Here is a 461,373-nt window from a genome sequence, read left to right as displayed (position 1 = left end):
AAGGATTTCCAGCGCCTCGGGGGTCCGGCGTGAAACGAACACCGGCTGGCCGCGCCACTCGGCAACTACCTGCTGGCCCGGCTCCAACTTGCTGATATTCACCCTCACCGGCGCACCTGCCGCCTTGGCCTTGGCGCTGGGGAACCAGGACCCCACGAAGGGAACTGCTACCCCTACTGCTCCGACTGCGGCCACGGCACTCGTGGCTGCAACCAGGAAGCGACGCCGGCCATTGTTCACGCCGTCATTACTCATCCAGTCGTCTCCCATCAGCTAAACAGACCCTTTGAGGGGGCCTTTTGAAGTTTTTATACAGCCTGCACAAAATGAATCAGATGGTAATGAAAAACCCCTTTATTGACAAGGCGATAAGCAGCCGGTCAAAACCGCGCATCAGCGCGTGAAGCCAGAGATTTCGCGGGGTTGCCTGCGCCGAACCCAACAAAGCGCGACACCGTGCCGCACAAACAAAAACGCCCGGCATCCACGAAGGGATCCGGGCGTTCTGAGCGGTAGCCGAAGCTTAACGCTTGGAGTACTGAGGACGCTTACGCGCTTTGCGCAGACCGACCTTCTTACGTTCGACTTCGCGAGCGTCGCGAGTAACGTAACCTGCTTTGCGCAGCGCGCTACGCAGCGTTTCGTCGTAATCCATCAGCGCACGGGTGATACCGTGACGGATCGCACCGGCCTGGCCGGAAAGACCGCCGCCGCTAACGGTGACGTAGACATCGAACTTCTCGGTGTTCTGAGTCAGCTCAAGCGGCTGACGCACGACCATCCGAGCAGTTTCACGTCCGAAGAACGTGTCGATGCTGCGATTGTTGATGGAAATGTTGCCAGTACCCGGACGCAGGAACACCCGAGCGGTGGCGGTTTTACGACGGCCAGTACCGTAGTTTTGTGTCGCCGACATGATGGTGCTCCTGTTAGATCTTCAATTCTTGAGGTTGCTGAGCAGCGTGCGGGTGATTCGCACCCTTGTAGACTTTCATCTTGCGGTACATTGCGCGACCCAGCGGGTTCTTCGGCAACATGCCCTTCACTGCAGATTCAATCACACGCTCAGGAGCACGGACGATCAGCTTTTCAAAGTTGATCGACTTGATACCACCCGGGAAGCCGGAGTGGCTATAGTAGATCTTGTCCTGGGCCTTGTTACCTGTCACATGCACTTTTTCAGCATTGACGATAACGATGTAGTCACCGGTGTCCACGTGCGGAGTGTACTCAGGCTTGTGCTTGCCACGCAGGCGTGAAGCCACTTCGGTAGCCAGACGGCCCAGGGTCAAGCCACTGGCGTCTACGACGTACCAATCACGTTTTACGGTTTCCGGTTTGGCGCTAAAGGTTTTCATTAATCCTAGCCTCAGAGGCCGCTCTATAAAGAAGAGGGCGAATCTTACAGAATGAAATGTGTTTTTACAAGCCAACATAGCCTAGACAGACACTCAGGTGGGGGCTCTGTGGGTCTGGGTGGCATCTGCGCTGTAACAACAACGACAGGCTAGGCATCCTGTCGAAAGTGGGCGGCATTATGCCAAGGGTCGCAAAAATTACAACCTTTATTTAAGGTAGAGGGTCACGTCCCGCTACATATCCAGGAGTCGCCTTACATGCTATACCGCCCGCTCGGCCGCAGTCAGCTCAAGGTGAGTGCCTTGTGCCTGGGTTCCATGACCTGGGGAGAACAGAACAATCAGAATGACGCCTTCGCCCAGATTGACCGGGCACGCGATGCCGGCGTGAACTTCATCGATACCGCCGAGATGTACCCGGTCCCACCGAAGGGCGAGACCTACGGCGAGACCGAACGCATCATCGGCAATTATTTCCGCGAGCGCGGCGGTCGCGACAAATGGATTGTCGCCAGCAAGGTTGCAGGCCCAGGCAATGGCATGACCCATATCCGTGACGGTCAAACACGCTTCAACCGCGAGCAGATCACCGCAGCGGTCGACGCCAGCCTTGCCCGCCTGCAGACCGACTATATCGATCTCTACCAACTGCACTGGCCGGACCGCCGCACCAACTATTTTGGCCACCTCGGGTACCAGCACAATCCCGACGAGACCATGACACCCATCGAAGACACGCTCGAAGCGCTCGACGAACTGGTGCGTTCCGGCAAGATTCGCCACATCGGCCTGTCCAACGAGACACCGTGGGGCGTCAGTCGCTTCCTGCATCTGGCGGAAAGCCGCGGCTGGCCGCGGATCGCCTCGATCCAGAATCCGTACAACCTGCTCAACCGCAGCTACGAGATCGGCCTGGCCGAGATGTCCATTCGGGAGCAGGTCGGCCTGCTCGCCTACTCGCCACTGGCCTTCGGCACGCTGACGGGCAAGTATCTGAACGGACTGCGTCCGGAGAAAGGTCGGCTGACCCTGTTCAGCCGTTTCAGCCGGTATACCAATCCCGAAGCCCAGAGCGCGTGCGCCCGGTATGTTCAACTGGCTCGCGACCATGGAATGGACCCGGCGCAGATGGCGCTGGCTTTCGTTACGCGGCAACCGTTCGTGACCAGCAACATCATAGGCGCGACGAACATGGATCAGCTCAACCGCAATCTCAGCAGTGTCAACATGGGACTGACCGACAAGGTCCTGGAAGGCATCGCGGAGATTCATCGAAGCCAGCCAAACCCGGCGCCCTGACATCACTGGCGGCACACCTGCCACAAGGGTGTGCCGACTCTGTGTCCCGTTGAGACACTTGCGCCTCCGGCGAAGATGCTTTAGTCATAGGTCAAGGAAGACACTATAAAAACAAGGTCTGACCATGACTCAAGCAGCCTCGAGCACTTTCGCCTTGCGCCAGGTGGCAATCCTCGCCACTGACGGAGTGATCAACACCACGCTCGCCCAGGCGCGAGACTTCTTTCATATGGCCAGTCTGCGCCAGGGCCGACATCAGGGTCTAGGTCTGAGCCCTGCCTTCAGGACGATGACGGTTGCCCCGGGCAGCCCGGCAGTCATTGCCTTCAGCGAGGAGCGCATTGCCGTCGAAGCCAGTCTGGACGCCGCGCACCCGGAACTCATCGTGCTCCCGGCCTTCTGGGGCGACTTTGACGAGCTGCTGGGACGCTATCCCGAGGTGGTGCCGTGGCTGCGCCGGGAGCATGCGCGAGGGGCCACGATCGCTGCCGAAGCGACGGGGGTGTTCTGGGTTGCCGAAGCCGGGTTGCTCGAAGGACGCGAGGCCACCACCTACTGGCGCTTCTTCGATGAGTTTTCCCGACGCTTCCCGCAGGTCCTGCTCAATCGCGACAAGCATGTCACCGATGCCGATAATGTTTATTGCGCGGCCGGTATCACGTCCGCCTGCGACCTCTACATACACCTGATCGAACGTTTCTGCGGAGCGCATATCGCGCAGGCGGTGGCGCGAGACACCCTGTTCGAGATGCAGCGAAACTACACCCCCGGGGTGATCGGCTTCGGCGGCCAGAAACTGCATCAGGACGCCACCATCCTGCAAATACAGCAGTGGCTTGAGGAACATTTCCCAGAGAAGTTTCGCTTCGAGGACGTGGCCAGTCAGCACGGCATGAGCATTCGCAATTTCATGCGACGCTTCCAGGGTGCCACGGGGGACAAGCCCCTGCACTACCTCCAGAGACTGCGGGTGGAGACGGCTAAAACACTGCTCAGCACTACGCGACGCAGCGTGAAGACGATCAGCTACGACGTTGGTTACGACGACGCAAGCTTCTTCGCCCGCCTGTTCCGGCAGCACACCGGGCTGTCACCCAATCAGTACCGCCGCCAGTTCCTCCACCAGCCAGTGGCATGAACCCATGCCATCAGGGGCGGTGCGGACGCGCCAGGAACTCGTGCGACTGCATCTCGAGAAGACGACTGAGCGTGCGCTGGAACTCGAACTGTAACCGCCCGCCGGTATACAGATCCTTCAGTTCCACTTCGGCAGAGAGGATCAGCTTGACGTTGCGGTCGTAGAATTCGTCCACCAGGTTGATGAAGCGACGTGCCATGTCTTCCTTGCTGACGTCCAGTTGCTCGACGTTGGCGATCAACACCGCATGGAAGATCTTCGCCAGCTCGATGTAGTCGTTCTGACTCCGCGGGCCATCGCAGAGCTCGCGGAACTCGAACCAGGCGACGTCCTCGCAGACGCGCAGGGATCTGATCGGCCGGTTCTCGATGGTCAGCACCTCGCCCTCCACGGCGCCCTCCAGGTCCGGCACCAGACTCTCGAAGCTGCGCCGCAGACTGGCATCGGCCTCAGGGCCCAAAGGCCAGTGATAGAGCTCGGCCTGCTCAAGCGCACGTAGGCGATAATCGACACCGCTGTCGACATTGACCACCTCCGTACGCTGGTTCAGCAAGGCAATGGCCGGCAGGAACCGGGCTCGCTGGAGTCCGTCCTTGTACAGGCCGTCGGGAACGATGTTGGAGGTAGCCACCAGGGTGACACCGTTGTCGAACATCTCTTCCATCAGCGTCCCGAGGATCATCGCATCCGTAATGTCGGAAACGAAAAACTCGTCGAAACAGATCACCCGCGCTTCGTCGGAAAACCGCCTGGCGATCAGGGTGAGCGGGTTCTTCTCGCCCTTCATCCCTTCCAGCTCATGATGAACACGCTGCATGAAGCGGTGAAAGTGCGTGCGCATCTTGCGCTTGAATGGCAAGGCTTCGAAGAAGGTATCGACGAGGTAGGTCTTGCCGCGACCTACGCCGCCCCAGAAGTACAACCCCTTGATCGGCTCGGGCTTTTTGCGCAAGAGCTTGTCGAGCAGGCCCGGCGAGGCCGATTCTGCAGCAACCAGATCATCGTATAGGCGCTGCAAGTGCCGGACTGCCTTTTCCTGCGAAGGATCGTGAAAGAAATCCGGACGTTGGAGGTCCGCCTGATAGCGTTCAAGTGGCGTCATTGCAGGAACCAGTAAGGGGTATCGACGGGGCCGTTACTCTACCCGCGGCCCCCACGCTTGGCAAATCACCGCTTACCCGAGACGGCTCTGCACCACATCCTTGAGCTGGGTCAGCTTGCCGTGGAAGAAATGGCCGGTATCTTCAAAGCGGACCATGTCCACACCTGCCTGGCCTTCGAGCAATTCATGAACGGCCTGGGGCGGGACCACTTCATCGCGCTCGCCCATGACCACCAGCGCGTCACCGGGAAACGGCAGCAGCGCTGCAAAGTCCTGTTTCACCACCGAAGGAGCAATCAGCGCCACTTTAGCCGGCCAATCGGGCAACCGGCAGGCGGCCGCAGCCGCAACGTAGCCGCCGAAGGAGAACCCCATCAGCCATAGCGGCAGCTGCCCACCAAGCTCCTTTTGCGCCCACTGAACCACAGCAAGGCAGTCATCTACCTCCCCTGCGCCGCCGGTGTGCTGGCCGTCACTGCCACCCACTCCGCGAAAGTTGAAGCGCACCGTTGTTGCACCGCAGTCGCGAGCGGCCCGCATCAGCGTGTGCACCACCTTGTTGTGCATGGTCCCACCCTGCACCGGATTGGGATGGCAGATTACCGCCAGCCCCGTGGGGTTCTCCGCTCGCGTGACCAACGCCTCGATTGTCCCCGCAGGCCCCTGGATGAGGAACTTTTGCTCTGCACTTGCGCTCATTTACAGCTCTCCGTGACCGTGGATATCGACTGACGTCGCATGGGCTACAAGACTAGCAAGTACTAGCCTTGTCCATGAAATCTCGTTACCGTAGAACCATGTCGGCAGGCGGATCAGGTCGATGCGCTGCAATCAGATCAAGAGGGACCCAAGGTGGAAGCAAGCGAAAACCTGTGGATCGCAGTCGCCGTCGCGCTGGCTGTAGGAATCGTAATCGGCGTGGTGCTGGCGCAGGTCGCCAAGCGCATGGGTGGCAGCTCGGGCTCCGGCAGCCAGTCGCAGCTGGAAAGTCTGCAGCTGCGTTTCGAAGAGTATCAGCAGGAAGTGGCCAATCACTTCAAGACTACCGCCAGCCTCGTCGGACGACTGAACCGCAGTCACCAGGACATTCAGGAACACCTCACCCAGGGCGCCGTCGATCTGGCTGCCGACGACATGACCCGCCAGCGCCTCCTTGCAGCGTTGGAGCAGGACAATCAGCCGGTACGCGACAACGGTCGCCGCGAGCCGGTATTCGACAGCCTGGAACCACCCCGCGATTACGCTCTCAAAGAGGAAGGGCCGGGCACCCTCTCCGAAGAATTCGGCCTCAAGCGCAAGCATTGATTCGCAACCCCTGGCGCCGGCCGCTTCAGGGGCCAAATCCTGGACACCCAGAGTGATGCCGGCCCTGCCTGACAATCCGTTCATTACGCCCAATCCAGCGAATCCCGCCGAACTCGACCTCCATGGCGACTGGACGCTCGAGCATTATGCAGAGCTGCGCCGGTTGGCCAGTGCGACGCGGAGCCAGGCACCGACCATCACCGCTGCGGATATAGCCGCCGTAGGCAAGCTCGACACCGCGGGCGGCCAACTGCTGGCCGAACTGCTCGGCCGTGATCTGCTCGAGACCATCACGCTGGATACCAGCCTGCCCGAAGAACGACGCACGTTGCTGCGCCGGATCGCAGCCAGCCCGCACGGCGAAGAAGACGTCGAGCACCCGCCTCAGAATGTCGCCGCCGAGCTGCTGGTTCGAATCGGCATGGCCACGCTACGGTTCATCGAGCATGTGAGCTCTCTACTGGGCTTCATCGGTCTGACGCTGGCCGGGTTTGCACGCAATCTTTTTCGTCCGCGCGCCTGGCGGGTGACTGCAACGGTCGCCCAGATCGAGCAGACCGCACTGGATGCGGTGCCCATCGTTGCCCTGTTGACCTTCATGGTGGGCGCCGTCGTCGCATTTCTGGGTGCAACGGTCCTGTCCGAGTTCGGCGCTAGCATTTACACCGTAGACCTGATCGCCTTTTCGTTCCTGCGGGAGTTTGCGGTCATGCTCACGGCGATTCTGATGGCCGGGCGCACGGCCAGCGCCTTTACCGCGCAGATAGGCTCGATGAAGGCCAACGAGGAAATCGACGCGATCCGGACTCTTGGCCTGGATCCACTGGATCTGCTGGTGCTTCCTCGCGTACTGGCGATGGTTATCGCGCTGCCGCTGCTGACCTTTGTTGCAATGCTCTCGGGCCTGTTCGGCGGCGCCCTGGTGTGTGCGCTGGCGCTGGACATCTCCCCAGCCATGTTCATGAATGTGCTGCAACAGAATGTCGACATGAGCCACTTTCTGCTCGGCATCGCCAAGGCGCCAGTATTCGCCTTTCTGATTGCCATCATTGGCTGCCTGGAAGGATTCAAGGTGACCGGAAGCGCCGAGTCAGTCGGTGAACACACCACCTCCAGCGTCGTACAGTCGATCTTCGTGGTGATCCTGGTCGATGCCATAGCCGCGCTTTTCTATATGGAGATGGGCTGGTGATAGCGGATACACACAACACGCCGCTGGTTGAGGTGCGCGGTCTGGTCAACCGCTTCGGCACACAGACGATTCACGAAAACCTGGATCTGGACATTCGTCGCCGCGAGATTCTCGGCGTGGTCGGCGGCTCGGGTACCGGCAAATCCGTACTGCTGCGTTCCATTGTCGGACTGCGTCGCCCAACCGCAGGCAGCGTAAGGGTGTTCGGAGAGGACCTGCAGAGCCTGGATGCGGAGCAGCGCTCCCAGGTCGAGCGACGCTTCGGCGTGCTGTTTCAGCGCGGCGCCCTGTTTTCATCGCTGACCGTGACGGAAAACGTCGCAGTGCCTCTCGTGGAACATGCGGGTCTGAGCCGTCGCGACGCCGAGCACCTGGCCGGCATGAAGCTGGCACTGGCAGGACTGCCTTCCACCGCTGGCAGCAAATATCCATCAGAACTGTCCGGCGGCATGGTCAAGCGCGCCGCGCTCGCGCGATCACTGGCACTGGATCCGGACATTCTGTTTCTCGATGAGCCCACTGCCGGACTGGATCCGATCGGCGCCGCCGCGTTTGATCAGTTGATCAAGACGCTGCGTGACGCGCTCGGCCTCAGTGTATTCGTGGTCACCCATGACCTCGATACGCTCTACGCCATCTGCGACCGGATCGCGGTGCTGTCTGAGCGTCGCGTGCTGGTCGCCGACAGCCTCGAGCGCGTTGCCGCCACCGACAATGCCTGGATTCAGGAGTATTTTCACGGTCCGCGCGGACGCGCCGCAGCGACAGCCGTCAATTCATACCACCAGCCGGAGCAATGCTGATCATGGAAACCCGAGCACATCACGTTCTGATCGGGCTGTTCACCCTGCTCGCAGCGGGTGCCGCAGTGGTCTTCGCCATCTGGCTCGGCAATACCGCGACCAGCAGCGAATACGACGAGTACGTCGTGGTTTTCAACGAGGCCGTGACCGGTCTCTCTCGCGGCAGCACGGTGCAATACAGCGGCATCCGCGTTGGCGACATCACCGAGCTCGGACTGGATCCGGAAGACCCGCGTCGGGTACTGGCCACCGTGCGCATCGAGTCGAGCGTGCCGATCAAGGAAGATACCCGCGCCAGGCTATCGTTCACCGGCATAACCGGCACCTCGGTCATCGAACTGAGCCACGGCACGCCGGAAAGTCCGCCGCTGCGCAGTGACGAAGGCCGGCTGCCGGTGATCGTCGCATCACCGTCGCCGATTTCCACGCTGCTCGCCAACGGCGAGGATCTGGTGACCAACGTCAACCAGCTGGTGGCGGCAGCGCGTTCCATTGTGTCCGAGGAGAACGTCAATCGCATCAGCTCCATGCTCGAGTCCATCGATGGCGCCGCGCAGAACATGTCGGCCCAGAGCGAGAATGTCGGCGGACTCATCGAAGAGCTGACACAGGTCAGCCGGCAGGCTAACCAGACCCTGGAGCAGACCAGCCAGATGATGGCGAGTGCGGACCAGCTGCTCAATGAGCAGGGCATGCGTACGCTGGATGGCGCCGAAGAGGCGCTCGCGTCCATTGCCAGGACAACTTCAACGCTCGAGGACATGCTGAACCAGAACCGCGAAGCGTTTTCCAGTGGCATGCAGGGATTGGGACAACTGGAGCCGGCTATCAACGAACTGCGCGGCAGTCTTTCTTCCCTGCGCTCGATAACGCGGCGCATCGAGGACAACCCTACCCGCTTCCTGCTCGGCCGCGATTCGCTTGAGGAGTTCGAACCATGATCATCACCCGGGGTATGCGAAGCGTGGCGCTTTGCGCGAGCATCGGTCTGCTTGCAGCCTGTACCGTGCTTCCGGAGACCGAGCCGGTCACCGTCTATCAGTTGCCTGCGCCTCGAATGGAGCCGCTGCAGCAGCAGCCGGATTCCAGCTCTCTGCGCATCAACACTCCCCACGCGGGCATCGCCGTCAGCGGGCCGCGGATCCTGGTAAACCCGGAAGGCGACGAGATCAGTGCCTACAAGGGGGTGCGCTGGTCCGACCCGGCGCCGGCGATGCTGCGCGAACGCCTGACCCGGGCCTTCAGCCGCAGCGGGGTCCTGGCACAGGTCAGTACCGACGACCATTCGCTCCACGCGGATTACCATCTGAGCAGCGATCTACGGCGATTCCAGGTGAGTTACATGGATGGCCCACCCAGGGCGATCATCGAGCTCGACACCCGCCTGATCGATCCCACTGAGCGGCGCATGCTTGCCAGCCGGACGTTTCTGATTGAAGAAGAGCTGGAGAACACGCAGGTTCCTGCGGTGGTCCAGGCCTTCGGACGCGCGACAGCGCAGCTGGAAGCCGAGCTCATTCCATGGACGCGCGAGCGGTTGCGAAGCGCGCGCGAGCAGCAATAAAAAAACCCGCCTTACGGCGGGTTTTTCATCAAACGCGCACGCTCATTCCCATTCGATGGTCGCCGGCGGCTTGCTGGAAATATCGTAAGTCACCCGAGATACACCGCTGATCTCGTTGATGATGCGATTGGAAACCTTCTCGAGAAACTCGTACGGGAGATGAGCCCAGCGTGCCGTCATGAAGTCGATCGTCTCGACTGCGCGCAACGCAATGACCCACTCGTAGCGGCGGCCATCACCCACCACTCCGACCGACCGCACCGGCAGGAATACAGCGAATGCCTGGCTGGTCTTGTGGTATAGGTCGGCCCTGCGCAATTCCTCGATGAAGATGTAATCGGCGCGGCGCAGGATCTCCGCATATTCCTTGCGCACTTCAGCCAGGATGCGTACCCCCAGCCCTGGCCCCGGGAACGGATGCCGATAGACCATATCGTAGGGAAGGCCCAGCTCGAGTCCAATCTTGCGCACCTCGTCCTTGAACAGCTCGCGCAATGGCTCGACGAGCTCGAACGCCATGTCGTCCGGCAGGCCGCCGACATTATGGTGCGACTTGATCACATGCGCCTTGCCGGTCTTTGCCCCGGCGGACTCGATGACATCCGGGTAGATGGTGCCCTGTGCCAGATACTTGATGCCCTGCAAACGCGTCGCTTCTTCGTCGAACACTTCGATGAAGGTACGGCCGATGATCTTGCGCTTCTCTTCCGGGTCGGTGACGCCCAGCAACCGGGACAGGAACTTCTCCTCGGCGTTGGCCCGGATCACCTTGACACCCATGTTCTCGGCAAACATCGCCATCACCTGCTCACCCTCATGCAGGCGCAGCAAACCATTGTCGACGAATACGCAGGTCAACTGATCCCCGATGGCCTTGTGCAGCAACGCGGCAACCACCGATGAGTCGACTCCACCGGACAGACCCAGCAGCACCTTGGCGTCACCCACCTGGGCGCGCACGGTGGCGATGGCATCATCAACGATATTGGACGGCGTCCAGAGTGCCTCACAGCCACAGATCTCCAGCAGGAAGCGCGACAGGATGCGACCGCCCTGGCGCGTATGGGTCACCTCCGGATGGAACTGTACGCCATAGAAATGCCGCGACTCGTCACCCATCGCTGCAATCGGGCAACTCGGGGTGCTGGCGATGATATGAAATCCGTCGGGCAGGCTGATGACCTTGTCACCATGGCTCATCCAGACGTCGAGACTGAGAAGCCCGTCATCGTCGATGTGGTCTTCGATGCCGGAGAGAAAGTCGCTCTTGCCGACTATGTCGACGCGGGCGTAGCCGAACTCCTGCTCGGGTGAACCTTCGACCTTGCCGCCGAGCTGATCGGCCATGGTTTGCATGCCGTAGCAGATACCCAGCACCGGGACACCAAGACTGAAGACGATCTCCGGCGCGCGCGGGGAGCCAGGCAGCGGTACCGATTCAGGACCGCCAGCCAGGACGATGCCGCGGGGCGCGTACTCGGTAATGGCCGCCTGGTCCATATCCCAGGGATGAATCTCGCAGTAGACGCCGATCTCGCGAATGCGGCGGGCGATCAGCTGGGTGTACTGCGAGCCGAAATCCAGAATCAGGATCCGGTGGGCATGAATGTCCTGAGACATCGATCTTCCTTTGGCTAGATAGGGCTAAAGGCTGGCGGCTGACCGCTGAGAGATCCACTCCGTAAACACCGGGAGCAGACCGCCCAGCCTATAGCCTTGAGCCTACAGCGAATGAGTTTCAACCGACGCGGTAATTCGGCGCTTCCTTGGTGATTTGCACATCGTGGACGTGCGACTCGCTCATGCCTGCGCCGGTGATCCGCACGAACTGCGGTTTGGTGCGCATTTCGGTGATGTTCATGCAACCGGTGTAACCCATGGAGGCGCGCAGACCGCCCATCAACTGATGGAGGATCGCTGCCAGCGAGCCCTTGTACGGCACGCGTCCTTCGATACCTTCAGGAACCAGCTTCTCGGCACCGGCCGAGGAGTCCTGGAAGTAGCGATCCGACGAACCCTGGCTCTGAGCCATTGCACCCATCGACCCCATACCGCGGTAGGCCTTGTATGAACGCCCCTGGAACAGCTCAACCTCGCCCGGGGCTTCTTCGGTCCCGGCAAACATCGAACCCATCATGACCACCGAAGCGCCGGCAGCAATCGCCTTGGACAGATCGCCGGAGAAGCGGATGCCGCCATCGGCAATCACCGGCACTTCAGTGCCTTCCAGCGCAGCGGCGACATCGGCAATCGCCGAAATCTGCGGCACGCCAACGCCGGCGACGATACGGGTGGTGCAGATCGAGCCCGGGCCAATACCGACCTTGACCGCATCGGCGCCGGCGTCAACCAGTGCCCTGGCCGCCGCGGCGGTCGCGATGTTGCCGCCGATGACCTGAATGTCGGGGTACGTCTCCTTGACCCAGCGCACACGATCGATCACACCCTTGGAATGACCGTGGGCGGTATCCACGATGATCACGTCGACACCGGCGTGCACCAGTGCGGCGACGCGCTCCGGCGTGTCCTGGCCAGTGCCGACAGCAGCACCGACCAGCAACCGGCCCTGGTCGTCCTTGGCGGCGCTGGGGTAGGCGCGGGCCTTCTCGATGTCCTTGACCGTCATCATGCCCTTGAGAACGAAGGCGTCATCCACGATCAGCACCTTCTCGATGCGGTGGCGGTGCAGGAGCTCGCGGACCTCGGCGGCGCTGACGCCCTCCTTTACCGTAACCAGCTTGTCCTTGGGTGTCATCACTTCGCTGACCGACGCGTTCATGCGAGTCTCGAAGCGCACGTCCCGGGCGGTGACGATGCCCACCAGATTGCCAGCGGAGAGCACCGGAACACCGGAGATGTTGTTCTGCCGTGTCAGCTCGACCAGTTCGCCAACCGTCGCGCTGGCGTCGATGGTGATCGGGTCCTTCACCACGCCGGACTCGAACTTCTTGACCTTGCGGACTTCGGCGGCCTGCTGGTCGATGGTCATGTTCTTGTGGATGATGCCCATGCCGCCTTCCTGCGCCATGGCGATGGCCAGGCGGGCTTCGGTCACGGTATCCATGGCCGCAGACAACAGGGGAATATTGAGTTCGATACGCCTGGTCAGCCGGGACTTGAGGCTGACGTCCTTGGGAAGCACCTCGGAGTAACCGGGTACCAGCAGGACATCGTCAAAGGTGAGGGCTTCTTGGCTAATACGCAGCATGACTGGCGCTCCCGAGCGGGAAAATGGAAGCGCGTCATTATACCTGTCAGCCGATGCGCACTCAATTGTATTCATCGGCGACAACGTGATTCGGTTTCGCTACGCCGGGGCTTGAGGCTAACATGGCAGGATGAATGACGATGCGATATTTCAGCGCCTGGGCGCCGAACGTGAAGTGCTCACCGTAAGCCAGCTCAACGCGCGTGCGCGATCGCTGCTGGAAGACGTGTTTCCTCGGCTGTGGGTCGAGGGCGAGCTGTCGAACCTGTCGCGGCCCTCCTCCGGACACCTGTACTTCACCCTCAAGGACGACAAGGCTCAGGTTCGCTGTGCGTTGTTCCGGCAGCACGCCCAGCGCGTGCGTCTTGATCTTCGCGACGGTCAGCTGGTGCGTGCCCGGGGCAAGGTCAGTCTCTACGAAGGCCGCGGCGACTATCAGATGATCGTCGACAGTCTGGAGCCCGCCGGCGACGGCGCTTTGCGGCAGGCGTTCGAAGCGCTGAAGGCCAGACTAAAGGAAGAAGGACTCTTCGCCAGCGAGCGCAAGCGGGCGTTGCCCGGCCACCCGCGGCGTATCGGCGTGGTGACGTCCCCCAGCGGCGCAGCCGTGCGGGACATCATCAGCGTGTTTCAGCGGCGCGCTCCGTTCGTCGAGCTGGTCATCGTGCCGACCCCGGTCCAGGGTCGTGATGCGGCACCTCAAATCGTACGCGCGCTGGAGCTCGCCGACCGGGCCGGTTTTGACGCGCTGATCATGGCCCGCGGCGGCGGCTCCCTCGAGGATCTCTGGCCCTTCAATGAAGAAATCGTCGTCCGTGCGCTCGCAGCTTGCATAACACCCACCGTGTGCGCCGTCGGCCATGAAACCGACGTTTCGATCAGTGACTTCGCTGCGGACGTCCGGGCTCCTACCCCGTCGGCGGCCGCAGAACTGTTGAGCCCGGACCAGCGCACCATGCTGTTGCAGGTCGAACGCGCGCAGCGCCAGCTGCAACACTGCATGCGTGAGCGACTGAAGCGTGAGCAGACCCTGATCGACAGCCTGCGCAAGCGGCTGCGTCACCCCGGCGAGCGGCTCGCCCAGCAGGCGCAACGGTTGGACGACCTGGAGTTGCGGCTGAAACGTGCCCAGACGCACCGTTTCGCCCAACTGGAGCAGCGCCTTGCGCGTGTGAGCGCGCGGCTTCAGGCGAGGCACCCCGGCCACCGCATTACCCTGCTCCGGCAACGCTTCGATCCGCTCGCCGCCAGACTGCCGCGGGCCATTGCCCAGCGGCTGACGCAGACCAGGCGCCAATTCGACAACACAGCGCAGACGCTCCATCTGGTCAGCCCGCTGGCCACGCTCGGCCGCGGCTACAGCATCCTGCTCGATCAGCGCGGCCACGCGATTCGCAGTCATGCCGACGTGCAGGTCGGACAGCGTCTCGAAGCGCGCCTGAGCGATGGGCGCCTGACGGTGCGTGTAGAGAACGACCCGGACGAACCGCACACCCTTTCCCTGCTCGACTGAGTCCTTATGAATCGTCTGTTGATTGCCGCTCTGTTTGCCTGTCTTTCCCTTCCGGTCTGTGCCGAAGGTTTCATCACCCGGCTATTGAACAAGCCGGTACCAGGCGGCGTGGCCGTCGTACCGCTAGCGGAGGCCGACACCCCAGCCAGAGTCCGCTATCAGGGCAAGCCGGTTCTGACGGTTCGCGAAGACGATAAGCGCTGGATCGCCATCGTCGGCATCCCTCTGACGGTGAAGCCCGGAACCGAACACATCGAGAGCGACACTGGCGAGCGCCTGAATTTCACCGTCCAGCCGCGCGAATATGCGTCGCAGCACATCACCCTGCGTAATCAGCAACAGGTCAACCCGGATGCGGCGCGGCTAAAGCGCATACAACGTGAGCTTGAGGAGCAACTGGAAGCGTACCGCCAGTTCAGCGCCAGGCAACCAAGCAATCTGCTGTTCGACCGACCTGTCGACGGACGTCTGTCCAGCGCCTTCGGGCTACGCCGCTTTTTCAACGGTGAAGAACGCAACCCGCACTCCGGGCTGGATTTCGCCGTGCCAACCGGGACGCCGATCAAGGCCCCGGCTGCCGGACGTGTGATATTGGTCGGTGATTATTTCTTCAACGGCAAGACGGTGTTTGTCGACCATGGCCAGGGTCTCATCAGCATGTTCTGCCATCTCTCGGCCATTGACGTGAAGGTGGGTGACGAAGTCGTTCGCGGTGGGCATCTAGGCAAGGTTGGCGCTACGGGCCGAGCCACTGGCCCGCACCTGCACTGGAATGTCAGTCTGAACGACGCGCGGGTCGATCCGGCGATCTTCATAGGTACGTTCAAGTAATCGAGGCGCTTCCCGCTGAGCAATTACTACCCAACAACCAGCGCTTTCTGGACATACAAGTAAAGTACGCCGGGCATCAGCGCGTGTTTATTGCAAATTTTTCGATCTTCTTGCAAGGTTTTCCTGCGACCGATAGTGTAGCGGCATCCACACTTTTTTGCGTTCACAAGACGCCGCACCGGAAAGCACCTCATGAGCATGCTCAAAGATCCCTCCAGCAAATACCGCCCGTTCCAGCCCGTTGATATCCCTGACCGGCAATGGCCATCGCGCACCCTCACCGAGGTGCCGATATGGTGCAGCTCGGACCTGCGTGACGGCAACCAGTCCTTGATCGAACCGATGGATCCTGCGAAAAAGCTGCGGTTCTTCCAGACATTGGTGCAGGTTGGAGTGAAGCAGATCGAAGTGGCTTTTCCCTCCGCCTCGCAGATGGACTTCGACTTCGTGCGCACGCTCATCGAAGATGGCCACATTCCCGATGACGTAACCATTCAGGTGCTGACGCAGGCGCGCGCGGATCTGATCGAGCGTACTTTCGAGTCCCTGCGCGGAGCCAGGCGCGCGATCGTCCACGTCTACAACGCTACCGCGCCGAGCTTTCGCCGGATCGTGTTCAATCAGGACAAGCAGGGTGTCATCGACATTGCCGTCAACGCGGCGAGCCTGATTCGCGAGCTGGCGGCGCGGCAGCCTGAAACCGACTGGACATTCCAGTACTCGCCGGAAATCTTCACATCGACCGAACTCGACTTCGCCGTGCAGGTGTGCGATGCCGTGCTGGATGTGTGGCAACCCACACCGGACAACAAGGTGATTCTCAACCTGCCCGCAACGGTGGAGGTGGCTACGCCCAACCACTACGCAGACCAGATCGAATGGTTCTGCCGTCACGTCAGCCGTCGAGACAGCGTGCTGGTGAGCCTGCACACGCACAACGATCGCGGCACCGGCGTCGCAGCAACCGAGCTCGGCCTGCTGGCCGGTGCCGACCGTGTCGAAGGCTGCCTGTTCGGCAACGGCGAGCGCACCGGCAACGTGGACCTGGTGACCCTTGCACTGAACCTTTACACGCAGGGCATCCATCCGCAGCTGGACTTCTCCGACATCGATGCTGTGCGCAAGGTGGTGGAAGAGTGCAATCAGTTACCGGTACACCCGCGTCATCCCTACGTGGGCGACCTGGTGCACACCGCCTTTTCCGGCTCGCACCAGGACGCCATCCGCAAGGGCTTCGTTCAGCAGAAGCCGGACGCCCTCTGGGAAGTCCCGTATCTGCCGATTGATCCGGCTGATATCGGCCGTAGCTACGAGGCCGTCATCCGCGTCAACAGTCAGTCCGGCAAGGGTGGCATCACCTATCTGCTTGAAACCGAGTACGGCATCAGCCTGCCGCGGCGCATGCAGATCGAATTCAGCCAGGTGGTCCAGGGCGAGACGGATCGTCTTGGCCTGGAAATGACCGCCAGCCAGATTCACCAGCTGCTCGATCGTGAATACCTCCAGGCAGCCAGTCCATATGCGCTGATTCGCCATCGCCTGCAGGAAGAAAATGGTACCAGCGCCGTCGATGTCGAAGTGCTGGTCAACGGTGAAACCCAGCACTGGCGTGGGCTCGGCAAGGGACCATTGGAAGCACTGGTGGCAGGCTTGCCAGGCGCCGTGGAAATCATGGATTACCACGAACATTCGATCGGCTCCGGGACCAATGCCAAAGCCGCTGCCTATATCGAGATTCGCGTGGAAGGTGCCCGGCCGCTGTATGGCGTCGGGATCGACGAGAACCTGACCACCGCGTCGTTCCGGGCATTGTTCAGCGCGCTGAATCGGGCGGCACGCCAGGCGGGGCAACAGGCGGCCTGAATCCTCCGGCACCGGTAAAAAAACCGGCGCCAGTGCGCCGGTTTTTTTGTCAGAACCAAGTCAGAACTGAACTCAGCGCTTGTCCTTGCGCTTCTTCTCCGCCTTCTTGTGATGCGACATCAGACGGCGCTTCTTGTTGACCTGACGCTCGGTGAGCTTGTTCTTGCGTTCGGCGAACGGATTATCACCGCTCTTGTATTCGATGCGAATCGGCGTACCGGTGATCTTCAGCACCTTGCGAAAGGTGTTTTCCAGATAACGGGTATACGAACGCGGGACGGAGTCGACCTGATTGCCGTGCACCACGATGATCGGCGGGTTGGAGCCACCCAGGTGCGCGTAGCGCAATTTGATCCGCCGTCCGTTGACCAGAGGCGGCTGATGTTCGGCCACTGCCGCTTCAAGAATTTCGGTCATCCGGCGCGTCGGGATCTTGGTCATCGCGCTTTCAAAGGCCTTGTCTACCGACTTGTACAGCAGGCCGACGCCGCTGCCATGCAGAGCGGAAATGAAGTGCTGATCAGCAAACTGAGCGAAGATCAGGCGCCGTTGTAGCTCGGTCTTGACGAATTCCTTCTCGCGATCCTCCATCCCGTCCCACTTGTTGATGGCGATGACCAGCGCGCGGCCGGCCTCAAGCACAAAGCCGAGCAGATGCAGATCCTGCTCGACGATACCCTCGCGCGCATCGACCACGAAGATCACCACGTTGGCGTCCTGAATCGCCTGCAGTGTCTTGATCACGGAGAACTTTTCGATCGCCTCGAACACCTTCCCGCGCCGGCGCACACCTGCGGTGTCGATCAGCGTATAGGGCTTGTCGTGCCGCTCGTAGGGGATGTAGATACTGTCGCGCGTGGTGCCCGCCTGGTCGAAGACCACCACCCGATCCTCTCCGAGCATGCGATTGACCAGTGTCGACTTGCCGACGTTGGGTCGACCAATGACCGCGATCTTGGTACCGATCGGCTCGACCACCAGCCGCTCGACCGGCTCGCCGTTCTCGTCCAGGTCCGGACTGGTAACGCCCTCTTCGCCGAGTACGACTTCGAGCATCGGATTGATGTTGCGACCGTGCGCAGCGGCAATACCCAGCGGGTCACCAAGGCCCAGTTGGGCGAACTCGCCCATGATGGAATCCTGGTCGGCGCCGTCGAGCTTGTTGGCAATCAGAAAGGTCCGCTTGTCGCGCTTGCGCAAATGTTCGGCGATCAGCTCGTCGCCCGGGGTGCGGCCGGCGCGCGCGTCCACCATGAACAACACGGCATCGGCCTCTTCGATGGCCTGCAGCGACTGCCCCGCCATGATCATGTCCAGGCCCTGCTCGTCGCCGCTGATACCGCCGGTATCGACAACGATATAGGTCCGACCCTGCCACTGCGCCTCACCGTACTGACGGTCACGGGTCAACCCGGCGACGTCCGCCACGATTGCGTCACGACTTTTGGTCAGACGATTGAATAACGTGGACTTGCCGACATTCGGCCGCCCCACCAGGGCAATGACAGGAACCATGATTACTCCGCGCACCTAAAAGTGCCTGAAAACAAAACGGCCGCTGCACCAATGCGCAGCGGCCGGGAAAGTATAACCTGTTTCGCGATCAGTCCAGTTTCAGCGCCACCAGGTCGCCGCTGTTACCGAACACATAGAGAGTATCGCCGACGACGATCGGGGCAACACGCACGCCCTTGCGATCGACGCGTACCCGGCCGACCAGACGACCATCGGTCTGTGCCAGCAGGTGTACGTATCCTTCGAAATCTGCCACGGCAACATAACTGCTGAAGGTGACCGGCGCCGTCAGACGGCGACGCTGGAGATCCTCGTTGCGCCACAGGCTGCTAGCGCGCCCCTGGTCGATCGCTTCCACCACACCATCGGCGTGGGCGATGTAAACACTGCCGAAGCCCACCGCCGGCCCGCCATGACTGGAAGCCTTGTGTTGCCAGCGCAGCGTGCCGGACTCCGCATCCAGCGCAGCCAGATTGCCCTGGAAGGAGGCGGCGTACAGGGTGCCGTCGTCCAGGACCAGGTCGCCATCGATATCGACCATCCGCTCCAGTTCGGAGCGACCCTTGGGCTGCGCGATAGCCTGTTCCCATACCGGAATGCCGTTCTCGGCGGCCAGTGACACCAGACGTCCACTGGACAGCCCGGCGTACACCTGACGCAGATCGACTACCGGCGTACTGTGGCCGCGAACGGTCAGCACCGGCTGGGTCGACTCGTACAACCAGCGCCGCTCGCCAGAGCTGATATCGAGGGCAAACAGCTTGTCGTCCTGCGTCTGAACAACGACCACGTCACCATTTGACTGCGGTGGCGCCAGCACCTCGCTGGACACCGTGGCGCGCCACATCTCGCTGCCGTCTTCCTCGTCCAGAGCGATGACTTCACCATCCAGCGTTCCGACCAGCACGCGTCCGCCCCCGGTGCCCACTGCACCGGCCAGCGGTTCCTTGAGCTTGACCTGCCAGGCAACCGAACCGTCGTCGCGATCCATGGCAACGACTCGACCGCGGGCGTCGGCGGCGTACAGACGCAGCCCATCCAGCGCCGGGACCAGCGTGTTGTACAACTTGCCCTGGCCAACGCCGATGTTGCGCTTCCACACACGGTCGAGTTCGACCTCCGCGTCGAATTTTTCAAGCTCCGCTGGCGGCAGCTCGTTCTTGCTCGACGAGCCGCAGCCGGCCAGAACCGCAGCGGCCAGGCCGACAACGAACAATCGGGACATCCGCTTCACTAGGCTTCCTCCGCCAGGTCATCGAGCTTCAACTGCAATTGCGGACGATTGCGCGGGTCTTCGGTCGCCTCTATGGCGGCCTGATAGGCTTCGCGCGCTTCATCGTCGCGACCAAGCGTGACCAGCAGATCACCGCGTACTTCTTCTCGCCCCGCACGCAGCAGACCGGTCACTTCTGCGTCGAACAGCTTCAGCGCCTCGTCGGCGCGATCCTGCTGAGCCAGTACTCGGGCCAGACGCTGACGTGCGATCTCGGCGAGTGCCGCATCGTCAGTGGACCCAATGACGTCATTCAGCACGGTTTCGGCACCTGCAAAGTCGCCGGCCTCGACGGCCAGGCGGGCCTGCATCAGACCTGCGAATTCGGCATACCGCGTGCTGCCGTAGTCTTCTCGCAACTGCTGGGCAAGCTCCGCCGCGCGCGTCTTGGCTGCTTCGTTTTCAGCCGTGAGAATCGTCTCGAGCATGGTCTGGTAGGCACTCGAAGCGCTCGCAGCCTGGGATTCCTGGTGATTCACCCAGGCCTTCCAGCCGACTACTGCCACCAGAGCCAGGCCAGCACCCAGGAGGATCGGCATCCCGTGGCGACGCCACATATCCTTGATATGTTCGATCTGTTCTTCTTCTGTCCGGTCCACCTAACACTCCTTGCTGCGCCGTGAGGCGCCTGGAATCGCTAAATCAATTCTGCCAGTCGCGCCGGAACGTCTGTCCAGCCGAGATTTTCCTGTTCGCCTTCGGCGCGTAGGGGTTTGAGCCCCACCTTGCCCTCGGCAGCCTCGTTTTCTCCGAGGATGAGCGCGTAAAGTGCGCCCGACTTGTCAGCCTTCTTGAACTGACTCTTGAAGCTGCCGCCGCCACAATGCACTACCAGTCGCAGCCCAGGCAAGGCATCGCGCAGCTGCTCGGCAAGACGGAATCCCGCGGTAGCCGCTGACTCGCCCAGCGTGACAAGATACACATCGACCTGGCGGGCAAGGGCCTCTGGAACCTGTTCCAGCGTTTCGATGAGCAGCAACAACCGTTCCATGCCCATGGCGAAACCCACTGCCGGAGCCGGCTTGCCCCCAAGCTGCTCCACCAGCCCGTCGTAGCGTCCGCCTGCGCAAACGGTACCCTGAGCGCCCAGACGATCGGTGACCCACTCGAATACCGTCAGGCCATAGTAATCCAGCCCCCGTACCAGGCGCGGATTGATAACGTAAGGCACGCCGGCAGCGTCGAGCAGCGCGCGCAATCCCTCGAAATGCGCGCGCGCCTGCTCATCCAGATAATCCGCGAGCTTTGGTGCATCGACCAGCAGCGCCTGCGTGTCAGGATTCTTGCTGTCCAGCACGCGCAACGGATTGCTGTCGAGACGCCTCTGGCTGTCCTCGTCCAGGCTGTCAAAACGCTCCCGCAAATAGCTGACCAGATCATCGCGGTAGCGCGAGCGGTCCGCGCTGGTACCCAGGCTGTTGAGCTCAAGGGTAACGGCCTGGTCGAGTCCAAGCTTCTTCCACAGCCGCCAGCTGAGAATGATCAACTCTGCGTCGATATCCGGACCGGTGAGGTTGAAGGTTTCCACGCCGATCTGATGAAACTGGCGGTAACGCCCCTTCTGCGGCCTTTCATGGCGAAACATCGGGCCTGTGTACCAGACCTTGTGGCTCAGGCCACCGCCGAGCAAACCGTGTTCGAGCATCGCCCGAACGCACCCGGCAGTTCCTTCCGGGCGCAGGGTCAGCGAATCGCCGTTACGATCGGCAAAGGTATACATCTCCTTTTCGACGATGTCGGTGACTTCGCCAATCGAACGCTTGAACAGCTCGGTAGGTTCGACGATCGGCAGGCGAATCTGCTGGTAGCCGTAACTGCCCAGCAGCTCGGCCACCGTGCGTTCGAGGTACTGCCAGAGGGCGCTGTCTGCGGGCAGGATATCGTTCATGCCGCGTACGGCTTGGAGGGTCTTCAAGATACTTTCCTTAATCAGCCGCGGGCAATCGTGTTGGCGTCCAGCGCCAGCTTTGCGGCCACTTTCTCACGAATCATCTGCTCCAGGCGGTCCACCAGATTGTCGTTGTCGACTTTCTGATCCGGGGCGCCATCGACGTACACGAGGTTGTTGGGCGTTCCGCCAGTCAGACCGATATCAGCCTCTCTGGCTTCGCCCGGCCCGTTTACGACGCAGCCGATCACCGCAACATCAAGCGGAACGAGGACGTCATCCAGACGCGACTCCAGCTCGTTCATGGTCTTGACCACGTCGAAGTTCTGCCGTGAACAACTCGGGCAGGCGATGAAGTTGATACCCCGAGAACGCAGCCTCAACGACTTCAGAATATCGAAACCGACCTTGATCTCTTCCACCGGGTCAGCGGCCAGAGAGATGCGGATGGTGTCGCCGATCCCTTCGGCCAGCAACATGCCCAGGCCGACTGCCGACTTGACCGTACCCGAGCGTAGCCCGCCCGCTTCGGTGATGCCCAGATGCAACGGCTGGACAATCTGGCTGGCCAGCAGACGGTAGGCACCGACTGCCATGAAAACGTCGGAGGCCTTCACGCTGACCTTGAAATCCTGGAAATCAAGACGGTCGAGGTGCTCGACATTGCGCAACGCGGACTCCACCAGCGCCTCGGGCGTCGGCTCGCCGTATTTTTTCTGCAGATCCTTTTCCAGCGAACCGGCATTGACGCCGATGCGGATCGGAATGCCATGATGCCGCGCCGCGTCGACGACAGCGCGAACGCGGTCTTCGCGGCCGATATTGCCTGGATTGATGCGCAGGCAGTCGACGCCAAGCTCGGCAACCCGCAGAGCAATCTTGTAATCAAAGTGAATGTCCGCCACCAGCGCCATGGACGTCTGCTGACGGATCTTGCCGAACGCCTCCGCCGCTTCCATGCTGGGGACCGATACACGTACGATGTCCGCTCCGGCCGCTTCCAGGCGCTGGATCTGGGCCACGGTAGCGGCCACATCGCAGGTCTCGGTGTTGGTCATGCTCTGAACAGAGATCGGCGCATCGCCGCCGACCAGAACCGAGCCGACCTTGATCTGACGTGATACCCGACGCTTTACCGGCGAAGACTGGTGCATCATCAACCCCGCTCGTCCAGACGCAGACGCACCACGCCGGACTGCTTGTTGCTCGGGAGCTGCACCGGCGCGCCGGCGAGCTGGATCGACTGCACCGCTTCAACTGCGCCGATGACCACCTGAAGCGGACCGTCCTGCGGAATTGCAATGCTCTGTCCTGCCTGCATCAAACCGCTGTGTACGACCTTGCCTTCCAGCGTACTGATCTGCACCCAGCAATTGTCACTGAAGCTCATCTGCAGCGTCCTGCCATCGACACTTGCCGTGGTCGCCACTGCGGCGGGCGCCGGGTCGGCACTCGGCGTGGCAACTGGTGATGAAGGCGGTTCGACTGCGGCAGCACTGACGGGCTGGTCCTGCACGGCGGCATCCGCCACCGGCGCAGCTTCGCTGAAGCTGACCCTTTCAGCGGGTACGACGGGCTCGTCCACCAACGCCAGGTTGGCGCGCTGGATGCCCGGAATCGGCACCGGTGGCGGGAGGGAGTCGATCTGGACATCCTCGAGCAGATCGTCGGCGCTGGTGGCGACGGTCGCAGGCTCGGAACGCTGCTCGGCGCTGAACCACCATACCCCACAGCCGATGACGGCCAGCATCATGGCAGCAGAGGTGCCCCGTACCCACAGACGGCTGGACTGGGGCTGAGGCGCTACCTTGCTGATGCCGTTGACAGGACGTTCACGCTCCTGAATCCCCATCTGACGGTCATAGGCCAGCACGTATTCAGTGGGATCGAGCTTGAGCAGTCGCGCATAGGCGCGAATGTACCCGCGGGCGAAGGTGTCGCCGGGAAGCCGGTCGAACTGCCCGGTCTCGATGTGATCCAGGGTTCTGGGCGTGAGCCGTAACGCCTCGGCTACCTGAGCGGCGGTCAGGCCGCACTCCACCCGCGCGTTGCGCAGGGCCTCACCCGGGTTGGCGAAACGCAGCGCGTCGTTGACGCCCGCTGCCGAATCAATGTGTTCTGAGTTCATGATGACTCCGACGCTTTGAGCGCCCTGGCCTCGGGACTTGCAGGATAGAGGCGGCGCAGTTGCAATGCATAGCTCGCAGCCCGGTTGTGGTCTTCGAACCGACGGGCCAACTGCACACCCAGCCACAGGCTGGAAGCGGTCTGGCCCGACAACTGGGTAAAGCGGCGATAGTATTCCCAGGCAGGTACGTAATGCTGCTGCTGAAACTCGATCTTGGCCAGCTCCAGCAACGCCAGCGGCTGGCGGCTGTTCAGCCTGAGCGCTCGCTCGAAGCTTGCCTTGGCAGCTTCGGTATTGTCCATCCGAGAATGCGTCAGACCAAGATTCTCGAATACCCGCGAGCGCTCCCGGTACAGGGTGTCGCGCGAGGCTTTCTCGAACTGCTGTAACGCTTCGTTGTAACGTTCCTGGGCAAGCAGAAACGCTCCGTAGTTATTCAGGATGCGAGCACTGTCGGGCTCGGCTGCCAGAGCCGCACGGAAATGCTGCTCGGCCGACGTGTCTTCGCCTTCCTGCTGAAATACCAGTGCCAACGCGGTATGCGCAGCCGAGGAACGCGGATCCAGCTTCAGCGCTTCGCTAAGCGGCGCCTTGGCGCGCTCGGTCTCGCCTTCCTGCAGATACCCGATGCCCAGCTGGATATACGAGTCTCGCGCGGCGTTCGGATCCGTCTTGCGCGGCTTCTCACCGGTGGTGGTAGTCATGCAACCCGTCAACACCAGGCTGAGCATCCCTACCGCAAGCATTGGTTTGATCATGTCCGTATCATCCCATCAGACCTGGCGACTGGATGCAGACTGCGCCACGGCAGGTGCGCCGTCAGCCGCAAGTTGACGCACCGCGATATAGCGTTCACTGCGCCGCGTGCGGTCGGCGACCTGTCCGACCAACTGCCCGCAGGCGGCATCGATATCCTCACCGCGGGTGGTGCGCACGGTCACGTTGTAACCCGCCCGATGCAACATGTCCTGGAAGCGCCGAATCGCATTATTGCTCGGTCGCTCGTAACCCGAGTGTGGGAACGGGTTGAACGGAATCAGATTTATCTTGCAGGGTGTTTCGCGCAGCAGCTCAATCAGCTGTTCAGCATGCTCGGGCTGATCGTTCACATCCTTGAGCAGCGTGTACTCGATAGTCAGATACCGCTTTTCGCCCAGCCCGGCGATATACGCGTTGCAGGATGCCAGCAGCATCTTCAGCGGATACTTGCGGTTGATCGGCACCAGCTCGTTGCGCAACGCATCATTCGGAGCATGCAGGGAGAGCGCCAGCGCAACGTCCGTGACGGCTGCGAGCTTGTCGATCATCGGCACCACGCCCGATGTCGACAGCGTGACCTTGCGCTTGGAAATGCCGTAGCCCAGATCGTCCATCATCAGATTCATGGAATCGACGACGTTATCGAAATTCAGCAGCGGCTCACCCATGCCCATCATCACCACGTTGGTGATCGCTCTATCAACCTTGGCCGGCACGGTCCCGAAGGACTTGTTGGCGACCCACACCTGGCCGATGATCTCGGCCACGGTGAGATCGCTGTTGAAACCTTGTTTGCCTGTCGAGCAAAAACTGCAGTCCAGCGCGCATCCGGCCTGGGACGACACGCACAGGGTGCCGCGACCATTCTGTGGAATGTACACCGTCTCGACACAACTACCCGAGGCGACACGCACCACCCACTTGCGCGTGCCGTCCTTGGAAATATCTTCACTGACGATTTCCGGACCACGGATCTCGGCTTGAGCCTTGAGCTTCTCGCGCAGTGCCTTGCCGAGATTGGTCATCTCGTCGAAATCGGAAACGCCGAAGTGATGGATCCATTTCATCACCTGACCGGCACGGAAACGCTTCTCTCCGATCTGTTCGAAGAAAGCCTCCATTTTCGGCTGAGTCAGACCCAGCAGATTGGTCTTGGCAACGGTATCGGTCATGAGGATGACATCACTCCAGAGTCAGGCCCGGCCTTAGCGAGTACGCGGGCAGAGTTCGGTTTCGGCGAAGAAATACGCTACTTCGCGGGCAGCCGAGGTAGTGGAATCAGAGCCATGTACGGCATTGGCATCGATCGACTCGGCGAAATCCGCGCGGATGGTGCCCGATGCTGCTTCCTTCGGGTTGGTCGCGCCCATCAGATCACGATTCTTCAGTACCGCGCCCTCACCTTCGAGCACCTGAACGACAACCGGGCCGGACGTCATGAACGCAACCAGATCCTTGAAGAACGGACGCTCCTTGTGCTCGGCGTAGAAGCCTTCGGCATCCGACTGGGACAGCTGGACCATCTTCGCCGCGATAACGCGCAGACCAGCCTGCTCGAAGCGGCTGACGATCTGACCGATGACATTCTTGGCAACGGCATCGGGCTTGATGATGGACAATGTGCGTTCAACAGCCATAAAACTCTCCAGACAGTTATTAGACAGGATAGAAGGTTACAAGAGATTGTTAACCTGCGGATTATACGCAGGTTGACTACAAATGCGTAACAGCCCTGACATCGAGGGCGATCGGGGGCGCGATCAGGATTTCTGCCGCAGACGTCCGACCACGTCACAGAGAATGCAGGCTGCCTCGTCCACTTCGTCGGCAGACGTGAAACGCCCGAGCGAGATGCGTAGCGAACCGTGGGCCCGCTCGTCGGACAGACCGATCCCGCGCAGCACATAAGAGGGCTCTACAGCTGCCGAGGTGCAGGCCGAACCTGTTGACAGTGCCAGATCCTTGAGCGACAGCAGCAACAGCTCGCCATCTACACCGGCAAAGGCCAGATTGAGATTGTGCGGAACCCGCTCCGTCGCGCTGCCGTTGAGCTCGACGCCTTCCAGCATCCGCAGCCCCTCCATGAATCGCCGATTCAACCCGGCAATCCGATCGCATTCGTCATGCATCGAGGTACCGGCCAGGGCAAAGGCCTCCCCCATTCCGACGATCTGGTGCGTGGGCAGCGTGCCTGACCGCATGCCTCGCTCGTGACCGCCACCGTGGATGAGCGCCTGAGGACGAACGTCCAGCGTGCGCCGCACATACAGCGCGCCCACGCCCTTGGGGCCGTAGGTCTTGTGTGCACTGAAGGACATCATGTCGACCTGCAGTGCCTGCAGATCGATGCCGAGCTTGCCGGTGGACTGCGCTGCGTCGACATGAAACAGCGCCCCGTGCTCGCGCACCACTGCGCCCAGCGCGGCGAGATCATGCACCGTACCTATTTCGTTGTTCACATGCATCAGGGTGACGACAACGGTGTCTTCGCGCAACGCATCGCGAAGCGCCTCCGGCGTGACGATGCCGTCCGGGCCGGGATCGAGATAGGTGACCTCGAACCCTTCGCGCTCCAGTTGCCGGCAACTATCGAGCACAGCCTTGTGCTCGATACGCGAGGTCACCAGATGGCGACCGCGGCTGGCGAGCGCATGCGCAGCGCCCTTGATCGCCAGATTGTTGGATTCGGTCGCGCCGGAGGTCCAGACAATTTCCCGCGGGTCGGCGCCGACCAGGTCGGCCACCTGTCGGCGCGCTGCTTCTACCGCCTCTTCCGCCTTCCAGCCATAGATGTGAGAGCGCGAGGCAGGGTTGGCGAAATTACCGTCCAGCGTCAGGCACCCCATCATCTTTTCGGCGACCCGGGGGTCAACCGGTGTGGTGGCGGCGTAGTCGAGATAGATGGGCAATCTCATCAGTGCTTGGCCTGCGTGTCGTCGACCGGTGCAGTGAGATCTTCAGCCGGGGCTGCATCGCTCTTGAGCATGTCGAAGTCGTGATCGTCCAACCGGGGCAGGTCCTTGGCACAGTAATCGCTGCCGAGTTCGCTCAGGGCATTGCACATGCCCTCCATCCGCTTGTCGACCGCGTGCATGTGATCAAGCATGCGCTCGATCGCCCGCGCCACGGGGTCAGGCATATCGCTGGTCACGCCATAGGCGTCGAAGCCGAGCTTCTCGGCCATTGCCTGGCGCCGCACGGTCTGCTCACCCTGTTCGCCCACAGCCTCCTTGACGATGATCCGACCAGGAATGCCCACGGCCGTTGCCCCGGCAGGAACCGGCTTGGTGACGACCGCATTCGAACCGATCTTGGCCCCGGCACCCACCGTGAAGGGGCCCAGCACCTTGGCCCCGGCGCCGACGACAACGCCATGCTCCAGAGTCGGATGGCGCTTGCCCTTGCCCCAGCTCGTCCCGCCAAGCGTCACGCCCTGGTAGATGGTGACGTCGTCGCCGATCTCGGCGGTCTCGCCGATCACTACACCCATGCCGTGATCGATGAAGAAGCGTCGCCCCAACTTCACGCCGGGATGGATCTCGATGCCCGTCATCCAGCGCGCAAAATTCGACAGCATGCGCGCCAGCAGCCGCGCTTCGTGCAGCCACAGCCAGTGGCTCAGCCGGTGGATCCAGATGGCATGCAACCCCGGATAGCAGAACAGCACCTCGAGCGTGTTTCGGGCGGCCGGATCCCGGTGAAACACACTGGCGATGTCTTCCTTCATGCGCTGGAACATTTGTTTAACGTCTCCGCTCACCGGACGCCTGGACGCCGATGGCCTTCTGGGTTTCGGTCAGGATACCGCGCAGAATGTTCATTTCCACCTGGTTCGGGCGAATGCGCCCATAGAGCCGGCGCAGACGGGGTATCAACTGCCTGGGTTTCTGAGGGTCGTGGAAGCCGATTTCAACCAGAACCTGCTCAAGATGTGCATAAAAGCGCTCCATCTCTTCCGCCGTCGCCGGAATCTCGTTCTGGATGGAGGTGGTCTCGGTCTTCTTCATCTTGGTCGGCTGGCCGGCGCGCTGCAACTCGAGCATGCGAAGCTCGTAGCACAGCACCTGAACTGCGGCTGCCAGGTTCAACGAGCTGAAATCCGGATTGGACGGAATATGCACATGGTACTGGCAGCGCTGCAGCTCGTCGGTCGTAAGCCCGGAGTCTTCACGACCGAAAACCAGGGCAACGGTCGCATCGGACACCTCGTCAAGCTGATCGAGCACCAGTGTTGCGGCCTCTCTCGGGTCGACCACCGGCCAGGGGATTCGACGATCACGCGCACTGGTTCCGAGCACCAGTACACAGTCGCTGATCGCCTCTTCCAGCGTCGCGACGATGCGCGCGCCTTCGAGCACATCGTCGGCGCCAGACGCGCGCGCGCGGGCATCGGGGTCCGGGAAGCGCTCGGGGTCGACAAGTACCAGCTCGCAAATCCCCATGTTTTTCATCGCCCGGGCGGCGCCGCCGATATTCCCCGGATGACTGGTGTTCACCAATACCACGCGAACTCTGTCCAACAGCGTACCCTCGGCCATGGGTGTGAAAGAACCGTGCATCTTACAAAAGCCAGCGCGCAATGACCATGACGCATACAAGTCGGACAGCATGTCTGCTACAATTTCCGGCTTTTCGTGTTCCTTTACAGAGATTTCCGCAATGCAGCCCATGTTGAACATCGCCCTGCGCGCCGCGCGCAGCGCTGGAGAACTGATCTATCGCTCCACAGACCGCCTCGATGTTCTGACCATCAATGAAAAGGACGCAAAGGACTACGTCACCGAGGTAGACCGTGCCGCCGAGCAGACGATCGTTCAACAGCTGCGCAAGGCCTATCCCGATCACGGCATCCACGCCGAGGAGTCCGGCTTCCAGCCAGGCCGCGGTGAAGGCGCAGATGTGGTATGGATCATCGACCCGCTGGATGGCACCACCAACTTCATCCACGGTATGCCCCATTATGCAGTGAGCATCGCCTGCCGTATCAAGGGTCGCATCGAACATGCGGTCGTACTCGATCCGATTCGCCAGGAGGAATTCACCGCGAGTCGTGGTCGCGGCGCCGCCCTCAACGGCAAGCGTCTTCGTGTCAGTCCGCGCAAGAGCCTGGAAGGCGCGGTGTTGGGAACGGGCTTCCCGTTCCGCGATGATCAACTGGACGGTCTGGACAACTATCTGGGCATGTTCCGCGCGTTGGTAGGCCAGACTGCAGGCATACGCCGCGCCGGCGCCGCCAGCCTGGACCTGGCCTACGTCGCGGCCGGCCGCTTCGATGCGTTCTGGGAGTCGGGTCTTGCTGAATGGGATATGGCGGCAGGCACGCTGCTGATCCAGGAAGCGGGCGGACTGGTCAGCGACTTCACCGGCGGCCACCAGTACCTGGAAAAGGGCCATATCGTTGCCGGCAACCCGAAGTGCTTCAAGGCGGTACTTACCGCGATACAGCCGCACCTGACGCCGGCGATGAAGCGATAAAGCCTTCGTATCGAACAAAAAGCCCCGCAGAGCGGGGCTTTTTTGTGAGGCTGGAAGGCTGAAGACTGAAATACGCATCGATTCTTTCAGCCTTCAGCCTCGAGCCTCCTGCGATGGCGGGTCGGGTCTTACGGCCGCTCGTCCACCGCTTCCTCCACCTGCGGCGGAATCAGATCCTCGCGAGTGAGCTTCATGGTCACGAGCAGGCCGTTCGCCACGTAGATCGACGAATAGGTGCCGATACCGACGCCGATCAGCAGCGCGGTGGCAAAGCCGTGGATGTTCTCGCCGCCGAACCAGAACAGCGCAAGCAGCACCAGCACCGTGGACAATGATGTTGCCAAGGTCCGGCCGAGTGTCTGCGTGGTCGACACGTTGATGATTTCGACCAGATCGGTCTTGCGCATGACGCGCAGGTTCTCCCTCACCCGGTCGAACACCACAATGGTGTCGTTCAGCGAGTAACCGATCACCGCCAGCAGCGCTGCCAGCACGGTCAGATCGAACGACAGGCCAAAGAACGCAAAGAATCCAAGCGTGAAGATCACGTCGTGCACCAGCGCCACGATGGCGGCGACGGCGAATTTCATCTGGAACCGCAGCGAGACGTAGAGCAGGATCCCGCCCATCGCCAGCAGCAGCCCCAGACCACCCTGATCACGCAACTCTTCGCCGACCTGCGGCCCGATGAACTCGACCCGCTTGACCGTGACCTCCCCGGCGTCTTCACGCTGGATCAGGCGAGCGATCTCGCTGCCGAGGTCGGGGTCGTCGCTGGCCAGACGAATCAGCACGTCGGTCGACGCACCAAAGTTCTGCACCACCGCGTCGTCCCAGCCGGCTTGCTGCAAGGTCTGACGAATAGACTCCAGATCGGCGGCTTCCTCATAGTTGAGCTCGACCAGCGCGCCGCCAGTGAAATCCAGACCCAGATTGAGTTGCTTGATCGCCAGACTGACGATGGAGCCAATGAAAAGCACCACGGCGACTGCGTAGAAGAACTTGCGCAGCCCCATGAAATTGATGGTGTTCTTGACGATCATGGTTCAGCCCTCACAGCCACAGCTTCTTGATATCGCGCCCACCGACGGTGAGGTTCACCATGGCCCGGGAGACCATGATGGCGCTGAACATTGACGTAATGATCCCCAGCGACAGGGTTACGGCGAAGCCCTTGATCGGACCCGAACCCATTGCGAAGAGGATCACCCCCACCAGCAAGGTTGTCAGGTTACCGTCGAGAATCGCTGAAAACGCCTTGTCGAAGCCTTCATGAAGGGCCCGTTGCACCGACACCCCTGACGCGATTTCTTCCTTTACGCGGGAGAAGATCAGCACGTTCGCATCCACTGCCATGCCCAGGGTCAGAACGATACCGGCGATACCCGGCAGCGTCAGAGTTGCGCCCAGCAGGGACATCAGCGCCAGCAGCAGCACCAGGTTCAACGACAGTGCGATACCGGCGATCACGCCGAATGCCTTGTACACGATCAGCATGAACACCAGCACCAGCAGGAAGCCGACCTGCGTGGCCGTTACGCCTTTGGCGATGTTTTCCGCGCCGAGGCTCGGACCGATGGTGCGCTCTTCTACGAAATACATCGGCGCCGCGAGGCCACCGGCGCGCAGGAGCAGCGCCAGCTCGGATGCTTCGGCCGGAGAATCCAGGCCGGTAATGCGAAACTGGTTGCCCAGGGTGCTCTGGATGGTGGCGAGGCTGATGATCGACTTCTCTTCGACGAAACCAGGGACTTCGACGATCTGCATCTGACCATCGACTTCCTGCTCGACCTCACGACTGATCTGGCGCTGCTCGATGAACAGTACCGCCATGCCACGCCCAATGTTGTTCCGCGTAGCACGGGTCATCAATTCGCCGCCGTGCCCGTCCAGGCGAATGTTCACCTGCGGACGACCGTTCTCGTCGAAGTTGGATTGCGCATCGGTGACCTGATCACCGGTCAGAATGATACTGCGTTCGACGTCAGCCGGCGGGCGGCCTTCGCCGCCGCGAAACTCGAAACTCTCGGTAGTGGCACGCGGCGCGTTCTGCTCGGCAGCCAGCCGGAACTCGAGGTTTGCGGTTTTGCCGAGGATACGCTTGGCTTCGGCGGTGTCCTGCACGCCAGGCAACTCCACCACGATGCGGTTGGCACCCTGGCGCTGAACCAGCGGCTCGGCAACGCCCAACTCGTTGACCCGGTTGCGCACCGTAGTCAGGTTCTGCCGGACCGAGTACTCCCGGATTTCAGCCATCTCGGCGTCGGTCAGGGTGAGACGGAGGATCTGCAGACCTTCGCGGGTGGCTTCGCCAAGCTGGAACTGATTGTACTGGGCGCTGATGACACGACGCGCCTGATTCAGCTCGTCTTCCGACTCGAAACCGAACTGCAGCGTGTTGCCCTGACTGGGCATGCTGCGATAACGCACCCGCTCGCCCCGCAGCAGGCTGCGCAATTCGCTTTCATAGACGTTGACGCGATTGCTGATCGCTCGCTCAAGGTCCACCTCGAGCAGAAAATGTACGCCGCCGGAGAGGTCAAGACCGAGCTTCATGGGCCCGGCGCCGATGCTACGCAGCCAGTCAGGCGTTGTCGGCGCGAGGTTCTGTGCGACGACGTAGTCCTGCCCGAGTTCACGGCGGATGACATCCTGCGCCGGAAGCTGCTGGCTCTGGCGCGTCAATCGGATCAGGCCGGAGCGGCCGTTGTTACCGACTTCGGTGCCCTTGACCTCGATGCCGGCACCAGCCAACGCACTGCTAGCGCGCTGCAGGTCGGCCTCGTCCATGACCTGCGTCGAGCTGGCTCCGGAAATCTGGATGGCCGGATCGTCAGGATACAAATTGGGGAGTGCGTAGATCACACCGAGCGCCAGTACAACGACGATCAGCAGGTATTTCCACAGGGGGTAACGATTGAGCATTGGGTAGCCCGCTAACAATCCGGGCGCCTGCAAGGGCGCCCGGAAACGGTGATTATCGGAGAGATCAGATCGCTTTCAGCGTGCCCTTGGGCAACGAGGCGACGATGGCGCCCTTCTGGAACTTCAGCTCCTGGCCGTCGGACACTTCGAGCACGACGAACTCGTCGGTGACCTTCTTGACCTTGCCAAGGATGCCGCCGCCGGTTACCACCTCATCACCAGCACTCAGCCCGCCGATCAGGTTCTTGTGTTCCTTGGCGCGCTTGGCCTGCGGACGCCAGATCATCAGATAGAAGATGACCAGAAAACCGATCAGAAAAATCCACTCGAAACCACCGCCCATGGGCGCAGCTGCACCTTCGGCGGTCTGTGCCACGGCGGCCGGGATGAAAAAGCTCATGTGTTACTCCTGTTTTATGATTCGCAAGACGAAATTGGGCTTCCGTGACGCTTTTCAAGCCTCGAGCGGTGGGACCGGCAGGCCGAGTTTTGCGTAGAAGTCATCCACAAAGGCGCTCAATGTACCCTGTTGAATGGCACCGCGCAAACCGGCCATCAGGCGCTGATAATGTCGCAAATTATGTATGGTATTGAGCATGCTGCCGAGCATCTCGCCGCACTTGTCCAGATGGTGCAGATAGCCTCGGGAGAAGTTCTGGCAGGTGTAGCAGTCGCAACTGGAATCCAGCGGCGAGGTGTCGTGACGGTGAGTCGCGTTGCGAATCTTGACCACGCCCGCATCGGTGAACAGATGGCCGTTGCGCGCATTGCGGGTGGGCATGACGCAGTCGAACATGTCGACGCCGCGTCGCACGCCTTCAACCAGATCCTCGGGCTTGCCAACGCCCATCAGGTAGCGCGGCTTGTCTGCCGGCATATGCGGGGGCAGAAAATCCAGAACCCGGATCATCTCCTCCTTCGGCTCGCCGACCGACAACCCGCCAATGGCCAGCCCATCGAAGCCGATCTCGTTCAGCCCTTCCAGCGATCGCAACCGCAGATCCCGATGCATACCGCCCTGGACGATACCGAACAGCGCCGACGGATTGTCTCCATGGGCCACCTTCGAGCGACGGGCCCAGCGCAATGACAGCTCCATCGATCGGCGGGCAGTGTCTTCATCGGCGGGATAGGGTGTGCATTCGTCGAAGATCATCACGATGTCCGAGCCGAGATCACGCTGGACCTGCATCGATTCTTCCGGCCCCATGAACACCTTGGCGCCGTCCACCGGCGACGAAAAGTACACGCCCTCTTCCTTGATCTTGCGCATCGCGCCCAGGCTGAACACCTGAAAACCTCCGGAGTCGGTCAGGATCGGACCTTTCCACTGCATGAAATCGTGCAGATCACCGTGTGCGCGAATCACCTCGGTCCCCGGCCGCAGCCAGAGGTGAAAGGTATTTCCAAGGATGATCTGCGCGCCGATCGCCTCGACATCTCTAGGCAGCATGCCCTTGACCGTGCCGTAGGTGCCCACCGGCATGAACGCCGGGGTCTCCACCACGCCGCGCGGAAAGGTCAGCCGGCCGCGACGGGCGCGGCCGTCGGTAGCAAGCAACTCGAACTGCATGTGACTCATCAAACGTCCTCGGGTCCGGTCGCTGCCGGATTGCGGGTGATGAACATGGCATCACCGTAACTGAAGAAGCGGTAGCGCTGTTCCACCGCCTGCCGATAGGCCGCCAGTGTCTCGCGGTAGCCGGCGAAGGCGGAGACCAGCATAAGCAGGGTCGACTCCGGCAGATGGAAATTGGTCACCAGCGCGTCGACTACATGGAAGGGGCGCCCGGGGTAGATGAAGATGTCGGTGTCGCCGGCGAAGGGACGGATCTCACCGTTTCGGGCGGCAGTCTCAAGCGAGCGGACACTGGTAGTACCCACGGCCACGACACGTCCATTGCGCGCCTTGCACGCCTTCACCGCCTCGACCACAGCCTCGTCGACTTCCAGCCACTCGCTGTGCATATGGTGATCTTCGATCCGCTCGACGCGTACCGGCTGGAAGGTGCCCGCCCCGACATGCAGCGTGACATGCGCGATGCTCACGCCCTTCTCACGGATTGCCTCGAGCAGCGGCTTGTCGAAGTGCAACCCGGCCGTCGGCGCAGCCACCGCGCCGGCACGCTCGGCATACACGGTCTGGTAGCGCTCGCGATCGGCACCCTCATCAGGCCGGTCGATGTAGGGCGGAAGGGGCATATGCCCTACCCTGTCCATCAGCGCCAGCACCGGCTGTTCGAAACGCAGTTCGAACAGTGCATCGTGTCGAGCTACCATCTCGGCCGTCGCCTCGCCGTCGAACAGAATCCTGCTGCCCGGCTTGGGCGACTTGCTGGCTCTGATATGGGCCAGTACGCGAAATGCATCCAGCACCCGCTCGACCAGAATCTCCACCTGGCCACCCGTTTCCTTGCGCCCGAACAATCGCGCCGGAATCACCCGGGTATTGTTGAACACCATCAGGTCGCCGGCGCGCAGGTGATCCAGCAGATCGACAAACTGCTTGTGAGCCGTATTGCCGCTGGGCCCGTCCAGGCATAACAGCCGGCTGGCACTACGCTCCGGCAAAGGATGCCGGGCGATCAACTCGTCGGGCAGATCGAAGCGGAAATCACTGACTCGCATGGGGATGGGTACCGCCTGGATGAAAAGCCGCATATGGTAGCCCAAATGATCGAAGGTCTCTACGAATGCATTGACCGCAGCAGGGACGGATTCGTATACTCCGCGCCGGCTTGGCAAAAGCGCAAAGCCTCGGTGGCGGAATTGGTAGACGCGGCGGATTCAAAATCCGTTTCTGGTGACAGAGTGGGAGTTCGATTCTCCCCCGAGGCACCATCTGAAGTTTTCAGGTGGTATCAGCAAGACCCCAAAACACCCTAAGAAGCCCGCCCCGTGCGGGTTTTTTATTGCCTACTGTTCCCGACACCTCCCTTGCAAGCCCAAACCATAGTGAGTAGATTTGTGAGTATGGCCGGTTCGGTCAAAAAATCTACTCACAGCCGTCTCTGATGATTACGGATGGCGCACCTTACAGGGGGCTCGGATTTGGCCTTAACCGACAGCGCCATTCGCACGGCGAAGCCGAAGACGAAGATTTATCGCCTAGCCGACGCCAACGGTTTGTGCCTCGAAGTGACCCCGTCAGGATCGAAGCTATGGCGCTACCGCTATCGCTTTGCCGGTAAGGCGAAGATGATGGCGCTGGGGGCTTACCCGGCAGTGACGCTCCTAAAGGCACGCCAAAGACGTGACGCGGCTCGACAGACGCTCAGCGAGGGCATAGACCCCAGTGAGCAGAAGAAAGCCACGAAAATTGCCAACAAGCTCGAAGGAATCACCTTTGAGGTACTGGCTCGCGAATGGTTTGAATACAACGCTCCTCGCTGGGCGGAAAGTACGCGATCCAAAGCCCTACACTATCTCGAACGAGATCTGCTACCCACCATAGGCTCCCGTCAGGTGAGAGCGGTAACTCGGCCCGAGCTAGTAGAACTGGTACGCACGGTAGAAGCCAGGGGCGCACTGAACGTAGCAAGGAAGGTTCGCCAGTGGTTGCACCAGATATTTAGATTCGGACTTGCATCTGGCGTAGTGGAAGCCAACCCAGCCACTGACCTGGACGTCGTAGCCGCCCCGCCGAAAGACAGACGTCACCATCCGAACGTCTCGTTTTCCGAACTGCCTGAGTTGCTGGCCAGGATCGACACGACCCGGCTGAACACGCTGACCCGCTTAGCCATTCGCTTGTTACTACTGACCGCCGTTCGCCCCGGCGAGCTTCGCGCCGCACCTTGGGCTGAGTTCGATCTTGACGCCGCCACCTGGACTATTCCAAAGGAGCGCATGAAGGCTCGACGTTCGCATGTGGTGCCACTACCTGCGCAGGCGGTTGCGATCCTGCGCGAGCTCAAGGAGATCACTGGCGCCTATCGGCTGGTCTTCCCGGGCCAGAATGACAGCTCCAGACCCATGAGCGAGAACACCATCAACAAGGCACTAAGGGTGATGGGGTATGAAGGCCGGCAGACCGGCCACGGATTCCGACATCTATTGAGCACCGAGCTAAACGGTCTAGGCTTCAACCGAGACTGGATCGAGCGCCAGCTTGCTCATGGTGACAGCGACGGCATCAGGGACACCTACAACCATGCCAACTATCTGGAGCAACGTCGGGGGATGATGCAAGCCTGGGCGGATTCGATAGACGCAGCGTGTGAGCGTAACAACATCGTGACCATCAAACAGAGAGCTCACGGTTAAAGCAGTCCGACTGATTTGGAGGGAACCAAGACTAGGTGGGCCAACGTAGAAGATTTGGAGGAAATCCCATGGCTATAAAAGGTAACCGAACTAAGGCTCTTCCAGTCCGCGAGAGGACTAGCCTTGATTGGCGTAACTCCGGCCCCCTTGATACGCATCTCTCTCCAGAAGCAAACAAGCTGGCCACCGCCCTGACCGACAAGTATGGCGATGACCTCCCAGAATGGCTTGGGTTGCAACTCGGTAGATATAAAGGCCAGCGGGCCATGGCTGATGCTTCCCCGTCACCTGCTGAAGAGCTAGCGCTGGCAGACGAAACGATAAAAAAGCAGGAACAAGCCGAGCTGATGCTCAACCACCTTCCCCCGGGGCTTGTCGCGGAGCTGGACCAGATCACTCACTCCGCATGGAGTTGCGCGTTCGAAGACCTCGTACGGGAGCATAATCAGTCGGGCCATCGCATACTTGCGGCCCTTACCCGCGCGCAGCGAGAACTTGCGGGACGAAAATGGATAACCGGCAGAAAGCCAGGCTGGGATAGACGCGAGCTGTTGGCGGACATAATTACATACCTATTAGAGCATCACCCTGAGCCTTCCAAACGCGGCGTCAAACGCCAAGCCATCAGGGACGCTTGTGGCCTCCTGTCGGCATCGCATATTCATACGATTGAGGACATCAGAGAAGCCGAGCGAATTGTCAGCTCCGTCGCAAAGCAACGCAGAGAGTTGGGGGGGTAAAAGCGCAGCTAACTAAGGTTGCTTTTACCCGGCGACGGAACCGTCGCCTCCCTTCAACCTATGCCCATCGTTACCCAAACCGTCCGAGGAGACGCACACGATGGCCATGCAAACCACACCTACCCGGCGCTTCATCAAGCTCACCGAAGTGAAGGCATACACTAGCCTTTCCACCTCCGAGATTTACAGGCGCATTGCCGCCGGTACATTTCCAGCCCAAGTCACGCTCGGCCCCAAGTCTGTGGCATGGGTTGAATCTGAAATCCTGGCCTGGTGTGACAAGCTGGCCGGTCAGCGGGGAGACGTTGCATAAATGACAAACAAAGAAAAGGCCGACCAACAGGCCAGCCCCGATGAAACGCACTCCCATAATATCAAGTATGCCGCAACGCATACCAACGCCGGGGTTAGCGTTGCGCATGCTTGGCTTCCCGACAAAGCAAACGACGCCAACCCCTTCCTACCGATGACGACGCAACTAGTGCTAGCGCACTGCTGATACAGAGGGCATAAACGATGAGATTTCAAAACAGCGCGAAGGCGTTGGCGGGATCGGCTTGCCAAAATTCGGCAGTGCTAGCTTTCCATGAGGCGTTGCAGGAAGTGTTCGGGCAGCTGGACTTGATTCCGAAGGCAGACGGCGCAATCCACCGTTTCGACGTACCCGGCGACAAGCCCGGCCGCCGTAATGGCTGGTACGTCCTTTACCCGGAAGGCATCCCGTCTGGTAAGTTCGGGAGCTGGAGAGCTGGCACTACGCACACCTGGAGCAATCGAAACCTCGCCGACCCGTTAGAGGCGGAGCTTTTGCGTCAGCGATCCGAGCGGGCAAGACTCCAGCGAGAGGCCGACCTAGCAAGGCGACACCTGGCCGCAGCAATCCATACCAGCCGCCTTTGGGACGCATCACTGCCCGCTGATCCACATCACCCTTATCTGATCCAAAAGCGCGTCGCAGCGTATCGCCTGCGTCAGCGTGACGGGGTTCTGTTTGTACCGCTATACAGCAACGGTCAGCTAGCCAATCTTCAACGCATCGGTATAGACGGGACAAAGCGATTCCTGCCCGGTGGCCGGGTAAAGGGCTGCTATTCGCCCTTAGGCACATTAGAGCCAGGCCAACCGCTTTACCTTTGCGAAGGCTGGGCAACTGGCGCAACGATCCACGCTGAAACCGGGGCCACCGTGGCCTGCGCCATGAATGCGGGCAACCTTCTGGCAGTAGGCCGAGAGCTACAGCGGCAATACCCGGACAGCAAATTGATTGTCGCGGGGGATGATGACCGCCAGACCGCAGGCAACCCCGGACGTACCGCAGCAACCCAAGCCGCCGCCGCGCTTGGTTGTGGCCTGATCTTACCACCCTGGGCAGGGGCCGAACCGCTGGACCTGACCGACTTCAACGACCTTGCCAACTGGAGGTCCGCACAATGAGCGCCGCCGACATCGCACCGTTGATTCCTGATGCCGAATATCCCGAGTTGCCGAGCGATGATTCAGCCGCCCCCGAGCAGGAACAGGACGCCGACAAGCAGAGCCAGGCATCGCAGCTCGTTGCCTACATGGAGGCCCGCGTTGCCCTGTTCCACGACGACAATAAGGACGTGTTTGCGCAAGACCTATCAACCGGGGAGGTTCGCCGGATTGATGGTCGCCAGTTCCGCGATTGGCTGATTGCCAGCTTCTACCGGGATACAGGCAAATCAGCCCGCGACCAGTCTGTCAGAGAGGCGCTATCGACCGTCGCCGGGCTGGGAAGATTCGACGGGGAATGCCTTCCTGTTCATATCCGGGTGGCTGGATCTGCGGGACGGTACTTCCTGGACCTTGCCGAGCCGGGGCAGAGCCGCGCCATCTGCATTGAGCCAGGACGCTGGACCATCATCGAGTCACCCGATGCAAGGTTTACCCGGCCCGAAGCGATGCAACCGCTACCAACACCCGTTGCCGGTGGATCAATCGCCCCGCTCTGGCGAATCGTCAACATCCCAGAGAACCAGCGTCTCCTGGTCCTAGCCTGGCTGATTGAGTGCCTGCGCCCCGATACACCCTTTCCGCTGATAGAGCTAATGGGCGAACAGGGCACGGCGAAAAGTACAACCCACGCCGCTCTGCGCCGACTGATCGACCCCAACGCCTGCGACCTACGGTCAGCACCCAAAAGCGCAGAGGATGTTTTTGTGGGGGCTGGCGCATCCTGGATCGTCTGCTATGAAAACGTCAGTCATTTGCCGGCCCAAATTCAAGACGCGCTATGCACCATTGCCACTGGCGGAGGGTACGCAAAGCGCAAGCTATTCACCGATGCGGACGAAAGCGTCATAAACGTCAAGCGTCCGGTCGGGATCAACGGGATATCTGCTGCGGTGACCGCGCAGGACCTAATTGACCGCACCGTGAGTATCGAAATGCCCGTGGTACGGGAGCGCGTAGAGGTGACGGACCTATGGCAACAGTACGAAGGGGAGCGCGGACGTCTAATCGGCGCGTTACTCGATATCGCTGCAAGAGCGCTGGTGCTGCTGCCCTCGATGCGATTGCCGCCCGGGGAAAAGCCGCGCCTGGTTGAGTTCGCATTACTTGGCATGGCAGTAGCCGAAGCTGTAGGCGAGCCAGCCAGCGCTTTCATGGATCAGTTCAATGCGAGCCGACAAGAAAGCCTTGCACGAACTATCGATGCGTCGCCGGTTGCTGGCGCCGTACTGGAATGGTTGGAGCAAAACCCTTCAGGGAAGCAAGCGCCAGCAAAGTCGCTGATGCAGGAAATGGAAAAGTATCGGCCACCCTTTAGCGAGGCGTGGCCGAGAACGCCCAAGGGATTCGCTGATGCATTACGCAGAGCGGCGCCAGCCCTGCGTCAGCTTGGCATCGAGTGTCGGAGCTTAGGTAAAATTGGTGGCTCGGTGCTATGGGAGATTGTGCCTAAAAAACAAAGGCCGAAAGCAAGTCCTGCACGTCCTGATGTCCTAGCAGATTCCGGCGATGAGCAAGACATGAGGACATCTAGGACTTCAGTACCGTCGGTGTTCTGCAATGGACGAAAGGAATCACCCTCCGATCAGAACTTTGAGGAATTTTAGAGATGGCCGCCCTGGACTGCTTGCACCGGGCGGGCCTGACGGTGGAGCGCGTCGCGGAAAAGCTACGCGTCTCGCCGGCAGACCGTCTTACCGTCGGGTTGCGTCAGCACATCATCGCCCACAAGGCCGAACTTCTAGCCGAACTTAGTGCTGCAAGCGCTCAGGCTAATGATGACCGCATCAATGAAGAACGCTTCACCGTAACAGCCGCCACGGCTTCTCAGAAGTGGCGGGAAGCGCGAGACCTATACATGACACACTTGATGAGCTGCAGAGCTTGCCACGCACCTACGAGCCGTCTGTGTGAAATTGGCCGGAGGGCACGCGAGCTTTACGACCGTACTCCAATGTCGGCGGACCGAATGCTGACAGGCTAAACGCACAGCAGATCTGACCCCCGCCCCCCATTTCGCGGTCGTTTGTAGAAGGAGGGATGGGCGGTTTCCGACTTGCTCGTCCCCAAGCTTTCAACATGCCCTCCTCCAAAGCATCCACCAGTCGACTGACCTATTATGCTCGACTGGTCTCTATAGCATTGTGAGTCGCTCGCCGTTCGATGTTTGTGAACCAAGCCAACGATAACTATTAAGCCTTGGATACATCCAAAATGAATACATCAATGAGGCCTTTCAGCTGAGGCGGCATCGCAGTTTTGATACTGTTTTTTAGCTCGTCTGCACTCTCAATTCCATGCTGCTTCTGACCCGCCACCTTCTCATCTACACCGAACCAAATCACAAGGAATATGCCTTGTTGCTCCGCGTCAGGATGAATAGCATAACGATCATGAAGCTGGGCGGAAGCAGCGGTAAACAGCTCGGCATGCCATTGCCCTTTGACCTCGGTGACCAACAACCGTCGCTTGCCGTCGATAACCTTCGTAACTGTGAAATCACTCCGATTTGCATCCTTCAACTGATGCTCCGGCGTCACTGAAATATTCTGAGGCTCCAATCTTAGGCTGAGCCGCTCCGCGATGATTTCTGTACATCGAACTTCGCCAAGCCGGTCACCTTTTTCATAGAAGCGATTAGCAGTATTGAACTCTCCACCATCGACAGCCTTTTGGAGGTCGTCCAACTCTTGCATCACTGTTTGACGCAACCCTTCCACGGTTACTACTGAATTATGATCCAGCCGGTCGACGATTTCGGCCGGTGTAGGTGGTTCGAAATACCTCAATGCGCTTCTGCGTAGTTGCGAAGTATGAATACTCTTTAGAGCCTGATGCATATCATCAAATCGCGGATCGTCAAGAAGGCGCTCAAGGACCGGGATCGCTTCGCGAGGATCATCTGACTCGATCAACCATACGATCTCTCGCAAAAAGCGGTACGCGATCTCTTCCTTTGGGCTATCCGTCCCCCATTGGCTTGCTAGCTCTACCTTCGGCCATTTTTCTATAAAAGCATCCAAGATCGATTCGACCATAGGTGGGGTAAGTTTTGGCCAATACGGATGATCGTGGTAGTCCATGCGGCCAGATCGTCTGCTAAGCGCAAACAACGTATCAGGGTCAGACTTAAGCCAGTCCCAGCATGCTTCGGTTCCGTCACTCAGGAAGTACCACGCCCGTAGAAACCAGAACTTTTGCCGTTCCTCAAAATTTCCATCCGTTTCGGGAGACGCAAGATGCGAAAAGAGGCCCTCACAGCGAGAGCGGATTATCCTTTTCAAATGGTCACGATTACCATGCTGAGCAGCAATTTCGAATAGAGTATCCAGCGAATGCACCTTGAGTTCCGGGAATCTTTCAAGCCAGTCAATTGATAACGAAGCGCGCAGGTGACTGAACGCTTCATCATCTTGCAGCAACCAAACCGCGGAACGATTACATTCAGAGCTTCCTAACTGAGGCTCAAGATATTCACGCAAATAGTTTTCGGAGCTTTGAGGATCGGGGAATATCAATCTATCTACTTCAACCTTCAGTGATAACCGCTCTTCCTCCGAAACCGCGTCATAGTACATATTCATATTTGTACGCAGCGCCTGCAGAAGCCCAACATCCACATCTTCCAAACTACCCTTTTCGCGAAGTATCTCCAAACAAGCCGCGTATAGAATCTTTTCCGAAACCTGGTGCAGCGAAGCACACCGCAGCTCGGCGAGCTTCAAGAGATCGGGGATGGACGGGGCTATATAGTCGAGGCAGTTAACCAGAGCGTTGTGAACAAGATTCCTGTCGCCGAACTCGTTATCAATCTCTTCCGGCAGAGCCAGCACAAGATCTGCGCAACGAATTAAGCAAGACCAATGCCGTCCACTTTCGATAAGCTCTCGATTCTCTTGGATATACTTTCTGCTTGCTGCCAAGAGGTCGCCCTGCTTTTTCTCGCGGCGCGTCAGTCGTCGAGCTCGTCGTAAGGACAGCCCCCTATTTTCTTTCCGAGCTGCGGCGCCCGATCTATTATGTTTGACCCACTCACGCATAAACAGTGGCTTCTTTGATGCTTGTTCACGCATGCGGCGCCGGAATATGTCGCCCCCCCGTTCAAAGTTGCTTCGGTGGTGGTTATGCCTAGCCATGAAACTTCCCCACAACGCCGGATTGTCGATATCGAAGGCCAAGTCAGTCAGAAATTGATAGTCTTCGGAACGAAAGGTTAGACCGGAGTGGGAGTGCCAGTCGAAGCTGCGAATCTTGGTCTCAAAAATAAGGTCTGGATCGGTCAACGCACTAAATACCTGCGCGATGATCCCTTGGCGCAATGCGTGATCTTCTTGGAGCACCTTAACAGCATTGCTCTGGTCCATGCTTTGCTGCCTGTCGTATCGCAGGTTTCGCAACCACTGCCAGACGCATTGAGAATCATAGGGAGGAGCGGCTAATTCGAAATAGCGGTCTAGCAGTAAGCCAACGATCTTACTGATGCCGCTTCGACAATCGCACTCGTAAAATCGCAGGCCGCATTTGCAGGCTATATCGCCCGTCAATTCGTTCAAAATCTGAATAAGGAGCGGCAGCTCGAATTTTGCGATTAACCGTCTTACAAAATAACGCCCCCCTATCACCCGTTCACGGCGCTGCTGTCGGCTAGGGTAGAGGCCTGCACAAGCTTTCAAAAACCTCGTGATATGGGCGAGCCCAATCGTTTCAGGGCCTACAGATGCAATGATCTCGGCGGCAACCTTCAGCGAACCAGCGCTTGCTTCGGAGACTAGCACCGCCAAGTCCGCGGTCTGATCACTCTCCGGTCGATTGAGCAAACAATCGCACGCTAACCAGCGCGTGTGTGGCATTTCGTCGGGCGCCAGAAGTATCTGACGCAAATCGCATTCCAGACTTTTTACTGCAGGCGACCCTTTAATCAGCTCGAGCATTAATTCGCGCAAGTGTCCGTTGCTCCCACTCTCAAGCACAGGCTTGATCTCACCTACAATGTCCTCGCTGAAAAAACCTGCAACGCTGAATCTGCGCTGATAGTCGCCCCTTCGAAAATATGGATCTTGCGCTTCGACTTCCTTGAGGCGCCTTATAAGCAAGCGTTTGGATGCCTGCTCAAGCTGAGAAGGATCCCCGTTGGCGAGCACAGCATAAGGATCTAGCTCGATTATGGATGCCTGGGTAGCCTTATTTCCTAACGTCGCCATCCAGCCGAGGAGGCCCCGGAGCTCGTCTCGGACAACAGAGTTCGGGGCGATAATAGGCAGACACTTGGCAAGCGTCAATGAATCCGCAGGGTCAGCCACCCGTCTTGTAAGATAGGCAGCGCCACAATATTCAGCGACTATCTTGTGTACCGGGCTGTGTTGATCTGCTTTGTCGCCAGGCTTGAAAAGCCGAGTGGCTAAAATACCATTGAGCTTTAAGTGGGTACTGGATAGCGAAGCTAATAGTGGATACAGCCGGTCTTCCGTCGCTTCGTTTGTAGTAACGCCGCCAGCACCAGACAATAACAGCTTGGCAAAAACTTCCGAAGCTAAGCCAACCTTTTGCATGGTTGATAGTGGCGAAGTGATGCTCGCGATATTTCTGTTCGCCTCTTTTGCTAAGCGCTCCACGGCGAGCGAGAAGATAGATCGCTTGTCCGCAAATTCCTTTCCACTCTCGATATAGGCATCAGCAAACAATTTCAGAAACTGAGGATTTGGTAGGAGAGCTTCTAAATCAAACCGCGAAACTTGCGTCTTGAATAGATCAAAGTCTTCGCCGTGTATATGATTATCAAAGATAGCCTTCTGCTGCGCCTCGTCAAATTCGCATAACCTAACTACCAATGGAGGGTGACTAAGAAAATTCTGAAATGCGATGGTAGCGGCATCCCCCCACTCGCTCGAACGGCTCGAAATGATGACGTGCGTCGGGGAGGCCTTTTTAGCGTGAGCGAGAAGCTTGTGTATGCCACTTTGATCGACCTTAGCTAGCTCATCGAATGCATCGATGACAAGCGGGCAACGCTCTGTATCCGCCCCTGTATGGCCGAACACATTTGCAGCTACGGTAGATACCCCCAGCTTTTGGGCCAAGCTGCCCATAAGCTCGGTTTTCCCACCGCCAGGTTCAGCAAGGACAACGATCCAGTTAGAAGCTTCTAACAAAGATCGTTCGGTGTATGTACCGTCTCCGCTCAGAAGCTTGCGCGGAATATAGAAGGTCGAATTCATAGATGAACACTATGATAAGAGAAATTGAGCCAAAACCAGGCGTTATCGTTTGCAAGAGCTGACAAGAGGCCTAACGGCCCTCCACGGCGATAGTACGTCATTATTGCTAGGCTTGCGTCTAAATCCAGCCGGCTTGAACTGATCGAATTTTCGGGTGTAAAAGATTACGGTTGAATCGCTTACAGCGCCGTGGCACTTGTGGGGAAACAACTCGATAGACGGTCGGCTCACCCTTTGTAAATGTGCGTATATCTGTGAGTAGATAAAAAGTAAAACTCAATTATTGCCTTTATAATCATAGGCTTAACGCAACGGTTTCATTCTCCCCCGAGCACCATCCTTTCGGGATGGTGATTTCAACTTCCCTGTATGACCCGAAGTCTGACTCCCTGTCTGACGTTCTGCGTATGTCCGCGCGCACCAACCTCCTTAGCAAAGAACGAGCGTGTATCGATCCGCTTTTGCGGGCGAGCAGGGATTGCGCACGCCATCCAGCGCCGTCGATATAGTTCAGGCTCAAGCTGGCTCCGCACGGTGATCTGAGTCTGCGCGTCGAACATAACGGTGCGCGGTAGATCAGGATCGGGCTGGACTGATCCTGGAAACACACGTCTGCCGGAGCGGCTCAGGGAAGCGTCAGCCCGCCATTCTGGCGATGCAGTGCACGCAGCCTCTCAGCAATCAATGCAAGATTACGGCGGGCGCCTTCCAGCTCGGCTCGGCGCTCCGGCGCCAGCAGATCGGGAAGCCGGTTCTCCAGCTCGTCTGCCAGCGCCTGCCATTCGAGCTTGCGTGCGCTCGCTTCACGCTCGAGTACGGCTATCTCCTCGGGCTGTGGCAGGCCGTAACCCCTGTCCAGAACCTGCGCTGGTCGACTGAAATACGTACTTTTACCCACCAGCGCCTGCATCATCATCCCGGCCTCCTGCAACGCTTCCGCCTGGGAGAGGTAGTCGGAGAGCAACGCCTGCTGAGCGAGCAAAACCTGCCTGTCATGGGCGGCCTGTTCGAGCAGCAGCAGCGCGGCGGCACCGCGCTGCCCGACCTGGCTTATCAGCGCGCGGCGAGCGTCTGCAGGGTGTTCCAGCCACTGCTCGACATGATCGAAGCGCAGGCCCAGCTCGTCCTCCAGCACCTCGAGCATCGCCTCCTGCCGCTCGCGGTGGGAGTCGAAATAGTAGCCCGCGCGCATCGCCGCGCGACGGTCGTCCAGCACCGCCGGATCGGCCATACCCTGCGCATCAAGCAGTTGCAGCGCCCCGACAGGGGTGACGCTTTCCAAACCGGTCAGCCGCTCATCTGCAGTGCCGATACGCAGCAAACGTAGCGTCTCGACCGCGCAGTTGTTGCTGATGAAGTAGTAGCGCCCGTCGTAACTCCAGTGAAGCTGAGCGGCCTGTCGCACCAGAGCGGCCCGCTGGTGCGCATCCAGCTTCAATGGAATCGACTGCAATCCTCTCAATTCAAGCCTTGTGTATTCGTCGACAACCCGGCTCAGCGGAAGGATGAACAGCCGGGAGGGATACTCGCCCGTCAGGCCGTCCCAGCTGGACAGTTGCAGAGCATTGACGAACGCGCGAAATGACAACACCAGGTGATGGTCCAGATCCAGAAGGCAGTCGGGCCCGGGGTCTCTACCAGGGGCGCATATCACCAGCCGCAGCATGCTGTGACCCCAGCGGCTGGCCCAGTTGCGATTGGGCTCGGCCAGCAGGTAATGCACGGCATATACCCGCGCCGGGTCGATCGAGCCGACGGCCGCCTGATCGTCGCTCAGGCCACCCCGAACGAACGCAACGCCTTGATCACAGGGCAAAGAAGCCGGCGCCCAGCCAAAATGTCGAGCGAAATACGCGTGCAGAGCTGGTCTGCGACACGCGTACGCCGGATCCAGAAGGAAGTACTCCAGATTCACCGCGACAAATTCTGCCGGGCTGGTCTGTTCATAGGCATCGGGGCTGCGATCGGGCTGGTCGGAGGCATCAAAGCGCTCACCGCGCCCTCCAACCTGTTCTGTCCATCCGGCGAGATCGAGGAGCCGCGGGTCGTCGCTGAAGGTGTGTCTGCGCTCGGCGTTACCGCGACACTGCCGCGCGAGCCCCACCGTTCCGACACTGTTCTTCTGCCAACGACACCGACGCAACATCATTTGCTGACCTGGCGGGCCGACCCGGGCGCGGTCATACAGGTGCGCCAGCTCATGAATGATGGTTGCCAGCAGCTCGGCCTGCAGTGAGCCATGGTTGCGCGCGGCGAACAGATCGACCCGCTCTCCGACCACCAGCGAGCTGAGCCAGCGACGATTGAGCAGAATGCGGCCATCCACCCCTGCGCGGCCAATCACCTGAGGCGGTAGCCGCGTGCTCCAGGCAAGTTCGACAGGGCGTTCAAGCGCGGAAAGAAACCCGGGAGGGAGGTGCTGGCGTACCTGGGTGATGAGCTCGAACGAGATCCGCCGCTGGCGATCATCCAGCCGGGAGTCGTCCAGCATCAGCTCGGTGGCGGCAACCTGCGTCACCGCCGACCACCACAACGCCAGCGCTACAGCAGCAAATCGCAATGCCTGCGAGGCGCTGATCAAAGAGCCAGAATGGCTTCGGCCAGCTGCATGTCACTGGCCTCGAGACGGGGCTGCGTGGCTCTGATGTGATTCAACGCAGCTTCCAGTCGAACGCCACGCACTTCACCCCGGCTGGCGACAAAAGACGCAGCATCGGTCCGCGCTTCGAGCACCACCTTGTCATTGGCGGCCGAGGAAGTGATGTTGGTGGTCCCTTCGACTGTATTGGCCAGGGAGGCACCGATCGTATCGGTAGTACCAACAAAACTGCTGGCGGACGCTGCGGATGCGAATCCCAGCAGACACAGGACGACGAGAGAGAGTGGTTTCATCACGACACCTCAAGAAAGAATCGAGAAAGATCAATCGGCGCGACGCGCCCAGACGTTAGGACCGCGCGGCCATGGGAAGGTGCCGGGAACGCGGGGCTGCCGGAGCGCAGCGGCCCCGACAGCCTCCCGATCACTGCTGATCCAGAAACCGCTCGGCATCCAGCGCGGCCATGCAGCCGGCGCCGGCCGAGGTAATGGCCTGACGATAGATGTGATCGGCCACGTCACCGGCGGCAAATACGCCCGGAACGTTGGTAGCTGTAGCATTGCCTTCGGTACCGCTCTTGATCTTCAGGTAGCCGTCATGCATGTCCAGCTGGCCTTCGAACAGGCCGGTGTTCGGCGTATGACCAATCGCGATGAAGACCCCGCTCAGGGCGATGTCCTCGGTCCCGCCTTCATTATGCGCAATGCGCATTCCGGTCACACCACTGACGTCACCGAGCACCTCGTCGAGCGTACAGTTCAGCTTGAGCTCGACCTTCCCTTCGGCAACGCGCGCCAGCAGCTTGTCGACCATGATCTTTTCTGCACGGAACACATCGCGGCGATGCACTACGGTGACCTTGCGCGCGATGTTTGCCAGATACAGGGCTTCTTCGACGGCGGTGTTACCGCCGCCGACCACGGCTACATCCTGATTGCGGTAGAAGAAGCCGTCACAGGTGGCACAGGCGGACACGCCCTTGCCCATGAACGCTTCTTCGGACGGCAGCCCGAGATAGCGAGCCGAGGCACCGGTGGCGATGATCAGCGCGTCGCATTGATAGACTCCACTGTCGCCAGTCAGGGTAAACGGGCGCTGGGTCACATCGACCTTGTTGATGTGGTCGAAGACAATTTCTGTCTCGAACCGCTCGGCGTGCTTGCGCATGCGCTCCATCAACTCCGGCCCCTGCACACCCTGATCATCACCGGGCCAGTTGTCGACCTCGGTAGTGGTGGTCAGCTGACCGCCCATCTGCATGCCGGTGATCAACAGCGGCTTGAGGTTGGCACGCGCGGCGTACACCGCAGCACTGTAACCGGCAGGGCCGGAACCCAGAATGATCAGGCGGGAATGACGCACTTCAGACATCAGGACCTCCAAAGCACCGCGCAGGCGGTGGTATCAAGAAAAGGAGCGGCAGACCGGGAAAAGGGGACGAACTCCGGACGCCGCTCGCAAAATGAATTCATAGTTGGCCGGCGTTCTCGGCAAGATAGGCCGCGACGCCCTCGGCGTCAGCCTTCATGCCCTTCTGGCCCTTCCGCCAGCCAGCGGGGCAGACCTCGCCGTGCTCTTCGGTGAACTGCAGCGCTTCGATCAGGCGGACCATCTCGTCCACCTCGCGTCCAAGCGCCAGGTTGTTGACAACCTGATGCTGAACAATCCCTTCACGGTCAATGAGGAAGGAGGCCCGCAGCGCCACACCGTCGGCATGCTCGATACCATAAGAACGGGTGATCTCGTGTTTCACATCGGCGACCATGACAAAGTCCACCGGCCCGATGCCGCCTTTCTCCACCGGGGTATTGCGCCAGGCGAAGTGGGTGTACTGGGAGTCGATCGAGACACCGATCACCTCGACGCCTAGGGCCCTGAACTTGTCCATGCGATTGTTGTGCGCAATGATTTCGGACGGGCAGACGAAGGTGAAGTCCAATGGCCAGAAGAACACCACCACGTACTTGCCACGCAGCGTGGAGGAATCGAAATCCTCGACGATGCTGCCGTTAGCCAGAACCGCCGGCGCGATGAAGTCGGGGGCGGGACGGTTGACCAGTACGCTCATGTAAACTCCTGTGATATCGAGCGGGGCTATCTTAGGGCACCGCCAGCAAGTTAGGTATTCCAATCAGTGCATTGCGTGCATAGTTTACCGCTATCGGCTCGCCGATCACTGTTCTCGATCAAGGAATCACAAACATGAATGCCCCTTTGAATCCGTTACGTGGTCCGGACTACTTCCGCGAGGGCTGGCGCATCATTCGCCGGCCAGGGCTGCGCCGGTTCATGCTCATACCCTTGCTGCTGAATCTGGTGCTGTTCGCCGCGCTGATCGGCTTCGGTGCGCGCCAGTTCAATTACTGGATGGACCGGCTGGTTCCGAGCCTCCCGGAGTGGGCCGGATTCGTCGAATGGTTGCTCTGGCCGCTCTTCGCGCTGGTGGTGATCCTGACGCTCTTCTTCGGGTTCAGCGTTCTGGCGAACCTGATCGCCTCGCCGTTCTATGGATTCCTGGCGGAAAAGATCGCCGAACAGGAGCGTGGCCTGGTGAGCCCGCCGACGACCTATGGCGAGATACTGATGGTGGTGCCTCGCAGCGTCGGCCGGGAGCTGCGCAAGATTGCCTATTACCTGCCGCGATTGCTGGTACTGCTGGCGTTGACGCTGGTCCCGGTGGTGAATCTGGTCGCTTCACCTCTGCTGCTGGCATTTGGCGTCTGGATGATGGCTGTACAGTATGTGGATTACCAGGCGGACAATGACAAGGTCACCTTCATCGACATGCTGCGCTGGATGCGAGGGCGCCGGCTGCTCTCGCTCGGATTTGGTTTGCCGGTGTACTTCGGAATGCTGATCCCATTGGTAAATCTGTTGGTGATGCCTGCCGCTGTGGCCGGCTCGACCATCATGTGGGTGCGGGAACGCGAGCTGCCAATGCCATAAATCGGCAATAATTCCGTCATAAATCGATCACCCATCGGGCGCAGAATGGTCCGATGAAAACACCCTCTTCCCGCCCCCAGCGCTACGCACTGGTCACCGAAACCTATCCGCCCGAAGTCAACGGAGTGGCCAACACGCTCGGCCGACTGTGCGAAGGACTGCTGCAACACGGCCATCAGGTAGAACTGGTGCGTCCGGCCCAGACGGGTGAATACCCGGGTCGGGACGAGGCCGGGCACCTGTCCGAGCAGAGAGTCTTGGGCCTGCCCCTGCCCCGCTACACGGAGCTGCAGGTGGGGCGTAGCGCGCGCCGGCTCCTGACTCAACTGTGGACGCGTCAGCGGCCCGATTCCATCTATATCGCTACCGAAGGGCCATTGGGTTGGTCAGCCTTGCGCGCCGCGCGCCGCCTTGAAATACCTGTGGTAAGCGGCTTCCACACCAATTTCCATCAGTACACCGAGCACTACGGGCTGGGCATGTTCGGCGGCGCGGCGGGCGCGTACCTTCGCTGGTTCCACAATCAGTCAACGCTCACACTCACTGCGAGCCTGACGCAGCAGAATGAACTGGCACGGCTGGGCATTCAGAACCTCGCCATGCTTGGCCGCGGCGTGGACGCCGAGCGCTTCCATCCACGGCACCGCGACGCCGGCTTGCGCAGAAGCTGGCAAGCCGGCGAGCAGGATCTGGTACTGCTGTATGTGGGTAGACTGGCAAGTGAAAAAAATCTGGATCTGCTCGTGCACAGTTGGCGGGCGGTGAGCGAGCAACGCGTCAACAACGAGGGACGCGTGCGACTGGTGATGGCCGGGGCCGGTCCGCTACGTCGCAAGCTTGAGAGACAGCTTCCCGATGCGATCTTTACCGGCAGCCTGACCGGACCGGAACTCGCACGCCTGTATGCCAGCGCGGACATTTTCCTGTTCCCCAGCCTGACCGAAACCTTCGGCAATGTGGTGCTCGAGGCGATGGCATCCGGTCTTGCGGTCAATGCGTTCGACCTGGCAGCTGCCAATCAGCACATCAGCGATCGTTACAGCGGATGCGTCGCGACCGCTGCGGACGAACATCAGTTTCTCGACAATCTGCAATGGCTCATGGCGGACGTGGAAGGGCTTCGCGGCGTACGCCTGCATGCACGACACAGCGCCTGCCAGCTGACCTGGGACGGGATCATTCAGCGCTTCGCCGGGTACCTGCAAAAAGCCGCCGCAACGCGATCGAGCGCGGCGGCCATTGCACCTGCCGGGAGCAGACCCCGCGCCTAGGGCGAAGGGTCCGGTGGATCAGGCGAGGGTTTTCAGCGCTTCCCGGCTGAACGGCAGGATGTCCGCAAAGCGACCTTCGCGCACCTTCTCGGCCCACTGCGGATCGACGATCAGCGCGCGGCCCACTGCGACCAGATCAAACTCGCCCTTGCCCAGACGCTCCAGCAGGCCGTCGATATTCTGCGTCTGCGCAACCTTGTCGGTCTTGACCATGAACTCGAGGAACTCGCCGTCGAGTCCGACGCTACCGACGGTAATGGTCGGCTTGCCGGTGATCTTGCGTGCCCAGCCCGCCAGGTTCAGCTCGGATCCCTCGAACTCCGGCTCCCAGAAACGGCGCTGCGAGCAATGGAAGATGTCCACGCCAGCCTCGGACAGCGGCTTGAGAAATTGCTCGAGCAGCTCGGGCGTGGGTGCGAGGCGGGCGGTGTAATCCTGCTGTTTCCACTGTGAGAAACGGAAGATGATCGGATAATCCGGGCCAACGGCTGCACGCACGGCACGGACGATCTCCACCGCGAAACGGCCGCGGTTTTCCATGCTGCCGCCGTACTCGTCATCACGCTGGTTGCTGGCTTCCCAGAAGAACTGGTCGATCAGGTAACCGTGGGCGCCGTGCAGTTCAATGGCGTCCATACCGATCGCCTTGGCATCCTTTGCCGCCTTGGCGAACGCCTGTACGACGTCATCGATGTCCTGCTTGGTCATCCCATGAACGAGCTTGTTGCCGTCCTTGATCTTGTCCATTGGGCCATAGCCGGGCACTTCACCATTCGGCTCTGTGCCCAGGCGACGCACGTTACCAACATGCCACAACTGCGGAGCGATCTTGCCGCCGACAGCATGGACCGCCTCGACAACTTTCTTCCAGCCGGCCAACGCCTCGTCGCCGTGGAATGCGGGAACATTGGGATACCCATTGGCCGCCTGATGATCAATGGTGGTGCCTTCGGTGATGATCAAACCGACGCCGGATTCCGCGCGACGACGGTAGTATTCAACCACTTGCTCGTTCGGCACGCCACGCGGCGAGAAATTGCGGGTCATCGGGGCCATCACGATGCGGTTATTGAGGGTGAGCGGACCCAGCTCGAACGATTCGAATAAAGGGCGGGTATCTGCGGACATGCGAAAATCTCCTTGTAGATCTGTTTGTATTCAATGCGATGTCAAAAGCTGACCGGTCGTCTCGGTCTGTGTTCAAGGTTGCAACAGGCGCTCGAGTTGCGTGATGAAGGTGCGCAGCGGGCCGACCTGGCGATCGACCTTCATGCGTAACAAGGCACCCTCCCAGGCAGCGCCGATAAACGTGGCCAGCTCCATCGGATCCTGATCGCCAGCGATCTCGCCCCGCTGCTGCGCAGCAGACAGGCATTCGGCGAGTACAGCGCTGGACCGCTGGAGGATGGCACTGGCTGCATAGCCAATAGGCTGGCTTTCATCGGCCTTCTCGTGACAGAGGCTGCCGATGAAGCACTGGTGCGTGGGCTCTTGCTGGTTGGCAAAGTAGCCCACAAGATCTCGATAGAAACGCAGGATCCGCTCGCGGGGCCCGGCGTCCGGCGCACTCAACGCCTGAGCGAAACGCTCCAGCCGAGGAGTGTAATAGAAGTGCAGCGCCTGGATGGCGAAGTCTTCCTTGCTCTCGAAATAGTGATAGAACGACCCCTTGGGCACACCTGCCCCCTGGGTGATCTCCTGCACCCCGGTACCGTTGTACCCCTTGAGCAACATGGCCTCGGTGCCAGCCGCAAGAATGCGCGCGCGTTTATCCTGGATCGTGTTCATGGCGGGCACTATACGACTGGTCATCTTCTGCAGATAGACTCTCGCGCACACATTCATTGCAGTGATGATTAGGGATTAGAGGGGTAGCTGTCAGCTTCAAGCGGCAAGCAGCGAGCAGCAAGCAAGAGGTTGGAGGCTGGAGGCTGGAGGCTGGAGGCTGGAGGCTGGAGGCTGGAGGCTGGAGGCTGGAGGCTGGAGGCTGGAGGCTGGAAAGTTAGAGCGAAGGGTGATGAAGGGGTTACACGTAAAAGCCGAGCGTGGGCTCGGCCTTTACCTGTTGCTTGCAGCTGGCGGCGTGTAGCTCGCAGCTGTCGGCTTCGCGGCTTAGTGGTCGACGCCGCCTTCACCATGGATATGACCATGAGCCAGCTCATCGGCGCTGGCCTCGCGCACGTCGACCACCTTGACGTCGAAGTTCAGGCGCTGCCCGGCTAGCGGGTGATTGCCGTCGACGGTGACTTCATCACCTTCGAGCGCGGTGATGGTGACGATCTGCATGCCGCCATCGGGACCGGAAGCATGAAACTGCATGCCGACTTCCAGTTCGTCGACACCTTCAAACATGTTTCGACCCAATACCGCGACCAGCTCGGGGCTGAATTCGCCGTAGGCATTCTCGGGCTCGACGGACACTTTCAGCGCATCGCCTTCCTGCTTGCCTTCCAGCGCCTGCTCCAGACCCGGAATGATGTTGCCCGCGCCATGCAGGTAAACCAGCGGCGCACCACCGGCAGAGGAGTCGATAACTTCGCCGGCGTCGTTGGTCAGCGTATAGTCGATGGATACGGCCTTGTTGGCGGCAACTTGCATAATCTGGCACCTGTAATGTCGTGAAAAACCGGTGAGTCTACGCCGAATGCGCGATGAACGCACGGATCGTCCCCTGGGGGAACTCGGCGCCTCCTCACGAGGACAATAAGCAATATAGATCAAACAACGGGAAATTCATGTCGAGTCGACTGGTACTGGTCATCAACTGCGGTAGCTCTTCGATCAAGTTCGCGGTGCGCGAAGAAGGCACCAGCCAACCGCTCCTCAGCGGGCTGGCCGAGCGGCTCGGCACGCCACAGGCCTCTCTCCAGTGGCGATTCGACGACGTCAGACAGGATCAGCCACTGGGCGATGCGGACCACGCCCAGGCGCTGGCCCAATTACTCCCGTTGATCGAAGGGCATACCCGGCAGCCGTTGGCGGCAGTTGGTCACCGGGTGGTCCATGGCGGTGAACATTTCACCGGCGCGCGGCTGATCGATGACGAAGTCATTGCTGCAATCGACGCCAGCGCCCCGCTCGCGCCGCTGCACAATCCGGCCAACCTGACCGGCATACGCGCGGCCATGAAGCTGCTCGCCGAGGTGCCGCAGGTCGCGATATTCGATACCGCGTTCCACCAGAGCATGCCTGCGCATGCCTACCGCTACGCGCTGCCGGACGAGCTGTACGCCGTGCACGGGGTAAGGCGCTACGGCTTTCATGGCACCAGCCACCAGTACGTGACCAATCAGGCCAGTCTGCTTACCGGTCGCCAGCCGGGACACGGCGCCTGGCTGAGCGCCCATCTGGGCAACGGCTGCTCGAGCTGCGCGGTACTCGATGGCAAAAGCATGGACACCAGCATGGGCCTGACGCCGCTGGAGGGCCTGGTGATGGGCACCCGTAGTGGTGACGTCGACCCGAATCTGCATGCCCATCTCGCCCGCACACTGGGCTGGGATCTGCCGCGTATCGAACAATTGCTCAACCGTGAAAGCGGCCTGCTCGGCCTGTCCGGTTTGTCCAACGACATGCGCCAGCTCGAGCAGGCGCGTGAGGATGGACACCACGGAGCGCAACTGGCGATCGAGGTATTCTGCTACCGGCTGGCGCGGTCGCTGGCAGGGCTCGCCGTTGCGCTACCGCGGCTGGACGGGCTGATCTTCACCGGCGGCATTGGCGAAAACTCCGCGCTGGTTCGCGCCCTGACACTCCGCCATCTGGCCATCCTCGGACTGCACCTGGACCCGGACGCCAATAGCCGGTTACCCCGCGGCCAGGCCGGATCCGTGCACCGCAGCGGCTCGCCGGCAATTCTGGTCATTCCTACCGACGAAGAGCGCCAGATTGCCGATGAAAGCCTCGGACTGATCGACCGCCTGCGTACTCAGAGCTAACGGGAGCTTTATGCATACTTTCTTCATCGCCCCCACCGGATTCGGCGTAGGTCTGACGTCCATCAGCCTTGGCCTGATTCGTGCCCTGGAGCGGACCGGTCTGCGCGTGCACTTTCTCAAGCCCATCGCCCAGCCGCACGCCGGTGACAAGGGGCCCGAGCGTTCCAGCGAGCTCATCGCCCGGACGCTGGGCCTCACCCCGCCAGAGCCGCTGGGCCTGAGCGAGGTCGAGCAGCGCCTCGCACGAGGCGAGCTCAACGAGGTGCTCGAAGATATCATCAGCCGCTACCAGCAGGCCGCCGAAGGCGCCGATGTGGTGGTGGTAGAAGGCATGGTACCCACCCGGCAGGCCAGCTATGCGGCGCGGATCAACAATCACCTGGCCAAGAGCCTGGACGCGGACGTGATCCTGGTGACTGCCCCCGACCCCAACGATGCCGACATCGCGGCCCTGGCCAACCGGATCGAAATACATGCCCAGACGTTCGGCGGGCCGCGGGACCCAAAGGTGCTAGGGGCCATCGTCAACAAGGTTGAGGGAATCGAGGAAAATCAGGGCTTGCCTACCGAACTGGGCAAGCTCAAACGGACGCTCAAGGAGTATGCGCAGGCGCTGAAACAACAGTCGAAGGTGCTCGATACCGAAGATTTCCGCCTGATCGGCTGCATTCCCTGGAAGGACGAACTCAACGCCCCGCGCACCGGCGACGTTGCCGAACTGCTGGGCGCACACATTCTCAATGAAGGTGAAATCCGCACACGGCGGGTGGCTGACATTTCACTGTGCGCGCGTACCGTGCCGAACATCATCGAGCGGCTCAGGCCGGGAACGCTGATCGTCACGCCGGGCGATCGCGACGACGTGTTCATCGCCAGCAGTCTCGCTTCGCTGGCGGGCACGCCGCTGGCCGGGGTGCTGCTCACCGGAGGCATCAGTCCTGACAGTCGCGTCATGCGGCTATGCAAGCCGGCGCTGGAAAGCGGTCTGCCGGTCATGACCGTCAACACCAACAGTTTCAACACCGCTACCCAGCTTGACCGCATGAATCGTGAGATTCCGGTGGATGACATCGAGCGCGCCGAGATGGTCACCGACTACGCCGCATCACATATTGACCATGCCTGGCTGCAGGAGCGTTGCGGCAAGCCACGCGAACTACGCATGTCCCCACCGGCGTTTCGCTATGAGCTGGTGCGCCGGGCGCAGAAGGCCAGAAAATGCATCGTGCTACCCGAGGGCGACGAGCCGCGCACGATCCAGGCGGCGGCGATCTGCCAGCGCCGGGGCATCGCCGATTGCGTGCTGCTGGCCAAACCCGAAGCTGTCGAGGCGGTCGCCCGTGCCCAGCACATCAGCCTGCCCGAGGGGCTGCGGATTCTTGACCCGGAGGTCGTTCGGCAACGCTACGTCGAACCCATGGTGACGCTGCGTCAGGGCCGCGGACTGAACGCGCCGATGGCGCTGCAACAACTCGAGGACAACGTCGTGCTCGGCACCATGATGCTGGCGCTCGACGAGGTACATGGTCTGGTTTCCGGCGCGGTACACACCACGGCGAATACCATTCGGCCGGCTTTCCAGCTGATCAAGACGGCGCCCGGCTACAACCTGGTGTCCTCGATCTTCTTCATGCTGCTACCGGATCAGGTGCTCGTTTACGGCGACTGCGCGGTCAACCCCGACCCCAATGCCGAAGAGCTTGCCGAAATTGCCATCCAGAGTGCGCGCTCGGCGGAATCCTTCGGTATCCCTGCGCGCGTGGCGATGATCAGCTATTCAACCATGGAGTCCGGCACTGGCGCGGACGTGGAGAAGGTGCGCGAGGCCACTCGCATCGCGCGGGAGCGCGAGCCGGGATTGTTGATCGACGGGCCGCTCCAGTATGATGCCGCCGCCATCGCCAGCGTGGGCCTGCAAAAGGCACCAGACAGCCCGGTGGCCGGCAAGGCCACTGTGTTCGTGTTCCCTGACCTCAATACTGGCAACACGACGTACAAGGCAGTGCAGCGCAGCGCCAACGTGGTCAGTGTCGGTCCGATGCTGCAGGGCCTGCGCAAGCCGGTGAACGATCTGTCGCGCGGCGCACTGGTCGACGATATCGTGTACACCATCGCGCTGACGGCAATCCAGGCCGACAATTCCAAATAAAACCGCCCCAGGCCCTGCCTCCGGGGCCCTGTGAACGAGTGTTCGCCCATGCTGAGCTTTCTCCCCGCCGCGATTCGCGGGAGCCTGTCTGCCTTATTATTGATGCTCAACACCCTGCTCTGCTTCAGCGTGCTGCTGCCACTGGCCTTGATCAAGCTGCTGCCCTGGCGCCCGCTGCAGAAGGGCTGCACGGTTCTGCTGATACGCATCGCAGAATTCTGGATTCTCTGCAACAGCGGCTGGATGAAGCTGGCCGGACGCACCGAATGGGACGTCACCGGACGCGATCAGCTGGAATACGATGGCTGGTATCTGGTCATCAGCAACCACCAGAGCTGGGTCGATATTCTTGCACTGCAACACAACCTCAACCGGCGCATGCCCATGTTGAAGTTCTTTCTCAAACAGGAGCTGATCTGGGTTCCGGTCATCGGCATCTGCTGGTGGGCGCTCGATTTTCCGTTCATGAAACGCTACACCAAAGCGTATCTGGACCGGCATCCGGAAAAGGCTGGCCAGGACGTTGCCGCTACACGACGCGCGTGCGAGAAGTTCAAGACGACACCGGTCGCGGTGTTCAATTTCCTGGAAGGCACTCGTTTCACCCAGGCCAAGCACGATCAGCAGCAGTCCCCCTTCCGCTACCTGCTCAAGCCCAAATCGGGCGGCGTGGCTTTCGTACTCGACGCAATGGGCACACAGCTGCGATCGCTGGTGGACATCACCATCCATTACCCGGATGGCAATCCTACCTTCTGGGATCTGCTCAGCGGGAAGGTTCGCAAGGTGGTCATGCGCTGCCAACTGAAGCCGATACCGGCGCAGTTCCTGGGCAAGGATTACCAGAACGACGAGGCGTTTCGCAGCGAGTTCCAGGCGTGGATCAACGGCCTGTGGGAAGAAAAGGATGCACAGCTCGAACGGCTGCACCGGGAGCATCCGCCACGTCGGACCTGAAGCCCGACGTGGCGAACGCGGCGCGCCTTACTGCATCGGCCGCAGGTTGATCTCGACACGGCGGTTGCGTGACCGGCCTTCCTGGGTGTCGTTGGAGGCGATCGGCTGGCTGGGACCCACGCCACGGCTGCTGATGCGCGCGCCGGATACGCCCTGCCCGGTGAGATAGGAAGCCACGCTGGTAGCACGTTGCTGCGACAGGCGCATGTTCAGCTCGAGCGAGCCGGTGCTGTCGGTGTGGCCGACGATGTCCACGCCGTTGCGGTCGAATTCCTTGAACACCTTCACCAGCGAATTCAGCGTCGGGTAGAAGCTGCTGGCGATATCTGCCGAGTTGCTGGCGAACGTGATGTTGCCCGGCATGACCAGCTGGATGTCGTTGCCATTACGGACCACCTGCACGCCGGAACCGGAGAGCTCCTGACGCAGGCGAGCTTCCTGCTGATCGACGTAGTACCCATAGCCCGCTCCGGCTGCGCCGCCTACGGTGGCCCCGATCAGCGCGCCCTTGCCGCGATCCTTCTTGCTGGAGGTGGCAGCCCCGACAATGGCACCGGCAGCAGCGCCGCCCAGGCCGTAGATGGATGACTTGCCTGCCTGCTGTTGCCCGGTATACGGGTTGGTGGTGCAGCCAGCGAGCAGAGCCGAGCACAGGCCGGCGACGATCAAACCTTGAATTTTCATCTAGTACGTTCCTTTCATGGGTGCGGCATGGCCGAAGATTACCTGATTAACGCAGCTTCGGTAGCGTCTCAGAGCACAAATCGGACGAATACTCAGGCGCGGATGAACGGATTCTCGCGGATTTCTTCGCCCAGCACCGTATCCGGCCCGTGACCGGTCACCACCACCGCCTGCTCATCAAGCGTATACAGGCGCTGGCGAATCGAGCGCTCGATCTGCTGATAGTCGCCACCCCATAGGTCGGTACGGCCTATGCCGCGCCGAAAGAGGGTGTCGCCGGCAATCAACAGGCGGTCCTGCGGAAACCAGAAGCTCATCGAGCCGGGCGTATGGCCGGGCGTGTGCAGCGCGACCCCGCATCCGCAGGCGAGCTCTTCGTCGTCCTGCAGCCACTGATCCGGTGCCGGTACGGGCGTATACGGCACACCGAACAGGCGGCACTGCATCTCGAGATTGTCCCAGAGAAACTGATCGTCCTTGTGCAGATGCAGTGTCGCTCCGGTGGCCTTCTTCATCTCGCCGGAGGCGAGAAAATGATCCAGGTGGGCGTGCGTATGGATAATGCTCACCACCTTGAGCCCCAGTGCATCCAGACGATCCAGAATCAGCTGATGATCGCCACCCGGATCGATCACGATGGCTTTCTTCGTCAGCGGGTCGCCGACAATGGTGCAGTTGCAGCCCAGCGGGCCGACCGGGAAGGTTTCACGAATCAATGAAGTGCTGACTGCGGTCATGGGTATCCGATGGAAGAGGTTGGCGGGTCAGCCGAAAGCATGGCCCCACGCCAACGCTTAATCAACCCCGGACAGGCTGCGCGCCGGCATGATCAGATACGCCACCAGTGTCTCGGCGCACGCCTCGATGGCGCCCTCGGTGATCATTTCGTATCCGTGGGTGTTTTCGGTCGGTATTGCCAGGCAGCCTGCCTGGGCAGACGCCCCGGAGACCAGAACCGCGCTTGCGTCCGACGCAAAGCCGGGCATCAGCGCCGGCTGCGGGCAGTAGCCGCAGTCGGCGGCGGTGAGCAGCAGGGCGTCGGAGACCAACCTGCTGTAATACCCCTTCTGATCCCCGGTCAGCACGATCGGGTCGTTGCTCAGATGAGTGTCATACTCCTGCGCAACCGGACCTACCTCGATTGCAATGCACACCTCACCAGGCAGCGTGCGCGCGGCATACTGAGCACCGGCATTGGTCTCCTCCTCGCTGCTGGTAAACACGAAATAGACGTCGCCGCCCAGCTCCTCTCGGCGTGAACGCAGCGACCGCGCGGCACACAGCGCGGCGAGGATCGGCGCCCGGTCATCGAGGAAATGCGCCGCGACCGCATCGTGAACACGAAACGGTTTTCGCCAGTGCTGACTGAGCACTACCCGGGTACCTGCGCGAATACCCAGCTCGCCCAGCTCCGCCTTGGTCCGCCGGGTAATGACATGCACATCGTTCCAGCCGACATCGCCGCTCAGCACATGCTGGGACTGGGGCGTGGCGGAGGTACCGTGCATGGTGCCGAAGGACAGCACGCCCGGAACGATTTCCCGATTGCCCATGACATCGACCGGACACATCCCGAAATTCGCCGGAAACGCGCCGCCCAGGGCGAAAACTCGAAGCCCGCCGTCCTCGTCGATGCGCTTTATGACCATGGCTATTTCATCGAGGTGCGCCATGACGCGAATGGCCGGTGCATCCGGATCGCGCCCCTCCAGCCGGCCGATCAGGTTGCCTGCCTGATCGCTCCAGACCGCATCGCAGACCGGCTCCAGTTCGCGCCGGCAGAGTGCGACCACCTCTTCTTCCTGCCCGCCAGGACCTCTGGCCAGCAGCAGTTCTTCGAGTAATGCCCAGTTTTCCTGATTCGCCATATCGCCTCCGTCGCAGGCTGAACACGCCGGTTCGGGTAGATGCGTTTCCCGTTCCGACCGTTCCAGCCGAAGGCGGGTTCCGCTAGGCGCGGGTGGCGACCGCCACCTCGGATTCGTCGATCAGGGTATGCACGACGACGCTGCCGACGATGTCGCCTTCGACGTTCACGGCGGTCCTCACCGTGTCGAGCAACCGGTCGATCGGCAGAAGGATGGCGATCGCCTCGGCCGGCAGCCCCACCGCCTGCAGCACCATGACCATGGTGACCATCCCGGCGCTGGGGATCCCTGGTGCACCGGTCGACGCGACCATCGCGGTGAAGAACACCACCATCTGCTGAGCGAAACTCAGTTCGATCCCCATCAGATTGGCGACGAACAACGCGGCAGCCGCCTCATACAAGGCGGTGCCGTCCATGTTCATGGTCGCTCCAAGCGGCAGCACGAAGCCGGCGACGCCTGGCCGTACCTGGAGATTGTCCTGCGCGCAACGCATGGAGATGGGCAGGGTCGCGGCGCTGGAGCTGGTGGCGAAGGCGGTGATGATCGCTTCGCGCGAACCACGCCAGAACCATAGCGGCGACTTGCGCGCGACGACCCAGAGAATCCCGGGAAGCACGACGATGCCATGGAACAGCGTGGTGGCGAATACCAGCACGATGAAGCCCAGCACCGCGGTGAGGAGACTGACGTCCTGCTCGGCCACCATGCGGATAAGCAGTGCAAGAATGCCCAGCGGTGCCAATCGCATGATCCAGCCGACGATGCGCATGAGCAGTTCGAGAAACTCCTGCAACACCGCAAGAATATTGCCGTAGCGCGCCCCACCGGCCACCAGTGCGATGCCGAGGACGATGGCGAACACCACGATTGAGAGGATGCTGTTGTTAGCGAAGGCGGTGAAGGGATTCTGGAACAGATTGGCGAAAAAGTGCTGAAAGAACTCCGGTAGCGTCAGCTGCCGGGCCTCGAACGACGTCATCGCATCCTCGAACAGCGTCAACGACAGTCCCGCTCCGGGCTTGAAGATGTTCGCTGCGATCAGCGCCACCAGCATCGCCAGCGACAGCGTGGCAACGAAATAGACCAGGGTGGTAATCCACACGCGATGAACCTGATGATGGGCCTGCAGGTTGGCTACGCCGACGACGATCGAGGTGAAGATCAACGGCACCAGAATCATCTTCAGCAGCCCGATGAACACGCTGCCCACCAGCGTGCTGGCATACAGCACCGAGCTGCGTGCAGTGGCCTCCTCCGGCATCGCGCCGACCAGCCAGCCGATTAGCAGGCCCAGGCAGGCGGCGATGAGAATCTGTTGATTGAGACTGGGCATGCACGGGCTCCTTGTTTGCATCACCCGCGCAGATTAGCGCATTTTGCTAGCCGAGCAGACCCAATGCCTTGGCTTGCGCCACCGCCTGGGTGCGCCGGGCCACACCCAGCTTGTTGTTGATCCGCCGCGCGTGGCTTTTCACCGTATGCAGCGAAATGAACAACGCTTCGCTGATCTGCTGATTGGAATAGCCCTGTGCGATGCATCGCAGCACATCGAGCTCACGGCTGCTCAGCGGCTCGCGCAAGGTCGCGGCATGGGCCTGCCCGGTGGGTCCCGGCAGGGAGGGCAGCATTGCCAGCAGCTGGTCACGGACAGGACTGGTCGGCGCCTCCGCCAGCGCGACGGCCAGATCAGGCGGGCTCTGGCGTACCAGAAGCAGGAACGGGTCGACGATCTGCTGCGGCGCGGCAATGCTCAGGGCGGCCCGCAGGGCGGCACTTGCCTCGCTCACGCGTCCGACATGAAACAGCAGCCGGCTCAGATGTACCTGGACGATCACCACCTGCAGACCTTCCCCGGCGCGCTGCAACCTCACCAGCAGCCCACGCAGCGTGCGCTCGCAGGCGGCCTGATCACCGCGCAACCACAGCAAGCGGGCGTGGACCAGCTCGATGTACGCCGCCAGCGCATGATGAAACGGCGGCGGCGCTGCCGAATCATCACCGCAATAGGTCTGCAGGAGTCGCGGGAGCCACTGGTCTGCCAGCTCGCGCCGACCGTTACTCATCCACAGATCGCATTTGAGCGCCGTCAGCCAGCCCAGGTGCAGCACAGGCGGGACATCCCACATGTGCATCAAACGTTCGGCCTCGGTCAGGGTGTCGAAGCCATCGCCCAACGTTTCGCGTCGCCGCCCCAGCAGGCTGGCCTTGATGCAGTAGCCCAGCAGCGCCTGCACATCACGACAGCGGCGAGCCTCACCGATACCCGCGTCGAGCAGGGCCACCGCGTGCGGCAGGTCGCCCTGCAATCCCACCAGATAGCCTTCGTACATGGCAAGCCGGGCACGGACGCAGAGTCCGTCGGGATACTCCTCGGCGTTCAACAGGCTGCGCTGCCCGTGGACCGTCCGGCGCGCCCGATCCACCAACCCGCGTGCCTGCTGCACGCGCGCGCGCATAAGCTGCGCCTGCGCCTCGAATAGCGGGTTACCGGTTCGCTGCGCCTGGGTTACCGCATCACGCACCCACTGCCGCGCATCGTCCATGCGCTGTTCCACCAGACTGATCTCGGCGAGCGTCAGGAGCGCGATCAGCCGGCTGCCGGGCGCGGCCTCGTCGAGCGAAGTCAGCGCTTCATGCAGGCATTGCTTCGCAAGCGCCAGCTGCCCCGACTGCCGCGCAAGATACCCCTTGAGCGTCAGTGCCAGAGCGAACAGGTCCCGCTGGCGGTGTGCATCGGGCTGCGGCAGAAAACCACCTAGACGCTCGAGCATGTGCTCGGCATCTTCCAGTTGCCAGGCGAGCGCGAGCGTCCAGGCATGCACCAGAACCAGGCGCTCGCTGCTCGCCTGCAGCATGATCGGCAACTCAGCCTTCCAGCGCAGCAGCTGGGCTACCGGCTGCTCGGCCAGCAGCTGATCGAGTGGCAACGCCTGAACCAGACTCGCCGCCTCGTCCGGTCGTTCAGCGGCCAGCGCGTGTTCGATGGCCTCGGTGATCAAGCCCTGCCCGGCGAACCACTGGCAGGCCCGCCGGTGAATACGCAGAGATCGTCCGGCCTCCGCTGCGGCAACGCGGTTGCGCAGCACTTCGGAGAAAAGATGGTGAAACCGGTACCAGTGGCCCTGGGCATCGAGCGGCACCAGAAACACGCGGTGACGGACCAGATGCTCGATGATCTGCGCACTGTCGGCGCTGTCTCGAACGCTGTCGCACAAGGGCGCACAAAAGCGCTCGAGCCAGGCCGCATCGTGCAGGAACGCCTGCACCTCCGGCGGCTGTCGCAGCACCACCTCTTCGAGCAGATAGTCATTGATCAGCGGGCCTGGCGCCTTGGGCAGGGTGAACGGCCGGAACACGCCGGCGGACTGCTCCGCGGCGATGGCCATCAGGCGCAGCCCGGCGAACCAGCCCTCATTGCGCTGCAGAATGTGCCTGGCCCATTCCGGATCAGGCTCGGTAATGCCGGCACACCGAAGGAAGTCCGCAGCGGCCTCGTTGGACAGCCGCAGATGCTCCTCGCCGAGTTCGAACACCTGATTGCCCAGCCTCAGGCGCGCCAGGTGCCAGTCCGGCCGCTGCCGGCTGGTCAGCATCAGTTGAAAGTGCTCCGGTAGACGCTCGAGTAGCAGCGCACACAGGCGGTCGCACTGCGCTCCCTGAACCAGATGGTAGTCGTCGAGCACTAGCACTACCCGATCCGGCATATGGCGACCAGCAGCCTGGCAGCGTGCGTCCAGCGAGGCAAGCAGTGCCTGGGTAAGTGCTTCAAGGTCGATCAGCTGCTGACTATGCGCCTGTTCCAGCCATGTCAGTTGTTGTTCGCCGAGCCTGGGAAACAGGCTCTGCAACCCGCAGATCAGCGTGCGCAGGAACTGGCTGGCGCTGGCATCGCGATGATCCAGGGCAAGCCACACGGATTTCCACGTCTCAGGCAACTGCTCACAGTACTCGGCGGCGAGCGTGCTCTTGCCGAAACCTGCCGGAGCGGTAACGAGGATCAGTCTGCGTCGGGCGGAATCGCGCAGAAGCTGGACAAGCTGCGGGCGAGGCAAATGGTCCGCCGGAAGCGGTGGGCGGAAGCTTTTGCCCGGATGAAGCGGGATCGGGGAGGCCATGCCGGCAGTTTATCCACTGCGGCGCGGTTCGGTTATATCGATTTGTAACAGGCAGACACGACAAAACCCCGCCGGCATGCGCCGGCGGGGTTCATGCACGCTCGATCAGCGTACGCCGGACTGGCGCAGTGCCGCCGGGGTGAACTCGTTCGAGTTGGCCTTGTAGTCGTAGTTGTAACCGCGGCTTTCCTCGTTGTACATGCCCATGGCCAGATAGCGCCCCGCTACCAGGTCATACAGGGTTTCCAGCGCGTAGCCAGGAACCTGTGCATCGTAGCGATGCAGGGTGTGCGCTTCGGCTACACGCCACAGCTCGCCACGAGCGTCGTAATGGTCGATGTGCGCGGCCTGCCAGGAGTCCTCGTCAATGAATACGTGACGCTGGGCGTAGATGTGGCGCTGATCAGCCTTCACCTTGGCCTTCAGTTCCCACACGCGATGCAGCTCGTAACGGGTCAGGTCCTGATTGATGTGGCCGGCCTTGATCACGTCGGCATACTTGTACTTCGGCGACTCCAGCTCATAGCTGTTGTACGGGATGAAGATTTCCTTCTTGCCTACCAGCTCCCAGTCGTAACGATCCGGTGCGCCGTTGTACATATCGAGGTTGTCAGAGGTACGCAGGCCATCGGCTGCGGTACCTGGACCATCGTAGGACACCTGCGGTGCACGACGGACGCGACGCTGACCGGCGTTGTAGATCCAGGCCATGCGCGGCGTTTCGACCTGATTGATGGTCTCGTGGACCAGCAGCACGTTACCGGCCAGACGGCCCGGGTCGGTCACCTGCTGTTTGAAGTAGTACAGGATATTGCCCATGCGCGCCGCGTCGTAGTCGGTCAGCGCCTGCGGCACCACGTACTGCTCATTGAAACGCACGATGGTGAAGTTGCCATTGGTCTGCGGCGTTGCCTGAGTCAGCACGCGCTCCATCGAGTGGCCGCGATAGCGGGTGATCTGGTTCCAGATCACTTCCAGACCGTCCTGCGGAATCGGGAAGGCATTGGCCAGCTTGTAGTTCTCCAGACCGTTGCCGCCCTGCACCAGACGCGTGTTTACCGCGTTTTCGCGAGTGGCTTCATTGACTTCGTCAGGCAGCACGATGCTGCGACGGGTCGGGTACACCGGCATCTTGTAGCTGTCGGGATACCGCTTGAACATCGCGATCTGACCCGGAGTCAGCTGCTCGGCATACTGCTCGTAATTGGCAGCAGTAATGACGAACTCGGGCTTGTCATCGGCGTACGGATTGGTCATGAATCCGTTCTGCACCGGTGCGGCGTCCTTGGCCAGACCGCCGGTCCACTCGGGAATCGTGCCGGAGGCGTTGCCGGCTTTTTCTGCCCCTACCGGAGTGAGGCTCTTGCCGAGTTCAGCGGCTTGCTGCTCGGAAACGGCTGCGTTCGCTGCACCGGCCGCCAGGGCCCATGCCAGAACAGCCGAAGAAAGAAGGGTTGGCTTCATGGTTTTGCTCTGCTTTGCTTGGGGCCGGGACGGACGTCCAGGCGTTGAACGATGCAGGTGCCGCCACGCGGTGCGCATACGACCCTGATTCGGTCGCGAACTATAGCCAAGCGCCATGCCGGACGTGATCAGTCCAAAGTATGAATTGAGCCAACCTGAAGAAATGTCGCGGCGCCAAAAGCACGCCGCCAAAATCACAGCGAGCCGTGGAACGGCAACGACGCGCCAGGCGGAGAAGCAGGCCCGGCCGGAGTGTTACCCCGACCGGGGTCGAGCCCGAAAGCGCTACAGCGTAGACAGAAAGGGGGCTTGAGCCTCCTGCCACTCGGCGATCTCGCCGCGGATACGCTTCTTGTCCAGCTTGCCGACGCTGGTTTTGGGTATTTCGGTAACACTGGCTATCTGCGTCGGCACAGCCCACTTGTTGATGCGGCCTTCGTCGACGAACGGCTTGAGGTGATCGCGCAAAGTCTTCGCATCCATTTCGTATCCCTCTGCCGCCACGATCAGCGCAAACGGGCGCTCGTCCCACTGCGGATCAGGCACGCCAACCACCGCGACTTCCTTGACTGCCGGACTGGTGCTGATCAGATCTTCCAGCTCGAGCGAGGATATCCACTCGCCACCGGTCTTGATCACATCCTTGATGCGATCGCGGATTTCGATGAAGCCCATACTGTCGATAGCTGCCACGTCACCGGTGTGCATCCAGCCGTGTTCCCACAGCTCGTCACTCTTCTCCGGCTCGCGGAAATAGCCCTGGGTCAGCCACGGAGCGCGCAACACCAGCTCGCCCTGGGTCTTGCCATCGTGTGGCAGAAATTCGCCCTTGGCATTCATCAGGCGCGCTTCGACCAGAGGAACCGGGACACCGGCCTTGATCTTGTAGGTCGCGCGCTCGTCTTCACTGCCAGCCTCGAGCTCGAGGTTGACGTAGCCACTGGAGATGAGCGGGCAGGTTTCGGACATGCCATAGGCCGCCGACAGATGCATTCCCTGCTTCCTGGCCGCTTCGTACAGCCCACGGTTCAGCGCACTGCCGCCGATGATGACTTTCATGCCGCCGAAATCGTGACCCTTGGCACTGGGCGTGTTGAGCACCATCTGCAGAATCGTCGGCACGCAGTGGGAGAACGTCACCTTCTCCTGCTTGATCAGCTGGACCAGCAGCTCCGGCTCGTAACGCCCCGGGTAGACCTGTTTTACGCCAAGCAGCGTCGCGGTGTACGGGATGCCCCAGGCGTGAACATGGAACATCGGCGTGATCGGCATATACACGTCGCGGTTGCCGAGCATGCGGACGGTATCCAGTCCGCCGAGTGCGCCTGCCTGTGTCAGGGTATGCAGCACCAGCTGGCGATGACTGAAATACACACCTTTCGGATTGCCCGTGGTACCGGTGGTGTAGAAGGTGGTGGCCACCGAGTTCTCGTCGAAATCAGCGAATTCGTACTCCGGCTGTTCGGCCGCAAGCAGCTGCTCGTACTCACCCACCAGGCCGGGCAGATCGGCGGTCTTGTCATCGCCATCGGTCAGCAGGATGGTCTTCTCGACAGTGGTCAACTGACCTTCGATCGCCTTGTAGATCGGCACGAATTCGCTGTTGATCAGCACGAAGATGTCTTCGGCGTGATTCATCGTGTAGAGAATCTGTTCGGGCGACAGGCGGATATTGATGGTGTGCAGAACAGCGCCGAGCATCGGCACGGCGAACATCATTTCCAGATAGCGGTGACTGTCCCAGTCCATCACCGCGACCGTCTGGCCCGGCTTGACGCCGGCCTTGGTCAGCGCGTTGGCCGCACGGCAGATGCGCTGATAGAAGGTGGCGTAGTCGTAGCGGCTGATATCGCGATAGACGATTTCCTGGCTGCGCTCGTAGCGTCGACCCGACAACAGCAGGTTCTTGATCAGCAACGGAGTTGAATAGGCCGACTCGGTCGGCTTGAGCACGCGGGTAGTGAGCATATGTGTGACCTGATCTTCTTGGGATTGTAGGGGTCGGGTCGCGCAGCGAGGCGCGCCATGTGGAGCACTATAGCCAAGCTATCGAATAGCCACCTATCACTCCAAAGTATGAACCTGATCATACTCGGCCCGCCTCGTATTAATAAGGGTATACTTCGCCGCATAAAGTCGCTTGATGACTTTCTATACACAATTGGTCATGCAGGAGTTCAAGATGTCTCAGAACGATATCGTCATTGTCAGTGGCGTGCGCACCCCCATGGGTGGCTTTCAGGGCAGCCTGTCGAGCGTCTCGGCAGTCGATCTGGGTGCCCTGGCCATTCGCGAAGCAGTATCGCGTGCCGGCATCGCGCCGACGGATGTGCAGGAAGTCATCATGGGCTGCGTGCTGCCAGCAGGTCTCAAGCAGGGTCCTGCCCGCCAGGCATCGCTCAATGCAGGGTTGCCTGCAGCGACCGGCTGCACCACCATCAACAAACTTTGCGGCTCCGGCATGAAGGCGGTGATGCTGGCGCATGACGCGCTCAAGGCGGGCACCAATCAGGTCATGGTCGCCGGCGGCATGGAGAGCATGTCCAACGCGCCCTACCTGATGGAAAAGGCTCGCAGCGGCATGCGCATGGGCCACGCCGAAATCAAGGACCACATGTTCCTCGACGGCCTGGAAGACGCTCGCACCGGTCGTTTGATGGGCTCCTTCGCTCAGGACACGGCCGACAAGAACGGCGTGACGCGCGAAGAGATGGACGCCTACGCCATCGAGTCGCTCAAGCGCGCCAAGGCGGCGATCGACAATGGTTCGCTGGAAAGCGAGATCGTCCCGGTCACGGTGCAAACCCGCAAGGGTGAAGTCGTCGTGAAGGACGACGAACAGCCGCACAACGCCAATATTGAAAAGATCCCCGGGCTCAAGCCCGCATTCCGCAAGGACGGCACCGTCACCGCGGCCAACGCCAGTTCGATTTCCGACGGCGCCAGCGCAGTGGTTCTGATGACCGCAGCCGAAGCCGAGCGCCGCGGCCTGAAGCCGCTGGCTCGTATCGTCGGCCATGCTACCCAGAGCCAGGACCCGAGCGAGTTTACTCTCGCCCCGATCGGCGCCATGGCCAACCTGTTCGACAAGACCGGCTGGAGCAAGGACGAGGTCGACCTGTTCGAAATCAACGAAGCTTTCGCCATGGTCACCATGTTGGCGATGCGTGAGCACGGCCTCGACCATGCCAAAGTCAACATTTACGGCGGCGCCTGCGCCCAGGGCCACCCGGTCGGCTCTACTGGTTCGCGCATCATCGTCACGTTGATCAATGCGCTGCAGAAGACCGGCGGCAAGCGCGGCGTCGCATCGTTGTGTATCGGCGGCGGCGAAGCGACGGCAGTGGCGATCGAACTGATCTGATTAGGTTTCCCTGAGACAGATCCGGGCCGCCCCAACCGGGCGGCCTTTTTTTTAGCGACTGCCGCCCTACCGCCCGGGGCCTTCAGGCCTGGCATCAGCCTGCAAATCGACGCCCAGCGCCGCGTCGGCCAGCACCACCGGGTAACCCTGCGAACAGCGTTCTACCCGAGCTTGCACCCCATAGGTTCGCTGTAGCGCTTCGGGCGTGATCAAGTCAGCCGGAGTGCCGGTTCGGCATTGCCCCTCGCCTCCCAATAACACGACATCGCTGGCGAAGCGCAGCGCCAGATTCAGATCGTGGCAGGCGAACAGAGCGATACGCTGCTCACGCTCGACGTATTCCTTCACCACTTCCAGCACCTTCAACTGCCAGCGCAAGTCCAGTGCACTGGTAGGCTCGTCGAGAAGCAACAGCAATGCACGACGGACCAGCGTCTGCGCCAGCCCAACCATCTGCCGCTGCCCGCCGGACAGCTGCGCCAACTGACGAAGGAGAAGCGGCGTGATGTCGAGTCGCGCCGACACGGCTTCGATCTCCCGCACACTCTCATCTGCAGTCATCCCGGCCAGGCGCGCCGATCCCAAGAGCAGTTCGTACACCACCAGCGAAGAAGCTTGCGGCAGGGTTTGCGGCAGGTAAGCCAGGTTTCGGTGACGGTCAACGACGCTCATCTGGCCTACCTGTTCGCCGTTAAGCGCGACGCGTCCGGTGGACGGTTGCACCCCGGCGAGGGCACGGATCAGCGTCGACTTGCCCGCACCGTTGGGCCCGAGTAGCGCCACCAGTGACCCGCCCTCGACCGGTGCCAGCGAAACAGCTCGAAGCACCACATGTTTGCCATACGAGCACGACAGTTGATCGATATGCAGCATCACCACTGCCCTCGCTGACCGCGCGCGGTAATCAAGACGATGAATAGCGGCACCCCGACCAGAGCGGTCACCAGACCGACCGGCAGTATCACGCCCGGCAGCAGGCTGCGGCTGGCGACCGACGCCAGCGAGAGCAACAGTGCGCCGGCCAGGGCGCTACCCGGCAGAAAGAAGCGGTGATCCTCTCCGAGCAACAGGCGAGCAACATGCGGGCCTACCAACCCGATGAAGCCGACTTCACCAACGAAAGCGGTAGCCACCCCCGTCAGCACGCTGACACGGATGAATACGGCGACTCGCAACCGGCCGACCGCTACCCCCAGACTTGCCGCCTGAGCTTCCCCGCTGCGCAACAGGGTCATGGGCCAGGCCTGCCGCCAGGCGAAGAACATGCACAACGCAAACGCCACAGCGAGCAAAGCGGCTCGGTCCAGACTGGAGCGAGCCAGACTGCCCAACGTCCAGTACACGATCTGCTGAACTGCCTCGGCGTCGGCAAGAAACTGAATCAGGCCGACCAGCGCGTTGAGGCCGAATAGCAGCGCAATGCCGAATAGCACCAGGGTATGCACGGCCGTACCCAGCACCCGGCTCACCAACAGCAGCAGGGCGCAGGCCGCCGCTGCGCAGAAACTGGCGGCGATCGGCAGCAGCACGGTCTGGCTGAGTCCGGACCAGTGTGCGCCGAACACGATGACCAGCGAAGCTCCCACCGTTGCCGCGGCACCGATACCCAGGGTGAACGGACTGGCCAATGGATTGTTCAGCGCGGTTTGCATCTCTGCGCCAGCCAACCCCAGACTGGCGCCGACCAGCAGTGCCATCAGTGCGTAGGGCAGCCGCAGCTCAAGAATCACTACCCGATTCAAGGTATCAGCGGTTTCCAGACCCAGAATCGCTTCGAGCACCTCTACGCCGCTGAGCATCACAGGACCGACCGATAGGTCGATGATGAACGAGGCGATGCTGAGCACCAGCAATGCCGCGAGCACCGCCGCACGCTTGAATATCAGTCGTCGATAGGCTTGTGACAGAGCTGTGCTCACAACATCACCCAATACGTGCCGGGCAGCGCTACGGGTTGAAAGCGCTGCTGCATGGTCTGCAGCGTCTGTGCGGGATCGACGTCAGCGAACGCAGCCGGATGCAGCCATTTCGCCAACACCTGCACCGCAACGATATTGAACGGGGTGTTGTAGAAATCGTGCCAGATGGCCGCCACCTTGCCGTTGGCTAGCGTGGGGACTCGCGACAACGGTGGCTCCTCGACCAGCTTGCGCAGCGTGGTGCGCGCTGCTGTTTCGCTAACTCCCGGCCCCATCGCCACATACTTTGCGCCGCGCTCGAACGAGCTTTGTGACCCGACTCCGCTGGCCACGTAAAGGTCGGCGGGACGCGTCATCAGCAGTTCGAGGCTGATCGTTCCGACTGCCCCAGGCAGCAGGTTCGACGCCAGGTTTTGACCGCCGGCCGCATCGAGCAGATTGGCCAGCATGCCGCGGGCCATGGTCTCGCAACACACGTCGGACAGCCCGGCGCGACTGTGCAGGAACACGGTCGGACGCTCGGTTACGGTGTCCAGCCGCGTGCGAATGTCGTCCAGCTGGGCCTGGTAGTAAGACACGAACTCTTGCGCAGCATCTTCCCGATCCAGCAGCCAACCCAGCAGCTCGATGCTGCGCGGCGTATGTCGCAGCGGCTCGTTACGAAAGTCGACGAAGGCTACCGCGACTCCCGCGGCTTCGAGCTGCTCAACTAGCCTCGTCTCGCCTGCACCCGGGCCATGACCATGCAGGCTGAGCACCACCAGATCGGGCCTGAGTGCCAGCACCTGTTCAGCATTGAAGGTGTCGGCGCTACCACGCCCTACAGCGGGGAGCTGGTCTATTTCCGGAAAGCGCTGGCGGTAGGCCTCATGAGTGCCCGGTGATACCAGAGGCAGATCACGCGGCATGCCCACCAGGCGGTCGGTGAGCTCATCGCCTTCGAGTATGGCCAGTACCGGTAACAGACGGCCTTCGCCCAAAACCACTCGCTTGACCTCAGCCGGCCGGGTGAGCTCCCGGCCCGCCAGGTCCTGCATGGCCATAGCGGGCATCGTGCAGGCGAACAGCAGCGCAGCCAGCAGGCCTCTTGCCGCGCTGCGCCCTATGAGTCGTACCGTCATCAGAAGCGCAACGCGGCAGACAGACGAAGCTCGCGGCCTGGCTCTGCCGAGCCGATTATGCCTTCGTACTCCTCGATGGCCTCGAAATCTTCATTGCTGGCGTGATCGAGGTAATCCTTGTCGAGCGCATTTTTCAGCGTCAGCGTGAGGTTCAGCGACTCGTCCGCCAACGGCAGCCAGCTCACGTACAAGTCATGCACGCCGTACCCCGGCTTGTCGATCCGGCCTACGCTGGTCTCGAGCGAATCGATCGACTCCACGAAACGGCCCAGCCAACCGAACGTGAGCGAGGCGCTGTATTGATAATCGGCGTTGAGAACCCAGGTGTCGCCGACGCTGGCGCCGAGACCGTTGTGCTCGTACACGTTCAGGTCGTTGCCGTCGATGGTGCTGTCGTTGTGATGGTAACTCGCGCCGACACTCAAGGCATCCCAGTGATAGCCAGCCTCAACCAGCACACCTTCGGACTCCAGATCGCCAGCGTTGAGATAGACCGCCGGACGCGGGACGGGGTCGGCAATGGCATCCTGAATCTCGGTGCGATACACCTTGCCTGCCAGTGTCCAGCGACGCTTCGCATAATCGAAGCCCAGCTCGGACGTACGGGCCTGTTCCGGCTGCAGATCGGGAGCCAGCGCGGCGCTATCCGCCTTGAACCCATCGCGTACCTGCGGACCGCGGAAAGCCCTGGTGTGCGCTGCGCGCAAGGCGAGAGCCGGCGTCGCCTGAAAGCGCAGGCTGGCGTTCGGACTCAGGTCGCTTTCATCGAAACGCTGCCCGTCGCTGTCGGTCAGGCGGTAGCGATCATAACGCGCACCGAGGCCGAACAGCAGGCGATCGGTCAGGCTCCAGTAATCCTGGACATATACGCCCTGCACACGCCCTAGCTGCTCCTGCTCGGAAGGGTCCGTGCCGGGCCCGGCAGTGAGATCGTCTTCGCGGTAATCAAATCCGTATGTCAACTGGTGATCGCCGACTAGGCTTGTGTTGCGTGCATCGAATCCCCAGGACTCTGCCTGTGACTCGTACAACCCCCAACGACCGATCACGTTTTGCTCGAGGTGATTCTGCGTGTGAAACGTCGTCAGCTCGACATCAACCAGCGGCATGTGAGCGGGTGCGAATGCATAACCGACATTCCAGGTTTCGCGCTGATTGTCGATCGGATACAGGCGGTTGAACGAGCTCGGTACCCACTGCGGACGCTGGGTACGCTCGCCCTCGTCCTCGCGACGTTCATAGCTCAGCCGCAGGGTCTGAGCCTCGCTCAGATGGCCCACCAGCTTGGCGAACCCCAGCCCCTGACGCGAGCCGGAGCCATACACGACGTCGTTGCTGCCGTCCTCGTAGTCGTTCTGATCCTGATGGGTTGCCATTAGCAGCCCTGACCAGTCTTCCGAAAACCGACCGAAGACGCTGGCGCTGGCCTTGTAACCTTCGGCGTTGCTGAAATAGGTACCCTTGGTCAGTGCGCCGAGGTTCTCGCCAGGCCGCAGCAAATCCTCCGGATCCTTGGTGACGAAGCGAATGCTACCGCCCAGGGCACCGGGACCGGCCAGGGCATCGGAAGTACCGGCCTGGATATCCGCCCGCTTGAGCAGCTCCGGCTCAATGGTGATACGACCGGTGTGATGGAACGTCTGTCCGACCTGCTGCGCACCATCTATGCGAATGTTCAACAGCGTGTCTTCGATGCCGCGTAGGTAGAGTTTCTGCGCAACGCTGTGCCCGCCACCGACGCTGACATCGGGCTCGGATGCAAAGACATCTTCCAGGTCAGCCGCCTGATAATGCGACAGCTCCTCTGACGAGACACTGCGGCAGGAAGCGGACTGGCGCTCACCGACGATTTGCAAGGTGGGCAGCTCGGTCACCACCTCCTGAGCCTTGGCCAACGGGATACAGCCAAGGAGCGAAAAGCCCACAGCAAGCGGGGCCAACCCCAGGCTCCCTGCAACGACACGATGAGACATGCGACCTACTCCTATCAATACTGATTCTCATTTGGTGCGCATTCTCATTTACCTCGCCCGTGCAATAAACCACTTTTACAATTGTTACGCCTCCTCCGTGTGTCGCGGCAGCAGAATGTCGATCGCCAGCCCGCCACTTGCTACATTGCGGGCTGAAATGGTGCCGCCGGTGGCGCGGATCTGCCGTCTGGCCAATGCCAGACCGAGACCGAAGCCGGAGCGGCCAGACGTCTCTCTCGACGGCGCCCGGAAGAACGGATGAAATATTCGTTCGAGCATGTCGCCGGGCACGCCCGGCCCCTGATCGACAACCGTCAGGTGCCATTGATGGCGACGCTCTGCCAGCTCGACGCGCACGGTACCGCCGACCGGTGTGTGAATCAGCGCGTTGCGCAGAACGTTCTCTATCGCCTGGCCAAGCGCCCTGTGACTGCTCGCGGCCAACGGCGCCTGAGCCGGCAGCGTGGAATCTATCGCCCGGTCGGGATACTCGAAGCGCGCATCGTCGACGAGGGTGTCGAGCAATTCGGTCAAGTCCAGCGATTCATCGCGCAGCGTCGGTGATTCGTTTTCCAGCCAGCTCAAGGTCAGCGCGTCCTCGACCAGACGGCGCATCTCATCGCATTCGGAGCGGATGCGTTTGGCCAGCTGCTGATCGGTGCCCTGCTGCTCGGCCAGGCTCACCGCCAGTCCGATTCGCGCAAGCGGCGTGCGCAGTTCATGGGACATGTCGGACAACCGTTGTCGCTGCTGCAGGATCAGTTCTGCAGTGCGGTCGGCCATGCTGTCGAACGCCTGCGCGAGTGCCGCTATTTCGTCCTTGCGCACGCCGGGCACCAGCCCGACTCGGGCACTGAAGTCGCCCTCGCTGAAGCGACGCGCGGCTTGTTCGAGGCGACGCAATGGATGCATCAGGTGGCGGTAGAGCACAAGGCAGATCACCAGCAGCACAGTCAACGGCAGCACCAGCTGCAACAGCAACCGTGAGGATGACCAGTAAAACCCGGGTCGCATCCGGTCAGGCAGCTGAATCACGAAGTGCGTGCGACCATCGCTGAACGGCAGGTCCATGATCGGATTTTCATCAAAATACAGATGTATCTTCCAGGACACGTCGCGCCCCAGGCCGAAGCCCTCGACAAAGCGCGGCGACAGCGTGCTACCGGCGACTGGCTCAAGATCAGTCCGAACCACCGCCGCCCATGTCGACTCCTGCTCCTGCAAGGTATTCAGCCAACTGGCGAGCGCTTCGTCGTTTCCGGCACGGTAGATCGCCTCAGCCTGTGCGCCGTAGCTGCGCAGCGTCTTTTGATGCGCCTGCGCGATGAAGCTCATCGCCTCTTCGGCTTCCCAGGTCAGATGCGAGATGGTCCAGAACAGCGCGAGCATGCCCAGCACCAGCGTTGCGCAGAGCTTCCACCACAGCGGCCGGTTCATGAATACACGTATCCGCGGCCATGCAGCGTCTGGATCGGATCGGCGAGGCCTGCTTGCTGAAGACGGCGGCGGATGCGGCTGATATGCATCTCCAGGCTGCGGTCGTAGCGACTGTAATCGCGGTCGAACACGAGCCGGTACAGATACGCCTTGGACAATGCCTCGCCGCGCTGGGCGACCAGCTGCCACAACAGACGAAACTGTATGGGGGTGATGTCGATCATCTGCTGCCGCACGTGTACCGTCTGACACGCCCGATCCAGTCGCAAGTCACCGATCTGCAGCTGCGTCGGCTCGGTCTTCATGGCCCGAAGGGCAGTCCGGCTACGCCTGAGCACCGCATCAATCCGCAACGTCAGTTCCTCGACATTGAACGGCTTCGCCAGGTAATCATCGGCACCGTGGCGCAGACCCCGGATCCGTTCCTCCTCCGCGCCGCAGGCGGTGAGCATGATCACCGGGGTCTGTTTGGCTTCACGCAGTCGTTTGAGCAGGCTCAAGCCGTTCAAACCGGGAAGCTTGATGTCCAACAGGATCAACTGAGCGTCTCGCGCAAGCGCTGCATCCAGACCCACCAGGCCGTCCTCGTAGCGCTCCGTAGCGTATCCACAACCCTGCAATAATTGAGCGAGTTGGTCGCCCAGCGTCGAATCATCTTCAATAATCATGATGCGGCCAAGATGCGCGCCCATCGCCAACCTCCCTGATGCGAATGGTTATCATATACGCATATCGGAGTTTGTCATCTGTCCACCATCGAAAGTATCGGAGCTGCGCGGCTGCCAGATGGTTCAGCGTGAAAACGGGCGTTCCGCGCGGTTATGCACGGATATTCAGGGTGCGCGCAGCCCTTGCCAATCGCCTTGGCCATGGCCGACACTGGGCGCCGTTTTTAACCTGCATACCGAGAGGATGATCCATGAGCGATATCCGTTTTGACGACAAGGTCGTCATCGTTACCGGCGCCGGTGGTGGCATCGGCCGCGCCCACGCACTGCTGTTCGCCAAGCATGGCGCCAAGGTCATCGTGAATGATCTGGGTGGCAGCACCCAGGGGGAAGGCGCCAACAGCGAAGCCGCGCTGAAGGTGGTCGAGGAAATCAAGGCCGCTGGCGGCACCGCAGTAGCCAATCCGGAAAACGTGATCGACGGCGACAAGATCGTCCAGTGCGCCATGGACAACTTCGGCCGTGTCGACGTTGTGGTGAACAACGCCGGCATCCTGCGCGACAAGAGCTTCGCCAAGATGACCGATGCCGACTGGGATCTGGTCTATCGCGTGCACGTGGAAGGCGCCTACAAGGTGACCCACGCCGCCTGGCCGCACATGAAGGACAGCAACTTTGGTCGCGTGATCTTCACTGCCTCCACCTCCGGTATCTATGGCAACTTCGGCCAGGCCAACTACGGCATGGCCAAGCTGGGCCTGTACGGCCTGACCCGCACCCTGGCGATCGAAGGCCGCAAGAACAACATCTTCGTCAACGCGATCGCCCCGACTGGCGGCACGCGCATGACCGAAGGCCTGTTCCCGCCGGGCGCGTTCGAAAAGCTCAAGCCCGAACTGGTCAGCCCCTTGGTAGCCTATCTGTGCTCGGAAGACTGCAAGGAAACGGGTAGCCTGTTCGAAGTCGGCGGCGGCTGGATGGGCAAGGTGCGCTGGGAGCGTTCGCTGGGCATCGGCTTCAACCCCGACGAAGGCTTCACGCCGGAAGATGTCGCGGCCAACTTCGAGAAGCTGTGCAGCTTCGAAGGCGCCGTGCACCCGAAGGACAATATCGAAGCGCTGCGTGAGCTGATGGCGAACATCCAGAAGTTCGCCTGACGTCGGGCTTTGCAGCGGCAAGCTTTGAGCTGCAAGCGACACGCCGACCGCGCCAGCAGAAATGAAAAAGCCCGCACTGGAAGCAGTGCGGGCTTTTCTTTGGGCTCGACGCTTGTGGTTCATGACCCCGGTGGATGGCTTCGGCCATCCACCCTGCATCGCCCGGCATCATCCTGACGTAGGGTGGAAAACCGCGCAGCGTTATCCACCGAGCGGCTTCCGCATCACACGAAAAAGCCCGCGCTGGTGACAGCGCGGGCTTTTTCTTTTAGGCCGACTCGGTCAGCTTGCAGCTTACTGCTCGAAGCTCGCCGCTGCCTTCCACGTCAAACGTAGAAAGCCTCCAGCGGCGGAAAGCCGTTGAACTCGATCGCGCTGTAGCTGGTGGTGTAGGCGCCGGTGGACAGCCAGTACATACGATCACCGATCGCCAGGTTCAGCGGCAGGCCGTACTTGTAGTTCTCGTACATGATGTCGGCGCTGTCGCAGGTCGGCCCGGCGATGACCGCTTCTTCCAGCTCGCCCTTCTTTTCGACATAGATCGGGAACTTGATCGACTCGTCCATGGTTTCGATCAGGCCGGAGAACTTGCCCACGTCGGTGAACACCCAGCGCTCGAGCGCTGTGTGTGACTTGCGCGATACCAGCACCACTTCGCTGACCAGGATGCCTGCGTTGGCAATCAGCGAACGACCCGGCTCGAGAATGATCTCCGGCAGCTCGTCACCGAAGTCTTCCTGCAGGAAGCGGGTGATCTCTTCGGCGTAAGTCTGCAAGGTATTGGTCTTGGTCAGATAGTTCGCCGGGAAGCCGCCACCCATGTTGATCATCTTCAGGGTGATGCCGTCTTCTTCCTTCAGACGCTCGAAGATGACCTTTACCTTGGCAATCGCCGCGTCCCACGCGCCGATATCGCGCTGCTGCGAGCCGACGTGGAAGGAGATGCCGTAGGGATCGAGACCCAGTTCCTTGGCCAGCACCAGCAGGTCCATGGCCATGTCGGTCTGGCAGCCGAACTTGCGCGACAGCGGCCAATCGGCAGTGGTCGAACCTTCAGTAAGGATGCGCACGTAGACTTTCGAGCCCGGTGCTGCCTTGGCGATGTTGCGCAGATCCGCTTCGGAATCGGTGGCGAACAGCCGTACGCCCTTCTCGTAGAAGGCGCGGATGTGCTTGGACTTCTTGATGGTGTTGCCGAAGCTGATCTGCTCCGGACGTACACCCAGAGCCATGACCTTCTCCAGCTCGTAGATCGAGGCGATGTCGAAGTTCGAGCCCTTGTCTTTCAACAGGCCCAGCACTTCATTGGACGGATTGGCTTTCACCGCGTAGTAGATCTTGGCGAAGGGAAAGCCTTCGACCAGGTCGTCGTATGCGCGGTCGATGGTCTTCAGGTCAACCACGAGAAACGGCGTGTCGTGCTGATCGGCACGGTCCTTGATGCGGCTGAAGGTCTCTTTGTCGAAGTAGTCTTCGAGTTTGATGGACATGGCGTCGGCTCCAAAGCTGTGAGTTCCGGATTCGGGCCGCGTGAGGACATGACGATCAGATGCAGGGCAGATGAGCGCGCAGCAGTCGCATGCAGACGAGGACTGCGGCGCGCTTTCCGACGGAAGCGCTCCGAACGATATATGGCCAACACACAACCCGGGGGTGCGAACGTCTGATCAGTATCCCCACTTTGGTTCGCCTACTTCCCAAGGCGTGCGCCGAAAGCAATAAGTCCGCGGCGGCAACCGTGGTCTTGCTGTCTCGTCGTCAGTACTTGAGCCGTATGGATCGTGCCAGCCTCAACGTTCGGGGCGAACCATAAAACCAAGCGGTCGTGTGGTCAATACCTGCCAGACATTTCGAGCAGTCTGGTGTGCGCTCGTGACGATCGAGTGACCGCCACGGAGCGATTCCGACCAGAGCCGGCTCCACCAGTGCCTCGGTTTGTAATGTCCAAGCGTAGACCATCGCCGGTTTGCACCGTTCGGCTGCTCTCGACGAAACACCCGTTCGATGCGACGCGTCAAACGCACCAAAACAAGGCTTCCGGATGCACGCGGCACCAGTCGTTGGCAGTGATCATCAGGCCACGACTCTGGCAAGGTGAGCGGGAAGGCCCCATGGCTACCGGCTGGCGAGTCACACGCCATCTGCCGCCGTTCTGGCACGAACCCTGCTGAATACCAACTTGTATACAAGATCGTATTGAATCCGCAGGAGGATCGATGGCAACGCAAAACGGCTGGACAATCAGGGAATGGCTCAGGGCCTATCGCGAAGACGGCCAAACGCCCCGGCATGCGCTGATGACGCTGCTCGAACACTTCGAGCCCGAAGACCCGGCATTCATTCATGTGGTCACTGCCGCTGAACTCTCCAGCCAACTGGATCAGCTCGATGCGATGGACGATGCCCGCGCGCTGCCCCTGTACGGCGTGCCCTGCGTAATCAAGGACAACATCGACGTAGCGGGACTCCCGACGACCGCCGCCTGCCCTGCCTTCCGATACGTCGCAGCCGCTGACGCCACCAGCGTTGCTCGCCTACGGGCCGCCGGCGCAATCATCATGGCCAAGACCAATCTGGATCAGTTCGCCACCGGTCTGGTCGGCACGCGCTCGCCGTACGGCGCGGTACCCAACAGCTTCAATCCGGACTACGTCTCCGGTGGTTCCAGCTCCGGCTCGGCGGTCGCGGTAGCCCGCGGCCTGGTCCCGTTCAGCCTGGGCACCGATACCGCCGGTTCCGGCAGGGTCCCCGCCGGCTTCAACAACCTGGTCGGACTCAAGCCAACCCGTGGACGCTTCAGCACCACCGGCGTGATACCTGCCTGCCGCAGTCTGGACTGCGTATCGATCTTCGCTCTGGACGTGGAAGACGCGCAGAGCGTCGCCAGAGTCATGACAGGCTTCGACCCGAGGGACGGTTACTCTCGCGAGCAGGAGCATCCGGCCACCCTCATGCAGGCCTCGCCGCGCTTCGGCATACCGAGTCAGTTGCCCTGGTTCGGCGATACCCAGGCCGAGGCGGCCTGGCAGGCCAGCCTGACCCGTCTGAAGGAGATGGCCGTGGAGCTGGTGGATATCGACTTCGCCCCGATGCAGCAGCTCGCCGAACTTCTCTACGGTGGCCCCTGGGTAGCCGAGCGCTACGCGGCGATCGCCTCGTTCATGGACGAGCATGCCGATCAGATGAATGAGGTCGTGCGCGGCATTCTCGCCAACGCGGCCAGATTCAGCGCCGCCGATACCTACCGAGCCGAATACCGCCGTGCCGATCTGGCGCGCGAAATACAGCTGCGCATGCAGCAGGTCGACGCGCTGTTGGTGCCCACAGCACCGCGCCTGCCCACATTGGCGGAGGTGGCCGCCGAACCGGTCGAGGTCAACAGCCAGCTCGGCACCTGGACCAATTTCGTCAACCTGGCCGATGGCTCTGCGCTGGCCCTACCGGCGGGCATGCGCGATGACGGGCTGCCATCTGGCATCACGCTGATCGGGGCTGCCTGGCAGGACGAAGCGCTGGCCGAGTTCGGTCGCCGCTGGCAGGCCTTCGCGCCGTGGAAAGCGGGCGCTACGCAGCGCGAGCTGCCTGCCCCTGCCCCGGCGCGTGACGCCCCTGAAGGCTACGTACGTCTCGCCGTGGTCGGCGCCCATCTCACCGGGATGCCGCTCAACACGCAGCTGGTGGAGCGCCGTGCACGCTTCGTCGAGAGCACCTTCACGGCCGATAACTACCGGCTGTACGCACTGCCCAATACCACCCCGCCCAAGCCCGGACTGATCCGAAGCGCCGACGGCGCCGCCATCATCGTCGAACTATGGGACGTGCCGCTGCAGGCATTCGGCAGTTTCGTCGCGCTCATTCCCGCTCCGCTTGGCATCGGCACGCTGACACTGCAGGACGGCCGCCAGGTCAAGGGTTTCATCTGCGAAGGAGCGGCCGTGGAAGGGGCGACCGACATCACTCATCTGGGCGGCTGGCGTGCCTATATTGCTTCACGGAACAGCTGACATGCCGACAGGCGAAGCGGATCCGGTCTCTTCGACAGCGCGCCCGGAGAATCTGACCGAGCGGGTGTACCGCCGTTTGAAGGAGGATATCTTCAGCTTCCGCCTGCTACCCGGCGAGCGCTTCACCGAAAACGAGATCGCTACGCTGACCGGCGCGAGTCGCACGCCGGTTCGCGAGGCGCTGACCCGGCTTGCGCGGGAGGGGTTCGTATCGGTCGCCTTTCGTAGCGGCTGGCAGGTCAGTCCATTCGAGTTCGCACAGTTCGAGCAGCTGTACGATGTTCGTATCGCGCTCGAACTCGCCGCAGTGGAGAAACTCTGTATCGCACCACCGCTGGTGGAGCTGAAAACCTTGGCAGACATCTGGCTGGTCGACCGGGACTCGCGGCTGAGCGATGGCCCGACCGTCTGCGCCCTGGACGAACGCTTCCACGAACACCTCGTCGAGGCCACCGGCAATCGGGAGATGGCCCGGATTCATCACGACATCAGTGAACGCCTGCATATCGTCCGCCGACTGGATTTCACCCAGTCCGCCCGCATTCAATGCACCTACGACGAGCACGGCGCGATCATCGAACGTATTCTCGCTGGCGACGCCGACCGCGCTCGCGAGCTGCTGCGTACGCATGTGCAGGAGAGCAAGGCCGAGGTCCGCCAGATCACCCTGCATACGCTTTACGAGGCGAGTCGCCGAACCGGGCGATAACAGAGCCGCCGCCGACGCTCAGGCAGAACCGACGGTCATTCTCCCGGTCCACTTTCTGAACGCCCCCGCCGCCCGGCGAACCGGCCTGTTTCAGGAGACAGCGCATGCCCCAGCTACCGATACGCCCTCTACCCTTCGAACCGCAGTTTGAACAGATCCATGAAAGCGAAGCGGATACTCAGCAGGAGATCATGGACTCGTTGCAGCATATTCTCGAGACCACTTACGCTCACGGCGGCCATGCCATCCGCAGCGTCCACGCGAAGAGCCATGGGCTGCTGGAAGGCACGCTGACAGTGGCGGCCGATTTGCCGGAGGCGCTGGCGCAAGGGGCCTTTGCGCAGCCGGGTAGCCACCCGGTGATCATGCGCCTGTCGACCAATCCGGGCGACATCCTCGCTGACACGGTGTCCACCCCGCGCGGGCTGGCGCTGAAGATCATGGATGTTCCGGGTAAGCGTCTTCCGGGCAGTGAAGAGGCCCGCACCCAGGACTTCGTGATGGTCAACGCCCCGGTCTTCATGGCGCCGGACACCAGGGCCTTTTCCCGCTCGCTGAAGTTGCTGGCGAAGACCACCGACAAGGCGCCGCACGCCAAGCAGGCGCTGTCGGCAGTACTGCGTGGCACCGAAGCGGTAGTCGAAAAGGCGGGGGGCGAGAGCGCCTCGCTCAAGAGTCTCGGCGGACATCCGGCCACCAACATGTTGGGAGAGACCTTCTACAGCGTGGTGCCGATGTTGTGGGGACCGTATTTCGCCAAGGTCAGCATTGCGCCCGTCTCGCCGGAACTCAAGCAACTCAAGGATCAGCCGCTGGAACTCAAGGACCGACCCAATGCACTGCGCGACGCGGTGACCGGGCACTTCCGGAGCCAGGGCGGGACCTGGGAGGTTCGGGTGCAACTGGCGACTGATCTGGAAAAGATGCCGATCGAGGACGCTACCGTGGAATGGCCTGAAGCAGAGAGTCCTTACATCACCGTCGGGCGCATCGAGGTTCAGCCGCAGGATGGCTGGTCGGAAGCATTGTCACGTCGAATCGATGACGGCATGGCATTCAGTCCCTGGCACGGACTCGCCGCACATCGGCCGCTCGGCAGCATCATGCGCGCGCGCAAACCCGCCTACGAAATGTCCGCCGGCTATCGCGCCTCGCACAACGGATGTCCCATCCACGAGCCCCGCTGAGACGGGGCGGGCTGCGTCTACGCTTCGTCCAGCGGCGGCGGCGTAGGCTCGCCGAACTTGATCAGGTTCCCGTGGGGATCGATGACATAGAGCTCCTTCATGCCCCACTCACGTTCCGTCGGGGGCTGAACATTGAGACCCTTGGCCAGAAACTCCTCATACAGCCCCTGGGTGCCGCCGACTCTGACGTAGCAGGAGGTGTTTTCCGCGATATGCCGCTCCCGGCAAAGCCAGAAATGCAGCTCGGCGCCGTCACGCTGCATGATGGCGTACTCCGCCTGTATCAGCAGCGGTTCGAAGCCCAGCCGCTGACTATAGAAATGCACGGTCTCGACGATCGACAACGAGGCCAGCACCGGGATGGTTGCATGAATGTGTGGAGTGGTCATATGCGAAACCTAGCTGAAAATTGCCGGGGCGGCCATGCAGGTGGCGACCGCCGGCGATCATTCCCCCTGCTCTCCTAATCGGCCTAGGCGCGCACGCTGCGCCAGGCGATGTCGGCGAACAGATCGCGACAATCGGCCAGATGGGTCCGGGTGCGCCCGGCCAGCCAGTTCCGGGCGAACTCCTGTGACGGGCCGATGATGATCGATACGAAGCAGTCCGGCGGCACCTTGAGAAAACACCCCTCACTGCGGTGCGCCTCGACACGGGAGTAAATCTGCAGATAGTTCTGCTGATTGGCTTCGAGCAGTGCGGGGCCCATCTCTCCCGCTTCGACCCGACTGCGGCTATGCAGAATGAACCGCGCCCAGTCCGGGTTGGCCACCACCCAGTCGATATAGCTGGTGACCAGCAGCCGGATGCAGGCTTCCGCGCTGGTGGCTTCGTCCATGCGGCTCTCGAGTACCGTCACGTAGTCCGCCAGACCGGCCAGATAGAGCGCGCCGATGATCCGCTCCTTATTGCCGAAATGGTGATACAGGCTGCCGATGCTGGCGTCGGCACGATCCCGGATCATCTCGATGGTCGTCGACTCGACCCCCTGCTCGGTAAAGCATTCGAGGGCCGCGAGCAAAATACTTTCCTTGCGGGACTTGCGTGGCATGACACATCTCGTATTAGAATATGATTCTAGAATTATGTTCTAGGCAGAAAGTGTAGCGTCATATCGACGCAAAGGCAATCAAGGAGAGATACGCAGATGACCCAGGCACTCAGGCTTTCCGAGCTGGACCTTCCCATCACGCAGAGGCCGGTCGGTGACAGTCGTTCAGGCTGCAGCCGGCACGGTGCGCTCATCGAGCCGAGCCACCAATCCGCCTGGCTTGGCAACAATGCAATCATGCAACGATGGCTAAAGCGAGCGCGCTCGCTGAGCCGCGTTCAACGAAAGAAGATCCCGTCTGATACCGGCAACCTCCCAGGCGGTCAGCACCAGGCCATCCCGGAACGCTCTGCGACACCGGACCGTGCTGCGGGCCATCTGACGCTTGCCGACATTGCCGAACTGGTGCGCGGCGTGCATATCGTCGCTCCCAACGTGGTCGGGCTGCCGTCGGTCGATGTGGAGTTGGACGGGCTGCTCCTGAGTCTGTCGGACAAGCTGGACTCTGACGCCCGGCATGATCCGTTGACCGGTCTGCTTACCCGCCCGGCGTTCATCTCCTGCCTGCAACATCTCGCTGCCGAAGCACGCCGACAGCGTAGCGGACATGTGCTGATCTTCCTGGATATCGTGCAGTTCAAGCTGATCAACAATACCTGCGGCTACGAAGCAGGTGACCGCTTCCTCCGTGAACTGGCCCTGCAGCTGCGAGGTCGCCTTGGCGACTCGGCCGAGATCGGGCGCCTGGGCGCTGATCGGTTCGCCGTGCTCGCTCCGTTGACCACGGAAAAAGCAGGCTACCTGCTGGCCACAGAGCTCAAGCGAATGGTCGAAGCGAGCCGCTTCGACCATGCCGGGCAGCGTTTCGTCACCAGCGCGGTAGTGGCGCTGGTCGGGATTGATCAGCATACCGATCATGCCCTGGAGCCGCTGCGAATGGCCGAAGCTGCGGCGGAACTGTGCAAACAGGCCGGCCGCACCGATGTTCAACTGGTCCGACCGGGAAATCCGGCGGTGGCCAGACGCGACCAGCTGATGTCCTGGGTCACCCGGATCAACAAGGCCATGGATGAGGACAACTTGCGGATTCGTTGCCAGAAAATCATGCCGATCGACCCGGCTTCGGGCGTGCTTCCGCACTACGAGGTGCTGCTGACGGTGATCGACCGGAATGGCCAGCACCTGCTTCCGGCCGACTTCATCAAGGCGGCCGAGCAATACGGCCGGATGGCAGCGGTCGACCGCTGGGTCATTCAGACCGTACTGACATGGATGGCGGCGCATCCGGCAGAGCTGCAACGATTCGGCGGGTTCTCGATCAATCTTTCCGGCCACTCGCTGAATGATGAGTCGTTCATCGATTTCCTGTTCGAGGCACTGGTTCGTCATGCGGTCCCGCGAGACCGGCTGATCTTCGAGATCACCGAGACCACCGCGGTAGCCAACCTGGAGGACGCCGCCGATTTCATCAACGAGATGCGCCGGATCGGATGCCGCTTCTCGCTCGACGATTTCGGCGTGGGCCAGTTCTCCTACGGATATCTCAAGCGGCTGCCGGTGGACTTCATCAAGATCGACGGCACGTTCATCGAACATATCGCCCGCGACGAGGTCGACCGCGCAGTGGTCAGATCCATCACCGAAATGGGTCACTTCCTGAACAAGAAGGTCATCGCCGAGCATGTATCCAGCGCGAACATCCTCAAGGTCATCCGCGATATCGGCGTGGATTATGCCCAGGGATTCCACATGGGCGAGCAGGTCATGCTGGACCAACTGGCCGCCGTTCTGAAGGTTCCGGCGTGACGCGGGCAGGACAACTTTCGCTTTGTTTGGCCTGCTTTATCCGCGACAATATCGACCGATTTCACATCCCCGCCGAAGGTCGGCCACAGCGGCTGGCCTTCGCCACGAGCAAGAACCGAAGCCGATATGTCCAACGTCACAGCCAAAGAAGTCGCCAAGCGCCGCACATTTGCGATCATTTCCCACCCCGACGCGGGTAAAACGACCATCACCGAGCGTTTGCTGCTGATGGGCCAGGCGATCAGCGTGGCCGGGACGGTCAAGGCGCGCAAATCCGACCGGCATGCGACCTCGGACTGGATGGCGATGGAGAAGCAGCGCGGCATCTCGGTCACCACGTCGGTCATGCAGTTTCCCTATCGCGAACGCATGATCAACCTCCTGGATACGCCCGGTCACGAGGACTTCTCTGAAGACACCTACCGCACGCTGACCGCAGTGGACTCTGCGTTGATGGTGCTCGACGGCGGCAAGGGCGTCGAGCCGCGAACCATTGCGCTGATGGAAGTGTGCCGACTTCGCGACACGCCCATCGTCAGCTTCGTGAACAAGCTCGACCGCGATATCCGCGACCCGATCGAGCTGCTCGATGAAATCGAGGCGGTACTCAAGATCAAGGCCGCGCCGATCACCTGGCCGATCGGCTGCTACCGCGATTTCAAGGGTGTTTACCACCTCGCCGACGACACCATCATCGTCTATGAATCGGGACACGGACACGAGCGTACCGAGCAGCGGGTAATCGCCAATCTCGATTCATCCGAGGCGCGCGATCATCTGGGCGATATGTACGACAGCTTCGTCGAAGAGCTCGAACTGGTTCAGGGTGCCTGTCACGAGTTCGACCGCGACGCATTCCTCAGCGGCGAGATGACCCCGGTGTTCTTCGGGACGGCGCTGGGCAACTTCGGCGTCGACCAGGTGCTCGACGCCATCGTCGACTGGGCGCCCGCTCCCCTGTCACGGCCCGCGCATGAGCGCAGCGTGGAGCCGACCGAAGAAACCTTTACCGGCTTCGTATTCAAGATTCAGGCAAACATGGACCCCAAGCACCGTGACCGGATCGCCTTCATGCGCATCTGCTCGGGGCGTTACGACAAGGGGATGAAGCTCCATCACGTCCGTACCGGAAAGGAAGTGCGCATCGCCGACGCGCTAACCTTTTTCGCCTCGGAGCGTGAGCATCTGGAGGAAGCCTGGGCGGGCGACATCATCGGCCTGCACAACCATGGCACCATCCAGATCGGCGACACCTTTACTCAGGGTGAAAGCATCGGTTTCACCGGCATTCCCCACTTTGCACCCGAACTGTTCCGCCGGGTGCGTCTGAAGGACCCGCTCAAGTCCAAGCAACTGCGTCAGGGCCTGCAGGAGCTGGCGGAGGAAGGCGCGACCCAGGTGTTCTTTCCTGAGCGCAGCAACGACATCATTCTCGGTGCCGTGGGCGTGCTGCAGTTCGACGTGGTCGCCAGCCGTCTGAAGGAGGAATACAAGGTCGAGTGCATGTACGAGCCGGTCAACGTCTGGTCGGCACGCTGGGTGGAGTCAGGCGACAGGAAGAAGCTCGAGGAATTCAAGACAAAGGCCATGGAGAACCTGGCCATCGACGGCGGCGGACATCTTACCTACCTCGCCCCGACGCGGGTCAACCTGAGCCTGACCGAAGAGCGCTGGCCCGATATCCGCTTCAGTGCAACCCGCGAGCATCACTGACGCATCGATACCGAGCGCAGCCGGCCGACGGCACCCGGTTCACACTCAGGCACCGGCGGTCTGTCAGAAGGTGATCCGCTGGCTCGGTTTTTCCACGACGGCCGGAGCGGGCTCAATTAGCGGCTGCAAACTGAGCCCCGGCCCCTCAAGCGGCTCTCGTGCCTGATTCCCTGACTCGCACGGCAGCGATATGACCTGCGCAGTGCCAGCACCCCGGACCTGTCCGTGATACGGGTCCGTGCAACCGGGTTGGTCCTTGTCTGCAGCATGACTGGCGACCATCCGCAGGCCCGCTGTGCCGGGCAGACGTTCCAGCGAAGCCAGTAGGCCGGACGTCGGCGCTCCTGCATCGCTCATTGCCGCCACCGTGGCGATCACCAGCGCGCAGCATCCAAGACGTTTCGATACGGTAAGTATCAGCATCTCTCATCACACTCCATTTGCGACATGAGCGCCAAACAAAGACGGCTCCGGCCGGCAAACGCCGACCGGAGCTCATCTTCTCCCGAACATCAAGGTACCAGCCGCGCCCATCCTGGACTTCGCGCGTCTGTAATCAAGGTTCAAGCAAAGCGCATACCAGAATATAAGCTCTTGATTCCGCCAACATTGTTCCGAAAGCAGCACCGGAACCTCGCGCCAACACGGGGCATCGCCGCTAGCGTGCCGCCAGCCGGTGCAGCCCACGCATGTGACAAGTCGGCGGGCGCGGTGGCATCCTGAGGTCGTATATGCTGCCGGAGCGTCAATTATGCGCCTGATCGACACCCACACCCATATCGACTATCAGGATTTTGACGCCGATCGTCGAGAAGTGCTCGCTCGTTCACATTCCCTGGGGGTGCATCGCGTACTGATCATGGGGGTAACGCACGCGAACTGGGAGCGTTCATGGCAATTGGCTACCAGCGCCGAAGGTCTTTATGCAGCGTTCGGCCTGCATCCGATCTATCTGGACGAGCATCAACCGAGCCACCTGCTCGAGTTGCGCGCCTGGCTGGAACGGGTAGCAGGGCATCCCAAATGCTGCGCAGTAGGCGAGATCGGGCTGGACTATTTTCTCAAGGATCTGAACCGTGACGAGCAGCAGCAGCTGCTCGAGGCGCAGCTGGACATCGCCCGCGAGCACGGCAAGCCAGTGCTGCTGCACGTACGCCGGGCGCATGCAGCGATGATCGCCACGCTCAAGCGCTGGCGTCTTCCCAGGGCGGGCATCGTGCATGCCTTCGCCGGCAGTCGGGAGGAAGCCCGGGAATACATCAAACTGGGGTTCAAGCTCGGGCTGGGCGGCGCGGCAACGTGGCCGCAGGCGAGCCGCCTGCGGCGGGTAATTGCGGAACTTCCGGCCTCGGCACTGGTGCTGGAAACGGACTCTCCCGATATGGCGCCGAGCTTTCAGGCCTATCAACGAAACAGCCCGGAGTATCTGCCTGAAATATGCCGCCAGCTGGCCGAGTTGCGGGGTGAAAGTCCCGAGCAGCTGGCCGAGGCCTGTTTGCATAACACCTGTGAATTGTTCGGCTGGCAGCCCGATGCGGTGCCCTGAGGCGCCGCGTCTGATAGAGTCGAGGATCGATATCTCAAAGGATAGGATTGCATATGGCATTCGGCGTGGTACTGCTGATCGTCTGGCTGATTCTGTTGATCCGCTTTCCGCGCGTCATGCTACGGGCGACTGGCGTACTGGTCATCGTTGCCGGTGTGTTTGCCGCAGGCGCAGCTTTCTGGCAGTGGCAACAACGACAGCGCGTAGAGCGTATCGACTTTGATATCCGCTATGACGCGCACAGCTGCAATCTGGCGCAACCGATTCGGGTGCGACTGATCAATCAGAGCGGCCGTGACGCTGTACAGGTGCACTGGGAGCTCAAGGCGGTACAACCGGGATACAGTACGAATCTGGTCGATACCAGCAGCGACGCCGCAACCTATCGTACCGAGAAGCGGTTGGCCGATGGCGAGGCCTTCGAGCAATGCCTGCCGCCTCCTCGGCTGCGCAGCGGCTATCGCGCCCGTGACCTCGAATACCGTGCCGACCGCATACGCGTCGACTTCGATTAACGACTCTCACAGGACATAACAACAATGAGCCAACCCGTCGCATTGATTACCGGCTGTTCATCCGGCATTGGCCAGGCCCTCGCTCACGTGATGCTGGACGAGGGCTATACGGTATGGGCCACTGCGCGCAATCCGGACACCCTCGCACAGCTGGTCACCCGCGGTGCCGTTCCAGTGACGCTGGATGTAAACGATGCCACGCAGCTTGCGGCCTGCGCCGAGCGCATCCATGCCGAAGCGGGTCGGCTCGATGTGTTGATCAACAATGCCGGGTACGGGGCCATGGGTCCGGTTCTGGACGCCGACCGCGAAACCCTGCTCAGACAATTTGACACCAACGTGTTCGCGCCCTTGCAGCTGGTGCGTGCGACCGCTGATCTGCTGCGTGCAAGCCATGGCCTGGTGGTCAATATCGGAAGCGTGTCGGGCGTCACCACCACGCCTTTCTCGGGCGTCTACTGCGCGTCGAAGGCGGCTCTCCATGCTCTGTCCGATGCGCTGCGCCTAGAACTGGCACCGTTCGGGATCAATGTGATGACCGTCAAGCCAGGCGCGATCGCATCGGATTTCGGCAACAATGCGACTGCCGCGATCACCATGGCCGAAGCATCCTGGTTCAAGCCCTGGGAGAAGGCGGTCCAGGCTCGAGCGAAGGCTTCGCAGCGTGCCACGTCGACCTCCGCAATGGATTTTTCCAAGGAACTGGTGCGCTACATCAAGAATCCGCTGCGTCCCGAGGAAGTGCTTATCGGTACCAGCAGCCGCAGCATGGTTGCGCTCAAGCGCTGGCTGCCCACGTCGGTACTCGACGCACGGCTGCGCAAGCGCTTCGGCCTGAACAAAGCCTGAGCCGCCACCCCACGATTATTCGTACAGGATCGCTTCGGCCTGCCGATCGGCAATGACCGACGGCGGCCGCCCCTCTGCCGTGCTTTGTTCGAAGATGGCTGCAAGCCGCTCGCCGATGCCGCTGACCCGTTCCGCAATTCGATTCGCCGGAACGTTCTGATGCGTGAGCGCCACATGCAGCAGTCCGCCTGCATTGATCACGTAATCCGGCGCGTACAGGATGCCGCGCCCGTCCAGGCGATCCGCAGCACCTGGTTCGGCGAGCTGGTTGTTTGCCGCACCGGCTACCACCGCGCAGCGCAGCTGATCGATATGTCCGCTGTCGAGAATACCCCCGAGGCCACAGGGGGCGAAGATATCGCACGGCGCCTCGTACACCGCATCAAGTGCAACCGGATGCGCGCCCGTTTCGTCAACCACCAGACGCACACGTCCTGGATCGATGTCGGCCACCAGCACGTCGGCGCCCTCCGCCACCAGCAGCTCTACCAGCGCGTAACCCACATTGCCCAGCCCTTGCACCATCACTCGGACCCCGGTCAGCGAATCCTGACCCAGCCGGTGGCGTGCGGCGGTGCGAATGCCGGATAACACACCCAGCGCGGTGTGCGGCGACGGGTCGCCTGCTTCGGAGGTGCTGGTGACATGGCGGGTTTCCTGGGCGATGCAGTCCATGTCCTGACTGCTGGTGCCGCTGTCCACGGCAGTGATGTAGCCCCCACGCAGCGACTCGATGCAGCGACCGAAGGCCTCGAACAGTGCGGCGCGGTTTTCCACATGCGGCTTGCGGATGATCACCGCCTTGCCACCCCCCTGCTGCAACCCCGCCAGCGCTGCCTTGTAGCTCATGCCGCGCGCCAGCCGCATGGCATCCGCCATAGCGTCGTTGAGGCTGTCGTAGGGTTGATAGCGGCTGCCGCCCAGAGCGGGACCAAGACGGGTGTTGTGGATGGCGATGATCGCCTCGAGCCCGGTTGCCGGGTCGGTGAACAGATGCAGCGCCTGCATCTTCTCTGCGCGCATAGCAGCAAACATGATGGCCTCGCCTTGCTGTCGGAGTGCTTGAACCAGTCACGCCCCGGCGGGGTCAATCCGGAGACGCAGGATCGCGTTGACACCACGATACACATTAAGGCTGGCCGTTGCCCAATAGTGTTTGGCAATATGCAGCGCAATTCCACCCGGAGGTTTCCCATGCGCTGGCTGTTACCCTTCTTTACCGTCTTTCTGATGCTTGGCCTGGCTGTGCCCGAGGCTGAAGCGCGTCGTATGGGCGGCGGCAAGAGCTTCGGCTCGGCTCCCATGCACCGTAGCCAGCCCGCCCAACAGCGTCAGCAGCAACAACGCGAGGACCGTGCAGCGCAGCAACAGCAGCGTTCGCAGACGGTTGCCAACTCCGGTGCACGACGCTGGCTCGGCCCGCTCGCCGGGATCGCCGCGGGCGGACTGCTGGCAGCCATGCTGTTCGGTGATGGCTTCGAAGGCATCCAGCTGTTCGACATACTCATGGTCGCCCTGATCGGCTTCATTCTGTTCAAGCTGTTCAGCCGGCGCGGTGCCGCCGCGCATCAGCGGCAGCCTGCCCCGGCAGGTCACGCGCCCGGCGGCGCATGGCAACGTCGACCGGAGCCAGAGATGGCGCACCCTGCCGCGTCGGGTGCGCATCGGATTGAAACCCGCGTGCCAGCCTGGTTCGATGCCGACCGCTTCCTGCGCGGTGCCGAAGAGCATTTCTTCACCCTCCAGCGTCACTGGCGAGACGGTGACGAAGCGGGCATGGCCGAGTACATGAGCCCCGAACTGCTGCGCGAAATGAGTGCCACGCGTCGCGCAGAGCCGCCGACCGTCAATGGCTTCGTCGAGCAGCTGCAGGTTCGTCTGGACGGGATCGAGGAAGTGGACGGTCGCGCCATCGCCACGGTCGGCTTTACCGGACTTGACCGTGATACCCCGGATGATGCGGGTGAGTGGTTCGATGAGAGCTGGCGTCTGGAGCGCGACGCTGGCGAGAACCAGCCCTGGATCATCACCGGCATCCGCCAGAACAGCTGAACGACCGCCGCCCCAACCCTGGGGCGGCAGCCGCGGCTAGCGCCGTACCGGCCGCTTCTGCAGCTTGCGCTGCAAGGTGCGCCGGTGCATTCCAAGGGCTCGGGCGGTCGCCGAAATATTGCCCTCATGCTCCGCCAGCACCCGCTGGATGTGCTCCCACTGTAACCGGTCGACGGACATCGGATGTTCCGGCACCAGGCTGTCCAGGTCTGCCTGCTCGGACAGCAGAGCGGTGAGAACGTCGTCGGCGTCGGCCGGCTTGCACAGATAGTTGCAGGCGCCTCGCTTGATCGCCTCGACCGCCGTAGCGATGCTCGAATAGCCCGTGAGAATCACCACCTTCAGATCCGGATACAGCTCCAGCAGCCGCGGCAGCAGCACCAGCCCGGAATCGCCCTCCATCTTCAGATCGAGCACCGCGTAATCCGGGCGCTCGCGCCGAGCCAATACCATCGCTTCTTCAGCATCGCCCGCGGTCTCTACCCGCAACCCGCGGCGAGACAGGGCTCTGGCCATGACGCGAGTAAAGGTCGGGTCGTCATCAACCAGCAACAGCAGCGGCAGGTCTTCCTGATTCAGTTCATCGCTCATCGAGATTCTCCGTGACGGTCGGCAGCGAGACTTCCGTGAGGGTCCCGCCACCGTCCTGATTGTACAGCTTGACGCTGCCGCCGAGACGCTCCACCGCCGCCTGGCTGAGGAATAATCCGAGCCCGAAACCCTTCTTCCCCTTGGTCGTCAGAAATGCGGTGCCCAGCTGCTCGGCTATATGCAGCGGCACACCCGGACCATGATCGCGTATGCGCAAACCCAGACGATCGGTACTCCAGCTGAGGGTGATCTCGATGCCGTCCGCGCAGGCGTCCGCCGCATTGTTGAGCAGATTGAGGATCGCCTGACCGAGCTCGGGACCGGCGAGCAGCTGTGGCGGCGGGCCGGGCTGCAAGGGTTTGAGCTGCCAGGAGGCCTCGGGCCGCATCAGTTGCCAGCGGGTCAGCAGCGCGTGCAGCCATTTATCCGCGCGGTCGAGTTGTTGCGGCTGACGGCGGTCTTCCTCGGCAGTACGGACCATATGCTGGAGACTCTGCTTGCACTGGGCAACCTGCTGCTGCAGCAGCTCGAGGTCCTCCTGCAACGCCGGGTCGGGGTGATCACTGCGCAGATCCTTGAGCAACACGCTCATGGTCGACAGCGGGGTGGAGAGCTCGTGGGCGGCTCCCGCAGCCACGCTGGCAATGCCCAGCAGCTGAGCGTCGCGCATGCTCTGCTCGCGACGCTCGGCCAGCCTCTCGGCATGCTGGCGCAACGCATCGGCCATGCGCACCACGAACAGACTGATCAGGCCGGCGCTCATGGCAAAGTTGAGCCACATCCCGATCACATGCAGATTGATCAGACTGGGCACCACCGGCAGCTCGAACGCATCGAGGGGCTGGTACCAGACCAGCAGGGCGCTGTAGGCAAATACCGCTACGCTGGCGAGAAACAGCGTGAACAGCCAGGGCAGGGTTGCCGCCGCGATGGTCAAGGGAACAAGATAATAGGACACGAAGGGATTGGTCGGACCACCCGAGTAGTAGAGCAATACGCTGTGAATCACCATATCGAACAGCAAATGCAGCCCGTACTCGATGTCAGTCACCGGCCAACGCCGGGACAGACGCAGCAGCGTAATGATGCTCACCGTGGCCGACACCGCCAGCGTGATCAGCAGCGGCATCCAGGGAAGCGGAAACCAGCCGCTGAGATAGGCGCCAGCCACCGATATGGCCTGGGCCAACCACACCAGCAACCGGATCAGAATCAATCGCCACAGATTCTGCCTGGAAGGCGATAGCGCCAGGGCGTTCGGACTGAAAAAGCGTTGCTGCACGATTTGCTCCATTGACTACGGATGTCTGGCACAACTGCTCTGAGCATGGCATAACAGCCGACATGTGCGTCGCAGAGCATCGCCGACGTACTCTTATAGCTTCGTCAAAGCCGGCTGTTCAAGGAGAAACACCCATGCGTCATTCTTGCGTGCTGAGCTGCGTGCTCGCACTGTCGTTCATGTCGGCCTCGGTACTGGCCGATGAGCCTCGCTACAACCAGGTATCACTCCGTGCAGAAGTCGAGCGCTCAGTCAGCCACGACACCATGCGCGTGACGCTGTACGCCGAAGACCAGCATCAGGACCCCGCCACCGTCGCCGAGCGCATCACCCGGCAGCTGAATGACGGGCTGAAGACGGCTCGCGGGACATCCGGCGTGACGGTGAGCAGCGGTAATCGCAGCAGCTATCCGGTCTATAGCGAAGACGGCAAGTCCATCGTCGCCTGGCGCGAACGCGGCGAGATAATTCTCGAGGGCAGCGATTTCGCCGCGCTGTCGAAGCTGACCGGCCAATTGCTCGGTTCGCTGAGCCTGGCCAACATGGACTTCAGCCTGTCCACGGCCAGTCAGCGCAGCACCGAGGACGAACTTATCAAGGAAGCCGTGGACGCGTTTCGCTCGCGCGCCGACATTGCCACCCGCGCGCTGGGCGGAAACACCTACAAGATCGTCAACCTGAACCTGAACACTCAGTTCGCTCCGCCGCCGGTGTTCTTTCGCGGCGCAGCCAAGATGAGCATGGCCGCCGACCGCGAGATGTCGACACCGTCCGTCGAAGGTGGGCAGGCCGATGTCACGGTCAGCGCTGACGGCGTCATCGAGGTCACGCTACCCTGATATCAGGGCCGCATGAACGCGTAGTCGGCATCGTCGTCAAGGTTGTCGGCAAGAAACCCCAGCTCATGGGCGATATCGGCGTTCGTGCGGCCACGCTTGTACACCGCGATCACTTCGCTCATCAGCGCGCGGGCGATGTCCTGCTCGTCGTAGCCCTGCGCAGCGGCGCGCTCCAGGGCTTGCTCCATGGTGGTTCTGGCTAAGGCGTAAACGCTCATGTCGGTTCTCCGAATAAAACCGCATTGCAGCATGAATGGGTGCGGCGAGTATTGATCTGGCTCAGCCTAGGAATCGAAAGGTTCCTGCAGGTAGCGGTCCGCGTCGAAGGTTTCCACCCAGTCAGGGTGGAAAACCACCAGCGCCGCGATTGCCGTGCCGTTGATGAAACCTTCGGGAAACATCACCAGCAAGGCGTACCCGAACAACTCCATTGCCGAATCAGGCGCGACCAGATTGCCTGACCAGGCGAGAAGCCCCATCCCGAGCAACAGGGTCACCACCGCCGCTATCCCCGCAGCGAAGAACCCGCTGATGAAAATGTACAGAAACAGGTTGGTCGGTTTTAGCCGCTCCAGCGCCTGGCTGATCATCACGGTGACCAGCACCGGCGCGAGGATCCGTAGCAGCCCGTTGGCTCCGAACGCCGCTGCATCGTCCACGCCCAGGAGCACCAGAGCGAACTGCGCCAGCGAGCCGGCGAGGATCGCCAGCGGCCAGTCGAGCAGTAGCATTACAGCCGTCAGGCCCAGAAAATGGAAACTCAGGCCGCTATCGAACTCGCGCCGCAACAGCCATAGCACGGCCAGCAGAAACACACTGCCATAGAACAGATGTTGTCGACGCTGATCGGCGATCAGCTCGATCCACCGCACACGGACCAGCGCATATACCAGCACCGCCGCGTGAGCGGTCAGCAGCAAAAGCATTTGCACGGTAGTCAGCAAACTCGCCGAGAGCATGGATCTTCCTCGCTAAGAAGGCGCTCATGGTAGCAGCACAGCCACATGCCAAGCGGATCTGCGCGCATCGGTCGCAGCCTGACCGCTTGACGAGCAAGCCTGATGCATTCTTGCTGGCCGCATACTAGAATGGCCGCATAGTCAGTCAAGCCTATCGCGCAGCGCCGTACTGCGCATCGCCATAAAAAAGGTCATGCCATGCCAAGTCGTCTGTATCCGGAAGATCAGAAGCGGGTCGAGGAATACTTGAGCTCCCCGCTGCATCAGGTCGAACGCAAGCCGTTCAGAGTCTGGGTGTTGCTCGCCATCATCCTTGGCAGCGTGATCGGTCTGGGACTGTTGTCCCGCGCTCTGGCATCGCTCGTCCTCGGTTAGGACGCTCTCGACTGACGACAGATTCCCGTTTAGCAGATGAGTCTCGTTAATGTCGCAATCAGAAACGCAAACCGCCCTGCCGCGTATCCTCGTGGTGGGTGGCGGTGCCGGCGGTCTGGAACTCGCCACCCGCCTTGGCCGCACGCTCGGAAAGAAGAAACGCGCCCAGATCACTTTGGCTGACGCCAACATGACCCACATCTGGAAGCCGCTGCTGCATGAAGTGGCCGCCGGATCGCTCAACTCCACCGAAGATGAACTCAATTACGTGGCCCAGGCCAAGTGGAATCACTTTCACTTTCAGCTGGGCGCCATGACCGGGCTGGACCGAGAGCAGCGCAAGGTGACGTTGGCCGCGATCAAGGATGAGAAAGGCAGCGAGTTGATCCCCGAACGTCAGCTGGGCTACGACTATCTCGTCATAGCGGTAGGCAGCAACACCAACGACTTCAATACCGCCGGGGCTGCCGAGCATTGCCTGTTTCTCGATACCCGCGCGCAGGCCGAGCGCTTCCACCGATTGCTGCTCAACCAGTACATGAAGGCGCAGGCTATCGAGCATACCCCGGGTGAGCCGATCAACGTCGCGATCATCGGCGCCGGCGCTACCGGAGTGGAACTGGCGGCCGAGCTCAATCACGCCGCGCGAATGCTGCAGGCCTACGGACTGGACCGAATCCGCCCGGAAGATCTCAACATCAACCTGGTCGAGGCCAGCAACCGGGTGCTGCCTGCGCTACCCGAACGGATCAGCGAACCGGTAACGCACACGCTGAACAACCTGGGCGTGCACATCCATACCGGCTCGCCGGTCAAGGAAGTGACCGCCGACGGCCTGCTGCTGGCCAATGGCGAAAGAATCCCTGCATCGCTCAAGGTGTGGGCCGCCGGCATCAAGGCTCCGGCTTTTCTCACGCAGCTGGGACTGGAAACCAACCGGATCAATCAGCTGGTGGTCACGCGTACGCTGCAGATACCGAACGAGCCGCGCATCTTCGCATTCGGCGATTGCGCCGCCTGCCCCACCGGCGAAGAAGGCCGGACGGTGCCGCCCCGCGCCCAGGCCGCGCATCAGCAGGCGAGCTTGCTGGCGAAGAACTTCAAACGGCTGCTCGAAGGCAAGGCGCTGCAGGAATACACCTACAAGGATTACGGCTCGCTGATCTCATTGGCCAGCTTCGATGCGGTCGGCAACCTGATGGGGAACCTGACCGGCAGCGTGATGCTTGAGGGCAAACTCGCCCGGATGTTCTACATATCCCTGTACCGGATGCATCAGATGGCGCTGTACGGGCTGCCAAGGACCATGATGCTGATGCTCAGTGACCGCATCGGGCGCAGCACCGAACCGCGTCTGAAGCTGCATTGAGGCGCTAGCGCCCGTCGAGTGCCAACACCAGAAACGTCGCGAGCCAATGCTCGCCCATGTAGTCATCCTGCAGGTGACCGGCACCCGCCTGCAGATGGCTCTCAGCAGCGGTGACCAGTATCGCCCGCGTCCGATGATCTGCCGGTAGACCTTCCGCGACTTCTCGCATGCACCATGCCCGACTGAGGTTCAACCCATCCAGATGAGCCAGACGGCCATCGCTTCGATCGGAAACCTGGACCGGATGTAGCAACTGGGCCGGGCTACCGTCAGCCAGATGCGGCAGGAATGCGTCGAACCACGCCGGGAACGCATCACCAAGCACCTGCTGCATGAGCAATGCCTCCTGCCAGCCAGGCGATAGAAAATCCTCCCCGCCCGGCTCCCAGCCCTGGTAATCCCGATCCGGGAGAAAATACCGGCTCGCCTGCTCGGAAATCTGCTCATGCAGACCAGGATCGAATCGGAAGGCGAAGTCGCCCGCCAGTAGCAGCGCAAAAGCGGTATTGTTGTGAGCGCCGCTACGGATCGGGTATAGCAGACGTGGCAGATAGAGCTTAAGCAGCTCCGACAGTCTGTCCGCGAATGGCTGCAGCGCGCTGGTCCAGCGCCCCAGGTGCTGAGCCTCAAGCTGATCCAGTTCGCTGAACAGCTTGAAAAACCAACACCAACCATACGGCCGCTCGAAGCCTGCCCGCCCCGGCCTGTCGAAAAACGCCAGCTCCCGTAAGACCTTTTCAGCCGTGTAGCTGCTTTCGAACAATGCCGTTATCGCTGCGGCTTCAGGTAACCCAGGGAACCGCCGTAGCAGTCGCGCAAGCAGCCAGTGGCCATGCACGCAGGAATGCCAGTCATAGCTGCCAAAGAAGATCGGATGATCGCTACAAGGGGTACCAGCGCTGTCCTCAGGCCCGTGGCTGCGCACGGTTTCGGAATGCGGATATTCGCGCTGCACATGGCCCAGGGCGATCTGCGCGAGACGGCTTGCGGTGGAAGAATCGAGGGAGGACAAGAACATGCTCCATGCTGAATAGATATCTGCTTGGGCCATGCGGGAACCGATCGGTTCGCTTGCGCACCGATGCGCAAAACGATGCCTGTGAGGCAAGATCGGCGGAGGAAGATATATCGAAGATGGTGGGTCGTGTAGGATTCGAACCTACGACCAATTGGTTAAAAGCCAACTGCTCTACCAACTGAGCTAACGACCCATATAAAAATGGTCGGGGTAGGGGGATTCGAACTCCCGACATCCTGCTCCCAAAGCAGGCGCGCTACCAGACTGCGCTATACCCCGATATCGTAGAAGATGGCTCCGCGACCTGGACTCGAACCAGGGACCCAATGATTAACAGTCATTTGCTCTACCGACTGAGCTATCGCGGAATTATCTCAAACGCCTCGACAGGGACCTTGAAGCTGTCACATAACCCCTGCTGAGGCGCGCCATTTTACCGGCCCGGCAGGTACTGTCAACACTTTTTCCCGCCTTTTGTAATCAATGGGTTGCGTCGCCCTGCGAAAAACGAAAAACCCGCCGGAAGGCGGGTTTTTTCACACCATTGAAGCGTGCGAATCAGGCAGAGGGACCCGCCTTGACGATCGACTCGGCCACCTCGAACTTCTTGAAGTTCTCGGTGAACAAACGCGCCAGCTCCTTCGCTGCAGCGTCGTATTTCGCCGGATCGGACCAGGTGTTGCGCGGGTTGAGCAGCTTGCTGTCCACACCGGGTACCGACTTCGGCACGTCCAGATTGATCACCGGAAGGTGCTCGGTCTCGGCACCGATCAGCGCGCCGGACTGAACCGCGGCGATGATTGCGCGGGTAGTCGGGATGCTGAAGCGAGTGCCCTCGCCATAGCCACCACCGGTCCAACCGGTGTTGACCAGGTACACCTTGCTGTTGAAACCATTGATGCGCTTGATCAGCAGTTCAGCGTACTCGCCGGCCGGACGCGGGAAGAACGGCGCGCCGAAGCAGGTGGAAAACGTCGACTTGATGCCGCTACCCGAGCCCATTTCGGTGGAGCCGACCAGCGCCGTGTAGCCGGACAGGAAGTGATAGGCCGCCTGCTCATTGTTAAGGATCGACACGGGCGGCAGCACGCCGGTCAGGTCGCACGTGAGGAAGATGATCGCGTTCGGCTCACCGGCGCGGTTCTCTACCACACGCTTGCGAACGTGCTCCAGCGGATAGGCAACGCGCGTATTCTGCGTGAGGCTGACATCGGTGTAATCGGCTACGCGGGTTTCCGGATCGATCACCACGTTTTCGACGATCGAGCCGAATTTGATGGCATTCCAGATGACCGGCTCGTTCTTCTGCGACAGGTCGATACACTTGGCGTAGCAACCGCCTTCGATGTTGAAGACGCTGCCTTCGGCCCAGCCGTGCTCGTCATCACCGATCAGGTTGCGCGACTCGTCAGCGGACAGCGTGGTCTTGCCAGTGCCGGACAGACCGAAGAACAACGTAGTATCGCCCTCGTCACCCACGTTGGCCGAGCAGTGCATCGGCAATACGTCCTTGGCCGGCAGAAGGAAGTTCTGAACCGAGAACATGGCTTTCTTCATTTCACCGGCGTACTGCATGCCTGCGAGCAGAACCTTGCGCTGGGCGAAATTGATGATGACGCAGCCGTCACTGTTGGTCCCGTCACGCTCCGGCTCACAGGTAAAGTAGGGCGCATTGAGAATCTGCCAGACCGGCTTGTCGGCCGGGTTGTGGCGCGGAGGATTGATGAACAGCGTGCGACCGAACACGTTGTGCCAGGCCGTTTCGGTGGTCATCACGACCGGCAGGTAATGCTCGGGATCCGCGCCGACATGCACATGCGAAACGAAGCTGTCGCGGCCTGCGACATAGGCCGTCACCCGGTCCCAGAGCGCGTCGAACTTCTCGGCGGGAAACTTGCGATTGATCGGCCCCCAGGCAATGGCGTCGCTGGTGGACGGCTCGTCAACGATGAAGCGGTCCATCGGCGAACGGCCAGTGCGCTCACCGGTCTTGACCACCAGCGCCCCGGTATCGGCCAGCTGGCCTTCGTTGCGCTGAACAGCCAGCTCGATCAGGTGGGCGATACTCAGGTCGGTATAAACAGTGTTGCTAGCATGCGTCATCTAACGTCGTCCTCTTCGGCCTCGACCGAAATTTCCATAAAGACCGATCGGCTCGGCCTCAGCACCTAGGGGAGAAAGGGTTTTTACAGCGTCTATATCAGCGCCAGAGCATCGCGCAAAGGCGCCATTATGCCAAAAAAAACCCTGCCGCGCTAAATCTCACCGCCTTGGCTCATACATAGAACCTATGGCCGGAATCGGAGATCCCGGCCGAGCTGGCAAGTTTTCAATGAAGACCCCTGGCACGCTCCTCTGCCGCTTCGAACAAACCTTCCAGTGCCTCACGGTCAAAGCGATAGGAGGCATTACAGAACTGGCAATCAACCGCCACTTCGCCGCCCCGCTCATCCAGCAGAGCCAACGCATCCTCACGTCCCAAACTGACAATTGCGTTACCGGATCGTTCCGCCGAGCAACTGCATTTGAATATCACCGGGCTTTCATCGAACAGGCGCACATCCTCTTCGTGATAAAGGCGGCGCAGCACCGTCTGGTTATCCAGACTGATGAGCTCTTCGGCGCTGAGTGTGTTGGCCAGGATCGACAGGTGCTCCCAGGTAGCAGCCCGTTGTTCAGGGTCCGGCTGGCGATCGGCCGGCAGCGCCTGCAGCATGAAGCCGCGGGCGACTCGCCCGTCGGCAACCAGACGGAACTGGGTAGGCAATTGCTCGGAGTTGGCAAAGTATCCTTCCAGCGCATTCGCCAGCGTGCCGCCCTCCAGGGAAACGATGCCCTGATAGCGCTGGCCGTTGTCAGGGTCGATGGTGATGGCCAACAGGCCGTCCGGCATCAGTTCGTTCAGCCGCTCGCCCGCCAGATCATCGGCGTAGCGGGCGATGCCACGCACCTCCTGACTGCTCGAGCACTCGATCATCAGCGTGGAGAGCGGTCCGGAAGAGCGCGCCTGCAGGATGAGCAGGCCGTCGAACTTGATGGCGGTCGACAGCAGGACCGAAGCGGCCAGCATTTCACCGAGAAGCGCGCGCACGGGTTCGGGATAATCATGCTTGGCGAGAATCTCGCGGTAGGCCAGCTCGAGTGAAACCAGTTGGCCGCGAGCGTCGGCATTATCGAACAGAAAGCGCTGGGTGACGTCCGTAGACTGCATGGTTGCACCTGCAAAAAGGCTGAATTATAGCGACTTAGTCTCCGGACGGCGCGTTGCGCTCGTCGCGGAACCGATGGATGTCCCGCCGTTGCTTCTTGGTCGGGCGATGTTCGCTGATGACCGCCCCGGCACCCATGGCCTTGCGCCGTGCTGCCGCCGCCTCACGGCGCGCGATACTGTCGGCGGTTTCCTCGTACAGCAACTGCGCTTCGCTCGCTCCCCGGCGTTGTCCGCTCAACGCCTTCACTTCGACGAAGCGGACATCGAAACCCTGGCGAATCTCGAAAACATCGCCGATTCCGGGCTCCTTGCCCGGCTTGCAGCGCTCACCCTGGCACTGCACCTTGCCCCCTTCGATCGCCGCCTTGGCCAGCGCCCGGGTCTTGAAAAAACGTGCGGCCCACAGCCATTTGTCCAGCCGCACCTTGCCTTCGTCTGTCATCGCGTCTGTACTCCCCTTTCCGATGAGTCTAACAGGCTTGTGGGAACGGATGACTTGCCCCATGATGCGCGCCATCTGTGGGCGGGATAAGGAGACGCAACATGAAAACCTTTGACCACCTGAGCGTGATCGGCCTCCGCGAGTGGATAGGACTGCCCGACCTGGGTATCAATCAGGTCATGGCCAAGGTCGATTCCGGCGCCAGGACGTCAGCCCTCCACGCCAGTGACATCGAGACGTTCGAGCGTGACGGCGTTACCTGGGTCCGCTTCACGGCGCATACTGGCGCTCGATCCAACCTGCGCGGCAAGCGCTGCGAAGCCGAACGGGTCGACGTTAAACGAATCAAGAGTTCCAACGGTCATATGCAGGAGCGTCACGTCATTCGCACCCCCCTGGTGCTGGGCGATCGCTGCTGGCTGGTGGAATTCACCCTGACCTGCCGCAAGGACATGCGCTATAGGGTATTGCTTGGCTGCACCGCCATGCTTGACGGCCAATTGGTCATCAATCCCGGAACGCGCTTCGTGCAGGACAAACCCCAAACTTCTCAATTTGCTCAAGGCTGAACAATTCATCATGAAAATTGCGGTTCTGTCGCGTAATCCGAATCTCTACTCGACGCGACGGTTAGTGGAAGCTGCGCGCGAGCGCGGCCATGAAGTCAGCGTTATCGATACCCTGCGCGCCTACATGAACATCACCAGCCACAAGCCGGCGATTCACTACAAGGGCCAGGTGTTGGAAGGATTCGACGCGGTCATTCCGCGCATCGGGGCCTCGATCACCTTTTACGGCTCTGCCGTGCTGCGCCAGTTTGAAATGATGGGGGTGTTTCCCCTGAACGAGTCGGTGGCTATCAGCCGCTCTCGTGACAAGTTGCGCTCACTGCAGCTGCTGGCCCGCAAGGGCGTGGGATTGCCGGTCACCGGCTTTGCTCACTCCCCCGACGACATTCCCGACCTGATCAGCATGGTGGGCGGTGCGCCGCTGGTGATCAAGCTGCTCGAAGGCACCCAGGGCATCGGCGTGGTGATGTGCGAAACGGAACAGGCCGCGGAATCGGTGCTTGAAGCCTTCATGGGTCTGAAGGCCAACATCATGGTGCAGGAATACATCCGCGAGGCCGGCGGCGCAGACATCCGTTGCCTGGTGGTCGGTGACAAGGTCATCGCTTCGATGAAGCGTCAGGCCAAGGCCGGCGAATTCCGCTCCAACCTGCACCGCGGCGGCACAGCCAGCCTGATCAAGATCACGCCGGAAGAACGGATGACTGCAGTGCGCGCGGCCAAGGTGATGGGGCTGAATGTGGCGGGCGTGGATATCCTGCGTTCGAATCACGGTCCGGTGGTGATGGAGGTCAATTCATCTCCGGGGCTCGAAGGAATCGAGACCACCACCGGCCGCGACGTGGCCGGCCTGATCATCGACTATATAGAGAAAAACGCCCGGCCCAACCAGACCCGAACCCGCGGCAAGGGCTGAGCATCAGGGCCGAGGCCCGCCCGGAACCGGCAGATCGGTGAAGCTACGTCCCTGCCGGACGCGCTCCCGATACCAGCTGGCGAACAGCAGCGCTGCCAGCAGCAGCTCGATCAGATCCCCGCCGTAGAACATCAGCTTGGCCGCCGTCTCGATCATCGCCGGAGGATGGGCGACGGCGACCGGCAACTGCCAGATGATCATGAGCTTGGCGAGCACTGCATGGAGCGCAATGGCAGCGAACAAGACGCCCACTCTCAGGCGCATGGACGGCCTCCGCGGCGCGCGATCCGGGCCGGCAAGCACCGCCCAGCTGAACAGATACCCGGCCACCAGAAAATGCAGATGGAGCACCCCCTGGAGAAAGCGGGAATCGAGTGACGCTGCGTACAGCGGTGAGAGGTACAACAGGTACATACCGCCAATGTTGAGCGTCAGCGCCCCAACCGGGTGACTTATCCAGCGCAGCCAACGGGTTGCCAGCGTCCAGGTGATAAGACGCGCGCCCCAGCGCGGCAGGGCCTGCAAGCCCAGACTGATCGGAGCACCCAGAACCAGCGCGATGGGGGCCAGCATGCCGAGCACCAGGTGCTGCAACATGTGTCCGCGCAAGTCCTCGTGGGCCCAGTGCATGAAGGGCGGTGCAAGAGCCAGGGCCATCATCAGGCAGCCACCGGCGAAGCTCAGGCTGCGCCAGCTCGACCAGGCCTTTTCGGCGAGCTGCACGCGCAGTTGGCAGGCAAAGTAGGCCGCCGCCAGTGCAACGGCAAACATGGCCGGCCCGGTGGCGCCGAGACCCGTCAGTAGATTATCGAGCGACATCCCTGCCCTCCCTGGGCAAACGAATAAGTACGCAAAGGCCGGCGATCAGCAGGGCGACGCCCGCTGCATTCCAGGCCAGGTCGTAGAGCAGCGGATCAACCCCGTAGCGCACCTGATGAATGCGCAGGACCTTGTGATTGACAAGTCCGTCGAACAACTGGAAACCACCGGCGCCCAGCAACGCGCCGGCCCATGCCGCTGCGCGGTTCAACGCCTGCTCGCGGGCAAGTCCGACAAGCGCAGCGAAGCCGGCCACTGTGGCGAGCAGCTCAACAGCGTGGAGCACCCCGTCCGACACTATCCCGATGAAGGGCGTGGCGAAATCAATGAAGTGATGCCACTGCAGCCATTGATGAAAGACGATTTCATCCAGAGCAGCCATGACGCCGATGCCGACGAGCACCGCGTACCAGAGCGAACGTCGTACTTCGCCATGCTGACTGATACCGGACACGAATTGCCCCACGAACACGAACCTGTGCGGTTCTGACTGCCGCAGGGCGTTCCCGTTCCGCGACGTCAGCGAGTATTGGAGGGTTTTTTCTCGAGTCCGCGCGTCAGCACGGCGTAGTCTTCGACTGCATCGAACTCTTCGGTGTCGCGCGGGGCGCTGCGGCTATCGGGCTGACGCACGGCAAGCAGCGATCCCACACCGAAATCGCGGGCCGCGCGCAGTATGTTCAGGCTGTCATCGATGAACAACGTGCGCTGCGGGTCAAAGGGAATCTCCGCTTGCAATGCATGCCAGAACGCCTGCGCTTCCTTGGGGAAGCCGAAGTCATGAGAGCTGATCAGACGCTGAAAATAGGTCATCAGCTCGACCCGCTCCATTTTCAGCGACAACGAGCCGCGGTGAGCATTGGTGATGAGAATGACCTGCCGACCGCTGTGCTGCAGCGCTGCCAGAAAATCCCGGGCGTCGGGGCGCAGGCTGATCAGATGAGCGATCTCGCGCTTAAGCTCGACGATCGGCAAGTTCAATTCCCGGGTCCAGTAGTCCAGGCAATACCATTCGAGCTGGCCCTGCTTGGCACGCATCAGGGGATAGACCTCGGCCTTGGCCCACTCCAGTGACTGGCCGTGATGCTCGGCATAGCGCCGGGGCATGTATTCCAGCCAGAAGTGGTTGTCGAAATGCAGATCGAGCAGGGTGCCATCCATATCCAGCAGGACGGTGTCGATATCGTTCCAGTTGAGCATGTGCGGTTGGGCTTTGCGGCATGTGCGGCTATGATACCGAAGCCGTCCCGCCCACACCACGGAGCCCGCATGCCGCAGAAGCCCGAGAAACTCGACGCCAGCATTGTCGCCAGAAGCCGGCTGTTTACTGTCGAGCAGGTGCAATTGCGTTTCTCCAACGGCGTCGAGCGCACCTACGAACGGCTGGTGAACAAGGGCCAGGGCTACGGAGCGGTCATGGTTGTGGCCATGCGTGACGCACGCACCGCGCTGCTGATCGAGGAGTACTGCGGCGGCACCGACAGCTACGAGCTGTCGGTGCCCAAGGGACTGGTCGAGCCCGGCGAGGATGTGCTCGACGCAGCCAATCGCGAGCTGATGGAAGAGGCCGGCTTTGGCGCGCGCCAACTGGAATACATCACTCACCTGTCGCTGTCGCCGGGCTACATGAGTCAGTCGATCGCGGTTGTACTGGCCCGCGACCTGTACGAAAAACGTCTGCCCGGCGATGAACCCGAGCCGATTCGCGTTGACAGCGTCGACCTGTACGCGCTGTCCGCCCTCGCCGGCCAGCCCAACTTCAGTGAGGGCCGTGCGCTGGCTGCGCTCTATCTGGTACGCGACCTGCTTGAGCAGCGCGGAGAACTGCAGCGTTGAGCCTGCCGATACCTTTCGAACAACTCTGCGCACTGGCGCGGGAAGCCGGCAAGGCCACGTTGACGTGGTGGAACAAGCCGCTGGAGGTCATGGCCAAGTCCGACGAGTCACCCGTGACCGCGGCTGATCTGGCTGCGCACCGTCTGATCGCCGACGGTCTGCGAAGGCTTACGCCGGAGATTCCCGTCCTCTCCGAAGAGGACGCCGACGTACCGCTTGAAACACGCACAGGCTGGGAACGTTTCTGGCTGGTCGACCCCCTGGACGGAACCAAGGAGTTCATCAGCGCAAGCGATGAATTCACCGTGAATATCGCGCTGGTCGAGCAGGGCCAGGTCACGCTGGGCGTGGTCGGCATACCCGCTCGTGACCAGATGTACTGGGGCGGTCACGGCATCGGTGCCTGGCGGCGGATCGGTGAAGGCGATGCCATACCCATACGGGTGCGCGAAGCGTCCGACCCACTGGTGGTGGTGGCCAGCCGCCGGCATTCCACGCCCGAGCAGCAAGCGCTGCTCGAGCGACTTGCCGCGCACCGCGCGATCAAAACCGTCAGCATCGGCAGCTCACTGAAATTCTGCCAGATCGCCGCGGGCGAGGCCGACCTGTACCCGCGCTTCGGACCGACCAGCCAGTGGGACACCGCTGCAGCTCAGGCCGTGGTCGAGGGCGCAGGCGGCCAGGTGATCGACCTGCACGGCCAGCGCTTCGCTTATCCGACCCGCGACACCTGGCTCAACCCCTACTTCATCGCCCTGGGTGCCACCGACAACGCCACGCTGGAGCTGCTGCTGGACCGGCCAGCCGGATCCTGACCGGCTGCGGCGGCTTTTCGGTGCTGGCATCGCCGGCACAAATCCCTACACTGGGTCCAACAGTCCTTCGCTCTGACCAGGAGTTCGCCATGTTTTCGCAACGCGTCCCCGAACACAAACTGCGCCTGCCCACGCCGGACGAGGCGCTGCCCGGCCGCAGCGATCCGGTGCCCACTTCCAGCACCCACACCGTGCTGGGCACGCCGATAAAACCGCCCTTTCCGGACGGCATGCAGCAGATCATCTTTGGCATGGGCTGTTTCTGGGGCGCCGAGCGGCGGTTCTGGGAAGTACCTGGCGTGTACACCACCGCGGCAGGGTATTGCGGCGGGCTGACACCCAATCCGACATACGAAGAGGTCTGCTCCGGTCGCACCGGGCACAACGAAGTGGTGCTGGTCGTGTATGACCCGGATCAGGTCTCGCTGGACGATCTGCTCAAGGTGTTCTGGGAAGCCCACGATCCGACGCAGGGCATGCGACAGGGTAACGATATGGGAACCCAGTATCGCTCGGGCATCTATGTCTACGGCCCCATGCAGCATGCCCATGCCGAGGCCAGCAAGGCGCAGTTCGCTGACGCATTGCAGGAGGCGGGACTCAATCCGATCACCACTGAAGTGATGCCGGCGCCCACCTTCTACTATGCCGAGGCCTACCATCAGCAGTATCTGGACAAGAACCCCGGTGGCTACTGTGGACTGGGCGGCACCGGGGTGTGCATGCCGCGCGGCTGATCAGCTGCGGCGACTCAGCGCATTGAGACAGGCGCCGGTCAGCTCGGTGAAGCGTTTGAACGCCGCAAACTGACTGGCGCTCAAGGCGCGACCGGAGATTCGCATATCACCGTACAGCACCCCGATCTGGCGATTGCCGGCCAGAATCGGCGCAATGAAGAACATTCCATCACCCAGCCAGTCACGCATCTGCTGCGGTACCATCCCATTCAACGCCGCACTCTTGGCGGTGCCGACCCACAGTGCTTCGCGCTGCTCCAGTGCGTAGCTGAAGATATTCGTATCGTTCTTCGAGCATTGCAGATTGAAGTCCTGCGTCCAGTGCTGCGTGCCCTTGCCGATCACCCGCCGCGCCTTGAAGCGTGACTGATTGTCCGCCAGCACCGCCAGCATTACGCGCTCCAGCCCTACCCCGAGGTGCAGGCCATTCATCAGCGTACTGAGTGTGGTGTCCACGTTGATCGGGCTCTTGCTCATGAGTGCCATGTTCTGCAGCGAAAGCTTGAGCATGTCCAGATTCGGCTGCAGAAGCGGTTCCTGCACCACACTGCGCGCCTGATGCGCAGGCTCGGCGTCGATGGCCAGCAGCGCAGAGAGATCCAGCGGCAGTTCGTTGGTACGAGGAATCCAGGCTCCCAGGTCGCCATTGGCGCAGGTCCCGGCCACGTGAATGGCTTCGTCGGTACTGGCAAGTATCTGCTGCATGGCTTCGTCCGGCGCCACCCCGATCAGGCCGGCGACCTGCCGAGCCAGATCCTGCATCGCTTCGGTGCCCCAGCCGCGCTCGGCAGTCTGGGCAATCGCCGAGCCGAGGGCCACGGTGCGCGCCGCCGGCCCGTTGGCGGTTCGACTGGCCTGCACCAGTTGACCAATTTCCCCCAGATTCCAGGTCTTCAGAAGGCCCAGCGTCAGTTGATCGAAGCTCGTTCCCAGCACGTCTTTCGAGGCCCGCTCGCGGTCATCCGGCGATGCCTCGAGCGCAACCACCATCCGCTCTGCCTCGGCAGCATTCGCCTGGCTCCAGAAAGCCAGTTCACCGAGGTGGCGTAGCAGCGTGGCGATGAATATCTCTTCCTTCTCGGCCAGCGAGATGTACTGGGCGAGGTTGCGCGCCTGCATGGCGCCATGGAACGAACGCGCCAGCAGGGATTGCAGCTGATCCCTTGGCGAACCCTTGAGCAACCCGTCGAGCAGGCTGACGGACAGACCGATCATGCGCACCTGATCGAAGCCGATGACTACCACCGCCCGCGAGATGGTCTTCACCACTTCGCGCCCCGGATTGCAGTAAACGCTGTTGCTGACCCGGAGTACCTTGGACGTCAGCGAGGCATCGCGCAGCAGCACGTCGGCGAGCTGGCGGACAGAGGCGGTCTCGGACTGCGACAGGCGCAGCAGGTCGTGGACAACTACCGACATGGCGGGCAGCTCGGCCTTTTGCAGGCGAACGATCCATTGCTGCAATCCTCGTGTGGCAGTGTCGCTCAAGTGGCTCTCCGATTGTCTTATGGCAGGGTGCTATTACGCTATCGGTTATTCTAGCGCGAGCTTGAGAGCGCCGACGAATCGACCGGACGAAGCGTGGCCGCTAGACTATGCGGCTCATTCGGATTCGCCCTGCCAGGGGCGCGGTAGACAGACGCCTTGAATACGATTCCCATGACCCATGGCCGGGCGCTGGCGAGCATGCATGTCGCCGCGCTGATGTTCGGCATGACCGGCATTTTCGGCAAGCTCGCCACTGCCGGCCCCGGTACCATCGTGCTTGGCCGCGCAGTGTTCGCGGTTGTCGCACTGTTGCTGTTCGCCCAGCTGTTCCGCCAACGCATGTTGACTGGCCTGACTCTGACCCGGCTGCTACAGCTGGCTCTCTGCGGGTTATTGCTCGGCACGCACTGGCTCACGTTCTTCCATTCGGTAAAGATCGCCGGGGTCGGCATAGCCACGCTGGGCTTCGCGAGTTTTCCTGCCTTCGTGGTTCTGCTGGAATGGGCCGGCTGGCGGGAGGCGCCCAGTAACCGGGATCTGCTGAAAGTTGCGCTGATTGTCATCGGCCTGATACTGGTCACGCCGCATTTCGAGCTGGGCGCGCAGGCCACCACCGGGCTGCTCTGGGCCGTGCTATCGGGGCTGTGCTTCGCTGCGGTATCAGTGGGGAACAGGCTGACCAGCGTCGACCTGTCGCCCGTGCAGGTCGCCTGCTGGCAGAACCTGTTCATCCTGCTGTGCCTCGTGCCGATCAGCGGCACTGCCCTGCTTGCGATGCCGCCGCTGGACTGGCTGTGGATCGCTTTACTCGGCCTGCTCTGCACCGGACTTGCACACGGTCTGTTCGTCGCCAGTCTGGCGGTACTCAAGGCACGTGTAGCGTCGCTGTTCTTCGCGCTCGAGCCCGTCTATGGAATTCTCTTCGCCTGGTATCTGTTTGGCGAACAGCCCACGCTGCGCATGCTGATCGGCGGCGCGCTGATCGTCGGCGCCCTGGTGCTGGTCAAGCGTCCGCCTGATCCGGCTTGAACGATGGCTGGGTTTCGATCAGCCGCACCCAGGTCGGGAAGACGTTGAGCTGTCCTGCAATCAGTTTCACACACACCAGAAGGGGGACTGCCAACAACACCCCGACGGCACCCCACAACCATCCCCAGATGATCAGCCAGACCATGATCACCAGCGGGTTCAGCCGCATGTGCATACCGAGAACAGTCGGGGTAACGAACTGCGCCTCGAGCAGATTTATGGAGAAGTACACCAGCGCCGGAATCAGCGCCGCCCACTCCAGCCCGTACTGCGCCAGGCCGGCCAGACCGAGTATGAGTATCCCGATCAACGGCCCCACGTACGGCGCATAGTTGACCAATGCGACCAGTACTCCCCATAACAGGGCGTCCTCAACGCCCATCAGCCATAGCGCCCCGCCCGTGACCATGCCCAGACACGCGTTGATGACGGTCACCGTGACGATATACCGCGAGAGCTCCTTCTGGATGGTACGGACCAGTATCACGCTGATGCGCTTGTTCTTCACTTCCGGACAGATCTGGATGAAGTTGGCGAACAGGCTTGGACCGAAGATCAACAGGAACAGGATCAGAATGATCGCCGTCAGGAACTGGGCAATCACCATGGGCGTGGCACTCAACACCGAGACCAGCACCTCGATGCCGCCCTGCTTGATGCGTGCGGTTACTTCCCCGCCCTCCTGATCTTCCTGCCTCTGCTGCGGCGCGGGTTCCGGAGCCGGCGGCTCGTCGCGCCGGAGAAAACCGAATAGACGGAACCCCCCTTCTTCAGGTTCTGCCCTGGGCGGAGGCTCGGGAATCGTGGGTTCGGAGAGATCAAAAGCATCGGTCAGCGAATCGACCTGCTCGGCGAGCGTTGCCGAAAGCTCCGGCATGCGCTTGGCCCATTTCTGCACAGGCTCGGAAAGCTGTACTGCGAGCACAGTAAAGGGGCCCAGCAGCAGTCCGAGCAGCACCACGGCCGACAGCGTGCGTGGGACATGAAGACGTTTCAGGCCGCTTACAACCGGGCTCAGCAGAAGTGCGAACAGCAATGCCACGACAAGTGGCATGATCAGGGATTTGGCGAAGTAGAGGGTGTACAACAGAGCCAACCCCAGCAACCAGACCAGCAATCTGGAGGGTCTGGGCTGAGGCAGCTCGTCGTCAGATGATGAGCTCGGCGGTTCCGAAGGTTGGCCGAACGGCTCCGTGCCGCTCCTGTCGGTCATGCATCAATTTCCGGATCCATGCCTGAGCCGCCCGAGAAGGCGTGCGCCAAGTGCCAGATACGCAGGCCCTTGAAGGCCGTACCGAACAATCCAGCCTGCGTGCTGCCCTTCAGAGCGCCGATCACCACGCCCAACGCAAGACCTCCACCTACCAGCCACATCGGGGAGACATTATTGCGAATCGACTCCCAGTGCTTCTGCCCTTCAAGCTTTACCAGACTGTGTTCCATCTTCAGACGATCGTCCAGATCCTGAATCTTCTGTAGCTGATCCTTCCGTTTTTTCGCCATTCTGATAGCCCTCCTTGAAGGCTTGAATCTGCCGGCTGGTGGCAGGCAACGACAGGCTCTTGCTGTACTTCTTGATCATTCCAAGCATGATCAGAATCGGCACAACCTGTACCGCAATGAACACTCCGATTCCCAGCGCTACCGACTCGCTGGGCACGTATGCCAGCCAGGCGAGCAACACCGACAATCCGATCCAGGCGAGCAGGCCAAGCGGCAACATGGCGAGGCCAAGCACGGCGATGCGCTTGGCATCGGACACGGCCAGGCCCAGCTCGGCGAACAGCAATTTGAAGAAATCGCCTGCTGTTACCGTTGCCTGCTTTGCCCACTCCAGCCACTCGGCAGGACCGGTGTGGCTGTCTGGATCGGCACTTGCCGGATCACCGCTCCCCGGGCGGTTTTCGTCGGGGATCGTACTCATTTCTTCGAGGACGTGCAGAGCTTGGACACTACAAAGCCGGCCGCGAAGGCAATACCCACTGCAGCGAGGGGACGTTCACGGATGAAGGAATTGGCTTGCTCGTTCCACTCGCCGGCCTTGACCTTGCCCTGCGAGTAGCGGCTATTGGCCTCGTTCTTGAGATCGATACCGGCGGTGCCAGCGGCGCGCTTGAAATGCTCCTTGGCTTCCAGCAGGTTGTTGTAGGCAGCCATCACGGCGTCACGTCCAGTGTTTGCTTCCTGCTCAGTATCCTTGCTGACTTTGCTCATGGGGCTTTCATTGTTTGCAGCGGCCATAGGTTCGCTCCTGATTTGATTCTGAATGAATGTCAGACTAGGTGCCTCACACCTTAACTTGACCACCTCGCCGCCGCTGTGTTCCCTTGGCTCGGCAATAGTAGGCAGGCAGAGCACAAACGCACGCCCTTGCTATCAATGATTCAGCCGAAGCTTGGCCACACGAACAGGAGCATCTACCCATGAGCGACAGTGCGGAATTCGACATCATCGTCTACGGCGCATCGGGCTACACCGGCCGACTGGTTGCCGAGTATCTGGCTCAGGAATATGCCGACGACGCAGGGCTACGCTGGGCCATGGCTGGCCGTAACCAGGCAAAGCTTGCCGAGGTACGCGACCAGATCGGCGCGCCAGCGGACACGCCCCTGCTGGTGGCCGATACCGACGATCCGGCCAGCCTCGATGCGCTGGTCAAGCGCACGCGGGTGATCATCACCACCGTGGGCCCATATCAGCTTTACGGCTCGCCGTTGGTGGCGGCCTGCGCCAAGGCTGGCACCGACTACGTCGACCTGTGCGGCGAGCCGGCATGGATGCGCCAGATGATCGATGCGCACGAGCAGACTGCAAAGCAATCCGGTGCCCGTATCGTCTTTTCCTGCGGCTTCGACTCGATTCCGTTCGACCTCGGCGTGTTCTTCCTGCAGGAGGCCGCTCGCGAGCGCTTCGGCAGTACGGTCCCCCGCGTCAAGGGACGTGTTCGCAAGATGAAGGGAACCTTCTCCGGCGGCACGGCGGCCAGCCTGAAGGCGACGATGCAGGCCGCGAAGGAGAATCCCGAGATTCTCAAGCTGCTGGGCAATCCGTTCGCCCTCGCGCCAGGCTTCGACGGACCGGCGCAACCGCCAGCCAGTAAACCCGAATACGACGAGCAACTCGGCAGCTGGGCGGCACCGTTCATCATGGCTGCAATCAACACGCGCAACGTGCATCGCTCCAACGCGCTGATGAACCATGCCTACGGCACCGACTTCGTGTACGACGAGATGCTGCTCACGGGGCCCGGCGACCAGGGCAAGGCGACCGCCGATGCGGTGGCGGGCGACCGGTCACTATCAAGCGACAAGGCGCCCAAGCCCGGCGAGGGACCCACCGCCGAGGAGCGGGAAAACGGCTTCTACGATGTGCTGTTCATCGGCGAAGCCGATGACGGCCGTACCCTGCGCGCCAGTGTGGCCGGCAAGCGCGACCCGGGCTACGGGTCGACGTCACGGATGATTGCAGAAAGCGCCATGTGTCTGCTGCGCGACGCTACCGATACTGGCGGCGGCATCTGGACCACGGCTCCGGCGATGGGTCACAGGCTGATCAAGCGTCTCACCGAGCATGCCGGTCTGACATTCAAGCTGGAAGACGCCTGAACCCACGCCGGACGCCGGGTCAGGGCTGCCCGGCGAGCCAGTCCATACGCCAACTGCCCTCGCCTGACTGGGCGAGGGTGCTGGCAAGCCAGGGAAGGGTCTCTTCGAGCTCTTCCCAGAGCGGCCAGGGCGGGTTCACCAACATCAACCCCGAGCCGTTCAATCCCATGCGCGTGTCGGTGGGCCGAACACCCAGCTCGACGCGCAGCACCTTCGGCAGGCCTGCTTCGGCCATGCTGCGATAGAAGCCCCTCAACAGCCGCTCGTCCTTGATCGGATACCACAGCGCTACGATGGTCTGCCGCATGCGCTGCACGGCCAGCTGCACCGCCTCGACACAGTAGTCGAGCTCGTCAATCTGTTCGAACGGCGGGTCCAGCAGCCAAAGCGCGCGTTTTTCAGCTACCGGCAGAAACGCCTTGGGCAGTTCGTACCCGTCGCGCTGATGCACGGCTATCGAATCGTTGTCAGCGAAATGCGCCTTGAGCGTTGCGGCGTCGTCGGGATGCAGCTCGCTGACGATCATCCTATCCTGCTCGCGGAGCAGGTCGGCAACGAGCTGAGGCGAGCCGGGGTACAGGCGCAGGACGCCATCCGGATTGTGCCGGGCCACCGCATCACGGTAGTCGCCGATCAGCTCAGGCAGGTCGGTGCGATCGAACAGGCGGCCGATGCCGTCCACATATTCGCCGGTCTTGCTGGCTGCTTCGCCCTGCAGATCATAAAGGGCCGTTCCGGCGTGGCTGTCGAGATAGCAGAACGGCGCTTCCTTGCGCTGCAGCAACTGGATCATCCGCTGCAGCACGGAATGCTTGAAGACATCGGGGTGATTGCCGGCGTGATAGCTGTGACGGTAATTCATGGTCAGTCCGGCGTGTGTGCGGGTAAGGGCGGCATTCTAGCCGCGAGAGGCCCGATCAACCACCCGACGGGACAGCTCAGTGCTGGCTGGTCGGCGTGACGCGCAATACTTCCTCGATGGTCGTCAGCCCCGCTCCGACCTTCTGTGCCCCGGACAGGCGGAGGCTATGCATGCCCTCCTTGTAGGCCTGGCGACGCAGGATATCCAGATCGGTGTCGGTATGGACGTGGCTGCGCAGCGTGTCGGTCAGCGGCATCAGCTCGTACACGCCCGCACGTCCTCGGTAGCCCGTTTCCCGGCATTCGGGACAACCGACGGGACGGTGGGCGTTGCTCGGCAGGGAGGCATTCCAGGGCCTGGTCAGCTCACGCCAGGCCTCGGCATCGACGTCTGTCGGAGCCTTGCAATGCGGGCACAGTGTACGCACCAGCCGCTGGGCCATGACGCCCAGCACGGTGGCCTTGATCAGGTACGCCGGCACGCCCAGCTCGATCAATCGGCTGACGGCGCTGGGCGCATCATTGGTGTGCAGCGTGGACAACACCAGGTGACCGGTCAATGCCGCCTGAATGGCCATTTCGGCGGTCTCAAGATCGCGTATCTCGCCGATCATGATGATGTCCGGATCCTGTCGCATCAGTGCGCGTACACCGCTGGCGAAGGTCAGATCGATGTTGTGCTGCACCTGCATCTGATTGAAGCTGTCCTCGACCATCTCGATCGGATCTTCGATGGTGCAGACATTCACCTCGGGCGTCGCCAGCTGCTTGAGCGTGGTGTAGAGCGTGGTTGTCTTCCCCGAACCGGTGGGACCGGTCACCAGGATTATGCCGTTGGGCTGCTGGACCATGGTCTGCCAGCGGCGCTGGTCTTCCCCGGAAAAACCGAGTTTGTCGAAGCTTCGCAGCAGCACATCCGGATCGAAGATCCGCATGACCATCTTCTCGCCGAACGCTGTCGGCAATGTCGACAGACGCAGCTCGACCTCGTTGCCCTGGGGCGACTTGGTCTTTACGCGGCCATCCTGCGGCTTGCGCTTTTCGGCGACGTTCATCCGTCCGAGCGTCTTCAGGCGCGCCACCACTGCCACCGTAACCTGCAGCGGAAAGGTGTACACCGTGTGCAGCACGCCATCGATGCGCAAACGCACGCTGCCGGTCTCGCGACGCGGCTCGATGTGAATATCACTGGCGCGTTGCTCGAAGGCATACTGGAACAGCCAGTCAACGATGTTCACCACGTGCGCATCGTTTGCGTCCGGCTCCTGACCCATGCTGCCCAGGTTGAGCAGCTGCTCGAAGTTGCCGATGACGCTGTTCTTCTGGTCACTGGCATTGGCACCGCTTACCGAGCGAGCCAACCGATAGAACTCCACCGAATAGCGCTGCAGATCGGCAGGGTTGGCCACCACACGGCGAATTTCGCGCTTGAGCACATGGGTAAGATTGCTTTCCCAGCTGGAGACAAAGGGCTGAGCGCTGGCGATGGTCACTTCACGATCGTTGACCTCGACGGCCAGTATCTTGTGACGCTGGGCGAAGGCAAAGGACATCAGCGGCGTGACTGCTGCGACGTTGATCTTCAGCGGGTCGATCCGGTAGAACGGCTGGTCGGCTTCGGTGGCCAGCCAGCGGCTGAGGCTATCGATATCCAGCGTCTTGCCCGGGCGCGCCTTGTCGGCTGGCGCCTGAGCGGCAATGAATTCCAGTGGGTGCAGCCGCGCGTTGTCGCCGGTGGCAGCGCGGCGCAGCACGCTCAGCTGCTCGGCCGCTTCCAGCTCCAGTCGGCCCTGAGCAACCAGGGCGTTGAGGATATCGGCCAGATCCAGAGGCCGGTCGCTTCCAGGCACGGCCAGGTCGCGCAAGTGATTCATCCCTGTTCTCCTTTCGTGACCACTTTCAGCTGTTCAGCTCGCGCCAGGCATCCAGCTTGCGCAGGCGTTGCCCCTGCTTGCGCAGGGCTGCGAGGAGAGCCGGCTGCTGCTCGACGTCCACCAGCGGGTACTGTTCAAGCAACGCCTGCAGCTTGTTCAGCTCTCCAAACAGACGGTCCGCGGCGGGAACGTCGAGATGGGTACGGAAATGCGCCAGCAGATAGTGCAGCCGTCCCAGGCGGGGCAGCTGATCCAGCCACTCGCTGACAGCGCTGTCGGGCTCGTTGTGATGCGGCACCTGCAGCTCCTGGATTTCCCGCGCTACCGCGCCGAGCAGCCAGCGCGGCAAAGCCAGTGCACCGATGCGGTCGCCACGCGGTGGTCGATCCTGTTGCCAGCCCCGAACGTGCAACCAAAGAGCCAGTTGAATGAAGAGCTGGCCCCAGGCCGGATCAGTGACAGCGGCATCGAAGGATATGGGCGCCTGATCGCGAGCGGCCTGCCCTGCTTCGTCGTCGGCCCAGCCGGCGAGGACCTGCGGACGAAACGCATCGAGTAGCTGATCGAGCGGCGCAAGGAAGGGTTGCGCCGCCGAGCGCGGCAGCCCCATGTCGAACACGCCGAACAGTGCCCGCAGCTCGGCGATACCTGCCGTCATGTCACGAAACAGCTTGAACTGGCCGGTGTGCCGGTACTGCTCGGCAAGCCGCTGAATCTGGCCGAGCAACTGCCAGCCGGAGCCTGCAATGACTTCGTCGACCGGTGTCTCGGCCTGCCAGTCGGGCACGGCGGGACGCAGGGCGAAACTGGCCGGATCGGTGAGCCGATAACCGCGCTCGGCCTTGCTGATATCACAGGGCATCAACGGCAGATCGGCAGCCAGCGCGGCGGCGAGTTCGAGCACCGCCACCGCAGGTCCCTGGCGAACTTCGAGCTCCAACTCGCATATTGTTTCCTGCTGCTCGCCGGCTTGCACCGTGCCGGCGTCCAGCGCCACCTCCACTTCGACGGTCTCGTCACCGCGCTGCCAGCCGATCAGCGCCTTGGTACGCTGAAAATGCGTGGTGAACAGAGGGACGATGGAAGTGCGATCGAGGTCGCCCAGGCTCGCTGGCCAGCAGCTGTCGTCGAGCAGGGACAGGTCCAGCGCATCGCCTTGCAGATACCAGTCCCATTCATTGCGCTCGGACAACCCGGCGACGCTCTGGCCCCGGCTTTTCAGCGTCTGGATGAAGGTGTCGCCGTCTCGCCGTATGCGCAGTGCAACCTTGGCGCGCGCCAGATCACGGTCTACGGTGTCGAAATACTGGTTGTACAGCGTGCCGCTTTGCCAGTCGCCGGTGCGTCGCTCGTTCAGCAGCGGGTGCTCGCGCAGAGCGTCGAGTGTCGCGGGCGTCACCCGCAGTTTGATTTCGGTTTCTTTAGCCATGCCTATGCCTTAACGACGCTGCGGAGAACGACATATGACCATCCGATGTCGATTTAATGACGCAACCGGGTTCAACCTCTATAATTTGCCGCGTTGATCAAGCCCTTGGAGCCGCCATGCCCAGCAATCCGTTTCTTACCCTGTTCGGTCGTTCGCCGATCGGCCCTATGCAACAGCATATCGCCAAGGCGCACGAATGTGCTGCTCAGCTGACTCCGTTCATCGATGCCGTAATCGCCGGCGACTGGGTCGAAGCCGAGAAGGTCCAGCAACACATCTGTGTACTGGAGCGCGAGGCCGACAAACTCAAGAAGGATGTCCGCATCCACCTACCCAAGAGCCTGTTCCTGCCGGTGCCGCGCACCGACCTGCTGGAGCTGCTGAGTGTACAGGACAAAGTAGCCAACCGCGCCAAGGATATAGCCGGGCTGATGCTTGGTCGGCAGATGCAGATCCCTACTCCGCTGCAGCCTGCATTCCGCAAGTTCGTCGAGCGTTCGGTCGACGCCGCAGCCCAGGCACTGCGCGCGATGAACGAGTTGGACGAGCTGCTGGAAACGGGCTTCTCCGGGCGTGAAGTGACCCTTGTCGAACGGATGATCGACGAGCTGGACGCCATCGAACACGACACCGACAACCTGCAGATCAAGCTCCGTGCCGATCTGTTCAAACTCGAAAAGGACTGGCCTCCGGTCGATGTGATGTTCCTCTATCAGATCATCGAATGGATCGGGGATGTGGCCGACCGGGCGCAACGCGTCGGCAATCGTCTGGAACTGCTCATGGCCCGTTGAACGGGCCTTTTTGCACTCACTTCACAATAGAGTTTTTCAGCTATGACCCTGATTGCGGAATACGGCACCATCCTGCTTGTTATGGCCTGTTTGTTCGGGTTTTTCATGGCCTGGGGCGTCGGTGCGAACGACGTGGCGAACGCCATGGGCACCTCGGTCGGCTCCAAGGCGCTGACCATCAAGCAGGCCATTCTGATCGCCATGGTGTTCGAGTTCCTTGGTGCGTACCTGGCCGGGGGCGAAGTCACCGAAACCATTCGAAGCGGCATTCTCGACTCCGATCTCATCTCCCCGGAACAGATGATCTTCGGCATGCTGGCGTCCCTGCTCGCTGCCGGGTCCTGGCTGCTCATCGCGTCGATCAAGGGCTGGCCTGTATCGACCACCCACTCGATCATCGGCGCCGTCATCGGCTTCGGCGCGGTTGGCGTGTCCATGGAAGCGGTGGACTGGGGCGGCGTGGTCCCGATCGTCAGCAGCTGGGTCATTTCGCCGCTGCTCTCGGGCACCGTGGCCTTCATGATCTTCATGAGCGTGCACAAGCTGATTCTGGATACCGAAGACCCTTTCGCCAATGCCAAGCGCTATGTGCCCTTCTACATGTTCGCCGTGGGGTTTTTCGTCACGCTGATGACGGTGACCAAGGGGCTCAAGCACGTCGGACTGGATCTTTCGATCGCGCAAAGCTTCCTACTCGCAGCACTGGTCGGTTTCCTGGTTACGGCCTTGGGTGTCGCGCTACTGACCCGGGTCAAGGCCGACCCGGAAGCAGACAAGAGTTTCCACTTCGCCAGCGTGGAAAAGGTCTTCGCCGTGCTGATGATCTTCACCGCCTGTGCAATGGCCTTTGCCCACGGCTCGAATGACGTCGCCAACGCGGTAGGTCCGCTCGCTGCCATCGTCAGCACCCTTCAGTCAGGCGGCATCGTTTCCGAGACAGCGATGGTCCCCGGCTGGGTTCTGCTGCTGGGCGCGGTAGGTATCGTGATCGGCCTGGCGACTTACGGTTACCGGGTCATCGCGACGATCGGCAAACACATCACCGAACTGACGCCCAGCCGTGGCTTCGCCGCAGAGCTGGCAACCGCGGCAACCGTAGTCGGTGCATCCGGTATCGGCCTGCCGGTATCGACCACCCATACGCTGGTCGGCGCCGTGCTTGGGGTAGGTATCGCGCGGGGTATCGGCGCGCTGAATCTGCGCGTGATCGGTACGATCTTCAGCTCCTGGCTGATCACGCTGCCCGCTGGCGCAGCGCTCTCGATCATCTACTTCTTCATCTTCCAGGGCATTTTCGGCTGACGGGAACATTCTCGGCGCGTAAGCTGGTCTGAACGATTCAGACCGCTTTCGCCGCCAGGAGCCCGTTATGGCCGTACCCTCGCTCAAGGCGCAGTTCGACGCGCTGCTCAAAGCCCCTTCCATCAGTTGCACCCAGCCCGAGTTCGACCAGTCCAACATGCAGGTCATCAATCTGCTGGCTGACTGGCTGGGCGAGCTGGGTTTTGCCTGCGACATTCAGCCGATAGCCGGCGAGCCAGGCAAGGCCAATCTCATCGCCACCCTGGGCAGCGGTCCAGGCGGTCTGGTCCTGGCCGGGCATACCGACACGGTGCCGTGCAATCCGGAGAAGTGGAATTTCGATCCCTTTGCACTGACCGAGGCGAACGGCCGCTGGTACGGCCTGGGCAGCTGCGACATGAAAGGTTTTTTTCCGCTGATCATCGAAGCCGCGCGGGCCTATGCGGATCGACCCTTCCATCAGCCGTTGATCGTGCTTGCCACCGCGGACGAGGAAAGCTCGATGAGCGGCGCCCGCGCACTGGCGGCCAGTGGTCAGCCCAAGGCGCGCCACGCGGTAATCGGCGAACCTACCGGGCTGCGACCTGTGCGGGTGCACAAGGGTATCCTGATGGAGCGGATCGATATCATTGGCCAGGCCGGCCATTCATCCGACCCGTCGCTGGGCCGCAGCGCGCTGGAGGCCATGCATCTGGTCATCGCCGGTCTGATCGACCTGCGCGGCCAATGGCAGAAGCGCTGGAATGACCCGCTATTCAGCGTGCCCACCCCGACGCTCAATCTTGGCTGCATACACGGCGGGGACAATCCCAATCGCATCTGCGCCAAGTGCGCGCTGGAATTCGACATCCGCCCGCTGCCGGGCATGGACCCGGACGCGCTGCGCGCCGATATCCAGAGCAGACTGCACAGGGTGGCTGCCGAGCGACAGGTCAGGATCGACTACAAACCGCTGTTCCCCGGCGTTCCTCCGCTGAATACGCCTGCCAATGCTCCGCTGGTACTGGCTTGCGAGCAGCTGACCGGCCACAGCGCAGGCAGCGTTGCCTTCGCCACCGAAGGCCCGTATTTCAATCAGGCGGGCATGCAGACCCTGATTCTCGGACCGGGCGATATCGACCAGGCCCACCAGCCGGACGAGTATCTGGCGATGGACCGCATTCAGCCAACGGTGGATCTGCTCAAGCAGCTGATCGAACGATTCTGCCTCTCAGCTGATGCTGACCCCGCCCCCACCCATTAGCGGAACGGCGGCTCATCGAAGCTGCGCAGCTTGCGTGAATGCAGCGAAGCGAGTTCGCTGCGAAGCAGCTCCAGCGCAGTGATGCCGATATGCAGGTGCTGGGTGACTGCGCGTTCGTAGAAGGCGCCGGCGGCGCCCGGGAGCTTGATCTCGCTGTGCAGCGGCTTGTCTGACACGCACAGGAGCGTGCCGTAGGGCACCCGCAACCGATAGCCCTGCGCAGCAATGGTCCCGCTTTCCATATCCACCGCCACCGCCCGCGCCTGGTTGATCAGCGGCCTTTCCTGCGCCCAGCGCAGCTCCCAGTTGCGGTCGTCGTAGGTCAGCACGGTGCCGGTGCGCAGACGACGCTTGAGCGCGTCGCCCCGATCACCTGTAACCTTGGCCGCTGCCTCCTGCAACGCCTGTTGTACTTCGGCCAGTGCAGGAAGCGGAATGTTCGGCGGCAGGACGCGATCGAGAATGCCGTCCCGGCGCATATAGGCATGCGCCAGCACGTAGTCACCAATCGTCTGCGACTGACGCAGCCCACCGCAGTGACCGATCATCAGCCAGCAGTGCGGACGCATCACGGCGAGGTGATCGGTGATGTTCTTGGCGTTCGATGGGCCCACCCCGATGTTGACCAGCGTGATGCCGTCTCCGTCTGCGGCCTGCAGATGGTAGGCGGGCATCTGATAGCGATGCCACTGCACGCTGGCGATCAACGCCTGCATGTCGCCCTCCTCCATGCCCCAGCGCAGCACCACGTTGCCGGGCAGAATCATCCGCTCGAAGCGTGACGCCTCGGTGAGCATATCGAGGCCGTGGCGGATGAACTGGTCGACATACCGGTGGTAGTTGGTCAGCAGGATCCACGGCTGTATGTGCCGCCAGTCACTGCCGGTGTAATGCACCAGCCGGCGCAGGGAAAAATCCACCCGCGCCGCATCGAACAGCGCCAGGGGCAGCGGGTCCATCGCTTCCCAGTCGAACAGGCCGTCGGCGTTGCTGTCAGTCACGGCGGCCAGGTCCGTGCTGGGGAAGATGCGCGCCAGCTCTCCGGCCGTGACACCGGAGCCGGCCAGCTCGTCGCCTCCTTCTACCACGTAGGGATACGGGATCGGCTGCTCGCTTACGCCGACCTCGATCTTCACGGTGAAATCGCGCATGAGCGGACGCAGCTGCTCGAGCAGATACTTGCGAAACGCCTGCGGCTGCGTGACGGTGACGCTGTAGGTACCCGGCACCTGTACCTTGGCGTAGGCCCGCACGCTGGTCGGCGTCTCGCCCGGGCAGTCGTAAACCAGCCGCAGTTCCGGATAGTGAAATCTGGCGGTTTGCTCGGCGGTGGGACGGGTTCGGTCCCGGATATACTGCTTCAGCGCATCGCCCAGCGCAGCGGTGGCCTGCTCGTACAAGGCCGCCAGGCGGTCGACGGCTTCCTCGGGGGTGCTCACTGCAACAAACGAATCGGACCGCACACTCACAGGCATTCTCTCTCTCGACGGTTTCACTGGCGTTGATCGGTTACCCATAGCATACCCGCTTACATTGCGTGCGATGCTTGATGCCGGCCGACCATTGTCCCTACACTGCCCTTTTCTGCGGAACAGCGCCATGTCCGACTACGTCAACTGGTTTCGTCATTCAACGCCGTACATCAACACGCATCGAGACACCACCTTCGTCGTGTTGCTGCCCGGGGAGGCGCTGGCTCATCCCAACTTCATCAACATCGTCCACGACATCATGCTGCTCAACAGCCTGGGCGTGCGGCTTGTGCTGGTGCATGGTTCGCGTCCGCAGATCGAAGAGCGCCAGACCGCACGCGGCGTCGCCTCGCGTTATCACAACGATTTGCGGATCACTGACAGCGATACCCTGGCTTCGGTCATGGACGCCGTGGGCAGCCTGCGTATCGCCATCGAGGCGGCGCTGTGCGTAGCCTCTGGTCAGGGGCCGAGACTACGCGTGGTCAGCGGCAATTTCGTGACGGCCAAACCGATCGGCGTGGTCGACGGGGTGGACTTCCACCACACCGGCGAGGTGCGGCGCATCGATCGCAAGGCGATCAACCGGCACCTGGACGAAGAGTCCATCGTGCTTTTGTCATCCATCGGCTACTCACCGACGGGCGAGGTATTCAATCTTGCCTGTGAAGACGTTGCCACCAGTGCTGCCAGCTCGCTGGAGGCAGACAAGCTGATCCTGTTCGGGCCCGACACCGGCATCTTCGACGATCAGGGCAACCTGCTGCGCGAGCTCAAGCCGACCCGGGCGCTACCGATTCTGGCCAGGCTCGGCAACAGCCTGCCCGGCACACTGCTCGCGGCCGCCTGCAAGGCCTGCAATTCGGGGCTACGGCGCAGCCATATCGTCAGCTTCGCCGATGACGGTGCGCTGCTGACCGAGCTGTTTACCCGCGACGGCGGTGGCACCCTGGTCACCCAGGAACAGTTCGAGCACATCCGCACGGCAACCATCGAAGATGTCGGCGGGCTGCTCGAGCTGCTTCGGCCGCTCGAGGAAGCAGGCATTCTGGTGCGTCGGTCTCGGGAAGTGCTTGAACGCGAGATCGGCCAGTTCACCATCATCGAACGCGACGGGATGATCATCGGCTGCGCTGCGCTGTACCCCTTGGAAGAGTCCACCTCAGCCGAGCTCGCCTGTGTGGCTATCGACCCGAACTATCGGCACGGCAAGCGCGGCGACCAGTTGCTCGAGCACATCGAGGCGCAGGCGCGCACGATGAAGATCGACACGCTGTTCGTGCTCACCACGCGCACCGCCCACTGGTTCCGCGAACGCGGCTTCGTGCCCAGCTCGGTCGAGCGTTTGCCGGCCAAACGGGCGCAGCTGTACAACTATCAGCGCAATTCCAAGGTCTTCGAGAAGGCCCTGTAGCGCGCCGGACGAGCTGGCCCGGCAGCCGGGCTTCAGCTCCGCTTGTCGAGCTTGTCCGCCGTGCGGAGGTCGAAATCGCTGGCGTCGTGCCGTTCGGCCAACTGCTCCGAAGGATCACCCCAGGTCCGATTGACCATCCGACCGCGCTTCACCGCCGGCCGCTCGCCGATCTCCTCAGCCCAGCGCAGCAGATTCCGGTAGGTGTGGGTCTGCAGGAACTCGGCTGCGCCGTACACCTGGTTGGTAGCCACCCCTGCATACCAGGGCCAGATGGCCATATCAGCGATGCTGTATTCGTCGCCAGCGATGAACGCGTGATCTGCAAGCTGTCGATCAAGCACATCGAGCTGTCGCTTGACCTCCATCGCGTAGCGGTTAATCGGGTACTCGTACTTCTCCGGCGCATAGGCGTAGAAATGCCCGAAGCCACCACCGAGCATCGGCGCGCTGCCCATCTGCCAGAACAGCCAGTTCAGGCACTCGGTTCGCCCGGCCACGCCCTGCGGAATGAACGCACCGAATTTTTCCGCCAGATAGAGCAGGATCGAGCCAGACTCGAAGACGCGCTGTGCGGGCTCGACGCTCTGATCAAGCAGTACCGGAATCTTGGAGTTCGGATTGAGCTCGACGAAACCGCTGCCAAACTGATCGCCCTCGCCAATGCGGATCAGGTAGGCGTCATATTCCGCTCCATCGAAGCCCCTGGCGAGCAGCTCTTCAAGCAGGATGGTGACCTTGACGCCGTTGGGCGTGGCCAGCGAGTACAGCTGCAGGGGATGCTTGCCGCGCGGCAACGTCTTGTCATGCGTCGGCCCCGCAACGGGACGGTTGATGTTGGCAAACTGGCCACCGCTGGCCTTGTCCCAGGTCCAGACCTTCGGCGGCGTGTAGGTCGAATCGGTCATACGTACTCCACTGACGTAACAGGTTGACCGAAAGAGGATAGCCGATGGGAGCGCTATGCAGGGCCGGCACCTGATGAGCCCGCCTGTGAGGTCTGAAGCAAACTTGATATGCTAGCCGGCTAGCAACGCATAACGAGACCACCCCAGATGCCTGATTATCGCTCGAAAACCTCGACCTTCGGCCGCAACATGGCCGGCGCGCGTGCGCTGTGGCGCGCCACCGGCATGAAAGACGAGGACTTCAAGAAACCCATCATCGCGATCGCAAACTCCTTCACGCAGTTCGTGCCCGGTCACGTCCATCTGAAGGACCTGGGGCAACTGGTGGCTCGGGAAATCGAACGCGCCGGCGGCGTTGCCAAGGAATTCAACACCATCGCCGTGGACGATGGCATCGCCATGGGGCACGACGGCATGCTGTATTCCCTGCCCTCGCGCGAAATCATCGCGGACTCGGTCGAGTACATGGTCAACGCGCATTGTGCCGACGCCATCGTCTGTATCTCCAACTGCGACAAGATCACCCCCGGCATGCTGATGGCCGCGCTGCGCCTGAACATCCCGGTGGTATTCGTTTCCGGCGGCCCGATGGAAGCCGGCAAGACCAAACTGGCGAGCCACGGCCTGGATCTGGTGGATGCGATGGTGATCGCCGCCGACGAAAGCGCCAGCGATGAGAAGGTTGCCGAATACGAGCGCAGCGCCTGCCCGACCTGCGGCAGCTGCTCCGGGATGTTCACGGCCAACTCGATGAACTGCCTGACCGAAGCCCTGGGCCTGTCGCTGCCGGGCAACGGTTCGACTCTCGCCACGCATTCGGACCGCGAGCAGCTGTTCCTGCGTGCCGGTCGTACCGCGGTGGAGCTTTGCAAGCGCTACTATGGCGACGGAGACGAAAGCGTCCTGCCTCGCAATGTGGCCAATTTCAAGGCGTTCGAAAACGCCATGACGCTGGACATCGCCATGGGCGGCTCCACCAACACCATCCTGCACCTGCTTGCCGCAGCACAGGAAGCCGAGATTCCGTTCGATCTGCGGGATATCGACCGGCTATCGCGCAAGGTTCCGCAGCTGTGCAAGGTGGCCCCGAACATTCAGAAGTACCACATGGAGGACGTGCACCGCGCCGGGGGCGTGTTCGGCATTCTCGGTGAACTGGCGCGCGGTGGCCTGCTGCATACCGACGTCTCCACCGTCCACAGCCCGAGCATGGAAGAAGCAATCGCGCGCTGGGACATTACCCAGACCGATGATGAGCAGGTGCACACCTTCTTCAGGGCCGGACCGGCCGGCATTCCGACGCAGACTGCCTTCAGCCAGTCGACCCGCTGGGACACGCTGGATGATGACCGCGCCAACGGCTGCATTCGCAGCGTGGAAAATGCCTATTCGGCCGAAGGTGGGCTCGCCGTACTGTACGGCAACATCGCGCTGGATGGCTGCGTGGTGAAGACCGCCGGGGTCGACGAGTCGATCCATGTCTTCGAGGGCAACGCGAAAATCTTCGAGAGTCAGGACAGCGCGGTAAAGGGCATCCTCGCCGACGAGGTGAAGCCCGGCGACATCGTTATCATCCGCTACGAAGGCCCCAAGGGCGGACCGGGCATGCAGGAAATGCTGTATCCGACCTCGTATCTCAAGTCCAAGGGACTGGGAAAGGACTGCGCCCTGCTCACCGACGGCCGCTTCTCGGGGGGCACATCGGGCCTGTCGATAGGTCACGCTTCCCCTGAAGCCGCGGCCGGCGGCGCCATCGGCCTGGTCCGCGACGGCGACAAGGTTCTGATCGACATACCCAACCGCAGCATCAATCTGCTGGTGAGCGACGAGGAGCTGGCCGACCGCCGCACCGAGCAGGATCGCAAGGGATGGAAGCCGGTCGAAGCCAGGCCGCGCAAGGTCACCACGGCGTTGAAGGCCTATGCGTTGCTGGCTACCAGTGCCGACAAGGGCGCCGTGCGCGACAAGGCGATGCTCGACGGCTGAGCGCTCGTCGCAGCGACGTCCCCGCCCGGAGACGTCGCTGCGTCATCAAGCCATGATCATCGTGCCCGCCAGGGCCACCAGTTCGCGCCAGCAATCCGGCATCAGCGCAAAACCCGCCGATGAACCGTCAAAACCCCGCCATTAGAGGGCTCCAGCCCTACCACCTGTCCGCATTAATTACCACTGATCGGTCAAAAGTACTGTCAGTGGAATGTGAACGAGCTAACATAATGAGGTCATAACGCGATCATGGACGCGTTTCACTCCTCGCTAGGCACGGACGTAATGGGCACAACCGCACGCAAACTGCTGCTGGTAGAAGCCGACCCGAACAAGCGAGAGCACATGCTCTCCCTGTTTCGGCAGCCCGCGCTCGCCTCCTTCGAGGTAGACATCTGCACTCAGCCCCGCGAGGCGGTACACCGGGCGGGGCAGAACGTGTTTTTTGCCTGTCTGCTGCCCAACGACCTGAGCCTCTTGCAGGACATCCGCCGAGTGGCGGTGGATACCCTGTGTATTCTCATCAGCGAAGGCGGTGATGCTCAGGGTGACAGCCGTGCCATCGAACAGGGCGCAGACGATGTACTGGTGCGAACGAGCATCGATGCCGACCAGGTCGACCGTGCCCTGCTGCACGGTCAGCTGCGGCGCGACAGCGGCAGCAAGCTCGAACGTCAGGCCAAGCAGGACCCTCTCACCGGCCTGGGCAATCGGGCACGACTGGAAGAAGAGCTTGACCGCCTGCTGATCCAGGGCAAACGCAGCGCCTCCGCTTTCGCCCTGCTCTACATCGACCTCGATTACTTCAAGCAGATCAATGACAGCTTCGGCCATGGCCTGGGTGATCTGCTGCTGGCCGTCATCGCCAACCGCCTGCGGCGGACCATGCGCCAGGATGACCTGATTGCGCGTATCGGCGGAGACGAATTCGTCGCGCTGTTGCGCAACGTCGCCGATCCCAACGATGCCGCGCTCATCGCCAGCAAGATCATTCATACACTGAGCGAACCGATCACCCTGAGCGGCCACCACCTGCTCATCTCGGCCAGCGTCGGCATCGCGCTGTACCCACAGCACGGACATTCGGCGACCGAACTGCTGCATCACGGCGACCAGGCGCTTTACCGGGCCAAGGCGAACGGGCGCAATGGCTACAGTTTCTTCAATCCCGAGGAGCAGGCGCAGACGCGGCATAACCTGGATATCGAACAGGGGCTGCGTCATGGTCTGCTGGAAGGGCAGTTCCGTCTGCACTACCAGCCTATCGTTGATACCCGAACCGGGGATACCGTCTCGTGGGAAGCGCTGCTGCGCTGGCAACACCCGCAGCTGGGACTGCTGTCTCCCGATGCCTTCCTCAAGCTGGCCGAACACAGCGGATTGATTCTGCCCATGGGCCACTGGGTAATCAGTCAGGCGCTGGCCGCCGTCAAGTCGTGGCGCGCAGCCGGGGTCGACTGCCGACTGTCCATCAACCTCAGCGACCGGGAACTCAAGCAACCCCGGTTCGCCGATCAGCTCAGACAACTTCTGGCCAAGAGCAAGGTGCCGCCCGGGGTCGTTCAGCTGGAATTGCGCGAAGCCGCCCTGCTCAAGCACGCAGAGCAGGCCGCCCAGTTGTGCCAGTCGCTCAACGCCCTGGGCGTGGACATCTGGCTGGATCACTTCGGCGCAGAATACGGCGCCCTAGGATATCTGACCCGATTACCCATCAAGGGCATCAAGGTCGACACACGTGAACTGACGAGTGAGCAGGACACCGACCATGCCACCTACCTGCGCAATCTGATCAAGCTGGCGCGCAGCCTGGACAAGCAAGTTACGGCCAATTACGTTGAAAACGCGCAGTCGGCCGAGCAGCTGTCGAGCTGGGGCGGTGACTTCCTCCAGGGCTACTGGATCGGCAAGCCGCGGCCCCTCGACGAGCTGCTCGATCAGTCCGGTAGCCTGTCCAGCACCTGATAGCGGTGTGCCGGGTGGCCGTCGCCTTCCGCCACTACGCGTTCCTGAACCAGCCGCCACTGCCCTTCATCGAACTCCGGAAACCATGCATCGCCCGGCGGGCTGATCTCCACTCGCGTCAGGTACAGCCGGTCAGCTCGTGCCATGAGCTGCTCATACAGGGTCGCGCCACCGATCACCATGACTTCGTCCACGGCATCCAGCGCAGCCTGAGCAAAGGCAATGTCCAGCGCCTCGTCCGGCGATCCGGCTATCCGTGCACCCGGCAGCTGCAGATGGGTCTGCCCGGTGACCACGATGTTGGTGCGGCCAGGCAGCGGCCGACCCAGCGAATCGAAGGTCTTGCGCCCCATGATGATCGGCTTGCCCCAGGTCACGCCGCGAAAGTACTTCAGATCCTCCGGCAGATGCCACGGCAACTGGTTCTCGCGACCGATCACCCTGTTGTGCGCCATCGCCGCGATCATCGCCACCCGGGGTGCTGCAATCATACTCATACCGCGACCGGCGCCTTGATGTGCGGGTGCGCCTGATAGCCCACCAGTTCGAAGTCTTCATAGGTGAAGGCGAAAAGATCCTTTACCTGTGGATTGAGCTTCATCGTCGGCAGCGGCAACGGCTCGCGGCTCAGCTGAAGGTCCGTCTGTTCCAGATGATTGGCATACAGATGGCAATCCCCCCCGGTCCAGATAAATTCGCCCGGCTGCAGATCGCACACCTGCGCGACCATCAGGGTCAGCAGGGCGTAGCTGGCGATATTGAAGGGCACGCCGAGAAAGATATCGGCCGAGCGCTGATACAGCTGACAACTGAGCCGACCATCCGCGACGTAGAACTGAAACAGGGCATGGCATGGTGGCAGCGCCATCTGATCGACCAGCGCGGGATTCCATGCCGAGACGATCAGGCGACGCGAATCGGGATTGCTGCGAATCATCTGCACCAGCTTGCCGATCTGATCGATCGACTCGCCATTCGGCGCCGGCCATGACCGCCACTGGTAACCGTAGACAGGCCCGAGATCACCGTTCTCGTCGGCCCATTCGTCCCAGATGGACACGCCGTTTTCCTTCAGATACGCAATATTGGTGTCCCCGCGCAGAAACCACAGCAGCTCGATGATGATCGAGCGCAGGTGGCATTTCTTGGTCGTCACCAGCGGGAAGCCTTCGGCCAGATCGAAGCGCATCTGATGCCCGAACACGCTGTAGGTCCCGGTACCGGTCCGGTCGCTCTTGAAGGTGCCGTTCTCGCGGACCTGCCGCATCAGATCAAGATACTGTTTCACGCGTTGCACTCTCGTTGCGATAGGCCCAGGCCATCATGCCGGCGCCGATCAGAATCATGGGAATACACAGTACCTGGCCCATGGTCAGCCAACCGAAGGCGAGGTAGCCGATATGCGCATCCGGCTCGCGGACGAATTCGACCAGGAAGCGGAAGGTACCGTAGCAGATGCCGAACAGCCCGCTGACGGCCATGGTTGGGCGTGGCTTGCTTGAATACAGCCAGAGAATGATGAACAGGGCAACCCCCTCCAGCGCAAACTGGTAAAGCTGCGACGGATGTCGCGCCAGTTGCAGCGGATCGGTCGGGAATACCATCGCCCAGGGCACGTCTGTGGGCTTGCCCCACAGTTCGGCATTGATAAAGTTGCCGATACGGCCAGCGCCCAGGCCGATCGGTACCAACGGTGCAATGAAGTCCATCAGATCGAAAAAGCGCTTGTTGTTGCGCCATGCAAACCAGCCAACCGCCAGCAGTACGCCGATCAACCCGCCATGGAAGGACATGCCCCCGCGCCATATCTGCAGAACCAGGCTCGGATCATTGATGTAAGCCGGCAGGTCATAAAACAGCACGTAGCCCAACCGCCCGCCAGCAATGACACCCAGCGCGACCCAGAACACCAGGTCCGACAGCTTTTCTCTGGACCATGTCGGATCGAACTGCTCCAGACGGCGACCGGCCAGCCACCAGGCTCCGCCAATCCCGATCAGGTACATCAGGCCGTACCAGTGAATCTGCAGCGGGCCCAGCGAAACGGCCACCGGGTCGATTTGAGGATAAGGCAACATGAGCATCCCTACACGAGGAAGTTGATTCCAACGCCCAGCAACAGCAGGGCAAACAGGCGTTTGAGCAGGCGCTGCGAAAGCCGATGAGCCAGTCTCGCGCCGAACCCTGCGAACAGCATACTGGTCGCGGCGATCCCGACCAATGCCGGCAGATAGATATATCCCAGGCTCCACTCGGGCAACGGCTGGGCCTGCCAGCCGGTCCATATGAAGCTGATCGCACCGCTGACGGCAATCGGCAGCCCGCAGGCAGATGAGGTGGCCACCGCCTGCTGCATCGGCACGCTCCGCCAGACCAGGAAAGGCACGGTCAGGGAACCGCCCCCGATACCAAAAATGGCGGACGCCCAGCCGATCACACCGCCAGCCGCAGCCAATCCCGGCTTACCGGGCACTTCGCGCCCGGCCTTCGGCTTGAGCTCGAATGCCATCTGGATAGCCACGCAGATGGCAAACACGCCGATGATCCGCTGCAGCAGAGGGCCTTCGAGGAGGGCAGCAGTCAGGGCACCGGCTACTGATCCAAGGATGATGCCCAGCGTCATCCAGACGAACAGCGGCCAGCGTACGGCACCTTTCAAGTGGTGCGCTCTAATGGCGTTGATCGAGGTGAAAGCGATGGTCGCCAGCGACGTGCCCACCGCCATGTGGGTGAGGACCTCGGACGAAAAGCCCTGGGCGGCAAAGCTGTACACCAGAACGGGCACGATGATCATGCCTCCGCCCACGCCGAACAGCCCGGCGAGCGTCCCGGCAAAACCACCCAGCACCAGATAAATCAAGAACTCCACCCGCTCACTCCCGCCATTGACTGGCGCCGACAGATCAAGCCCGACAGTTTAACGGAAATGGCGCTGCCATACGCAGCGACTGCAAACGGAATGGCCCTCAGCGCCCGCTCCCGCTCGCTTACGAAACATTCGGTATAGGTTTTGAAAAGCTTCTGTATAGCTTTTGTAAAGGTCATGAACTGAACTTGTGGTCGGCGATGCAGCAGTGCGCCATTTCCATCCACACAAGGAGTATCCCCGTGAACCGTCTTCTCATCATGCTGGTCGCGCTGATGTCTCTGGCGCTGGGCGGCTGCCTCGGTGGCAGCAGCAGCAACGATTCACCTGTCGCGCCCCCTGCGGGCGATCCCGGAGCCGATCTCCGCGTGTTCCATGCTGCAGCGGACGCTCCCGATGTCGATATCTATATCAATGGCACTCGTGCTATTGCGGCGCTGCCGTTCGGTGAAGCGACGTCCTTTACGCGTGTACCGGCCGAGCCGCTGACGGTGGCCGTCCGCGCGGCCGGCGCGGATAGCGCTTCGGAGCCGGCTTTCGAGACCACCATCACGCCTGTGGCCGATACGGCCTACACCGTAGTGGCGTACGGGTTGCTCGAAGGCAGTGATGCAAACGCATTCGATCTGTTGACCATCATGGATGACCGCGACACACCTGCAGAGGGCTTCTTCCGCCTATTTCTCCTTCACGCGGCGGTACAGGCCGGTCCGGTTGATGTATACCTCGACACGGAGGAGGCACTGGGTGAGCCCGTCATCAGCGACTTCGCTCCGGGAGAGGACACCGACAACTATCTGGAACTGCCGGTCGACAGCTACCGCGTACGGCTGACCTCGGCGGGTGACGATACCGTGGTCTACGACTCCGGCTTCGTCGATTTCGAGAACGGCCTTTCCTACTTTGTCGGCGCCATTGACCGTGAGTCCGGACTGTCTCCAGTCTCGCTGGTCGCGCTGCTCAATGACCCGGCGTTCGTAACGCTGGAAGATCAGCGTGCCCTGGTCCGCGCGATGCATTTGTCACCTGACGCGCCGACGGTCGATGTGCTGGTCGACGGAGAGCCTGTGGGCGTCACTGCGAGCTTTCGCGATATCAGCGAGTATCTGACGGTGTTGCCGGGTACCTATCGGATTGGTGTCGCGGCGCAGAACACCACAAGCCCCGTCGCCGAGCTTGAGGTCGAAGCCGAGGCCGGGATGGCCTACAGCGTGCTGGCGACCGGTCTGCTCGGTGGCAGCGGTAATACCGCCTTCGAATTGCGCACCCTGGTCGACGAGCGCAGCCCTGTCGAGGGAGACAACGTGCTGGTTCGCGTGATTCATGCGGCGCCGGACGCTCCCGATGTGGACGTGCTCGCAAACGGCGCCATTCTTGCCGGGCTGGCGGGCGTACCGTACTTCACGGCGTCGGACTACTTCGAAGTATCAGCCGGCAGCTATGATCTGGAAGTACGACCCGCCGGCGGAGGTGACGGCACCGCAGTGATCGATCTACCCGGAACCGCGCTGGCTGCAGGCAGTATCTACACGGTCATCGCGACCGGCCTGCTCGCCGACGGGCTGCAACCGGTAGTGGTGGTCGACCCGTAAGAGGCCGTTCCAGTCGAGCCTGCCCTCACGCTACACTGCCGGCTCGACTGGAGATTGCGATGTGCTTGATTGCCTTCGCCTGGCAGCAAGCCGGGCACCGTCTGTTACTGCTCGGGAATCGCGACGAATTTCACGCCCGCCCGACGCGCCCTGCTGCGTTCTGGGACGAAGACGGTCACCCGGACCTCCTCGCAGGGCAAGATCTGCAAGCGCGCGGCACGTGGCTGGGCGTGACACGCAGCGGCCGGTTTGCCGCGCTCACCAACGTCCGCGCTTCCGGGATGGCGGTGGGTACACGCTCGCGCGGTGAACTGGTTGCAGGCTTCCTCGCATCATCGGTGTCCCCCCAGGCGTATCTCGAAGAGCTCGCACCTCGCTGCACGGAGTACGGCGCTTTCAATCTGCTGGTCGGCGACCGCGACCTGCTCTGTTACCTCAACAGCCGGGAAGCAATACCGAGCGCACTTGCCCCCGGGTACTACGGCTTGTCCAACGCTTCGCTCGACACAGCCTGGCCCAAGCTCGTCGCGCTGCGCTCCGGCCTGCAGGAAGCCGAGCAGGGCTCTGCCGAGCAGCTGATTGCCCTGCTGGCCGATCCGCAACAGTACCCCGACGAGCAGCTGCCGCGCACAGGTGTAAGCCAGGAATGGGAGCGGGCACTTTCGGCGGCATTCATCATCGGTGAGACATATGGCACAAGGGCCAGCTCGCTGCTGAGAATAACGGAGGATGAACGAATCGAATTCGTTGAAAGAAGTTTTGGTCCGAACGCCACTCCACTCGGCGAGGTGCGCTACGAATTCCAGACGGAAAGCCGGCCTCAGCGACCCTGACTGAGTACCCTGCCCAGCCCCATGTTGCGCAAGGCCAGATGCAGGGTTGCTTGAACCAGGTGCGGATTGTCCAGCTCGATGACCTCGTCGAGTAACGCCTTGGCATCGCTCAGGGTGATCTGCCGGAGCAGCCACTTCACGCGCGGCAGGTTGGTCGCATTCATCGATAGCACATCGCAACCCATGGCCATCAGCAACACCGCAGCGGCCGGGTCTCCTGCCATCTCTCCGCACACGCTCATCGGCTTGCCCGCTTCCCGGCAGGCGGCAGACACCCTGATCAGCGCCTGCAACACGGCCGGATGCATGGAGTGATAGAGATCGGCAACGCGTGGATTGTTGCGATCCACTGCCAGCAGGTATTGGGTGAGGTCGTTGGTACCCACCGAAAGGAAGTCGACCAGTTGAATCAGCTCACGCGCCTGGTACACGGCAGCAGGCACTTCAATCATCACGCCCACCGGTGGCATCGGCACGTCGACGCCTTCGTCGAGCACCTCGCTGTAGGCGCGGTGAATCAGATGCTGAGCCTCTTCGACCTCGAACGGGCTGCTGATCATGGGCAGCATGATTCGCAGGTTGTTCAGCCCCTGGCTGGCCTTGAGCATGGCACGGGTCTGCACCAGGAAAATTTCCGGGTGGTCGAGCGTGACGCGAATGCCACGCCAGCCGAGGAACGGGTTGTCTTCCTTGATCGGGAAATAGGTCAGCGCCTTGTCACCACCGATGTCGAGCGTACGCATAGTGACCGGTAGCGGGTGGAAGGCCTCCAGCTGCTCGCGATAAGTCGCCTGCTGCTCCTTCTCGCTGGGGAAGCGGTCCTTGATCATGAACGGTACTTCGGTGCGGTACAGGCCTACCCCTTCAGCGCCACGATCCAGTGACCTGGCCACGTCTGCCAGCAGGCCGGTATTGACCAGCAGCGGCATGCGGTGTCCGTCCGGCGTGACGCAGGGCACATCGCGCAGCTGTTCAAGGCCCTGCACCAGCTCGCGTTCTTCGCTGATCAGCTCAAGGTAGTGGCGCCGCAGCTCTGCAGAGGGATTGCAGTAAACCTCACCGTGATTACCGTCGACGATCAGTTCGAGACCGTCCATCCGGGTGTACGGCAGATCGAGCGCACCCATGACCGTCGGCACGCCCATGGCCCGGGCGAGGATGGCGACGTGTGAGCTCCCGGACCCAAGGACCGAGACCAGACCGACCAGCTTTTCCTTGGGCACCTCGCCAAGCATGACCGGGGACAGCTCTTCGCTGACCAGAATCGTCTGGTCCGGAAACACCCGTTCCTGCCGTCCGGCTTCCTGCAGGTAGGCCAGAATGCGCCGGCCGAGGTCCTTGACGTCCGAGGCGCGCTCGCGCAGGTACGGATCATCCATCAGTTCGAACCGGGTCACGTGTGCGGTGACCACGTCGCGCAGGGCGCCCTGCGCCCACTGGCCGCGGTTGATGACCTCGCGTACCTCGTTACCCAGCGCAGCGTCGTCGAGCATCATCTGATACACATCGAACAGCGCCAGCTCTTCAGGACGCAGCTGCGGAGACAGCTTGACCGAGAGCGCCTGCATGTCGCTGCGCACCGCTGCAACCGCATCGCGGAACAGATCAATTTCTGCCTGGATGTCAGTGACGGTCTTGTCCGGCACCGCCTTGAGATCGGCCGGAGGCAGAATCACCACGGCCTGGCCGATGGCAACCCCCGGAGCGCCCGGGACGGCATCGAAACGGGTGTCCTGAACGACCTCCCCGCCCCAGCCAAGCCCGCGGATCGATCCGGTTGCCTCGGCGTGGGCGATGACGCCCGCCAGCTGGGCGCTCATGGTCACCAGGAAGGCTTCTTCACCTTCGTCAAACTGGCGCCGTTCCTTCTGCTGAACGACCAGCACACCCATCACCCGGCGGTGGTGGATGATCGGCACGCCGAGGAAGGAGGCGAAGCGCTCCTCACCGGTCTCGGCAAAATAACGAAAGCGGGGATGCGAAGCGGCATCCTCCAGATTGACCGGCTCCTCACGCGCTCCGACGTAACCGATCAGACCTTCATTGGTGCCCATGCTGACGACGCCCACGGCGGCCTTGTTCAAGCCTTCCGTTGCCATCAGCACGTAGCGGGTCGAGTCGGGGTCGAGCAGATAGACCGAGCACACTTCTGTGCCCATGGCGCCTCGCACCCGCTGCACGATGATATCCAGGGCGCTGGTCAGATCCCGTGCGGAATTGACCTCCTGGACGATGCGGCGCAGCGTTGCGAGCATGCTCAACACTCCGAGAGTTCGCCGAGCGGCAGGCGCGGCGCCAGTTCCTTCATCGCCCGCCGATAGACGTCACGCTTGAAGGCGACCACTTGGCCGAGGGGATACCAGTAGCTGACCCAGCGCCAGCCATCGAACTCGGGCTTGGCGCTCTTGGTCATGCAGACGCGTGCTTCGTCAGCGGTGAGGCGCAGCAGGAACCATTTCTGCTTCTGCCCGACACACACCGGCTGGGAATGGCTCCGAATCAGGCGCTGCGGAAGACGGTAACGCAGCCAACCGCGGGTGCAGGCGAGAATCTCGACATCTTCCGGCATCAGGCCGACTTCTTCGTGAAGTTCCCGATACAGGGCCTGCTCAGGACTCTCGTTCCGCTGGATACCGCCCTGCGGAAATTGCCAGGCGTCCTGACCGATGCGGCGAGCCCACAGCACCTGCCCCAACCCATTGGTCAGGATAATGCCTACATTTGGACGGAAACCATCGGGATCGATCACAGCCTGCATCTCTTTTCATGCTATTCACCGCATTGTTCCACAAAGACGCTCGGGGCAGCAATTGCCTATATCCGCAGGCAGTCAAGCATTTGCAGGGCGACTGCTTTATGCTTCGCTCTGACAGGAAAAACAATCACTTCGACGGGGAGCTCTCCGGTGGCACTGGCAATTTTCGATCTCGACAATACCCTTCTCGGCGGCGACAGCGATCACGCCTGGGGCGACTTCATCAGCTCGCGCAATCTGGTCGATGCACAGGCCTACCGCGCGCGTAACGATGCGTTTGCCGAAGCGTATGCAGCGGGTACGCTGGACATCGAAGAGTATCTGAACTTCGCCTTGGAGCTGCTCGGCCAGCATCCCGATGACCAGCTCGACGCCTGGCATGCGGAATTCATGGCTGCCAAGATCGATCCGATCATACTGCCGGCTGCGCTCGATCTGATCGAGCAGCACCGCCAGGCCGGCGACACCTTGATGATCATCACCGCGACCAACCGCTTCGTCACCGCTCCCATAGCGCGCAAGCTGGGGATAGACATTCTGCTGGCAACCGAATGCGAGCGTGCCGAGGGTCGTTACACCGGCCGCACCACGGACGTGCCCTGCTTCCGTGAGGGAAAGGTGACGCGCCTGCAGCGCTGGCTGGAAGAAAACGGGGAGAGTCTGGCGGGCAGTTACTTCTACAGCGACTCGCAGAACGATCTGCCGCTACTGCGCATGGTCGACCACCCGGTCGCGGTGGACCCTGACGATACGTTGCATGCGCACGCGCTGGCGCACGCCTGGCCGGTAATCAGTTTGCGCGGATAACGACGCGGCGGACTCGGGTGAAGTTGATGTAATGACCCGTGCTGGCTCACCGATTAGGGCGGTAAGCGCTGTTGATTACCGTGCGCACCGCCTTCCACAGGCAGAGGGTGCCGCAAGACGCCGTGAATCCATCCCTGGAGGCTTCACCAAAACATCCCTGTTTTGGAGACTTGCTCTACCCTCCGCCTGTGGAATGCTCGTACAGACCGTGTGCGGGCGACAGGTTTTTGATCCGACGCCTCGCAGCCCAACGCGAGCCGCAAGACCGGCCCCGGGCCGGGCCGTCCGCGGCAGGGATGCCGCGGCCGAGCTACATGGATGTACTCGCTGCGTGTCCGGCCCGGGGCCGGTCTTGCGGATCGCTTGCACGGACCGGCAAGCACCGGTTTTCTACAAGCTCAAACAGGCAGCACCCGGCAAAAATACGCCTTGATATACCCGGTCTCCGGAATAGCCGGATGCAGCGGATGGTCGGCGCCCTGAAAGCCGCGCTCGGCAATGACCAGATGGCGGTCCAGATGTCGGCTGGAGGCCAGCAGGATGTCGCGCAGGCTGTCTTCCGCCAGGTGCATGGAGCAGGAGGCCGAGACGAGAATGCCATCGCGATTGAGCAGACGCATTGCCTGCTCGTTCAGCCGGCGGTAAGCCCCTTCACCGTTGCGGATGTCCTTGCGCTTCTTGATGAAAGCCGGCGGATCGGCGATGACTACGTCGAACTTTTCCCCAGCGGATTTGAGTTCGCGCAAAGCGTCCATCACGTCGCCTTCCACCACAGCCATCTTTTCGGCCACGCCGTTCAGCTGCGCGTTGTGCTCGACCAGATCCAGCGCGGGCGCGGAGCTATCGACACACATTACTTCACTGGCGCCGAAGACGGCGGCCTGAACACCCCAGCCGCCGATGTAACTGTACAGATCGAGGACTCGCTTGCCGTTGACGTACGGCGCCAGGCGCGCGCGGTTCGTGCGGTGGTCGTAGAACCAGCCGGTTTTCTGTCCATGCCAGACGGGCGCTTCGAAGCGCACGCCGTTTTCTTCCAGCGCCACCCGCTCGGGCACATCTCCATGGGCGACCTCGACATAGGCCGAGAGCCCTTCAAGGCTCCGCGCGGCGTTGTCGTTCTTGAACAGTACGCCTGCAGGCTTGAAAACCTGTACCAGCGCCTCGACCACCGCGTCCCGCGCCTGCTCCATGCCGGGCGTGGAGATCTGCACGACGAAATGATCACCGAAGCGATCGATCACCAGCCCGGGCAGCAGATCGGAATCGCCGTAGACCAGTCGGTAGAACGGCTTGTCGAAAAGTTTTTCGCGCAAGCTCAGTGCCACCTTGAACCGATGCACCAGCAATGACTTGTCCAGGCGATGGTCGACGTCCCGGCTGTGCAGCCGTGCGCAGATGAGATTGTTCGGGCTGACCGTGGCCAGCCCCAGCGCCTTGCCCTGCGCGCTTTCGATTACCACTTCCTGCCCGGCTTGCAGCGCAGTGAGAGGCGTCTGGTCAATATCCACCTCGTTGCTGAACACCCAGAGGTGTCCTCCCTTCAGGCGACGGTCGCTGTTGGATTTCAAGCGCAGGCTGGGAAGGTTCATGCAAACTCCGGAACGAGGGAAATGAAAAACACGAGGCCGCGCATTATACGGGTGCCAAGCCGCGCGGTCTCCGGCTAAACTCGGCATTCGGGCCATTACAGAGTAGCAGTCGATGGGAAACGATCTTACGGATGAGCAGATCAGGCACGCACTGCAGGGCATCAGTGTGCCGCCGCAACCACAGATCATGGTCGATCTGCAGATGGAGCAGGTCATGCCGGACCCGGATCTCAAGGTCATCGCGCGCCTGATCAGTCAGGACCCGGGCCTCTCCGGCAGCCTGCTTAAGATCGTCAACTCGCCCTTCTTCGGCCTGGCCAACCGCATCACCTCGATCCAGCAGGCGGTCAACCTGCTTGGCGTCAGGCGGGTCATCAACATCGTCAACGCACAATCCATTCGCGGCGAGCTGACTGACGAAAACATCGTCAACCTGAACCGCTTCTGGGACAGCGCCCAGGACGTAGCCATGACCTGCATGACACTGGCCAAGCGCATCGGCTGTCTGGAACCGGACGAAGCGTACGCGCTGGGGCTGTTCCACAATTGCGGTATCCCGCTGATGCTGGCGCGCTTTCCCTACTATATCGAAGTGATGGAGGAGTCCTATTCGCAGGCTGGCCAGCGAATCGTGGACATCGAGAACCAGCGCCTGAACACCAACCACGCGGTGATCGGCTATTTCACCGCCAAGTCGTGGCTGCTGCCGCGGCATCTGTGCGAGGCGATCGCCAGCCACCACAACGCCCAGCAGGTCTTCGCCGAGCCCAGCACCCGTGATGTCGAGCTGAAGAATCTGCTGGCGGTTCTGAAGATGGCCGAACACATCTGCCAGGCCTATCGCGTGCTGGGTAACAGCCAGAACGACCACGAGTGGGACGCAGTCGGAGCGCAGATACTCGAATATGTAGGTCTATCCGAATACGATTTCGAGAATCTCGAGGCGTCCTGCCAGGACATGATGGCGACCGGGGACGGCCGCTACTACCATGACTGACCGCGCACCCGCGCCAAACCACGCGCCAGAGGCGCCACAGATCAGGAGCCATGCATGACCACTCCGCTCGTACTCACGGTAATCTCGGCAGACAAGCCGGGCCTCGTCGAAAGCATCGCCCAGGCCATTACCCGCCACGGTGGCAACTGGCTGGAGAGCCGCATGGCGCGCATGGCCGGGCAGTTTGCCGGGATTCTGCGGGTCGACATCGCCAGCGACAGGGTCGACGCCCTGCGCCTGGATCTGGACGCGCTGAAGGCGCAGGAAATCAACATACAGGTCACAGTCAGCGGCATGGCTGATGAAGGTGAACACAGCGTGCTGCACCTGAGCCTGGTGGGCAACGATCGGCCGGGCATCGTTCACGAGGTGTCGCAGATACTGGTGAGCCACGGCGTGAACGTGGAAGAACTGGAAACCCAGTGCACGCCGGCACCCATGAGTGCCGACATGCTGTTCCGCGCGCAGGCCCGCCTGGGCGTGATGCCGCAGACGGATCTGGTCGCCCTGCGCAATGATCTGGAAAATCTGGCTGACGACCTGATGGTCGAACTCAGCGAGGACTGAGCGGCCGACAACCAAAGCACAGCGGACGCAACGTCCGCTGCCGGACTGCTTCAGTCGTGATCGATCGGGGCGTCCTTGAACAGGAACTTGCGCAGCTGTTCGTCGAAGCCAGGGTCACGTCGACGGATCCATTCGAGCATCATCGCTGCGTGCTCCTTCTCCTCGTCGCGATTGTGCTGCAGCAGCTTGCGCAGCTCCTCGTCCTTGGTCGCGTCCATCCGCTGGTTGTACCAGTCTACGGCCTCCAGTTCCTCCATCAGCGAAACGATCGCCCGGTGCATGTCGCGGGACTCGTCGCTGAGTTCGGACGTCGGCTCGTGATAACCTTCATTGGACATCGGTCTCTCCTCTCTACATCACAGGTTCATCGATTACCCGATTGCTGCCGCACAACCTCCATCACCGCATCACGCAGGTCCTGAATTTGCAACGGCTTGGTCAGATACACTGCGACATCCAGGTCGGCCACGCGTTCCCGGTTCTCTGGCGTTACACCGGCGCTGATGACGATCACCGGCAGGTCCCGGGTGCGCGCGCTGCTGCGCAGTGAGCGCAACACCCTGTCGCCTTGCATGTCGGGCAGATCGATATCCAGCAGCAACAATTGTGGCGGCCGCTCGCCGATGCGGTGCAGCGCCTCGAGACCGTTTGCAATCATCGTCACCCGCGCCATGTCGGCCAGCGCGTGCTCCACCAGAATGCGGCTGGAGCGATCGTCTTCGACGTACACCACATCGAGCAGCTCGCCGCCAGGCTGCGCGCCGGATCGGCGTGACTCAGGTTCGGGCGTTGCGGCAGGCAGTTCGACCCAGAAGCAGCTGCCCTTGCCTTCCTCGCTTTCGTAACCCAGTTGCCCGCCCATGAGTCCGGCCAGCTCGCGACTTAACGACAACCCTATTCCCGTGCCCTTGATGGGACCGTTTTCGTGCCCCAGCCGCTGAAACGGCTTGAACAGCTGCCGCTGGTTGAGCCGGCTGATGCCGACGCCGGTATCGGTAACGCGAAGCTGCCAGCGGCCCGCTACCGCCACGCAGTCGAGCGTAATGATGCCCTGCTCGCTGTTGTACTTGATGGCGTTGCTGAGCAGATTGAGCAGTATCTGTCGCAGCCGCCGTGGCTCAGCCTGCACCAGCACGCCCTGCTCCGGCGCATGGATCACCAGCCTCAAACCGGCGGCATCGATTTCCGGCCGGACCTGCTCGACGCACTCGTGCAGCACATCGCAGCCGTCCACGGTTTCCAGGCGGATTTCCGGGCGCTCGGCCTCGATGCGCGCAAGATCGAGAACGTCCTCGACCAGAAGCGCCAGATGCTGCGTTGCCTTCAGAATTTCTTCCACCTGATGCCGGAAGCGACGATGCTCCGGGCCCGAAGACAGATCGAGCTCGAGCAACTGGGCAAACCCCTGAATGATATTCAGCGGGGTCCGCAGTTCATGGCTCATGCTCGAAAGAAAGCGACTCTTCGCAAGGTTGGCAGCCTGAGCCTGCTGACTGGCGCTGCGTAACGCCTCCTCGGTTGCCTTGAGCGCGCCGATATCCACATGCGTGCCGGCAATTGCCGCCGCCCGGCCTGCTTCATCCCGCCGCGACACGCTTCCTCGGCCGAGTACCCAGTGATACCTTCCGGACCCGTCGCGCAGGCGGTATTCCGCTTCGATCTTGCGGCGCTCGTCAGGCGGCAACAGACTGCTTCGCGCGGCCTGCAGGTCATCGGGGTGAACGCGGCGGAGAAATTCACTCAGCACGAGCGTATCGGAACCCAGCGCCAGGCGCTCGGGAAGCCTGCCCTGGAAATGAATCTGCTCACTGGCGACGTCTACCTCCCACAGACTCTCGGTAGTCGACTCCAGGACCCGATCGACCTGCCCGCGCGCGCGTTGGCGGCCATGCTCGAGCTCGGCCAACTGACGGCCGACCTCACGCGTCGTGTCAGCCATCAGCTCCAGCTCGACGATGCGCGTCGGGGCGGCCTGCGGATGCCAGTTGCCACGGCCGATCTCCTTCATCATGTCGCCGATGCGCTCGATGGGGCGCTGGAGCTGGCGGCTGAGCTGCCGTGAACGAATCCACATCCCGGCGAAGAACACCAGATAGAACAGGATCAGCCCAACGATGAGCAGCAGGCCGATATTGCGGTAATGCCGGGCCAGCTCGTTTGTCTGCGCGAAAATGGCACCCTCATCGACGATGGTAAGCAAGTGCCAGCCGGTCTCCGGGACTGTGGCCCAGGCCGCCAGCTTCGCCTGGCCGTCGAGAGACAGCGCGATCACCCCGCTGTCCTCCTCTTCGAGCCGGTAACCCAGTTCGCGCATGTCGAGCCGCTGAACCAGGTTGAAGTCGCCCGGCTTGAAGATCTCCTGGCGGATCGCTTCGTTGTAGCTGTAGTCGGTGAGCTCGGTCAGCTGCAGGTCCTTCTCGCCCTGGGCCGGCAGCGCCATGATGTTCAGCTCCTCACTGACCAGCACCGCGTACCCGCCCCACGGGACTTTCAGACGGGCGATTTCACCGAGGAGGTTGCCGACAGTAATATCGAGCCCGGCGACCCCTTCGAGAAAGTCTTCGTCGTACACCGGGGAGAGCGCCGACATCATCCAGCCAAGCCCCGCAGGATCGAGGTAGCTGTCGGTCCAGACGACCTTGCGCTCAGGGTTATTCTCGGCATCGGCCAGGTAATAGAAGTTGTACTGCGCGATGTCCATGTCGTGCGGATACTGATCCCGCGTCTGAAACCAGGGCCAGATTCGGTTGTAGCTGTCATGGCTGTTGAAGTACACCGCGGCGACCAGAGCATTGTTGCGCTCGATGTCGCGCATCAGGCCATCGAGCTGCGCCAGCCGCAGGATCTTTTCCTCGTCCTGTGCCGCAGCGGGCGTTACTGAGGAATAGAACGAAGCCGGGCGGCCATCGTAACTGCTGCTGTACAGCACGCCGGCAGGCGTACGTTCGAGGCGCCCGAGCTCGGCCGGATCATCCAGATAGCCGGGGCGCGAGAGGACCTCGCTGACCTGTCCGGAAAACAGTCCGACGAGTTCACTGACCGTCTGAAGCTGCTCGCTGACCAGACGTGCTTCCTGCGAGGCCACCGCTTGAAGGTCGGTGAGTGCGGTACTGCGCAGATGCTCGAGTTGCGCATCGCGTATGGCGTTGTTGCTGAGCAGATAGGCAGCGACCAGAACGGTCTCCACCAGGATCAGAGGAATGAGCGCGCTCTGCACGAAAGCGCGCCACATCCAATGGCGCAAGCTGACTGAGTTCTGATTCACTACCGGAGTCCATGGCAACGTGACGACAACGCATTGTGAACCAATGCGCCGTACAACGGGATACCCCTTGCGGCGATCGTTTCCGCACTCCGTGCCTAGCCCGGCCTGGCGTCAGGCATCGACACTAGCGCCCGATGTAGCCCGGATTGAAGACCACGTCGTCCTGCTGGATCATTTCAAAGATGTCACGCGCCGGTACGGCCGGGTCCTCCCAGTCTGCGGCGCGATCGCCATCACCCACCTCAGGTCCGACCGAGTGCTTGCTGATATGGGTACGCATCCCGCCCGGGGCGGCAATGTAGACCTTGATGTTGTCTTCCTTCAGGCCTTCGGCTGCGGCCTGAAACAACCCGTGAATGGCGTGCTTGCTCCCCGAATAGTGCCCCATGCGAGGAGGTGCGGCGCGCATGCCGAGAATAGACGACACATTCAGGATGGTTTCCCCGCCCTGCTTGCGCATGATCGGGATCACCCGTTGCGCAAGGTCGGCATACGCCCAGTAATTGACTTCGAACAAGTGCTGGGCCTGCTCCAGATCCATCTGTTCAAGCGTCGCCAGATAAGAGTAACCGGCGTTGTTGAACAGATAGTCGATCCGCCCGTAGGCCTCCATCGCTTCGTCGATCACCCGCGGGCGCTGGTCCGGCTTGGCCAGGTCGGCTTCGACCACCACGGCTTCGCCGCCCTGGGACCGGATCTGCTCGGCCAGCTGGTGCGAGGGCTCGATACGCACGTCGACCAGCACCAGCTTCATGTCGTTCTTCGCGGCGAGCAACGCGAGTTCGCGACCCAGCCCATAGCTGGTGCCGGTAATCACTGCGACCTTGTCGGCGAACGGGTTGTCCTGTGCCCGAGCTGGTGCCGCGGCGAGCATCAACGACAGCATGAGCGCAACCGCGTAGCCTACCAAGCCGAGCTGAACACGCGGCGCCAATGGGAAAGCTGTCATCTGGGGTTCTCCTTGTAGCGTAACGAACCGGATAACCTTAGCGGATGGACTGCGGCGCGCTGGCGCTTTGAAACATTTCGAAGCACTCCGCGCACTCAGAGGTAGGCAAGACCCACCTGAAACAGCCGTTCGATGCGTGCAACGTCGCGCTTGTCCGGCACGAACAGGATGACGTGGTCACCATCTTCGATGACGGTGCGGTCGTGGGCGATGATCACCTGATCCTGGCGTACCAGTGCCCCGACCGTGGTGCCGGCAGGCAGCGGTAGCTCACCGATTGAACGCCCCACTACCTGCGAATTCCGTGCATCGCCGTGGGCGACGGCTTCCAGGGCTTCGGCCGCGCCTCGTCGCAGCGAGTGCACGGCTACCACATCCCCTCTGCGCACGTGAGCCAGCAAGGCTCCCACTGTCGACAGCTGAGGCGAGACGGCGATATCGATCAGTCCGCCCTGTACGAGATCGACATACGCCGGGTTGTTGATCAGCGTGATGACCGTGCGTGCACCCAGCCGCTTGGCCAGCATCGATGCCATGACATTGGCTTCGTCATCGTTGGTCAGGGCGAAAAAAACGTCAGCCGCTTCGATACTTTCCTCGACCAGCAGCTCCCGATCCGACGCATTGCCGTACAGTACGACCGTGCCGCTCAGCTGATGCGAGAGCTCCTGGCAGCGTAGCTGATTGCGCTCGATGATCTTGACCCGGTAGTCCCGCTCGATACTCGCTGCCAGGCGCGCACCGATATTGCCACCGCCGGCGATGACGATGCGCTTGTACGGCCGTTCGCGCCTTCGCATTTCACTCATGACCTTGCGAATGTCCGGGCGCGCCGCGATGAAGAACACTTCGTCATCAGCTTCGATCACCGTATCGCCGCGCGGGACGATGGGGCGGTCCTTTCGAAATATGGCGGCAACACGGCTGTCGACCGACGGCATATGGTGTTTGAGGGAGGCGATTTCCTGACCGACCATAGCGCCGCCATAGTCGGCACGCACTGCAACCAGCTGGGCGCGTCCGCTGGCAAAGTCAACAACCTGCAGCGCGCCGGGATGCTCGATCAGCCTCTTCAACTGACGGGTCACCAGCTCCTCGGGACTGATCAATACATCGATCGGAACAGCCTCGCGGCGGAACAGCTGCTTGTCACAGGAGAGGTAATCCGCCTCGCGGATCCGCGCGATCTTGGCAGGAATATTGAATAGGCTCTGGCCAACCTGACAGGCGATCATGTTGATCTCGTCGCTGCTGGTCACTGCCACCAGCATGTCGGCATCCTGTGCCCCGGCCTGGGCGAGAATCTGCGGATGGGATGCCGAGCCGACAATGGTGCGCACATCCAGTCGATCCTGAAGCATCCGAAGCCGCGGCACATCGGTGTCTACGATCGTGATGTCGTTGTCTTCGCCGGCAAGATGCTCTGCCAGCGTACCGCCAACCTGACCTGCGCCAAGAATGATGATGCGCATCTGGAAACTCCGAAGCTATCGCGTGTGACGATTGTCCGCTGCCTCGGCGTAAACAAACCATGCCAGCCTGATCGGCCAGGAGTAAACAAACCGCAAACTTCAGCCGTCGATGCCGCCTATGAATCGATAGCCAACCCCGGCTTCGGTTTCCACGTAGCGCGGCGCCGTGGGATCGTCGCGGAGCTTTGCCCGAAGCCTGCCCACGAAAATGCGCAGGTAATGGGTATCATGACTGTGGTGCGGCCCCCATATTTCCTTGAGCAGCTGCTGCTGCGTGACGATTCGTCCGGGATGGGCAATCAGACAGCGCAGGAGCTCGAACTCCTTTCGCGAAAGGTGGATGTCTTCGCCATCGAGGACGGTCCGGTGTGCCTGCAAATCGACTTTCAGGTAGCCATCGTCGAAGCCCGCCGGGGGCACGTCGATACTTGAGAACGTGCGCAACACCGAGCGAATCCGTGCGAGCAACTCGTTCGCTCCAAACGGTTTTTCCACGTAGTCGTTCGCTCCGCTGTCCAGCGCCATCACCTTCTCGCGTTCGCTGTTGCGCACCGACAGCACGATCACCGGGCCGAGGAAGAATTCTCGCAGACGCTGCAGCAGCAGCTGACCGTCCATGTCCGGCAAACCCAGGTCCATGATGATCAGGTCCGGGTCGCGCAACGCCGCCTGCTCGAGTCCGGAGCGACCGTCGGATGCCTCTATCAGCTGATAACCCTGTGAGCCCAGGCAGATGGTCAGAAAGCGACGGATCTGCGGCTCGTCGTCAATGATCAGAATGTGCGTCATGCGTCGGCTTCTCGGAGGTTGTCGGGCAGGATAAGCGGCAGGCTGAGCCGAAACACGGTGCCACGTCCCGGCGCGCTTCGGTAAACCCGGGCCGCGCCCCGGTGCGCGCCAAGAATGCCCTGGCATATCGCCAGGCCGAGACCTGTGCCAGCGGCGTACTGATCGCCATGGCTGAACGTGTGAAACATGTCGAAGACCCTATCCCAGGCCTCCGGGTCAATCCCGGGTCCGTTGTCTCCTATGTCCAGATGCACCCAGTCGGCTTCGTGGCAGGCTGCGATGGTCACTTCTCCGCCGGGCGGTGAAAAGCGCAAGGCATTTTCCGCGACATTGAAGACGGCCTGTTCGATCAACGCGGGGTGGACATGAAGCAACGGCATATCTACCGGCAGGTCCACCCGAATCTGCATGTCGCCTTGCAACGGACGCAGCCGTCGAAGCACTACGCTGACGATATCGTCGATACCGACCCAGTCCCGGTCGAGCGTGAGCTCGCCGTGTCCCAGGCGGGTCATGTCGAGCAGCTTCTGTATGTAGCGATCCAGCCGCCGCGCTTCGCTGAGCGTGTTCTCCAGCAACTCCGCGCGCTGTTCTCGATCCAGTGCCTCGGCCAGGTCGATGAGACTGGATACCGAGCCGATCATGGTCGCCAGAGGCGTGCGCAAATCATGGGAGATCGACGACAGCAGTGCCGAACGCAGCTGCTCGCGCTCCTTCACCAACGTCTCCTGACGCAGCGATTCGGCAAGCAGGACCCGGCTCCACGCAAGCCGGGCGAGACTGATGAGGGTGTCCAGGCGTGCTTCATCATGGCTTGACAGCGGGGCCTCCCGACTCTGCAAGACGCCTCGGGGCCTGCGCGCAAGATCAGCGAACCAGATGGTGCATCCCTGCGCCTCGTTACGCCAGGCAACCTCCTGGGGCTGTCCCGCAGGGGGCGGCGCATCGCCGGGCGGCACGCGTTCGAGCCGGCGCCCCATTGCGGCCTCTACCTGTTCGGCCAACACATCGATCACCGCTGCGTCACTTACGCAGGCCGAGAGCGCCCGCGCGCATTCCATCTGTTGCTCGCTCCAGCGTTGGCTGTCCCTGAGGGCGACAACCTTTTCGTTCAGGCGAGCGGCCAGATGACCGGTGATCACGGCGACCATCACCAGCAGCACCGCCGTCAGCACATCTTCGCTGTGGAACATCTCCAGCGAATAACGCGGTTCGGTAAGAAAGAAGTTGTAGGCGAGAAAACTGAAGATGGCGCATAGCAGAGCCGGCCGAACTCGGCTGTAGATCGACGTGATCAGCACGCCGGCCAGATAGATCATTGCCAGGTCAGCGCTCGGCAGCAGCGGCGCCAGTGCCAGGGATACCGCTGTCGCCAGCAGAGGCACCAGAACCGGAAGCGTGAGCAGCCCGATCTCGCGCCAGCGAAACACCAGCATTCTCAACCCCGCCAGAACATGGGCGTGAACAGTACCATCATGGTCAGCAACTCCAGACGACCCAACAACATGGCGAAGGATAACAACCATTTCGCAGCAACGGGCAGGGACGCGAAGTTGCCCGCCGGTCCGACTACATTGCCTACACCCGGACCCACGTTGGTCAGTGCTGTGGCCGTGGCGCTGACGCTCGTCAGCAGGTCAAGCCCGAGCAGAGCGAGCAGCAGGGTAATGACGCCCAGTGTCAGGAAGAACAGGAACGAGAATGCCACCGCAGAGAGAATGATGTCATCCTGGACCGGTCGGCCGTTGTACTGGGTGATGAAGACGCCGTTCGGATGTACCAGCTTGCGAACCTGCGAGCGCAGGAACAGATAACTGAGCTGGAACCGAAACACCTTCATCCCGCCGCTGGTCGAGCCTGAACACCCGCCAACGAACATGACCAGAAAGAACAGTGCGATGCTGAACGGCCCCCACAACAGGTAATCGGTCGAGGCATAGCCGGTGGTGGTGATCACCGACACCAGGTTGAACGTGGCCTGGGTCAGCGCCTCGAACGGTGCATACTGCCGATCAGCTATCAGCACCGCAGTCAGACTCAGACTCACCGCCGCGACGATTCCCAGCAATCCGAGTGCCTGCTGATTCTTGAGCACCGCGAGACTCGGCCTGCGCACGAAGGCGATGAGCATGGTAAACGGCAGCGCGCCGATCAGCATGAAGGTAATGGCTATCCACAGGATACCGGGGCCGAAGCGCCCCATGGATCGATCATCCGTCGCGTAGCCGCCGGTGGAAACCGTCGTCATGGCGTGATTGATGGCATCGAACAGACTCATGCCGGCCGCCCAGTAGCTCAGCATGCACGCCAGGCTGACTCCCATATAGGTCAGCAGGAGCATGCGAGCCAGCGATTGAATGCGCGGCATGGATTTGTCCGACCAGTCCGACGACTCGGTGTGGAACAGGCGCATGCCGCCCACACGGAGAAACGGCAGGATCGAGACCGCCATTCCGATCACGCCCAGCCCGCCGAGCCATTGCAGTATCGAGCGCCAGAGAAGAAGGCTCGCCGGCATGTCCTGCAGCCCCGCCAAGACCGTCGACCCCGTGGTGGTAATACCCGATACCGCTTCGAACACCGCATCGGTCAGGGACAGATCGAAGTGACTGAAAAACAGCGGTAGCGCACCGGCCAATGACATCATCACCCAACTGAGGCTGGTCAACAGGTATAGCTGCCGAGCGATGAGGTTGAACTGGGCGTGCCGACAGCCGAACACCATCGCGCCCCCGGCCACGCCCGCGACGCCCGCAGATTGAAGAAATATCAGAGTTTCCGGATCGGCGCGCAGCCATGCAAAACCAGCCACGCCGAGCATCATGCTCGACATGATCAGCACCAGAAAGCCGCAGACATAAATCACAGGACGCAGAAAGCCGAGCATTTGAACCTCGCAGCAGATAGCGCACAGGCTAGCGTCGAGGGGGATAAACAAACGATCCGCAGTTCAGCCGGTACGCATAAACATTGCGTAAACCGGGCTTTCCGACTGGCGACGTACGGGGCACTTACAACAACGCCGTGCGCGCCGCGCCGCCCTGGCAGAAAAAGATCTTGACGAGCCCCTCAAACCTACCATACGGTAGGTGCATGAACACCAAGACAGAGATACTCGCCACCGCCGCCGACCTGCTTCAGAAGCAGTCGATGAATGGCTTCAGCCTGCAGGACGTTGCCGATCGGGTCGGCATCCGCAAGCCCAGCCTCTTTCATCACTACCGCAACAAGGAGGCCCTGGTCAGCGACGTCATCGAAACGAGCATCAATGCCTTTCGCGCCCGTGTCGATGCGCTGCAGGATCAGCCCCCCGCTCGCCAGCTGGAGGCCTTCTTTTCGGTGTATCTCGGCAACATTGGCGCGGGCAGTCGGCTGTGCCCGGTTGGCGGTATCCTCGGAGATTGGGACCACCTGCCGCAACAGCTGCAACAGCGTGCCCGGCGTCTGCTCGATCTGCAGCAGCAATGGCTCGAGCGTATCGCCATGACAGGCGGATATGCGGGCAACGAGAGCGACGCGCGGGAATGGGCCGAGGAGATACTGCTGAATGTACAGGGGGCTCTGGTGCTGGGCCGGGTGAGACACTCGCCGCTGCCACTCGAGCGGGCCGTGGCCAGACTTCGCCAGCGGCTGGCCCGACAACAGTAACGCCATCGTACTGCGACCGAGGCACCTGCTTCCGGTCCGGCGAGGAACAACTCAGCGTGATAAACCTACCAACTGATAGGTAGACACAAGTTACAGCAGAGGAGACATACGATGAATGCCGCTCACATTCGCCGCACTATCGGGCTTGGTACGGTAAGGATGCTGTCATCGGTCTTTCCGGACCGCTTCGCAAGGATCGGGGCCAAGCGCTTCCTGGAACCCCGCACCCTGGTTCGACCGCAGCGCTGGCCGCAGGCGTTCGAGCGCTTCGAGCGCCGTCTCGTGACGGCAGGCGACGAGACGGTCCCGCTCTGGATCAAGGGCGAAGGTCCACGGGTGCTGCTGGTGCATGGCTGGGAAAGCGACCACAACGCCATGGGCGCATTCGTCGAGCCTCTGCTCAGCCAGGGCTACAGTGTGGCTGCGCTGGATCTCCCCGCTCACGGGCTGGCAACTGGCCGCCGCGCCCCGCTGTTACTGCTCGCCCGGGCAATTGCCCGGGCGGGGGTGGAGTGCGGTGAATTGCATGCAATCATTGCCCATTCGGTGGGCGGGGCAACATCGGTTCTCGCGATGGAAGCCTACGGCTTGCAGGCTTCGCGTCTGGTGTTGATTGGCGCACCGCAGGCTGCCCGGTATCAGGCACTGAGCCAGGGCCGAGCGCAGGGCCTTTCCGAACGGTCGCTGACGCGGATGACCCGCCACATTCAGCAGGGTCTTGAAGCGCCGCTGGAACGCTTCCGGACGGACCTGGGTCTCGCACAACTGGACACGGCTGTCATGCTGGTGCACGCCGAAGACGACGCCGTGGTGCCGATCGCCGCGGCACGCAGCAACGCCGCCGCCTGCAAGGCCAAGACCCTATGGCTCGACAGCGGAGGTCACAACAGGGTGCTCGGCGAGCCGCGTGTACTGCAGGCTATTGCGAGCTTCCTCAAGACCGGCAGCCGACGCAACCGGTTTCCCGGTGCGCTACGCCGTCCGCCCGGTGCAAGCCGTTCGGATCAGCTGCGGGAAGCGTCCAGTTCAGCGCCCCGGGGCGGTGCATCATGCTGATGCGCATACTCGCACTGACGCTTGCTACCGCCGCGGTTGGCACGCAAACCTTCGTGTTTGCCGGGCTGCTGATCGAGCTGGCTCGGGATCTTCAGGTAACCACTGCAACCGGCGGATACCTGGCCACGGCCTTCGCACTGGCCTATGCGCTCACGGCACCGTTCATAGCGCTGCGTACCGGACAGCTGGAGCGGCGCCGGCTGCTGTGGATGGCACTGGTGACGGTCGCATTGATCAACCTGTGCGCGGCGTGGGCTTCGAGCTTCACCGAGCTACTGGCCCTGCGCGTGCTGGCAGGACTGGCTGCCACACTGGTTATACCGGTCGTGCCCTCGACGGTCGCGCTGTTGTTTCCACCCGAGCGCCGCGCGCAGGTGCTGGCCATGGTGATGGGCGGCATGGTGCTGGCGTTCCTGTTCGGCATGCCGATGGGCAGCCTTGTGGGCGGCCTGTTCGGCTGGCGGTCAACATTCGTGCTCGCCGCAGTGCTCTGTCTGATCGCTGCAGCGGGGGTGCGACTTGCGCTGCCCCGGGTGGCCAGTCAGGACAGCATGGGCTGGCGTGTGCTGCGGGTGGGTGGTGATCCCCAGGTTCGCCGATTGCTGATCATGACCTTTACCGCATTTGCTGCGACCTTCTGTGTCGTCCCGTACATAGCCCCCGTCGTGGAACGGGTGATCGGAAACACCCGGCACGTCGCCCTGGCACAGATGCTGGTCGGGGTTGGCGCAATGGTCGGAGTGACGCTGGCCAGTCGCATGGGCCAGGTGCGCAACCCGGGGCGGATCCTCATGCGCATCTTCATATGCATCGGCACGACCCAGCTGCTGTATTCGGCCAGCATGCTGTGGTTGCCGGGTCAGGGCCTGCTGAGCTGGGCTGGCCTGGGGGCAGCGGTCACACTCGGTGCGGCAGGATTGTTTACCCTGTCCCCGCTGATTCAGGCACAACTGGTGGAAGCGGCTCCGCAGGGGCGTCAGGTGGTGATGGCCCTGAACGGCTCGATGATGTTTCTGGGACAGGGTGCCGGGGCTGCGATTGGTGCCCAGGTCACCCACGCCACGTCGTTGCCGATGCTCGGCCTCGCTGGCGCCAGCATCGCCGCCCTCGGCTGGTTGTGCGCGCGGCACCTGCGATCAACTACTGCGGCGGCGGCTATGCATGCAGCCGACTAGCTAGCGCTAAACCGATGCCGCGGCAGTTTCAACGAGATCAGGGCGGCCGTGGCCAGGAAGAATGTCGATACCCACAGACAGGCCTCCAGGCCGTAGGCCTGATAGACCCAGCCGGACAGCAGCGTACCGATCAATCGGCCCATTGCATTGGACATGTAATAGAAACCGACATCCAGTGACACCCCATCAGCTTTGGCATAAGAGACGATCAGGTAGCTGTGCAGCGAGGAATTGACGGCAAACAGCACGCCGAAGGTCATCAGCCCACCCAGCAGAATAACCTCCGCCGCCCCGTCGCTCAGCAGGCCCAGCGCAATGGCCCCCGGAACCACCGTGAGCGACGCTGCCCAGCCGAACGCCGCTGCTGCGCCAGGTACGCTACCGCGGCGTTTGCCGGTGATCCCCGGAGCCAGCGTCTGGACGATACCGTAGCCAATCACCCAACTGGCCAGAAACCCGCCGACCTGCCAATGGTCCCAGCCGAACACGCTGCTCAGATACACCGGCAGGGCGATCACGAACCAGACGTCGCGGGCGCCGAACAGAAACAGCCGAGCTGCCGACAGCACGTTGATGGGGCCGCTCTTGGACAGCATCTCGCGGAACTTCGGCTTCGCCTTCGCTCTGCCCAGATCCCGTTTCAGCAGGAACAGGCTCGCAATCCAGACCAGCGCGAGGATGCAGGCCATGGCCAGCACGGCACCTGCAAAACCGAGCAACGCCAACAGCGCGCCACCCACAAAGAAGCCAGCACCCTTGAGCGCGTTCTTCGAACCGGTCAACAGCGCAACCCAGCGATACAGCGCGCCCTGCTGACCCTCCGGCACGAGCAGCTTTATCGCGCTTTTGGCGCTCATCTTGTTGAGGTCCTTGGCGATGCCCGATATCGCCTGCGCCCCCATCACCCACACCACCGTCAACCACTCGGGCGGCACCGTGAGCATCAATAGCGCCGCCACCTGCAAGGCGAGACCGATATTCATGGTCCGGTTCAGCCCGATACGCGCCCCGAGATAGCCACCCACCAGATTGGTGACGACACCGAATAGCTCGTAGAACAAAAACAGCGAGGCGATCTGCAGCGGACTGTAACCGAGGCTGTGGAAATGCAGCACCACCAGCATGCGCAACGCGCCATCGGTCAGCGTGAAGGCCCAGTAATTGCCCGTTACCACCAGATATTGCCGAACCTCCGGCGCCAGACTCGGCAATCGGCGCATGCTCAGCCCGCCTGGCCGACCAGACGCGCCAGTTCGACGGTACGGTTGGCATAGCCCCATTCGTTGTCGTACCAGCTGTATAGCTTCACCTGGGTACCGTTGATCACCATGGTCGACAGCGCATCGATGATCGACGAGCGAGGATCGGTGCGATAGTCGATCGAGACCAGGGGGCGCTCCTCGTATCCGAGAATACCTTTCAGCTCACCGTCTGCCGCGGCCTTGAACAGCGCATTGACCTGTTCGACCGACGTCGCGCGCTCCACCTCGAATACACAGTCGGTCAACGAGGCATTGGCCAGAGGAACGCGCACGGCGTGCCCGTTGAGCTTGCCGCGCAGTTCAGGAAAAATCTCCGCGATTGCCGTCGCCGATCCGGTACTGGTCGGGATCAGACTCATCCCGGCGGCACGCGCACGGCGCAAGTCCTTGTGCGGCTGGTCGAGGATGCTCTGCGTGTTGGTGACATCGTGAATGGTGGTGATGGAGCCGTGGCGGATTCCCAGCGCTTCGTGAATGACCTTCACGACCGGCGCCAGACAGTTGGTGGTGCAGGACGCAGCGGTGACGATCCGATGTTTAGCCGGATCGAACAGGTGCTGGTTCACTCCCAGCACCACGTTCAAGGCACCGGCTTCCTTCACCGGCGCGCTGACGACCACCCGCTTGACCCCCTGGCGCAGATATTCCTCGAGCACCTCGACGGTCTTCATCTTGCCGCTGGCTTCGATGACCAGATCGCAGTCCGACCAGTCCCCGTTGCCGATGGTCTTGTGCTGGGTGAGGGTGATGGACTTGCCATCGATCACCAGCTTGCCATCCTGGTGACGTGCCTCATGGTGCCAGCGACCATGCACCGAATCGAAGTTCAGCAAATGCGCATGCGTTGCCGCATCGCCGGCCGGATCGTTGATGCAAATGAAGTCCAGCTCGGGCCAGTCCCACGCGGCGCGAAGCGCCAGCTTGCCGATGCGCCCGAATCCGTTGATGCCCACCTTGATCGTCATGTCCGTCACCTCGTTGGCCAGCGCCTGTCAGCAAACAGACGCTGCGCGTTGATTCGAATCAGATGCTGCGTTGATTGACCCGCCGGGAGAGCTCCTGTGCAGACTCCTTGCGTTCAGAGTAGCGATCCACCAGGTAGTCTGCGCGACCGCGCAGCAGCCAGGTGAACTTGACCAGCTCTTCCATCACGTCAACCACCCGATCGTAATAGGCCGACGGTTTCATTCGGCCGTCTGCGTCGAACTCCAGGAAGGCCTTGGGCACCGATGACTGGTTGGGGATCGTGACCATGCGCATCCAGCGACCCAGCACGCGCAGCTGGTTGACCACGTTGAACGATTGCGACCCGCCGCACACCTGCATCACTGCCAGCGTCTTGCCCTGGGTCGGTCGGACGGCCCCCATCGCAAGCGGCACCCAGTCGATCTGCGACTTGAAAACGCCGGTCATCGCACCATGGCGCTCGGGCGAGCACCACACCTGGCCTTCGGACCACTGCATCAGCTCGCGCAATTGGACAACCTTCGGATGATCCTCCGCAGCGTCATCGGGCAGCGGCAGGCCGGAGGGATCGTAGATGCGCGTCTCGGCGCCCATCAACTGAAGCAGACGCGCTGCCTCTTCGGTCAGCAAGCGGCTGAACGAACGCTCACGGGTCGAGCCGTAGAGCAGGAGGATGCGCAGCGGAGCGTCCGTCGACTCGACGCCCAGGCGCTGGTGCTCAGGCTGACGCAGCAGGTCGGAATTCAATGCGGGGAAATCAGAGTTCATCACGGTGGCCTCAATGGGATCAGCAGCAGCTGGCTCGTCGAACGGGCCGGTCGTCCATGCGACCGAGGCGCGTGAGCCCGTCTTCGATCCAGCCCTGGTTGGCGGAGCGGACGACATCCAGAACATGCCGAACCCAGGCCGGCAGTTCGTCGTGCAGCCGGTAATACACCCATTGGCCCTGCCGACGATCCTGGAACAGGCCGCTTTTACGAAGATCCGCCAGGTGGCGGGAAATCTTCGGCTGGCTGGCGTCCAGCGCACAGACGAGCTCGCATACACACAGTTCGCCTTCGCTGGCGACAAGCAGCGCGAGACGTGCACGGGTGTCATCGGCTAGCGACTTGAATAACGTCGGCGGATCGAATGGCGTCATGGACGAACTCCCTGAAACGAGTCCGCCGACTATATACGCTATTCCGCATATACGGAAGAGCGCATATGAAGTCAGATCAGCAGCAGGGTGGCCAATCCCAGGAATACGAAGAAGCCGACCACGTCGGTCACGGTGGTGAGGATGACACTGCCGGCCAGCGCGGGATCGATGCCGAACTTGCGCAGCACCAGCGGTACGGCAAGACCGGAAAACGCTGCGCACAGCAGGTTGAGCAGAATCGCCGCGCCGATGATGCCGCCAATCTGCCAACTGCCGAACCACACGTAGGCCAGCACCGCCACAACCAGAGCCCACAGCAGACCGTTGAGCAGACCGATACCCATCTCCTTGCCCAACAAGACCCTGGCGTTACCACCTTCCACCTGCCCGAGCGCCAGCCCGCGGATCACCAGCGTCAGGGTTTGGCTGCCAGCGATACCGCCCATGCTCGCAACGATGGGCATCAGCACGGCAAGCGCAACGATCTGCTCCAGCGTGCCCTGAAACTGCCCGATCACCCAGGCAGCGAGAAAGGCGGTGATCAGGTTGATGCCCAGCCACACAGAGCGCCGCAGGGTGCTCTTCAATACCGGGGCGAACATGTCGGCTTCATCGTCGAGGCCGGCCATGTGCATCATGGTGCTGCGCGACTCCTCACGGATGATATCCAGCACGTCATCCACCGTAATTCGCCCCAGCAGCACGCCGTGGTCATCGACCACTGCGGCCGACAGCATGTCCAGATCCTCGAATCGCCGGGCCACTTCGCGACTCGGCATCTGCACCGGCAGAGGCTGAAATTCGGCATCCATCACCGCCTCCACCTTCGCCTCGGGATCACTGGTAAGGATACGGCTGAGTCGCAACACGCCCTGATAGCGATTCTTTCGATCGACCACCATGACCTTGTCGGTATGGTCCGGCAGATCCTCGAGCAGACGCAGGTAGCGCAATACCGAGCCGACGCGCACATCGGCACGCACCGACAGGTGGTCGATGTTCATCAGACCGCCGGCGGAATCCTCGGGGTAGGACAGCATCGAGACCAGCTGCTTGCGCGTCGCCACGTCCATCGACAGCATGACCTCGCGGCCCGCTCCAGAAGGCAGCGCCTGGATCAGGTCGACCAGGTCGTCGAGGTCGAGCTTGCGTACCGCCGCGAAAAGATCTTCCTGATCCATCTCCTGCGCCAGACGTACCCGCACCTCCTCATGCAGGTGCACGAGGATCTTGCCGGCACGCTCACTGGAGAGCATTTCCCAGACGGTGCTGCGTTCTTCGGGTGGCAACGACTCGAGCAGACCCGCGGACTTGGCCGGATGCATCTGCTTGAACAGCTTGACGACCCGCTTGTAGCGACCTTCCTCCAATGCTTCCCGGACATGGCGGATGTCGGTAATCGCGGCAGCGGCTTCCTCGTCCAGCTCTGCCAGATCGGCGTCATCGGCATCACGCTGCAGGGCCGCCGCGACCAGCGGGTCGAGATAGGGTACGACCGCCGTCTCGTCTTCCTCACGCAGGTGCTGCCAGACCATCACCCGACGCTCTACATCGAGCGCTTCCAGCAGACTCGCCACCTTGCCCGGATGCATGCCACGCAGCAGCTTGCGCAGCTTCTTGCGCTTGCCTTCTTCAAGGGCATCAACAATGGTGTCGAGTTCGGTGTGGACCGGTGACGTGTCGCTCATGCAGGGTCTTTCCTACTGCCAGATGATCTCGGTCCCGATGGGACGACGGAGCGGGCCCTCAGGCCACTCATAGCATAGGCGATTTACCGCGCGGTGGTGGCATTCCACCGCCCGGTAAAAACAGGCGCGCCAGAGCGGCGCGCCGGCAGGTCAGCCTTCGTAGGCTTCGATCGGCGGGCAGGCGCAAAAGAGATTGCGATCGCCGTAGACGTTGTCGATGCGGTTCACGCTCGGCCAGAACTTGTTTGCCGCGACCCACGCCTGCGGGAATACAGCCTCCTGACGCGAGTACGGACGGTCCCACTCGCCAGTGATGTCGGCCAGCGTGTGCGGGGCGTTGTGCGGCGGGCTCTGCTCGACCGTCCACTCGCCCTGCTCGACCCGGCTGATTTCGCCGCGAATGGTCAGCATCGCGTCAACGAAACGATCAAGCTCGGCTTTCGACTCGCTCTCGGTCGGCTCGATCATCAGCGTACCCGGAACCGGGAACGACATGGTCGGTGCATGGAAGCCGAAATCCATAAGCCGCTTGGCCACGTCTTCCTCGGTGATACCCGAAGCAGCCTTGAGCGGGCGGATGTCGATGATGCATTCATGCGCAACGCGACCGTTGCGACCGCTATAGAGCACCGGATACGCCTGCCCCAACCGCCTGGCCAGGTAATTGGCATTGAGGATCGCCACTTCGGTAGCCCGGCGCAGGCCCTCCGCGCCCATCAGCGCGATGTAGGTCCAGCTGATCGGCAGGATGCTCGCGCTGCCCCAGGGCGCTGCGCTCACCGCGCCGTTTTCCGGGTCGGGCCCATCGAGCGGCACCACAGGATGGTTGGCAACATAGGGAGCGAGGTGCGCCTTGACCCCGATAGGCCCCATCCCCGGCCCACCACCCCCATGGGGTATGCAGAAGGTCTTGTGCAGGTTCATGTGCGACACGTCTGCGCCAATGTCGGCCGGCCGGGTCAGGCCCACCTGCGCATTGAGGTTGGCCCCGTCCATGTAAACCTGGCCGCCGTACTGGTGAATGATGTCGCAGATCTCGCGGATACCCTCTTCGTACACGCCGTGGGTGGACGGGTAGGTGATCATCAGGCACGACAGATTGTCTGCGTTGTCCTGGGCCTTCTGTTTCAGATCCGCAAAGTCGACGTTACCGTTGTCGTCGCAGTTGACCAGCACCACCCGCATGCTTGCCATCATCGCCGACGCCGGATTTGTACCGTGTGCAGAGGTCGGGATCAGACAGACATTGCGATGCTCGTCGCCGTTGGATTCATGGAATTTGCGGATGGCCAGCAGGCCGGCATACTCCCCCTGCGCACCGGAATTCGGCTGCATGCAGATGGCGTCGAAGCCGGTGATTTCACGCAGCGCCGCTTCGAGCTCGTCGATCATCACCTTGTAGCCTTCGGCCTGAGCCAGCGGGGCAAAGGGGTGCAGCTGGCCGAACTCCGGCCAGGTGATCGGGATCATTTCGGCGGTGGCGTTGAGCTTCATGGTGCAGGAGCCCAGCGGAATCATCGCGTGATTCAGCGCAAGGTCCCTGTTTTCCAGCGACTTGATGTAGCGCAGCATCTCGGTTTCCGAGTGATAGCTGTTGAACACCGGATGAGTGAGGAACGCCGACTGACGACGCAGCGCTGCGGGAATACCCATCGCCGCTGCACTCACGCGCTGATCCAGCGCTTCGATATTGCTGGCCTGACCATCGTCGGCAAATACCGCGAGCAGACGCTCCACGGTGCTACGGGTCGAGGTTTCGTCCAGACTCAGTCCGAGCGTGGTCTCATCGACCAGCCGCAGGTTGATCCGGGCTGCACGGGCCCGCTCGACGATTTCACCGGCGCGCCCGCCGACGTCCAGCGTAAGCGTGTCGAAGAAATGCGCGTTCTGTCGCTTGAAGCCTTTTTCTTCCAGGCCGGCAGCCAGGATGGCCGTCAACCGCTGCACGCGTTCGGCAATGGTTTTCAGCCCTTCAGAGCCGTGATAAACCGCATAGAAGCTGGCGATATTGGCCAACAGCACCTGCGCGGTGCAAATGTTCGAGTTGGCCTTCTCGCGGCGGATATGCTGCTCGCGCGTTTGCAACGCCATGCGCAGCGCGCGGTTACCGCGCGTATCGACCGACACCCCGATAATTCGCCCGGGCATTGCGCGCTTGTACGCATCGCGCGTGGCGAAGAACGCGGCATGCGGACCGCCGTATCCCATGGGCACGCCGAAGCGCTGAGCCGAGCCGAATACCACGTCGGCACCCAGCTCGCCCGGCGGTGTCAGCAGTACCAGACTGAGCAGGTCGGCGGCGACGCAGGCCAGTCCGTTCTGCGCATGAACGGCATCGATCAGCGGTTTCAGATCGTTGATCTCACCCCAGGTGTTGGGATACTGGAACAGCGCTCCGAATACCTCATGGTCGCCAAGATTGCGCACGTCATCAATGACCACTTCAAAGCCGAACGCTTCGGCCCGTGTGCGCACCACGGAAATGGTCTGCGGATGGGAGTCGTGGTCGATGAAAAACAGATTGCTCTTGCTCTTGGCCTGACGCTTGGCCAGTGCCATCGCCTCGGCCGCTGCGGTGGCTTCGTCGAGCAGCGACGCGCTGGCCAGCTCCATGCCGGTCAGATCGATCGACAACTGCTGGAAGTTGAGCAGCGCCTCGAGTCGGCCCTGGGCGATTTCAGGTTGGTACGGGGTATACGCGGTATACCAGCCGGGGTTTTCCAGCACATTGCGCAGAATCACATTCGGCGTCAGCGTGCCGTGGTAACCCATGCCAATGCAGGAGGTATAGATCTGATTCTTGCTGGCTACTCCTTTCAGATAACCAAGCACCTCGGCCTCGGTACGTGGTCCGGGCAGGTTGAGCAGATCCTTGCGCAGGATGCTGTTCGGGACCGTCTCGTTGATCAAGGCATCCAGCGACTCGACGCCGAGTGTTTCGAGCATCGACTGCTGTTCAGCATCGTCCGGACCGATATGGCGACGCAGAAACGCGTCAGTCTGTTCCAGATCGGTGAGGCTTCGGGTATTGCTCATGGGGTTACCTGCAAGAAGTATTGAAGATCTGAGTAGTCCTAGCGGAGATGCCGTGCCTGCGTGATGCCTCGGTGCTGGACGCGCCGTGGATACGTCCATGTAGGCTCATCCGCGGCATCCCTGCCGCGGACGGTCCAGCACCGAGGCATCCCGCATCTACTGCAGCGTCGCGGTCCGTAGGGTTTGCTGATTCACACCGATCCTAACGGGAGGTTCCGGCTTCGCTGGTTCGGACCGTCGGTGCCCTGGACGGGCACCGCCGAGCCCACATGGATGTGCTTGTAGCGTGTCCGAACCAGCGAAGTCGGAATCTCACCACGCATCAAACCCAGCCAATCAGCGAACCCCACACTGCATCGTTAGATAGAAGAACCGTAAGCGTCAGCATCCATCAGCTTGTCCAGCTCGCTGGCATCGGACGGCTTGATCTTGAAGAACCAGGCGCCGGTGTAGGGTTCGCCATTGACCAGATCCGGCGAATCACCGAGCGCGTCATTGATCGCCACGACTTCGCCGCTGACCGGCGCGTAGATATCGGAGGCGGCCTTGACCGATTCGACTACTGCGCACTCTTCACCGGCATTCACCTGGCGGCCGACTTCCGGCAGCTCGACGAATACCACGTCACCCAGCAGATCCTGAGCGTGATCGGTGATACCGACGGTGATGGTGCCATCAGCTTCCTGGCGCGCCCATTCGTGACTGGAGGCGTAACGCAGGTCGGCGGGAATGTTGCTCATTGAACTGTCCTCAAATGGGTAAGGTAATGCTTATTCGAAAACGGGCTTGCCGTTGCGCACGAAGCTCGGCTTGACCACGCGAACGTCGAGCTGTTTACCGCGAATTTCCACCTTGGCCGAACTGCCGGTAGCACGCGGAACGCGCGCCAGTGCGATCGAGACACCAAGGGTCGGAGAGAAGCTGCCGCTGGTGATTTCGCCTTCGCCAACGCCGTCGACGATGACCTTCTGGTGTCCACGCAACACGGCACGCTCGGCCAGCACCAGACCAACCAGCTTGGGCTGGTCGCCCGCTTCACGCTGGGCCTCGAGCGCCTTGCGCCCGATGAAGTCACGCTCGGTGGGCTCCCAGGCGATGGTCCAGCCCATATTGGCGGCCAACGGCGATACCGTCTCGTCCATATCCGAGCCGTACAGGTTCATACCCGCTTCCAGACGCAGTGTGTCGCGCGCGCCCAACCCGCAGGGCTTGCAGCCGGCAGCGATCAAAGCATCCCAGAATGCGCCTGCTTCTTCGGCGGGCAGCATGATTTCCAGGCCGTCCTCACCGGTATAGCCGGTACGGCCAATGAACCATTGTCCTTCGGGGTGGCCCTGGAACGGCTTGAGATCGTTGATCAGCGCGGCCCTGCTGTCGCTGACGACCTGTGACACCACCGAGCGTGCCCGAGGGCCCTGCACGGCGAGCATCGCCAGATCATCGCGCTCGACCAGCTTCACCGCAAAGGGCTCGGCCTGCAGACGGATCCAGGCCAGATCCTTTTCCCGGGTTGCGGCATTGACCACGACGCGATAGGACTCGCCCACCAGATAGACGATGAGGTCGTCGATCACACCGCCGTCTTCGTTGAGCATGCCGCTGTACAGCGCCTTGCCACTGAGCGTGAGACGGGCCACATCGTTGGCCAGCAGGTACTGCAGAAAGGCCTTGGCTTCGGTTCCGGAAACATCGATCACCGTCATGTGCGAGACATCGAACATGCCTACGTCGCGCCGCACCTGATGATGCTCCTCCATCTGCGAGCCATAGTGCAGCGGCATGTCCCAGCCACCAAAATCGACCATCTTGGCGCCCGCGGCGAGGTGCTGCTCATAGAGCGGAGTGCGCGATCCCATTGAGGTTCCTTAGCGAGCAGTGTGCAAAGCGTGAATTGTAGCCAAATCGCATGGCATGTGCAGCCTCGCCGCAACGCCGTGTATCAGCGGCGAGCCGAACTTCTGATCAGCACGATGACCGGCAGCAGTCCGACCAGTACCAGGGTGATCGCCGGCAGCGCTGCCCGTGCCCATTCGCCTTCTGCGGTAAGTCCATGAATCCGCACAGCAAGCGTATCCCAGCCGAAGGGGCGCATGAGCAGTGTGGCGGGCATCTCCTTCAGCACATCGACGAACACCAGCAGCGCCGCGCTCAGCACCCCCGGCAGAATCAGCGGCAGATAGACCCGCCAGAACACGGCCCAGCCAGTGTGACCCAGACTGTGTGCAGCCTCGGGTAACGACGGCCGGATGCGCGCAAGCGAGGCGTCGAGCGGGCCGTATGCAACGGCCATGAAGCGGATCAGGTAGGCCAGAAGCAGGGCAAACAGGCCGCCGACCAGCAGTGTGCCGGGGTCTGTTTCACCCAACCAGGTACGCAGGGGTATCAACAGGTGATTATCGATATGGCTGAACGCGAACATGATGCCTACGGCGAGCACCGAGCCGGGCAATGCGTACCCCAGATTGGCCACCGCTACCGCGCTGCGTACCCTGCGAAAGGGTTGCAGCCGCCGGGACAGGACCAGCAGTATGCCGACGCTTACGGTTATCACGGCCGCCGCGGCTCCCAGACTCAAGGTGTTGCGAATCAATGCCCAGTACCGTTCGTCCAGGTCGTGAATGGCACTGGCCCACAACCAGTGGAGCAGCTGCATCAGCGGTATGATGAAGGCCAGCGCCAGCACCAGCAGGCAATAACCAGTGGCCAGCCAGGCAAGCGGACCCTTGAGCCGGTACAGCGCCCCTTGCCGCGGTTTGTCCACCCCGGGGAAACGTCGCGCACCCTGGGCGCGCCGCTCCAGATACAACGCCAGAAAAACGAATACCAGCAGCACGCTGGCCAGCTGCGTGGCGGTCTGCAGGCTGAAAAAGCCATACCAGGTCTTGTAGATGGCCGTAGTGAAGGTGTCATAGTTGAAAACCGACACCGCGCCGAAGTCGGCCAGGGTTTCCATCAGCGCCAGCGCCGCCCCGGCACCGATCGCCGGTCGCGCCATCGGCAAAGCGACCCGCCAGAATCCCTGCCAGGGCGTATGGCCGAGGATCCGTGATGCCTCCATCAGCCCACGCCCCTGCGCGAGAAACGCATTGCGTGCGAGCAGATACACGTAGGGGTAAAACACCAGTGTCAGCACGGCGACCACGCCGCCCGGCGAGCGGATGGAGAAGAACAGCCGAAAGTCGTTGCCCAGCCACCCGCGCAATGCCGACTGCAGCGGGCCGGCGAAGTCCAGCAGGCCGATACTGACGAAGGCCAGTACGTAGGCAGGGATGGCAAAGGGCAGCATCAGCGCCCAGTCGAATATCCGCCTCCCGGGGAACTCGCACAGACTGGTCAGCCACGCCAGGCTGACGCCCAGCACGATCACCCCGGAACCCACGCCTGCTACGAGCAGCAACGTATTGCCGATCAACCGCGCCATCTGCGTTTCCAGCAGATGACCCCATATCTGGCCATCAACGCTCTGCCAGCTCACTACCAGCACCAGCAACGGCAGCAATACCAGCGCCGCCGCAAGATACGGAGCGACCTGCCACTGAGGTTTGGAGGCAATGGAACGATGGGGCACAACGACTCCGGGTCAGAAACGAACACGCCCGGTCAGTGACCGGGCGCGCAGTATAGCGACAATTCGACTCGCGGCGACTTGCCGCGAATCAATCAGCTGTCAGTTCCAGCCCAGACGATCCATCAGCATGATTGCTTCCGGCTGACGGCGGCCAGCGACTTCAACATTGACCGAGTCACGTTTGAAGTCGCCCCAGGCCTGAACTTCCTCGGACGGCTTGACCGATTCGTTGGCCGGGAATTCCTGGTTGGCGTCAGCGAAGATGCGCTGCGCTTCCTCCGTAGTCAGCCACTCGAGGAATTTCTGGGCTTCCTTCGGATTCGGCGCGTGCTTGGTCACGCCTGCGCCGGACAGATTCACGTGCACACCGCGGCCATCCTGGTTCGGCCAGAACAGCTTGACGGCCAGGTGCGGGTTGTCGGCGTGCAAGCGGCCAAAGTAATAGGTATTGACGATGCCTACGTCGCACTGACCTTCATGAATCGCAGCCATCAGGGCGGTGTCATCCGGGAACACCGGTGCAGCGAGATTGGAGACCCAACCCTTGATCACTTCGCCTGTCTTCTCTTCGCCAAGCGACTCGATCATGGTGGCGGTCAGCGACTGGTTGTAGACCTTTTTCGAGGTACGCAGGCACAGACGGCCCTTCCACTCGTCGTCAGCCAGTGCCTCGTAGGTGCTCAGCTCGCCCGGCTCTACCCGCTCGGTCGAGTAGACGATGGTGCGGGCACGAAGCGACAGGCCGGTCCACTTGTCATTCTGGGAGCGGTACTGAGACGGGATATTCTCTTCGATGACGTCCGATTTCACCGCGCGGAACAGGTCCTGCTGCTCGGCCTGCCACAGGTTGCCAGCGTCCACGGTGATCAACAGATCGGCGGGCGTGTTCTTGCCCTCGGCCTGCAGACGCGCCATCAGCGGAGCTTCCTTGTCGGTGATGAACTGGATCTTGATGCCGGTCTTCTCGGTATACAGATCGAATACCGGCTGGATCAGGTGATCCTGCCTGGAGGAATAGACCACCAGTTCCTTGGGTGCCGCGAAACTGCTGAATGCGGTGACGGCAAGGCCGACCGTAGCGATGGAGCGCAGGAAGGACATGGAAACGCCTCTCAGTGGGAAACAGAGGCTAGATGATAATCATTTGAATCTAGCGTAGCAACCGGCACTGTCAGAGCCCGGGAGACGCCGCCTCCGGGTCCCGCGCCAGTGAGGGAAGCTCACCCGCAAGCCCCATGGCTCGGCGCATGATCCCCCCCTTCAGCAGGGACTGGCCATCGAGCAGACGCATACCTGTATTGCGAATCCAGCGCAGCGGCAACGCGTTGGCGTGGAACAGCCGCTCGAAACCCTCCATGGCCGCCATCATGCCAAGGTTCGCACCCATGCGGCGCCGCTCGTAGCGTTGCAGTACCGACAGCGCACCGATGCCTTCGCCACGCTGCAGCGCCGCCCTCACGACGTCGAACAGCTCGGCTGCATCGAGCAGACCCAGATTGACGCCCTGCCCGGCCAGCGGATGAATGCTGTGCGCAGCGTCGCCGATCAGCACCAGTCCTGGCATGGCATAGCGGCGGGCATGCCGTTGGCGCAGCGGAATGCGATGACGCTGATCAGCGGCGAGAATCCGTCCGAGCCGACTCTCGAAGGCCTCTTCCAGCTCCCTGAGAAAAGCCGCGTCATCCAGCGCCATGATCCGCCCGGCGTGCTCCGGCACGACCGACCAGACAATCGAGCAGTAGTGCGCCTGATTTCGATCATTGAGCGGGAGCAGCGCGAGCGGCCCGGTCGGCATGAAGCGTTGCCAGGCTGTAGCCTGATGCGGGCGCTCCGTTTGCACAGTGGTCACGATGGCATTGTGCAGGTAGTCCCATTCGCGCATCGCGAAACCAGCCAGCTCGCGCAGTTTGGACTTGGCCCCGTCCGCCGCGACTACTAGAGGCGCCTGAAGGTAATTGCCGCCCTCGAGCAGCAATCGCCAACTATCGGGTTCCTGCACCAGCCCTTCTACCCGCTGCTCGCCGAACAACCTGACGCCGATCTCGGCCAGGCTCTCCAGCAGGGCGTCCTGTATCAGATGATTCTCCACGACATGTCCGAGCCGCAGTTCGCCGAGCGCGTCGGCGTCGAAGCCGATCTCACCTGTGCCCTCGGCGTCCCACACGCGCATGAAGCGATAGGGCGAGCGACCCGCTGCAGGTAGCCGCTGCCACACACCCAGATTGGCGAAAATATGTTCGGACGCTGCACTGATCGCGCTGACGCGTGCATCGTAGCCCGAGCCAGTCGTCACGGTCCTGGCGGGCCCAGGCAACGGCATGGCATCGACCAGCGCAATCCGCAGGGGCAGATCTGCCAGCGCTCGGGCCAGCGTAGCGCCGACCATGCCGGCACCGACCACAATCACATCGAATTGCTGCGCCATGCGCGCCTCCGAAGACATTAAAGGCCCATCGCCTGTCTGGCGAAAAGCCGCTTGGCCGGCGGCAGGACATCCAGCCCGAGCAAACCGAGATTGCGGCCTACGGTCATCAGCGGTCGACGGTTGCTGAACAGCCGGGTCAGCCGATCACTGAAGGCCGTCGTCAGCCATTGATCACTGCGCTGCCCATCGAGATAACCCTGCAGTACCGCCAGCTCGCCCGGCCTCCGCCCCGCCTGGCCCGCGCAGATCAGCGCCTGCGCCAGCGCCTGGGTGTCGCGCAACGACAGATTGAAGCCCTGCCCGGCTATCGGGTGAAGGCTGTGGGCGGCATTGCCGAGCACCACGAGGGCCGTCCGTATCTGCTCTTCGGCCTCGATGAGCTTGAGCGGATAGCAGGCGCGCTCGCCGACCTGGGTCAGCGTGCCCATGCGAAAGCCGAACGCCTGCTGCAACCGATCGAGAAACTGCTCCGGCGCGAGGCTGGCGACATCCGCAGCCTGTTCCTCCGGCAGGGTCCACACCAGCGCGCTGCGATTGCCGGACAGTGGCAGCAAGGCCAGCGGTCCGGTGGACGTGAACCGTTCGTAGGCGACCGAGCCGTGCCCGGCAGCTGTGGTGACATTGGCAATCAGCGCCGCCTGGGAATAGGGCTGGACCTTGCGATAGATGCGCAGCTGATCGAGCAGACTGGACCGACCGCCATCAGCAATCACCAGCAAGTCGGTGTGCATTTCACTCACCGACTCACCGACTTCCACTTTCAGCCGATAGCCGCCGGATTCGGCCTGCGCCTCCAGTACCCGGGCGGGTGCCATCCACTGCACCACATCCTGGTCGAGCGCTCCCAGCAGCACATCGCCGAGCCAGGCGTTCTCGACCACATAGCCGAGGGCGGGAACCCGTTCGATGGTTGCTTCGATTCGCGCCGCGCCGGGATGGCCACGATCGGACACGTGAATCTCGCGAATCGGCTCGATCCGCTGCGCCAGGTGTTCCCATACCCCCAGTCGCTGATAAATCTGCCGGCTGCCCTGCGATAGGGCAGTGGAACGTGCATCGTAGCTGGGCTGCCAGCTGCCTGGCACCGGCGGATGCGCTTCGATCAGGCGAATCGACCAACCCAGCTCGCGCGCAACGCCCTGGAGTGACAGCGCCAGGCTCGCTCCGACCATGCCACCGCCAGCAATGGTGATGACGCAGCTCATGCAGCGTGCTCGCGCGCCGCCGCCATCAGCCGTTCTATCTCGTCGGCGTCCTTGGGCACGGCATCGGTCAGCACGTCACAGCCGGTACGCGTCACCACCACGTCGTCCTCTATGCGCACCCCGATACCACGCCACTTCTTGGGCACGCTGTCATCATCCGGAGCGATATAGATACCGGGCTCGACGGTCATGACCATGCCCGGTTCGAGCACGCGCCATTCACCACCGACGCGGTAGTCGCCTACATCGTGAACGTCCATGCCCAGCCAGTGGCCCGCGCGGTGCATGTAGAACCGGCGATAGGACTCGCTGGCAATGACCTCGTCGACCGAGCCCTTGAGCAGACCCAGGTCGATCAGCCCACCCACGATGACGCGGACGGTCGCCTCGTGCGCCTCGTTCCAGTGCCGGCCGGGCGCGATATGCTCGAAAGCTTCTTTCTGCGCAGCCAGCACGATGTCGTAGACCGCGCGCTGCTCGGCACTGAAGCGACCGTTGGCCGGGAAGGTGCGAGTGATGTCGCTGGCATAGCAGTCGAGTTCACAGCCTGCGTCGATCAGCACCAGATCACCATCGCGAATCTGGGCGGTGTTTTCCGTGTAATGCAGGATGCAGGCGTTGCGCCCCGCCGCGACAATCGACTGATATGCCGGGGAGCGGCTGCCGTGACGCATGAAGGTATGCTGCAGCTCGGCTTCGAGCTGATATTCGTACATGCCCGGCCGGCACACCTGCATGGCGCGCGTATGCGCCTGGGCGGAAATCTCGCCAGCAGCGTGCATGAGCTTGACCTCGGCAGCGTTCTTGTAAAGACGCATGTCGTGCAGCAGATGGTCGAGTGCGACGAACTCGTTCGGCGGCTGGGCCCCAAGCCGCGCCTTGCTGCGAATGATGTTGATCCAGCTGGTCAGGCGACGGTCGAACTCCTGGTTGGCTCCCATCGCGTAGTACACCCGCTCGCGCCCCTCGATCAGACCAGGCAGGATGTCGTCGATATCGTTGATCGGGAAGGCATCATCGGCGCCGAATTCGCTGACGGCGCCCTCCTGGCCGGCGCGGTAGCCGTCCCAGAGTTCGCGCTCCTTATCCTTCTCACGACAGAACATGACGTACTCGCCATGCTCGCGGCCGGGTACCAGCACCGCGACCGCCTCCGGCTCGGCAAAGCCGGTCAGATACTGAAAGTCGCTGTCCTGCCGGTAGTTATGCTCCACATCGCGATTACGGATGTAGACAGGAGCGGCGGGCAGGATGGCGATGCTGTTCGGCTCCATCTGGGCCATCAATGCCTTGCGGCGGCGGGCATATTCCTGCCTGGTGATACGCATGGTTGACCTCATCAATGCAGTGACGCGGGGGGTTGGTCCTGATCGGCATCGGTGGGCTGGCACTCGGTGAACACCATCAACGTCGCCATGCGCACATACTCCATCACTTCCATGAAATCGACTTCATTGGCCTCCGACTCATCCAGGTCGGTCTGCACCTGCGCGATCGCGGCGAAGTCGTGCAGGACACCATCGGCCTCCTCGCTCAATTCTCCCCGGCGTTCGACCAGTCCGAAACCGCCCAGAAAGCCTTCACACCACTGACCCAGCGCGTGGGTGCGGTGGTCGATGGTAGCGCTGTCATCAGGCAACAGCAGATTGATCTCAAAGCCACTCCCGCTGAGCTGGGCAAGACTCGCATCGTAGAGCTGGATCAGCATTACCTTGCCGGCCTCGGGCAGCGTGCTGCGACCGTCCAGCAGGTCGGTGGCCAGATTCAACCAGGTCGTATGGTCCAGCCGACTGCCGCCGGCAAGCCGTCCGACCAGATGGCCATGCACTTCGGGTGGCGTACTGGCGGCACCCACGTCACTGAACAGCTCGGCGTAACGGTCATAATCGAATGCGGCTGGCATCAATGCCATGTGCGGGGCCTCACAGACTGTTCAAAAAAAGGTGAAGCGGGCCATCGAATAGCGCTATCGACCGCACCGCGTAGCGGGTAATCTACTGTGCAAGAGGGTTGAGGGTCCAGTCGGGCGCATCGCGTTTGCCCGGCTCGGGGAGGATGGAACGGCCCCGGCAGCCGTTTGACCGGCCTGCGGGGCACCTCTATAGTTTGCCAACACCGGGAAGACAACAATGGCTCCAATGGACGAACCCGACATCAACATCCTGAGCGAAAAGATCTCCCAGCTGATCAATCTGTGCGAACAGCTGCAGCAGCAGAATCAGCAGCTCATTTCGCAGGAGCGCCACTGGCGCGAAGAACGCATGCAACTGATCGAAAAGAACGATCTGGCACGTCAGAAGGTCGAAGCCATGATTTTGCGCCTCAAAGCCCTGGAGCACGATGCATGAGCCAACCCCTGACCGTCATTCTGCATATTCTCGACAAGGAATATCGCATCAGCTGTCCGCCCGAGGAGCGCAACAACCTCGAGCAGGCCGCCCGCCATCTCGACGACAAGATGCGCGAAATCCGCAACAGCGGCAAGGTGATCGGCGTCGATCGAATCGCCGTCATGGCCGCGTTGAACATCACCCATGAAATGCTCACCGGCACCCATCGCCAGGATGTCGCCATCACCGATCAGCAAAAGCAGATCAGTGAGCTCGTTTCGCGTCTGGACCAAGCCCTGGCCCGCCACCAAAACTGATCAACGGCATGAACGCCCGGTGATTTTTCTGTATAGTGATTTTCGTCCCTGGGATGTTTGCCAGTCGGTGATGTCCCTGAGCCGATACTCCTGTATAAGGAGGCCACGCGTAGCTGCCCGTGTGCATGTCCGCATGACGGAAAGCCTTAGGCGGCGCCGTGTCCCCCACCTTGAACTTTCGGGTTCAAGGGCTAACCCGACAGCGGCATTTCGGGGACTTCCTACATGAACGACGACCGAAGGATCCTGCGTCGTCGCCTCCGCTCCGCAAGACGCGCCCTGACCCCGGCTCAGCAACGCAAGGCCAGTCAGGAACTATTGCGTCGCCTGATTCAGCATCAGCTGTTCAGGCGCAGCCGGCATATCGCGCTCTATATTGCCAATGACGGTGAAATCGATCCTGCGCCGCTGATGACCGCCGCCGCCAGGATGGGCAAGCACTGCTATCTGCCGATCGTTGATGGCTGGCCAGCCGATCGCATGCACTTCCAGCGTATAACACCGCACCAGCGGTGGACGCGCAATCGCTTCGGGATCAAAGAGCCCCTTGCCGACCGGCAGCGGCAGGCACCGGCGTGGCGCCTCGATCTGATCCTCCTACCCCTGGTGGGCTTCGATTCAGCAGGCAATCGCCTGGGAATGGGCGGGGGATTCTACGACCGCACGCTCGCGTACCGTCGCCGTCGCAAACACTGGAAAGCACCTGTGCTGCTGGGGCTGGCTCATCACTGCCAGAAAGTGGAAAGCCTCCCCTCGGCGAGCTGGGATATCCCGCTGGACGGCATCGCCTCCGATCGTGAAACGATCTGGATTCAGCGCTGCCTCAGCTCGACGACATCGGACGGATCGCGCTCGAAATAGCTCTGTGTGTACCCCGTGGTGACTACACCGAGTCCGAAGACCAGAACCAGTACCCATATCAAATCCGGCTTGCGTCGCATTGCGTTGCCTCCTGTTCCGGGCAATCTTCTTGTAGCGGGTGGCAGACCCCGCAGGTTGGTAGAAAGACTTCGTTTAGACTACCGTTTTACGTCTGTCAAACAAGCCGGAAGAATGTGATGCAGTACTGGTTAATGAAATCGGAGCCTGAGGTCTTCTCGATCGAGGACCTCGCGCGCCTCGGTACGGCGCCCTGGGACGGGGTACGCAACTACCAGGCGCGAAACCTCCTGCAGGAGATGAAACCGGGCGACCTGTTTCTGTTCTATCACTCCAGCTGCACGCCACCCGGCATCGCAGGCATCGGACGTATCGCCAGCAGCGCCTATCCCGATCGAACCGCTCTGGATAACGCATCGCCCTATCACGACCCGAAGGCCAGCGAAGCCAGGTTGCCCTGGAAGGCGGTAGACGTGACCTATCAGGAACGTTTCCCGCGCCTGCTCGGTCTGTCCTCCCTGCGCAACCTGCCTGGGCTTGAGGACCTGGCGCTGCTCAGGCGCGGCAACCGATTATCGGTGATGCCGGTCTCACCGAAGGAATGGGAAGTGATGGTGCTCGCCGCGCGAGAGGAGTAATCTTGCGAGCGCAACAAGGCACAGTGCCAGCACCATTCAGGGACGAACATGCTCGCCACCTACGCAGCCCGCTATCCTGCAGCGGCCCGCACCATCATCGGCGGGCTGTTTGTCGTGCTGCTCGCAGGAATCCTCGGCGGCTGGAAGGCGCTGCATTACGCCGAACAGCAGCAGGGCCATGCCCGCCTGCAGCTTGAGGCCGACTCGCTGGCCCGGCTGATCGAGGCGCGCTTTGCTCACCAGACGCAAACCCTGCATCGCCTGGCCGGACGCTGGCCCTATCAGCATGCTCAGCCGGCGCTCTGGCGTAACGATGCGCAAGCGCTGCTCAACGACTTCAAGAACTTCCAGGCCATCGAATGGCTGGACGCGGGCTACCGCATTCGCTGGATCGAACCCTTGGCGGGCAACGAGTCGGCGGTCGACTTCACGTACTCCCCCGCACATCCGAACTTTCCGATACTCGACGCGGCTCGCCGCTCCGGCGCGCCCATGCTGAGCAACAGCTTCGAGTTGCTGCAGGGTGGCGCCGGGCTGGCCTATTACGTTCCGCTGTATCGCGGCGACGGAGAAAGCGCACGGTTCGACGGCTTTCTGCTGGGGATATTCCGCGTTGAAGTACTTGTACGAGACCTGCTCGATCAACTGCCGGGACACCAGCTAAGCCTCGATTTCCATGATCGCGACAAGCTGATCTTCAGCAGTCACAGTGCGGACAGGGAGGATCGGGGCTGGACAGTCGAAGCGCCGTTGCGGCTGGCGGACAACCTGAGCTTCTCGCTGGTCGCGCATCCCACTGCCAGCCTCATGGCAAGCACCACGACATCCCTGCCGCTGATGACCGCGATCATAGGCCTGCTCGCGGCACTCTCGCTGTGTTACGCGCTGTGGCTGGCGCTGATCAATGTCCAGCGGCTGGAGGCTCTCGGCGCCAGCAACCGGGCGTTGCAGGTGGAGTTCATTCGTCGGCAGGCGATCGAAGAGAGCCTGCAGCAGAACCAGTCGCGGCTGAAACTCATCCTCGACATGACCGACCACAGCCAGGATGCCTTGTTCATCATCGGCCTCGAGCCACAGCAGCTGGTCTACATGAACCGCACCTGCTGGGCCGCGCTCGGGTATACCGAGGAGGAGCTGCGCAGCCTCTTCAGCGTGGCGCCGGGTGACGTGATACCCGACGTTCTAGGCTGGACCAGCGCCCTGCATGATCTGGCGCAGCGCAAGGGCAGCGCCATCTTCCAGCAGCAGGTGCGACGCCGGAGCGGCGAGCTCCTGCCGCTGGAGGTCAGCGTCAAGCACATGGAACGTCATGGCCGCGACTACTTGATCTGCATGGGCCGCAACAACAGCGAACAACTCAGGGCAGCAGCGAGGCTTCAGCGTCTGTCGCATCAGGACGGACTCACCGGACTGTACAACCGCCGCTTTTTCGACCATACCCTGGCAGCCGAATGGCGCAAGCTGCGGCGCAGCGAGCAGCCGATCGGCCTGCTGATGCTCGATGCCGACTATTTCAAACGGTACAACGACACGCTCGGCCATCAGGCCGGGGACGACGCATTGAAGAAAGTCGCCACGGCGCTGAGCGCGCACCTGCTGCGCGAGGGCGACTGTGCCTGCCGCTACGGCGGAGAGGAATTCGCGGTGATCCTGCCTGGCGCCGATGCTGCGCAGTGCGTGAAGGTCAGCCAGCGCCTGCACGATGCAGTAGCCAAGCTCGATCTGGCCCACCCCGCAGCGCCCAGCGGCAGGCTGACCATCAGCATCGGTGCAGCCAGTCTTGTTCCGCGGGCAGAATGGAGTCCCTCCGATCTGATCCGGCTTGCCGACGCCGCGCTTTACCGGGCCAAGTCCGAAGGTCGCAACCGGACCAGCACGGCTGCCTGATCAGGCCCCGCCGAGATACAACAGGTATGCCGGGTTGTCGCTTTCGTCCCAGTACTGATAGCCGATGTCATCAAGGGCATCGGCGACCTGGCCGCGCTCGTCGGCCGGCACCTGCAGTCCGACCACCACACGCCCATAGGCCGCGCCGTGATTGCGGTAGTGAAACATCGAGATATTCCAACGCCCGCCCAGCTTGTTGAGGAAATTGAACAGCGCCCCCGGGCGTTCCGGGAACTCGAAGCGGTAGACCACTTCATCGGTAACCTGCGCCGCGTGACCGCCGACCATGTGCCGTATATGCAACTTGGCCAGTTCGTTGTCGGTGAGGTCCATCACCGGGAAGCCGTCGTTCTTCAGCCTGGCCACCAGCGCATCGCGCGGATCAAGCTCGGGATGGGTCTGTACGCCAACGAAGATATGCGCCTGCCTGGCGTCATGGTAGCGGTAGTTGAATTCGGTGATGGCGCGCTTGCCGATGGCCTGGCAGAACGCCTTGAAGCTTCCGGGCCGTTCGGGGATGGTCACGGCCAGCAGGGCTTCGCGCCGCTCGCCGATTTCGGCGCGCTCTGCCACGTGGCGCAGGCGATCGAAGTTGACGTTGGCGCCCGAATCGATGGCGATGAAGACCTTGCCCTCGCAGTCTTCGCGCTCGACATACTTCTTGATGCCGGCCACGCCCAGACAGCCTGCCGGCTCGCAGATCGAGCGGGTATCGTCGTAGATATCCTTGATTGCCGCACACATTTCATCGGTGGAAACGGTGATGACCTCGTCCACATAGTGCCGACACACTTCGAAGGTGTGTTCGCCTATCTGGGCGACGGCAACGCCGTCAGCGAACAATCCGACCTGACTGAGCACCACACGCTCGCCGGCGTCCATGGCCGCCTTGAGACACGCCGATTCGGTAGGCTCGACGCCGATGATCCTGATGTCCGGGCGCAAGTACTTCACGTACGCGGCGATGCCGGCCACCAGACCGCCTCCACCAACCGGAACGAAGATCGCATCCAGCTGCCCCTGATGCTGCCGCAGGATCTCCATCGCCACGGTTCCCTGGCCGGCGATGGTGTCCGGATCGTCATAGGGGTGGATGTAGGTGAAGCCCTTTTCCTTGATCAGCTTCTGCGAATACGCCAGCGCCTCGTCGAACGCATCCCCGTGGAGCACAACCTTGGCGCCACGCGCGCGGACCGCCCGAACCTTGATTTCCGGCGTCGTCCTGGGCATCACGATGGTCGCCTTGACGCCCATGTGTCGGGCGGCATAGGCCAGGCCCTGTGCATGATTGCCGGCAGAAGCGGTGACCACGCCACAGGCGCGCTGTTCATCACTGAGCAGTGCAAGCTTGTTGTAGGCGCCACGGATCTTGAAGGAGAACACCGGCTGAAGATCCTCGCGCTTGAGCAGCACGGTATTACCCAGTCGTTCCGACAGGAACGGAGCGGCGTGTATGGGCGTTTCGACGGCAACGTCGTACACGCGCGAACAGAGGATCTTCTTGACGTAGGATTCCAGCATGACCTTGCGCTTATCGGAGAGGAGGCGCCAGTCTAGCGAATCGACCGATGCGCGACTACACGCCAGCTATGCTGGGTCCGTATAATCCGCGACTTCATTGCAACCTACGGGGGATCAGGCATGACCCAGGACGAACTCAAGCAGGCGGTCGGTCAGGCCGCAGTCGACATGGTGCTGCCACACCTCGAAGACCGCAGCATCATCGGCGTGGGCACCGGCTCGACAGCAAACTGCTTCATCGATGCACTGGCGGCCCACAAGGGCTTCTTCGACGGCGCGGTGGCCAGCTCCGAAGCCACCGCCGCGCGGCTCAAGCAGCACGGCATTCCGGTATACGACCTCAACAGCGTGGCCATGCTGGACTACTACATCGACGGCGCCGATGAGGCCAACAAGCACCTTGAACTGATCAAGGGCGGTGGCGCCGCATTGACGCGTGAGAAAATCGTCGCTGCGGTGGCGAAGACGTTCATCTGCATCGCCGACGAGAGCAAGCTGGTGCATACCCTGGGTAGCTTCCCGCTCCCGGTCGAAGTGATCCCGATGGCTCGCAGCCACGTCGCCCGGGAGATCGTCAAGCTGGGCGGCGATCCGGTCTACCGCGAAGGCGTAACGACCGACAATGGCAATATCATCCTCGACGTGCACAACCTGCAGATTGTCGATCCACGGGGCGTGGAAGAGAAGCTGAATGCCATCGTCGGCGTGGTCTGCAACGGACTGTTCGCAGCGCGGCCGGCGGACGTCCTGTTGCTGGGCACGTCCGAAGGGGTGAAAACGCTCAAGCGCGACTGAAGCGCCAACGTCTCAGCGGGGCGAGAACCGGTAGAACAGATTCGGCTCGCTGACGATGTAAACCCTGCCCTGCCTGTCGACGGCGACGCCCTCGGCCTGAGGCACGGTGTTGGCGAGCCCGCTCATGTCCCGCCAGAGGCCCATCAGACTCACGGGCTGATTCTCCGCGTCATACTCGACCAGCATGTGCGACTCGTCACTGAGTAGCAGGAGATGACCGCTCTCGTCATGCTGGGTCAGTGACGAGAGATCGGTCATGAACAGGCTGGACATCTCCGAACGCACTTCGCTGACGCTGATGCTGCCGGTCTCGGTGGTGCCCTCGACGAACCCCTGTATCGCCAGCAGGCGCATCGGGTCGCGCTCCTTGACGACCAGCAGGCGCTTCCCATAGGCGTCCCAGGACACCCCTTCGAAGCCCTTGTTGCCATCGGCGTCCAGCGCCACCTGCAGGCTGGGCACGTCCGACACGTCTATCGCTTCGACGCCATCGGGGATCTCCACCAGCAGCAGCCGCTGCGAGCGCTCCTCGGCAATCACGTAACGATCGCCGGCGACATGCGTAATGCCCTCCATGTCCTCGGCGCCAGCTATTGGAATCTGCCGCAGCACCCGACCGTCGAGATCGATCTCCACAACCAGCGGCGTCCCGTTGATGACCGCGAACAGGGTGTTCCGGTCGCTGTTATAGGTCAGCGCCGACAGATCATCGTCGAGCCCTTCGACCTGCTTGCGTTCGATATCGACCCGGTAGCGGCCGAGGTTGAGTGCACCGTCGGGCATCGCCCGGTTGTTGAGTCGCCAGCTCTGGTAAAACAGGGTGTCAAGATTCAGGTAACGCATCACCGCAGCAATGCCCAGAACACTCAGCAGAACGACCAGGACAGCTCGCTTCACAGACATCTCCGGTGCGTAGAACGCGGCGCACCGCGCCGCTGAGGAAGCGCCCGCCTTCCGCTCAGACGACGTGAGTCACCTGAGACAGCAGGCCAGGTATGGACACGCTGAGCGCGTCTCCCGAATTCAAGGGTCCGACGCCCTTTGGCGTGCCTGTGATGACAACATCCCCGGGCAGCAGCGAAAAGACCGGAGCGATGTGCCGTAACAGGGTGACGATGGGGGTCAGCATATCCGCGCTGGAGCCATCCTGACGCAGCTCGCCGTTGACCCTGAGCTGCACCGGGAGTGCCGTGAGATCGCCGGCCTGTTCGCGACGCACGAACATCGACAGCGGACACGCACCATCGAAAGCCTTGGCTCGCTCCCACGGATGAGCCTTGGATTTCAGATCGTCCTGCAATTCACGTAGCGTCAGATCCAGCGCCATCCCGACACCCAGGATCGCCGCCTGCGCCTCGGTGTCGGAGACGCTGCCGGACAGGGTCTCGCCGATCAGCACGGCAATTTCGGTCTCGTAGTGCACTGCCCCGCGGCCGGCAGGCAAAACCAGCGGCTCGGCCATATCAACCACGGCGGTAGCCGGCTTGATGAACAGCAGCGGCTCGGTCGGTACCGGGTTGTTGAGCTCCCTGGCGTGCTCGGCATAGTTACGCCCGACGCACACCACCTTGCCCATCGGCAGGTTGACAAGGGAACCGTCGGCAAAGCGATGTTGGTAGATCATCAAAGCCTCTCAGCATTTTCGAGGGTGTTGGCCAGCCGGCGAGGCGGTGTTGCCACACAGCCGTGGCGGACACGCTGTGGACACATCCCTGCACGCTCGACTGGGCACGAGCAGCTCGCCGATGGATAGTGTCTAGCGGAATATCTTGCCCGGATTCATGATGCCGTTCGGGTCGAACACCGCCTTGATCGACTTCATGACCGCGATTTCCGCTTCGCTGCGGCTGTAGGTCAGATAATCGCGCTTGGTCATGCCCACGCCGTGCTCGGCGGAGATCGAGCCGTTGTACTTCTGCACGATTTCGAACACCCACTTGTTGACCGTGGCGCACTTGGCGAAGAACTCTTCCTTGGCCATGGTTTCAGGCTTGAGGATGTTCAGGTGCAGGTTGCCGTCGCCGATGTGGCCGAACCAGACGATCTCGAAATCCGGGTAGTGTTCGCCAACGATGCTATCGATGTCCCGCAGGAAGGCCGGGACCTTCGAGACGGTGACCGAAATGTCGTTCTTGTACGGCGTCCAGTGCGAGATGGTCTCGGAGATGAATTCGCGCAGCTTCCAGAGGTTCTGCAGCTGCTGGTCGCTCTGACTCATCACGCCGTCCAGCACCCAGCCCTGCTCGACGCAATGCTCGAAGATTTCCAGCGCCTGATTGGCAATGTCGTCGTTCAGTGCTTCGAACTCGAGCAGCGCATAGAACGGGCAGTCGGTGTCGAAGGGCGCCGGCACGTCGCCGCGCGCCATGATCTTGGCCATCGCCTTGTCCGAGAAGAACTCGAAGGCGGTCAGATCGAGCTTGCCCTGGAACGCGTGCAATACGGGCATGATCGAATCGAAGTCCGGCGTGCCGAGGACCATGGCGGTAAGATTCTTCGGTGCACGTTCCAGGCGCATGATCGCTTCGACGATGAAGCCCAGTGTGCCTTCGGCGCCAATGAACAGCTGGCGCAGGTCGTAGCCGGTGGCGTTCTTGATCAAATCCTTGTTCAGCTCGAGCAACTCGCCGGTGCCGGTGACCACCTTGAGACCGGCAACCCAGTTGCGCGTCATGCCGTAGCGAATCACCTTGATGCCACCGGCGTTGGTGCCGATATTGCCACCGATCTGGCTGGAGCCGGCGGAGGCGAAATCGACCGGGTAATACAGTCCCTGCTCCTCGGCGAACTGCTGCAGCTGCGCAGTAACCACGCCCGGCTGACAGACGACGCAGCGATCGAACTCGTTGAAATCGAGAATCCGGTTCATGTAATCGAATGAGACGACGATTTCGCCGTTGGCCGCGACGGCGGCGGCCGACAAACCGGTGCGGCCGCCCGAGGGCACCAGCGCCAGCTTGTGCTCATTGGCGAAGCGCACCAGCGCCTGCACCTGCTCCGTGCTTTTCGGAAACACGATGGCCAGCGGCGCCGGCTCGTAATGCTTGGTCCAGTCCTTGCCCCAGGTGTTCAGCGACTCGGCATCGGTACGCACCTTGTCGGCGTCGACCAGCGTCTTGAGGGTATCGATCACGGCTTCTGGGGTCATGGCTGCTCTCAAACGGGATTCATGCTGAGCCTGAAGGTTTTTCATGGGCCTTCGGGCATCAAAAAAGGGAGATTATGCTAGCATACGCGCCTTCCGGAACAGGACACTTCTGTCGCTTCGAGCGGTCGCAAATGTTCTTCGGCTTTCTTCAATCAGCTTGCGGGTAACTGACACATGGCCAAAACCTCGCTGGACAAAAGCAAGATCAAGTTTCTGCTCCTCGAGGGCGTACACCAGACTGCCGTCGACACGCTCAAGGCAGCCGGTTACACCAACATCGAATACCACACCAGTTCGTTGCCCGACGAGCAGCTGAAAGAGTCGATCGCCGACGCGCATTTCGTCGGCATCCGTTCGCGTACCCAGCTCACCGAGGACGTCTTCAGCCATGCGAACAAGCTGATCGCGGTCGGCTGTTTCTGCATCGGCACCAATCAGGTCGATCTGGAAGCGGCCATGGTGCGCGGCATTGCCGTATTCAATGCCCCCTACTCCAATACCCGTTCTGTGGCCGAGCTGGTACTGGCCGAAGCCATCCTGCTGTTGCGCGGTATTCCGGAGAAGAACGCCTCCTGCCACCGGGGCGGCTGGATCAAGAGCGCCGAAGGCTCGTTCGAGATCCGCGGCAAGAAACTCGGCATCGTCGGCTACGGTTCGATCGGCACACAGCTGTCAGTGCTGGCCGAAGGGCTGGGCATGCAGGTGCTGTTCTACGACGTAGTGACCAAGTTGCCGCTCGGCAATGCCCAGCAGGTCGGCTCGCTGCCCGAGCTGCTGGCCCAGGCCGACATCGTCACCCTGCACGTGCCCGAGACCGCCGCCACCAAGTGGATGATGGGTGAGAAGGAAATCCGCGCCATGAAGCAGGGCGGCATTCTGATCAACGCTGCGCGCGGCACCGTGGTGGATATCGACGCGCTCGCCGCTGCCCTGCGCGACAAGCATCTCAATGGCGCAGCGATCGACGTGTTCCCGGTCGAGCCACGCTCGAACAAGGACGAGTTCGTCAGCCCGCTGCGCGAGTTCGACAACTGCATCCTGACCCCGCACATTGGTGGTTCGACCATGGAAGCCCAGGCCAACATCGGTCTGGAAGTGGCTGAAAAACTGGTTCGCTACAGCGACAACGGCACCTCGATCACATCGGTCAACTTCCCTGAAGTTGCATTGCCATCGCACCCCGGCAAGCATCGTCTGCTGCACATTCACCAGAACGTGCCGGGCGTGATGAGCGAAATCAACACCGTGTTCGCCGAGAACGGCATCAACATCTGCGGCCAGTTCCTGCAAACCAACGAGAAGGTCGGTTACGTGGTTATCGATGTCGATGCCGAGTATTCGGATCTGGCGCTGGAGAAGCTGCTGCAGGTCAAGGGCACCATTCGCAGTCGCGTGCTGTTCTAAACGCGGTTGAATGCAAAAAAGGGCGCTTCGGCGCCTTTTTTCATGTCGCCACGTTCAACGCCGCTGTGCTGACAACAGCTGATTCAATTGCGCCAGTTCGGTTTCGTTGAACACCTGAACGCCGGCCAGACGCAGCGCTGCAGCGGTCACCCCCTCTCCTGCGATGCGTACACCGGAAAAACTGCCATCGTAGGTCTCCCGATTGCCGCAGGATGGACTGCGCGCCTTGAGCACTGCGAAGCGGATGCCGTGCTCGTGCACCAGTCGCAGAGCCTGTTCGGCGCCAGCAACGAAGGCCGCTGTCACGTCCACGCCCTCGATGGTGACGACCGGCAGTTTGCCTGCCAGCACCTCGCCGCCCTGACCGGTGGGGATTTCAGCGGGAGGCCGGGGCGTCGGCAGCCCGCCGGCCACCTCCGGACAAACCGAGACGACACGACCTTCGCGACGCCACTGCTGCAACAGATCGAAGGGGCCATGCGCGCCGCCGTCGTAGCGGACCGGCATGCCCAGCAGGCACTGACTGACCAGAATCCGTTCCATCTGGCGGTCCTCAGCGAAACAGCGGGTTATCGGGACGGCGGCGGAACCAGCCGACCAGACTGGCGCGCTCCCTGTTGGCCGCCAGCACCTCGTGGACGATGCGCGCACTGAGGAACACCACCAGCGTGCCGGCCCGAGGCGGCACGTCTATCGTCGACTGGTTCAGGTGCAACCTCAGCTCGCCGCCGTCACCCGGCTGCCAGTTCTCGTTCAGGTAGGCCACCACCGAGACGGTGCGCAGGGGGCTATCCTGGAAGCGGTCGAGATGCTTGTTGTAACCGGCTCCGGGCGGATAGAGCGCGAAATGCGTTTCGAAATTGTCCAGCCCGAGAAACAGCGAACGGTTCAGCGACTCGCGCAGCTGGTCCATGATCTGCAGATATTCTACGGAGGCGTCGCTGGCCGGACAGTCGTCCAGCCAGCGCGTATAGTCCCCGCGGATTTCAGGCACCACGCTTTGGTCGCTGCCGCGACCGATGGCCGCGGGGGTGAGGTCGTCGTTGCGCCACAGCGTTCGGCAATGGCGGCCCAGTTCGGCAACGAGCGCCGCGGGCAACGCACCCGGCTGCACCGACCAGCCGCGTTCGGCAAGCTCGTCAGCCACAGGCGCGAAACGGTCTTCCACCACCAGGAACTCGGACATCGGGCAGTACTCGAAATGGACAATGAAACGTTCTGGCCGGTCGGCTCGGAAAAGGCTGGATCGCCAGGCGGCGACTTCTGCATTGTAGCGGTTCCGGGTAACTCGACAAGCCTGCCAAAGAGCAGGACACTGGCCCACTCCAGATAACCAAGAGGCATCCATGCGTCCTACCTTTCGCGCCCTGCTCGGCTCCATTGCACTGGGCCTTGCCGTCTGCCTGCCAGCCCAGGCCGATACTACCGAAGAGCTGTATCAGGCGACTGGCATGAACCAGCATCAGGATCACTTCCAGTTCGCCCTCAAGGCTGCCCAGCAGCGTTACGCGCAGCAACTTCCGGCAAACCTGTACGAGACCCTGGTCCAGCAGAGCAACCAGCGATTCGAACCACAGGGCATGCGCGACCGGGCCATGGCCCGTCTCGCCGTGGACCTCAAGGCAGAGGACCAGCGCAATATCGTGAAGTTCTACCGCAGCGAGCTGGGCCGCCAGGTGGTCGGCGCGGAAACCCGGGCCACATCGCCAGCCTCCATCGTCGCCATGCAGCGCGGCCTGCCCCAGCACGAGCTGAGCGACGCCCGCCGACAATTGATCGAGCAGCTCAGCGAACTGCTGCCTGCACTGGACCTGGGCGTCGAGGTCTCGCTGTCACTCGCCAGCCTGGCCGCGCAAAGCGCCAACAGCTTTTTTGGCGGACTGATGCAGATTCCCGATTCGGCGGTGGCCAATCAGCGTGAGCGTCTGCGCCAGGAAATGCGCCCGAATCTGCCTGAAACACTGGCCCATGTTTACCGGGATCTGAGCGACGAGCAATTGAAGAAGCTTATTCAATGGAGCGAATCGGAGGCAGGCCGCGAGTATTACCAGGCCGCCGAACTGGCTGTGCGCGACGCCCTCAACCCGTAACGGCAAGTCCCAGGCGCTGCGCCAGCCAGGCTAGATATTGCTGGCGCAGCGCCTTGCCTTCGTTGACCAGATGGTGGCGAGCCTGATCAAGGTAGAACACCTCGGGCACGTCGAACTTCTGCTCGAGCACCCGAATATTGTGTTGCCAATCGACGGTGCCATCCTTTTTGCCCTGCACAACCAGCGGGCGGTAGGCGACCGGACTCGCCGACTCGATGCGCGGGATCCACTTTTCCAGAGCCTGCACCCACGCAACCGGCAACACCTGCGGTTGCAACGGATCGCGCTCGCGGATGAAGTCGAGAAAATCCCGGTCGTTGGAATTGTCGGTGAAGCGCCGGCCAAGCTGCTGCACGAAGCCGCCCAGCAGTCGCAGACTCATCTGCGACATGCCCCATTGCCGGGGACGTACCAGCGGTGCCATGAGAATGGTTTCGCCCAACTGCTCGGGAAGCGGACCATGCAGGAGACGGTCGATCAGGATAGCCCCACCGGTGCTCTGACCGATCAGGTGCCACGGCGCAGGAAGTTCCCAGTCCGCGGCATGGGCCAGAACGCCGTCCAACGCAGCCTGGTATTGAGTAAAGCAGTCGATACTCGCGCGTTCGCCGCTGGACAGGCCGTGACCGGGCAGGTCGAACGCCAGCACGGCGAGATCATGCTGCAGGGCCCAGCTGATGATGTGGCCGTACAGACCCATGTGGTCGTAGTAGCCATGCAGGATGATCAGCGAACCCCTGGGCCGGGCCGGACGCCAGACTTGCACAGCGAGATGGAACCGGTCGACGCGAATGCGGCCCAAGTGCTGGCACGCATGATTACTGAAGTTGATACCGTAGTAGCCGGCGTAGCGCATGGCCGCCTCATCGAACGGGCGGCCGGGCTCGAGATCCGGTAAACGGTCAACCAGCAAATCCAGAAAAGCCTGATCCATTACAGTTCACTTAGAGTCGAGGCGAGGGGATGACCGCCATGGCGCCCAGCGCACGGCCGCACAGAATTCCATGGCTCGGGCATGATTTGCAACCGATCATCGTGTAACATGCTGCGTCTCCAAATTCCGAGTCCTGTGCGAGATCGCGCAGGTTGTCTGCAGAGTGAGGGTTTTCCATGACTGAACGCGTCCAAGTTGGCTCCTTGCAGGTTGCCAAGGTTCTTCACGACTTCATCAACCAACAGGCCATCCCCGGTACCGGCGTTGACACCGGTGCGTTCTGGTCCGGCGTTGAAGCGCTGATTACCGACCTGGCCCCGGTCAACAAGGCGCTACTGGCCAAGCGTGACGACTTCCAGGCGCAGATCGACGCGTGGCACAACAAACGCTCAGGTCAGGCTCACGATCCGGTCGCCTACAAGGCCTTCCTGCAGGAGATCGGCTACCTGCTACCGGAACCGGCCGACTTTCAGGCTACGACTGAAAACGTCGACGAGGAAATCGCCCAAATGGCGGGCCCGCAGCTGGTAGTCCCGGTCATGAATGCCCGGTTTGCCCTGAATGCGGCCAATGCTCGCTGGGGCTCGCTGTATGACGCCCTGTATGGCACCGATGCCATCTCCGAGGACGACGGCGCCACCAAGGGGCCCGGCTACAACGAGATCCGCGGCAACAAGGTAATCGCCTACGCTCGTGCCTTCCTCGATGAGGCAGCCCCGCTGGCCCAAGGTTCCCACGTCGATTCGGTTGCCTATGTCATCAAGGACGGCAAGCTGGCCGTCTCGCTCAAGGATGGCAGCCAGACCGGTCTGAAGGACGCTGCCCAGTTCATCGCATTCCAGGGCAAGGCCGACCAGCCCGCTGCCGTGCTGCTCAAGCACAATGGCCTGCATTTCGAGATCCAGATCGACCCGACCAGCAACATCGGCCAGACCGATGCCGCCGGCGTCAAGGACGTGCTGATGGAATCGGCACTGACCACCATCATGGATTGCGAAGACTCGGTTGCCGCAGTTGATGCCGATGACAAGGTCGTTGTGTACAAGAACTGGCTGGGTCTGATGAAGGGCGATCTGTCCGAGAGCGTTGCCAAGGGCGGCAGCTCGTTCACCCGCACCATGAACCCTGATCGCGAATACACCCGCCCTGACGGCTCGAGTCTGACGCTGCATGGCCGCTCCCTGCTGTTTGTGCGCAACGTCGGCCATCTGATGACCAACGACGCGATCCTTGACAAGGACGGCAACGAAGTCCCGGAAGGCATCATGGATGCTGCAGTCACCAGCCTGGTCGCGCTGCACAACCTCAACGGCAACACCAGCCGCAAGAACACCCGCACCGGTTCGGTGTACATCGTCAAACCGAAGATGCACGGCCCGGAAGAAGTCGAGTTCACCACGACGCTGTTCAGCCGCGTCGAAGACATGCTGGGCATGCAGCGCAACACGCTCAAGGTCGGCATCATGGATGAAGAGCGCCGCACCACCATCAACCTCAAGGCCTGCATCAAGGCGGCCAGCGAGCGCGTGGTGTTCATCAACACCGGCTTCCTTGATCGCACCGGCGACGAGATCCATACCTCGATGGAAGCGGGCGCCATGGTTCGCAAGGGCGAGATGAAGGCGGCCAAGTGGATCGGCGCCTACGAGAACAACAATGTCGACATCGGGCTGGCCACAGGCCTGAAGGGTCGCGCGCAGATCGGCAAGGGCATGTGGGCCATGCCCGACCTGATGGCCGGCATGCTCGAGCAGAAGATCGGCCACCCGATGGCCGGTGCGAACACTGCCTGGGTGCCCTCGCCCACCGCAGCGACCTTGCACGCTCTGCACTATCACAAGGTCAATGTGTTCGATCGCCAGGAAGAACTGGCCAAGCGCACTCCGGCTTCGGTCGACGACATCATTACCCTGCCGCTGGCCGCGACCCCCAAGTGGTCGAAGGAAGAGGTGCAACAGGAGTTGGACAACAACGCCCAGGGCATCCTCGGCTACGTTGTGCGCTGGATCGACCAGGGCGTCGGTTGCTCGAAGGTACCGGACATCAACGACGTGGGCCTCATGGAAGACCGGGCTACGCTGCGCATCTCCAGCCAGCACATCGCCAACTGGCTGCGCCATGGCATCTGCACCGAAGAGCAGGTGATGGAAACCATGAAGCGTATGGCCTCGGTCGTTGACCGTCAGAACGAGCATGACCCGGCCTACAAGCCGATGGCAGCAAACTTCGAAGACAGCGTCGCTTTCCAGGCGGCAGTCGAGCTCTGCATTGAAGGCACCAAGCAGCCGAACGGTTACACCGAGCCGGTTCTGCACCGCCGTCGTCGCGAGTTCAAGGCCAAGTACGCCTGCTGAGCGTCAGCTTAGTACTGAAAAACCCGGCCGTGTGCCGGGTTTTTTCTGCGGATGACCCACCCACGCCACCCATCGCTTGAACGCTTCGAGCCGAACCGGGTCTGAGCGTCCATGACACTGGAAACCTTCATCGATTTTCTGCAATGGCCGGCCATGGTCGCGACGCTGATCGCCGCCTGGCTCGTCGGGTCCCGTCAGGCGCGCAAGCGCAACTGGGGCTTTCTCTGCTTCATTCTGAGTAACGCACTGTGGATCATCTGGGGAGTACAGGCCCACGCCTGGGCGCTGATTACGTTGCAGGTCGGCCTGTTCCTGATGAATCTGCGTGGCACGAAGAAGAATGCTGCGGCCGAGGCCGAAGCCGATACCCCGGCACGTTCCTGATACACTCCCAGCTCACAGGTATACCGGCAGAGTCGTCATGCAGCGCAGCATTACCGGCTTTCATCGTGACGAAGAGCAGCATTGGGTTGCCGTACTCGAGTGCGGGCATTTCCAGCACGTACGCCACAACCCGCCGTGGCAGGAGCGCTACTGGGTGACTACCGAAGACGGACGCGGCTCCCGGCTCGGCCATCGCCTGGCGTGCAGGAAATGTGACGCCGGTGCGCCGCCAGACACCGTCTGAGCAAACAGCATCGCCCCGCTGAGTCACCCAAACCGGCGCAACGACCGGAGCACCTCTCTCGCCTCAGCCTGTCCAACCAGACAGGCAAACATGCGCGGAGCCGCTTATGGAAGCAATCTGGAGCACCATCACCGTCGCCCTGGGACTGGAAGCCGAAGAGCTGAACGCCTGGCAGATGTCATTGCGCGCGGTGATCGTCTACATACTGGGCGTGATTCTCGTTCGTCTGGGGGACAAGCGGTTCATCGGCAAGTTTGCCGCCTTCGATGTCATCATGGCGATCATGATCGGCTCGGTTCTCAGCCGCGCCATCACCAATCCGGAGGCGTTCTTCGCCAAACTCGCCGCTGCCGGAGCCCTGGTGGCGATGCATGCGGGTTTCGCGGCGCTGGCTTACTACACAGACTGGTTCGGATCCCTGGTCAAGGGCAACTCGCGCAAGCTGGTGATCGACGGGGAAATTCAGTGGGACGCAATGAAGCGCTCCTACATCAGCGAAAAGGACCTCAAGGGCGCGTTGCGCGAAAATGCCGGGGTGAACGATGTCAGCGAGGTCAAGGAGGCCCGCCTGGAGCGCAGCGGCAATATCGTGGCGATTCTCAAAAACGAGTAGGTCAACCGACTCCGGTCACTCGACCTCGCTCTCGCTGGCGATCTGGCGCAGCGCCTGTACCAGGTAGGACGGCTCCTGCGCCCCGGAAATCAGGTACTGCTCGTTGACGATGAACGCCGGCACAGCCGAGACGCCGGCCTCCTGATAGCGTGCTTCGTCTTCCCGAACGTCTTCCACGTAGTCTTCCGACGCCAGTACCCGTCGTGCTTCGGTACTGTCGAGGCCGATCGACTCGACGCAGCCCATCAGCACCTCGGGGTCGGAGACATTGGCCGCATGGCCGAAGTAGGCATCGAACAGGGCCATCTTCATCTGTGTCTGCCGATGGTGCTCGTCGGCCCATTTCACCAGGCGGTGGGCGTCGAACGTATTGCAGGTGAGGCGCTCCTGCATCCGCGCAAAATTCAGCCCCAGCCCCGCGGCGATGCCCATCATGTTTGCCTGGGCGGCCTGCATTTCCTCGCGGGAACGGCCGTACTTTCTGCTCAGCGCGTCGAGAATGGGTTCGCCACCGCTCGACGGGTCGGGATTGAGCTCGAAGGCATGCCAGCGGATATCAAAACTCAGCTCACCGTCCAGCTCACGCATGGCCTGCTCGAGCCGGGCATAACCTATCGCGCACCAGGGACAGGCGATATCCGAAACGATGTCGATATGTACGCTTTGCATGGAAAACCTCGTTCTGTTGGCTCGCTTCAGTAGCCTAGCCGCTATTCGGCGATTCATCACCCCGCGGCGTTGTCGCGACGCACATTCGCCCTGCTGAGGAACTCGCCACCGATTAGCCCGTCAGCTTAATACGATTTCACAAGGAGCAGCTGCTTGACCTCTGTCAGCCTGAGCATTGCAATGATCGGCCTGGTTGCCTTCGGCTGCCAGTGGCTTGCCTGGCGGGTCCGCCTGCCTGCCATCCTGTTTCTCCTCGGCGCAGGGATCCTGCTGGGTCCGTTGACATCGACCATCTCGCCCGATGCCATGTTCGGTGACCTGCTGTTTCCGCTGATCAGCCTGTCGGTCGCGATCATTCTGTTCGAGGGCAGCCTGACGCTGGACCTCAACGAGATTCGCTCTCAACGTGCCGTGGTGCAGCGCCTGATTCTGCTGGGAGGCGCAGTCACATGGGCGGTGGTGGCAATCGCTGCCCACTTCCTGTTGCAGATCGAGTGGGAGTTGAGCGTGCTGTTCGGCGCGTTGACGGTAGTGACCGGCCCGACGGTGATCGTACCGCTGCTGCGCACGGTCAGGCCGAATCGCAATATCGGCAACATTCTGCGCTGGGAAGGGATCCTGATTGACCCCATCGGCGCACTGCTGGTGGTCGTGGTGTATGAGTTCATCGTCTCGCAAAGCCAGGCGGCGGGCCTTTCCCACGGGTTCCTGGCGTTTCTCGAAATCCTCGGCGTGGGCACCGCGCTGGGGCTGCTTGGCGGTTGGTCGCTGGGCTTCGTATTGCAACGCGGCTGGGTGCCGGAGTATCTGAAAAACCTCGCCACACTGTCGGTCGTGTTTGCCGTGTTCAGCCTGTCAGATCATCTCGCCCATGAATCCGGCCTGCTGGCGGTGACGTTGATGGGCATGTGGCTGGCCAACCAGAAGCGCCTGCGCATCGAGGAGATCCTCAACTTCAAGGAAAACCTCAGCGTGGTGCTGATTTCCGGCCTGTTCATATTGCTGGCAGCCCGGCTGACGCTGGACGACATCATCGCGCTGGGCTGGGCACCGCTTGCGCTACTGGCGGTCATGCAGTTCATCGCGCGGCCGGCAGCGGTGTGGCTGTCGTCAATCGGCTCGAGCCTGAACTGGCGGGAAAAGGCGCTGCTGTCCTGGATCGCTCCGCGCGGCATCGTCGCAGCGGCGGTGTCCGCGCTGTTCGCCATCCGTCTGGAAGAGGCGGGCTACGAGACGGCGCAGATACTGGTACCGCTTACGTTCTCCGTGATCATCGGCACTGTCGTCCTGCAAAGCGCGACGTCCCGAGGGCTGGCACGGATACTTCAGGTCGCCGAGCCCGCGCCCAGCGGCTTTCTGGTGGTGGGGGCCAACCCGGTCGCGCGGGCCATCGCGAAGGCGCTGCAGGAGCAGCACTTTCGCGTGTTGCTGACCGACTCGCACTGGGAGCACATCCGCGACGCGCGGATGGACGGTCTGGAAACGTTCTTCGGGAATCCGGTCTCCAGTTACGCGGATCATCACCTGGACCTGATGGGCATCGGCAAGCTGCTGGCCCTGTCTCCGCAGGCCGGAAACAATGTCGCGGCGGGCATGCGCTTTCGCTCGGAGTTCGGCGATGACAACATTTACACACTGCTGTCGCCGGCCGATACCGAAACCGCCGAAAAGCATCAGCTTGGCTCAGGCCATCGCGGGCATGTTCTCGTCGGCCAGCACATGAGCTACAACAAGTTCGCCAGCCTGCTCGCCCAGGGCTGGGAGATCCGAGACACCAAGCTTACCGAAGCATTTGGCTTCGAGGACTTTCTCAAGGCGCACGAGCACAACGCCGTGCCGCTGTTCGCCATCTCGCCGAAGGGACGTCACCAGGCGTTTACCGAGGAAACCGAGGTGACCCCGGAGGCCGGATGGAAGCTCCTCAGCCTGACCGCCCCACGACCGGACGAGGTGGTGCCCCCCAGGCGCAAGGACATACATACCAAGCTGCCGCCCGACGCTCCCGAGTGAGGGTCCTGGCGACCTGGAGCGATCCATACCGCGTGGCACATCGGCGGCATCGAACCGATGCGCTGCGAACCGGTCGACAGCATTACGATTGTCTTTCAATGGCGTGACACATGATCTACTGGTTCATCGCAAACATCCTGCCCCTGCTGCTGATAACCGCCGCCCTCTATCTGGGCCTGTTCACTGCCGTGCGGCGCATGCAGCGCGGCTGGTCCATCCACCTGGAGGAACGCCGTATCGCCCTGTTGCTGATACTCGTGCTTACCGTGGCGGCGGTGAAAGTCGCCGAGCAGGTGCTGGGCGCACGAACGAGCGATTTCGATACGGCCGTATTGCTGTTCCTCAATCAGCAGACGCCGTCCTGGCTGGTGACGGTCTTCGCCTGGATCACGCTGACCGGTTCGTCGATGTTTCTCACCCCGGTCATCGGGTTGGTAGTCGTCGCCCTGGCGATCTTGCGTCAGCGTGCCGAGGCGCTGCTGTTGGCAGCGTCCGGCATCGGCGGGGTGCTGATGGTCTACGTAATCAAACGCAGCGTCGGACGCGACCGGCCCGCGCTGTGGGAGACGGAGGTGTACTGGGGTTCGAGCTTCCCCAGCGGACATACCCTGGGTACCGCGGCCTGTGCGGTGGCGCTGGCGCTGTGCCTGCGCCGCTTGCGACCGAGAACGCGCTCGCTGGGCCTGTGGCTGGCGCTGTGCTGGATTGCGCTGGTGGGCCTGTCACGCATGGTCCTCGGGGTGCACTGGCCAACTGACGTGATGGCCGCGGCCTGTCTGGGCATAGCACTGCCGTTGACCCTGAACCTGATGCTCGATGCCCACCGCGCGCACCAGCGCCAGCAACGCGCCGGAACTTGAGCCAGCGGGTTCTCTCCAAGCAGAGACCCGGCCGACCTGCGGCCCGATGAAGGAGACTCCCATGTCCGACCCCGTTCTGCTGATCACCGGCGCTTCATCCGGCATCGGCGAAGCCACCGCCCGTGAAGCAGCCAGGGCCGGCTATCGCCTGGTGCTCGCCGCACGTTCGGAAGACAAGCTGCGCGCGCTGCAGAGCGACCTCGGCGGGCCGGAACGCGCACTCGTGGTGCGTTGCGATGTACAAAGCGAGGACGATCAACGGCGGATGGTCGAGCAGACGCTTGAGACCTTCTCCCGGCTCGACGCGGTATTCGCCAACGCCGGACGCGGTGGCAGCGCAGGTGGGTTCAGCGGCGCCGATCCGGACAGCTGGCGCGACATGATCCTCACCAACGTGTACGGCGTCGGCCTGACAGTCCAGGCCTGCCTGCCAGCTCTGCGCGAGAGCCGGGGTCATGTATTGCTGACCGGCTCGGCGGCCGGCCGGGTGACCATTGCCGGGTCGATGTACAGTGCGACCAAGTGGGCGGTCTCCGCCATCGGCTATGGCTTGCGCGAGGAGATACGTGGCAGCGGCATACGCGTAACGCTGATCGAACCCGGCGTGGTCGATACCCCGTTCTTCGATCAACCACCGTCTCAGGCGCTGGAGCCGGCAGACATAGGGCGCGCCGTGATGTACGCGCTGTCTCAGCCGCCGCATGTCGATGTCAATGAAGTGCTGATCCGGCCTACCCCACCGACCGAATAGCGCAACGCGCCGGCGCGCTCGATACAGGCGCGCCGCTGGATGGGTGTCGCAGATGCCCAGGCGCCCTCTTGCCGGGGCAGCCTTCACGCCTCCGGGATCACCTGAGCTTCGGTGTCCGCGATGGGCAGGTTACGCTGGTTGCGACCGAGCAGCCGCTTGGCAAGCCGACTGTGGCGATGCGGATTGCCGTAGTGATACAGCGCGGTGGCGCGCAACATGCTGGGATCGCATGGATCGTTCGCGTGCAGGCTGCGATAGCCCCAGAACAGATAGACATTCCCCGGCTTGAGTTTGATACGCACCGGATTCAGCCAGCCTCTGCCGACCAGCCAGGACGTCAGTTTCTGGCTCACCGTGTTATGCAGTATTGCCTTTTCGATCACGTTGACCATGACGCTGCGACGGATCGGTCGAATGTTCGGAAAGGTAATGAGGTCACCGCAGTGTTTGCCTTCCGTAGGAATGACAATCGGCACCAGCGCAGTCAGGCCTGTCGCATCGAAATGGAAGAAATGCGACTCTTTGCGCCCTGTCTTGCCCTGCAGAAATCGGATGACCGGGAACGTGGTTTCGTCCGACGGAAGGGTCAGCTTGAGACCGGTCTCATAGACCTCATTAAGCATCTGACGAAACGCCGGGGAGGTGGCCAGATCCTCAAACAGGCTGTCGCGCATGGCCGTCACGCCATGAAGCGCAAAGTACTCGGGGCCATGCTCCGTTACCTGCCGGGTAATGAACTCCCGGGCCTGCTGCAGCTGGTCAGCGGCAATGAAGTCTTCGAGGACGGCGAAACCCCGGGTATCGATATCCTTAACGAGCCGGGCCACCGTGGTGGGCTCGACAGTCGATAACTCAAACATACAGAACTCCTATCCTGGGTCTGCGGAGCGGTTGCGTCAGCCAGAAAAGCCACGCTTGCTTTGAGTCTTATGCAAAACCGACGGCGGGCTGGTTCAGCACTATCGGCCGGCGATTGCTCCTTGGCACGCCGGGACTGCTGGAGCGACACCAGCGAAGGATGGGCAGAGAGGATCTGGAGGCTCCGTGTCGCTTCATCCATGGCTGACGTTCCAGCACACTTTACGACTAAACTCGTTACAGAAAGTTTCATGATATTCGCGTGAAATCATTCATCGCGACACTGCGCGGACGACGTCAACTCCTGCGACTCAATGCATCCAGCAGGTTGGCGACGTCACCGACTGACGTCACCCGCATGCTGGCTGCACTTGATCTCTCTGCATCCGCGACCAGCACCCCTACCCCACCCAGCGCCGCCACTGCGATAAAACCGTCCTCGTCCGTCTCGTCGTCGCCCAGAAACACCGGCTTGAAGGACCCCGGCGCGGACCGTCGGAGCTGACTGCAGAGCCAGTCTATCGCCCGGCCCTTGTCCCAATCGATGTCCGGCCGCAACTCCCAGACCTTCTTGCCGTGAGCAAGCTTCAACCCGACAAGCGTGCCGGCCAGCTGTTCAACCGCACGTTCCGCCTGGCGGGTAGTTTCATCGTCGGCCAGCCGGTAATGCACGGCGACAGCGTAACGCTTGCGCTCGATCAGGATGCCGTCGAGCCTCGAAGTCTCTGCCTGAAGTTGCTCACATGCGCTATCCAGCACAGGGAGCGTGTCCCCGGCCTCGGGCGCGTCCCAGCGCACCCCTGGCCCGGCGATGTCGAGTCCGTGACTCCCCGCGTAAATCAGCCCGGGTAGACCCACCAGCTGTTCGACGTCGGTACGCTCGCGCCCACTGACGATGGCGACGGGATGACGCCTGGCCAACTGCTCCAACGCCTGCCGCACGTGCGGTTCCAGCTTCGCCTGGTCGGGCGTAGCCTGGATCGCGGCGAGCGTACCGTCATAGTCGAGAAACAGCGCGGGACTGGGGCCGAAGCGCTCGATCAGCTCATCGAGCGAAGCGTGAGGGGGATGTACTGCAAGCGCGTCATTGTTCATGTCCACACCTCACCTGTCTCGCGAAGGAAAATGTCCGTAGTCCTGGGCCCGATACCCTTGAACTGCCGGAGCCGCTTTTCCAGCTCCTCACGATCCGCGCTCTGCTCGAATATCGCGCTCACTTTGCCTCCAAATTCTCCATTGAGTTTCTCGCACATCAACCTGAGCCGCTCGGCAGTGGATTCGTCGTAGCGGGCGTAACCTCCCTCGCCCAGCATGTTGACCAGCTGCCGATGGCTGCACTGGCACAACTTGTCAGGGGAATCGTGCCCATGCTGCTCGACGATCACCCGGTAGGTCCGCAAGGCAGTGGCCTGGCGAATGCGCTTGCCGAAGAGGAAGCTGGCCAGAAACCATTTGAACAGGGACGACTCGTCGCCCTTTCGCAGAGTGAGCCCGATATCTGCTGCGTTGATCTGCCTGGCCATTCATGCTCCTGTCACACGCCGGTAATCAGCCGACCCGATTTCGACGCACCGGTTCGATGTGAGCGACGAGCCGCGCGGAACCGCTTAGGCGGAACCGGCTCCATTGAGAAGGTGCTTCTAACGAGGAGAGCGACTATGGCTACCGGGTGGGCGCGCGAAGGCGCCGTGCAGGATCAGATTGACGACACCGTCCAGGATGCCGTGCGCCGGGCGCGCAACGAGCTCCCCAAGGGAGACAGCCTTACCCACTGCGAGGAGTGCGACAGTCCAATCCCCGAAGCCCGCCGCCGTGCTGTGCCGGGCGTGCGCCTGTGCGTGGCCTGCCAGTCCCAGCTGGACAAGGACCGGCAGCAGAGTGGCGGCTTCAATCGCCGGGGCAGCAAGGACAGCCAGTTGCGCTGAGCCCGGTTCGTCGCCGGCGTGCGTGCGCCGGTTGCACTCTCCTCCCCGCTTTGTTTTCACAGGCCTGTGCAGGTCATTCGCTCGACGCGCCTCAAGGAACATTTGACGGCGACCGTTTTCGTAGCCCGTAGAACCATGTCTGGCTGATGGGAGGAAACGTTGAGCAATCCGATGTTTCGCGATACGGTGCCGGCGCCGCCGGAAGGGCGTCGCAAGCTTAGCTGGTATGGCCCCGGCCTCCTGTGGATGCTGTCCGCGGTGGGCACAGGCTCCATTCTCTTTACCCCTCGAGTGGCCTCGGTCTACGAATACCAGCTGTTCTGGTTGCTGCTGCTGGTGGTGTTCTTCATGTGGGTGATGATTCGCGAAATGGCGCGCTTCTCCATCGTCACCGGCAAGACCATGCTGGAAGGTCTGTATGACCTCGAAGGACCGCGAGGCTGGGCGGTCTGGCTGATTTTCGTGCCGCAACTGCTCGCCGCAGCGGTGGGTATCGCCGGGCTATCGGCGGTGGTGGGCAGCGCGCTGCAGTCATTTTTCCCCGGCAATACGGCGATCTACGGCATTGCACTGGTGGTGTTGTGCACCGCCTTCGTCGCCAGCGGCCAGTACATGCTGATCGAAAAGGCAAGCCGCGTAATGGCCCTGTTGCTGATGTTGAGCGTCCTCGCCTCTGCCATCGTCGTCGGCCCCTCCCTGCCGGCGATGGGTAGCGGAATGATTCCGAGCTGGCCGGACGACCCCGATCTGTACATCATTCTGCCCTGGGTAGGGACGATTCTGGCCGGCTCCATGGGGCTGGTCTGGTTCGGCTACTGGACGGCCACGCGAGGCTTTGGCGGCGGGCTTACCAGCGCCGACCGCGACGAGGACGAGCCGGACGAAGCGCAGCGTGAGCGCGAGCAGGCGCAAAGCGAGTCGCAGGCACGCGATGACGCGGTCAACCGGGCGCAGGCCTGGGTCCGGCTCATGTCCGGCGCTGCCACGCTGGGCGTGGTGGGCGGCCTGGTGGTGATCACCGCATTCATGGTGCTGGGCGCGGAGCTGCTTGCTCCGGAAGGCGTGGTGCCGGAGGGCACCGATGTCGCCGTGGATCTGGCGCGGTTGTTTTCGGATGTCTGGGGCGAAGCCGGGCGCTACCTGCTGCTGATTGCCATTGTCATCGCGCTGGGCGGGAGCGTGCTGGCCAACCAGGATGGCTGGGGCAGAAGCTTCGCTGACATGACGCTGATCCTGACAAGTCATCGCCGCTACGCCGCCGACCGCGGCTGGGCACTCGGCGCGCTTGACTGGCTCAAGCAGCGAACCGGCCTGCCCATGCTCGAGCGCCGCTACATCAAGCGCCTGTATGTGCTGACGATCACCGGCGTGGTGCCGGTTGCCATCATTCTGGTGTTCAGCGATCCGGTGGCGGTCATGTCGGCTTCCGGCATCATCGCGGCGCTGCATACCCCGTTCATCGCGCTCAGCGCGCTTTACGTCAACCGTACGCGACTGCCCCATGCCCTGCGGCCCGGTTTGAGCATCACCCTGTGCATGACCGCTGCCGGGCTGTTTTATCTCGGCTTCGCCGGCGTCTATCTGTGGGATCTGGTGGGTGGTTGAGGAGGCTCCGGGAGACAGTACCGACACACGCGTTCACACACTGATGCGCTCTGAAGCGGCCGCAGGCCTGCCTCGCAGGAAAGATGGCGCTATGCTTCTGCGTTCCCGCAGGTTACGAGGAGCACGTCGGTGAGTACATGGAACCAGTGGAAACGCCGGTTTTCCCTGGCGGTCGGCGTCTGCGCCGTGTCGCTCATGCAGGCTGCTTTCGCCCAGCAGCCGGTGGTGTTGGGCCAGGTCGAACGAGGGCCTTTCATCGAGGAATATCAGCTCAACGGTAGCGTCGTGGCGCGGCAGCGATCCGATGTATCGGTGTCCATCGGTGGCTTGATCACCGAACGATTGGCGGACATCGGCGATCGGGTTGAACGCGGCGATCCCCTCCTGAGAATGGATGATGAACTGGCTCGCTTCGAGCATCAGCGAGCCCAGGCCGAAGCGAGCGAAGCACGCGGACGTCTGGAAGAAGCTCGACGGCTGGTCGAAGAGGCCCGCTCGGTGGGCGCGGGCAACAACATCGCCCGCACCGAAGTCCAGCGCCGCGAGGGAGCGAGGCTGCGATTGCCGAGGCGGCGCTGAAACGCGCCCAGGCCAGTCAGTCGCTAGCCGCTGCACGGGTCGCGCGACATGAGATCGTGGCGCCGATCAATGGCGTGGTCAGCGATCGCAGTGTCGACGTTGGCCAGTGGGTCGACCCGGGTACGGCGGTGTTCGCCGTCGTCGACACCGAGAATGTCTGGCTCGATTTCCAGGTGCCGCAGGCCGCTTTCCCGCTCCTCGACGAGCAGGCATCCCTGCGCGTCCAGGGGTACCCGAACCGGCCGCGCCTGGACGCCGACATCGTTACCTGGCTGCCCGTGACTAATAGCCAGGCGCGGACCTTCCTGCTGCGCGCTCGGGCGCCGGACAAGCTGTCCTGGTCACCGGGGATGGCCGTATCAGGCTTGCTCAGCCTCGAGCGGGAAGAGCAGATGCTGTGGGTAGACCGGGACGCGGTGAATCGCTACCCCGAGGGTCGCACGACAGTGTGGGTGGCCCAGCCGGATGGCGATGATCGATACACGGTGACGGAGAAGCGCATCGACATAGCCGGCAGTGCAGCCGATCGGGTGTACATCAGCGACGGACTGACCGGCGAGGAGCAGATCGTAGTCCGTGGCAACGAGTCCCTGCGCGAGGGCGGCGACGTCGAGCCCGCGGAAAGGACCGGCCGCTGATGTTCGCCGCGGTCGTTCGACACGGCATTCTGGTCGCCGTCATCACGCTGATCGTGGTGATCCTCGGCATCGCCGCGGCGCTGCGCATTCCCGTGCAGATGATTCCGGACCTGGAGGTCCGAACCATCACCGTGGAAACCGGCTGGCCCGGCGCGACGCCGCAGGACATCGAGAAGGACATCGTCATCGAGCAGGAGCGCTTTCTGCGCAACGTGCCCAACCTCGAACGAATGGTTTCCTCGTCGAAAAGCGGCTCGGCAGAAATCGAGCTGGAGTTCCCCTTCGGCACCGACGTGACCCAGGCGCTGATCGAGGTCAACAATGCGCTCAGTCAGGTCCCGGATTATCCGCGCAACGTCGATGAGCCGCGGATCATCGCCGCCTCCTTTTCCGCCAATGCCTTCATGTATTTTCGCGTGGCAACGCTGGAGGGCAACCCGCGCCAGCTCGACATCAGGCTCATGCAGCAATTCATCGAAGACCGGGTTCGGCCACGCATGGAAAGCGTGTCTGGCGTATCGGAGGTGACCGTCGGCGGGGGCGCCAGCCGGCAGCTGCAGATTCATGTGGACGGGCAGGCGCTCAGTCAGAAGGGGTTGAGCCTGGTGGATGTCCGCGATGCGATTCGCGCGCGCAATCAGGACATATCCGGCGGCGAGGTCACGGCCGGCAAGCGCCGTTATCTGCTGCGTACTGTGGGCCGCTTCGAGACGCCCGAGGCGCTGGCGTCACTGGTTCTATCCCGGCAGAACGACAGTGTCGTGCGCCTGGGCGATGTCGCCGAGGTCACCCAGGGTCGCGCCCGGCTCCGCGGCCTGGACTATTTCAACGGCGAGCCGGTCATCGGCATGCAGGTCCGTCGGCAGAGCGGCTCCAATGTCATCGACATCAAGCGTGCGATGCTCGAGGAAGTGCAGGCGATCAACGAGGAAGTGCTCGAACCGATGGGGCTGGTGCTGGCGCTGAATTCCGATGATGCCCGCTATGTGCAGGCGTCCATCGCCAATGTCTGGACCAATCTGGGCATCGGTGCGCTGTTCGCCACGCTGGTGATGTTCCTGTTTCTGCGCTCGGCCAAGGCCACCCTGGTGGGCGTCATCGGCATTCCGCTGTGCACGGTGGCAGCCTTTCTCGGGCTGATGCTGGCGGGCCGGACGGTTAATGTGATCTCGCTTGCGGGCGTGGCATTTGCCATCGGCATGACCATCGACAACAGCATTGTGGTGCTGGAGAACATCGAACGTTACCGTCGACAGGGCATGGAACGGGTGGCCTCCGCGATACAGGGTGTGAAGGACGTCTGGCCGGCAGTGCTCGCCTCGACCATGACCACTGTGCTGGTATTCCTGCCGATCCTGTTCATTCAGCAGGAGGCCGGACAACTTTACTCCGATGTCGCGATCGCCATAGCCAGCGCGATTCTTGCGTCGATGCTCGTCGCCACTACGCTGATCCCGGCCATGAGCGCGCGCCTGGACTTCGGCGAACGTGATGACCGCGGCGACTTCCGTCGGTTGGGCGGAGCGCTGCGCTGGCTGCAGGCTTCACGTCTGCGCCGCGGCACGGTGCTGCTTACCACCCTGCTCGGCAGTGCGCTGATCATTCTGTTGCTGACCCCGCCGGCCGAATATCTACCGGAAGGCGAAGAGCCCAAGACCTTTGCCACGATGAGTCCTCCGCCCGGTTACAGCCTCGAGACCATGGCGTCCATCGGCGAGCAGGTGGAGCGCTTTCTGCTGCCGCATGTGGATGCCGATCGCGAACCCTTCGAGCGCGGCGACGTCGCGATTCCTCCGCTGCGCTCGCTGAGCATGTCGGTCGATCCGAGCCGCGTGCGGATAATCACTGAAACCCACGACCCGGCCGATATCGAGATCGTGATGGATGAAGTGACCGCGTTCTACCGCAGTTTTCCGGGCATGCGCGCGTTCGCCGCCAAGGGTTCGATCATCTCCAGCAATGATGGCGGCACGCGCAGCATCAATCTGGACATCTCCGGCTCCAACCTTGCAGAAATCTATGCCGCCGCCCAGGCCGCCGAGCGTCGTGCCCGCGACATCTTCGACAGCCCGCGCATCCAGACGCAACCGCCAACCCTGAGTCTGGCGCAGCCGCTGGTGCAGATACGGCCCGACTGGGAACGCGCCGCTGAACTCGGCCTGTCTGCCGATGCCATCGGTTTCACCGTCGCCGCCCTGACCGAAGGCACCTACATCGATGACTACTTTCAGGACGACGAGAAGATCGACATCTATATGTACGGCGAAGGCCAGACCGAACCGCAGCTGTCCGCCCTGCCGCATCTGCTGATTCGAACCGAAGGGGGCGCGGCACTGCCGCTGTCGACCATTGCCAGCATCGAGGAGACCGTCGACACCAGCGCCATTCGCCGGGTCGATGGGCGTCGGACGGTGACGCTGAACATCATTCCGCCGCGCGACGTACCGCTGGAAGCAGGGGTCGAGCGGGTGCGCACCGAGTTGATGGACGTGTTGCGGGAGGATGGTACCTGGCCAGCGGGCGTCGCCGTGACCCTATCCGGCGCGAGCGACGATCTCAATGCCACCCGCGACGCATTGCTCAGCAATTTTGTCATCGCCCTGGCCATCGTCTACCTGTTGATGGTGGCAATCTTCTCCCACTGGGGATACCCGCTGCTGATCATGACCACCATTCCGCTGGGCGTAGCCGGAGGCCTGGTCGGATTGGCACTGATGAACCTCGTCGGCTCCCTGCTTCCGCTGTTCGGCCTGCTGCCCCTGCGCCAGTCGTTCGACATGATCACCATGCTCGGCTTCCTGATCCTCATGGGCACAGTGGTGAACAATCCGATCCTTGTTGTGGAGGAAGCACGGCGCAACCTGAACGAAGCAGGTTCGGATCTGGTCGAAGCGGTAGGCGCAGCCGTTCAGGCGAGACTGCGCCCGATTGCCATGACCACGCTGACCACCCTGTGCGGGTTGGCGCCGCTGGTGTTGTTCGGCGGAGAAGGCACCGAGCTCTATCGCGGCGTGGGCGCCATCGTGCTCTTCGGCCTTCTCGGCGCGGCAGTGGTGACCGTGACCTTTCTTCCAGCCCTGGTGGTGCTGGTGCTGGGTCTTGGCAGACGGATCAGATTTCGTACGCGGGCCGCCTGACAACGCCGCGGCGCAACCACTCAGCATGGCCAGGGACATATGACCGCTTCGTCAGACACCATCGCGGCGACCGCTACGGGCGCCGGGCAGGCACTTGAAGACAAACCTTTTTTCATCGTTCTGAATACCGGATCCGGGCACGGCGATAACGATGAGACCAGCCGTACGATTTCCGCTGTGCTGACCGCCGCGGGTCGCCGCTTCGAATTGATGCCCGTCGAGGATAGCTCCACGCTGATCGAGACAGCCCGCAGGGCGGTGAAGCTGGCTCGGGAGCATGACGGGATCGTGGTGGCGTCCGGCGGGGACGGCACATTGAATGCCGTCAGTAGCGTGGTCCTGGACACCGGCCTGCCCTTCGGCATCCTGCCGCGCGGCACCTTCAACTACGTCGGACGTGCACACGGCATACCGCAGGACACCGAAGCTGCCACGCGCTGCCTGCTGCAGGCTCGCATCAAGCAGGCACAGGTTGGGCTGCTGAACGGCCGTTCGTTTCTGGTGAACGCGAGCTTTGGCCTGTATCCGACGCTGCTCGAGGACCGGGAGGCCTACAAGCAACGTTACGGGCGCAGCCGCTGGGTCGCACTGTGGTCTGCCATGATGACGCTGGCCCATGCCCACCGCCAGCTGAAGGTACAAATCGAATACGGCGGGGAGCGGCGCACACTGAAAACCCCGACCATCGTTGTCGACAACAACCCGTTGCAGCTGCGCCAGATGGGTATAGGCCAGGAGGAAGAGCTTGAGCACGACCACCTGGTGGCCATCACCTCGCCCCCGGTCGGCACCCTGGCACTGTATGGCATTCTGGTCCGTGGCCTGCTCAGCCGTCTGGGCGCTGCGGATAACGTGATCACCTTCGCCTTCAATCGCATGACCGTCCACCTCGGCAATCGCAAGCGCATCAAGGTTGCCACCGATGGCGAGATATTCCAGGCGGACGCGCCGCTGATATTCGAGGTGTCGCCGCACAAGCTGCAGTTGCTGGTGCCCCGCGAGGAAATGGCCGAGGAGATCCGATGATCCGACTATTGCAGATATCCGACCCGCATTTCGGTACCGAACAGCAGCAGGTGGCCGATGCCCTGCTGCGCCTGGCGGACGAGGCCGATCCCGAGATCATCCTGCTCAGCGGCGACGTTACCCAGCGCGCACGTCGTGACCAGTTCGAGGCTGCCAGATCCTTTCTCGACCGCTTCCAGCGTCCATTTCTGGTCGTTCCGGGCAATCACGACATCCCGCTTTTCAATCTCCCGGCCCGGTTGCTCGATCCCTACGGCAACTACCGGCGCTCGCTTGGCGAGGAGCTGGAGCCCGAATACGAGACCGATGAACTGCTGGTCGTTTCGCTGAATACCACACGTCCTTCGCGGCACAAGGATGGCGAAGTGTCCGATGAGCAGATTGCGCGGGTAGCCGAACGGCTGCGGCAGGCCCGGCCGGGGCAGCTGCGCGTGGTCATGCAGCACCACCCGGTACGTGCCCGCGAAGAATGCGACGTGGAAAACCTGCTGCACGGACGCGAGGATGCGGTGCCGGTCTGGGTAGATGCTGGCCTCGATGTTCTGCTCGGCGGGCACATTCATCTACCCTATATATGGCCGCTCTATGGCACGCGTGGCGAGACCGGTCGCAAGGGCTGGACCGTGCAGGCCGGAACGGCTACGTCCGTGCGTATTCGCGGGGACATTCCCAATTCGGTCAACATGCTGTGTTACCAGCCGGCAGCCGAAAGGCGGGTATGCAGCGTCGAGCGCTGGGACTTCAACTTCGATCAGGACCGCTTCGTCAGGTCTCTCGCCACACCCATCGAGCTGGACTGAGTTCACTCCGAACCGCCCGATCGAAGCAACGCTTTCACCGGCGAAATGCCAGATGCTGTCGGTGCGGGTTGGGGTTCCTCCAGATGAAGCCTTCGAAGTAGTAATGCAGGAAGGTGACCGTAAGCGCCAGCACGGCAACGATCGGGTAACTCATGAAGTGGGTCAGGGCGAACGCGATGAGAACCGACAGTACCGGCAGCAGCACGATGGGCGGCAGACGGGTGAAATGCGTCATGCGATACATGAGATTGACCGGTCCTGACCGATTCCGGTTGTTGTCATGGCTGATGTAGATCATATACGCCGTCACATCATGGATGACGCGCGGGATGAGGATAACGAATACGGTGTAGCCGATCTCGTTGACGATCAGCGTGGAGACCAGCATGGCCACGTTGCCCCACAGATACCAACGGCCGATCGGAAAACGCGAAGTCGGGCTCAGACGAAAGGCCAGCACCACCACCGCTGCGCACATGAGCGCGGCAGACCACACCAGTACCTCATACCAGCTCAATGACCCGAACGCTTCGTAGCCCAGATAATTGGAAGCATATACGGTCACGTAGACCATGAATGCGCTGAAGATGGCCAGCCACTTCCAGGCCTTGAACAGGCGGGTCGGCGCCGTACCCATCATCATCAGAGTGAGCCCGAGTTGCTGCGCGAGCACATGGTAGATGGTGTAGAAACCGAGAAACACGAACAACGCCTGCCCACCCAGCGGCTGGGGACCGAAGGTACCGGCAGCAGCAATGAGCGCGAATACCACCATGGGCCACAGCAGGCTGCGCCGATAATGACCGAGGTATTCCTTGTCGGCCATGGTCAGCAGGCTGGCAACGATGTGCGGCAACCCGAAAATTACCGTCCAGAAAGGCCAGTGCATCGGATCCGAAGGCAGATACTGGTGCAGCAGGGCGCCTTCGAGCAGCCAGGCATCGACGAATACGAACGCGAGCACGACCGGCACGATGGCATATAGCGCCAGCAGCCAGCGGCAATCGACGGTATGCATGGGTGTGGCAACGGCGTTCATGGGGGGGACCTCATATTGTTGTTGTATTCAGCGGCGAGTATCTGACAGCGCTCGCGGCTCGTATGTGACCAGTTCGACGTCCTGCCGGATGCGGCTTGCCAGACTGACGAGTCGCACTGGATGCCCGTCCCGGGGCATCCATCTGGTGTTTTCAACATCCCCGAGCCCCGACCAGCTGGATGCCGGTGCAGGACGGCTGTCGTATACTTCCCGCTTTTTGCGGATCCCTCCTGTGTCGATTCCTTCAAGCCATTACGACGTGATCATCCTGGGCGCCGGTGCCTCCGGGCTGTTCTGCGCCTTCACCGCCGCCCAGCGCGGCCGCCGGGTGCTCGTGCTGGAGCGGGCCAACAAGGTCGGCAAGAAGATCCTCATGTCCGGCGGTGGTCGCTGCAACTTCACCAACCAGGTGGTCGAGCCGGGCAACTTCATTTCGGCCAATCCACACTTCTGCAAATCAGCCCTCAAGCGTTATACGCAGTGGGACTTCATCGCTCTGGTCGAGCGCCACGGTATCGACTACGAGGAACGCAAGCACACCCAACTGTTCTGCACTGACAGCGCTCGCGACATCGTCGACATGCTGCTCGACGAATGCGCGGCGGCGGGAGCAGAAGTCCGCACACATTGCGACGTGCGCCAGATCACCTCGCTCAACCCCGAAGCTTCCCCCGCGGCCCGCTATCAGCTCGCCGTGCAGGGCCAGCAGGCGTTTCAGTTGTCCTGTGAATCCCTTGTCGTCGCCACGGGCGCGCTGTCGGTCCCTACGCTGGGCGGCAGCGGCTTCGGGTACGACATTGCCCGCCAGTTCGGCCTGCCGCTGACCGAGCGTCGTGCCGGCCTGGTGCCCTTTACCTTCAGCGATGCGTTAAAGCCTCTCTGCGAGCGGCTGTCCGGCCTCGCGGTCGAGGTACGAGCGAGCTGCAACGGGCAGTCCTTCCTGGAAAACATGCTCTTCACGCATCGCGGCATGAGCGGTCCGGTCATGCTGCAGATATCCAACTACTGGCATCCCGGCGACGAACTGGTCATCGACCTGCTGCCTGATCGAGACGCCGCAGACTGGCTCACCCAGGCCAAGCGCGACCAGGGTCGTTCTCGGCTGCGCACAGTGTTGTCACCCGTCCTGGCCAAGGGACTGGTCAACGAGCTGCAGCAGCTCTGGTGGCCCGAGCGGGACGACACACCGCTTGCCGAATGGAGCGACCGCCAGCTCGCTGCGATCGGTCAGCAGCTCAACGCCTGGCATCTCAAACCCTCCGGCACGGAAGGCTACCGAACCGCGGAGGTCACTCTGGGCGGCGTCGATACCGCTGCAATCAGCTCTCGGACCATGGAGGCCACCAGCCAGCCCGGGCTGTACTTCATCGGCGAAGTACTGGACGTCACCGGGCACCTGGGCGGCTTCAATTTTCAGTGGGCCTGGTCATCCGGTCACTGCGCCGGGCTGGCGGTCTGATCCTTGCGCCGTGCCGGCCGCCACACGGCCACTAGCACCAGGGTGCCAACCAGGCCGTAAATGATCAGGAACGGCAGCTGCGGATGGCGGCTGTAGACACTGCCCCCGGACTCTGCCGAAAACGGCAGATCAACCAGTAACTGCGCCCGAGAAAAGGCCGGTGTCTGAGCCACCGCGCGCCCGGCTGGCGTCGCCGCGACCGACGGGCCATTGTTGATCAGGTGCACCATCGGCACGCGGTTTTCCACGGCGCGCACGATTGACATGGCCTTGTGCTGGAACGGCTGACTGGTCTCACCAAACCAGCCGTCCTGTGACAGGAACAGCAGCACACTGCCCGCCGGCTCGCTGCCCAGTGCGTCGGCGACGAAGGTGGGGAAGGCGGTTTCGTAGCAGACCTTGGGGATCACGTTCATGTCGGCGATGCGGAACGATGCGTGCTGGTCTCCGGCCTTCAGCGGTTGCAGAAAGTCGCCGAGAAACAGACCGGTCAGCGTCTTGAGGCCCGGCAGATGAAAGAAATCGGGCAGATATTCGCCAAAGGGCATGCGCTGCATTTTACGATAGGTTCCAGCGAGCTCACCGCTGGCATCGAGCATGGCGACCGAGTTGTAGCCCACGCGCCCGGCATCTTCCCAGCGCCGCTCGACGTCATGGAAGATCAGCGGCACACCGAGGTCGCCGATCACCTCGGCATACCCGCGCCGGACGCTGTACATGTCGAAATAACCCTTGTAGCGCGCCTCCGGCCAGGCGACCCACTGCGCGCCAAGCCGCGCCAGTCGCCGGGTCGCAACCATCTCCTCCGGCTCCTCACGGCTGAAGCCCGGCGCGGGAGCAGGCAGATCCAGCGTCACGACATCGTTCGGCTGCACCAGACCGATGCGTCGGGTTTCCCACTCAGCAATGCGCGCGTCCCAGCGGTCCAGGCTGATCCAGCCATAGCCGAACCAGAGCACCAGCGCGGTAGCGCTTCCCACCAGCGCCCAGCGATGTCCGCTGCGGCGCAGCAGATCGAAGATCAGCACGCTGGCCATCAGCATGACGAAGTCCATTCCCTGCGCGCCGATCAGATCGACCCCTTGAAGCGCCGGGAGGAAGAACACCTGCGCTTCGGCGAAGTGTGTCTGGAACAGCAGTGGATACATGCTCAGGACGGCGAGAACCGCGGCGGGGAAGCTCAACACATCGAACCCCGGCAGCCGCTTGCTCAGCCAGCGGTAGGCGACGCAGCCGAGCGCCGTGGCGAATCCGACATAGCCCCAGAACAACACCGCCAGCAGCGTCGCCGTCGGCCATGAAACCGCCTTGAGATTGATGGCGAAGTCGATCATCCAGTGACTGGCGCCGGCGAAACACACGCTGCCGGCGACCCAGCCGAGAAGGAGCGCACGCGGATAGCTCGTTCCGCCCAGCGCGAACAGCAGCGGCACCCAGCCGACCCAGGCGGTCCAGAACAGCGCCGGCTGCAGCCAGGGCGCGCACAGCATCAGCCCTGACAGCGACGCCAGCATCACCCGCCAGATCAGCGCCAGCGAGGCAGTCGCCTCCTCCGGCACGACATCGTCGGCGGTTGCAGCCCAGGGCAGGCCAAAGCGGGTCAAGCTCACTGTGCCTCCCGATGCGCGTGGTCTTGGATGACTGGAATTGAGGCCACACTATGAAGCCGGCCGCTCCCCAGCAATCACCCTTTCGGGTGAAGCTGCCGAACGGGGAAGCGGTTGACTGGCCCACATCGCATTCGGCTATGCTTGCCCGCTTCGCCTTGAACTCAGGTTACTCCATGCGTCATTGGCTGACAGGAATCATTACCTCTGTCCTGATGCTGCTCAGCACGCTGATCGGCATCGGACCGATGCTGCTGCTGGCTTTGCTCAAGCTGGTCATTCCCCACCGCGAATCGCGACGTCAGTTGTCCCGCGCCGTGATGTGGATCGCTGAAGTCTGGGCGGAGTCGGTCAAGCGCGTCTTCGCGCTGATGACGCCGACAATCTGGGAGATTCACAGCGACTGTCCGCTGGATCATCAGCATTCGTATCTGGTCATCAGCAATCACCAGTCCTGGGTGGATATTCCCGCGCTGGTGCAGGCTTTCAATCGCAAGACGCCCTATTTCAAGTTCTTCCTTAAAAAGGAGCTGATCTGGGTGCCGTTTCTGGGTCTGGCGTTCTGGGCGCTCGATTACCCGTTCATGAAGCGTTACAGCAAGGCGCACCTGGCACGCCATCCCGAGGACAGGGGCAAGGATCTGGCGATAACCCGAAAAGCCTGCGAACGCTTCCAGTCCTTGCCGGTGACGGTCGTCAACTTTCTGGAAGGCACACGCTTTACCGAAGACAAGCGCATCGCGCAGCAATCCCCGTTCGGTTATCTGCTCAAGCCCAAATCCGGTGGCGTTGCCTTTGTCATGGCGGCGCTCGGCGCACAGATGCGCTCGTTGCTCGACGTCACCATTTATTATCCGGGCGGGCGACCGCCCGGGTTCTGGGCGCTGATGTGTGGTCGCGTCGATCGCGTAGTGGTGGACATCCGCGGTCGCACGCTGTCCAACGAACTGTTCGCCGGCGACTATGAGAACGATCCAGACTTTCGCGAGACGGTACAGAGCTGGATCAACCAGCTCTGGCTGGACAAGGACCAGCGCCTGGCCCAAATGCATGCCCGCGATGGCGACGCACCGCCGAAGGCTACAGGTTCCTGACGGCCTCAGCCGGTTCAACCGAATCGATCCCCAACGCCTCGCCGACGCTGCGATTGGTCAGCCGGCCGTTCGCCACGTTGAGCCCGTTGGCCAGATGGACATCCTCTTCCAGTGCGCGCCGCGCACCCTTGTTGGCCAGCGCCAGTACGAACGGCAGGGTGGCGTTGTTCAGTGCCTGCGTCGAGGTCCGCGCAACGCCGCCCGGCATGTTTGCGACACAGTAGTGCACCACCTCATCGACGACATAGGTCGGATCGGCATGGGTGGTGGGTTTCGAGGTCTCCGCGCAGCCACCCTGGTCGATCGCCACGTCGACCAGTACCGAGCCTGCACACATCCCCGAGATCATTTCCCGGGTAATCAGCTTGGGCGCAGCGGCACCGGGGATGAGCACGGCACCGACGACGAGATCCGCCTGTTGCACCTGCTTCTCGACCATCTCCGAAGTGGAATACAGGGTGTCGATACGGTTGCCGTACTGCGCATCGAGGCGACGCAGCACATCGGGATTGCGGTCCAGCACGGTGACATGCGCTCCGAGGCCGACAGCCATGGCCAGCGCGTTGGCTCCTACCACGCCACCGCCGAGAATCACCACCCGCCCCCGCGGTACGCCGGGCACACCGCCGAGCAGTACCCCCCGGCCGCCACGGGCCTTCTCCAGGCAACTCGCTCCCGCCTGAATAGCCATGCGCCCGGCGACTTCGGACATGGGCGCAAGCAGCGGCAGACGGCCCTGCGCATCGGTTACTGTCTCGTAGGCGATGCAGGTCGCACCGCTGGCCAGCAGGTCGTCTGTCTGAGCACGATCAGGTGCAAGGTGAAGATAGGTGAACAGCAGCTGCCCCGCGCGTAGCCGTTTGCGCTCCTCTGCCTGCGGTTCCTTGACCTTGACGATCATCTCGGCTCGCTCGAAGACCTGCTCGGCCGAAGCCAGCTCCGCTCCCGCACGTCGGTAATTCTCGTCGGAAAAGCCGATGGCTGCGCCGGCCATGGTCTCGACCGTTACCTGATGCCCGCTTCTGACCAGTTCGCCTACCGCTTCGGGGGTCAGACCTACGCGGTATTCATGGTTCTTGATCTCTTTCGGTATTCCGATATGCATGGCGCAGCTCCTCTGTGAAATCACTGGAAAGTGTAGAAGAGACCACAAAGGATTCAAAAAAAACTACGGAACGTTTGAAATTCGCAACATCAGCGCACGACAGAACAGTCCTGCTCCTCCGCCACCACCTGGTTGCGACCTCCACCTTTCGCTTCGTACAGGCGTCTGTCGGCGGTCCGCATGAGCGCATCGAGGGAGCTGCCATCTTCTCCCAGAGCGGCTACGCCGGCGCTGAAGCTCAAGGTCACCAGGCCATTGTCGAGTTGCAGCGGGGTCGCGCAGAGCTGCTCACGCAAGGCATTGGCGAGCTCCGCAGCCCTGCCGAGATCGGCCCCGGGCAGCAGCAGCGCGAATTCCTCGCCGCCGAGCCGGCAGAACAGGTCGGTTTCGCGCAACCGGGTCGGTAGCAGGTCCGCCACATGCCGCAACACCTGATCCCCGCCTTCATGGCCGAACTGGTCATTGATGCGTTTGAAGTGATCGAGGTCCAGCACCACCAGCGCCAGTGGCTTGTTGTCGCGCAGCGCATGGCTGCGTTCCCTCTCGAAGACTTCAGCCAGCTTCATGCGATTGGCCAGACCGGTCAGCACGTCCTTGCTCGCCAGCTCCAGCAGCCTGCGTTCGTTGTCGACGCGGCTGCGTTCATAGACATGTGAGAACAGCATGATCGCCATGCTGCTGAGACCGACGTTGGCCACAATGATGATGTTGAACAGGGATGCGTCGGTCATGTAACGATAATTGAACGCCAGCAGCCCCATCGCCACGAACGCAGCGGACATCAACAGGCCCGTGCGCAGTCCAAGCAGCAGATAGCAGATGATGGGGATGGTCTGCACCCAGGCGAATACGGTGAACGACGTGCGTGGCAGCAGCACTGCAAAAATCATCAGCCCGAAAAACGGCAACAGGAAAATCACCGTCCAGAAGCGCAGGCGCTCGGTGGTGCCGATGAATCTGAGCAGGTAGGCGGAAAACGCTGCGTAGCCAAGTTCGAGTGCCGACAGCACGTACAACTCGCGGAAGATATTGACGATACCGAACAGCAAGCCGCCGAATACCGTAATGCACAGGAGGGCCTTGAGCACCGCACGGCGGTGTTGTTCACTGGCTTCGAGCTGTTTGGGCATGGCCGCGTCTCCGGCTGACGAGGGTCGTCATGGCCTGAATGGAATCACGACCGATTGTCGCAAATCCGCGCAAAAATGTCTGACGCTATGAGCAATCTCTTCTCAAAAGGTCAATTACTTGTCATGCTTGCGAAAAGATCGATTGATGGCCATTTAGTCTCATTTTGACGCTATTCAGCTGAGCAGTCGACCCGCACTCAATGCAACAAGGACATCGGACGTGAGCGCCATCCCGCTACTGGTATGTGACGACTCCAACATGGCTCGCAAGCAGCTGATTCGTGCGCTGCCGTCGAACTGGCCGTTTCGTATCACCCAGGCGAGCAACGGCGTCGAAGGGCTCGATGCCATCCGGCAGGGGAACGGCCAGGTGGTCCTGCTCGACCTCACCATGCCCGAGCTGGACGGCTTCGCCGTCCTCGCCACGCTGCGGCAGGAAGGCCTCAAGGCCGAGGTGATCGTCGTCTCCGGTGATGTCCAGGAAGAGGCTGTTCGGCGCGCCAAGGCGCTCGGCGCCAGAGCCTTCCTGAAGAAGCCAGCCGACCCGCTGCAACTGGCCGACGCTCTCAACGGTCTGGGTGTCGACGTGCCACTGGTGCAGCCCAGAGACATTCAAAACCAGGCCTTGACGCCCCTGCCAAGCGTCTCCTTCCGTGACGGTTTCCGCGAGATAGCCAACGTCGCCATGGGCCGCGCGGCCGAACTGCTCGCACGCGTGCTCGGCGTGTTCATCAAGCTCCCCATCCCCAACGTGAACATTCTGGAAGTCGGTGAGCTGCATATGGCGCTGGCCGATGCCCAGCGGGGTGAGCGGCTGTCGGCAATCTGCCAGGGTTACATTGGCGGCGGGGTCGCCGGTGAGGCACTGTTGATCTTCCACGACGCGGAAATCGATGATGTCGCCAAGCTGCTCAACGCGCAGATGGACGAGAGCGCCAAGCTGGAAATGCTGCTCGATCTGGCCAGCATCATCATCGGCGCCTGCCTCAACGGACTGTCCGAGCAGCTGAACATCACGCTGTCGCAGGGGCATCCGCTGGTGCTTGGCCAGCACTGCCCGATCGAGGATCTGATCCGGATCAATCAGCGGCGCTGGAAACGCACCCTGGCGGTAGAAATAAGCTACGGTCTGGAAGATCTGGATATCCGTTTCGACCTCATGCTGCTGTTCACAGAGGACTCGGTACCGAGGCTGCGCGAGAAACTCGACTTCCTGCTCAACTGATTCACACGGAACGCACCCATGGCTGCTCAGTTTGACATCAACGAACTCCACTGGCTGCTGGACATCGTCCAGAGCATCGACGTGGGTGTGGTGGTGCTCGATCGGGACTACCGCGTTGAGGTGTGGAACAGCTTCATGGAAAACCACTCCGGCCGCAGTGCGACCGAGGTCGCCCACACCACCCTGTTCGAGCTGTTTCCTGAAATCGATCAGGGCTGGTTCACACACAAGGTCGAAACCGCTGTAATGCTCGGTACGCGCGCGTTCACCATCTGGGAGCAGCGGCCGAATCTGGTGCGCTTCAAGAGTTATCAGCCGATCACCGGGCTGGCGGACGAGATGTACCAGAACGTGACCATACTGCCGCTGCGCAGCACCAATGGCGAAACCGACCACGTCTGCCTGATCATCTACGACGTGACCGGCGTGGCGGTAAACAAGCGTCAGCTCGAATCGGCCAACGCCCAGTTGCAGGAGCTGGCGCTGCGCGACGGTCTGACCGGACTGCTCAATCGCCGCTACTGGGAGCAGTGCGTCGAACGGGAATTTGCCCGACACATGCGTTACGACACGCCGGTCAGCCTGGTGATGTTCGACATCGACCATTTCAAGGCAGTGAACGATACCTACGGCCACCAGACCGGAGACGAAGTGATCCGTGAAGTCGCGCGCGTCACGCGGAACATGGCGCGGGAAACCGACTATGCCGGGCGCTATGGCGGGGAGGAGTTCGTCGTACTGCTGCCGGACACCGATCTGAACGGCGGCCGGCAGTTCGCCGAGCGGCTGCGTCTGGCCATCTGCAAGCTGCGCGTCGACCATGAAGGCAAGCCCCTGCAGTTCACCGTCAGTCTGGGCGCAGCGTGCCTGGACAGCAAAATGAACACGCACGCCGAGTTGGTCGAACGCGCGGACAAGGCGCTGTACCAGTCAAAGGAAAACGGACGCAACCAGACCACGGTATTTCAGGACGCGTAATACCGCCCGACAGGGCACGAGACCATGCTGATCCAGCGGATGGAGATGCCGGTCCCCCGACAGCGTCAGCGCAGGCTACGTTGGTGGGATGACCGCGCCCCGCTTCTGGGTCAAACAAACCAGAAGAAAAGGGAAACACGACTATGGAAGGTGAAAAGCGCGGCTGGCTTTGGGTGTATCGCAAGGCACGCAGTTATCACGTGAACGGGATCCAGGCCTTCTACCGGGCGACGCGGTTCTGTCTGACCGGCGACACCGGCTCGTTCCCCACGCACGGCGGCTTTCGCAAGTCGCGTATCAGACGATAGGGTTTAGAGCGCGATGCCGGGCGGCTGTCGCCGCCCGGTACCAATCAGTGCCGGGTCACGGTTTCCCTGTCAGCCGCAGCCATCCCCTTCACCTGCGGCAGGTTGTCCATGCTGCCCTTGCTCGCGGCGCGCCCGCGCATCTGATCCGGAGTGTCCGGAAAGCCGCTGCGGTCGCTGTAATCAAAGGTAGTTACCGGATGGTCCTCGGTGGCCAGATCCTTCGCGCACTTGAGATCCAGCGCCGCCACACCCGTCACGCCGACGGCGGCAACCATGGCTGTAGTCGAATCGCCGCGCTGGCCGGCGGCACCGAGCGCCAGCAGGTCGAGTACATCTCCGGCCACACGGGCCTGAATCCAGGGCTTGGGATTGTCGCTGAGCAGGATGCCCGCGCCGGTGGCGATCTCGCGCAATCCGCATAGCCGGACAAAGTTGCCACGCCCATGGACGCCGAGCGCAGCCGACAGCTGATGCGGCAGCAGCAATTCGGCAACACCCAGGCCGATACTGAACCAACCGAGCCGGCGGGCCAGCTTGCGAGCGGGGTAATGGGTGCGGTATTCCTCGTAAGATCTGCGTTGTTCTGACATGACGAAACTCCTCAGGGCTTGAGCACGACTTTGACGCAACCGTCGTGCTTGTCGCGGAATGTCTTGTACATTTCCGGGCCTTCTTCAAGGCTTACCGTGTGCGTAATCACGAACGAAGGATCGATCTGGCCTTCCTGGATGCGGTTGAGCAGATCGTCGGTCCAGCGGTTGACGTGTGTCTGACCCATGCGGAACGTCAGACCCTTGTTCATCGCAGCACCAAAGGGAATCTTGTCGATCAGCCCGCCGTAGACGCCGGGAATCGACAGGATGCCGCCAGGCCGGCAGACGTAGATCATCTCGCGCAGCACGTGGGGACGATCCGACTCCATCATCATCGCCTGCTTGGCGCGGTCGTACATGGAGTCGATCGAGCGTGCGGCATGCGCCTCCATGCCCACCGAGTCGATGCACTTTTCCGGACCCTTGCCACGCGTCAGCAGCTGCAGCCGATCGAGCACGCTTTCCTCGTCGAAATTGATCGTGATCGCCCCGGCAGCGCGGGCCATCGACAGCCGCTCGGGCACGTTATCGATGCATATGACGTTCTCTGCGCCCATCAGAATCGCACTGCGGACCGCGAACTGGCCAACCGGCCCGGCGCCCCAGACGGCCACGGTGTCGGTGGGCTCGATGTCGCACTGGGCCGCGGCCTGCCAGCCAGTGGGGAAGATGTCACCGAGAAACAGCACCTGTTCGTCGGTCAGGCCATTGGGGATCACCACTGGCCCGACATCGGCATAGGGAACGCGCACGTATTCGGCCTGGCCGCCAGCATAGCCGCCGGTCAGGTGTGTGTAGCCATACAGGCCGGCAGTGGAGTGACCGAAGACCTTGTCGGCGATCTTGGCATTGCGGTTGCTGCGCTCGCATACCGAGAAATTCCCGCGCACGCATTGCGGGCACTCGCCGCAGCAGATCGTGAACGGCACAACAACCCGGTCGCCGACCTTGAGCTTCTTGTTGCCGGAGCCGACTTCCATGACCTCGCCCATGAACTCGTGGCCCATGATGTCGCCATGCTGCATGCCGGGCATGAAGCCGTCGTACAGGTGCAGGTCGGAACCGCAGATGGCGCAGGACGAGACCTTGATGATCGCGTCGCGCGGATCTTCGATGGTCGGGTCGGGTACGTGATTGTCGCAACGGATGTCTTTCTTGCCATGCCAGCGAAGGGCTCTCATGAAAATCTCCTGTCCGGGTTTTGGGGCGCCGCCTGGTGATTTCCTTCGCTAACCGCTGCTGAGCAGTCGGCACGCTTTCCTGCGATGTGTGTTCGGTCGCGCGAACAAACTGCGGCGCGTGCGGTACTAGGTTAGTACACGATCTCCGGTGAGAGTTGCCCACAGCGGCGAAATCGCTGAAACGCACCGACGAAGCGCGACTGCCCGACTGCGCCGGGTGCTCTGTTACACTGGCCCCTCACACGTCACAGGTCCCATCATGTCTGCCACCGATTTCAGCAGCCTGCCGCTCTCCCCATCCATGCTCGACACCCTCGCCCACCTTGGCTATCAGCAGATGACGCCGATCCAGGCCGAGTCGCTGCCGCTGATCCTCGGCGGTGAAGATGTGATTGCGCAGTCGCGCACCGGCAGCGGCAAGACGGTCGCCTTCGGCATCGGCCTGCTGACCCCGCTCAACCCGTCGTTCTTCGGCTGCCAGGCGCTGGTGCTATGCCCGACGCGGGAGCTGGCCACACAGACCACTACCGCCCTGCGCGGCCTGGCACGCGGTCTGGCCAACGTGAAGATGCTGACTCTGGCGGGGGGCACGCCATTCGGTCCGCAGGCCAGCTCGCTGGAACAGGGCGCACAGATCGTCGTTGGCACGCCGGGTCGGGTACAGGATCATCTGGAACGCGGCACGCTGGATATCGGCAAGCTCAATTGCCTGGTCCTCGACGAAGCGGACCGCATGCTCGACATGGGCTTCATCGACAGCATCACCTCGATCATCGAGCGCGCCCCGACACATCGCCAGACATTGCTGTTTTCGGCGACCTACCCCCCCGGCATCGAGCAGCTGGCAGCACGCTTTTTGCGCGGGCCTAAGCGGGTGAGCATCGAAGAGCAGAGCCCGAGCAACCCGATAACCCAGCGTTTCTACGAGATCGAACCGGATCAGCGCTTCCAGGCGGTGCTGAAGCTGCTCGCCGCCGAGCGTCCCCAGCCGTGCATCGCCTTCTGTCACACCCGGCAGCAATGTCAGGACCTGCAGCGACTGCTCGCCTCCAACCGGGTCAGCGCGTTGGCACTGCATGGCGACATGGAGCAGCGGGAACGCGATCAGGTACTGGCGCTGTTCGCCAATCAGAGCTGCAGCGTACTGGTCGCCACTGACGTCGCCGCCCGCGGCCTGGATGTCGAAGGCGTCGCGGCGGTGATCAACGTCGAACTTTCCCCTGACCCTGCCGTCCATACTCACCGCATCGGCCGCAGCGGCCGGGCCGGCCAGCCGGGCCTGGCGCTGAATCTGGTGGCTCCCGGCGAGATGGGCCGAGTCCGGGCGATCGAAGATCGCTTCGGAACCCTGCAGTGGATGCCGCTTGATCGTCTCCCCGATCAGCTCGACAAGCCTCTGCTACCGCCGATGCGCACCATAGCGGTAGCGGGAGGCCGCAAGGACAAGGTGCGTCCGGGCGATTTGCTGGGTGCCTTGACCGGCGAAGCGGGCCTGCCCGGCGATGCCATCGGCAAGATCAGCATCAGCGATTTTCAGGCACTGGTCGCGGTCCGCTGGGATCTGGCTGATACCGCCCTGGAGCGGCTGGAAAACGGACGCATTAAAGGACGCAAGTTCAAGGTTCGACTGCTTTGAAGTCGGCCCAGATCACGGAATAGTTGATGACCCACCAGCAGATAGCCATTTTCATCATCCTTGCCGCGACCATTGGCCTGTTTCTCTGGGGTCGCTGGCGCCATGACATCGTCGCACTGGCTGCCCTGCTGGCTTGCGTCCTGGCTGGCCTCACACCGTCCGACCAGGCCTTCGACGGCTTTTCCAACCCGGCCGTCATCACCGTTGCCGCCGTGCTGGTGTTGAGCAAGGGACTGCAGAGCAGTGGTGCGGTCGAAGCCATGGCGCAGCGCATTCTGCCGCAGCGCGGCCGTCTGCTGCCGAGCCTGGCGATGCTGGTCGGGCTTGGCGCCACGCTGTCGGCGTTCATGAACAACGTCGGTGCCATGGCGCTGCTCATGCCAATCGCCATGCAACTGGCCAATCGACAGAACCTGCCGCCGGGCAAGGTGCTCATGCCGCTGGCGTTCGGCACGATACTGGGCGGCATGACCACGTTGATTGGGACACCGCCAAACCTGATCGTCTCCAACTTCCGGCGCAGCGCGACGGAAGTACCCTTCGACATGTTCGACTTCCTGCCGGTCGGCGGCGGTATCGCGCTGATCGGTGTGCTGATGTGCGTCTTCCTCGGACGCTGGCTGGTGCCGTCGCGCGCGCGTGCCGACGAGGGCAGCTTTGACACCGGGACCTACCTTACCGAGGTGCACATCGGTGAAGGCGCCAAAGCAGTCGGCCGGACGCTTGGCGACATCGAGAAGCGCCTCGACGAGTTCGATGCGCAGATTGTCGGCCTGGTACGCAATGATTTCCGCGTGTCGGCACCCTACCCGGGCCGGCGCCTGCAGGCCGGCGACATTCTGGTGATCGAGTCGGACCCTGAAGGCCTAGGCGCCACGCTGACCCGGCTGGGTCTGAAGCTCGAAGAGGCCGTACCCACCACGTCGCAGGAAGCCGAAACAGAGCATGGCGAAGACAGCTCGGCAGACACGGCAGGCGACGCGGTCGACTCGGCGATACTGGGTTCGCGCAAGGGCGATGAAGAGACCGGAGAGCAGCCCGAACAGGCCAATGGCAAGGACGGAGAAGAGCGCAAGACGACCCACGAAGACGTCGTCATTCAGGAACTGGTCGTCCAGCCCGGGGCGCCGGTGATCGGTCGGAGCGCGTCGGACCTGCAGATTCGCACGCGGTTCAGCATCAATCTGCTGGCTATCTCCCGGAAGGGGCATCGCTCCATCCGCCGGCTGCGCTGGACAACGCTTCAGGCTGGAGACGTATTGCTGATGCAGGGCCTGCCCGAGGCGATATCCGGTTTTGCCAACGAGTTTCACTGCGTGCCACTGGCACAACGGCCAATCCTGATTCCTGACGGCCGCAAGGCGTCACTTGCACTGGGTATCATGGCAGCGGCAGTGCTGCTCGCCGCCTTTGATGTCCTGCCGGTGGCCGTGGCATTCACAGCAGGCGTGCTGCTGTTCATGTTGACCAAGGCCATTCCGCTGCGCCAGGTCTATGAGTCCATCGACTGGCCGATCGTCGTACTGCTCGGGGCGATGTTCCCACTCGCCAATGCCATGGCGGACACCGGGGCTGCGGACCTGTTGGCACGCTCGCTGCTCGCGCAGATTGGTGAGCTCCATCCGGCGTTCACCATCGGGGTGGTCATGCTGGTTACCATGACGCTGTCGGACTTCATGAACAACGCTGCCACCGCCGCGGTGATGTGCCCCATCGCGCTGGGCATTGCCAATCAGATGGGCGTCAACCCCGACAGCCTGCTGATGGCCGTGGCGATTGGGGCATCCTGCGCCTTCCTCACGCCCATCGGCCATCAGAACAATACCCTTATTCTCGGACCTGGCGGCTTCGGCTTCGGCGATTACTGGCGCCTGGGCCTGCCCATGGAACTGATGGTGCTGCTGGTCGGCGTCCCGCTGCTGATGTGGGTCTGGCCGTTGTAATTCCGCCCGGCACGGATGCCAGTATTTCGATATCATTTGACGTGGTTTTGGCCCGCCGCCTATAGTTCCGCCACCGCCCCAGCAGGCGGATCAAGCCGATGCTCTTAGGGATGAGACATGCACAAGGCGCCAGGGTCAGCGGGCACTGACCGATCCTGCGGTGAAAGCCGCCAAGCCCGATTTGCTCATGCAGCCGCCGCAGCGAGACGGCTGACGGCAGCCTTCCGGCTGCTGATGCTGTTGCTCATGTTCTGCGGTGGCGGATTCTGGGCGGCTGCGGCGACTGCCGAACCCGCAGTACTCGAACTCGGGGATCAGGCGCAGGTCAACCTTCACCCTTACCTGGCCTACACCAGAACCTCGCGTGACGCCGGCTTTGCGCAGCTGGAGCACGGCTCGCCCGTCTGGAGCCTGGCGTCCAATCGTGACGATCTCAACTTCGGTTATACGCCCGAAGCGGTCTGGCTCAAGCTGCGGGTACGCTCCAGCTCCGACGAACCCGCTTCCTGGCGCCTGCACTTTGGCTATTCGTCACTGGATCGCCTCGAACTCCACGAGGGGACTGCACCGCCGCGCTTGAGTGGCGATACGGTCAAGCTGACCCAACGCGATACCCGCACCCGGGATCCGGTATTCCAGCTGCGTCTGGCGCCCGGCGAGGAGCGGACGCTATACATCCGCGCGATCTCGGACGGAAGCCTCACGCTCAATTCGCAGATCTGGTCGGCGACGGCGTTCGCTGACTTCAACGAAGCGTCCACTTCCCTCATCACGCTGTATCTGGGCATGCTCCTTGCGCTGGCGGCCTACAATCTCCTGCTGCTTACCGTGTTGCGCGAGCGGGCCTATCTGCTCTATGTATGCTTTGCGATCAGCTTCGGACTTGGCGCGCTGGCCTTTACCGGCATGGGTGCCCGCTATGTCTGGCCGGAAGCCGGCGAATGGGGCAATCGCCTGTTGCCCTTTGCGCTCTGCCTGTCCGGTACCATCGGCACCCTCTTCGTCCGGCATTTTCTGAACACGGCAGTCTGGCTGCCGCGCTGGGATCGGGTCGCGCACGTCGTTGCCTGGAGCTGCATGCTGCTCACCCTCTCCAGTCTGGTCCTGCCGGTGCGCTGGGTAATTCCGGCGATGTCGCTGATCGGGCTTGCCGGTGCGCTGGTCATGATGGGCTGCCTGGTCCAGGCCGCTCGGCTACGCATTCCGGGCGCCCGGATATTCCTGCTCGCCTGGTGCGTATTGATCAGTGGTGTGGTGTTGCTGGCGCTGCGCAATTTCGGTCTTCTGCCTTCGAACATGCTCACCACCTACGCGATGTATCTGGGCTCGGCGCTGGAGCTGCTGTTGTTGTCCTTTGCCCTGGCGGCGCGGCTCGACACGCTCAAGGAGCAGACGCAGCAGGCGCAGCAAAGGGCGCTGGCGGTACAGGGTGAGCTGGTCGAGACATTGCGTCAGCATGAGCTGGAACTGGAAGCGCGCGTGAGCGAGCGGACCGCTGAACTGGCCGAAGCCAACGCGCGGCTCGAATCCATGGCCATGCAGGATCCTCTCACCGGCCTGGCCAATCGTAACGCGCTGGAACGTCATCTCGATCATGCCTTGAGACGCACCCAGCGCCGCAATGAGTATCTGGCCGCCATGCTGGTCGATCTGGACGGGTTCAAGCAGATCAATGATCAGCTGGGTCATGAGACCGGCGATACTGTGCTGCGCTGCATCGGCGAGCGTCTCAGGGCTCTGGGGCGGGACGCCGACTTCATCGCGCGGCTTGGCGGCGATGAGTTCGTACTGATCGCCGAAGGCATCACCGGGCGTGAACAGGCGCACTATATTGCCGAGCGCTTCCTCGACGGGTTGAGTTTACCGATCGAAATCGAGGGGCATAGCATTTCCGTGGGAGCCAGCATTGGCGTAGCGCTAACCCGCTCTGCCGAGCCTGACATGGCACTGTTGCTGCGCCAGGCGGACATGGCCATGTACACCCGCAAGCGCAGCGGGCGACACGGCGTGAGCTTCTTCAGCGAAGCGGTAGCCTGAGCCACCGCAGCCGATTAGTCGCGATGGATGCGGATGACCTGCCCGTTTTCTGCATCGGTCAGCAGATAAACAGCGCCGTCCGGACCGGTGCGCACATCCCGGATACGTGCGCCGATCTCTTCGAACAGTGACTCCTGCTCCACTTCCTTTCGGCCATCCAGACGCACCCGGCGAACCTCCTGCGCGGCCAGTGTGGAGATCAGCAGATCACCGTTCCACTCGGGAAACATGTCACCGCGGTACAGGGTCATGCCGGACGGAGCGATCGACGGCTTCCACATGACGATCGAGTCTTCCATGCCCTCGAGCTGCTCGTGGGGGCTGATCACCGCGCCGCTGTAGTCAACGCCGTGGGTCGCCTTCGGCCATCCATAGTTTTTCCCGGCTTCGATGATGTTGATCTCATCCCCGCCGCGAGGGCCATGTTCATGCGCGATGAGCCGGTTACCGGCGTTGTCGTAGACGATGCCCTGAACGTTGCGGTGGCCGATGCTGTACAGCTCCGGACGGGCGTCCTGCCGGCCGACGTAGGGATTGTCCTCGGGTGCACCACCGTTTCGATCGAGCCGGACGATGGAGCCGATATGATTTCCTCGGTTCTGCGCCTCTTCCCGATAGGTGAAGCCATCGCCGAGCCCCATCACCAGGGTATTATCGGGCAGGAAAGCGATACGCCCGCCGTAGTGGGCACCTCCTTCCTTGGCCGGCTCGACCCGGAACACTTCGGTCACATCCGCCAACAGATTGTCCTGCAGACGGGCGCTGATCAGACAGGTGTGATTGGCGCTGGCGGTCCCGCAGGCGTAGCTGATGAACAGACGCCCGTTTTCCTCGTACTCGGGGTCGAGCGCAACCTCGAACAGCCCCGCCTGACTCTGATTGAACACCTCGGGAAGGCCTTCTACCGGCTCGTCCCGAAGCGCGCCGGATTCATCGATGATCCTCAGGCGGCCTGGCTTTTCGGTAACCAGCATCCGACCGTCCGGTAGAAATGCCAGTGACCAGGGAAACTCGAGACCCTCGGCGACCACGGTCGTCTGGTAATCGGCTGCCTGTGCACCGAGACTCGTAGCGAGCCCGACGGCCAGCAGCAGCGCGTTGCGCTTATAGAACATGGGAACCTCTCCTGACTCTGTTAACCCAGTACGCGCAGACCCCGCCGCGCTTTCGGCCTGGTGATCAGGCCGAACAAGGCGCTGCCTATACCCACGACAGCCATGATGGCGAGCGTGCCTGCCCACTCGCGGGTAGCGGCTATGAGGACCGGTGGAGGCGCGTACCAGTCGAGTGCCCGGAACGCGACCAGGATGCCAACTGCTCCGGCCAGAAAAAACACGATCACGCGCATGGGCTTGAGGACGCGGCTGACGACCTCGGCTGCCGGCAGGGCGAAGAGGAAACTGACGCCGACCAGCAGGGTCATGAGCGGAGTGAAGCGAAGCAGATCGTGCCCGGTGGCCTGCAGTCGATCATCGGTCGAGATCGGCGTGTCGATGGCGGTGAGATCGGCGAGATTGACCTGCGTCTGAACGAGGGTACCCAGCACCACCGAAATCAGTACGGCAAGCAGGAAAACCAGAATGATTCGAACGATGGACAGCACTGACATGTTTCCTTGTGTCTGTGTGGTAGGTCGAACGTCGCGCCTCAGCGCTCTTCACCGGGCAAGGCCGGCAACTGTCGCAACTCGCGCTCGTAAGCGTCGAGGTCGAACGGTTGGTCCGATTCAAGCATCACGCTGATACGGTGCGCCAGCACCTGGGCCATCAGATCGAGGCTGTCCTCGCGGCTGTAACCCACCAGCGCCAGCATGTTCAAGGTCGCCTGCGCCGCTTCGGGCTGATTGGCGGCCAGCTGATTTTCAACGGCCTCTACCAGCTTCTGATGCGCGAAGGCATCCTCGGTGTCGTCAGAGTCGTGCATCAACCTGTTGCTCCATGCAAGAGCGGGGGCTGAGCCCCCGCATCGGCCTCAGTTGACCTTGGGATCCAGCTCGCCCCGGCTGTAGCGGGTCGACATGGCTTCCAGGCTGATCGGCTTGATCTTCGAGGCATTCCCGGCGGTACCGAAAGCTTCGTACCGGGCGATACAGATGTCGCGCATGGCGTCGACGGTCTTGGCCAGGTACTTGCGCGGGTCGAACTCGCTGGGATTCTTCGCCATGAACTGGCGGATGGCACCGGTAGAGGCCAGACGCAGGTCGGTGTCGATATTGACCTTGCGCACGCCATGCTTGATGCCCTCGACGATCTCCTCGACAGGCACACCGTAGGTTTCGTTGATCTGACCGCCGTACTCGTTGATGATCGCCAGCCACTCCTGCGGAACAGAGGACGAACCGTGCATGACCAGATGGGTATCGGGAATGCGCTGGTGGATTTCCTTGATACGCTGGATCGACAGGGTGTCGCCTGTCGGCGGCTTGGTGAACTTGTAGGCACCGTGGCTGGTACCGATGGCGATGGCCAGCGCGTCGACGCCGGTCTGCTTGACGAAGTCGGCCGCTTCTTCCGGATCGGTCAGCAGCTGGCTGTGATCGAGCACGCCCTCTGCACCGATACCGTCTTCCTCGCCGGCCATGCCGGTTTCCAGACTTCCCAGACAACCCAGCTCACCTTCCACGGAGATACCGCAAGCATGGGCGATTTCGACAGTGCGACGGGTGACGTCGACGTTGTATTCATAGCTGGTCGGCGTCTTGCCGTCTTCACCCAGCGAGCCATCCATCATCACCGATGAAAAGCCCAGCTGGATCGAGCGCTGGCACACAGAGGGGCTGGTGCCGTGATCCTGGTGCATGACGACCGGGATGTGAGGCCATTCTTCCACTGCTGCGAGAATCAGATGGCGAAGAAACGGTGCACCGGCGTATTTGCGGGCACCGGCAGAGGCCTGGACGATCACCGGAGAGTCGGTCTTGTCAGCGGCTTCCATGATGGCGCGCATCTGTTCCAGGTTGTTGACGTTGAAGGCCGGCACGCCGTAGCTGTACTCGGCGGCGTGGTCCAGCAACTGGCGCAAGCTGATAAGTGCCATTGAATGTTCTCCCGAAGGTGGTGCTAAAAGGGTAAAGCCTGCCGCTCAGGGGCAGGCGTACAAAAGGACGGCGTTAAGCCGCCTGGCTGTTACAGGTCGACGCTGCCCTTGGCTGCCCGCTCCTCCAGAACTTCGACCGCTGGCAGGACCTTGCCCTCGACGAATTCGAGGAAGGCGCCACCACCAGTGGAAATATAGGAGATGCGGTCAGCCACGCCATATTTGTCGATCGCCGCGAGGGTGTCGCCCCCGCCCGCGATGGAAAACGCCGGGCTCTCGGCAATCGCCAGTGCCAGCGCCTTGGTACCTTCACCGAACTGATCGAATTCGAACACCCCTACCGGGCCGTTCCAGAGAATGGTACCGGAAGACTTGAGCAGCTCGGCGAACTGGGCAGCGGTCTGCGGCCCGATATCGAGGATCATCTCGTCCTCGGCCACGTCGTTGACCGACTTCACCACGGCCTCGGCGTCTTCGGCAAAGGCTTTGGCGACCACGACGTCAACCGGCAACGGCACGCTGACCTTGGCCGCAATCGCCTTGGCAGTATCGAGCAGATCGGCTTCATGGAGTGATTTGCCTACCGGATAACCAGCCGCAGCCAGAAAGGTATTGGCAATGCCCCCACCGACGATCAACTGGTCGCACTTGTCGGCCAGTGCAGTGAGCACGTCAAGCTTGGTAGAGACCTTGGAACCGGCGACGATCGCGGCCATCGGGCGGGCGGGCTTGTCCAGCGCCTTTTCAAGCGCCTCGAGCTCGGCGGCCAGCAGCGGGCCGGCGCAGGCGACCTTGGCGAACCTGGCAACGCCATGGGTGGAACCCTGTGCGCGATGCGCGGTGCCAAAGGCATCCATGACGAAGATGTCGCAAAGCGACGCGTATTCCTGGGCCAGCTCGTCGTCGTTCTTCTTTTCGCCCTTGTTGAAGCGGACATTTTCCAGCAGAACCACCTGACCGGGCTCCACCTGAACACCGGCGAGATAATCGCGCACCAGCGGCACATCCATACCCAGCGCCTGGCTCAGGTACGCAGCCACTGGAGCCAGACTGTTTTCTTCACTGAACACACCCTCTTCGGGGCGGCCAAGATGCGAGCAGACGATGACTGCGGCACCCTTTTCCAGAGCCAGGCGAATGGTCGGCAGCGCCGCCTGAATCCGCGCATCGCTCTTGATCTGGCCGTCCTTGACCGGCACGTTCAGGTCCTCGCGAATCAACACACGCTGTCCCTTGAGGTCCAGCTCGCTCATGCTCAGTACGCTCATATTGGCTCCTTGTAGATAAATCGGTGTGTCTGCATCCCTGGGATGGGCGTCACGACGGGCACTTTGATATCGATTGGCTTTTAATCGGGGACCGATCTATCCGGACCCCGGAAGCCGTCTCAAGTTCCCTCTCTCAGCCCCAGCCAATAGCCCGCCACATCAAGCATGCGATTGGCAAAACCCCACTCGTTGTCGAACCAGACCAGCAGGTTGACCAGTCGCGGGCCGGACACCAGCGTCTGGCTGCCATCGACGATCGCCGAGTGCGGATCGTGGTTGAAATCACAGCTGGCGTGGGGAAGTTCGCTGTAGGCGACCAGGCCCTTGAGCGGACCAGCTGCGGCCTCGGCCAGCAAGCGGTTGATCTCCTGCGCACTGGTGTCGCGGGATACCAGCAGCGTCATGTCCAGGGCCGATACGTTGACCGTCGGCACCCGTACCGCCTTGGCCTGTATGCGACCGGCAAGCTCGGGCAACAGACGCTCGATGCCACGGGCCAGACCGGTCGACACAGGAATGATCGACTGAAAGGCCGATCGCGTGCGCCGCAGATCGCTATCGTGATACGCGTCGATGACCGGCTGGTCGTTCATCGCCGAATGAATGGTGGTGATGGACACGAATTCCAGACCCAACGCCCCATCGAGCAGCTTGAGCAACGGCACGCTGCAATTGGTCGTGCAGGAGGCGTTGGACACCAGACGGGCCGCTGGCGAGAGCTGTGTATGGTTGACGCCGTATACCAGCGTCGCATCGATTGCTGCCTCGCTGGCCATCGGCTGGGAAAACAGCACCCGCGGTACGCCCGCATCGACAAAGCGCTGACCCTGCTCGCGCGTGGTGTAGCGTCCGGAGCATTCGAGCACCAGGTCCACACCCATGCCTGCCCAGTCGACCGCTTCCGGTTCGGCCTGGCGCAGCACACTGATTCGACGCGCATCGATCTGCAGCTTGCCGTCTTCCAGGCGCACCTCGCCCGGAAAGCGTCCATGGGTGGAGTCGAAACGAGTGAGGTATTCGATACTGGCCGGATCGGCGATGTCGTTGAGCGCGACGATATCGATACCCTGATCGCCGCGTTCATGCCAGGCGCGCAGGATGCAGCGACCGATGCGGCCGTAGCCGTTCAATGCAATGCGGAAGGACGACCGGGATGTGGGCATGGGCTACCGTGGTTGGCCATCGACCGGGGTCGGGCCAGGCGCGTCAAGATCACGTCTGGCCCGACCCGTCGCCGACAGCAGATTAGTCTTCGAGCAGCTCTTCTGCGACTGCGAGAATGTTGTCGACCGTGAAGCCGAACTCCTCGAACAGTACGCCAGCCGGTGCCGATTCACCGAAGGTGTTGACGCCGATTACCCGGCCATCGAGCCCCACATACTTGTACCAGTAGTCAGGGTGCGCCGCTTCGATTGCAATGCGCGCGCCGACTTCCACCGGCAGCACTTTCTGCCGATAGGCTGCGTCCTGCTGCTCGAACACGCTGGTACAGGGCATGGAGACCACGCGCACCTGGCGGCCCTGCTCGGCGAGTCTGGCCTGGGCCTGCATGGCCAGTCCGACTTCCGAGCCTGTGGCGATCAGGATCAGCTCCGGCTCGCCTTCGCAGTTCTTGAGGATGTAGCCACCTCGGGCGATCGCCGTCTCGGTCTCGTTGTCGCGAATGTGATAGGGCAGGTTCTGCCGCGAAAAGATCAACGCGCTGGGGCCGTCCTTGCGCTCGACCGCGTACTTCCAGGCCACCGCCGACTCGACGGTATCCGCCGGGCGCCAGGTATCCAGATTCGGCGTGGTGCGAAGGCTGGTCAGTTGTTCGACCGGCTGGTGAGTCGGGCCGTCTTCACCAAGACCGATCGAGTCATGGGTGAACACGTACAGCACGCGCTGCTTCATCAGCGCGGACATGCGCACCGCATTGCGCGCGTATTCCATGAACATCAGGAACGTGGCGCCGTAGGGGATCAGACCGCCGTGCAGGGCCAGGCCATTCATGATCGCGCTCATGCCGAACTCGCGGACACCGTAGTAAATGTAGTTGCCCGAGGCATCTTCCTGAACCACCGGTTTACAGCCCTTCCACAGGGTCAGGTTGGAACCGGCCAGGTCCGCCGAGCCGCCCAGCAGCTCGGGCAACAGCGGGCCGAAGGCGTTCAGGCAGTTCTGACTGGCCTTGCGGCTGGCGATGTTCTCGCCCTTGGTAGCCACGTCGCGAATAAAGGCTGATGCCTTTTCGGAGAAATCCAGCGGCAGTTCCCCGGCCATACGCCGCAGAAACTCGGTAGCCAGCTCGGGATACTCGGCCTTGTAGGCGGCGAAACGCTGGTCCCATTCGGACTCGGCACGGGCGCCGGCGTCCCGGGCATTCCACTCGGCATAAATGTCCGCCGGGATCTCGAACGGTCCGTGCTTCCAGCCCAGTGCCTCACGGGTAGCTGCCACTTCTGCATCGCCCAGGGCGGCGCCGTGGGACTCTTCCTTGCCCTGCTTGTTTGGCGAGCCGAAGCCGATGATGGTCTTGCAGCAGATCAACGTCGGCTGACTGCTCCTGCGCGCGGTTTCCAGCGCCATCTTGATCTCGTCGGCGTCGTGCCCGTTGACGTTGCGGATCACCTGCCAGCCATACGACTCGAAACGCTTGGGCGTGTCATCAGTAAACCAGCCATGCACTTCGCCATCGATGGAGATACCGTTGTCATCGTAAAAACCGATCAGCTTGCTCAGGCCCAGCGTGCCGGCCAGCGAGCACACTTCGTGGGAGATGCCTTCCATCAGACAGCCGTCGCCCATGAACACGTAGGTGTGATGATCGACCACGTCATGTCCGGGACGATTGAACTGCGCAGCCATGATCTTCTCGGCCAGGGCAAAGCCCACCGCATTCGCCAGGCCCTGGCCCAGCGGACCGGTCGTCGTCTCGACGCCCGGCGCATAGCCGAACTCCGGGTGACCAGGCGTCTTGCTGTGCAGCTGGCGGAAATCCTTGAGATCGTCGACAGAGAGGTCATAGCCGGTCAGATGCAGCAGCGAATAGATGAGCATCGAGCCGTGCCCGTTGGACAACACGAAGCGATCGCGGTCCGCCCAGTTCGGATTGGCCGGGTTGTGCTTGAGGTAATCACGCCAGAGTACTTCGGCGATGTCCGCCATGCCCATTGGCGCACCGGGATGGCCGCTATTGGCTTTCTGCACGGCATCCATGCTGAGGGCACGAATGGCATTGGCTCGGTCACGACGGCTGGGCATGAGGTACTCCTGAGACGGCAAGGCATGGGGCGGCCGACAAAAACCGGCGGCCATAGATAAGAGGGCGGCATTTTCGCGCAAACCGCGCCAGCGGGCAATCGAAACACGGGGTAGGAATCATCGGGCCATTACTGAAGCGCAACCTATATCAAAGTTTTTTGATATAGGCCTTGCGCAGCCCGGGATCCCTCACTACACTCGCCCGCATGACACACCTAGCCCTCGCACTCGAGCACAGCCACCAGTCCGACGCGCTGGCCAGCTTTTTCAAGGCCGCCGGCGACTCGCTGCGCCTGGATGTATTGCGTGCGCTGCGCAATGACTCGTTCGGCGTTCTGGAGCTGGCGCAGATATTCCGGATGCGTCAGTCGGGCATCAGCCATCACCTCAAGGTGCTGGCCAACGCAGGACTGGTAACTACCCGCCGCGAGGGCAACTCGATCTTCTATCGGCGCAGCCTGCCGGCGGGCGACGGATTACTCCAGCCCTTGCACCGTCAGCTGCTCGAGACGCTCGACACCGCGCCGCTGGCTGACGCGCTGCGCGCGGGCATCCAGCAGATTCACGCGCAGCGGGCCGATGTGTCCCGTGAGTTCTTTGCACGCTTCGCTGCCGGCAGCCCGGCGCAGCAGGATCTGATTGCGCATTTCGGGCTCTATCGCGAGCCGCTGCTGGCGCTGATCGATGAACTGGACCTGCCTCGCCGCGAACGAGTGATCGAAGTCGGCCCGGGCGAAGGTGGTTTTCTGCCGGACCTGGCAGCGCGGTTCGACCAGGTGCTGGCGCTGGACAACTCCGAGGCGATGCTCGACCGCGCGCGGCAGCACTGCGCGCAAGCAGGACTGAACACTGTCGAATGCCTGCTGGCCGATGCCCTGGCTCCGCTGCAAGTGCCGTTGGCGGACTGCCTGGTGTGCAACATGGTGCTGCATCACATGCCGGCGCCGGCTGAAGCGCTCAAACGCTTTGCCGCACTGCTCAAGCCTGGCGCCAGCCTGGTGCTCACTGAACTGTGCAGCCATGACCAGGTATGGGTGCGCGACAGCTGCGGCGACCTCTGGCTTGGCTTCGACCAGGAAGATCTGGCGCACTGGGCGGCCGATGCCGGCTTGTTGAATGGCCAAAGCGTTTATATCGGATTGCGCAACGGGTTTCAGATCCAGTTGCAGCAGTTCACCAAACCCGAACACTGAAGAGGGACGAACACATGAGCGATTATTCGATCTTCACCTCCGAATCGGTCTCCGAAGGCCATCCGGACAAGCTGGCCGACCAGATTTCCGATGCGGTGCTCGATGCCATCCTCGCCGAGGACAAGTTCGCCCGCGTGGCCTGCGAGACCATGGTGAAGACCGGTGTCGCCATCGTCGGTGGCGAGATCACCACCAGTGCCTGGGTGGATCTCGAGGACCTGGTCCGCAGCGTGATCAAGGACATCGGCTACACCTCTTCGGAAGTCGGTTACGACGCCGACACCTGCGGGGTGATCAACATCATCGGCAAACAGTCGCCGGATATCGCCCAGGGCGTCGACCGGCAGAAGCCGGAAGACCAGGGCGCGGGCGACCAGGGTCTGATGTTCGGCTACGCCAGCAACGAAACCGACGTACTGATGCCTGCACCAATCACCTTCGCCCACCGGCTGGTCGAGCGCCAGGCCGAAGCGCGCAAGCACGGTCTGCTGCCGTGGCTGCGCCCCGATGCCAAATCCCAGGTCACCTGCCGCTACGAAAACGGCAAGGTGGTGGGCATCGACGCCATCGTGCTGTCGACCCAGCACAATCCGGAGGTCAGCCAGGCTGATCTGCGCGAAGCGGTGATGGAGCTGATCGTCAAGCACGTCATTCCAGCCGAGCTGTTGACGGCCGATACGCAGTACCACATCAATCCGACCGGCAAGTTTGTCATCGGTGGACCGGTGGGCGACTGCGGCCTGACCGGTCGCAAGATCATCGTCGATACCTATGGCGGCATGGCCCGTCACGGCGGTGGCGCCTTCTCCGGCAAGGACCCGTCGAAGGTCGACCGCAGCGCGGCGTATGCCGGCCGCTATGTGGCGAAGAACATCGTCGCCGCCGGCCTGGCCGACAAGTGCGAAATCCAGGTCTCCTACGCCATCGGCGTGGCGCAGCCGACCTCGGTATCAATCAACACCTTCGGCACCGGCAAGCTTGCAGACGACACGATCATCAAGCTGGTCCGCGAGCACTTCGACCTGCGCCCGTATGCGATCACGCGCATGCTCGACCTGTTGCACCCGATGTACCGCGCCACCGCAGCATACGGCCACTTTGGTCGTAATCCGTTCGAGATGACGGTCAAGGGTGAAACCTTCACCGCTTTCCCGTGGGAGAGGACCGACAAGGTCGACGCGCTGCGGGCAGCGCTTTGAGGGCAGCGACAAGCTGAAAGCTGAAAGCTGAAAGAGTCTAATCCACTCGGAGTTTTGGCTTCCAGCCCTTGAGCCTACAGCCCAACGCGCCAAAGGCGCGTTACCGGCGGTACCCGTCGTGGCAGGCCTTGCAGGCCTGCTGTACCGCCTGAAGCGGTTCGCGGACATCTTCGGGCGAGTCGACACCCTCGCGAGCGGCTTCGGCCAGCCGGGCGGTAGCAGTCTGGAATTGCTCGATGCGCTCGGCGAAGCCGTCAGCATCGGACCAGACCGATTCGCGTACTGCGGTGGGCTGATCCGAATTGGCGGGATCTGGGAAGAAATGCCACGGCGCTTCGGCCTTTTCATCAAGCGCCAGGGCATGAACTGCAAAGGCCTCCGGGTCGAAGGCAATACGCCCGTTGAGCATGCCGGCCATGGGTTCGCTGTGTGACAGAAGTTGCTTGAAAGCAGCCTGACGCTTGCCTTCGGGCGAGTCCGGATCAGCTTCGCGACTGCAGCCAGCCAGCAGGCCCGCCAGCAGAACCGGCATGAGGAGTGAGAAGAGTGGGACGTGAGACATCGTTTCATTCCATGGAAATACCGGGCGCCATAATAGCGCGCCTGATGCGACAGAGCAGCGGACGCACCGAGCGTTCGCCATAAACGACCCCGACCGAGGGGCGCTGCAGCGAAGATTGAGGACGGCTGGTAGGGGTGAGGCCGAGCGACAATGTCGAACCGTCGGTGGCACGGATGCCACCGTCGAGCCCCCAAGGATGGGTTTACGGCGTGTTCGGTATTGTCGCTCGGCCTCCCCCCCCGGCACGGACCATCGATTTTTGTCAGGCTCGGCCGGACTGAACCTGAAATAACCGCGCCCATTCGCTGACTACGAATGGAGAACACGCATGAGTGCTGTGATGAACGATAAAGACTTCAATGACTACAAGGTCGCCGACATTTCCCTGGCCGACTGGGGCCGCCGCGAGATCATCATCGCCGAATCCGAGATGCCGGCTCTGATGGCGCTGCGCACCAAGTACGCCGGCGAGCAGCCGCTCAAGGGCGCAAACATCCTTGGCTGCATCCACATGACCATCCAGACCGCCGTGCTGATCGAAACGCTGACCGCGCTGGGCGCCGAAGTACGCTGGTCCTCCTGCAACATTTTCTCGACGCAGGATCAGGCCGCTGCTGCCATCGCAGCCGCCGGCATTCCCGTATTCGCCTGGAAGGGCGAAACCGAAGAGGAGTACGAGTGGTGCCTTGAGCAGACCATCCTCAAGGACGGCCAGCCGTGGGACGCCAACATGATCCTGGACGACGGCGGTGACCTGACCCAGATGTTGCACGACAAGTATCCGCAGGTACTCGAGCGGGTGCATGGCGTGACGGAAGAGACCACCACTGGTGTACATCGTCTGCAGGACATGCTGAAGAAGGGCACCCTGAAGATCCCGGCGATCAACGTCAACGATTCGGTGACCAAGAGCAAGAACGACAACAAGTACGGCTGCCGTCACAGCCTCAACGATGCCATCAAGCGCGCGACCGACCACCTGTTGTCGGGCAAGCAGGCGCTGGTCATCGGCTATGGCGACGTGGGCAAGGGCTCGGCTGCTTCGCTGCGCCAGGAAGGCATGATCGTCAAGGTCAGCGAAGTCGACCCGATCTGCGCCATGCAGGCCTGCATGGACGGCTACGAAGTCGTCTCCCCGTACAAGGACGGCATCAACGACGGTACCGATGGATGCGTCGACGCTGCGCTGCTGGGCAAGATCGACCTGCTGGTCACCACCACCGGTAACGCCAACGTCTGTGACGCCGGCATGCTCAAGGCGCTCAAGAAGCGCGCACTGGTGTGCAACATCGGTCACTTCGACAACGAGATCGATACCGCCTTCATGCGCAAGAACTGGGGCTGGGAAGAGGTCAAGCCGCAGGTTCACAAGATCCACCGCACCGGCAAGAACGTTGACGCTGCCAACGACGACTACCTGATCCTGCTCGCCGAAGGCCGCCTGGTGAACCTGGGCAACGCCACCGGCCACCCCAGCCGTATCATGGACGGCTCCTTTGCCAACCAGGTACTGGCGCAGATTCACCTGTTCAACGGTAAGTTTGCTGACCTGCCGGTTGCCGAAAAGACCAGGAACGTCACCGTCATGGTACTTCCGAAGAAGCTCGACGAAGAAGTCGCGGCGGAAATGGTCAAGGGTTTTGGCGGCGTCATCACTCGCCTGACCCAGACGCAGGCCGACTACATCGGCGTGGACGTCGAAGGCCCGTTCAAGCCGGAAACCTACCGGTACTAACCCAGCGGCAAGCGACGAGCTACAAGCTGCAAGCCGGGACGTGCCCTGGGCACCGACTGCTTGAAGCTTGCAGCTTGCGGCTTGAAGCTCAAGCGAGAAACAGGATGACCACTCAGAACTACAGCCGTGTCAGCTTCGAGTTCTTTCCGACCAAGACCGATGCCGGCCATGAAAAGCTGATGGCGGCGGCGGATGTATTGGCGCAGGAGAACCCGGAGTTCTTTTCCGTCACCTATGGCGCCGGCGGCTCTACCCGCGATCGGACGCGCAACACGGTGCTTCAGCTGGATCAGGAAGTGAAGGTGCCTACTGCACCGCACCTCTCCTGTGTAGGCGACTCCAAGGACGATTTGCGCACCCTGCTCAACGAATACCGTGAAGCCGGCATCAAACGCATTGTCGCACTGCGGGGCGACCTGCCCTCGGGCATGGGCCAGGCCTCCGGCGAGCTGCGTTACGCCAACGAACTGGTGGAGTTCATCCGCCAGGAAACCGGGGATCATTTCACCATCGAAGTCGCGGCCTACCCCGAAGCGCATCCACAGGCGCGCCATTTCGACGCGGACCTCGAACACTTCGTGCGCAAGGCCAGATCGGGCGCCGACAGCGCGATTACCCAATATTTCTTTAACGCCGACTGCTATTTCTACTTCGTCGAGCGGGTGCGCAAGGCCGGGGTGGAGATCCCGATCATTCCGGGCATCATGCCGATCACCAACTACAGCAAGCTGGCCCGATTTTCGGACGCCTGCGGCGCCGAGATTCCCCGCTGGATTCGCAAGCAGCTGGAGTCCTACGGTGATGACAGCGCCAGCATCGCCGCTTTCGGTACCGACGTGGTCACGGAAATGTGTCAGCAGTTGATTAAAGGTGGCGCACCGGCCCTGCACTTTTATACTCTGAACCAGGCCGAACCCAGCCTGGCGGTGTGGCGGAATCTGCGCACCGGCTAGGCGATTACCGCTTACCGGAGCGCCGATGAACCTACGCGTCTGCCTCGCGACGCTTTGCCTGATCTTCAGCGCCGGCTCGGCGGCCGACCCCCTGCGGGTGGTCAGCGAGCCGTGGCCGCCGTACGTATTCGAGGAGAACGGACGCTATCTGGGTGTCGATCTGGAAATCGCCGAACACGTCTTGCGTGAGCTGGGCCACGAGGTGACCTGGGATTTGCTCCCCTGGAAGCGCGCTCTGCACACCGTCAAGACGGGTGGTGCGCATGCCATTCTCGATATCGTGCCGAGTGCCGAGCGGATCGAGGCGCTGCACTTCCCCGACGAGCACCTCTCCCGGAACGAGACCGTCCTGTTCTACCATCGGGACCGACCCCATCCATTCGACAGTCTTGCGGATCTTGCCGGCCTGACCATAGGCGTTTCGCCGGGCTACACCTACAGCAGCGCCGAGTTTACCGAGGCCTCGCATTTCGTCCGCGAGCCGGCACCGACGTTCGAGGCCAACCTGTTCAAACTGATGCGCGGTCGGATCGACATGGTTGCGATGGACCAGCGCGTCGGGCTCTATCTCGCCCAGCACCTGGGCATAGCCGATCAACTGGGCTATCACCCCACAGCCCTTAGCAGCGGCAAGCTGTATCTCGCCTTCCATCGCTCCGAATCGCTTTTCACGCTGGCCGAAGCATTTGGCCCCGCCTTGCGCGCTTTCAAACAGACGGCCGAATACACCGCCATACTTGAGCGCTACGGACAAAACGCGGTGCCTGGCGGGGTCGACACCTCCCCGCCCTGACCGCCGGGCCAGTGCATTCCTCGCACTTCTCGCCTTTCTGTTATACTCCGCCCTCTTCATCACAGGCCAACCGGGCTCAGGCTTCTCCTGACCGGGCATTGGCCATCACAGGGTTATCTGAATGTCCTTTGCTTCTCTCGGCCTGTCCGACGCGCTGGTGCGCGCCGTGGCAGCCACTGGCTATACCACTCCTACCCCCGTTCAGGCACAGGCCGTACCGGCCGTCCTGGAAGGTCGCGACCTGATGGTCGCCGCGCAGACCGGCACCGGCAAGACCGCTGGCTTCTCTCTGCCCATTCTGGAAAAACTGTTTCCCAACGGCCAGGCTGATGCGACCTATCGCCGCACTCCCAAGCAGATTCGCGTTCTGGTGCTGACACCCACCCGCGAACTCGCCGCACAGGTGCACGCCAGCATCCTGGCCTATGGCAAGGAACTCCCGCTGAAAAGCGCCTGCGTCTTTGGCGGCGTGGGCCCGAATCCGCAGATCCGCGCCATTGCACCGGGGCTGGATATTCTTGTGGCGTGCCCGGGTCGCCTGCTGGATCTGGTCGGCCAGCGTGCCGTCGACCTGTCGAAGGTTGAAACACTGGTGCTCGACGAAGCCGACCGCATGCTCGACATGGGCTTCATTCACGACGTGAAGAAGGTGATCGCGAAGCTGCCGACCAAACGTCAGAGCCTGCTGTTCTCGGCGACATTCTCCAAAGAGATCACCGAGCTGGCCAACCGTCTGCTCGACAATCCGGCGCGCATCGAAGTCACGCCGCCGAACACCACCGTCGAACGCATCGCGCAGAAGGTTTACCGCGTACCGTCCGGCCACAAGCGTGCGCTGGTGGCCCACCTGATTACCCAGGGTGCCTGGGAACAGGTTCTGGTGTTTACCCGCACCAAGCACGGCGCCAACCGCCTGGCCGAGTACCTCGACAAGAACGGCCTGTCTGCCGCTGCGATTCACGGCAACAAGAGCCAGAATGCCCGCACCAAGGCCCTGGCCGACTTCAAGGCAAACGAGCTTCGCGTACTGGTGGCTACCGATATCGCCGCGCGCGGCCTGGACATCGATCAGCTGCCGCACGTGGTCAACTTCGAGCTGCCGAACGTGTCGGAAGACTACGTGCACCGCATCGGTCGTACCGGCCGTGCGGGCCGCAGCGGCGAAGCGGTGTCGCTGGTCAGCCCGGACGAGGAAAAGCTGCTCAAGGCTATCGAACGCATGACCCGCCAGCGCATTGACGAAGGCACGCTCGACGGCTTCGAAGCGCCGGCGCAAGCCGAGCTGAACAGCGATCGTCCGGAGCGCCCGCGAGGCGCCCAGCCCAGCGGCCGCGGTCAGCGCAACGGGAGCGCCAATGCCAACAGCAAAGGCGCAACGGGCGGCCAGAACACAGCCCGCGGCAATCAGCCCCGTCCGGCGCGCAACCGCAGCGAGCCACGGGCAGCCCGCCCGGCGAACGAGCCCTTCGATCGTGTAGCTGAAGAGCGCCGCTTGCAGGCCAACGGCAACAAGGCCGCGCCTGCCAGCACGCCACGTCCCAATGGCCGCTCCAACAACCGGCCACAGCGGGAAAAACCAGCACTGTTCAGCCCACGCTGATCCCCCAGAAAGCCCGGCTCCTGCCGGGCTTTTTCACACTCGCGGGCGTTTGATGCAGCGCACCGGCACCTTTACCCGTGGCAACGGTCTCAGAGGCAATCCGGCCGGTATTCTTCTCGGGACATTCGCTCCCAATGCAGCGGCCTCCTTTCGTCTATGGAGTAGTCGTCATGCCTCGCTATCTGGTATCCGTTTCTGCGGCTGTCACCGCCATCGTTGCTGTACACGTCAATGCCGAATCCATTCGACCGCAGCCCGAGCCGGGTCTGTGGCGTAGTGAAGCGCGCACGTTGATCAATGGTCAGGATCTGATGGCACAGATGCGCGCCGCCCAACAGCAGGCGCTCGAGGGGCTTCCCGCGGAGCAGCGCGCGCAGATGCAGTCGATGCTGGAGAGTCAGGGCGACCCTGGCGTGCAGACCGAATGCATCACCGCGGACCAGGCGGCAAAGATGGCCGACCCCGAAGCCATACTCGCCGAAGCCCGCGAGCAGATGCAGAACTGCGAGATAGAGATTGATCAGGCCAGCGACTCAACGCTGAGCTTTACCGGGCGTTGCGAAGGCAACGAGGGCTTCACTGGAGATATGCAGGGAGAGCTGACCATGGTCAGCTCACGAGAAATGCGCTCGCGGTTCACCGGCAAGGGCGTCTACGAGATGGACGTGGGCGACATGCCGCCGGGGCAGCCGGGGATGGACGGCGGTCCGGTGGAGATCCAGCACAGCGAGACGACCCGCTGGGTTGCCGCGGAATGCGGCGCCGTGCCACCCGTCTCCAGCCGCTGAGCCATAGCGAAGCCCCGGCACGTTGAATTTCATAGCGGCCGGGCAGTCACTGTAGGTATACCTTCTGCCGCAAGACAAAGGAGCCTACCCATGCTCACGCACTGCATACTCAGCGTCGACTACTCGGACGAGTGGGACAAGATCTACGATCATCTACCCCACCTGATCGACCTGTTGGGCATCGAACGACTGACGCTGGTCTACGCTGTCGAGCCGCAGAATCGTCGGCGGCTCGAAGATGACGACGTGGCCATTGACGGCCGGCTACGCCGGCTCGGCGATGACATCTCCGGCAAGCTCGGTGTATCGGTCGCCAGCGACGTGCGCCACGGTTTCCCGGCTTCCGAACTGTCCGCTGCCGCGAGGAAGCATGGCGCAGACGCGATCATCGCCCTGAACCGCAGTCACTCTGCAGGTCGCGCCGCGTTGTTCGGCAACTCCGTCATGCACCTGGTACGCGTCGCCCGAGTGCCGGTGCTGGTCATTCCCTACGACGGCGAACCCAGCCAGCCAAATGCGCCGATCATGCTCGCCAGTGACGGATCCGATGCTTCGCGCAACGCCCAACGCCATTTCGAGCAGCTCGCTCAGAATGCGACCGCCAGCAAGGTGGTATGGGTGAAGGATGACCATGCCGGCGAGGCCGAAGACGAGCGCATGCAGCCCTTTCTGGACGACATGCAGCGCCGCTTCACCAACCTGGAGTCGAAACGGATGTCCGGCGACCCGGCGGACAAGATCAGCTCCTACGCCGACCATGAAGGGGTGGCACTGCTGATCATCGGCAAACGTGGTAATACGCCGATTGCTGAACTGTTGGTCGGCAGCACCGCAGAAGCCGTGGCGCGCACCAGCCATCGTCCGGTGTTGCTGGTACCCTGACGACCCTTCAGCGCCGCAAGCGTCTCGGTTGCTCAGCAAGCCAACGGCACCGATCAGCCTACCGCTGCCGAAGCCAGTCATCCGGCACTTCGGCAGCGTGCTCGTCGAGCAGAGGCGGTGGTCGTCGATAGCTGACCGGAGTACGGGACAACTTGATCGGACTGGCCACCAGCGGCATCTGCCCGGCTTTGCAATGGTCCATCTGAATCAACAATTCGCGGTGTCTGACCTGCGGATCTTCGAATACATCACGCAATGTATTGATCGGTCCGCAAGGCACCCCCGCCTCCTCCAGCGCGGTTATCCATTCAGCCGTGCTGCGAAACACCGTGACCTGACGAATGAGCGGAATCAACTCGGCACGATGAGTCACGCGCGCAGCGTTTGTAGCAAAACGCGGGTCGTCCAGCCATGCTCCACGGTCGGCAACCTGGCAGAAGCGACGGAACTGGGCATCGTTGCCAACGGTGAGGATGAAATCACCATCCGCTGTCGGAAAGTCCTGATAAGGCACGATGTTCGGATGCGCATTGCCCATCCGTCCGGGCGGCTGCCCGGTGGTGAGATAATTCATCGCCTGATTGGCGAGGCAGGCGACCTGGACGTCGAGCAGTGCCAGATCGATATACTGACCCTCCCCACTGCGCTCGCGCTCGGCCAGCGCCGCGAGGATGGCATTGCTCGCATACAGTCCCGTAAGGATGTCGGTGACCGCCACGCCGACCTTGACCGGGCCGGCGCCGGCCTCGTCATCCGCACGCCCGGTGATGCTCATCAATCCACCCAGCGCCTGAATCATGAAGTCATAGCCGGCACGCTGCGCGTATGGGCCGTCCTGACCAAAGCCGGTGATGGAGCAGTAGATAAGGAGCGGGTTGAGTTCGCGCAGCGATGCATAATCGAGCCCGTACGCCGCTAGCCCGCCCACCTTGAAGTTCTCGATCAGCACATCGGCCTGCGCCGCCAGCTCTCGGACCCGTTGCTGTCCGTCAGATTGGGTGATGTCGATCGCGACAGAGCGCTTGTTACGGTTGGCTGAGAGAAAGTATGCGGCCTCGGAGGTGTCCTTGCCCTCTTCGTCCCTAAGATAAGGCGGCCCCCAGGACCGAGTGTCATCACCGGCGCCCGGACGCTCCACCTTGACTACATCTGCTCCAAGATCGCCAAGCAACTGGCCGGCCCAGGGGCCGGCGAGAACGCGAGACATGTCGAGAACTTTGAGGCCTTCTAGTGCGGTAGTCATATGACCCTCCATCAAGCTTCGTAACCGCAGTTAGGTTTCCGGCCAGGCAGCTCCGAAGTATCGCGAAGGTATCGACCTGCCTCGGTCTGGACCGTCGGCGCCCAGGACGGGCGCCGCCGAGCTTACAGGGACGTACTTGCAGCGTGTCCAGCACCGGGGTAGGCCGATACCGCCAGCTCACGCCACGACCCAAACCCACCCAGCTTTGGGTCTAGGAAGCAGAGAGATCCGAAGCGGTCAGGACAGACACGCCGTGAACCCATCCCTGGGGGCTCGAAGGTGCCCGTCCAGGGCGCCTACGGTCTGACCTGACCGCTTCGAATCCTCACCCAGCAGCGCATGCTCTGGACCTTCTTAAAAGCAAAACGGGCTGGTGGTTGCCCAGCCAGCCCGCACACCGATCCGGACGAACTTTAGAAAAACGCCTGCAGACCAGTTTGAGCACGACCCAGGATCAAAGCATGCACGTCGTGGGTACCTTCGTAGGTGTTGACCACCTCCAGGTTCACCACATGACGGATCACGCCGTACTCATCGGAAATACCGTTGCCACCGAGCATGTCCCGCGCGACGCGGGCAATGTCCAGCGCCTTGCCGCAGGAGTTGCGCTTCATGATCGAGGTGATTTCGACCGCTGCGGTGCCCTCGTCCTTCATGCGACCCAAACGCAGGCAGCCCTGCAGTGCCATGGTGATCTCGGTCTGCATGTCGGCGAGTTTCTTCTGTACCAGCTGGGTCTGCGCCAGCGGACGGCCGAACTGCATGCGGTCCATGGTGTACTGACGCGCGGTGTGCCAGCAAAATTCAGCTGCGCCCAGCGCGCCCCAGGAGATACCGTAGCGAGCGGAATTCAGGCAGGTGAAGGGGCCTTTGAGACCAGTCACGCCCGGCATGAGGTTTTCCTCCGGAACGAATACGTCTTCCATGACGATCTCGCCGGTGATGGATGTACGCAGGCCGACCTTGCCCTTGATCGCCGGAGCGCTGAGACCTTCCCAGCCCTTCTCCAGGATGAAGCCGCGAATCACGTCGTCTTCGGTCTTGGCCCAAACCACGAACACGTCGGCGATGGGGCTGTTGGTGATCCACATCTTCGCGCCTTTCAGGCGATAGCCGCCGTCGACCTTGCGCGCGCGGGTGACCATCGAGCCCGGATCGGAGCCATGGTTTGGCTCGGTCAGACCGAAACAGCCGATGAACTCGCCACTGGCCAGCTTGGGCAGGTACTTCTGCTTCTGCTCTTCCGAGCCGAATTCGTTGATCGGCACCATGACCAGCGAAGACTGCACGCTCATCATCGAACGGTAACCGGAATCGACGCGCTCGACTTCACGGGCAATCAGGCCATAGCAGACGTAGTTCAGACCGCTTCCGCCGTATTGCTCGGGGATCGTCGCGCCGAGCAGACCCAGCTCACCCATCTCGCGGAAGATTTCGGCGTCGGTCTGCTCGTTGCGGAACGAGTTGAGCACCCGCGGCATGAGCTTTTCCTGGCAGTAGCTGGCAGCAGAATCGCGCACCATGCGTTCTTCTTCGGTCAGCTGCTGGTCCAGCAACAGCGGATCGGTCCAGTTGAAACTTGCTTTGGATGAGGCCATGGGAACTCCATTGTGTTTGTAGGTCGCCGAAGCGGCGTCTTGAGTGGGATTAAGACTAGTCGGCGGATGGCTAGGCGACAACCGCGTTTTTTTGCGGCTATTGTGCTAATTTGGAACTCCGATACCGCAGCGGCAAGCTTCAAGCTTCAAGCTGAATCGAAGCAAAGACGAGCTCACAGCATGTACACGCGGCTTACAGCTTGTCGCTACCCGCTTGCCGCTGCTCCGGAGGAGCCCCCCATGCGCCGCAAGATCCCCCCGACACAGGCCTTGATCTGCTTTGAGTCTTCAGCACGCCATGAGAGCTTTACCAAGGCCGCAGAAGAGTTATCGCTGACGCAGAGTGCGGTCTGTCGCCAGATTGCCAATCTGGAAGAGTTTCTCGACGTTCAATTGTTCCGACGTACACGGCGTGGCGTAAAGCTGACCGAGGCTGGGCAGACCTATAGCCGACGGGTGGCCAGCCGGCTCGACGCAGTCGAGCGCGATACGCTGTCGGTCATGGGCAATCAGGGCACGGCAACGCTGGAATTGGCGTTGGTGCCCACCTTCGGCACCCAGTGGCTCTTGCCCCGGCTGAGCGGCTTTCTCAAGGCCAATCCGCAGATCACCATCAACCTGACCAACCGCACTCGGCCGTTTCTCTTTGCCGATACCGAATTCGATGCCGCCATCTATTTCGGTGACGGCGACTGGTCGGGGACCGAGGCGCATTTTCTGATGAAGGAATCGCCGGTTCCGGTCTGCAGCCCCGCGCTGATCGCACCCCGCCGCGAGCTGAAACCCGACGAAATCGCCAGGTTGCCATTGCTGCAGCAGACCACGCGACCCTATGCCTGGCGGCAATGGTTCGGCTCACTGGATATGCGGGTCGAGCACGACTTGAATGGAACGCGATTGGAGTTGTTTTCGATGCTTGCACAAGCGGCGACGCATGGAATGGGGGTGGCGCTGATACCGCCGTTTTTGATTCGCAGGGAGCTCGAGAGCGGTCAGTTGATCAATCCCTGCGCGCACAGTTTCGAAAGTGATAACGCGTACTATCTGATGATCCCGGAACGCAAGGCCGAGTCGGCTGCCCTGCTGGTGTTCCGCGACTGGCTGATCGCCGAAGCCGAGGCGTACCTCGACTCCGACAGCCGTTAGCAGCTTACTGGCGAATGCCTTCGACAGACAGCATCAGCTCAACTTCCTGGGAAGCCGGTCCCAGGTCCTTGGTGATGCCGAAGTCCTTGAGCTTGAGCGTAGTGCTGCCCTCGAAGCCGGCGCGGTAGCCGCCCCACGGATCTTCACCCTCGCCGAGAAACTTGGCTTCGAGCACGACCGGCTTGGTCACGCCGTTGAGCGTCAGGTCACCAGTGATGTTCGCGGTTTCGTCGCCGGTCATTTCCACCTTGGTAGATTTGAAGGTAGCCTGCGGATGCTCGTCTGCGCTGAGGAAGTCATCGCTGCGCAGGTGCTTGTCGCGCTCGGCATGGTTGGAATCGACACTGGCAGTCTGAATGGTGACTTGCACGTCGCTCTCGGCCGGCTTGTCTGCGTCCCAGCTGAAGGTGCCGTCGAAATCGTTGAACCGGCCGTAGAGCCAGCTGTAGCCGAGATGACTGATCTTGAAGTTGATGAAGGCGTGCTGGCCTTCCTTGTCGATCACGTAGTCAGCCGCTTGCAGCGAGCCAGACAGCGCCAGCAAACCACCCAATGCCATACCAGCGAACATTTTCTTCATTTCAGTTCTCCTTGCGGTTGCGAAGCCGCATGCCAAGCATGCGGCGCAGTGTGTCGTCTCGATCAATAAAATGATGCTTTAGCGCTCCAAGCGCGTGCAGGGCCGCCAGACCCAGCACGCCCATGGCGAGCCAATAGTGAACTGCACCGGCCCGGTCAGCCTGCTGCGGGATGGTCGTGATCAGCGCCGGCAGTTCAAACCAGCCGAATACGCTGACCGGCTGGCCCTTGGCCGTTGAGATGAGATAGCCACTTGTCAGGATGGCGAACAGCAACAGGTAGAGTAGCGTATGCACAGCACCGGCGAGTCGGACTTCCCAACCCTTGTGATTGGGCAGCCGTGCCGGCTGCCGATTGGCTGCCCGCCAAAGCAGACGCAGTACCAGGATGCCTGCAAGGGTGACGCCTACGCTCTTGTGCCAGAAGGGCGCGCTGCGGTAGTACGCGCTGTAGTAGCCGAGATCGACCATCCACAGGCCGAGTATGGCCAGGCCCACGACGCTGACAGCCACCAGCCAGTGGAGTATTACCGCGACCGCGCCGTAGCGCTCGGAACTGTTGCGTACCTGCATCGAGCCTGTCCAGAAGAATGACAGCTGCGATTCTTGCATCGACGCTGCAACCGGAAAAGCGCAAAAACCGGTTAGCAGCTATCAGCTTTTTCGATAGGTGGATGGCGCTCAGTGAAATAGTCGGCGCAGCTCGGTGCCCGGCTCCACAGCCCGCATGAAGGCCTCGCCCACCAGAAAACCGTAGACCTCGTGGGCAAGCATCAAATCGACATCGGCGCGGTTGAGAATGCCGCTCTCCGTCACCAGCAGGCGATCGGCCGGCACACGCGGCAACAGTTCGAGCGTGGTATCCAGCGTGACGTCGAAGGTATGCAGGTTGCGGTTGTTGATGCCGATCAGGCGGGTGTCCAGACGCAAGGCGCGTTGCAGCTCGTCACCATCATGCACCTCGACCAGTACGTCCAGCCCCTGCTCGGCCGCAACGCTGGCCAGCTCGGCCATCTGGCCGTCCTCCAGCGCGGAGACGATCAGCAAAATGCAGTCTGCCGCCATCGCGCGGGCTTCGACAACCTGATAAGGGTCGACCAGAAAATCCTTGCGTATCACCGGCAGGCTGCAGGCAGCCCTGGCCTGACGGAGAAAATCATCATGACCCTGAAAAAAGTCGACATCGGTCAATACCGACAGGCAGGCCGCACCGCCCTTCTCGTAACTGACAGCGATGTCGGAGGGGACGAAATGCTCGCGCAGTACACCCTTGCTCGGCGAGGCTTTCTTGATCTCGGCGATGACCGCCGGCTTGCGCGCCGCCGCGCGAGCCTGCAGCGCATTGGCGAAACCGCGCACCGGTTCCGCCGCGGCGGCCAGAGCTTCGAGGTCGGACAGACTCACCTGAGCACGGCGCTCGGCTACTTCTTCGAACTTGCGGGCAATGATGTTCTGCAGAATCGTCGGCACGCTCACTGGCTGGCCTCCTCGCGAAAGACGTCGGTAAAGGCCACCAGTTCGCTGAGCTTCTCGCGTGCAAGGCCAGAAAACAGCGCGTCCGAAGCAAGCTCCACGCCTTGCTTGAGCGTCGTCGCCTGGTCGGCAGCGTAGAGGGCTGCGCCCGCATTGAGGATAATCATATCGGCGGCTTTTTCGCCGGCCTCGGTTGCGCGCTTGCCCAATGCATCGCGGATGAGCGCCAGCGAGGCTGCGGGATCGGCCACTTCGAGCCCGATCAGGCTGCGGCTTTTGATACCCAGATCCTCGGGTGTAACGCTGTATTCGGTAATCTCGCCGTTCTTCAACTCGGCGATGTGACTGCTGGTAGCCAGGCTCATCTCATCGAGCCCGTCCTTGGCATGCACGATCAACACATGCCTGCTGCCCAGCCGGCGCAGCACTTCGGCCATGGGTCGGCACAGCTTCTCGCTGAAAACGCCGATCACCTGATGCTCGACGCCAGCCGGATTGGTCATCGGCCCGAGCATGTTGAACAGCGTACGCAAGCCCAGCTCGCGGCGTGGCCCGACCGCATGCTTCATTGCCCCATGGTGCGCCGGTGCAAACATGAAGCCGACACCCACCGCCTCGACACAACGGCCGACCTGCTCAGGCGTGAGGTTGAGATTGACGCCGGCTGCTTCGAGCAGATCGGCGCTGCCGCTTTTGCCCGACACCGCGCGGTTGCCATGTTTGGCGACCCGCCCGCCTGCGGCCGCGACGACCAGCGCCGCAGCGGTCGACACGTTGAAGATGTTGGCGCCGTCACCCCCGGTACCGCAGGTGTCGACAAGCCGATCGACACCGATCTCGACCCGAGACGCCAGCTCGCGCATGACCATCGCAGCACCGGTGATTTCATCGATGCTCTCACTCTTCATGCGCAGTGCCACCAGGAAGCCACCGATCTGCGCATCGGTACACTGGCCGGTCATGATCTGGCGCATGACATCCTGCATTTCATCGGTGGTCAGGTCGATATGCTCGACCACGCGTGCGAGTGCGGTCCTGATATCCATATGCATGCTCCTTAGCTGCGGCGTAGCCCGCCTTCCTGTTTAAGGAAGTTGGCCAGCAGTTCATGACCCTGCTCGGTGAGGATCGACTCGGGGTGAAATTGCACACCCTCGATCATGTACTCGCGGTGGCGAAGCCCCATGATCTCGTCAGGTTCACCGTCTTCTCGCTGAGTCCAGGCGGTGACTTCCAGGCAATCAGGCAGTGTTTCCTGACGCACGACCAGCGAGTGGTAGCGGGTTACGGTCAGCGGGTCCGGCAGATCCTCGAACACGCCCTGGTGGTGGTGATGGACCGGGCTGGTCTTGCCATGCATCACCTGCCGGGCGCGGACGACTTCACCGCCAAAGGCCTGGCCAATACTCTGGTGACCCAGGCAAACACCCAGTATCGGCAGTTTGCCGGCGAAGTGCTTGAGTACCGGCACGGAGACCCCGGCCTCGTTCGGCGTGCAGGGACCGGGAGAAATGACGATACGCTCGGGTTGCAGTGCCTCGATTTGTTCGAGCGTCATTTCGTCGTTTCGAATGACCTTTACCTCTGCGCCCAGCTCGCCCAGGTACTGCACCACGTTGTAGGTGAAGGAATCGTAGTTGTCGATCATCAGCAGCATGTTGCTCTCCTCAGCCCAGACCCTGTTCAGCCATGGTTACCGCGCGGAAGACCGCACGCCCCTTGTTCAGGGTTTCCTCCCACTCGCTGAGCGGGACGGAATCGGCCACCACGCCGGCGCCGGCCTGAATGTGCAGCGTCTGATCCTTGATCACCGCGGTTCGGATGGCGATGGCCGTATCCATGTTGCCGTTCCAGCCCAGATACCCCACCGCCCCGCCATAGACACCGCGCTTGACCGGTTCGATCTCGTCGATGATTTCCATCGCGCGGATCTTCGGCGCGCCGGACAGCGTCCCAGCCGGAAAGGTGGCGCGCAGAACGTCCATCGCGGTCAAGCCCTTGCGCAGCGTTGCCTCGACATTGGAGACGATGTGCATAACGTGCGAATAACGCTCGACCACCATCTTGTCGGTGAGCTTGACGGTGCCGATCTCGGCGACCCGTCCGGCATCATTGCGGCCGAGATCGATCAGCATCAGATGCTCGGCAATCTCCTTGGGATCGGCCAACAGCTCCTGCTCCAATGCCAGATCCTCTTCCTTCGTGCGGCCGCGCTTGCGAGTTCCGGCGATCGGCCGAACCGTGACCACGCCGTCTTCCAGACGCGCGAGAATCTCGGGCGACGAGCCCACCACGTGGTGGTCGTCCAGGTTCAGAAAGAACATGTAGGGCGAGGGATTCAGACAGCGCAGCGCGCGATAGAGATCCAGCGGCGGCGCGGCATAGGGAACGCTCATGCGTTGGGCGAGCACCACCTGCATGACGTCGCCGTCGAGAATGTACTCCTTGATGCGCTCCACGCCAGCCTCGAAACCGGTCTGACCGAAGCCAGAGCGGAAGTCGTCCTCATGTACGTCGCGTGCGGCTGCAACCGGCGGACGCGGGATGCTCTCGCGCAGGCGGATGACCAGCGCATCCAGGCGCAGCTGGGCCTCTTCAAAGGCGCCATCGGCGTTCGGATCGGCATGGGTGATGAGCATCAGTTTGCCGGACAGATTGTCGAACACCAGCACATCGTCCGACACCATGAGCAGGATGTCGGGAGTACCCAGCATGTCCTGCGGTGCCTTTCCGGCGAGTCGCGGCTCGATGTAGCGCACCGTGTCGTATCCGAAGTAACCCACCAGCCCACCGGTAAAACGTGGCAGACCGGGCAGCTCGGCGACGCGGTAGCGTGTCTGAAACTGCTCTATGAAGGCCAGCGGATCGGCGCTCTCATGACGTTCGACCTCGACGCCGTCAGTGGTGACACTGATGGTTTTGCCGGTCACCCGCAGCAGCGTGCGGCAAGGCAGGCCGATGATCGAATACTGACCCCACTTCTCGCCACCCTGCACCGATTCGAGCAGGTAGGAATACGGCGCGTCGGCCAGCTTGAGGTAGGTGGACAGCGGCGTATCCAGGTCGGCCAGCACCTCGCGTACAACAGGTACACGGTTGCAGTCCTGGTCGGCCAGGCGAAGGAATTCGTCTTGGGTCATGATCAGCCTCTCGGGGCAGGTAATTTGTCGCACAAACGAAGAGGCCCGCGCGTCACGCAGGCAGGCAAAATCAGGTACGCCAACGCCAGCGGGCGAGCGCCTTGATCACTCTCATCAGTTTGCGGTTGCTGACAAACACGGCTGATCCATACATTCGGCAGGAATGGCTTGAAAGACTATATGAGCGCGGACAGTGAATCAACCAGCAGGTCGGGGTTTTCCGCGGCTATCGGCTCGCCGTGATTGTAGCCGTAACTGACAGCCACGACCCTGACGCCAGCGGCGCGTGCGGCCAGAATGTCATTGCGTGAATCCCCGATGAACAACGACCGGCCTGCCGCTACGCCAGCATCACGCATGACGTGCAGCAGCGCGCCCGGATCAGGTTTCTGCGTCGCCAGCGTATCGCCGCCGATCAGCCACTCGAAGAAGCCGGCCAGACCGACTTCCTCAAGCAGCGGCCCAACAAAGCGTTGCGGCTTGTTGGTGACCACGGCCATCCGGACCCCCTGGTTACGCAGGTGACCAAGCAGATCGGTCACGCCGGGATACACGCGGGTCAGTTCATGCCCACCACTGTAGGCCTCAAGAAATATCTTCAGCGCGGCGTCAGCCTGCGCATCGTCGACGCTGGCATGGTCGATGGAATTGGCTAGCGCCCTGCGCACCAGCACCGCCGCACCGTTACCCACCCAGTCACGGACCCGCTCGGCGCCGGCCGGAGGTCGACCGAGCCGGCCGAGCATGACGTCCACCGCCGCCGCAAGATCGGGAACCGAATCGACCAGCGTACCGTCCAGGTCGAACATCACCAGGTCCGGCAGCCGACCGCCGCAAAGTCGCAGCAGCGTCTGCATGGCCTAGCGGCTAACCTGCGCCAGCTCGCTTCGCATGGCGTCGATGACTGCCTTGTAATCCGGCTTGCTGAAAATGGCTGAGCCGGCGACAAAGGTGTCGGCGCCGGCCTGGGCGATGTCGCGGATGTTCTTCTCGTTGACGCCACCATCGATCTCAAGGCGGATGTCACGACCGCTGGCATCGATCAGCGCACGCGCCTCGCGCAGCTTCTCCAGCGTCCCGGGAATGAACGTCTGCCCGCCGAAACCGGGATTGACGCTCATCAGCAGAATCATGTCGACCTTGTCCATCACATACTTGAGGCTGTCGAGCGGGGTTGCCGGGTTGAACACCAGGCCGGCCTTGGCACCCCCGTCGCGAATGAGCTGCAGCGAGCGGTCGATGTGATCGCTCGCTTCGGGATGGAAGGTGATGTAGCTGGCACCGGCCTCGAGAAAGTCTCCGATGATGCGGTCAACCGGCCTGACCATCAGATGCACGTCGATTGGCGCCGTGACACCGTACTTGCGCAGCGCGGTGCAAACCATCGGGCCAATGGTGAGGTTCGGCACGTAGTGATTATCCATCACGTCGAAATGCACGATATCGGCACCCGCAGCGAGGACCCGATCGACATCCTCGCCCAGACGGGCAAAGTCGGCGGAGAGAATGGAAGGGGCAATCGCGTAATCGGGCATGACTAACTCCGGACGGGGAACTGAACGCGACTAGTCTACCCGAAGCCATTGCACCCTGCTGTTATACTCCAGCAATACCACCCCAGGAGGTGCGAGGATGCGCCGTCTAATGCTGCTGTTGCTGATCGTTTGCGCGCCTGCGCAGGCCCAGACCCCACCAGCGTCCGATCCGGATCCTGTCACGGCGACCCGCCCCGATCTGCCGCCACGTTCGATCAGCCAGGAACAGGCTCTGCAGCGTCAGATTCCGATGGACGAGCACCGACAGCTCGGCGAAGGCGAGTCGACCTTTCTGGGGTTGTTTCTGCCGGCAGCTCGCCCCGACCCGCTAGGCAGCGTTCTGCTGATCGCCGATGTCGGCGAACACGCCAATTGGCCAGAACTCATCGAACCGGCTCGCGTTCGGCTCAGCGAGACGGGATGGAACACACTCGCAATCGGATTGCCGGACGCGCCGGCGGCATCGATTGGCACTGGCGATGAACACAGCACAGCTCGGCAGGCCCGCTTCGAAGAGCAAGTCGCCGAGCGGCTGAATCTGGGGCTTGCTCTCCTCAACGAGACCGGCGCCACGCCGATTGCGGTGATCGCTCGAGGACAGGCAGGGGTCTGGGTCATGCAGCTGGGCGAGCAACTGTCGTCGGTCGACGCACTGATCACTCACCAGCCACGCAGCACCAACACCGGCACGCGTCTTGAGCCATTACTGGAGCAGTGGGACACGCCCATGCTGGATATCGCCACCAAGGGCGCCCTTGGCCGCAGCGAGTCAGCACGGCAGCGCCAGCTGATCGCGCAGCGCAACGGGCATCAGCATTATCGACAGATTCTGGTCAGCAACCCCGGCAACACAGCACAGACGCAACAGATGCTGATCAAACGCATCGATGGCTGGTTGCGTCAACTGCCTGCGGCTCAGCGGAACCCACGGTAGCGGCGCACTCTCTCGTACGCCTCCTGAATCGCCTGAATTCGCTCGCCAGCCTGCGCCAGCGCGGCCGATGACGCCCCTCGCATCTTGTCGGGGTGATGCCTGCTCAACTGACGGCGATAGGCGCGCTTGATGGTGTCGGCACTGGCATCCAGCTCGACGCCAAGCAGGGCTGCCGCCTCACGGAGATGATCACGACTGGCCATGGGTGGCTTGGCCGTCCGGCCGCGCTGGTGCCGCTGATGCATACGCTGGTGTTCGGCTCGGCCAAGCCCCGCCTGGGAGGACCACTCATCGAGCAGGCTACGCGATCTCTGCCCGAGGCTTCCTGTCACCAACGCCATGCGCCAGCAGCAGTCGATCACTTCTGCTGCACGTGCCGGCTCGCGCCGCCGAAGTCGCTTGAGCCGGGACCCGACCCGCACGGCCGGCTCCTTGCCTCGATTGAAATCACGCATGGCCTTCAGGCGTGCGGGCTCATCAAACCGGTATTGCTGCATGATGTCGCGGGCGAGCTGCAGATGCGTCGGCTCGACTCGGCCCTCGGCTTTCGCCAGCCTGCCGAGACACAGAAACAGCACCTCCTCGAAGCCCGCTTCGCCATTCGCGCCCAAACGGGTGGCCAGATCGCTCCAGCGGCGCAGTCCCCAATGCCGATCGAGCGCGTGGCCCAACACCGCTCCGAGCAGCGCGCCCGGCAGTTCTGCCGACAGGCCACCGATCAGCGTTCCGGCGAGGGTAACCGGCCAGAACATCTCAGGCTTCTCCGGCCAGGCGGCTGGCGTCCTGGAGCCGCTCCGGCGTACCGACATCGATCCAGATGCCGGGGTGATGCTCGCCGCTCACCTGCCCTGCCTCGGCAGCGGCACGCAACAGGGGAGCAAGCGCAAAGGCGCCTGGGCTGCACCCGTCGAACAGCGCCGGGTGAATAACCGAGACACCGCTGAAGGTAAGCCCCTCCGTCTGCATCGGGATCGACACCTGTCCTGCCTGCAGCACGAAGTCGCCATGCAGCTTGTAGGCAGGGTTGTCGACCAGCACCAGATGGGCCAGCTTGCCAGGCGCGAGGTGCAGGGCGCTGAAGTCGAACCGCGTCCAGATATCGCCGTTCACCAGCACAAACGGATCCTTACCCAGCAGCGGCAGGGCACGATGGATACCACCGCCGGTTTCGAGCGGCTCCCCTTCCGGGGACCAGCGTATCCGCACACCGAGATGACGACCGTCTCCCAGCGCCGACTCCAGTTGCTCGCCGAGCCAGGCGTGATTGATCACCAGATCGACGATACCGGCGCGGGCGAGCGCTTCGATATGCCATGCGATCAACGGCTTGCCGGCAACCGGAAGCAGCGGCTTGGGCGTGGTCAGGGTCAGCGGGCGCATGCGCTCCCCCTTTCCTGCCGCGAGGATCATCGCCTTCAAACGTGCAACTCCAGACTGTCGAGCAACCGCTGCAGGGGCGCAAGCCGCGCGTCAGCTGCACACGCTTCGCGCAGGTAGCCGACGAAGCGAGGTGCATCCTGCAGATACCGCGGTTTGCCGTCGCGATAGCGTATACGCGCGAAGATTCCGAGCACCTTGAGATGCCGTTGCGCCGCCATCAATCGGGACTGGTTGAGGAACGCGTCGAAACGATCCGGCACCGGCAGTCCGGCCGTGCGCGCCTGCTCCCAATAGACCTGGGTCCAGGCAACCCTTTCGGCAGGCGGCCAGCTGAAGAAGGCGTCGGCGAAAAGACAGCTGATGTCGTAACTCACGGGACCATACAGGGCGTCCTGAAAATCCAGGACCGCCGGGGTTCCTGTCGTGGCCATCAGATTGCGCGGCATGTAGTCCCGATGGACGAAGACCTTCGGTTCCGCAAGTATGCTTTCAAGCAATACGGCGCAAGCCTGGCTCCACTCGGCCCGCTCGGCTGCACTGAATGGGCGACCCAGGTGGCGCTCGACGAACCACTCCGGAAACAGTTCGAGTTCGCGCCGCAGCACTGCCTCGTCGTATTCCGGGAGTACGCCGGGCCGGCTGGCCAGCTGCCAGGCGATCAACTGATCGATGGCGCTGCGGAACAGACGGTGACGCTCCTCGCTCAGCATGCCGTCCTCCATCGCTTCGAGAAAGGTCCGACTGCCGACGTCCTCGAGCAACAGAAAACCCTGTTCGACATCCGCTGCATAGATGTGCGGTACACGCACGCCCGCCTCGCTCAGAAGCCCGGCGACTTTCACGAACGGACGGGTATCTTCGTGTTCGGGAGGCGCGTCCATGATGATCAGGCTGCGTGCGCCTTCGCCCCAGCGATAGTAGCGACGGAAACTTGCGTCTGCGCTTGCCGCTGTCAATTCGCCGGCACCGGGCGCGCCCCAGCCCTGTTCGGTGAAACTCTTGCGCAGCGCCGGCCCCAACCAGGCCCGAAGCGCCGTTTCTCTTGAATCCATGATGTCACCCCAATCTGGCCGACGCTGGCTCTGGCGCCGCACAATGCTTTATTATCCGTGATCTTTGAACGCAGACGCAGCATGCATGTTGCATTGCGGCCGCACAAGCTGCCGTGAGCCGCACCGACTGGAAGCCCGGATAACTACATAATGGCCTACCGCAAACCTCCGTTCCGCCCTTCGTTCCCCATGTTGCTGGCCAGCGGTTTGCTGCTTGCCCAACCCATGACCAGCCTGGCCGTCGGGCAGGTCGAATGCCGGGCCAGCAAGGACGGATCAGGATGGAGCTGCTCCACACTGGAAACCCCCGCTTCGCTGCCACCGCGTCCGCAACCCGCCACGGCTGCGCCTGCTGCAGTAGCCGAAGAGCAGGTCGACACTACCCGCGCGGACGCGGCTTCGCCGCGCGAAGCCGTTGCTGCATCCGAGTTCGGTGAGCTGGACTGGGTTCCGCGCGACCAGCTGAGCGCTGCCCAGCAAGCGGCAATCGCGCCCTATTGCGGCGGCACCTACGTCGAGCCGCCACGCACCGGGCGCGACGATGACACCCCGTTCGAAGACCTGCCTGTCTACGCCGAGGCCGACAGCAGCCGCTTCGAACAGTCCAATCAGACTGGCACGCTCGAGGGAGACGTTCTGCTCCGCCAGGGGCGGCTGCAGGCACGCGCCAACGAAGCGAGCTTCGACCGGGCCAATGACCTGGTGCGGTTGCAGGACGATGTCCGGCTGCGCGATCAGGGCGTGCTGGTGCTGGGCGACAACGCCAGCATGCGCATCGACACCGGGGAAACCCGTATCGAGGGCGCGCGATACGTCATGCATACCGCGCATGCACGGGGCACAGCCGACACTATCAAGCGACGCGACGATGGCGTGGTGGTACTGACCAACGGCACCTATACGACCTGCGAGCCCGGCGAAAACACCTGGACACTGCGCGCCAAGGATGTCGAGCTCGACCGCGAAAAGGGCTGGGGCGAAGCCAAGCACGTGCGCCTTCATGTCAAGGACGTGCCGGTGCTGTATACCCCGTACCTCTACTTCCCGCTCGATGATCGGCGCCAGTCCGGCCTGCTCACGCCGAGCTATTCGAGCAGCACCGACAGCGGCGCTGAAGTCACGCTGCCGTACTACTTCAACCTGGCACCGAACTACGATGCCACGCTGTATCCGCGCTACATGAGCAAGCGCGGGCTGCTGATGGATGGCGAATTCCGCCACATGAGCGCCGTCAGTTACAGCGAGCTCAACGCTGCGTATCTGGACGACCAGGAATTCGGCACCGACCGGTGGATGTATCGGGCCCGGCACGAGCAGCGACTGAGTCAACGCTGGTACGCCGACCTGGATACCGGCTCGCTCAGCGACCCCTACTACTTTCAGGATCTGAGCACTGCGCTCGAGTCGCGCCCCGAGATCTATATGGACCAGCGCGGTGCGCTGAACTACTTCGGTGACAGCTATACCTTCAGCGCCCGGGTCCATGGCTACGAGCTGGCGACGGTCACTGCGGTGACCCCCTACGAACGCATGCCACAACTGCAGCTGGACGGCGGCAACGCTATCGGCGCCGGTGCGCGCTTCGATTACAGCCTGCAGTACACCAACTTCGACCGGGACCTCAGTGAAGGCACCATCTTCACCGAAAGTGGTGGCGAGTTCGACGACTTCGGCGTGCTGATCCGCAAACCCGACGAGAGCCTGGTCGGTCTGCAGCGCGCAACCGGCCATCGTGTCAGTGCCGTCCCCCGCGTCAGCCTGCCGCTGCGTAGCACCTGGGGCTTCCTCACCCCGTCTGTCAGCGTGCATTCGGTAGCTTATGACCTGAGCTATGACGAGCGTGCCGACGGCTTCGACTACGACCAGGCCGACCGCACTCCGTCGAACACGGTACCGGTGGCGAGCCTGGATACGGGCCTGTATTTCGACCGTCGTACCAGCTGGCTGGGCCGCAGCTTTCGCCAGACGCTCGAGCCACGGGCCTTCTATCTGTACGCGCCGTACCGTGACCAGAGCGACCAGCCGCTGTTCGATACATATGAGAGCACGTTCAGCTACTCCTCGTTGTATCGTGAGGACCGCTTCAGCGGGCGCGACCGCACCGGCGATGCCGATCAGCTTACCCTCGGCACCACCAGCCGGCTGCTCGACGAAGCAGGCCGCGAGCGTGCCCGCGCAAGCCTTGGCCAGATATTCTACTTCCGCGATCGCGACGTACAGCTGCTTGATACTGAAGGCCTGAACGACCCAAGCGACGAGAAATCCTCATCGGCGTACGCTGCAGAGCTGGTCTATCAGATGCATGACGACTGGCGTCTGAGCAGCAACCTCCTCTGGGATCCGGACGACAGCGACAGCAATGCCGGGGACATCCGTGTAAACTACCAGCCGGAGCCCCGCAAGATCATCAACGTGGGCTATCGCTACCGTAACGAGCTGAACACATTCGACTCGCTTACCGGTACCTACTTCCGCGACCCCAACCGTCGCATCGACCAGTCCGACCTGTCGTTCATGTGGCCGATCAATCCCCAGTGGAGCGTCATCGGTCGTTGGCAGCATGACCTGGCGGACAACCGAACGCTGGAAGCGCTTGGCGGCTTCGAGTACGACAGCTGCTGCTGGAAGCTGCGCTTCATCAATCGTTACTGGGTCGACTACAACGAATACGAGTCGGTCGCCACCGATGAAGGCAATCGCGGCATATTCCTGCAGATCGTGCTCAAGGGTCTGGGCAATGTCACCGGCAACCGTGTAGAAAGTCTTCTCGACGAAGGCATCCCGGGTTACAGAGAGCGTGAAAACAATGCGTTTTAAGCTTCACACAACACTCGTCGGCCTCTGCGCCGGCCTGTTCTTCAGCACCCTCGCCCAGGCGCAGGTGCAACAGCTCGATCGCGTTGCCGCGATCGTCGAAAACGACGTCGTCATGATGAGTCAGGTCGAGTCGAGGATGGCCGAGGTCCGCCAGCAGCTCAGCGCACGGGGCGAAGCGGTGCCCGCGGACTCGCTGTTGCGCGAGCAGGTTCTCGATCGACTGGTGCTGGAAAGCATTCAGCTGCAGATGGCCGAGCGTGCCGGCCTGCAGATCGACGAGGCCAGCCTCAACCAGACCATGGAACAGCTCGCGCAGCGCAATAACGTGACCCTGCCGCAGTTTCGCGCCGCGCTCGAGCGCGACGGCATCAGCTATAACGAAGCCCGTGAGCAGATTCGTCGCGAGATGCTGATCAACCGGGTACGCCAGCGCCGAGTGGCCGAGCGCATTCAGGTGACCGATCAGGAAGTACGCAACTTTCTCAGCTCGGAAGTCGGCCAGTATCAGACGTCTGCTGATTACCGACTGGCCATGATCGTGCTGCCGCTGGCGGAAAACGCCGACTCGGCGCAAGCTCAGCGCCGTGCCGAGCAGGCTCAGGCCATCTATCAGGAACTGCAGAGCGGCGCCGACTTCAAAGGCGTGGCCAGTCGCCGCTCGGCCTCCGACAGCTCTCTGGAAAGTGGCGAACTGGGCTGGCGCAAGGCCGCACAGTTGCCTGGGCCGTTCGCCGAGGCAGTCGACCGGCTGGACGTGGGTGGCGTCACGCAGCCACTGCGTTCCCCGGCTGGCTTTCACATCATGCAGCTGCTTGAACGCCGTGGTGGTGATAACCAGATGGTCACCGAATTCAGCGTGCGCCATATTCTGATCAAGCCCAGCGAAATCCGCAGCGAATCAGAGGCTGCTCAGCTTGCCCAGCGCCTCTACCAGCGTATAGAGAACGGCGAGTCGTTTGCCACGCTGGCACGTTCGTTTTCCGAAGACCCCGGCTCGGCATTGAACGGCGGCTCGCTGAACTGGGTAACCCCGGATACCATGGTCCCCGAGTTCCGCGATGTGATGACCACCATCCCCGAAGGCCAGGTGTCGCGCCCGTTTCAGACGCAATTCGGCTGGCACATCCTTCAGGTGGAAGGCCAGCGCGAGGTCGACATGACCGATGACATGCGCAAGCAGCAGGCGACCAACCTGCTACAGAACCGCAAGTACGAACAGGAACTGCAGACCTGGCTGCTGGAAATTCGCGACGAAGCCTACGTCGAGAAAAAGATCTAGTGGCTGCTTCGGTAATCGCCCTGACTGCCGGCGAGCCTGCCGGCATCGGGCCGGAACTCTGTTTGATGCTGGCGGCGCAACCCTGCCGTCACCGCCGAGTGGTGATTGCCGATCCCGACCTGCTCGCCGAACGCGCCGAGCTGCTCGGAATCGATGTCCAGCTGCAACAGTACGACCCGTCCCGGCCTGCATCGGCGCAAGCGGCAGGCGTTCTCGAGGTCTTGCCAGTGCATCTGGCCCGACCCAGCAAACCGGGCGTGCTGGATACCGCCAATGCCGCCTACGTGCTGGAGACCCTCCGCGAAGCCGGCGCCGGCTGCCTGGCTAAACGCTTCGCCGCGGTGGTGACTGCGCCGGTTCACAAGGGCATCATCAACGACGCCGGGGTAGCCTTTTCGGGGCATACCGAATTCTTCGCCGAGCTCACCGGCACCGCACAGGTGGTGATGATGCTGGCGTGTCCCGGCTTGCGCGTGGCGCTGGCCACAACCCACCTGCCGCTGCGCGCGGTGCCTGATGCGATTACCCCCGCCCTCCTTGAGCGGGTCATACGCATTACCCATGCCGACCTGAAGGCCCGTTTCGGCCTGAGTTCACCGCGCATTCTGGTGTGCGGGCTGAATCCGCATGCAGGCGAAGGCGGTCATCTGGGGCGAGAGGAGATCGACGTCATCATTCCGGTAATAGAGCGTCTGCGCGGCGAAGGCCTGCAATTGCAGGGGCCGCTCCCCGCCGACACCCTGTTCACCCCGCGCCACCTCGACCACGCCGATGCGGTCCTGGCGATGTATCACGATCAGGGTCTTCCGGTTCTCAAGCACAAGGGCTTCGGCGCGGCCGTGAACATCACCCTGGGCTTGCCGATCATCCGCACGTCGGTGGACCACGGCACCGCGCTGGACCTTGCAGGCACCGGCCGCGCCGATCCCGGCAGTCTGCAGGTAGCGCTGGACACTGCCATCGACATGATCGAAGCCGGAGGTGCTGCTTGAGCCAGTTCGCTCCACACCGGGCGCGCAAGCGATTCGGCCAGAACTTTCTGCACGACGCCGGCGTAATCAATCGCATCCATCGGGCAATCGCACCACGCGAAGGCCAGCATGTCGTCGAAATCGGTCCGGGTCAGGGCGCGATCACCGAGGGGCTGCTGGCCAGCGGAGCGCGGTTGGATGTGGTGGAGCTGGATCACGACCTGCACCCGATTCTGCTGTCGCGATTCGGTCATCTGCGCAACTTCGCGCTGCACAAGGGCGATGCACTGAAGTTCGACTTTGCCAGCCTCGCCGACGGGCAGCGGCTGCGGATTGTCGGCAATCTGCCGTACAACATATCGACCCCGCTGATGTTTCATCTTCTCGACCAGGCTCACTGCGTCGAAGACATGCATTTCATGCTGCAGAAGGAGGTGGTTCAACGCCTCGCTGCCGGGCCGGGGAGCTCTCACTACGGCCGGCTGGGAATCATGGTTCAGTATCATTGTCAGGTTGAACATCTGTTCGACGTCGGCCCGGGGGCCTTCAGTCCGGCACCCAAAGTCGACTCGGCGATCGTGCGGCTGACGCCTCATGCCACGCTGCCCTTCCCGGCGGACGAGCCGGAGATGCTTGAGCGCGTGGTCAGGGAAGCGTTCAACCAGCGACGCAAGACCCTGCGCAATACGCTCAAGCCATTGCTGGACGCCGACGGCATCGCCGCGGAGGGTCTCGATCCGATGCTGCGTCCCGAACAGGTTGATCTGGCCGGCTTCGTCCGCCTCGCCAACCGCCTGGCACGCCAGGCTCCACCCGACGGAGGCCCAGCATGACCGCATCGAGCACCTATACTGTCGCTATCAGCGTGCAGACTCGTTTCCTGCGCGAGCAGTCCGACCCCGAAGCCAACCGCTTCGCCTTTGCCTATACCATCAGTATCCGAAACGATGGGTCGGTCGCCACACAGCTGCTGGATCGGCAGTGGACGATTCATGACGGCAACAACAAGATTCAGCAGGTGGAAGGGCCCGGCGTCGTCGGCGAGCAGCCGGTCATCGAACCCGGCGCAACCCACACCTACAGCAGCGGCTGCCTGCTCGAAACACCGGTCGGCACCATGCAGGGCAGCTACGGCATGCGCGCGGCAGACGGTCACGAGTACCGGGTACCGGTGCCTCTCTTTCGATTGGCCAAGCCCAACGCTCTGAACTGAATCGAACACAGGGCCTTAGCATGACCACCTATGCCGTTGGCGACCTGCATGGTTGCCTGAAGCCACTCAAATGCCTGCTCAGCGACGTGGATTTCAATCCGTCGCGCGACGTGCTGTGGTCGGTCGGTGATCTGATCAATCGCGGGCCGGACTCGCTGGAGACGCTGCGCTTCATCAAGGGGCTCGACAATGCCTGTATAGCGCTGCTCGGCAATCACGACCTGCACCTGCTCGCTGCGTCGCGGGACGCTGCCGTACTGCGAAAATCCGATACGTTGCTGCCGATCCTGAAGGCGCCGGACCGGGAAGGGTTGCTGGCGAGTCTGTTCCAGCTGCCGCTGGCGCATTACGATTCGCGCCTCGACTGCCTGATGACCCATGCCGGCGTGCCGCCGGTCTGGTCCGTCAAGCAGACACTCAAGCGTGCGGCAGAAGTCGAAGCGGTCCTGCGCGACGAGGCCCGTCGCGGGGAGTTTCTCGACCAGATGTACGGGAATGAGCCGGCGCGCTGGAAGCCGTCGCTGACGGGTATGGACAGGTTGCGAACCATCACCAACTACCTGACCCGAATGCGCTTCTGCAAGGCTGACGGCACGCTCGACCTGAAGTCCAAGGAGTCCGTCGATTCGGCACCAAAAGGCTTTGCCCCCTGGTTCAGCCATCCGCGCAAGGACCCGCAGACCCAGCTGGTCTTCGGTCATTGGGCGGCGCTCGGCGGCGTGTCCGGGGTCTCGGGCGTACATGCTCTGGACAGCGGCTGCGTCTGGGGCAACAGCCTGACATTGATGAACCTGGAGACCGGTGAACGCCACACCTGCAGCTGCGGAGACAATCATGAGTGACTTCAAACGCATCGACCCCGACACTGCTGCCGCCCTTATGCAGCGAGGCGCCACGGTGGTGGACATCCGCGATCCGCAGAGTTTCGACGCGGGCCACATCGTGACAGCCCGGAGGCTGGATAACGACAGCCTGCCCGGCTTCGTCGCCAGCGCCGAACGTCAGACGCCGCTGGTGGTGTGCTGTTATCACGGCAACTCCAGTCAGCCTGCCGCTGCGTATCTGGCCAGCCTTGGCTTTGCTGAAGTGTACAGCCTGGATGGCGGCTTCGAGCTCTGGCGACAGGCTTATCCTACGCAAATCTCGCGTAACGACTCCTGACATCCCCCGTCACAACCCGCGCAAAACTTTTTTCCTCAGACCGCTGTCAGCCGCGATCAAAAGGACTATTCTGGACTCAAGGCTAAATCATTAAGTGAAGGCCGGTCTGCCGGCTTCCGATAAAAAGGAGGCTTGCCGGACACGGGGCCAGCTCGCTGACCCGGTCACTCCGACAGTCTCCCCGATGTGCCCGTTTCGAGGTGGTATTGGGGGATTCACGCATCACCATATGCCGTCGCCCTGTACAGCGTCAGGCGGGCCTCTGCCCGGGAGCCACGGACCTCATCCAGGCAACAGCGAGGTCGTGCCATGAGCATATTCAGCCATTTCCAGAACCGCTTCGAGACTACCCGGCAGGAAGAATATTCCCTGCAGGAGTATCTGGAGCTCTGCAAATCCGACCCAACGACATACGCCTCTGCCGCAGAGCGCCTGCTGATGGCGATCGGCGAACCAGAGGTTATCGACACCTCGCTCGACCCTCGGCTCTCGCGCATTTTTTCCAACAAGGTCATCAAACGCTACCCGGCCTTTGCCGACTTCCATGGCATGGAGGATGCGATAGAGCACATCGTGTCGTATTTCCGCCATGCTGCGCAGGGCCTGGAGGAAAAGAAACAGATTCTCTATCTGCTCGGACCGGTCGGTGGCGGCAAGTCGTCGCTGGCCGAGAAGCTCAAGGCGCTCATGCAGCAGATCCCCTTTTATGCGATCAAGGACTCCCCGGTCTTCGAGTCTCCGCTTGGGCTGTTCAACGCCACCGAAGATGGCGCCATTCTGGAGGAGGACTACGGCATTCCGCGGCGCTACGTGAACAGCATCATGTCGCCCTGGGCGGTCAAGCGGCTGCACGAGTTCAACGGCGACATCAGCAAGTTCCGGGTGGTCAAGCTCTACCCGTCCATCCTCCAGCAGATCGCGATCGCCAAGACCGAGCCTGGTGATGAGAACAACCAGGATATCTCCGCCCTGGTCGGCAAGGTGGATATCCGCAAGCTCGAAGACTTTCCGCAGAACGATCCGGATGCCTACAGTTATTCCGGTGCGCTGTGCCGCGCCAACCAGGGCCTGATGGAATTCGTCGAGATGTTCAAGGCGCCGATCAAGGTGCTGCATCCGCTGCTGACAGCTACCCAGGAGGGCAATTACAACAGCACCGAGGGCATGGGCGCGATCCCGTTCAACGGCGTATTGCTGGCTCACTCCAACGAGTCGGAGTGGCACACCTTCCGCAACAACAAGAACAACGAAGCCTTCATCGACCGTATCTACATCGTCAAGGTGCCGTACTGCCTGCGCGTGAGCGACGAGATCCAGATCTATCAGAAGCTGCTCACCAACAGCTCCCTGGCGCACGCTCACTGCGCGCCGGACACGCTGAAAATGCTCGCCCAGTTCACCGTCCTGTCGCGCCTGAAGGAGCCGGAGAACTCCAATGTCTACTCGAAGATGCGCATCTACGACGGCGAGAACCTCAAGGACACCGACCCCAAGGCCAAGTCAATTCAGGAATACCGGGATTCGGCTGGGGTCGACGAGGGCATGAATGGCCTGTCGACCCGCTTTGCCTTCAAGATCCTGTCGAAGGTGTTCAACTACGACCACAGCGAAGTCGCCGCCAACCCGGTGCACCTGCTCTACGTACTCGAGCAGCAGATCGAACAGGAGCAGTTCCCCAATGAGGTGAGCGAGCGCTATCTGCGTTATCTGAAGGAATATCTCGCGCCGCGCTATGTCGACTTCATCGGCAAGGAGATTCAGACCGCGTACCTGGAGTCCTACAGCGAGTACGGGCAGAACATCTTCGATCGCTACGTGATGTACGCAGACTTCTGGATCCAGGATCAGGAGTACCGCGACCCGGATACCGGCGAGATTCTCAATCGCGCAGCGCTCAACGAGGAACTGGAGAAGATCGAAAAACCAGCCGGCATCAGCAACCCCAAGGACTTCCGCAACGAGATCGTCAACTTCGTGCTCCGCGCCCGTGCGCAGAACAACGGCAAGAACCCGAGCTGGCTTTCCTACGAGAAGCTGCGCGTGGTGATCGAGAAGAAGATGTTCTCCAATACCGAGGATCTGCTCCCGGTCATCAGTTTCAACGCCAAGGCCTCGAAGGAGGATCAAAAGAAACACGGCGACTTCGTCACCCGGATGGTCGAGCGCGGCTATACCGAAAAACAGGTCCGCCTGCTTTCGGAATGGTATCTGCGCGTACGCAAGGCGCAGTAAGACCAAAAGCCGCTTAAGGCTGGAAGCTGGAAGGCTGGCATGCGGAACGGACCTGTGTCGTTCAGCTCCAGCCCCCAGCCTTCAGCCCAGCCCGGAGGGCTTGTGTTTATGAGTTACGTGATTGATCGTCGCCTCAATGGCAAGAACAAGAGCACGGTGAATCGGCAGCGATTCCTCCGGCGTTACAAGGCGCATATCAAGAAGGCGGTCGAGGAGGCGGTTGGACGTCGCTCGATTACCGATATAGAGCACGGCGAGCAGATCAGCATCCCCGGCCGGGATATCGATGAACCGATTTTCCACCATGGTCAGGGCGGCCGGCAGACCCGCGTGCATCCGGGCAATCGTGAATTCACCACCGGCGATCAGATCGAACGCCCGCAGGGCGGGGGCGGTGGCCAGGGCGGTCAGCAAGCGAGCGACAGCGGCGAAGGCATCGACGAGTTCGTATTCCAGATAACCCAGGAAGAGTTTCTCGACTTCATGTTCGAGGACCTGGCCCTGCCCAATCTGGTCAAGCGCCATATCACCGGTACCGACACCTTCAAACCGGTTCGTGCGGGTATCAGCGCACAGGGCAATCCGTCGCGAATCAATATCGTGCGCTCGATGCGTTCGGCGCACGCCCGGCGCATCGCGCTGACCGGCGGCAGCCGCTCGCGTCTGCGCGCGGCCATTCAGGAGCTGGAGCTGTTGCGCCAGAACCAGCCTGACAACCTGACCGACATCCGTACCCTCGAAGAAGAGATCGAGCAGCTTCGGCGCCGCATCGATCGCATCCCGTTTCTGGATACCTTTGATCTGCGCTACAACCTGATCACCAAGCAGCCCAACCCCAGCTCCAAGGCGGTGATGTTCTGTCTCATGGATGTATCCGGATCGATGACCCAGGCCACCAAGGATCTGGCCAAGCGTTTCTACATCCTGCTGTACATGTTCCTGCGGCGGAACTACGAGCGCATCGAGGTCGTATTCATCCGCCACCACACCAGCGCCAAGGAAGTGGATGAGGAGGAGTTCTTCTACTCGCGCGAAACCGGTGGAACCATCGTATCCAGCGCCCTGCGTCTCACGCAGGAAATTGTCGAGGCACGGTATTCGCCCAACGAATGGAATATCTACTGCGCGCAGGCATCGGACGGGGACAACTGGAACGATGACTCACCGATCTGTCGCGAGTTGCTGATACGCCAGCTGATGCCGGCCATGCAGTACTACTGTTATGTGGAGATCACCCCGCGCGAGCATCAGGCGCTCTGGTACGAGTACGAACAGGTCGCCGAGCACTACCCGGAAAGTTTTGCCCAGCAACAGATCGTCGACGCCGGTGACATCTACCCGGTGTTTCGCAAGCTGTTCCAGAAGAGGATGGCCACATGACACGCCAACCCATATCGACTGGCTCGGAGTGGACTTTCGATCTGATACGCGAGTATGACCGCGAGATCGGACGCATTGCGCGTGACGTCTACGGCCTGGACACCTATCCCAACCAGATAGAAGTGATCACCGCCGAGCAGATGATGGACGCCTACGCCTCGGTAGGCATGCCGCTGGGGTATCACCACTGGTCGTACGGCAAGCACTTCCTGCATACCGAAAAGAATTACAAGCGCGGACAGATGGGGCTGGCCTACGAGATCGTCATCAATTCCGATCCCTGCATTGCCTACCTCATGGAAGAGAACACCATGACCATGCAGGCGTTGGTGATTGCCCATGCCTGCTATGGCCATAACTCCTTCTTCAAGGGCAACTACCTGTTTCGTACCTGGACCGACGCCAGCGCCATCATCGACTACCTGGTGTTTGCCAAGCAGTACATCATGCAATGCGAGGAGCGCCATGGCATCGACGCCGTCGAGGATCTGCTCGATTCCTGCCATGCGCTGATGAACTACGGGGTGGATCGATACAAGCGCCCCTACCCCATCTCTGCCGCAGAGGAGCGCCGCCGGCAGCGCGAGCGCGAGGAACACATGCAGCGGCAGGTCAACGATCTGTGGCGGACGATTCCTGTCATGCATTCGCATGAGAGCAAACACCATGAAGAGGCACGCTACCCGGCCGAGCCCCAGGAGAACCTGCTGTACTTCATCGAGAAGAACGCCCCGCTGCTGGAATCCTGGCAGCGAGAAGTCGTGCGCATCGTGCGCAAGATTGCCCAGTATTTCTATCCGCAGCGTCAGACTCAGGTGATGAACGAGGGCTGGGCGACGTTCTGGCACTACACCCTGCTCAACCACCTGTACGATGAGGGCAAGGTGACCGATGGCTTCATGATGGAGTTTCTGCAATCCCATACCAGCGTGATCTATCAGCCGCCCTTCGACAGCAAGTGGTACAGCGGGATCAACCCCTACGCGCTGGGCTTCGCGATGATGCAGGACATTCGCAGGATCTGTGAACAGCCCACCGAGGAAGATCGCCGCTGGTTCCCGGACATCGCCGGCAGCGACTGGCTGGAAACCATCAAGTTCGCCATGCGCACCTTCAAGGATGAAAGCTTCATCCTGCAGTTTCTCTCGCCGAAGGTCATTCGGGACCTCAAGCTGTTTGCTGTCGTGGACGACGATCGCCGGGACCATCTGGAGATCGCCGCGATTCATGATGACGAAGGCTACCGCGCCGTACGTCAGCATCTGGCAGCGCAATACAATCTGGGCAACCGGGAACCTAACATCCAGGTGTGGGAGGTCGACCGCCGCGGCGATCGCTCGCTGACGCTTCGCCATCAACGGCATGAAGGCAAGCCGCTGGGGGAATCGACGGCGGAAATGATGAAACACCTGCACCGCCTGTGGGGCTTCGATATTCATCTGGAAAGCGTCGAGGGTGAACGGGTCGTAGACGAAGTGCATATACCACCCCGCCCCACGCGCGAAGAGGGACGCCTGCCCCGCTTCGACCTCAACATCCCGCCGATCTGATCAGTCCCGCGGCCGAACCAGCGCGGACGCTGGTCCGGCCGCGGCAAATCACTTAAAGTCGCGCCATGACTGAATCCTTCAAACGCTATCTCGTGGGCGGAGCGGTGCGCGACCAGCTGCTCGGGCGGCCGGTGACGGAGCGCGACTGGGTGGTGGTCGGCGCCACGCCTGAAGACATGACCGCAGCCGGATACCGACCGGTCGGCCAGGGTTTCCCGGTGTTCATCGACCCCGCGACCGGCGAGGAGTACGCCCTCGCTCGCACCGAGCGCAAGAGCGGCCGCGGCTACGGCGGCTTCGTTTTCCACACCAGCCCGGACGTGACCCTGGAACAGGATCTTATCCGCCGAGACCTGACAATCAACGCCATGGCCTTGGCCGACGACGGCAGCATCATAGATCCTTACGGTGGGCAGCCAGACCTGCAGCGCCGGCTGCTGCGACATGTCTCCCCCGCCTTCGGTGAGGACCCCCTGCGCGTGCTGCGCGTGGCGCGGTTCGCTGCCCGCTACGCCGACCTGGGCTTTCGTGTCGCCGATGAAACACTGCAGATGATGCGCGGCATTGCCGAGTCGGGTGAACTGCAGGCACTGACACCGGAGCGCAGCTGGAAGGAGATCAGCCGAGCTTTGATGGAAGCCCGGCCGGACGCGTTCTTCGAGACGCTGGGCAATTGCGGCAGTCTCCCGCAGGTGTTTCCAGAACTGCAGCGTGATCGGCCGGAGGAAGACCTTCTGGCAACGCTGAAAAAGGCAGCCGAGCTTGACCTCCCGCTACCGGCACGTTGGGCCTGTCTGCTGGAGAATCTGGCAGGCTGTTCCGACGGCGACCGCTGCCAGCGGGAAGATGTGACACGCGTTGCAGCGGCAAATCGACGCTTCAAGGTGCCACGCGACTGTCAGGACCTGGCGCTGCTGACCGCCCGCTTCCAACCGTGTTGCATCGAGGCGCAGAACCTGCCCGCGCTCGAGCTGCTCGAGCTGTTCAAGGCCTTCGATATTTACCGGCGCCCTGAACGGTTCGAGCAGTTTCTGGGCAGCTGCCAGGCCATCCAGCGCAGCGACGGGCAGGCCGGGACGCACTACCTGCGACAGGCCGTCGAGACGGCCAGAGGCGTGGGGGTGGACGCGTTGTTAAAACAGGGATTGAACGGCGCAGAACTCGGCGAGGCCTTGCAGAACCAGAGACTCCAGGCGCTGAAGGCTCACCAGCAGCACTTCAGCCAATAGCAGACTCTAGCGAACCGTTCTAAGTCTGGGACGAAACGTTTCAATCAGTGCGGGATCGGTAAGCGGCTTACCCCGCCAGGCAAATGCAACCGGCCACAATGACTGCTGGCCCTCCCAGCTGTTCCACAGGCACGAAACGTCAACCGAGTCCGACGGCAGGGTCAGCGTGGGCGCCAGGAGAGCCAACGGCCAGAGCACGAACGCATTTCGCCGGACCTCAGCGCGCGGCAGCGCGATGCCCTCATGCGTCCCGCTCAACTCGCCGTAGACCAGCACATCGATGTCCAGCGTGATGCGCCCGGCCACGCGGCCTTCGCGACGGCCGCAGGCTGCTTCGATGGCCTTCAGAGCAGCGCTCAGATCGGCAAGGGTCAGATGCGTCTGCGCGCCGACCACCATGTTGAAAAAGCGCTGGCCAAGCATCCCGACCGCATCGCTTTCGAACACCGGCGAGCACTCGAGCTGGCCAAGCAGTTGCTCGAGCGCGTCCAGGCCGCGAGACAGATAATGCTCGCGCTCGACGTTGGTCCCGAGTCCGAGATAGATGACGGTCACGGCTGCTTGCGACCACGCTCGATCAGCACGCCAACGCCGCCCAGAGCCGCCGGAACGGCGCCCGGCTTGGTCAGGCGCAGCCGCAGCCACGGCACCTCGAACTCGGCCATGATCAGCGCAGCCAGCCGGTCGGCAAAGGTTTCCACCAGAGCGAACCCGCTGTCATGGGCGAACGCGGTGATCCGCTGACTGATGGCGGCATAGTCCAGCGTTGCCGACAGATCGTCGTCGGCAGCGGCGCGGCGCATGTCCCAGCCCATTTCCAGATCGACGATCAACCGCTGCGGTGCAACCCGCTCCCAGTCGTACACGCCAATGACCGACTCGACCGCCAACCCGTTGATGAATACCTGATCCACTCGCGCCCCGCTGTTCGTCTACAATCTGGTTTTCGCCATGACCCGAGCCGATGTCTGCCGACCTCATCCTCATGATCTGCGCTGCCTACCTGCTTGGTTCGGTGTCGTTCGCCGTGCTGCTAAGCAGGCTGGGACGGCTTCCGGATCCGCGCCAGGCGGGCTCGCGCAATCCGGGTGCCAGCAACATGCTCCGTCTCGGCCATCGGCCGCTGGCCCTTGCGACACTCATCGGCGACTGGGGCAAGGGCGCTTTCGCCGTATGGTTGGCGGCGCACCTGGACATCCCACCCTCACAGCAGGCCTGGGTCGCCCTGGCCGCCATCGTCGGCCATATTCTGCCGGTTTTCCATCAGTTTCGTGGCGGCAAGGGTGTCGCCACTGCCGGGGGCGCACTGATGATGCTGTCCTGGCCGGCAACGCTTATCGCCGCCGTGCTCTGGCTGGCCTCGTTCTGGTTCAGGCGCATCGCCTCGCTGGCGTCGCTCGCGGCCTGCGCCGGACTGCTGCCCTGGTTCGCGTGGCAGCAGCCCGAGTTGCTGTTGCCAGTCATGCTCATGGTCGTACTGATCCTGCTGCGCCACCGGTTGAATATAGGCCGTCTGCTGAGCGGCACGGAAAACGACTTCCGACGCTAGCCGGCTGCCGGTGTGATCGGCGGTAGCTGCTCCATGGGCCAGCGCGCCCGGGCCTCGATGCCGGCCTCGTCGCGCTGGCCCGCCAGCAGGCGCTGGCATCCGGCGTAGGCGATCATCGCCCCGTTGTCGGTACAGAACGCTGGCCGGGCATAGAAAAGCTCGCCCTTCAGGCCGATCGCCATTCGTTCCAGCGACGCGCGCAGACGGCTATTGGCACTGACCCCCCCGGCGATGACCAGACGTTGGAGCCCGGTAGCCTTAAGCGCGCGGCGACACTTGATGGTCAGCGTTTCCACCACCGCGTGCTCGAAGCCCAGTGCAATATCGCACCGTGTCTGCTGGTCCATGTCCGGTCCCCCCGCCTGCTGCCACGCGTTGAGTACCGATGTCTTCAAACCGCTGAAGCTGAAGTCCAGGCCCGGGCGGTCGGTCATCGGCCGTGGAAAGACAAAGCGACCCTGCGCGCCGGATTGCGCCAGCCGGGCGATTTCCGGCCCACCCGGGTAAGGTAACCCCATCAGCTTGGCGGTCTTGTCGAAGGCTTCGCCGGCCGCATCATCGAGGGATTCACCCAGCAGCTGATAACGACCGATACCGTCCACGCGTACCAGCTGCGTATGGCCACCGGAGACCAACAGAGCGACGAACGGAAACGCCGGAGGCCGTTCCTCAAGCATTGGCGCAAGCAGGTGTCCTTCCATGTGGTGCACGCCAAGAGCCGGCACGCCCCAGCCAAACGCAAGTGCCTTCGCGCACGCACCACCGACCAGCAGTGCGCCAACCAGCCCGGGACCGGCCGTGTAGGCAACGCCGTCGACATCGCCTTCGGCCACGCCAGCCCGCGCGAACACTTCGCGCATCAGCGGAACCAGGCGCTTCACGTGATCCCGCGACGCCAGCTCGGGTACCACGCCACCGTATATCCGGTGCAGATCGATCTGGCTGAACAACGCGTCCGCCAGCAAGCCTCGCTCGCTGTCATACAGCGCCACACCGGTCTCATCGCAGGATGTTTCTATTCCAAGAATGCGCATCGTCCGCCTGCCCAGCCGTCATCTTCAGGTAACATGGCGCGCATGATAATCAGACCGGCCGCATGCGGCTAGTTTTTAACCATGAAGACTTTGCATTTCTCGAATTTAGGCGGTAACATCCGCTCCCCTGAAATGCACTTGCTACTGGCCAAGCCGGTAGCCACATGACTCACAGATTTGAGAAAGGTACGAAATGCCTGCCGTCAAAGTAAAAGAGAACGAACCCTTCGACGTCGCACTGCGCCGCTTCAAGCGCTCCTGCGAGAAAGCCGGTGTACTCGCTGAAGTCCGCCGCCGCGAGTTTTACGAAAAGCCGACTACCGAGCGCAAGCGCAAGGCAGCTGCTGCCGTCAAGCGTCACGCCAAGAAGCTGCAGCGCGAAAACCGCCGCCGCGAGCGTCTGTACTGAGTTACAGCTGTCTGCCGGGCCTGAAACAGGCCCGCTGAATCGGCGTGGGTGGACCACCCCCCGATACGACGCAGTCAATTTTGCTGAACGCACTTCTCCGGCCATCCTGCACAAGGATACGGCTGGTTTTTTGCGTTGCCGTGAGATAGTGTCCGATCCAATCGCTCGACGCCAGCGGACCGGCGTCTCTTTAGCTTTTTCAGGGCAACAGGCATGGCTGGGCTGATTCCACAGGGCTTTATCGACGATCTGCTGGGCCGCTCGGATATCGTCGAGGTCGTTGGCTCAAGGCTGAAGCTGAAGAAGACCGGCAAGAACTTTTCCGCGCTGTGCCCGTTCCATAACGAGAAATCGCCCTCTTTCAGCGTCAGTCCGGACAAGCAGTTCTATTACTGCTTCGGCTGCGGCGCTGGCGGCAACGCGATCAGCTTCATAATGGACTTCGAGCGACTGGATTTCCCCCAGGCAGTCGAAGAGCTCGCGCGCAATCAGGGCGTGGATGTACCGCGCGAAGAGCGCAGCGATCGCAAGGGGCCGTCCGCCCCACGCCAGGACAGCCCACTCTACGCGCTGCTGGAACAGGCCGCTGCCTACTATCGCCAGCAGCTGAGGCAGCACGGGCAGCGCCAGCGGGCGGTAGGGTATCTGAAGCAGCGCGGGCTCACCGGCCAGATCGCCAAGCTGTATGACGTAGGCTTTGCTCCACCGGGCTGGGACAACCTGATGGCACACCTGGCACGCGACACCACGGAACAGAAAGCGCTGATCGATGCCGGGCTGGTGGTGGAAAACCCCGAAACAGGCAAGCGCTACGACCGTTTTCGCGACCGCATCATGTTCCCGATCCGCGATGCCCGAGGCCGCGTCATCGGCTTCGGCGGACGCGTCCTCGGTGATGAGAAGCCAAAATACCTGAACTCGCCGGAGACACCTGTCTTCCACAAGGGACGGGAGCTGTACGGTCTCTACGAAGCGCGGCGCAGCAATCGACATCTGGAGGACATACTGGTTGTCGAGGGCTACATGGACGTCATCGCACTGGCCCAGAACGGCATCACCAATGCTGTCGCCACGCTGGGGACGGCCACCAGCGAAGACCACCTGAGCCGGCTGTTTCGAGTGGTGCATAACGTAGTGTTCTGCTTCGATGGCGACAACGCGGGCCGACAGGCTGCATGGCGAGCCCTGCAGGCGTGCCTTCCAGCCATGGAGGACGGTCGGCACGTGCGTTTTCTGTTTCTGCCCGAGGGTCAGGACCCTGATACGCTGGTTCGCAGCGAAGGGCAGGACGCGTTTCGTGCTCGCCTGGCGCAGCGGTCGGTTGCCTTGACCGATTACCTGTTTCGACACCTCGAGGAAGAGGCAAACATCGAGAGCCTGGAAGGCAAGGCGCACTTGGCGACGCTGGCGCTGCCGCTCATCGAACAGGTGCCGGGAAGCATGCTGCGACGCTTGCTGCGCCAGGCCCTGGAGCATCGCACGGGCATGCGCCTGGACGAGATGCCGCCAAGCCCGCCGCCTCCGACAGAGCACGATCACTACTATTCCACCGAGGAGCAGGAGGAAGAAGCACCGCGGTACGAGCCGGCAGCCGCCAGGCGCGAACGCTGGACACGTGCGACACCGCGCCGGCCTGCGGCCGAGCGCGGCAACGTCGAGGATCCGCTGCTTGGCGCAGCCAGGACCCTGCTTCACCACCCGCATCTGGCCGGACTGGTCAGCGGAGCGGAGCAATTCGCCGACGAAGATCGCGACGAGGCCAAGGTGCTGATTGCTCTGATCGACGCCCTTCAGAAAAACCCGGCGCTGTCGACTATACAGTTACTGGCACGCTGGCATGGGACAGCGCTGGGCGAGCAGCTATCCCGCCTGGCCGAAAAGGAGTGGCTGCTGAATATTCCCAGCGCCAACCTTGAACAACAGTTCTTTGACACTATAAATAGATTGAAGGCGGAACAAACCGACCGCCACATTCAGAGACTCCTCGACAAATCGGCCAGCGTGCCGCTCACCACCGAGGAAAAACAGCAGCTGCAGACCTTATTTGCCACCAGGACGGCATCAAACGCCGACCGGTGAGCTTGCGCCAACTGGCGTGAGAGACCCTGTTCAGGGTATAATCCGCAGCTTATTTTTTTGCACACAAGGCATCCACAAGGGTTGTTATGTCCGGAAAAGCGCAACAGCAATCCCGTCTCAAGGAGCTAATCGCTCGCGGTCGCGAGCAGGGCTTCTTGACCTATGCGGAGGTCAACGACCATCTGCCGGAGGATATATCGGATCCGGAACAGGTTGAAGACATCATCCGCATGATCAACGACATGGGGATCACGGTTTTCGAGACCGCTCCCGATGCCGATGCCCTGTTGCTGGCTGACAACGACGCTGACGAGGCTGCGGCTGAAGAAGCTGCGGCTGCGCTGGCTGCGGTCGAAAGCGATATCGGCCGTACCACTGATCCTGTGCGCATGTACATGCGCGAGATGGGTACCGTGGAACTGCTCACTCGCGAAGGCGAAATCGAAATCGCCAAGCGCATCGAGGAAGGCATCCGCGAAGTCATGGCTGCCATCTCCATGTTCCCCGGCACCGTTGACAGCATTCTTGCCGACTACCACCGCGTCGTCGACGAGGGCGGCCGCCTGTCGGACGTGTTCAGCGGCTACATCGATCCTGATGACGATGGCATGTCCGCCCCCGGCGCCAGCGAAGTCCCCGCACAGCCGGTGAAGCCCAAGGCTGAAGAAAAATCGGACGACGACGAGGATGACAGCGACGACGATTCGACCGAAGAGGAAGGCGATGGCGGTCCGGATCCGGAAGTTGCCCGCCAGCGCTTCGGTGCCATCGAAGATCAGCTGACCAAGACCAAGAAGGCGCTGAAGAAGCATGGTCGGGGCAGCCCGCAGGCCACCGAAGAGCTTGCTGCGCTCGCGCTCTTGTTCATGCCGATCAAGCTTATTCCCAAGCAGTACGAGGCACTGGTGACCCGTGTACGCGGCTCGCAGGACGCCATTCGTGCCCAGGAACGTTCGATCATGCAGCTGTGCGTGCGCGACGCACGTATGCCGCGCGCCGACTTTCTACGCAGCTTCCCCGGCAACGAAGTCAACGAAGCCTGGGTCGATTCGCTGCTGGCCGACGGCCCGCGTTACGCCGAAGCACTCGAGGCGATCAAACCCGAAATCATCCGCGCGCAGAAGAAGCTCGCCGCGATGGAGTCGGATTTCGATCTGACCATTTCCGAGGTCAAGGACATCAATCGCCGGATGTCGATCGGCGAAGCACGCGCCCGCCGCGCCAAGAAGGAAATGGTTGAAGCCAACCTTCGTCTGGTTATCTCGATCGCCAAGAAGTACACCAACCGCGGCCTGCAATTCCTGGATCTGATTCAGGAAGGCAACATCGGTTTGATGAAGGCGGTGGACAAGTTCGAATACCGCCGCGGCTACAAGTTCTCGACCTACGCAACCTGGTGGATCCGTCAGGCGATCACTCGCTCGATCGCCGACCAAGCGCGCACCATTCGTATTCCGGTGCACATGATCGAAACGATCAACAAGCTCAACCGCATTTCCCGACAGATGTTGCAGGAAATGGGAAGAGAGCCGACGCCTGAAGAGCTGGGCGAGCGCATGGAAATGCCCGAGGACAAGATCCGCAAGGTACTGAAGATCGCCAAGGAGCCGATCTCCATGGAAACGCCGATCGGTGACGACGAAGACTCGCATCTGGGCGACTTCATCGAGGATTCGACCATGGAATCGCCGATCGACTCGGCTACCGTGGAAAGCCTAAAGGAAGCCACCCGCGAAGTGCTTTCGGGGCTTACCGCAAGGGAAGCCAAGGTATTGCGCATGCGTTTCGGCATCGACATGAATACCGATCATACGCTGGAAGAGGTCGGCAAGCAGTTCGATGTAACCCGCGAGCGGATTCGTCAGATCGAGGCCAAGGCATTGCGCAAGCTGCGCCATCCGACGCGCAGCGATCATCTGCGAAGCTTCCTCGACGAGTAACATGCGTCGATCGAAACCCGGCCTCGGCCGGGTTTTTTTATGCTCTCACCAAGCCAACCCGCTATGGTCACTGCCGAGCCCAGTCCGTATAATGCCGGGCTGCACGACGTCGTGGGCCTATAGCTCAGTTGGTCAGAGCAGGCGACTCATAATCGCTTGGTCGTAGGTTCAAGTCCTACTGGGCCCACCATTTCTAGCCAGCACATTGCAGCGTAAAGGCTCTACAATACAGCCACTTACCGCTTGCATGGCTCGGTGGCTTCCCGTCACGTTTCCGGCGACCAATCGTTAACATCACCGAAAGGTACAATTTCGGTACACTGCTAACTTCTGGAAGCGCAGGAACCCACTATGGCCACCCTCGTAAAGACCCCTTCTGGCACCTGGAAAGCGGTCATCCGCAAGACCGGATTTCCCACCGCTACCAAAACTTTTAGAACCAAACGTGATGCTGAAGATTGGGCACGCCGTGTCGAAGACGAGATGGTGCGAGGCGTTTACATCCAGCGCGCCCCAGCCGAACGCATGACGGTCGCAGACGCGTTGCAGCGCTATCTAGCAGAGGTTTCCCCCACCAAGCGCCCGGCATCTGCTGCGAGCGATGCGCGGCACTCCAAGCCGCTGATCCAAAAGCTTGGCAAATATTCGTTAGCGGCGCTGACTCCCGAGCTGATTGCCAAGTATCGCGATGAACGACTTGCCGGGCTGGACAGGAAGGACGCCAAAGGGAGGCCTGCCCCGAGACCTCGCTCCCCGAATACGGTCCGGCTCGATCTAGCCCTGTTGGGACATATGCTCAGCACTGCGATAAAGGAATGGGGCATTGGGCTAGCTTTCAATCCGGTGCAGGCGATCCGTCGCCCGGCCCCACCCCCCGGGCGCGAACGGCGTCTCAGCAGAGAGGAAGAGGTTCGATTGCTCGAGGCTGTGGCTGCCCACTCCAATCCGATGCTGGGCTGGATCGTGACGATCGCTCTTGAGACTGGCATGCGGTCATCCGAGATAACTACGCTGCGCCGTAGCCAAGTTGATCTGAAGCGTCGAATCGTGCGCTTGCTTGATACCAAGAACACGCTCCCCCGCACCGTCCCTCTCACAAAGGCTGCCGCTGAAGTTTTCCGTGCGGCCTTGAACAACCCGGTACGACCCATCGATACAGACATTCTTTTCTTCGGTGAGCCAGGGAGAGACGGTCAGCGCCGCTTCTACAACTTCAACAAGGTTTGGCTGAAAGTAAAAGCTGATACTGGTCTGAAGGACTTTCGGTTTCATGACCTCAGGCACGAGGCAGTCAGTAGATTTGTCGAAGGTGGTCTCAGCGATCAGCAGGTGGCTGCGATCAGCGGCCACAAGTCGATGCAAATGCTGCGACGTTACACTCACCTCCGCGCCGAGGACCTGGTTGATGAGCTGGACGCCATCGATTTGCGAAGAGCGAGCAAGCCACGAAACGCAGACTAACGATATATATTAAGTCGTCAGCGAATCCGGACACGTCGAGCTGCAGGCGAGTAAGTGCTTGTTTGCTCGACCAACGCTTGCGGCGGTATAGCAAACACACATCCTGCCCAGCTAACTTACTGCACTATGCGGCTCCCCCGCGATACTCACACCACTACCGCCGCGTAAAACGATGATCGGCTGGCGTTTATATTATTTACAAATATAGAAACCAGAAAACCGAAAGCGTTAACCATATAAGCCAGCGGCAGTGTGGTTAAAGTGCGGCTAGAGTGCGGTAAAAGTGCGTTAAAAAGGTTTTATGACGAAATTACCTATTGGTTTTTCAGTCACTTACGATATGTCGTAAGTATACAAAATCGCGCGGTATTCGTAATCTTCGTATTACTTGTTATCTATACGGAGAGTTACGAAATGACTATCGAAGATTCTCTTCACGACCGCTTTGGCCCGCTGCTTAGTCTCGTGCAGCTCGCTAACATTCTCGACCGCTCACCAGACGGCTTGCGCATCAGTTTGCGCTCGCAGAACGACTGGGCATCGGAAATCAATCAGACGAAGCTGAAAATTGGCCGACGAGTTTACTTCCGCACTTCGCAGATTGCTGAGCTGCTCGACGGTGATCGACTTTGCAGTGGTAGGGGCTGATACATGGCGATAGATCTGATGTGGGCGTTTGAAAACGAGCCGCCGCCGTTGGATTTTATATGGCCAGGTTTTCTCACAGGCACTGTGGGAGCTTTGGTCGCCCCGGGCGCAACTGGTAAGAGCTTCTGGGCGCTGGAAGCCTCGATGTGTATCGCATGCAGCGTTGCCGGTGGGGATATTCTGAAGCTGAATCCACTCAACACGGGACAGGTGGTCTATCTGGCTGGTGAGGATCCAGAAGCGCTGCTTCTGCGACGTGTTCATGCCATTGGTAAGCACCTGGGTCCGACTGCTAAAGCCGCCATAGCGGAGAACCTGGTGGTGGAATCGATAGTCGGCAAAGGGCTCAATATCATGGACCAACGCCACATGCAGAGTTTGCTGGACTTCTGCCGTGGTAGCCGCCTGATTATCATCGATACGCTTAGCCGGATTCACCTCTTGGATGAAAACAACAATGGGGAAATGGCTCAATTGATTTCCAGGTTGGAGCAGGTTGCCTATCTCACCGGGGCGTCTGTGCTTTACCTGCACCATGTAAACAAAGGTAGCGCCCGAGAAGGCCAGACCGGCCAGCAGCAGGCGGCCCGCGGCGCTTCAGCATTGGTCGACAATGCACGTTGGTGCGGTTTCGTCGAACGGATGTCGGTAGAGAAAGCCCGGGTTCTGAGCGACCGCCAATTTGATCGTCGACCAATTGGTGACGACCGACGTAGACATTTCATCCGGTTCGGTACCAGCAAGGTGAACTACGCAGAAGAGCAGGACGATCGCTGGTATGCGCGGCAGACAGAAGGAGTTTTGGTACCTGCCGAGCTCGTCCCGGCAAGGCAGGAAAACGCCAAAAGGGAGCGTACCGCCAGTGTGTACACCGGCTAAAAATCGCGTCTCGGCTGAATATGCCCGCCAAGACCCGGCTCTAGGACTCGCGCCGCTGTTTCGCCCGGTATATCACGGGCGCCGGCCAGGTGGAATCACTGTAGAACACGAGCATGGAGGCCTGCAGATGAAACTCAATATCTGGCGGGCACTGGATTGCCGAGACCAATCTGTTTTGCTGGCCACAATCGCTCTAGCCGGAAAGCTCGGCACTGAAGACTTGCATGCAGGCATCAGTCATTGTAGGGCGCAACAACTCTGGCAAAATTTAAAACCAGAGGAATTGGCCACGTTGGATCAAGCCGTGGTGGTCAAGACCAGTCGCCACGCGCTGTTGCAGGCCGCAGGCATGGCTGTTGGCAAGGCGGAATACGGCCGACTGGAGGAGTGTCTAGAGCGCTTGAGTATGGTGGGCTGCCGTGTTCGGAAGGCCGAGCATGAATGGTCCATGCGTTTGCTGTCCTATGCCAAAACCAGAGACGAAAGGCTACATATTGCTTTGAACCCTCGGTTTGCCGAGGCACTGTCTGGGCACTATGTACATGTGTCGCTGACTGAGCGGAGAGCACTGGACAGCGACACAGCACAGCTTACCCATGCTTGGCTATCGGCATGGTTGCGGCAGGGTGGTCGCAATAGCATCCGGCTCGACCGGCTAGCCGAAAAGGTTTGCGGCCCCCCCAGCACGTCTGCCTCTACGAACCGCAGCAGGCGCCACCGAATCAGCAAAGCACTACAGGATATCGACGCGCTGGACGGTTGGAAGGTGAACGTTCAGGGCAAAGGAGCTGCTGCGAAGGCGACCATCGAGCGCCCTACGCTTGATCGACAGAGTTTGATCACCGGCAGAACGGGCATCGTATAAACGGGGACGTTCCATCGTATTAACAGGGACGCTGATTCGTATTTACGGGGACGTTTCGGGGATCTGGATACCCCTGGAAGGCCCGGCGCTCCCGGTCTTCCGCGCCTCCGCACAAATCCGTACTAGTACTTACTAATAACTACTACGCTGCGCGGTACAGCCCGCGCCAGTGGGCACGAGCTGACCCTACGGTTTTAACGCCGAATAAAGGCGTGATTTCGCCTATGCCTCGTGTAGGAGCGTGACATTGCTATTAGGGTAACTGCAAATACGACTACAAGGAGTACGGAACATGAAGTGTCCTACGTGCGGTGCCGCTGAGTTGATCCCAGATGTTCGAGATTTACCGTTCACCCTCAACGAGCAAACCACGGTCATCTATAACGTGGAAGGAGAATATTGTCCAAGCTGCGGAGACGTTCTTATTGCCGCGGTTGACTCGACTCGCGTTAGTGAGCAGTTGTTAGCGTTCAAGGACGATGTCGACCGATAAATGGTAACGAAGTTAAGCTTCAACGGCGCTTGGCTCGCTAATAAATCAAAGAAGACGCTCCATAGCGGAGCTAGTTATATCACCAGCAGGGGGTCCGATTATGCGTACCGCCTCGCCGTGATAGAGAACGCGAGGCGAAGCGCTTAAGCGTCGAGGTTGCTGTGCTCGGGTGAAGGGCGTGGCCGCCAAGCAACCGCCCTCATGATAAACGGATAGCACACTGGTAGCATGAGCCAGGCCACCCACGAACCGCCTATTGCGAACCCTACCAGCAGCAGCGTGAGAGCCAACCAAAGCATCAGATACCAGACGGGCGCCTGCGGACGTTTAGGGTTCATCAATTGGTCTCCTCGCAGGGGACTTGTAGGGTTGTTCGCAGACATTCGCTTCCAAGGTAGCTTTCGGTCGAGATCCAAAGGGGGGCCGATTATGCGTAGGCCTGCCCTGACCGCTGAATGCACCAGCACCGATGCTGCCCGCCATCGCCTGCGTGGGTGACTCACCGCCTCCTACATCGCTTTTTCCCTCGGCAACCATACCCAAACGCTCTGCTCGCATCTTCTGCGCCATCGACCCGCCAAAGGTGCCGTGAGTAGAGCTGTAATCGCCCATGATCCGCCCTCCAAGCGTCTCGCCCGCCGCTTTGTTGAGGTTCTTCATGGTCCGCCCGGCATGGGAGAGCGCTTCGCCGACCGCTGACTTGGCAGAGGCCGGTGGCGTCCATGACGCGACACTGCCTGGCATAGGTAGAGGGCCCGTTGAACCGGACTGAGGCGCTGGAGGGGGACCAACTGACGCACCGCCCATGATCGAGTTGCTGGCAGAGGCGATCCCAGACCCAACACCGCCGACTTGCTCGCCTGCAAGCTTTGAAGCCTCACGTACGGCCATAGCTCCACCCGCCACCCCTACGGCAGCGCCTACCGCCACAGAGCCGGCAGCACGCGCCATGCCGCCAACAGTTGGCGTCGCACCGCCCAATGAAGCACCGTTGATGATCCCTTGCACGGCGTCGGGGATCATCTTGACCAAGATTGCCATCATGAGAAGGACTCCGATGATGGCAAGGATGGCGCGGAATGACTCGTGGTCCTGATTCGCCGCCCAATGATGTATGAACTGCTCGCCTGCCCCAATGACCAGGAACATGACGTACAGCTTGGCTCCTATGCTGACGGTGTAGCTGATGTACTTTTTGGCGTAATCAACAGTCCACTGAGACCCCCCAAAGCCCAGCAGAACGATCCCCGCGGCTGTTACCACATACATCTCTGCCAATACGAAGAAGGCATAGGCAGCAATCAGTGTGTACAGAATGACTACCGGCAATGCCAAGATCGTGTAGGCGATCCGGCTAAGGCCGCTGCCAGCGGAAATGATGTCGCCACCGAGGGTAAAACCGCGCTCGAGGATTTCTGGCACGCTCAAGCTCAAGCTGGCACCGGTGGCCTGGCCACCAATCCAGACCCAGCCGCGGATCATTGTCTCAGCCAGCTGTTGACCGCCCTGGATCAGGAACAGAAAGAACCCAGTAAAGAGCACCAGCCTTACGAGCTCCGCTACAAACTCACCAAGATCAGCATTCCTCAGAACCATCTGACTAGCAGACCAGGCATAGGAAATCACAGAGAGCGTCAGAAGCAGCCAAGTGGCGACCTGCTGCAATGGTGCGTACCAAAGCGCGACAGAATCACGGAATCCTTCCTGGAGATCCCTCACCACTTCCCCATCAGCACCAAGGACCTGACCGCTTAACGTGCATAGCCCTGCTCCGAGCATCGGGAGGAACCAAAGCTTCATAGGCCACCCTCCTTAGAGCCGGAGCCAAACAAGTCGCCGCCAGTGATTGGCCGCTGAGAGGACGGTTCGCTATCACGCGAAATCGTGGCTCGCTCCCAAGCTGCATTATCTTTAGTCCTGTCGGACTGCCACACCGCCGCAGCAGCAGCGATAGCCATTACTAAACCTACGATAACGGTCAAAATCTTGGTATTGACGTTCATCTGTCACTCCTCAGAACAGATCATTGGCCCGAATCGGCTGCTGGCTTTCCGGGTTGTTGTCGCGAGGCGCAACGGCGCGATGCCACGCAGAGTCGTCCTCCGCTTGGCGATCGACCTGCCCACCGACATGGCTGGCCTGTAGCTGGATCTGAGCCATTTGGAGCTGTCGCAATTTTTGAAGTTGTTCCACTTGCAGCGCAGCGATGGAGCCACCTGCCTGTAGCAGCTGCCTGGTTCCGGTTGCGCTTTCCATCTGCGCCTCCACTGTGCGAAGCGCCGAGTCTTCACGATCAAACTGTTGGGCTTGTAGCCCTGCCGCCCTTAACGCCCCGCGCACACTATCGTGATTGGCCTGAGACCAGGCCCCGTAGCGCTCTGCCATATCGTCAGGGCTGTCCTGCTCTCTCGAGGCGTAATACTCAAAGTCGCGGTACTCGCGCTGGTAATCCTCATCCATCTGCCCAGAGCTATAGGCTACGGCCCGGCCAGTTGCAACGATATTCGCCAAGCGCTGAAGATCCGCCAGCGCCTGCTGCCGCACGTGTTGCGGTAGCGCCCGGAAATTCTCATACATGATTTCGTACTGGCGCATGGTGTACGCAAGGTTTTCGGCTTCGCTAAGAGCAACCTCAATCAGCTCGATGTTGTTTAGCAGCTGTGTTACCTCGGTAGCTCCACCAGTCAGCCCTCCACCGCCAGCCTCAGCCGGAGGTGAAAAGACTAGAAAAGACGCAACCATGCACAGCAGAGTCTTATTTTTCATCGCCGGCTCTCCTTACAAACTTGCGCACATAAATTGCGAACTGGTTGTATTTGACGTTGATTTCGCCACGCTTGTGCATGAGCCGCCAAACGTCCATTGCCGTATAACCTTCATTCAAGGCGGCACTGATCTGCTCAAGGTTTTGGAGGAAGGCTACCTTCCCGCTAGCTGCAGGCTTCTTCAGCCGGGCAAGGCGAAGTTCTTCAAGCAATTCCATAGTGAGTATCCCCTTATCACACTATGCAATGATACTTTCAAAACACTTTCTGTAAACTTACGATATATCGTAAGTCGACTGAATAAGGACATATTAGCGACAGATTTACCGCACATTAAGCGCACTTTAGAGACACCCACTCTGCAATCCCTATGCAAAACAATAAGAATATCGATATTTATCGAATAATATTGTTAGCCACATGATACTCTGCATACTTTCTGCATCTAGTGCGACTAAAAGGACACTAAAGTGCGGACACCACTCTGGGCAGGATGTGTGTTTGCTATACCGCCGCAAGCGTCGGGATATCAAACACCACTAGTTACTCGCCCTACGGGGCTCGACGGAAATCACGCGCTGACTGCACCGACCCCCAACCCTCCAGCGCGTCAAGCCACAGCGTCACATCTAACTAGGAGCTGGTTTCGGATCTCGTGATTGGCATGAGCTAAAAGGCATGCCTTGCGCAGCTACCAGGCTGGACGCGTACGCCGAGCGAATGGCCAGCAGCTCAGGCAACGGCGCCATCTCCTAACTGAGCAGCCGTACACCTTCTCAGGCAGCTGGCACCTCGATGCCGAAGATTCTCAGCGCCCTACACCTCACTTCAAACGTCCCGGTCTAGCCCCGTATCGTAGCGAGACAAGCGACAGGAAATATCCGCTTTGAGAAAGAACAGATCTGCGCGAATCAAGGCGCATCGGTCTTTCCCCCAGCTTGCTAGACATTCAAAGCTGTAAAACCCTGACGATTGGGTTCAGGAAGGATAAACTACGGCCTTTGAACGTCGTCCCTTGGAACCTTTCACATGCCGCTGCTTTCCTGGTTCAACCGTGACGCAGACCTCACACGGGCCTCGCTTGCGCCCTACCGGTTGCTTGAGCCCAACATGGCCCTTTCCCGTGGTGAGCTCGATGCTCATAACATGCTAATCCACGGAGACAACCTCGATGCTTTGAAGGCATTGCTGCCTTACTATGCAGGGCAGATAAAATGCGTTTTCATCGATCCGCCTTACAACACCAAATCTGCCTTTGAGCAGTATGACGACAATCTTGAACATTCGCAGTGGCTGTCCATGATGTATCCCCGTCTTGAGCTGATTCGCGAATTGTTGGCACCAGACGGGTCGCTATGGGTCACGCTAGATGATAACGAGGCTCACTATTTTAAGGTGATATGTGATGAGATTTTCGGTAGGCCAAACTTCATTGCCTCGGTCATCTGGCAGAAGATTTATTCGCCAAAGAATTCCGCGCGCCACTTCTCCGTTGATCATGATTACATCTTTGTTTACGCCAGAGACGCCGAGAAATGGGTGCCTAACCCTATGCCTCGCACTGAAAAACAGGATAAAGCCTACCGCAACCCAGACAAAGATCCTCGTGGCCCATGGAAAGCAGGCGACCTGTCGGCTCGGAATTACTATGGGGCAGGCGTGTATCCCATTACCACACCATCAGGCCGAGTGATTGCCGGCCCTCCCAATGGTATGTATTGGCGAGTTTCGGAAGCTAAGCTACGTCAACTGGATGAGGACAACCGAATCTGGTGGGGAAAAGACGGCTCCAATGTGCCTGCGATCAAGCGTTTCCTTTCGGAGGTCAAGCAGGGACGCGTCCCACAAACCCTGTGGCCTTATGATGAGGTCGGCCATACTCAAGATGCAAAGAAGGAAGTAGTCGCTCTGTTCGGCAACGAAAATTTCGCCACACCTAAGCCCGAAGCTTTGATGAAACGCATCATCGAAATTTCGACTGATCCGGGTGACCTTATCTTGGATAGCTTTCTCGGCTCAGGAACGACAGTGGCAGTTGCGCACAAAATGCGACGACAGTGGATCGGAATCGAAGTCGGCGTCCACGCCGAGAGCCACTGTTTGCCTCGCTTAGAGAAAGTAATCCTCGGTGAGCAAGGGGGAGTCTCAAAAGATGTGGATTGGGCCGGGGGCGGGGGATTCAGGTATTACACTCTAGGTGCTCCTGTCTTCGACGAGACAGGCCACATCCGCGAAGGAATCTGTTTCGAGCAGCTTGCGGCGCACATCTGGTTCGCTGAAACGGGGACCGCTCGTTCGTCTAATGCTTGTAGGTCCCCCCTGCTAGGTGTGCATCAAGGGACCGCATACTTTCTTCTGTTCAACGGGATCTTAGGTGATTTAACTGAAGGCGGCGGAAACGTCTTAACGAAAAGGATTTTGAGAGCACTGCCTGAGTTCGACGGCCAAAAGGTGATTTATGGGGAAGCCTGCCTTCTCGCTCCTGAGCTGCTCCAGGATCTCAAAATCACCTTTCGACAAACCCCTTACGATATCAAGGCGCGTTGACCATGGCCTATACACTTAAGCTCTATCAGCGCCGCGTACTGGCGAGCCTTGAGAAATTTTTAGATGCATCTCGACTGGACGGCCCCGCTAAGGCGTTTGAAGACTATGTTGATGTGGGGCTAATGGATGAGTACAAAAAAATGCCCGGGCTCCCATCGGTTCCCTACGTATGCCTACGTGTCCCCACTGGCGGCGGAAAAACCATCCTTGGCGCTCACATTATCCGCATTTGCGGGACCTCTTATCTCGAACGACAGTTCCCTTTCGTCTTGTGGATGGTTCCAACCACCCTCATCAAGTCCCAAACTTTGGAAGCCTTCCAAAATCCTCGCCATCCGTATCGGCAAGAGCTGGATGATGCATTTGGTGGCCAGGTAGCAGTTTTTGACGTGGCGGATTTCGCTCAGATCCGCCCCGCAGACCTCATCACGAAGGTTTGCGTAGTCGTATCTACTGTCGCAGCTCTGCGGGTCGATAAAGAAGAAGGCCGAAAGGTTTATGAGCACCATGAAGGTCTGGAGACTCACTTCGGCGGGTCCGCCAGAGAGCTAGATTATTTAGAGAAAGGAGAAAGCGGAAAAGCAGCTGCTTCATTTGCGAACCTTCTCAAGCTCCACGGGCCTTTGGTAATTATGGACGAAGCTCATAATGCCACCACGCCGCTCTCTTATACCGTATATGAGCGCCTTGGACCGAAAGCAGTGATTGAGCTTACCGCCACCCCTGATGTAGCGAGTTCTAACGTGCTTGCCAGCGTCTCAGCATTCGAATTGAAAGCAGAGAATATGATCAAATTCCCTGTGGTTCTGAAAGAACACGATGCCGAATGGCAGGTTGCAGTAAGTAGCGCGGTAGCTCGACGCAGATCCCTATCCAAGACCGCCATGAGCGAGCCGGAGTACATTCGGCCAATACTTCTAATTCAAGCTGAAAATGCAAAAAGGGAAGCCACAGTTGAAGAGGTAAAACGACATCTTATCGAAACCGATGGCGTTAATGAGTCCGCCATCGCTATCGCTACGGGCGCACAACGCGAGATTGACGGGGTAGACCTGTTCGCCAAGGATTGCCCCATAGAGGTGATCATAACGAAGCAGGCACTGAAGGAAGGCTGGGACTGCTCGTTCGCGTACGTGTTCTGTTCAGTAGCTCAGGTTAAGTCAGACAAGGACATTCAGCAGTTACTTGGCAGGGTTTTGCGGATGCCTTACGCCGTGCCGCGGCATCAGGAAGCAATGAGCAAAGCTTACGCTCACGTCGTAACAGATAGCTTTGGCCGAGCTGCCGGTGAACTGATCCAGTCACTCATCAATATCGGCTTCAACCCAATGGAAGCTGCGGCGGCTATCCGCAAGGAAAAAAACCGAGAGCTCGATCTGGAGGGCGGATCTACCAGCCCTTTGTCATTGCCTATCGCGAAACTAATCCTTCCCCAAGCCCCCGAGCTCTCAAACATCCCGGCCCGGGATCAGCAGCGTGTTCACTTCTCACCGGACATGACCGGGCCCGGTGGGATAGTGGAGGTCAATGACGAGATCGATCAGTCGACAATCGATGCGATTGTGTCTGCTGTGTCGGGTAAAAAAGCCAAGGATGCCGTCGTAGCTGAAATTGAAAGGCATCAGCAAGCCGTAATCGCTGCTAAAGCGCCGAGCGAAAGAAACATCACGTTTCAGGTCCCCCGCCTTTGCCTCATCGAGCAGGGAGAGCTGGAACTGGTGGATCGAGGGGCCGTTTCAGCAGCTTTCAGCTGGGATTTACTATCTACGCCGCCCGACCTGTCGACCTTCAAATTCGATGAAGCAAGCATGACGTTTGAGGTATTCCTGGATGACAAGACCGTCCAGTTTCAAAACATCAAAGATGATGTGAACACGTACCTTCCTGGCTTCGCACAGGACAGGAGCGCCGCGGACCTCATAGGCTGGCTAGATCAAGAGATTCGCGAACCTTCGATTAAGCAGCCAGTCTTGCGAGAGTGGCTGCGTCGTGCGGTCACTGGATTGCTTGAGGACCGGGGATTCTCGCTAGCGCAACTACTCAAAGGCCAATTCGTCCTGCGTCGCAAACTTGGAGAGCAGTTGCTTTTGCTCAAAAAGCAAGCGTATGACGCGGGCTTTCAGCAAACGCTTTTCAGTCAAGACGCTGAGCTGGTGACCTCTGCCGGCCCAGGCTACGCCTTCACATATCCCCAGGACATGGCACTTTATCCTGCGACCTCATACTACCGAGGACCTTACCGTTTTCAGAAGCATTACTACCCTTTCCCTGGCGGCTTGCCCTGGAAAACACCCAAAGGTGTAATCACCGAGGAATTCGATTGCGCGCAAGCCATTGATCTGCTCAATGAGGTAGATTTTTGGGTCCGCAATTTGGTGCACCCTTCTCAGTTCTGGATGCCTACGGCGACCCAGCGGACCTATCCTGATTTCGTCGTAAAGCTAAAGGATGGCAGGTTGCTGGTGGTGGAGTACAAAGGTGGAGATCGATTCAGCAACAATGACAGCAAGGAAAAGCGTCTCATTGGCGATCTGTGGGCCAAAAAGTCTGATGGGAAGGGCGTATATCTCATGGCCCAAAAGCACGACGAGCTCGGGCGGAACGTCCGTGAACAACTCCTTGCCGCCATCGGTTGAGCCGACGCAGCGATTCGCCTCTGAGGGGTGGTCGTGACGACCAATCGTTGCAGTGACGGCATTGATTTCACAATTCTTGAAATGGGTGGACTTCCTGGCGCCTTGCTGGCGATCCGGTTCGACATCCCCTACCAAAAGCGTCACGGCTGCCAGTCAGCTCCATTCGCAAGATTCCCGCTACACATCCTTGCGAGCGATAGCTATACTGCTAGGGAAGGTTGTACGCGTCCTGTAGTGGTTCGCGTCCCTCAACGCAGAAGGAGGCTTTATGCAAGCCACAAAAAAGGCCAGCAGGCATAAAAGCAGTGCTGGGAAAATTGGGCGCTGCGTCAGCTTTAGTACTGAAAGCCTTTCAGGGAAAAAGTTGATCTCTAAGGAAAGGGAGCGTTACATCATCAACGTTTCCGTAAAGGCGTTGAGCACCGTAAGCGCTTAACCAGGTCCTGCAGTTTTTGGACGCCCCTTTAATGGGGCGTTTCTGTTTAGGGAAGAACGCGTTTTGAAAAAAAGATGGGTTTTTGCATCGCTAGTTAAGAACGACCAGGACGCCATTGGCCTAATCGCCTATGCGCTTTATAAGCATAAAAAGCACACGCTAGCGACATCGCTTAGGAGCGAGGGGAAAGACGAAACCTTCATCCAGCAGCAGGTCGACACCTTTCATGATCAGACCCTTCAAAACAATTCTCTTGACGACTTCCGAGAGAAAGCAACCAAATTTCTCGACGAAATGATTGGCCAAATCGAGAAGGATCTCACTGCCGATCATGAAAAGGAAAAAGCTGCCTTAGCTAAGCAGCATAAGAACCAGCTCACAAACGAGCAAAAGCGCCTTCTCCAGAATATGAAAAATTATCAGCGTGCCCATCGTTCCATTTGGGAGAGGGCAGGCGCTTGGATTCTCTCCGGCGTGCCAAGCGCAGTCTCCTCGTTTTTGATCGCGAGTCTTGTTATCGGCGCCTCCGTCCTCACGGTGTCAGAAGAGCAAAGGCAGGCAGTATTGACATCGCTATGGGCCAACTACTTCGGGGTCAACGAGCCTCCACGACCTCCAGCCGCTAGTCCATAATCAAGCAGTATTCTTCGCAACGCCATTTGACCCGGCTGCGCTATTAGTCCCTGCTGGCTGCCCGGACGCATACCTTTGCTTGACCAGTCCGCACGTTGCTCGTTGGTAGGTTGAGCCCTCAACAGCCTTCCCATCGGCGTAGTTTCGGCGCTTAAACGCTGACGTTGATGCTCGTAAATTCTCGGACATCAATTGGAGCGAGTAACTATGGGGTACAGCATAGGTACAATGCTCCGTTGCGGCCGCATTCTCAAAATTACGCTAACCTACTGTCAGATAAGTACTTTTTGCTTACCTTGCTTACGGTGGGCTACCCTTGATTTTGCTGGGTTTGCACAGTAACGTGCAAACTCATAATCGCTTGGTCGTAGGTTCAAGTCCTACTGGGCCCACCATTTTCGTCGATGCACCGTCTCCCCCTCCCGCAGCATCGAATCAGCCGCACCCCTGGGCGGCACTGTCCCGCTTCCCGATTCAGACATCATCACGGCAGGCACCCGCCCTCCTCCGTCGCCCACTATGAACCGATGACCGCACTTGTCAGTCAATCTCCTATCGATGGCTCATCAACAGGGGGTAACGGTGACGTTTTCCGTGGTCGCACATTGCAGACGCACAGGACAAATCGGCGTCGGCGCCAGCACCGGCGTGCAATCGGTGGGGAAGCTCGCGTGCCATGGCATACCCCAGGTGGGCGTGGTGGCGTCGCAGGCCCTGCTCAATCCCTACCTGGCTTACGACGGTTTGCGTCTGTTGCAACACGGCGCCAGCGCTAGCGAGGCGCTGGACGCGGTCATAGCGCTCGACCGGCAGGCACAGAACAGGCAGGTCGGGGTGGTCGACATTCAGGGCCGCACCGCAGTCTGGACCGGCGATGAGACCATTCCCTGGGCCGGCCACGCCCAGGGCGACGGCTTTGCGACACAGGGCAATCGTCTGGCAGGGGCGCATGTACTGGAGTCAGTCGTCGCAACGATGAACCGCACCGTGCATCTGGATCTGGCCGAACGGCTGGTACTGGCAATCCAGGCCGGGGAAGAGCAGGGCGGAGACAAGAAGGAGGAGCGCTCAGCGAACATCATGGTGTTCTCCGAGGAAGAGTACCCATTGTGTGACCTGCGGATCGACGACCATGACGATCCGATGCATGAACTGGGTCGGCTCTACCGCCTGTATGTCGAAGAAATCCTGCCGAGCATGCGCACTATACCTCGACGAAAAGACGTCCCTCGCCCCCCGGGCGCCGAGCCCGGACAGCAGGCTCTGGTCAATGGCCGACTGCCATGAATGGCGGTGCACAGCGGCTTGATGTGGAGCGTTTTTTCGAAGAGGCCTTCAATGAGCGCATCGGCTTCTTTCCGCAGAAGCTCACCCTTTTCGGACGAAGCGAGCGGCAGGATGAGCTCAACGACTGCTCGGAGTCCGGCGAGATTGGCTACGCCAACCTGGCCCGGCGTCATCTGCAGGCGGTCGACGCCTTCGACCACGCCAGGCTGACGCCAGCGCAGCGCGTCAACTGTGAACTGTTCCGGCGGGAGTGCAAGGAGATACTCGGACGCTTCGACCTCCGCTTCCAGCGCTACGCACTGGATCAAAAGTTCGGGCTGCACGCCGAGTTCCCCGCATTCATGATCAACATGCACCGCATTGCCGATGAAGCCGATGCGCTGAACTATATCGCCAGGCTGCGAGCCTTTGCCACGGCATGCGAACAGCTGATCGGCAGCATCGCTCTGCGTCAGGACCGGGGCGTGGTACTGCCGGGCTTTCTGATCGAGCAGATCATCGGCGACTGCGACCGCATGAGGACAGACCTGCGCAAACCTTCAGGGGGCATGCTCGCCGCTGACTTCCTGCGCAAGATCGAGGCTGCTTCGGCGGTGCCCACCGCCACCAGGGCATCCCTGCTCGAACAGTGTCGTAACGCACTGAGGGACCAGGTCGAGCCGGCATATCGACGGCTGAGCGCATTCATGCAGACGCAGCTCGCTGATGCACCAGCACAGGGAGGTTTGTGCGCCCTGCCAGACGGCGAAGCCTATTACCGCGCCTGTCTAAGCTGGGAAACCAGCACAGATGTGGATCCTCAGCAGATATACGAGCTGGGCCTGCAGGAAGTGGCGCGTCTTCATGACGAAATTCGTCGTCTGATGCCGAAGGTGGGATTCGCTGGCGACCTGCATGCCTTCTTTGATTTCACCCGCGCCCACCCGGGCTTTTATTATCCACAGACGCCCGACGGCAGACAGCGGTATCTGGCAGACCTGAACGAGGTGATCGAGCGGGCCCGGCAGCGCCTGCCCGATCTGTTCCACGTGCTGCCGAACGATCCACTGCAGGTCAGGCCAGTCGAGCCACACCGCGAACCGACCGCCGGTATGGCTTTCTATCATGGCCCCGCTGCGGACGGCAGCCGCCCCGGCACCTTCTACATCAATCTCTACGATCTGCAGCAGCTGCCGAGCTTCACCATGGAAGCCCTGGCCTTTCACGAGGCATTGCCAGGCCATCATATGCAGTTTGCCGTCGCCAACGATCTCGAAGCATTGCCCTCGTTTCGTCGCTACGCCCATTGCAATGCCTACGTCGAGGGCTGGGCGTTGTATGCCGAACGCCTGGCCCATGAGGCCGGCCTGTACGCGGACGCCTACGGCGAATATGGACGACTGACCATGGAGCTCAAACGTGCCTGTCGTCTGGTCGTGGACCCGGCACTGCACGCCCGCGGCTGGACCCGTGATCAGGCGGTTGAATACCTGTACGAGAATCTGCCCGCCAGCCGGGCGCAGTGCGTCGCCGAGATCGACCGTTATCTGGTCATGCCCGGCCAGGCCACCACCTACACGCTCGGGTTGCTGGACATCCTGCGGCTACGGGACCAATCCAGCGAAGCATTGGGCGATCGCTTCGATCAACGCGCCTTTCATGACGCCCTGCTCGGCTTCGGCCCGTTGCCGCTTGACACCCTGGCTGACCAGATCGCCGACTGGACGCAGGCCCGGCGCTGACTCGAGGCACCACTCGGCCGCAAGCAATGGACACACAACAACCGACACAGGCCGGCACGATTGGGCTAAGCTGTGCTTTTCGAATACCGACGATTGCCGACCATGTTCAAATTGAAACGCACTCTGTTGACTGCCTGCCTGGCCGGCGCGACTGGTGTCGCGACCGCGCAAGCCATCGAAGTAGGCGAAACGCTCCCGCCGCTGCAATTCAGGGATCAGCATGACCAGGCGCATAAACTAGGCAGCGATACGCGCCTGGTCCTGCTTGCCAGCAGCCATGATGCTGCTCGGCTGGTCGATGCGGCGCTCAAGAATGCCCCTGCCGACTTCCTCGAAGAGCGCTCCGCACTCTATGTGGCGGATATATCGCGCGTGCCAGGCCTGGTCGCGAAAATGGTGCTGGTGCCGTCAATGCGCTCAGCCAGTTACCGCGTGCTGCTCGACCGCAAGGGCGAGATGGCACCTGCACGCACCGGCGCCGAGCCGGTACTGTGGCTGACGCTGGAGGACAACAAGGTTCTGTCCACCAAAGAATTCAGCGACCCGCAAGCACTTCGCGTGGCGCTGGACCAGACAACGCCATGAACATTCTGACCAACACGCTGGTGTTTCTCGCGACAGTGGCGGGCATGGAAGTGTTCGCCTGGTTTGCCCACAAGCACATCATGCACGGCTGGGGCTGGGGTTGGCATCGCTCGCACCATGAACCCCGTACCGGCTGGTTCGAAAAAAACGATCTGTATGCGGTGGTCTTCGCAGGTGTTGCCATTGCGCTGATTGCCGCGGGTACGGCGGGCTGGCACCCTCTGGAATGGATTGGCGCCGGCATGACGGCCTACGGTTTCCTGTACTTCGTCGCACACGACGGACTCGTGCACCGTCGCTGGCCATTCCGCTACGTTCCGCGCAGCGGCTACCTCAAGCGTCTCTACCAGGCCCACCTGATGCACCACGCGGTCCATGGCCGGGAGCACTGCGTTTCGTACGGATTCCTCTACGCTCCGCCAGTGGCCGAGTTGCGTCGCCAGTTGCGCGAGTTGCATGACGGCCCGCTGAGCAACGCTTCGGTCAACGCGGACGCGTCCACAGGCCGGGCGGACGCGGCTCGCTAGTTTCCGCGCGCGAACTCAGCGCAATGCCCGAGGCCTGGCAAAGCAGGCGAAGCTTGTCCAGGCGGCTGGTACTGATGCGCTCGTCCCAGGCATGGGCGCCCTGCTCTCGGACCTGCACGCCGATTTCCCGATACACGCTGCGCGCCGTCGCGACCGCCCAGGCCGACCGCAGCGGCAACGCCGTCAGGCCACCGCGGGCCGAGCGATAGTAGGGCTCGGCCATGTTCACCAGTCGCGACGCCAACTCGGCCAGTTGCGGCCTGTACTCGGGCGCGGCCAACCGTTCGCGGGGGATTCCCGCTTCGTTCAGCCAGTCCAGCGGCAGGTAGCAACGACCGATTTGCGCATCCTCGACGATATCTCGAGCAATGTTGGTCAGCTGAAACGCCACACCCAGATCACAGGCGCGATCGAGAGTAGGTTCGTCACGCGCCCCCATGATCATCGCCATCATCACACCGACCACGCCGGCCACGTGATAACAGTATTCAAGGGTGTCGGCTTCGGTCTGGTACTGGCGATCGTGTACATCCATGGCGAAGCCGTCCAGATGCTGCAGCGGAAACCGTGGAGGGATGTCATGGGTGCGCACCACCTCGCCCAGCGCAGCAAAGGCCGGCTGGCTCATGGGCTGGCCGGCGCAGGCCCGCCCGGTCGCAACACGCAGCTGTTCCAGGGCCGCCTCGCCGCCCTGCGGGCTGTTCACCTGACCGAAGCCGAGCTCCTGCCCGTCAATCACGTCATCGCAGTGACGGCACCAGGCGTAGAGCATCACGGCGCTTGCTCGGGTGCGGGCGTCGAACAGCCTGGAAGCCAGCGCGAAGCTCTTCGAGCCGGCTTCGATAGTTTGACGGGCCTGTTCGGCCAGTACCGCGTTCATGCACGCAGGTCCTCGATCATCAGGCCCGCGGTAGCCTTGGCCGACCCTACCACGCCCGGCACGCCGGCCCCTGGATGGGTCCCGGCGCCGACAAGGTAGAGGTTATGCACGTGTTCGTCGCGATTGTGCGGCCGGAACCAGGCGCTTTGCGTCAGCACCGGTTCGAGCGAAAACGCTGACCCGAGATGCGCATTGAGCTCATCACGGAAATCGAACGGGGTGAAGTGTCGGCAGGTCACCAGATGCTCCCGCAGGCCTTTTATGTAGTGCTGTTCAAGATAGTCCAGAATGCGATCACGGTAGCGCGGCCCCTCGACCTCCCAGTCGATGTCGGCATTGCCCAGGTGCGGCACCGGCGCCAGCACGTAGTGGGCGCTGCAACCGGGCGGCGCCAGCGAGGGATCGGTGACACACGGGGAATGCAGGTACAGCGAGAAGTCGTCGGGCAACTCGTCGCCATTGAATATGTCGTCGATCAGCTCGCGATAGCGCGGCCCGAAACACACGGTGTGATGCGGCAGATCGTTCGGCGGCTGATCCAGACCGAAGTAGATGACGAACAGCGACATGCTGAAACGCTTGCGCTGCAATGCCTTGCCCTGATGCTGACCGCGGGGATGGTGACCAAGCAGACGGTCGTAGGTATGCACCACATCGGCATTGGATGCCACCGCATCGGTTTCGAACCGCCGGCCATCGCCCAGCAGCACCGCTTCGACGCGGTCACCTGCGGTCTCGATCCTCGCCACTTCGGCATTCAGCTCAAGCTTGCCGCCCAGGTCTTCGAACAGGCGCACCATGCCGCGCACCAGCTCACCGGTTCCTCCGCGCGGAAACCACACCCCCCACTTGCGTTCCAGCGCGTGAATCAACGCATAAATGGAAGACGTAGCGAAGGGGCTGCCGCCGACCAGCAGGGAATGAAACGAGAAGGCCTGACGCAGGTGCTCGTCCTTGATGAAGCGCGACACCATGCCGTACACGCTGCGCCATGCTTCCAGACGGGCCAGCTGCGGACCGGCGCGGATCATGTCGCGGAACGACAGGAACGGCACGGCTCCGAGCTTGATGTAACCTTCCTGAAATACCGCCCGTGAATAGGCGAGAAAACGGCGGTAACCGCCCACGTCAGCGAGATTGCGCGAGGCGATCTGCCGGTCAAGTTCGTCCTGATCGTTGGCGTAGTCGAAGGGCTCTGCGTCCTCCCAGCACAGCCGATAGAACGGCGCGACGGGCATCAGCTCGACATAATCGGCGATCGTACGGCCTGACAGCGCGAACAGTTCTTCCAGTGCGGACGGATCGGTGATCACCGTGGGGCCGGCATCGAACGTAAACCCGGCGTCCTCGTAGACATAGGCACGTCCGCCTGGCTTGTCACGCTTTTCCAACAGGGTGGTCTGGATGCCGGCGGACTGCAGACGAATGGCCAGGGCCAGCCCACCAAAACCCGCGCCGATGACCACGGCGCGCTTCGGCTCACTCATTCGGAAATCCTTATGTGTTGTGGAGCACTCATGCGTGCGGCACGCAACGCCTCAGCCATGGGGACAGGCGGTTTGCCGGTAACAATGCGTAGTTTGTCCAGAGCCGTCAGCCGGCCCGCATAAAAACGTTCGATCAGACGTTCGGGCAGTCGGTAGAAGCGCTGCATCACCCGCCAGCGCTGGTCCGGCCGACCAGCCAGAAACAGCATTCGGTTGAGCAGGCGGAAATATCCCTGCTGCCGCCATTGCCGCCGCGCTTCATCCCGCACGGTCTCCAGCAGTACGGCAGAGCTGAGCGCAGGCAAGGCAGCGATGCGATCGGCGAGCCGTACGGCATGCGGCAGCGAATAGCCGGTGGTCGGATGAAACAGACCGGCGCGCAGGCCGCTGCAGGGGACATCACCCATCTCGCGCCAGAACGCATCGAAATCGCCGGCCAGAGTGATCGGCAATGCTCCGGCTTCTTCGCGTATGACACGCTCGATGGTCCAGCCCTGACGGGAGGCATATTCGCGCACGTGTCGCCGCAGAAAGGCACTGTCGATCAGCGGTTGATCGACGTAATGGGTATCCTCGATCAACAGGCGGTCCGCGGCGAGGGGCAGCACGTAAACGAAGCGGTAGCCTGCGCCCTGCTCGACGTCGGCATCCATCAGCCAGGGCAGCGTCAGGCCATGCGGCGCCGTAAGCTGTACTTCCATACCCAGAAAGGCCTGCCAGCCGAGCGCCAGATGTGCCGACGCGCGAGGGCCGCGTCCGTCGATCACCGCGCGCGCTTCGAGCCATTGTCCATCATTCAGGCGCACCCGCTGCGCTTCGACCGCCGTCACGCCGACTCCGGTTCGAACGCGTTCGCCCAGATCGGCATGCAGTCGTTCGGCAAAGCGCTCTGAAGGAATGCTCGCATACCCTCCTGGCAGATCCCGCTGCAACGCCGGAAAACGCACGCGGTAGCCGGCCCAGCGATGCTCGACCAGCGGCGCCATCCAGGCATGCTCGGCCTCGCTGAGATCGCCCTGGTGGAAAGACCAAGTGTGATTGCCCCCGAGCCGCTCACCCTGCTCCAGCACGAGAATCTTCCAGTCCGGACGTCGCTGCGCGATCCGCCAGGCGATCAATCCGTTAGCCAGCCCGCCTCCGGCGAGAATCAGATCCCAGCCGTGGCTCATGATGATTCCACGTCTACTACCGGGCGGCGCGTGGCGATGGCCTGCTCGGTGATGGCCGCGGCAAGGCGGGTGCCACCCGCGCCATCGACTTCCGCGCCGAGGCGTTCGAGGTTCTGCGCGAACCGCGACTCGCCGGTGATCATTTCCAGTCGCTCGGCGATGCCGAGCGCAGCGGTAAACCGGGGCGACACCTTCATGCCTACGCCCGCATGAACCACCCGTGATGCAACGCCGGGCTGATCGAAGGCGATCGGAATAGCCAACATCGGGGTGCGCGCAACCAGCGCATCCATCACGGTATTGAGCCCGGCGTGCGTCACCACGGCGTTGGCTCGCGCCAGCGCCGCGCGCTGGGGCGCAAAATCGGTCACCCAGGACGCTCCCTGAGCCTGCAGATTCAGAGATTGCACGTCGCTCAGCCCGCCGCAGTGCGCCACCAGCAGCTGCGCACCGAGTTTTTCGCAGGCCCAGGCGATACGCTCGAACAGCGCGTAGCGATGTCCCTGCAGGGTGCCCAGCGAGGCGAATACCATCGGACGATCAGGGTCGATGTCGTACTGCAGCTCGACCTCTACAGAGGCCGGCGGACGCAGCGGGCCAACGTGATGGAAGTGCGCGGGCAATGCTTCTCGCGGGAATTCGAAGCTGCGGACAGTCTGGCTGATCTGCGCCAGAGGCGACAGGCACTCATGCAGACCCTGACGGTCCGGCAGGCCGAACTTCCTGGCCTGTTCGAGGACCACGCGGCCATGGCGCCCCATCATCCAGTCGTAGACGCGGGCGCTGCCCTGGTACATCTTGCGTGCGGCGTCACCGGTGTCATAGGCCATGGGCATGACCGGTAGAGGAACGCCCGGCTCACGATTGACCGGCAACGCACAGGCAACCGAGACGAACGGGATCTGCAACGCCTCGGCCACCAGCCCGCCTGCTGCTTCCATCTGGTCGCAGATCAACGCGTCGACCTGCAGCGTGGCGAGTGCGGCGGGAAGCGCCTCGCACAGCATCTGCGTAGTCTGCGCCAGGTCGTCGATCAGTCTGCGCAGGCCCAGCGGCCCACCCGGATTCGCTGCCAGCTTGAGCGTCTGTCGCAGACTTCCACGCGCGCGCGCCTGTAACCCGACTGCATGAAATCCCACTCGCGCATCGGTGATCCAGTCCCGTGCTTCGGCCTGATGAATAAAGGTCACCCGATGGCCGCGATCGATCAGCTCACCGGCGAGTGCCTGCAGCGCCGCGAAGTGACTGGGGTAAGCCGGAGCGACGATGGCATAGTGCGTCATGTCCTCACTCCAGTGGGCATGACCGGCGTCGCAGACGGGATCAGAGCCGCCTGGCGCAGCGCCGCCAGATTGGCGCTGCCGGTACAGAAACAGGCAATCCGCAGCTGCCGACCGACGATCTCGAAGTGCTCGACGACAGCCTCGGTAGACTGCGTCGCGCATTGCAGAACCGCAGCAGCCTGGGCCGCGATGTCAGCGCCCAGCCGCAGCGCCTTGGCTACGTCGATACCGCTGCGAATCCCGCCCGAGGCGATCAGCGGGGTGTGCGGCAGCGCATGGCGCGCTTCCACCAGCGCCCTTGCGGTCGGAATGCCCCAGTCGGCGAATGCCATGGCCACCGCACGATCGGCCGCAGTGGCCGCGCGCTCCCCCTCTACCGCAGCCCAACTGGTACCCCCCGCGCCGGCGACATCGATGACTGCTACGCCGGCCTCGACCAGACGCCGCGCCACGGCAGCGGATATGCCCGCACCGACCTCCTTCACCACGATGGGCACCGACAGCTGCGACGCTGCCTGCGCAAGCGCGTCCAGCACTCCCTGCCAGTTGCGGTCCCCTCCGGCTTGTACAGCTTCCTGTAGAGGGTTGAGGTGTACAATCAACGCATCGGCTTCGATCATGTCTACCGCGCGCGCGGCGGCTTGCAGTCCCCGGGGTTCGACGAGTTGCGCCGCGCCCAGATTGGCCAGCAATGGAATGTCCGGAGCATGGCGACGCAATTCACGCGTCAATCCCTGATCCGCGCCGGTTTCCAGGGCTACCCGCTGGGAGCCGATGGCCAGTGCAATACCCAGATGCTGGGCGGCTTCGGCCAGATGGCGGTTGATGCCGACGGCACGCGCCGCACCGCCAGTCATGGAGCTGATCAGTAACGGCAGCGCAAGCTTGCGGCCGAGAAAATGGGTACTCAGATCGATTTCGTCGAGATGGATGTCAGGGAGCGCACAATGCTCGAATCGAACCTCGGAGAAACCCGGGTCCGTATTGGCCGATGCCCGCTGCGCATCGAGAACGATGTCGAGATGATCGTTCTTGCGCTCCACGAGATCAGACTTTCCCATCTACTGCTCCTGAAGGGGATTTTTTTCCCGCTGACGCTGTCGTTATCTTACGCATAATATTATGCAAAAGTTATACAAGAAGCTTAGCTTATCCTAATATTGCGTCAACCGGATGTCTGAGCTGCAATAAGCTCGACAGTTCATATTTCAGCATGTACGAGCGCCGTCAGGAAAGGAGCGTGTTCATGGGTCCCATGCCCGCCAAATCAGTCAGCCAGGATGACATCACCTGTACGCTCGTACCGCTGCGCGAAGACATTGACCAGCATCTCGCTCAGCTGCTCGGTGACGACGAGCAGGATCAGGTCAGCCAGGCCATGCGTGACTGCACGCTGGCCCCGGGCAAGCGCGTGCGCCCTCTGCTGTTGCTGATGGCCGCGCGGGAGCTGGGCGCGCCGATGCATGCTGGGCTCGACCTGGCCTGCGCGGTGGAAATGGTGCACAGCGCCTCACTGGTCTTCGACGACCTTCCCTGCATGGACGACGCGGCATTGCGCCGCGGCAGGCCCACAGTGCACCGCCAGTACGGTGAAGACATCGCCATGCTGGCAGGTATTGCGTTACTGACCCGGGCATTTTCCGTTATAGCGGGGGCGCAGAACGTGGATGGCCAGGTACGCTCGAGGATGGTCGCGCGCCTCGCCGATGCGGTGGGCACCCAGGGTCTGGTCAAGGGACAGTACCGGGATCTGCGCGACGCTTCTGCGCGCTCGGCCAGCGACATCAGCGCATCGAACCGCCTGAAGACTGGCGTTCTGTTTGAGGCTACGCTGGATATCGCCGCCATGCTTGCTGGCGCCAATCAGAGCGTTCGCGATGAACTGGCCCGCTTCGCCGATGAATTGGGTCAGGCCTTCCAGCTGTGTGACGATCTGCTCGATGACAGCCCTACCCAAGGCAAGGATGTGGGCAAGGATCAAGGCAAGACGACACTGGTGTCGCTGCTGGGCAAGGATGCAGTACGCCGCGAACTGCTCAGTCATCTGGATCGGGCAGACGCCCACCTCGAGGCGGTGTTCGGCGAAGACTGCCTGATCAGCCGTTTCACCCGCAGGCTGTTCGAACCGGCCTGCGCACCCGCACCGTCCTTCGTCGCCTCGAACGCCTGAATTCAATAGCCGGTCATCTCCAGATAACCGGTCCCTTCGTGACTCCCTGAGAAGTTGATCGGCCCTTCCCAATAGGGGATCGAGGTACCCATCCATGCCTCAGGATTGAGCGCCTCCACATTCAGCTTCAGATCGCGCCCGCTGATCTGCAGCCGCCAGCTGACCGGTACCCTGCGCCCCGCCACGCGCTGCCAACGGATTTCGCGCATATCGATGGCGCCAGGCTCGATGGATTCGGATGAACCGTCCGCCGCGATCCAGGTTCCGGAGCTGAAGGGCGCGCTCGAATCACTGCGCAGACGAAACAGCATGAGCTTTTCGCCGCCTGCCAGGTGCAGCGAAAACCAGTCCCAGCCACGTTGATCGGCCCTCAGCGGCTGGCTACTCCATTCCCGATCCAGCCAGGCCTGGCCAGTCACGGGGATGCGCTCACCGCTCACCTCGATCTCGCCCTGCACCTTGAAAAAAGGCTGACTGTAGTAGTACGAAGCCTGGCCGCCGCTCGACTTGCGGCTCAGTCCGGCCTCGCCGTGCAGCACCAGTGGGCCGTCGCTGCGCAGCTGCAGGTCGTAGGCAAAGTCATCCCCGGCGGCGCGGACGCGAAGCTCGCCCAGGCGCTCGCTGGTCTCGCCACGGCCGCCCTGCGGGCCGACCAGTGACCAATGATCGATCCATGCCGAGAAGGGGGCTGCCTTCACCCCCGCCTGGCCCACGCCGCCCCGCGCCAGTCTGTCGGCATGCAGATGAACATCACGACCGGTCACGGCCGCATGGCCCAGCCAGACCTGTGCGCTGGCCCAGCCGGCACCGGCCTGGTCGGCCTCCTGCGGCTGCATTGCCTGGCGAAACAGTGTCCACTGCGCGCCCCAGTGACGACCCTGCTCATCCTGCAGATTGGCGGTGACGTACCACCATTCGATACGAAACATCGGGTGTGCCTGATGATCGGCCGGGAAGCTCAGCGGGCGCCCCGGCGCCACCTGCGCGAAGCCTTCGGAGTCCGTCCCCAGGCCGGCGAACCCCTGCTCGGCCGGTTCGTCCTGCTCGCAGCCCGACAGCAGGACAGCCAGCCAGAACACGAATAGACGCATATCAGCTCTCATTGACGAATTGCCTCAGCAGACTGTCCGGACGTGCCCGGATGATGCGAACGACCGGCCAGGCAGCGGCCGCCAGCACCGCAGCAAGCGCAAGGCCGCCCAGCTGCAGCCACTGTCCGGGAAACCAGTGCCAGGGAAGACGCCAGCCAAACGCCTGTACGTTGACCACGGCTACCAGACACCAGGACAGCACCAGCCCGAGCGGAACCGCCAGAATGCACGTCAGGAAGGCCAGCAGCGTCAGCTGCGCCAGCGACAGCAGGCCCAGCTGACCCGGGCGCAAACCCATGGCCCAGAGCGGCGCGAGCTGTAGCAGACGCGTGTCAGCCAGCCCCAGCAACGTGCTGAACAGCGCCAGCGCGGCCACGCCAAGGGTGAGGCTGTTGAGCGCTGCCGTTGCCGCAAACGTCTGCTCGAACACGCGGGTGGAGTAGGCTTTCAGCGAGGCCTGATCCGTCGCGCTTGCGCCGGCGAATTGCGCGACCATGGATTCAGCGAGCAGCGCCGGGTCGGCGTCGCTCAACACGCCAATGCTGCCAATGGCCGCGTCGCGCCAACGGTCACGCAACGCCTCGGCGGACACCAGGACATGGCCGCGCGGATTGCCGTAATCCGGATAGGTACCAACCAGTTGCAAGGTCCAGTCACCGCCGGGGGTATCGAGATCGAGCATGTCGCCCACCCCCAGATCGGCGCGGCGGGCCAGCTGCTCGCTGACGAGCGCCCCGGCGCCCGCCTGCAAGCGAGCCCAGGCATCGGGCTGGGCGTCGAGCAATGGCCAGGTCTGCGGATACAGCGGGTGCTCGATGACGCCGCTGATTTCGACGGGCCATCGATCGAGGCGGGAATCGACCTGCCAGCTGGGCAACACGCCCGACACCTCCGGGCGAGCCTGCAGCCAGCCGAGAATGGCCTGCGCCTGTGCCGGCCCGGCCGGACGCACGTACACATCCGCCGACAGCCGCTGATCGAGCCAGTCGGTAAATGTCCTGCGAAACCCTTCGGTCATGCCCCCCACGCCGATGTTCGCCGAGAGCGCCAGCAGCAGGGCCATGAGCGGGAGACTCAGGCGTGAGAGTTGCTGCCGGCCGTCCGCCCAGAACCACTCACTCAGCGGCCCTCGGGCGTAGCGCCGTCCGACACGCAGCAGGGTGGCGAGCAGCAGGGGCAAGGTCAGTGTGACAGCCAACAGCACGCAGCCCAGCAGGACAAATCCTGCCAGCAAGCCATCGGCGTAAAGCCACAACCCGGCGGCGACGATCAACAATGCCAGCGCGACGCTGGACAATCGCCTCAGGCTTCGACGCTGGGCCAGCATCCAGCCCGGCGACACACGGGTGGGTACCAGCGACTCGCGCAACGCGGCAACGACGTGCCCGCCCGTGGCAGCGAGGGTTCCCGCCAGGGTCATCCCCAGTCCGGACAGCCACCAGCCCGGACTCATATCCACTCGCCCCGCTACCTGCGCGCCATACAGTCCACGCAGGCTGGCGGCAAGATCGCCGATCAACGCTGTGGCCAGCAGATAGCCGCTGAGCATCCCGAGCACACCAGCCACTGTGGCCAGAGCGACAAGTTCAATCAGCAGCGCCAGCACCAGGTCGGCCGCGCTGGCCCCGCAGGCGCGCAGCGTCTGGATCTGCCGCCGGCGCTGTTGCATTGCCAGCCCCGCCGCGGCCTGCACAATGAACAAGCCAACCAGAAACGCGAGCAACGCGAGCGCCGTCAGATTCAGGTGAAAGCTGTCCGTGAGCCGCTGCAGGTCAGCTTCCTCGCGCCGCTCCCACCGTAACGCAACGGTTTCCGGCAGAGGGGGCTCACGCTCCGCGAATGCGCCTGGGACAACCAGCTGACTGACCCGATCCGGCTGCCCCAGCAGCTGTTGTGCGCGGCCAATGTCGACCACGATCAACCCCGGCGGCAGCGCGTCTCTGATCTGCAGCGGCGGCAGCGCCTCGCCCGTCGCTGTCAGCAGCCGGTCTTGCGGACCGGCGCCCAGCCGTTGCAGCGTGTCGGTTGCAATCCAGGCCTGCCCTGGCGCGACAATGAACGCGGCAATGTCCGCGGTCGCGCCGCCGCGGGTAAGCGCATTGTCGGCTGGCAGTGTCAGCGGGTCGATCCCGACCAGCTGCAGCGTTTCCGTTTCCGAGTTCGATCCGGACGCTGCCCGGCGCATGCCAAGCGAGCCCTGCAGGACCGGGGAGACCGGCCAGCCGAGTCGCCGCAGCGATATGTAGGCGGTCTGATCGAACGGCTGCCCGCCGGGGCTGACCAGCACCTGCCCGGTCTGGCCGCCGAACAGCTGCGCCGCCCGGTCATAGCTGTCTCTCGCCTGCTGGTTCAGCGCCTGCACGCCGCTCCACAGCGCGGTGGCCAGCCACAGCCCGACGACCAGACAGGCAAGCTGCAGAGGGTGTCGCCGCCAGTGGCTGAACACCGTGACCAGCACCCAGCCGATACGGCGAATCATGCGCGGACCACGGTACCGCGGGACAGCTTGAGCTGGTGCTGCAGCCGTGCAGCCAGACTGTTGCTGTGGGTCACCATCAGCAAGGCCGAGCCGGACTCTGCGACCCGCGCGAGCAACAGCGCCAGCACCTGTTCAGCGGTTGCTTCATCCAGATTGCCGGTCGGCTCGTCGGCCAGCAGCAGTTTCGGCCGCAGCGCCAGTGCTCGCCCCACCGCGACCCGTTGCTGCTGACCGCCGGACAGTTGTTCAGGTAGACGCTCGAGCAGATCCTCAAGCCCCAGCGCTGTGGTGAGGTGCGCCTGCCACGCAGGATCCAGCCGCCTTGCCAGCCGCGCCTGCAACGCGAGATTCTCCGCCACAGTCAGGGAGGGAACCAGATTGAACTGCTGGAACACCACACCTACGTCCTCGCGCCGGTAGCGGGCTCGACTGCCTTCACCGAGTGTGGAGACGTCAACACCATCCAGGCAGATTGAACCGGCGTCGGCTCGATCCAGCCCGGCGATGAGATGCAGTAGCGTACTTTTGCCACTGCCCGACTCGCCCATCAATGCCAGCGATTCGCCCGGCCCGAGATCGAGGTCGACGCCATCAAGCACCTGCACCCGCCCCTGGGGACTGTCATACGCCTTGCGTACGCCGCGCACTTCAAGCATGACCGAGCGCCCCGCTGCGCGCCGTCAGCACATCGATCAGCGGGTTGAAGCCCGCTGCCCGGCGCCGCCGCCAGTCAAGCGGCGGCAGGCCGGTCCAGCGCTTGAATGCGCGGGAAAAGCTGGCGGCCTCGGCGTAACCAAGCTGGTGGGCGATACTCTCCAGCCCCAATGAACTGTCAGACAGCAGATGCTCCGCCAGTTGTCTGCGGACCCGCTCATCCAGGATGCGAAAACTGTAGCCTTCCTGCGCCAACCGGCGATGTAACGAGCGCTCCGAGATTCCCAGCCAACCGGCAACGTCGCGGGCCGGATTGATGCGACCGGAGTGGCTCATCAGCACCTGCAACACCTGTCTTGCCAGCGAGCCGCTGACGTCGTCCAGACTGTCGCACAGCTTCTGGCACAGACTCGCGCAGGTCTTCTGGGTGAACGGATTGGCCAGCGGCAATGGCGCCTGAAGATCCTCGTGGCTGATGAGCATGCCGTTTCTGCCGGCGGCGATGATCACGTCGCAATCGAAATGCTCCCGGTAGAGCGCCGCATCGGCGCTGTCACCGGCAAATTCGACACGCCGCGGTCGAAACGGTCGTTGCAAAAGCTCGCCGAACAGAGCGGTCCAGGCAGCAAGACCACGCTCGACCACCAGACCGCGAGCGTCCACCGGCAGTACGCTGTCATCGAACAGCATCGCCAGCCCTTCCGGACCCTCTTCGACCCGCACCGGGCAGATCGACAGAGACAGCGGGCGGAAGCGGCCACTGACGCGGATGGCTTCGCTGAGCGTACGACTGGCGAGCATGGTGTAACCCAGCAGACCCAGGCTGGTCAGATGATAGAGCCGGCCGACACGCAATCCGACGCCCGCCTCGGGGCGGACCGCAACGAGGTTGCGTATGACCGCGAGCTCCTGCCACAGCTCGTGCGTGTGTTCGGCATCATCCAGCGCCTCGCGCCGCAAGCCCGTGCTGCGCAGACAGGTCTCGCCGTCCACGTCGAGTTCCTGTGCCACGCGCAGAAGGTACAGAACATTGGTGCTATCACGCCGCTGACGCCACATCCCGGACTCCTGGCAGCAAGTATCATGCGATGGCGGGAAAGATCATGGAGGCAGTATAGGCACTGATGCATTCTGCGACGAGAAACAACAACAAAGGCGTCCGCCATGCCCGAATTCTTCTACACCACCGCAGCCAACAACCGTGCGCGCGATGGCGGCTTGCTGGACGTGCGCCCAGTGAGTGGAGCACTCGGCGCCGATGTCTTCGGGATCGATCTGCGAACGCTCGACGATGAGCGTCAACCGGCGCTACGACAGGCGCTGATCGACCATCAGGTCCTGTTCATCCGCGATCAGGACTTGTCGGTCGACGACCTGGAGTACGTGACCCAGCGCTTCGGTGAGTTCGGCATAGAGCCCTATGTGCAGCCGATGCCCGACCATCCTCATGTTGTGCATGTGCGCAAGGAAGCCAGCGAAGGGACTCCGATGGTATTCGGCGGGGCCTGGCATTCGGACTGGTCGTTTCAGGAGACACCCCCGGCCTTTACCCTGCTGTACGGGCTCGACGTGCCAACCCATGGCGGCGATACCCTCTACAGCAACATGTACCTGGCCTGCGAATGGCTGTCGCCGGCGATGCGTCAGATGCTCGGCTCGCTCAACGGCATTCACAGTCCCGAGTTCGGCTACGGCCCCAACAGCCGACACAACGCCGGACTGGAAAGCATGCAGATCGTCTGGGGCTCCAACGTCGATCATGACGTACGCAGCCATCCGTTGATCACCCGGCACCCGGAGACCGGCCGGGACGTGCTGTTCGTCAACCCGGCCTATACGCTGGGGATCGAGGGGATGAAGCCGGAAGAATCCCGGCCGCTGCTCGACTACCTGTTCTCGGTGGCGACCGCACCGGCGTTCACCTGCCGCATGCGCTGGACGCCCGGTACCCTGGCCATCTGGGACAACCGCTGCGTCTGGCATCAGCCGATATCCGATTACTTCGGCGCACGCCGCGAAATGTATCGCACGACAGTCAAGGGCGGCGTGCCGGAGCGAGGCCTCGTATCATGAACCCATTCGACGCAGAGGCCGCAGCGCGCGAGCTGTTTCGGGCGCGCATGACGCGGACGCCCTGCCCGGCGCCCGGCCCCGCTTTCGGCTTCGACGGCATAGAGCAGGCCATGCAGGTGCAGAACGCATTATTGCGGATGTATCAGAAGGCCGGGCAGGAAGCCATCGGCTACAAGCTGGGGCTGACCGATCAGCGGGTGCAGTCGGCAACGGGTATCGGCAAGCCGTTGGTGGGAGCGCTGTTGCAGGACTGGCAGTACTGGGACAAGGACGATATCCCTATTGCCAGGCTCATCGAGCCACGCGTGGAGGCTGAAGTAGCGTTCGTCATGAGTCGGACCTTCGACGATCCGGAAGCCGGGCTCGCTGAACTGCTCAATTCACTCGGCGGTGCACTGCCTGCTCTGGAAATCTGCGATTCGGCTATCCAGGGATGGCCCCGATCAATAGTCGATGCCCTGGCAGACAACCTCTGCTCCGGGCTGTTCGTGCTCGGCTCGCGTCCAATCGACGCCCGCAGCCTGGAGTTCAGTAGCCTGCCGATGAAGCTGCTGCGCGCAGGAGCGATCATCGCCGAAGGCAGTGGCAGCCAGTGCATGGGCAGCCCACTCAACGCGCTGCTATGGCTGGCGCGCGAGCAGGCCAGATTGGGAGTGCCGCTGCAGGCGGGCGATATCGTGCTGTCTGGAGCTCTGGGGCCAATGCAGTCGGTGGGAAGGGGCGACGAGCTTCGCCTGGACCTGGGCGCACTCGGTGCGCTCGAGTGTCGGTTCGTCTAGGCGGCGCGGAAAAGAAAAAACCCCGCCGAAGCGAGGTTTTCGTAACTGTCCCGATCATCCCTAATGCTCATGCCTTCAGGCATGGTCCTTAATTCCCTTAATGACCATGTCTACAGGCATCGTCCCTGCTCAATCCCTGAATAATGCCGCCGTCCTGGCGCCTTCCGTGATCCGTGTTGTTCTACTGGCTTCCTGCCCCGCTCCTAGCAACACCAATACTACGCAGGAGCAGGCAGGCTGCACATAGTCGTTTGCCACCACAGCCTGTAAGCATTTGCTTACAATTTGTCACACTCGCGACTGTGACCCCTCCTCAGAACTGCGCGGCATCCAGCTCGAACAGCGGCTCGCTGCCAGCACGTACCGATTCGCTCAGCGAGTGAATACGCGGCAGCAGACGCTTGACGAAGAAGCGCCCCGTAGACAGCTTGGCTGCATGAAAACCGTCGGCATCGTCCGCCAGACGCGCCCGAGCGGCCTTGGCCATCTTCGCCCACATGTAGGCGTAGGCGGTGTAGCCGAATACGTGCAGATACTCGACCGACGCCGCGCCGACCTCATTCGGATTGGTACGGCTGCGATCGATCACCAGGGCCGTCAGCTCCTCGAGATTGGTCAGCGCAGCGGCCAATGGCTTGACGAACTCTGCCAGCTCCTCCGACCCGTTCGCTTCGATGAACGAGCGCACTTCGCCGGCGAAGACCTGGAAGAAGGCGCCACCATTGGCTACGGTCTTGCGGCCCATCAGATCCAGCGCCTGAATGCCATTGGTGCCCTCATAAATCTGGGCGATCCGCACGTCGCGTACCAGCTGCTCCTGGCCCCACTCACGAACATACCCGTGGCCGCCGAATACCTGCTGGCCATGGACGCAGTTCTCCAGCCCCACATCGGTGAAGAATGCCTTGGCGACCGGCGTCAGCAGCGCAACCAGGTCTTCCGCGTTTTTCTTCGATTCGGGCTCTTCAGCAAACTTGCTGACGTCCAGCTGCATCGCCACGTAGGTCGAAAACGCACGGCTGCCTTCGGTCATGGCCTTCATGGTCAGCAGCATACGGCGAACATCCGGATGCACGATGATCGGATCGGCGGCCTTCTCGGGTTGCTGGGCGCCAGACGGCGCACGGCTCTGCACGCGGTCACGAGCATAATCGACAGCGCTCTGATAGGAGGCTTCCGAGCAACCAATGCCCTGGATACCGATCGACAGGCGCTCATAGTTCATCATGGTGAACATGGCATTGAGGCCCTTGTTCAGCTCTCCGATCAGATAGCCCTTGGCGCCATCGAAGTTCATTACGCAGGTGGCCGAGCCCTTGATGCCCATCTTGTGCTCGATCGAGCCGCACGCCACGGCGTTGCGCTCACCCAGCGAACCATCTTCGTTGACCATGAACTTGGGCACCAGGAACAGCGAGATACCCTTGGGGCCGGCTGGCGCATCGGGCAGCTTAGCCAGAACCAGGTGAATGATGTTCTCGGTCAGGTCGTGCTCACCGCCGGTGATGAAGATCTTGGTACCGGTAACCGCATAGGATCCGTCAGCCTGCGGCACCGCGCGGGTACGGATGATGCCCAGATCGGTGCCGGCATGGGGCTCGGTCAGGCACATGGTGCCGGCCCAGGTGCCGGAATACAGCTGGGGCAGATAGGCGTTCTTCAATTCTTCGCTACCATGCGCATCGAGCGCCAGGCAGCAACCGGCGGTCAGCGCCGCATACAGGGCGAAGCTGTTGTTGGCGCCGTAGACCATTTCCTCTACCTGAACGCCGAGGGTCTTGGGCATGCCCAGGCCGCCGTAGTTCGGGTTACCACCCAGGCCAACCCAGCCGCCCTCGGCGTAGACGTTGTACGCTTCCTTGAAGCCGGTCGGCGTGGTGACAACGCCGTCGTTCCACTGCGCGCCTTCCTCATCGCCACTACGGTTGAGCGGTGCGATGGTCTGAGAAGTAATCTTGCCTGCTTCTTCGAGCATGGCATCGGCGGTTTCGGCATCGATCGCGCCGTCCAGGCCGGGCAAGCTCTGCCATAGCTTGTCAGCTTCGAACACGTCATTGAGGACGAAACGGATATCACGCAGGGGGGCTTTGTAGTCGGCCACGGGAGGACTCCTCTAGCAGTGGTTCGCCAGTAGATACTGGAACGTGGGACAGATTGTAGCGCGACACCCAATAGATCGTTAGCGTCTTTTTGTGACCAAACAATATCTATTAGTCACATGCTTCCAGCTACACTGGTAGCCCGACGAGCCGTGCGGGGAAGGCGGCCGGAGCACGTCTCCAAAACATGGATGTTTTGGTGAAGCCCCCAGGGACGGGTTCACGGCGCCTTGCGCAGGGCGACTTGTCTGTGCGGCGAATGCACGCAAATCCGAGTAGCCGGTGCGCAACGTAATGCGGTTGGTGCAAGGCTGGCTGAGTGCGCATGGCACGCCGACACGCGGCAAGTCCCCGCAAGCGGGCCCGGCCCGCAATCGGAGATTCCTGGGCGTTCGGCTGCGCGCGAAGCATGCTTCGCCAACGCTTGCCTCACCCATCTGGCTCGGCGATCGCATCCTTGCGATCGACGGTCGGCTTAGTCGCGCCGGCTCAGCCAGCCTTCGGACGTTTGTGCCAGCAACATAAAAAAGCCCCGACGAGTCGGGGCTTCTGGACCAGCTGCTGTGCTTAGAACTGCTCGGCAGTCATCTGCATCAGCGTGTCGGCACCCGCTTCCAGCGCGGCAAGGTGAGCCTGAGCACGGGGCAGCAGGCGCTTGAAGTAGAACTCCTGCGTGGCCAGCTTGGCCTTGTAGAAGTCTTGTTCCGACGTGCCTGCGGTCAACTGCTCCTGTGCGCTCACCGCCATCTTCAGCCAGAAGAAAGCCAGCGTGACGTAACCGGAGTACATCAGGAAGTCCATCGACGCAGCGCCAACTTCTTCGCGATTCTGCATCGAGCGCATGGCGATCTTCTGTACCTGCTCGCCCCACTGGGCATTGAGCTGATTCAGCGTGTTCACGTATTCACCCAGCGTCGCGTGACCTTCGTTGGCCTGGCAGAACGTATGCACCTGCTTGGTGAAGGCGCGCAGCAGTTTACCCTGGCTCATCAGCACCTTGCGGCCGAGCAGATCGAGCGCCTGGATGCCGTTGGTGCCCTCGTAGATGCCGGCGATACGGCAGTCACGCACCTGCTGCTCCTGACCCCACTCACGGATATAACCGTGGCCACCGAACACCTGCTGACCAAGGATGGTCGCTTCAAGGCCGGTTTCGGTCATGAACGCTTTGCAGATCGGCGTCAGGAACGCCAGCTGGTCTTCGGCATCGGCGCGCTCATCTGCGTCCTTGGAGTAATGTGCCTTGTCCAGCAACTGCGCGGTGTAATAAGCCAATGCGCGGTTGCCTTCGTTGAACGACTTCATGGTCAACAGCATGCGACGCACGTCAGGATGGACGATGATCGGATCGGCTGCCTTGTCGGGGAAAGCCGGGCCGGACAACGCACGCATCTGCAGGCGGTCCTTGGCGTACGCCACGGCGCTCTGGTAGGACGCTTCACCGTGACACAGACCCTGCATGCCGGTACCCAGGCGGGCATGGTTCATCATGGTAAACATGCAGTTGAGACCCTTGTTGACCTCGCCGATCAGGAAGCCGGTGGCGTCATCGAAGTTCATCACGCAGGTAGCAGAGGCCTTGATGCCCATCTTGTGCTCGAGCGAGCCGCAGACCAGGCTGTTGCGCTCGCCTTTCTCGCCGCTGGCATCAGGCAGGAACTTCGGCACGATGAACAGCGAGATGCCTTTGGTGCCGGCTGGTGCGTCGGGCAGTTTGGCCAGCACCAGGTGAACGATATTCTCGGCCAGATCATGCTCACCGCAGGAGATGAATATCTTGGTGCCGGTAATCTTGTAGCTGCCGTCCTGCTGAGGCACGGCGCGAGTCTTGATCAGACCCAGGTCGGTACCACAGTGTGGCTCGGTCAGGCACATGGTGCCGGTCCAGTAGCCGGGCGTCAGCTTGGCCAGGTACAGATCCTTCTGGTCCTGCGTGCCGTGGGCGCGGATCGCTGCGGCGCAGCCGTGCGACAGGCCAGGGTACATGCTGAATGAATAGTTGGCCGAGGCAACCATTTCGTTGACGACCAGACCCAGCGAAGCCGGCAGACCCTGTCCGCCGTATTCGGTCGGACCAGTCATCGAGGACCAGCCATTATCGACGTACTGCTGATAAGCGTCCTTGAAACCGGCGGGCGTGGTGACTTCGCCATTGTCGATACGACAGCCTTCCTCGTCACCGGTGCGGTTCAGCGGAGCGAGCACGTTGCCGGCGAACTTGGACGCCTCTTCCAACACGGCGCTGACCAGATCCGGCGAGGCGTCGCTCAGACCGAAGGCTTCGTAACCGGCAGCGAAATTGAACACTTCGTCCATAACGAAGTGCATGTCCCGCAAGGGGGCTTTGTATTCAGGCATGGTGTACTCCAACGGAAGGCCGGACGGGAGCCCGTCGCGGGGATTCATACAGTCGTTTGAACACTACGGGGGCAGCTGGCGGCGGTCAAGGCGCAGGGGCATTCATTACATCGCTTGATACAACCCCATAACACAGCGATCACGACCGGCCGGTCATGTCTCAACGGTGAGCCAGATTGACTTCAGACTGAGGTGCCGTTGACGCTTATTCCTGATTCGCATAACAGATGCAGATTTAGACTTGGACAAGACTAAGCCAGCCTTCTAATGTGTCGGCCATTGCGCTTCCGACGGGAGGCTTGGATTCGTACAGGTGACTGATGAGCTGGGATTCACTGCCGATGATTGGCGTTGCAGCACTGCTGTGCTGGGTCATCTACGCCTTCGTTCGCGAAAAGTTCAGCCCGGATGTGGTTGTCGCCATCGCGGTTGCGATTCTGCTGGTCAGTACCTTGCTGACGCCCTCCGATGTACTCGGCGTGCTGTCCAACAGCGCCCCCATCACCATCGCCTGCATGTTCATTCTCTCGGCTGCGCTGGAACGCACCGGGTGCGTCGAGGCGCTCGGCAACTGGCTCGCCCGCATGGGTGGCGGCAGCCCGTTGCGCACCTTGTTCAGCCTTATCGTGACCGCGCTGGTACTGTCTACCTTCATCAACAATACCCCGGTGGTAGCAATTCTCACCCCCGTCGCAATCGCACTGGCCACGCAGGTGGGCAGCAAACCGTCGAAGATGTTGATCCCGCTGTCATACGCCACCATCCTCGGCGGCACCATGACCATGATCGGCACCTCGACCAATATCCTTGTTGACGGCGTTGCCCGCCAGATGGGCCTTGAGCCGTTCGGCATGTTCGACATTACGCTGCCGGGGATGATCGTCGCGACGATTGGCGTGGCCTTCATCATGCTGGTCGGCCACCGTCTGCTGCCAGATCGGGAAAGCCTGTCCAAGCAGTTGCGTCCCGACCAGAGCCGTCCGTTCATGACCGAGCTCCTGGTCCCGCATGATTCCCCGGTGATCAATCAGACGATCGCCGATGCCAATCTGAACGGTAACAGTGGCATCCAGGTGCTGAAGATTTTCCGCGGCGACGAGGAGCTGTCCACACCGGTCAACAGCACAGTGCTGAGCGCCGGCGACCGCCTGGTTCTGCATGCCAACATGAAAGATTTCGTCGAACTGCGACAGAACGGCTTGCTGGCCTTCAATCGTGAACAGGCCGCCCGCTTCGAGACCATCTCGACCCGCGACGTGATCCTCGCCGAGGCGATCGTGGGCCGCAACTCGCGCTACAGCCACCGTCCGATGCGCGATCTCAACCTGACCGCGCGCTACGGCATTCACGTGCTGGCCATCCATCGTCACAACGAAAATATCCAGGACAATCTGGACGAATTCCAGCTGCAGTTCGGCGACGTGATGCTGGTGGAAGGCACGCCTTCACAGATCAAGAAGTTCGCCGACAACGGCGAGCTGATCAGCCTCAATACCGTGCAGGAACGCGCCTACCGCCGCAACAAGGCGCCTATCGCCATCGCCGCGGTGCTGGCCGTCATGGTGCTGGCAGCCCTCAAGGTTATGCCCATAGAAGGGCTGGCAATGATCGCCACTGCGGTGGTGATCGCCACCGGCTGCCTGGACACCGAAGATGCCTACAAGGCAGTGGACTGGCGCATTCTTTCGATTATTTTCGGCATGCTGGCGATCAGCATCGCCATGGACCGGGTCGGACTGGTGAGCAGCGTGGTGGACAAGGTGATGCTGCTCGCACCACTGCTCGGGCCGCTGTTCATGCTGTCGTTCATCTATCTGCTGACGTCGATACTGACCGAGATCGTCAGCAACAACGCCGTGGCGGTTCTGCTCACGCCCATCGCCATAGGCGTGGCACAGCAACTGGGTGCCGATCCGATTCCGTTCGTGGTGGCAGTCATGTTCGCCGCCAGCGCCAGCTTCGCTACGCCGATCGGCTACCAGACCAACACCTTCGTGTATAGCGCGGGAGGCTATCGCTTCAGCGATTTCCTGAAGATCGGCATACCGCTGAATCTGATCATGTGGCTCACCGCGACCCTGATCATTCCGCTGATCTGGCCCCTCTTCCCTGCCGCGTGATCAGCGGCTTTCCAGATGATCGTGCAGATCGATGAACTGCTGGGTCAGCTTGTGGCGTCCGTCCATGTAGATGAGCGGGGCACTGGCTTCGTGGGATTCGCGCATGCGGATCGAGCTGGAGATGTATACCGGGAGCACCGGCAGCCCTTCGGCGACCAGCTCGTCGAGGATCTTCTTCGGCAGCGCCGCACGTGACTGGAACTGATTCACCACGATCCCTTCGATCTGCAGATCCTCGTTGTGCTCCTCCCGAATGTCCTCGAGCTCGCCGAGCAGCCCATACAGGGCCTGACGGGCGAAGCTGTCACAGTCAAAGGGGATCAGACAACGATCTGCTGCGATAAGCGCCGAAACGGTATAGAAGTTAAAGCTGGGAGCCGTATCGATATAGATCCGCTCGTAACTGGACTTCAGGTCCTTGAGCAGCTTGCGCAGCTTCTGGATCTTGTACCGGGATTCGAGCTTGTGCTGAAGCTCGGCCAGCTCGGGACTGGCCGGCATGATCCACAGATTTTCGAACGGCGTTTCCGCCACGTACTGTTCGGCCGGAAGCTTGTCGGCACGGCCGGCCAGGGTATTGGAGAAGAAATCTGCCAGCGTATGGTCGACGTTGCCCAGCCCTGAGCCAAGCAGGTAATGGCTGGAGTTGGCCTGCGGATCGAGGTCCACCACGAGCGTCTTGTAGCCGGCTGCGGCGCTGACCGCAGCGAGATTGCAGGCGATACTCGACTTGCCCACGCCCCCCTTCTGGTTGAACACGACACGTCGCATACCGCCCTCCTCGGTTACATGATTTGTTAAGCCTGGCCTACGATAGCAGAGGGATCGTGGTATATCGCTGACAGCTCGTGCACTGCCTCGATGAAGGCGCCGGCATGTGCCGGATCCACTTCCGGAGTGATCCCGTGGCCCAGGTTGAACACATGGCCGTTGCCCTTGCCGTAGCTGGCCAGGATACGACTGACTTCGGCGCGGATCGCTTCGGGTTTTGCATACAGCACCGTCGGATCCATGTTGCCCTGCAGGGCCACCTTCGCACCCACCCGGGAGCGCGCAACGCCGATGTCCATGGTCCAGTCGAGCCCCAGCGCGTCGGCACCGGCATCGGCGATGCTTTCCAGCCACAGACCGCCGTTCTTGGTGAACAGGATCACCGGCACCTTGCGGCCATCGTGCTCGCGAATCAGACCGGAGACGATGCGGCGCATGTAGGCCAGAGAAAACTTCTGGTAGGCGTCTGCAGACAGGTTGCCGCCCCAGGTATCGAAAATCTGGACCGCCTGCGCGCCCGCACGAATCTGCCCGTTCAGGTAGCCGGTCACCGCATCGGCCAGCTTGCCCAGTAGCTGGTGCATGGCTTCGGGCTGATCGTAGAGCATCGCCTTGGTCTTGCGGAAGTCCTTGGACGAGCCGCCTTCGACCATGTAGGTCGCCAGCGTCCAGGGACTGCCGGAAAAGCCAATCAGCGGCACACGACCGTTAAGTTCACGGCGAATGGTGCGGACCGCATCCATGACATAGCCGAGGTCGTTGTTGGCGTCCGGCACCGAAAGCGCCTCGATATCCGCAGCGGTGTCGATGCGCTTGCGAAAACGCGGACCTTCGCCGGTTTCGAAATACAGGCCCAGCCCCATTGCATCGGGGATGGTGAGAATGTCGGAGAACAGAATGGCCGCATCCAGCGGGTAGCGCTCCAGAGGCTGCAGCGTGACCTCGCAGGCCATCTCCGGATTCATGCAAAGCCCCATGAAGTCACCCGCACGCGCACGGGAGGCGCGATACTCCGGCAGGTAGCGTCCGGCCTGGCGCATCATCCATACGGGCGTGACGTCCACCGGCTGGCGCTGCAGCGCGCGGAGGAAGCGATCATTCTTCAGGTCAGTCATGGGGTAGGTATCCGGTGGCGAAATCAGCGCACATTGTAACGGCAATCGGTGCAAACATCAGGCCCGGCGCCTTAAACAACAAGGGCGCCCTGAGGCGCCCCTGTCGATACGACGGTAGCTCAGACCCCGAGATATTCGAGAATGCCTTCGGCAGCCTGACGGCCTTCCCATACCGCGGTGACCACCAGGTCCGATCCGCGGACCATGTCGCCACCCGCGAAGATCTTCGGGTTGCTGGTCTGGAACTTGAACTCCGGCGTCTGACCGGCCACGACCCGTCCCTGACTGTCGGTGTCGATCTGCTTTTCACCAAACCAGTCGGCCGGGCTCGGGCGGAAGCCGAAGGCGATGACCACCGCGTCGGCCGGGAGCACTTCTTCCGAGCCGGGGATCGGCTCCGGGCTGCGGCGCCCACGCGCGTCCGGCTCGCCAAGGCGCGTCTCGACAACCTTGACCCCTTCGACCTTGTCTTCGCCGACAATGGCGATCGGCTGGCGATTGAACAGAAACTTGACGCCCTCGTCGCGCGCATTCTTCACTTCCTTGCGCGAGCCGGGCATGTTTTCTTCGTCACGGCGGTAGGCACAGGTCACCGACTTCGCTCCTTGCCTGATCGAAGTACGGTTGCAGTCCATGGCGGTATCACCGCCACCGAGCACCACGACCTTTTTGCCCTTCATGTCGATGAAATCCTCGGCTGACTTCTCGAAGCCCAGGTTGCGATTGACGTTGGCGACCAGAAAATCGAGCGCGTCATACACGCCAGGCAGGTCTTCGCCAGGAAAACCGCCCTTCATGTAGGTGTAGGTGCCCATGCCCATGAACACCGCATCGTATTCTTCGAGCAGCTGATCGATAGTGACATCCTTGCCGATCTCGGTATTCAGGCGAAACTCGATGCCCATGCCGGTGAACACTTCGCGACGGCGCGACATGACCGTCTTTTCCAGCTTGAACTCGGGAATGCCGAAGGTCAGCAGACCGCCGATCTCCGGATTGCGATCGAAGACCACCGGCTTGACGCCGGCGCGCACGAGAATATCCGCGCACCCCAGCCCGGCCGGGCCGGCACCGATGATGGCGACGCGCTTGTCGGTAGGCACTACCTGCGACATGTCCGGACGCCAGCCCATGGCGAACGCCGTGTCGGCGATGTACTTCTCCACCGAGCCGATGGTGACCGCACCGAAGCCGTCATTGAGCGTACAGGCACCTTCGCAGAGGCGGTCCTGCGGGCACACGCGGCCGCAGACTTCGGGCAGCGTGTTGGTCTGGTGTGCCAGTTCTGCGGCTTCGAGGATGTTGCCCTCGGACACCAGCTTCAGCCAGTTCGGAATGTAGTTGTGGACCGGGCACTTCCATTCGCAATAAGGGTTGCCACAGCCCAGGCAACGGTGCGACTGGTCGGCAGCCTCGTCCGGCTTGAACTGATCATTGATCTCGACGAACTGGGTCTTGCGCGTCTTCAACGGACGCTTTTTCGGGTCCTTGCGGCCCACTTCGACGAACTGGAAGTCGTTATTCAGACGGTCAGCCATATCTAAACCTCTTTTTGGCAGCAAACGGTCACGGGCCGGTCACTACCAGAACTAATCGCTGGCGCGCCATCCGGGCGCGCCACTGTTCGCTTATTGCGGGCTCGCCAGCGTGGTGGAAAGCAGCGCGCGCAGGCTTGCGGCCTTCGGCTTCACCAGCCAGAAACGGCGGATGTAGTCGTCCAGGTTGTCCAGCACTTCGCGGCCCCAGGCGCTGTCTGTCTCGGTCACATACTCGGTCAGCACCTGAGTCAGATGGCTCCGGTAGGCTTCCATCGACTCGCTGCTGATCCGGTGCAGCTCGACCAGCTCATGGTTGAGCTTGTCGAAGAAGCTGTTGTCCATGTCCAGCACATAGGCGAAACCACCGGTCATGCCGGCGCCGAAGTTATGGCCCGTCGCACCCAGCACACAGACCATGCCACCGGTCATGTACTCGCAGCAGTGGTCACCCGAGCCCTCGATTACCGCGTGGCAACCGGAGTTGCGCACGGCGAAGCGCTCGCCAGCCACGCCGGCAGCGAACAGCTTGCCGCCGGTTGCGCCGTAGAGGCAGGTGTTGCCGATGATCGAGGTCTGCTCGGAACGGAACGGGCTGCCGTTGGGCGGCGTTACCACCAGCTTGCCCCCGGTCATGCCCTTGCCGACGTAGTCGTTGGCGTCACCTTCGAGATACATCTGCAGCCCGCCAGCATTCCACACGCCGAAACTCTGGCCCGCAGTGCCCTTGAAGCGGAAGGTGATCGGCGCATTGACCATGCCCTGGTTGCCGTGCAGCTTGGCGATCTCGCCCGACACGCGCGCGCCAATGGAGCGATCGCAGTTGGTCAGATTCATCTCGAACTCACCACCGGTCAGACCGTCGATGCATGGACGCGCCATCTCGACCATCTTCTCGGCCGTCAGGCCCTGGTCAAACGGGCGGTTGCGCGGCTGTTCGCAGTACTGCGGCTTGTCTGCCGGGACCGCATCGCTGAACAGCAGCGGACGCAGGTCGAGATTCTGCTGCTTGGTAGTGCTGCCGGGCAGGATTTCCAGCAGATCGGTACGCCCGATCAGATCCTGCAGGCGGCTAACGCCAAGCTTGGCCAGCCACTCGCGCGTTTCCATGGCAACATAGGTGAAGAAGTTCATCACCATCTGCACGGTGCCGATGTAGTGGTTGTCACGCAGATGCTTGTTCTGCGTCGCAACACCGGTTGCGCAGTTGTTCAGATGGCAGATGCGCAGGTATTTGCAGCCTAGGGCGATCATCGGCGCGGTACCGAAGCCGAAGCTCTCGGCACCGAGAATTGCCGCCTTGATCACGTCCAGACCCGTTTTCAGGCCACCATCGGTCTGTACCCGGACCTTGCCGCGCAGATCGTTGCCGCGCAGGGTCTGATGCGCCTCGGAGAGGCCCAGCTCCCAGGGTGATCCGGCATAACGGATAGAGGTCAGCGGCGAAGCGCCTGTGCCGCCGTCGTAACCGGAAATGGTGATCAGGTCTGCATACGCCTTGGCCACGCCTGCGGCGATGGTGCCGACGCCCGGCTCTGCCACCAGCTTGACCGAGACCAGCGCGGCGGGGTTGACCTGCTTGAGGTCAAAGATCAGCTGCGACAGGTCTTCGATCGAATAGATGTCGTGATGCGGAGGCGGAGAGATCAGCGTCACACCCGGCACCGCATAGCGCAACCGTGCAATCAGTTCGTTGACCTTGCCACCAGGCAGCTGACCGCCTTCGCCTGGCTTGGCACCCTGCGCCACCTTGATCTGCAGTACCTCGGCGTTGACCAGGTATTCGGGCGTGACACCAAAGCGACCGGAGGCGATCTGCTTGATCTTCGAGGTGCGCTCGGTGCGATAACGCGCCGGGTCTTCGCCGCCTTCCCCGGAGTTCGAGCGGGCACCGAGGCGGTTCATCGCTTCGGCGATCGCCTCGTGCGCTTCCGGCGACAGCGCGCCGAGCGAAATACCCGCCGAGTCGAAGCGCTTGAAGATGCTGTCCAGCGGCTCGACCTTATCCAGCGCAATCGCGGTCTGGTCGTCGCGCACCTTGAGCAGGTCGCGCAACGCGGCGACCGGCCGGCTGTTCACCAGCGCAGCATATTCGAGGTACTTGTCGTAGCTGTCACCCTGCACCGCATCCTGAAGGGTGCGGACCACGTCCGGGTTGTAGGCGTGATATTCGCCGCCGAACACGAACTTGAGCAAACCACCCTGCTGGATGGCCTTGCGCGGATTCCAGGCCTCGCGGGCCAGCAGCTGCTGTTCGACCTGCAGATCGCTGAACCGCGCGCCCTGAATGCGGCTCGCAACGCCACGGAAGCACAGATCGACCACTTCATCAGCCAGACCAACCGCTTCGAACAGCTGAGCACCACGGTAGGACACCACCGTGGAAATGCCCATCTTCGAGAGGATCTTCAGCAGACCCTTGGAGATGCCCTTGCGGTAGCTCTTGAAGACTTCGTACAGGTCGCCAATGACCTCGCCGGTGCGGATCAGGTCACCCAGCACTTCGTACGCCAGGTACGGATACACCGCGCTCGCACCGAAACCGATCAGCACGGCGTAATGATGTGGATCTCTGGCCGTGGCGGTCTCGACCAGAATGTTGCAGTCACAACGCAGCCCCTGCGCAACCAGGTGGTGGTGCACTGCGCCAACGGCCAGCGCGGCATGTACGGGCAGCTTGCCCTGCTCGATGCCGCGGTCGCTGAGTACCAGCAATGTCTTGCCTTCACGCACTGCGGCTTCGGCCTGCAAGGCGATGGCGGTTACCGCTTCGCTGAGCGGCAGATCTTCCGGCGCATTCAGGTTGATGACCTGATTGGCAAAGCCGGGACGATCCAGGTTCATCAGGGTGCGCCATTTCGCCGGCGAAATGATCGGAGTGCTCAGGATTGCACGGTTACCATGCTCTGCCGTTTCCTCGAACACGTTCCGCTCGGCACCGAGACAGGTCTCCAGCGACATGACGATCGCTTCGCGCAACGGGTCGATCGGGGGGTTGGTAACCTGCGCGAACTGCTGACGGAAGTAGTCATATACCGAACGCACCCGGCCCGAAAGCACGGCCATGGGCGTGTCGTCGCCCATCGAGCCGACAGCCTCCTGACCGTTCTCGGCAAGCGGTCGCAGCACCTGGTCGCGCTCTTCGAAGGTGACCTGGAACATCTTCATGTGCTGCTTCAGACGCTCCTGCTCCATGAAGTCGGCGCCGTGATCGCGATCGTCCAGCGTCGCCTGGATGCGCAGCGCATTTTCCCGTAGCCACTTGCGATATGGATGGCGTGACTTCAGACGACCCTCGACGTCACTGGTATGCAGTACCTCGCCGGTCTGGGTGTCGACCGCCAGAATCTGGCCGGGCCCTACCCGGCCCTTGCTGATCACGTCTTCAGGCTTGTAGTCCCAGACGCCGATTTCCGATGCGAGGGTGATGTAACCGTTCTTGGTCACCACATAGCGCGCCGGACGCAGCCCGTTACGGTCGAGCAGACAGACCGCGTAGCGGCCTTCGGTCAGCACGATGCCGGCCGGACCGTCCCAGGCCTCCATGTGCATGGAGTTGAACTCATAGAACGCGCGCAGATCAGCATCCATGGTTTCCACGTTCTGCCATGCCGGCGGAACGACCATGCGGATGGCGCGGAACAGGTCCATGCCACCGGTGATCAGAAGCTCGAGCATATTGTCCATGCTCGAGGAATCGGAGCCGGTAACGTTGACGATCGGGGAAATGCTCTCCAGATCGGGCAGCAGCTCGTTGGTGAACTTGTTGCGACGCGCGTTGGCCCAGTTGCGGTTGGCGGTGATGGTGTTGATCTCACCGTTGTGCGCCAGCAAGCGGAACGGCTGTGCGAGCGGCCACTTGGGCAGCGTATTGGTCGAGAAGCGCTGATGGAAGACGCTGATGGCGGTCTCCATGCGCTCGTCACTCAACTCGGGGTAGAAGCGGCCAAGATCGGCCGGCATCATCAAACCCTTGTAGGCTATGACCTTGTGCGAAAGGCTGCAGACGTAGAAGTTCTCATCGCCCTGCATGGCGACTTCAGCGCGCCGGCGCGCATAGAAAAGCTTGATGCCGAACTGCTGCTCGTCAAGACCTTCGCCGGATACGAATACCTGCTCGATGCGCGGCATGCAGCTTAACGCCAGCGGTCCGAGCACGCTCTCATCCACCGGGACAGGGCGCCAGCCCAGCGACGTCAGGCCCTGTTCTTCGAAAGCCTTCGCGAAAGCCTGGCGGGCGGCGTCGGTGGCAGCCTGGTCGGCGCTCATGAAAATCATGCCGACGGCGTATTGCTCGGGCAACGTCACCGACAAATCTTCCTGCGCGACCGCGCGCAGATAGCTATCGGGCTTCTGGATCAGCAGGCCACAGCCGTCACCGGTCTTGCCATCGGCGTTGATGCCGCCGCGGTGCGTCATGCACGTCAGTGCTTCGATGGCCGTTTGCAGCAGGTGATGACTGGGTTGGCCTTCCATATGGGCAATCAAGCCAAAGCCGCAGTTATCCTTGAACTGATCAGGCTGGTATAGACCTGCTTTCATAGGCACACTCTCAAAAAGCTATTGAATTCAGACGCTTAGACTAACCAACGGAAGACGTGATCTGGCTAGGCGCCGGACAAAAGGGGTGTAATTGTACACAGCGGCCTGCACCGCCACAATTGATTTTGCGCGAGAAGTGCCGCAAAAGCATATCCAAATGTCGTAAATCGGAAAGCTTTTACTGCAGAAACAGAAATGACGGCCCGCCGTGCGACGGGCCGGTGAGCATTATGGCAGAGACTGCTGGATACTGGCGATGGTTCGGGGCCACGGCTTCTGCTGACGCAACGGCCCGGGCAGCCTGCCCGCCGCCTGCTGCGCCTGCTGCCGGTCCGCATAGGCGCCCTGCGTAACCACAAACCAGGGCTTTCCTTCATGCCGCGTTTCAAAATAGTGCAGCTCACCAACCCCCTCATGCCCGCTCATGAAATCCAGGGCCGCTTGCCTGGAGCGTGAGCCGAGCAACTGCAGAACGTAACGATCTCCGGACTGCTGGCGATACCACGCAGCCGCATCGGAACCCGCCGCGGCCGCCGAGGGTTGCGGGCGCTCCGCAGGTGCCGGGGCGGGAGTTGAAGCAGAGGCTACCGGCGCGGCTGGCCGAGGCTCCGACTCTGTCGCCTGCTGAGGCGGGACGGGAGCCTCGTCCGCTGTGACCGGCGGGGCGGGCGTCGCCGCAGGCGAACTGGCGGGCGCGGCCAGGGCCGGCTCATCTCCGGCGACGACCGGCTGGGGCGGCGCTTCGACGAGAGCCAGGTCTTCCGGCATATCCGAAGCGGCTTCCATAGGATCGAGCTGTTCCGGAGGAGGCATGACTGGATCGGTGGCATCGACTTCCGCCACCTGGGTCGGCAACTCGAGCACGGTGGTAGTAGGCTGTTGGGCAGTGTCTTCGCCCCCCATCATCCAAGCGGCCGCGACACCGATGGAAACCAGCACCAGGGCGATCAACGAGCGACGCGGTATGATCGGCCCGCGCGGGGCAGACTCGGTCACCGCATCCTGCTGGTCATCTTCCAGCGCACGGCGTCCAGCTTCGTTGATGCGTCCGGGCCACCCCTCGCTTTCGTCGTGGATCCACTCGACCTGCGCGTCGCTGAACAACTCGATCGACTGACCAGCGCCCTCCAGTCGCTGCGCCAGGTAGTCGCGCGTCTCTTCCAGTGTTAGCGGTTGCAGCGAAATGCGGTGGTACCAGCTCTTTTCTTCCGGAAGATCGATGGTCACCAGCGTGCCGGCGAGAACGTCTTCCCCAAACAGAAACACCTTGGGTGCGAAGCGGTCGTCTACCTGGCTGAGATCGGCGAGCAATTGCAGCGAGGGAGCGTCGAGCTGATGCGCATCATCGACGACCACATACAGTTGCATGCCGACGTCGTGCAGCTGCTCCGCGCGCTCCAACAGGGCCGCTATCGATTTTTCCGGCACGCCCACTGCCTGACACAGCGTGGCCACCAGTGCGTCAGCAGACTCCACCTCGCGGCCGGACGTCACCACGCATTGCGCAGCGTCCTTGTTGGTACTGGCAATCAGCGCCTGACGCAGCAGCGTCTTCCCGCTGCCGCGGGGTCCGGTAACGACCAATACCTGACCAGCGAATCGGGCAAGATGATGCAGCTGGGCCAGCACCGGCTTGCGCTGCGGCGTAAAGAACTTGAAACCCGGCGTACGCGCCGCAAACGGGTCATGGCTCAGCTGGTAGTACTCGAGCACGTCCTGCGCATCACCGCCGGCGTTTAGGTCTTGGTCCCGCTCTGCTTTCATGGATACTCTTTCCGCAGGGTGTCATTGAGTGCTTCAGAATCATAATCAGCGGTCACTGTGGCATCGCCCAGCGCGCGCAACAGCACCAGCCGCAGCTGGCCGTCCAGCACCTTCTTGTCGACCGCCATCAGGCGCAGAAAATCGTCAGGCTGCATGGTGTCAGGCGGGCTGACCGGCAAGCCGGCGGAGCGGATGATGGAGACGCCACGCTGGCATGCCGCCTCGTCGATCCAACCCAGCCGCACAGACATGGCCAGTGCCATGGTCATGCCGGCTCCCACTGCTTCGCCATGCAACCACGTACCGTAACCCTGATGCGCCTCGATGGCGTGCCCGAAGGTGTGACCAAGATTGAGAATGGCCCGCACCCCACCCTCCCGTTCGTCAGCGCCGACGACCTCCGCCTTGATGGCGCAGGAGCGTGCGATCGCCTGCGTGATCGGCGCGGAGTCCAGCGCCCGAAGGCTGGTCATATTGCTTTCTAGCCAATCAAGGAAGCCCGCATCCCGGATCAGGCCGTACTTGATGATCTCGGCCAGGCCGGCACTCACTTCACGGTCCGGCAGCGTTCGAAGGGTCGCGGTGTCGATCAATACCGCCTTGGGCTGATAGAAGGCGCCGATCATGTTCTTGCCGGCCGGATGATTGATGCCGGTCTTGCCACCCACCGAAGAATCGACCTGCGACAGCAGCGTCGTCGGAATCTGGATGAAGTCGACGCCTCGCTGGTAACAGGCCGCAGCGAAACCGGTCATGTCACCGATTACCCCGCCGCCCAATGCAATGAGGGTGGTGCGACGATCGTGGCGATGCTCCAGCAGCGAATCGAAGATCTGTTGCAGGGTTGCCCAGTTCTTGTACGCCTCACCGGTAGGCAGCACCACCGAGAGTACATCGCGGCTGCTCAGCAGCCCACGTACCTGATCCAGATACAGCGGCGCTACGGTATCGTCAGTGACGATACAGACCTGCCTGCCTGCAACATGACCGAGCAGAAGCTCAGGGCTCTGAAGAAGCCCTTCACCGATATAAATAGGATAACTGCGTTCATCGAGCTCGACCGTCAGACGCTGCATGACACCCCTCCGTTACTGGCTCGCCAGCATACATCAGAGCAGTCCGCGCGAAAACGAGAGAGCAGATGGCGCATCGAAATGTCAGTTCGCCGAGTCCTGCAGACGGGAGATGATGGCGTTGACGACCACCTTGGGGCCGCGCTGGTCGGTGTCGATGATGAGGTCGGCGATTTCCCGGTACAGCGGATCGCGTTTGGCCATCAACTCGCGAAGAACCTTTTCCGGGTCTGCATTCTGCAGCAAAGGCCGCTGACGATCCTTTGCGGTACGCTGCAACTGCTGCTCCACGCTGGTACGCAGATAGACGACGAGTCCGCCCTCGGCAAGCGCCTTGCGGTTCGCTGGCCGCATGACCACACCACCCCCGGTGGCCAGCACAATGCCGTTTTCGGCGGTGAGCTCAGCGATCATCGCCTCCTCACGCTGACGAAAACCTTCCTCACCTTCGACGTCAAAGATCCAGGGGATATCCGCACCCGTTCGGGCTTCGATCTCGCGATCGGAGTCCTTGAACGGATACTTCAATTCCCTGGCCAGAAGCCGTCCGATGGTGCTTTTTCCGGCACCCATCGGACCTATGAGGAAGACGTTACGCAAGCTGCTTACCTGGCAACGGAAATCGCTCCGTTGTTGATGATGCGGGGCGTGAGGAACACCAGCAGTTCGGTCTTGCTCTCGGACGTGATGTCCCGACGGAAAGCCCGACCGACGACCGGCAGATCACCCAGGAAGGGCACCTTCTCCTGCGCCTGCTGGGTCTCGCTGGAGAACACACCACCGATCACGATGGTTTCGCCGTCCGCCACGAGAATCTTGGCATTGACCTCGTTCTTGCGAATGGTCGGCACGCCGTTCACTTCGTTGGTGAAGTCCGGCTCGTCCTTGGTGACGACCACTTCCATGATCACCTGATTGTCAGGGGTGATCTGTGGCGTTACCTCGAGCGACAGTACCGCTTCGGCGAACGCTGTCGTGGTCGCGCCGCTGGAGCTGGCTTCCTGATAGGGAATCTCGGAGCCCTTGAGGATCTTCGCGGTTTCCTTGTCGGAGGTCACGACCTTGGGCTGGGAAATGATCTCGCCATTACCGGTGCTTTCCATCGCCGACAGCTGCAGATCGAGGATCGCATTGTTGGTGATGAAACCGATGCCGATACCGGACGTGGCCCCTGCGACGCCCATGTCAACAAACGGGGTGTTCAGCGGAATCTCGGGGATGCCGATAAAGCCAGCGGTATTACGCGATATTTCCGTCGTGGCACCGGTAATCGGGTCAGTCACTGTAACCGGGTTGGGGTCTTCGACCACGCCCATGTTGCCGTCTTTACCATACGCGTTGAAGCGAGAGCCCAGGTTCACGTTACCACCCCAACGCACACCCAGCGCCTTGTCGAAGCCGACGTTGGCCTCGACAATCCGAGCCTCGATCATCACCTGACGGACCGGAATGTCCAGCTGGGTCACGATGCGACGCAGCTCGTCGAGCTTGTCCTGGGTCTCCAGGGCGATGATGCTGTTGGTGCGATCGTCGACGGTGATCGAGCCACGCTGCTCCCCCTGCGCGCCAGCAGTGACCGACGCGAACAGCTTGGCAATGTCGGCGGCACGGGCGTAGTTCACCTGGATCAACTCACGACGCAGCGGAGCCAGCTCGGCGATCTGACGTTGGGATTCCAGCTCCTGACGCTCGCGGGCAGCAATTTCGTCCGCCGGGGCAACCAGCAGCACGTTACCGACGCGGCGCTTGTCCAGACCCTTGGTTTTCAGAACCAGGTCCAGCGCCTGATCCCAGGGCACATTCTGCAGACGCAGTGTGATGCTGCCTTCCACCGTGTCGCTGGCAACCAGGTTCAGGTCGGTGAAATCGGCAATCAGCTGCAGCACTGAGCGCACTTCGATGTTCTGGAAGTTCAACGACAGCTTCTCGCCGGTGTAGGCAAACTCATCGGCGCGGCGCTGCTCGACCTCACCACGGCTAAGCGGCTTGAAGCTGACGATCAGCCGATCTTCAGCCTGGTAGACCAGATGCTCGAAGTAGCCGCTGGGCTCGATGTTGATCGTGGTATTGCCGCCGGATGTGCTGGCATTGATGAAGTTGACCGGCGTGGCGAAGTCCTTCACATCGAGCCGGACGCGCAACTCGTCAGGCAGACGGGTATCCGGGAAATTCAGCCGCACGCGTCCGCCCTGCTCGTCCACGTCGACGCGGATCGACGGATCCGACAGGTCGATGATGACGTTGCCTTCACCCTGCTCTCCGCGCTGGAAATCCAGACTGCGGATGGCCTTGCCGCCGGACGCGGCAGCGGAGGACACGGCAGGCTGGTCAGCGGAACGCCAGTTGTTCGAGGACGCCGAAGCAGCAGAGCCGGCCGACGCCGTCGCCGGGGCGGAATAGCCCGGCGCGCTGTCGGTGCCGACCAGAATGAACAGATTGTTGCCTTCTACCCGCGTGGTATAGGGCGCGAGATTCGTCAGGTTGACGATAAGACGGGTACGGTCGTTGGCTTCGACAATGTTCAGGCTGCGCGCGTTACCCAGGCCTAGCTCCCGGCCGCGTTCGCCGAGCTTGTTCTTCACGCCCGGCAGATCCAGCGCGATCCGAGCGGGCTGCTCGATGGTGTAACCCTTCGGCGTAGCGACCGGTTCGTCGAATGTGAGCTTGAGCTCAACCCGTTCACCAGGCAGAGAGGCTACATCCAGTTTCTGCAGGTCGGCGGCGGCCACCCACGGGCTGAGTACGGCCAAGACCGCAGCGAGCGAAAACTTCCTGGTTAGAGGCATTTGATTGCGTTCCACGCGTGACTGTTTACAGTTCATTTTATCTCTCCCTGGTTGTCCTATCCGCGCTCAGGCAAGCTGAGTGTCCGCGGGCGCTCCAACCAACCACCTTCCCCGTCTGGGACTATTTCCACCACTTCGATTCGCCCTTCCTCGATACCGGTGATGCGACCGTGGTTACGGCCGAGATAGTCGCCAATACTGACTCGATGCACACTGCCTGCGCCACGTACCAGCGCCTGCATGCCACCCTGATTGCTAAGCGTGCCTACCATTTCGAAGCCTTCGATATTGAAGCCTTCGAGGAACTGCCTGGTGCGGTTTTCGTCCGGCTTGATGTCCTGGGAACCGCGCTCGCGCTTGGTCAGGTCGAGCCTTACCGGAGGTTGAAACGGACTGCGCAGGGACGTCGCGCTGTAGGTAAATGCCTCGTAGGGCGGAAAACGCGGCGTAGGTTCGATCTCGCCGGAAGGCCGCGCCCGGGTTTCGTCCATGAAGACCTGCAGGTCCTGGAAGTCACTATTGCCGCACCCGGTCAGCAACGAAGACAGCGCAGCGGCGGCGAACAGATTACGCTTGATCATGATCATTGCTCCGTCCCCGCCTCGTTATAGCGATAGGTCTTGGCTGTGATGCTCATTTTGAGCAGGTCGGAGTCACTCTCCTCCAGAGGAGCGAGGTTGAAATCATGTAAAGTGACGATGCGCGACTGGCCCGCCACGCCGCTAATGAACGTTGCGATGTCGTGATATGAGCCCTGGACCACGATGCTGATCGGCAATTCTATGTAGAACGGCTGAGCAACCTCTGGCTGTAGCGTGATCGATTCGAACTCCAGCCCGCTCTTCAGACCAAGGTCGGTGATGTCATCCAGAAGACCCGGGACTTCCGTGTCGCTGGGCAATTGCTTGAGAAGCTCACCGAAACGCTCCTCGATATCGGCGAGTTGTTCCTTGTACGCATCAAGGTTCGCCGCGCGGAAAGACTTTTCAGTAAAGTCATTCCGCAATTGCACCTCTTGAGCCTCACTACGCTCAAGCGATGCACGAAGGTCCTTGAGATGGAACTGGTAACCGAGCCCGATCAGGACGATGAACACCAGAGCCGCAACGATGACTTTCAGCGCGCCGGGCCAGGCACCTATATTGTTGAAGTCCAGGTCGTTGATATCGACCTTCTTCAGGCTTTCCATGGATTGAGCGAAACTCATTGCTGCTGCTCTCCCTCAGCGGCACGTGCGCCGGGTTCAGTCTGGCGCACGGACAATTCGAACACGTTCGCCTGATCGACGCCGCCCTGGGTCACAGCACGAACCGCAGTCAGGTTCGGCGCAGTCAGCCATTCGGAAGCGTCCATCTGGCGCATCAAATTGGATACGCGGTTGTTGGACTCTGCGGCTCCCTTGATATTGATGGTCGGCCCTTTCATCTCGACGGAGGTGAAATGCACACCGTCAGCCAGGGTTCTGGCCATCTCGTCGAAGACCCGAACGATGATCGGCCGGTTACCCTGCAAGTCCTCGATGATCTTCACCCGGTCCAGCAGTTGGGTACGCCGCGCCTGCAGCTGCTCAATCTCCTTGATGCGCGCCTCGAGTACGTTGATTTCCTTCTGCAGGAACTCGTTGCGGGCGTTCTGGTGGTCGATGCGACCGCTGAGAATCCGGTCGCCGAGGAAGATCAGCGCGCCGGCAAACAGCACGATGAGAACCAGGACAGTCAGAAACTCTTTCTTGCGCTCTTCCCTGAGCTGCTCGCGCCAGGGCAACAGGTTAATGCGAGCCATTAGTCGAAACTCCTCATTGCCAGACCGCAGGCGATCATCAGCGCCGGCGCGTCATTGCTGAGCGCTACCGCGTTCACCTTGCTGGACAGGGTCATGTTCGCGAAGGGGTTGGCGACCAGCGTCGTGGTACCGAGCTTCTGCTGAACCAGCTGATCCAGACCCGGAATCGACGCTGTGCCGCCAGCGAGGAGGATGTAGTCGACGTCGTTGTACTGGCCACCGGCAAAGAAGAACTGCAGCGAGCGTGAGACCTGCTGCACGACCGCGTCCTTGAACGGGCTGAGGACTTCGCTTTCGTAGTCGTCAGGCAGACCGCCCTGCTTCTTGGCCAGACCCGCCTCTTCCTGCGAAAGACCGTAGCGGCGCTGAATCTCGTCGGTTAGCTGCTTGCCACCGAACAGCTGCTCGCGGGTATAGATGATGCGACCCTTGCTCAGGACACTGAGCGTCATCATCGTCGCGCCGATGTCGATCACCGCGATGGTCGGTGCCTGATCGCCACCGTCGAGCTGTCCGACGACAAGCTCACAGGCGCGCTCCATGGCGTACGCCTCGACCTCGACGATTTTCACATCGAGCCCGGCCAGCGCCAGCGCGGCCTCACGGATGTCGACGTTCTCCCGGCGGCAGGCTGCCAGCAGGACTTCGACACGTTCAGGATTGCGCGGTGACGGACCCTGCACCTCGAAGTCGATGGCGACCTCGTCGAGTGGGTAGGGAATGTACTGGTCGGCCTCGAGCTTGATCTGCTCTTCCATCTCGGCATCGTCGAGACCGGCATCCATCTCGATGATCTTGGTGATCACCGCGGAGCCGGCCACCGCGACGGCGGCCTGTTTGAGCGAGGTTCGCGAGCGTGCCAGGACCTTTTCCAGCGCCTGGCCGACCCCTTCGAGCTCGACAATGTTTTTCTCGACCACCGCGCTGGGTGGCAGAGGTTCAACCGCGTAGGCTTCAACCTTGTAGCGGTTACCCGAGCGACTGAGTTCCAGCAGCTTCACGGTCGTGGAGCTGATGTCGATACCCAGAAGCGCATTCGACTTCTTCTTTATGAGCCCTAGCACAGCCAATTTCCTATCAGCGACCGACACTTACGGACGGTTTATGTTTTCCTACATTAAATAACAGTCGCTGTGCAAGCGCAAATGGCGAAATGGAAAAAAATGCGCTTATAATGCAGACTGTTAACCCGTTCTCACCCTAGCCTCAAGCTAACCATCTCATTTATCAGGGAAATCCTTCTCCCTCATGCGTTTCGTCAAATTTATTCTGTGGTCGCTTCTGGCTCTGGCTAGCGCTCCGATACTGGGCCTGAGCGGGGTAGCGCTCTATCTTAGCCCTGCTTTACCGGATGTTGATACACTTCGCAACGTGCAACTGCAAACGCCGTTACGGATATACAGCACAGATCACAAATTGATCGCTGAATTTGGCGAAATGCGTCGCTTCCCCATCAGTTTCGACCGTGTGCCGAATAACTTTATACTGGCACTTCTGGCTGCGGAAGATGACAACTTCCTCAACCATCATGGCGTCGACCCGGCGAGCCTCGCCCGGGCCGTTGGCGAGCTCATCACGACCGGTCAGATTCAGACAGGCGGTAGCACCATCACCATGCAGGTGGCGAAGAACTACTTCCTCACCAGCGACCGGGTGTTTTCCCGCAAGATCAACGAGATACTTCTGGCGCTGCAGATCGAGCGCAACCTGTCGAAACAGGAAATCTTCGAGCTCTACGTCAACAAGATCTATCTGGGCAACCGTGCCTACGGTATCGAAGCAGCAGCGCAGGTGTACTACGGCAAGAGCATATCCGAGCTGCCGTTGGCAGACCTGGCGATGATCGCGGGGCTGCCCAAGGCTCCTTCCCGTTTCAACCCCATCGCCAACCCGGAGCGCGCGCAGATCCGGCGTGACTGGATTCTGCAGCGGATGCTCAGCCTCGGTTATATCGAACAGGCTGCCTACGAAGAAGCGATAGCCACACCAAACATAGCCCGCAACCACGGGGCTGACCCGGATGTGGAGGCGCCCTATGTTGCAGAGATGGCGCGCCTGGAGATGATCGAGCGGTACGGCGATGCTGCCTACATCGATGGCTATCATGTCTACACCACGATCGACAGCGAACTGCAGGAACAGGCCAACCGTGCATTACGCGAGGGGTTGCTGGAGTACGACCGCCGGCATGGCTACCGCGGCCCGGAAGCCCGTCATCCCGACGCGCCGGTGGAGGAATATCCCCGGCTGCTACGCGACTACGCCTACCTCGGCGGGCTCGCGCCAGCCATGGTCCGCGCGATCGACAGCGACAGCGTCGACATCATTTTGCGCAATGGCGGCGAAGCGGTCATCCCGTGGGAGCAGATGAAATGGGCACGACCGCAACTGGGTGTGGACAGTCTCGGACCTGCGCCCGGCGCACCCGACGATGTGCTGGCAGTGGGCGACGTGGTGCGAGTCACCCGGGTTCAGGATGACACCTACCGGCTTGCGCAGCTGCCTCAGGCGCAGAGCGCGCTGGTCGCCCTGTCTCCGCTGGACGGCAGCATCCAGGCATTGACCGGTGGTTTCTCCTTCGTGCAGAGCAAGTACAACCGCGTCACCCAGGCCAGACGGCAACCCGGCTCAAGCTTCAAGCCGTTCCTGTACGCCGCTGCCCTGGACAATGGCTACACCCCGGCGAGCCTGGTCAACGATGCACCGCTGGTTTACGTGGATGAGTTTCAGGACACCGAATGGCGCCCACGTAATTCCGGCGGCGACTTCCTGGGTCCGATTCGTCTGCGCGAAGCGCTGTATCGCTCGCGCAATCTGGTGTCGATCCGCCTGATGCAGGACATGGGCGTGGACCGTTCGCTCGATTACATCCAGCGTTTCGGCTTTCGGCGCGAGGAGCTTCCGCGCAACCTGTCGGCCTCGCTCGGCACCTCCGAGCTGACTCCCTTGCAGATAGCCCAGGGCTACAGCGTCATCGCCAACGGCGGGTTCGCCGTGCGCCCGTACGTGATCGATCGGGTCGAGGACCGCTTCCGTCAGGTCGTGTTCCTGGCCCAGCCGCCGATTGCGGAAAGCGCACAGGATCACTTCGAGGAGCGCCTGGCAGAGTACCGCGACAAGGTCCTCGCGCCGCTGGAAGAGGACGTGACGGTGGCCGAACGCGTACTCGATCCGCGGACCACATACCAGCTGACCAGCATGCTCAAGGATGTCATCACCCGCGGAACCGCCGTGCGTGCTCGCCAGCTCGAGCGGGACGATCTGGCCGGCAAGACCGGGACGACCAATGATCAGAAGGATGGCTGGTTTTCCGGTTACAACGCCGACCTGGTCGTTACCGTCTGGGTCGGCTTCGACCAGCCAGCCACGCTCGGCAAGCGTGAGTATGGCGGGACCACGGCTCTGCCGATCTGGATGCGCTTCATGGACGGCGCGCTGGAAGGTCGGCCGGAGCACAGCCAGTCGATGCCTGATGGGCTGGTCAGCGTGCGCATCGACCCGACGACAGGCCGAGCGGCGCGACCCGGCTCGTCTGCCGGATATTTCGAAGTATTCAAGGAAGAAGACGCCCCGCCACCATTCAGCGAGCTCGACGACAACGGCTATAGCGCCGACGATGCCGAAACGCCTCTGGAGCTGTTCTGATCGCACGTCCGCCGATGATTATCGGCGGCAATTCAGCGGGTCGATGAGACCCGCGCTCAGGCTCAACGCGCTTCACTCCTGAACGGTCTGTCCCTAAGCTGACGCGACAGACAAGAACAAGAGGCAAGCAGCCATGCTCGAGCGAGACTATCTCAACACCCTCAAGACGCTTCAGCGGCAGGCATGGCCGACAGGCAAGCCAACCGAGCCGCAGTATCCCCTGGGTGAAAGGCCGCTGACCGAGTACCTCCGCCACTGGGCGCAGCAGACGCCCGAGCGGGCTGCCATCGAGTACTACGGTCACCGCACGAGTTATGCCGAGCTCGACGAGCTCAGCGATCGCTGCGCCGCGCTGCTGTATTCCCTCGGCGTAGCGCCCGGCGACCGTGTCGCGGTATTCATGCCCAACTGCCCCCAGCTGCACATCGCCTTTTACGGCATCCTCAAGGCGGGCGCCATCCATGCCCCGGTCAGCCCGATGGCCAAGGGGATGGAGCTTGCCTATCAGCTCGAGGACAGCGGCGCGACCGCGATTGTCTGTTTCGATCAGCTGCTGCCAGTGGTGCGCGAGATACGCGACCAGACCGAACTGAAGGTCGTCATCAGCACCAGCCTGTCCGAGCTGTGCTCCGCCAGTCCACCGATTCCTGTGCCGGACCTGCTGCGTGCGCCCAAGCTGGATCTCACCGACAGCATCGACCTGCTTCCTGCACTGGCCAGTACGACAGCTGCGCAGGATCTTCCACGCCTCGGGCTGGATGATACCGCCGCCCTCAACTACACCGGCGGTACGACCGGACTGCCCAAGGGCTGTATCCATACTCACGGCGACATGCTCTACACCTGCGCCAGCTTTCTGCCTGTCGCGCTGGGCATGGATCCGGACCGGGTCAGCCTGAATTTCATGCCGGAGTTCTGGATCGCTGGCGAGAACGCCGGCCTGCTTTACCCTGTCTTCAGCGGCACCACGCTGGTACTGCTGGCACGCTGGGACGCCGAAGCCTTCATGGCTGCGGTGCAGCATTATCGGGTCAGCCATACCGGGCTGCTGGTCGACAGCGCCTCGGAGGTGCTCGACCATCCACGCGTCGGCGACTATGACCTCAGCTCGCTGCAGATCACCAGCTGCGTGTCGTTCATCAAGAAGCTCACCCCGGAATACCGCCGCCGCTGGCGCGAACTGACCGGCTGCACGCTGTTCGAAACCAGCTTCGGGATGACCGAGACGCATACCTGCGACACCTTCACTGCAGGCATGCAGGACGACAACTTCGACCTCAAATCCGCACCGACCTTCGTCGGCCTGCCAGTACCTGGCACCGAGTTCAAGGTCTGTGCCTTCGGCACCGGCGAGTTGCTGCCGCTCGGCGAAGAAGGCGAGCTGTGTGTGCGCTCGCCTTCGCTGCTCAAGGGCTACTGGAAAAAGCCCGAAGCCAGCGCCGAGGCGCTGCGCGACGGCTGGCTGCACACCGGCGACAGCGGCGTAATTACCGAGACCGGTCATATCCGCTATCTGGGCCGGCGCAAGGAGATGCTCAAGGTCAACGGCATGAGCGTATTCCCCAGCGAACTGGAGGCGATGCTCGGCCAGCACCCGGACATACTCGCTTCGGCGGTGATCGGCCGCGACGACGAGAAGCGCGGGCAAGCCCCGGTTGCCTTTGTCGTCGCCAAGCCGCTCAGCGGGCTGACAGCCGAAGCGCTGATCGAATGGTGCCGTCAGTCGATGGCGGTCTACAAGGTACCCGACGTCAGGCTGGTCGAGTCGCTGCCGATGACCGCCACCGGGAAAGTCAAGAAACAGGACCTGCAGGAATGGATCAACTAACCCATGCCATTTGAACGCTTGCTGATCGCCAACCGTGGCGAGATCGCCATCCGCATCGCCCGCGCCGCCGCGGAACTGGACATTCCCACCCTGGCGGTCTTCGCCGAAGACGACGCTCAATCGCTCCACGTGCGCAAGGCGGACGCCGCTCAGGCCTTGAGCGGGCGGGGCGCCGCCGCCTATCTGGACATGGACCAACTCATCGCGGTAGCGCGCGAGCATCGCTGCGACGCCCTGCATCCCGGTTATGGCTTTCTCAGCGAAAGCAGCGAGCTGGCGCGTCGCTGTGCCGACGCCGGCATCACCTTTGTCGGCCCATCGCCCGAGGTGCTCGACCTGTTCGGTGACAAGTCGCGCGCCCGGCAGCTGGCGAGCGAAACCGGCGTACCGCTGGGCCTGGGAACCAACCAGGCTACCAGCCTGGAAGAAGCGCGTCGCTTCATGCAGGATCACGGCGGCAGGCCCGTCATGCTCAAGGCGCTGGCCGGTGGCGGCGGTCGCGGCATGCGCGCTGTCCACGACCCAGTCGAGCTGGACGAGGCCTATGCACGCTGCAGCTCGGAGGCGCGATCAGCCTTTGGTTCCGGTGAGCTCTATGTCGAGCGGCTGATCGAGAATGCCCGGCACATCGAAGTTCAGATCATCGGCGATGGCGATTCTGTCGCTCACGTCTGGGAGCGCGAATGCACGCTACAGCGCCGCAATCAGAAAGTGCTGGAGATTGCGCCGAGCCCAACGTTGAGTACCGAGCTTCGTCAGCGACTGCTCGACGCCGCGCTGCAACTGGCCGGCTCCGCCGGGTATCGCGGGCTGGGAACCTTCGAGTTTCTGGTTGACGACGACACCCATCAATTCGTGTTCATGGAAGCCAACCCGCGCATTCAGGTCGAGCACACGGTGACCGAAGCGGTGACGGGACTGGATCTGGTGCAGATCCAGCTGCGTCTGGCCGGGGGCGCAACCCTGGCCGACCTGAATCTGGAGCAGCAGCATATTCCTGCGCCGCGTGGCTACGCCATCCAGCTCCGTGTCAACCTCGAAACCATGGCCGCCGATGCCTGTACCAAGCCCTCCGGTGGCACGCTGGCGGTGTACGAACCACCGAGCGGCCCGGGCATCCGGGTCGACGGGTATGGCTACAGCGGCTACACCACCAGCCCCAGCTTCGACTCTCTGCTGGCCAAGCTGATCGTGCATGCCGATGCCGATTTTTCCGGCGTGTTGCGCCGGGCTTACCGCGCACTGTGCGAATTCCGTCTGGAAGGCGTTGCGAGCAACCTGGCCTTCCTGCGCAATCTGGTGCAGCACCCGTCGGTTCAGGCCAACCAGGTCAGTACACGCTTTATCGAGACGCATGCCTCGTCCCTGGTAGCTGACGCAGCGCATCAGGATCTGTTCTTCAGCGGATCAGCCGACCCTGCGGCAACTCGGCACCAGATCGATGCGCCGCCCGGCACCGTAACGCTTGCCGCGCCGGTACAGGGCGTTCTGGTTAGTCTGTCGGTAAGCGAAGGCGATTCCGTCGCGCCCGGTCAGCCGATCGCCGTGCTGGAATCGATGAAAATGGAGTTCGTGGTCAAGGCCGAACAGGGCGGGATCATCCGAGCTTTGCCGGTCGAGCCGGGCGCGAGCCTGTTTGAAGGAAGCCCGCTGGCCTTCGTCGAGCCCGCCGAGGTGGCCGCCGGAGAAGTACAGAGCGAAGAGAGCGTTGATCTCGACCACATCCGCGCCGACCTGGATGAACTACTTCAGCGCCGCGCCGACCTGACCGACGAGCGCCGCCCCGACGCGGTCGCCAAGCGCCGCAAGACCGGCCAGCGCACCGCTCGGGAAAACCTTGCCGACCTGCTGGATGACGGCAGCTTCATGGAGTACGGCGGCTTCGCTCTGGCCGCCCAGCGCACGCGCCGCAGCCATGAGGAGCTGCTGAAGATGAGCCCGGCTGACGGACTCATCACCGGCATCGGCACGGTCAATGCCGAGCAGTTCGGCGCCGAAGCCGCGCGCTGTATGGCCATGAGTTACGACTACACGGTATTTGCCGGCACCCAGGGGGTGATGAACCACAAGAAGACCGACCGCATGCTGGAGCTGGCCGAGCAGTGGCGCCTGCCGTTGGTGTTCTTCACCGAAGGCGGCGGCGGGCGGCCGGGCGATATCGACAAGGTCGGCGTAGCCGGACTCGACTGCACCACCTTCATGCGCATGGCCCGGCTCAGCGGCCAGGTTCCGCTGGTGGGCGTGGCCTCGGGCCGCTGCTTTGCCGGCAACGCCGCCCTGCTGGGGTGCTGTGACGTCATCATCGCCACTGAAAACGCCACCATCGGCATGGCCGGACCGGCGATGATCGAAGGCGGCGGGTTGGGCCGCTTCACGCCCGAAGAGGTCGGCCCGACCAGCATGCATGGGCCCAATGGCGTGGTCGATGTGGTGGTCGCCGACGAGGCCGAAGCCACTCGGGTAGCCAGGCAGTATCTTTCCTATTTCCAGGGCGACCTGCCCGGCGGTGAGTGCGCAGACCAGCGTCGCCTGCGCCATCTGATTCCGGAAAACCGCCTGCGCGTCTACGACATTCGGCAGGTCATCGAGACCCTGGCTGACACCGGCTCGGTGTTGGAACTCCGTCGTCAGTTCGCGCCGGGGCTGATCACCGCGCTGGTGCGCATCAATGGCAAGGCGTTCGGCCTGATCGCCAACAACCCCATGCACCTGGGCGGCGCCATCGATGCCGTGGCCGGTGACAAGGCCGCGCGCTTCATGCAGCTGTGCCAGGCGCACGGCTTGCCGATGGTCTCGCTGTGCGATACGCCCGGCTTCATGGTCGGCCCGGATTCGGAGCGCCAGGCGACGGTCCGCCATGTATCGCGCATGTTCGTGACCGCTGCCAGTCTGAAGATCCCGTTCTTCACGGTGGTGCTGCGCAAGGGCTATGGACTCGGCGCGCAGGCGATGGCCGCCGGCAGTTTCCACGCGCCGATGTTCACCATCGGCTGGCCGAGCAGCGAATTCGGTGCGATGGGTCTGGAAGGTGCGGTGCGCCTGGGTTACTCCAAGGAGCTGGCAGCGATCGCAGACGAGGGTGAGCGCCAGCAGCTGTTCGAGAAGCTGGTTGCCGAGTTGTATCAGCGCGGCAAGGGGCTGAGCATGGCCAGCTTTCTGGAGATAGACGCGGTGATCGATCCGATCGAGACCCGTGACTGGCTGCTGCGCGGACTCAGTTCGGCGCCGCCGGAGTCACTGCAGCGCGGCCTGCGTCCGTTCGTCGATACCTGGTAGGGCCAACATTACCGGCCGGTCAGCTCTTCCCAGCGGACCAGCCGGTCGGCCTGCGGCAATGCCTCGGCTGCGTGGGCGAACATCAGCACCGTTCGCCCACGCAGCCAGGGCTCGAGGTGGTTGCGCACCCGCGCCGCGGTCGCCTCGTCGAGCCCGCTGAACGGCTCATCGAGAATCACCAGCAGCGGATCCTTGAGCAGCACTCGCGCCAGCGCCAGCCGCCGTGCTTCGCCGCCCGATAGCTGACGCCCGGACTCGCCTGTCCAGGTCAGAATGCCATCGGAAAAGCCCTCGACGGCGTCGGCCAGTTCGACCATTTCCAGCACTGACCACAGCTGCTCGAAACTGGCATCGGGCCGGGCGATTCGCAGGTTGGCAGCGATGCTGTCCTGAATAAGATCGGTGCGTTGGGTAAGGTATCCGAGTTTCTCACGCCAGCCGTCCACAGCCATTTCGCGCAGCATCGTGCCCTGCGAAGACACCACGCCGCTGTCCGGGTCGATCAGGCGTGCCGCCAGATCAGCAAGGGTCGACTTGCCACACCCCGATGGACCGATGATCGCGAGCCGCTCGCCCGGCTCGATGCGCAGGTTCAGTCCGTTGATTCCTGCATGCTCGACCGCGACATCGGCAAACACCAGGTCGATGGCGCCGCGCGGCGGCTTAACCGCGTCGGGCGCCTCGCCAAGACGGGAACGGGAGCGCTGCTGGTCATTGAGCCGCTGCGCCGCGCGATGGGTGGCGCCAAACATTGTGAACGCTGCCGGCAATCCACCCAATGCCTCGCTCAACCCCATCAGCGCCAGCGTCAGCATCACGGCTACCGGCCCGTTTAGCATTCCGTCGCGGTAGGCCAGCAGGGCGCCGATCAATATGGTCGCAGCCAGGCACTGCATGATCAGCGTCGACAGCGCCTGAATCAGCGCCGAACGGCCGCGCAGCGTCTGCTCCTCGGCAATGGCCGCAGTGCTGATGCGCAGCAGACCGTTACGGTGGCCCAGCAGTGCGCCCGCAGCGAGCAGTTCGGCCATCCCTTGCACATGTTCGACGGCCTTGCTGCGCAGGACATCCTGGCGCGCTATCTGCGCGCTGCTCAGCTGTCTCGTCCACACAGCCGCACCGATGGTAACCAGCACCAGCACGGCAACCAGGACCATACCGGCGACCAACGCCAGGGCGGGGTGGAATACGGCGATCAGCGCCGTGACGACACCAATCCCGAGCAGAGCCACTGCTGGCGGTGCCAGCAAACGCAGATAGAGATTGTCCAGAGCATCGATATCCGCCGTCAGGCGGTTGAGCCATTGCGCCGAACGCCAGCGCGACAGCGTGGCCGCGTCGAGCCCGCTCATCGCCCGGAAATGCGCCGTGCGCAAGTCAGCCAGCAAGCGCAGCACGGTGTCGTGGTTGTACAGACGTTCGGCATAGCGCGAGAGCGTGCGGGTCAGGGCGAAGGCACGGATGCCGCCGCCCGGAATGTACACATCGAAAGGCATCCGCGTCCCGCTGGCCCAGAGAAGCGCCGTCACACCTGTTGCCGTGATGAACCAGCCGGAAAGCGCCAGCAGCCCGATGCCTCCGGCGATGGTCAGTGCCATCAGCAAGCCACCGAGCAGCAGCCTTGCCCGCCGGGCCATGACAAGGCGTACCCAGGGCCGGAGCTCATGCATGGAGCAGACGCCCCTGTTCCAGACGCAAACAGCGGTCCGCCAGGCGCATCATGGCCGGGTGGTGCGTAGCGACGATGACAGTCCGGCCGCTGGCAGCGAGACGGACGATCGCTTCGATGACCGGTTGCTGGCTGGACTCGTCCAGCCCGGCGGTGGGCTCGTCGAGCAGGACCAGGTCGGAGTCGATCAGCCAGGCCCGGGCGAGTGCCAGGCGCCGCGCCTGACCGCCCGAGAGCCCACGGCCGCCTTCGCCGAGGGGCGCGTCGAGTCCCTCCGCCTGCGCCTGAAGCAGGTCACCCAGCCCGGCCGCTTCGAGCGCTGCACGCATGGCTTGCGGCTGGGCCTGGGGGGCGCAGAAGCGCAGATTGTCTGCCCAACTCCCCTGAATCAGCAATGGCCGCTGGTCCAGCCAGGCGACCGGCCGCGTCCCGGCAGGGCTGCCGAACACAGCCACAGAGCCCGTGTCCGGCATCAGAAAGCCGGCCAGACAATGCAGCAGACTCGACTTGCCCGAGCCGGATGGCCCCACCAGGGCTACCACCTCACCGCGCTGAACATGCAGCTCGACGCCCTGCAGTATTCTGCCCCGGCCGGGATAGCTCAGATCCAGCCCATCGACGCGCACCGACTCGGCGGAAGCGGGCGTTACCGATGTCGAGCCGACTGGCGCTGGCCGGTTGGGAAGCTGCGCCTCGAAACTCGCAAAGGCATCCGCCGCACCCAACGCCGCAGCGCGGTCGTGATAATGCTGCGCCAGCGTTCTCAGCGGCTGGAAGAATTCCGGCGCCAGCAGCAGGATGAACAGGCCGGAGAATAGCGTCAGCTCATCGGCCGGTCCGAAGTCGATATAGCCCAGCAGACCAAAGCCGATGTACATGGCCACCACGGCGATCGCTGCGGAGGCGAAGAATTCCAGCACCGCCGAGGACAGAAAGGCCACTCGCAGCGTTCGCATATTGATCTGCCGATACCGATCAGCGGCCGCGCGCACCCCCTCGACCGTGGCGGGGACCTGGCCGAACAGCTGCAAGGTGGTAAGGCTGCGCACGCGATCGAGAAAGTGTCCGGCGAGCCTGCCCGCTTCAAGAACATGCTGCTGATTGAGCCGCTCGGCACTCATGCCTACCAGCGCCATGAACAAAGGGATCAGCGGGCCGGCGAGAAACAGAAACCCTGCGGCCACCCAATCCTGCCAGAGCACAACCGCCCCAATCAGCAGCGGACCCAGCACAGCCAGCCATTGCTGGGCAACGAAGCGGGCGTAGTAGCCATCCAGCGCCTGCACCTGCTCCAGCCACTGATTGGCCAGCGTCGCGCTGGAGCGGCCGGCCAGATGAATCGGTCCGGCCAGTGCCCAGTTCGCCAGCAGGTCGGCCCGTACCTGCTGCCTGATGGCCGCGCTGGCGCGCTGTCCGCAATACTCGTACACGGCCTGGCTCAGCGCGCGAAGCACAATGGCGCAAAGCAGCGCCAGAGCAGACACGGTCAGCGTGGGGACCTCGATGCGTTCGATGAGTACATGGTGAATCAACCAGGCCATCAGGCCGAGTTGAACGATGATTGACAGCACATTGAGCAGCGCGGCGCCCAGCGAGGCGAGCAACCAGAGGCGCACCGGGCGCTGATGTCGCTGCAGCCACTGCCGCGCACGGGCGCGGCGCTGGCCGTCAGTGGTGATAGCCTTCACCCACCCGGACCTTGCCGCGGAACACCCAGTACGCCCAGCCGGTATACATCAGGATGATGGGGATGACGAAGAGCACGCCGATCAGCAGAAACAACTGCGATTCGGGCGCGGAAGCCGCATCCCATAAGGTGAAGTTCGGCGGGATGACGTAAGGCCAGCGGGTCCACAGCAGGGCGAAATAGGTCGAGGCAAACATGCTCATGGTGGCAATGAACGGCCAGACCTGGCTTCGGCGAAACACCGATACCAGGATCTTCACCGCACTCAGTCCTGCCAGGATCGGGAAGATCCATATCCAGCGGACATCGGCGAACCAGCGTTCGTAGGCAGCCGGGTCGACCAGGGGCGTCCAGAAGCTGATCACCACGAAAACCAGCAGCACGGCAAGCAACAGCCACGGTGCCAGCCGATATGCCCACTGCTGGATATAGCCCTCGCTCTTGAGAATGATCCAGGTGCAGCCCAGCAGTGCATAGCCGGCTACCAGACCGATGCCGGTCACCACGGTGAAGGGCGTGAGCCAGTCGAAGGGGCCTCCGGAATAGACCAGCCCTTCGGTCTCGTAGCCCTGGATATAGGTGCCGACCACAATCCCCTGGGAGAAGGACGCAAGCAAGGAGCCGCCGAAGAAGGCCCAGTTCCAGAGATAGCGGGATGAACGGGCCTTGAAGCGGAATTCGAAGGCGACGCCGCGAAAGATCAGGCCGGCGAGCATAAGAAAGACACCGATGTACAAGGCGGGCAGCAGAATGGAATAGACCAGCGGGAACGCTGCCAGCAACCCTACCCCGCCCAGCACCAGCCACGTCTCGTTGCCATCCCAGATGGGCGCGACGGAGTTCATCATGACGTCGCGGGCGTCTTCGTCGGGGGCGAAGGGAAACAGAATGCCGACGCCCAGATCGAAGCCGTCCATCAGCACATACATGATCACTGCGAAGGAAATGATCACCGCCCAGATCATCGACAGATCGAAGTTTTCCATCTCAGTGCTCCTTCTGATCGTGCTCGAAGCGCACATGCGCCGCCGAGAGTGGACGCATGGGACGCTCGGCCTGATCCGCGTGATCGGACAGCCGCTCGTCCTCCACATAGATCCCGGCCTGCAGGACGCCGAACAGGTAGTACAGCCCCGCGCCGAAGATCGCCGCATACACGGCGATGTAGCCGATCAGCGTGAACAGCGCCATTTCACCGGTGAGCGAAGGCGTGAGCCCCTCCTCGTGACGCACGAGCCCGTACACCAGCCAGGGTGCTCGGCCGACCTCGGTCACCACCCAGCCGGCGAGCACGGCAATAAACGGCGTCACGCTCATGAATCGCAGTCCCTGCAGGAACCAGCGCGTCTGCCAGAAGCGCCCCCGCCTGCGCAACCACAGGCCGGCGAGTCCGAAACCGATCATCAGGAAACCCATGAGCACCATGGTGCGAAACGCGTAGAAAACGATCCAGACCGGCGGCTGGTCTTCCGGTGCGACTTCTCTCAGGCCCGGCACCTCGCCATCCCACTGGTGCGTGAGGATCAGGCTGCCGAGCTTGGGAATGCCGATTTCGAAACGGTTGCCCTGCAACTCTCGATCCGGCAGAGCGAACAGCAGCAGCGGCACCTTGTCCTGGGTTTCCCAGTTGGCCTCCATGGCTGCAACCTTCATCGGTTGATGTTCGAAGGTGTTCAGGCCGTGCAGGTCGCCAACCACTGCCTGGGTCGGTGCCAGAATCAGGATGACCCAGAGACACATCGACAACGCCTTGCGATTGGCTTCGACCTCGCGACCGTTGAGCAGGTACCAGGCGCTGACGCCTGCCACGACGAACGAGCCGGTGAGGAATGAGGCAATCGCCATGTGGGCAAAACGGTAAGGGAACGAGGGATTGAAGATCGAATCGATCCACGAGGTGACATGGAAGATGCCATCGCGAAGCTCGGTACCGTCCGGGGTGTGCAGCCAGCTGTTGGTGGCGAGGATCCAGAATGCCGATACGAAGGTGCCGATGGCCACCATGTAAGCAGAAAAGAGGTGCATACCCTTGGGGACGCGGTTGCGCCCAAACAGCAGCACTCCAAGGAAGCCCGCCTCGAGAAAGAATGCTGTGACCACCTCGTAGCTGAGCACGGGCCCTATGAAATTGGCGGCGGAATAGGAGAAGTTGCTCCAGTTGGTGCCGAACTGGAACGACATCACGATGCCGGAGACCACGCCCATGGCGAACACCACGGCGAAGACCTGAACCCAGAATTTGGATAGCTGTTCCCAGGCGGCATTGCCAGTCTTGAAAGACAGCGTTTCAAGGAACGCGATGTACGAAGCCAGGCCGATCGTGAACACCGGGAAGATCGCGTGGAACGAGACCACGAAGGCGAACTGGAAGCGTGACAGCAGTAACGGATCCAAATCCATTCAAGGCACTCCTGGCTGGGGGCTGGCGAGGTTCATGCCGCTCGCGCGGGATCATGGCCGTTTGGCGCGGCTCCTGACTGAGACACCCCCCCTTGGTGCGATGTTCCGTCTGCGCGGCACTCTGCCGCAGCGGCGCGTCAGCGCGCGAGCCAGTACCAGCCCGCCATCGCCAGGGGCAGCAGCAGCGCCGTGGCCATGCCCATCAGACTCATCGCCAGCGCTGCGAAAGCACCGGCCTCCTCGCTCTCTTCCAGCGAGCGCGCCGTTCCCACAGCGTGAGCGGCGAGCCCCATGGCCATGCCGCGTGCCGCCGGATGCGATACACCACATCGCGACAGCAGCCACGGGCCGATGATCGCACCCAGCACACCGGTGAACATGACAAATACTGCAGCCAGGGCAGCGATACCGCCCAACTGCTCGGCTACCAGCATGGCGATCGGCGTGGTGACCGACTTCGGTGCAAGGGTCATCAGAACCGCTGGGGTGGCGCCGAGCAGCCAGCCGAGGGCGATCACGCTGAGCGTGGCAAAGACTCCGCCAACCATGAGGGTGATCAGGATCGGCCAGAAAAACTGTCTGATACGCCGCAGGTTGAGATACAGCGGCACCGCCAGCGCCACAGTCGCCGGACCAAGCAGAATCAGCAGCGGACCGACCGCGTCGCGGTACAGGGGGAACGGAACATCGAGACACCACAGCGTGAACACCAGGATGGCCACCGAGCCCAGCACCGGGTGCAGCAGCGGCAACCGGGTCCGCTCGTAGACCACCAGGCTGACCTGATAGGCCGCCAGCGTCAGCCCCACGAAGAACAGAGGATGCGCGGCAATCGCCTGCCAGCCGGACTGCAGCATCTCGGTCATGGCCGCGACCTCTGCTGCTGTCGGCGGATCAGGCGCTGCATCAGCCAGCCGCAGAGCGGCAGCGTCAGCACGAACGAAACGATCAGGCTGCCCAGAATGGCCCAGGCGTCCTCGGCAATCTCGGCGCCGTACATCATCACGCCGACAGCCGGAGGCACCAGGATCAGCGGCAGATATTTGAGCAGGCCGCTCGCCGCAGCATCGATCGGCTCGCCGACACGGCCGCGCACACTCAGGAAAACCAGCAGCAGCGCCATACCGATGATGGGGCCGGGCAGAAAGGCAAGGAACATCTGGTTCAAGCCAGTGCCCAACAGCTGGAACAGGATCAGCCAAGTCAAGCCGCGCAACAACATGAAAGGAATCTACCGTATGGCGACGAAGATCGGCATTATGAGGCCGGCAGCCCAGCGTGACCATGCCACCAATGGCGCATCGCTCGAAGACTGCTCATTCGATGGTCAGACTGACAAGCCCATGCAATCGGCCGCTGATGGCGATATGCTGCGAGTCATGAACACGCTTCGCCCGACTCGGGCCGGCGAAGCCCAAGGACTTGTAGCCGATGCAACCTGAACCCAGCAGCCTGTCGCCGATTCGTCGCCGCCATGCCAGCCATCGAGACCGCCTGCGATCCGTATCGCGGGTGCTCGCTGCGATGGCTGCGGTGTTTCTGGTCGCTCGCTTCGTTGCACTTCCCGAAGGCCTTCGAGCCACAGCCGCCTCGCTGGCGGGCTCGCCGGCGGTACACATGGTGTTCGAGACAATCGCCATCATCATGGCGAGCATGGTGTTCGCGATCGGCTGGAGCAGTCATCGACGCCAGTCCTCGCGCAGCCTGCTGGTCTTGTCCTGCCTGTTCCTGGGTGTGGCGGTACTCGACTTCAGTCACATGCTCTCCTTCTCTGGCATGCCGACCTTCTTCACGCCTGCCGGGACCGACAAGGCCATCCAGTTCTGGCTTGCCGCGCGCGCCCTCGCCGCGATCGCCATGCTCTGGGTGGCGTTGACACCCTGGCGTGTCGCGCACATCGGTGCCAGACGCTTTTCCGTGTTGCTGGCGGTCCTGTTGCCGGTGGCCCTGTTCCATCTGCTGGCCCTGCGTTTCCCCGAACTGCTCCCCTCCATGCATGTTCCGGGGATCGGCCTGACACCCGGCAAGATTCGCTTCGAGTATGCATTGGCCGTAGCCAACTGCATCGCCATGCTGGCGCTTTGGCAGGCGATGCGTCGGCCCCTGCCGTTCAACGGCGCGGCCCTGTTCGGCGCTGCCGGCGCGATGGCGCTGACACAACTGTGCTTCACCTCGTACGAGACCTCGAGCCACCACCTGGTAGCGCTCGGACACCTGTTCAAGATCGTCGCCTACGGGTTCCTCGTACGGGCGATTTTCGTCGAGAGCATCGAACAGCCGTACGAGATGATCGAACGCTCGCAGAAGCGCCTGCAGGCAATATTCGATGCCCTCCCGGATGTGGTCATGGAGATCGACCACGAAGGGCGGGTGACCGAATTCCACGCACCGGGGAACGAGCTGATGGCGTTGAGTTCGAGCCCGCTGAAAGGCCGCCTGATCGGGCCACTGCTTCCCCCGGAAGCGATCCCCCTATGCCAGCGCACCTTCGCCCTGGCCAAGGTTCAGGGCCATGCGCAAAGCGAACCTTTTCGCTTCGTCATCAAGGGGCACACGTTCTGGTTCCAGATATCCGCTGCGCCCAAGCACACGGACGGGGATGACAGCTTCGTCGTCGTCGCCCGTGACGTCACCAAGAGCAAGCAACAGGAATCGGAAATCCTGCGCCTGGCGCAATTCGACAGCCTGACCGGGCTGCCCAACCGCAAGCTGTTCCATCAGCGGGTCGACCTGGCGCTGGGCATCAGCGAACGCAACGCGGCGCCGGTAGCGTTGATGTCGATCGACCTGGACCACTTCAAGAACATCAACGACACCCTCGGCCATCAGGCTGGCGACGAAATGCTGATCGCGATTGCCGAACGCCTGCGCGGCCAGTTGCGCGAGGAAGACACGCTGTCGCGTCCGGGCGGTGATGAATTCGTGCTGGCACTGCCCGGGCTGGACGGTGTCGCTGCAGCCCACGTTGCTGAACGACTGTTGCAGACCATTGTGCGCCCGGTGAATGTGGTCGATCGTGTGGTCAGCCCCTCCGCGTCGATCGGCATCGCCATCTACCCCGAGGACGGTCTGGACTTCGACGAGCTGACCCGCCGCGCGGACGCGGCCATGCACCTGGCCAAGCAGCAGGGGCGCAACACCTACCGGTTTTTCACCGGCGAGATCCAGACGCGCATGTCGCGGATTCTGTCGCTGGAAAGTGCCTTGCGCACGGCCATCGACAACCTCGAACTGGCGCTCGAATATCAGCCGCAGTGGGACATGGAGAATCACACGATCGTCGGCATGGAAGCCTTGCTGAGATGGAACCATCCCGAGCTCGGCGAGCTCGGCCCGGCCGAGTTCATCCCGATTGCCGAAGCCAGCGGTCAGATGCTGGCGCTCGGCGACTGGGTGCTGAACCAGACGCTGGCGCAGCTGCGCCACTGGATAGACGATGGCGTGGAGCCCCCTCCGATAGCCATCAACCTGTCCATGATGCAGTTTCGTCGTGGCGATCTGGTCAAGCACATCCGCAACAGTTTGCGGACTTGGCAGGTGGCGCCCGGCTACCTGCAGCTGGAGCTGACCGAAGGCATCGCCATGGAAGACCCGACCGCTGCCGCCAGCCAGCTGCAGCAGCTGAGTACACTGGGCGTGCGCATCGCGATCGGCGATTTCGGCACCGGCTATTCCTCGCTGGCCTACCTCAAGCGCTTCCGCGCCAGTGTCATCAAGATCGACCGCTCGTTTATCGAAGGACTGGAACAGGATCCGGAGAACCAGATCATCGTCAGCAGCATGATTACGCTGGCGCACAACCTGGGCCTGCAGGCCATGGCCGAAGGTGTGGAAACCGAATCGCAGCTACGGACCTTGCGCGCGCAGGGTTGCCGCTACATGCAAGGCTTCTACTGGAGTCATCCTCTGGATGCCGACACCATGACTCGGCTGCTCTGGGACATGCGCAGACCCAATACAGCCGCGCCGGACCAGATCGAGGCGGACGAGTAATACGCGCATAAAAGCACTGGAAGTTGTACGGGTTTGCTTTAAGATTCGCTCCGCTATTCGAACCAGCCCACCGGAGCACTTCCCGAATGACCAGAATGACCGTAACTGCCCTGAGCGCCCTTGGTCTTGCTTTCAGCGCCTCGGCCGTCGCCTACCCTCTGCAGTGGCAGAACAACAGCCTCACCTATCTGTACGGGACCGACTTCCAGCTGGACCCGAACACCCAGCAGACGCTGACCTTCGAACATGTCAGCGGCTGGAATGCAGGCGATCTGTTTCTCTTCGTCGATGCCATTCACTACCAGGGCGCAGAAAACGGCTTCGGCTATCGCGATACCTTCTACGGTGAGCTGTCTCCACGTCTGTCGTTCGGCAAACTGACTGACAGTATCAGCGACGACGGCCTTGTGCGGGATGTGCTGCTGGCAGCGACCTACGAGTTCGGACGCGGCGATCTGAACAACTATCTGCTCGGCCCGGCGCTTGATCTGAACATTCCCGGTTTCGATTATTTCCAGCTCAATACCTACTACCGTCGGGCCGATCAGTCGGACGGCGGGCGCGGCGTCTGGCAGATCACACCGGTCTGGGGCTACACCTTCCCGGCAGGCCGTTCAGATGTACTGATCGACGGGTTCATCGACTGGGTCGTTGACAACGACGGTGACGACTACCACGCCAACCTGCACGTCAATCCGCAGATCAAGTACGACATGGGCAAGGCCCTGGGCTGGAAGGCAAAGCAGTTCTACACCGGTGTGGAATACGACTACTGGAAGAACAAGTACGGCGTGAACAACGGCGACTTCGGCCTGGACACCAACCAGAGCGCCATCAGCCTGCTGGCCAAGTATCACTTCTGACCGACGACTGCAGCGGCGGCCGATGCCGCCGCTGCATCCGACACCAGCGATCAGTAGCCGCGCAGGCGGGCGAAGCGGTCAGCGTGATAACGGTAGTCGCCGTACAGCGCCTGAACCGAGCGCGCGCGCTTGATGAACAGCCCCACATCGAACTCGTCGGTCATGCCCATGCCGCCGTGCAACTGAATGGCTTCATTGGTCACCAGTTCCGCTACCTCCGATGCCTTGGCCTTGGCCAGACTCACCAGCGCCGACGCCTCCGGATCATGCTCGTCCAGCGCGACCAGCGCCTTGAGCACCACTGACTTGACCAGCTCCAGCTCGCTGAACATGTGCGCCGCCCGATGCTGGAGCGCCTGGAACGAGCCAATGATGACTCCGAACTGCTTGCGCTCCTGCATGTAGGTCACGGTGCGCTCGAACGCTTCCATCGAAATGCCCAGCAGCTCGGCCGCGAGCTGTGCGTTGGCAATGTCGAGCACCTTGTCCAGCGCGATGCCACCCTGATCGAGCTCGCCGAGCAGCGCATCGGCAGGCAGCTTGACGTGGTCCAGCGATACGTTGGCGGCGTTGCGACTGTCGACCATGATGGTGCGCTCTACCTTCACCCCATCGGCATTCGGGTCCACCAGGAACAGCGAGATGCCCTGATCAGGACCGTCTGCGACATGAGTACGCGCGGCGACGATCAACTTGTCGGCGACGTGACCATCGACGACGAACGTCTTGCTGCCTGTCAGCACAAAACCGCCGTCGCGTTCCTGCGCCACCGTCTTCATCTGCCCCGGCGCATGGCGCGGCTTTTCGTCGACAGCCAGCGCCAGCAGCAGCGAGCCCTCGGCGATGGCAGGCAGCAACGACTGGCGCTGCGCGTCCGAGCCGGCCAACTGCACCAGCGATGCACCGACCACGGCAGTGGACAGCAGAGGTGAGGCGGTGAGATTGCGCCCAGCCTGCTCGAACACCTGCCCCATACCCGCGAAACCGAAGGCCGAGCCACCGAACTCTTCCGGAATCAGGGTGCCGACGAAGCCCATCTCGACCATCTTCTGCCACAGCTCGCGGGAGAAACCGGTCTCGTCGCGATTGTCACGCAATGCCCGTAGCTGGCTGACCGGCGCGCTTTCGGCGAGAAAGCGCTTGGCCGCATCCTTGAGCATCTGCTGTTCTTCATTGAGTACCAAAGCTGCCATGTTGCGTCCCCCGATCCGTTATTGAAGCCCGAGAATGTTGCGGGCAATGACGTTGAGCTGCACCTCGGAGGTACCGCCCTCGATCGAGTTGCCTTTGGACCGCAGCCAGGTGCGCGGAATGATGCCTTCGCGCGATGCCTCGCCTTCCCAGACCAGCGCCTCGCTGCCGCGCAGGGCGACCAGCAGCTCCTGACGACGCTTGTTCAGCTCGGTGCCGTAATACTTGAGCATCGCTGATGCATGCCCCACGCCCTGTCCGGCCTTGGCCTCGTCGAGCACCCGCTCGGCGGTCAGCTCGAACGCCCGCGCATCCAGATCCCAGCGGGCCACTTCGGCTCGCAGCAGGCCATCGGCAAGGCGACCATCTTCCAGGCCGACGGCGTCCACGGCCTGTTGCGCCAGGGTTTTCTGACCGGCTGCGGTACGACCCATGCCGCCGATCATTTCCCGCTCGTGGGTCAACAGGTACTTGGCGATGGTCCAGCCGGCGTTGATCTCCCCGACCACCTGGCTTTTTTCGACCTTGACGTTATCCAGGAAGGTTTCGCAGAACGGCGAGCTGCCGGAAATCAGCTTGATCGGGCGAGTGCTGACACCCGGCGTGGTCATGTCGAACAGCACCAGGCTGATGCCCAGCTGCTTCTTGGCTTCGGTATTGGTTCGCACCAGGCAGAACATCCAGTCTGCCTTGTCGGCATAGGACGTCCAGATCTTCTGACCATTGACGATGAAGTGGTCGCCCTGGTCTTCGGCGCGGGTCTGCAGGCCTGCCAGGTCCGAACCTGCACCGGGCTCGCTATAGCCCTGACACCAGCGAATCTCGCCGCGTACGATAGGCGGGAGATGCTGACGCTTCAGTTCCTCGGAGCCGAACTTGAGGATCGCCGGCCCGATCATCCATACGCCGAAGCTGGACAGTGCCGGGCGCGCCCGGATACGTGCCAGCTCCTCGCGCAGCACCTTGTGCTCGGCCTGCGACAGTCCTCCGCCACCGTACTCCTGGGGCCAGTCCGGAGCGGTCCAGCCGCGTTCGGCCATGCGCTCCAGCCAGAGCCGCTGGTCGTCGCTCTTGAACGAGAACTTGCGCCCACCCCAGCAGGAATCCTCGTCGCTGGTCATCGGCGCACGCATGCTCTGCGGACAGTTTTCTTCCAGCCAGGCGCGTGTCTCCAGGCGGAACGTCTCAAGATCGCTCACGGGAACCTCCTTCAGTTGATGGGCTACGCCAACAATACCCGTAAAGCGTAGCCGGCGAACCGGGTTTGACCGGCGAAATGCAGGTCTATTGATCAAGTGTATGCGCCTATCTTGTACAGAACATGTACGCAGACGCAACAACCAGCCAAGAAGATTTTCCGCTCTGATCCACGCCATCACCGCTTTTGATCTAAAGGTCCTGCAATTGCGGCCGATACGAGGTGGCGGCCGAAGATCGCTAATATTTGTACGACTTGTTTATCTTGTACAACTTAGTGCTATCATTAGGCTATCAATCAAGGCGAGGAGCCTGCCATGTTTTCTGCAATGACTACTGCACAGCGTCTGGGACTGGGGTTCGGTCTGGTACTTTCGCTGATGCTCGTGCTGAGCGGCATCGGCATACAGCGGGTCGGGTTCATCGACCGGACACTTACAGACGTCAGCGAGGGCGCCACGGCGAAACAGCGTTTCGCCATCAACTTCCGCGGCTCGGTACACGACCGGGCGATCGCCATCCGCGACGCAGTACTGGTCAACGACCCGCTCAAGCTCTCCGCACATCTGCGCGAAAACGACAGGCTGGATCGCTTCTACCAGGAGTCAGCCAGCGGCATGGATGCGCTCATCGCCGCCAGCGGCAATGCCGACGAGCGTCGTCTACTGAACGACATCAAGGACATCGAAGCGACGACCATGCCGATGACCCGTGAGCTGATTGCACTGCGTGAAAGCGGCGACCGGGAGGCGGCCCGCATGTTCCTTCTGGCCGACGTCTCGCCCGCCTATAGCGAATGGCTTAAACGGATCAACGTTTTCATCGATTATCAGGAAGCGCAGATCGTTCGCGACATCGGCCTAGTGCGCGAAACGGCCAGCGGTTTCCGCATGCTGACACTCGTCGCCACCGGGGTTGCGTTGATCCTGAGCATCTTCGTATCAGTGCTGATCATCCGCAGTATTCGAGCGACCCTGGGCGCGGAACCGCATGAAGTCGCCGAAGCGATCAAGGGGCTCGCAGCAGGCCGTCTCAACCAGCGCATTGACACCGACTACCCCGACAGCGTCATGGGGACACTCAAGCTGACGCAGTCCCGACTGCGCGACACCATGAGGGACGTCTCCCAGGCAGCGGAGGCCCTGACCCAGTCGTCCGGCCAGCTGCTGGGCACCTCCGACAGCAATAACCGGCAGATTCGCCTGCAGAGTGCAGAAGCCCAGCAGATGGCCACAGCGATCAACGAGATGGCAGCTACCGTCAATGAAGTCGCCAGTTATGCTGCCAGCGCGGCGCGTGCTACCCGAAATGCCGAAGGCGAGGTCGAGAACGGCAATCTTAAGGTGAAGGAAGCTTCAGGCGCGATTCAGCACCTGGCGGCCACGCTGGAAGAAGCGGCAGAGACCGTGCAGCAGGTATCGCGCGACAGTGGCGACATCGAAAAGATCACGGAGGTCATCAACGCCATCGCCGAGCAGACCAACCTGCTCGCCCTCAACGCCGCCATCGAAGCCGCGCGGGCCGGTGAGCAGGGGCGCGGCTTTGCGGTGGTCGCCGATGAGGTGCGCGCGCTTGCCGCCCGCACCCAGCAGTCGACGCGAGAGATTCAGGAAATGATCGGGCGCCTGCAGACCGGAGCCAGCAAGGCCGCCGCTGTCATGCAGACCAGCCGCGACCTGGCGCGTACCACGGTGGAACAGACCACCCGCGCCGAAGCGGCGCTGGGCAAGATTCGCCACGAAGTCGGCGAGATCAACGACATGAATGCGCAGATTGCCAGCGCCTCGGAGCAGCAGAGTGCCGTGGCCGAGGAAGTGAACCAGAACATCACCCGCATCCACGACGCCACCATGCAGACCTCCGCCGGCTCGGATCAGGTGGCAGCCTCCAGTCACGAACTGGCTGCGCTGGCCGATCAGCTGAGTGCCAAGGTGCGGTTCTTCCAACTCGGTGACAGCAGCGAGCGAAGCCTGCGACACATGCGCTAACCCACCCCCGGCGGTGCGGGTTGAACAAACCCGCCGGGCGTGCAGTCTGCAGCTAGACTAGGGAGAGCGACGCGATCCGTTTCGCGTCCGGGTGCCACGGCATCCCTCCGATAGATCTCTGTTGACCGGGGCCGTCGGGTCTTCGGCGTCGGATTGCACACCAAGATGGGAGTGACAGGTGCCTGTCCGCCGGATGACATCTTCAACATGGCTAGCAGCCTTGTACTGGGCGACGCTCTTCGCTGCGCTCTGGCTGCTTCTGGCCGGCAATAGCGGCTGGTATCTGGGGCTGCCAAGCGTCATCGCTGCAGCCGCGCTCGCCGTGCGCCTGCAACTGGCGCCGCTGCCCATACGCCCACTCGCGCTGCCCAGATTCGTCATCGGTTTCCTGTGGGCCGCCATCGCGGGCGGCTGGGACGTTGCTCGCCGTGCACTGCACCCGCGCAGGCCCATCGCCCCGGGCTGGGTCGATTACCCGGTGCGCTCGCGTCACCGTCAGGTTCGGCTGCTGCTCTCGAGCCTCGTCGGGCTGCTTCCCGGTACGTTGGCCACCGGCATGCAGTCTGACCTGCTGCGGCTGCATGTGCTTGATCGGCATTCGGACTGGCAGCGATCGGTAGAGGCGCTCGAGCGGTCGCTCTGCCGGCTGTTTGGCGAGGACCTGCCATGAGCGTACTCGCACTCTGTCTGCTGCTGAGCATCGGTGCCGGCTTATGGCGAATCCTGCGCGGGCCGAGCCGAGCCGACCGCCTCCTGGCCATACAGTTGTTCGGCACTACCGGCACCGCGCTGCTGATGATCATGGCCTACTGGTTCGAACAGCCGGCGCTGCTGGACACGGCGCTGGTACTCGCCCTGCTTGCCGCTGCGGTATCCGCCGCACTGGTGCAGTACCTGCGCAGGGCCCGGCATGAGTGAGTGGTGGCACTGGCTCAGCGTGCCCTTCTGGATTGCCAGCGGCTTCTTCTTTATCGCCGGCACCCTGGGACTGCTGCGTTTTCCTGATCTGTACTGCCGCCTGCATGCGGTGACCAAGGCCGATACGCTCGGCCTGGGTTGCGTGGTCGCCGGTCTGGCACTGCGGGCCGACAGCCCGCGGGAGGTGCTGGTCATGGTGCTGATCTGGCTGCTGATCATGGGCTCCGGCGCCACGGCCTGCCAGCTGCTCGCGCATTATCAGCAGGAACAGAGCGGCGAGGACGCGCCAGCCGAAACCCGCGGAGAGCCCGCCGATGGCTGACGTGGGACTGCTGTTCGATGGCACGCTCTGTCTGTTGCTGCCGGTACTGGCGGTGGCGGCGATCCACGCGCGTGACCTGTATACCGCGGTAATCCTGTTCATCAGCTTCGGCCTGCTGCTGGCGCTGACCTGGGCACGCCTCGGTGCGCCGGATCTGGCCCTGGCCGAAGCTGCGATCGGCGCCGGCTTGACCGGCGTGCTGCTGTTCGGCGCGCTGGCTCGCCAGACACCCCGGAAGCAGGGTCGCCAGCCCCGTGCCCGGTTGATCGGCTCAGCACTGCTTGGCACGGCAGTTCTCGCCATTCTGCTGCACGCGTCCCTGCCGGTACTGGACTACCGGTCGGCATTGCCTGCGCTGGTTGACCATTACCTGCCTGCCAGCGGGGTCGAACACCCGGTGACCGCCGTACTGCTCAACTTCCGCGGCTGGGACACCCTGCTCGAGCTGGTGGTGCTGATGCTGGCGCTGCTCGGCGTGCGCCAGCTGCGACCTGCGGCCGAGCGATTCGCGCCCGCCTGGACGGTCCTGCTCGCCTGGGCGCGCCTGCTCGCCCCGGTCGGGGTGGTGATAGCCGGCTACCTGTTGTGGCGTGGCAGCCATGCGCCGGGCGGGGCTTTTCAGGCTGGCGCGCTGCTGGCGGCCTGCGCCGTGGTGCTGCGCCTGGCCGGGATGGTCGGCCCGGCTGACTGGTCACGCCTACCGGTTCGCCTGCTGGTATGCGGCGGTGTAATCGTGTTTCTCGGCACCGCTGTGGTGACGGCGGCCTGGGGCAGCGGCTGGCTGGTGCTGCCGGCGAAGCAGGCCGGCGTGCTGATTCTCGCCATAGAGCTGGTCGCCACGCTGTCCATCGCCACCACCCTGACGCTGCTGGTGATTGGTGAGCAGCGGGAGATGGACGGATGACTGCCGCCGCGCTGTATCTGGGCATGGGTCTGCTGCTGTGGGTGATCGGCCTGCACGGCCTGTGCAGCCAGGATCATCCGATTCGCCGTCTGATCGCGATCAACATCATGGGCAGCGGCGTGTTCATGGTGCTGGTGTCGCTGGCCAGGCGCGGGGATGTCAGTGATCCGCTGCCGCATGCCCTGGTGGTCACCGGACTGGTAGTAGCCGTCAGCGCGACCGCGTTCGCCCTGCGTCTGGCCGCGCCGGGTCACGAGCAGGTCCGCACGCAGGAGGACCCTTGATGCTGGCAGCGCTCGGCAGCCTGTCGATTCCATTGGCGACGGCGCTGCTGCTTCTGTTGCTGCGCATCCGCTCGGGTTACTGGGTGATTCTCAGCAGCCTGGCGAGCCTGCTCTGCGCCGGCGTCTCCCTGCAGCAGGCGGTGCAGGGCGGCACCATGCAACTGGCCATAGGCGGTTGGGCGGCTCCGCTGGGCATTCGCTTCGAGATCAGCATGCTGAGCTCGCTACTGCTGTGCTACACCGCGCTCATCCATATGCTGGTTGCGGTGTATGCCGCGCGCAGCCGCCATAGCGAAACCCGTCACAGCGACTATTGGCCATTGTCCAGTCTGCTGCACGCCAGCCTTGCGGCGCTGTGGCTCTCGCGAGACCTGTTCAACTGGTACGTCACCCTGGAGCTGCTCGGGCTCGGCGCGGTCGCGATGATTGCTCTGGCCGGCCGGCACGCGTACAGCGCCGCCCTGCGTTACCTGCTGCTCTCGCTGGCGGGTTCGCTGTGCTACCTGCTCGGCGTGGCGCTGCTCTACGGCCGCTACGGGGTGCTGGATATCGGCCTGCTCGGCAGCATGACGGTAGACGATGCGACGACGCGCGTATCCCTGCTGCTGATCACCCTCGGACTGATGACCAAGGGCGCTCTCTGGCCGCTGCACATGTGGCTGCCCGATGCCCACAGCCGTGCACCGACCGCGGTGAGTGCGTTGTTGTCTGCGCTTGTGGTCAAGGGACCGCTGTTCATCCTGTGGCTGGTCTGGAGCCGCATCGCGCCGACCGAACTGGCGGTCAGCATCGGACCCCTGTTCGGTATCGCCGGGGTACTGGCACTGATCGGCGGTGGCTGGTCTGCCCTGCGTACCGGCTGGCTCAAGCGGCTGGTGGCGTATTCCACCGTGGCGCAGCTCGGCTATGCACTGCTGGCACTCGGTCTGCTGCTGCACTGGCGCAGCGCGATACTGTCGGTGGCGCTATGGCTGTTCGTTCTCGCACACGGGCTGGCCAAGGTCAGCCTGTTTCTGGCTGCCGGGGAAATCCAGGGCACCCTGGGCACCAAGCGGGTGTCAGCGCTCAACGGCGCTTCGCAGACCATGCCGGTGGCCACCTTTGCCTTCGCTCTGGCCGGTTTCAGTCTGGTGGGACTGCCGCCCAGTGGCGGGTTCATCGCCAAATGGGTGCTGCTGCAGCCCTTGCTGGCCGAACCTGGCAACTGGCCTTGGGCCGTGGGCGTGCTGCTCGGCACCCTTGCCACGGCCGGCTACGTATTCCGCGTACTGGCCAGGACCTTCAACCGCGCCGAAACCAACCCGCCGGACTTCGCCCCGGATCTGTTCGCGCAATGGCTGGCGATGCTGCCGGCGCTGCTGGTCTGGGCCATGGCACTGCTGAGCGAGCCGCTGATTTTCTGGCTGACCGAGGCAAGCAACTGATGGACACCTGGACAGAGCTGCTGCCGCTGCTGCTGTTGCTCAGCTCGCTGATACCCGGCGTGCTGATCTTCGCGCTGCGCGAGGATCAGGTCCGCCTGCGGGTGGGTCTGAACATCGGTGCGGTGCTGCTAAAGCTGTTGCTGGTCGGGCTGATGCTGTATGGGGTCAGCGCCGGATACTTCTACCGTTTCACGCTATCGTTTCTGCCGCAGGCGGATCTGATTCTGCAGGCCGACGCGCTCTCGCTGCAGTTCATCACACTGTCTTCGGTGCTCTGGCTGGCGACCACCTTCTACGCGATCGGCTACCTGGAAGACTCGCCGCTGCGCTCGCGATTCTTCGGTTATTTCAGCCTCTGCGTGTGCGCGACGGTGGGGATCGCCCTGGCCGGCAACCTGGTCACCTTTCTGCTGTTCTACGAGATGCTCACGCTGGCAACCTTTCCGCTGGTGGTGCATCGCGGCACACCCCAGGCACTGGCGGCGGGCCGGATCTATCTGACCTACACCCTGGCGGGCGGCGCGCTGGTGCTGGTCGGCGTGGCCTTGCTGCATGTTCAGGCAGGCAGCCCCGACTTTGTTCCCGGCGGTTACCTGACCGCAGACGATGCGAGAAATCCGACCTACATCGCCGCCTTCGCGCTGCTGCTGGCCGGACTGGGCGTCAAGGCTGCAATCGTGCCGCTGCACGGATGGCTGCCGCGAGCGATGGTCGCTCCGGCACCGGTCAGCGCGCTGTTGCACGCCGTTGCGGTGGTCAAGGCCGGCGCCTTCGGCATCATCCGCGTGGTGTATGACGTGTTCGGACCTGAGCTGATGGAGGACCTGCAGCTGCACGTACCGCTGCTAGCGTTATCCGCCGCCACCATCATCTACGGCTCGGTCATGGCCCTGAAACAGAGCGAACTGAAAAAGCGCCTGGCCTACTCCACCGTCAGCCAGGTGTCCTACATCCTGTTGGGGGTGGCGCTGCTGGGCCCGATTGCAGCGGTCGGCGCGCTGGCGCATCTGGTGCATCAGGGCCTGATGAAGGTGACGCTGTTCTACTGCGCCGGCAACCTGGCCGAGACCCTGGGGATCCACTCGATCCATGAACTCGACGGCTCGGGCCGGCGCATGCCGCTCACCATGATGGCGTTCAGCATCGGTGCGCTGGGCATGATCGGGGTGCCGCCGGTGGCCGGATTCATCAGCAAATGGTACCTGGGGCTGGGCGCGCTGGAAGTGGGTGCAGACTGGGCCCTCGGAGTGCTGGTGCTGTCCGGGCTGCTAAATGCCGCCTATTTTCTGCCGTTGCTGTACCGCGCGTGGTTCCGCCCCGCTCCAGCTACCTGGCCCGAAGAGCGCCCCCTCGGCAACGGTCGGCCCGGATGGGGCGAGACGCACTGGATGCTGCTGGCGCCGACCCTGTTCACCGCCACGCTTGCCGTGCTGGCTGGACTGTTGGCCGGCGCCTCGTTCAGCCCCCTGGCCTGGGCACAGCTGATCGTCAACCGGGAGTTTGGCCTGTGAGTTGGCTCTGGCTCCTGGCAGTCACCGCACCGCTGCTGGCCGGTGCGCTCGAGATGCGCTGGGCGCGCAGCGCCGCCTGGGCCTGGCTCAGCGTACTGCCGGCGCTGCTGTGTGTCTGGCTGAACCCCGAGCCGCTGGTGATCTCGATTCTCTGGCCCGGGGCCCAATGGGGTCTGGAGGACCCGCTGGGACGCGCCTGGCTGGGGTTCACCGCAGCGCTGTGGGGTTGCGCCAGCGGCTTTGCCTATTACGATCCGGTATTGCGCGAGCATGTGCGTCGATTCTGGTCGCTCTGGTCGGTCGCCCTGTCAGGTAATCTGTTGCTTATCGTTTCACTGGACGCTGCCGGGTTCTATGTCGGCTTCTCCATGATGAGCCTGGCTGCCTACGCTCTGGTGGCTCATCTGGCCGGGCCGGGGCCCCGGCAAGCCGGGCGCCTGTACCTGCAACTGGCTGTTCTGGGCGAGATGCTGGTTTTCGCCGGCATGCTTATGCGTATCGATGCCGCCGGCGGCAGCCTGCTGCTGGCCGATCTGCAGGACGCGCCGATCTCCCATCTGGGCACCGCCCTGCTGGTCATCGGATTTGGCATAAAGGCCGGTTTCTGGCCACTGCACGTCTGGTTGCCGATGGCCCATCCGGCGGCACCACCTGCAGCCAGTGCCGTGCTGTCAGGCGCCATGCTCAAGGCCGGAATACTCGGCATCTGGCGATTTCTGCCGCTGGATCAGCCAGTCACCTCCGACCAGGCTTCGCTGGTGCTGTTCGGGCTCGGCCTGATCACCGCGTTTTATGGCGTGGTGTTCGGGCTTTTACAGCGCAGCGCGAAGAGCGTGCTGGCCTATTCATCGATCAGCCAGATGGGCTACCTGCTGATCATCATCGCCGTGGCGTGGAACGCTCCCGGCAGCCAGACCGCAGCGGTCAGCCTGCTCGCGCTGTATGCGGTACATCACGGGGTGACCAAGGGTGCCCTGTTCATGGGGGCGGGCCTGGCGCACCAGCGCCGGCTGGGCCCGCTATACGTCGCGCTGGTGCTGATCGCCGCACTGTCACTGGCCGGCGCGCCCCTGACAAGTGGCGGCGCGGTCAAGACCCAGCTCAAGAGCCTGTTGGCCGACAGCATCTGGGCCGGCTGGACCGTGGTGCTGACGCTCGGGTCGGTTGGGACCGCGCTGCTTGCGGCGCGGGCAATCTGGCTGATGCTGCGAGAACAACCGGACCACGGCACGATCCATCCGGTACAGGCGCTGTTCTGGGCGCCGCTCTGTCTGGCTCCGGTCCTGTTGCCATGGGCCTGGCCGGAGTTGCGCGAAGCCCTGCTTTACAGTCTGGGCTGGGCGTACGGCTGGAGCATGCTGTGGCCTATCGGGCTGGCCTGCCTGCTGCTGGCCGGCGCTACCAGGCTGGGAGCGGGCGGTCGATTCGCGATACGGTTGCCGGAGCCATCAAGAGCCATGTCGCTGCGCCTGAAGCGGGTGATGCATCGCCCGCCCGGAGTCCCCCGACGCCGATGGAAACCCGATCTACGCTTTATCGAACGACGCCTGAACCGCCAGCTCTCCGGTGAGCCTGTGATCTGGAGCAGCTGGCTGATTCTGGCCCTGCTACTGGTCGGATGGACATTCGGCAGTTGAAACGCTGCCGACCGACGGGAGTCTGAGGTATCGAGAACATCAGGACGCCTGTCGGCGGCCCTAGCTGCGCAGAGACGGCGGTGCTAGGGCATGGCGAATGTCGCTGCCGCTTGTCGAAAATTTCGAACGCCGCATGGAACCGCGCTGGCGTATGGCTATCCTAGATGTAACAGGGTGTTACTCGTTTGTACGACAGGAAATACGGTTTCGCTTTAAGGGATTGCCTCAACCACCTAAGGAATACTGGTCATGAACAAGATCTTCGCCGTAGTACTCACCTACAATCGAAAGGATTTGCTCAAGCGGAGTCTCGACGCCATTTACGCTCAGACCCGCCCTTGTGATGGCGTGATCGTCATTGACAACGCCAGTACCGACGGCACGGAACAGATGTTGCTGCAGCAGCAATACCCGCTGTTGAAGGTGTATGTACTGTCGGAAAACATCGGCGCATCGGGCGGTTTCAATGCGGGTTTTCGCATCGCCTACAAGAACGGCGCCGACTTTGTCTGGATGATGGATGATGACGTGATCCCGGAGCCCGATGCGCTGCTGCGGCTGGAAGAGGCCGATGCCGTCCTGACCCGCGAAGGTATCGATCGGTCCTACCTGCTGTCCACGGCCTTCACCGAGAAGGGTCAGGTGACCAACTCGCCGCATCTGGACGATCGCCTCAACCGAATCAAGTACCAGAACTGGCCGCTGACGCTGCAGTATGGCGTGGTCCCTGTTCGCCGCGCGACGTTCGTCTCGATCCTGGTGCCGCGCTCCACCCTGCGCGAGCATGGCCTGCCGCTGGCGTCGATGTTCATCTGGGGTGAAGACAGCGAATACACCCTGCGCGTCACCGAAGACGCGCCAGGCTTTCTGGTCGGAGCCAGCAAGGTGCAGCACCTGCGCCAGGAAAGCGGCTCCATTGATATCCTTGCCGAGCGCAACCCCAACCGCATCGAGTACCACCGCCATCTCATCCGCAATGAGATGTTCGTCGCGCGCAAGTACTACAAACAACGCCGGGTGATCATGGCGAAGCTGCATCAGTGGAAAGTGATGTTCAAGCTGTTGCGCCGAGGCGAGTTGCACAAGGCGAGTATCGTACTTCGCGGGCTGATGGAGAGCGGTCGCTTCCGCCCGATGAGCGAAGCGGCCGACGCGCCGATCGAGACGCTCGGCGTTTCGGTACGCTACTTCTCAACCATGACCGACTCCGTGCAGTACCATTCACACGAGCAGACCACCGAACGCCGCTCAGAAGAGCGGCTGACGATGCTCGTCAATTAACGGCCACGCGGCGTCCTTGTCGGAGATGGTGGTCACCGTCTCCGGCCAGGAAATACCCAGCTTCTCATCGTTGTAGCGCAGCCCGCGTTCATGCTCTGGCGCATAGGGCGATGACACCAGATAGCTGACTTCCACATCATCGGTCAGCGTCTGGAACGAATGTGCGAATCCCGGCGGCACATACAGTTGATGCCGGTTCTGATCGTTCAGCTCGAACATCTGATGCTTCAGGTAGGTCGGCGAATCCTCTCGAATGTCCACGATAACGTCGACGATTGCGCCGCGCAGACAGCGGATCAGCTTGGCCTCGGCATACGGGCGCAGCTGGTAGTGCATGCCGCGCAGCGTGCCCTTGAAGGCCGAAACAGACATGTTCTGTTGCACGTACTCGGTTTCCATACCCCGGTCGGCGAACTCTTCGCGGCACATGGTGCGAGCGAAAAATCCGCGGTCGTCGCCGCGCAGCTCCAGCTCGATCAGCCAGGCGTCCTTCAATTCTGTTGAGTGATACTTCATTGCCAGCTCCATATGGGCAAGGGGAAATACTGCCGACCGCGGCACTGACCGCAGCCGGCATTCAGTGGTCAGGCGAACAACTGTTCCTGCTCTGCGTAGAGCCGGTCGACCAGGCGCCCTTCGGGGAAGGACACATCGTCAAAGGTCAACGGCGCGTCCTTCGGCACGGCTCGTTTGAGCGTACAACCCAGCGCAAGCCCGACCGGCAGGAGGCGGTCACGCCGCACCACGTCCATGTTGTCGGCGACGCCGTACACCTCGTAGCCACCAAATTCCTCGATGACCTCACCCGGCTGCAGATCCTTCTTAGCCACCGCGATCACGCCCACGCGCGGCCCGCCCTTGGGGGTGAGCACCGGATCGGCGAACAGCACTGCCCGCGCGACCGAGTTGGGCACCTCGAAATGGCACAGGTGATAGGGCGTGGTGAAGCAGTAATACGGTCCCTTGCCGAGCTTGTAGAGCTCAAGGTAATGCTTCTGCCGGGCGTTCTCGATGGTCCCCAGCACGAACACGCCGGGGCCCGGACGAGCACCCACCACGTAGTCCACCAGCCCCGGCCCTGCCGGGTCGATATGCTCGGCAAAGGCTGAAACCGTGTCCTCGACCGGCACCAGCGGTGCGCCCGGGTCACCGCCGGAGAAATCCGGACCCAGCATCCCGCGCCGCGCTACCCGCATACCGGTACCGTTGGCGACAATCGCCTGCTCGAAGGAAATCTTGGTGCCATCGGCGAACGAGGCGACCATCGCCGGCTTCTGACCCCAACGCTTGGCAAAGGCCTCCTGCGTGGTCGGATTGCGGTACGGGTCGTGCAGGCCCTTGATATTGCCGCACAGCACCGGACGCACGCCGATGCCAGCAGCAAAACGGTACAGGTTCATTTGCACGCCCGGCTGATCGCCATCGGAGAACGTATAGATCACGCCGGCAGAGTCAGCTCGCGTTTTCAGGATCGGGCCGATGGTGCCATCGAGTTCGGCGTTCATCTGTACCACGTGCTTGCCGTGCTCCAGCGCCGCCAGTACCGCGTGTGCGGCATATTCGATCGAGCCGGTCACCTCTATGATGGCGTCCAGCCCGTCCGCACCAGCCAGGGCTACAGCGTCCTCGGTGACCGCGTAGCGTCCTTCGGCGATCGCCTGCTCCAGTTCGGCGCGGGTGTCGCAGCGCTGCGGCTGGATGCCCAGCTGATCGTATACCCCTACTGCACTGGCGATGTTGCGGTTGGCAACCGCGCACAGCTGCATGCCCTGCACTGCCGTCATGATCTGCAGCGCGATGCCGCTTCCCTGGAAACCGGCACCCACCATGCCGACGCGAATCGGCCGGCCTTCGGACTGGCGTCGTGCCAGGGCCGTATCAACGATAATCATCGGATTCTCCGCTCAGTCGTTCCAGGTTTTCCAGGGCGCACCGGTCGCCCAGATATCTTCCAGAACGACCTTGTCACGCAAAGAATCCATGCTCTGCCAGAAGCCGTCATGGTGATAGCTGCCTAGCATGCCGCGCTCGACCAGGCGATCCATGGGCTCGTTCTCCCAGACCGTCTGATCACCATCGATCAGCTCGAATATTTCCGGCTCGCAGACAAAGAACCCGCCATTGATCAGGCCGCCGTCCTTCGCGCCCTTCTCACGAAAGGCCTCCACTTCGTTGCGATCGTCGTTGAGCCGCAAGGCGCCGTAGCGGCCCGGCTGGGTTACAGCGGTCAGGGTGCACCACTTCTTCGATTCGCGGTGCTGGCGTACCAGGGCGGTGATATCGACATCGCTCACGCCGTCGCCATAGGTCAGACAAAAGGGGCCGTCAGAAAGAAATTTGCGGGCGCGCCTGAGCCGCCCGCCGGTCATGGTGTCGCCGCCGGTATCGAGTACGGTGATCTTCCAGTTCTCCGGCAGATCGTCATGCCACTGCACCTCGCCTGTACTCAGGTCGATGGTGTAATCGCTGCGCTGGCCGCGGAAATTGAGGAAGTAATCACGGATATAGTCGACCTTGTAACCGCCCAGGACGACGAACTCATTGAAACCATGCTGCGCGTACATCTTCATGATGTGCCAGATGATCGGGCGGTTGCCCACTTCAACCATCGGCTTTGGTCGGATCGAGGTTTCTTCGCTCAAACGTGTCCCGAAGCCGCCCGCAAAAATTGCAACTTTCATATCAGCCCCTCCTTAAATTGGGCAAATTCAATGGCTAGATTGGACTGGCCATCTGCTGGTTCCTGGTTACTGCCATGTCAGATCCTCCGAAAGACGCCCTTCCTCGATGTGCCCCTGCAACACGTGCAAACGCATCAGCGGGGAGGAGCGGAACTGCGCATCGTTGAAATTCATGCGCTTCAAACCGCGAATCAGCTGCTCGATCGACATCTCCAGAGTGACCTGGGGCTGATGATCGGGAGCCAGCTCGCGAAACAGACTGAAATCGACCTTGTAGGAGCGGCTGTCGACTGGCGCGTCGGTATTGATGCTGACGCTGGTGCCGGGAATGGCCTGGGCCACGGCATTGGCCAGGTCACGGACCTGATGGTTGCGCTCGTCGTTGCCGGTATTGACCCGCAGAAAGCGACCACCGTTGTCAGCTGGACGCTGGACAGCCCAATCGATCGCACGGGCCATGTCGGCCACATCGATCAGCGGCCGCCACGGAGACCCATCGCTGAGCACGGTGATCTGGCCGTCGCTGAGCGCACAGGCGACAAAATCGTTGAGCACCAGATCGAGACGCAGGCGATCTGACATGCCGCAGGCGGTAGCAAAGCGCAGGCAGGTGATGACCATATCGGTGTCGATGGTCTCCAGCTCCTGCTCCGCACCGATCTTCGACTTCGCATAAGCGGTCATCGGCGCAGTCGGGTCCCGCTCCGTGCGCGGTGCGCCCTCGGCTACGCCATAGATGCTGCAGCTGGAGGCGAACACGAAGTTGCTGACGCCGGCAGCCGCTGCGGCGCGGGCGATGGCCACGGTAGAGCGCTGGTTGATGTCCGCCGTGACCCCGGCGAAGCGATTGCCCATCGGATCGTTGGACACCGCAGCGAGCTGGACTACCGCGTCGTATCCTCTGAGCATGTCCGCCGTGACATTGCGTACGTCACCGTACATCTGCTCATGCAGGAACCGCTCCGGGACGCTGGTCGCGCCCGTCAGACAATGGGCGAAGTACGCGTTGTCGAAGCCGTGGAGAATGGCATCCGGGTGCCGCTGAGATAGTTCGCGGGCGACAAGGGGGCCGATATAACCGAGATTTCCGAGAATAAGAATTTTCATGGTCTTCCATGCACCGGTGGGGAGGAAACAAGTTGATACGAAACAGATTGAAACAATTCGAATGAACGCCTGATTTGGCAGTGGTTCAAACGCAAAAGTTCCGCTCATCGCAAAATGACATCAGGGGATTCGACGAGTGCCCCGCCTGCCGGGGCAAAAGGTCACCGCATGTTGCCGAAACGCCATGAACTGGCCGGGTACAAGGCCTCGGTGACAGAGAGGGGGAAAGAGGGGGGAAAGATCCCGACAGGGGCTTTTGCCGGTCAGTCGCCGATCAGGATCAGCTTGCCGGTGTCGGGGTCGCGGTAGACCTTGCCGAGACTCTCCAGCCCTTCGCCGCTGTTGCCGTTGAGACTCTCTGGTACCTGTGGCAACTCGCGACCGCGCTCGATGGGAACGGGCTGACTGGAATGCTCGAGCCGCGCCAGCAGGTCGGTTTGTGCCACCAGCGCAGCAATCAGCCCGCAGGCGAAGACCAGCACCACATCGACCAGATTCGCCAACGGTCCGAGCGGGTCATCCTCGCCGGTGGCAAAGCGGCTAGAGCGCCAGCGTCGGCTCATCGCTCCGCTCCTGCTGTCTGGCCGCTTCCATGGCGTCGAGCAGATCGTCGTACCAGCGACGACGCAGGCGCGACAGGGCGAACCCGAGAACACCGGCCAGCAGCCCGAGCACGGTGGTGTCGAAGGCGACGCGCATAGCCACACTGAGAATCTGCACGTTGCCGTCCCCCAGCGCAGCCAGCCCCGGCCCAAGAGGAATCAACGTGCCCATCAACCCCAGCATCGGCCCGACACGGCCGATCAGGTCGGCACGATCCAGGCGACGACGCGCCAACCGCTCGACGGCCTCCACCGGCATCAGCGCCCAGCGCGCAAGGCCGCCGAAGCGCTCGCCGATCGCGATACCTATGTCGACCACCGCCACCACCAGCAGCGCGAACAGCCCCCAGGTCACCGGCTTGAGGAGCCAGCCGACCAGAAGGTGCAACCAGGCAAATACCTGACTATCGAACATGAGCCTACCTCGCCAGAGTGCGACCGCGGCCGCGCCAGATGCCCAGAGCAAGCAACAGCAGCAAGATGACCAGACCGACCAGCGCACTTGCCGTCATGGCCCGGCCACCCTCGCCTTCGTCGGCCTCGGCCGTTGGCTGCTGCTGCTCGGACCGCTCCAGGGTGACCTCGCTGATGCTGCTGGGACCAGAATCCTGCTGCGCCGGCTGCCGGGCAGCCTCGCGCCGATCATGCAATGCCTGGCGCAGCGCTTCCGGCAATTGCGGCTCCAGCCAGTCGAGCATCGGATGGTCGGGACTGGTATGACCGCTGCCCGGTAGTCCGTGTTCACCAACCAGCTGTGCAAACTGGCTACCCAGTTCGGCGACGGTTGCCTCGTCAGCCTCCCAGAAGCCCTTCTCGATCGCTACCAGCATGACCGCCAGCATGTTGGTCTTAACGTGCACATTGGCGCCCTGCTCGAGAAATGTGTCCAGCCCGATGTCATAGCGATCGTCCATGTACACTGCCTTGACTTCCTCCCAGGCTGAATCGCGGATCAGATCGGGATTGGTCACCTGCCAACCCCACAGGTATTCGATGAATTCGCTGCCCATCGTGCGGGCGCCGGCATAGTCGTGCTGCATCAACGCCTCGATCCAGGCCGGATTGAGGAAGCGCCCGCGCAGCTCGGCGGTCAGCGCACTGCCCAGCGGCTCGAGACGCACGCGCTGCGGATCGTTGTGCCACATGACGATATTATCCGGCGAGCTGCCGCTCAGTTGCTCGACCGCCAGGCTGAGCCCGCCCAGATAGTCGAACGCATCGTTGTTGTCGATCAGGCCATAGAGGTTACTCGAGCGCCCCAGATAGGTGCGATTGACCTGCCGCAGATTGTCCTCGAACACGCCCTGCACGGCCTCGCCCTGCTGGTCCAGCCCGTAGGCGTGGCCCATGCGGGAGACGTAGGCGTCGGCCAGTTCGCTGCGCTGGTCCCAGCTGCCGGAGCGCTCGACCAGGGTGTTTACCCCGGCGCCATAACTACCCGGGGCGACACCGAACAGCCGCAACGATGCCAGCCGCCCAGCCTGCTCGTCTCCCAGGCCTTCATCGAGCCTGCGGGCTGCATCGGCCACCCAGTTGGCCGCTACCCTGTTCTTCTCGAGACTTTCCTCGCCGCCGCTGCTGATTGTGTTGCCCAGCGGCGCCAGCGCCGCATCCAGCGCGGCATTCAACGCAGGGAAGTCACGGCGTATGGTGGCCGAGGCGCCATCGAGCGCCAGCAGCACACCACGTTCGAGCAACGCCAGCTGGTCGGCGTAGAGGTCGCGAAAGAGCCCCGAGGTGGTGAACAGAACATCACGGCGTTCGCGGTCGCCTTCCAGCGGTACCCGGCGGATGCCCTGGACGATGCCACGGCTGTTCCACTGCGGCTCGATGCCCAGCAAATCGAGCCCGAAGCCGACGATCGCACCTTCGTCGCGCACCGTGTCCGAAGCCCACAGCACCACCGCCTCGCGACTGCCCGGCTCGACGGGCTTCTGCCGCGCCTGACTGGCAAGCTCCTGACCCAGACCCCAGCCCACGCGACTCGGTAGCAGGCTGCTGTCGAGCGCATGGAAGTTGCGACCGGTGGGTAACACTTCAGGAGTGCGCACCGGGTCGTTACCCTTGCCGGGCTGCACGAAGCGCCCATCCAGCGCCGCCATCAAGGCGTTCATTTCCGCGGCGGGCGAGTCGATCAGGGCCTGGCGATGCTCGACGGCTGAGTCACCCATCGATGCCAGCAATGTGTCGACGGCGTCATCGGTCCAGGGTCGGCCAAACACATGCAGACCCAGCGGCATGAAGCGTTCTTGAATGTTGGTCAGGTAGTGGCCCACCTCGTGCACCAGAAGATCATCGTCGACCTGCTCGAAGGCGATACCGCGCGCCGCGAGGGGATCAGCCATGGATTCACGCAGCTCTTCCTCGAGCCCGGCCTGGCTGACGATCGACTTGATCTGGGCGATAGTCGCCCGCCGGGCCGGCCCGTCATGCTGGCCGCTACCGGTCTCGAAGCTCTCGATGAGCTGGCGCAGCTGCAGAAGATGATCGTACAGCGGCGTGACGACCAGCGGCGGCGTAAGGTGGTCGACCATCACTGCCAGCCCGCGGCGCTTGGCCTGAATGCCTTCACCGACGCCGTCGACTATGTAGGGATAGATGCTGGGCACGGCATCGATGATCTGCAGCGGATAATCTTCATCGCTCAACGCCGCGCGGCGGCGCGGTAGAAACTCGTAGGTAGAATGACGGCCCAGATGAATGAGCGCATCGGCTGCGAAGTCCTCGCGTAACCAGTGGTAGAACGCCAGGTACTGATGCGGGGGCGGGAAGACCAGATTGGCGTGCAGCAATTCCTCGTCGATCTCCCAGCCGCGCGGTGGCTGCGGCCCGATGAAGACGTTGCCGAAGCGCAACCCGGGCAGCAGCAGGTCGCCTTTGTGCACCATCACGCTGCCGGGCGCCTCGCCCCAGCCGCGCAAGCCCTCGACGCCGGTAGCGGCAAGCGCCGCGACCCGCTCCTCGGCGGCAGCCCAGTCCGCCTGGGACGGCTGCTCCAGCGCCTGCTGGTAAAGCGCTTCGAGCTGCGCCAGCAGATCCAGGGCACGCTCGCGTGCCGGGTGCTCCACGCCGTCGAGCACGTGATGAAGTTCGCTGCTGCCCTGCTCCAGCACCTGGGTGGCTCGCTCGAATTCCGAGGCCTCCACGGCGCGACGCAGTTGGGCGTGCCAGTAGCCAAGCGGTCCCTGCTCCATCTCGGCGCGCAGGGCAGCAGGCAGACCAGCGAACCAGTCACGGTAACTCTCGCCACTGACGCGTTGAATGTGTTGCGCCATCTCGGCCAGCGCGTCGTTGTGTTCAGGCAGGTTGACCCCACGCTCCTGCAGCAGGTCGAGCAGGGCATCGGCCGACGCGGGCAGCGGACCGGTAGCGTACCCCTCGGCCTGCAGGCGACGAAGTATTTCCAGCAGTGATTGGGGTACGTCGAGATTGTCCGCACCGATATTGTGGCGGCCAGGCGGATGGTTGTAATAGATGATGCCGACCCGCTTGCTGGCATTGTCGGTGTCCTGCAGGCGCTGCCAGCCGCGAACCCGATCGGCCAGTGCCTCGACCCGTTCGGCGATCGGAACGCTGAAGCCGTAGCGGATACCGCTGACCGGATCTTCGCGCGCAGATTGCCAGGTGGCCAGCGCCAGCGGCTGGCTGGCGCCCTGCAGTTCCGGCAGCGCCAGCTGGTAATGCACCTTGTCGCGCCCGATCCCGTCAGTGGAGAGCTGCCAGGCCTGCTCATCCCGATCATCCAGACGCAAGCCCTTGATCACCGGCACATCGAGCCGGGCCAGAAGCCTGCTGGCTTCTTCGCGGCCTTCGCCGCCGCCCATGACGAAATCCTGCAGCACCACCACGGCGGCCAGCGGCGCCTGTTTCCGCTCGACCAGCCACTTGAGCGCCGATACCGTGCCTTCACCCCAGTCAGCAAACACGCTGACGCAGCCCAGCTTGCGGTCCGCCAATGCCTTACAGAGCTGGTCGTTGAGTTCTCGGTCGCCGCTGCGATCGGCGCGGCTGTGATCTATGATCGCCACGCTGCGGCCATCGCTCCATTGCAGTTCTTCGAGGTCGCGGATCGCGCCGGCCTGGTAGAAACGCCATGGCGGGCGCGCTACAGGTGCCGCGACGTTCACCCGGGGCTCGCTGCGCGCGGCAAGCCAACCCAGCAGCCGGGCGATATTGTCGCTGCCGCCTGCCAGCCAGTAGCTGCGCGCCTGGATCCACTCGGCCTGCTGCGGATGCGCGCGCTGCATATCCGCGACCCACTTCGACAGATCATTGCCCGGCTTCTGCGCTCCCAGCAGCCGCGCCTGATCGGCATTATCGAACGTCGGAGCGCCAGCGCTGCGGGAGAGCGCCACCAGGCGCTGCTCGCTGTGCATTATGAAAAGATCCTTCCCCGGCCAGCGCTGCAACAAGGTGTGCAGGCGTTCGGTTTCCGGGCCGAACAGACCGACCGCCAGCACCTGCGTGCCATCGTTCAGCCAGCGCTGGATTTCGGCGTCACTGAGCTCTGCAAGCTGCTCCGGCGTCCGGGCGCTGATCGGGACCTGGGCCCCGGAGTCAGCGAAGCTTGCAGCGGCCGCCGCAAACTCGGCAGCGCTGTACTGGGAAACAATGGCGTTGATCCGGGCGTGACCCAGAGCCGGCCAGAAGAGGCCGAAGAGAAACAGCAGCAAGAAAATTCGATGGTGTCGCATGCCCACTCCGTCATGACGTGGGCTACCGACGACAGCAGAAGACGCATGTTCTGCAATCCATCGGGAAGTCGCCCACCGCAACCTAACCTGAGGGAGTGTGGGCTGTATCGGGCTCGGTCGTCCGGGACGACCCTACCGTTGCGGGGGCAGCGACAGCATTCGACTGTCTTCCAATTTAACCCGTCGGAACGGGCACCACGCACTCCATGTGCCGCGCGTCAAAGCGTGGCAAGCGAAGCACCATACGCAGGGCACACGTGGGAATCAAGCACGCGGTCAGATTCGGTGGGCAGCAATCAGAAAATCAGCATGAGCAGGCCAATGATGACCAACAGGCCGATGAGGAAGATGATACCGACCGTACTGGCGAGAAATTTAAGCATGCGACGCTCCTGAAAAAGGGGGATTCACAGGGTGTGACCCGAACCTGACCGGTAGGTTCGGGCCAGGCGCGCTTCAACCTTCGCTACGGGCCGGGTCGGCGCTGCGCGGATAGGTCCGCTCTTCCTGGATGCTCCCGTCCTGCAGATGAATCTTCACCGAGCCAGTCTTGCCTTCCATGAATTCCTTCATCAGCGTCAGCATCTCCTTTTTGGTTTGCGCGCGCCTTGCCGGCCTCGATGCGCCTTCCTTGATCAGCTGCCAGCCATTGTCGGTCGGGGTGACGTGATAGTTCTGCATGAGCGTACTCCTCGTTGGGGTCAACGTTTCAAACCGAGACGTTCGCGCATCTCGGCAGTAATGGTCTGCTCAACTTCGGCATAGCCGGCCCAGGGATCATCATCCAGCTCCTCGAGCCGTTCGTGCAGGTTATGGACAGTCCAGAGGTTGGCGCTCGGGATCTCGGTAATCTCCTCGCGGAAGATGGGCACCGATACCGGCATGCCTTCACGGGTGCGCGCGGCGAAGGGGCCGATGGTGGTGGCACCCTGGCTGTTGCGCAGATAGTCGATGAAGATGCGTCCGACGCGATTCTTCGGCCCTGACACCGCAGAAAACCGTTCGGGAAGCAGCTTGGCCATATGTTTGACGATGGCCTGGCTGAAGCTTTTCACCTCGCTCCATCCGGCAGACGGGGTGAGCGGGACCACCAGGTGGATACCCTTGCCGCCGCTGGTCTTGGCAAACGACTGCAGCCCCAGCTCGTCGAGCACTGCCAGTGTCAGCTGGGTCGCTTCGACCATCGCCTTCCACGGCAGCGCCGGATCGGGATCAAGGTCGAGGATGAAGCGATCGGGCCGTTCCAGATCCGCGGACGTTGCATTCCAGGTGTGGAATTCGATGGTGCCCATCTGCACCGCGCCGATCAGCGCCTCAGCGTTGTTGACCATCATCACCGGCTGGCCGGAATATTCCTTGCCCATGGTTTCGATGCCGGGGATGGCCAGACGGTCGGCGTTCTTCTGGAAGAACAGCTCGCCAGCGAGGCCCTCGGGGGCGCGGACCAGCGCTACAGGGCGATTCTGCAGATGGGGCAGTATCCAGCCGGCGACCCGGGCGTAGTACTCCGCCAGCTGCAGCTTGGTGGTCCCGCTACTGGCATCGATCACGCGGTCGGGGTGGGTGATGCGCAGATTCGGTCCGGCGTTGCCAGCCGCCTTGCCGGTCTGCTTGGCGGACCCGCCCCGGGCACCGCCCTGCGGCGCCGCGGCTGGCTTTTCGGCGACGATATCCGTCGCCGGCTTGTCGTCTCGCAGCCCCTGGAATACAGCGTGCCGCACACTGCCATCCTTGGTCATCTCGGCGTACGAGACTTCCGCCAGCAGCTTCGGCTTCAGCCAATGAACGCCTCGCGCATCAACTCCCTTTGGCGGATTGGCAAGTGCCGGCTTGTCGACTTCCAGCGGTTTGAGTTTCCTGTGGATGCTGCGCAGGCTCGCTTCATTGAAGCCTGTGCCGACTTTGCCGGCGTAGCGCAGCTCGCCACTGTCGGCATCGTGCAGACCCAGCAGCAAGGCACCGAATGCGCTGCGGCTGCCCTTGGGTTCGCTGAAGCCGACGATCACGAATTCCTGCCGGTGCTTGCACTTGAGCTTGATCCAGTCGTTGCTGCGCCGCGACACGTAGCTGCTGCCCGAGCGCTTGCCGATCAGCCCTTCCATCTTCATCTGGCAGGCGCTGTTGAGCATCGCATCGGGCGATTCGTCGAAGTCTTCGGAAAATCTGAGAATGTCGTCTTCGCTGCGCTGCAGCACCTCTGCCAGCGCAGCGCGGCGCTCCTCCAGGGGTACCTTGCGCAGATCACTGCCGTTCAGAAACGGCATATCGAACACGTAGTAGACGATGGCGCCGCTCTTGCCTTCCTCGAAGGCATTCTGCAGCGCCTGGAAATCCGGCAGACCGTTTTCGTCGGTGACCACCACCTCACCATCGAGCCAGGCCGACTCCAGCGCCAGGCTCGCCAGCGCCTCGGCCTGACGGGGCATTTTCGCCGTCCAGTCATGACCATTGCGGGTCAGCAAACGCACGTCGCCGTCCTCGATCCTGGCCATGATGCGGTAACCGTCGAACTTGATCTCGTAGCGCCATTCGCCGTCCGGAATCGTTTCGACCAGAGTCGCCAGTTGCGGCTTGATCGACTCGGGCAGCGGCGCAGCTTCGGCACCGGACAGCGAAGCCGTCCCAGAGGATTTCGCCTGTCGGGGGGCGGCTGGGGTTTTCTTCAGCGCCTTTGGGCTAGCGCCCTTGTCGGCCTTTGCTGCAGCAGCCTTGCCGCGCTTCTTCTCGACGATGGTGCGATCGCTGAGCACGCTGTGCGGCTGTTCGGCCACGATGTCGTACTCGCGCTCCGGCCGGGCCACCTCATCGTTGGACTTGATCAGAAACCACTGCTCCTTCTTCCCATCCATGCGGGTGCGCACCAGATTCCAGATGCCCGACAGCTTCTCGCCCTGCAGCTCGAATTTGAGCTTGCCTTTCTCGTAGTCGGCCTGTGCATCGCCCTGCGGAATCCATACGCCACGGTCCCAGACGATCACATCTCCCGCTCCGTAGTGACCAGCAGGTATGTTGCCTTCGAAACTGGCGTAATCCAGCGGGTGGTCCTCCACGTGAACGGCCAGCCGGCGGGACCGGGGATCGAGGCTTGGCCCCTTGGGTATCGCCCAGCTCTTCAGCGTCCCGTCGAGCTCAAGGCGGAAGTCGTAGTGCAGGCGCGTGGCGTCATGCTTCTGCACGCAGAATTGCAGCGCCTTGCCGGCGGCGGTGCGCTTGCCGCCACGGCGGCGCCTGGCTTCGCCGGATGGCTCCGGCGTGGCGGCGAAATCTCGCTTGCGGTTGTACTCTTCCAGTGGCTGGCTCATACAGGTTCTCTGGCTGGCACCTGTTATTTGAGAGCAGCGTCGGCATTCAAGGTTCACCGCAATGCGCCCCGCCGTGCCTGCGATGCACAGCCATTTGCAGCAGTGATGCAGCTACGCTTCGGTTGCGCCGGGAGGCAAGGAGCCGCCATTCTTTCGCGCTGTCAGGAATCCATATCGAGGAATTCGACCCGATGAGTGCACGCAACAACCCGGCCGAAGCCACCTTCCGCTGCTCGATCACGCCCCGCTATACCGACCTGGACACCTGGCGGCACGTCAACAACTCGAGGATCTATCAGCTGCATCAGGAGGCGCGCATGCTGGCGCACCTAGACATGTTCGGGAAGGACGCCTGGTTCTCGGACCAGATCCGCCTGCGGCCGATTCGTGTGGTAACCGACTACCGGCTGGTTTCCTGGTACGGCAGCGACATTCAGGCCCAGGTGCAGATCCTGGACTGTTCGCAGGACGAGTATCAGGTCCGCTGCGACCTGTACCAGGACGACAACCATGTGGGCGTTCAGCAGTGCCGGATCGGCGCATTCGAGAAGGGACAGCGGGTTGCGCTACCCGAGGAGACCCGCAAAACACTCATGCAGGCGTCGGTCAGCCGGCCGCTGGATCTGGCGCCGGCTGTTTACATTGCCCGGCTCGATGCGACCAGCGAGTTTCCGGTATGCCAGCCGCTTACCCCGCGCTACGCCGACCTGGACGCAGATAGCCAGCGCAGCGAAGCAGCCCTGGCGCGCTACATGGAGCAGGCGCGTTTCAGCGGCATTCGCAGCCTGGACATGGGCGGACTGGGCATTCTCATCGCCTCGGCCGACATCAGCTTTTTGCAGTACCGCCCCGGGTTCGATCCGGTCGACCTGGGGTCCGGCATAACGCGCATCGGCAACAGCTCGTTCGTGTTCACCGGCTGCGCCCGCTATCAGGGCGCGATGCAGGCCGCCGCGAACAGCGTGATGGTGGTGATCGACCCGGCTAGCAACCGTCCCGTGCCGATTCCCGATGTACTGCGTGAGCAGTTGCTGCGCCTGAGCCTGAAGTAAGCCGAGCTGCGTCAGTCCCGGCCGAGCAGCTCGGCCGGGTAACCTTCCTCCTCGAGCGCAGCGATCAAGCGATCGGGGTCGGCGTTGCCCGACACCACGGCGCGGCCGGAGTCCAGATCTACCAGCGCCCGTTCGACGCCCGGCTGGCGCTCCAGTGCTTCGCTTACGTGCTTCACGCAGTTGCCACAGGTCATGTCACGGACTTGCAGTTCGAGCTTGTTCATGTGATGTCTCCTTGAGGGTTGGACCATGCTCGACCCTGACACCGTGAGAAGGTCAACCCGTTGCTCATCTGAGCAGTAGACCGGGTGCCCAACAGATGTTCCCGACCAAGCCGCGCCTCCCTGTGCACACATGCCTCGCTCGAACTCGACAGGCTGCAGACAGTCCACCGGTGACAACCTGCGCGCAACGCGCCCGCACATCGGCCAGGAAGCGGTTCCTGCGCCCACTGGAGACCAACGCGTAATGACTGTTCACGTCATCAACTTCACTGCCCCGATCAATTCCAGCACGTGCGGTCAGCTGATTCGCAAGTGCTCCGAAGCCGTCCAGCAGGACGCGAGCGAAATAGTCTTGCGCATCGCGACCATGGGCGGCGAATGCAGCTACGGGTTCACCATGTACAACTTCCTCATGTCGCTGCCGATACCGGTCAGCACCCACAATCTGGGCACGGTGGAGTCGATGGGGAACATTCTCTATCTCGCCGGGCAGCGACGAACCGCCTGCCATCACAGCAAATTTCTCTTTCATCCGTTTCACTGGACGCTGCACGGCTCGGTCGACCACTCGCGGATGTCGGAGTACGCCATGAGCCTGGATTACGACCTGGAGATGTATACCGGCATCGTGCAGGAGCGCACCGAAGGCGCGCGCTCATCGATGGATGTGCGCAGCTACCTGACGGCGGCGCCGCGTATCCTCAATCCGCATGAGGCGATCGAGACCGGCATGAGCCATGCAGTGGAAGACGTCGAGCTGCCCAGGGATGCCATCAACTGCGCGATACACACCTGAGGCAGGCGAGGCCGAACGCTCAGGCCTTCGGCCAGAGCACCATCTGTGTGCAGCGGAACAGGGCGATCTTCTTCCCGGTGCTCTCATCGGTGACGACAGCATCCCACACCTGAGTGTTGCGTCCCTGGTGTTCCACCCGGGCGGTGCAGGCAATCGCACCCTGCCGGGCCGTACCCAGATGGTTGCTCTTGAGCTCGATGGTGGTGAATGACTGGGCGCCCTCCGGCAAGTGCGCGACAGTGGCGTAACCGCAGCTGGTGTCGGCCAGCGCAATGACGCTCGCTGCATGAAGGAATCCGTTGGGCGCGAGATGGTGTGGCTGGATCGGCATCCGGCTGGTCAGCTGTCCCTCCTGAACATCGAGTATCTCGATGCCCATGATGCCGGGCAGATTGCCTTCACTGCGTTGATTGAGAATGTCTAGCGTAACATCGGCGCGCAGGGCCATGGCGGACTCCTTACAGGTGAACGACGGAGCAGCTCAGGGTCTGCTCCGCGGGTATTACTGCCCAGGCAGCAGGCGGGCAAATTTGCCAAGCAATTCTTCGACGTTGAACGGCTTGAACAGGATGTCCATGTCGTGCGCGACGAAGGAGTCCCGCTCTCGGGCCTGCTCGGTATAGCCGGTCATGAACAGCACCGGCAGTCCCGGCCGCAACCGCCGCGCCGCTTCGGCCAGCTCACGTCCGTTCATTCGCGGCAGGCCAACATCGGTCAGCAGGATGTCGATCGGCCCATCGCCTCTGAGCAGGGCCAGCGCGTTTTCCACATTATCGGTCTGAGTGCACTGATACCCGGCCTCGGTCAGTCGCTCGGCGATGATCGCGCTGACAGCCACCACGTCTTCGACGATCAGCACACTGCCTGTGCGCCCCTGACCCGCAGATGCAGTGTCCGGCTGGGCCGCGTCGATTGCAGGCGCGCCGGCAGGCAGCAGCAGAGTGACTTCGGTGAATTCCCCCGCTTCACTGACAATCCGCGCGATGCCGCCGGACTGGCCGGCGAATCCATAGAGCATCGACAGACCCAGCCCGGTTCCATGCCCCAGCGGCTTGGTCGTGAAGAACGGATCGAAGACCTTGTCGATGACGTCCGCGTCGATACCGATGCCATTGTCATGCACGGTGATCTTCACGTAACGGCCGTCAGCCAACTCAGCGTCGTCCCGGATGTCGATCATTGCGCTGCTGATGCGAATCTCACCACCCTCGGGCAGCGCGTCACGGGCGTTGATCACCAGATTGAGCAAAGCCGCCTCGAGCTGGCTGGCATCGACCTGAGCAACGGCTTCGCCTGCTGCCAGGTCGAAGGTCAGGGTGATGTGTTTGCCGATCGAGCGACCCAGCAGTTCTTCCAGCGACCCGAGCAACGTGTTGATATCGACCGGACGTGCTTCGAGTGGCTGCTGGCGGGCGAAGGCGAGCAGCCGATGGGTGAGCGCAGCTCCACTTTGTGCCGATGCCAGCGCACCGTCGGCATAGCGCCGCAGGTTCTCCGTTCGACCCTGATCCATGCGCTCGCTGAGCAGCTGCAGGCTCATGATGATATTGGTCAACAGGTTGTTGAAATCATGCGCGATGCCGCCGGTCAGCTTGCCCAGCGAGTCCATCTTGCGCGCCTGCAGGAGCTGGGCTTCAGTCCGCACGCGCTCGCGCACCTCCTGCGCCAGCAGATCGTTGGCGGTGGCAAGCTGCTCGCGCTGGCTCACCTCCTTCTGATGGCGCACGGTCACATCCTCGACGAACACCATCGCGATATCCGGCGCGCGATACGGTGCAACCTGCCACTGCGTCAGGCGCTCGGACTCGAGCATGTTTATCTTCAGCGTACCGGTCCAGCGCTTGCCGGCCAGGATCCGTGCGCGAACCGTTTCCAGCTCGCTGTCCTGACCGGGCGCGAAGCAGTGCCCGAGCGCCTCGCCGCAACGCGAATCGGTGATCAGCCGGCTGAACGCCCGGTTGGCCTCGTGGACCGTGAAGTTCGAATCGATTACCGCAATCGGTGCGGAGATGTTGTGGAATATCTCCCTGAAATGGGCTTCCCGCTCCTGCAGCGCCACTTCCGTCTGCCGCACGCGCAGCAAGGTGCGCAGCGTCGCCAGCAAGACATCGGGATCAATCGGGTGGATCAGGTAGGCATCGGCACCGGAGTCCAGCCCGGTGATAATGTCGCCGCTTTCGATGGACGCTGCCGAGACGTGCACGATGGGCAGCAAGGCGGTTCGCGTATCCGCCCGAAGTCGCCGGGCGATATCGAACCCGCTCATGTCCGGCAGGTTGATATCCAGAATTAGCGCGTCGATGTCCTGCGCACCGAGCAACGCCAGACCGTCGGTGCCGGTTCCTGCCTCGATTACTGTATAGCCATGACTCTCCAGACGACGACGCATGGCGTAACGGGTCGCCGCGTTATCATCGACGATCAGCAGCTGCTTGTCAGTCATGGTGCGCTGCCTCCAGCTGCAGCGAGAGCGGAATTTCCACGAAGAAGGTCGAACCGACGCCCGGCTCGCTCTTCAGGCCCACCACGCCTCCGAGCAGCGCCGCGTATCGCTTGCACAGGGACAGACCCAGCCCCGTGCCTCGCAGCCGCTTCTGCAGCGGCGAATCGACCTGCATGAAATCCTCGAAGAGTTTATCGTGCAGTTCCTCGGGGATACCGATACCGGTATCGGCAACGGAAAAGCGTATGCGATCGTCACCGACCAGCTCCGCCGTGACGCGCACTTCACCGCGCACCGTGAATTTCAGCGAGTTGGAGATGAAGTTGCGCAGGATCTGGCCGAGCTTTTTGTCGTCGGTGTACAGCTTGGGGAGACCCTCCGGCTCTTCGAAGATCAGATCGACGTCATCACCGTCAACGATGGGGCGGAACATGCCTCGCAGCGCGGCAAACAGATCGAGCATGTCGAACCAGGCTGGCGAAATGCTGATGCGCCCTGCTTCGATTTTGGCCAGATCGAGCAGATCGTTGACCATTTCGGTGAGTTCCTGGGCGGCACCCTTGATGAACGCGAGCTGCTTTTGCTGCTCGGCATTCAACGGGCCGTCGAGCTCGTCGCGCAGCAGCCCGGCGATGCTGAGGATCGAGCCGAGAGGTGTGCGAAATTCATGACTCATGTACGAGAGGAAGCGACTCTTGAGCTCGGAGGCCTGGCGCAGCGCATCAGCCTGATTATCGAGCTCTGCATACAGGGCGAGCACACCCTGATTGGTTTCCTCGAGCTCCGCACGCAGTGCTTCGTTGTCGCGGACCAGCCTGGCCAGCTCCGCGCTCTGATCCTGTGCCTCACTCATCCGGCATCTCCAGTTGCATGACCAGTATGGTCACATCATCGCGCCCGCGACAAAAGTCCCTGTACAACACTGCGGCAATGATCGCCGGATGCAGGAACGGCAGCCCCGGATAATCCTGCAGATCCCAGCGCGACTGCAATCCGTCGCTGAACATTACCAGCAACTGCCCGCCTGCATCGGGATAGCTGAAGGTATGGGTCTTGCGGTATTGCACACCGACAATGCCAGGGTGCGATGCCAGACCCCGCGTACCTTGCGGCGCGATGATGCGGGCACCGATATTGCCGATGCCGGCGAAGCTCAGCCCGCCGCTATCCACGTCGAGCTGCAGGACGGCAACCGCCCCGCCACGCGTACCCTGCATGCTGCGATGCATATCGGCGATCAGCTGGTCGGGCCCGTCGAACGGATGCTCGGCGAAAGCCCTGGCGCCGGCCTGCGCGGCCACGGCAGCGTCTTCGCCATGACCCAGGCCGTCTACGACCAGAACACTGATGCGCTTGCGGTCCAGGGCCAGATGCCAGGTATCACCGCAGGCCGACTCGTTGCGTTGTGCATGCTGGCTGATACCAAACCGCAGATCGACGGGCTTCGTCCCGCGAGAAAACAGCCGGGCCATGACAACCGAACCGCGGTGATCCGAGTACAGATCGAACACCTGCGCCTGACGTGAAACCGCGCCCAGCCCGATACCCTGGGTGCCGCCGGTGGAGAACCCGTCATGCAGGCAGCGCTCGGCATCGAATCCGGGACCGCGATCGACCGCCAGCACTTCTATACCTTGCCCGCCTGCGCAGGGCACCTGGCGCAAGTGCATCTCGCCCAGCCGGGCGTGTTTCAGCAGGTTGGTTGCCAGCTCGGTGACCACAAGCGCAACCCGTCCGGCATCCGTGGCATCGAACCCGATGGACGCTGCGATCTGCTGCGCTCTGCGCCGGGCCTGACCGACCTGGCTGGCATCCTCGATGGCGATGACTTCGGTCAGCGTGGCTGACAGGTTCAGTTCCATTGACAGATAGTCACGGTCGTCCCGACGCCGGGTCGGCTGTCGAGATCGAATTCGTTTACCAGCCGCTTGGCCCCGGTCAGGCCCAGACCCAGACCGCCCCCGGACGTCCAGCCATCGGTCATGGCCAGCTTGAGGTCGGCGATGCCAGGGCCCTGATCGACGAAGGCAATGCGAATCCCGTTGCGCAGTTCCTTCTCAACGATCTCCCAATGCATGTCGCCACCCTGCCCGTACACCAGCGTGTTCCGGGCCAGTTCGCTGACCGCGGTGACCAGCTTGGTCTGCGACACCAGACGCAGCCCGCACTGCTGTGCGAGTTTACGTGCGACCTGGCGAGCGAGAACGATATCCTGTTCGGTACGAAGCGCCTGAGTGCCGCGCTCGGCGCTCATCGCACTGTCACGCGTTGGCGCAGCAGCCGCATCCCGCGCTCGACATCAAGCGCGGTGCTGACGCCCGGCAGATCCAGACCCAGCTCGACCAGCGTGATGGCCACCGCCGGCTGCATGCCAACCAGTACCGTCTCGGCATCCATGATGCGCGACATTGCCGAGATGTTGGCAATCATCCTTCCGATGAACGAGTCGACCATTTCCAGTGCGGAAATATCGATCAGCACGCCGCGCGCGGACGTGGTGTCGATGCGCTCGGACAGATCATCCTGCAGGGTCAACGCCAACTGGTCATGCATCTCCACCTGGATGGTCACGAGCAGAAACTCGCCCATCCGCAGGATTGGTATGCGTTCCATATCAGCCCGCCTTGGTAACTTTCAGGCCCGAGCGATGCAGGGCGAGCGCCAGCGCATCAGCCAGGCTCGACTTGGTGACAATGCCTTGAAGGTCAAGGCCCAGGTGCACGATGGTCTGCGCGATCTGCGGACGCACGCCGCTGATGATGCAGTCGGCGCCCATCAGGCGAATGGCGGTGACGGTCTTGAGCAGATGCTGCGCTACCAGCGTATCGACCGTCGGCACGCCGGTGATGTCGATGATGGCGATCTCTGAACCAGTGTCCGCAATGCGCTGCAGCAGCGATTCCATGACCACCTGTGTGCGCTGCGAATCGAGCGTCCCGATCATCGGCAATGCCAACACGCCGTCCCACAACTTGACGACCGGCGTGGACAGCTCGAGAAGCTCTTCCTGCTGACGCTTGATCACCGACTCACGGGCTTTCTGGAACGTCAGGACCGTATGCAATCCCATTGCGTCGAGCAATTCGGACAGCGCAGTCAGTTGCGCTGTCAGGACGGCCGGCTCATCGGCATAGACGGCCTGCAATACCTTGAAGATGGCAGGCTTGAGCGAAAAGACGAAACTCGCCGTCTGCTGCGAATCGAATCCCTGCAACGCTCGACTGTGGGAAATCTTCTCGAGGAACTCACGCGCATCGTCCCAGGCGCTGCTCGCCCAGTTCTCGGCGCCGGTCTTGGCGCAACCTTCAGCAACGAGAGTGAGGAATTCCGAGGTCTGCGCTTCGAGCTGACCCGGCTTGAGCCCGCGTGCCGAACCGGCGGCGTCGAGCTTGCGAACCCATTCGGTCTGGATGTCCGATTGCTGCTGCAGTAGTACGTTGATAGTGCGCTGGTCCAGCTCCGCCATGGCCTGTCTCTCCGTTTTGATAGGCTCAGATAATACATGTTGCGAAGAAGCGTTGTTACAACAGATATGGGCACTCGGCGGCAACAGCCGCGCGGCCGGCCATGCAGCGAAAACGGACGATCACCCCGCAGTTCAACACCAGACTGGCATTTTGCCCTCAAACACGACGAAAGCGACGCTTGGGGAGCAGGAACAGGGAATCGGGATTACCGACGGACGGCGGTCGCCTGCGCAGACTGCGCCGTGAGGATTGGCGAAATATCGACGGAGATCGCGCAACAACGGAGGACGGGCGCCAGAGGTATTGACGCCCAGTTCGCATAGCGAGCGGCCGGTCAGCCGCGAGTCAGTCTGGACTTACGCCAGCCGCCATGGCTGTGAAATGACCCGCTGTCGCCCGTCAAGGCGAACCGGGTTGCCCGGTAAAAGGCTTGCACGCCGGATACGTGCCACCCGCGAACCTTGCGATACGCCCAAACCCATCCACGCTTGCTCTGGTCCATGTCGATCCTTCGAAGTGTCTAGTCCGAGGGCATGGACTCTGTCGTAGCGCCGAAGTTCCGTCAATCGCCCGAAAGGGTATGAGTATTCGTCAGCAAAATGACTCTGGCGTTGTGTCTGCCGCGGCGGTGATCTCGTCCGGTCGGGCAAGACATTCAAGCGGTACCACCCGGGTGTCGGCGTGGTCGCAGCCCTTGTACTGGAGCGGTATCAGGATGCGGCCGATCAAGCCGCTGACCTGCTCATAGAGCAGCGACGGACGCTGTGGGCCTGGCGAGATCAAGCCGAAATAGCGATCCATCAGACGGAACCCCGGTTACCGCTCCACGTCAAATCGCAAACGGCGGCAAAACGTTAGGTTGACGATATCGCCCCCGATACTAGCAACGTGCCATAATCTCGCTACCGAGACAGCGCCGTATGTTCGAAACGCTCATGAAATTTCGCCTCCACCCGAAGGCTTCAGACCGCCCAAACAGATCATCCAAGCGCCTGGCCGCGCTTGTTTGTGCGATGGCCTGGGTAATGACTGTTTTCGTAATTTCATACAGGACAGCCGCAGGCGTCGAATTTGACTGGGCATGCTTCTGCTTCATGTTCAGCCCCGGTGTTATCACTCCAGCAGCAGCCTTCCTGGCCTGGCGAAGCATTTAACGATTGCCTGACCGCCGCATGGCAATGGCCAATGCAGTGCGAATCTCGTCAATAAGCCGATCACCGAACCCTTCCTGAACATTCCTCTCCAGCCCAGCGACGACAAAACGGTAGTCACCTCTGGTCAATTCCAGGGTCAGCGTGCCGTTGGATGTCACCGTACATGCACAGGCATCGACCAAACCGCTCGCCAGAACGTGAGATTGAATCTCTTTTATTGAAAACATGGCGTCCGCTCTCGTGCCGCTTGCGAGCAGGTGCGAAAGCGGGTGGAACAATATGGAGAGCTATCGCCGACAAATCAATATTTGACGTCAATTTAGCGGCATATCGCCATCGCGAGGCAAAAATGCGCCGACGTCGATCCGTGACGTCGACCTCGAGGAATGCAAGGGAGCGACCCTACCTCTCGGTGCTGGCGCTATTTGGCGGAAGCATCATGGGTAAATGCCTCGCTGAGTTAGTGGCTTTATGAAATGAAAAGTTCACTATATTGATATCGCGAGAGTGCGTGGCATTTGCTGCCACGGAGCACGGACTACCTCGAATAGCGGCTGCCTCGGGACGGCGCCCGTCTGCCGGTGGCCTGCCGACCTGATCGACAGGGCTTTTACGTAAGCCCGCCGCTGGCTTAATAACTGGAAGGCAAAAAAAAGCCCGCATCAAGCGGGCCTTTAAATGATGGTGCCGGCACCAGGAGTCGAACCCGGGACCTACTGATTACAAGGCAATTTTTCCGCGGTTTCCGTTCGTTTCAGCATACAGCTGAATTCGCTTTTTTCTGTTATATTTCAGATGGTTGTAGTTTCTAAGCATTCCGGTCAGTTTCAATTTTGTCGGAATTGTTGCAGAAGAAGTGGTACCTGAAGTGGTACCTGAATTTGAGGTGTTACAGATCCATGGCTCGAAATATCGCTCGCTTGGTGCGAGCAGAAGAACTCAAGGCCCTAAGTACCGGAGACACCCTCACCGACTCAGTTCCCGGCAGAGGCAAAGGAGCGGTCTTGTTCGAGCGTAAACCCAGCGGAACGATCACTGCGACCTATCGATATTCGCTCGACGGAAAGCGGAAAAAGGTCAGCATGGGAAGTTTCAAAGAGAGGCCAAAAGACCCGGGTTTTACCCTTAGCGAAATTCGGGAGCGCGCGATCGCATTAGCTCGGATAGCTTCAGAGCATGGAGACATTTTACAACATCAGGCCGAGCTGGAGCGTCTCGCTCGTCTTCAAGAACTCGAGGCAGAACGCATCGCTTCGATCGAAGCCGCAAAAGGCACCCTTGAGGATCTTCTGCTGGACTATATCGAAGATCGGACTGGGAAACTGCATCCAACTACGTTAAGCGAAATGAAGCGAGTCACCGCAAAGCTGCGAAATCAGAGTCCCGAGATTCTGTCCCTACATGCAGCGACCATCCGGCCGCATCATATTAAAGAACTTCTCTTGCCCATACATGGGCGGGGCGCAAAGGTGATGGCGGAACGCGTGCGTGTCCAGATCTGCGCAGCCTTCAACTACGGCATGAAAGCTGAAAATGTCGTCGGGCGTATCAGTAGTAAAACATATGCCCTTGAAACAAACCCAGCCGCGGCGGTTACGGTAGAGCACACGGCAAATAAAGGGACTCGAGCTTTGTCAGAAGCGGAGCTCAAGCAATTCTGGACGACCTTAGAGAAAACAGACCGCGTGGGTCCCATAATCACACGACTGTTCAAGTTCGTCATCGCCACTGCGGGTCAACGGTTCTCAAGCGTCATCGAAGCGGACTGGAGCGCTTACGACTTAGAACAAGGGGTCGTGCATCTCTTTCATAACAAGGGCCGAGGGGGCAAAGCACAGAGACGGGCGCACCCGGTGCCACTTTCTCCTCGCGCTCTCGAAATCCTTGACGAAGTTCGCGCTCTCAATGGCAACCGTGTCCGGCCTTGGACAAATCGAACGGATGGCCGCCCCGTGAGCCTGTCCAGTCTGAAAAATGCGGTGAATCGCTGGTTAGCATCGGAGCACAGCGCGATTAACGGCAATGCGATTCCAAGCTTCACCGCTCGCGATCTGCGTCGGACCTGCACACAACTCATGGCGCAACATGGCATCGATGATCGCCTGTCAGACGAGCTCCAAGCTCACGGCATTGGCGGTGTGGTGACCGACCACTATCGCAACAATCCGATGATAACTCTTCCGAGGCGGCGGACCGCTATGGCGGACTTCGACCGGATACTAGGACGCCTGCTTTCATGAGAAGCAATTGGGGGGGGGGGGGTTACGCATGTAACCCCCTGTGCTATCAAAGACTTAGCCTACCCTTAACTTCCGACCGGCACTATGCGCGCGCGCCTCCATGGCGCGATATCCTCCCTCTTCGCTTTCCCAGCCCTCACCAGAGCCTCGAATACGGCAAGCACGTAACTCATCGCCAGGCACTCAGACGCGAACCGACGATAAGCTAGCCTTCGAGACTCAGGCTGACGGCTTTGGAGAAGATCCGCCAGTAGCTTGGAAAACACCATGAGACATCTCCCAAGGTCTGATTCCAAAACCCGGATGACAGGAAGCGGGTAAATAGAGCATGACTATCAACAACCGATTGTTTATCAACTGGGCGCATACTTACTAAACGGGAAGGTCGAGCGCGGGAGAGTTGAGTCGTTCGGCAGGCTGCTCATGAAGTCCCTGACATAGCACCTGATTTAACATAACCACATTATGCGAATGTATAACATTGATTTATAGCAGATTACGACTTCGCATAATGTACAAGATATCCAATCTATTCCGACCTGCTCATTTGGAACTCCGGTATCCTGTGTACGCCTTGATCCATGCGGGCTTTTCGTGTACCTGAGCGTTTAGACGGTACGGCTCAAGCAAAGCCAGACCCGAAGGGCCGCTCATGAAATATCGGTCTTTAAGAAAGCCAATTCGAGCACTAAATCTCCCGTCATCGTCCGGTACACTAGCTGGCACTTCCAGTAGTCGCCATTAGTGAGGGATCATTATGTTTTATGCTGTATTTGCAGCGTACCGGGCTATGTATGCAGCAGGCCTCAAGATGATGACACTGACAAAGCCCGATCTGAGCGACAGCAGCCTGAGCATGCGGCAACGCGCAAACATCTGCTATTTGATGTACCTGCCGATCGCGCTGCTGTGCGGCCTCACGCCTGAGGGGTTCAGCTATGGCTGGGGCAGTCTCTACAACGTACTGTGCGTCGGAGTTGTACTTCTGTTCAATCCTTGGTTCGGGTTCTTCACGATCGCTACTAGCGCGATATTTTTCCCCGTTTACAAAGTGGCAGCGATGTTCTTCCCGTTGGTTTCGCTGCTCGTGCTGGTGGTTCAGCTGATAGTGATCTTCGCCGGAATACCTTGCTGCAAAGAATGGCGAAACCAATCCCCATCCACCTAATCTTCCTTACTACGCACCAGCGATGGCGCGCTGTACAGCAAATATCGGTCTGCCCAAGGACGGTACCGCTCAGAAAATATCGGTGTCCTGGGTGGCGGTGGGAGCGCTCAGGAGATATTCGGTCTACCAGCAGTAACCGGAATTCCTTGAACGGCAGGTAATCTGCGGCGCTCAAGAAATATAGGTAGGTTGCCGGCCTCTCACGCACCACATTATCGGTGCCTCAGGTGACGATGCCGCGCAGCAAATATCGGTTCCTCGGGTGACTCACGCAAGCAACAGCCAGAATGAAAGCGCTCAGCAAATACCGGTCGATCGGTCTGAGCCAAACCAGTACCGCAGCACTGACCTGTCGCCAAAGCGCGGCAAAGCCAGTCACCATCAGGCGCACATCAGTTTTCCGTCCTTTTCTCTCCGCTGTCGATTCTTATCCTGGGATCGACGACGCTTGCGCGCTGGCGTTGCTTGGGGCTTGGTTTTGCTTGGGTGTGGTCGCGGCTTATGCAATAACGGCAGTATGTTCCTCGAAGTTGCTGTCGGATACCCATTTGTGTTGCTTTGTTCAGCACGTTTTGGTGTCACGCTTAGCTTCGCGAACCGGCAAAGTAGCGAACTTTGACCTGTACAGCGAAAAGTCCTCCGGTCACGATAGGGGTTCCGGCTGCACTGGTAGCCCGTCACGGCCCGCCAAGGCTGTTTCCTTATGCCGAGATATGGTGAGGCCTGAAGGTCGCCGCAAAACGGCTTACGAAAGGTCAACTTGCTGCGCAGGGCGTGGCCAAAAACTGATCGATCGAGGCCGGGGGGCGTAGATCAACCGAGGCCATTCTTATCCACAGCGTTGCACACAGATTCTGTGGATAGATGCTCGGTTAAGCTCACCAGGATAGACCACCCGGGGACCTCTCGCTTCGGTCATGGTCCCGTTTCGTTCGAACCTCGGACAAACAACAGGCGCATACGCGACCCAAGACATCAGAGAGATTGATCTGTCTTACAAGCTCTTGCAGCTCGAACATAATACGGTTCACCAGCGTGCAAACAATTGGGTAGCCTCTGTGCATACGTTCTTCAATAGGCCCGCCGTTCTTTCGATAGGTCATGCCTTCGAGCCAGAATACAAAGTGCATATTTACTCGAATGGATGATCAATCTTTCGTCATCAGCTGACACGCCGTCAAAAGAATGCCCTTCAATGGATATGCAAGGTAGTGAAAGCCCATCGTCGATGACGGTCATCAATCTGCAGGTTTGCCCGAGACACTCAGTGCAAAACCATGCAGCTCCGTTCGGTATCGTTGGCGGAAAACCCAGGCCATCTCCACTCCCTAAACGCCATTACTACCTCTAGATTGAGTGACTGCTTAACGCGACATCTTTGTTTTGCGAACGAAGCGAAACGAAGCGCTAATTAAGTCACGTACTCGTATGCTGCAGCCGCCACATACAGCGCAGCACTCAGGACCATGATCAATATCAGCACCATGAGGGAAAACGCGTAGGGAAGATGCTCGGCCAGAATAAGTCATCATTTATCGCCCTCGACACTCCCTGTGCCCTGTTCAGTTGATTGCGACTCCGATGATTGCACTTTGTTTTCCTGGCTGCACCTCAGCTGGATGTGATTTCTCCAATGGCGATTCCTAAGCGATATCATCACTCTCGGTTCAGCGAGGAAGTACCTGCCCACGGTCATGGCGATGATGCTCCCGGCGATCGAGACAACCAGCGTCAGGTAGGTTTTAATGATGAGCATTCGTCAGGCACCAAGGGGGTGATGCCTCCTCCAAGCGGTCTGGATGTGGAACAGCCTACCATTGCTCCTGGAAGGACCAAGCAGCACCCGACTTTGTTGCACCTAAGCGACCCGGAATGACGGTTGAGGTGTTCGCTCGAATTACCTTATTTTCTACGAGCTGACCTAGGCTCGTAGATAAGAAATGAAGCGAGCAACGAGAAATGCTTCCAAAACGCCCGAATCGACTGTAAGCGTCTGTTCTTACGAGGTTTTTCTGTTGCCCCAAGTCATAGACGGTAAAGGTTTCGGCATTCCGCAGACGGGGCGAGCTACCGACCTAACGATATTGTGTTCTGCTAAGCCTTTGTTCTTACGCACTTTTTCCGTTGATTCCTGTGCTATCCTTCGCCGTCCCCTGCATCTGAAAATTCGAGGGTAGATACACCTAACTATCTGTTCTTACGCACATTTTCTGTTCAGTCAGGAAAATCTAATTCTAGTCGCAGGGTTCAAACTGCATGACCTACCGAGACAGCGGGATTTGATGAAAACCCGCCTAACGTCTTGTTCTTACGTACTTTTTCCGTTGTCAGCAGCCCGACCCCCCTACCGCTCTCACCACTCAGATTCTGGAGGCGAAGCCGCCGTAACTATTTGTTCTTACGCACATTTTCCGTTACCCCGACAAGTCGAAGCTAGAAAATAGTTCCGCCTAGCACGCCGACAAACAACCGGGCTCACAGCGCCAGATAATCTAAGACCTTGTTCTTACGCAAGTTTTTGTAGCACACGATTCCCGCTACCGTCAGCCTGCCAGCTCTACTCGAGCGCATGATGCACTAACGTATTGTTTTTACTCATGTTTTTGCGGCAACTCGGATCGATACCCGCCTACAGAGCTTCCTGCGTCTAACCCTAGCTTGGGCCTGGTACCGCTTGATTCGGATACGGTTCGCTCCCGGTTTTAAAACTGCCGCCCCCGCCTGGCCGCGCTTCCGTTGGGTTAGCGCCTTGAGGCACCGAGCTAAACTTAGTCTCTTCCGTCTGTTACCGAAACGAACGTTACCTATCAGTTTAGTGCAAGCTGAAAGCTTAGCACTGAGCTCAACACACATCTTTTGTTCAGCTTTTTAAGCGATAATGGTGGCGAGCAAGAACATGTTGCAACTACAACGCCGTCCTTAACCGACGGATTCGAAAGTGGGCAGTCCGACTTTGATACATCCATAATCCTGAATGAATTATGGGTCCATTGAGTAAATGCCTCCAGCAAGCACACAGCCTGTTACTGTTTGGAGGTAGGCTGTTTAAGCTCGGTTGCAAATTTCTTATCAAGGCGTTTGGCGACGAAGTAACCTATGACGCTAACTATAGAAAGGCTACCGACAACAAAAGTGACAGCGTAAACAAATTCCATATCTTCTCCCAAAAGGCACCATGGTGTTGCGAGTGAGCTGGCACTTTCCTATGTAGCTCCGTCCAGCCAACCCCAATCGCCCACGGCATGGCGACAGAGAAGGGCTGGTTGAGGGGGCATAGTCCCAGTAAAGCCGCTGGCTGCCAAGAGACAGCAACCGCCACCCATCAGCCATTGTAGTGGTCTACTAATCCCGGACACCGAAATGGGTGGTAAATTACCACCATCGCTGAGGTGTTCCATGACAAGACAACGTCGTACGTTTTCCACCGAGTTCAAGCATGATGCAGCATTGCTGGTTTTAGACCAGGGCTACTCGGTCGGTGAGGCAAGCAGGTCGCTAGGAATTGGTGAAACGGCGCTACGCCGGTGGGTCGACCAGTTACGAATCGAACGTGATGGCGGTACGCCCAAGAGCAAAGCGCTGACTCCGGAACAGCAGAAGATTCAAGAGCTCGAAGCCCGAATCAATCGGCTTGAACGGGAGAAAGCGATACTAAAAAAGGCTACAGCTCTCTTGATGGCGGACGAGCTCGATCGTTCGCGCTGATAGACCGGTTAAGTGAGCACGAGCCTGTTGAACTGGTCTGTGAAGCGTTCGGTATCTCCCGATCCAGTTACTACGATGCGCGGCGTCGCCGGAAGCATATTGACCCTGAGAAAGTCGCACTGCGGAGCAAGATAAATCAGCTATTTAACGAGAGCCGAAGCTCCGCCGGTAGCCGAACCATCGTAGGTTTGATGCGCGAAGATGGCTATCGAATTGGTCGTTTCAAGGTCCGGAGCGTCATGCGCAGCTTGGGGTTGGTATCCAAGCAGCCGGGACGACACGCCTACAAATCAGCCACTATCGAGCGGCTGGACATACCGAATCACCTGAACAGAGACTTTGCTGTGCCGGCGCCTAACCAAGTCTGGTGCGGGGACATTACCTATATCTGGGCTCAGGGTCGCTGGTATTACCTTGCCGTCGTTTTGGATCTGTTCAGCCGTCGGGTTGTGGGCTGGGCGCTGTCGAGTCAACCCAATGCAGAGCTGGTTACAAAGGCATTGGATATGGCTTATGAACAGCGAGGCCGGCCGCAGAACGTGATGTTCCATTCCGACCAGGGCAGCCAGTATGTCAGCCGCAACTTCAGACAGCGGTTGTGGCGCTACCGCATGAGTCAAAGCATGAGCCGAAGGGGCAACTGCTGGGACAACGCTCCTATGGAGCGGCTGTTCAGAAGCCTGAAATCAGAATGGGTGCCAGCCACTGGCTACACCACCTTGAACGAAGCACAGCGGGATATCAGCTACTACCTGATGACGCGTTACAACTGGCTGCGGCCACATACATACAACGGTGGGCTGGCACCTGCCAGGACAGAAGAAAACCTTAATCCACTGTCCGGTATCAGTTGACCACTACAAGGCTTTTCAATGCCATGTTGCGCTCCATGTATTCCTTGATACGAATCGGCTCAACGTTCTGGTTGGCCTAGCTGCCAATTCGACCTTTCTTTCGGGTGACCCGTTACACCTTTCGTTCTAACGTCTCGCTAACGAGGGCCGTGACCGTTTGTCGGCACGAACTCGGCAGATCGAACTAATCGCGTTCTACGGTGGCGAAGGAGAGGAACGAGAAGCGCTCAACTCGCACAGGAGGGTCTTCATTAAAGTAGGTCAGCTTTCAGCCGTCACCCCCAGTAGGTATCACTTCGGATGCGTGGAGTTCGATCCCGAGGCGCTAGAGTTGCGCATTCTCGGCGAGCCGGTCGTGCTCGAGCGACGACCACTACGGCTTTTGGAAGTGCTTCTGCGCAACGTTGATCGAGTCGTACCGCACGAACGCTTACTCCGCGAGGTGTGGAACGGACGGGTTACCGTCAAGAACGTGCTGCCCAGCGCCATGACCAAATTGCGCAAGGCTCTCGGTCGCGAGGCGCGAACTATAGTGACTATCGCAGGGGTAGGGTATCGTCTAAATGGTCCGGTACGGATTGAGCGGGTCATGCCTGGGCCGGCTGGTTTGCCGCCTGCCAATACAATTGCATCTAGCTTGTCATCAAATGGGGACCACAGCCCAACACTAGCCGGAGCCGGTCACCTGCTTGCAACCGACTCGCTGCTGGGCCTGTCTTCGCAGCGGCGGCTCGAGCTGTTTCGTCCGCTGGCTGAGTCGGTGGGCAGCTGGCACCTTGGGGGCAAGCGATATAACTTAGTGTCGGCGTCCGACCTGTGCGTGTTTGTAGATGGCAAAACACTGATGCTCGGTCGACGCTCTGACGGCGAAAGGCTACAAGAGGGCAGGCAAAGTTGCGACCCTTATCGGCCGCCGGAAATCTATCGCGGTCACGAGGGCAACGAGCGTAGCGACATTTATGCTTTGGGGGTTGTGTTATACCAACTGCTCGTCGGCGATTTCGCCCGCCCGCTGCTTGCTGATTGGACCCGGGATATTGCAGACGAACATTATCGTCTGGTGATCGGGATTGCGACACGCGCCGATCCCCTGGAGCGCCCTGCGTCCGTTTTTGGCTGGCTCTCCATGCTTGACCAGCCAGTCCCCCGACGCGAGCGAGGGGAATGAACAGGGGCTATCGGAATAGGCGGCCACCGTTTCCTCGGAGAAATGACGAAGCCTGAGCTTCACGAGGGCCGCCGCGGACCAGATAGCCGGGAATGGACCGCCCGCTCATCGAAATGCTTAGCTAAAGTGTCTTCAAGGTAAAAAGCACCGGAAGATCATCCGGAGGAAATCGCCGAGGAGCTTCACCTCCTCGTCGAGACAGTTCGCAAGCAGGCGTCCACAAGCCAGCCCCATTAGGAGAACGCTATGCCCGTACAGCCAGCGGTTGTCGTCTTCGATGTAATCGAAACGCTGTTTGCGCTTGAACCGCTCAGGGCGAAGCTTGAGGAAGCTGATGTGCCCGGTCATGCACTGGAAACCTGGTTCGCCCAGCTGCTTCGTAACGCGTTCGCCTTGAGCGCGACGGGCAGTTATCAGCCGTTCCGGGAGGTGGCTATCGACTCGCTTAAGAGCGTAGCGAGTGCCAACGGTCGTCTCCTAAACGAAGACCAGGTCGCCGGGATCATCGGAACCTTCGCGGCGCTCGACGCGTACCCTGACGTGGCGCCGTCAATGGCCCGCCTCGCGGAAAGCGGCATTCGATTGGTCACGCTGACCAATGGTAGTGAAGACGTAACCCGCAAGCTGTTGGACCGAGCGGGGCTCAGCCAATACGTGGAGCTGGTCATCTCTGTTGATGAAGTGAAGCTCTGGAAACCAAGAAAGGAAGTGTATCGGCACTGCGCGCAGCGTTGCGGCGTGGAGCCTGGCGCAATGATGCTCATCGCCGCGCACGGGTGGGATATTCACGGAGCGAGCGCGGCGGGGATGCGAACCGGCTTCTTGCGCAGAAAAGGTCGCTCGTTTCCCGGGGTGATGACCAAGCCTGAGCTTGATGCGGACGATCTGGCCGGCCTGATTGATAGACTTTTTACTACTGACTCGGAGTGACATTCATGGCCAGTGACGGACCACATCAAGCAAGAATGCAGTGGATGGACATGCTGCGAGGCGTCGCCATTTTTCTTGTCATCGTGTACCACTGTACCGTCTACATGTATGAGAAATACCCGGAGGCTTTTGCCGGGCTGAAATATGCTGGCGAACTCGTTGGCCCGCTCCGCATGCCGGTGTTGTTCTTTCTCTCCGGTATGCTCCTGGCTGGCTCCATCGAGAAGGGACCGAGGCGTTACGCGCTAGGCAAGCTCAATAACCTGATTTATCCGTTTGTGTTCTGGACGCTGGTCCTTTATCTGCTTTATGAGGCGCGCGAAGTCGTGCTTGGGTTGCCTTCAGAGATCAATCTGTTCAAGGCACTGGTTTACGACCCTTGGCATCATTTGTGGTTTTTGCACTACCTGGCCATTTACTATGTTCTCGGATACTTTCTTTTCAAGGCAGGGTTGGTGGTGTCCGCCCTGGTTGCTGTCACGCTGTATCTAGTCGGCTATCCGGCGGGCCATGAGTACTTCACGGCGCTGTTCATGTTCTTTATCGCGGGGGCGTTCGCCAACCGGACTTCCCATTTCAGCGAATGGATAGACCAGCACGAGAAGAGATTGATCTGGGGTGGTCTTGCGATCATTTCGGTGAGCATGCTTGGCGTGGTGCTTGGCCTGGTTCCAATGGCCAAACATAACCTGACTTATTGCATAGTGGCAGGCGCTGCCCTTCCTATCCTGATCAGCCTAACGAAGCGTGCCGAGCGGTACCGAGTCGCACCCGCGTTGGCGTATCTCGGTCGCAACTCGCTAGTTCTCTACATGGTCCACGTGCCGGTGGGTATCGCCATCCCGCTACTCATCGAGCGTACCGAAGTAAATCCTCTGTACCTTTATCCTGCTTATCTCGCTGTCGTTTTCGCAGTATGTTTGGGCGTCGTTTGGCTTCGCCATCGCTCCTTCTTGGTGGACGTTATGTTTTCGGCAGAAAATCTGTACCCACAAACGAAGCCTATTGAGAAGCGTGCCTAACCGATCAGGTGGCGTAGCGCTGCCGTGGCACGGTTGGGGCAAGGTGGCGCATTCGGTTAAGCGCTGCATCATGGCTCAGTCAAGGCAGGCACGTTGCGGGGTCGAGACGGGACGCTGGTTGTAATGCTTTGACAGATCCAACGATGATGCTTCACGGCTGGGCGTCACGGTAGTGAATCTTCACCCCCTTGGCAGCGAGGCTACCAATGTAACCCGCAGCGCGCCGGTAGAAGTCGCTCGGGTCGGGGTTGGTCAACAATCCAGCCTCGGGTGTCGCGCTCCATTCAGTACATCCGGGAAGACGACGCATGAGCGTCCGGCGTTCGGCAATACATCTCAACCCGCAGTTCGACTGGCATCAGTTGCCTCTCTCCTCGTTTTTTTTGGAAGGGTGACGAAGCGGGGGCCGTCGGTACAAATCAGATTTTGAGCAGCCCTCATCGTTTCTACGAAAGGAAAGGTGGCGTGATCAAAGAGCGGTTTCCTTGGCTCTCGGACACTCGCGTTGAGCTTTGCCTCATTATCATCCGACCGTCAGCTGATGGTGACTCACTATTCAACGCCCAAGCGCACAACGAGGATGAGAGCGAGGTAATTCAACACACAGCTCGCCGATATGGGTATCGACAGCATCATACCGACGTGCCAGCTCTGGCTGTACGAACCCTGGCATCGGCCTGATACACCAGAGCCCGGTTGTCACGTACCGGGCCGAATTGGATTAGAAGAGGCGATTCAACCCATCCAGCGCTGCAACTCGGTAAGCTTCGGCCATGGTCGGGTAGTTGAACGTCGTGTTGACGAAGTACTTCATGGTGTTGGCCTCCCCTTTCTGATTCATGATCGCCTGGCCAATGTGGACGATTTCCGCAGCCTGGTCGCCGAAGCAGTGGATGCCCAACACTTCAAGCGTATCGCGGTGAAACAGTAGCTTGAGCATACCGACCGGCTCATTACTGATCTGGGCCCGCGCCATGTTCTTGAAGAACGCCTGGCCCACCTCGTAGGGCACCTTCTCCTCGGTAAGCTCACGCTCCGTCTTGCCCAGAGAACTGATCTCGGGAATCGTATAAATGCCTGTCGGCACATCATCGACGAATCGCCAGGCGTCGTTACTGACGATATTGCCGGCTGCCGAACGCCCCTGATCGAAGGCTGCACTAGCCAGACTCGGCCAGCCAATGACGTCACCGACCGCATAAATGTTGGGCACCTGCGTACGGTAGTTTTCGTCCACCGACAGCTGGCCCCGACCGTTCGCCTTCAATCCGATGTTCTCCAGCCCAAGCCCGTCGGTATTACCCGTTCGGCCGTTGCACCAGAGAAATGCGTCGGCCTTCACCTTCTTGCCTGACTTCAGATGCAACAGCACGCTGTTACCGGAACCTTCGACCTTCTCGTACTCTTCGTTATGACGAATCAGCACTGCATTGTTGCGAAGGTGATAGCTCAAGGCGTCTGAAATCTCATCGTCAAGGAAGCTGAGCAAGCGATCCCGATTGTTAATCAAATCGACCTTCACACCCAGGCCACAGAATATCGACGCATATTCCGAGCCGATCACGCCCGCACCGTAGATGATCATGGTGCGCGGCGTGTGGTTTAGCCGCAGGATGGTATCGCTGTCGTAGATGCGCGGGTGGTTGAAGTCGACATCTGCCGGCCGATAGGGACGAGAACCGGTTGCAATGATGATTTCCTTGCCAATCAGCTTCTCGACGGCGCCCGAATGACTGATCACCTCGATCGTGTTCTCATCGGCAAAACTACCACGACCAAAGAAGACATCCACCCGGTTGCGCGCGTAGTAGCTGGTGCGCGAAGCGACCTGCTTGTGCAGGACCTTCTCGGCGCTTTTCAGTACCTCGGGGAAAGGAAACCAGCGCGGATCCCCAATCGACCGGAACATCGGATTGGTGTTGTAGTTGATGATCTGCTTGACCGCGTAGCGCAACGCCTTTGACGGGATGGTACCCAGGTGAGTGGCATGACCTCCGACCGCCGGACTGGCCTCGACAACGGCCACTTTGCGCCCATGCTTGGCTGCATTCATCGCGGCTCCTTCGCCTGCCGGGCCTGAGCCCAGCACCACTACGTCATAGTTGTATACGGCCATTCTCTGGTTCCTTGTCTCACTGGGGGAATGCTTGCATGTGTCGGTAGAGCCGCTACCGCCTAGTCGACCATGGTAGCGTCGTAGGCCAAATCCCTGCGGCCACCTTCGTCCTGCTCGGAGTCGTCGCTGTTTTCCTGGCACTTGCTCGGGTTGCCACCACATATCGAGCAGCTCTTTTCGATACCGAGCATGCCGATACCGCCGCACGAACCTGCGATAGGCTTGCGTCCCATCATCACGCCGACGGCCATCCCGGCAACAACCAGAGCCATCAACAGAAAAGCCAGAAGCCACACCATAATCTACTCCTTAGCAGGAAATGCGTTTGTACCCGCCGTCCACTCCTTCTTTGGACAAGACCCACTGCCACAGCTGGATATCCCTCGCTCTGAACGCTCCAGCGCAGGAAAGTAAGTAATAACGCCACATTCTGTAAAAGCGCCCGCCCAGCTGATTGGCGAACGCCGGCCACTCTCGTTCAAAATTTTCATGCCAGGCCATCAGGGTCCGGTCGTAGTCAGCACCAAAGTTGTGCAGGTCCTCGACTACAAATAGCCCGTCCACGGCGTCACCTATCTGCCCAATCGCCGGAAGGTCACCGTTTGGGAAGATGTACTTGTCGAGCCATGGGTCCGGCGCGGACTGTCGGTTGTTCTTGCCTATCGTATGCAGCAGAAATAAACCGCCGTCGGCGAGACAGCGATGCGCGACCTCCATGAACTCCCGATGGTTTTTTCGTCCCACATGCTCGAACATGCCGACGCTCGCAATCCGATCGAAGCGTTCGTCCAACTCCCGATAATCCATCAGACGGAAATCGAGCGGTAGATGTGGATAGCGGGCCTTGACCCAGGCGGCCTGCTCACTGGATATGGTGACCCCAACGCATTCCACTCCGTAGTGCTCGGCAGCGTAGCTCATGAAGCTGCCCCACCCGCAGCCGATATCGAGAACACGCATACCGGGCTTAAGTCCCAATTTTCGGCAGATCAAATCGAGCTTGTGCTCCTGCGCCTGTTCAAGCGTCTCGGCATTGCGCCAATAGCCACATGTATAGGTCATGCGCTTGTCGAGCATGGCGGCGTAGAAATCATTGCCAAGATCATAATGCAACTCGCCGACCTGCCAGGCGCGGCGCATCGTCTGGAGGTTGAGCAGGCGTGCACGAAGGCTGTGAATGACCAGGCGTAAAGGTTTAACGTCCTGATCGAGTCGCGCATCGAGCAAACGATAGAAAAACTCGTCCAGCTGATCGCAATCCCAATCGCCATCCATATACGCCTCACCCAACCCAAGGTTACCCTTCGAAAGGGCTTGTTCAGGCACACCCGAACGATTGAGTTGCATGTCCCATGGTCTGGAACCATTGAGCTGGATATCGGCGCGTTCCAGCATCGACTGGACAGTGCGATGAAGCGGGCTGTCGTCGAGCCGCGCACGAGGCTGTGTTGGATGTTCCGTAAAGAAAGACATGGCAAGCTCCTGTTATCGTTTTCGAAGAGAGCCGCGTATTCAGTAATGCGTCACGCCGGCTCTCGATAAGAAAATGCCGCCCTGCGCGGGGGCGGCCGATGCCAATGGCCCAAGCAACTGACCGGAAGCGGGCGGCGGCATCGAAATCTTCGGAGCGTTAAGGTGGAGTGATTCCGTTAAGCACGTGGTTTTCCGTCCTGTGTCTTTGCGATCTGACCAACTTATTAGCGTGCCTCAGGGCTGCAGCTTGCTTGCGCACTCGACGCATAGGCCCACTGCCGGATCAATACGCAGCCGCCCAGAGGCAATTTCCTCGTCGCACTCAGAGCAGTAGCCGTAATCGTCCTGGTCGAGCCGCGCGAGCGCATGCTGCAAACGCAGCAACTGGTTTCTTGATCTCGCTTGCGTTGCGTCGTGCATGGCCTGTTGCTGCAAAGCATCCATTCTCGAAAGCCGACCTACCTTTGCCTGGTCCAACTCAACGTTCTCACTGCGCTGCGCCCTGGCATCAACGGAGGGCTCTAGCTCTTCGATACGCTGAAGGATGAGCGCTTTGAGTTCGGCTTTGAGAGTGGCGTCCATAGCTGTCTCAGCGGATTAGCAGTAGGGGGCGCAGGGTTCTGCTCAGCAAGTTGGTGGTGGTACTGCCAACAAAGAACTGACGAATGCGAGAATGCCCGTACGCACCCATGACGATCATGTCCACACCCTGTTCTTCCTCATAGTCAAGCAGGGTGTTCTCCACATCTCCGGACCGAATCGCGGCAATGACATCGAAGCCCGCCCGCTCCAGCTGCGCCCTAGCTGCGTGTACCGACTCCCAGGCATCATTGGTGTCCGGGCCCACCATCACAAGGTGAACGGTCATTCCCTGAAACAGTGGGCTGCGAGCGATCATCTCAATGCCTTTGCGCGTGCTAGGTCCGTTATCGAAGGCAAGCATGACGCTGCGTGGCTTCACAAATTGGCGAGTCGTCACCAAAATCGGCCGGTGTAAGGTACGGATTATGCTTTCCAGATGAGTGCCTACGTGCTGACCCATCGAGTCGCCCTCTTCGCCCTGACGTCCGATCACCAACAAACGCGTTTCGCCTTCCAGATCGCGGACGGTCTCCACGAAACCGCCGTGTCTTTGTCTGAGCAGCGGCTGCGAAGCGCCGTTGCTGCGCGCCCGCTCGCCTGCGGCTTCGAGCATCAGGCGCCCTTGTTCGAGCATCAACTTGCTACGCCGAGCATCGAGTTCTGCAAGCTCAACCAGCAAATGCTCCCGACTACCGAGTCCGATATTCCCGGACAGGTCGCGCGGAGTCTGGAACTCTTCGTGATCTAGCGCATGCAATAGCACAAGCGGTGCTTGCAGTCGGATGCTCGCCCAGGTCGCGTAGTCGCACACCGTCGCGGAAGAGTCCGACCCGTCGATGCATCCAATTACTGTTGTATCAGTCATGGTGTTCTCCTTGCGGTGGCGCGTTAGTGGCTCATGAGCTTGTCAACGGCGTCAGGCTTATCATGCACACCGAAGCGATCGACGATGGTCGCACTGGCCTGGTTCATCCCGATGATGTCGACCTCGGTGCCTTCTCGACGAAACTTGATGACCACCTTGTCGAGGGCGGCCACAGCGGTAATATCCCAGAAATGAGCTCGGCTCAGATCGATCACCACGTGTTCGATGGCTTCCTTGAAGTCGAACGCGTCGACGAATTTGTCGGAAGAACTGAAGAAGACCTGGCCTACCACAGTGTAGGTGCGCTCGCGTCCGGCTACGTCAGCCTCGCTGCTGATGTGCATGTAATGCCCCAGCTTGTTTGCGAAGAACATGGCCGCGAGCAATACGCCAACCAATACGCCGTAGGCCAGGTTGTGAGTAGCAACCACAACGACGACGGTCGCCACCATGACGATGTTGGTCGATAGGGGATGCTTCTTCAGGTTGCGCAGCGAATCCCAGCTGAAAGTACCAATCGCCACCATGATCATCACCGCAACCAATGCCGCCATGGGGATCTGCGAGAGATAATCGCCAAGGAATACCACCATCACCAGCAGAAACACGCCGGAAGCCAGGGAAGACAAGCGCGTACGCCCACCCGATTTGATATTGATGATCGACTGGCCAATCATCGCGCAGCCAGCCATGCCGCCAAAGAAGCCGGAAACGATATTGGCTGTACCCTGCCCCTTGCACTCCCGGTTCTTGTCGCTGGGCGAGTCGGTCAAATCATCGATGATGGTTGCCGTCATCATCGACTCCAGTAGCCCGACAACGGCCAGTGCGGCCGAATATGGGAAAATGATCATCAGTGTTTCGAAGGTCAGCGGAATTTGCGGCAAGAGGAATACCGGGAGTGTGCTAGGTAGCTCGCCCATATCGCCAACAGTGCGAATGTCCAGACCCAGGTACGCTGCCAGGACTGTCAATACGACAATGCACACGAGCGGGGACGGAATCGCTCGCCCTATCTTCGGCACATAGGGGAACAAATAGATGATCGCTAGCCCGCCCGCTGTCATGGCGTAAACATGCCATGTGACGTTGGTCAACTCGGGCAGCTGTGCCATGAAGATGAGTATTGCCAGGGCGTTGACGAAGCCGGTCACCACCGAGCGGGAGACGAAGCGCATCAGTGACCCCAGCTTGAGGTAGCCGGCGATGACCTGCAGCACGCCGCAGAAAATGGTCGCAGCCAGCAGATACTCCAGCCCATGATCACGAACCAGCGTAACCATCAGCAGTGCCATGGCGCCCGTGGCAGCTGAGATCATACCCGGCCTGCCACCTGTGAAGGCTATCACTACGGCTATGCAGAACGACGCGTAAAGGCCGACGCGCGGGTCCACCCCGGCGATGATGGAAAAGGCAATTGCCTCGGGAATAAGCGCCAGGGCCACGACGATGCCCGCCAAAAGATCGCCGCGTATGTTCGAGAACCAGTCGTGCTTGATAGTTTGTAGATAAGTCATGCTATGTCCAGTTTGAGAATCGGTTGGCAGAGGGGGCTCACACCCAGTTCACTACCGCGATGTAGCCCACCACACCGAGAACGATCGTGTAGGGCAACGCCATGAACACCATGCGCCCGTAAGACAGGCGCACCAGTGGCGCTATGGCGGAGGTCAAAAGAAAGAGAAACGCCGCTTGCCCGTTGGGTGTCGCTACGCTTGGGAGATTGGTGCCGGTATTGATCGCGACGGCCAGCGAATCGAAGTGCTCACGGGTGATCTGGCCGGCATCGAGCGCTTGCTTTATCTCACTTATATATACAGTCGCGACGAATACGTTATCGCTGACCATGGACAACAGGCCGTTAGCCAGAAAAAACATACCGGGTTGCTCGGCCATGGGAAGAGCCAACACCATCGCGATGATCGGGCTGAACAGATGCTGTTGATGGATCACCGCGACGATGGCGAAGAACACCACAAGCAGGGCTGTGAAAGGCAAAGCTTCCTGAAACGCCTTACCGATCTGATGTTCATCGGTCACGCCATTGAAGCTGGTCATCAAAATGATCACCAGCAGCCCGATCAGACCGACCTCTGCCACATGAAAGGCCAGACCAAGAACCAGTACGATCGCTGCGGTGGCTTGAACGATGAGCTGCGCCTGCTGAATCTTCCCCCGCTTGCGTTGCTCCTCGACCGCGTAGGTTTCCAGCACTCGGCGCACGTTGCGAGGAATCTTCGCCCCGTAGCCGAAAGCTCCCGCCTTCTCCAACAGAACACACGTCAGCAAGCCGGCTCCAAGCACAGGAAGACTGACTGGAGCCATGCGAAGAAAGAATCCTACGAAGTCCCAGCCTGCCGTCTTGGCGATCAACAGGTTCTGGGGCTCCCCCACCAATGTACATACGCCGCCAAGCGCGGTGCCGATAGCACCATGCATCAACAGACTCCGCAGGAAGGCACGAAACACTTCAAGGTCGTTGCGGTGAAGTTCCAGCGGCTCATCATCCGGATGAACGGCCTTGTCTGCCTGGGTCTTATGCGGTTCTGACGCGACCTTGTGATAGACCGAGTAGAAGCCAACCGCAACACTGATGATGACGGCGGTCACGGTCAGCGCGTCGAGAAATGCCGACAACACAGCCGCCGTCAGACAGAACAACAGGCCCAACGAAGACTTGGAACGCACCCCCAGAAGAATCCGCGTGAAAACCAGCAGCAGAAGGTTCTTCATGAAGTAGATACCGGCCACCATGAACATCAAGAGGAGGATGACCGGGAAATTCAGAAGCATTTCGGCGTATAGAGCCTCGGGCGAGGCCATGCCGATGATGAGCGCTTCGACAGCCAAAAGACCACCTGGCAACAACGGATAGCATTTCAGCGCCATCGCCAAAGTGAAGATGAACTCTGCGACGAGGAGCCAGCCCGTCACGTAAGGACCAAGCCCCCAGAGACAGAGCGGATTGAGGAGTAAGAAAACGATGACGACCTGCTTGTACCAGGTCGGAGCGTTACCCAAAAAATTGTGCGCAAAGGCACTGGTGAGAGACGACGACTGACTATCCAAGATCTGATCCGTGGCTATCGGTTCGGCCGAGGCCAAACGCAGCAAGACGCTATCCAAACCAGTTACTTGGTTCAGCGAAGCGTCTTGTTGTTGTTTTTACGCGCAGGGAGATGCACAACTGCATGTGCAAGGGGGGCCGAGTGGCCGAGGATCAGATAACTATGGCGGCGTCACGCCACTGGGAAGATGCATCTATATTTAGGCAACGAAGTAATTCGAGAGACGCGCACTTTAGCATATCCAGTAGCGGTACGCTATCGCTGCGCGGCTCAGTTGAGGGTCATGCTGCTCTTTCAGCGCTCCACCGATCCGGTCTCGCTGCCATCAGGATCAGCCAGAAGCAGGCGTAGACGACGAGAAAGGGATCTACTAGATAATCCCAGTAATTGAGCGAGCTTTTCAGCTCCAGGCTATAGGCGACCGTAGCTAACGTGAGGGCGGCGACCAGCAACCAGTTGCCAAGCATTAGCGCCGCAATCCCGACCAACCCTGTCAAAGCGATCATCAGTTGCGGAGCATAGCCATAACTGTATGGATCAAGCATCCCCAATCCTAGCGCAGCCGGATACAGCGCCAGGCCGGCAGAGGCGAATACCGCCACGGTCTGCGTCCGTTGAAGCATTGTTAGCGGTCCGATCATGCCGGCACGCACAACGCTCACAAACCCCAGCCAAACGATCGTGGTGATGGCGAGGTCGCCAGTTAGCGCTCGCATGTAACCGGCAAGCGGCAAACCAGTTGGCAAAGGGATGGCTCCGATGACCAGACATAGGACTAAAGCCATCAACTGCTTAGCTTTCGAAAGGCCCGAAAGCGGCAACAGCAGGAACAGAAGCAACGCGAAGGACAGGTAGGCAACCCATGATGTTAGGATCATTGCTGCGCCTCCAGCCAGTCGGTATTGAAGGTGACATGCTTAATGAAACTGTTGTTCCACGCATACACCAAGTGAAAGGAGCCATCCCCGGCGCCAATCATGTACGGATATTCATATTCGAATACGCAGCGGTTCGCCTGGCAATGCCGCCAGTCCATTTGTTCAAGGAACTCATCGACTAGCGTCTGCTTACGCTTGCCGCTGGACGTCATGAACTTTGCAATGATCATGGGCTCGTACGCTTCCCAAGGGATCGAATCGCCCTGCTCATCAGGCGAAGCATCCAGGTTAGTCAACAACTTCCAGGTACTAAGGCTCGGCGTGGCCTCATCCAGACTGAGGCGGAAGCGCCCATCCTTAAGATTATTCTGGGCGACCAACAGCGTGCCACGATGAGAGCGGACTGCCGCGAGCGAGCTATTGGGATTCGAAGGGCTCACAGGCCGTTCATCGCTCCAGGTTCGCCCAGCATCCTCGGTCACCGCAGCCAGCACATTTCCGCGCCCGGCATACCGCAGCAATGCGATTGCTCGCTTGCCGTCGAGGGGCACGACAGTGGGCTGTAGCGAACTTTTTCCGTCAGCGATACGAAACTTGTCCTGCACCCGTCCATCAGCGCTCAAGTAGAGATACTCGGGGAATTTGCCGAGGAACTCGTGATAAACCGGCAGACCGATGGATCCGTCAGCGTGAAACACCGGAGCAGCGCGAACCAATGTGCTGATATTGATGAATGGTGACGTCACGAGCTGTTTGGGCTCTGACCACGTCTCGCCGAAATCCTCGGAGACCATGCTGTTGATGGCACTACCTGCCCAGCCGCCAAGGGAGACCGAGACATAAAACAGCCAAAGCCGATTATCCGGGGCCAGCGCAATCACCGGATTGCCCAGCTTGCGGACAGGCTTTCCAATTGCACGGCGGGTCTGCTCGCGCGTCACCATGGTCGTCTCGTCGGCCCAGCCAGTTTCTGGACGAAAGCGCGAAACCCGTATCTCCACATCCGAAGCACCTTCACGCGAACCAGCGAACCAGACGGCCATCAGGCCGCCCTCAGGTAGAGTGGTCAGCGACGGCGAATGGACAAACTCATCCAGATCCGACGATGCGAAACGCTGCTCGTATTTCGGCTGCGGCTCGATCGATAAAGTGACAACGCGCCCGTGGTAAGCAGCCGCATTGCCAGCTGCTGCCTCGGTAACATTGAAGGGCGACATTTCATAGTCTGGTGCGGTCCACCATGCGGCTGCGAATACGCCTACCATGCCTATGGCAATCGCGCAGCGAACGTTCAACATTTTCATCTTCACTTTCCTTCGGTCGTCAAGGCTCGCAGGGATTCGATACCGAGCGTCCACTTATTCAGGTTCATTTTCTCGATGACAAGATGGGTGATTAAAGCGGCCCGCTGCCAGAGCGATGCTTGCTCCGAATGCTGAGTAAGCGCAGCCAAGTTGTCAGAAACCCTCGAAGGCACGAAAGAAATCTCCGTGTCACTGCGTAACAAACCGACCATTTCACCATGGTTCACCCACGCCTCGTCGGGATGCTCGTCTCGAAAAACCGACTCACCGAAAGCTACAAACGGCTGCTCCACCCCCATCAAATCGGCTAACGTTGGGAGAATGTCATAGTGCGAAACAAGCTTGGCCGATTGACCCGGTTCGATCAGGTGGGAGGCATGGATCAACAATGGCACGCGGAAACGGCTCCGCAGACTTTCCGCGCTGGCCCGCAGTACATGGTCCGAGGTGATGACGAATATCGTATTCTCATACCAGGGCTCTCGACGCGCTTTGGCGATGAACTCACCCAGCGCCCAATCGGAATAGGCGAGCGTGTTCAGGTATCCATGCTCGCTCCGCGCGTCATGGGGATAGCGATGGAACCGTTCGCCAGGATCAGCAAATGGCTCATGTGTCGTCCCGGTAAACACCACTCCGAAAAACGGCCCGGAGTCAGCTAGATCATCGAGGCGCTGATGGAAAAACTGGAGCGTTTCGTGGTCCCATCCGAAGCGAGGAGTCGCCTGTGGGTAATCCATCTTCAAAGGGATGTCTTCCTGGCCATAGTACTCAGAGAATCCGAGGCTTGCCGCAACGGAATCCATGCGAAAGGACCGGCGGGTGGATGATTGCACAAATACACTGCGATATCCTCGATCAGCTGCCAAGTTGCCGATTCTTGACATATCCATCTGTTCAAGTCCTTCGGACAGACGAGGCTGACCAGGCAACACCGGTACGCCAGTAAGGATGGCCTGAATGCTTTGGATGCTCCGCTGGGCTGCGGCGTAATGATTGGAGTAAACTTGGGACTCCGCAAGCAAGCGATCCATATTAGGCGTTACCCCGAGATCACTGCCTGATAGCCCGTCAATATACTCGTTACTCCAACTTTCCAAGATGACCAGAACTATGTTGGGCGTCGTTTTTTTGTCGGTGGTGTAGTGTCGCAGGAATGGGTTCGGCCGGCTTATACCCAGCTGGTCTCGCAGCGCATTCGCTTGCTCGGGTGTTATCGAGCTATGCAGCGCCTCGTCCAGATTACGACTCGTATGAATAACCGAGAAAGCCGCATTCATTGCGAGATTTCCTAGGCGGGCGTCGCCTAACGCATGAGCGTCCACCACGTTCAGCGGCTTGCCGTCCAGCACAAATCCCCGAGCGAACACCAAAAGAACTGGCAGTGCCAGAACGAAGGTCACCCAGGCCTGGCGGCGCCCCGATTGCCTTGGGTAGCGGGTCTCCCGCGTGACCAGCTTCAACCACCCCAACGCCCCCAGCACCAACAGTACGGAGACGCTGATGAACTCCTCTCGCCGTGATGTGATTAGTAGGTCAATGACGAAAGGCCAGTCATTTACCATGAACATCAGTTCTGCACCGATGTGGCGCTGAACCTCACCGAAGAAAGTGGCACTGACCACCCCTAATATCAACAGCGTGGCCAGCGGAAGCATTGCCAGAATCATCCAAAAGCGTCGCCACGTAGGGTGACCAGCAAAGCGAAACGGCAACAACAAAGCCAATAGCGGGATCGAGCAGAGCTGGGTGATGATTGCCAAATCGAAGCGCAAGCCGATTAGAAAAGCGCGCCCCGCTTGGCTCGGCGAGATGCCGGCGAAAAACTCCGGGTACAGCCAGAGAAGTGCCGCGCGTAGAAGAACGCACAACCCCACTCCGACCAAATAAAGACCTATTATGTTACGAAGGTTAGTGGAAAGCTTTGTGGCGGAGAGCTTCATTCATCAGCTCCGCTAGAGCGACCGGAAAGCACCTCGCGTGTTTCGCGACGAAACAACCAACTATGGGCGCGGACACGTGATAGCTTCAGCCCCATCTCGGAGATGGCGTTAATTACTTCCACAGTGCTGCGATCACCTATATCCGGGGTGTGGATCTCAACGAGAATAAGGCGCAGCTCTGGGTTCAGACGGCAGGGGAAGAGGGTCGTTTCTAGTCCTTCAATATCGACGACTAGCACGCTCGGCTTGTGATGAGCGAGCAGCTCGCTGATTTTCAACGCCTTGCATTCGACTTGTTTGATAAATTGATCGACACGCTGGGCTCCGCTCCACCAGAAGTCCTCATGGATGCCCAAGGTGATGGATTCTGTCGTATGGGCATCTGAAACGGCCATACCATCTACCACACGGCCGGCCTGACCGTTTAGCGCGATGTTCACCGCGATTTGACCGTGGAGCACTCTGTTGGGCTCGACTACGACAATCGCCTGCCCGCTACATCGCGCCGCCCAGGATGCAGTTACCCCAACGCCTCCGCCTAGCTCAAGTACCCGGTCGCCCGGGACCACATGTTCCGAAATAAGCTCCAGATCCGATTGTTCGTAATCTCCGACCAGAAAGTAATAGGCCAGGCGGGGGGGGAATGCGCTATCCACTCGCATGGAGAGCGGTAAATAAGGATGTTGGACTACGGTCGGCTCTTTAAGGGCTTTTAGCCAGAGCCCTATCCGCTTGATTTGAAGTAGATCTTCGGAGGTATCAGTCGGCCAGCCAGAGAGCCCGCGTGCATTGATTAAATGCTTACGATGCTCGACCAGCCGCTGATCAATCAACGGTTCACGCATGATTAGTATTCTCAGATGGTGCTGATTCAAACCAACTCAACGCGCTACGTCACGGAATTGGCATGCGAAAGGAGATGCCCGGCGAGTGCGAGCGAGGATGGAGCGCTATGGTGGGGTTACGCCAATGGCCATCTGAGAACAGGGATCGGTTGAGAAGAGCCGCGATTCTACCAAAGCCCCTGTCGAGGTTCACTGCGTGGATGCATTAAATTATTTCAAACGGTTCGAAACACGAACGCCGCTTCGTTGGCGGAAACGCCGACCCAAAACCGGTACTGACATTTCGCTGGCGATCCGATTGCACTTTTCGGCTCCACGGATATCTCATCTGCATGCCTGGCGGAGCGGAGCGACGATCAGGCGCGTCAAAAACTAGCTCCGGGCCGACGAGTTACGCTTGTTTTGCTTCTCCGCCAAGTCATGCCGCGTTTGCGGCGCGCTGACGATGGTTTGATACAGACGGAGGAGCGGATGAAAGCCAAACTGGGCTGTTGGGTGTTGATGGCGCTACTGAGCGCGGGTTGCGGCGGTGGGGGTGGGGGTGGCAGCAGCGAAGAGGCAGAGCCGACGCCGACGCCGACGCCGACGCCAGAGGAGCAAACTCCGCCACCGACTGATACGCCAGATGCCGGCATCCCTACGGCTCCGCAGAATCCTCCCAACCGACCTTCGTCCCCTCGGCCGCAGCCGCAGGATCCAGAGTCTGAAGAAGAGGAGGAGGAGGAATCCCCTGCCGATCCGAGCACGCCTGGGCCTATACTGACTCCTACCAACCCTGATCCGGAGGAGCAGGAGCCTGAGGAGCAGCCTGCTGAACCCGTACCGACCGAGCCTGAAGAGCCGACTCCCGCTGAGCCGGAAGAGCCTAATCCGACCGAGCCGGAGGAACCAACTCCGACCGAGCCCGAGGAACCGACTCCGACCGAGCCCGAGGAGCCGACTCCAACCGAGCCTGAGGAGCCTACCCCAACCGAGCCCGAGGAACCGACTCCAACTGAGCCTGAGGAGCCGACTCCAACCGAGCCGCAAGATCCGGCACCCAGCGAGCCCGACGACCCAGTTCTTAATCCATATCCTTATGCGTCGGCGGGGTGTGGCTTCGAACCGCTCGCCGAAGGTGAACACAGCCTACAGATCAACGGAGTGAGCAGAAAATATACCGTCGACTTGCCTACCGGTTACGACCAGGACAGGGCCTATCCGGTGGTGTTCGGTTTCCACGGTCGCGGCCGTGATGGTCAATTTCAAAACACGGATTACGGCAACCTCGCTTCGACCATGGGGGACGACGCGATTTTGATCTACCCCGAAGGACTATCCATGGACAACCAGGGTGCGGTGGGAGACAAGCATGGGGGGAGCGGCACCACATGGGAGCTTGAAGGGACGGCCGACCTGCAATTTTTCGATGCAATGCTGCAAGAGGCAAAAGTAGAAAGCTGCGTCGACGAGCAGCGTATTTACACCGTGGGTTTCAGTATGGGCGGCTATTTTTCAGCACGGCTGGCATGTGAGCGTGGCATGGACGTCCGGGCTTTCGCAGCAGCAGGTGCTGGCGCCCCCGTTGTCGATCCGAACATGTGCGAAGACATGTCTGCTGCTTGGATAGCACACGATCCAGAGGACTCCGCAATCGACTACGAAGCGGGGGGTGTGGCTCTTCGCGATTATTGGTTGGATGTGAATATGTGCGGACCGGAGACACAACCGGTCGCTTCGGAAGGCAATTGCGTGGAATACACAAACTGCGCAGCGGACTTCCCTGTTCGCTGGTGCACCTACAGCCAGGGAAGCAACCATCACCAATGGCCGAATTTCGGTCCTCGTGAGGTTTGGGATTTCTTCCTTTCGTTGGAATAGGTCGATGCAGGCGATGCGAAGGAGCTGAACTTTAGCCGCCGCGCAGAGCCCATTAAAGGCCTTTTAGAGTAGCGAGGAGGAGAATTGGGATATTTGCTGCGGTCAGTACTGTTCGGGATCATAGCAGGGTTCCTATTTGCCGCTGCGGCAATCGTGAACATAAGCTCGCCGCTGTTCTCGACCATTTCATTGCTCTTGGGGCTGGTCGTGCTTTATCACGCATGCTTGAAAGGCAGATTCACCTGGGCGCGGAATTTCGATTCACGCCACCGTGGATTGGCTCGACGAGAGAAAGACAGTCGGCGAAGTTTGCCGAACCCGACGATCGCCGCTCTTCGGCCCTGCCGTGCAGCGACGGACGCTAAAAGCGGAACCAGCGCAGTCAGTGGTGGCCAAAAGCACACGGGGCATCCGACTGAATAGCGGCACGGTTGGTTTCGCGCTCCGTTCTGCGATGCGACCCAGCCCAAAATAGGAGGGTCATGAAATACCTTTATTGCGCTCGAAAAGTTTTCGCCACCACACTGTGTGTACTCTTTGTACTCGTATGGGTTCCGCTCATCAGTACCATCCATCTCATCTGCGACGCCGTCGCTCGGAAAGACACAGCTGATTCACGCTTTTTCTGAGTCTGTCGGTATCGGAGTAGAACGAAGCGAAGCGCCCGGTGCTCCGATTGAGCTGTCCCCTTCCCCGATTAGGCGATTGGCGCATTGGCGCGCCAGGGCTGAAGTAAAGCGCGTGCTCGGACTGTCGACGCTAAGCCACCGAGTCAGAAGCCCCCAAAGCGAACAGTGCTTTTGCTGTAAAGCACTGTCTGGATCCGACGCTTAATCGAACCGTCCGCTTCCGGCCAAAAGCGGTCGGTCAGGAAAATGCGCAGCTCCCGCCCGTCCATTGCACTGCCCTTGAGGACGATTGTCGTTGTACCGCGCGGCATAATGAGTAGTTCTCCTTTCTACCTAGCCCCGGCGGTGCGCCAATTTCCTTAGGAGTGTCTGGACCGGTGCTTTGGGCCATGCTATCAGTCAATATCTTCGATTTCATAGCCGGCGGCTTCCATCACTTGTGCAATCTCGGCTGGCGTCTCAGCGGACCATTCCCGGCCTGATAATATTTCCTGGATCCTCAAAAGTGCACCTTCAGCGCTCATCGCCGTTCCTCCCGTTGGTTTACGACCAGAATAACCACCCTCTCCAGAATCCCAACGGCCCGTCAGTCAAAAAACGGCCGTGATCAGCCTCAACCTCGATCATTCGGAATCTGCCATTCGTCCCCGCGGGCCCGGGGCGCGTCAGCTTTAGTTGTGTTTAGTACGCCGATGTACTAACTTAGTAAACCTGATTACTAACCGACACTAATCCTATGACCGAAGCTCAAATCAATTGGCACTTTGCGCGTACTGACCTGGCCGAGCAGGTGCTCGACCGCTTCAACGTCGGCGCAACCACGGCTCTAACCCTGTTCGCTCCCCGCCGGATGGGCAAAACCGAGTTTCTGCTCGACGACCTGCTGCCTATGGCAGCGGAGCAACGCGATTACCTGACCGTCTACGTCAACTTCTGGGACCGCATGAACGACCCAGTGGACAGCATGATCATCGGGCTTCAGAAAGCCGGAAATCAGGCTCGATTCAAAGACAAAGCAAAGGGCTGGTTCGGCAAGTTTCGAAGTGGCGGGATTGATACGCCAATAGGCGGGGTGAGCCTCGAGGTGGCCGGCGCGGACCCCGCACAGAAGCTCGATGCAGTGCAGGAAATGTTTGACGCTCTGATTGCAGATGGCCGCCGTGTCTTGCTCGCTCTGGACGAGGTGCAGCACCTGGCTACCAGTCAGGCGTTCGAGCCCTTGGTCTTCGCGCTGCGCGGACTGATCGACTCGAACCGGCAACGGGTCCGAGTGATTTACACCGGCTCCAGTCGAAGCGGACTCACAAAGCTGTTCAACAAGCGCAATGCCCCGCTGTTCAGTAGCTCACAGCAAATAGATCTCCCTGAGTTCGGCCGCGCCTATCTGGAACACATGGCTGCGGCTTTCAACGAAGCAACGGGGCGTACCTTGGACCTCAACGAATGCCAGGCAGCATTCAAGATGATCAAGAAGGTGCCTTTCGACTATCGCCAGATCATCGACCAGCTCATATTGAAAGGCGGCACCGACATTCGCGCCGCAACTCAGCAATACCTCGAAGAAAACAACCAGGATGAGGCATACCTTGCTACCTGGGCGGAGATGAAGCCGGTTGATCGAGCTGTTTTGCAGTGGGTTATCTCAGGTAACACCCAAGGGATGTACAGCCAGGAGGCCCGGACGTTTATCGCCGAGGAGCTGGGGATGGGTGAGATCGACGTTCCGACTATCCAAAACGCGGTCAATCGTCTGAGGAAAAAAACTCATCTGGCCCCTGTGGCTCAGGGCCGTTACGAGTTAGAAGACCCCTTCTTCGGCGACTGGATCGTCAATAACGTGCAGGGTGAGTGACTTGGGTTTTGTCCTGCTTCATTCAGACTCAAGCTATCTGTCGCCCGGGTCGATACCCGAGATGCGATTTCACAGAAGAGACATAGCGGCATGAGCATTTCAGCAGTATCAGTTGAGCAGATCAAAAAGCAGGTGCTACCGGAGCTGTTCGCTAACCCAGCCAAGCTGGGCGAATACGGTGGCTCGCTGGAAAAGCTCGGAGACCGTCATCCATCTATCGGATCTGATGGAGCGTGGCGCCGTGAGTGGTCTGGCTTCGCTGATCGCTGAAGTCCTGTCATCAATGGCGAAAGCCTCGCCCGAGCAGATCGCCAAGAAACCGGGCTCGCTTGATCGCTTTCTGGGTGGAGCCGTAGAACGTCAGGTGCAGTACCAAACCGCTCGAAAGCGGCTGGAAACCCAGCTGGCCGATGCAGAAGCGTTGGCACAGGGCGTACGCGATACCGTGACCTACATCGACCACATGGTTGGCGCCCATGCCCAGGAAGCTGACGCGCTGCGCCTGTACATTCAGGCTGGCCGGGAGTTTCTGGACGAGAACCCTACCGTAGGGGTGGCCAAAGAAGGCGAATTGACCTTTGATCGGCCAAGGGAGCGTCTGGCCCGAAAACTTGCAAATATGGCGACTTTGCTGGCCTCGCACGAGCTGAGTATTAACCAAATGAAGCTGAGCCGCGCGCAGGCGTTGGACATGCTCGATCGGTTCCGCTAGACCGTCACTGTGCTAGTCCCAGTTTGGCGGCAACCCACGCTGGACTAAGATAAGCCACGTACGATGCTCAGCCGACGTGGAGCATTCACATCGACTAGCAATGCCATCGAGTTCAATCCGGTTGGGTTTACCTAGACTGGTTATTTGCCCGCCTATGTTGCGCCTTCCTTCGCTCGGTTAACGAGGCCTCCCGTTACAGGTCACCGATAGACGAGGACCAAGCCAGAGCGAAATGCCTAAGTACCGTTGCAGCCGCTTCGGTGTCAAACCGTACAGTGAAATAACGCGCAGGACCCTGATCATTCAGTGCTGTCCTGACAGAATTGTAATCTCCCCGCAACGTTCCCGATATTTAGGCGGAGCTACGATTCAACATGCACCCAAATGTCTCGCTATTGACAAGAAAAAGTATGAATAAAAAAATCAGTTTTACCCTAATTGCAGCATCTGTCATCGTAGCCGCTCATTCACAGACTCTCTCAGCAGAAGAGCTAGTCGCCAGTGGGTTTGTCGATGGAAGCGACCTGTCGGTACTTAACAGAAATTTTTATTTCAACCGAGACGACCGTAACGGTCAGTTTAGCCCGAAAGGGACCGGTTATTCTGAAGCTTGGGCTCACGGGGTGATAGCCAACTTCGAGTCTGGCTTCACCCAAGGAACAGTCGGCTTCGGACTGGATGCCTTCGCGATGCTGGGTCTAAAGCTTGACACCTCTGAAGGGCGAAACGGGGGAAACAGTTCTTTCGACATGCTTCCAGTCAACAGCGACGGTGAAGCAATGGATGAGTACACCAAGCTTGGGGCAGCTGTTAAGCTGAGCGCTTTTGACACCGTAGTCCAAGCAGGAGACGTGTTTCCGACCACACCAGTCGTCCACTATGGTGATTCTCGCCTGCTGCCCGAAAGCTTCCGCGGTGTTACGCTGGTTCATACTCGCCTCGAAAATTTGACAGTCCAAGGCGGCCGACTCACAGGCATGAGCCAGCCTACCAGTAGCAATATGTTGGACGATTTCGAGACCTTCTATGCCGGACCGGTCGACTCTCCCTGGGTGGCATATTTCGGTGGTGATTACTCCCACGACTCCGCTCTGGCACTAAGCTTATACACAAGTCGCTTGAAGGACGCTTGGGATCAAAAGTACATAGGCGTAGCGAGCGAATTGCCTTTATCGGAAAAGTTGTCTTTGTTTGGCGGGTTTAATTACTACAACTCTACTGACCAAGGCAAAGATCTACTCGGCGAGTTTGATACCGACATTTGGAGCGCCAGAATAGGAGTCGCCTCCGGCGCGCATAGCATTTCCCTATCGCATCAACGCAACCATGGTGACAACGATTTCGACTACTTACGGCAGTCAGACTCCATTTTCCTTGATCATTCCTTGCAGTACAGCGACTTCAATTCACCTAAGGAAAGGTCGTGGATGGTTCGTTATGACTTAGATATGAGTGAGTATGGCGTGCCGGGCTTGTCGTTCATGACACGCTACGCTACCGGTCGAGACGCAGATTACTCGAACGCTAACGCGGTCTACATGCGAGAAGACGCCGACGGCAATCCGCTCACGGACCAAAAACGCTGGGAGCGCAACGTCGAGGCCAGATATATCGTACAGACCGGCCAACTACAAGGGTTGTCTTTTAGACTACGCCAGGCTACAACCCGAGCGACGGCGTTCGAGTCTGACCTCGATGAGGTCAGGGTAATTATAGAATATCCGTTCGACGTTATTTAAGCCGATTGCTGAACCCTTCAGAAGGGCGCCCACAAAGGCGCCCTTTAGTGCCCAAAAGTCTTGGATCCGCTGCATTCTCTCGACTGGGATTCCACATCGAGGGTAGCGTGCTTTACTGAAAACACGCTGGCCAACATCTGCTTGATCTCACCCTTGATATCCTCGCTGCGCGTCATGTATTCATCCTTTATGACCACATGCGCTTCTATTGAAATACGATGCTCATCAATGGGCCAGATATGGAGGTGATGGATTCCGCAAACCCCTGGTATCGCTAACGAACGGGAGACGACTGCTTTTGGGTCGATATTGGAAGGCGTAGCGGACATGAGTATCCGGATGGCACCACCAATCTCGGAAAAAGCCTGCCAGAGTATGTAGCCGGCGATCATCAACGTTATCAACGGGTCTATGAAGTACCAGTCGAACAGGATAATCAACGTGCCGGCCACGATAACCCCAACAGACCCCAGCGCGTCGGATACGTTGTGCAAGAACGCAGCACGTATATTCATGCTGGACTTGGATAATTTAAAAGTCAGCAGGGCCGTTATGGCATCAACCACCAAGGCTATAACCGCAATGATTACTACGGTCCATCCTTCAATCGGCTCCGGTTCTATGAATCGAAATATCGCTTCGTACACCAAATACAACCCGATTACAATCAAGGTGGTATAGTTGATGAGCGCGGCGATCAGCTCGGCTCGAACGTATCCAAACGTCCAGTCTTCACTTGCCGGCCGTCTAGCTATTCTTCGAGCGATATAAGCGATCGCCATTGAGATGGCGTCGCTCAGGTTGTGAATGGCATCGGCGACCAGCGAGAGGCTCCCTGACAGGATTCCCCCAACGATTTGCACGACAGTCAAAACGACATTGACGACGACAGCCCACCAAACGCGTTTGTCCCCCGCCTGCTCATTATGTACGTGTTGATGTCCCATCGCGCCTCCATTTCTTCAATCAAATTGCTTCAGGCGATTCCCCGAGGATCGTTAGCTGTTCAGCCAGCGCACGAACGATAACCTGGCGGATTGCCACGCGCGTTTTCAAATCGCCGGCATTATCCTCAACGCCACGTATCACGACACAGTGTCGTCCTCGGAACCGTCCTGTATCCGAATCGCCCGTCGAACATCACTGACGAAGATACGCCCGTCCCCCCGCAATCCGGTATGAGCCACCGCTTTTAGCACTTGAATCACCTCGTCCACGTATTGGTCCTGGCAGACGATCTCAATCTTTACGTGATTAACGAGATCTGCCGTGCCATCAATTGGATGACCCACCCTGGGATGGGCCTTGCTACGCCCAAAGCCGCGCACGTCGGAGACGCTCATACCGCTGATACCACTAACCCGATGCAGTGCCAGGGTTACCGCTTCGAGCTTATGGCTCTTTATGTAAGCCTTTATCTCTTGCACGACGTTGTCTCCATTCAACCTTTTTCATGGAGGTCAGCCGGATCATCAGCGAACCATTGGTAAAGAGCGGGAATAACAAGCAGAGTAAGAATTGTAGCTGTCACTAGCCCACCAACCACGACGGTTGCCAGGGGCCGCTGTACTTCGCTTCCGGTACCGCTAGCGAACAGTAGCGGAAACAGCCCGAGCGCCGTAGTCACTGCGGTCATCAGCACCGCCCGCAATCGAGCACATGCTGCGCGAACGCTGGCTTGAGCGACCGAAACGCCATCCCTTACCAGCTCGTTGAGAGAGCTAACCAGCACCAAGCCGTTCTCTAACGCTATGCCAAACAACGCAATGAAGCCGATTGACGCCGGTACCGACAGGCTTTGCCCTGTCAGCCAGAGGCCCACGATTCCGCCGACAAGAGCCAGCGGAATATTCAGCATGATCAGGGCAGCGTTGCGCAGTGAACCAAAGTTTGCATAGAGCATGATGAATACGAGCGTTAGGGTGATTGGCACCACGATCATCAAACGCTTGTTGGCTTGTTGCTGAAGCTCGAACTGCCCTCCCCATTTGAGAAAATAACCTGGCGGTAGGTCGACCTGCTGAGCGATAGCGGCGTCGGCTTCGGCAACAAAGGAACCAATGTCCCGATCACGTACGTTGGTCTGAATGGTGATGAAGCGCTGATTGTTTTCACGGGTGATCTGCCGCGGACCAACCACCTCTTCGATACTTGCCAGCTCCTCCAAAGGGATCCGCTGGCCAGCAGCGTTTTCGAGGATTAGCTGCCGGATCACTTCGGCCTTGTTCCGTGCCTCTTGCTTGAGACGCACATAGATGTCAAAGCGGCGAATACCCTCAAATACCTGCCCGGCTTCGCTGCCACCCACGGCCACGCTCAACGTATCGTGAACATCGTTCACGTTGAGTCCATAACGGGCAATCGCGGCCCGATCCAAAGTGATACGCAACTGCGGTGTACCGCCGATCTGGTCGCGTTGAACATCCTGAGCTCCACGCACTGTGCGCATTACCTGTTCGATCTCTTGCGCCTTTTCGACAAGAATGTCTAGGTCATCGCCAAACAGTTTGGCCGCCAGCTCGGCCTTGGTCCCCGTGAGCAGCTCATCTACTGCCGCAGCGATAGGTTGCGTGAAGTTAAACTTGGCGCCGGGGAAGCTTTCAAACCTCTCGCTCATTGCAGCGTAGAGACCGTCCAGCGTAGTTGCACTTACCCATTGTTCTTGCGGCTTGAGAGAAACGAATATTTCGGCGTTGTTTACTGGATCGGCATGCGCACCCACCTCACCCCGGCCAATACGGGAGACAACCTGCGTTACTTCTGGGAAATCCTCCATCAGTTGTCGCTCGAAAACGGTGATGGTGGTCTCAGCCTTTTCCAGTGAGATCGAAGGCGCCATGGTGGCACGGATCAGCAAATCGCCCTCATTCAGGCGCGGCACGAACTCGGAACCCAAGCGCGGGGCTACAGCGGTGCCCACAGCCAGAACGACCACTGCCAGCAGCAACGCAATCCAGCGACGAGCGACCACGGCCTCAATAAGTGGCTCGTAGCCTTTGAGCAAAAAGCCAACGATATCCTTGCGGGGCCTGTCCTCGCGAATCTTTGGCGCCCTCATCAACAAAGAGGCGGCAACCGGTGCGATCATCAACGCAAATATTAGCGATCCAAACATCGCCACTGCCACTGTATAGGCCAGCGGTTTGAACGTTGCGCCCTCTACGCCCTGCAGAGTGAATAGGGGCAGGAAAACAACAATGATAATGCTGATAGCAAACAGGATAGGCCGTGCGACCGAGTGACATGCGCGCATCACAATATGCAGCCGCGACTCGTCAGGCTGAGCTTCGCGCAACATGCGATCCACGTTTTCCACTACCACAACTGCGCCATCCACCATCATTCCAATAGCGATGGCAAGCCCACCGAGCGACATCAAGTTCGCGGAGATCCCGAAAACTTTCATCGCAATAAACGTGAAGCCAACCGAAAACGGAATGGAGAGCGCTACAACCAGGCTGGGTCTGAGGCCGCCCATAAAGGCCAGCAGCACCAGAGCCACCAGAATTATCCCCTGCAATAGCGCGTTGATCACCGTGGTAACCGCTGCTTTCACCAGGGTGGCCTGGTCGTAATAAGGCTGAACCACCACCCCTGAAGGCAGGTTGGCATTGATTGTAGCCAGCTCTTGCTTGACCGAACTGATCACTTGGGAGGTGTTGCTACCGATCAGCTTGAGCACCATGCCGACAACAACCTCGCCATTGCCGTCCTTGGTGGTGACGCCCCGGCGAATTTCTCCACCAATCTTCAGGTCGCCAAGTTGGTGAAGATAAATGGGGGTCCCATTGATGGTCTTAATGACAATATTGCGCAAGGAATCCAGGTCAGTCGCGAGACCCACCGAGCGCACAATGTATTCTTCATCATTCTTAACGATAAACTGAGCGCCGGCATTGGCATTATTGGCTTCAATGCGCTCTTTGATTTCCGGCAGGCTAATGTCGTAACGCAGCAAGGCGCTCGGGTCCACGTTCACCTGGAACTGCTTCACCTCACCGCCAATTGAAAGAACTTCCGTAACACCTTTGACGGTCTGTAGATTGAACTTGACGATCCAGTCCTGAATTTCGCGCAGCTCGGTGGTACTGTATCGACCGCTGGTGTCTTCGAGCACGTAGAACAGGATCTGTCCCAATCCTGTCGTTATTGGCCCCATAACGGGGTCTCCGAAGCCACGAGGGATGGACTCACTCGCATTCTGTAGTCTTTCGCCCACCAATTGCCGAGCGAAATAGATGTCCGTTCCCTCCTCAAAATAAATGTTGACCACTGACAGACCGAAATTGGAAATTGAGCGCACATGGTCAAGCTTCGGCAGTCCATTCATCGCGCTTTCAATCGGGTAGGTGACGTATTTCTCAACTTCCTCTGGTGCCAGTCCCTCGGTTTCCACGAACACCTGGACCAAAGCCGGCGATATGTCGGGGTAGGCGTCGACCGGAAGGGTGCGGTAGGCGAAGTAGCCGCCAACTAGCGTGGCCAGCGCTAACACGATGACCAATAGCCGGTTGCCCAGCGCAAAACGGATGATGCTTTGCATACGGCTCCCCTGGACTAGTGGTTGTGACCGGAATCGAATTCATTCTTTTGCAGTTGTGCCTTGAGCACAAAACCGCCCTTCACTACGTACGTCTGTCCGGAAACCAGTCCGCTTAAAACTTCCGCCATCCGCCCATCACTGCGACCGAGTTCGACGGGCCGAGGCTCCCATCGCTCGCCTTCTTGTACGAAAATGGTTGGCTGACCTTCTAGGTCGATGATTGCACTCTCCGGGACGGCAACATCTACCTCGTGCTCGCCGATGGCGATGTCGCTTTGAATGAACATGCCAGGTTTCCAAGCGAGGCGCTCATTGGGCAGGAAAACCCGAGCGAGACCTGTGCGCGTACGTTCGTCGACCGACGGAGCCACATAGTCTATGCGGGCCTCGACCGGCTCCGGGCCATAGCTGGTACTCAGCCGCACCGGCTGGCCAACCTGCACCAAAGGCACCTGCCGAGGATAGAGCGCGATATCAGCCCAGAGCGTCGACATGTCTGCGACTACAAAAGCGGTGTCGCTTGGAGACAGATGCTCTCCCAATGTAACGTCTCGATTGATTACTATCCCGTCGATCAGCGACTGAAGGTTGAATCGAGCAAGCGTTTCAGAGCTCTCCGCCACGGCAAGGGTTTGACCAGCGTTGACTTTGTCACCTGTTTTTGCCCGAACCTCCACGATCTTCGCATCGAAACGTGGGCTGATATGCGCAACGGCTTCCTTGTTCAGCTGAACCTCCCCTGGCAATGACACTTGCTGTCGAATGACACCCGCATCCGCCACAGCTATTTCGCCGCCAAACTCACGTAGCAGACCTACACTCAGGGTCAGATCGGCTTCTTCGCTGTCTTCATGTCCTTCTTCAGCGTGACCGTCATGTTCTGTCTCTTCTTCCTGAGAATGGTGAACCCCTGCTGCTCCATGTGCGTGGTCAAGATGCTCGGTTTCAGCGCTCTGTTCTTCAGTCCGATGTTCATGCGAAGCGCCTTCCTCTACGTGAGCGGCTTCGTTCTGCATTGTTGCACCGGCCGCCGCATGGGCAGGCAGCGCAGCAAGGAGCAAGCTTCCAGTTAGAAGCAAGTGTTTGTTCATGGTGATTCTCCCTGTCTCATTTGCTCGGCATCTTCAGCTAGGTAGGGCAGACGGTACCTGGCGGACACGCCGACGGTATCTCCCGCACCGGTGTGTCCGCTGCGCGTCAGAGGCTGGCCGGTCAAGGACTCAAGCGTGATGAGGATTTGGTGAAAGCCGGTGGCAGCCACAACCGCATCGTTCTCGATCGCCAGAACTTGCTGTCGGGCTTGCACGAGTTCCAGATAGGAAAAACGTCCGACTTCGTACCCTTTTTGTATTAACTCGAACGTCTCTCGTGCTTCGGGCAGCATTTCATCAAGCAGTACCGTGACTTGATGACGACTCTGTTCCAGTTGAGCATATGCGCTGTGCAGCTCCGCGAAGATTTCTACCCGCGTCGCTTGCTCTTCCAAGTCGAGCCTCGCAAGGTCCTCGCGGGCGGCCTGAATGTTTCCACGATTCTTGTCATTCACCCCGATTGGCATGGAGAACTGCAGTACCATCCCTATATCGTTGGTTTCCCGCGCGTGTTTGAATCCGGCGCCCAACTCGACATCTTGCCGGCCACTTGCGACGGCGAGGTCCAGCTGGGCCTGCCGTAACCTGCTCTGACTGAGAAATCGTTGTAGCTGCGGCGCCTGATCGAGCTGCGCACGAACGCTCGTGAAATCAGGTATTTTTGTCAGGGAAAACAATTCGGCACTCACGACCGAATAGTCTGGCTCGCCCCCGCCCCATAAGCTTGCCAGACGACGCTTGGCATTGGCCAACCGTACCTCGAGGTTGCTAACTTCTAGCGCCGCCCGCATCGCATCGGTCCGTGCGCGACCAAGCTCGGCCCTGCTTGCGCTACCGGCCTCGAAACGTCTCTTGGCAACAGCTTGAGCTGACAAAGTCCATTCAATGGCCTGCTTCGAAAAATCAAGCAATCGCTGCGCTTGCGCAACCTCCAGATAGCGACTGGCAGCGGCGGCCAGAACATCAAGCCGAGCCAGCTCGTAGTCTCGCTCGACTAACTGGCGCTGCCAGCTACTAACGTCTTGACGCAAGCTGCGCTTATTACCCATCTCGATGACCTGGCTCAAAGCCAGTGTGGTTTCCACTGCTTCGATGCCAGACATTGCACCGCTGCCAAAAACATTTTCCACCTCAACCGACACAACCGGATTGGGTCGAACGCCTGCCTGTAATGTTTTTGCTTCGGCGGCCCGGATCTCATAGGGATAAGCTGCCAGTTCCGGGCTGGACTGCAAGACACGGGCGAGCGTCTCGGAGAAAGTCAAAATCACCATTTCCTTATCGGTTGCCCAACCAGGACCAGACCAACCGAACAAAACGCCGACGGCTAAAAGAAAACCGGCACGGTACGGCCATCGGGCCAGACGCAGGCGCGTGCAGATAAGAGCGCGCATAAGCCACCTCAAGTTAAGTTGAACCATAATTTGAATGTCGTAGGACCAGCTTCGCTAGACTCAGCAGTAACGCAGCCTTGATGGCTTTTCATGATTAAGCGAACGATGGAAAGACCTAAACCTGTCCCCCCTTCGTCACGCGAGCGCCCTCTGTCGACCCGGTAGAATCGCTTAAACACTGAATCCAAATGCTCTTCGGGTATACCAGGCCCAATGTTCGTGACCGACACCACGATCGACCGGCCTTCGCTTGATATGCTTATTGGTATATTGGTACATGGCGACGCATGTCTAATGGCATTTGAGAGCAGGTTGGAAATGGCTCTCTGAACCATCAGTTTATTGCCCAAAATAACGCCTTCTCCCTGAACGGTTAGCATAATGTCCTTATCTTCTGCCATTACGCTAAAGAGATTAACGACATGCTGCGCTTCATGAGCAAGATGAATTTCTTCGGAGAGATCAGCTGTTTCGACTTGGAGCGTTTGCGCCAGATAGAGCATGTCGGAGACGATACGGGTTATCCGTTCAAGCTCTTCCACGCACGATTCGAGAGTTTCCTTATACTGTACAGACGTTCTTTCACGTGAAAGGGCTACCTGTGCTTTGCCCATTAGATTGGTAATCGGCGATCGCAACTCGTGTGCTAGGTCGTCGGAAAATTCGGACAACTGCTGCACTCCGCTTTCGAGTCTATCGAGCATGACGTTGATACTCGAAGCCAGCTCTACAAGCTCTCTGGGAAGCCCGGTTGGTGATATACGGTTTTTCAAATCATGGGTGTGGACAATTTCGGCAAGCTTTTTGAACCTGTCTAGCGGAGCCAAACCACGTCGCGCGATCCAACCTGCCCCTAAGCCAATAATCATAAGAAAGATCGGCAGAATCAGCAGCGTAGAGTCACGAAATGCATCGAGCAGTTCGGCGTCGTCAGATCGGTTTCTCAATAGAACCAGAGACACTTCCTCACCGGTTTCGCCGACCTTAAGAGTGGCAGATCGGACCTGCACACTGATTCCCGCATCTTGCAGCCGATCCCGATAAGTCGCCAGATTATGGGAGCAAGCACCATTTCCCATGACCTGAAGAGGAATAGTGCCAATACTGAAAACAAGTTGCCCTGGATCGCTCGCGTTGCAAGCGAGCAACCCGAGATCTGGATGACCAGTTACCAAGTCAGCCAAAGCATGCGACTCCAGTCTCGAAAGAGATGAAGGTGTAGAATCTCCTATGGTATGTACTAGCTGATCGAGCTTTTGCTTAAGCCTGGCGTCGGCCAGATTTTCCAGTTGACCGTGTAGCATTATCCAGGACTGGCTGAACATAAGAATGACCAAAACTGATCCTAAGAGGCTTATTGACAGGCCAATTCTCAATGACAAGCTCAGCGGTTTGATCATCCTCGATCCTCAAGAAGATACCCAACACCACGCAATGTATGAATGAGCTTTTTCTCAAAGGGTTCGTCTATTTTTGCACGTAGCCGTCGGATGGAAACGTCAACGACATTTGTGTCGCAATCAAAATTTATATCCCAAACTAGCGAAATTATTTGCGTGCGAGTCATCACTACACCAACATTTCGCATCAAAAGTTGTAAGAGGGAAAACTCTTTTGTGGTCAAGTCGATGCGGTTCCCAGCCCTATAAACGCAGTGCCTTGCGGAATCGATCTCCAGATCGGCAATCTTTAGAGCCTCGGTTTCTGTAATCTTTTCACTTCGTCTTAGCACGGATCTTATCCTGGCCACGAGCTCTGGAAACTCGAAGGGTTTAACCAGGTAGTCATCTGCGCCGAGATCTAAGCCTTTAACCTTGTTGGATAGCCGACCGCTCGCCGTCAACATGATCACTCGGGTATCGCTGCCGAGCCGGATCTCCTGCAAGATTGACCACCCGTCTTTTTCAGGAAGGTTGACGTCTAGCAACACTAGCGCATATTTCTGATTTCTGAATAAATGAATGCCATCCGTCCCAGTCAACGCATAGTCAACGGTGTATCCGCACTCACTGAGACCCTGCTGCAAATACTCAGCAGTCTTAATCTCGTCCTCTATGATCAGCACTCGCATCGCTGTACCCGTGTGTCATGCAATCTTGAAGAAAGTGATACGCAGCATCAAAAAAAGGGCGCCGTCAGGCGCCCAGAACATCTCTTGTTGAAGGAGTACAGTTACTTCAAGAGATGAAACCGCGCATCAGCTGTCTTTGTCGTCGTTCTTTTCCGCTTTCTTCGTCTTCTTTAAGAACAGCTCGTCATAGTTCATGATAAGTTTCTTACGTTGCCCAGCTTTGGCCACGGGTTCATTGGTATCGGTGACCGTGGATACGTCGCGGTCGGCCAGCATAGTTCTCAGCCTCAGGCTTCCGTCTTCGGCCTGGACTGTAGAGCTAATCCCAATCAAGGCGAGTGCCATACTGGATGCGATCATCATTCTTTTGAAGTTCATGGTGTCCTCGACGCGGCACGGTTGGAATTGGCTTGATTATCCTGATCCAGCCTGACAGGAGGGTTAACCGAGAATGACAATCTTGTCATGTTGCGTATTGGAGGGTACGTTCCGGTTCTGTTTTATCCAGAGGCTCGTTATCACAAAGCACCTGCATTTCCGAGGCGTCGCACCGTTTGAGGGGTTGAGGAGGTTGGCAAACCTAGCACGTTTTGAGCTCCTGGTCACCGAGGTCAGCCAAAGAAAAGGGGGTATCCGGATTAAGTGGTTGATGGGCCTTCCAGCCCCATCCAACCCTTAGTCCTTCCAGAAGGTTGATAGATCGACACCGAAGTTCTTCTCAGGCTCGGGGAGTCCCATGTTGTAGGTCATGGTGGCTCTGCCCAGAAACGGGGATTCCTTGACTTGTGGCGCCTTCTTCTTGTGCTTGGTGGTATAGAGCATCCGGGCTCGCATTACCTCGAACGAATAGCCCCGGCCATCACGGTTTTTGTCCTTGGCTAGGCGGTTTATCGACTACGTGAAAGCGTTGGTGATCGGGATGTCGGTCTCAAAGTAGGTCAGCATCTCTTCACGCCAGCCACTGACGGCGCTGACGAGATCCTTCCAAACCTCCTTCTGCCCCTGAGGGATGTTGTCAATCCAGGTGGCGAGAGCCTGTTCGGCACCACGCCGATTGGTACAGTCCCAGATATGGTAGAAGCGCTCCTTGTGCTCGTAAGCCGCCAAGAGCTGGGGGGAATGCTCCTGTCCAGGTCTCCATGATGAGCCGTTCGCGGTCTGAAACGTCGTGAGCGCGCTTCAGCAGGATTTTCCGGTCACCTTTGAGGGTCCGGCGCTGATTGGGCTTCAACTCCTTCCTTAGGCCTTTGCGGATCTTCTCTAAGGCCTCGTTGGCCATGCGCACGACGTGGAACTTATCGACCACGATACGGGCCTGTGGCAGCACCGTCTGGAAGGCGCGGCGGTAGGGCTTCCACATGTCCATGCTGACGATCTCGACCTGGTGGCGGTTGGCCATGCTCATGAGGCGTCTTGTCACCCTCTCTTGCTGACGACCGGGTAGCAGGTCCAGCAGGGTGCGCTCTTCCAGATTGGTTAGGATGCAGCAGAGCCCTTGGCAGCAGTCGTGCATCAGGAACGTACAGCTGGCTCATGAAGGCGTGCCGCCTTATCAAGGCCCAGGACGCGCCTATTCCGGAAGTCAAGCATGCGATAGCGAAGACGCTAGGCGATTCAGCGGCGGCGGCTGCCTGGTTGATGTCGTATTTCCGCCCAAATAAAGAGGGCGACACCGAGGAAGATCCATACGTCCGCTAGGTTGAACGATGGCCAGTGCCACTGGGCATAGTGAAAATCGAGAAAATCCTCTACGTAGCCTAACCGCAAGCGATCTGCGACATTGCCCAACGCGCCGCCGAGGATCGCACTGAGGGCGAGCCGATAACTCAGTACGCGTGGTGAACGCCAAAGCCAGTACACCAGTAATATCGAGATAACCAGGGCCAGTCCGATGAAAAGCGGCTGCTGCCAACCGCCGACATCCGCGAGAAAGCTGAAGGCCGCCCCCGTATTGTGGCGGTGGACCCAATTGAAGAAGGGTGCGGCAGGCACGCTTTCACCATGCGCTAGCATGGTGCTGGCAAGGTACTTGCTCGCCTGATCGACAAACAGTAACAGGAGCGAGAGCCACAGCCAGCGCATCGCCTTTCCCGGCTCGTGGGCTTTCTCTGCGAGCCGACTGCCATAAGTAGACATATCCCCTTCCTCCTGACCCAATCTAGAATTTGCTCGCTGCTAAATAACAAGCGTCATGTACCCAACCGATGATGCCGACGAATTCGACGGAGCAGGAGCAGGCCGAGTCCGAGTGCGGTCAGGCCAAGGACAGGCCAATCCCGCCAGCGCACATAAGGGGGCGCGCCAGTTCGCGGTGTCACTTCGGCGCTGAGGGTGGCCACTTCGAACTGCGGAGCACGCTTGAGCACTTTGCCCTCATGATTGATGGCTGCTGTGATACCGGTGTTCGTGGCTCGAAGAAGGTCACGTCCGGTTTCGATGGCACGCATGCGTGCCATCTGGAAATGCTGGAGGGGGCCGAGCGAGCTGCCGAACCAGGCATCGTTGCTGACATTCACCAGTAACTGCGCTTCGGGCAGAAGCTCAGTGACTTCGGCACCAAAGACCGCCTCGTAGCAGATGAGTGCCCCTACGGGCACCCCTGCTGCATTCAGGACGTGCGCTTCCCGTCCCGGTGTGAAGTCGGACATGGGCGCCCCGAGCACGTCGAGGGCCGACCCCAAAAGATCCCGAAACGGAACATATTCACCGAAGGGCACCAGGTGGCGTTTGTAGTAGAAGCCTGAGGGATCGGAGAGGCTTACCACGGCGTTGTAGGTACGGCCCTCCGCCTCGCGTACCGGGACGCCAATCATTAACGATGTGCCTGCCTGATCGGCTAACGCCTCAAGCTCAGCAAGATATGCTTTGGCCTGGTCATGCCACATCGGGATTGCCGCTTCTGGCCAGATCACGATATCGGCTCCGAGATGCTGCGCGGTAAGCGCCTGATAGCGCTCAAGTGTGATGTCCCGGTATCTCGGGTCCCATTTCTTGTCTTGCGCGATGTTTCCTTGCAAGAGGACGACATCGATCGGGTCAGCGGCTGGCTGCGTCCATTCACGATCCAGCAGTTGCAAGCCGGCGAGGGTAGCGACTAACACGGCACCGACTACCGCAGCACGGCGCAGGCTTGGCCCCTGGACAACCCAGGCAAGCCCGCCAGCGAGAAGTGCCACCAGTAAACTCACGCCAAGCACGCCAAAGACGGGAGCGATAGTGGCAAGTGTGGTGTCGGTCTGGCTGTAGCCAATGAAGAGCCAGGGAAAGCCGGTCAAGAACCAGGTGCGCATCCATTCACTCAGCACCCATGCCGCAGGTAGCCCTAGCCAGAGTGCCATTGCATCCATCTCAGGGCGCAGGCAGCGCACGAGGTACGCGACGCCCCATGGAAAGAGGGCGAGCAGCGAGACAAAGGCCGCCGTGACTAACACCGCCACCACGGGGCCATTGCCGTACTGGCTAATGCTGATAAAGACCCAGGAGACACCCACGCCGAAGTAGCCAAGGCCAAAGAGGTAGGCCGACCACAGCGCCTGACGCCTTGAAGACTGCGCGGTCAGGACAAAAAATGTTGCCAGAGCGATCACCGCAAGCCATGCCCAGCCCACAGGGGCAAAGGCAAGCGGCATGGCGCCTCCAGCAAGTAGAGCCATCCCCCCTGTCAGAAGCGGCTTATAGCGCACGCCCGTGTATAGGCTAGAGGGTAGCGCGCACTTATCACCCAATGCTCTCTCGCCTCCGAATCCAGGATCAACCCTGTGGCTCATGCTTTCTTGCTCCGCTTAATCAAGCTGCGTCAATTCATTCGGCCGGCTGGCCAGGGTGGCAAAGTGAATGTTTCTGGACTCGACTAGGTGCGCCGTAAGCTGGGAGCTGCTTCGTATTCGGCCAGCACGACAGTGGCTGTGTTGGGGAGCAGTACGTTAGCTTTGCGATACCACCCCTTCCAAGCCCGCTGATACCAGAACGAACAGGACGAAGCCGCCTATGAAAGCCAGCGGTGAGATGTGCGTATCGTCACCGCTCTCGTGAGCCTCGGAGACCATATCTTCGATGGCAGCGACCGTGAGAAGGCCTGCCGTGAACGTCAGTGCCGCTAGCTTAAATGCCTCCGGCTGGTTCCTGAGTACGAAGTAAGCAAAGACGGCTGCCGAGAGCACAGGAATCGCGAAGGAAGCAGAGAGCAGTATCCGCTTGCTACGAGGGATTCTTTTATCTTTCATGGTGGCGATCGTCGCAAAGCCCTCAGGAACATCGGCGAGAACCTGACCCGCCGCCAGGATTATCGCGACCGACGGTGAGACCGCCGACCCCGCCCCGATCAGGAGGCCATCGCTGAACAGGTCGATGGATACGGCGATATAGATCATCCAGACACTCGTCTGACCGCCTTCTCCCTGCTGGCCTTGTCGCTTCTGGAGACTCTCAACGAGCTTCTCGATACCTACGTAAGCAATGCCGCCCAGCGCGAAAGCGAGGGCGATTACCCAGGCTGAGAGGTTCTCTAGCACGCGCGGCATGATTTCAACCGCCACCACCGCAATGACGAGGCCGGCAGCGCCGTGAAGGGCGTAATTGAGACGGCGCCCGGTAGTTCGGGAGGCCTCCGCAGCGAGCCCACCACTAAAATTGCCTAAGGCGGGCAACAGCGCCAGGCCGAGTACCAGCCAGATACTATCCATCATCTTCCTTCCTTGGTTGATTCCTAGATACGCTACCTTGCTGGCTCCGAGCCTTCGCGCTATATGCTGTCGTTCAGGCCTAGCGCGCTTGTACAGCCACTTCGATCAAGTGTCCCAGGCATCGATAGCTGCGTACCGTGCAGCCTCACCCCTTGAGCGCCAGGATGCGCCGAGCGCCGTTGAGGACGATCAGGCCCACGATGGTACCGATAATCAGGTCAGGGTAGCTGGACCCCGTCCAGGCGACCAAGGCACCGGCGGCGATGACGCCCATGTTGATCACCACATCATTGGCCGAGAATATCCAGCTTGCCTTCATATGCGCGCCGCCTTCGCGGTGCTTGGATATCAACAGCAGGCAACCGGTATTGGCGATCAACGCGACGAAGGCGATCGCCATCATCATCAGCGATTCAGGCTCACTACCGAAAACAAAGCGTCGCACCACCTCGACGAGTACGCCGATAGCCAAAATCAGTTGCAGTACCCCTGCCAGATGCGCGGCACGTACCTGCATTTTCGCACTGCGCCCTACGGCATAGAGAGCCAGGCCATAGACGGCTGCATCGGCAAACATATCCAGGGAATCAGCGATCAGGCCGGTAGACTGGGCGATCAGGCCAGCAGTCATTTCCACCACGAACATGATCGCATTGATACCGAGCAACACGCGCAGAGTGCCTGACTCCTGCGTAGCAGAGACTGCCGAGCTCTCAGCGGCCTTGATCGTCTTTGGGTCGGCAATGACGGTTTCCTGAAGAGAGGCGCCTAGCCCCAAGGTCGCCAGTTTCGCGGTAATGGGCTCAGCCTCGCCGTCATGCACGACCTCCAATCGGCGGTTCGACAAGTCGAAGGACAGCGTTCGAATCTCATCAAAGCCGTTCAGCGCCAAGCGGATCATCCGTTCTTCTGAGGGACAATCCATCTTCGGCACAGCATACACGCTGACCCATTCCCCTGACGCTTCGGAGGAGACCGGCATATCGGTATCCGCTGCAGGCGTTGCATCGCAGCTACATGGGCCACCACAGGCTTTACTCACGATACGGCTCCAGTTAACCAACATAGATTGCTAGTATTAAAAACTATATAGCTACTATAAGGTCAATGGGACAGATGATCCGTTGAGGAGTAAGCCTGATGCGCATTGGTCAGTTAGCCCAGATAGCGGGTATCGACACGCAGACGATCCGCTTCTATGAGCAGCAGGGCCTGTTGCCGCCGCCAGAACGGCAGGAGAATGGTTACCGTGTCTATACCGAGAAGCATGGCGAGTGGCTTGCCTTTATCCGCCGCTGCCGAATTCTGGACCTGTCACTGACAGAGATTCGCGAGCTACAGAGCTATCAGGACGACCCTCGCCAGCCCTGTACCGCCGTCAACGCCATGCTCGATGACCACATCTCTCATGTGCGGTCGCAGATAACTGCTCTGCAAGCGCTTGAGCAACAACTCGTTTCACTGAGGGCGAGTTGCAACGAGGGTCGGGAGATCAATGCCTGCGGCATCCTGACGGGGATCAGCGAGGAGAGCAAACAACAGCTGTATAGGGCTAGCTCAGGCCGTAAGGACTGAGCAGAGACATGCCGGACCTTGCAGTGACATTGTGAATGCATGGTGTGTTGATCGCGAAGCCTCACTGCGTATCTCGGCATGCGAACCTGGGCGTTGCTGCAAACTTGCAGGGGCCGTGAAGAAGAGTCGTCATCAACCAGGTAATCCGCTGAGCTGATGGTTGGTTCCGTCATCATGATATGAGCCAATCAACCAAAAAATCCGGATACCCAGAAAAGGTTGCTCGCTCGCTCAATATGGGCGGTCTCGCTCGTTGAGCTCACACTGCGCTTCAGCTTGGTCCTGGCGAAACGAAGGCGAAAACCTTGAACTACTCGTAGGAAGGATAGAGCGTGAGTATGCCGGTGGGCTCGTGGCTAAGGTAAGAGCTAGTCTCACCACATCGAGCGCTTCGCTCTGTTTGCGGCGCGTGAAAAGAACTCTAGCGGAGCGGCACCCAGCACGGCTCCGGGTTACCCTGAATTGATGCTCTTCCAAGCCGGCCGGCGGGTGGCTTCTAGGTGGGGCGGATACCGCGCTGACTTCAGTTGGGTTCTATGGAAGTGATGTGAGACTACCATTGCCTCCAAACCGCTTAGGTGAACGCTATGAGCCCCCGACACCGCTTGCATTCAGCCACAGTCTACACTTGGCCAGTCCTCAATGGACCTCTCTATATATGCCATTCGCTGCCGTCACCTTTAAGCGGTACGATACCGTTGTTGGCAAATGGAGTCCCATGCACACGTTACTTCCGGGGCCGATTCTGACTTCGCCGGCATCCTGATGGCCAACTATGAAAGTGAGGGGCGCAATATCCTGTCTACCGTGTGGCACCGCATTCCCCGCGATGTATCCGACGCCGCTTTGGCCTTGATCGTCGAAGCGTTTAACCAGGAGATCGATCGCACGGTTGACGACAGCTACGCGATGCGACTTGCCCGGCCGGCTGACACAAACAAGGGCGCGCAGTGAGCAAACTCACCCAGCAGTTCGTAAAGTCTGTCTCCCGCCCAGGTACATATCAGGACGGACGCGGGCTGATGCTGAACGTCACGGCCTCAGGCGGGAAATACTGGGTGCTTCGGTACCAGCTCAACGGCCGGCGGCGGGACATGGGGCTTGGCGTGTTCCCGGCCGTCTCGCTGAAGGACGCGCGAACCGAGGCAGATAAGAATCGCCTGGTTGTCAGCCAAGGCAATGACCCCCTGGATCAACAGGCCCAGCTACGCAGCGAAGCCCAGCGCAGTCGCCGCGACACATTCAGGGCAGAGGCCTTGCGCTACATCAAGGCCCACTCCCCCGCCTGGTCCGCGCGGCACGCACAGCAGTGGCGCAACAGCCTCGATCGCCATGTCTTTCTTCGGCTGGGAAAATGCCCGGTCAGCGACATCACCACCGATGAGGTAGTGGATACCCTCCTCCCTATCTGGCATACGAAGCCTGTGACGGCCGAGCGTCTGCGCAATCGAATTGAGCTCATACTGGATGCCTCCCGGGCCCGGCAACTCCGATCGAGCGAGAACCCAGCTCGATGGCGCGGCCACCTGGACAAGCTGCTACCCAGACGCAAGCCGACTGTCAGGCCAATGAAGGCAATGCCCTACGCGGACATACCCGCGTTCGTGCGATCGCTTGATGCTGTGGATGGGAACGCAGCGCGGGCCTTGGAGCTGATCATCCTGACGGCTCTGCGTACGAATGAAGTGCTGCACGCGCGCTGGGAGGAGATCGATCTCGAACAGCAAGTATGGACGCTGCCCGGGGAGCGGATGAAGAACCGGAAGGCGTTTCGCCTGCCGGTCACCGATGCGATGGTTTCAGTCCTTGAGCAACAAAAAGGCTTGAGCGACACATATGTCTTTCCAAGCGCACGCTCCTCCAGTCATCCAATCGCATTAAATGCCGCAGGTAGGCTAATGCGATCGCTGGGTGTGGCCGACTATGTAGTACACGGGTTCAGATCGGCCTTCCGCACGTGGGCGGGCGAGGAAACACACTACCCGAGAGAGGTTTGCGAGCTTTGCCTGGCACACACCCTCGCCGGCCGAACCGAGGCCGCATATAGCCGCGGAGACCAGCTCGAAAAGCGTCGTTTGCTGATGTCTGAATGGGCCGAATATGTGCGCGCTAGACTGGCAATCGCTGCCTAGTTAGTAACCGACGAAATGCGTCCTGTTTCGGTCTGATTGCGGGAACTATCGTGCTAGCATCCCGCCCACAGTTTTTTGACGCCATTATTCGGGGTATTTAAAATGGACCTGAGCCAACTGGCGGAAGACGCCGCCCCCTACCAGAATGAGATTCTTGCCAAGATCAGCTCACGCTGCGCTCAGGTTGAGTCTCAGAAAGCCGCGATCGCCTCGACGCTTGCCGATAGGAGCAAGCCCATGCGCTGCGTTTATACTTCGAGGCGCAATCTAGTTGGATCGTTTCGTTTTTTGGATGAAAGCGACTACGAGGCGTATCCCGCTATTCGCGGTTTCTACAATGCCGTGGTTTACCACGTAAAGAAGGGTGCGTACCTGGATCGCATCATCAACTTCAACAAGCTGCGCTGATCAGCCCAAGCAACTCTCTGGCGCCCGGCCTGCTTGCCGGGCAACCAACAGCTCTACCCATCCTCAGCTTACGATCCAACTTGCAACGGTCGCAGCACCGTAGCTTTCACGCCATTGGTTCAACGTTCTGTGGTTCGCACCCTTGGTAACGACCGTTTCGCCGGAATTCGGGTTGCGATAGGTCTTTTCCTCGCGCGGCTTTCGAGCATTGCCGGCTTGTACGGTAGTGTCAGGCGGGTTAAGCATCTCCACTACCTTTCGCTTGCTATACCCAAACTCAGCAATCAGAGCGAAAAGCTTCTCCTCGAATTCCAGCTCAGCTTGCAGCTTTTCATTCGCCTGAAGCTTCAGCTTCCTTTCTTCTAACGCGGCAAACTCTCGTTGCAGTGCGCGAAGCGCTACTAGGTCTGTCATTTACATTCCCGTTGGTTCTTTAAGGTACCCAAGCGCCATGAGGGCGACGTTGGTTGCGGTGTATCCGATCCAAATGACGGCGGCCCACTTGATAGGCTCTGGGATACGCAGACCATAAAGCTTGCTCTTGATGTCCATGATTCTGCCCTCCTGGGCTGTGTTCAGCGGGCGGGATCTCTTCTCGCCTATCTTGTAGTGGTCTACTAATCCCGGACACCGAAATGGGTGGTAAATTACCACCATCGCTGAGGTGTTCCATGACAAGACAACGTCGTACGTTTTCCACCGAGTTCAAGCATGATGCAGCATTGCTGGTTTTAGACCAGGGCTACTCGGTCGGTGAGGCAAGCAGGTCGCTAGGAATTGGTGAAACGGCGCTACGCCGGTGGGTCGACCAGTTACGAATCGAACGTGATGGCGGTACGCCCAAGAGCAAAGCGCTGACTCCGGAACAGCAGAAGATTCAAGAGCTCGAAGCCCGAATCAATCGGCTTGAACGGGAGAAAGCGATACTAAAAAAGGCTACAGCTCTCTTGATGGCGGACGAGCTCGATCGTTCGCGCTGATAGACCGGTTAAGTGAGCACGAGCCTGTTGAACTGGTCTGTGAAGCGTTCGGTATCTCCCGATCCAGTTACTACGATGCGCGGCGTCGCCGGAAGCATATTGACCCTGAGAAAGTCGCACTGCGGAGCAAGATAAATCAGCTATTTAACGAGAGCCGAAGCTCCGCCGGTAGCCGAACCATCGTAGGTTTGATGCGCGAAGATGGCTATCGAATTGGTCGTTTCAAGGTCCGGAGCGTCATGCGCAGCTTGGGGTTGGTATCCAAGCAGCCGGGACGACACGCCTACAAATCAGCCACTATCGAGCGGCTGGACATACCGAATCACCTGAACAGAGACTTTGCTGTGCCGGCGCCTAACCAAGTCTGGTGCGGGGACATTACCTATATCTGGGCTCAGGGTCGCTGGTATTACCTTGCCGTCGTTTTGGATCTGTTCAGCCGTCGGGTTGTGGGCTGGGCGCTGTCGAGTCAACCCAATGCAGAGCTGGTTACAAAGGCATTGGATATGGCTTATGAACAGCGAGGCCGGCCGCAGAACGTGATGTTCCATTCCGACCAGGGCAGCCAGTATGTCAGCCGCAACTTCAGACAGCGGTTGTGGCGCTACCGCATGAGTCAAAGCATGAGCCGAAGGGGCAACTGCTGGGACAACGCTCCTATGGAGCGGCTGTTCAGAAGCCTGAAATCAGAATGGGTGCCAGCCACTGGCTACACCACCTTGAACGAAGCACAGCGGGATATCAGCTACTACCTGATGACGCGTTACAACTGGCTGCGGCCACATACATACAACGGTGGGCTGGCACCTGCCAGGACAGAAGAAAACCTTAATCCACTGTCCGGTATCAGTTGACCACTACAATGAAGGAGGCGCTCTCTGCTATGGCTGGCTTCAACAGGGGGTGGTTCCCATTGATACCGCTGTCCAAGATACAAATCCGAGCTGCATCGGTAGGTGGAGAAGGAATGTTTCGGGGAAGCTCATTGATGTCGCGATTTAGCTGGCGGATGCTAATACCCGTAGCAGGAAGCAGGTCCACTAGCCGCACATCGCGATGATCCAACAACAGTTGCGCCTGGCCCGAAGTCACCTCAACCCGATACAGTAGCAAGCTATCCAAATTGACCTTGTCGAGCCTGCGGATCTTCTGGCTTTCAAGCCAACCTTCGAATGCGGTAGTGAGCCGGATGCGGTTCGGGTGGTTCGCCACGTCAACAGGCCAGAGTTCGACGTCAAGCTTGAAGTTTGGAGTATTGGGGAGGCCGATGTTCTTGAGCGCCCAGCTCTTACGATCCTCTGCCGACCACGCCTCGATACCCTCGATAGCCTCTAAGATCTGGCGGTAGGTCAAGCTGGAATCCAAAACACCAAGCTTTTTCAGGTGGTCGGCGAAAATGGACAAGCCAGCCTCCGTTGCAAAAACCACACAGAGCTGCTTGCCTTCTTGGCTGATGAATTCCAACCCATGATGTGACAGTTTATCGAACGTAAGGGCGCCATCGTACTTCAGCTTGAGGACATAGGGGGAACTCGCTGAGGAGCCGATTTGCTTCCTAGCTTGACCTTCAGCTGTAGCGAAGTAACCGTTGAGCTTCTGGCCATGCCCGCGGGGATCTCCACGGGTCACGAAACGGGGAGGATTTTTGGTGCGGCGCTGGTTGTCCAGTACCTCACGCGCAATGTTCAGGTGTTTGTAGGTAGCCAATGCTTCGTCCCTGAAAGCTGGTATTAGGATTTCCTGAGATCTTCTCTAAGAAGGGCGTTTTTCAGCTCCTTGATGGTCAGGAACTCTTGCTCCCGCAGGATCATCCGTTTTGCGGCACGGCGTATTACACGTTCGACGTCCGCTCCGCTCTTACCCGTAAATTCCTTCAATACTTCTTTGTCGTCAATCTCAAATTGACGACGGATGCCTCGCAGCTTCAGATGCAAAATCTCTTTTAGCTGTTTTTCATCTGGAAGTGGGAATTCGATGGAATCATCGAATCGTCTCCAGATCGCCGAATCGAGGATCTTTTCATGATTTGTAGCCGCAAGAATCAAGCTGCTACCTTCGTATGAGTCCATCATCTGAAGCACAGCGTTTACCACTCGACGCAGTTCGCCATGATCACTGCTGCTGTCCCGCTCTTTGCCGATAGCGTCGAACTCATCAAACAGGACCACAAAGGGATGAAGGGCGATGAAATCGAAAACCTTCCGAAGGTTTGCGGCAGTCTCCCCCAAGAAAGAGGAGACCAATGCATCCAAGCGAACAATCGCCAGCGGCCGATCTAGTTCGAAGGCCACAACCTCCGCAGCCAAGGTCTTCCCGCAGCCAGGGGGGCCAAAGAATATGATCTTGCCAGCAGGTTTCATCCCGTAACTCCGCAAGACATCGGCACGTCTGTTTTCCTCGAGAATTTCCTCAAGAGCAGCAGAACTGCTCGGAGGCAAAATCACCTCATCGAGTGAACGTTTGGGAGCTATGACATCCAGTAGTGGTAGGCCGCGCTCTTTATCTACCGGAACATCGTAGTGCACGCGTGGCATATTGGTGGAACGGAAGTTTCGGTCACCGCCGTAAAGAATCTGCTCAAGATCATTAGCGAGAAGGTGGTGCTGTTTTTGTCGTTCTTCTTCGATGACAGCTTTTGATGCGAGGCGAAATGCTTCTGCGTCCCCTGCGGTTCCTGCCCTGAACAGCTGCCGAAGAATTTTACCGTTCGCCATCCTTCACCACCCATAGTTTGATACTTTCGACTATCTAACTCGGAACAAATGTACCGCGGCTAATCAACCTGAAACCTGCTTCAATAATCAAGGCCCCATGACGGTAACCGCAGACACATGGGAGCTGGCATGACAGCGTAGACTAATGGAAATCTCAGCCCCCTTAAACGCCTTTTTGAAAATTCCGTCGAGCTGCTTCTCTGCCCCCAAAATCACCCTTGGATTTTTAGACAGTACCGCCACTGTATTAGCTGCAAAAACGTCTATGAAAGGCCGCTTCTGGCCGAAAGAGGCCTACTGGGACGAACTTGCACCGGCAAGGGACGGGCCCGTTGGCTAAGGACCCTCGATACCCACCTCTCCGTAACGCTCGCACGGAACTCCCGTAGATGCGGTAAATCGTCAAGTGCAGCGAGCCTTGCGCCAGCCAGGGACGAGAAGCTGAGCTTTCGGACGATTTGTATTCCTAGTCCCAGTACGTATCTCCATCCCCGGGCGAAGCGCCGTTTCAATGCCGAGTTTCTTGCTCTCCCAGCCATGCTAGGAGCTGACTCTCCGACCACCGAGTGGTACGACCAACTACATATCGCCCTGGGAGAGCGGGATTCTCTTTTGTGAGCCTCCATAATGTTTGTCTACTGATGCGGAGAACAGCGCATATTTCGTCCGTAGTCTTTAAAATTTCTCCTGCGGCTCGATTCATGAGCGCTTCCTCCTCACCACGCCGTCATGATGACTCTTTGAAGGAGGCTTCTCATGTGGCGCCGTAGTGCTGATGAGCGTCCGACCAAGCCGCTCGTTCGGATGTGCCTGCGTTACCGCCATATCGTTAATCCTTATTCGTGGGACGACAGATATCATTCCTCAAAAATCGGCGAGAGGAAGCCGTAAATCGGCACGATTTAAGCTTCAATTTCACTGACTCGGTGAGCAGGGAGAAAGAGCGGGACGAACGACCCCAAAGATCAGAAGTGGTACCAAAAGTGGTACTCAAACCCCAGAGACGAAAAAGGCCCGCCTGTTAAGCGAGCCTAAGTCGTTGTTTTGCTTGGTGCCGGCACCAGGAGTCGAACCCGGGACCTACTGATTACAAGTCAGTTGCTCTACCAGCTGAGCTATACCGGCGCGGGTTGCATTATATCGGTGCTGGGCGGCCTGTAAACCCCGAAGCGCCGCGTAATGAACAAAATATTCCGTTCCGGCAGCAAGCCGATGCGGCACACGCTCACTTGTGAATTGTTTTTCGAGCGTCACCTTACGAAGCAGGCCCAACCCCTTGTTTACAAAGTCATTCACAGCGGTCACTTCTTGATCGATTCGCGCCAACCCGCGTCACACGGGGTTCAACGCAATCTACCAATAACTCTTCCACATTGTTATGCACAGGCAGCGTGGATAACACCGCCCGCGAATTCCTGTGGATAAGTCTGTTAGCAACCCGTTCACAGGGTGGTGATCAGCTGTTAGGAACGTGCTCGGCCAGCAGAAGCAGGTTTCGCGGCGTGAGCGCGTCGGGACAGAACTGGCCGAGCTCGACGCGGTACCCCTGTTCCTCGAGAAACAGGGCTCGATCCAGCATCAACCATATCTCCAGCGGGCGTCGAAACAGCGCCTGAACCAGTTCGAGATTCCGCGTCTCGGCCAGCCTGCGCCAGCCGCATGCTTCGAGCTCTGCCCAGTTATCGGGTTCTGGCAAAGCCAGGCCGTGATGCGCGGCCAGATCACGACAGAAGCCAGGCATGCCAAAGGAGAGCGCGCTCTCTGGCCGGGAAGGTGTCGGCAGATACTCATCAATCCCTCGTGCTTCCCGCTGCCAGTGATCAAAGGCCAGGCGCCAAGCCATCGAGCGGTCTCGCAACTGGCGGACCCGCCGCCCGGCAGTGACCGTCTGCTGAAGTGGCAAGCCGAGGTCTTCGCGACTCAGGGAAAGGCTCGAGGCGCGAGCAGCGTCAGACAGCGGCCGGTACTGCAGCGCAGCAATGCGGTTGTAGCAGCACGGCGACACCGCGAGTTGGCTGCTCCCCGCCGCGACGCCTCTCACCAGCAACGTGGTGTGAAGATCTCCGCAGGCATGCAGCGCAACGACGCTGTGCTCGGAACACAGTCTGTCCCATGTCGGGCGCGCCAGCACGTCTGCATCGACGTGCTCTGCATCCACACGCCACTGCGCGCTGAGCACCATCCCGTCGCGGTTCAGCTGCTCGTTGCGCTCAAGACACAGTACCGGTGCGCCGGAGCGCCAGGAGAGCAGCCTGCCCAGATGACCCTTGCCGGCGCACCAGTCCACCCAGCTCCGTGCAGGCGCGCGGAATCTGGAGTCGGCGATATCGGCAAACCGGCAGATTTGTTCCCACTTGCGCCCCGGCACGTGCGTGGACAACCCGTCCGGGACTGCCACAGGATCACGCGACCAGTCTGGCAGATCGGCAAGCTTGCGAGACGCAGCGGAAAGTTCGGCGAAGGGTGCTGGCAGCTTCAGCCGATGCGGGGAGCCGTGATCTGCTTCCGCCTGCTGCAGGGTGCGTGAGCGCAGCGCAGCAGCCAGCTCAGGCCACTGCCTTTCCCACGGCAGTTGCCGCAGAATGAAGGGACGCGCCCGCCACACCGCCTGATGGTGCGTCAGCCACTCATCAAGCTGAACGAAGCGCTCGGCATGATTCACCTTAGCGCCTGCGGCTGGCCTCAACCTGAAGCCAGCGTTCGACCTGCTTGAAAACCTGAGTGAACGCGAGGGTGATGACCAGATACATGGCGCCAGCTACCAGATAGAACAGCTCGTATTGATAGGTGCGGGAATTGATGGTCTGTACCGTGCCCATGATGTCCATGAGCGTGATCATGTACACCACCGCGCTGGCCTTGAGCATCAGAATCACCTCGTTGCCGTAGGCCGGCAGCGCAATACGCACCGCCCGCGGCAGGATGATGTACTGCAGGGCCTGACGCCGCGACATGCCGAGCGCTCGGGATGCTTCGACTTCGCCCGGGGGCACGGCCTGGATGGCGCCCCGCAGGATCTCGGCGATGTACGCAGCCGTATGCAGGGTCATGGTAATCAGCGCGCACCAGAACGGCTCACGCAGATAGGGCCAGAACATGCTCTCACGCACGGCAGAGAACTGTGATAACCCGTAGTACACCAGAAACAGCTGCAACAGCAGCGGAGTGCCTCGGAAAAAGAAGATATAGCTATAGGGTACGGCCTGGATGTACCAGTGCCGTGAGGCCCGTCCCAACCCCAGCGGGATGGCCAGGATCAGACCGAGTACCACCGAGATCCCCACCAGCTGTAGCGTCATCAGCGCGCCTTCGAGTAGCTGCGGCGACCAGCGCACGATCATCTCCCAGCGTTCGGCCCAGGTCATAGCTCGGTCCTCGCAAACCCGCGATTGGCTTTACGCTCGAACCAGTGCAGCGCAACCATGATGATCACCGTCAGACCCAGATAGATCAGCGCGGCGGTAAAGAAGAAGGTGAAGGGTTCACGGGTCGCCTGACCCGCAACTCGCGCCTGTCGCATCAGCTCGTTGAGGGTGATGAGCGACACCAGAGCGGTATCCTTCAACAGAATCAGATACAGATTACCCAACCCCGGGAGGGCCACACGCCACAACTGCGGCAGCGTTATGCGCCAGAAGATGCGGAAACCCGACAGCCCCAACGCCAGACCCGCCTCCTTCTGACCAAGGGCGATGGACAGCAGGGCGCCGCGGAACACCTCGGTGGCGTAGGCACCAAAGCACAGTCCCAGCGCAACGGTACCGGCGACGAAGGGGCTGAGAGAAAGATTGGGATTGCCGAAATGACTACCCAGCCAATTGAGGCTCGAGACGGTGCCGAAATAGGCCATCAGCACCCACAGCGTTTCAGGCACGCCGCGGACCACTGACGTGTAGAACCCGCCCGTTGCCCGAAGCACTCGGCTGCTGGAAATTTTCGCACTGGCGCCAAGCAGGCCCAGCACCAGACCCAGCGCCAGCGAGGCGAGGGACAAACGAATCGTCATCCAGGTCCCTTCGAGAAGGGCTGGACCAAAACCGTGCAAGTCGAACATGGGCGAGGCGTCGTTCCGGGCCCCGTAGGGCCCGGCCAGTCAGATCAGCGGATGCTGAAGGGGAAGTATTTGGCGTTGATCTCTTCGTAGGTGCCGTCTTCGATGATTTCGGCCAGGGCCTCGTTCAGGCGCTCGCGAAGGGGGTCGCCCTTGCGCACGGCGATGCCGATCTTGTCATTGTCGAAAACAGGCTCACCCTTGAACTCAAAGTCCGATCCGGATTCGCTCTGCAGCCACTCGTATTGCACGAAGTTGTCTGCCAGCACACCGTCGATGCGGCCGGAGTTCATGTCCAGATAGGCATTTTCCTGGGTGTCGTACAAACGCACGTCAACCACGTCACCGAGGTTGTCTTCCAGCCATTGGCCCGCGATGGTAGCGCGCTGCGCGCCAATGGTCTTGCCCTTCAGGCTCTCTTCGTCAACCTTGAAATCGGACTTCTTGGGAGCGACGAACTGCAGCTTGTTGGTGTAATAGGGATCGGTGAAATCGACCGCCTGCTTGCGCTCGTCGGTGATCGACATCGACGCAACTAGAAAGTCGAAGCGACGGGTGTTCAGAGCCGGAATGATGCCGTCCCAATCGGAGGTCACCACGGTGCACTTGACTTCCATCTTTTCGCACAGGGCGTTGGCGATATCGATGTCGAAACCGACCACCTCACCACTCTTGTCGATCAGGTTGAAGGGAGGGTACGCGCCTTCAGTACCGATGCGCAGCGTCTCTTCGGCCATCGCCGGAACCTGAAACAACATGGCTGCGGCGGCAGCCAGCAAAACCTTCTTGTAGCTCTTCATTGGTTACTGCTCCTTTAGCTATGGCTGGACATGAACTGCTTGCAGCGTTCCGACACCGGTCGGTCGAACACCTGCTCGGGACTACCAATTTCTTCCACCTGCCCCTTGTGAAGAAATACCACCTGGCTGGATACCTGCCGGGCGAAACGCATTTCGTGCGTTACCAGCAGCATAGTCCGTCCTTCTTCAGCCAGCGCGCGGATCACGTTGAGAACTTCCTGCACCATCTCCGGGTCGAGCGCGGAGGTCGGCTCGTCGAACAGGATCACCTGCGGCTGCATGGCCAGCGTTCGGGCGATCGCCGCGCGCTGCTGCTGCCCGCCGGAAAGTTGCGCAGGGAATGCATCACGCTTGTCTGCAATACCGACCTTTTCCAGAAATATTTCCGCAGCGGCGACCGCCTCCGCCTTGCTCTGGCCGAGCACCCGGCGCGGCGCTTCGATGATGTTGTCGAGAATGCTCATGTGTGGCCAGAGATTGAAGCTTTGGAACACAAAGCCGACACGTGCTCGCAGACGGTTGATCTGCTTGCTGTCGGCTGCCTGCAACTCGCCGCCCCTGCCCGGTTTGAGCTTCAGCTCCTCACCGGCGACCAGGATCTGACCCTGCTGAGGGTTTTCCAGAAGATTGATGCAACGCAGCAGCGTGCTCTTGCCGGACCCGGAGGAGCCCAGTATCGAAATGACGTCACCATCGCGGGCAACAAGATCAACGCCCTTGAGTACTTCAAGGTCGCCATAGCGTTTGTGCAGGTTGCGCACTTCCAGAGCTGGCGGGGTCACGTATCGGTTTCCATCAGGGCGTTTCGCCACTTAAATAAACGAGGCTGGGATGATACCCGGAAATGCCTGCAAATCCCTGTGTAATACATCCGTCATGCTGGCAAAACTAGCACAGCTGGTGGCCATGACCAAGAACCCTTGCCGGGTCATCTCCCGAATATGCATGCAAAAGTCTTTCCAGCCTAAACTCCCGGACCGGTTCTGGTCCCGACGCTTCTACCCCGCCGCTGGAGAGGCGAGCAAAGCGGCACCGCAATCGGAATACAAGATCCATCAACCACATACCTTCAGTGCCCGGTATAGCCCAAGCTGATCGGCCGCACGCTCAGAATCGGTGCAAGGATAGCCTTCAGGGAACGCAGCGGCGGCGTTGGAAGAGGAGGAAGACATAGCGCCAACCGGCATTTGATGCCGCCGGCTGGAGCGTCGATCACGCGCGCTTGATGAGCGAGACGATGGCGCCGAGCAGTTGGTCCAGCGAACCGCCCTTGGCGATGCTCATGTCCACCAATTCGCGCTCGGGCATATTCTCGGGAAACGCCGAGCTCATGAGCAGTATCGGAATTTCGGCAAGCCGCGCATCGCTGCGGACCCGGCGCACCAGTTCGGCGCCATCCATTTCCGGCATCACGTAATCGGAAATGATCAGACTGGGCGGCGCCTGTTCGAGCATGGCAAGCGCTTCACGACCGTTGTTGGCGGTCATTACTTCGTACCCCTCGCCCTGCAGAACCAGCTCCATCACTTTGCGCAAAGCTCGCTCATCCTCCACCAGAAGGATCAAGGGGCTCTGCGCATTCGCGTCAAGTTCAGGCATCTTGACCGTCCGCGGGTAGGCGACGATGCGCCCGTCCGAGCACCACTCCTTCGGTGTGCGTCAGCCTCTCACCAATCGACACGCCCTCCTGCCCGAGGCAGAGTTCATACAAATGAGGCGAAAAACCGCTCTCGCGCATTTTTATGATGCCGATGGTGCGATGCAGCGTCGATTCCAGTTCGGCATAGCGCAACAGGACGATATTCTCCGCTACCGCCGAGACGGACGCAGCCGTGATGGCACTACTTCCGCCGATGATCTCAGGGATGGCCGAAGTCAGCAGCGTGGTAACGCCGCGGGCACGCAGTGCGGAGGTCAGGGCAGTGAAAAACCGGCTCAACCGCTCCGGCGACACGGTTGACTGCCTGAAGCCGTCGAGACCGTCGAGAAACAGGCGCTGTACGCCGCGGCGGTCGACCGCAGCGAGAAGCAGTTCTGCCAGCTTGTCCATCAACGCCTCAGTGGGCGGATAGTGCATGAGCTCCACCACCCCGGAGTCCAGCAATGCCGGCAACCCCAGCCCGAGACTCTCGGCGCGACGCCGGAGGCGTCCTTCATCTTCGTAGAAACCGAAAATGAGACCAGGCTCGTCTGCCGTGCTCTGGCAGATGAAGCCGAGCCCGGTGGTCGTCTTGCCCACCCCGCTCGGCCCCAACACTATCGTGGTCGATGAATAGGGCAAACCGCCGTCGAGCAGCTCGTCAAGGCCACCGACGCCCGAGGGCACACGGACCTCGCGCATGGCAATCGCCGGCTCATGTCCATGAACCGCTTCGAGTCGCGGATACACGTGAAAGCCTTCGTTGCTGATTTCCGCGACGTGCCGACCGGATACGAAACCGCTTCCGCGAAACTTGCGCACCTTGAGGTAGCGGTAGCTGCGGCTACCCTCTTCCTCGCTGCCCAGTTCAATCCAGCCGTCGACCATGGTGAATTCGGGGCTGCCACCGCTGCGGTCACTGTTGGTCAACAGCAGCACGGTACAACCGCTCATGTCCGCGAAGGCGGCGACATCATTTATGAACTCGCGGAAGGTCCGTTCGGACTCGGTGGTTTCCTCCAGAGCGAACAGCCCGTCCAGCACGATAACCGAGGCCTTGCGATTCTTGGCATTGCGCATGAGAAAGCGCAGCACGCCTTCCAGACCCTGATTGCGCAGTGTATCGAAGGCGCTCTCGTAGACCACGGCCTCGGAGCGCTGGTGATCGGCCATGAATTCCATGTTGCGCAGATGGCGCAGCAGGCGATGATGCGTTTCCGCAAGCAGAGTCACATACAGCGAACGTTCACCTTGCGCGGCGCGGCTGTAACAGAACTGATTGGCCAGGATGGTCTTGCCTTCCCCGGGTCCACCTTGAATGATGTAGACCCCCCGCGGCAACAGTCCGCCGCAGAGCACGGTGTCCAGACCGGGGACGCCTGTTTTCAGGCGCACCGGATCGCCCTGGTCGGTATGTTCGTGAGTCACTGCGGTTCTCGCCTCGTCGAGCTGTGGCTGCATACTAGCACGCACGCAATGACTGAACACGGCACCAATGCTCGAATCCAAGCCTTGCTAAGCTGACGATATATCCACGCCCTGGCGGCGACGTCGAGGTGAGCAGCAGAGAGCTTGACGGCACGACCTTCCGGGTCACGCTACCGATCAATCCCCGACCGACCGGCTGAACCGGAAACAAAAAAGGCCCGCCTGACGGCGAGCCTTTGATGTATCGAATATGGTGCCCAGGGACGGAATCGAACCGCCGACACGAGGATTTTCAATCCTCTGCTCTACCGACTGAGCTACCTGGGCAACGGGGCGCCATTAAACGATTCTGGACTTTGACTGTCAAGCATCCGGGCCAAATATTTTCCATTTTTCAGCCGGTTACCAAGCGATCACTCGCTCGGCGGCACATAGCCTTCGGCCTGGGCGTATTCCTCGCCGGAGAGGAACTTGTCCATTTCCTGCTGAATGAACTTGCGATCTGCGGGATCCATCATGTTCAGGCGCCGCTCGTTGATAAGCATGGTCTGGTGGGCCTGCCATTCGTCCCAGGCCTTTTTCGAGACGTCGTTGTATATCGCCTGTCCCTTTGGCCCAGGGTACGGCGGACGATCGAGACCGGGCAGTTCCTGCTTATACTTGCGACACATCACCGTGCGGGACATGGGTTACCTCCGAATCTGAAACTGGCTGGATATGGCGTTGCGCGCGCTCCAGCAGCACCTTTACTGGCGCCGCGAGCCCGAGGCGCGTGGGTTGGCGCAGGTTATACCAGACCTGTCCGGTCTCGGCCACGGCATCGCCGGGCTCCACTCGCACCAGCAACGGGTGAATATCCAGGTGAAAGTGGCTGAAGGTGTGGCGCAGCGGGTCGAGTGGCTGGACGTCCCGCGCAGCCAGGCTGTTCCCGGCGAGCCATTCATCCAGGTCCGCGTCGGCATCGAGCTGCGGCGGACACCAGAGCCCGCCCCACAGCCCGCTATCGGGGCGGCGTTCCAACCATACGGCGCCCTGACCATCGACCACCAGTGGCATCAGACATGCTCGCACAGGCATGATTTTCCGCGGCCGCGCCTGCGGGTAGGCCGCAGGTGTACCCTGCAGCCGAGCCTGACAGGCCGCCTGCAGCGGGCACAACAGGCAGCTGGGCTTGCTGCGGGTACAAAGGGTAGCGCCGAGATCCATCATTGCCTGCGTGTAATCGGCCACCCGCGCTTGCGGGGTGTAAAGCTCGGCGAGTTCCCACAACCGCAGCTGTACCGACCGTTCGCCGGGCCAGCCGCTCACGGCCTTGAAGCGGGCAAGCACCCGCTTGACGTTACCGTCCAGGATCGGCGCACGCTGGCCCATGCTCAGGCTGGCGATCGCCCCTGCGGTGGACTCGCCGATGCCGGGCAACTCGGCAAGTTCGGCGGCGCTGCGAGGAAATTCACCGTCATGCTGATCGACCACCAGTTTCGCCGTCTTGTGCAGATTGCGAGCCCGACTGTAGTAGCCAAGCCCCGTCCACAGGTGCAATACCTCGTCCGCCGACGCCTCGGCCAGCGCCTCGACAGTCGGCAGTGCCTGCATGAAGCGCTGGTAATAAGGAATGACCGTGGCCACCTGGGTCTGCTGCAGCATGATCTCGGACACCCAGACGCGGTAGGGCGTCATGTTCTCCTGCCAGGGCAGGTCCTTGCGACCATGACGATCGAACCAGTCCAGCACTGCGCTGGAAAAGTCGCCCGGGCTCACCTGCCAAGCAACCCGCGGATGGCATCGCGAATTTCCGGTGCCTGATCGCCGAGCTTTTCTTCCACCCGCTCCTCGACCTTGCGCCGCGCCTCGTTGCCGAGCAGCCGACCGGCGATCTTCGCCACTTCGTCGGTATCCACGCCGCAGCTCTTCGCGGCATTGTGCAGGAAGCCCTGGCAGCGCACCGGCCACTGGATGTCTCGATAGCGTTCATTGACCTGGCAGGCAGGGTCCGGCATCTCGCTCTTGTCGCCCTCGATCAGCAGCCCGAGTCGGAAGTCCATGCGTTGCACCGGCAGCTCGAGCCTGCCGCGGCCGCTGGCCTGAATTCCGGGTACCGCAACGATCAGATCATTGGTGGTCACGGTGCCGTCGTTGATCCTGAAGCTGCCGCGCAGACGATCGAACGGAGTGTTCTCTTCACCGCGGGGCTGGCTCAGTGACTTACGGTTGGCCAGCGCGATGGCCTGACACGCCTGCTGTTCGAGATTCACGCCCAGCAGAGCGCCGTCGCTGACATCGAAGCGGGCACTGCCGCCAAGGGTGTTCATCCAGCGCGCCATGCTGTTGCCCCGCGCGGTGACGTCGACATCCATATCAAGCGCGCCACGAAACTGCAGTGGCACTTCGTAGGCTTCCTGGATCGCCTGCGAGTCCATGTCGCGAAGCTGCTTGGTGACCTGTACGCGCACCGGCGTGGCGCGCGTGTCAATCTCTCCGCTGGCCGTGAAGCGGCCACCGAAAACACCGCCCTCCAGCTGGCGCAAGCGCACCCGGCCATCGGCCGCCTGCACGCTGGCGATGAAGGACTCGAAGGTCTGCCCGGTTACAATGAGCTGCTGCACGGTCAGCTTGCCGTCCGCGTCGAGCGTGGCGAGCGTATCCAGCGGAAGGAGCGGCTCATCACTCCATTCCAGAGGCGGGGCCGACGAGCGAGTGCCGCCCTCACCACGTCCGGGAGCCGGCGCAGGCGTGACCGGCTCGGCGCCCTCGACCGGCTCTTCGGCGGCGAGGAAGCGGTCCAGATCAAGCCGCTCTCCCGACAGGTCGAAGCGCACGGCCTGCTTTTCGAAGTCCGCCAGACCCGCGCGACCTGCCAGCGTCGCATCGTCAATCGTCAGCTGCAGGTCTTCCAGCATCAGACTGTTCGCTGAACCATCGAGCCGGGCAGTCATCGCCACCTTTTCCAGCGCACGCGGGTCAGAAGTGCTGGAGACATCCTGCCCGATCGAAGCGAGCAATTCCCGGGCATTGAATTCGGCGACATTCAGCGACCCGGCAAGACGCAGGTCCCCGTCCAGATCGGTGGCCGACAACTGACCGGTGGCTCGCAAGTCCGCCAGCGACAGGCGTATCTCCTCCAAGGCGGCCGTCTGTGCGGCCTGATCGAGCTGACCGTTGCCCTGCAGGCGCAACGACACGGCGCGCCCATCGAACGGATCACCGCTGGCATCGAGATTCAGGTCAATGGCGTCGAGCTGATACCGCTGCTTCTCCAGATCGAACAGAGCGATGGCGTCCAGATCGACGCGTATACGCATAAGGGGCTGGTCCAGTACCACCAGTCCCAGCAACTCGACCTCGACAGGGCGGCCCTCGATGAGCGCGCCGGTGCTCAGATTCAGATCTTCGAGCGTGATGGTGCGTCCAGACTGGCGATCCACATAGCTCACTGCTGCGTTGGTCACCCGGATGCTTTCAACGGCCAGGTCAAACTCCTGATCAGGCTGTTCGGTGCGCGGCTGGTCTCCCGACGGCAGCGGCTCCTCGATCGGCTCCTGAGGACCGATGGTCTCCCAGTTGCCGTTGCCCTCGGCATCCCGCACCAAGCTGAGTGTCACGCTGTCGAGAATCACATCGCTCATGCGCAGCTGGCGGCGCAGCAACGGCAGAACCTCGACACCGAGCCCCATCGACCCAACCTCGGCCAGCGGCTGATCGGGCTGCTGTAACGGCGCGACGGTGACATTTTCCAGCTCGATACCCAGCCAGGGAAACAGCGACCAGCCTATATCGCCGCCGAGCGTCAGCTCGACATTGGCCTTGTCGCGCGCAGCCTGCTGAATCTGCTCTTTATAGTCATTCGGATCGAACAACCGGGTGACGACGAACAATCCGATGACGACCAGTACCAACAGAGTCAGCAGAACCAGACCGATGATCTTGGCGGCTTTCATGAGCGCTCCTATTCTTTGCAGCCAGTACGGGCGTCCGCCCGAATCCACTTACCTTAGAGATTGTCCAGCCGGTTGGCTACCTCGTCGGCAATCGCCAGGCTGGCGGTCAGACCGGGCGATTCGATGCCGTACAGACTGATCAGTCCGGGTAACCCGTGTTCGGCCGGCCCCTCGATGAGGAAATCCATCGCCGGCTGCCCCGGACCGCTCAGCTTGGCGCGAATGCCTGCATAGCCCGGTACCAGTCGCAGCGGATCGCAGGCCGGCCAGTACCGCTGCACCGCCGAGGCGAAGCGTTCGGCCATGCCCAGATCGACCTGATAGTCGAGATCGCTCTGATAGCAGACATCCGGGCCGAAACGCAGCTGCCCGCCCAGATCGAGGGTCGCGTGCACACCCAACCCGGAAGTGTTGGCTTCCGGCATGGGGTAGACAAGATGGGAGAATGGGGAGCGCCCGCTGTAGGAGAAATAACTGCCCTTGCAGTAGTGCATCTGCGGGATTCGTACCGCCGGATATCCTTCGATCCGAGAGGCCAGCGTAGTGGCGAACAACCCACCGGCGTTGAGTAACGCACGGGTGTGGAGCGCAAATGTCTCCCTGCCGCTGCTGCCGTGCACGCGGTAACCGCCAGCGATCGGCTCAATGCGCTCCACGCGAACCCGACACACCACCTGTCCGCCGCGCTCCTGCAATGCCGCTTCATAGGACTGCATCAGCGCATGACTGTCGATGATCCCGGTTATCGGCGACAACAATCCGGCTACCGCACGAACTTGCGGCTCCAGGGCGTGCACCTGTGCGGCGTCCAGCCAGTCGAGCCGGACCTCGTTGGCCAGCGCGTTGTCATGCAACGCCTGAAGCGCCGGAAGCTCGTTCTCCTCGACCGCAACCAGTACCTTGCCGATGCGACGGTGCGGCACCTGCCGCGCTTCGCACCAACGGTACAGCTGGTCCCGTCCGCGCCGGCAGAGCTCGGCCTTGAGCGAACCCGGCGCGTAATAGATCCCGGCGTGTATCACCTCGCTGTTGCGACTCGATGCATGCTGACCAGGCCAGTCCTCCTGCTCCAGCACCATGACCTCCCGCCCGTCGGCCGCCAGCCGCTGCGCGCAGGCCAGCCCGACTACCCCGGCCCCTACCACCAACACGTCACAATCCATCATCACTTCCCTGCCAATCGCGCTCATCAACAATCCCAATCATCCAATGTAGCCCACGGGTGCACGCAGCCCGTATAATGCTCGCCCTTGATTGCCAACACTCTTGGAGAACTGCCATGGCGGAGCGCAAGGCAAGCGTCGAGCGCAACACGCTGGAAACCCAGGTCAAGGTCGACATCAACCTTGACGGTACCGGCCAGGCCGACTTCGACATCGGCGTCCCGTTTCTCGAGCACATGCTGGACCAGATTGCCCGTCACGGGCTGATCGACATGAACATCCGTTGCCGTGGCGACCTGCACATCGATGACCACCATACGGTGGAGGACGTCGGCATCACGCTCGGCCAGGCCTTTGCGAAGGCTATCGGCGACAAGAAGGGCACCCGCCGCTACGGCCACGCCTATGTGCCGCTGGACGAAGCGCTGTCTCGCGTGGTGATCGACTTCTCCGGTCGCCCGGGCCTGCACATGCATGTCGACTTCACCCGCGCCTCCGTCGGTGGCTTCGACGTCGATTTGTTCATGGAGTTCTTCCAGGGCTTCGTCAACCATGCACAGGTTACGCTGCACATCGACAATCTGCGTGGCGTGAACACCCACCACCAGATCGAAACCGTGTTCAAGGCATTCGGCCGGGCACTGCGCATGGCCGTGGAGCTGGACCCGCGGATGACCGGCATGATGCCTTCGACGAAAGGTTCTCTGTAACGCATGGCTAGCAATGTTGCGGTAATCGACTACGGCATGGGCAATCTGCACTCCGTCGCCAAGGCGCTGGAGCATGTTGGCGCACAGGCCGTTGCGGTCACCAGCGATCCCGAGGTCATTCTCGCGGCCGAGCGGGTTATCCTGCCTGGAGTGGGCGCCATACGCGACTGCGTCAGCGAACTGCGCAAGCTGGGCCTGGATCGCGTGGTCCAGCAGATCGCCGGCGAGAAGCCGCTGCTCGGTATCTGCGTCGGCATGCAGATGCTGCTGGAAAGCAGTGAAGAGAATGGCGGCGTCGATGCGCTGGGCCTGTTCCCCGGCGACGTGCGGTACTTCGGCGATGACCTGCGTGACGGTGACGAGCGCCTGAAGGTGCCGCACATGGGCTGGGACCAGGTCAAACAGACCATCGACCATCCGCTCTGGCACCGCATCGACCAGGACGCGCGCTTCTACTTCGTGCACAGTTATTACGCTGCTGCCAGCAAGCACAGCCACCTGGCCGGCCTGTGTCATTACGGCGTCGATTTCGCTGCGGCGCTGGCCGATGATTTTGTCTTCGCGACCCAGTTCCATCCCGAGAAAAGCCACACCAATGGCCTGCAACTGCTGCAGAACTTTCTGGCCTGGGATGGACGCTGGTAACACTCGAGCTCCAAGCTCCAAGCCGCAAGCTGCAAGCCCACCGCTTGAAGCTTTCAGCTAAAAGCTTGAAGCTCTTTTTCCCAAGGAAAAAGTGATGCTCATTATTCCAGCTATCGATCTCAAGGACGGCGCCTGTGTACGCTTGCGTCAGGGCTTGATGGACGATGCGACCGTATTTTCCGACGACCCGGTGGCCATGGCAGCGAAGTGGGTAGAGGCCGGCTGCCGCAGGCTGCATCTGGTCGATCTCAACGGTGCCTTCGAAGGTCAGCCGGTCAATGGCGAGGTGGTCACTGCGATTGCCCGCGCCTATCCGGAGCTGCCGATCCAGATCGGTGGCGGTATTCGCTCGCTGGAGACCATCGAGCACTACGTCCGTGCCGGAGTGAGCTACGTGATCATCGGCACCAAGGCGGTCAAGCAGCCCGAATTCGTCGGCGAGGCCTGCCGCGCGTTCCCCGGCAAGGTCATCGTCGGCCTGGACGCCAAGGACGGCTTCGTTGCCACCGATGGCTGGGCCGAGGTCAGCAGCGTCCAGGTGATCGATCTGGCCAGACGTTTCGAAGCCGACGGCGTCTCGGCGATCGTCTACACCGATATAGCCAAGGACGGGATGATGCAGGGGTGCAATGTCGAAGCCACTGCTGCACTGGCCAACGCCACGTCGATCCCGGTCATCGCCTCCGGCGGCATTCATAATCTGGGCGACATCCAGGCTCTGCTCGACGCACGTGCACCGGGCATCGTCGGAGCCATTACCGGCCGCGCAATTTACGAAGGCACGCTCGACGTGGCCGAGGCGCAGGCGCACTGCGACCAAGCAGCAGCGGCAAGCAACAAGCTGTAAGCGGCAAGCTGTCCGTGCAGGTTTCTGGTTTTTACTTGCAGCTTGAAGCTTGACGCTTGCAGCTGCTTTCGGAGAAAGCCCCATGCCTCTGGCAAAACGAATCATCCCCTGCCTCGACGTGGACAATGGCCGCGTGGTGAAGGGCGTCAAGTTCGAGAACATCCGCGATGCCGGGGACCCGGTGGAAATCGCTCGCCGCTACAACGAGCAGGGCGCGGACGAGATCACTTTTCTCGACATCACCGCGAGCCACCAGGAGCGTGACACCACGCTGCATACCGTCGAGCGCATGGCCAGCGAGGTATTCATTCCGCTGACCGTCGGCGGCGGCGTACGCACCGTCAGCGATATCCGCAACCTGCTCAATGCTGGCGCCGACAAGGTGTCGATCAATACCGCCGCGGTGTTCAATCCCGAGTTCGTCGGCGAGGCTGCGGACCGGTTCGGCTCGCAGTGCATCGTCGTGGCGATCGATGCCAAGCGCGTCTCCGCTCCGGGCGAACCGGGCCGCTGGGAAATCTTCACCCACGGCGGGCGCAAGCCGACCGGACTGGACGCCGTGCAGTGGGCGCGCAAGATGCAGATGCTCGGCGCTGGCGAGATCCTGCTGACCAGCATGGATCAGGATGGGGTCAAGAGCGGTTACGATCTCGGCGTGACCCGCGCCATCAGCGATGCCCTGCACATCCCGGTGATCGCCTCCGGGGGCGTCGGCAACCTGCAGCATCTGGCCGATGGCGTGATCGAAGGCGGCGCCGACGCCGTGCTCGCCGCCAGCATCTTTCATTTCGGTGAATTTACCGTTGGCGAAGCCAAGATCTATATGGCCGAGCGCGGCATCGAGATGCGTCTCTAGCCTACCGCCGGTTGTCCGCGTGCGGTAACGCAGGCGGGCGCCCCAGCAGGCTTTCCAGCGGCACCAACTGTACGCCGTCTCGCTGCGGGACCTGGGCAATCCTCGACTCCAGAAACATCAGCGTCTCCGGATAGGGATGCGCAATGATCACCGCATAGCCCTGTTGCCGAGCCTTCTCGAGCGCAACCTGCAGTGCCGCCTCCATGGCCTGCGGGGTACGTACGTTGTCCAGAAAGACGTCCCGCGACAGATTTGGCAGTCCGCGAGCCTGTGCTGCGAACGCGGCCTGGGTGGCTGCCTGGGTTCGACTGTCGACGAAAAACAGGCCTCGCTCGGCCAGCTCCTGCATCACCCAGTCCATCTGCGGCCGCAAGGTGGTGAGCAGACTGCCCATGTGATTATTGACGCCGCGGACGGCAGGGAGGTTATCGAGCGCCGCGTCCAGGGTCTGCCGGAATTCCGTTGGCGACATGGCTGCATGCAGCCCGCCCGGGCCGGGCGACGATCCTGCCAGATTTTCCATCGGCAGATGCAGCATGACAGTATGGCCGGCTTCGGCGGCCTCGGTTGCCAGCCGCTGGCCCGACGGCGTGAACGGCAGGATGGCAAGCGCAAGGGGGAACGGCAGAGTGATCAGACGGTGGCCGACGGCATAGCCATGGCCTACGTCGTCGATGATGATCGCCAGTGCTGGTGGACCGGCAACCGGAGACGCCTGTGCGGCGACGGCCGGCGCCTCGGGAGGCACCGTTACAGCAGACTCGCGTCTCCATCCGGCATGCTCGATGACCATCCACTCGCTGCGCACGCGATCGCGCTCAGGCTCCGCAGCCTCGCGCCTTGATGACGGCGCAGCTTCGGGGCTGTCGCGCTCGTGCTGCGAAGGCGCCTGCGACGTATCGCATCCTGCCAGCCACAGCGCCAGCAGCAGGAGCCCACAGCGCCTCATTGCTTGCGTGAAATGTTCAGACCCTTGAGCAGATTGAGCGCCTGGTTGAGCTGATAATCGCTGTCGTTTTCGCTGCGTTCGGTCATCGGCGTACGAACGGTCGGCCGTTCTTCACCGTTGGCGTTGTTCAGATGGCGCGCCAGATCCGCTTCGCGGTAGGCCGCCGTCTGCTCGGGATCTACAGTCACCTTGGCTCGCTCGACACGAATATCCGGAACGATGCCCTGGGCCTGAATCGACCGGCCATTGGGTGTGTAATACAGGGCGGTGGTGAGCTTGAGCGCACGATCATTGTTGAGCGGCAGCACGGTCTGCACCGAACCCTTGCCGAAGCTGTCAGTGCCCATCACTATCGCGCGGCCATGGTCCTGCAACGCGCCGGCGACGATCTCCGAGGCCGAGGCAGAGCCGCCGTTGATCAGCACGACCAGCGGAACGTCACCCGCCGGCGCATTACTCGTCGCGTTGAAGCGCATTTCGGAATTCGGCAGGCGACCCCGCGTATAGACGATCAATCCTTCGGTGATGAAGGCATCGGTCACCTCCACTGCAGCCTGAAGAACGCCGCCCGGATTGTTGCGCAGGTCGAGCACTATGCCCTTGAGCGTTTCTTCGCTGGCGAGCCGCTGCAGCGTGCGGCGAACCTCGTCGCCGGTATTGGTCTGGAACTGGGTGATGCGCAAGTACGCATAGCCAGGTTCCAGCGCCTCGGTGCGCACGCTCTTGACCTTGACGATGGCCCGTTCGAGCTCAACCTCGAACGGGCCGCCGTCGCCACGCACGATGGTCAACGTAACGCTCGAGCCCGCCGGGCCGCGCATCTTCTCCACCGCTTCGACCAGGCTCATGCCCTTCACCGGCTGATCGTCGATCATCATGATCAGGTCGCCCGGCTCGATCCCGGCCCGCGCCGCCGGCGTATCGTCGATCGGGGCGATAACCCGCAATCCGCCCTCATCCTGTCCTATTTCGATGCCCAGACCGCCGAACTGCCCGCTGGTACTGTCCTGCAGGCCCTTGAAATCTTCCGGGTCGAGATAGTCCGAATGCGGGTCAAGCCCTTCCAGCATGCCGCGGATGGCATTGTCCAGCAGCGTCGCGTCATCCACTGGTTCGACATAGGCCGAGCGGATGCGCTCCATGACTTCGGCAAAGGTGCGCAGCTCGTCCAGCGGGAGCGGCGCCGGCGCCGCCTGTTCCGGAGCCGCCTGCACAGCTGCGGACTCCTGCGCACCGACGGGAACAGAGACCAGCGCCAGGCTCAGGCACGAAGCCAACAGGGTACGAGCTGCTGTCATCTAACTCTCCAACTGGACTTGATCGACAAACCACGCGGTTCGCCGCTGCGTTTATCCGGACAGCATACACCAGGCAAGCGGGTCTAGTGCGCGGCCCTGGTGGCGTATCGAGAAATACAGCGTAGGGCTGCCGAGACCCCCGCTACTACCGACTGTAGCGATGGTTTCGCCGGGCTTGACCCAGGTCCCGACCTCCTGAAGCAGGCTTTGATTGTGCCCGTACAGACTCAGGTAGCCATTGCCATGATCGAGAATCATCAGTAGCCCCGAACCGCGAAGCCATTCGGCAAACACCACGCGCCCGCCATGCACCGCATGCACCGGGGCTCCTTCGCTGGCAGCAATCAGAAGGCCATCCCACTTCAGCCGCGAGTCGTCCCCGCGCTGGCTACCGAATCGCGCCTTGATGCTGCCCTGTGTCGGCAGCGGCAGTTTGCCCTTGGCTTGAGTGAACGGCTGGTTGCCGGCGGGCGTGGGAATGCTGGTCACCGCCTGATCAAGCGACTCGATCAGCTTGCTCAGCTCGGCGCGCTCGGACTCACGCTGCTTCAGCCGCTGCCCTTCACTGCGGCTGCGCTTGTCGAGCGAAGCGAGCAGCTCGCCACGCCTGACCCGCTCCGATTCCAGACTCTGACGCCGCTCGGCGAGCTCCTCGCGATTTTTCTGCAGAAGCGTCTGTTCCGCCACGATCGCGGTGCTGGCCTGATGGATCTGCTCGATCGTCTGCTGGTACTGCTCGATCTCTTCGAGGCGTGCGGCGTTGACATATCGGTAGTACTGCATCATCCGCGCCACGCGGGCCGGGTCATCCTGATTGAGCATGACCTTGAGATAATCCTGGCTTCCAGCCATGTAGGCTGCCCGCACCTGCCGGGCAATCTGCGATTGCTGGGCCTCCAATGCGGCATGCAAGCGCTCGGCCTGTTCGGTGAGGTCGTCCAGGCGGGTCTCACCTTCCTGGATCTGCTGCTCGATCTCGCGCGTTTCCTTGCGCAACGTGCCGATCTCGGTTTCGCTTTCCTTGAGTTCGGACTCCAGACCGGACATCTCCTGCTTGAGATTGCCCAGCATTTTCTTCAACCGATTGATTTCGGCCTCGGTCTGCTTGAGCTCGGCCTGGGCTTCGCGCTTGTCATCAGCCTGGACCGGCACGCCGGCGAACGCGGACAGCACACCGGCAAGCGCGACGGCACGCCATGCAGACCTGCCGCGCGACAACACTCTGCTACGGCTCATTGGCGCTCCGCGTCAGGCAATCCGGGTAACGATGGAGCGGCCAGTCATTTCGCTCGGCTGCTCGAGCCCGAGCAATGTCAGCATGGTCGGCGCTACATCCGAAAGAATGCCGCCGTCACGCAGCTCGACCTGGCGCGGCCCCATGTAAACAAAGGGCACCGGCTCGCAGGTATGCGCCGTGTGGGCCTGCCCGGTAGAGTCATCAGACATCTGCTCGACGTTGCCATGATCTGCAGTGATCAACGCTTCGCCTCCTACCTTCTGCAAGGCAGCCTGAATACGGCTGATGCACTTGTCCAGGCACTCGACTGCAGCGACCGCAGCCTCGAAAACACCGGTGTGACCAACCATGTCGCCATTGGCGTAGTTGACGATGATGACATCGTAACGCTGCTCTTCGATCGCTTCGACGATGCGGTCGGTGACCTCGGGCGCGCTCATTTCGGGCTGCAGGTCATAGGTGGCGACCTTGGGCGAAGGAATCAGGATTCGCTCCTCGCCTTCGAAGGGCTCTTCCCTGCCGCCGGAGAAAAAGAACGTAACGTGTGCGTACTTCTCGGTCTCGGCGATGCGCAGCTGGGTCTTGCCCTGCTTGGCAAGGTATTCGCCCAGTACATTGTCCAGCGAAGAGGGCGGGAAGGCACAGGGCGCGGGGATGTCTGCTGCATACTGCGTGAGCATGACGTAGCCGGCCATCAGCAGTGAACGCTGCCGCTCGAACCCGGAGAAGTCCGGGTCGACGAAGGCGCGACTGAGCTCGCGAGCCCGATCAGCGCGAAAATTCATGAAGACCACGGCGTCGCCGTCCTCGACACGAGCCGGCTCGCCGATCACCGTGGCCTTGACGAATTCGTCGCTTTCGCCGCGTTCGTAGGCGGCCGCAAGACCGTCGACCGCGGTGGCAGAGGTGTATTCGGCCTGGCCTTCGGTGATCAGGTTGTAGGCCGCTTCAACGCGCTCCCAGCGGTTGTCTCGGTCCATGGCGTAGTAGCGACCAATCAGGCTGGCGGTGCGACCCTGGCCCAGGCGCTGGTAAGCCTTTTCCAGCATCTGCAGGGACGGCTCGGCACTCTTGGGCGGCGTATCACGGCCATCGAGAAACGCGTGCACCAGAATGCGCTGAGCGCCGCGGCGGGCGGCAAGTTCGACCATGGCGACAATCTGCGATTCGTGACTATGGACACCGCCCTGCGAGACCAGGCCCATCACATGCACGGCCTTGCCGTCAGCTACCGCCTTGTCGACGGCTTCGCACAGCGTCGGATTGTCGAAGAAGTCGCCATCGGCGATCGACTTGGTCACCCGGGTGAAATCCTGGTACACCACGCGCCCGGCGCCGAGATTCATGTGCCCGACCTCGGAATTGCCCATCTGCCCGTCGGGCAAGCCGACGTCCATTCCGGATCCCGAGACCAGCGTGTGCGGCGCAGTGGCCAACAACTGATCCCAGACTGGTGTATTGGCAGCCATGATGGCGTTAGAGTCGGGGGAATCGCTGTGTCCGAAGCCATCGAGAATCATCAGGACCAGGGGTTTTGGGGCAACTGTCATACTGAATGGGCTCGCAGGTTGGGTTCTCGGAAGCACACTTGCCGACAGGCCGTGCGGCGGTCAGGCGTGGTGCAATCAGTTTACTTGCCAAGTGCCGGCATGTCATGCGCACGGGTGGTTCTGCCGCTAGGGGGTGCTGTGTATACTGGCGGACTTTATCGATCCGGGACCGCCCCATGCAGTTTCTTCAACACCTCATCGAATTCATCGGCAACCACTATGTGTTGACCACCGCTTTCCTGGTTGTACTCACTCTGCTGATCGTCACCGAAGGCCGCAAGGCGGGCAAGGCGATCACCACGCAGCAGGCCACGGCGCTCATCAACAAGGAAAATGCGCAGGTGGTGGACATACGTACCAAGAAGGAGTTCGCTGCCGGGCATATCGTCGACTCGCTCAACATTCCCAATGACAGCATACAGACGCGTCTGGTAGAACTGGACAAACACAAAGACAGACCCATCATCCTGGTTTGCGCCAACGGCCAGCATGCCGGCTCAGTCGCCAAGCAACTCAAGGCAGCGGGCCATCAGCATGTTCACAGACTGGCTGGAGGGATCGGCGGTTGGCGAGCCGACAATCTACCCCTGGTGAAATGACTATGTCCGACGTCACTATCTATAGCAGCGATTTCTGCCCGTTCTGCATTCGAGCCAAGCACCTGCTCGACGCGAAGAAGGTCGGATATCGGGAAATCCGCGTGGATGGCAAGCCGGATCTGCGAGCCGAAATGACCCGGCTTGCCGGCGGCCGTACTTCGGTGCCACAGATATGGATCAACGATCACCACGTCGGCGGCTGTGATCAGCTCATGGCGCTAGAGCGCGCCGGCAAACTGGATGCAATGCTGGCCAGCTGAGCATCCCTCTTTCAAGACTCAATCGATACACGCATAAGGACCGCACATGGCCGACGAAAATCAGAACAATCAAGCCGCCAATGGCGCTGACCAGGGCAATCAGGTGCAGTTCAGCCTGCAGCGCATCTACGTGAAGGACCTTTCCTTCGAATCACCGAAGTCTCCGTCGGTCTTTCAGAGCCAGTGGAACCCGCAGGTCAACCTTGATCTGAACACACGCCACAGCCAGCTACAGGAAGGCATTCACGAGGTGGTCCTGAGCCTGTCCGCCACCGTCACCAACGGCAACGATGAAGTGACCTTCATCGCCGAAGTGCAGCAGGCCGGCATCTTCGCCATCAACGGTCTGGATGAAGCAGCGATGCGTCACACGCTGGGCGCGTTCTGCCCGAACATCCTGTTTCCGTATGCGCGCGAAACCATCGACAACCTGGTACTGCGCGGCAGCTTCCCTCCCCTGATGCTGTCTCCGGTCAACTTCGACGCGCTCTACGCCCAGGCCGAGCAGCGTCGCGCCCAGGAAGGTGAACAGACCGCCTGATTCCGCTTCGCCGGCTGGCCATTCCGGCTAGCCGGTTCTGCGTCTTGTCTCCGTCATGCTGCTGCTCTATGGTAGGCCTCCTGTAACGATCCTGACGGAAACAAGCATGACCCTGCCCGCATCCCGCCTGCTCTACCTGCTCGCTTTCATTGTTTGTGTCGTGCTGCTGCTGATTGCGCTGTACATGGAGCATTACATGGGCCTGCTGCCCTGCCCGCTGTGCATCATCCAGCGTATTGCCTTTGTCCTGATCGGTCTGACCTGCCTCACTGCGGTGCTTCACAACCCGGCGCCCAGGCAAGGCAAGGCCCGAGCCGGCGCCGCACGGGTCTACGGCGGCGTCACCACCCTGTTCGCCGTACTGGGCGGCGCCATCGCCGGCCGCCAGGTCTGGCTGCAGTACCAGCCTGCCGATCAGTTGCCCTCCTGCCTGCCCAGCCTCGACTACATGATGGATGTACTCCCGCTGCAGGATATAGTCAGCCTGTTGTTCAGCGGCACCGCCGACTGCGCGGCGGTGAGCTGGACCTTTCTGGGGCTGAGCATTGCCGAATGCACACTGATTGCCTTCATCGGATTCACTCTGTTCGGACTGGTACAGATTTTTCGCTCGCATGATTGAACTTTTCGGGGAAGTTATGCGGTATTGATGCTGTCGTATTGACTGGCCTATGCTGTTGCGACGATAACGATCATCAAGGTTTACCGGCAGAACGGGCCGGCCGCTCATAGACGAGGTGGAAGATGCTGGAGAGCTGCACAACAGCCCAGGAACGCTGGGGCGGTGTCAATCAACTGATCGATCGCTGGCTGTCCGAGCGCAAGCAATTGATCAGCGAGTATGTCGCTCTCCGCGACCGGACTCCGCCGGACGAAAGCCCCGATCAGGCGCTGGAATCCTTTTGCGATGTGCTGGTGGACTATGTGTCTGCCGGGCATTTCGAAATTTACGAGCAGTTGATCCGTGAAGCGGAAGACTTCCAGAATGAACGCGGTCTGGAGCTGGTTCGTCAGGTGTATCCGCGCATCGAGACCATCACTCAGGCTGCGGTGGCCTTCAATGACCGCTATGCCAATACCGCCAGTGGCGTGGACGAGCCCGATATGCAGGCCCGCCTGCAGATGCTCGGCGCGATGTTGCATGAGCGCTTCGAACTGGAAGACTGCCTCATCGAAGTACTGCACAACTCGCACCGGGCTGCATTGGCAGCCAGCTGACAATCATGGAGTCGCACGTGGCTGAAACAAGCGAAGCGAAGAAGACCGGGAAGGTCACCACCCCCCTGCATCTGCTGCAAACCCTTACACGTTCGCTCAAGGATCACCTTGGCGAAGCCTGCCAGCAGGCCGAGCAGGACGCGCACAAGGCGCTGGAGAAGATCAATCGTCAGCATGCCAAGCTTGACGCCAAGCTGGTTGAAGCGCGTGAAAAGCTCAATGCCCGCCAGACCGGGGCAGACAGCAAGTCGGTGTCCAAGGCGCAAGGCAAGGTCGACGAGCTGGAGCAGGCACTGTCCGAGCTCGGACAGGCACGCCAGTCGGCCGAAGGCTATATCAAGCAGCTCAAGGGCGATATTCGTCAGACGCTGCGCCTGGCCAAAGGCTTCGACCGGATCGAGGATCAGGTCAGCCAGGCCATCGACAAACGCGACAACCCTCAGGCTGCGGTAGAGGAAGACAAGCCACGGCGGGCCCCGCGTCGCAGCCGCGGCCGCAAGAACCCGCCCAAGCAGGCCGACACGAGCGCCTAATCGGCCGGCGCGTCGGTTACGGCGCGCCATCCTACCGCAAGCCCGATCAGCGCTTCGCGGGTTTCCTGCAACATCTCTGGATCGACACCTGCGGCTACGCAATAGGCTTCGATGGACCGGCGAGTCGCCGCCTCGATCAGCCCCGGATCACGCACCGCATGAGCTGACAGAGGTGGTTCGATCCATTCGAGCGCCAACCATTCCGCGCTCAACTCGCACTGTTTGACTTGCCGGTAGAAAGCCTCCGCCTGGGCGATGGGCCTGATCGCGCGCCGCGCACGTCGCAACGGCTCGATGACCTCCTCTCGCCACTTGCCATGTCCCGCCAGGACCTGACGCCAGCCACCGACATCAAGGGAGCGCCCGGTCGCACCCAACCAACAGGCGCCCAGCAGACAGAGAACGTCCAGTCCCAGGCGATCCTGGCAATCGAGCAGCAGCGCTTGCGCCCCCGGCGCGCCGTAAACGGTGCCGGCGAATCTCTTCAGCCTGACATCTGTCATACCGGTTCCTTCATACTCGCGGATGATCGCCGCTGATATACTCCGCAGCCATGATCAAAATCGAATCGCTTACCCTGCAGCGTGGTCCGCTGCGCCTGCTGGACAATGCCAGCCTGACCATCCACCCCGGCCAGAAGATAGGGTTGCTCGGCACCAATGGAGCCGGCAAATCCAGCCTTTTTGCGCTGTTGCGCGGCCAGCTGGCACCCGATGCGGGCAGCTGCTATCTGCCTGTCGACTGGCGGCTGTCGCACATGCGCCAGGAGATCGAGGACCTCGAACGCATTGCCGTCGATTACGTGCTCGACGGTGACCAGCGCCTGCGCGACATTCAGCAACGCCTGGCCGATGCTGAAGCCCGGAATGATGCGGAACAACTCGGCACAGTCTACGCCGAACTCGAGTCACACGACGGATTTACCGCCGACAGTCGAGCGCGTACGCTGCTCGCCGGCCTCGGCTTCGCTCGGGACCAGGCAGAAGCTCGGGTGGGCGACTTCTCCGGCGGCTGGCGGATGCGCCTGAACCTGGCGCAAGCCTTGATGTGCCCCTCCGACCTGCTGCTCCTGGACGAGCCCACCAACCACCTGGACCTGGATGCGATTCTCTGGCTGGAAGACTGGCTGCGCAGCTACCCCGGCACGTTGTTGCTGATTTCCCACGACCGTGATTTTCTCGATGCCGTGGTCGAGAGCATCGTACATGTCGATCAGCAGCAACTGGTGATGTATCGCGGCGGCTATTCGCAGTTCGAACGAACGCGTGCAGAACGTCTCGCACAACAGCAGGCAGCCTTCGAGAAGCAACAGGCGCAGCGCGAGCACATGCAGCGGTACATCGCCCGCTTCCGTGCCCAGGCCACCAAGGCACGCCAGGCGCAAAGCCGGTTGAAGGCGCTCGAACGCATGGAGCTGCTCAGCCAGGCCCATATCGACTCGCCCTTCTCCTTCCGTTTCCGCGAAGCCGACAAGCAGTCCAGCCCGCTGATCGATCTGCACAAGGGCAATCTCGGCTACGGCAGCGAGCCGGTGCTTGAGCAGATCAAGCTGCAACTTGCGCCGGGGGCGCGGATCGGCGTACTGGGACCAAACGGCGCCGGCAAGTCGACCCTGATCAAGACGCTGGCCGGCAGCCTGCCGCTTATTGCCGGGGAGCTGAAGACCGGCGAGCATCTAGCGATAGGCTACTTCGCTCAACATCAGCTCGACAGCCTCGATCCGGCGGCGAGCCCGCTGCTGCACCTCGCGCGCCTGGCGCCGCAGGAGCGGGAGCAGACGCTGCGCAATTTCATAGGCGGATTCGATTTCCATGGCGATCGCGCCGAGGAGCCGGTGCGGAATTTCTCCGGAGGCGAGAAGGCGCGCCTCGCCCTTGCACTGATTGCCTGGCAAAAGCCCAATCTGTTGCTGCTGGACGAGCCGACCAACCATCTGGAC

Annotated in this window: 411 protein-coding genes, 7 tRNA genes, 1 other RNA gene, 3 pseudogenes and 2 riboswitches (2 of these 424 only partly in view); of the genes and pseudogenes, 175 read left to right on the top strand and 247 right to left on the bottom strand. The window is 61.1% G+C overall.

Annotation, left to right across the window (positions count from 1 at the left end; translation table 11 throughout):
• The 3 genes from petA to rplM all read right to left on the bottom strand — a co-directional run.
• Nucleotides 1-255, bottom strand: the 5' portion of a protein-coding gene (gene petA, locus KEM63_RS03145) for a ubiquinol-cytochrome c reductase iron-sulfur subunit (RefSeq protein ID WP_223654754.1). Its footprint begins 339 nt before the window's first position; 255 of the gene's 594 nt are visible here — the first part of the coding sequence; the start codon lies at nt 253-255; its stop codon lies beyond the left edge, outside the window.
• 268 nt (nt 256-523) lie between these two features.
• Nucleotides 524-916, bottom strand: a complete 393-nt coding sequence (rpsI, locus tag KEM63_RS03140) for a 30S ribosomal protein S9 (protein ID WP_223654753.1) — start codon at nt 914-916, stop codon at nt 524-526.
• Between the two features lie 13 nt (nt 917-929).
• Nucleotides 930-1,358, bottom strand: coding sequence for a 50S ribosomal protein L13 (gene rplM / locus KEM63_RS03135; RefSeq protein WP_223654752.1), 429 nt, complete (start codon nt 1,356-1,358; stop codon nt 930-932).
• 258 nt (nt 1,359-1,616) lie between these two features.
• On the opposite strand from rplM, the gene KEM63_RS03130 reads away from it, so the two are divergent.
• Both KEM63_RS03130 and KEM63_RS03125 read left to right on the top strand, forming a co-directional pair.
• Nucleotides 1,617-2,657 carry an NADP(H)-dependent aldo-keto reductase gene (locus tag KEM63_RS03130; protein WP_223654751.1) on the top strand — a complete coding sequence of 347 codons (1,041 nt, stop codon included), beginning with the start codon at nt 1,617-1,619 and terminating at the stop codon, nt 2,655-2,657.
• A gap of 124 nt (nt 2,658-2,781) precedes the next feature.
• A complete protein-coding gene (locus tag KEM63_RS03125) occupies nt 2,782-3,795 on the top strand; it encodes a GlxA family transcriptional regulator (RefSeq protein WP_223654750.1) in 1,014 nt (337 codons plus the stop codon).
• Nucleotides 3,796-3,805: 10 nt separating this feature from the next.
• Here KEM63_RS03125 and zapE read toward each other — a convergent pair whose 3' ends face one another.
• A complete protein-coding gene (gene zapE / locus KEM63_RS03120; RefSeq protein ID WP_223654749.1) occupies nt 3,806-4,897 on the bottom strand; it encodes a cell division protein ZapE in 1,092 nt (363 codons plus the stop codon).
• Between the two features lie 72 nt (nt 4,898-4,969).
• Nucleotides 4,970-5,596 carry an alpha/beta hydrolase gene (locus tag KEM63_RS03115; RefSeq protein WP_223654748.1) on the bottom strand — a complete coding sequence of 209 codons (627 nt, stop codon included), beginning with the start codon at nt 5,594-5,596 and terminating at the stop codon, nt 4,970-4,972.
• A 153-nt stretch (nt 5,597-5,749) separates the two neighbouring features.
• Here KEM63_RS03115 and KEM63_RS03110 point away from each other — a divergent pair, with 153 nt between their 5' ends.
• Genes KEM63_RS03110 through KEM63_RS03090 form a run of 5 tightly spaced genes read left to right on the top strand, consistent with a single transcriptional unit; the run spans nt 5,750 to nt 9,761 of the window.
• Complete coding sequence (locus KEM63_RS03110; RefSeq protein ID WP_223654747.1) at nt 5,750-6,202, top strand: Z-ring associated ZapG family protein; 453 nt, start codon at nt 5,750-5,752, stop codon at nt 6,200-6,202.
• Between the two features lie 55 nt (nt 6,203-6,257).
• Nucleotides 6,258-7,394 (top strand): MlaE family ABC transporter permease, encoded by a 1,137-nt coding sequence (locus KEM63_RS03105; RefSeq protein ID WP_223654746.1) that lies wholly within the window; start codon nt 6,258-6,260, stop codon nt 7,392-7,394.
• Nucleotides 7,394-8,197: an ABC transporter ATP-binding protein gene (locus KEM63_RS03100; protein ID WP_223655804.1), complete on the top strand. Its 804-nt coding sequence runs from the start codon at nt 7,394-7,396 to the stop codon at nt 8,195-8,197. Before KEM63_RS03105 ends, KEM63_RS03100 begins: the two co-directional genes overlap by 1 nt.
• Before the next feature lie 2 nt (nt 8,198-8,199).
• On the top strand, nt 8,200-9,138 hold the full coding sequence (locus KEM63_RS03095; RefSeq protein WP_223654745.1) for an MlaD family protein: 939 nt from the start codon (nt 8,200-8,202) through the stop codon (nt 9,136-9,138).
• Nucleotides 9,135-9,761, top strand: a complete 627-nt coding sequence (locus KEM63_RS03090; protein ID WP_223654744.1) for an ABC-type transport auxiliary lipoprotein family protein — start codon at nt 9,135-9,137, stop codon at nt 9,759-9,761. Before KEM63_RS03095 ends, KEM63_RS03090 begins: the two co-directional genes overlap by 4 nt.
• Before the next feature lie 42 nt (nt 9,762-9,803).
• On the opposite strand, the gene guaA is transcribed toward KEM63_RS03090, so the two are convergent.
• Both guaA and guaB read right to left on the bottom strand, forming a co-directional pair.
• Nucleotides 9,804-11,381, bottom strand: coding sequence for a glutamine-hydrolyzing GMP synthase (guaA, locus tag KEM63_RS03085; protein ID WP_223654743.1), 1,578 nt, complete (start codon nt 11,379-11,381; stop codon nt 9,804-9,806).
• A 118-nt stretch (nt 11,382-11,499) separates the two neighbouring features.
• Nucleotides 11,500-12,969 (bottom strand): IMP dehydrogenase, encoded by a 1,470-nt coding sequence (gene guaB / locus KEM63_RS03080; protein ID WP_223654742.1) that lies wholly within the window; start codon nt 12,967-12,969, stop codon nt 11,500-11,502.
• Between the two features lie 130 nt (nt 12,970-13,099).
• Here guaB and xseA point away from each other — a divergent pair, with 130 nt between their 5' ends.
• From xseA to leuA, 3 genes are all read left to right on the top strand, one after another.
• The gene (xseA, locus tag KEM63_RS03075) at nt 13,100-14,482 is read left to right on the top strand and encodes an exodeoxyribonuclease VII large subunit (protein WP_223654741.1); all 1,383 of its coding nucleotides are present in this window, start codon (nt 13,100-13,102) and stop codon (nt 14,480-14,482) included.
• Between the two features lie 6 nt (nt 14,483-14,488).
• A complete protein-coding gene (locus KEM63_RS03070; RefSeq protein WP_223654740.1) occupies nt 14,489-15,313 on the top strand; it encodes a M23 family metallopeptidase in 825 nt (274 codons plus the stop codon).
• 192 nt (nt 15,314-15,505) lie between these two features.
• Nucleotides 15,506-17,176: a 2-isopropylmalate synthase gene (gene leuA / locus KEM63_RS03065; RefSeq protein WP_223654739.1), complete on the top strand. Its 1,671-nt coding sequence runs from the start codon at nt 15,506-15,508 to the stop codon at nt 17,174-17,176.
• A gap of 72 nt (nt 17,177-17,248) precedes the next feature.
• On the opposite strand, the gene der is transcribed toward leuA, so the two are convergent.
• The 12 genes from der to trmJ form a co-directional block, all read right to left on the bottom strand.
• Complete coding sequence (gene der / locus KEM63_RS03060) at nt 17,249-18,691, bottom strand: ribosome biogenesis GTPase Der (protein WP_223654738.1); 1,443 nt, start codon at nt 18,689-18,691, stop codon at nt 17,249-17,251.
• Between the two features lie 88 nt (nt 18,692-18,779).
• Complete coding sequence (gene bamB, locus KEM63_RS03055; protein ID WP_223655803.1) at nt 18,780-19,916, bottom strand: outer membrane protein assembly factor BamB; 1,137 nt, start codon at nt 19,914-19,916, stop codon at nt 18,780-18,782.
• An 8-nt stretch (nt 19,917-19,924) separates the two neighbouring features.
• A complete protein-coding gene (locus KEM63_RS03050) occupies nt 19,925-20,563 on the bottom strand; it encodes a YfgM family protein (protein ID WP_223654737.1) in 639 nt (212 codons plus the stop codon).
• 38 nt (nt 20,564-20,601) lie between these two features.
• The gene (hisS, locus tag KEM63_RS03045; RefSeq protein WP_223655802.1) at nt 20,602-21,882 is read right to left on the bottom strand and encodes a histidine--tRNA ligase; all 1,281 of its coding nucleotides are present in this window, start codon (nt 21,880-21,882) and stop codon (nt 20,602-20,604) included.
• Nucleotides 21,883-21,893: 11 nt separating this feature from the next.
• Nucleotides 21,894-23,006, bottom strand: a complete 1,113-nt coding sequence (gene ispG, locus KEM63_RS03040) for a flavodoxin-dependent (E)-4-hydroxy-3-methylbut-2-enyl-diphosphate synthase (protein WP_223655801.1) — start codon at nt 23,004-23,006, stop codon at nt 21,894-21,896.
• A 2-nt stretch (nt 23,007-23,008) separates the two neighbouring features.
• Nucleotides 23,009-23,980 carry a RodZ domain-containing protein gene (locus tag KEM63_RS03035; RefSeq protein ID WP_223654736.1) on the bottom strand — a complete coding sequence of 324 codons (972 nt, stop codon included), beginning with the start codon at nt 23,978-23,980 and terminating at the stop codon, nt 23,009-23,011.
• Nucleotides 23,977-24,738, bottom strand: coding sequence for a type IV pilus biogenesis/stability protein PilW (pilW, locus tag KEM63_RS03030; protein ID WP_223654735.1), 762 nt, complete (start codon nt 24,736-24,738; stop codon nt 23,977-23,979). The genes KEM63_RS03035 and pilW overlap by 4 nt, the downstream gene beginning before the upstream one ends.
• A gap of 15 nt (nt 24,739-24,753) precedes the next feature.
• On the bottom strand, nt 24,754-25,911 hold the full coding sequence (gene rlmN, locus KEM63_RS03025; protein ID WP_223654734.1) for a dual-specificity RNA methyltransferase RlmN: 1,158 nt from the start codon (nt 25,909-25,911) through the stop codon (nt 24,754-24,756).
• Nucleotides 25,912-25,944: 33 nt separating this feature from the next.
• Complete coding sequence (gene ndk / locus KEM63_RS03020; protein WP_223654733.1) at nt 25,945-26,376, bottom strand: nucleoside-diphosphate kinase; 432 nt, start codon at nt 26,374-26,376, stop codon at nt 25,945-25,947.
• A 123-nt stretch (nt 26,377-26,499) separates the two neighbouring features.
• Nucleotides 26,500-27,654 carry an IscS subfamily cysteine desulfurase gene (locus KEM63_RS03015; protein WP_223654732.1) on the bottom strand — a complete coding sequence of 385 codons (1,155 nt, stop codon included), beginning with the start codon at nt 27,652-27,654 and terminating at the stop codon, nt 26,500-26,502.
• Complete coding sequence (gene cysE, locus KEM63_RS03010) at nt 27,654-28,478, bottom strand: serine O-acetyltransferase (protein ID WP_223654731.1); 825 nt, start codon at nt 28,476-28,478, stop codon at nt 27,654-27,656. The genes KEM63_RS03015 and cysE overlap by 1 nt, the downstream gene beginning before the upstream one ends.
• A gap of 4 nt (nt 28,479-28,482) precedes the next feature.
• Nucleotides 28,483-29,262: a tRNA (cytosine(32)/uridine(32)-2'-O)-methyltransferase TrmJ gene (gene trmJ, locus KEM63_RS03005; RefSeq protein ID WP_223655800.1), complete on the bottom strand. Its 780-nt coding sequence runs from the start codon at nt 29,260-29,262 to the stop codon at nt 28,483-28,485.
• A gap of 136 nt (nt 29,263-29,398) precedes the next feature.
• Between trmJ and suhB the strand changes: the two genes are divergently transcribed.
• Complete coding sequence (suhB, locus tag KEM63_RS03000; RefSeq protein WP_223654730.1) at nt 29,399-30,214, top strand: type III secretion system regulator SuhB; 816 nt, start codon at nt 29,399-29,401, stop codon at nt 30,212-30,214.
• 128 nt (nt 30,215-30,342) lie between these two features.
• Here the strand turns inward: suhB and secF are convergent, their stop codons facing one another.
• From secF to queA, 5 genes are all read right to left on the bottom strand, one after another.
• Nucleotides 30,343-31,257: a protein translocase subunit SecF gene (gene secF / locus KEM63_RS02995; RefSeq protein WP_223654729.1), complete on the bottom strand. Its 915-nt coding sequence runs from the start codon at nt 31,255-31,257 to the stop codon at nt 30,343-30,345.
• A 10-nt stretch (nt 31,258-31,267) separates the two neighbouring features.
• The gene (gene secD, locus KEM63_RS02990) at nt 31,268-33,139 is read right to left on the bottom strand and encodes a protein translocase subunit SecD (protein WP_223654728.1); all 1,872 of its coding nucleotides are present in this window, start codon (nt 33,137-33,139) and stop codon (nt 31,268-31,270) included.
• Between the two features lie 64 nt (nt 33,140-33,203).
• Nucleotides 33,204-33,539, bottom strand: a complete 336-nt coding sequence (yajC, locus tag KEM63_RS02985) for a preprotein translocase subunit YajC (RefSeq protein ID WP_093391397.1) — start codon at nt 33,537-33,539, stop codon at nt 33,204-33,206.
• Between the two features lie 54 nt (nt 33,540-33,593).
• On the bottom strand, nt 33,594-34,712 hold the full coding sequence (tgt, locus tag KEM63_RS02980; protein WP_223655799.1) for a tRNA guanosine(34) transglycosylase Tgt: 1,119 nt from the start codon (nt 34,710-34,712) through the stop codon (nt 33,594-33,596).
• Nucleotides 34,713-34,720: 8 nt separating this feature from the next.
• Nucleotides 34,721-35,767 carry a tRNA preQ1(34) S-adenosylmethionine ribosyltransferase-isomerase QueA gene (gene queA, locus KEM63_RS02975; protein WP_223654727.1) on the bottom strand — a complete coding sequence of 349 codons (1,047 nt, stop codon included), beginning with the start codon at nt 35,765-35,767 and terminating at the stop codon, nt 34,721-34,723.
• Nucleotides 35,768-35,893: 126 nt separating this feature from the next.
• On the opposite strand from queA, the gene KEM63_RS02970 reads away from it, so the two are divergent.
• From KEM63_RS02970 to KEM63_RS02945, 6 genes are all read left to right on the top strand, one after another.
• Nucleotides 35,894-35,980, top strand: a tRNA-Leu gene (locus KEM63_RS02970).
• 183 nt (nt 35,981-36,163) lie between these two features.
• Nucleotides 36,164-37,405 (top strand): tyrosine-type recombinase/integrase, encoded by a 1,242-nt coding sequence (locus tag KEM63_RS02965; RefSeq protein ID WP_423747826.1) that lies wholly within the window; start codon nt 36,164-36,166, stop codon nt 37,403-37,405.
• A gap of 68 nt (nt 37,406-37,473) precedes the next feature.
• A complete protein-coding gene (locus KEM63_RS02960) occupies nt 37,474-38,145 on the top strand; it encodes a hypothetical protein (protein WP_223654726.1) in 672 nt (223 codons plus the stop codon).
• A gap of 100 nt (nt 38,146-38,245) precedes the next feature.
• The gene (locus tag KEM63_RS02955; protein ID WP_223654725.1) at nt 38,246-38,458 is read left to right on the top strand and encodes a helix-turn-helix transcriptional regulator; all 213 of its coding nucleotides are present in this window, start codon (nt 38,246-38,248) and stop codon (nt 38,456-38,458) included.
• Nucleotides 38,459-38,661: 203 nt separating this feature from the next.
• Nucleotides 38,662-39,579, top strand: coding sequence for a toprim domain-containing protein (locus tag KEM63_RS02950; protein ID WP_223654724.1), 918 nt, complete (start codon nt 38,662-38,664; stop codon nt 39,577-39,579).
• Entirely contained in the window at nt 39,576-41,225 is a 1,650-nt protein-coding gene (locus KEM63_RS02945; RefSeq protein WP_223654723.1) for a hypothetical protein, read from the top strand. The genes KEM63_RS02950 and KEM63_RS02945 overlap by 4 nt, the downstream gene beginning before the upstream one ends.
• A 585-nt stretch (nt 41,226-41,810) precedes the next feature.
• Here KEM63_RS02945 and KEM63_RS02940 read toward each other — a convergent pair.
• From KEM63_RS02940 to KEM63_RS02920, 5 genes are all read right to left on the bottom strand, one after another.
• Nucleotides 41,811-45,833 (bottom strand): NACHT domain-containing protein, encoded by a 4,023-nt coding sequence (locus KEM63_RS02940; RefSeq protein WP_223654722.1) that lies wholly within the window; start codon nt 45,831-45,833, stop codon nt 41,811-41,813.
• Between the two features lie 625 nt (nt 45,834-46,458).
• Nucleotides 46,459-48,324: a DUF7844 domain-containing protein gene (locus KEM63_RS02935; protein ID WP_423747848.1), complete on the bottom strand. Its 1,866-nt coding sequence runs from the start codon at nt 48,322-48,324 to the stop codon at nt 46,459-46,461.
• An 86-nt stretch (nt 48,325-48,410) separates the two neighbouring features.
• Nucleotides 48,411-48,725, bottom strand: a complete 315-nt coding sequence (locus tag KEM63_RS02930) for a DUF2388 domain-containing protein (protein WP_223654720.1) — start codon at nt 48,723-48,725, stop codon at nt 48,411-48,413.
• Nucleotides 48,726-48,855: 130 nt separating this feature from the next.
• Entirely contained in the window at nt 48,856-49,803 is a 948-nt protein-coding gene (trxB, locus tag KEM63_RS02925) for a thioredoxin-disulfide reductase (protein WP_279346889.1), read from the bottom strand.
• 97 nt (nt 49,804-49,900) lie between these two features.
• On the bottom strand, nt 49,901-50,500 hold the full coding sequence (locus tag KEM63_RS02920; RefSeq protein ID WP_223654719.1) for a peroxiredoxin: 600 nt from the start codon (nt 50,498-50,500) through the stop codon (nt 49,901-49,903).
• A 134-nt stretch (nt 50,501-50,634) separates the two neighbouring features.
• On the opposite strand from KEM63_RS02920, the gene cysZ reads away from it, so the two are divergent.
• Both cysZ and KEM63_RS02910 read left to right on the top strand, forming a co-directional pair.
• On the top strand, nt 50,635-51,378 hold the full coding sequence (gene cysZ / locus KEM63_RS02915; protein WP_223654718.1) for a sulfate transporter CysZ: 744 nt from the start codon (nt 50,635-50,637) through the stop codon (nt 51,376-51,378).
• Nucleotides 51,379-51,431: 53 nt separating this feature from the next.
• A complete protein-coding gene (locus tag KEM63_RS02910; RefSeq protein ID WP_223654717.1) occupies nt 51,432-52,649 on the top strand; it encodes a glycosyltransferase family 4 protein in 1,218 nt (405 codons plus the stop codon).
• 18 nt (nt 52,650-52,667) lie between these two features.
• On the opposite strand, the gene KEM63_RS02905 is transcribed toward KEM63_RS02910, so the two are convergent.
• The 3 genes from KEM63_RS02905 to KEM63_RS02895 all read right to left on the bottom strand — a co-directional run bounded on the left by KEM63_RS02905 (nt 52,668) and on the right by KEM63_RS02895 (nt 55,247).
• Nucleotides 52,668-53,777, bottom strand: coding sequence for an NADH:flavin oxidoreductase (locus KEM63_RS02905; protein ID WP_223654716.1), 1,110 nt, complete (start codon nt 53,775-53,777; stop codon nt 52,668-52,670).
• Between the two features lie 72 nt (nt 53,778-53,849).
• The gene (locus tag KEM63_RS02900) at nt 53,850-54,437 is read right to left on the bottom strand and encodes a TetR/AcrR family transcriptional regulator (protein ID WP_223654715.1); all 588 of its coding nucleotides are present in this window, start codon (nt 54,435-54,437) and stop codon (nt 53,850-53,852) included.
• Between the two features lie 324 nt (nt 54,438-54,761).
• Entirely contained in the window at nt 54,762-55,247 is a 486-nt protein-coding gene (locus KEM63_RS02895) for an FKBP-type peptidyl-prolyl cis-trans isomerase (RefSeq protein ID WP_223654714.1), read from the bottom strand.
• A 137-nt stretch (nt 55,248-55,384) separates the two neighbouring features.
• Between KEM63_RS02895 and KEM63_RS02890 the strand changes: the two genes are divergently transcribed.
• From KEM63_RS02890 to KEM63_RS02880, 3 genes are read left to right on the top strand one after another with little or no spacing between them, the layout of a single operon-like run.
• Nucleotides 55,385-56,587, top strand: coding sequence for an acetate kinase (locus KEM63_RS02890; protein WP_223654713.1), 1,203 nt, complete (start codon nt 55,385-55,387; stop codon nt 56,585-56,587).
• Between the two features lie 10 nt (nt 56,588-56,597).
• Entirely contained in the window at nt 56,598-58,736 is a 2,139-nt protein-coding gene (gene pta / locus KEM63_RS02885; protein ID WP_223654712.1) for a phosphate acetyltransferase, read from the top strand.
• Between the two features lie 48 nt (nt 58,737-58,784).
• Nucleotides 58,785-59,693 (top strand): acyltransferase, encoded by a 909-nt coding sequence (locus KEM63_RS02880; protein ID WP_223654711.1) that lies wholly within the window; start codon nt 58,785-58,787, stop codon nt 59,691-59,693.
• Between the two features lie 27 nt (nt 59,694-59,720).
• On the opposite strand, the gene KEM63_RS02875 is transcribed toward KEM63_RS02880, so the two are convergent.
• From KEM63_RS02875 to KEM63_RS02845, 7 genes are all read right to left on the bottom strand, one after another.
• Nucleotides 59,721-60,377 (bottom strand): YiaD family glycine zipper/OmpA-like lipoprotein, encoded by a 657-nt coding sequence (locus tag KEM63_RS02875; protein WP_223654710.1) that lies wholly within the window; start codon nt 60,375-60,377, stop codon nt 59,721-59,723.
• Nucleotides 60,378-60,469: 92 nt separating this feature from the next.
• Nucleotides 60,470-61,114 carry an MBL fold metallo-hydrolase gene (locus KEM63_RS02870; protein WP_223654709.1) on the bottom strand — a complete coding sequence of 215 codons (645 nt, stop codon included), beginning with the start codon at nt 61,112-61,114 and terminating at the stop codon, nt 60,470-60,472.
• Between the two features lie 57 nt (nt 61,115-61,171).
• Nucleotides 61,172-62,245: a zinc-binding metallopeptidase family protein gene (locus KEM63_RS02865; protein ID WP_223654708.1), complete on the bottom strand. Its 1,074-nt coding sequence runs from the start codon at nt 62,243-62,245 to the stop codon at nt 61,172-61,174.
• A gap of 82 nt (nt 62,246-62,327) precedes the next feature.
• Nucleotides 62,328-63,581, bottom strand: coding sequence for a dicarboxylate/amino acid:cation symporter (locus KEM63_RS02860; protein WP_223654707.1), 1,254 nt, complete (start codon nt 63,579-63,581; stop codon nt 62,328-62,330).
• Nucleotides 63,582-63,627: 46 nt separating this feature from the next.
• Nucleotides 63,628-66,300: a winged helix-turn-helix domain-containing protein gene (locus KEM63_RS02855; protein ID WP_223654706.1), complete on the bottom strand. Its 2,673-nt coding sequence runs from the start codon at nt 66,298-66,300 to the stop codon at nt 63,628-63,630.
• A gap of 168 nt (nt 66,301-66,468) precedes the next feature.
• Nucleotides 66,469-67,827, bottom strand: a complete 1,359-nt coding sequence (locus KEM63_RS02850) for a DUF1329 domain-containing protein (RefSeq protein WP_223654705.1) — start codon at nt 67,825-67,827, stop codon at nt 66,469-66,471.
• A gap of 285 nt (nt 67,828-68,112) precedes the next feature.
• On the bottom strand, nt 68,113-69,795 hold the full coding sequence (locus tag KEM63_RS02845; protein ID WP_223654704.1) for a fatty acid--CoA ligase: 1,683 nt from the start codon (nt 69,793-69,795) through the stop codon (nt 68,113-68,115).
• A 214-nt stretch (nt 69,796-70,009) separates the two neighbouring features.
• Here KEM63_RS02845 and KEM63_RS02840 point away from each other — a divergent pair, with 214 nt between their 5' ends.
• Entirely contained in the window at nt 70,010-71,191 is a 1,182-nt protein-coding gene (locus KEM63_RS02840; protein ID WP_223654703.1) for an acetyl-CoA C-acyltransferase, read from the top strand.
• A 66-nt stretch (nt 71,192-71,257) separates the two neighbouring features.
• Here KEM63_RS02840 and KEM63_RS02835 read toward each other — a convergent pair whose 3' ends face one another.
• From KEM63_RS02835 to KEM63_RS02810, 6 genes are all read right to left on the bottom strand, one after another.
• The gene (locus tag KEM63_RS02835) at nt 71,258-72,064 is read right to left on the bottom strand and encodes an ABC transporter ATP-binding protein (RefSeq protein WP_223654702.1); all 807 of its coding nucleotides are present in this window, start codon (nt 72,062-72,064) and stop codon (nt 71,258-71,260) included.
• On the bottom strand, nt 72,064-73,110 hold the full coding sequence (locus KEM63_RS02830; RefSeq protein WP_223654701.1) for a FecCD family ABC transporter permease: 1,047 nt from the start codon (nt 73,108-73,110) through the stop codon (nt 72,064-72,066). Before KEM63_RS02830 ends, KEM63_RS02835 begins: the two co-directional genes overlap by 1 nt.
• Entirely contained in the window at nt 73,107-74,231 is a 1,125-nt protein-coding gene (locus tag KEM63_RS02825) for an ABC transporter substrate-binding protein (RefSeq protein ID WP_223654700.1), read from the bottom strand. The genes KEM63_RS02830 and KEM63_RS02825 overlap by 4 nt, the downstream gene beginning before the upstream one ends.
• Nucleotides 74,231-76,204, bottom strand: a complete 1,974-nt coding sequence (locus KEM63_RS02820; protein WP_223654699.1) for a TonB-dependent receptor domain-containing protein — start codon at nt 76,202-76,204, stop codon at nt 74,231-74,233. The genes KEM63_RS02825 and KEM63_RS02820 overlap by 1 nt, the downstream gene beginning before the upstream one ends.
• Nucleotides 76,205-76,288: 84 nt before the next feature.
• Complete coding sequence (locus KEM63_RS02815; RefSeq protein ID WP_223654698.1) at nt 76,289-77,641, bottom strand: sensor histidine kinase; 1,353 nt, start codon at nt 77,639-77,641, stop codon at nt 76,289-76,291.
• Nucleotides 77,638-78,333, bottom strand: a complete 696-nt coding sequence (locus KEM63_RS02810; RefSeq protein ID WP_223654697.1) for a response regulator transcription factor — start codon at nt 78,331-78,333, stop codon at nt 77,638-77,640. The genes KEM63_RS02815 and KEM63_RS02810 overlap by 4 nt, the downstream gene beginning before the upstream one ends.
• Before the next feature lie 227 nt (nt 78,334-78,560).
• Here KEM63_RS02810 and KEM63_RS02805 point away from each other — a divergent pair, with 227 nt between their 5' ends.
• Nucleotides 78,561-79,466, top strand: a complete 906-nt coding sequence (locus tag KEM63_RS02805; protein ID WP_223654696.1) for an SDR family oxidoreductase — start codon at nt 78,561-78,563, stop codon at nt 79,464-79,466.
• 326 nt (nt 79,467-79,792) lie between these two features.
• Here the strand turns inward: KEM63_RS02805 and KEM63_RS02800 are convergent, their stop codons facing one another.
• A complete protein-coding gene (locus tag KEM63_RS02800) occupies nt 79,793-80,956 on the bottom strand; it encodes a type III PLP-dependent enzyme (RefSeq protein ID WP_223654695.1) in 1,164 nt (387 codons plus the stop codon).
• A gap of 726 nt (nt 80,957-81,682) precedes the next feature.
• On the opposite strand from KEM63_RS02800, the gene atzF reads away from it, so the two are divergent.
• The 3 genes from atzF to KEM63_RS02785 all read left to right on the top strand — a co-directional run bounded on the left by atzF (nt 81,683) and on the right by KEM63_RS02785 (nt 85,366).
• Nucleotides 81,683-83,470 (top strand): allophanate hydrolase, encoded by a 1,788-nt coding sequence (atzF, locus tag KEM63_RS02795; protein ID WP_223654694.1) that lies wholly within the window; start codon nt 81,683-81,685, stop codon nt 83,468-83,470.
• A gap of 1 nt (nt 83,471) precedes the next feature.
• The gene (locus KEM63_RS02790) at nt 83,472-84,179 is read left to right on the top strand and encodes a GntR family transcriptional regulator (protein ID WP_223654693.1); all 708 of its coding nucleotides are present in this window, start codon (nt 83,472-83,474) and stop codon (nt 84,177-84,179) included.
• Between the two features lie 104 nt (nt 84,180-84,283).
• Nucleotides 84,284-85,366 (top strand): catalase family protein, encoded by a 1,083-nt coding sequence (locus KEM63_RS02785; RefSeq protein ID WP_223654692.1) that lies wholly within the window; start codon nt 84,284-84,286, stop codon nt 85,364-85,366.
• A gap of 17 nt (nt 85,367-85,383) precedes the next feature.
• Here the strand turns inward: KEM63_RS02785 and KEM63_RS02780 are convergent, their stop codons facing one another.
• Both KEM63_RS02780 and KEM63_RS02775 read right to left on the bottom strand, forming a co-directional pair.
• Nucleotides 85,384-85,755: a bleomycin resistance protein gene (locus tag KEM63_RS02780; RefSeq protein ID WP_223654691.1), complete on the bottom strand. Its 372-nt coding sequence runs from the start codon at nt 85,753-85,755 to the stop codon at nt 85,384-85,386.
• Nucleotides 85,756-85,838: 83 nt separating this feature from the next.
• Nucleotides 85,839-86,417, bottom strand: a complete 579-nt coding sequence (locus tag KEM63_RS02775; RefSeq protein ID WP_223654690.1) for a TetR/AcrR family transcriptional regulator — start codon at nt 86,415-86,417, stop codon at nt 85,839-85,841.
• 96 nt (nt 86,418-86,513) lie between these two features.
• Between KEM63_RS02775 and KEM63_RS02770 the strand changes: the two genes are divergently transcribed.
• On the top strand, nt 86,514-88,223 hold the full coding sequence (locus tag KEM63_RS02770; RefSeq protein ID WP_223654689.1) for an EAL domain-containing protein: 1,710 nt from the start codon (nt 86,514-86,516) through the stop codon (nt 88,221-88,223).
• A 126-nt stretch (nt 88,224-88,349) separates the two neighbouring features.
• Nucleotides 88,350-89,936: a peptide chain release factor 3 gene (locus tag KEM63_RS02765; RefSeq protein WP_223654688.1), complete on the top strand. Its 1,587-nt coding sequence runs from the start codon at nt 88,350-88,352 to the stop codon at nt 89,934-89,936.
• 63 nt (nt 89,937-89,999) lie between these two features.
• Here the strand turns inward: KEM63_RS02765 and KEM63_RS02760 are convergent, their stop codons facing one another.
• On the bottom strand, nt 90,000-90,359 hold the full coding sequence (locus tag KEM63_RS02760) for a hypothetical protein (protein ID WP_223654687.1): 360 nt from the start codon (nt 90,357-90,359) through the stop codon (nt 90,000-90,002).
• A gap of 328 nt (nt 90,360-90,687) precedes the next feature.
• Between KEM63_RS02760 and KEM63_RS02755 the strand changes: the two genes are divergently transcribed.
• The 3 genes from KEM63_RS02755 to KEM63_RS02745 are packed head-to-tail and all read left to right on the top strand — an operon-like array spanning nt 90,688 to nt 92,846.
• Nucleotides 90,688-91,482 (top strand): TatD family hydrolase, encoded by a 795-nt coding sequence (locus tag KEM63_RS02755; protein ID WP_223654686.1) that lies wholly within the window; start codon nt 90,688-90,690, stop codon nt 91,480-91,482.
• 53 nt (nt 91,483-91,535) lie between these two features.
• Nucleotides 91,536-91,997: a hypothetical protein gene (locus tag KEM63_RS02750; RefSeq protein ID WP_223654685.1), complete on the top strand. Its 462-nt coding sequence runs from the start codon at nt 91,536-91,538 to the stop codon at nt 91,995-91,997.
• A 24-nt stretch (nt 91,998-92,021) separates the two neighbouring features.
• Nucleotides 92,022-92,846 (top strand): SDR family oxidoreductase, encoded by an 825-nt coding sequence (locus tag KEM63_RS02745; RefSeq protein ID WP_223654684.1) that lies wholly within the window; start codon nt 92,022-92,024, stop codon nt 92,844-92,846.
• 15 nt (nt 92,847-92,861) lie between these two features.
• Here KEM63_RS02745 and KEM63_RS02740 read toward each other — a convergent pair whose 3' ends face one another.
• Entirely contained in the window at nt 92,862-93,881 is a 1,020-nt protein-coding gene (locus tag KEM63_RS02740; RefSeq protein WP_223654683.1) for a Leu/Phe/Val dehydrogenase, read from the bottom strand.
• Between the two features lie 159 nt (nt 93,882-94,040).
• Here KEM63_RS02740 and KEM63_RS02735 point away from each other — a divergent pair, with 159 nt between their 5' ends.
• Nucleotides 94,041-94,898 carry a Tim44 domain-containing protein gene (locus tag KEM63_RS02735; RefSeq protein ID WP_223654682.1) on the top strand — a complete coding sequence of 286 codons (858 nt, stop codon included), beginning with the start codon at nt 94,041-94,043 and terminating at the stop codon, nt 94,896-94,898.
• A gap of 36 nt (nt 94,899-94,934) precedes the next feature.
• Here the strand turns inward: KEM63_RS02735 and KEM63_RS02730 are convergent, their stop codons facing one another.
• Nucleotides 94,935-95,489 (bottom strand): response regulator transcription factor, encoded by a 555-nt coding sequence (locus KEM63_RS02730; protein WP_223654681.1) that lies wholly within the window; start codon nt 95,487-95,489, stop codon nt 94,935-94,937.
• On the bottom strand, nt 95,479-96,771 hold the full coding sequence (locus tag KEM63_RS02725; RefSeq protein WP_223654680.1) for an ATP-binding protein: 1,293 nt from the start codon (nt 96,769-96,771) through the stop codon (nt 95,479-95,481). The genes KEM63_RS02730 and KEM63_RS02725 overlap by 11 nt, the downstream gene beginning before the upstream one ends.
• 134 nt (nt 96,772-96,905) lie before the next feature.
• On the opposite strand from KEM63_RS02725, the gene KEM63_RS02720 reads away from it, so the two are divergent.
• Nucleotides 96,906-97,610, top strand: coding sequence for an SIMPL domain-containing protein (locus KEM63_RS02720; RefSeq protein ID WP_223654679.1), 705 nt, complete (start codon nt 96,906-96,908; stop codon nt 97,608-97,610).
• A gap of 2 nt (nt 97,611-97,612) precedes the next feature.
• Here KEM63_RS02720 and KEM63_RS02715 read toward each other — a convergent pair whose 3' ends face one another.
• Together KEM63_RS02715 and KEM63_RS02710 are read right to left on the bottom strand one after the other, a co-directional pair.
• Entirely contained in the window at nt 97,613-97,828 is a 216-nt protein-coding gene (locus KEM63_RS02715; RefSeq protein WP_223654678.1) for a hypothetical protein, read from the bottom strand.
• A 66-nt stretch (nt 97,829-97,894) separates the two neighbouring features.
• A complete protein-coding gene (locus KEM63_RS02710) occupies nt 97,895-98,569 on the bottom strand; it encodes an energy-coupling factor ABC transporter permease (protein ID WP_223654677.1) in 675 nt (224 codons plus the stop codon).
• Between the two features lie 198 nt (nt 98,570-98,767).
• Here KEM63_RS02710 and KEM63_RS02705 point away from each other — a divergent pair, with 198 nt between their 5' ends.
• Entirely contained in the window at nt 98,768-98,944 is a 177-nt protein-coding gene (locus tag KEM63_RS02705; protein ID WP_223654676.1) for a DUF3094 family protein, read from the top strand.
• 49 nt (nt 98,945-98,993) lie between these two features.
• The gene (locus KEM63_RS02700; protein WP_223654675.1) at nt 98,994-100,313 is read left to right on the top strand and encodes an NAD(P)/FAD-dependent oxidoreductase; all 1,320 of its coding nucleotides are present in this window, start codon (nt 98,994-98,996) and stop codon (nt 100,311-100,313) included.
• Nucleotides 100,314-100,317: 4 nt separating this feature from the next.
• On the opposite strand, the gene KEM63_RS02695 is transcribed toward KEM63_RS02700, so the two are convergent.
• From KEM63_RS02695 to KEM63_RS02665, 7 genes are all read right to left on the bottom strand, one after another.
• Complete coding sequence (locus KEM63_RS02695) at nt 100,318-101,325, bottom strand: DUF2891 domain-containing protein (RefSeq protein WP_223654674.1); 1,008 nt, start codon at nt 101,323-101,325, stop codon at nt 100,318-100,320.
• Nucleotides 101,326-101,448: 123 nt separating this feature from the next.
• A tRNA-Lys gene (locus tag KEM63_RS02690) sits at nt 101,449-101,524 on the bottom strand.
• A gap of 9 nt (nt 101,525-101,533) precedes the next feature.
• A tRNA-Pro gene (locus KEM63_RS02685) sits at nt 101,534-101,610 on the bottom strand.
• Between the two features lie 13 nt (nt 101,611-101,623).
• A tRNA-Asn gene (locus KEM63_RS02680) sits at nt 101,624-101,699 on the bottom strand.
• Nucleotides 101,700-101,889: 190 nt separating this feature from the next.
• Nucleotides 101,890-103,434: a phosphoenolpyruvate carboxykinase gene (locus tag KEM63_RS02675; RefSeq protein ID WP_223654673.1), complete on the bottom strand. Its 1,545-nt coding sequence runs from the start codon at nt 103,432-103,434 to the stop codon at nt 101,890-101,892.
• 226 nt (nt 103,435-103,660) lie between these two features.
• Nucleotides 103,661-104,542 (bottom strand): Hsp33 family molecular chaperone HslO, encoded by an 882-nt coding sequence (gene hslO, locus KEM63_RS02670; protein ID WP_223654672.1) that lies wholly within the window; start codon nt 104,540-104,542, stop codon nt 103,661-103,663.
• 34 nt (nt 104,543-104,576) lie between these two features.
• Entirely contained in the window at nt 104,577-104,984 is a 408-nt protein-coding gene (locus KEM63_RS02665) for an RNA-binding S4 domain-containing protein (RefSeq protein ID WP_223654671.1), read from the bottom strand.
• 101 nt (nt 104,985-105,085) lie between these two features.
• Between KEM63_RS02665 and rimB the strand changes: the two genes are divergently transcribed.
• Together rimB and rimK are read left to right on the top strand one after the other, a co-directional pair.
• Nucleotides 105,086-105,553 (top strand): retropepsin-like aspartic endopeptidase RimB, encoded by a 468-nt coding sequence (gene rimB, locus KEM63_RS02660; RefSeq protein WP_223654670.1) that lies wholly within the window; start codon nt 105,086-105,088, stop codon nt 105,551-105,553.
• Nucleotides 105,554-105,563: 10 nt separating this feature from the next.
• A complete protein-coding gene (gene rimK, locus KEM63_RS02655) occupies nt 105,564-106,469 on the top strand; it encodes a 30S ribosomal protein S6--L-glutamate ligase (protein ID WP_223654669.1) in 906 nt (301 codons plus the stop codon).
• Between the two features lie 3 nt (nt 106,470-106,472).
• Here rimK and KEM63_RS02650 read toward each other — a convergent pair whose 3' ends face one another.
• Genes KEM63_RS02650 through yrfG form a run of 3 tightly spaced genes read right to left on the bottom strand, consistent with a single transcriptional unit; the run spans nt 106,473 to nt 108,488 of the window.
• Complete coding sequence (locus tag KEM63_RS02650; RefSeq protein WP_223654668.1) at nt 106,473-107,288, bottom strand: cytochrome c oxidase assembly protein; 816 nt, start codon at nt 107,286-107,288, stop codon at nt 106,473-106,475.
• A complete protein-coding gene (locus KEM63_RS02645) occupies nt 107,275-107,754 on the bottom strand; it encodes a DUF2243 domain-containing protein (RefSeq protein WP_223654667.1) in 480 nt (159 codons plus the stop codon). The genes KEM63_RS02650 and KEM63_RS02645 overlap by 14 nt, the downstream gene beginning before the upstream one ends.
• 53 nt (nt 107,755-107,807) lie before the next feature.
• Entirely contained in the window at nt 107,808-108,488 is a 681-nt protein-coding gene (gene yrfG, locus KEM63_RS02640) for a GMP/IMP nucleotidase (RefSeq protein ID WP_223654666.1), read from the bottom strand.
• Between the two features lie 69 nt (nt 108,489-108,557).
• Between yrfG and nudE the strand changes: the two genes are divergently transcribed.
• The 3 genes from nudE (at nt 108,558) to msrA (ending at nt 110,676) form a co-directional block, all read left to right on the top strand.
• Nucleotides 108,558-109,124, top strand: a complete 567-nt coding sequence (gene nudE, locus KEM63_RS02635; protein WP_223654665.1) for an ADP compounds hydrolase NudE — start codon at nt 108,558-108,560, stop codon at nt 109,122-109,124.
• Nucleotides 109,121-109,939, top strand: coding sequence for a 3'(2'),5'-bisphosphate nucleotidase CysQ (gene cysQ, locus KEM63_RS02630; RefSeq protein WP_223654664.1), 819 nt, complete (start codon nt 109,121-109,123; stop codon nt 109,937-109,939). The genes nudE and cysQ overlap by 4 nt, the downstream gene beginning before the upstream one ends.
• An 89-nt stretch (nt 109,940-110,028) precedes the next feature.
• Nucleotides 110,029-110,676, top strand: a complete 648-nt coding sequence (msrA, locus tag KEM63_RS02625; RefSeq protein WP_223654663.1) for a peptide-methionine (S)-S-oxide reductase MsrA — start codon at nt 110,029-110,031, stop codon at nt 110,674-110,676.
• Here msrA and KEM63_RS02620 read toward each other — a convergent pair whose 3' ends face one another.
• Nucleotides 110,677-112,095 (bottom strand): HDOD domain-containing protein, encoded by a 1,419-nt coding sequence (locus KEM63_RS02620; protein ID WP_223655796.1) that lies wholly within the window; start codon nt 112,093-112,095, stop codon nt 110,677-110,679. It lies immediately after the preceding gene.
• 240 nt (nt 112,096-112,335) lie between these two features.
• Between KEM63_RS02620 and KEM63_RS02615 the strand changes: the two genes are divergently transcribed.
• Nucleotides 112,336-113,193 (top strand): DMT family transporter, encoded by an 858-nt coding sequence (locus tag KEM63_RS02615; RefSeq protein WP_223655795.1) that lies wholly within the window; start codon nt 112,336-112,338, stop codon nt 113,191-113,193.
• Here KEM63_RS02615 and KEM63_RS02610 read toward each other — a convergent pair.
• Genes KEM63_RS02610 through KEM63_RS02595 form a run of 4 tightly spaced genes read right to left on the bottom strand, consistent with a single transcriptional unit; the run spans nt 113,168 to nt 115,407 of the window.
• On the bottom strand, nt 113,168-114,406 hold the full coding sequence (locus KEM63_RS02610; RefSeq protein ID WP_223654662.1) for an AI-2E family transporter: 1,239 nt from the start codon (nt 114,404-114,406) through the stop codon (nt 113,168-113,170). The genes KEM63_RS02615 and KEM63_RS02610 overlap by 26 nt on opposite strands.
• The gene (locus KEM63_RS02605; RefSeq protein WP_223654661.1) at nt 114,403-114,636 is read right to left on the bottom strand and encodes a hypothetical protein; all 234 of its coding nucleotides are present in this window, start codon (nt 114,634-114,636) and stop codon (nt 114,403-114,405) included. Before KEM63_RS02605 ends, KEM63_RS02610 begins: the two co-directional genes overlap by 4 nt.
• Nucleotides 114,611-115,117, bottom strand: coding sequence for a hypothetical protein (locus tag KEM63_RS02600; RefSeq protein WP_223654660.1), 507 nt, complete (start codon nt 115,115-115,117; stop codon nt 114,611-114,613). The genes KEM63_RS02605 and KEM63_RS02600 overlap by 26 nt, the downstream gene beginning before the upstream one ends.
• On the bottom strand, nt 115,114-115,407 hold the full coding sequence (locus KEM63_RS02595) for a hypothetical protein (protein ID WP_223654659.1): 294 nt from the start codon (nt 115,405-115,407) through the stop codon (nt 115,114-115,116). Before KEM63_RS02595 ends, KEM63_RS02600 begins: the two co-directional genes overlap by 4 nt.
• Before the next feature lie 209 nt (nt 115,408-115,616).
• Here KEM63_RS02595 and KEM63_RS02590 point away from each other — a divergent pair, with 209 nt between their 5' ends.
• Nucleotides 115,617-116,798 carry a saccharopine dehydrogenase family protein gene (locus tag KEM63_RS02590; RefSeq protein ID WP_223654658.1) on the top strand — a complete coding sequence of 394 codons (1,182 nt, stop codon included), beginning with the start codon at nt 115,617-115,619 and terminating at the stop codon, nt 116,796-116,798.
• Nucleotides 116,799-116,817: 19 nt separating this feature from the next.
• On the opposite strand, the gene KEM63_RS02585 is transcribed toward KEM63_RS02590, so the two are convergent.
• The 3 genes from KEM63_RS02585 to KEM63_RS02575 form a co-directional block, all read right to left on the bottom strand.
• Nucleotides 116,818-117,660 carry a 23S rRNA (adenine(2030)-N(6))-methyltransferase RlmJ gene (locus KEM63_RS02585; protein WP_223654657.1) on the bottom strand — a complete coding sequence of 281 codons (843 nt, stop codon included), beginning with the start codon at nt 117,658-117,660 and terminating at the stop codon, nt 116,818-116,820.
• Between the two features lie 76 nt (nt 117,661-117,736).
• Nucleotides 117,737-119,533 (bottom strand): type IV pilus assembly ATPase TfpB, encoded by a 1,797-nt coding sequence (tfpB, locus tag KEM63_RS02580; protein WP_223654656.1) that lies wholly within the window; start codon nt 119,531-119,533, stop codon nt 117,737-117,739.
• A 25-nt stretch (nt 119,534-119,558) separates the two neighbouring features.
• Nucleotides 119,559-120,962 (bottom strand): CYTH domain-containing protein, encoded by a 1,404-nt coding sequence (locus KEM63_RS02575; protein WP_223654655.1) that lies wholly within the window; start codon nt 120,960-120,962, stop codon nt 119,559-119,561.
• A 116-nt stretch (nt 120,963-121,078) separates the two neighbouring features.
• On the opposite strand from KEM63_RS02575, the gene KEM63_RS02570 reads away from it, so the two are divergent.
• The 3 genes from KEM63_RS02570 (at nt 121,079) to argE (ending at nt 124,301) form a co-directional block, all read left to right on the top strand.
• Nucleotides 121,079-121,756, top strand: a complete 678-nt coding sequence (locus KEM63_RS02570; RefSeq protein ID WP_223654654.1) for a TIGR00153 family protein — start codon at nt 121,079-121,081, stop codon at nt 121,754-121,756.
• 42 nt (nt 121,757-121,798) lie between these two features.
• On the top strand, nt 121,799-123,058 hold the full coding sequence (locus KEM63_RS02565) for an inorganic phosphate transporter (protein ID WP_223654653.1): 1,260 nt from the start codon (nt 121,799-121,801) through the stop codon (nt 123,056-123,058).
• 67 nt (nt 123,059-123,125) lie between these two features.
• Entirely contained in the window at nt 123,126-124,301 is a 1,176-nt protein-coding gene (gene argE / locus KEM63_RS02560) for an acetylornithine deacetylase (protein ID WP_223654652.1), read from the top strand.
• Here argE and amn read toward each other — a convergent pair.
• Nucleotides 124,298-125,776 carry an AMP nucleosidase gene (gene amn / locus KEM63_RS02555; RefSeq protein ID WP_423747825.1) on the bottom strand — a complete coding sequence of 493 codons (1,479 nt, stop codon included), beginning with the start codon at nt 125,774-125,776 and terminating at the stop codon, nt 124,298-124,300. The genes argE and amn overlap by 4 nt on opposite strands.
• A gap of 124 nt (nt 125,777-125,900) precedes the next feature.
• Here amn and argA point away from each other — a divergent pair, with 124 nt between their 5' ends.
• Nucleotides 125,901-127,187: an amino-acid N-acetyltransferase gene (argA, locus tag KEM63_RS02550; protein ID WP_223654650.1), complete on the top strand. Its 1,287-nt coding sequence runs from the start codon at nt 125,901-125,903 to the stop codon at nt 127,185-127,187.
• 32 nt (nt 127,188-127,219) lie between these two features.
• Here the strand turns inward: argA and yghU are convergent, their stop codons facing one another.
• A complete protein-coding gene (gene yghU, locus KEM63_RS02545; protein ID WP_223654649.1) occupies nt 127,220-128,092 on the bottom strand; it encodes a glutathione-dependent disulfide-bond oxidoreductase in 873 nt (290 codons plus the stop codon).
• Nucleotides 128,093-128,239: 147 nt separating this feature from the next.
• On the opposite strand from yghU, the gene ilvD reads away from it, so the two are divergent.
• Together ilvD and KEM63_RS02535 are read left to right on the top strand one after the other, a co-directional pair.
• Nucleotides 128,240-130,078: a dihydroxy-acid dehydratase gene (gene ilvD / locus KEM63_RS02540; protein ID WP_223654648.1), complete on the top strand. Its 1,839-nt coding sequence runs from the start codon at nt 128,240-128,242 to the stop codon at nt 130,076-130,078.
• Between the two features lie 285 nt (nt 130,079-130,363).
• Nucleotides 130,364-132,040 carry a putative bifunctional diguanylate cyclase/phosphodiesterase gene (locus tag KEM63_RS02535; protein WP_223654647.1) on the top strand — a complete coding sequence of 559 codons (1,677 nt, stop codon included), beginning with the start codon at nt 130,364-130,366 and terminating at the stop codon, nt 132,038-132,040.
• Here KEM63_RS02535 and KEM63_RS02530 read toward each other — a convergent pair.
• From KEM63_RS02530 to KEM63_RS02515, 4 genes are read right to left on the bottom strand one after another with little or no spacing between them, the layout of a single operon-like run.
• The gene (locus KEM63_RS02530) at nt 132,013-132,531 is read right to left on the bottom strand and encodes a dihydrofolate reductase (RefSeq protein ID WP_223655794.1); all 519 of its coding nucleotides are present in this window, start codon (nt 132,529-132,531) and stop codon (nt 132,013-132,015) included. The genes KEM63_RS02535 and KEM63_RS02530 overlap by 28 nt on opposite strands.
• Before the next feature lie 2 nt (nt 132,532-132,533).
• On the bottom strand, nt 132,534-133,328 hold the full coding sequence (locus tag KEM63_RS02525; protein WP_223654646.1) for a thymidylate synthase: 795 nt from the start codon (nt 133,326-133,328) through the stop codon (nt 132,534-132,536).
• Entirely contained in the window at nt 133,312-134,118 is an 807-nt protein-coding gene (gene lgt, locus KEM63_RS02520; protein WP_223654645.1) for a prolipoprotein diacylglyceryl transferase, read from the bottom strand. Before lgt ends, KEM63_RS02525 begins: the two co-directional genes overlap by 17 nt.
• Nucleotides 134,119-134,126: 8 nt before the next feature.
• The gene (locus tag KEM63_RS02515) at nt 134,127-134,909 is read right to left on the bottom strand and encodes a sulfite exporter TauE/SafE family protein (RefSeq protein WP_223654644.1); all 783 of its coding nucleotides are present in this window, start codon (nt 134,907-134,909) and stop codon (nt 134,127-134,129) included.
• A 239-nt stretch (nt 134,910-135,148) separates the two neighbouring features.
• Between KEM63_RS02515 and KEM63_RS02510 the strand changes: the two genes are divergently transcribed.
• Nucleotides 135,149-136,498, top strand: coding sequence for a DUF4397 domain-containing protein (locus KEM63_RS02510; RefSeq protein ID WP_223654643.1), 1,350 nt, complete (start codon nt 135,149-135,151; stop codon nt 136,496-136,498).
• Between the two features lie 59 nt (nt 136,499-136,557).
• Nucleotides 136,558-137,331, top strand: coding sequence for an NRDE family protein (locus tag KEM63_RS02505; RefSeq protein WP_223654642.1), 774 nt, complete (start codon nt 136,558-136,560; stop codon nt 137,329-137,331).
• Here the strand turns inward: KEM63_RS02505 and ptsP are convergent.
• Nucleotides 137,319-139,586, bottom strand: coding sequence for a phosphoenolpyruvate--protein phosphotransferase (gene ptsP, locus KEM63_RS02500; RefSeq protein WP_223654641.1), 2,268 nt, complete (start codon nt 139,584-139,586; stop codon nt 137,319-137,321). The genes KEM63_RS02505 and ptsP overlap by 13 nt on opposite strands.
• Before the next feature lie 2 nt (nt 139,587-139,588).
• The gene (gene rppH, locus KEM63_RS02495; RefSeq protein WP_223655793.1) at nt 139,589-140,080 is read right to left on the bottom strand and encodes an RNA pyrophosphohydrolase; all 492 of its coding nucleotides are present in this window, start codon (nt 140,078-140,080) and stop codon (nt 139,589-139,591) included.
• A gap of 156 nt (nt 140,081-140,236) precedes the next feature.
• On the opposite strand from rppH, the gene KEM63_RS02490 reads away from it, so the two are divergent.
• Nucleotides 140,237-140,893: a histidinol-phosphatase gene (locus tag KEM63_RS02490; RefSeq protein WP_223654640.1), complete on the top strand. Its 657-nt coding sequence runs from the start codon at nt 140,237-140,239 to the stop codon at nt 140,891-140,893.
• A gap of 398 nt (nt 140,894-141,291) precedes the next feature.
• On the opposite strand, the gene KEM63_RS02485 is transcribed toward KEM63_RS02490, so the two are convergent.
• Nucleotides 141,292-142,485 carry a class I SAM-dependent rRNA methyltransferase gene (locus tag KEM63_RS02485; RefSeq protein ID WP_223654639.1) on the bottom strand — a complete coding sequence of 398 codons (1,194 nt, stop codon included), beginning with the start codon at nt 142,483-142,485 and terminating at the stop codon, nt 141,292-141,294.
• 112 nt (nt 142,486-142,597) lie between these two features.
• Here KEM63_RS02485 and KEM63_RS02480 point away from each other — a divergent pair, with 112 nt between their 5' ends.
• Together KEM63_RS02480 and KEM63_RS02475 are read left to right on the top strand one after the other, a co-directional pair.
• Complete coding sequence (locus KEM63_RS02480; RefSeq protein ID WP_223654638.1) at nt 142,598-143,482, top strand: HDOD domain-containing protein; 885 nt, start codon at nt 142,598-142,600, stop codon at nt 143,480-143,482.
• 54 nt (nt 143,483-143,536) lie between these two features.
• Nucleotides 143,537-144,049, top strand: a complete 513-nt coding sequence (locus KEM63_RS02475; RefSeq protein WP_223654637.1) for a glycine cleavage system transcriptional repressor — start codon at nt 143,537-143,539, stop codon at nt 144,047-144,049.
• A 50-nt stretch (nt 144,050-144,099) separates the two neighbouring features.
• Here KEM63_RS02475 and KEM63_RS02470 read toward each other — a convergent pair whose 3' ends face one another.
• The 7 genes from KEM63_RS02470 to KEM63_RS02440 all read right to left on the bottom strand — a co-directional run bounded on the left by KEM63_RS02470 (nt 144,100) and on the right by KEM63_RS02440 (nt 153,411).
• Nucleotides 144,100-144,387: an encapsulin-associated ferritin-like protein gene (locus KEM63_RS02470; protein ID WP_093391179.1), complete on the bottom strand. Its 288-nt coding sequence runs from the start codon at nt 144,385-144,387 to the stop codon at nt 144,100-144,102.
• Nucleotides 144,388-144,413: 26 nt separating this feature from the next.
• Nucleotides 144,414-147,314, bottom strand: coding sequence for a hybrid sensor histidine kinase/response regulator (locus KEM63_RS02465; RefSeq protein ID WP_223654636.1), 2,901 nt, complete (start codon nt 147,312-147,314; stop codon nt 144,414-144,416).
• Nucleotides 147,315-147,438: 124 nt separating this feature from the next.
• Entirely contained in the window at nt 147,439-148,263 is an 825-nt protein-coding gene (locus KEM63_RS02460; RefSeq protein ID WP_223654635.1) for an SDR family NAD(P)-dependent oxidoreductase, read from the bottom strand.
• A gap of 95 nt (nt 148,264-148,358) precedes the next feature.
• A complete protein-coding gene (gene trkA, locus KEM63_RS02455; protein WP_223654634.1) occupies nt 148,359-149,735 on the bottom strand; it encodes a Trk system potassium transporter TrkA in 1,377 nt (458 codons plus the stop codon).
• A 99-nt stretch (nt 149,736-149,834) separates the two neighbouring features.
• Nucleotides 149,835-150,524, bottom strand: coding sequence for a response regulator (locus KEM63_RS02450; protein WP_223654633.1), 690 nt, complete (start codon nt 150,522-150,524; stop codon nt 149,835-149,837).
• Entirely contained in the window at nt 150,521-151,960 is a 1,440-nt protein-coding gene (locus tag KEM63_RS02445) for a sensor histidine kinase (RefSeq protein WP_223654632.1), read from the bottom strand. The genes KEM63_RS02450 and KEM63_RS02445 overlap by 4 nt, the downstream gene beginning before the upstream one ends.
• 2 nt (nt 151,961-151,962) lie before the next feature.
• On the bottom strand, nt 151,963-153,411 hold the full coding sequence (locus tag KEM63_RS02440; RefSeq protein ID WP_223654631.1) for a TrkH family potassium uptake protein: 1,449 nt from the start codon (nt 153,409-153,411) through the stop codon (nt 151,963-151,965).
• A 206-nt stretch (nt 153,412-153,617) separates the two neighbouring features.
• Here KEM63_RS02440 and KEM63_RS02435 point away from each other — a divergent pair, with 206 nt between their 5' ends.
• From KEM63_RS02435 to KEM63_RS02425, 3 genes are all read left to right on the top strand, one after another.
• Nucleotides 153,618-154,172, top strand: a complete 555-nt coding sequence (locus tag KEM63_RS02435; RefSeq protein ID WP_223654630.1) for a TetR/AcrR family transcriptional regulator — start codon at nt 153,618-153,620, stop codon at nt 154,170-154,172.
• Between the two features lie 111 nt (nt 154,173-154,283).
• The gene (locus tag KEM63_RS02430) at nt 154,284-155,228 is read left to right on the top strand and encodes an alpha/beta hydrolase (protein ID WP_223654629.1); all 945 of its coding nucleotides are present in this window, start codon (nt 154,284-154,286) and stop codon (nt 155,226-155,228) included.
• A complete protein-coding gene (locus tag KEM63_RS02425) occupies nt 155,222-156,403 on the top strand; it encodes an MFS transporter (protein WP_223654628.1) in 1,182 nt (393 codons plus the stop codon). The genes KEM63_RS02430 and KEM63_RS02425 overlap by 7 nt, the downstream gene beginning before the upstream one ends.
• Here KEM63_RS02425 and arsJ read toward each other — a convergent pair.
• The 14 genes from arsJ to KEM63_RS02355 form a co-directional block, all read right to left on the bottom strand.
• Entirely contained in the window at nt 156,400-157,623 is a 1,224-nt protein-coding gene (arsJ, locus tag KEM63_RS02420; protein ID WP_223654627.1) for an organoarsenical effux MFS transporter ArsJ, read from the bottom strand. The two genes, KEM63_RS02425 and arsJ, sit on opposite strands and share 4 nt — an antisense overlap.
• Nucleotides 157,624-157,625: 2 nt before the next feature.
• A complete protein-coding gene (locus KEM63_RS02415) occupies nt 157,626-158,630 on the bottom strand; it encodes an ArsJ-associated glyceraldehyde-3-phosphate dehydrogenase (RefSeq protein WP_223654626.1) in 1,005 nt (334 codons plus the stop codon).
• Between the two features lie 58 nt (nt 158,631-158,688).
• Nucleotides 158,689-159,399 (bottom strand): arsenical resistance protein ArsH, encoded by a 711-nt coding sequence (gene arsH, locus KEM63_RS02410; RefSeq protein ID WP_223654625.1) that lies wholly within the window; start codon nt 159,397-159,399, stop codon nt 158,689-158,691.
• Nucleotides 159,400-159,418: 19 nt separating this feature from the next.
• Nucleotides 159,419-159,772 carry a metalloregulator ArsR/SmtB family transcription factor gene (locus KEM63_RS02405; protein ID WP_223654624.1) on the bottom strand — a complete coding sequence of 118 codons (354 nt, stop codon included), beginning with the start codon at nt 159,770-159,772 and terminating at the stop codon, nt 159,419-159,421.
• Nucleotides 159,773-159,843: 71 nt separating this feature from the next.
• Nucleotides 159,844-161,460 (bottom strand): magnesium transporter, encoded by a 1,617-nt coding sequence (gene mgtE, locus KEM63_RS02400; protein ID WP_223654623.1) that lies wholly within the window; start codon nt 161,458-161,460, stop codon nt 159,844-159,846.
• 150 nt (nt 161,461-161,610) lie between these two features.
• Nucleotides 161,611-164,496 (bottom strand): aminomethyl-transferring glycine dehydrogenase, encoded by a 2,886-nt coding sequence (gene gcvP, locus KEM63_RS02395; protein ID WP_223654622.1) that lies wholly within the window; start codon nt 164,494-164,496, stop codon nt 161,611-161,613.
• A gap of 359 nt (nt 164,497-164,855) precedes the next feature.
• On the bottom strand, nt 164,856-165,236 hold the full coding sequence (gcvH, locus tag KEM63_RS02390) for a glycine cleavage system protein GcvH (protein WP_223654621.1): 381 nt from the start codon (nt 165,234-165,236) through the stop codon (nt 164,856-164,858).
• 30 nt (nt 165,237-165,266) lie between these two features.
• Complete coding sequence (gene gcvT, locus KEM63_RS02385; RefSeq protein WP_223654620.1) at nt 165,267-166,352, bottom strand: glycine cleavage system aminomethyltransferase GcvT; 1,086 nt, start codon at nt 166,350-166,352, stop codon at nt 165,267-165,269.
• A gap of 83 nt (nt 166,353-166,435) precedes the next feature.
• A complete protein-coding gene (locus tag KEM63_RS02380) occupies nt 166,436-168,064 on the bottom strand; it encodes an ABC transporter permease (protein ID WP_423747824.1) in 1,629 nt (542 codons plus the stop codon).
• 99 nt (nt 168,065-168,163) lie between these two features.
• Nucleotides 168,164-169,165, bottom strand: coding sequence for an extracellular solute-binding protein (locus tag KEM63_RS02375; RefSeq protein ID WP_223654619.1), 1,002 nt, complete (start codon nt 169,163-169,165; stop codon nt 168,164-168,166).
• A gap of 70 nt (nt 169,166-169,235) precedes the next feature.
• Nucleotides 169,236-170,489, bottom strand: a complete 1,254-nt coding sequence (locus KEM63_RS02370) for an FAD-dependent monooxygenase (RefSeq protein ID WP_223654618.1) — start codon at nt 170,487-170,489, stop codon at nt 169,236-169,238.
• 17 nt (nt 170,490-170,506) lie between these two features.
• The gene (gene ubiH, locus KEM63_RS02365; RefSeq protein WP_223654617.1) at nt 170,507-171,694 is read right to left on the bottom strand and encodes a 2-octaprenyl-6-methoxyphenyl hydroxylase; all 1,188 of its coding nucleotides are present in this window, start codon (nt 171,692-171,694) and stop codon (nt 170,507-170,509) included.
• On the bottom strand, nt 171,691-173,022 hold the full coding sequence (gene pepP, locus KEM63_RS02360) for a Xaa-Pro aminopeptidase (protein ID WP_223654616.1): 1,332 nt from the start codon (nt 173,020-173,022) through the stop codon (nt 171,691-171,693). Before pepP ends, ubiH begins: the two co-directional genes overlap by 4 nt.
• 11 nt (nt 173,023-173,033) lie before the next feature.
• Nucleotides 173,034-173,606 carry a UPF0149 family protein gene (locus KEM63_RS02355; protein WP_223654615.1) on the bottom strand — a complete coding sequence of 191 codons (573 nt, stop codon included), beginning with the start codon at nt 173,604-173,606 and terminating at the stop codon, nt 173,034-173,036.
• Nucleotides 173,607-173,832: 226 nt separating this feature from the next.
• On the opposite strand from KEM63_RS02355, the gene KEM63_RS02350 reads away from it, so the two are divergent.
• The 6 genes from KEM63_RS02350 to KEM63_RS02325 all read left to right on the top strand — a co-directional run bounded on the left by KEM63_RS02350 (nt 173,833) and on the right by KEM63_RS02325 (nt 177,745).
• Nucleotides 173,833-174,042 carry a TIGR02449 family protein gene (locus tag KEM63_RS02350; protein ID WP_223655791.1) on the top strand — a complete coding sequence of 70 codons (210 nt, stop codon included), beginning with the start codon at nt 173,833-173,835 and terminating at the stop codon, nt 174,040-174,042.
• The gene (locus KEM63_RS02345; protein WP_223654614.1) at nt 174,039-174,341 is read left to right on the top strand and encodes a cell division protein ZapA; all 303 of its coding nucleotides are present in this window, start codon (nt 174,039-174,041) and stop codon (nt 174,339-174,341) included. The genes KEM63_RS02350 and KEM63_RS02345 overlap by 4 nt, the downstream gene beginning before the upstream one ends.
• A 42-nt stretch (nt 174,342-174,383) precedes the next feature.
• Nucleotides 174,384-174,562, top strand: a non-coding RNA gene (ssrS, locus tag KEM63_RS02340) — 6S RNA.
• A gap of 4 nt (nt 174,563-174,566) precedes the next feature.
• On the top strand, nt 174,567-175,202 hold the full coding sequence (locus KEM63_RS02335; RefSeq protein ID WP_223654613.1) for a 5-formyltetrahydrofolate cyclo-ligase: 636 nt from the start codon (nt 174,567-174,569) through the stop codon (nt 175,200-175,202).
• 197 nt (nt 175,203-175,399) lie between these two features.
• On the top strand, nt 175,400-175,858 hold the full coding sequence (locus KEM63_RS02330; protein ID WP_223654612.1) for an EVE domain-containing protein: 459 nt from the start codon (nt 175,400-175,402) through the stop codon (nt 175,856-175,858).
• A gap of 48 nt (nt 175,859-175,906) precedes the next feature.
• Nucleotides 175,907-177,745 (top strand): diguanylate cyclase, encoded by a 1,839-nt coding sequence (locus KEM63_RS02325; RefSeq protein ID WP_223654611.1) that lies wholly within the window; start codon nt 175,907-175,909, stop codon nt 177,743-177,745.
• Here the strand turns inward: KEM63_RS02325 and ilvA are convergent, their stop codons facing one another.
• Complete coding sequence (gene ilvA, locus KEM63_RS02320) at nt 177,746-179,332, bottom strand: threonine ammonia-lyase, biosynthetic (RefSeq protein ID WP_423747847.1); 1,587 nt, start codon at nt 179,330-179,332, stop codon at nt 177,746-177,748.
• Nucleotides 179,333-179,386: 54 nt separating this feature from the next.
• On the opposite strand from ilvA, the gene rpiA reads away from it, so the two are divergent.
• Nucleotides 179,387-180,061, top strand: coding sequence for a ribose-5-phosphate isomerase RpiA (gene rpiA, locus KEM63_RS02315; RefSeq protein WP_223654609.1), 675 nt, complete (start codon nt 179,387-179,389; stop codon nt 180,059-180,061).
• A 12-nt stretch (nt 180,062-180,073) separates the two neighbouring features.
• Here rpiA and KEM63_RS02310 read toward each other — a convergent pair whose 3' ends face one another.
• The 3 genes from KEM63_RS02310 to KEM63_RS02300 all read right to left on the bottom strand — a co-directional run bounded on the left by KEM63_RS02310 (nt 180,074) and on the right by KEM63_RS02300 (nt 183,209).
• Nucleotides 180,074-180,958, bottom strand: a complete 885-nt coding sequence (locus tag KEM63_RS02310; RefSeq protein ID WP_223654608.1) for an SdiA-regulated domain-containing protein — start codon at nt 180,956-180,958, stop codon at nt 180,074-180,076.
• A gap of 61 nt (nt 180,959-181,019) precedes the next feature.
• Nucleotides 181,020-181,685 (bottom strand): fumarylacetoacetate hydrolase family protein, encoded by a 666-nt coding sequence (locus KEM63_RS02305; protein WP_223654607.1) that lies wholly within the window; start codon nt 181,683-181,685, stop codon nt 181,020-181,022.
• A gap of 132 nt (nt 181,686-181,817) precedes the next feature.
• Nucleotides 181,818-183,209 (bottom strand): FAD-binding oxidoreductase, encoded by a 1,392-nt coding sequence (locus tag KEM63_RS02300; RefSeq protein ID WP_223654606.1) that lies wholly within the window; start codon nt 183,207-183,209, stop codon nt 181,818-181,820.
• Between the two features lie 174 nt (nt 183,210-183,383).
• Between KEM63_RS02300 and serA the strand changes: the two genes are divergently transcribed.
• The gene (gene serA / locus KEM63_RS02295) at nt 183,384-184,613 is read left to right on the top strand and encodes a phosphoglycerate dehydrogenase (RefSeq protein WP_223654605.1); all 1,230 of its coding nucleotides are present in this window, start codon (nt 183,384-183,386) and stop codon (nt 184,611-184,613) included.
• 54 nt (nt 184,614-184,667) lie between these two features.
• Here the strand turns inward: serA and KEM63_RS02290 are convergent, their stop codons facing one another.
• On the bottom strand, nt 184,668-185,156 hold the full coding sequence (locus KEM63_RS02290) for a 2-thiouracil desulfurase family protein (protein ID WP_223654604.1): 489 nt from the start codon (nt 185,154-185,156) through the stop codon (nt 184,668-184,670).
• A 10-nt stretch (nt 185,157-185,166) separates the two neighbouring features.
• Nucleotides 185,167-185,799, bottom strand: a complete 633-nt coding sequence (locus KEM63_RS02285) for a 2OG-Fe(II) oxygenase (RefSeq protein WP_223654603.1) — start codon at nt 185,797-185,799, stop codon at nt 185,167-185,169.
• Nucleotides 185,800-185,959: 160 nt separating this feature from the next.
• Between KEM63_RS02285 and KEM63_RS02280 the strand changes: the two genes are divergently transcribed.
• Nucleotides 185,960-186,703, top strand: coding sequence for a DUF2059 domain-containing protein (locus KEM63_RS02280; protein ID WP_223654602.1), 744 nt, complete (start codon nt 185,960-185,962; stop codon nt 186,701-186,703).
• Here the strand turns inward: KEM63_RS02280 and bipL are convergent.
• On the bottom strand, nt 186,693-187,637 hold the full coding sequence (gene bipL, locus KEM63_RS02275; protein ID WP_223654601.1) for a phospholipase BipL: 945 nt from the start codon (nt 187,635-187,637) through the stop codon (nt 186,693-186,695). The two genes, KEM63_RS02280 and bipL, sit on opposite strands and share 11 nt — an antisense overlap.
• 176 nt (nt 187,638-187,813) lie before the next feature.
• On the opposite strand from bipL, the gene KEM63_RS02270 reads away from it, so the two are divergent.
• From KEM63_RS02270 to KEM63_RS02255, 4 genes are all read left to right on the top strand, one after another.
• The gene (locus KEM63_RS02270; protein ID WP_223654600.1) at nt 187,814-189,991 is read left to right on the top strand and encodes a malate synthase G; all 2,178 of its coding nucleotides are present in this window, start codon (nt 187,814-187,816) and stop codon (nt 189,989-189,991) included.
• A 111-nt stretch (nt 189,992-190,102) separates the two neighbouring features.
• The gene (locus KEM63_RS02265; protein WP_223654599.1) at nt 190,103-190,375 is read left to right on the top strand and encodes a hypothetical protein; all 273 of its coding nucleotides are present in this window, start codon (nt 190,103-190,105) and stop codon (nt 190,373-190,375) included.
• A gap of 37 nt (nt 190,376-190,412) precedes the next feature.
• Entirely contained in the window at nt 190,413-190,619 is a 207-nt protein-coding gene (locus KEM63_RS02260) for a DUF3565 domain-containing protein (RefSeq protein ID WP_223654598.1), read from the top strand.
• Between the two features lie 106 nt (nt 190,620-190,725).
• Nucleotides 190,726-191,232 (top strand): DUF421 domain-containing protein, encoded by a 507-nt coding sequence (locus KEM63_RS02255; RefSeq protein WP_223654597.1) that lies wholly within the window; start codon nt 190,726-190,728, stop codon nt 191,230-191,232.
• Between the two features lie 15 nt (nt 191,233-191,247).
• Here the strand turns inward: KEM63_RS02255 and KEM63_RS02250 are convergent, their stop codons facing one another.
• Entirely contained in the window at nt 191,248-191,901 is a 654-nt protein-coding gene (locus tag KEM63_RS02250; RefSeq protein WP_223654596.1) for a DsbA family oxidoreductase, read from the bottom strand.
• Nucleotides 191,902-192,081: 180 nt separating this feature from the next.
• On the opposite strand from KEM63_RS02250, the gene KEM63_RS02245 reads away from it, so the two are divergent.
• The 3 genes from KEM63_RS02245 (at nt 192,082) to KEM63_RS02235 (ending at nt 195,522) form a co-directional block, all read left to right on the top strand.
• Nucleotides 192,082-193,911 carry a cation:proton antiporter gene (locus KEM63_RS02245; protein ID WP_223655790.1) on the top strand — a complete coding sequence of 610 codons (1,830 nt, stop codon included), beginning with the start codon at nt 192,082-192,084 and terminating at the stop codon, nt 193,909-193,911.
• Between the two features lie 110 nt (nt 193,912-194,021).
• A complete protein-coding gene (locus tag KEM63_RS02240) occupies nt 194,022-194,771 on the top strand; it encodes a phosphatase PAP2 family protein (protein WP_223654595.1) in 750 nt (249 codons plus the stop codon).
• A 61-nt stretch (nt 194,772-194,832) separates the two neighbouring features.
• Entirely contained in the window at nt 194,833-195,522 is a 690-nt protein-coding gene (locus KEM63_RS02235; protein ID WP_223654594.1) for an SDR family oxidoreductase, read from the top strand.
• A gap of 83 nt (nt 195,523-195,605) precedes the next feature.
• On the opposite strand, the gene KEM63_RS02230 is transcribed toward KEM63_RS02235, so the two are convergent.
• The 3 genes from KEM63_RS02230 to KEM63_RS02220 all read right to left on the bottom strand — a co-directional run bounded on the left by KEM63_RS02230 (nt 195,606) and on the right by KEM63_RS02220 (nt 197,903).
• Nucleotides 195,606-196,382 carry a hypothetical protein gene (locus KEM63_RS02230; protein WP_223654593.1) on the bottom strand — a complete coding sequence of 259 codons (777 nt, stop codon included), beginning with the start codon at nt 196,380-196,382 and terminating at the stop codon, nt 195,606-195,608.
• Between the two features lie 295 nt (nt 196,383-196,677).
• Entirely contained in the window at nt 196,678-197,475 is a 798-nt protein-coding gene (otsB, locus tag KEM63_RS02225) for a trehalose-phosphatase (RefSeq protein ID WP_223654592.1), read from the bottom strand.
• The gene (locus tag KEM63_RS02220; protein WP_223654591.1) at nt 197,472-197,903 is read right to left on the bottom strand and encodes an HhH-GDP family DNA glycosylase; all 432 of its coding nucleotides are present in this window, start codon (nt 197,901-197,903) and stop codon (nt 197,472-197,474) included. Before KEM63_RS02220 ends, otsB begins: the two co-directional genes overlap by 4 nt.
• Nucleotides 197,904-198,038: 135 nt before the next feature.
• Here KEM63_RS02220 and KEM63_RS02215 point away from each other — a divergent pair, with 135 nt between their 5' ends.
• The 7 genes from KEM63_RS02215 (at nt 198,039) to KEM63_RS02185 (ending at nt 206,090) form a co-directional block, all read left to right on the top strand.
• Entirely contained in the window at nt 198,039-198,305 is a 267-nt protein-coding gene (locus tag KEM63_RS02215) for a DksA/TraR family C4-type zinc finger protein (RefSeq protein ID WP_223654590.1), read from the top strand.
• A gap of 159 nt (nt 198,306-198,464) precedes the next feature.
• Nucleotides 198,465-199,910 carry an Nramp family divalent metal transporter gene (locus KEM63_RS02210; RefSeq protein ID WP_223654589.1) on the top strand — a complete coding sequence of 482 codons (1,446 nt, stop codon included), beginning with the start codon at nt 198,465-198,467 and terminating at the stop codon, nt 199,908-199,910.
• A 129-nt stretch (nt 199,911-200,039) separates the two neighbouring features.
• On the top strand, nt 200,040-200,489 hold the full coding sequence (locus KEM63_RS02205; protein ID WP_223654588.1) for an efflux RND transporter periplasmic adaptor subunit: 450 nt from the start codon (nt 200,040-200,042) through the stop codon (nt 200,487-200,489).
• Nucleotides 200,471-201,127 (top strand): efflux RND transporter periplasmic adaptor subunit, encoded by a 657-nt coding sequence (locus tag KEM63_RS02200; RefSeq protein ID WP_223655789.1) that lies wholly within the window; start codon nt 200,471-200,473, stop codon nt 201,125-201,127. Before KEM63_RS02205 ends, KEM63_RS02200 begins: the two co-directional genes overlap by 19 nt.
• Entirely contained in the window at nt 201,127-204,264 is a 3,138-nt protein-coding gene (locus KEM63_RS02195) for an efflux RND transporter permease subunit (protein ID WP_223654587.1), read from the top strand. The genes KEM63_RS02200 and KEM63_RS02195 overlap by 1 nt, the downstream gene beginning before the upstream one ends.
• A gap of 39 nt (nt 204,265-204,303) precedes the next feature.
• Nucleotides 204,304-205,290, top strand: a complete 987-nt coding sequence (locus KEM63_RS02190; protein ID WP_223654586.1) for a diacylglycerol/lipid kinase family protein — start codon at nt 204,304-204,306, stop codon at nt 205,288-205,290.
• Nucleotides 205,287-206,090 carry a metallophosphoesterase family protein gene (locus KEM63_RS02185; protein WP_223654585.1) on the top strand — a complete coding sequence of 268 codons (804 nt, stop codon included), beginning with the start codon at nt 205,287-205,289 and terminating at the stop codon, nt 206,088-206,090. The genes KEM63_RS02190 and KEM63_RS02185 overlap by 4 nt, the downstream gene beginning before the upstream one ends.
• A gap of 34 nt (nt 206,091-206,124) precedes the next feature.
• Here the strand turns inward: KEM63_RS02185 and KEM63_RS02180 are convergent, their stop codons facing one another.
• Nucleotides 206,125-207,129, bottom strand: coding sequence for a hypothetical protein (locus KEM63_RS02180; RefSeq protein WP_223654584.1), 1,005 nt, complete (start codon nt 207,127-207,129; stop codon nt 206,125-206,127).
• Nucleotides 207,130-207,367: 238 nt separating this feature from the next.
• Here KEM63_RS02180 and KEM63_RS02175 point away from each other — a divergent pair, with 238 nt between their 5' ends.
• On the top strand, nt 207,368-208,588 hold the full coding sequence (locus KEM63_RS02175; RefSeq protein WP_423747846.1) for a BaiN/RdsA family NAD(P)/FAD-dependent oxidoreductase: 1,221 nt from the start codon (nt 207,368-207,370) through the stop codon (nt 208,586-208,588).
• On the opposite strand, the gene lnt (KEM63_RS02170) is transcribed toward KEM63_RS02175, so the two are convergent.
• Nucleotides 208,564-210,198 carry an apolipoprotein N-acyltransferase gene (gene lnt, locus KEM63_RS02170; RefSeq protein ID WP_223654582.1) on the bottom strand — a complete coding sequence of 545 codons (1,635 nt, stop codon included), beginning with the start codon at nt 210,196-210,198 and terminating at the stop codon, nt 208,564-208,566. The two genes, KEM63_RS02175 and lnt (KEM63_RS02170), sit on opposite strands and share 25 nt — an antisense overlap.
• A gap of 173 nt (nt 210,199-210,371) precedes the next feature.
• Between lnt (KEM63_RS02170) and KEM63_RS02165 the strand changes: the two genes are divergently transcribed.
• Nucleotides 210,372-211,289 carry an acyltransferase gene (locus tag KEM63_RS02165; protein WP_223654581.1) on the top strand — a complete coding sequence of 306 codons (918 nt, stop codon included), beginning with the start codon at nt 210,372-210,374 and terminating at the stop codon, nt 211,287-211,289.
• On the opposite strand, the gene ald is transcribed toward KEM63_RS02165, so the two are convergent.
• Together ald and KEM63_RS02155 are read right to left on the bottom strand one after the other, a co-directional pair.
• A complete protein-coding gene (ald, locus tag KEM63_RS02160) occupies nt 211,276-212,394 on the bottom strand; it encodes an alanine dehydrogenase (protein WP_223654580.1) in 1,119 nt (372 codons plus the stop codon). The two genes, KEM63_RS02165 and ald, sit on opposite strands and share 14 nt — an antisense overlap.
• Before the next feature lie 89 nt (nt 212,395-212,483).
• Nucleotides 212,484-213,524 carry a GGDEF domain-containing protein gene (locus tag KEM63_RS02155; protein WP_223654579.1) on the bottom strand — a complete coding sequence of 347 codons (1,041 nt, stop codon included), beginning with the start codon at nt 213,522-213,524 and terminating at the stop codon, nt 212,484-212,486.
• A gap of 220 nt (nt 213,525-213,744) precedes the next feature.
• Here KEM63_RS02155 and KEM63_RS02150 point away from each other — a divergent pair, with 220 nt between their 5' ends.
• From KEM63_RS02150 to KEM63_RS02140, 3 genes are all read left to right on the top strand, one after another.
• Nucleotides 213,745-214,749: a response regulator gene (locus KEM63_RS02150; protein ID WP_223654577.1), complete on the top strand. Its 1,005-nt coding sequence runs from the start codon at nt 213,745-213,747 to the stop codon at nt 214,747-214,749.
• A gap of 18 nt (nt 214,750-214,767) precedes the next feature.
• The gene (locus KEM63_RS02145; protein WP_223654575.1) at nt 214,768-215,727 is read left to right on the top strand and encodes a sensor domain-containing diguanylate cyclase; all 960 of its coding nucleotides are present in this window, start codon (nt 214,768-214,770) and stop codon (nt 215,725-215,727) included.
• Nucleotides 215,728-215,870: 143 nt separating this feature from the next.
• A complete protein-coding gene (locus tag KEM63_RS02140) occupies nt 215,871-216,035 on the top strand; it encodes a hypothetical protein (protein WP_223654573.1) in 165 nt (54 codons plus the stop codon).
• Between the two features lie 44 nt (nt 216,036-216,079).
• On the opposite strand, the gene KEM63_RS02135 is transcribed toward KEM63_RS02140, so the two are convergent.
• Together KEM63_RS02135 and KEM63_RS02130 are read right to left on the bottom strand one after the other, a co-directional pair.
• Complete coding sequence (locus KEM63_RS02135; protein ID WP_223654571.1) at nt 216,080-216,625, bottom strand: transcriptional regulator; 546 nt, start codon at nt 216,623-216,625, stop codon at nt 216,080-216,082.
• Between the two features lie 11 nt (nt 216,626-216,636).
• Nucleotides 216,637-217,809: a zinc-dependent alcohol dehydrogenase gene (locus tag KEM63_RS02130; RefSeq protein WP_223654569.1), complete on the bottom strand. Its 1,173-nt coding sequence runs from the start codon at nt 217,807-217,809 to the stop codon at nt 216,637-216,639.
• Between the two features lie 259 nt (nt 217,810-218,068).
• Here KEM63_RS02130 and dbpA point away from each other — a divergent pair, with 259 nt between their 5' ends.
• The 3 genes from dbpA to KEM63_RS02115 all read left to right on the top strand — a co-directional run bounded on the left by dbpA (nt 218,069) and on the right by KEM63_RS02115 (nt 223,425).
• Nucleotides 218,069-219,445: an ATP-dependent RNA helicase DbpA gene (gene dbpA, locus KEM63_RS02125; RefSeq protein WP_223654567.1), complete on the top strand. Its 1,377-nt coding sequence runs from the start codon at nt 218,069-218,071 to the stop codon at nt 219,443-219,445.
• A 26-nt stretch (nt 219,446-219,471) separates the two neighbouring features.
• Nucleotides 219,472-221,388, top strand: a complete 1,917-nt coding sequence (locus KEM63_RS02120) for an SLC13 family permease (protein WP_223654565.1) — start codon at nt 219,472-219,474, stop codon at nt 221,386-221,388.
• Between the two features lie 117 nt (nt 221,389-221,505).
• Nucleotides 221,506-223,425: a sensor domain-containing diguanylate cyclase gene (locus KEM63_RS02115; protein WP_223654563.1), complete on the top strand. Its 1,920-nt coding sequence runs from the start codon at nt 221,506-221,508 to the stop codon at nt 223,423-223,425.
• Between the two features lie 14 nt (nt 223,426-223,439).
• Here the strand turns inward: KEM63_RS02115 and KEM63_RS02110 are convergent, their stop codons facing one another.
• The 7 genes from KEM63_RS02110 to tkt all read right to left on the bottom strand — a co-directional run bounded on the left by KEM63_RS02110 (nt 223,440) and on the right by tkt (nt 230,972).
• Nucleotides 223,440-224,540: a PQQ-dependent sugar dehydrogenase gene (locus KEM63_RS02110; RefSeq protein ID WP_223654555.1), complete on the bottom strand. Its 1,101-nt coding sequence runs from the start codon at nt 224,538-224,540 to the stop codon at nt 223,440-223,442.
• 20 nt (nt 224,541-224,560) lie between these two features.
• Nucleotides 224,561-225,034 (bottom strand): hypothetical protein, encoded by a 474-nt coding sequence (locus KEM63_RS02105; RefSeq protein ID WP_223654554.1) that lies wholly within the window; start codon nt 225,032-225,034, stop codon nt 224,561-224,563.
• A 38-nt stretch (nt 225,035-225,072) separates the two neighbouring features.
• The gene (locus KEM63_RS02100) at nt 225,073-225,348 is read right to left on the bottom strand and encodes a hypothetical protein (protein ID WP_223654553.1); all 276 of its coding nucleotides are present in this window, start codon (nt 225,346-225,348) and stop codon (nt 225,073-225,075) included.
• Nucleotides 225,349-225,396: 48 nt separating this feature from the next.
• Complete coding sequence (fba, locus tag KEM63_RS02095) at nt 225,397-226,461, bottom strand: class II fructose-bisphosphate aldolase (protein ID WP_223654552.1); 1,065 nt, start codon at nt 226,459-226,461, stop codon at nt 225,397-225,399.
• Nucleotides 226,462-226,550: 89 nt separating this feature from the next.
• Entirely contained in the window at nt 226,551-227,729 is a 1,179-nt protein-coding gene (locus tag KEM63_RS02090) for a phosphoglycerate kinase (RefSeq protein WP_223654551.1), read from the bottom strand.
• A gap of 119 nt (nt 227,730-227,848) precedes the next feature.
• Nucleotides 227,849-228,892 carry an erythrose-4-phosphate dehydrogenase gene (gene epd / locus KEM63_RS02085; RefSeq protein ID WP_223654550.1) on the bottom strand — a complete coding sequence of 348 codons (1,044 nt, stop codon included), beginning with the start codon at nt 228,890-228,892 and terminating at the stop codon, nt 227,849-227,851.
• An 82-nt stretch (nt 228,893-228,974) separates the two neighbouring features.
• Nucleotides 228,975-230,972, bottom strand: coding sequence for a transketolase (gene tkt / locus KEM63_RS02080; protein WP_223654549.1), 1,998 nt, complete (start codon nt 230,970-230,972; stop codon nt 228,975-228,977).
• Nucleotides 230,973-231,178: 206 nt separating this feature from the next.
• On the opposite strand from tkt, the gene KEM63_RS02075 reads away from it, so the two are divergent.
• Complete coding sequence (locus KEM63_RS02075; protein ID WP_223654548.1) at nt 231,179-232,165, top strand: ArsR/SmtB family transcription factor; 987 nt, start codon at nt 231,179-231,181, stop codon at nt 232,163-232,165.
• Between the two features lie 14 nt (nt 232,166-232,179).
• Nucleotides 232,180-233,364, top strand: a complete 1,185-nt coding sequence (gene metK / locus KEM63_RS02070) for a methionine adenosyltransferase (protein WP_223654546.1) — start codon at nt 232,180-232,182, stop codon at nt 233,362-233,364.
• A 100-nt stretch (nt 233,365-233,464) separates the two neighbouring features.
• Here metK and KEM63_RS02065 read toward each other — a convergent pair whose 3' ends face one another.
• The gene (locus KEM63_RS02065; RefSeq protein ID WP_223654544.1) at nt 233,465-233,926 is read right to left on the bottom strand and encodes a c-type cytochrome; all 462 of its coding nucleotides are present in this window, start codon (nt 233,924-233,926) and stop codon (nt 233,465-233,467) included.
• Between the two features lie 89 nt (nt 233,927-234,015).
• Nucleotides 234,016-234,233: riboswitch (S-adenosyl-L-homocysteine riboswitch) on the top strand.
• 21 nt (nt 234,234-234,254) lie between these two features.
• Here KEM63_RS02065 and ahcY point away from each other — a divergent pair.
• The 6 genes and pseudogenes from ahcY to KEM63_RS02035 all read left to right on the top strand — a co-directional run bounded on the left by ahcY (nt 234,255) and on the right by KEM63_RS02035 (nt 240,677).
• The gene (ahcY, locus tag KEM63_RS02060) at nt 234,255-235,661 is read left to right on the top strand and encodes an adenosylhomocysteinase (RefSeq protein WP_223654542.1); all 1,407 of its coding nucleotides are present in this window, start codon (nt 234,255-234,257) and stop codon (nt 235,659-235,661) included.
• A 104-nt stretch (nt 235,662-235,765) separates the two neighbouring features.
• A complete protein-coding gene (metF, locus tag KEM63_RS02055; RefSeq protein ID WP_223654535.1) occupies nt 235,766-236,614 on the top strand; it encodes a methylenetetrahydrofolate reductase [NAD(P)H] in 849 nt (282 codons plus the stop codon).
• 25 nt (nt 236,615-236,639) lie between these two features.
• Nucleotides 236,640-237,407 carry a substrate-binding periplasmic protein gene (locus tag KEM63_RS02050; protein WP_223654533.1) on the top strand — a complete coding sequence of 256 codons (768 nt, stop codon included), beginning with the start codon at nt 236,640-236,642 and terminating at the stop codon, nt 237,405-237,407.
• Nucleotides 237,408-237,528: 121 nt separating this feature from the next.
• Nucleotides 237,529-238,762, top strand: a pseudogene (locus tag KEM63_RS02045) (DEAD/DEAH box helicase); the annotation flags it as partial.
• Between the two features lie 415 nt (nt 238,763-239,177).
• Complete coding sequence (locus tag KEM63_RS02040; RefSeq protein WP_223654531.1) at nt 239,178-239,795, top strand: DUF3617 domain-containing protein; 618 nt, start codon at nt 239,178-239,180, stop codon at nt 239,793-239,795.
• A 90-nt stretch (nt 239,796-239,885) separates the two neighbouring features.
• The gene (locus KEM63_RS02035) at nt 239,886-240,677 is read left to right on the top strand and encodes a universal stress protein (RefSeq protein WP_223654529.1); all 792 of its coding nucleotides are present in this window, start codon (nt 239,886-239,888) and stop codon (nt 240,675-240,677) included.
• A 58-nt stretch (nt 240,678-240,735) separates the two neighbouring features.
• On the opposite strand, the gene KEM63_RS02030 is transcribed toward KEM63_RS02035, so the two are convergent.
• Nucleotides 240,736-241,920: a CaiB/BaiF CoA transferase family protein gene (locus KEM63_RS02030; protein ID WP_223654527.1), complete on the bottom strand. Its 1,185-nt coding sequence runs from the start codon at nt 241,918-241,920 to the stop codon at nt 240,736-240,738.
• 413 nt (nt 241,921-242,333) lie between these two features.
• On the bottom strand, nt 242,334-243,518 hold the full coding sequence (locus KEM63_RS02025; protein WP_223654525.1) for an acyl-CoA dehydrogenase: 1,185 nt from the start codon (nt 243,516-243,518) through the stop codon (nt 242,334-242,336).
• A 240-nt stretch (nt 243,519-243,758) separates the two neighbouring features.
• Between KEM63_RS02025 and KEM63_RS02020 the strand changes: the two genes are divergently transcribed.
• Nucleotides 243,759-244,664, top strand: a complete 906-nt coding sequence (locus KEM63_RS02020) for a LysR family transcriptional regulator (RefSeq protein WP_223654523.1) — start codon at nt 243,759-243,761, stop codon at nt 244,662-244,664.
• Between the two features lie 4 nt (nt 244,665-244,668).
• On the opposite strand, the gene KEM63_RS02015 is transcribed toward KEM63_RS02020, so the two are convergent.
• The 8 genes and pseudogenes from KEM63_RS02015 to rpe all read right to left on the bottom strand — a co-directional run bounded on the left by KEM63_RS02015 (nt 244,669) and on the right by rpe (nt 251,390).
• Nucleotides 244,669-245,244 carry a YceI family protein gene (locus KEM63_RS02015; RefSeq protein ID WP_423747823.1) on the bottom strand — a complete coding sequence of 192 codons (576 nt, stop codon included), beginning with the start codon at nt 245,242-245,244 and terminating at the stop codon, nt 244,669-244,671.
• Between the two features lies 1 nt (nt 245,245).
• Complete coding sequence (locus KEM63_RS02010) at nt 245,246-245,815, bottom strand: cytochrome b (protein ID WP_228744802.1); 570 nt, start codon at nt 245,813-245,815, stop codon at nt 245,246-245,248.
• Between the two features lie 108 nt (nt 245,816-245,923).
• The gene (gene trpC / locus KEM63_RS02000; RefSeq protein ID WP_223654519.1) at nt 245,924-246,718 is read right to left on the bottom strand and encodes an indole-3-glycerol phosphate synthase TrpC; all 795 of its coding nucleotides are present in this window, start codon (nt 246,716-246,718) and stop codon (nt 245,924-245,926) included.
• Nucleotides 246,715-247,761 carry an anthranilate phosphoribosyltransferase gene (trpD, locus tag KEM63_RS01995; RefSeq protein WP_223654517.1) on the bottom strand — a complete coding sequence of 349 codons (1,047 nt, stop codon included), beginning with the start codon at nt 247,759-247,761 and terminating at the stop codon, nt 246,715-246,717. Before trpD ends, trpC begins: the two co-directional genes overlap by 4 nt.
• Nucleotides 247,762-247,772: 11 nt before the next feature.
• Entirely contained in the window at nt 247,773-248,372 is a 600-nt protein-coding gene (locus KEM63_RS01990) for an aminodeoxychorismate/anthranilate synthase component II (protein WP_223654515.1), read from the bottom strand.
• 10 nt (nt 248,373-248,382) lie between these two features.
• Complete coding sequence (trpE, locus tag KEM63_RS01985) at nt 248,383-249,855, bottom strand: anthranilate synthase component I (protein WP_223654512.1); 1,473 nt, start codon at nt 249,853-249,855, stop codon at nt 248,383-248,385.
• A 70-nt stretch (nt 249,856-249,925) separates the two neighbouring features.
• A pseudogene (locus KEM63_RS01980) lies at nt 249,926-250,712 on the bottom strand (phosphoglycolate phosphatase).
• Nucleotides 250,713-250,715: 3 nt separating this feature from the next.
• Entirely contained in the window at nt 250,716-251,390 is a 675-nt protein-coding gene (rpe, locus tag KEM63_RS01975; RefSeq protein ID WP_223654508.1) for a ribulose-phosphate 3-epimerase, read from the bottom strand.
• Nucleotides 251,391-251,487: 97 nt separating this feature from the next.
• Here rpe and KEM63_RS01970 point away from each other — a divergent pair, with 97 nt between their 5' ends.
• On the top strand, nt 251,488-252,324 hold the full coding sequence (locus KEM63_RS01970) for a DUF3530 family protein (RefSeq protein WP_223654506.1): 837 nt from the start codon (nt 251,488-251,490) through the stop codon (nt 252,322-252,324).
• On the opposite strand, the gene KEM63_RS01965 is transcribed toward KEM63_RS01970, so the two are convergent.
• The 3 genes from KEM63_RS01965 to KEM63_RS01955 are packed head-to-tail and all read right to left on the bottom strand — an operon-like array spanning nt 252,306 to nt 254,756.
• Nucleotides 252,306-253,076, bottom strand: a complete 771-nt coding sequence (locus KEM63_RS01965) for a DnaJ domain-containing protein (protein ID WP_223654504.1) — start codon at nt 253,074-253,076, stop codon at nt 252,306-252,308. The two genes, KEM63_RS01970 and KEM63_RS01965, sit on opposite strands and share 19 nt — an antisense overlap.
• A gap of 1 nt (nt 253,077) precedes the next feature.
• Entirely contained in the window at nt 253,078-253,743 is a 666-nt protein-coding gene (murU, locus tag KEM63_RS01960; protein WP_223654502.1) for an N-acetylmuramate alpha-1-phosphate uridylyltransferase MurU, read from the bottom strand.
• A complete protein-coding gene (locus tag KEM63_RS01955; RefSeq protein WP_223654500.1) occupies nt 253,740-254,756 on the bottom strand; it encodes an aminoglycoside phosphotransferase family protein in 1,017 nt (338 codons plus the stop codon). Before KEM63_RS01955 ends, murU begins: the two co-directional genes overlap by 4 nt.
• Nucleotides 254,757-254,906: 150 nt before the next feature.
• Between KEM63_RS01955 and KEM63_RS01950 the strand changes: the two genes are divergently transcribed.
• From KEM63_RS01950 to KEM63_RS01900, 11 genes are all read left to right on the top strand, one after another.
• Complete coding sequence (locus KEM63_RS01950; protein WP_223654498.1) at nt 254,907-257,573, top strand: LPS-assembly protein LptD; 2,667 nt, start codon at nt 254,907-254,909, stop codon at nt 257,571-257,573.
• Entirely contained in the window at nt 257,563-258,852 is a 1,290-nt protein-coding gene (locus tag KEM63_RS01945; RefSeq protein WP_223654497.1) for a peptidylprolyl isomerase, read from the top strand. The genes KEM63_RS01950 and KEM63_RS01945 overlap by 11 nt, the downstream gene beginning before the upstream one ends.
• Nucleotides 258,852-259,844: a 4-hydroxythreonine-4-phosphate dehydrogenase PdxA gene (pdxA, locus tag KEM63_RS01940; protein WP_223654496.1), complete on the top strand. Its 993-nt coding sequence runs from the start codon at nt 258,852-258,854 to the stop codon at nt 259,842-259,844. The genes KEM63_RS01945 and pdxA overlap by 1 nt, the downstream gene beginning before the upstream one ends.
• Entirely contained in the window at nt 259,841-260,656 is an 816-nt protein-coding gene (gene rsmA, locus KEM63_RS01935) for a 16S rRNA (adenine(1518)-N(6)/adenine(1519)-N(6))-dimethyltransferase RsmA (protein WP_223654495.1), read from the top strand. Before pdxA ends, rsmA begins: the two co-directional genes overlap by 4 nt.
• A complete protein-coding gene (apaG, locus tag KEM63_RS01930) occupies nt 260,653-261,036 on the top strand; it encodes a Co2+/Mg2+ efflux protein ApaG (RefSeq protein WP_223654493.1) in 384 nt (127 codons plus the stop codon). The genes rsmA and apaG overlap by 4 nt, the downstream gene beginning before the upstream one ends.
• A 20-nt stretch (nt 261,037-261,056) precedes the next feature.
• On the top strand, nt 261,057-261,878 hold the full coding sequence (locus KEM63_RS01925) for a symmetrical bis(5'-nucleosyl)-tetraphosphatase (protein ID WP_223654492.1): 822 nt from the start codon (nt 261,057-261,059) through the stop codon (nt 261,876-261,878).
• On the top strand, nt 261,871-262,197 hold the full coding sequence (gene glpE / locus KEM63_RS01920; RefSeq protein ID WP_223654491.1) for a thiosulfate sulfurtransferase GlpE: 327 nt from the start codon (nt 261,871-261,873) through the stop codon (nt 262,195-262,197). The genes KEM63_RS01925 and glpE overlap by 8 nt, the downstream gene beginning before the upstream one ends.
• 309 nt (nt 262,198-262,506) lie before the next feature.
• Entirely contained in the window at nt 262,507-264,429 is a 1,923-nt protein-coding gene (locus KEM63_RS01915) for a PrkA family serine protein kinase (RefSeq protein WP_223654482.1), read from the top strand.
• 108 nt (nt 264,430-264,537) lie between these two features.
• Nucleotides 264,538-265,809 carry a YeaH/YhbH family protein gene (locus KEM63_RS01910; RefSeq protein WP_223654474.1) on the top strand — a complete coding sequence of 424 codons (1,272 nt, stop codon included), beginning with the start codon at nt 264,538-264,540 and terminating at the stop codon, nt 265,807-265,809.
• Nucleotides 265,806-267,359 (top strand): SpoVR family protein, encoded by a 1,554-nt coding sequence (locus tag KEM63_RS01905; protein ID WP_223654472.1) that lies wholly within the window; start codon nt 265,806-265,808, stop codon nt 267,357-267,359. Before KEM63_RS01910 ends, KEM63_RS01905 begins: the two co-directional genes overlap by 4 nt.
• A 65-nt stretch (nt 267,360-267,424) precedes the next feature.
• Nucleotides 267,425-268,588 carry a multifunctional CCA addition/repair protein gene (locus KEM63_RS01900; protein WP_223654470.1) on the top strand — a complete coding sequence of 388 codons (1,164 nt, stop codon included), beginning with the start codon at nt 267,425-267,427 and terminating at the stop codon, nt 268,586-268,588.
• Between the two features lie 6 nt (nt 268,589-268,594).
• Here the strand turns inward: KEM63_RS01900 and folK are convergent, their stop codons facing one another.
• Both folK and folB read right to left on the bottom strand, forming a co-directional pair.
• Complete coding sequence (folK, locus tag KEM63_RS01895; protein WP_223654468.1) at nt 268,595-269,143, bottom strand: 2-amino-4-hydroxy-6-hydroxymethyldihydropteridine diphosphokinase; 549 nt, start codon at nt 269,141-269,143, stop codon at nt 268,595-268,597.
• Nucleotides 269,140-269,502: a dihydroneopterin aldolase gene (gene folB, locus KEM63_RS01890; RefSeq protein ID WP_223654466.1), complete on the bottom strand. Its 363-nt coding sequence runs from the start codon at nt 269,500-269,502 to the stop codon at nt 269,140-269,142. Before folB ends, folK begins: the two co-directional genes overlap by 4 nt.
• 50 nt (nt 269,503-269,552) lie before the next feature.
• On the opposite strand from folB, the gene plsY reads away from it, so the two are divergent.
• Nucleotides 269,553-270,137 (top strand): glycerol-3-phosphate 1-O-acyltransferase PlsY, encoded by a 585-nt coding sequence (gene plsY, locus KEM63_RS01885; protein WP_423747822.1) that lies wholly within the window; start codon nt 269,553-269,555, stop codon nt 270,135-270,137.
• On the opposite strand, the gene tsaD is transcribed toward plsY, so the two are convergent.
• Nucleotides 270,134-271,171 carry a tRNA (adenosine(37)-N6)-threonylcarbamoyltransferase complex transferase subunit TsaD gene (tsaD, locus tag KEM63_RS01880; RefSeq protein WP_223654465.1) on the bottom strand — a complete coding sequence of 346 codons (1,038 nt, stop codon included), beginning with the start codon at nt 271,169-271,171 and terminating at the stop codon, nt 270,134-270,136. The genes plsY and tsaD overlap by 4 nt on opposite strands.
• Nucleotides 271,172-271,364: 193 nt before the next feature.
• On the opposite strand from tsaD, the gene rpsU reads away from it, so the two are divergent.
• The 9 genes from rpsU (at nt 271,365) to KEM63_RS17010 (ending at nt 279,945) form a co-directional block, all read left to right on the top strand.
• Nucleotides 271,365-271,580 (top strand): 30S ribosomal protein S21, encoded by a 216-nt coding sequence (gene rpsU, locus KEM63_RS01875; protein WP_036989131.1) that lies wholly within the window; start codon nt 271,365-271,367, stop codon nt 271,578-271,580.
• A 213-nt stretch (nt 271,581-271,793) separates the two neighbouring features.
• Nucleotides 271,794-273,659 carry a DNA primase gene (dnaG, locus tag KEM63_RS01870; protein WP_223654463.1) on the top strand — a complete coding sequence of 622 codons (1,866 nt, stop codon included), beginning with the start codon at nt 271,794-271,796 and terminating at the stop codon, nt 273,657-273,659.
• Nucleotides 273,660-273,745: 86 nt separating this feature from the next.
• Complete coding sequence (rpoD, locus tag KEM63_RS01865) at nt 273,746-275,599, top strand: RNA polymerase sigma factor RpoD (protein WP_223654460.1); 1,854 nt, start codon at nt 273,746-273,748, stop codon at nt 275,597-275,599.
• 113 nt (nt 275,600-275,712) lie between these two features.
• Nucleotides 275,713-275,789 (top strand) — tRNA-Ile (locus KEM63_RS01860).
• A gap of 161 nt (nt 275,790-275,950) precedes the next feature.
• On the top strand, nt 275,951-277,060 hold the full coding sequence (locus tag KEM63_RS01855) for an integrase (RefSeq protein WP_223654451.1): 1,110 nt from the start codon (nt 275,951-275,953) through the stop codon (nt 277,058-277,060).
• A gap of 414 nt (nt 277,061-277,474) precedes the next feature.
• Nucleotides 277,475-277,708, top strand: coding sequence for a DNA-binding protein (locus KEM63_RS01850; protein WP_223654449.1), 234 nt, complete (start codon nt 277,475-277,477; stop codon nt 277,706-277,708).
• 3 nt (nt 277,709-277,711) lie between these two features.
• A complete protein-coding gene (locus KEM63_RS01845) occupies nt 277,712-278,587 on the top strand; it encodes a helicase RepA family protein (RefSeq protein ID WP_223654447.1) in 876 nt (291 codons plus the stop codon).
• On the top strand, nt 278,487-279,452 hold the full coding sequence (repC, locus tag KEM63_RS01840) for a replication protein C, IncQ-type (protein WP_223654445.1): 966 nt from the start codon (nt 278,487-278,489) through the stop codon (nt 279,450-279,452). The genes KEM63_RS01845 and repC overlap by 101 nt, the downstream gene beginning before the upstream one ends.
• 292 nt (nt 279,453-279,744) lie before the next feature.
• Nucleotides 279,745-279,945: a type II toxin-antitoxin system MqsA family antitoxin gene (locus KEM63_RS17010; RefSeq protein ID WP_223654443.1), complete on the top strand. Its 201-nt coding sequence runs from the start codon at nt 279,745-279,747 to the stop codon at nt 279,943-279,945.
• Between the two features lie 327 nt (nt 279,946-280,272).
• Here the strand turns inward: KEM63_RS17010 and trbL are convergent, their stop codons facing one another.
• The 4 genes from trbL to KEM63_RS01815 are packed head-to-tail and all read right to left on the bottom strand — an operon-like array spanning nt 280,273 to nt 282,928.
• A complete protein-coding gene (gene trbL, locus KEM63_RS01830) occupies nt 280,273-281,745 on the bottom strand; it encodes a P-type conjugative transfer protein TrbL (RefSeq protein ID WP_223654441.1) in 1,473 nt (490 codons plus the stop codon).
• Nucleotides 281,742-281,948 carry a hypothetical protein gene (locus KEM63_RS01825; RefSeq protein ID WP_223654433.1) on the bottom strand — a complete coding sequence of 69 codons (207 nt, stop codon included), beginning with the start codon at nt 281,946-281,948 and terminating at the stop codon, nt 281,742-281,744. Before KEM63_RS01825 ends, trbL begins: the two co-directional genes overlap by 4 nt.
• Nucleotides 281,949-281,958: 10 nt before the next feature.
• A complete protein-coding gene (gene trbJ, locus KEM63_RS01820) occupies nt 281,959-282,687 on the bottom strand; it encodes a P-type conjugative transfer protein TrbJ (protein WP_223654431.1) in 729 nt (242 codons plus the stop codon).
• A 13-nt stretch (nt 282,688-282,700) separates the two neighbouring features.
• Nucleotides 282,701-282,928 carry a TraK family protein gene (locus tag KEM63_RS01815; RefSeq protein WP_223654421.1) on the bottom strand — a complete coding sequence of 76 codons (228 nt, stop codon included), beginning with the start codon at nt 282,926-282,928 and terminating at the stop codon, nt 282,701-282,703.
• Between the two features lie 811 nt (nt 282,929-283,739).
• Here KEM63_RS01815 and KEM63_RS01810 point away from each other — a divergent pair.
• The 7 genes from KEM63_RS01810 to KEM63_RS01780 all read left to right on the top strand — a co-directional run bounded on the left by KEM63_RS01810 (nt 283,740) and on the right by KEM63_RS01780 (nt 293,082).
• Nucleotides 283,740-285,257, top strand: a complete 1,518-nt coding sequence (locus KEM63_RS01810; protein ID WP_223654413.1) for a site-specific DNA-methyltransferase — start codon at nt 283,740-283,742, stop codon at nt 285,255-285,257.
• A gap of 2 nt (nt 285,258-285,259) precedes the next feature.
• Nucleotides 285,260-287,893, top strand: coding sequence for a DEAD/DEAH box helicase (locus KEM63_RS01805; RefSeq protein ID WP_223654411.1), 2,634 nt, complete (start codon nt 285,260-285,262; stop codon nt 287,891-287,893).
• A gap of 499 nt (nt 287,894-288,392) precedes the next feature.
• Nucleotides 288,393-288,962, top strand: coding sequence for a hypothetical protein (locus tag KEM63_RS01800; protein ID WP_223654409.1), 570 nt, complete (start codon nt 288,393-288,395; stop codon nt 288,960-288,962).
• Between the two features lie 582 nt (nt 288,963-289,544).
• A complete protein-coding gene (locus KEM63_RS01795) occupies nt 289,545-290,249 on the top strand; it encodes a DUF1028 domain-containing protein (RefSeq protein ID WP_223654407.1) in 705 nt (234 codons plus the stop codon).
• Nucleotides 290,246-291,970 carry a DUF885 domain-containing protein gene (locus KEM63_RS01790; protein WP_223654405.1) on the top strand — a complete coding sequence of 575 codons (1,725 nt, stop codon included), beginning with the start codon at nt 290,246-290,248 and terminating at the stop codon, nt 291,968-291,970. Before KEM63_RS01795 ends, KEM63_RS01790 begins: the two co-directional genes overlap by 4 nt.
• A 102-nt stretch (nt 291,971-292,072) precedes the next feature.
• Nucleotides 292,073-292,555, top strand: coding sequence for an FAD/FMN-containing dehydrogenase (locus KEM63_RS01785; RefSeq protein WP_223654403.1), 483 nt, complete (start codon nt 292,073-292,075; stop codon nt 292,553-292,555).
• Nucleotides 292,552-293,082, top strand: a complete 531-nt coding sequence (locus KEM63_RS01780; protein WP_223654402.1) for a sterol desaturase family protein — start codon at nt 292,552-292,554, stop codon at nt 293,080-293,082. The genes KEM63_RS01785 and KEM63_RS01780 overlap by 4 nt, the downstream gene beginning before the upstream one ends.
• Here KEM63_RS01780 and KEM63_RS01775 read toward each other — a convergent pair.
• The 5 genes from KEM63_RS01775 to fni are packed head-to-tail and all read right to left on the bottom strand — an operon-like array spanning nt 293,039 to nt 298,962.
• The gene (locus KEM63_RS01775; protein WP_223654401.1) at nt 293,039-293,962 is read right to left on the bottom strand and encodes a phytoene/squalene synthase family protein; all 924 of its coding nucleotides are present in this window, start codon (nt 293,960-293,962) and stop codon (nt 293,039-293,041) included. The two genes, KEM63_RS01780 and KEM63_RS01775, sit on opposite strands and share 44 nt — an antisense overlap.
• Nucleotides 293,959-295,449, bottom strand: coding sequence for a phytoene desaturase (locus tag KEM63_RS01770; RefSeq protein ID WP_223654400.1), 1,491 nt, complete (start codon nt 295,447-295,449; stop codon nt 293,959-293,961). Before KEM63_RS01770 ends, KEM63_RS01775 begins: the two co-directional genes overlap by 4 nt.
• Nucleotides 295,446-296,618: a lycopene beta-cyclase CrtY gene (gene crtY / locus KEM63_RS01765; RefSeq protein ID WP_223654399.1), complete on the bottom strand. Its 1,173-nt coding sequence runs from the start codon at nt 296,616-296,618 to the stop codon at nt 295,446-295,448. The genes KEM63_RS01770 and crtY overlap by 4 nt, the downstream gene beginning before the upstream one ends.
• Nucleotides 296,615-297,901, bottom strand: a complete 1,287-nt coding sequence (locus tag KEM63_RS01760) for a glycosyltransferase (RefSeq protein WP_223654398.1) — start codon at nt 297,899-297,901, stop codon at nt 296,615-296,617. Before KEM63_RS01760 ends, crtY begins: the two co-directional genes overlap by 4 nt.
• Nucleotides 297,898-298,962: a type 2 isopentenyl-diphosphate Delta-isomerase gene (fni, locus tag KEM63_RS01755; protein WP_223654397.1), complete on the bottom strand. Its 1,065-nt coding sequence runs from the start codon at nt 298,960-298,962 to the stop codon at nt 297,898-297,900. Before fni ends, KEM63_RS01760 begins: the two co-directional genes overlap by 4 nt.
• Nucleotides 298,963-299,147: 185 nt before the next feature.
• On the opposite strand from fni, the gene KEM63_RS01750 reads away from it, so the two are divergent.
• The gene (locus tag KEM63_RS01750; RefSeq protein WP_223654387.1) at nt 299,148-300,071 is read left to right on the top strand and encodes a polyprenyl synthetase family protein; all 924 of its coding nucleotides are present in this window, start codon (nt 299,148-299,150) and stop codon (nt 300,069-300,071) included.
• Nucleotides 300,072-300,073: 2 nt separating this feature from the next.
• Here the strand turns inward: KEM63_RS01750 and KEM63_RS01745 are convergent, their stop codons facing one another.
• Genes KEM63_RS01745 through KEM63_RS01730 form a run of 4 tightly spaced genes read right to left on the bottom strand, consistent with a single transcriptional unit; the run spans nt 300,074 to nt 305,354 of the window.
• Entirely contained in the window at nt 300,074-301,162 is a 1,089-nt protein-coding gene (locus KEM63_RS01745; protein ID WP_223654383.1) for a lipocalin-like domain-containing protein, read from the bottom strand.
• Nucleotide 301,163: 1 nt separating this feature from the next.
• Nucleotides 301,164-303,641: an FtsX-like permease family protein gene (locus KEM63_RS01740; protein WP_223654382.1), complete on the bottom strand. Its 2,478-nt coding sequence runs from the start codon at nt 303,639-303,641 to the stop codon at nt 301,164-301,166.
• On the bottom strand, nt 303,638-304,297 hold the full coding sequence (locus KEM63_RS01735) for an ABC transporter ATP-binding protein (protein ID WP_223654381.1): 660 nt from the start codon (nt 304,295-304,297) through the stop codon (nt 303,638-303,640). The genes KEM63_RS01740 and KEM63_RS01735 overlap by 4 nt, the downstream gene beginning before the upstream one ends.
• Nucleotides 304,290-305,354: an AraC family transcriptional regulator gene (locus tag KEM63_RS01730; RefSeq protein ID WP_223654380.1), complete on the bottom strand. Its 1,065-nt coding sequence runs from the start codon at nt 305,352-305,354 to the stop codon at nt 304,290-304,292. Before KEM63_RS01730 ends, KEM63_RS01735 begins: the two co-directional genes overlap by 8 nt.
• A gap of 105 nt (nt 305,355-305,459) precedes the next feature.
• On the opposite strand from KEM63_RS01730, the gene KEM63_RS01725 reads away from it, so the two are divergent.
• Entirely contained in the window at nt 305,460-306,368 is a 909-nt protein-coding gene (locus KEM63_RS01725) for a TauD/TfdA dioxygenase family protein (protein ID WP_223654378.1), read from the top strand.
• On the top strand, nt 306,365-307,147 hold the full coding sequence (locus KEM63_RS01720; RefSeq protein ID WP_223654377.1) for a 2-keto-4-pentenoate hydratase: 783 nt from the start codon (nt 306,365-306,367) through the stop codon (nt 307,145-307,147). The genes KEM63_RS01725 and KEM63_RS01720 overlap by 4 nt, the downstream gene beginning before the upstream one ends.
• Nucleotides 307,148-307,460: 313 nt before the next feature.
• Here the strand turns inward: KEM63_RS01720 and KEM63_RS01715 are convergent, their stop codons facing one another.
• Together KEM63_RS01715 and KEM63_RS01710 are read right to left on the bottom strand one after the other, a co-directional pair.
• The gene (locus KEM63_RS01715) at nt 307,461-309,248 is read right to left on the bottom strand and encodes an acyl-CoA dehydrogenase C-terminal domain-containing protein (protein ID WP_223654373.1); all 1,788 of its coding nucleotides are present in this window, start codon (nt 309,246-309,248) and stop codon (nt 307,461-307,463) included.
• A 565-nt stretch (nt 309,249-309,813) separates the two neighbouring features.
• On the bottom strand, nt 309,814-311,604 hold the full coding sequence (locus KEM63_RS01710) for an acyl-CoA dehydrogenase C-terminal domain-containing protein (protein ID WP_223654372.1): 1,791 nt from the start codon (nt 311,602-311,604) through the stop codon (nt 309,814-309,816).
• Between the two features lie 320 nt (nt 311,605-311,924).
• Here KEM63_RS01710 and KEM63_RS01705 point away from each other — a divergent pair, with 320 nt between their 5' ends.
• The gene (locus tag KEM63_RS01705; protein WP_223654370.1) at nt 311,925-313,724 is read left to right on the top strand and encodes an SLC13 family permease; all 1,800 of its coding nucleotides are present in this window, start codon (nt 311,925-311,927) and stop codon (nt 313,722-313,724) included.
• Here the strand turns inward: KEM63_RS01705 and KEM63_RS01700 are convergent, their stop codons facing one another.
• The 12 genes from KEM63_RS01700 to KEM63_RS01645 all read right to left on the bottom strand — a co-directional run bounded on the left by KEM63_RS01700 (nt 313,725) and on the right by KEM63_RS01645 (nt 330,156).
• Nucleotides 313,725-314,495: a ParA family protein gene (locus tag KEM63_RS01700; protein ID WP_223654368.1), complete on the bottom strand. Its 771-nt coding sequence runs from the start codon at nt 314,493-314,495 to the stop codon at nt 313,725-313,727.
• 26 nt (nt 314,496-314,521) lie between these two features.
• Complete coding sequence (gene hemE, locus KEM63_RS01695) at nt 314,522-315,610, bottom strand: uroporphyrinogen decarboxylase (RefSeq protein ID WP_223654367.1); 1,089 nt, start codon at nt 315,608-315,610, stop codon at nt 314,522-314,524.
• A gap of 119 nt (nt 315,611-315,729) precedes the next feature.
• Nucleotides 315,730-317,148, bottom strand: coding sequence for an FAD-dependent oxidoreductase (locus KEM63_RS01690; RefSeq protein ID WP_223654366.1), 1,419 nt, complete (start codon nt 317,146-317,148; stop codon nt 315,730-315,732).
• A gap of 90 nt (nt 317,149-317,238) precedes the next feature.
• Entirely contained in the window at nt 317,239-321,687 is a 4,449-nt protein-coding gene (gene gltB / locus KEM63_RS01685) for a glutamate synthase large subunit (protein WP_223654365.1), read from the bottom strand.
• Nucleotides 321,688-321,915: 228 nt separating this feature from the next.
• A complete protein-coding gene (locus KEM63_RS01680; RefSeq protein ID WP_223654364.1) occupies nt 321,916-323,451 on the bottom strand; it encodes an AAA family ATPase in 1,536 nt (511 codons plus the stop codon).
• Complete coding sequence (gene aroB / locus KEM63_RS01675; RefSeq protein ID WP_223654363.1) at nt 323,448-324,527, bottom strand: 3-dehydroquinate synthase; 1,080 nt, start codon at nt 324,525-324,527, stop codon at nt 323,448-323,450. The genes KEM63_RS01680 and aroB overlap by 4 nt, the downstream gene beginning before the upstream one ends.
• An 81-nt stretch (nt 324,528-324,608) precedes the next feature.
• Nucleotides 324,609-325,124, bottom strand: coding sequence for a shikimate kinase AroK (gene aroK / locus KEM63_RS01670; protein WP_223654362.1), 516 nt, complete (start codon nt 325,122-325,124; stop codon nt 324,609-324,611).
• A gap of 5 nt (nt 325,125-325,129) precedes the next feature.
• A complete protein-coding gene (locus KEM63_RS01665) occupies nt 325,130-327,310 on the bottom strand; it encodes a type IV pilus secretin PilQ (protein ID WP_223654360.1) in 2,181 nt (726 codons plus the stop codon).
• Between the two features lie 56 nt (nt 327,311-327,366).
• Complete coding sequence (locus tag KEM63_RS01660) at nt 327,367-327,891, bottom strand: pilus assembly protein PilP (protein WP_223654358.1); 525 nt, start codon at nt 327,889-327,891, stop codon at nt 327,367-327,369.
• Between the two features lie 2 nt (nt 327,892-327,893).
• Entirely contained in the window at nt 327,894-328,517 is a 624-nt protein-coding gene (locus KEM63_RS01655) for a type IV pilus inner membrane component PilO (protein WP_223654356.1), read from the bottom strand.
• Nucleotides 328,514-329,092 (bottom strand): PilN domain-containing protein, encoded by a 579-nt coding sequence (locus KEM63_RS01650; protein WP_223654354.1) that lies wholly within the window; start codon nt 329,090-329,092, stop codon nt 328,514-328,516. Before KEM63_RS01650 ends, KEM63_RS01655 begins: the two co-directional genes overlap by 4 nt.
• Nucleotides 329,092-330,156 (bottom strand): pilus assembly protein PilM, encoded by a 1,065-nt coding sequence (locus tag KEM63_RS01645; RefSeq protein WP_223654352.1) that lies wholly within the window; start codon nt 330,154-330,156, stop codon nt 329,092-329,094. Before KEM63_RS01645 ends, KEM63_RS01650 begins: the two co-directional genes overlap by 1 nt.
• 184 nt (nt 330,157-330,340) lie before the next feature.
• Between KEM63_RS01645 and KEM63_RS01640 the strand changes: the two genes are divergently transcribed.
• From KEM63_RS01640 to KEM63_RS01630, 3 genes are all read left to right on the top strand, one after another.
• On the top strand, nt 330,341-332,737 hold the full coding sequence (locus KEM63_RS01640) for a penicillin-binding protein 1A (RefSeq protein WP_223654350.1): 2,397 nt from the start codon (nt 330,341-330,343) through the stop codon (nt 332,735-332,737).
• Nucleotides 332,738-332,870: 133 nt separating this feature from the next.
• The gene (locus tag KEM63_RS01635; RefSeq protein WP_223654348.1) at nt 332,871-334,565 is read left to right on the top strand and encodes an AMP-binding protein; all 1,695 of its coding nucleotides are present in this window, start codon (nt 332,871-332,873) and stop codon (nt 334,563-334,565) included.
• 3 nt (nt 334,566-334,568) lie between these two features.
• Nucleotides 334,569-337,841 carry a carboxyl transferase domain-containing protein gene (locus KEM63_RS01630; protein WP_223654346.1) on the top strand — a complete coding sequence of 1,091 codons (3,273 nt, stop codon included), beginning with the start codon at nt 334,569-334,571 and terminating at the stop codon, nt 337,839-337,841.
• An 8-nt stretch (nt 337,842-337,849) separates the two neighbouring features.
• On the opposite strand, the gene cydC is transcribed toward KEM63_RS01630, so the two are convergent.
• From cydC to KEM63_RS01600, 6 genes are all read right to left on the bottom strand, one after another.
• Entirely contained in the window at nt 337,850-339,511 is a 1,662-nt protein-coding gene (gene cydC, locus KEM63_RS01625; RefSeq protein WP_223654344.1) for a thiol reductant ABC exporter subunit CydC, read from the bottom strand.
• On the bottom strand, nt 339,504-341,198 hold the full coding sequence (gene cydD, locus KEM63_RS01620) for a thiol reductant ABC exporter subunit CydD (protein WP_223654342.1): 1,695 nt from the start codon (nt 341,196-341,198) through the stop codon (nt 339,504-339,506). Before cydD ends, cydC begins: the two co-directional genes overlap by 8 nt.
• Nucleotides 341,179-342,183, bottom strand: coding sequence for a cytochrome d ubiquinol oxidase subunit II (gene cydB, locus KEM63_RS01615; RefSeq protein WP_223654340.1), 1,005 nt, complete (start codon nt 342,181-342,183; stop codon nt 341,179-341,181). Before cydB ends, cydD begins: the two co-directional genes overlap by 20 nt.
• A 1-nt stretch (nt 342,184) precedes the next feature.
• Nucleotides 342,185-343,597, bottom strand: a complete 1,413-nt coding sequence (locus tag KEM63_RS01610; RefSeq protein WP_223654338.1) for a cytochrome ubiquinol oxidase subunit I — start codon at nt 343,595-343,597, stop codon at nt 342,185-342,187.
• Nucleotides 343,598-343,734: 137 nt separating this feature from the next.
• The gene (locus KEM63_RS01605; RefSeq protein WP_223654336.1) at nt 343,735-344,463 is read right to left on the bottom strand and encodes an LrgB family protein; all 729 of its coding nucleotides are present in this window, start codon (nt 344,461-344,463) and stop codon (nt 343,735-343,737) included.
• Entirely contained in the window at nt 344,460-344,819 is a 360-nt protein-coding gene (locus tag KEM63_RS01600; RefSeq protein ID WP_223654334.1) for a CidA/LrgA family protein, read from the bottom strand. Before KEM63_RS01600 ends, KEM63_RS01605 begins: the two co-directional genes overlap by 4 nt.
• A 16-nt stretch (nt 344,820-344,835) precedes the next feature.
• Between KEM63_RS01600 and KEM63_RS01595 the strand changes: the two genes are divergently transcribed.
• The 3 genes from KEM63_RS01595 (at nt 344,836) to KEM63_RS01585 (ending at nt 348,453) form a co-directional block, all read left to right on the top strand.
• Entirely contained in the window at nt 344,836-345,039 is a 204-nt protein-coding gene (locus tag KEM63_RS01595) for a hypothetical protein (RefSeq protein ID WP_223654326.1), read from the top strand.
• On the top strand, nt 345,029-347,590 hold the full coding sequence (locus KEM63_RS01590; protein WP_223654324.1) for a bifunctional diguanylate cyclase/phosphodiesterase: 2,562 nt from the start codon (nt 345,029-345,031) through the stop codon (nt 347,588-347,590). Before KEM63_RS01595 ends, KEM63_RS01590 begins: the two co-directional genes overlap by 11 nt.
• A gap of 86 nt (nt 347,591-347,676) precedes the next feature.
• Nucleotides 347,677-348,453, top strand: coding sequence for an outer membrane protein OmpK (locus tag KEM63_RS01585; RefSeq protein WP_223654322.1), 777 nt, complete (start codon nt 347,677-347,679; stop codon nt 348,451-348,453).
• A gap of 50 nt (nt 348,454-348,503) precedes the next feature.
• On the opposite strand, the gene KEM63_RS01580 is transcribed toward KEM63_RS01585, so the two are convergent.
• The gene (locus KEM63_RS01580) at nt 348,504-349,646 is read right to left on the bottom strand and encodes an acyl-CoA dehydrogenase family protein (RefSeq protein WP_223654320.1); all 1,143 of its coding nucleotides are present in this window, start codon (nt 349,644-349,646) and stop codon (nt 348,504-348,506) included.
• Nucleotides 349,647-349,664: 18 nt separating this feature from the next.
• Nucleotides 349,665-350,843, bottom strand: a complete 1,179-nt coding sequence (locus KEM63_RS01575) for an acyl-CoA dehydrogenase family protein (RefSeq protein ID WP_223654318.1) — start codon at nt 350,841-350,843, stop codon at nt 349,665-349,667.
• A gap of 315 nt (nt 350,844-351,158) precedes the next feature.
• Between KEM63_RS01575 and KEM63_RS01570 the strand changes: the two genes are divergently transcribed.
• From KEM63_RS01570 to KEM63_RS01525, 10 genes are all read left to right on the top strand, one after another.
• Nucleotides 351,159-352,829: a methyl-accepting chemotaxis protein gene (locus tag KEM63_RS01570; protein WP_223654316.1), complete on the top strand. Its 1,671-nt coding sequence runs from the start codon at nt 351,159-351,161 to the stop codon at nt 352,827-352,829.
• 193 nt (nt 352,830-353,022) lie between these two features.
• Nucleotides 353,023-353,499 (top strand): Na+/H+ antiporter subunit E, encoded by a 477-nt coding sequence (locus KEM63_RS01565; protein WP_223654314.1) that lies wholly within the window; start codon nt 353,023-353,025, stop codon nt 353,497-353,499.
• Nucleotides 353,496-353,747, top strand: coding sequence for an MrpF/PhaF family protein (locus tag KEM63_RS01560; protein ID WP_223654312.1), 252 nt, complete (start codon nt 353,496-353,498; stop codon nt 353,745-353,747). Before KEM63_RS01565 ends, KEM63_RS01560 begins: the two co-directional genes overlap by 4 nt.
• On the top strand, nt 353,740-354,069 hold the full coding sequence (locus tag KEM63_RS01555) for a cation:proton antiporter (protein WP_223654310.1): 330 nt from the start codon (nt 353,740-353,742) through the stop codon (nt 354,067-354,069). The genes KEM63_RS01560 and KEM63_RS01555 overlap by 8 nt, the downstream gene beginning before the upstream one ends.
• Nucleotides 354,062-354,973 carry a Na(+)/H(+) antiporter subunit B gene (locus tag KEM63_RS01550; protein WP_223654308.1) on the top strand — a complete coding sequence of 304 codons (912 nt, stop codon included), beginning with the start codon at nt 354,062-354,064 and terminating at the stop codon, nt 354,971-354,973. Before KEM63_RS01555 ends, KEM63_RS01550 begins: the two co-directional genes overlap by 8 nt.
• Nucleotides 354,970-355,257 (top strand): NADH-quinone oxidoreductase subunit K, encoded by a 288-nt coding sequence (locus KEM63_RS01545; RefSeq protein ID WP_223654306.1) that lies wholly within the window; start codon nt 354,970-354,972, stop codon nt 355,255-355,257. Before KEM63_RS01550 ends, KEM63_RS01545 begins: the two co-directional genes overlap by 4 nt.
• Complete coding sequence (locus tag KEM63_RS01540) at nt 355,257-356,681, top strand: complex I subunit 5 family protein (protein WP_223654304.1); 1,425 nt, start codon at nt 355,257-355,259, stop codon at nt 356,679-356,681. Before KEM63_RS01545 ends, KEM63_RS01540 begins: the two co-directional genes overlap by 1 nt.
• The gene (locus tag KEM63_RS01535; RefSeq protein ID WP_223654302.1) at nt 356,681-358,192 is read left to right on the top strand and encodes a proton-conducting transporter transmembrane domain-containing protein; all 1,512 of its coding nucleotides are present in this window, start codon (nt 356,681-356,683) and stop codon (nt 358,190-358,192) included. The genes KEM63_RS01540 and KEM63_RS01535 overlap by 1 nt, the downstream gene beginning before the upstream one ends.
• Entirely contained in the window at nt 358,189-359,829 is a 1,641-nt protein-coding gene (locus KEM63_RS01530; RefSeq protein WP_341481926.1) for a complex I subunit 5 family protein, read from the top strand. The genes KEM63_RS01535 and KEM63_RS01530 overlap by 4 nt, the downstream gene beginning before the upstream one ends.
• Nucleotides 359,830-360,078: 249 nt before the next feature.
• Nucleotides 360,079-361,110: a glycosyltransferase family 2 protein gene (locus tag KEM63_RS01525; protein WP_223654300.1), complete on the top strand. Its 1,032-nt coding sequence runs from the start codon at nt 360,079-360,081 to the stop codon at nt 361,108-361,110.
• On the opposite strand, the gene rfbC is transcribed toward KEM63_RS01525, so the two are convergent.
• From rfbC to KEM63_RS01490, 7 genes are all read right to left on the bottom strand, one after another.
• Nucleotides 361,078-361,626, bottom strand: a complete 549-nt coding sequence (gene rfbC, locus KEM63_RS01520; protein ID WP_223654298.1) for a dTDP-4-dehydrorhamnose 3,5-epimerase — start codon at nt 361,624-361,626, stop codon at nt 361,078-361,080. The genes KEM63_RS01525 and rfbC overlap by 33 nt on opposite strands.
• Before the next feature lie 68 nt (nt 361,627-361,694).
• Nucleotides 361,695-363,002, bottom strand: a complete 1,308-nt coding sequence (locus KEM63_RS01515; protein WP_223654296.1) for an NAD(P)H-dependent oxidoreductase — start codon at nt 363,000-363,002, stop codon at nt 361,695-361,697.
• A 12-nt stretch (nt 363,003-363,014) separates the two neighbouring features.
• Nucleotides 363,015-363,791: a glucose-1-phosphate cytidylyltransferase gene (rfbF, locus tag KEM63_RS01510; protein ID WP_223654294.1), complete on the bottom strand. Its 777-nt coding sequence runs from the start codon at nt 363,789-363,791 to the stop codon at nt 363,015-363,017.
• Between the two features lie 66 nt (nt 363,792-363,857).
• Nucleotides 363,858-364,898 carry an NAD-dependent epimerase/dehydratase family protein gene (locus KEM63_RS01505; protein ID WP_223654293.1) on the bottom strand — a complete coding sequence of 347 codons (1,041 nt, stop codon included), beginning with the start codon at nt 364,896-364,898 and terminating at the stop codon, nt 363,858-363,860.
• Nucleotides 364,899-365,161: 263 nt separating this feature from the next.
• Nucleotides 365,162-365,461 carry a DUF2149 domain-containing protein gene (locus KEM63_RS01500; RefSeq protein ID WP_223654291.1) on the bottom strand — a complete coding sequence of 100 codons (300 nt, stop codon included), beginning with the start codon at nt 365,459-365,461 and terminating at the stop codon, nt 365,162-365,164.
• Nucleotides 365,439-365,915: a MotA/TolQ/ExbB proton channel family protein gene (locus tag KEM63_RS01495; RefSeq protein ID WP_223654290.1), complete on the bottom strand. Its 477-nt coding sequence runs from the start codon at nt 365,913-365,915 to the stop codon at nt 365,439-365,441. The genes KEM63_RS01500 and KEM63_RS01495 overlap by 23 nt, the downstream gene beginning before the upstream one ends.
• 4 nt (nt 365,916-365,919) lie before the next feature.
• Nucleotides 365,920-370,194, bottom strand: coding sequence for a cobaltochelatase subunit CobN (locus KEM63_RS01490; RefSeq protein ID WP_223654288.1), 4,275 nt, complete (start codon nt 370,192-370,194; stop codon nt 365,920-365,922).
• 82 nt (nt 370,195-370,276) lie between these two features.
• A riboswitch (cobalamin riboswitch) is annotated at nt 370,277-370,409 on the bottom strand.
• Between the two features lie 42 nt (nt 370,410-370,451).
• On the opposite strand from KEM63_RS01490, the gene KEM63_RS01485 reads away from it, so the two are divergent.
• Nucleotides 370,452-370,625, top strand: coding sequence for a hypothetical protein (locus KEM63_RS01485; RefSeq protein ID WP_223654286.1), 174 nt, complete (start codon nt 370,452-370,454; stop codon nt 370,623-370,625).
• A gap of 25 nt (nt 370,626-370,650) precedes the next feature.
• On the opposite strand, the gene KEM63_RS01480 is transcribed toward KEM63_RS01485, so the two are convergent.
• Together KEM63_RS01480 and ligD are read right to left on the bottom strand one after the other, a co-directional pair.
• The gene (locus KEM63_RS01480) at nt 370,651-370,875 is read right to left on the bottom strand and encodes a DUF2188 domain-containing protein (protein WP_223654284.1); all 225 of its coding nucleotides are present in this window, start codon (nt 370,873-370,875) and stop codon (nt 370,651-370,653) included.
• A 20-nt stretch (nt 370,876-370,895) separates the two neighbouring features.
• Nucleotides 370,896-373,496: a DNA ligase D gene (gene ligD / locus KEM63_RS01475; protein ID WP_223654282.1), complete on the bottom strand. Its 2,601-nt coding sequence runs from the start codon at nt 373,494-373,496 to the stop codon at nt 370,896-370,898.
• Nucleotides 373,497-373,687: 191 nt separating this feature from the next.
• Here ligD and KEM63_RS01470 point away from each other — a divergent pair, with 191 nt between their 5' ends.
• Entirely contained in the window at nt 373,688-374,548 is an 861-nt protein-coding gene (locus KEM63_RS01470; protein ID WP_223654280.1) for an acyl-CoA thioesterase, read from the top strand.
• Nucleotides 374,549-374,559: 11 nt separating this feature from the next.
• Here the strand turns inward: KEM63_RS01470 and KEM63_RS01465 are convergent, their stop codons facing one another.
• Complete coding sequence (locus KEM63_RS01465) at nt 374,560-374,772, bottom strand: heavy-metal-associated domain-containing protein (protein WP_223654279.1); 213 nt, start codon at nt 374,770-374,772, stop codon at nt 374,560-374,562.
• Between the two features lie 244 nt (nt 374,773-375,016).
• Here KEM63_RS01465 and KEM63_RS01460 point away from each other — a divergent pair, with 244 nt between their 5' ends.
• On the top strand, nt 375,017-375,568 hold the full coding sequence (locus KEM63_RS01460) for an ATP-dependent Clp protease proteolytic subunit (protein ID WP_223654278.1): 552 nt from the start codon (nt 375,017-375,019) through the stop codon (nt 375,566-375,568).
• Between the two features lie 19 nt (nt 375,569-375,587).
• Here the strand turns inward: KEM63_RS01460 and KEM63_RS01455 are convergent, their stop codons facing one another.
• The 9 genes from KEM63_RS01455 to KEM63_RS01415 all read right to left on the bottom strand — a co-directional run bounded on the left by KEM63_RS01455 (nt 375,588) and on the right by KEM63_RS01415 (nt 382,859).
• Nucleotides 375,588-376,016 carry a PaaI family thioesterase gene (locus tag KEM63_RS01455; RefSeq protein ID WP_223654277.1) on the bottom strand — a complete coding sequence of 143 codons (429 nt, stop codon included), beginning with the start codon at nt 376,014-376,016 and terminating at the stop codon, nt 375,588-375,590.
• Nucleotides 376,017-376,070: 54 nt separating this feature from the next.
• Nucleotides 376,071-378,011 carry a hybrid sensor histidine kinase/response regulator gene (locus tag KEM63_RS01450; RefSeq protein WP_223654276.1) on the bottom strand — a complete coding sequence of 647 codons (1,941 nt, stop codon included), beginning with the start codon at nt 378,009-378,011 and terminating at the stop codon, nt 376,071-376,073.
• Nucleotides 378,004-378,864: a sensor histidine kinase gene (locus tag KEM63_RS01445; RefSeq protein WP_223654275.1), complete on the bottom strand. Its 861-nt coding sequence runs from the start codon at nt 378,862-378,864 to the stop codon at nt 378,004-378,006. The genes KEM63_RS01450 and KEM63_RS01445 overlap by 8 nt, the downstream gene beginning before the upstream one ends.
• Nucleotides 378,857-379,867, bottom strand: a complete 1,011-nt coding sequence (locus KEM63_RS01440) for an anti-sigma regulatory factor (RefSeq protein ID WP_223655917.1) — start codon at nt 379,865-379,867, stop codon at nt 378,857-378,859. The genes KEM63_RS01445 and KEM63_RS01440 overlap by 8 nt, the downstream gene beginning before the upstream one ends.
• Complete coding sequence (locus KEM63_RS01435; protein WP_223654274.1) at nt 379,864-380,265, bottom strand: anti-sigma regulatory factor; 402 nt, start codon at nt 380,263-380,265, stop codon at nt 379,864-379,866. Before KEM63_RS01435 ends, KEM63_RS01440 begins: the two co-directional genes overlap by 4 nt.
• Nucleotides 380,262-380,624, bottom strand: coding sequence for an STAS domain-containing protein (locus KEM63_RS01430; protein WP_223654273.1), 363 nt, complete (start codon nt 380,622-380,624; stop codon nt 380,262-380,264). The genes KEM63_RS01435 and KEM63_RS01430 overlap by 4 nt, the downstream gene beginning before the upstream one ends.
• Nucleotide 380,625: 1 nt before the next feature.
• On the bottom strand, nt 380,626-381,477 hold the full coding sequence (locus tag KEM63_RS01425) for an STAS domain-containing protein (protein WP_223654272.1): 852 nt from the start codon (nt 381,475-381,477) through the stop codon (nt 380,626-380,628).
• 592 nt (nt 381,478-382,069) lie between these two features.
• A complete protein-coding gene (locus KEM63_RS01420) occupies nt 382,070-382,279 on the bottom strand; it encodes a hypothetical protein (RefSeq protein ID WP_223654270.1) in 210 nt (69 codons plus the stop codon).
• Nucleotides 382,280-382,628: 349 nt separating this feature from the next.
• Nucleotides 382,629-382,859 carry a hypothetical protein gene (locus KEM63_RS01415; RefSeq protein ID WP_223654268.1) on the bottom strand — a complete coding sequence of 77 codons (231 nt, stop codon included), beginning with the start codon at nt 382,857-382,859 and terminating at the stop codon, nt 382,629-382,631.
• Nucleotides 382,860-383,636: 777 nt separating this feature from the next.
• On the opposite strand from KEM63_RS01415, the gene KEM63_RS01410 reads away from it, so the two are divergent.
• The 6 genes from KEM63_RS01410 (at nt 383,637) to KEM63_RS01385 (ending at nt 393,719) form a co-directional block, all read left to right on the top strand.
• Nucleotides 383,637-384,872: a tyrosine-type recombinase/integrase gene (locus KEM63_RS01410; protein WP_223654266.1), complete on the top strand. Its 1,236-nt coding sequence runs from the start codon at nt 383,637-383,639 to the stop codon at nt 384,870-384,872.
• 757 nt (nt 384,873-385,629) lie between these two features.
• Nucleotides 385,630-386,040, top strand: a complete 411-nt coding sequence (locus KEM63_RS01405) for a hypothetical protein (RefSeq protein ID WP_223654264.1) — start codon at nt 385,630-385,632, stop codon at nt 386,038-386,040.
• A gap of 3,396 nt (nt 386,041-389,436) precedes the next feature.
• A protein-coding gene (locus KEM63_RS01400; RefSeq protein ID WP_223654205.1) for an IS3 family transposase occupies nt 389,437-390,599 on the top strand; the annotation gives its coding sequence in 2 pieces (ribosomal slippage) (nt 389,437-389,692 and nt 389,692-390,599; 1,164 coding nt in all).
• 304 nt (nt 390,600-390,903) lie between these two features.
• Nucleotides 390,904-391,767 (top strand): winged helix-turn-helix domain-containing protein, encoded by an 864-nt coding sequence (locus tag KEM63_RS01395; RefSeq protein WP_223654262.1) that lies wholly within the window; start codon nt 390,904-390,906, stop codon nt 391,765-391,767.
• 246 nt (nt 391,768-392,013) lie between these two features.
• On the top strand, nt 392,014-392,697 hold the full coding sequence (locus KEM63_RS01390; protein ID WP_223654261.1) for a haloacid dehalogenase type II: 684 nt from the start codon (nt 392,014-392,016) through the stop codon (nt 392,695-392,697).
• Between the two features lie 5 nt (nt 392,698-392,702).
• Entirely contained in the window at nt 392,703-393,719 is a 1,017-nt protein-coding gene (locus KEM63_RS01385; RefSeq protein ID WP_223654259.1) for an acyltransferase family protein, read from the top strand.
• Nucleotides 393,720-393,870: 151 nt separating this feature from the next.
• On the opposite strand, the gene KEM63_RS01380 is transcribed toward KEM63_RS01385, so the two are convergent.
• From KEM63_RS01380 to KEM63_RS01325, 12 genes are all read right to left on the bottom strand, one after another.
• Nucleotides 393,871-394,029 (bottom strand): hypothetical protein, encoded by a 159-nt coding sequence (locus tag KEM63_RS01380; RefSeq protein WP_223654257.1) that lies wholly within the window; start codon nt 394,027-394,029, stop codon nt 393,871-393,873.
• Nucleotides 394,030-394,440: 411 nt separating this feature from the next.
• The gene (gene sthA / locus KEM63_RS01375) at nt 394,441-395,835 is read right to left on the bottom strand and encodes a Si-specific NAD(P)(+) transhydrogenase (RefSeq protein WP_223654255.1); all 1,395 of its coding nucleotides are present in this window, start codon (nt 395,833-395,835) and stop codon (nt 394,441-394,443) included.
• A gap of 59 nt (nt 395,836-395,894) precedes the next feature.
• A complete protein-coding gene (gene nqrM, locus KEM63_RS01370) occupies nt 395,895-396,134 on the bottom strand; it encodes a (Na+)-NQR maturation NqrM (RefSeq protein WP_223654253.1) in 240 nt (79 codons plus the stop codon).
• A gap of 10 nt (nt 396,135-396,144) precedes the next feature.
• A complete protein-coding gene (gene cfa / locus KEM63_RS01365) occupies nt 396,145-397,230 on the bottom strand; it encodes a cyclopropane fatty acyl phospholipid synthase (protein WP_423747845.1) in 1,086 nt (361 codons plus the stop codon).
• Between the two features lie 312 nt (nt 397,231-397,542).
• Nucleotides 397,543-397,890 (bottom strand): TraR/DksA family transcriptional regulator, encoded by a 348-nt coding sequence (locus KEM63_RS01360; protein ID WP_223654249.1) that lies wholly within the window; start codon nt 397,888-397,890, stop codon nt 397,543-397,545.
• Between the two features lie 7 nt (nt 397,891-397,897).
• Nucleotides 397,898-398,755 carry a universal stress protein gene (locus tag KEM63_RS01355; protein ID WP_223654247.1) on the bottom strand — a complete coding sequence of 286 codons (858 nt, stop codon included), beginning with the start codon at nt 398,753-398,755 and terminating at the stop codon, nt 397,898-397,900.
• Between the two features lie 23 nt (nt 398,756-398,778).
• The gene (locus tag KEM63_RS01350; RefSeq protein WP_223654245.1) at nt 398,779-400,272 is read right to left on the bottom strand and encodes a SulP family inorganic anion transporter; all 1,494 of its coding nucleotides are present in this window, start codon (nt 400,270-400,272) and stop codon (nt 398,779-398,781) included.
• Between the two features lie 37 nt (nt 400,273-400,309).
• A complete protein-coding gene (nhaB, locus tag KEM63_RS01345; RefSeq protein WP_223654243.1) occupies nt 400,310-401,824 on the bottom strand; it encodes a sodium/proton antiporter NhaB in 1,515 nt (504 codons plus the stop codon).
• A 280-nt stretch (nt 401,825-402,104) separates the two neighbouring features.
• A complete protein-coding gene (locus tag KEM63_RS01340; RefSeq protein ID WP_223654241.1) occupies nt 402,105-402,701 on the bottom strand; it encodes a hypothetical protein in 597 nt (198 codons plus the stop codon).
• Nucleotides 402,698-404,005 carry a sialidase family protein gene (locus tag KEM63_RS01335; RefSeq protein ID WP_223654239.1) on the bottom strand — a complete coding sequence of 436 codons (1,308 nt, stop codon included), beginning with the start codon at nt 404,003-404,005 and terminating at the stop codon, nt 402,698-402,700. The genes KEM63_RS01340 and KEM63_RS01335 overlap by 4 nt, the downstream gene beginning before the upstream one ends.
• Nucleotides 404,006-404,007: 2 nt before the next feature.
• Nucleotides 404,008-405,948, bottom strand: a complete 1,941-nt coding sequence (locus KEM63_RS01330; protein ID WP_223654238.1) for an LTA synthase family protein — start codon at nt 405,946-405,948, stop codon at nt 404,008-404,010.
• Nucleotides 405,945-406,793, bottom strand: a complete 849-nt coding sequence (locus KEM63_RS01325; protein ID WP_223654236.1) for an FkbM family methyltransferase — start codon at nt 406,791-406,793, stop codon at nt 405,945-405,947. Before KEM63_RS01325 ends, KEM63_RS01330 begins: the two co-directional genes overlap by 4 nt.
• 471 nt (nt 406,794-407,264) lie before the next feature.
• On the opposite strand from KEM63_RS01325, the gene KEM63_RS16935 reads away from it, so the two are divergent.
• The gene (locus tag KEM63_RS16935) at nt 407,265-408,653 is read left to right on the top strand and encodes a CE1 family esterase (protein ID WP_267461152.1); all 1,389 of its coding nucleotides are present in this window, start codon (nt 407,265-407,267) and stop codon (nt 408,651-408,653) included.
• A 772-nt stretch (nt 408,654-409,425) separates the two neighbouring features.
• Here KEM63_RS16935 and KEM63_RS01310 read toward each other — a convergent pair.
• On the bottom strand, nt 409,426-409,593 hold the full coding sequence (locus KEM63_RS01310) for a hypothetical protein (protein WP_223654234.1): 168 nt from the start codon (nt 409,591-409,593) through the stop codon (nt 409,426-409,428).
• A gap of 84 nt (nt 409,594-409,677) precedes the next feature.
• Nucleotides 409,678-409,806 (bottom strand): hypothetical protein, encoded by a 129-nt coding sequence (locus KEM63_RS16930; RefSeq protein WP_267461151.1) that lies wholly within the window; start codon nt 409,804-409,806, stop codon nt 409,678-409,680.
• Nucleotides 409,807-410,018: 212 nt separating this feature from the next.
• Between KEM63_RS16930 and KEM63_RS01305 the strand changes: the two genes are divergently transcribed.
• From KEM63_RS01305 to KEM63_RS01295, 3 genes are all read left to right on the top strand, one after another.
• Nucleotides 410,019-411,134, top strand: a complete 1,116-nt coding sequence (locus KEM63_RS01305; protein WP_223654233.1) for an ATP-binding protein — start codon at nt 410,019-410,021, stop codon at nt 411,132-411,134.
• 178 nt (nt 411,135-411,312) lie between these two features.
• Nucleotides 411,313-411,846 carry a hypothetical protein gene (locus KEM63_RS01300; protein WP_223654231.1) on the top strand — a complete coding sequence of 178 codons (534 nt, stop codon included), beginning with the start codon at nt 411,313-411,315 and terminating at the stop codon, nt 411,844-411,846.
• Nucleotides 411,847-412,256: 410 nt separating this feature from the next.
• Nucleotides 412,257-413,585, top strand: a complete 1,329-nt coding sequence (locus KEM63_RS01295; protein WP_150302362.1) for an OprD family porin — start codon at nt 412,257-412,259, stop codon at nt 413,583-413,585.
• Nucleotides 413,586-413,629: 44 nt separating this feature from the next.
• Here the strand turns inward: KEM63_RS01295 and KEM63_RS01290 are convergent, their stop codons facing one another.
• From KEM63_RS01290 to KEM63_RS01230, 13 genes and pseudogenes are all read right to left on the bottom strand, one after another.
• Nucleotides 413,630-414,532, bottom strand: a complete 903-nt coding sequence (locus KEM63_RS01290) for a cation diffusion facilitator family transporter (RefSeq protein WP_150302363.1) — start codon at nt 414,530-414,532, stop codon at nt 413,630-413,632.
• Nucleotides 414,533-414,670: 138 nt separating this feature from the next.
• On the bottom strand, nt 414,671-415,012 hold the full coding sequence (locus KEM63_RS01285; RefSeq protein ID WP_150302364.1) for a P-II family nitrogen regulator: 342 nt from the start codon (nt 415,010-415,012) through the stop codon (nt 414,671-414,673).
• 14 nt (nt 415,013-415,026) lie between these two features.
• Nucleotides 415,027-418,128, bottom strand: a complete 3,102-nt coding sequence (locus KEM63_RS01280) for an efflux RND transporter permease subunit (RefSeq protein ID WP_223654229.1) — start codon at nt 418,126-418,128, stop codon at nt 415,027-415,029.
• Nucleotides 418,129-418,142: 14 nt separating this feature from the next.
• Complete coding sequence (locus KEM63_RS01275) at nt 418,143-419,219, bottom strand: efflux RND transporter periplasmic adaptor subunit (RefSeq protein ID WP_223654227.1); 1,077 nt, start codon at nt 419,217-419,219, stop codon at nt 418,143-418,145.
• On the bottom strand, nt 419,216-420,613 hold the full coding sequence (locus KEM63_RS01270; protein WP_223654225.1) for a TolC family protein: 1,398 nt from the start codon (nt 420,611-420,613) through the stop codon (nt 419,216-419,218). Before KEM63_RS01270 ends, KEM63_RS01275 begins: the two co-directional genes overlap by 4 nt.
• Nucleotides 420,614-420,621: 8 nt before the next feature.
• Nucleotides 420,622-422,013: a heavy metal sensor histidine kinase gene (locus tag KEM63_RS01265; RefSeq protein WP_223654223.1), complete on the bottom strand. Its 1,392-nt coding sequence runs from the start codon at nt 422,011-422,013 to the stop codon at nt 420,622-420,624.
• Entirely contained in the window at nt 422,010-422,684 is a 675-nt protein-coding gene (locus KEM63_RS01260; RefSeq protein WP_223654220.1) for a heavy metal response regulator transcription factor, read from the bottom strand. The genes KEM63_RS01265 and KEM63_RS01260 overlap by 4 nt, the downstream gene beginning before the upstream one ends.
• Nucleotides 422,685-422,810: 126 nt before the next feature.
• Nucleotides 422,811-423,062 carry a hypothetical protein gene (locus tag KEM63_RS01255; RefSeq protein ID WP_223654219.1) on the bottom strand — a complete coding sequence of 84 codons (252 nt, stop codon included), beginning with the start codon at nt 423,060-423,062 and terminating at the stop codon, nt 422,811-422,813.
• Between the two features lie 297 nt (nt 423,063-423,359).
• Nucleotides 423,360-424,170 (bottom strand): annotated as a pseudogene (locus KEM63_RS01250) (ISL3 family transposase); the annotation flags it as partial.
• Between the two features lie 128 nt (nt 424,171-424,298).
• Complete coding sequence (gene lspA, locus KEM63_RS01245; protein WP_008930575.1) at nt 424,299-424,820, bottom strand: signal peptidase II; 522 nt, start codon at nt 424,818-424,820, stop codon at nt 424,299-424,301.
• Nucleotides 424,821-424,873: 53 nt separating this feature from the next.
• Complete coding sequence (gene lnt, locus KEM63_RS01240; RefSeq protein WP_009686176.1) at nt 424,874-426,313, bottom strand: apolipoprotein N-acyltransferase; 1,440 nt, start codon at nt 426,311-426,313, stop codon at nt 424,874-424,876.
• Nucleotides 426,314-426,607: 294 nt separating this feature from the next.
• Nucleotides 426,608-427,369, bottom strand: a complete 762-nt coding sequence (locus KEM63_RS01235; RefSeq protein ID WP_223654217.1) for a ZIP family metal transporter — start codon at nt 427,367-427,369, stop codon at nt 426,608-426,610.
• A gap of 142 nt (nt 427,370-427,511) precedes the next feature.
• Nucleotides 427,512-428,408, bottom strand: a complete 897-nt coding sequence (locus KEM63_RS01230; protein WP_223655915.1) for a cation efflux transmembrane domain-containing protein — start codon at nt 428,406-428,408, stop codon at nt 427,512-427,514.
• Nucleotides 428,409-428,506: 98 nt separating this feature from the next.
• Between KEM63_RS01230 and cadR the strand changes: the two genes are divergently transcribed.
• From cadR to KEM63_RS01210, 4 genes are all read left to right on the top strand, one after another.
• Nucleotides 428,507-428,941, top strand: a complete 435-nt coding sequence (gene cadR / locus KEM63_RS01225) for a Cd(II)/Pb(II)-responsive transcriptional regulator (RefSeq protein WP_008175821.1) — start codon at nt 428,507-428,509, stop codon at nt 428,939-428,941.
• A 765-nt stretch (nt 428,942-429,706) separates the two neighbouring features.
• Nucleotides 429,707-429,895: a hypothetical protein gene (locus tag KEM63_RS01220; protein ID WP_223654214.1), complete on the top strand. Its 189-nt coding sequence runs from the start codon at nt 429,707-429,709 to the stop codon at nt 429,893-429,895.
• Nucleotides 429,892-431,073 (top strand): tyrosine-type recombinase/integrase, encoded by a 1,182-nt coding sequence (locus KEM63_RS01215; protein ID WP_223654212.1) that lies wholly within the window; start codon nt 429,892-429,894, stop codon nt 431,071-431,073. The genes KEM63_RS01220 and KEM63_RS01215 overlap by 4 nt, the downstream gene beginning before the upstream one ends.
• Nucleotides 431,074-431,175: 102 nt before the next feature.
• A complete protein-coding gene (locus tag KEM63_RS01210) occupies nt 431,176-431,481 on the top strand; it encodes a hypothetical protein (RefSeq protein ID WP_223654210.1) in 306 nt (101 codons plus the stop codon).
• Between the two features lie 63 nt (nt 431,482-431,544).
• On the opposite strand, the gene KEM63_RS01205 is transcribed toward KEM63_RS01210, so the two are convergent.
• On the bottom strand, nt 431,545-431,895 hold the full coding sequence (locus tag KEM63_RS01205; RefSeq protein ID WP_223654209.1) for a histone-like nucleoid-structuring protein, MvaT/MvaU family: 351 nt from the start codon (nt 431,893-431,895) through the stop codon (nt 431,545-431,547).
• Entirely contained in the window at nt 431,896-432,033 is a 138-nt protein-coding gene (locus tag KEM63_RS01200) for a hypothetical protein (protein WP_223654207.1), read from the bottom strand. It lies immediately after the preceding gene.
• Nucleotides 432,034-432,152: 119 nt separating this feature from the next.
• Between KEM63_RS01200 and KEM63_RS01195 the strand changes: the two genes are divergently transcribed.
• A protein-coding gene (locus KEM63_RS01195; protein ID WP_223654205.1) for an IS3 family transposase occupies nt 432,153-433,315 on the top strand; the annotation gives its coding sequence in 2 pieces (ribosomal slippage) (nt 432,153-432,408 and nt 432,408-433,315; 1,164 coding nt in all).
• Here the strand turns inward: KEM63_RS01195 and KEM63_RS01190 are convergent.
• From KEM63_RS01190 to KEM63_RS01115, 16 genes are all read right to left on the bottom strand, one after another.
• The gene (locus KEM63_RS01190) at nt 433,308-434,168 is read right to left on the bottom strand and encodes a hypothetical protein (RefSeq protein ID WP_223654203.1); all 861 of its coding nucleotides are present in this window, start codon (nt 434,166-434,168) and stop codon (nt 433,308-433,310) included. The genes KEM63_RS01195 and KEM63_RS01190 overlap by 8 nt on opposite strands.
• Nucleotides 434,169-434,191: 23 nt before the next feature.
• Nucleotides 434,192-435,175 carry an AAA family ATPase gene (locus tag KEM63_RS01185; RefSeq protein ID WP_223654193.1) on the bottom strand — a complete coding sequence of 328 codons (984 nt, stop codon included), beginning with the start codon at nt 435,173-435,175 and terminating at the stop codon, nt 434,192-434,194.
• Nucleotides 435,176-435,683: 508 nt separating this feature from the next.
• Complete coding sequence (locus KEM63_RS17005; protein WP_223654192.1) at nt 435,684-435,878, bottom strand: helix-turn-helix transcriptional regulator; 195 nt, start codon at nt 435,876-435,878, stop codon at nt 435,684-435,686.
• Between the two features lie 346 nt (nt 435,879-436,224).
• Nucleotides 436,225-436,300 (bottom strand) — tRNA-Thr (locus KEM63_RS01175).
• A gap of 331 nt (nt 436,301-436,631) precedes the next feature.
• Entirely contained in the window at nt 436,632-437,837 is a 1,206-nt protein-coding gene (locus KEM63_RS01170; RefSeq protein WP_223654189.1) for a methyltransferase, read from the bottom strand.
• Nucleotide 437,838: 1 nt separating this feature from the next.
• Complete coding sequence (locus tag KEM63_RS01165) at nt 437,839-438,540, bottom strand: ABC transporter permease (protein WP_223654187.1); 702 nt, start codon at nt 438,538-438,540, stop codon at nt 437,839-437,841.
• On the bottom strand, nt 438,537-439,229 hold the full coding sequence (locus KEM63_RS01160; RefSeq protein WP_223654185.1) for an ABC transporter permease: 693 nt from the start codon (nt 439,227-439,229) through the stop codon (nt 438,537-438,539). The genes KEM63_RS01165 and KEM63_RS01160 overlap by 4 nt, the downstream gene beginning before the upstream one ends.
• A gap of 44 nt (nt 439,230-439,273) precedes the next feature.
• Complete coding sequence (locus tag KEM63_RS01155) at nt 439,274-440,026, bottom strand: ABC transporter substrate-binding protein (protein ID WP_223654179.1); 753 nt, start codon at nt 440,024-440,026, stop codon at nt 439,274-439,276.
• Between the two features lie 14 nt (nt 440,027-440,040).
• A complete protein-coding gene (locus KEM63_RS01150) occupies nt 440,041-440,808 on the bottom strand; it encodes an ABC transporter ATP-binding protein (protein WP_223654177.1) in 768 nt (255 codons plus the stop codon).
• Nucleotides 440,809-441,238: 430 nt separating this feature from the next.
• The gene (locus KEM63_RS01145) at nt 441,239-441,625 is read right to left on the bottom strand and encodes a response regulator (protein WP_223654176.1); all 387 of its coding nucleotides are present in this window, start codon (nt 441,623-441,625) and stop codon (nt 441,239-441,241) included.
• Nucleotides 441,618-443,093 carry an RAD55 family ATPase gene (locus KEM63_RS01140; protein ID WP_223654173.1) on the bottom strand — a complete coding sequence of 492 codons (1,476 nt, stop codon included), beginning with the start codon at nt 443,091-443,093 and terminating at the stop codon, nt 441,618-441,620. The genes KEM63_RS01145 and KEM63_RS01140 overlap by 8 nt, the downstream gene beginning before the upstream one ends.
• 251 nt (nt 443,094-443,344) lie before the next feature.
• Nucleotides 443,345-443,420: transfer RNA gene (locus KEM63_RS01135), tRNA-Phe, on the bottom strand.
• Between the two features lie 86 nt (nt 443,421-443,506).
• Complete coding sequence (locus tag KEM63_RS01130; protein ID WP_223654171.1) at nt 443,507-443,779, bottom strand: oxidative damage protection protein; 273 nt, start codon at nt 443,777-443,779, stop codon at nt 443,507-443,509.
• The gene (mutY, locus tag KEM63_RS01125) at nt 443,748-444,851 is read right to left on the bottom strand and encodes an A/G-specific adenine glycosylase (protein ID WP_223654169.1); all 1,104 of its coding nucleotides are present in this window, start codon (nt 444,849-444,851) and stop codon (nt 443,748-443,750) included. The genes KEM63_RS01130 and mutY overlap by 32 nt, the downstream gene beginning before the upstream one ends.
• The gene (locus KEM63_RS01120; protein ID WP_223654167.1) at nt 444,848-447,028 is read right to left on the bottom strand and encodes an AsmA family protein; all 2,181 of its coding nucleotides are present in this window, start codon (nt 447,026-447,028) and stop codon (nt 444,848-444,850) included. Before KEM63_RS01120 ends, mutY begins: the two co-directional genes overlap by 4 nt.
• A gap of 53 nt (nt 447,029-447,081) precedes the next feature.
• Nucleotides 447,082-448,194 (bottom strand): NAD(P)/FAD-dependent oxidoreductase, encoded by a 1,113-nt coding sequence (locus KEM63_RS01115; RefSeq protein WP_223655914.1) that lies wholly within the window; start codon nt 448,192-448,194, stop codon nt 447,082-447,084.
• A 113-nt stretch (nt 448,195-448,307) separates the two neighbouring features.
• On the opposite strand from KEM63_RS01115, the gene hisB reads away from it, so the two are divergent.
• The 4 genes from hisB to hisF all read left to right on the top strand — a co-directional run bounded on the left by hisB (nt 448,308) and on the right by hisF (nt 451,249).
• Nucleotides 448,308-448,901, top strand: a complete 594-nt coding sequence (gene hisB / locus KEM63_RS01110; RefSeq protein WP_223654166.1) for an imidazoleglycerol-phosphate dehydratase HisB — start codon at nt 448,308-448,310, stop codon at nt 448,899-448,901.
• A gap of 3 nt (nt 448,902-448,904) precedes the next feature.
• A complete protein-coding gene (gene hisH / locus KEM63_RS01105) occupies nt 448,905-449,546 on the top strand; it encodes an imidazole glycerol phosphate synthase subunit HisH (protein ID WP_223654164.1) in 642 nt (213 codons plus the stop codon).
• Between the two features lie 94 nt (nt 449,547-449,640).
• Complete coding sequence (gene hisA / locus KEM63_RS01100) at nt 449,641-450,393, top strand: 1-(5-phosphoribosyl)-5-[(5-phosphoribosylamino)methylideneamino]imidazole-4-carboxamide isomerase (protein ID WP_223654162.1); 753 nt, start codon at nt 449,641-449,643, stop codon at nt 450,391-450,393.
• 82 nt (nt 450,394-450,475) lie between these two features.
• Nucleotides 450,476-451,249 (top strand): imidazole glycerol phosphate synthase subunit HisF, encoded by a 774-nt coding sequence (hisF, locus tag KEM63_RS01095; RefSeq protein WP_223654160.1) that lies wholly within the window; start codon nt 450,476-450,478, stop codon nt 451,247-451,249.
• A gap of 1 nt (nt 451,250) precedes the next feature.
• On the opposite strand, the gene KEM63_RS01090 is transcribed toward hisF, so the two are convergent.
• Genes KEM63_RS01090 through gpmI form a run of 4 tightly spaced genes read right to left on the bottom strand, consistent with a single transcriptional unit; the run spans nt 451,251 to nt 456,283 of the window.
• Complete coding sequence (locus tag KEM63_RS01090) at nt 451,251-452,198, bottom strand: divergent polysaccharide deacetylase family protein (RefSeq protein ID WP_223654158.1); 948 nt, start codon at nt 452,196-452,198, stop codon at nt 451,251-451,253.
• Complete coding sequence (locus KEM63_RS01085) at nt 452,195-453,496, bottom strand: S41 family peptidase (protein ID WP_223654156.1); 1,302 nt, start codon at nt 453,494-453,496, stop codon at nt 452,195-452,197. Before KEM63_RS01085 ends, KEM63_RS01090 begins: the two co-directional genes overlap by 4 nt.
• A 51-nt stretch (nt 453,497-453,547) precedes the next feature.
• Complete coding sequence (locus tag KEM63_RS01080; RefSeq protein ID WP_223654154.1) at nt 453,548-454,732, bottom strand: murein hydrolase activator EnvC family protein; 1,185 nt, start codon at nt 454,730-454,732, stop codon at nt 453,548-453,550.
• A 12-nt stretch (nt 454,733-454,744) separates the two neighbouring features.
• Nucleotides 454,745-456,283: a 2,3-bisphosphoglycerate-independent phosphoglycerate mutase gene (gene gpmI, locus KEM63_RS01075; RefSeq protein WP_223654152.1), complete on the bottom strand. Its 1,539-nt coding sequence runs from the start codon at nt 456,281-456,283 to the stop codon at nt 454,745-454,747.
• 176 nt (nt 456,284-456,459) lie between these two features.
• Between gpmI and KEM63_RS01070 the strand changes: the two genes are divergently transcribed.
• The 6 genes from KEM63_RS01070 to KEM63_RS01045 all read left to right on the top strand — a co-directional run bounded on the left by KEM63_RS01070 (nt 456,460) and on the right by KEM63_RS01045 (nt 459,434).
• Nucleotides 456,460-456,882: a rhodanese-like domain-containing protein gene (locus KEM63_RS01070; RefSeq protein ID WP_223654150.1), complete on the top strand. Its 423-nt coding sequence runs from the start codon at nt 456,460-456,462 to the stop codon at nt 456,880-456,882.
• A gap of 2 nt (nt 456,883-456,884) precedes the next feature.
• Entirely contained in the window at nt 456,885-457,142 is a 258-nt protein-coding gene (grxC, locus tag KEM63_RS01065) for a glutaredoxin 3 (RefSeq protein ID WP_223654148.1), read from the top strand.
• A 46-nt stretch (nt 457,143-457,188) separates the two neighbouring features.
• Nucleotides 457,189-457,683 carry a protein-export chaperone SecB gene (secB, locus tag KEM63_RS01060; protein WP_223654139.1) on the top strand — a complete coding sequence of 165 codons (495 nt, stop codon included), beginning with the start codon at nt 457,189-457,191 and terminating at the stop codon, nt 457,681-457,683.
• 106 nt (nt 457,684-457,789) lie between these two features.
• Nucleotides 457,790-458,305 (top strand): disulfide bond formation protein B, encoded by a 516-nt coding sequence (locus tag KEM63_RS01055; protein ID WP_223654137.1) that lies wholly within the window; start codon nt 457,790-457,792, stop codon nt 458,303-458,305.
• Nucleotides 458,306-458,427: 122 nt separating this feature from the next.
• On the top strand, nt 458,428-458,901 hold the full coding sequence (gene rsd, locus KEM63_RS01050) for a sigma D regulator (protein WP_223654135.1): 474 nt from the start codon (nt 458,428-458,430) through the stop codon (nt 458,899-458,901).
• A 17-nt stretch (nt 458,902-458,918) separates the two neighbouring features.
• Nucleotides 458,919-459,434 (top strand): AlgP family protein, encoded by a 516-nt coding sequence (locus KEM63_RS01045; protein WP_223654132.1) that lies wholly within the window; start codon nt 458,919-458,921, stop codon nt 459,432-459,434.
• Here KEM63_RS01045 and KEM63_RS01040 read toward each other — a convergent pair.
• Nucleotides 459,431-459,937: a TIGR02444 family protein gene (locus KEM63_RS01040; RefSeq protein ID WP_223654130.1), complete on the bottom strand. Its 507-nt coding sequence runs from the start codon at nt 459,935-459,937 to the stop codon at nt 459,431-459,433. The genes KEM63_RS01045 and KEM63_RS01040 overlap by 4 nt on opposite strands.
• A 50-nt stretch (nt 459,938-459,987) precedes the next feature.
• Here KEM63_RS01040 and KEM63_RS01035 point away from each other — a divergent pair, with 50 nt between their 5' ends.
• Nucleotides 459,988-461,373, top strand: the 5' portion of a protein-coding gene (locus KEM63_RS01035; RefSeq protein WP_223654128.1) for an ATP-binding cassette domain-containing protein. The gene runs 522 nt beyond the window's last position; only the first 1,386 of its 1,908 coding nucleotides appear in the window; its start codon is at nt 459,988-459,990; the stop codon falls past the right edge of the window.

The sequence above is a fragment of the Halopseudomonas nanhaiensis genome, assembly GCF_020025155.1.
Classification (GTDB): domain Bacteria; phylum Pseudomonadota; class Gammaproteobacteria; order Pseudomonadales; family Pseudomonadaceae; genus Halopseudomonas; species Halopseudomonas nanhaiensis.
This window is presented reverse-complemented; position numbering and strand designations above follow the sequence as displayed.

Coding starts and splice junctions, on each gene's coding strand:
- rpsI (WP_223654753.1), bottom strand. CDS start 916: ATGTCGGCGACACAAAACTACGGTACTGGCCGTCGTAAAACCGCCACC.
- rplM (WP_223654752.1), bottom strand. CDS start 1,358: ATGAAAACCTTTAGCGCCAAACCGGAAACCGTAAAACGTGATTGGTAC.
- KEM63_RS03130 (WP_223654751.1), top strand. CDS start 1,617: ATGCTATACCGCCCGCTCGGCCGCAGTCAGCTCAAGGTGAGTGCCTTG.
- KEM63_RS03125 (WP_223654750.1), top strand. CDS start 2,782: ATGACTCAAGCAGCCTCGAGCACTTTCGCCTTGCGCCAGGTGGCAATC.
- zapE (WP_223654749.1), bottom strand. CDS start 4,897: ATGACGCCACTTGAACGCTATCAGGCGGACCTCCAACGTCCGGATTTC.
- KEM63_RS03115 (WP_223654748.1), bottom strand. CDS start 5,596: ATGAGCGCAAGTGCAGAGCAAAAGTTCCTCATCCAGGGGCCTGCGGGG.
- KEM63_RS03105 (WP_223654746.1), top strand. CDS start 6,258: ATGCCGGCCCTGCCTGACAATCCGTTCATTACGCCCAATCCAGCGAAT.
- KEM63_RS03095 (WP_223654745.1), top strand. CDS start 8,200: ATGGAAACCCGAGCACATCACGTTCTGATCGGGCTGTTCACCCTGCTC.
- KEM63_RS03090 (WP_223654744.1), top strand. CDS start 9,135: ATGATCATCACCCGGGGTATGCGAAGCGTGGCGCTTTGCGCGAGCATC.
- guaA (WP_223654743.1), bottom strand. CDS start 11,381: ATGTCTCAGGACATTCATGCCCACCGGATCCTGATTCTGGATTTCGGC.
- guaB (WP_223654742.1), bottom strand. CDS start 12,969: ATGCTGCGTATTAGCCAAGAAGCCCTCACCTTTGACGATGTCCTGCTG.
- xseA (WP_223654741.1), top strand. CDS start 13,100: ATGAATGACGATGCGATATTTCAGCGCCTGGGCGCCGAACGTGAAGTG.
- KEM63_RS03070 (WP_223654740.1), top strand. CDS start 14,489: ATGAATCGTCTGTTGATTGCCGCTCTGTTTGCCTGTCTTTCCCTTCCG.
- leuA (WP_223654739.1), top strand. CDS start 15,506: ATGAGCATGCTCAAAGATCCCTCCAGCAAATACCGCCCGTTCCAGCCC.
- der (WP_223654738.1), bottom strand. CDS start 18,691: ATGGTTCCTGTCATTGCCCTGGTGGGGCGGCCGAATGTCGGCAAGTCC.
- bamB (WP_223655803.1), bottom strand. CDS start 19,916: ATGTCCCGATTGTTCGTTGTCGGCCTGGCCGCTGCGGTTCTGGCCGGC.
- ispG (WP_223655801.1), bottom strand. CDS start 23,006: ATGCACCAGTCTTCGCCGGTAAAGCGTCGGGTATCACGTCAGATCAAG.
- KEM63_RS03035 (WP_223654736.1), bottom strand. CDS start 23,980: ATGAACTCAGAACACATTGATTCGGCAGCGGGCGTCAACGACGCGCTG.
- pilW (WP_223654735.1), bottom strand. CDS start 24,738: ATGATCAAACCAATGCTTGCGGTAGGGATGCTCAGCCTGGTGTTGACG.
- rlmN (WP_223654734.1), bottom strand. CDS start 25,911: ATGACCGATACCGTTGCCAAGACCAATCTGCTGGGTCTGACTCAGCCG.
- ndk (WP_223654733.1), bottom strand. CDS start 26,376: ATGGCTGTTGAACGCACATTGTCCATCATCAAGCCCGATGCCGTTGCC.
- KEM63_RS03015 (WP_223654732.1), bottom strand. CDS start 27,654: ATGAGATTGCCCATCTATCTCGACTACGCCGCCACCACACCGGTTGAC.
- cysE (WP_223654731.1), bottom strand. CDS start 28,478: ATGTTCCAGCGCATGAAGGAAGACATCGCCAGTGTGTTTCACCGGGAT.
- suhB (WP_223654730.1), top strand. CDS start 29,399: ATGCAGCCCATGTTGAACATCGCCCTGCGCGCCGCGCGCAGCGCTGGA.
- secF (WP_223654729.1), bottom strand. CDS start 31,257: ATGATCGTCAAGAACACCATCAATTTCATGGGGCTGCGCAAGTTCTTC.
- secD (WP_223654728.1), bottom strand. CDS start 33,139: ATGCTCAATCGTTACCCCCTGTGGAAATACCTGCTGATCGTCGTTGTA.
- yajC (WP_093391397.1), bottom strand. CDS start 33,539: ATGAGCTTTTTCATCCCGGCCGCCGTGGCACAGACCGCCGAAGGTGCA.
- tgt (WP_223655799.1), bottom strand. CDS start 34,712: ATGCAGTTCGAGTTGCTTGCTACCGACGGCCGCGCCCGTCGCGGCCGG.
- queA (WP_223654727.1), bottom strand. CDS start 35,767: ATGCGAGTCAGTGATTTCCGCTTCGATCTGCCCGACGAGTTGATCGCC.
- KEM63_RS02965 (WP_423747826.1), top strand. CDS start 36,164: ATGGCGCACCTTACAGGGGGCTCGGATTTGGCCTTAACCGACAGCGCC.
- KEM63_RS02960 (WP_223654726.1), top strand. CDS start 37,474: ATGGCTATAAAAGGTAACCGAACTAAGGCTCTTCCAGTCCGCGAGAGG.
- KEM63_RS02955 (WP_223654725.1), top strand. CDS start 38,246: ATGGCCATGCAAACCACACCTACCCGGCGCTTCATCAAGCTCACCGAA.
- KEM63_RS02950 (WP_223654724.1), top strand. CDS start 38,662: ATGAGATTTCAAAACAGCGCGAAGGCGTTGGCGGGATCGGCTTGCCAA.
- KEM63_RS02945 (WP_223654723.1), top strand. CDS start 39,576: ATGAGCGCCGCCGACATCGCACCGTTGATTCCTGATGCCGAATATCCC.
- KEM63_RS02940 (WP_223654722.1), bottom strand. CDS start 45,833: ATGAATTCGACCTTCTATATTCCGCGCAAGCTTCTGAGCGGAGACGGT.
- KEM63_RS02935 (WP_423747848.1), bottom strand. CDS start 48,324: ATGCTGGACGACTCCCGGCTGGATGATCGCCAGCGGCGGATCTCGTTC.
- KEM63_RS02930 (WP_223654720.1), bottom strand. CDS start 48,725: ATGAAACCACTCTCTCTCGTCGTCCTGTGTCTGCTGGGATTCGCATCC.
- trxB (WP_279346889.1), bottom strand. CDS start 49,803: ATGTCTGAAGTGCGTCATTCCCGCCTGATCATTCTGGGTTCCGGCCCT.
- KEM63_RS02920 (WP_223654719.1), bottom strand. CDS start 50,500: ATGAGCGTACTGGTCAACCGTCCCGCCCCCGACTTCATCGCGCCGGCG.
- cysZ (WP_223654718.1), top strand. CDS start 50,635: ATGAATGCCCCTTTGAATCCGTTACGTGGTCCGGACTACTTCCGCGAG.
- KEM63_RS02910 (WP_223654717.1), top strand. CDS start 51,432: ATGAAAACACCCTCTTCCCGCCCCCAGCGCTACGCACTGGTCACCGAA.
- KEM63_RS02905 (WP_223654716.1), bottom strand. CDS start 53,777: ATGTCCGCAGATACCCGCCCTTTATTCGAATCGTTCGAGCTGGGTCCG.
- KEM63_RS02900 (WP_223654715.1), bottom strand. CDS start 54,437: ATGAACACGATCCAGGATAAACGCGCGCGCATTCTTGCGGCTGGCACC.
- KEM63_RS02895 (WP_223654714.1), bottom strand. CDS start 55,247: ATGCAAGTTGCCGCCAACAAGGCCGTATCCATCGACTATACGCTGACC.
- KEM63_RS02890 (WP_223654713.1), top strand. CDS start 55,385: ATGTCGAGTCGACTGGTACTGGTCATCAACTGCGGTAGCTCTTCGATC.
- pta (WP_223654712.1), top strand. CDS start 56,598: ATGCATACTTTCTTCATCGCCCCCACCGGATTCGGCGTAGGTCTGACG.
- KEM63_RS02880 (WP_223654711.1), top strand. CDS start 58,785: ATGCTGAGCTTTCTCCCCGCCGCGATTCGCGGGAGCCTGTCTGCCTTA.
- KEM63_RS02875 (WP_223654710.1), bottom strand. CDS start 60,377: ATGAAAATTCAAGGTTTGATCGTCGCCGGCCTGTGCTCGGCTCTGCTC.
- KEM63_RS02870 (WP_223654709.1), bottom strand. CDS start 61,114: ATGACCGCAGTCAGCACTTCATTGATTCGTGAAACCTTCCCGGTCGGC.
- KEM63_RS02865 (WP_223654708.1), bottom strand. CDS start 62,245: ATGGCGAATCAGGAAAACTGGGCATTACTCGAAGAACTGCTGCTGGCC.
- KEM63_RS02860 (WP_223654707.1), bottom strand. CDS start 63,581: ATGCCCAGTCTCAATCAACAGATTCTCATCGCCGCCTGCCTGGGCCTG.
- KEM63_RS02850 (WP_223654705.1), bottom strand. CDS start 67,827: ATGAAGCCAACCCTTCTTTCTTCGGCTGTTCTGGCATGGGCCCTGGCG.
- KEM63_RS02845 (WP_223654704.1), bottom strand. CDS start 69,795: ATGCTCACTACCCGCGTGCTCAAGCCGACCGAGTCGGCCTATTCAACT.
- KEM63_RS02840 (WP_223654703.1), top strand. CDS start 70,010: ATGTCTCAGAACGATATCGTCATTGTCAGTGGCGTGCGCACCCCCATG.
- KEM63_RS02835 (WP_223654702.1), bottom strand. CDS start 72,064: ATGCTGCATATCGATCAACTGTCGTGCTCGTATGGCAAACATGTGGTG.
- KEM63_RS02825 (WP_223654700.1), bottom strand. CDS start 74,231: ATGACGGTACGACTCATAGGGCGCAGCGCGGCAAGAGGCCTGCTGGCT.
- KEM63_RS02820 (WP_223654699.1), bottom strand. CDS start 76,204: ATGTCTCATCGTGTCGTTGCAGGGAGCCTGGGGTTGGCCCCGCTTGCT.
- KEM63_RS02815 (WP_223654698.1), bottom strand. CDS start 77,641: ATGAACCGGCCGCTGTGGTGGAAGCTCTGCGCAACGCTGGTGCTGGGC.
- KEM63_RS02810 (WP_223654697.1), bottom strand. CDS start 78,333: ATGGGCGCGCATCTTGGCCGCATCATGATTATTGAAGATGATTCGACG.
- KEM63_RS02805 (WP_223654696.1), top strand. CDS start 78,561: ATGAGCGATATCCGTTTTGACGACAAGGTCGTCATCGTTACCGGCGCC.
- KEM63_RS02800 (WP_223654695.1), bottom strand. CDS start 80,956: ATGTCCATCAAACTCGAAGACTACTTCGACAAAGAGACCTTCAGCCGC.
- atzF (WP_223654694.1), top strand. CDS start 81,683: ATGGCAACGCAAAACGGCTGGACAATCAGGGAATGGCTCAGGGCCTAT.
- KEM63_RS02790 (WP_223654693.1), top strand. CDS start 83,472: ATGCCGACAGGCGAAGCGGATCCGGTCTCTTCGACAGCGCGCCCGGAG.
- KEM63_RS02785 (WP_223654692.1), top strand. CDS start 84,284: ATGCCCCAGCTACCGATACGCCCTCTACCCTTCGAACCGCAGTTTGAA.
- KEM63_RS02780 (WP_223654691.1), bottom strand. CDS start 85,755: ATGACCACTCCACACATTCATGCAACCATCCCGGTGCTGGCCTCGTTG.
- KEM63_RS02775 (WP_223654690.1), bottom strand. CDS start 86,417: ATGCCACGCAAGTCCCGCAAGGAAAGTATTTTGCTCGCGGCCCTCGAA.
- KEM63_RS02770 (WP_223654689.1), top strand. CDS start 86,514: ATGACCCAGGCACTCAGGCTTTCCGAGCTGGACCTTCCCATCACGCAG.
- KEM63_RS02765 (WP_223654688.1), top strand. CDS start 88,350: ATGTCCAACGTCACAGCCAAAGAAGTCGCCAAGCGCCGCACATTTGCG.
- KEM63_RS02760 (WP_223654687.1), bottom strand. CDS start 90,359: ATGCTGATACTTACCGTATCGAAACGTCTTGGATGCTGCGCGCTGGTG.
- KEM63_RS02755 (WP_223654686.1), top strand. CDS start 90,688: ATGCGCCTGATCGACACCCACACCCATATCGACTATCAGGATTTTGAC.
- KEM63_RS02750 (WP_223654685.1), top strand. CDS start 91,536: ATGGCATTCGGCGTGGTACTGCTGATCGTCTGGCTGATTCTGTTGATC.
- KEM63_RS02745 (WP_223654684.1), top strand. CDS start 92,022: ATGAGCCAACCCGTCGCATTGATTACCGGCTGTTCATCCGGCATTGGC.
- KEM63_RS02740 (WP_223654683.1), bottom strand. CDS start 93,881: ATGTTTGCTGCTATGCGCGCAGAGAAGATGCAGGCGCTGCATCTGTTC.
- KEM63_RS02735 (WP_223654682.1), top strand. CDS start 94,041: ATGCGCTGGCTGTTACCCTTCTTTACCGTCTTTCTGATGCTTGGCCTG.
- KEM63_RS02730 (WP_223654681.1), bottom strand. CDS start 95,489: ATGAGCGATGAACTGAATCAGGAAGACCTGCCGCTGCTGTTGCTGGTT.
- KEM63_RS02720 (WP_223654679.1), top strand. CDS start 96,906: ATGCGTCATTCTTGCGTGCTGAGCTGCGTGCTCGCACTGTCGTTCATG.
- KEM63_RS02715 (WP_223654678.1), bottom strand. CDS start 97,828: ATGAGCGTTTACGCCTTAGCCAGAACCACCATGGAGCAAGCCCTGGAG.
- KEM63_RS02710 (WP_223654677.1), bottom strand. CDS start 98,569: ATGCTCTCGGCGAGTTTGCTGACTACCGTGCAAATGCTTTTGCTGCTG.
- KEM63_RS02705 (WP_223654676.1), top strand. CDS start 98,768: ATGCCAAGTCGTCTGTATCCGGAAGATCAGAAGCGGGTCGAGGAATAC.
- KEM63_RS02700 (WP_223654675.1), top strand. CDS start 98,994: ATGTCGCAATCAGAAACGCAAACCGCCCTGCCGCGTATCCTCGTGGTG.
- KEM63_RS02675 (WP_223654673.1), bottom strand. CDS start 103,434: ATGACGCATGCTAGCAACACTGTTTATACCGACCTGAGTATCGCCCAC.
- hslO (WP_223654672.1), bottom strand. CDS start 104,542: ATGCAGTCTACGGACGTCACCCAGCGCTTTCTGTTCGATAATGCCGAC.
- KEM63_RS02665 (WP_223654671.1), bottom strand. CDS start 104,984: ATGACAGACGAAGGCAAGGTGCGGCTGGACAAATGGCTGTGGGCCGCA.
- rimB (WP_223654670.1), top strand. CDS start 105,086: ATGAAAACCTTTGACCACCTGAGCGTGATCGGCCTCCGCGAGTGGATA.
- rimK (WP_223654669.1), top strand. CDS start 105,564: ATGAAAATTGCGGTTCTGTCGCGTAATCCGAATCTCTACTCGACGCGA.
- KEM63_RS02650 (WP_223654668.1), bottom strand. CDS start 107,288: ATGTCGCTCGATAATCTACTGACGGGTCTCGGCGCCACCGGGCCGGCC.
- yrfG (WP_223654666.1), bottom strand. CDS start 108,488: ATGCTCAACTGGAACGATATCGACACCGTCCTGCTGGATATGGATGGC.
- nudE (WP_223654665.1), top strand. CDS start 108,558: ATGCCGCAGAAGCCCGAGAAACTCGACGCCAGCATTGTCGCCAGAAGC.
- msrA (WP_223654663.1), top strand. CDS start 110,029: ATGTTTTCGCAACGCGTCCCCGAACACAAACTGCGCCTGCCCACGCCG.
- KEM63_RS02620 (WP_223655796.1), bottom strand. CDS start 112,095: ATGTCGGTAGTTGTCCACGACCTGCTGCGCCTGTCGCAGTCCGAGACC.
- KEM63_RS02615 (WP_223655795.1), top strand. CDS start 112,336: ATGACCCATGGCCGGGCGCTGGCGAGCATGCATGTCGCCGCGCTGATG.
- KEM63_RS02610 (WP_223654662.1), bottom strand. CDS start 114,406: ATGACCGACAGGAGCGGCACGGAGCCGTTCGGCCAACCTTCGGAACCG.
- KEM63_RS02605 (WP_223654661.1), bottom strand. CDS start 114,636: ATGGAACACAGTCTGGTAAAGCTTGAAGGGCAGAAGCACTGGGAGTCG.
- KEM63_RS02600 (WP_223654660.1), bottom strand. CDS start 115,117: ATGAGTACGATCCCCGACGAAAACCGCCCGGGGAGCGGTGATCCGGCA.
- KEM63_RS02595 (WP_223654659.1), bottom strand. CDS start 115,407: ATGAGCAAAGTCAGCAAGGATACTGAGCAGGAAGCAAACACTGGACGT.
- KEM63_RS02590 (WP_223654658.1), top strand. CDS start 115,617: ATGAGCGACAGTGCGGAATTCGACATCATCGTCTACGGCGCATCGGGC.
- KEM63_RS02585 (WP_223654657.1), bottom strand. CDS start 117,660: ATGAATTACCGTCACAGCTATCACGCCGGCAATCACCCCGATGTCTTC.
- tfpB (WP_223654656.1), bottom strand. CDS start 119,533: ATGAATCACTTGCGCGACCTGGCCGTGCCTGGAAGCGACCGGCCTCTG.
- KEM63_RS02575 (WP_223654655.1), bottom strand. CDS start 120,962: ATGGCTAAAGAAACCGAAATCAAACTGCGGGTGACGCCCGCGACACTC.
- KEM63_RS02570 (WP_223654654.1), top strand. CDS start 121,079: ATGCCCAGCAATCCGTTTCTTACCCTGTTCGGTCGTTCGCCGATCGGC.
- KEM63_RS02565 (WP_223654653.1), top strand. CDS start 121,799: ATGACCCTGATTGCGGAATACGGCACCATCCTGCTTGTTATGGCCTGT.
- argE (WP_223654652.1), top strand. CDS start 123,126: ATGGCCGTACCCTCGCTCAAGGCGCAGTTCGACGCGCTGCTCAAAGCC.
- amn (WP_423747825.1), bottom strand. CDS start 125,776: ATGCCTGTGAGTGTGCGGTCCGATTCGTTTGTTGCAGTGAGCACCCCC.
- argA (WP_223654650.1), top strand. CDS start 125,901: ATGTCCGACTACGTCAACTGGTTTCGTCATTCAACGCCGTACATCAAC.
- yghU (WP_223654649.1), bottom strand. CDS start 128,092: ATGACCGATTCGACCTACACGCCGCCGAAGGTCTGGACCTGGGACAAG.
- ilvD (WP_223654648.1), top strand. CDS start 128,240: ATGCCTGATTATCGCTCGAAAACCTCGACCTTCGGCCGCAACATGGCC.
- KEM63_RS02535 (WP_223654647.1), top strand. CDS start 130,364: ATGGGCACAACCGCACGCAAACTGCTGCTGGTAGAAGCCGACCCGAAC.
- KEM63_RS02530 (WP_223655794.1), bottom strand. CDS start 132,531: ATGATTGCAGCACCCCGGGTGGCGATGATCGCGGCGATGGCGCACAAC.
- lgt (WP_223654645.1), bottom strand. CDS start 134,118: ATGTTGCCTTATCCTCAAATCGACCCGGTGGCCGTTTCGCTGGGCCCG.
- KEM63_RS02505 (WP_223654642.1), top strand. CDS start 136,558: ATGTGCTTGATTGCCTTCGCCTGGCAGCAAGCCGGGCACCGTCTGTTA.
- ptsP (WP_223654641.1), bottom strand. CDS start 139,586: ATGCTCGCAACGCTGCGCCGCATCGTCCAGGAGGTCAATTCCGCACGG.
- KEM63_RS02485 (WP_223654639.1), bottom strand. CDS start 142,485: ATGAACCTTCCCAGCCTGCGCTTGAAATCCAACAGCGACCGTCGCCTG.
- KEM63_RS02480 (WP_223654638.1), top strand. CDS start 142,598: ATGGGAAACGATCTTACGGATGAGCAGATCAGGCACGCACTGCAGGGC.
- KEM63_RS02475 (WP_223654637.1), top strand. CDS start 143,537: ATGACCACTCCGCTCGTACTCACGGTAATCTCGGCAGACAAGCCGGGC.
- KEM63_RS02470 (WP_093391179.1), bottom strand. CDS start 144,387: ATGTCCAATGAAGGTTATCACGAGCCGACGTCCGAACTCAGCGACGAG.
- KEM63_RS02460 (WP_223654635.1), bottom strand. CDS start 148,263: ATGACAGCTTTCCCATTGGCGCCGCGTGTTCAGCTCGGCTTGGTAGGC.
- trkA (WP_223654634.1), bottom strand. CDS start 149,735: ATGCGCATCATCATTCTTGGCGCAGGTCAGGTTGGCGGTACGCTGGCA.
- KEM63_RS02450 (WP_223654633.1), bottom strand. CDS start 150,524: ATGACGCACATTCTGATCATTGACGACGAGCCGCAGATCCGTCGCTTT.
- KEM63_RS02445 (WP_223654632.1), bottom strand. CDS start 151,960: ATGCTGGTGTTTCGCTGGCGCGAGATCGGGCTGCTCACGCTTCCGGTT.
- KEM63_RS02440 (WP_223654631.1), bottom strand. CDS start 153,411: ATGCTCGGCTTTCTGCGTCCTGTGATTTATGTCTGCGGCTTTCTGGTG.
- KEM63_RS02435 (WP_223654630.1), top strand. CDS start 153,618: ATGAACACCAAGACAGAGATACTCGCCACCGCCGCCGACCTGCTTCAG.
- KEM63_RS02430 (WP_223654629.1), top strand. CDS start 154,284: ATGAATGCCGCTCACATTCGCCGCACTATCGGGCTTGGTACGGTAAGG.
- KEM63_RS02425 (WP_223654628.1), top strand. CDS start 155,222: ATGCTGATGCGCATACTCGCACTGACGCTTGCTACCGCCGCGGTTGGC.
- arsJ (WP_223654627.1), bottom strand. CDS start 157,623: ATGCGCCGATTGCCGAGTCTGGCGCCGGAGGTTCGGCAATATCTGGTG.
- KEM63_RS02415 (WP_223654626.1), bottom strand. CDS start 158,630: ATGACGATCAAGGTGGGCATCAACGGATTCGGGCGCATCGGCAAGCTG.
- arsH (WP_223654625.1), bottom strand. CDS start 159,399: ATGAACTCTGATTTCCCCGCATTGAATTCCGACCTGCTGCGTCAGCCT.
- KEM63_RS02405 (WP_223654624.1), bottom strand. CDS start 159,772: ATGACGCCATTCGATCCGCCGACGTTATTCAAGTCGCTAGCCGATGAC.
- mgtE (WP_223654623.1), bottom strand. CDS start 161,460: ATGAGCGACACGTCACCGGTCCACACCGAACTCGACACCATTGTTGAT.
- gcvP (WP_223654622.1), bottom strand. CDS start 164,496: ATGAGCAATACCCGAAGCCTCACCGATCTGGAACAGACTGACGCGTTT.
- gcvH (WP_223654621.1), bottom strand. CDS start 165,236: ATGAGCAACATTCCCGCCGACCTGCGTTACGCCTCCAGTCACGAATGG.
- gcvT (WP_223654620.1), bottom strand. CDS start 166,352: ATGGGATCGCGCACTCCGCTCTATGAGCAGCACCTCGCCGCGGGCGCC.
- KEM63_RS02375 (WP_223654619.1), bottom strand. CDS start 169,165: ATGTCCTTCCTGCGCTCCATCGCTACGGTCGGCCTTGCCGTCACCGCA.
- KEM63_RS02370 (WP_223654618.1), bottom strand. CDS start 170,489: ATGGCGCAGCAATTCGATGTGATTGTGGTCGGTGCCGGCATGGTCGGC.
- ubiH (WP_223654617.1), bottom strand. CDS start 171,694: ATGAGCTGCGTCATCACCATTGCTGGCGGTGGCATGGTCGGAGCGAGC.
- pepP (WP_223654616.1), bottom strand. CDS start 173,022: ATGCGTATCACCAGGCAGGAATATGCCCGCCGCCGCAAGGCATTGATG.
- KEM63_RS02355 (WP_223654615.1), bottom strand. CDS start 173,606: ATGGCATTGATGCCAGCCGCATTCGATTATGACCGTTACGCCGAGCTG.
- KEM63_RS02350 (WP_223655791.1), top strand. CDS start 173,833: ATGGACGAACCCGACATCAACATCCTGAGCGAAAAGATCTCCCAGCTG.
- KEM63_RS02345 (WP_223654614.1), top strand. CDS start 174,039: ATGAGCCAACCCCTGACCGTCATTCTGCATATTCTCGACAAGGAATAT.
- KEM63_RS02335 (WP_223654613.1), top strand. CDS start 174,567: ATGAACGACGACCGAAGGATCCTGCGTCGTCGCCTCCGCTCCGCAAGA.
- KEM63_RS02330 (WP_223654612.1), top strand. CDS start 175,400: ATGCAGTACTGGTTAATGAAATCGGAGCCTGAGGTCTTCTCGATCGAG.
- KEM63_RS02325 (WP_223654611.1), top strand. CDS start 175,907: ATGCTCGCCACCTACGCAGCCCGCTATCCTGCAGCGGCCCGCACCATC.
- rpiA (WP_223654609.1), top strand. CDS start 179,387: ATGACCCAGGACGAACTCAAGCAGGCGGTCGGTCAGGCCGCAGTCGAC.
- KEM63_RS02305 (WP_223654607.1), bottom strand. CDS start 181,685: ATGATCTACCAACATCGCTTTGCCGACGGTTCCCTTGTCAACCTGCCG.
- KEM63_RS02300 (WP_223654606.1), bottom strand. CDS start 183,209: ATGACCCCAGAAGCCGTGATCGATACCCTCAAGACGCTGGTCGACGCC.
- serA (WP_223654605.1), top strand. CDS start 183,384: ATGGCCAAAACCTCGCTGGACAAAAGCAAGATCAAGTTTCTGCTCCTC.
- KEM63_RS02290 (WP_223654604.1), bottom strand. CDS start 185,156: ATGGAACGGATTCTGGTCAGTCAGTGCCTGCTGGGCATGCCGGTCCGC.
- KEM63_RS02285 (WP_223654603.1), bottom strand. CDS start 185,799: ATGTCCGAGTTCCTGGTGGTGGAAGACCGTTTCGCGCCTGTGGCTGAC.
- KEM63_RS02280 (WP_223654602.1), top strand. CDS start 185,960: ATGCGTCCTACCTTTCGCGCCCTGCTCGGCTCCATTGCACTGGGCCTT.
- bipL (WP_223654601.1), bottom strand. CDS start 187,637: ATGGATCAGGCTTTTCTGGATTTGCTGGTTGACCGTTTACCGGATCTC.
- KEM63_RS02270 (WP_223654600.1), top strand. CDS start 187,814: ATGACTGAACGCGTCCAAGTTGGCTCCTTGCAGGTTGCCAAGGTTCTT.
- KEM63_RS02265 (WP_223654599.1), top strand. CDS start 190,103: ATGACACTGGAAACCTTCATCGATTTTCTGCAATGGCCGGCCATGGTC.
- KEM63_RS02260 (WP_223654598.1), top strand. CDS start 190,413: ATGCAGCGCAGCATTACCGGCTTTCATCGTGACGAAGAGCAGCATTGG.
- KEM63_RS02255 (WP_223654597.1), top strand. CDS start 190,726: ATGGAAGCAATCTGGAGCACCATCACCGTCGCCCTGGGACTGGAAGCC.
- KEM63_RS02250 (WP_223654596.1), bottom strand. CDS start 191,901: ATGCAAAGCGTACATATCGACATCGTTTCGGATATCGCCTGTCCCTGG.
- KEM63_RS02245 (WP_223655790.1), top strand. CDS start 192,082: ATGATCGGCCTGGTTGCCTTCGGCTGCCAGTGGCTTGCCTGGCGGGTC.
- KEM63_RS02240 (WP_223654595.1), top strand. CDS start 194,022: ATGATCTACTGGTTCATCGCAAACATCCTGCCCCTGCTGCTGATAACC.
- KEM63_RS02235 (WP_223654594.1), top strand. CDS start 194,833: ATGTCCGACCCCGTTCTGCTGATCACCGGCGCTTCATCCGGCATCGGC.
- KEM63_RS02230 (WP_223654593.1), bottom strand. CDS start 196,382: ATGTTTGAGTTATCGACTGTCGAGCCCACCACGGTGGCCCGGCTCGTT.
- otsB (WP_223654592.1), bottom strand. CDS start 197,475: ATGAACAATGACGCGCTTGCAGTACATCCCCCTCACGCTTCGCTCGAT.
- KEM63_RS02220 (WP_223654591.1), bottom strand. CDS start 197,903: ATGGCCAGGCAGATCAACGCAGCAGATATCGGGCTCACTCTGCGAAAG.
- KEM63_RS02215 (WP_223654590.1), top strand. CDS start 198,039: ATGGCTACCGGGTGGGCGCGCGAAGGCGCCGTGCAGGATCAGATTGAC.
- KEM63_RS02195 (WP_223654587.1), top strand. CDS start 201,127: ATGTTCGCCGCGGTCGTTCGACACGGCATTCTGGTCGCCGTCATCACG.
- KEM63_RS02190 (WP_223654586.1), top strand. CDS start 204,304: ATGACCGCTTCGTCAGACACCATCGCGGCGACCGCTACGGGCGCCGGG.
- KEM63_RS02185 (WP_223654585.1), top strand. CDS start 205,287: ATGATCCGACTATTGCAGATATCCGACCCGCATTTCGGTACCGAACAG.
- KEM63_RS02180 (WP_223654584.1), bottom strand. CDS start 207,129: ATGAACGCCGTTGCCACACCCATGCATACCGTCGATTGCCGCTGGCTG.
- KEM63_RS02165 (WP_223654581.1), top strand. CDS start 210,372: ATGCGTCATTGGCTGACAGGAATCATTACCTCTGTCCTGATGCTGCTC.
- ald (WP_223654580.1), bottom strand. CDS start 212,394: ATGCATATCGGAATACCGAAAGAGATCAAGAACCATGAATACCGCGTA.
- KEM63_RS02155 (WP_223654579.1), bottom strand. CDS start 213,524: ATGCCCAAACAGCTCGAAGCCAGTGAACAACACCGCCGTGCGGTGCTC.
- KEM63_RS02145 (WP_223654575.1), top strand. CDS start 214,768: ATGGCTGCTCAGTTTGACATCAACGAACTCCACTGGCTGCTGGACATC.
- KEM63_RS02140 (WP_223654573.1), top strand. CDS start 215,871: ATGGAAGGTGAAAAGCGCGGCTGGCTTTGGGTGTATCGCAAGGCACGC.
- KEM63_RS02135 (WP_223654571.1), bottom strand. CDS start 216,625: ATGTCAGAACAACGCAGATCTTACGAGGAATACCGCACCCATTACCCC.
- KEM63_RS02130 (WP_223654569.1), bottom strand. CDS start 217,809: ATGAGAGCCCTTCGCTGGCATGGCAAGAAAGACATCCGTTGCGACAAT.
- dbpA (WP_223654567.1), top strand. CDS start 218,069: ATGTCTGCCACCGATTTCAGCAGCCTGCCGCTCTCCCCATCCATGCTC.
- KEM63_RS02120 (WP_223654565.1), top strand. CDS start 219,472: ATGACCCACCAGCAGATAGCCATTTTCATCATCCTTGCCGCGACCATT.
- KEM63_RS02115 (WP_223654563.1), top strand. CDS start 221,506: ATGCACAAGGCGCCAGGGTCAGCGGGCACTGACCGATCCTGCGGTGAA.
- KEM63_RS02110 (WP_223654555.1), bottom strand. CDS start 224,540: ATGTTCTATAAGCGCAACGCGCTGCTGCTGGCCGTCGGGCTCGCTACG.
- KEM63_RS02105 (WP_223654554.1), bottom strand. CDS start 225,034: ATGTCAGTGCTGTCCATCGTTCGAATCATTCTGGTTTTCCTGCTTGCC.
- KEM63_RS02100 (WP_223654553.1), bottom strand. CDS start 225,348: ATGCACGACTCTGACGACACCGAGGATGCCTTCGCGCATCAGAAGCTG.
- fba (WP_223654552.1), bottom strand. CDS start 226,461: ATGGCACTTATCAGCTTGCGCCAGTTGCTGGACCACGCCGCCGAGTAC.
- KEM63_RS02090 (WP_223654551.1), bottom strand. CDS start 227,729: ATGAGCGTACTGAGCATGAGCGAGCTGGACCTCAAGGGACAGCGTGTG.
- epd (WP_223654550.1), bottom strand. CDS start 228,892: ATGCCCACATCCCGGTCGTCCTTCCGCATTGCATTGAACGGCTACGGC.
- tkt (WP_223654549.1), bottom strand. CDS start 230,972: ATGCCCAGCCGTCGTGACCGAGCCAATGCCATTCGTGCCCTCAGCATG.
- KEM63_RS02075 (WP_223654548.1), top strand. CDS start 231,179: ATGACACACCTAGCCCTCGCACTCGAGCACAGCCACCAGTCCGACGCG.
- metK (WP_223654546.1), top strand. CDS start 232,180: ATGAGCGATTATTCGATCTTCACCTCCGAATCGGTCTCCGAAGGCCAT.
- KEM63_RS02065 (WP_223654544.1), bottom strand. CDS start 233,926: ATGTCTCACGTCCCACTCTTCTCACTCCTCATGCCGGTTCTGCTGGCG.
- ahcY (WP_223654542.1), top strand. CDS start 234,255: ATGAGTGCTGTGATGAACGATAAAGACTTCAATGACTACAAGGTCGCC.
- metF (WP_223654535.1), top strand. CDS start 235,766: ATGACCACTCAGAACTACAGCCGTGTCAGCTTCGAGTTCTTTCCGACC.
- KEM63_RS02050 (WP_223654533.1), top strand. CDS start 236,640: ATGAACCTACGCGTCTGCCTCGCGACGCTTTGCCTGATCTTCAGCGCC.
- KEM63_RS02040 (WP_223654531.1), top strand. CDS start 239,178: ATGCCTCGCTATCTGGTATCCGTTTCTGCGGCTGTCACCGCCATCGTT.
- KEM63_RS02035 (WP_223654529.1), top strand. CDS start 239,886: ATGCTCACGCACTGCATACTCAGCGTCGACTACTCGGACGAGTGGGAC.
- KEM63_RS02030 (WP_223654527.1), bottom strand. CDS start 241,920: ATGACTACCGCACTAGAAGGCCTCAAAGTTCTCGACATGTCTCGCGTT.
- KEM63_RS02025 (WP_223654525.1), bottom strand. CDS start 243,518: ATGGCCTCATCCAAAGCAAGTTTCAACTGGACCGATCCGCTGTTGCTG.
- KEM63_RS02020 (WP_223654523.1), top strand. CDS start 243,759: ATGCGCCGCAAGATCCCCCCGACACAGGCCTTGATCTGCTTTGAGTCT.
- KEM63_RS02015 (WP_423747823.1), bottom strand. CDS start 245,244: ATGAAGAAAATGTTCGCTGGTATGGCATTGGGTGGTTTGCTGGCGCTG.
- KEM63_RS02010 (WP_228744802.1), bottom strand. CDS start 245,815: ATGCAGGTACGCAACAGTTCCGAGCGCTACGGCGCGGTCGCGGTAATA.
- trpD (WP_223654517.1), bottom strand. CDS start 247,761: ATGGATATCAGGACCGCACTCGCACGCGTGGTCGAGCATATCGACCTG.
- KEM63_RS01990 (WP_223654515.1), bottom strand. CDS start 248,372: ATGCTGCTGATGATCGACAACTACGATTCCTTCACCTACAACGTGGTG.
- trpE (WP_223654512.1), bottom strand. CDS start 249,855: ATGACCCAAGACGAATTCCTTCGCCTGGCCGACCAGGACTGCAACCGT.
- rpe (WP_223654508.1), bottom strand. CDS start 251,390: ATGCCCGATTACGCGATTGCCCCTTCCATTCTCTCCGCCGACTTTGCC.
- KEM63_RS01970 (WP_223654506.1), top strand. CDS start 251,488: ATGCGCCGTCTAATGCTGCTGTTGCTGATCGTTTGCGCGCCTGCGCAG.
- KEM63_RS01965 (WP_223654504.1), bottom strand. CDS start 253,076: ATGTTCTGGCCGGTTACCCTCGCCGGAACGCTGATCGGTGGCCTGTCG.
- KEM63_RS01955 (WP_223654500.1), bottom strand. CDS start 254,756: ATGGATTCAAGAGAAACGGCGCTTCGGGCCTGGTTGGGGCCGGCGCTG.
- KEM63_RS01950 (WP_223654498.1), top strand. CDS start 254,907: ATGGCCTACCGCAAACCTCCGTTCCGCCCTTCGTTCCCCATGTTGCTG.
- KEM63_RS01945 (WP_223654497.1), top strand. CDS start 257,563: ATGCGTTTTAAGCTTCACACAACACTCGTCGGCCTCTGCGCCGGCCTG.
- apaG (WP_223654493.1), top strand. CDS start 260,653: ATGACCGCATCGAGCACCTATACTGTCGCTATCAGCGTGCAGACTCGT.
- KEM63_RS01925 (WP_223654492.1), top strand. CDS start 261,057: ATGACCACCTATGCCGTTGGCGACCTGCATGGTTGCCTGAAGCCACTC.
- glpE (WP_223654491.1), top strand. CDS start 261,871: ATGAGTGACTTCAAACGCATCGACCCCGACACTGCTGCCGCCCTTATG.
- KEM63_RS01915 (WP_223654482.1), top strand. CDS start 262,507: ATGAGCATATTCAGCCATTTCCAGAACCGCTTCGAGACTACCCGGCAG.
- KEM63_RS01910 (WP_223654474.1), top strand. CDS start 264,538: ATGAGTTACGTGATTGATCGTCGCCTCAATGGCAAGAACAAGAGCACG.
- KEM63_RS01905 (WP_223654472.1), top strand. CDS start 265,806: ATGACACGCCAACCCATATCGACTGGCTCGGAGTGGACTTTCGATCTG.
- KEM63_RS01900 (WP_223654470.1), top strand. CDS start 267,425: ATGACTGAATCCTTCAAACGCTATCTCGTGGGCGGAGCGGTGCGCGAC.
- plsY (WP_423747822.1), top strand. CDS start 269,553: ATGTCTGCCGACCTCATCCTCATGATCTGCGCTGCCTACCTGCTTGGT.
- tsaD (WP_223654465.1), bottom strand. CDS start 271,171: ATGCGCATTCTTGGAATAGAAACATCCTGCGATGAGACCGGTGTGGCG.
- rpsU (WP_036989131.1), top strand. CDS start 271,365: ATGCCTGCCGTCAAAGTAAAAGAGAACGAACCCTTCGACGTCGCACTG.
- dnaG (WP_223654463.1), top strand. CDS start 271,794: ATGGCTGGGCTGATTCCACAGGGCTTTATCGACGATCTGCTGGGCCGC.
- rpoD (WP_223654460.1), top strand. CDS start 273,746: ATGTCCGGAAAAGCGCAACAGCAATCCCGTCTCAAGGAGCTAATCGCT.
- KEM63_RS01855 (WP_223654451.1), top strand. CDS start 275,951: ATGGCCACCCTCGTAAAGACCCCTTCTGGCACCTGGAAAGCGGTCATC.
- KEM63_RS01850 (WP_223654449.1), top strand. CDS start 277,475: ATGACTATCGAAGATTCTCTTCACGACCGCTTTGGCCCGCTGCTTAGT.
- KEM63_RS01845 (WP_223654447.1), top strand. CDS start 277,712: ATGGCGATAGATCTGATGTGGGCGTTTGAAAACGAGCCGCCGCCGTTG.
- repC (WP_223654445.1), top strand. CDS start 278,487: ATGCGCGGCAGACAGAAGGAGTTTTGGTACCTGCCGAGCTCGTCCCGG.
- KEM63_RS17010 (WP_223654443.1), top strand. CDS start 279,745: ATGAAGTGTCCTACGTGCGGTGCCGCTGAGTTGATCCCAGATGTTCGA.
- trbL (WP_223654441.1), bottom strand. CDS start 281,745: ATGAAGCTTTGGTTCCTCCCGATGCTCGGAGCAGGGCTATGCACGTTA.
- KEM63_RS01825 (WP_223654433.1), bottom strand. CDS start 281,948: ATGAACGTCAATACCAAGATTTTGACCGTTATCGTAGGTTTAGTAATG.
- trbJ (WP_223654431.1), bottom strand. CDS start 282,687: ATGGTTGCGTCTTTTCTAGTCTTTTCACCTCCGGCTGAGGCTGGCGGT.
- KEM63_RS01815 (WP_223654421.1), bottom strand. CDS start 282,928: ATGGAATTGCTTGAAGAACTTCGCCTTGCCCGGCTGAAGAAGCCTGCA.
- KEM63_RS01810 (WP_223654413.1), top strand. CDS start 283,740: ATGCCGCTGCTTTCCTGGTTCAACCGTGACGCAGACCTCACACGGGCC.
- KEM63_RS01805 (WP_223654411.1), top strand. CDS start 285,260: ATGGCCTATACACTTAAGCTCTATCAGCGCCGCGTACTGGCGAGCCTT.
- KEM63_RS01790 (WP_223654405.1), top strand. CDS start 290,246: ATGAATGGCGGTGCACAGCGGCTTGATGTGGAGCGTTTTTTCGAAGAG.
- KEM63_RS01785 (WP_223654403.1), top strand. CDS start 292,073: ATGTTCAAATTGAAACGCACTCTGTTGACTGCCTGCCTGGCCGGCGCG.
- KEM63_RS01780 (WP_223654402.1), top strand. CDS start 292,552: ATGAACATTCTGACCAACACGCTGGTGTTTCTCGCGACAGTGGCGGGC.
- KEM63_RS01775 (WP_223654401.1), bottom strand. CDS start 293,962: ATGAACGCGGTACTGGCCGAACAGGCCCGTCAAACTATCGAAGCCGGC.
- KEM63_RS01770 (WP_223654400.1), bottom strand. CDS start 295,449: ATGAGTGAGCCGAAGCGCGCCGTGGTCATCGGCGCGGGTTTTGGTGGG.
- crtY (WP_223654399.1), bottom strand. CDS start 296,618: ATGAGCCACGGCTGGGATCTGATTCTCGCCGGAGGCGGGCTGGCTAAC.
- KEM63_RS01760 (WP_223654398.1), bottom strand. CDS start 297,901: ATGACGCACTATGCCATCGTCGCTCCGGCTTACCCCAGTCACTTCGCG.
- fni (WP_223654397.1), bottom strand. CDS start 298,962: ATGGGAAAGTCTGATCTCGTGGAGCGCAAGAACGATCATCTCGACATC.
- KEM63_RS01750 (WP_223654387.1), top strand. CDS start 299,148: ATGGGTCCCATGCCCGCCAAATCAGTCAGCCAGGATGACATCACCTGT.
- KEM63_RS01745 (WP_223654383.1), bottom strand. CDS start 301,162: ATGCGTCTATTCGTGTTCTGGCTGGCTGTCCTGCTGTCGGGCTGCGAG.
- KEM63_RS01740 (WP_223654382.1), bottom strand. CDS start 303,641: ATGATTCGCCGTATCGGCTGGGTGCTGGTCACGGTGTTCAGCCACTGG.
- KEM63_RS01735 (WP_223654381.1), bottom strand. CDS start 304,297: ATGCTTGAAGTGCGCGGCGTACGCAAGGCGTATGACAGTCCCCAGGGG.
- KEM63_RS01730 (WP_223654380.1), bottom strand. CDS start 305,354: ATGTGGCGTCAGCGGCGTGATAGCACCAATGTTCTGTACCTTCTGCGC.
- KEM63_RS01725 (WP_223654378.1), top strand. CDS start 305,460: ATGCCCGAATTCTTCTACACCACCGCAGCCAACAACCGTGCGCGCGAT.
- KEM63_RS01720 (WP_223654377.1), top strand. CDS start 306,365: ATGAACCCATTCGACGCAGAGGCCGCAGCGCGCGAGCTGTTTCGGGCG.
- KEM63_RS01710 (WP_223654372.1), bottom strand. CDS start 311,604: ATGCCTGAATACAAAGCCCCCTTGCGGGACATGCACTTCGTTATGGAC.
- KEM63_RS01705 (WP_223654370.1), top strand. CDS start 311,925: ATGAGCTGGGATTCACTGCCGATGATTGGCGTTGCAGCACTGCTGTGC.
- KEM63_RS01700 (WP_223654368.1), bottom strand. CDS start 314,495: ATGCGACGTGTCGTGTTCAACCAGAAGGGGGGCGTGGGCAAGTCGAGT.
- hemE (WP_223654367.1), bottom strand. CDS start 315,610: ATGACTGACCTGAAGAATGATCGCTTCCTCCGCGCGCTGCAGCGCCAG.
- KEM63_RS01690 (WP_223654366.1), bottom strand. CDS start 317,148: ATGGCTGACCGTCTGAATAACGACTTCCAGTTCGTCGAAGTGGGCCGC.
- gltB (WP_223654365.1), bottom strand. CDS start 321,687: ATGAAAGCAGGTCTATACCAGCCTGATCAGTTCAAGGATAACTGCGGC.
- KEM63_RS01680 (WP_223654364.1), bottom strand. CDS start 323,451: ATGAAAGCAGAGCGGGACCAAGACCTAAACGCCGGCGGTGATGCGCAG.
- aroB (WP_223654363.1), bottom strand. CDS start 324,527: ATGCAGCGTCTGACGGTCGAGCTCGATGAACGCAGTTATCCTATTTAT.
- KEM63_RS01665 (WP_223654360.1), bottom strand. CDS start 327,310: ATGCCTCTAACCAGGAAGTTTTCGCTCGCTGCGGTCTTGGCCGTACTC.
- KEM63_RS01660 (WP_223654358.1), bottom strand. CDS start 327,891: ATGATCAAGCGTAATCTGTTCGCCGCCGCTGCGCTGTCTTCGTTGCTG.
- KEM63_RS01655 (WP_223654356.1), bottom strand. CDS start 328,517: ATGAGTTTCGCTCAATCCATGGAAAGCCTGAAGAAGGTCGATATCAAC.
- KEM63_RS01650 (WP_223654354.1), bottom strand. CDS start 329,092: ATGGCTCGCATTAACCTGTTGCCCTGGCGCGAGCAGCTCAGGGAAGAG.
- KEM63_RS01640 (WP_223654350.1), top strand. CDS start 330,341: ATGCGTTTCGTCAAATTTATTCTGTGGTCGCTTCTGGCTCTGGCTAGC.
- KEM63_RS01635 (WP_223654348.1), top strand. CDS start 332,871: ATGCTCGAGCGAGACTATCTCAACACCCTCAAGACGCTTCAGCGGCAG.
- KEM63_RS01630 (WP_223654346.1), top strand. CDS start 334,569: ATGCCATTTGAACGCTTGCTGATCGCCAACCGTGGCGAGATCGCCATC.
- cydC (WP_223654344.1), bottom strand. CDS start 339,511: ATGCATGAGCTCCGGCCCTGGGTACGCCTTGTCATGGCCCGGCGGGCA.
- cydB (WP_223654340.1), bottom strand. CDS start 342,183: ATGGAAAACTTCGATCTGTCGATGATCTGGGCGGTGATCATTTCCTTC.
- KEM63_RS01610 (WP_223654338.1), bottom strand. CDS start 343,597: ATGGATTTGGATCCGTTACTGCTGTCACGCTTCCAGTTCGCCTTCGTG.
- KEM63_RS01605 (WP_223654336.1), bottom strand. CDS start 344,463: ATGACCGAGATGCTGCAGTCCGGCTGGCAGGCGATTGCCGCGCATCCT.
- KEM63_RS01600 (WP_223654334.1), bottom strand. CDS start 344,819: ATGTTGTTGCGCGGCTTGACTTGGCTGATCCTGTTCCAGCTGTTGGGC.
- KEM63_RS01595 (WP_223654326.1), top strand. CDS start 344,836: ATGGCGACGAAGATCGGCATTATGAGGCCGGCAGCCCAGCGTGACCAT.
- KEM63_RS01590 (WP_223654324.1), top strand. CDS start 345,029: ATGCAACCTGAACCCAGCAGCCTGTCGCCGATTCGTCGCCGCCATGCC.
- KEM63_RS01585 (WP_223654322.1), top strand. CDS start 347,677: ATGACCAGAATGACCGTAACTGCCCTGAGCGCCCTTGGTCTTGCTTTC.
- KEM63_RS01580 (WP_223654320.1), bottom strand. CDS start 349,646: ATGGCAGCTTTGGTACTCAATGAAGAACAGCAGATGCTCAAGGATGCG.
- KEM63_RS01570 (WP_223654316.1), top strand. CDS start 351,159: ATGTTTTCTGCAATGACTACTGCACAGCGTCTGGGACTGGGGTTCGGT.
- KEM63_RS01565 (WP_223654314.1), top strand. CDS start 353,023: ATGACATCTTCAACATGGCTAGCAGCCTTGTACTGGGCGACGCTCTTC.
- KEM63_RS01560 (WP_223654312.1), top strand. CDS start 353,496: ATGAGCGTACTCGCACTCTGTCTGCTGCTGAGCATCGGTGCCGGCTTA.
- KEM63_RS01555 (WP_223654310.1), top strand. CDS start 353,740: ATGAGTGAGTGGTGGCACTGGCTCAGCGTGCCCTTCTGGATTGCCAGC.
- KEM63_RS01550 (WP_223654308.1), top strand. CDS start 354,062: ATGGCTGACGTGGGACTGCTGTTCGATGGCACGCTCTGTCTGTTGCTG.
- KEM63_RS01545 (WP_223654306.1), top strand. CDS start 354,970: ATGACTGCCGCCGCGCTGTATCTGGGCATGGGTCTGCTGCTGTGGGTG.
- KEM63_RS01540 (WP_223654304.1), top strand. CDS start 355,257: ATGCTGGCAGCGCTCGGCAGCCTGTCGATTCCATTGGCGACGGCGCTG.
- KEM63_RS01535 (WP_223654302.1), top strand. CDS start 356,681: ATGGACACCTGGACAGAGCTGCTGCCGCTGCTGCTGTTGCTCAGCTCG.
- KEM63_RS01525 (WP_223654300.1), top strand. CDS start 360,079: ATGAACAAGATCTTCGCCGTAGTACTCACCTACAATCGAAAGGATTTG.
- rfbC (WP_223654298.1), bottom strand. CDS start 361,626: ATGAAGTATCACTCAACAGAATTGAAGGACGCCTGGCTGATCGAGCTG.
- KEM63_RS01515 (WP_223654296.1), bottom strand. CDS start 363,002: ATGATTATCGTTGATACGGCCCTGGCACGACGCCAGTCCGAAGGCCGG.
- rfbF (WP_223654294.1), bottom strand. CDS start 363,791: ATGAAAGTTGCAATTTTTGCGGGCGGCTTCGGGACACGTTTGAGCGAA.
- KEM63_RS01505 (WP_223654293.1), bottom strand. CDS start 364,898: ATGAAAATTCTTATTCTCGGAAATCTCGGTTATATCGGCCCCCTTGTC.
- KEM63_RS01500 (WP_223654291.1), bottom strand. CDS start 365,461: ATGAGCCGACGCTGGCGCTCTAGCCGCTTTGCCACCGGCGAGGATGAC.
- KEM63_RS01495 (WP_223654290.1), bottom strand. CDS start 365,915: ATGTTCGATAGTCAGGTATTTGCCTGGTTGCACCTTCTGGTCGGCTGG.
- KEM63_RS01490 (WP_223654288.1), bottom strand. CDS start 370,194: ATGCGACACCATCGAATTTTCTTGCTGCTGTTTCTCTTCGGCCTCTTC.
- KEM63_RS01480 (WP_223654284.1), bottom strand. CDS start 370,875: ATGCAGAACTATCACGTCACCCCGACCGACAATGGCTGGCAGCTGATC.
- ligD (WP_223654282.1), bottom strand. CDS start 373,496: ATGAGCCAGCCACTGGAAGAGTACAACCGCAAGCGAGATTTCGCCGCC.
- KEM63_RS01470 (WP_223654280.1), top strand. CDS start 373,688: ATGAGTGCACGCAACAACCCGGCCGAAGCCACCTTCCGCTGCTCGATC.
- KEM63_RS01465 (WP_223654279.1), bottom strand. CDS start 374,772: ATGAACAAGCTCGAACTGCAAGTCCGTGACATGACCTGTGGCAACTGC.
- KEM63_RS01460 (WP_223654278.1), top strand. CDS start 375,017: ATGACTGTTCACGTCATCAACTTCACTGCCCCGATCAATTCCAGCACG.
- KEM63_RS01455 (WP_223654277.1), bottom strand. CDS start 376,016: ATGGCCCTGCGCGCCGATGTTACGCTAGACATTCTCAATCAACGCAGT.
- KEM63_RS01450 (WP_223654276.1), bottom strand. CDS start 378,011: ATGACTGACAAGCAGCTGCTGATCGTCGATGATAACGCGGCGACCCGT.
- KEM63_RS01445 (WP_223654275.1), bottom strand. CDS start 378,864: ATGAGTGAGGCACAGGATCAGAGCGCGGAGCTGGCCAGGCTGGTCCGC.
- KEM63_RS01435 (WP_223654274.1), bottom strand. CDS start 380,265: ATGAGCGCCGAGCGCGGCACTCAGGCGCTTCGTACCGAACAGGATATC.
- KEM63_RS01430 (WP_223654273.1), bottom strand. CDS start 380,624: ATGGAACGCATACCAATCCTGCGGATGGGCGAGTTTCTGCTCGTGACC.
- KEM63_RS01425 (WP_223654272.1), bottom strand. CDS start 381,477: ATGGCGGAGCTGGACCAGCGCACTATCAACGTACTACTGCAGCAGCAA.
- KEM63_RS01420 (WP_223654270.1), bottom strand. CDS start 382,279: ATGGATCGCTATTTCGGCTTGATCTCGCCAGGCCCACAGCGTCCGTCG.
- KEM63_RS01415 (WP_223654268.1), bottom strand. CDS start 382,859: ATGTTTTCAATAAAAGAGATTCAATCTCACGTTCTGGCGAGCGGTTTG.
- KEM63_RS01405 (WP_223654264.1), top strand. CDS start 385,630: ATGTTTTATGCTGTATTTGCAGCGTACCGGGCTATGTATGCAGCAGGC.
- KEM63_RS01390 (WP_223654261.1), top strand. CDS start 392,014: ATGCCCGTACAGCCAGCGGTTGTCGTCTTCGATGTAATCGAAACGCTG.
- KEM63_RS01385 (WP_223654259.1), top strand. CDS start 392,703: ATGGCCAGTGACGGACCACATCAAGCAAGAATGCAGTGGATGGACATG.
- KEM63_RS01380 (WP_223654257.1), bottom strand. CDS start 394,029: ATGCGTCGTCTTCCCGGATGTACTGAATGGAGCGCGACACCCGAGGCT.
- sthA (WP_223654255.1), bottom strand. CDS start 395,835: ATGGCCGTATACAACTATGACGTAGTGGTGCTGGGCTCAGGCCCGGCA.
- nqrM (WP_223654253.1), bottom strand. CDS start 396,134: ATGGTGTGGCTTCTGGCTTTTCTGTTGATGGCTCTGGTTGTTGCCGGG.
- cfa (WP_423747845.1), bottom strand. CDS start 397,230: ATGCTGGAACGCGCCGATATCCAGCTCAATGGTTCCAGACCATGGGAC.
- KEM63_RS01360 (WP_223654249.1), bottom strand. CDS start 397,890: ATGGACGCCACTCTCAAAGCCGAACTCAAAGCGCTCATCCTTCAGCGT.
- KEM63_RS01355 (WP_223654247.1), bottom strand. CDS start 398,755: ATGACTGATACAACAGTAATTGGATGCATCGACGGGTCGGACTCTTCC.
- KEM63_RS01350 (WP_223654245.1), bottom strand. CDS start 400,272: ATGACTTATCTACAAACTATCAAGCACGACTGGTTCTCGAACATACGC.
- KEM63_RS01340 (WP_223654241.1), bottom strand. CDS start 402,701: ATGATCCTAACATCATGGGTTGCCTACCTGTCCTTCGCGTTGCTTCTG.
- KEM63_RS01335 (WP_223654239.1), bottom strand. CDS start 404,005: ATGAAAATGTTGAACGTTCGCTGCGCGATTGCCATAGGCATGGTAGGC.
- KEM63_RS01330 (WP_223654238.1), bottom strand. CDS start 405,948: ATGAAGCTCTCCGCCACAAAGCTTTCCACTAACCTTCGTAACATAATA.
- KEM63_RS01325 (WP_223654236.1), bottom strand. CDS start 406,793: ATGCGTGAACCGTTGATTGATCAGCGGCTGGTCGAGCATCGTAAGCAT.
- KEM63_RS16935 (WP_267461152.1), top strand. CDS start 407,265: ATGAAAGCCAAACTGGGCTGTTGGGTGTTGATGGCGCTACTGAGCGCG.
- KEM63_RS01310 (WP_223654234.1), bottom strand. CDS start 409,593: ATGCCGCGCGGTACAACGACAATCGTCCTCAAGGGCAGTGCAATGGAC.
- KEM63_RS16930 (WP_267461151.1), bottom strand. CDS start 409,806: ATGAGCGCTGAAGGTGCACTTTTGAGGATCCAGGAAATATTATCAGGC.
- KEM63_RS01305 (WP_223654233.1), top strand. CDS start 410,019: ATGACCGAAGCTCAAATCAATTGGCACTTTGCGCGTACTGACCTGGCC.
- KEM63_RS01295 (WP_150302362.1), top strand. CDS start 412,257: ATGAATAAAAAAATCAGTTTTACCCTAATTGCAGCATCTGTCATCGTA.
- KEM63_RS01290 (WP_150302363.1), bottom strand. CDS start 414,532: ATGGGACATCAACACGTACATAATGAGCAGGCGGGGGACAAACGCGTT.
- KEM63_RS01280 (WP_223654229.1), bottom strand. CDS start 418,128: ATGCAAAGCATCATCCGTTTTGCGCTGGGCAACCGGCTATTGGTCATC.
- KEM63_RS01275 (WP_223654227.1), bottom strand. CDS start 419,219: ATGAACAAACACTTGCTTCTAACTGGAAGCTTGCTCCTTGCTGCGCTG.
- KEM63_RS01270 (WP_223654225.1), bottom strand. CDS start 420,613: ATGCGCGCTCTTATCTGCACGCGCCTGCGTCTGGCCCGATGGCCGTAC.
- KEM63_RS01265 (WP_223654223.1), bottom strand. CDS start 422,013: ATGATCAAACCGCTGAGCTTGTCATTGAGAATTGGCCTGTCAATAAGC.
- KEM63_RS01260 (WP_223654220.1), bottom strand. CDS start 422,684: ATGCGAGTGCTGATCATAGAGGACGAGATTAAGACTGCTGAGTATTTG.
- KEM63_RS01255 (WP_223654219.1), bottom strand. CDS start 423,062: ATGAACTTCAAAAGAATGATGATCGCATCCAGTATGGCACTCGCCTTG.
- lspA (WP_008930575.1), bottom strand. CDS start 424,820: ATGTCTACTTATGGCAGTCGGCTCGCAGAGAAAGCCCACGAGCCGGGA.
- lnt (WP_009686176.1), bottom strand. CDS start 426,313: ATGCCGCTTGCCTTTGCCCCTGTGGGCTGGGCATGGCTTGCGGTGATC.
- KEM63_RS01235 (WP_223654217.1), bottom strand. CDS start 427,369: ATGATGGATAGTATCTGGCTGGTACTCGGCCTGGCGCTGTTGCCCGCC.
- cadR (WP_008175821.1), top strand. CDS start 428,507: ATGCGCATTGGTCAGTTAGCCCAGATAGCGGGTATCGACACGCAGACG.
- KEM63_RS01220 (WP_223654214.1), top strand. CDS start 429,707: ATGGCCAACTATGAAAGTGAGGGGCGCAATATCCTGTCTACCGTGTGG.
- KEM63_RS01210 (WP_223654210.1), top strand. CDS start 431,176: ATGGACCTGAGCCAACTGGCGGAAGACGCCGCCCCCTACCAGAATGAG.
- KEM63_RS01205 (WP_223654209.1), bottom strand. CDS start 431,895: ATGACAGACCTAGTAGCGCTTCGCGCACTGCAACGAGAGTTTGCCGCG.
- KEM63_RS01200 (WP_223654207.1), bottom strand. CDS start 432,033: ATGGACATCAAGAGCAAGCTTTATGGTCTGCGTATCCCAGAGCCTATC.
- KEM63_RS01185 (WP_223654193.1), bottom strand. CDS start 435,175: ATGGCGAACGGTAAAATTCTTCGGCAGCTGTTCAGGGCAGGAACCGCA.
- KEM63_RS17005 (WP_223654192.1), bottom strand. CDS start 435,878: ATGAATCGAGCCGCAGGAGAAATTTTAAAGACTACGGACGAAATATGC.
- KEM63_RS01165 (WP_223654187.1), bottom strand. CDS start 438,540: ATGACCTGGGCCGAACGCTGGGAGATGATCGTGCGCTGGTCGCCGCAG.
- KEM63_RS01160 (WP_223654185.1), bottom strand. CDS start 439,229: ATGTTCGACTTGCACGGTTTTGGTCCAGCCCTTCTCGAAGGGACCTGG.
- KEM63_RS01155 (WP_223654179.1), bottom strand. CDS start 440,026: ATGAAGAGCTACAAGAAGGTTTTGCTGGCTGCCGCCGCAGCCATGTTG.
- KEM63_RS01145 (WP_223654176.1), bottom strand. CDS start 441,625: ATGCCTGAACTTGACGCGAATGCGCAGAGCCCCTTGATCCTTCTGGTG.
- KEM63_RS01130 (WP_223654171.1), bottom strand. CDS start 443,779: ATGTCCCGCACGGTGATGTGTCGCAAGTATAAGCAGGAACTGCCCGGT.
- KEM63_RS01120 (WP_223654167.1), bottom strand. CDS start 447,028: ATGAAAGCCGCCAAGATCATCGGTCTGGTTCTGCTGACTCTGTTGGTA.
- KEM63_RS01115 (WP_223655914.1), bottom strand. CDS start 448,194: ATGATGGATTGTGACGTGTTGGTGGTAGGGGCCGGGGTAGTCGGGCTG.
- hisB (WP_223654166.1), top strand. CDS start 448,308: ATGGCGGAGCGCAAGGCAAGCGTCGAGCGCAACACGCTGGAAACCCAG.
- hisH (WP_223654164.1), top strand. CDS start 448,905: ATGGCTAGCAATGTTGCGGTAATCGACTACGGCATGGGCAATCTGCAC.
- hisA (WP_223654162.1), top strand. CDS start 449,641: ATGCTCATTATTCCAGCTATCGATCTCAAGGACGGCGCCTGTGTACGC.
- hisF (WP_223654160.1), top strand. CDS start 450,476: ATGCCTCTGGCAAAACGAATCATCCCCTGCCTCGACGTGGACAATGGC.
- KEM63_RS01090 (WP_223654158.1), bottom strand. CDS start 452,198: ATGAGGCGCTGTGGGCTCCTGCTGCTGGCGCTGTGGCTGGCAGGATGC.
- KEM63_RS01085 (WP_223654156.1), bottom strand. CDS start 453,496: ATGACAGCAGCTCGTACCCTGTTGGCTTCGTGCCTGAGCCTGGCGCTG.
- KEM63_RS01080 (WP_223654154.1), bottom strand. CDS start 454,732: ATGAGCCGTAGCAGAGTGTTGTCGCGCGGCAGGTCTGCATGGCGTGCC.
- gpmI (WP_223654152.1), bottom strand. CDS start 456,283: ATGACAGTTGCCCCAAAACCCCTGGTCCTGATGATTCTCGATGGCTTC.
- KEM63_RS01070 (WP_223654150.1), top strand. CDS start 456,460: ATGCAGTTTCTTCAACACCTCATCGAATTCATCGGCAACCACTATGTG.
- grxC (WP_223654148.1), top strand. CDS start 456,885: ATGTCCGACGTCACTATCTATAGCAGCGATTTCTGCCCGTTCTGCATT.
- secB (WP_223654139.1), top strand. CDS start 457,189: ATGGCCGACGAAAATCAGAACAATCAAGCCGCCAATGGCGCTGACCAG.
- KEM63_RS01055 (WP_223654137.1), top strand. CDS start 457,790: ATGACCCTGCCCGCATCCCGCCTGCTCTACCTGCTCGCTTTCATTGTT.
- rsd (WP_223654135.1), top strand. CDS start 458,428: ATGCTGGAGAGCTGCACAACAGCCCAGGAACGCTGGGGCGGTGTCAAT.
- KEM63_RS01040 (WP_223654130.1), bottom strand. CDS start 459,937: ATGACAGATGTCAGGCTGAAGAGATTCGCCGGCACCGTTTACGGCGCG.